At 71.1% G+C, this 461,373-nt stretch carries 397 protein-coding genes, 14 pseudogenes and 2 riboswitches (1 of these 413 only partly in view); of the genes and pseudogenes, 210 read left to right on the plus strand and 201 right to left on the minus strand.

The features are described from left to right. Positions 1 to 221: 221 nt before the first annotated feature. The 3 genes from BX283_RS35310 to BX283_RS35320 all read left to right on the plus strand — a co-directional run bounded on the left by BX283_RS35310 (position 222) and on the right by BX283_RS35320 (position 3,551). The gene (locus tag BX283_RS35310) at positions 222 to 1,442 is read left to right on the plus strand and encodes a 4-hydroxybenzoate 3-monooxygenase (RefSeq protein ID WP_101391462.1); all 1,221 of its coding nucleotides are present in this window, start codon (positions 222 to 224) and stop codon (positions 1,440 to 1,442) included. Positions 1,443 to 1,670: 228 nt separating this feature from the next. Beyond that, positions 1,671 to 2,600, plus strand: a complete 930-nt coding sequence (locus BX283_RS35315; RefSeq protein WP_101391463.1) for a RimK family alpha-L-glutamate ligase — start codon at positions 1,671 to 1,673, stop codon at positions 2,598 to 2,600. Between the two features lie 33 nt (positions 2,601 to 2,633). Continuing rightward, a complete protein-coding gene (locus tag BX283_RS35320) occupies positions 2,634 to 3,551 on the plus strand; it encodes an amidohydrolase family protein (RefSeq protein ID WP_101391464.1) in 918 nt (305 codons plus the stop codon). Here BX283_RS35320 and BX283_RS35325 read toward each other — a convergent pair. Continuing rightward, positions 3,437 to 3,838, minus strand: a complete 402-nt coding sequence (locus BX283_RS35325) for a hypothetical protein (protein WP_101391465.1) — start codon at positions 3,836 to 3,838, stop codon at positions 3,437 to 3,439. The genes BX283_RS35320 and BX283_RS35325 overlap by 115 nt on opposite strands. Before the next feature lie 122 nt (positions 3,839 to 3,960). Next, complete coding sequence (locus BX283_RS35330) at positions 3,961 to 4,245, minus strand: hypothetical protein (protein ID WP_143676541.1); 285 nt, start codon at positions 4,243 to 4,245, stop codon at positions 3,961 to 3,963. Positions 4,246 to 4,468: 223 nt separating this feature from the next. Here BX283_RS35330 and BX283_RS35335 point away from each other — a divergent pair, with 223 nt between their 5' ends. Then, positions 4,469 to 4,657: a DUF6381 family protein gene (locus tag BX283_RS35335; RefSeq protein WP_101391467.1), complete on the plus strand. Its 189-nt coding sequence runs from the start codon at positions 4,469 to 4,471 to the stop codon at positions 4,655 to 4,657. Positions 4,658 to 4,720: 63 nt separating this feature from the next. Here BX283_RS35335 and BX283_RS35340 read toward each other — a convergent pair whose 3' ends face one another. The 4 genes from BX283_RS35340 to BX283_RS35355 form a co-directional block, all read right to left on the minus strand. Continuing rightward, the gene (locus tag BX283_RS35340) at positions 4,721 to 5,956 is read right to left on the minus strand and encodes a HAMP domain-containing sensor histidine kinase (RefSeq protein ID WP_101391468.1); all 1,236 of its coding nucleotides are present in this window, start codon (positions 5,954 to 5,956) and stop codon (positions 4,721 to 4,723) included. Between the two features lie 68 nt (positions 5,957 to 6,024). Then, a complete protein-coding gene (locus tag BX283_RS35345; protein ID WP_101391469.1) occupies positions 6,025 to 6,870 on the minus strand; it encodes a polyphosphate polymerase domain-containing protein in 846 nt (281 codons plus the stop codon). Continuing rightward, positions 6,867 to 7,499, minus strand: a complete 633-nt coding sequence (locus BX283_RS35350; RefSeq protein WP_101391470.1) for a DUF4956 domain-containing protein — start codon at positions 7,497 to 7,499, stop codon at positions 6,867 to 6,869. The genes BX283_RS35345 and BX283_RS35350 overlap by 4 nt, the downstream gene beginning before the upstream one ends. Before the next feature lie 200 nt (positions 7,500 to 7,699). Next, positions 7,700 to 8,266, minus strand: coding sequence for a thiol:disulfide interchange protein DsbA/DsbL (locus BX283_RS35355; RefSeq protein WP_101391471.1), 567 nt, complete (start codon positions 8,264 to 8,266; stop codon positions 7,700 to 7,702). A gap of 105 nt (positions 8,267 to 8,371) precedes the next feature. Here BX283_RS35355 and BX283_RS35360 point away from each other — a divergent pair, with 105 nt between their 5' ends. Next, complete coding sequence (locus BX283_RS35360) at positions 8,372 to 9,208, plus strand: carboxymuconolactone decarboxylase family protein (RefSeq protein ID WP_101391472.1); 837 nt, start codon at positions 8,372 to 8,374, stop codon at positions 9,206 to 9,208. A gap of 23 nt (positions 9,209 to 9,231) precedes the next feature. On the opposite strand, the gene BX283_RS35365 is transcribed toward BX283_RS35360, so the two are convergent. Next, entirely contained in the window at positions 9,232 to 10,587 is a 1,356-nt protein-coding gene (locus tag BX283_RS35365) for an NAD(P)-binding domain-containing protein (protein WP_257584083.1), read from the minus strand. Positions 10,588 to 10,692: 105 nt separating this feature from the next. Between BX283_RS35365 and BX283_RS35370 the strand changes: the two genes are divergently transcribed. Then, on the plus strand, positions 10,693 to 11,058 hold the full coding sequence (locus BX283_RS35370) for a helix-turn-helix transcriptional regulator (protein WP_101391474.1): 366 nt from the start codon (positions 10,693 to 10,695) through the stop codon (positions 11,056 to 11,058). A 9-nt stretch (positions 11,059 to 11,067) separates the two neighbouring features. On the opposite strand, the gene BX283_RS35375 is transcribed toward BX283_RS35370, so the two are convergent. Together BX283_RS35375 and BX283_RS35380 are read right to left on the minus strand one after the other, a co-directional pair. After that, positions 11,068 to 11,823, minus strand: a complete 756-nt coding sequence (locus tag BX283_RS35375) for an MIP/aquaporin family protein (protein ID WP_101391475.1) — start codon at positions 11,821 to 11,823, stop codon at positions 11,068 to 11,070. A 43-nt stretch (positions 11,824 to 11,866) separates the two neighbouring features. After that, positions 11,867 to 12,181 carry a helix-turn-helix transcriptional regulator gene (locus BX283_RS35380; protein ID WP_101391476.1) on the minus strand — a complete coding sequence of 105 codons (315 nt, stop codon included), beginning with the start codon at positions 12,179 to 12,181 and terminating at the stop codon, positions 11,867 to 11,869. Between the two features lie 102 nt (positions 12,182 to 12,283). Between BX283_RS35380 and BX283_RS35385 the strand changes: the two genes are divergently transcribed. After that, positions 12,284 to 12,715, plus strand: a complete 432-nt coding sequence (locus tag BX283_RS35385) for an arsenate reductase ArsC (RefSeq protein ID WP_101391477.1) — start codon at positions 12,284 to 12,286, stop codon at positions 12,713 to 12,715. 55 nt (positions 12,716 to 12,770) lie between these two features. Here the strand turns inward: BX283_RS35385 and BX283_RS35390 are convergent, their stop codons facing one another. From BX283_RS35390 to BX283_RS35400, 3 genes are read right to left on the minus strand one after another with little or no spacing between them, the layout of a single operon-like run. Beyond that, positions 12,771 to 14,384, minus strand: coding sequence for a class I adenylate-forming enzyme family protein (locus tag BX283_RS35390; protein WP_101391478.1), 1,614 nt, complete (start codon positions 14,382 to 14,384; stop codon positions 12,771 to 12,773). Further along, positions 14,381 to 14,821 carry a thioesterase family protein gene (locus BX283_RS35395; RefSeq protein ID WP_101391479.1) on the minus strand — a complete coding sequence of 147 codons (441 nt, stop codon included), beginning with the start codon at positions 14,819 to 14,821 and terminating at the stop codon, positions 14,381 to 14,383. The genes BX283_RS35390 and BX283_RS35395 overlap by 4 nt, the downstream gene beginning before the upstream one ends. Then, on the minus strand, positions 14,802 to 16,580 hold the full coding sequence (locus tag BX283_RS35400) for an AMP-binding protein (protein ID WP_257584084.1): 1,779 nt from the start codon (positions 16,578 to 16,580) through the stop codon (positions 14,802 to 14,804). Before BX283_RS35400 ends, BX283_RS35395 begins: the two co-directional genes overlap by 20 nt. A 591-nt stretch (positions 16,581 to 17,171) precedes the next feature. Here BX283_RS35400 and BX283_RS40880 point away from each other — a divergent pair. Together BX283_RS40880 and BX283_RS35405 are read left to right on the plus strand one after the other, a co-directional pair. After that, on the plus strand, positions 17,172 to 17,342 hold the full coding sequence (locus BX283_RS40880) for a hypothetical protein (protein WP_180357348.1): 171 nt from the start codon (positions 17,172 to 17,174) through the stop codon (positions 17,340 to 17,342). 113 nt (positions 17,343 to 17,455) lie between these two features. Continuing rightward, the gene (locus BX283_RS35405) at positions 17,456 to 17,878 is read left to right on the plus strand and encodes an ester cyclase (RefSeq protein ID WP_257584085.1); all 423 of its coding nucleotides are present in this window, start codon (positions 17,456 to 17,458) and stop codon (positions 17,876 to 17,878) included. Between the two features lie 72 nt (positions 17,879 to 17,950). Here BX283_RS35405 and BX283_RS35410 read toward each other — a convergent pair whose 3' ends face one another. After that, positions 17,951 to 18,496, minus strand: a complete 546-nt coding sequence (locus BX283_RS35410) for an FABP family protein (RefSeq protein WP_101391481.1) — start codon at positions 18,494 to 18,496, stop codon at positions 17,951 to 17,953. Positions 18,497 to 18,607: 111 nt separating this feature from the next. Next, positions 18,608 to 19,435, minus strand: a complete 828-nt coding sequence (locus tag BX283_RS35415) for a bifunctional 2-polyprenyl-6-hydroxyphenol methylase/3-demethylubiquinol 3-O-methyltransferase UbiG (RefSeq protein ID WP_101391482.1) — start codon at positions 19,433 to 19,435, stop codon at positions 18,608 to 18,610. Positions 19,436 to 19,503: 68 nt separating this feature from the next. Between BX283_RS35415 and BX283_RS35420 the strand changes: the two are divergent. Then, positions 19,504 to 20,112, plus strand: a pseudogene (locus BX283_RS35420) (TetR/AcrR family transcriptional regulator); the annotation flags it as partial. Positions 20,113 to 20,236: 124 nt separating this feature from the next. Here the strand turns inward: BX283_RS35420 and BX283_RS35430 are convergent. Then, positions 20,237 to 21,667: an amidase gene (locus BX283_RS35430; protein WP_101391484.1), complete on the minus strand. Its 1,431-nt coding sequence runs from the start codon at positions 21,665 to 21,667 to the stop codon at positions 20,237 to 20,239. A 141-nt stretch (positions 21,668 to 21,808) separates the two neighbouring features. Between BX283_RS35430 and BX283_RS35435 the strand changes: the two genes are divergently transcribed. Continuing rightward, complete coding sequence (locus BX283_RS35435; protein WP_101391485.1) at positions 21,809 to 22,429, plus strand: TetR/AcrR family transcriptional regulator; 621 nt, start codon at positions 21,809 to 21,811, stop codon at positions 22,427 to 22,429. Here the strand turns inward: BX283_RS35435 and BX283_RS35440 are convergent. After that, positions 22,421 to 23,785: a cytochrome P450 gene (locus tag BX283_RS35440; RefSeq protein WP_180357349.1), complete on the minus strand. Its 1,365-nt coding sequence runs from the start codon at positions 23,783 to 23,785 to the stop codon at positions 22,421 to 22,423. The two genes, BX283_RS35435 and BX283_RS35440, sit on opposite strands and share 9 nt — an antisense overlap. 233 nt (positions 23,786 to 24,018) lie before the next feature. On the opposite strand from BX283_RS35440, the gene BX283_RS35445 reads away from it, so the two are divergent. Together BX283_RS35445 and BX283_RS35450 are read left to right on the plus strand one after the other, a co-directional pair. Next, the gene (locus BX283_RS35445) at positions 24,019 to 25,401 is read left to right on the plus strand and encodes an endonuclease/exonuclease/phosphatase family protein (RefSeq protein ID WP_101391487.1); all 1,383 of its coding nucleotides are present in this window, start codon (positions 24,019 to 24,021) and stop codon (positions 25,399 to 25,401) included. A 101-nt stretch (positions 25,402 to 25,502) separates the two neighbouring features. Beyond that, positions 25,503 to 26,270 carry a MerR family transcriptional regulator gene (locus BX283_RS35450; RefSeq protein ID WP_101392781.1) on the plus strand — a complete coding sequence of 256 codons (768 nt, stop codon included), beginning with the start codon at positions 25,503 to 25,505 and terminating at the stop codon, positions 26,268 to 26,270. Between the two features lie 78 nt (positions 26,271 to 26,348). Here BX283_RS35450 and BX283_RS35455 read toward each other — a convergent pair whose 3' ends face one another. The 3 genes from BX283_RS35455 to BX283_RS35465 all read right to left on the minus strand — a co-directional run bounded on the left by BX283_RS35455 (position 26,349) and on the right by BX283_RS35465 (position 30,815). Then, positions 26,349 to 27,569 (minus strand): serine hydrolase, encoded by a 1,221-nt coding sequence (locus tag BX283_RS35455; RefSeq protein ID WP_101391488.1) that lies wholly within the window; start codon positions 27,567 to 27,569, stop codon positions 26,349 to 26,351. Positions 27,570 to 27,738: 169 nt separating this feature from the next. Further along, positions 27,739 to 30,030: a YcaO-like family protein gene (locus BX283_RS35460; RefSeq protein WP_143676545.1), complete on the minus strand. Its 2,292-nt coding sequence runs from the start codon at positions 30,028 to 30,030 to the stop codon at positions 27,739 to 27,741. A gap of 335 nt (positions 30,031 to 30,365) precedes the next feature. Further along, complete coding sequence (locus BX283_RS35465) at positions 30,366 to 30,815, minus strand: hypothetical protein (RefSeq protein ID WP_101392782.1); 450 nt, start codon at positions 30,813 to 30,815, stop codon at positions 30,366 to 30,368. Positions 30,816 to 30,998: 183 nt separating this feature from the next. Here BX283_RS35465 and BX283_RS40885 point away from each other — a divergent pair, with 183 nt between their 5' ends. Then, positions 30,999 to 31,166, plus strand: a complete 168-nt coding sequence (locus BX283_RS40885) for a hypothetical protein (RefSeq protein WP_180357350.1) — start codon at positions 30,999 to 31,001, stop codon at positions 31,164 to 31,166. Positions 31,167 to 31,316: 150 nt separating this feature from the next. Further along, entirely contained in the window at positions 31,317 to 32,147 is an 831-nt protein-coding gene (nadE, locus tag BX283_RS35470) for an ammonia-dependent NAD(+) synthetase (RefSeq protein ID WP_101391490.1), read from the plus strand. A gap of 49 nt (positions 32,148 to 32,196) precedes the next feature. On the opposite strand, the gene BX283_RS35475 is transcribed toward nadE, so the two are convergent. Then, positions 32,197 to 33,129 carry an aminoglycoside phosphotransferase family protein gene (locus tag BX283_RS35475; protein WP_101391491.1) on the minus strand — a complete coding sequence of 311 codons (933 nt, stop codon included), beginning with the start codon at positions 33,127 to 33,129 and terminating at the stop codon, positions 32,197 to 32,199. Positions 33,130 to 33,243: 114 nt separating this feature from the next. Between BX283_RS35475 and BX283_RS35480 the strand changes: the two genes are divergently transcribed. The 5 genes and pseudogenes from BX283_RS35480 to BX283_RS35500 all read left to right on the plus strand — a co-directional run bounded on the left by BX283_RS35480 (position 33,244) and on the right by BX283_RS35500 (position 37,149). Next, positions 33,244 to 34,305 carry a M20 family metallopeptidase gene (locus tag BX283_RS35480; protein WP_101392783.1) on the plus strand — a complete coding sequence of 354 codons (1,062 nt, stop codon included), beginning with the start codon at positions 33,244 to 33,246 and terminating at the stop codon, positions 34,303 to 34,305. Positions 34,306 to 34,441: 136 nt separating this feature from the next. Next, positions 34,442 to 35,452 (plus strand): ALF repeat-containing protein, encoded by a 1,011-nt coding sequence (locus tag BX283_RS35485; protein WP_180357351.1) that lies wholly within the window; start codon positions 34,442 to 34,444, stop codon positions 35,450 to 35,452. 39 nt (positions 35,453 to 35,491) lie between these two features. Continuing rightward, a pseudogene (locus BX283_RS41845) lies at positions 35,492 to 35,602 on the plus strand (VOC family protein); the annotation flags it as partial. A gap of 30 nt (positions 35,603 to 35,632) precedes the next feature. Further along, positions 35,633 to 36,520 carry an aminoglycoside phosphotransferase family protein gene (locus BX283_RS35495; protein ID WP_257584091.1) on the plus strand — a complete coding sequence of 296 codons (888 nt, stop codon included), beginning with the start codon at positions 35,633 to 35,635 and terminating at the stop codon, positions 36,518 to 36,520. An 80-nt stretch (positions 36,521 to 36,600) separates the two neighbouring features. Then, positions 36,601 to 37,149, plus strand: coding sequence for a YciI family protein (locus BX283_RS35500; RefSeq protein WP_101391494.1), 549 nt, complete (start codon positions 36,601 to 36,603; stop codon positions 37,147 to 37,149). 27 nt (positions 37,150 to 37,176) lie between these two features. Here BX283_RS35500 and BX283_RS35505 read toward each other — a convergent pair whose 3' ends face one another. Further along, positions 37,177 to 37,740 (minus strand): DinB family protein, encoded by a 564-nt coding sequence (locus tag BX283_RS35505; RefSeq protein WP_101391495.1) that lies wholly within the window; start codon positions 37,738 to 37,740, stop codon positions 37,177 to 37,179. 128 nt (positions 37,741 to 37,868) lie between these two features. On the opposite strand from BX283_RS35505, the pseudogene BX283_RS41850 reads away from it, so the two are divergent. After that, positions 37,869 to 38,118, plus strand: a pseudogene (locus tag BX283_RS41850) (hypothetical protein); the annotation flags it as partial. A 92-nt stretch (positions 38,119 to 38,210) separates the two neighbouring features. On the opposite strand, the gene BX283_RS35515 reads toward BX283_RS41850, so the two are convergent. After that, positions 38,211 to 39,158: an NADP-dependent oxidoreductase gene (locus BX283_RS35515; protein ID WP_101391496.1), complete on the minus strand. Its 948-nt coding sequence runs from the start codon at positions 39,156 to 39,158 to the stop codon at positions 38,211 to 38,213. Positions 39,159 to 39,276: 118 nt separating this feature from the next. Between BX283_RS35515 and BX283_RS35520 the strand changes: the two genes are divergently transcribed. Continuing rightward, complete coding sequence (locus tag BX283_RS35520) at positions 39,277 to 39,657, plus strand: helix-turn-helix domain-containing protein (protein ID WP_101391497.1); 381 nt, start codon at positions 39,277 to 39,279, stop codon at positions 39,655 to 39,657. Here the strand turns inward: BX283_RS35520 and BX283_RS35525 are convergent. Next, entirely contained in the window at positions 39,639 to 40,325 is a 687-nt protein-coding gene (locus BX283_RS35525; protein WP_101391498.1) for a TetR/AcrR family transcriptional regulator, read from the minus strand. The two genes, BX283_RS35520 and BX283_RS35525, sit on opposite strands and share 19 nt — an antisense overlap. Before the next feature lie 197 nt (positions 40,326 to 40,522). Here BX283_RS35525 and BX283_RS35530 point away from each other — a divergent pair, with 197 nt between their 5' ends. After that, positions 40,523 to 41,674 carry a GDSL-type esterase/lipase family protein gene (locus tag BX283_RS35530; RefSeq protein WP_101391499.1) on the plus strand — a complete coding sequence of 384 codons (1,152 nt, stop codon included), beginning with the start codon at positions 40,523 to 40,525 and terminating at the stop codon, positions 41,672 to 41,674. A 15-nt stretch (positions 41,675 to 41,689) separates the two neighbouring features. Here BX283_RS35530 and BX283_RS35535 read toward each other — a convergent pair whose 3' ends face one another. Then, entirely contained in the window at positions 41,690 to 42,118 is a 429-nt protein-coding gene (locus BX283_RS35535; protein ID WP_180357352.1) for an STAS domain-containing protein, read from the minus strand. 138 nt (positions 42,119 to 42,256) lie between these two features. On the opposite strand from BX283_RS35535, the gene BX283_RS35540 reads away from it, so the two are divergent. Then, positions 42,257 to 42,586 (plus strand): helix-turn-helix domain-containing protein, encoded by a 330-nt coding sequence (locus tag BX283_RS35540; RefSeq protein WP_101391501.1) that lies wholly within the window; start codon positions 42,257 to 42,259, stop codon positions 42,584 to 42,586. 57 nt (positions 42,587 to 42,643) lie between these two features. Here the strand turns inward: BX283_RS35540 and BX283_RS35545 are convergent, their stop codons facing one another. Further along, positions 42,644 to 43,654 carry a threonine/serine dehydratase gene (locus tag BX283_RS35545; RefSeq protein ID WP_101391502.1) on the minus strand — a complete coding sequence of 337 codons (1,011 nt, stop codon included), beginning with the start codon at positions 43,652 to 43,654 and terminating at the stop codon, positions 42,644 to 42,646. Between the two features lie 208 nt (positions 43,655 to 43,862). On the opposite strand from BX283_RS35545, the gene BX283_RS35550 reads away from it, so the two are divergent. Further along, complete coding sequence (locus BX283_RS35550; RefSeq protein WP_101391503.1) at positions 43,863 to 44,513, plus strand: TetR/AcrR family transcriptional regulator; 651 nt, start codon at positions 43,863 to 43,865, stop codon at positions 44,511 to 44,513. On the opposite strand, the gene BX283_RS35555 is transcribed toward BX283_RS35550, so the two are convergent. Beyond that, the gene (locus tag BX283_RS35555; RefSeq protein WP_101391504.1) at positions 44,504 to 45,406 is read right to left on the minus strand and encodes an AraC family transcriptional regulator; all 903 of its coding nucleotides are present in this window, start codon (positions 45,404 to 45,406) and stop codon (positions 44,504 to 44,506) included. The two genes, BX283_RS35550 and BX283_RS35555, sit on opposite strands and share 10 nt — an antisense overlap. A gap of 142 nt (positions 45,407 to 45,548) precedes the next feature. Between BX283_RS35555 and BX283_RS35560 the strand changes: the two genes are divergently transcribed. Next, positions 45,549 to 45,929 (plus strand): nuclear transport factor 2 family protein, encoded by a 381-nt coding sequence (locus BX283_RS35560; protein ID WP_101391505.1) that lies wholly within the window; start codon positions 45,549 to 45,551, stop codon positions 45,927 to 45,929. 66 nt (positions 45,930 to 45,995) lie between these two features. Here the strand turns inward: BX283_RS35560 and BX283_RS35565 are convergent, their stop codons facing one another. Both BX283_RS35565 and BX283_RS35570 read right to left on the minus strand, forming a co-directional pair. Next, entirely contained in the window at positions 45,996 to 47,603 is a 1,608-nt protein-coding gene (locus tag BX283_RS35565; RefSeq protein WP_257584095.1) for an alpha/beta hydrolase, read from the minus strand. A 115-nt stretch (positions 47,604 to 47,718) separates the two neighbouring features. Beyond that, on the minus strand, positions 47,719 to 49,968 hold the full coding sequence (locus BX283_RS35570) for an MMPL family transporter (protein ID WP_101391506.1): 2,250 nt from the start codon (positions 49,966 to 49,968) through the stop codon (positions 47,719 to 47,721). A 269-nt stretch (positions 49,969 to 50,237) separates the two neighbouring features. On the opposite strand from BX283_RS35570, the gene BX283_RS35575 reads away from it, so the two are divergent. Both BX283_RS35575 and BX283_RS35580 read left to right on the plus strand, forming a co-directional pair. After that, entirely contained in the window at positions 50,238 to 51,428 is a 1,191-nt protein-coding gene (locus BX283_RS35575) for a sensor histidine kinase (protein ID WP_101391507.1), read from the plus strand. After that, positions 51,425 to 52,123, plus strand: coding sequence for a response regulator transcription factor (locus BX283_RS35580; protein ID WP_257584096.1), 699 nt, complete (start codon positions 51,425 to 51,427; stop codon positions 52,121 to 52,123). The genes BX283_RS35575 and BX283_RS35580 overlap by 4 nt, the downstream gene beginning before the upstream one ends. A 76-nt stretch (positions 52,124 to 52,199) precedes the next feature. Here the strand turns inward: BX283_RS35580 and BX283_RS35585 are convergent, their stop codons facing one another. The 5 genes from BX283_RS35585 to BX283_RS35600 all read right to left on the minus strand — a co-directional run bounded on the left by BX283_RS35585 (position 52,200) and on the right by BX283_RS35600 (position 58,208). Further along, positions 52,200 to 54,326, minus strand: coding sequence for a VCBS repeat-containing protein (locus tag BX283_RS35585; protein WP_101391508.1), 2,127 nt, complete (start codon positions 54,324 to 54,326; stop codon positions 52,200 to 52,202). Positions 54,327 to 54,510: 184 nt separating this feature from the next. Next, the gene (locus BX283_RS35590; RefSeq protein WP_101391509.1) at positions 54,511 to 55,935 is read right to left on the minus strand and encodes an FG-GAP-like repeat-containing protein; all 1,425 of its coding nucleotides are present in this window, start codon (positions 55,933 to 55,935) and stop codon (positions 54,511 to 54,513) included. A gap of 75 nt (positions 55,936 to 56,010) precedes the next feature. Beyond that, positions 56,011 to 57,201, minus strand: a complete 1,191-nt coding sequence (locus tag BX283_RS35595; protein ID WP_101391510.1) for a transglycosylase family protein — start codon at positions 57,199 to 57,201, stop codon at positions 56,011 to 56,013. Between the two features lie 335 nt (positions 57,202 to 57,536). Further along, positions 57,537 to 57,701 carry a hypothetical protein gene (locus BX283_RS40890; protein WP_180357353.1) on the minus strand — a complete coding sequence of 55 codons (165 nt, stop codon included), beginning with the start codon at positions 57,699 to 57,701 and terminating at the stop codon, positions 57,537 to 57,539. A 108-nt stretch (positions 57,702 to 57,809) separates the two neighbouring features. Further along, complete coding sequence (locus BX283_RS35600) at positions 57,810 to 58,208, minus strand: hypothetical protein (RefSeq protein ID WP_101391511.1); 399 nt, start codon at positions 58,206 to 58,208, stop codon at positions 57,810 to 57,812. 184 nt (positions 58,209 to 58,392) lie between these two features. On the opposite strand from BX283_RS35600, the gene BX283_RS35605 reads away from it, so the two are divergent. Beyond that, on the plus strand, positions 58,393 to 59,391 hold the full coding sequence (locus BX283_RS35605) for a LuxR family transcriptional regulator (RefSeq protein WP_101391512.1): 999 nt from the start codon (positions 58,393 to 58,395) through the stop codon (positions 59,389 to 59,391). Positions 59,392 to 59,422: 31 nt separating this feature from the next. Here BX283_RS35605 and BX283_RS35610 read toward each other — a convergent pair whose 3' ends face one another. Together BX283_RS35610 and cpt are read right to left on the minus strand one after the other, a co-directional pair. Then, a complete protein-coding gene (locus BX283_RS35610) occupies positions 59,423 to 59,767 on the minus strand; it encodes a hypothetical protein (RefSeq protein ID WP_257584098.1) in 345 nt (114 codons plus the stop codon). 95 nt (positions 59,768 to 59,862) lie between these two features. After that, positions 59,863 to 60,384, minus strand: a complete 522-nt coding sequence (gene cpt / locus BX283_RS35615; protein ID WP_101391513.1) for a chloramphenicol phosphotransferase CPT — start codon at positions 60,382 to 60,384, stop codon at positions 59,863 to 59,865. A gap of 142 nt (positions 60,385 to 60,526) precedes the next feature. Between cpt and BX283_RS35620 the strand changes: the two genes are divergently transcribed. Both BX283_RS35620 and BX283_RS35625 read left to right on the plus strand, forming a co-directional pair. Then, a complete protein-coding gene (locus BX283_RS35620) occupies positions 60,527 to 61,516 on the plus strand; it encodes a GlxA family transcriptional regulator (protein WP_101391514.1) in 990 nt (329 codons plus the stop codon). 135 nt (positions 61,517 to 61,651) lie between these two features. Beyond that, entirely contained in the window at positions 61,652 to 62,290 is a 639-nt protein-coding gene (locus BX283_RS35625) for an isochorismatase family protein (protein ID WP_101391515.1), read from the plus strand. 82 nt (positions 62,291 to 62,372) lie between these two features. On the opposite strand, the gene BX283_RS35630 is transcribed toward BX283_RS35625, so the two are convergent. Then, positions 62,373 to 62,990 (minus strand): LysE family translocator, encoded by a 618-nt coding sequence (locus tag BX283_RS35630; RefSeq protein ID WP_101391516.1) that lies wholly within the window; start codon positions 62,988 to 62,990, stop codon positions 62,373 to 62,375. Positions 62,991 to 63,106: 116 nt separating this feature from the next. Here BX283_RS35630 and BX283_RS35635 point away from each other — a divergent pair, with 116 nt between their 5' ends. Next, positions 63,107 to 63,559, plus strand: coding sequence for an Lrp/AsnC family transcriptional regulator (locus BX283_RS35635; protein WP_101391517.1), 453 nt, complete (start codon positions 63,107 to 63,109; stop codon positions 63,557 to 63,559). A 17-nt stretch (positions 63,560 to 63,576) separates the two neighbouring features. Here the strand turns inward: BX283_RS35635 and BX283_RS35640 are convergent, their stop codons facing one another. Continuing rightward, positions 63,577 to 64,686, minus strand: coding sequence for a Dyp-type peroxidase (locus BX283_RS35640; protein WP_101391518.1), 1,110 nt, complete (start codon positions 64,684 to 64,686; stop codon positions 63,577 to 63,579). A gap of 131 nt (positions 64,687 to 64,817) precedes the next feature. Between BX283_RS35640 and BX283_RS35645 the strand changes: the two genes are divergently transcribed. After that, positions 64,818 to 66,137: a nitrous oxide reductase family maturation protein NosD gene (locus tag BX283_RS35645; RefSeq protein ID WP_257584100.1), complete on the plus strand. Its 1,320-nt coding sequence runs from the start codon at positions 64,818 to 64,820 to the stop codon at positions 66,135 to 66,137. 9 nt (positions 66,138 to 66,146) lie between these two features. Here BX283_RS35645 and BX283_RS35650 read toward each other — a convergent pair whose 3' ends face one another. Further along, positions 66,147 to 66,890: a hypothetical protein gene (locus tag BX283_RS35650; RefSeq protein ID WP_143676546.1), complete on the minus strand. Its 744-nt coding sequence runs from the start codon at positions 66,888 to 66,890 to the stop codon at positions 66,147 to 66,149. A gap of 191 nt (positions 66,891 to 67,081) precedes the next feature. On the opposite strand from BX283_RS35650, the gene BX283_RS35655 reads away from it, so the two are divergent. Further along, entirely contained in the window at positions 67,082 to 67,777 is a 696-nt protein-coding gene (locus BX283_RS35655; RefSeq protein WP_257584101.1) for a L,D-transpeptidase, read from the plus strand. 135 nt (positions 67,778 to 67,912) lie between these two features. After that, complete coding sequence (locus BX283_RS35660; RefSeq protein ID WP_101391521.1) at positions 67,913 to 70,801, plus strand: collagen binding domain-containing protein; 2,889 nt, start codon at positions 67,913 to 67,915, stop codon at positions 70,799 to 70,801. Positions 70,802 to 70,864: 63 nt separating this feature from the next. Here the strand turns inward: BX283_RS35660 and BX283_RS35665 are convergent, their stop codons facing one another. After that, positions 70,865 to 71,830, minus strand: coding sequence for a LysR family transcriptional regulator (locus BX283_RS35665; protein WP_101391522.1), 966 nt, complete (start codon positions 71,828 to 71,830; stop codon positions 70,865 to 70,867). A 164-nt stretch (positions 71,831 to 71,994) separates the two neighbouring features. Here BX283_RS35665 and BX283_RS35670 point away from each other — a divergent pair, with 164 nt between their 5' ends. Further along, on the plus strand, positions 71,995 to 73,158 hold the full coding sequence (locus BX283_RS35670) for a M6 family metalloprotease domain-containing protein (protein ID WP_101391523.1): 1,164 nt from the start codon (positions 71,995 to 71,997) through the stop codon (positions 73,156 to 73,158). A 61-nt stretch (positions 73,159 to 73,219) separates the two neighbouring features. On the opposite strand, the gene BX283_RS35675 is transcribed toward BX283_RS35670, so the two are convergent. The 5 genes from BX283_RS35675 to BX283_RS35695 are packed head-to-tail and all read right to left on the minus strand — an operon-like array spanning position 73,220 to position 78,936. Continuing rightward, positions 73,220 to 74,200: an ABC transporter ATP-binding protein gene (locus BX283_RS35675; protein ID WP_101391524.1), complete on the minus strand. Its 981-nt coding sequence runs from the start codon at positions 74,198 to 74,200 to the stop codon at positions 73,220 to 73,222. Continuing rightward, a complete protein-coding gene (locus BX283_RS35680) occupies positions 74,197 to 75,255 on the minus strand; it encodes an ABC transporter ATP-binding protein (RefSeq protein WP_101391525.1) in 1,059 nt (352 codons plus the stop codon). Before BX283_RS35680 ends, BX283_RS35675 begins: the two co-directional genes overlap by 4 nt. Then, positions 75,255 to 76,241 (minus strand): ABC transporter permease, encoded by a 987-nt coding sequence (locus BX283_RS35685; RefSeq protein WP_101391526.1) that lies wholly within the window; start codon positions 76,239 to 76,241, stop codon positions 75,255 to 75,257. Before BX283_RS35685 ends, BX283_RS35680 begins: the two co-directional genes overlap by 1 nt. After that, positions 76,238 to 77,170 (minus strand): ABC transporter permease, encoded by a 933-nt coding sequence (locus BX283_RS35690; RefSeq protein ID WP_101391527.1) that lies wholly within the window; start codon positions 77,168 to 77,170, stop codon positions 76,238 to 76,240. Before BX283_RS35690 ends, BX283_RS35685 begins: the two co-directional genes overlap by 4 nt. 14 nt (positions 77,171 to 77,184) lie before the next feature. Further along, positions 77,185 to 78,936: an ABC transporter substrate-binding protein gene (locus tag BX283_RS35695; protein WP_101391528.1), complete on the minus strand. Its 1,752-nt coding sequence runs from the start codon at positions 78,934 to 78,936 to the stop codon at positions 77,185 to 77,187. A 194-nt stretch (positions 78,937 to 79,130) separates the two neighbouring features. Between BX283_RS35695 and BX283_RS35700 the strand changes: the two genes are divergently transcribed. The 7 genes from BX283_RS35700 (at position 79,131) to BX283_RS35730 (ending at position 87,371) form a co-directional block, all read left to right on the plus strand. After that, positions 79,131 to 80,288, plus strand: a complete 1,158-nt coding sequence (locus BX283_RS35700; protein ID WP_101391529.1) for an FAD-binding oxidoreductase — start codon at positions 79,131 to 79,133, stop codon at positions 80,286 to 80,288. Positions 80,289 to 80,425: 137 nt separating this feature from the next. Then, on the plus strand, positions 80,426 to 80,737 hold the full coding sequence (locus BX283_RS35705; protein WP_101391530.1) for a (2Fe-2S)-binding protein: 312 nt from the start codon (positions 80,426 to 80,428) through the stop codon (positions 80,735 to 80,737). After that, positions 80,721 to 82,199, plus strand: a complete 1,479-nt coding sequence (locus tag BX283_RS35710; protein ID WP_101391531.1) for an NAD(P)/FAD-dependent oxidoreductase — start codon at positions 80,721 to 80,723, stop codon at positions 82,197 to 82,199. Before BX283_RS35705 ends, BX283_RS35710 begins: the two co-directional genes overlap by 17 nt. Positions 82,200 to 82,302: 103 nt before the next feature. Further along, positions 82,303 to 83,211 carry a dihydrodipicolinate synthase family protein gene (locus BX283_RS35715; protein ID WP_101391532.1) on the plus strand — a complete coding sequence of 303 codons (909 nt, stop codon included), beginning with the start codon at positions 82,303 to 82,305 and terminating at the stop codon, positions 83,209 to 83,211. Between the two features lie 142 nt (positions 83,212 to 83,353). Further along, positions 83,354 to 84,736: an aldehyde dehydrogenase gene (locus tag BX283_RS35720; RefSeq protein WP_101391533.1), complete on the plus strand. Its 1,383-nt coding sequence runs from the start codon at positions 83,354 to 83,356 to the stop codon at positions 84,734 to 84,736. 154 nt (positions 84,737 to 84,890) lie between these two features. Then, positions 84,891 to 86,156: an alpha/beta fold hydrolase gene (locus BX283_RS35725; RefSeq protein WP_101391534.1), complete on the plus strand. Its 1,266-nt coding sequence runs from the start codon at positions 84,891 to 84,893 to the stop codon at positions 86,154 to 86,156. A 30-nt stretch (positions 86,157 to 86,186) separates the two neighbouring features. Next, positions 86,187 to 87,371 (plus strand): M6 family metalloprotease domain-containing protein, encoded by a 1,185-nt coding sequence (locus BX283_RS35730; protein ID WP_101391535.1) that lies wholly within the window; start codon positions 86,187 to 86,189, stop codon positions 87,369 to 87,371. On the opposite strand, the gene BX283_RS42230 is transcribed toward BX283_RS35730, so the two are convergent. Together BX283_RS42230 and BX283_RS35740 are read right to left on the minus strand one after the other, a co-directional pair. Then, the gene (locus BX283_RS42230; RefSeq protein WP_101391536.1) at positions 87,358 to 87,849 is read right to left on the minus strand and encodes a Gmad2 immunoglobulin-like domain-containing protein; all 492 of its coding nucleotides are present in this window, start codon (positions 87,847 to 87,849) and stop codon (positions 87,358 to 87,360) included. The genes BX283_RS35730 and BX283_RS42230 overlap by 14 nt on opposite strands. A 108-nt stretch (positions 87,850 to 87,957) precedes the next feature. Beyond that, positions 87,958 to 91,977, minus strand: a complete 4,020-nt coding sequence (locus tag BX283_RS35740; protein WP_101391537.1) for a CHAT domain-containing protein — start codon at positions 91,975 to 91,977, stop codon at positions 87,958 to 87,960. 556 nt (positions 91,978 to 92,533) lie between these two features. On the opposite strand from BX283_RS35740, the gene BX283_RS35745 reads away from it, so the two are divergent. After that, complete coding sequence (locus tag BX283_RS35745) at positions 92,534 to 93,976, plus strand: PQQ-binding-like beta-propeller repeat protein (RefSeq protein WP_101391538.1); 1,443 nt, start codon at positions 92,534 to 92,536, stop codon at positions 93,974 to 93,976. A 54-nt stretch (positions 93,977 to 94,030) separates the two neighbouring features. Here the strand turns inward: BX283_RS35745 and BX283_RS35750 are convergent, their stop codons facing one another. Continuing rightward, positions 94,031 to 94,396 carry a MerR family transcriptional regulator gene (locus BX283_RS35750; protein ID WP_218976547.1) on the minus strand — a complete coding sequence of 122 codons (366 nt, stop codon included), beginning with the start codon at positions 94,394 to 94,396 and terminating at the stop codon, positions 94,031 to 94,033. Between the two features lie 146 nt (positions 94,397 to 94,542). Here BX283_RS35750 and BX283_RS35755 point away from each other — a divergent pair, with 146 nt between their 5' ends. Together BX283_RS35755 and BX283_RS35760 are read left to right on the plus strand one after the other, a co-directional pair. Then, positions 94,543 to 95,208 carry a class II aldolase/adducin family protein gene (locus BX283_RS35755; RefSeq protein WP_101391540.1) on the plus strand — a complete coding sequence of 222 codons (666 nt, stop codon included), beginning with the start codon at positions 94,543 to 94,545 and terminating at the stop codon, positions 95,206 to 95,208. Next, positions 95,205 to 95,612, plus strand: coding sequence for a carboxymuconolactone decarboxylase family protein (locus BX283_RS35760; protein WP_101391541.1), 408 nt, complete (start codon positions 95,205 to 95,207; stop codon positions 95,610 to 95,612). Before BX283_RS35755 ends, BX283_RS35760 begins: the two co-directional genes overlap by 4 nt. Before the next feature lie 28 nt (positions 95,613 to 95,640). Here the strand turns inward: BX283_RS35760 and BX283_RS35765 are convergent, their stop codons facing one another. After that, positions 95,641 to 95,775, minus strand: coding sequence for a YceI family protein (locus BX283_RS35765; RefSeq protein ID WP_257584108.1), 135 nt, complete (start codon positions 95,773 to 95,775; stop codon positions 95,641 to 95,643). Here BX283_RS35765 and BX283_RS41870 point away from each other — a divergent pair. Further along, positions 95,771 to 95,875: pseudogene (locus BX283_RS41870) on the plus strand (DNA-binding response regulator); the annotation flags it as partial. The gene BX283_RS35765 and the pseudogene BX283_RS41870 overlap by 5 nt on opposite strands. Before the next feature lie 21 nt (positions 95,876 to 95,896). Here the strand turns inward: BX283_RS41870 and BX283_RS35770 are convergent. Continuing rightward, the gene (locus tag BX283_RS35770; RefSeq protein ID WP_101391543.1) at positions 95,897 to 96,319 is read right to left on the minus strand and encodes a MarR family winged helix-turn-helix transcriptional regulator; all 423 of its coding nucleotides are present in this window, start codon (positions 96,317 to 96,319) and stop codon (positions 95,897 to 95,899) included. A 164-nt stretch (positions 96,320 to 96,483) separates the two neighbouring features. Here BX283_RS35770 and BX283_RS35775 point away from each other — a divergent pair, with 164 nt between their 5' ends. Beyond that, entirely contained in the window at positions 96,484 to 96,918 is a 435-nt protein-coding gene (locus BX283_RS35775) for an SRPBCC family protein (protein ID WP_180357354.1), read from the plus strand. A 57-nt stretch (positions 96,919 to 96,975) separates the two neighbouring features. Here BX283_RS35775 and BX283_RS35780 read toward each other — a convergent pair whose 3' ends face one another. Continuing rightward, on the minus strand, positions 96,976 to 97,854 hold the full coding sequence (locus BX283_RS35780) for a sigma-70 family RNA polymerase sigma factor (protein ID WP_101391545.1): 879 nt from the start codon (positions 97,852 to 97,854) through the stop codon (positions 96,976 to 96,978). A gap of 83 nt (positions 97,855 to 97,937) precedes the next feature. Between BX283_RS35780 and BX283_RS35785 the strand changes: the two genes are divergently transcribed. Further along, positions 97,938 to 98,387 (plus strand): carboxymuconolactone decarboxylase family protein, encoded by a 450-nt coding sequence (locus BX283_RS35785; RefSeq protein ID WP_101391546.1) that lies wholly within the window; start codon positions 97,938 to 97,940, stop codon positions 98,385 to 98,387. A gap of 150 nt (positions 98,388 to 98,537) precedes the next feature. Here BX283_RS35785 and BX283_RS35790 read toward each other — a convergent pair whose 3' ends face one another. After that, positions 98,538 to 99,179, minus strand: a complete 642-nt coding sequence (locus BX283_RS35790; protein WP_101391547.1) for a TetR-like C-terminal domain-containing protein — start codon at positions 99,177 to 99,179, stop codon at positions 98,538 to 98,540. After that, positions 99,176 to 99,562: a VOC family protein gene (locus BX283_RS35795; RefSeq protein WP_101391548.1), complete on the minus strand. Its 387-nt coding sequence runs from the start codon at positions 99,560 to 99,562 to the stop codon at positions 99,176 to 99,178. The genes BX283_RS35790 and BX283_RS35795 overlap by 4 nt, the downstream gene beginning before the upstream one ends. Positions 99,563 to 99,800: 238 nt before the next feature. On the opposite strand from BX283_RS35795, the gene BX283_RS35800 reads away from it, so the two are divergent. Continuing rightward, complete coding sequence (locus tag BX283_RS35800; protein WP_101391549.1) at positions 99,801 to 100,793, plus strand: TIGR01777 family oxidoreductase; 993 nt, start codon at positions 99,801 to 99,803, stop codon at positions 100,791 to 100,793. Here BX283_RS35800 and BX283_RS35805 read toward each other — a convergent pair. Continuing rightward, a complete protein-coding gene (locus BX283_RS35805; protein WP_101392788.1) occupies positions 100,739 to 101,974 on the minus strand; it encodes an MFS transporter in 1,236 nt (411 codons plus the stop codon). The genes BX283_RS35800 and BX283_RS35805 overlap by 55 nt on opposite strands. 80 nt (positions 101,975 to 102,054) lie before the next feature. On the opposite strand from BX283_RS35805, the gene BX283_RS35810 reads away from it, so the two are divergent. Beyond that, positions 102,055 to 102,633, plus strand: a complete 579-nt coding sequence (locus BX283_RS35810) for a CGNR zinc finger domain-containing protein (RefSeq protein ID WP_101391550.1) — start codon at positions 102,055 to 102,057, stop codon at positions 102,631 to 102,633. A gap of 46 nt (positions 102,634 to 102,679) precedes the next feature. Here BX283_RS35810 and BX283_RS35815 read toward each other — a convergent pair whose 3' ends face one another. Then, positions 102,680 to 103,555, minus strand: coding sequence for an NAD(P)H-binding protein (locus BX283_RS35815; protein ID WP_101391551.1), 876 nt, complete (start codon positions 103,553 to 103,555; stop codon positions 102,680 to 102,682). 256 nt (positions 103,556 to 103,811) lie between these two features. Here BX283_RS35815 and BX283_RS35820 point away from each other — a divergent pair, with 256 nt between their 5' ends. Together BX283_RS35820 and BX283_RS35825 are read left to right on the plus strand one after the other, a co-directional pair. Further along, complete coding sequence (locus BX283_RS35820; RefSeq protein ID WP_101391552.1) at positions 103,812 to 104,264, plus strand: iron chaperone; 453 nt, start codon at positions 103,812 to 103,814, stop codon at positions 104,262 to 104,264. A 104-nt stretch (positions 104,265 to 104,368) separates the two neighbouring features. Further along, positions 104,369 to 104,668, plus strand: a pseudogene (locus tag BX283_RS35825) (helix-turn-helix transcriptional regulator); the annotation flags it as partial. Between the two features lie 34 nt (positions 104,669 to 104,702). On the opposite strand, the gene BX283_RS35830 reads toward BX283_RS35825, so the two are convergent. Together BX283_RS35830 and BX283_RS35835 are read right to left on the minus strand one after the other, a co-directional pair. Further along, entirely contained in the window at positions 104,703 to 105,491 is a 789-nt protein-coding gene (locus BX283_RS35830) for a class I SAM-dependent methyltransferase (protein WP_101391553.1), read from the minus strand. 285 nt (positions 105,492 to 105,776) lie between these two features. Then, the gene (locus BX283_RS35835; RefSeq protein ID WP_101391554.1) at positions 105,777 to 106,241 is read right to left on the minus strand and encodes an SRPBCC family protein; all 465 of its coding nucleotides are present in this window, start codon (positions 106,239 to 106,241) and stop codon (positions 105,777 to 105,779) included. Positions 106,242 to 106,668: 427 nt separating this feature from the next. Here BX283_RS35835 and BX283_RS35840 point away from each other — a divergent pair, with 427 nt between their 5' ends. Beyond that, a complete protein-coding gene (locus BX283_RS35840; RefSeq protein WP_101391555.1) occupies positions 106,669 to 106,869 on the plus strand; it encodes a DUF6229 family protein in 201 nt (66 codons plus the stop codon). 189 nt (positions 106,870 to 107,058) lie between these two features. Next, entirely contained in the window at positions 107,059 to 109,872 is a 2,814-nt protein-coding gene (locus BX283_RS35845; RefSeq protein WP_101391556.1) for a type 2 lanthipeptide synthetase LanM family protein, read from the plus strand. Between the two features lie 29 nt (positions 109,873 to 109,901). Here BX283_RS35845 and BX283_RS35850 read toward each other — a convergent pair whose 3' ends face one another. Continuing rightward, on the minus strand, positions 109,902 to 110,180 hold the full coding sequence (locus BX283_RS35850; protein WP_101391557.1) for a chaplin: 279 nt from the start codon (positions 110,178 to 110,180) through the stop codon (positions 109,902 to 109,904). 264 nt (positions 110,181 to 110,444) lie between these two features. Here BX283_RS35850 and rox point away from each other — a divergent pair, with 264 nt between their 5' ends. Continuing rightward, the gene (gene rox, locus BX283_RS35855; RefSeq protein ID WP_101391558.1) at positions 110,445 to 111,923 is read left to right on the plus strand and encodes a rifampin monooxygenase; all 1,479 of its coding nucleotides are present in this window, start codon (positions 110,445 to 110,447) and stop codon (positions 111,921 to 111,923) included. 60 nt (positions 111,924 to 111,983) lie between these two features. Here rox and BX283_RS35860 read toward each other — a convergent pair whose 3' ends face one another. Next, positions 111,984 to 112,772: an HAD family acid phosphatase gene (locus tag BX283_RS35860; protein ID WP_101391559.1), complete on the minus strand. Its 789-nt coding sequence runs from the start codon at positions 112,770 to 112,772 to the stop codon at positions 111,984 to 111,986. An 80-nt stretch (positions 112,773 to 112,852) separates the two neighbouring features. Next, on the minus strand, positions 112,853 to 113,512 hold the full coding sequence (gene leuE, locus BX283_RS35865; RefSeq protein WP_101391560.1) for a leucine efflux protein LeuE: 660 nt from the start codon (positions 113,510 to 113,512) through the stop codon (positions 112,853 to 112,855). 123 nt (positions 113,513 to 113,635) lie between these two features. Between leuE and BX283_RS35870 the strand changes: the two genes are divergently transcribed. Together BX283_RS35870 and BX283_RS35875 are read left to right on the plus strand one after the other, a co-directional pair. Continuing rightward, positions 113,636 to 114,229, plus strand: coding sequence for a transcriptional regulator (locus BX283_RS35870; protein ID WP_101391561.1), 594 nt, complete (start codon positions 113,636 to 113,638; stop codon positions 114,227 to 114,229). A gap of 32 nt (positions 114,230 to 114,261) precedes the next feature. After that, the gene (locus tag BX283_RS35875) at positions 114,262 to 115,533 is read left to right on the plus strand and encodes an MFS transporter (RefSeq protein ID WP_101391562.1); all 1,272 of its coding nucleotides are present in this window, start codon (positions 114,262 to 114,264) and stop codon (positions 115,531 to 115,533) included. Positions 115,534 to 115,538: 5 nt separating this feature from the next. Here BX283_RS35875 and BX283_RS35880 read toward each other — a convergent pair whose 3' ends face one another. Further along, positions 115,539 to 116,426: a GlxA family transcriptional regulator gene (locus tag BX283_RS35880; protein WP_101392789.1), complete on the minus strand. Its 888-nt coding sequence runs from the start codon at positions 116,424 to 116,426 to the stop codon at positions 115,539 to 115,541. A gap of 185 nt (positions 116,427 to 116,611) precedes the next feature. Between BX283_RS35880 and BX283_RS35885 the strand changes: the two genes are divergently transcribed. Further along, complete coding sequence (locus tag BX283_RS35885) at positions 116,612 to 117,439, plus strand: dienelactone hydrolase family protein (RefSeq protein WP_101391563.1); 828 nt, start codon at positions 116,612 to 116,614, stop codon at positions 117,437 to 117,439. 225 nt (positions 117,440 to 117,664) lie between these two features. Here BX283_RS35885 and BX283_RS35890 read toward each other — a convergent pair whose 3' ends face one another. Further along, positions 117,665 to 118,123, minus strand: a complete 459-nt coding sequence (locus BX283_RS35890) for a MarR family transcriptional regulator (protein ID WP_101391564.1) — start codon at positions 118,121 to 118,123, stop codon at positions 117,665 to 117,667. A gap of 673 nt (positions 118,124 to 118,796) precedes the next feature. On the opposite strand from BX283_RS35890, the gene BX283_RS35895 reads away from it, so the two are divergent. The 5 genes from BX283_RS35895 (at position 118,797) to BX283_RS35915 (ending at position 126,993) form a co-directional block, all read left to right on the plus strand. Then, entirely contained in the window at positions 118,797 to 119,702 is a 906-nt protein-coding gene (locus BX283_RS35895) for a DUF11 domain-containing protein (RefSeq protein WP_180357355.1), read from the plus strand. Further along, the gene (locus tag BX283_RS35900) at positions 119,699 to 121,807 is read left to right on the plus strand and encodes a DUF11 domain-containing protein (RefSeq protein WP_180356961.1); all 2,109 of its coding nucleotides are present in this window, start codon (positions 119,699 to 119,701) and stop codon (positions 121,805 to 121,807) included. The genes BX283_RS35895 and BX283_RS35900 overlap by 4 nt, the downstream gene beginning before the upstream one ends. A gap of 86 nt (positions 121,808 to 121,893) precedes the next feature. Continuing rightward, entirely contained in the window at positions 121,894 to 123,945 is a 2,052-nt protein-coding gene (locus BX283_RS35905) for a DUF11 domain-containing protein (RefSeq protein ID WP_101391566.1), read from the plus strand. A gap of 621 nt (positions 123,946 to 124,566) precedes the next feature. Further along, positions 124,567 to 125,307 (plus strand): SOS response-associated peptidase, encoded by a 741-nt coding sequence (locus BX283_RS35910; RefSeq protein WP_101391567.1) that lies wholly within the window; start codon positions 124,567 to 124,569, stop codon positions 125,305 to 125,307. Positions 125,308 to 125,427: 120 nt separating this feature from the next. Further along, entirely contained in the window at positions 125,428 to 126,993 is a 1,566-nt protein-coding gene (locus tag BX283_RS35915; RefSeq protein WP_373979327.1) for an alpha/beta hydrolase, read from the plus strand. Positions 126,994 to 127,018: 25 nt separating this feature from the next. Here BX283_RS35915 and BX283_RS35920 read toward each other — a convergent pair whose 3' ends face one another. Beyond that, positions 127,019 to 127,816: an alpha/beta fold hydrolase gene (locus BX283_RS35920; protein ID WP_101391569.1), complete on the minus strand. Its 798-nt coding sequence runs from the start codon at positions 127,814 to 127,816 to the stop codon at positions 127,019 to 127,021. Positions 127,817 to 127,976: 160 nt separating this feature from the next. Here BX283_RS35920 and BX283_RS35925 point away from each other — a divergent pair, with 160 nt between their 5' ends. Continuing rightward, on the plus strand, positions 127,977 to 128,864 hold the full coding sequence (locus BX283_RS35925) for a LysR substrate-binding domain-containing protein (protein WP_101391570.1): 888 nt from the start codon (positions 127,977 to 127,979) through the stop codon (positions 128,862 to 128,864). 137 nt (positions 128,865 to 129,001) lie between these two features. Beyond that, the gene (locus BX283_RS35930; protein ID WP_101391571.1) at positions 129,002 to 129,319 is read left to right on the plus strand and encodes a hypothetical protein; all 318 of its coding nucleotides are present in this window, start codon (positions 129,002 to 129,004) and stop codon (positions 129,317 to 129,319) included. 53 nt (positions 129,320 to 129,372) lie between these two features. Here BX283_RS35930 and BX283_RS35935 read toward each other — a convergent pair whose 3' ends face one another. After that, positions 129,373 to 130,404, minus strand: a complete 1,032-nt coding sequence (locus BX283_RS35935) for a medium chain dehydrogenase/reductase family protein (RefSeq protein ID WP_101391572.1) — start codon at positions 130,402 to 130,404, stop codon at positions 129,373 to 129,375. A gap of 142 nt (positions 130,405 to 130,546) precedes the next feature. Here BX283_RS35935 and BX283_RS35940 point away from each other — a divergent pair, with 142 nt between their 5' ends. Further along, a complete protein-coding gene (locus BX283_RS35940) occupies positions 130,547 to 131,191 on the plus strand; it encodes a TetR/AcrR family transcriptional regulator (RefSeq protein ID WP_101391573.1) in 645 nt (214 codons plus the stop codon). Positions 131,192 to 131,222: 31 nt separating this feature from the next. Here BX283_RS35940 and BX283_RS35945 read toward each other — a convergent pair whose 3' ends face one another. Next, positions 131,223 to 132,254 carry a trans-acting enoyl reductase family protein gene (locus BX283_RS35945; protein WP_101391574.1) on the minus strand — a complete coding sequence of 344 codons (1,032 nt, stop codon included), beginning with the start codon at positions 132,252 to 132,254 and terminating at the stop codon, positions 131,223 to 131,225. A 121-nt stretch (positions 132,255 to 132,375) separates the two neighbouring features. Here BX283_RS35945 and BX283_RS35950 point away from each other — a divergent pair, with 121 nt between their 5' ends. After that, positions 132,376 to 133,446, plus strand: coding sequence for a helix-turn-helix domain-containing protein (locus BX283_RS35950; RefSeq protein ID WP_101392791.1), 1,071 nt, complete (start codon positions 132,376 to 132,378; stop codon positions 133,444 to 133,446). On the opposite strand, the gene BX283_RS35955 is transcribed toward BX283_RS35950, so the two are convergent. After that, on the minus strand, positions 133,340 to 134,323 hold the full coding sequence (locus BX283_RS35955; RefSeq protein ID WP_180357356.1) for a response regulator transcription factor: 984 nt from the start codon (positions 134,321 to 134,323) through the stop codon (positions 133,340 to 133,342). The genes BX283_RS35950 and BX283_RS35955 overlap by 107 nt on opposite strands. A 168-nt stretch (positions 134,324 to 134,491) precedes the next feature. On the opposite strand from BX283_RS35955, the gene BX283_RS35960 reads away from it, so the two are divergent. Next, entirely contained in the window at positions 134,492 to 135,904 is a 1,413-nt protein-coding gene (locus BX283_RS35960; protein ID WP_101392792.1) for an aminopeptidase P family protein, read from the plus strand. A gap of 61 nt (positions 135,905 to 135,965) precedes the next feature. Here the strand turns inward: BX283_RS35960 and thpR are convergent, their stop codons facing one another. Together thpR and BX283_RS35970 are read right to left on the minus strand one after the other, a co-directional pair. Beyond that, positions 135,966 to 136,553, minus strand: coding sequence for an RNA 2',3'-cyclic phosphodiesterase (thpR, locus tag BX283_RS35965; protein ID WP_101391576.1), 588 nt, complete (start codon positions 136,551 to 136,553; stop codon positions 135,966 to 135,968). Positions 136,554 to 136,608: 55 nt separating this feature from the next. After that, positions 136,609 to 137,457: an aldo/keto reductase gene (locus BX283_RS35970; protein WP_101391577.1), complete on the minus strand. Its 849-nt coding sequence runs from the start codon at positions 137,455 to 137,457 to the stop codon at positions 136,609 to 136,611. Between the two features lie 322 nt (positions 137,458 to 137,779). Between BX283_RS35970 and BX283_RS35975 the strand changes: the two genes are divergently transcribed. Then, entirely contained in the window at positions 137,780 to 138,487 is a 708-nt protein-coding gene (locus tag BX283_RS35975) for a M24 family metallopeptidase (protein WP_101391578.1), read from the plus strand. Positions 138,488 to 138,590: 103 nt separating this feature from the next. Here the strand turns inward: BX283_RS35975 and BX283_RS35980 are convergent, their stop codons facing one another. Then, a complete protein-coding gene (locus BX283_RS35980; protein ID WP_101392793.1) occupies positions 138,591 to 139,385 on the minus strand; it encodes a VOC family protein in 795 nt (264 codons plus the stop codon). Positions 139,386 to 139,647: 262 nt separating this feature from the next. Between BX283_RS35980 and BX283_RS35985 the strand changes: the two genes are divergently transcribed. Both BX283_RS35985 and BX283_RS35990 read left to right on the plus strand, forming a co-directional pair. Further along, positions 139,648 to 140,118, plus strand: a complete 471-nt coding sequence (locus BX283_RS35985) for a universal stress protein (RefSeq protein ID WP_101391579.1) — start codon at positions 139,648 to 139,650, stop codon at positions 140,116 to 140,118. Between the two features lie 93 nt (positions 140,119 to 140,211). Further along, positions 140,212 to 140,853 (plus strand): endonuclease, encoded by a 642-nt coding sequence (locus BX283_RS35990; RefSeq protein WP_101391580.1) that lies wholly within the window; start codon positions 140,212 to 140,214, stop codon positions 140,851 to 140,853. 125 nt (positions 140,854 to 140,978) lie between these two features. Here the strand turns inward: BX283_RS35990 and BX283_RS35995 are convergent, their stop codons facing one another. Continuing rightward, positions 140,979 to 141,344, minus strand: a complete 366-nt coding sequence (locus BX283_RS35995; RefSeq protein WP_101391581.1) for a DUF4440 domain-containing protein — start codon at positions 141,342 to 141,344, stop codon at positions 140,979 to 140,981. Between the two features lie 49 nt (positions 141,345 to 141,393). Then, on the minus strand, positions 141,394 to 142,911 hold the full coding sequence (proP, locus tag BX283_RS36000) for a glycine betaine/L-proline transporter ProP (protein ID WP_218976548.1): 1,518 nt from the start codon (positions 142,909 to 142,911) through the stop codon (positions 141,394 to 141,396). A 202-nt stretch (positions 142,912 to 143,113) separates the two neighbouring features. On the opposite strand from proP, the gene BX283_RS41875 reads away from it, so the two are divergent. The 5 genes and pseudogenes from BX283_RS41875 to BX283_RS36025 all read left to right on the plus strand — a co-directional run bounded on the left by BX283_RS41875 (position 143,114) and on the right by BX283_RS36025 (position 148,521). Next, positions 143,114 to 143,782, plus strand: coding sequence for a response regulator transcription factor (locus BX283_RS41875; RefSeq protein ID WP_257584449.1), 669 nt, complete (start codon positions 143,114 to 143,116; stop codon positions 143,780 to 143,782). Next, positions 143,670 to 145,726: pseudogene (locus BX283_RS36010) on the plus strand (hypothetical protein). Before BX283_RS41875 ends, BX283_RS36010 begins: the two are co-directional and overlap by 113 nt. A 247-nt stretch (positions 145,727 to 145,973) precedes the next feature. After that, a complete protein-coding gene (locus tag BX283_RS36015) occupies positions 145,974 to 146,387 on the plus strand; it encodes a YciI family protein (RefSeq protein ID WP_101391583.1) in 414 nt (137 codons plus the stop codon). A 1-nt stretch (position 146,388) separates the two neighbouring features. Next, positions 146,389 to 147,534, plus strand: coding sequence for an RNA polymerase sigma factor (locus BX283_RS36020; protein ID WP_101391584.1), 1,146 nt, complete (start codon positions 146,389 to 146,391; stop codon positions 147,532 to 147,534). A gap of 342 nt (positions 147,535 to 147,876) precedes the next feature. Then, entirely contained in the window at positions 147,877 to 148,521 is a 645-nt protein-coding gene (locus tag BX283_RS36025) for a LysE family translocator (protein ID WP_101391585.1), read from the plus strand. A 171-nt stretch (positions 148,522 to 148,692) separates the two neighbouring features. Here the strand turns inward: BX283_RS36025 and BX283_RS36030 are convergent, their stop codons facing one another. Then, on the minus strand, positions 148,693 to 148,956 hold the full coding sequence (locus tag BX283_RS36030; protein WP_101391586.1) for a GlsB/YeaQ/YmgE family stress response membrane protein: 264 nt from the start codon (positions 148,954 to 148,956) through the stop codon (positions 148,693 to 148,695). Positions 148,957 to 149,110: 154 nt separating this feature from the next. Here BX283_RS36030 and BX283_RS36035 point away from each other — a divergent pair, with 154 nt between their 5' ends. The 5 genes from BX283_RS36035 (at position 149,111) to BX283_RS36055 (ending at position 154,422) form a co-directional block, all read left to right on the plus strand. Continuing rightward, a complete protein-coding gene (locus BX283_RS36035; RefSeq protein ID WP_101391587.1) occupies positions 149,111 to 149,542 on the plus strand; it encodes a GNAT family N-acetyltransferase in 432 nt (143 codons plus the stop codon). A gap of 185 nt (positions 149,543 to 149,727) precedes the next feature. Further along, entirely contained in the window at positions 149,728 to 150,594 is an 867-nt protein-coding gene (locus tag BX283_RS36040) for an AraC family transcriptional regulator (protein WP_101391588.1), read from the plus strand. Between the two features lie 219 nt (positions 150,595 to 150,813). Next, positions 150,814 to 153,147 (plus strand): Orn/Lys/Arg decarboxylase N-terminal domain-containing protein, encoded by a 2,334-nt coding sequence (locus tag BX283_RS36045; RefSeq protein ID WP_101391589.1) that lies wholly within the window; start codon positions 150,814 to 150,816, stop codon positions 153,145 to 153,147. A gap of 254 nt (positions 153,148 to 153,401) precedes the next feature. Further along, positions 153,402 to 153,713: a hypothetical protein gene (locus tag BX283_RS36050; RefSeq protein ID WP_143676550.1), complete on the plus strand. Its 312-nt coding sequence runs from the start codon at positions 153,402 to 153,404 to the stop codon at positions 153,711 to 153,713. A gap of 91 nt (positions 153,714 to 153,804) precedes the next feature. After that, on the plus strand, positions 153,805 to 154,422 hold the full coding sequence (locus tag BX283_RS36055) for a TOPRIM nucleotidyl transferase/hydrolase domain-containing protein (protein WP_101391591.1): 618 nt from the start codon (positions 153,805 to 153,807) through the stop codon (positions 154,420 to 154,422). Between the two features lie 89 nt (positions 154,423 to 154,511). Here the strand turns inward: BX283_RS36055 and BX283_RS36060 are convergent, their stop codons facing one another. After that, positions 154,512 to 154,955, minus strand: a complete 444-nt coding sequence (locus BX283_RS36060; protein ID WP_101392794.1) for an RpiB/LacA/LacB family sugar-phosphate isomerase — start codon at positions 154,953 to 154,955, stop codon at positions 154,512 to 154,514. Positions 154,956 to 155,393: 438 nt separating this feature from the next. Between BX283_RS36060 and BX283_RS36065 the strand changes: the two genes are divergently transcribed. Continuing rightward, a complete protein-coding gene (locus BX283_RS36065) occupies positions 155,394 to 156,257 on the plus strand; it encodes a hypothetical protein (protein ID WP_143676551.1) in 864 nt (287 codons plus the stop codon). A 7-nt stretch (positions 156,258 to 156,264) separates the two neighbouring features. Here BX283_RS36065 and BX283_RS36070 read toward each other — a convergent pair whose 3' ends face one another. The 6 genes from BX283_RS36070 to BX283_RS36085 form a co-directional block, all read right to left on the minus strand. Further along, positions 156,265 to 158,028, minus strand: coding sequence for a ferritin-like domain-containing protein (locus tag BX283_RS36070; RefSeq protein ID WP_101391593.1), 1,764 nt, complete (start codon positions 158,026 to 158,028; stop codon positions 156,265 to 156,267). Further along, positions 158,028 to 160,745, minus strand: a complete 2,718-nt coding sequence (locus tag BX283_RS36075) for a xanthine dehydrogenase family protein molybdopterin-binding subunit (RefSeq protein ID WP_180357358.1) — start codon at positions 160,743 to 160,745, stop codon at positions 158,028 to 158,030. The genes BX283_RS36070 and BX283_RS36075 overlap by 1 nt, the downstream gene beginning before the upstream one ends. An 84-nt stretch (positions 160,746 to 160,829) precedes the next feature. Next, positions 160,830 to 163,673: an Hsp70 family protein gene (locus tag BX283_RS36080; protein ID WP_180357359.1), complete on the minus strand. Its 2,844-nt coding sequence runs from the start codon at positions 163,671 to 163,673 to the stop codon at positions 160,830 to 160,832. Then, on the minus strand, positions 163,670 to 164,011 hold the full coding sequence (locus BX283_RS40895; RefSeq protein WP_180357360.1) for a hypothetical protein: 342 nt from the start codon (positions 164,009 to 164,011) through the stop codon (positions 163,670 to 163,672). Before BX283_RS40895 ends, BX283_RS36080 begins: the two co-directional genes overlap by 4 nt. A gap of 65 nt (positions 164,012 to 164,076) precedes the next feature. After that, positions 164,077 to 164,325 (minus strand): hypothetical protein, encoded by a 249-nt coding sequence (locus tag BX283_RS40165; protein ID WP_143676553.1) that lies wholly within the window; start codon positions 164,323 to 164,325, stop codon positions 164,077 to 164,079. Further along, a complete protein-coding gene (locus tag BX283_RS36085; protein WP_101391596.1) occupies positions 164,322 to 164,663 on the minus strand; it encodes a hypothetical protein in 342 nt (113 codons plus the stop codon). The genes BX283_RS40165 and BX283_RS36085 overlap by 4 nt, the downstream gene beginning before the upstream one ends. 299 nt (positions 164,664 to 164,962) lie before the next feature. Here BX283_RS36085 and BX283_RS36090 point away from each other — a divergent pair, with 299 nt between their 5' ends. The 4 genes from BX283_RS36090 (at position 164,963) to BX283_RS36105 (ending at position 170,730) form a co-directional block, all read left to right on the plus strand. Further along, positions 164,963 to 165,946: an ABC transporter permease gene (locus tag BX283_RS36090; protein WP_101391597.1), complete on the plus strand. Its 984-nt coding sequence runs from the start codon at positions 164,963 to 164,965 to the stop codon at positions 165,944 to 165,946. 64 nt (positions 165,947 to 166,010) lie between these two features. Further along, entirely contained in the window at positions 166,011 to 166,913 is a 903-nt protein-coding gene (locus BX283_RS36095; RefSeq protein ID WP_101392795.1) for an ABC transporter permease, read from the plus strand. After that, entirely contained in the window at positions 166,910 to 168,994 is a 2,085-nt protein-coding gene (locus BX283_RS36100) for an ABC transporter ATP-binding protein (RefSeq protein WP_101391598.1), read from the plus strand. The genes BX283_RS36095 and BX283_RS36100 overlap by 4 nt, the downstream gene beginning before the upstream one ends. A 53-nt stretch (positions 168,995 to 169,047) precedes the next feature. Continuing rightward, positions 169,048 to 170,730, plus strand: coding sequence for an ABC transporter family substrate-binding protein (locus tag BX283_RS36105; protein WP_180357361.1), 1,683 nt, complete (start codon positions 169,048 to 169,050; stop codon positions 170,728 to 170,730). 195 nt (positions 170,731 to 170,925) lie between these two features. Here BX283_RS36105 and BX283_RS36110 read toward each other — a convergent pair whose 3' ends face one another. Continuing rightward, a complete protein-coding gene (locus tag BX283_RS36110; RefSeq protein ID WP_373979661.1) occupies positions 170,926 to 171,540 on the minus strand; it encodes a short chain dehydrogenase in 615 nt (204 codons plus the stop codon). Between the two features lie 151 nt (positions 171,541 to 171,691). Between BX283_RS36110 and BX283_RS36115 the strand changes: the two genes are divergently transcribed. Then, positions 171,692 to 172,555, plus strand: coding sequence for a LysR substrate-binding domain-containing protein (locus BX283_RS36115; protein ID WP_101391600.1), 864 nt, complete (start codon positions 171,692 to 171,694; stop codon positions 172,553 to 172,555). Between the two features lie 33 nt (positions 172,556 to 172,588). Here the strand turns inward: BX283_RS36115 and BX283_RS36120 are convergent, their stop codons facing one another. After that, positions 172,589 to 173,527, minus strand: a complete 939-nt coding sequence (locus BX283_RS36120; RefSeq protein ID WP_101391601.1) for a methyltransferase domain-containing protein — start codon at positions 173,525 to 173,527, stop codon at positions 172,589 to 172,591. 472 nt (positions 173,528 to 173,999) lie between these two features. On the opposite strand from BX283_RS36120, the gene BX283_RS36125 reads away from it, so the two are divergent. Further along, positions 174,000 to 174,314, plus strand: a complete 315-nt coding sequence (locus BX283_RS36125) for a hypothetical protein (protein WP_101391602.1) — start codon at positions 174,000 to 174,002, stop codon at positions 174,312 to 174,314. A gap of 22 nt (positions 174,315 to 174,336) precedes the next feature. Next, a complete protein-coding gene (locus BX283_RS36130) occupies positions 174,337 to 175,407 on the plus strand; it encodes a M14 family metallopeptidase (protein ID WP_101391603.1) in 1,071 nt (356 codons plus the stop codon). Positions 175,408 to 175,446: 39 nt separating this feature from the next. Here BX283_RS36130 and BX283_RS36135 read toward each other — a convergent pair whose 3' ends face one another. Together BX283_RS36135 and BX283_RS36140 are read right to left on the minus strand one after the other, a co-directional pair. Then, entirely contained in the window at positions 175,447 to 176,004 is a 558-nt protein-coding gene (locus BX283_RS36135) for a TetR/AcrR family transcriptional regulator (RefSeq protein WP_101392797.1), read from the minus strand. Positions 176,005 to 176,009: 5 nt separating this feature from the next. Then, the gene (locus BX283_RS36140) at positions 176,010 to 176,372 is read right to left on the minus strand and encodes a DUF1304 domain-containing protein (protein WP_101391604.1); all 363 of its coding nucleotides are present in this window, start codon (positions 176,370 to 176,372) and stop codon (positions 176,010 to 176,012) included. A gap of 196 nt (positions 176,373 to 176,568) precedes the next feature. Here BX283_RS36140 and BX283_RS36145 point away from each other — a divergent pair, with 196 nt between their 5' ends. Beyond that, on the plus strand, positions 176,569 to 178,800 hold the full coding sequence (locus BX283_RS36145) for a VCBS repeat-containing protein (protein WP_101391605.1): 2,232 nt from the start codon (positions 176,569 to 176,571) through the stop codon (positions 178,798 to 178,800). A gap of 117 nt (positions 178,801 to 178,917) precedes the next feature. On the opposite strand, the gene BX283_RS36150 is transcribed toward BX283_RS36145, so the two are convergent. Both BX283_RS36150 and BX283_RS36155 read right to left on the minus strand, forming a co-directional pair. Further along, a complete protein-coding gene (locus BX283_RS36150) occupies positions 178,918 to 179,364 on the minus strand; it encodes a hypothetical protein (RefSeq protein WP_101391606.1) in 447 nt (148 codons plus the stop codon). A gap of 228 nt (positions 179,365 to 179,592) precedes the next feature. Continuing rightward, entirely contained in the window at positions 179,593 to 180,105 is a 513-nt protein-coding gene (locus BX283_RS36155; protein WP_101391607.1) for an RICIN domain-containing protein, read from the minus strand. A gap of 382 nt (positions 180,106 to 180,487) precedes the next feature. Between BX283_RS36155 and BX283_RS36160 the strand changes: the two genes are divergently transcribed. From BX283_RS36160 to BX283_RS36180, 5 genes are all read left to right on the plus strand, one after another. Beyond that, the gene (locus BX283_RS36160; protein WP_101391608.1) at positions 180,488 to 182,770 is read left to right on the plus strand and encodes a hypothetical protein; all 2,283 of its coding nucleotides are present in this window, start codon (positions 180,488 to 180,490) and stop codon (positions 182,768 to 182,770) included. 234 nt (positions 182,771 to 183,004) lie between these two features. Then, entirely contained in the window at positions 183,005 to 183,220 is a 216-nt protein-coding gene (locus BX283_RS36165; RefSeq protein WP_143676555.1) for a hypothetical protein, read from the plus strand. A 339-nt stretch (positions 183,221 to 183,559) separates the two neighbouring features. Further along, a complete protein-coding gene (locus tag BX283_RS36170) occupies positions 183,560 to 184,978 on the plus strand; it encodes a family 2B encapsulin nanocompartment shell protein (RefSeq protein ID WP_101391610.1) in 1,419 nt (472 codons plus the stop codon). Positions 184,979 to 185,008: 30 nt separating this feature from the next. After that, positions 185,009 to 186,208, plus strand: a complete 1,200-nt coding sequence (locus BX283_RS36175; protein WP_257584118.1) for a family 2 encapsulin nanocompartment cargo protein terpene cyclase — start codon at positions 185,009 to 185,011, stop codon at positions 186,206 to 186,208. A 92-nt stretch (positions 186,209 to 186,300) separates the two neighbouring features. Further along, entirely contained in the window at positions 186,301 to 187,164 is an 864-nt protein-coding gene (locus BX283_RS36180) for a geranyl diphosphate 2-C-methyltransferase (protein WP_101391612.1), read from the plus strand. Between the two features lie 51 nt (positions 187,165 to 187,215). On the opposite strand, the gene BX283_RS36185 is transcribed toward BX283_RS36180, so the two are convergent. Then, entirely contained in the window at positions 187,216 to 187,680 is a 465-nt protein-coding gene (locus BX283_RS36185) for a Crp/Fnr family transcriptional regulator (RefSeq protein ID WP_101391613.1), read from the minus strand. Between the two features lie 352 nt (positions 187,681 to 188,032). On the opposite strand from BX283_RS36185, the gene BX283_RS36190 reads away from it, so the two are divergent. Beyond that, complete coding sequence (locus BX283_RS36190; protein WP_101391614.1) at positions 188,033 to 190,375, plus strand: phosphoketolase; 2,343 nt, start codon at positions 188,033 to 188,035, stop codon at positions 190,373 to 190,375. 19 nt (positions 190,376 to 190,394) lie between these two features. Continuing rightward, entirely contained in the window at positions 190,395 to 191,240 is an 846-nt protein-coding gene (locus BX283_RS36195) for a universal stress protein (RefSeq protein ID WP_101391615.1), read from the plus strand. Positions 191,241 to 191,335: 95 nt separating this feature from the next. Here the strand turns inward: BX283_RS36195 and ppk2 are convergent, their stop codons facing one another. Beyond that, complete coding sequence (gene ppk2, locus BX283_RS36200; RefSeq protein ID WP_101391616.1) at positions 191,336 to 192,193, minus strand: polyphosphate kinase 2; 858 nt, start codon at positions 192,191 to 192,193, stop codon at positions 191,336 to 191,338. Between the two features lie 527 nt (positions 192,194 to 192,720). Here ppk2 and BX283_RS36205 point away from each other — a divergent pair. Both BX283_RS36205 and BX283_RS36210 read left to right on the plus strand, forming a co-directional pair. Next, the gene (locus BX283_RS36205) at positions 192,721 to 193,230 is read left to right on the plus strand and encodes an RICIN domain-containing protein (protein WP_101391617.1); all 510 of its coding nucleotides are present in this window, start codon (positions 192,721 to 192,723) and stop codon (positions 193,228 to 193,230) included. A 49-nt stretch (positions 193,231 to 193,279) separates the two neighbouring features. Beyond that, on the plus strand, positions 193,280 to 193,843 hold the full coding sequence (locus BX283_RS36210) for a GNAT family N-acetyltransferase (protein ID WP_101391618.1): 564 nt from the start codon (positions 193,280 to 193,282) through the stop codon (positions 193,841 to 193,843). A 173-nt stretch (positions 193,844 to 194,016) separates the two neighbouring features. Here BX283_RS36210 and BX283_RS36215 read toward each other — a convergent pair whose 3' ends face one another. Then, positions 194,017 to 194,220, minus strand: coding sequence for a cold-shock protein (locus BX283_RS36215; RefSeq protein WP_101391619.1), 204 nt, complete (start codon positions 194,218 to 194,220; stop codon positions 194,017 to 194,019). A gap of 678 nt (positions 194,221 to 194,898) precedes the next feature. On the opposite strand from BX283_RS36215, the pseudogene BX283_RS36220 reads away from it, so the two are divergent. The 6 genes and pseudogenes from BX283_RS36220 to BX283_RS36245 all read left to right on the plus strand — a co-directional run bounded on the left by BX283_RS36220 (position 194,899) and on the right by BX283_RS36245 (position 207,554). Then, positions 194,899 to 197,363, plus strand: a pseudogene (locus BX283_RS36220) (collagenase). A 294-nt stretch (positions 197,364 to 197,657) separates the two neighbouring features. Continuing rightward, the gene (locus BX283_RS36225; RefSeq protein ID WP_101391620.1) at positions 197,658 to 199,016 is read left to right on the plus strand and encodes an AMP-binding protein; all 1,359 of its coding nucleotides are present in this window, start codon (positions 197,658 to 197,660) and stop codon (positions 199,014 to 199,016) included. 123 nt (positions 199,017 to 199,139) lie between these two features. After that, positions 199,140 to 201,341 (plus strand): trehalase family glycosidase, encoded by a 2,202-nt coding sequence (locus BX283_RS36230; protein ID WP_101391621.1) that lies wholly within the window; start codon positions 199,140 to 199,142, stop codon positions 201,339 to 201,341. Between the two features lie 108 nt (positions 201,342 to 201,449). Next, complete coding sequence (locus tag BX283_RS36235; protein ID WP_101391622.1) at positions 201,450 to 202,733, plus strand: NAD(P)/FAD-dependent oxidoreductase; 1,284 nt, start codon at positions 201,450 to 201,452, stop codon at positions 202,731 to 202,733. Positions 202,734 to 203,252: 519 nt separating this feature from the next. After that, positions 203,253 to 206,456 carry a hypothetical protein gene (locus tag BX283_RS36240; protein ID WP_101391623.1) on the plus strand — a complete coding sequence of 1,068 codons (3,204 nt, stop codon included), beginning with the start codon at positions 203,253 to 203,255 and terminating at the stop codon, positions 206,454 to 206,456. An 18-nt stretch (positions 206,457 to 206,474) separates the two neighbouring features. Beyond that, positions 206,475 to 207,554: a hypothetical protein gene (locus tag BX283_RS36245; RefSeq protein WP_101391624.1), complete on the plus strand. Its 1,080-nt coding sequence runs from the start codon at positions 206,475 to 206,477 to the stop codon at positions 207,552 to 207,554. Positions 207,555 to 207,649: 95 nt separating this feature from the next. Here BX283_RS36245 and BX283_RS36250 read toward each other — a convergent pair whose 3' ends face one another. Further along, entirely contained in the window at positions 207,650 to 208,882 is a 1,233-nt protein-coding gene (locus BX283_RS36250) for a phospholipase D-like domain-containing protein (protein ID WP_101391625.1), read from the minus strand. Positions 208,883 to 209,129: 247 nt separating this feature from the next. Here BX283_RS36250 and BX283_RS36255 point away from each other — a divergent pair, with 247 nt between their 5' ends. The 4 genes from BX283_RS36255 (at position 209,130) to BX283_RS36270 (ending at position 213,871) form a co-directional block, all read left to right on the plus strand. Then, positions 209,130 to 209,678 (plus strand): DUF1062 domain-containing protein, encoded by a 549-nt coding sequence (locus BX283_RS36255; protein ID WP_101391626.1) that lies wholly within the window; start codon positions 209,130 to 209,132, stop codon positions 209,676 to 209,678. 223 nt (positions 209,679 to 209,901) lie between these two features. Beyond that, the gene (gene fabV, locus BX283_RS36260; RefSeq protein ID WP_101391627.1) at positions 209,902 to 211,131 is read left to right on the plus strand and encodes an enoyl-[acyl-carrier-protein] reductase FabV; all 1,230 of its coding nucleotides are present in this window, start codon (positions 209,902 to 209,904) and stop codon (positions 211,129 to 211,131) included. 163 nt (positions 211,132 to 211,294) lie between these two features. Beyond that, positions 211,295 to 211,876: a DUF1772 domain-containing protein gene (locus tag BX283_RS36265; protein WP_101392798.1), complete on the plus strand. Its 582-nt coding sequence runs from the start codon at positions 211,295 to 211,297 to the stop codon at positions 211,874 to 211,876. A gap of 18 nt (positions 211,877 to 211,894) precedes the next feature. Next, positions 211,895 to 213,871, plus strand: coding sequence for a hypothetical protein (locus BX283_RS36270; RefSeq protein WP_101391628.1), 1,977 nt, complete (start codon positions 211,895 to 211,897; stop codon positions 213,869 to 213,871). A gap of 59 nt (positions 213,872 to 213,930) precedes the next feature. Here BX283_RS36270 and BX283_RS36275 read toward each other — a convergent pair whose 3' ends face one another. The 21 genes from BX283_RS36275 to BX283_RS36375 all read right to left on the minus strand — a co-directional run bounded on the left by BX283_RS36275 (position 213,931) and on the right by BX283_RS36375 (position 243,542). Then, on the minus strand, positions 213,931 to 214,488 hold the full coding sequence (locus BX283_RS36275; protein ID WP_101391629.1) for a pyridoxamine 5'-phosphate oxidase family protein: 558 nt from the start codon (positions 214,486 to 214,488) through the stop codon (positions 213,931 to 213,933). Between the two features lie 124 nt (positions 214,489 to 214,612). After that, entirely contained in the window at positions 214,613 to 217,552 is a 2,940-nt protein-coding gene (locus BX283_RS36280) for a condensation domain-containing protein (protein ID WP_101391630.1), read from the minus strand. Next, a complete protein-coding gene (locus tag BX283_RS36285; protein WP_101391631.1) occupies positions 217,542 to 219,389 on the minus strand; it encodes a non-ribosomal peptide synthetase in 1,848 nt (615 codons plus the stop codon). Before BX283_RS36285 ends, BX283_RS36280 begins: the two co-directional genes overlap by 11 nt. A 1-nt stretch (position 219,390) precedes the next feature. Beyond that, on the minus strand, positions 219,391 to 221,256 hold the full coding sequence (locus BX283_RS36290; protein WP_101391632.1) for a non-ribosomal peptide synthetase: 1,866 nt from the start codon (positions 221,254 to 221,256) through the stop codon (positions 219,391 to 219,393). Next, positions 221,256 to 224,396 carry a non-ribosomal peptide synthetase gene (locus tag BX283_RS36295; RefSeq protein WP_101391633.1) on the minus strand — a complete coding sequence of 1,047 codons (3,141 nt, stop codon included), beginning with the start codon at positions 224,394 to 224,396 and terminating at the stop codon, positions 221,256 to 221,258. Before BX283_RS36295 ends, BX283_RS36290 begins: the two co-directional genes overlap by 1 nt. Before the next feature lie 140 nt (positions 224,397 to 224,536). Further along, the gene (locus BX283_RS36300; protein WP_101391634.1) at positions 224,537 to 225,832 is read right to left on the minus strand and encodes a condensation domain-containing protein; all 1,296 of its coding nucleotides are present in this window, start codon (positions 225,830 to 225,832) and stop codon (positions 224,537 to 224,539) included. 54 nt (positions 225,833 to 225,886) lie between these two features. Continuing rightward, a complete protein-coding gene (locus tag BX283_RS36305) occupies positions 225,887 to 227,206 on the minus strand; it encodes an MFS transporter (RefSeq protein ID WP_101391635.1) in 1,320 nt (439 codons plus the stop codon). Positions 227,207 to 227,550: 344 nt separating this feature from the next. After that, positions 227,551 to 228,426: a hypothetical protein gene (locus BX283_RS36310; protein ID WP_101391636.1), complete on the minus strand. Its 876-nt coding sequence runs from the start codon at positions 228,424 to 228,426 to the stop codon at positions 227,551 to 227,553. A gap of 68 nt (positions 228,427 to 228,494) precedes the next feature. After that, a complete protein-coding gene (locus BX283_RS36315) occupies positions 228,495 to 228,893 on the minus strand; it encodes a hypothetical protein (RefSeq protein ID WP_101391637.1) in 399 nt (132 codons plus the stop codon). A gap of 213 nt (positions 228,894 to 229,106) precedes the next feature. Then, positions 229,107 to 229,772, minus strand: coding sequence for a nitroreductase (locus BX283_RS36320; protein WP_101391638.1), 666 nt, complete (start codon positions 229,770 to 229,772; stop codon positions 229,107 to 229,109). Between the two features lie 123 nt (positions 229,773 to 229,895). Continuing rightward, on the minus strand, positions 229,896 to 230,528 hold the full coding sequence (locus BX283_RS36325; protein ID WP_101391639.1) for a DUF6629 family protein: 633 nt from the start codon (positions 230,526 to 230,528) through the stop codon (positions 229,896 to 229,898). Positions 230,529 to 230,609: 81 nt separating this feature from the next. Continuing rightward, positions 230,610 to 231,140, minus strand: coding sequence for a hypothetical protein (locus BX283_RS36330; protein WP_101391640.1), 531 nt, complete (start codon positions 231,138 to 231,140; stop codon positions 230,610 to 230,612). After that, positions 231,137 to 233,203: a DUF6571 family protein gene (locus BX283_RS36335; RefSeq protein ID WP_101391641.1), complete on the minus strand. Its 2,067-nt coding sequence runs from the start codon at positions 233,201 to 233,203 to the stop codon at positions 231,137 to 231,139. The genes BX283_RS36330 and BX283_RS36335 overlap by 4 nt, the downstream gene beginning before the upstream one ends. Next, positions 233,203 to 233,652: a hypothetical protein gene (locus tag BX283_RS36340; protein WP_101392799.1), complete on the minus strand. Its 450-nt coding sequence runs from the start codon at positions 233,650 to 233,652 to the stop codon at positions 233,203 to 233,205. The genes BX283_RS36335 and BX283_RS36340 overlap by 1 nt, the downstream gene beginning before the upstream one ends. A gap of 275 nt (positions 233,653 to 233,927) precedes the next feature. Next, complete coding sequence (locus tag BX283_RS36345; protein WP_101391642.1) at positions 233,928 to 234,617, minus strand: antibiotic biosynthesis monooxygenase; 690 nt, start codon at positions 234,615 to 234,617, stop codon at positions 233,928 to 233,930. 311 nt (positions 234,618 to 234,928) lie between these two features. Next, complete coding sequence (locus BX283_RS36350; protein WP_101391643.1) at positions 234,929 to 235,957, minus strand: NlpC/P60 family protein; 1,029 nt, start codon at positions 235,955 to 235,957, stop codon at positions 234,929 to 234,931. Positions 235,958 to 236,225: 268 nt separating this feature from the next. Further along, positions 236,226 to 237,155 (minus strand): class A beta-lactamase, encoded by a 930-nt coding sequence (gene bla, locus BX283_RS36355; RefSeq protein ID WP_101391644.1) that lies wholly within the window; start codon positions 237,153 to 237,155, stop codon positions 236,226 to 236,228. 115 nt (positions 237,156 to 237,270) lie between these two features. Then, entirely contained in the window at positions 237,271 to 238,674 is a 1,404-nt protein-coding gene (locus BX283_RS36360) for an amino acid permease (protein WP_101391645.1), read from the minus strand. Positions 238,675 to 238,844: 170 nt separating this feature from the next. Further along, positions 238,845 to 239,276, minus strand: coding sequence for a nuclear transport factor 2 family protein (locus BX283_RS36365; RefSeq protein ID WP_257584120.1), 432 nt, complete (start codon positions 239,274 to 239,276; stop codon positions 238,845 to 238,847). Between the two features lie 86 nt (positions 239,277 to 239,362). Then, on the minus strand, positions 239,363 to 242,356 hold the full coding sequence (locus tag BX283_RS36370; protein WP_180357362.1) for a BTAD domain-containing putative transcriptional regulator: 2,994 nt from the start codon (positions 242,354 to 242,356) through the stop codon (positions 239,363 to 239,365). Between the two features lie 190 nt (positions 242,357 to 242,546). Beyond that, entirely contained in the window at positions 242,547 to 243,542 is a 996-nt protein-coding gene (locus BX283_RS36375; RefSeq protein WP_257584121.1) for a phospholipase, read from the minus strand. 335 nt (positions 243,543 to 243,877) lie between these two features. Between BX283_RS36375 and BX283_RS36380 the strand changes: the two genes are divergently transcribed. Continuing rightward, positions 243,878 to 244,651 carry a polysaccharide deacetylase family protein gene (locus BX283_RS36380; RefSeq protein WP_101391648.1) on the plus strand — a complete coding sequence of 258 codons (774 nt, stop codon included), beginning with the start codon at positions 243,878 to 243,880 and terminating at the stop codon, positions 244,649 to 244,651. 123 nt (positions 244,652 to 244,774) lie between these two features. After that, on the plus strand, positions 244,775 to 245,500 hold the full coding sequence (locus BX283_RS36385; protein WP_101391649.1) for a dienelactone hydrolase family protein: 726 nt from the start codon (positions 244,775 to 244,777) through the stop codon (positions 245,498 to 245,500). 157 nt (positions 245,501 to 245,657) lie between these two features. Here the strand turns inward: BX283_RS36385 and BX283_RS36390 are convergent, their stop codons facing one another. The 8 genes and pseudogenes from BX283_RS36390 to BX283_RS36425 form a co-directional block, all read right to left on the minus strand. Continuing rightward, on the minus strand, positions 245,658 to 248,408 hold the full coding sequence (locus BX283_RS36390; protein WP_101391650.1) for a bifunctional YncE family protein/alkaline phosphatase family protein: 2,751 nt from the start codon (positions 248,406 to 248,408) through the stop codon (positions 245,658 to 245,660). Positions 248,409 to 248,412: 4 nt separating this feature from the next. Further along, complete coding sequence (locus BX283_RS36395) at positions 248,413 to 249,771, minus strand: ABC transporter permease (protein ID WP_101391651.1); 1,359 nt, start codon at positions 249,769 to 249,771, stop codon at positions 248,413 to 248,415. Continuing rightward, the gene (locus tag BX283_RS36400) at positions 249,768 to 250,727 is read right to left on the minus strand and encodes an ABC transporter ATP-binding protein (protein WP_101391652.1); all 960 of its coding nucleotides are present in this window, start codon (positions 250,725 to 250,727) and stop codon (positions 249,768 to 249,770) included. Before BX283_RS36400 ends, BX283_RS36395 begins: the two co-directional genes overlap by 4 nt. 211 nt (positions 250,728 to 250,938) lie before the next feature. Then, the gene (locus tag BX283_RS36405) at positions 250,939 to 251,544 is read right to left on the minus strand and encodes a TetR/AcrR family transcriptional regulator (protein WP_101391653.1); all 606 of its coding nucleotides are present in this window, start codon (positions 251,542 to 251,544) and stop codon (positions 250,939 to 250,941) included. Between the two features lie 118 nt (positions 251,545 to 251,662). Beyond that, complete coding sequence (locus tag BX283_RS36410; RefSeq protein ID WP_101391654.1) at positions 251,663 to 252,511, minus strand: NAD(P)H-binding protein; 849 nt, start codon at positions 252,509 to 252,511, stop codon at positions 251,663 to 251,665. After that, positions 252,508 to 252,933, minus strand: coding sequence for a nuclear transport factor 2 family protein (locus BX283_RS36415; RefSeq protein WP_101391655.1), 426 nt, complete (start codon positions 252,931 to 252,933; stop codon positions 252,508 to 252,510). Before BX283_RS36415 ends, BX283_RS36410 begins: the two co-directional genes overlap by 4 nt. A gap of 315 nt (positions 252,934 to 253,248) precedes the next feature. Then, the gene (locus BX283_RS36420; protein ID WP_101391656.1) at positions 253,249 to 253,791 is read right to left on the minus strand and encodes a DM13 domain-containing protein; all 543 of its coding nucleotides are present in this window, start codon (positions 253,789 to 253,791) and stop codon (positions 253,249 to 253,251) included. 260 nt (positions 253,792 to 254,051) lie between these two features. Further along, a pseudogene (locus tag BX283_RS36425) lies at positions 254,052 to 254,261 on the minus strand (TetR/AcrR family transcriptional regulator); the annotation flags it as partial. Positions 254,262 to 254,284: 23 nt separating this feature from the next. On the opposite strand from BX283_RS36425, the pseudogene BX283_RS36430 reads away from it, so the two are divergent. Then, positions 254,285 to 254,545 (plus strand): annotated as a pseudogene (locus BX283_RS36430) (chlorophyllase); the annotation flags it as partial. A gap of 40 nt (positions 254,546 to 254,585) precedes the next feature. Here BX283_RS36430 and BX283_RS36435 read toward each other — a convergent pair. The 3 genes from BX283_RS36435 to BX283_RS36445 all read right to left on the minus strand — a co-directional run bounded on the left by BX283_RS36435 (position 254,586) and on the right by BX283_RS36445 (position 257,068). Continuing rightward, positions 254,586 to 254,888, minus strand: a complete 303-nt coding sequence (locus BX283_RS36435; protein ID WP_101391657.1) for a protealysin inhibitor emfourin — start codon at positions 254,886 to 254,888, stop codon at positions 254,586 to 254,588. An 83-nt stretch (positions 254,889 to 254,971) separates the two neighbouring features. After that, on the minus strand, positions 254,972 to 256,090 hold the full coding sequence (locus BX283_RS36440) for a M4 family metallopeptidase (protein WP_257584122.1): 1,119 nt from the start codon (positions 256,088 to 256,090) through the stop codon (positions 254,972 to 254,974). Positions 256,091 to 256,576: 486 nt separating this feature from the next. After that, entirely contained in the window at positions 256,577 to 257,068 is a 492-nt protein-coding gene (locus tag BX283_RS36445) for an HXXEE domain-containing protein (RefSeq protein ID WP_101391659.1), read from the minus strand. A 126-nt stretch (positions 257,069 to 257,194) separates the two neighbouring features. Between BX283_RS36445 and BX283_RS36450 the strand changes: the two genes are divergently transcribed. Continuing rightward, positions 257,195 to 257,806 (plus strand): TetR/AcrR family transcriptional regulator, encoded by a 612-nt coding sequence (locus tag BX283_RS36450; RefSeq protein WP_101392801.1) that lies wholly within the window; start codon positions 257,195 to 257,197, stop codon positions 257,804 to 257,806. Between the two features lie 95 nt (positions 257,807 to 257,901). Here BX283_RS36450 and BX283_RS36455 read toward each other — a convergent pair whose 3' ends face one another. Next, entirely contained in the window at positions 257,902 to 258,345 is a 444-nt protein-coding gene (locus BX283_RS36455) for a transglycosylase SLT domain-containing protein (RefSeq protein ID WP_101386171.1), read from the minus strand. 562 nt (positions 258,346 to 258,907) lie between these two features. Between BX283_RS36455 and BX283_RS36460 the strand changes: the two genes are divergently transcribed. After that, complete coding sequence (locus BX283_RS36460) at positions 258,908 to 259,723, plus strand: alpha/beta fold hydrolase (protein ID WP_101391660.1); 816 nt, start codon at positions 258,908 to 258,910, stop codon at positions 259,721 to 259,723. A gap of 97 nt (positions 259,724 to 259,820) precedes the next feature. On the opposite strand, the gene BX283_RS36465 is transcribed toward BX283_RS36460, so the two are convergent. Beyond that, positions 259,821 to 260,042: a hypothetical protein gene (locus BX283_RS36465; RefSeq protein ID WP_101392802.1), complete on the minus strand. Its 222-nt coding sequence runs from the start codon at positions 260,040 to 260,042 to the stop codon at positions 259,821 to 259,823. A 540-nt stretch (positions 260,043 to 260,582) separates the two neighbouring features. Between BX283_RS36465 and BX283_RS40170 the strand changes: the two genes are divergently transcribed. Further along, positions 260,583 to 261,290, plus strand: a complete 708-nt coding sequence (locus tag BX283_RS40170; RefSeq protein ID WP_143676558.1) for a hypothetical protein — start codon at positions 260,583 to 260,585, stop codon at positions 261,288 to 261,290. 213 nt (positions 261,291 to 261,503) lie between these two features. On the opposite strand, the gene BX283_RS36475 is transcribed toward BX283_RS40170, so the two are convergent. From BX283_RS36475 to BX283_RS36490, 4 genes are all read right to left on the minus strand, one after another. Beyond that, positions 261,504 to 261,770, minus strand: a complete 267-nt coding sequence (locus BX283_RS36475; RefSeq protein ID WP_101391662.1) for a DUF4235 domain-containing protein — start codon at positions 261,768 to 261,770, stop codon at positions 261,504 to 261,506. Positions 261,771 to 261,774: 4 nt separating this feature from the next. Further along, entirely contained in the window at positions 261,775 to 262,221 is a 447-nt protein-coding gene (locus BX283_RS36480; RefSeq protein WP_101391663.1) for a DUF3618 domain-containing protein, read from the minus strand. Next, the gene (locus BX283_RS36485) at positions 262,218 to 262,655 is read right to left on the minus strand and encodes a phage holin family protein (RefSeq protein WP_180357510.1); all 438 of its coding nucleotides are present in this window, start codon (positions 262,653 to 262,655) and stop codon (positions 262,218 to 262,220) included. The genes BX283_RS36480 and BX283_RS36485 overlap by 4 nt, the downstream gene beginning before the upstream one ends. Positions 262,656 to 262,776: 121 nt before the next feature. Continuing rightward, entirely contained in the window at positions 262,777 to 263,511 is a 735-nt protein-coding gene (locus BX283_RS36490; protein ID WP_180357363.1) for a helix-turn-helix domain-containing protein, read from the minus strand. A gap of 332 nt (positions 263,512 to 263,843) precedes the next feature. On the opposite strand from BX283_RS36490, the gene BX283_RS36495 reads away from it, so the two are divergent. Then, complete coding sequence (locus BX283_RS36495; RefSeq protein ID WP_101391665.1) at positions 263,844 to 267,626, plus strand: helix-turn-helix domain-containing protein; 3,783 nt, start codon at positions 263,844 to 263,846, stop codon at positions 267,624 to 267,626. Further along, on the plus strand, positions 267,623 to 267,850 hold the full coding sequence (locus BX283_RS36500) for an RICIN domain-containing protein (RefSeq protein WP_180357365.1): 228 nt from the start codon (positions 267,623 to 267,625) through the stop codon (positions 267,848 to 267,850). Before BX283_RS36495 ends, BX283_RS36500 begins: the two co-directional genes overlap by 4 nt. 18 nt (positions 267,851 to 267,868) lie before the next feature. Here the strand turns inward: BX283_RS36500 and BX283_RS36505 are convergent, their stop codons facing one another. After that, positions 267,869 to 268,819, minus strand: a complete 951-nt coding sequence (locus tag BX283_RS36505; RefSeq protein ID WP_101391667.1) for an NADP-dependent oxidoreductase — start codon at positions 268,817 to 268,819, stop codon at positions 267,869 to 267,871. A gap of 109 nt (positions 268,820 to 268,928) precedes the next feature. Here BX283_RS36505 and BX283_RS36510 point away from each other — a divergent pair, with 109 nt between their 5' ends. Further along, positions 268,929 to 269,345: a helix-turn-helix domain-containing protein gene (locus tag BX283_RS36510; protein ID WP_101391668.1), complete on the plus strand. Its 417-nt coding sequence runs from the start codon at positions 268,929 to 268,931 to the stop codon at positions 269,343 to 269,345. 13 nt (positions 269,346 to 269,358) lie between these two features. On the opposite strand, the gene BX283_RS36515 is transcribed toward BX283_RS36510, so the two are convergent. Then, the gene (locus BX283_RS36515) at positions 269,359 to 270,306 is read right to left on the minus strand and encodes a helix-turn-helix domain-containing protein (RefSeq protein ID WP_101391669.1); all 948 of its coding nucleotides are present in this window, start codon (positions 270,304 to 270,306) and stop codon (positions 269,359 to 269,361) included. A 91-nt stretch (positions 270,307 to 270,397) separates the two neighbouring features. On the opposite strand from BX283_RS36515, the gene BX283_RS36520 reads away from it, so the two are divergent. Together BX283_RS36520 and BX283_RS36525 are read left to right on the plus strand one after the other, a co-directional pair. Further along, complete coding sequence (locus tag BX283_RS36520; RefSeq protein ID WP_180357366.1) at positions 270,398 to 274,615, plus strand: S8 family serine peptidase; 4,218 nt, start codon at positions 270,398 to 270,400, stop codon at positions 274,613 to 274,615. Positions 274,616 to 274,684: 69 nt separating this feature from the next. Beyond that, positions 274,685 to 274,883: riboswitch (cobalamin riboswitch) on the plus strand. A gap of 40 nt (positions 274,884 to 274,923) precedes the next feature. Then, complete coding sequence (locus BX283_RS36525; RefSeq protein WP_101391671.1) at positions 274,924 to 275,310, plus strand: hypothetical protein; 387 nt, start codon at positions 274,924 to 274,926, stop codon at positions 275,308 to 275,310. Between the two features lie 47 nt (positions 275,311 to 275,357). Here the strand turns inward: BX283_RS36525 and BX283_RS36530 are convergent, their stop codons facing one another. Further along, positions 275,358 to 276,647: an MFS transporter gene (locus BX283_RS36530; protein ID WP_101391672.1), complete on the minus strand. Its 1,290-nt coding sequence runs from the start codon at positions 276,645 to 276,647 to the stop codon at positions 275,358 to 275,360. A gap of 124 nt (positions 276,648 to 276,771) precedes the next feature. Further along, entirely contained in the window at positions 276,772 to 277,806 is a 1,035-nt protein-coding gene (locus BX283_RS41885; protein ID WP_101392804.1) for a helix-turn-helix transcriptional regulator, read from the minus strand. Positions 277,807 to 278,108: 302 nt separating this feature from the next. Here BX283_RS41885 and BX283_RS36540 point away from each other — a divergent pair, with 302 nt between their 5' ends. The 5 genes from BX283_RS36540 to BX283_RS36560 all read left to right on the plus strand — a co-directional run bounded on the left by BX283_RS36540 (position 278,109) and on the right by BX283_RS36560 (position 282,351). Further along, the gene (locus BX283_RS36540) at positions 278,109 to 278,789 is read left to right on the plus strand and encodes a transglycosylase SLT domain-containing protein (RefSeq protein ID WP_101391673.1); all 681 of its coding nucleotides are present in this window, start codon (positions 278,109 to 278,111) and stop codon (positions 278,787 to 278,789) included. Between the two features lie 111 nt (positions 278,790 to 278,900). Further along, positions 278,901 to 279,036, plus strand: a riboswitch (cobalamin riboswitch). Positions 279,037 to 279,145: 109 nt separating this feature from the next. Then, positions 279,146 to 280,201, plus strand: coding sequence for an iron ABC transporter permease (locus tag BX283_RS36545; protein ID WP_101391674.1), 1,056 nt, complete (start codon positions 279,146 to 279,148; stop codon positions 280,199 to 280,201). 2 nt (positions 280,202 to 280,203) lie between these two features. After that, positions 280,204 to 280,971 (plus strand): ABC transporter ATP-binding protein, encoded by a 768-nt coding sequence (locus BX283_RS36550; RefSeq protein WP_101391675.1) that lies wholly within the window; start codon positions 280,204 to 280,206, stop codon positions 280,969 to 280,971. 57 nt (positions 280,972 to 281,028) lie between these two features. Then, positions 281,029 to 282,024 carry an ABC transporter substrate-binding protein gene (locus tag BX283_RS36555; RefSeq protein ID WP_101391676.1) on the plus strand — a complete coding sequence of 332 codons (996 nt, stop codon included), beginning with the start codon at positions 281,029 to 281,031 and terminating at the stop codon, positions 282,022 to 282,024. A gap of 117 nt (positions 282,025 to 282,141) precedes the next feature. Beyond that, entirely contained in the window at positions 282,142 to 282,351 is a 210-nt protein-coding gene (locus BX283_RS36560; protein WP_143676562.1) for a hypothetical protein, read from the plus strand. Positions 282,352 to 282,400: 49 nt separating this feature from the next. On the opposite strand, the gene BX283_RS36565 is transcribed toward BX283_RS36560, so the two are convergent. Next, positions 282,401 to 283,015 carry a TetR/AcrR family transcriptional regulator gene (locus tag BX283_RS36565; RefSeq protein ID WP_101391678.1) on the minus strand — a complete coding sequence of 205 codons (615 nt, stop codon included), beginning with the start codon at positions 283,013 to 283,015 and terminating at the stop codon, positions 282,401 to 282,403. An 83-nt stretch (positions 283,016 to 283,098) separates the two neighbouring features. Here BX283_RS36565 and BX283_RS36570 point away from each other — a divergent pair, with 83 nt between their 5' ends. From BX283_RS36570 to BX283_RS36605, 8 genes are all read left to right on the plus strand, one after another. Beyond that, positions 283,099 to 284,289: an FAD-dependent oxidoreductase gene (locus BX283_RS36570; protein WP_101391679.1), complete on the plus strand. Its 1,191-nt coding sequence runs from the start codon at positions 283,099 to 283,101 to the stop codon at positions 284,287 to 284,289. 214 nt (positions 284,290 to 284,503) lie between these two features. Further along, positions 284,504 to 285,460 (plus strand): DUF4349 domain-containing protein, encoded by a 957-nt coding sequence (locus BX283_RS36575; RefSeq protein WP_101391680.1) that lies wholly within the window; start codon positions 284,504 to 284,506, stop codon positions 285,458 to 285,460. A 151-nt stretch (positions 285,461 to 285,611) separates the two neighbouring features. Next, positions 285,612 to 286,511 carry a JmjC domain-containing protein gene (locus tag BX283_RS36580; RefSeq protein WP_101391681.1) on the plus strand — a complete coding sequence of 300 codons (900 nt, stop codon included), beginning with the start codon at positions 285,612 to 285,614 and terminating at the stop codon, positions 286,509 to 286,511. Between the two features lie 406 nt (positions 286,512 to 286,917). Next, the gene (locus tag BX283_RS36585; protein ID WP_101391682.1) at positions 286,918 to 290,064 is read left to right on the plus strand and encodes a lantibiotic dehydratase; all 3,147 of its coding nucleotides are present in this window, start codon (positions 286,918 to 286,920) and stop codon (positions 290,062 to 290,064) included. Further along, the gene (locus tag BX283_RS36590) at positions 290,061 to 291,308 is read left to right on the plus strand and encodes a lanthionine synthetase C family protein (protein ID WP_101391683.1); all 1,248 of its coding nucleotides are present in this window, start codon (positions 290,061 to 290,063) and stop codon (positions 291,306 to 291,308) included. The genes BX283_RS36585 and BX283_RS36590 overlap by 4 nt, the downstream gene beginning before the upstream one ends. A 149-nt stretch (positions 291,309 to 291,457) precedes the next feature. Then, entirely contained in the window at positions 291,458 to 292,126 is a 669-nt protein-coding gene (locus tag BX283_RS36595; RefSeq protein WP_101392805.1) for a response regulator transcription factor, read from the plus strand. A 113-nt stretch (positions 292,127 to 292,239) separates the two neighbouring features. After that, on the plus strand, positions 292,240 to 293,136 hold the full coding sequence (locus BX283_RS36600) for a glycoside hydrolase family 19 protein (protein ID WP_101391684.1): 897 nt from the start codon (positions 292,240 to 292,242) through the stop codon (positions 293,134 to 293,136). Between the two features lie 211 nt (positions 293,137 to 293,347). After that, positions 293,348 to 294,022 carry a phosphatase PAP2 family protein gene (locus BX283_RS36605; RefSeq protein ID WP_101391685.1) on the plus strand — a complete coding sequence of 225 codons (675 nt, stop codon included), beginning with the start codon at positions 293,348 to 293,350 and terminating at the stop codon, positions 294,020 to 294,022. A 7-nt stretch (positions 294,023 to 294,029) separates the two neighbouring features. Here the strand turns inward: BX283_RS36605 and BX283_RS36610 are convergent, their stop codons facing one another. From BX283_RS36610 to BX283_RS36715, 22 genes are all read right to left on the minus strand, one after another. Further along, positions 294,030 to 295,355 carry a glutamate-1-semialdehyde 2,1-aminomutase gene (locus BX283_RS36610; protein WP_101391686.1) on the minus strand — a complete coding sequence of 442 codons (1,326 nt, stop codon included), beginning with the start codon at positions 295,353 to 295,355 and terminating at the stop codon, positions 294,030 to 294,032. A 7-nt stretch (positions 295,356 to 295,362) separates the two neighbouring features. Continuing rightward, a complete protein-coding gene (gene rfbC, locus BX283_RS36615) occupies positions 295,363 to 295,914 on the minus strand; it encodes a dTDP-4-dehydrorhamnose 3,5-epimerase (protein WP_101391687.1) in 552 nt (183 codons plus the stop codon). Next, entirely contained in the window at positions 295,911 to 297,134 is a 1,224-nt protein-coding gene (locus tag BX283_RS36620; protein ID WP_101391688.1) for a polysaccharide pyruvyl transferase family protein, read from the minus strand. The genes rfbC and BX283_RS36620 overlap by 4 nt, the downstream gene beginning before the upstream one ends. After that, a complete protein-coding gene (locus BX283_RS36625; RefSeq protein WP_101391689.1) occupies positions 297,131 to 298,078 on the minus strand; it encodes a glycosyltransferase family 2 protein in 948 nt (315 codons plus the stop codon). Before BX283_RS36625 ends, BX283_RS36620 begins: the two co-directional genes overlap by 4 nt. Further along, a complete protein-coding gene (locus tag BX283_RS36630; protein WP_101391690.1) occupies positions 298,075 to 299,382 on the minus strand; it encodes a hypothetical protein in 1,308 nt (435 codons plus the stop codon). Before BX283_RS36630 ends, BX283_RS36625 begins: the two co-directional genes overlap by 4 nt. Before the next feature lie 4 nt (positions 299,383 to 299,386). After that, positions 299,387 to 300,670 carry a DUF4910 domain-containing protein gene (locus BX283_RS36635; RefSeq protein ID WP_101391691.1) on the minus strand — a complete coding sequence of 428 codons (1,284 nt, stop codon included), beginning with the start codon at positions 300,668 to 300,670 and terminating at the stop codon, positions 299,387 to 299,389. Then, entirely contained in the window at positions 300,658 to 301,683 is a 1,026-nt protein-coding gene (locus BX283_RS36640; RefSeq protein WP_101391692.1) for an NAD(P)-dependent oxidoreductase, read from the minus strand. The genes BX283_RS36635 and BX283_RS36640 overlap by 13 nt, the downstream gene beginning before the upstream one ends. A gap of 3 nt (positions 301,684 to 301,686) precedes the next feature. Next, positions 301,687 to 302,334, minus strand: coding sequence for a PIG-L deacetylase family protein (locus BX283_RS36645; protein WP_101392806.1), 648 nt, complete (start codon positions 302,332 to 302,334; stop codon positions 301,687 to 301,689). After that, positions 302,331 to 303,125 carry a glucose-1-phosphate cytidylyltransferase gene (locus tag BX283_RS36650; RefSeq protein ID WP_101391693.1) on the minus strand — a complete coding sequence of 265 codons (795 nt, stop codon included), beginning with the start codon at positions 303,123 to 303,125 and terminating at the stop codon, positions 302,331 to 302,333. The genes BX283_RS36645 and BX283_RS36650 overlap by 4 nt, the downstream gene beginning before the upstream one ends. Next, the gene (locus tag BX283_RS36655; RefSeq protein WP_101391694.1) at positions 303,122 to 304,357 is read right to left on the minus strand and encodes a class I SAM-dependent methyltransferase; all 1,236 of its coding nucleotides are present in this window, start codon (positions 304,355 to 304,357) and stop codon (positions 303,122 to 303,124) included. Before BX283_RS36655 ends, BX283_RS36650 begins: the two co-directional genes overlap by 4 nt. Beyond that, entirely contained in the window at positions 304,354 to 305,598 is a 1,245-nt protein-coding gene (locus BX283_RS36660) for a glycosyltransferase (protein WP_101391695.1), read from the minus strand. Before BX283_RS36660 ends, BX283_RS36655 begins: the two co-directional genes overlap by 4 nt. Positions 305,599 to 305,600: 2 nt before the next feature. Next, complete coding sequence (locus BX283_RS36665) at positions 305,601 to 306,902, minus strand: hypothetical protein (RefSeq protein ID WP_101391696.1); 1,302 nt, start codon at positions 306,900 to 306,902, stop codon at positions 305,601 to 305,603. Between the two features lies 1 nt (position 306,903). After that, positions 306,904 to 308,442 carry a right-handed parallel beta-helix repeat-containing protein gene (locus BX283_RS36670; protein ID WP_101391697.1) on the minus strand — a complete coding sequence of 513 codons (1,539 nt, stop codon included), beginning with the start codon at positions 308,440 to 308,442 and terminating at the stop codon, positions 306,904 to 306,906. 8 nt (positions 308,443 to 308,450) lie between these two features. Further along, the gene (locus BX283_RS36675; protein WP_101391698.1) at positions 308,451 to 310,406 is read right to left on the minus strand and encodes an alginate lyase family protein; all 1,956 of its coding nucleotides are present in this window, start codon (positions 310,404 to 310,406) and stop codon (positions 308,451 to 308,453) included. Continuing rightward, complete coding sequence (locus BX283_RS36680; protein ID WP_101391699.1) at positions 310,403 to 312,598, minus strand: bi-domain-containing oxidoreductase; 2,196 nt, start codon at positions 312,596 to 312,598, stop codon at positions 310,403 to 310,405. Before BX283_RS36680 ends, BX283_RS36675 begins: the two co-directional genes overlap by 4 nt. Positions 312,599 to 312,615: 17 nt before the next feature. Beyond that, complete coding sequence (asnB, locus tag BX283_RS36685; protein ID WP_101391700.1) at positions 312,616 to 314,550, minus strand: asparagine synthase (glutamine-hydrolyzing); 1,935 nt, start codon at positions 314,548 to 314,550, stop codon at positions 312,616 to 312,618. A gap of 3 nt (positions 314,551 to 314,553) precedes the next feature. Next, positions 314,554 to 316,083 carry a Wzz/FepE/Etk N-terminal domain-containing protein gene (locus BX283_RS36690; protein ID WP_101391701.1) on the minus strand — a complete coding sequence of 510 codons (1,530 nt, stop codon included), beginning with the start codon at positions 316,081 to 316,083 and terminating at the stop codon, positions 314,554 to 314,556. Continuing rightward, a complete protein-coding gene (locus tag BX283_RS36695; protein ID WP_101391702.1) occupies positions 316,080 to 317,447 on the minus strand; it encodes a Wzz/FepE/Etk N-terminal domain-containing protein in 1,368 nt (455 codons plus the stop codon). The genes BX283_RS36690 and BX283_RS36695 overlap by 4 nt, the downstream gene beginning before the upstream one ends. Continuing rightward, entirely contained in the window at positions 317,437 to 318,687 is a 1,251-nt protein-coding gene (locus BX283_RS36700; protein ID WP_101392807.1) for a glycosyltransferase family 4 protein, read from the minus strand. Before BX283_RS36700 ends, BX283_RS36695 begins: the two co-directional genes overlap by 11 nt. After that, complete coding sequence (locus BX283_RS36705) at positions 318,677 to 320,002, minus strand: nucleotide sugar dehydrogenase (protein ID WP_101391703.1); 1,326 nt, start codon at positions 320,000 to 320,002, stop codon at positions 318,677 to 318,679. Before BX283_RS36705 ends, BX283_RS36700 begins: the two co-directional genes overlap by 11 nt. A gap of 73 nt (positions 320,003 to 320,075) precedes the next feature. Then, complete coding sequence (locus tag BX283_RS36710; protein ID WP_101391704.1) at positions 320,076 to 321,554, minus strand: sugar transferase; 1,479 nt, start codon at positions 321,552 to 321,554, stop codon at positions 320,076 to 320,078. 657 nt (positions 321,555 to 322,211) lie between these two features. Further along, positions 322,212 to 323,066 carry a class I SAM-dependent methyltransferase gene (locus BX283_RS36715; RefSeq protein ID WP_101391705.1) on the minus strand — a complete coding sequence of 285 codons (855 nt, stop codon included), beginning with the start codon at positions 323,064 to 323,066 and terminating at the stop codon, positions 322,212 to 322,214. 621 nt (positions 323,067 to 323,687) lie between these two features. Here BX283_RS36715 and rph point away from each other — a divergent pair. Both rph and BX283_RS36725 read left to right on the plus strand, forming a co-directional pair. Continuing rightward, positions 323,688 to 326,285 (plus strand): rifamycin-inactivating phosphotransferase, encoded by a 2,598-nt coding sequence (gene rph / locus BX283_RS36720; protein ID WP_101391706.1) that lies wholly within the window; start codon positions 323,688 to 323,690, stop codon positions 326,283 to 326,285. Positions 326,286 to 326,444: 159 nt separating this feature from the next. Continuing rightward, positions 326,445 to 327,191 carry an endonuclease/exonuclease/phosphatase family protein gene (locus BX283_RS36725; protein WP_373979342.1) on the plus strand — a complete coding sequence of 249 codons (747 nt, stop codon included), beginning with the start codon at positions 326,445 to 326,447 and terminating at the stop codon, positions 327,189 to 327,191. Positions 327,192 to 327,237: 46 nt separating this feature from the next. On the opposite strand, the gene BX283_RS36730 is transcribed toward BX283_RS36725, so the two are convergent. Genes BX283_RS36730 through BX283_RS36740 form a run of 3 tightly spaced genes read right to left on the minus strand, consistent with a single transcriptional unit; the run spans position 327,238 to position 332,523 of the window. Beyond that, positions 327,238 to 328,719, minus strand: a complete 1,482-nt coding sequence (locus BX283_RS36730; RefSeq protein ID WP_180357367.1) for a class I adenylate-forming enzyme family protein — start codon at positions 328,717 to 328,719, stop codon at positions 327,238 to 327,240. A 34-nt stretch (positions 328,720 to 328,753) separates the two neighbouring features. Next, positions 328,754 to 330,664 carry an ABC transporter ATP-binding protein gene (locus BX283_RS36735; RefSeq protein ID WP_101391709.1) on the minus strand — a complete coding sequence of 637 codons (1,911 nt, stop codon included), beginning with the start codon at positions 330,662 to 330,664 and terminating at the stop codon, positions 328,754 to 328,756. Then, complete coding sequence (locus BX283_RS36740) at positions 330,664 to 332,523, minus strand: ABC transporter ATP-binding protein (protein ID WP_101391710.1); 1,860 nt, start codon at positions 332,521 to 332,523, stop codon at positions 330,664 to 330,666. The genes BX283_RS36735 and BX283_RS36740 overlap by 1 nt, the downstream gene beginning before the upstream one ends. Positions 332,524 to 333,376: 853 nt before the next feature. Here BX283_RS36740 and BX283_RS36745 point away from each other — a divergent pair. The 16 genes from BX283_RS36745 to BX283_RS36820 all read left to right on the plus strand — a co-directional run bounded on the left by BX283_RS36745 (position 333,377) and on the right by BX283_RS36820 (position 350,795). Beyond that, a complete protein-coding gene (locus tag BX283_RS36745; RefSeq protein WP_101391711.1) occupies positions 333,377 to 334,003 on the plus strand; it encodes a response regulator transcription factor in 627 nt (208 codons plus the stop codon). Between the two features lie 413 nt (positions 334,004 to 334,416). Then, complete coding sequence (locus BX283_RS36750; protein WP_180357368.1) at positions 334,417 to 335,850, plus strand: condensation domain-containing protein; 1,434 nt, start codon at positions 334,417 to 334,419, stop codon at positions 335,848 to 335,850. A gap of 666 nt (positions 335,851 to 336,516) precedes the next feature. Continuing rightward, on the plus strand, positions 336,517 to 337,959 hold the full coding sequence (locus BX283_RS36755; protein WP_257584124.1) for an aldehyde dehydrogenase family protein: 1,443 nt from the start codon (positions 336,517 to 336,519) through the stop codon (positions 337,957 to 337,959). Next, positions 337,956 to 338,501 (plus strand): nucleoside 2-deoxyribosyltransferase, encoded by a 546-nt coding sequence (locus tag BX283_RS36760; RefSeq protein WP_218976549.1) that lies wholly within the window; start codon positions 337,956 to 337,958, stop codon positions 338,499 to 338,501. Before BX283_RS36755 ends, BX283_RS36760 begins: the two co-directional genes overlap by 4 nt. Then, positions 338,498 to 339,448, plus strand: coding sequence for a dihydroorotate dehydrogenase (locus tag BX283_RS36765; protein WP_257584125.1), 951 nt, complete (start codon positions 338,498 to 338,500; stop codon positions 339,446 to 339,448). The genes BX283_RS36760 and BX283_RS36765 overlap by 4 nt, the downstream gene beginning before the upstream one ends. Before the next feature lie 10 nt (positions 339,449 to 339,458). Continuing rightward, positions 339,459 to 340,229 (plus strand): creatininase family protein, encoded by a 771-nt coding sequence (locus BX283_RS36770; protein WP_101392811.1) that lies wholly within the window; start codon positions 339,459 to 339,461, stop codon positions 340,227 to 340,229. Positions 340,230 to 340,319: 90 nt separating this feature from the next. Then, positions 340,320 to 341,624 carry a nucleotide sugar dehydrogenase gene (locus tag BX283_RS36775; RefSeq protein WP_101391713.1) on the plus strand — a complete coding sequence of 435 codons (1,305 nt, stop codon included), beginning with the start codon at positions 340,320 to 340,322 and terminating at the stop codon, positions 341,622 to 341,624. Continuing rightward, positions 341,617 to 342,600, plus strand: coding sequence for an NAD(P)-dependent oxidoreductase (locus BX283_RS36780; protein WP_101391714.1), 984 nt, complete (start codon positions 341,617 to 341,619; stop codon positions 342,598 to 342,600). Before BX283_RS36775 ends, BX283_RS36780 begins: the two co-directional genes overlap by 8 nt. Positions 342,601 to 342,605: 5 nt before the next feature. Next, a complete protein-coding gene (locus tag BX283_RS36785; protein ID WP_101391715.1) occupies positions 342,606 to 343,679 on the plus strand; it encodes a glycosyltransferase family 4 protein in 1,074 nt (357 codons plus the stop codon). After that, on the plus strand, positions 343,676 to 344,440 hold the full coding sequence (locus tag BX283_RS36790; protein WP_101391716.1) for a sugar phosphate nucleotidyltransferase: 765 nt from the start codon (positions 343,676 to 343,678) through the stop codon (positions 344,438 to 344,440). Before BX283_RS36785 ends, BX283_RS36790 begins: the two co-directional genes overlap by 4 nt. Further along, positions 344,437 to 345,588, plus strand: a complete 1,152-nt coding sequence (locus BX283_RS36795) for a DegT/DnrJ/EryC1/StrS aminotransferase family protein (protein ID WP_101391717.1) — start codon at positions 344,437 to 344,439, stop codon at positions 345,586 to 345,588. The genes BX283_RS36790 and BX283_RS36795 overlap by 4 nt, the downstream gene beginning before the upstream one ends. Next, complete coding sequence (locus tag BX283_RS36800) at positions 345,570 to 347,555, plus strand: beta-galactosidase trimerization domain-containing protein (RefSeq protein WP_101391718.1); 1,986 nt, start codon at positions 345,570 to 345,572, stop codon at positions 347,553 to 347,555. Before BX283_RS36795 ends, BX283_RS36800 begins: the two co-directional genes overlap by 19 nt. Continuing rightward, positions 347,552 to 348,469, plus strand: coding sequence for an amidohydrolase family protein (locus BX283_RS36805; protein WP_180357369.1), 918 nt, complete (start codon positions 347,552 to 347,554; stop codon positions 348,467 to 348,469). The genes BX283_RS36800 and BX283_RS36805 overlap by 4 nt, the downstream gene beginning before the upstream one ends. Before the next feature lie 6 nt (positions 348,470 to 348,475). Further along, a complete protein-coding gene (locus BX283_RS36810; protein ID WP_101391720.1) occupies positions 348,476 to 349,300 on the plus strand; it encodes a bifunctional 2-polyprenyl-6-hydroxyphenol methylase/3-demethylubiquinol 3-O-methyltransferase UbiG in 825 nt (274 codons plus the stop codon). Continuing rightward, complete coding sequence (locus BX283_RS36815; RefSeq protein ID WP_101391721.1) at positions 349,297 to 350,343, plus strand: alcohol dehydrogenase family protein; 1,047 nt, start codon at positions 349,297 to 349,299, stop codon at positions 350,341 to 350,343. The genes BX283_RS36810 and BX283_RS36815 overlap by 4 nt, the downstream gene beginning before the upstream one ends. 65 nt (positions 350,344 to 350,408) lie before the next feature. Beyond that, positions 350,409 to 350,795, plus strand: a complete 387-nt coding sequence (locus BX283_RS36820; RefSeq protein ID WP_180357370.1) for an acyl carrier protein — start codon at positions 350,409 to 350,411, stop codon at positions 350,793 to 350,795. Positions 350,796 to 350,937: 142 nt separating this feature from the next. Here BX283_RS36820 and BX283_RS36825 read toward each other — a convergent pair whose 3' ends face one another. Both BX283_RS36825 and BX283_RS36830 read right to left on the minus strand, forming a co-directional pair. Further along, complete coding sequence (locus tag BX283_RS36825) at positions 350,938 to 352,287, minus strand: hypothetical protein (RefSeq protein WP_101391723.1); 1,350 nt, start codon at positions 352,285 to 352,287, stop codon at positions 350,938 to 350,940. A 165-nt stretch (positions 352,288 to 352,452) separates the two neighbouring features. After that, positions 352,453 to 352,824, minus strand: a complete 372-nt coding sequence (locus tag BX283_RS36830) for an ectoine synthase (RefSeq protein WP_257584454.1) — start codon at positions 352,822 to 352,824, stop codon at positions 352,453 to 352,455. A 363-nt stretch (positions 352,825 to 353,187) separates the two neighbouring features. On the opposite strand from BX283_RS36830, the gene BX283_RS36835 reads away from it, so the two are divergent. The 3 genes from BX283_RS36835 (at position 353,188) to BX283_RS36845 (ending at position 355,619) form a co-directional block, all read left to right on the plus strand. Beyond that, the gene (locus tag BX283_RS36835; protein ID WP_180357371.1) at positions 353,188 to 354,183 is read left to right on the plus strand and encodes a fatty acid desaturase; all 996 of its coding nucleotides are present in this window, start codon (positions 353,188 to 353,190) and stop codon (positions 354,181 to 354,183) included. A 114-nt stretch (positions 354,184 to 354,297) separates the two neighbouring features. Continuing rightward, positions 354,298 to 355,143, plus strand: coding sequence for a hypothetical protein (locus BX283_RS36840; protein ID WP_257584126.1), 846 nt, complete (start codon positions 354,298 to 354,300; stop codon positions 355,141 to 355,143). Positions 355,144 to 355,193: 50 nt separating this feature from the next. Further along, positions 355,194 to 355,619, plus strand: a complete 426-nt coding sequence (locus BX283_RS36845; RefSeq protein WP_101391726.1) for a DUF3592 domain-containing protein — start codon at positions 355,194 to 355,196, stop codon at positions 355,617 to 355,619. A gap of 29 nt (positions 355,620 to 355,648) precedes the next feature. On the opposite strand, the gene BX283_RS36850 is transcribed toward BX283_RS36845, so the two are convergent. Further along, a complete protein-coding gene (locus tag BX283_RS36850) occupies positions 355,649 to 357,157 on the minus strand; it encodes an MFS transporter (RefSeq protein ID WP_257584127.1) in 1,509 nt (502 codons plus the stop codon). Between the two features lie 296 nt (positions 357,158 to 357,453). On the opposite strand from BX283_RS36850, the gene BX283_RS41890 reads away from it, so the two are divergent. Next, complete coding sequence (locus tag BX283_RS41890) at positions 357,454 to 358,446, plus strand: helix-turn-helix transcriptional regulator (protein WP_257584128.1); 993 nt, start codon at positions 357,454 to 357,456, stop codon at positions 358,444 to 358,446. A gap of 110 nt (positions 358,447 to 358,556) precedes the next feature. Here BX283_RS41890 and BX283_RS36860 read toward each other — a convergent pair whose 3' ends face one another. After that, entirely contained in the window at positions 358,557 to 359,015 is a 459-nt protein-coding gene (locus BX283_RS36860) for a hypothetical protein (RefSeq protein WP_101391727.1), read from the minus strand. Between the two features lie 182 nt (positions 359,016 to 359,197). Between BX283_RS36860 and BX283_RS36865 the strand changes: the two genes are divergently transcribed. The 3 genes and pseudogenes from BX283_RS36865 to BX283_RS36875 all read left to right on the plus strand — a co-directional run. After that, on the plus strand, positions 359,198 to 360,163 hold the full coding sequence (locus BX283_RS36865) for a DUF5937 family protein (protein WP_101391728.1): 966 nt from the start codon (positions 359,198 to 359,200) through the stop codon (positions 360,161 to 360,163). A gap of 82 nt (positions 360,164 to 360,245) precedes the next feature. After that, positions 360,246 to 360,875, plus strand: a complete 630-nt coding sequence (locus BX283_RS40175; RefSeq protein WP_143676564.1) for a hypothetical protein — start codon at positions 360,246 to 360,248, stop codon at positions 360,873 to 360,875. 311 nt (positions 360,876 to 361,186) lie between these two features. Next, positions 361,187 to 363,100, plus strand: a pseudogene (locus BX283_RS36875) (glycoside hydrolase family 3 protein); the annotation flags it as partial. A 76-nt stretch (positions 363,101 to 363,176) separates the two neighbouring features. Here the strand turns inward: BX283_RS36875 and BX283_RS36880 are convergent. Further along, on the minus strand, positions 363,177 to 364,844 hold the full coding sequence (locus BX283_RS36880; RefSeq protein WP_101391731.1) for a M4 family metallopeptidase: 1,668 nt from the start codon (positions 364,842 to 364,844) through the stop codon (positions 363,177 to 363,179). A 336-nt stretch (positions 364,845 to 365,180) separates the two neighbouring features. Here BX283_RS36880 and BX283_RS36885 point away from each other — a divergent pair. Continuing rightward, a pseudogene (locus BX283_RS36885) lies at positions 365,181 to 365,531 on the plus strand (VOC family protein); the annotation flags it as partial. An 82-nt stretch (positions 365,532 to 365,613) separates the two neighbouring features. Here BX283_RS36885 and BX283_RS40180 read toward each other — a convergent pair. Next, on the minus strand, positions 365,614 to 366,048 hold the full coding sequence (locus BX283_RS40180; RefSeq protein ID WP_143676565.1) for a DUF732 domain-containing protein: 435 nt from the start codon (positions 366,046 to 366,048) through the stop codon (positions 365,614 to 365,616). 1,343 nt (positions 366,049 to 367,391) lie between these two features. Here BX283_RS40180 and BX283_RS36900 point away from each other — a divergent pair. Next, complete coding sequence (locus tag BX283_RS36900; RefSeq protein WP_101391734.1) at positions 367,392 to 368,114, plus strand: GntR family transcriptional regulator; 723 nt, start codon at positions 367,392 to 367,394, stop codon at positions 368,112 to 368,114. Positions 368,115 to 369,425: 1,311 nt separating this feature from the next. Here the strand turns inward: BX283_RS36900 and BX283_RS36910 are convergent. From BX283_RS36910 to BX283_RS36955, 10 genes and pseudogenes are all read right to left on the minus strand, one after another. After that, positions 369,426 to 370,115: pseudogene (locus BX283_RS36910) on the minus strand (transposase family protein); the annotation flags it as partial. Positions 370,116 to 370,282: 167 nt separating this feature from the next. Continuing rightward, positions 370,283 to 370,791, minus strand: a pseudogene (locus tag BX283_RS41895) (recombinase family protein); the annotation flags it as partial. 606 nt (positions 370,792 to 371,397) lie between these two features. Then, entirely contained in the window at positions 371,398 to 372,168 is a 771-nt protein-coding gene (locus BX283_RS36920; protein WP_306822842.1) for an alpha/beta fold hydrolase, read from the minus strand. Between the two features lie 171 nt (positions 372,169 to 372,339). Next, positions 372,340 to 373,419: an LLM class flavin-dependent oxidoreductase gene (locus BX283_RS36925; RefSeq protein WP_101392814.1), complete on the minus strand. Its 1,080-nt coding sequence runs from the start codon at positions 373,417 to 373,419 to the stop codon at positions 372,340 to 372,342. 143 nt (positions 373,420 to 373,562) lie between these two features. Continuing rightward, the gene (locus BX283_RS36930; RefSeq protein WP_257584132.1) at positions 373,563 to 373,820 is read right to left on the minus strand and encodes an alpha/beta fold hydrolase; all 258 of its coding nucleotides are present in this window, start codon (positions 373,818 to 373,820) and stop codon (positions 373,563 to 373,565) included. A gap of 20 nt (positions 373,821 to 373,840) precedes the next feature. After that, entirely contained in the window at positions 373,841 to 374,524 is a 684-nt protein-coding gene (locus tag BX283_RS36935; protein WP_101392815.1) for a response regulator transcription factor, read from the minus strand. 14 nt (positions 374,525 to 374,538) lie between these two features. Beyond that, positions 374,539 to 375,753 carry a sensor histidine kinase gene (locus tag BX283_RS36940; RefSeq protein WP_257584134.1) on the minus strand — a complete coding sequence of 405 codons (1,215 nt, stop codon included), beginning with the start codon at positions 375,751 to 375,753 and terminating at the stop codon, positions 374,539 to 374,541. Positions 375,754 to 375,908: 155 nt separating this feature from the next. After that, positions 375,909 to 376,913: a MerR family transcriptional regulator gene (locus BX283_RS36945; protein WP_101391736.1), complete on the minus strand. Its 1,005-nt coding sequence runs from the start codon at positions 376,911 to 376,913 to the stop codon at positions 375,909 to 375,911. Between the two features lie 3 nt (positions 376,914 to 376,916). Next, positions 376,917 to 377,620, minus strand: a pseudogene (locus tag BX283_RS36950) (HEAT repeat domain-containing protein). Positions 377,621 to 377,760: 140 nt separating this feature from the next. Next, complete coding sequence (locus BX283_RS36955) at positions 377,761 to 378,351, minus strand: TetR/AcrR family transcriptional regulator (protein ID WP_101391738.1); 591 nt, start codon at positions 378,349 to 378,351, stop codon at positions 377,761 to 377,763. A gap of 132 nt (positions 378,352 to 378,483) precedes the next feature. On the opposite strand from BX283_RS36955, the gene BX283_RS36960 reads away from it, so the two are divergent. Next, the gene (locus tag BX283_RS36960) at positions 378,484 to 379,329 is read left to right on the plus strand and encodes an SDR family oxidoreductase (RefSeq protein WP_101391739.1); all 846 of its coding nucleotides are present in this window, start codon (positions 378,484 to 378,486) and stop codon (positions 379,327 to 379,329) included. 29 nt (positions 379,330 to 379,358) lie between these two features. Here the strand turns inward: BX283_RS36960 and BX283_RS36965 are convergent, their stop codons facing one another. After that, the gene (locus BX283_RS36965; RefSeq protein WP_180357373.1) at positions 379,359 to 379,901 is read right to left on the minus strand and encodes a cupin domain-containing protein; all 543 of its coding nucleotides are present in this window, start codon (positions 379,899 to 379,901) and stop codon (positions 379,359 to 379,361) included. Positions 379,902 to 379,982: 81 nt separating this feature from the next. Here BX283_RS36965 and BX283_RS36970 point away from each other — a divergent pair, with 81 nt between their 5' ends. After that, positions 379,983 to 380,834, plus strand: coding sequence for a LysR family transcriptional regulator (locus BX283_RS36970; protein ID WP_257584136.1), 852 nt, complete (start codon positions 379,983 to 379,985; stop codon positions 380,832 to 380,834). Between the two features lie 35 nt (positions 380,835 to 380,869). Here BX283_RS36970 and BX283_RS36975 read toward each other — a convergent pair whose 3' ends face one another. Both BX283_RS36975 and BX283_RS36980 read right to left on the minus strand, forming a co-directional pair. Beyond that, the gene (locus BX283_RS36975; RefSeq protein ID WP_101391742.1) at positions 380,870 to 382,057 is read right to left on the minus strand and encodes a low temperature requirement protein A; all 1,188 of its coding nucleotides are present in this window, start codon (positions 382,055 to 382,057) and stop codon (positions 380,870 to 380,872) included. Between the two features lie 275 nt (positions 382,058 to 382,332). After that, complete coding sequence (locus BX283_RS36980) at positions 382,333 to 383,304, minus strand: hypothetical protein (RefSeq protein ID WP_101391743.1); 972 nt, start codon at positions 383,302 to 383,304, stop codon at positions 382,333 to 382,335. Positions 383,305 to 383,698: 394 nt separating this feature from the next. Here BX283_RS36980 and BX283_RS36985 point away from each other — a divergent pair, with 394 nt between their 5' ends. After that, the gene (locus BX283_RS36985) at positions 383,699 to 384,109 is read left to right on the plus strand and encodes a hypothetical protein (RefSeq protein ID WP_143676567.1); all 411 of its coding nucleotides are present in this window, start codon (positions 383,699 to 383,701) and stop codon (positions 384,107 to 384,109) included. Here the strand turns inward: BX283_RS36985 and BX283_RS36990 are convergent. Together BX283_RS36990 and BX283_RS36995 are read right to left on the minus strand one after the other, a co-directional pair. Beyond that, the gene (locus tag BX283_RS36990; RefSeq protein ID WP_180357374.1) at positions 384,082 to 384,615 is read right to left on the minus strand and encodes a tetratricopeptide repeat protein; all 534 of its coding nucleotides are present in this window, start codon (positions 384,613 to 384,615) and stop codon (positions 384,082 to 384,084) included. The genes BX283_RS36985 and BX283_RS36990 overlap by 28 nt on opposite strands. Before the next feature lie 236 nt (positions 384,616 to 384,851). Next, positions 384,852 to 385,682, minus strand: coding sequence for a PIG-L family deacetylase (locus BX283_RS36995; RefSeq protein WP_101391746.1), 831 nt, complete (start codon positions 385,680 to 385,682; stop codon positions 384,852 to 384,854). A 477-nt stretch (positions 385,683 to 386,159) separates the two neighbouring features. Here BX283_RS36995 and BX283_RS37000 point away from each other — a divergent pair, with 477 nt between their 5' ends. Beyond that, positions 386,160 to 386,816 carry a GNAT family N-acetyltransferase gene (locus BX283_RS37000; RefSeq protein ID WP_101391747.1) on the plus strand — a complete coding sequence of 219 codons (657 nt, stop codon included), beginning with the start codon at positions 386,160 to 386,162 and terminating at the stop codon, positions 386,814 to 386,816. A gap of 86 nt (positions 386,817 to 386,902) precedes the next feature. On the opposite strand, the gene BX283_RS37005 is transcribed toward BX283_RS37000, so the two are convergent. Further along, positions 386,903 to 387,235: a hypothetical protein gene (locus BX283_RS37005; protein ID WP_101391748.1), complete on the minus strand. Its 333-nt coding sequence runs from the start codon at positions 387,233 to 387,235 to the stop codon at positions 386,903 to 386,905. A gap of 167 nt (positions 387,236 to 387,402) precedes the next feature. On the opposite strand from BX283_RS37005, the gene BX283_RS37010 reads away from it, so the two are divergent. Next, on the plus strand, positions 387,403 to 388,032 hold the full coding sequence (locus BX283_RS37010; RefSeq protein ID WP_257584138.1) for a GNAT family N-acetyltransferase: 630 nt from the start codon (positions 387,403 to 387,405) through the stop codon (positions 388,030 to 388,032). Positions 388,033 to 388,181: 149 nt separating this feature from the next. Here the strand turns inward: BX283_RS37010 and BX283_RS37015 are convergent, their stop codons facing one another. Together BX283_RS37015 and BX283_RS37020 are read right to left on the minus strand one after the other, a co-directional pair. Continuing rightward, positions 388,182 to 389,024 carry an oxaloacetate decarboxylase gene (locus BX283_RS37015; protein ID WP_257584139.1) on the minus strand — a complete coding sequence of 281 codons (843 nt, stop codon included), beginning with the start codon at positions 389,022 to 389,024 and terminating at the stop codon, positions 388,182 to 388,184. A gap of 223 nt (positions 389,025 to 389,247) precedes the next feature. Then, complete coding sequence (locus BX283_RS37020) at positions 389,248 to 389,829, minus strand: hypothetical protein (RefSeq protein WP_257584140.1); 582 nt, start codon at positions 389,827 to 389,829, stop codon at positions 389,248 to 389,250. A gap of 465 nt (positions 389,830 to 390,294) precedes the next feature. Between BX283_RS37020 and BX283_RS37025 the strand changes: the two genes are divergently transcribed. Both BX283_RS37025 and BX283_RS37030 read left to right on the plus strand, forming a co-directional pair. After that, positions 390,295 to 391,926, plus strand: a complete 1,632-nt coding sequence (locus BX283_RS37025) for an ABC-F family ATP-binding cassette domain-containing protein (RefSeq protein WP_101391751.1) — start codon at positions 390,295 to 390,297, stop codon at positions 391,924 to 391,926. A gap of 187 nt (positions 391,927 to 392,113) precedes the next feature. Beyond that, complete coding sequence (locus tag BX283_RS37030) at positions 392,114 to 392,365, plus strand: EF-hand domain-containing protein (RefSeq protein ID WP_101391752.1); 252 nt, start codon at positions 392,114 to 392,116, stop codon at positions 392,363 to 392,365. 82 nt (positions 392,366 to 392,447) lie between these two features. Here the strand turns inward: BX283_RS37030 and BX283_RS37035 are convergent, their stop codons facing one another. Continuing rightward, on the minus strand, positions 392,448 to 394,946 hold the full coding sequence (locus BX283_RS37035; RefSeq protein WP_143676568.1) for an NACHT domain-containing NTPase: 2,499 nt from the start codon (positions 394,944 to 394,946) through the stop codon (positions 392,448 to 392,450). Between the two features lie 529 nt (positions 394,947 to 395,475). Here BX283_RS37035 and BX283_RS37040 point away from each other — a divergent pair. After that, on the plus strand, positions 395,476 to 398,433 hold the full coding sequence (locus BX283_RS37040) for a BTAD domain-containing putative transcriptional regulator (protein WP_101391754.1): 2,958 nt from the start codon (positions 395,476 to 395,478) through the stop codon (positions 398,431 to 398,433). Between the two features lie 229 nt (positions 398,434 to 398,662). Here the strand turns inward: BX283_RS37040 and BX283_RS37045 are convergent, their stop codons facing one another. Further along, entirely contained in the window at positions 398,663 to 399,730 is a 1,068-nt protein-coding gene (locus tag BX283_RS37045) for a hypothetical protein (RefSeq protein ID WP_101391755.1), read from the minus strand. A 331-nt stretch (positions 399,731 to 400,061) separates the two neighbouring features. Here BX283_RS37045 and BX283_RS37050 point away from each other — a divergent pair, with 331 nt between their 5' ends. Both BX283_RS37050 and BX283_RS37055 read left to right on the plus strand, forming a co-directional pair. Next, on the plus strand, positions 400,062 to 400,415 hold the full coding sequence (locus BX283_RS37050) for a beta/gamma crystallin domain-containing protein (protein ID WP_101391756.1): 354 nt from the start codon (positions 400,062 to 400,064) through the stop codon (positions 400,413 to 400,415). Positions 400,416 to 400,693: 278 nt separating this feature from the next. Continuing rightward, positions 400,694 to 401,515, plus strand: coding sequence for a GNAT family N-acetyltransferase (locus tag BX283_RS37055; protein WP_101391757.1), 822 nt, complete (start codon positions 400,694 to 400,696; stop codon positions 401,513 to 401,515). 15 nt (positions 401,516 to 401,530) lie between these two features. On the opposite strand, the gene BX283_RS37060 is transcribed toward BX283_RS37055, so the two are convergent. After that, complete coding sequence (locus BX283_RS37060) at positions 401,531 to 402,661, minus strand: DUF5954 family protein (RefSeq protein WP_257584142.1); 1,131 nt, start codon at positions 402,659 to 402,661, stop codon at positions 401,531 to 401,533. Between the two features lie 380 nt (positions 402,662 to 403,041). On the opposite strand from BX283_RS37060, the gene BX283_RS37065 reads away from it, so the two are divergent. The 3 genes from BX283_RS37065 (at position 403,042) to BX283_RS37075 (ending at position 405,112) form a co-directional block, all read left to right on the plus strand. Further along, entirely contained in the window at positions 403,042 to 403,839 is a 798-nt protein-coding gene (locus tag BX283_RS37065) for a thymidylate synthase (RefSeq protein WP_101391758.1), read from the plus strand. Beyond that, on the plus strand, positions 403,836 to 404,342 hold the full coding sequence (locus BX283_RS37070; RefSeq protein WP_101391759.1) for a dihydrofolate reductase: 507 nt from the start codon (positions 403,836 to 403,838) through the stop codon (positions 404,340 to 404,342). The genes BX283_RS37065 and BX283_RS37070 overlap by 4 nt, the downstream gene beginning before the upstream one ends. A 416-nt stretch (positions 404,343 to 404,758) precedes the next feature. Further along, on the plus strand, positions 404,759 to 405,112 hold the full coding sequence (locus BX283_RS37075; RefSeq protein ID WP_101391760.1) for a hypothetical protein: 354 nt from the start codon (positions 404,759 to 404,761) through the stop codon (positions 405,110 to 405,112). Between the two features lie 151 nt (positions 405,113 to 405,263). On the opposite strand, the gene BX283_RS37080 is transcribed toward BX283_RS37075, so the two are convergent. The 6 genes from BX283_RS37080 to BX283_RS37110 form a co-directional block, all read right to left on the minus strand. After that, entirely contained in the window at positions 405,264 to 405,911 is a 648-nt protein-coding gene (locus BX283_RS37080) for a response regulator transcription factor (RefSeq protein WP_101391761.1), read from the minus strand. 2 nt (positions 405,912 to 405,913) lie between these two features. Further along, complete coding sequence (locus BX283_RS37085; protein ID WP_101391762.1) at positions 405,914 to 407,101, minus strand: sensor histidine kinase; 1,188 nt, start codon at positions 407,099 to 407,101, stop codon at positions 405,914 to 405,916. A gap of 52 nt (positions 407,102 to 407,153) precedes the next feature. Then, positions 407,154 to 409,358, minus strand: a complete 2,205-nt coding sequence (locus BX283_RS37090) for an MMPL family transporter (RefSeq protein WP_101391763.1) — start codon at positions 409,356 to 409,358, stop codon at positions 407,154 to 407,156. A 242-nt stretch (positions 409,359 to 409,600) separates the two neighbouring features. Next, the gene (locus BX283_RS37095; RefSeq protein ID WP_101391764.1) at positions 409,601 to 411,256 is read right to left on the minus strand and encodes a cytosine permease; all 1,656 of its coding nucleotides are present in this window, start codon (positions 411,254 to 411,256) and stop codon (positions 409,601 to 409,603) included. A gap of 730 nt (positions 411,257 to 411,986) precedes the next feature. Then, entirely contained in the window at positions 411,987 to 412,427 is a 441-nt protein-coding gene (locus BX283_RS37105; RefSeq protein WP_101391766.1) for a VOC family protein, read from the minus strand. A 292-nt stretch (positions 412,428 to 412,719) separates the two neighbouring features. Further along, positions 412,720 to 413,115, minus strand: coding sequence for a PPOX class F420-dependent oxidoreductase (locus BX283_RS37110; protein WP_101391767.1), 396 nt, complete (start codon positions 413,113 to 413,115; stop codon positions 412,720 to 412,722). A gap of 193 nt (positions 413,116 to 413,308) precedes the next feature. On the opposite strand from BX283_RS37110, the gene BX283_RS37115 reads away from it, so the two are divergent. Continuing rightward, the gene (locus BX283_RS37115; RefSeq protein ID WP_101392818.1) at positions 413,309 to 413,737 is read left to right on the plus strand and encodes an OsmC family protein; all 429 of its coding nucleotides are present in this window, start codon (positions 413,309 to 413,311) and stop codon (positions 413,735 to 413,737) included. 130 nt (positions 413,738 to 413,867) lie between these two features. On the opposite strand, the gene BX283_RS37120 is transcribed toward BX283_RS37115, so the two are convergent. Continuing rightward, positions 413,868 to 415,103 (minus strand): MFS transporter, encoded by a 1,236-nt coding sequence (locus BX283_RS37120; RefSeq protein ID WP_101391768.1) that lies wholly within the window; start codon positions 415,101 to 415,103, stop codon positions 413,868 to 413,870. Between the two features lie 228 nt (positions 415,104 to 415,331). Between BX283_RS37120 and BX283_RS37125 the strand changes: the two genes are divergently transcribed. The 10 genes from BX283_RS37125 (at position 415,332) to BX283_RS37170 (ending at position 424,162) form a co-directional block, all read left to right on the plus strand. Next, the gene (locus BX283_RS37125) at positions 415,332 to 416,354 is read left to right on the plus strand and encodes an ABC transporter substrate-binding protein (protein WP_101391769.1); all 1,023 of its coding nucleotides are present in this window, start codon (positions 415,332 to 415,334) and stop codon (positions 416,352 to 416,354) included. Next, a complete protein-coding gene (locus BX283_RS37130) occupies positions 416,344 to 417,495 on the plus strand; it encodes an iron ABC transporter permease (protein ID WP_101391770.1) in 1,152 nt (383 codons plus the stop codon). Before BX283_RS37125 ends, BX283_RS37130 begins: the two co-directional genes overlap by 11 nt. Next, the gene (locus BX283_RS37135) at positions 417,489 to 418,331 is read left to right on the plus strand and encodes an ABC transporter ATP-binding protein (RefSeq protein WP_306822843.1); all 843 of its coding nucleotides are present in this window, start codon (positions 417,489 to 417,491) and stop codon (positions 418,329 to 418,331) included. The genes BX283_RS37130 and BX283_RS37135 overlap by 7 nt, the downstream gene beginning before the upstream one ends. Continuing rightward, a complete protein-coding gene (locus BX283_RS37140; RefSeq protein WP_101391771.1) occupies positions 418,306 to 419,112 on the plus strand; it encodes a Rossmann-like domain-containing protein in 807 nt (268 codons plus the stop codon). Before BX283_RS37135 ends, BX283_RS37140 begins: the two co-directional genes overlap by 26 nt. After that, positions 419,109 to 420,134 carry a GHMP kinase gene (locus tag BX283_RS37145; protein ID WP_101391772.1) on the plus strand — a complete coding sequence of 342 codons (1,026 nt, stop codon included), beginning with the start codon at positions 419,109 to 419,111 and terminating at the stop codon, positions 420,132 to 420,134. Before BX283_RS37140 ends, BX283_RS37145 begins: the two co-directional genes overlap by 4 nt. After that, positions 420,047 to 421,063: a pyridoxal-phosphate dependent enzyme gene (locus tag BX283_RS37150; RefSeq protein ID WP_101391773.1), complete on the plus strand. Its 1,017-nt coding sequence runs from the start codon at positions 420,047 to 420,049 to the stop codon at positions 421,061 to 421,063. The genes BX283_RS37145 and BX283_RS37150 overlap by 88 nt, the downstream gene beginning before the upstream one ends. A 347-nt stretch (positions 421,064 to 421,410) precedes the next feature. Beyond that, entirely contained in the window at positions 421,411 to 421,797 is a 387-nt protein-coding gene (locus BX283_RS37155) for a VOC family protein (protein ID WP_101391774.1), read from the plus strand. After that, positions 421,794 to 422,225: a VOC family protein gene (locus BX283_RS37160; RefSeq protein WP_257584144.1), complete on the plus strand. Its 432-nt coding sequence runs from the start codon at positions 421,794 to 421,796 to the stop codon at positions 422,223 to 422,225. The genes BX283_RS37155 and BX283_RS37160 overlap by 4 nt, the downstream gene beginning before the upstream one ends. A gap of 92 nt (positions 422,226 to 422,317) precedes the next feature. Further along, positions 422,318 to 423,517, plus strand: coding sequence for a winged helix DNA-binding domain-containing protein (locus tag BX283_RS37165; protein ID WP_101391775.1), 1,200 nt, complete (start codon positions 422,318 to 422,320; stop codon positions 423,515 to 423,517). 57 nt (positions 423,518 to 423,574) lie between these two features. Further along, on the plus strand, positions 423,575 to 424,162 hold the full coding sequence (locus BX283_RS37170) for a TetR/AcrR family transcriptional regulator (RefSeq protein ID WP_101391776.1): 588 nt from the start codon (positions 423,575 to 423,577) through the stop codon (positions 424,160 to 424,162). A 179-nt stretch (positions 424,163 to 424,341) separates the two neighbouring features. On the opposite strand, the gene BX283_RS37175 is transcribed toward BX283_RS37170, so the two are convergent. From BX283_RS37175 to BX283_RS37205, 6 genes are all read right to left on the minus strand, one after another. Continuing rightward, the gene (locus BX283_RS37175; RefSeq protein WP_143676570.1) at positions 424,342 to 425,121 is read right to left on the minus strand and encodes a hypothetical protein; all 780 of its coding nucleotides are present in this window, start codon (positions 425,119 to 425,121) and stop codon (positions 424,342 to 424,344) included. A gap of 491 nt (positions 425,122 to 425,612) precedes the next feature. Next, positions 425,613 to 426,185 carry a GNAT family N-acetyltransferase gene (locus BX283_RS37180; protein WP_101392821.1) on the minus strand — a complete coding sequence of 191 codons (573 nt, stop codon included), beginning with the start codon at positions 426,183 to 426,185 and terminating at the stop codon, positions 425,613 to 425,615. Between the two features lie 365 nt (positions 426,186 to 426,550). Further along, positions 426,551 to 426,946, minus strand: a complete 396-nt coding sequence (locus BX283_RS37185; protein ID WP_101392822.1) for a DUF2267 domain-containing protein — start codon at positions 426,944 to 426,946, stop codon at positions 426,551 to 426,553. A 435-nt stretch (positions 426,947 to 427,381) separates the two neighbouring features. Then, complete coding sequence (locus BX283_RS37190; RefSeq protein ID WP_101391778.1) at positions 427,382 to 427,813, minus strand: Hsp20/alpha crystallin family protein; 432 nt, start codon at positions 427,811 to 427,813, stop codon at positions 427,382 to 427,384. A 690-nt stretch (positions 427,814 to 428,503) separates the two neighbouring features. Continuing rightward, positions 428,504 to 429,001, minus strand: a complete 498-nt coding sequence (locus BX283_RS37200; protein ID WP_101391779.1) for a GNAT family N-acetyltransferase — start codon at positions 428,999 to 429,001, stop codon at positions 428,504 to 428,506. 280 nt (positions 429,002 to 429,281) lie between these two features. After that, positions 429,282 to 429,629, minus strand: a complete 348-nt coding sequence (locus BX283_RS37205) for a hypothetical protein (RefSeq protein WP_101391780.1) — start codon at positions 429,627 to 429,629, stop codon at positions 429,282 to 429,284. Between the two features lie 272 nt (positions 429,630 to 429,901). Here BX283_RS37205 and BX283_RS37210 point away from each other — a divergent pair, with 272 nt between their 5' ends. The 8 genes from BX283_RS37210 (at position 429,902) to BX283_RS37240 (ending at position 436,543) form a co-directional block, all read left to right on the plus strand. Next, positions 429,902 to 430,576: a hypothetical protein gene (locus BX283_RS37210; RefSeq protein WP_180357376.1), complete on the plus strand. Its 675-nt coding sequence runs from the start codon at positions 429,902 to 429,904 to the stop codon at positions 430,574 to 430,576. A gap of 290 nt (positions 430,577 to 430,866) precedes the next feature. Then, positions 430,867 to 431,451, plus strand: coding sequence for a TetR/AcrR family transcriptional regulator (locus BX283_RS37215; protein WP_180357377.1), 585 nt, complete (start codon positions 430,867 to 430,869; stop codon positions 431,449 to 431,451). 137 nt (positions 431,452 to 431,588) lie between these two features. Next, positions 431,589 to 432,569 carry a zinc-binding dehydrogenase gene (locus BX283_RS37220; RefSeq protein WP_101391783.1) on the plus strand — a complete coding sequence of 327 codons (981 nt, stop codon included), beginning with the start codon at positions 431,589 to 431,591 and terminating at the stop codon, positions 432,567 to 432,569. A gap of 386 nt (positions 432,570 to 432,955) precedes the next feature. Next, a complete protein-coding gene (locus BX283_RS37225; protein WP_101391784.1) occupies positions 432,956 to 433,819 on the plus strand; it encodes an SAM-dependent methyltransferase in 864 nt (287 codons plus the stop codon). Between the two features lie 205 nt (positions 433,820 to 434,024). Next, positions 434,025 to 434,213: a hypothetical protein gene (locus tag BX283_RS37230; protein ID WP_101391785.1), complete on the plus strand. Its 189-nt coding sequence runs from the start codon at positions 434,025 to 434,027 to the stop codon at positions 434,211 to 434,213. Between the two features lie 282 nt (positions 434,214 to 434,495). Then, entirely contained in the window at positions 434,496 to 434,927 is a 432-nt protein-coding gene (locus BX283_RS37235) for an alpha/beta hydrolase (RefSeq protein WP_218976593.1), read from the plus strand. Between the two features lie 116 nt (positions 434,928 to 435,043). Further along, a complete protein-coding gene (locus tag BX283_RS40900) occupies positions 435,044 to 435,190 on the plus strand; it encodes a hypothetical protein (RefSeq protein WP_180357378.1) in 147 nt (48 codons plus the stop codon). 39 nt (positions 435,191 to 435,229) lie between these two features. Next, positions 435,230 to 436,543, plus strand: a complete 1,314-nt coding sequence (locus BX283_RS37240; protein WP_101391787.1) for a replication-associated recombination protein A — start codon at positions 435,230 to 435,232, stop codon at positions 436,541 to 436,543. Between the two features lie 370 nt (positions 436,544 to 436,913). On the opposite strand, the gene BX283_RS37245 is transcribed toward BX283_RS37240, so the two are convergent. Then, positions 436,914 to 437,438 (minus strand): hypothetical protein, encoded by a 525-nt coding sequence (locus tag BX283_RS37245; RefSeq protein WP_101391788.1) that lies wholly within the window; start codon positions 437,436 to 437,438, stop codon positions 436,914 to 436,916. A gap of 295 nt (positions 437,439 to 437,733) precedes the next feature. Here BX283_RS37245 and BX283_RS37250 point away from each other — a divergent pair, with 295 nt between their 5' ends. The 6 genes from BX283_RS37250 (at position 437,734) to BX283_RS37275 (ending at position 443,736) form a co-directional block, all read left to right on the plus strand. After that, positions 437,734 to 439,191: an RNB domain-containing ribonuclease gene (locus tag BX283_RS37250; protein ID WP_257584147.1), complete on the plus strand. Its 1,458-nt coding sequence runs from the start codon at positions 437,734 to 437,736 to the stop codon at positions 439,189 to 439,191. A gap of 240 nt (positions 439,192 to 439,431) precedes the next feature. After that, positions 439,432 to 439,644, plus strand: coding sequence for a cold-shock protein (locus tag BX283_RS37255; protein WP_101392824.1), 213 nt, complete (start codon positions 439,432 to 439,434; stop codon positions 439,642 to 439,644). Positions 439,645 to 439,982: 338 nt separating this feature from the next. Next, a complete protein-coding gene (locus tag BX283_RS37260; RefSeq protein WP_101391789.1) occupies positions 439,983 to 441,149 on the plus strand; it encodes a hypothetical protein in 1,167 nt (388 codons plus the stop codon). A 302-nt stretch (positions 441,150 to 441,451) separates the two neighbouring features. Further along, on the plus strand, positions 441,452 to 442,387 hold the full coding sequence (locus BX283_RS37265) for an FAD-dependent oxidoreductase (RefSeq protein WP_101391790.1): 936 nt from the start codon (positions 441,452 to 441,454) through the stop codon (positions 442,385 to 442,387). 69 nt (positions 442,388 to 442,456) lie between these two features. Continuing rightward, entirely contained in the window at positions 442,457 to 443,170 is a 714-nt protein-coding gene (locus BX283_RS37270; protein WP_101391791.1) for a hypothetical protein, read from the plus strand. 56 nt (positions 443,171 to 443,226) lie between these two features. Continuing rightward, entirely contained in the window at positions 443,227 to 443,736 is a 510-nt protein-coding gene (locus tag BX283_RS37275) for a CinA family protein (protein WP_218976550.1), read from the plus strand. A 123-nt stretch (positions 443,737 to 443,859) separates the two neighbouring features. Here the strand turns inward: BX283_RS37275 and BX283_RS37280 are convergent, their stop codons facing one another. Continuing rightward, entirely contained in the window at positions 443,860 to 444,465 is a 606-nt protein-coding gene (locus BX283_RS37280; RefSeq protein ID WP_101391792.1) for a dihydrofolate reductase family protein, read from the minus strand. 140 nt (positions 444,466 to 444,605) lie between these two features. On the opposite strand from BX283_RS37280, the gene BX283_RS37285 reads away from it, so the two are divergent. The 10 genes from BX283_RS37285 to BX283_RS37335 all read left to right on the plus strand — a co-directional run bounded on the left by BX283_RS37285 (position 444,606) and on the right by BX283_RS37335 (position 458,713). Next, positions 444,606 to 445,535: an ADP-ribosylglycohydrolase family protein gene (locus tag BX283_RS37285; protein ID WP_101391793.1), complete on the plus strand. Its 930-nt coding sequence runs from the start codon at positions 444,606 to 444,608 to the stop codon at positions 445,533 to 445,535. A 180-nt stretch (positions 445,536 to 445,715) separates the two neighbouring features. After that, positions 445,716 to 446,231 (plus strand): hypothetical protein, encoded by a 516-nt coding sequence (locus BX283_RS37290; protein ID WP_257584149.1) that lies wholly within the window; start codon positions 445,716 to 445,718, stop codon positions 446,229 to 446,231. 85 nt (positions 446,232 to 446,316) lie between these two features. Beyond that, complete coding sequence (locus BX283_RS37295) at positions 446,317 to 447,009, plus strand: VOC family protein (protein ID WP_101391794.1); 693 nt, start codon at positions 446,317 to 446,319, stop codon at positions 447,007 to 447,009. Between the two features lie 1,717 nt (positions 447,010 to 448,726). After that, the gene (locus BX283_RS37305; RefSeq protein WP_101391796.1) at positions 448,727 to 449,434 is read left to right on the plus strand and encodes a hypothetical protein; all 708 of its coding nucleotides are present in this window, start codon (positions 448,727 to 448,729) and stop codon (positions 449,432 to 449,434) included. Positions 449,435 to 450,348: 914 nt separating this feature from the next. Next, entirely contained in the window at positions 450,349 to 451,914 is a 1,566-nt protein-coding gene (locus BX283_RS37310) for an AbfB domain-containing protein (RefSeq protein ID WP_101391797.1), read from the plus strand. Between the two features lie 41 nt (positions 451,915 to 451,955). After that, positions 451,956 to 452,501 carry an RICIN domain-containing protein gene (locus BX283_RS37315; RefSeq protein WP_101391798.1) on the plus strand — a complete coding sequence of 182 codons (546 nt, stop codon included), beginning with the start codon at positions 451,956 to 451,958 and terminating at the stop codon, positions 452,499 to 452,501. Between the two features lie 30 nt (positions 452,502 to 452,531). Next, positions 452,532 to 453,095 (plus strand): RICIN domain-containing protein, encoded by a 564-nt coding sequence (locus tag BX283_RS37320; RefSeq protein ID WP_101391799.1) that lies wholly within the window; start codon positions 452,532 to 452,534, stop codon positions 453,093 to 453,095. A 23-nt stretch (positions 453,096 to 453,118) separates the two neighbouring features. Then, the gene (locus tag BX283_RS37325) at positions 453,119 to 454,189 is read left to right on the plus strand and encodes a hypothetical protein (RefSeq protein ID WP_257584151.1); all 1,071 of its coding nucleotides are present in this window, start codon (positions 453,119 to 453,121) and stop codon (positions 454,187 to 454,189) included. Positions 454,190 to 454,388: 199 nt separating this feature from the next. Continuing rightward, entirely contained in the window at positions 454,389 to 458,303 is a 3,915-nt protein-coding gene (locus BX283_RS37330) for a hypothetical protein (RefSeq protein ID WP_101391800.1), read from the plus strand. Then, a complete protein-coding gene (locus tag BX283_RS37335) occupies positions 458,303 to 458,713 on the plus strand; it encodes a hypothetical protein (RefSeq protein ID WP_101391801.1) in 411 nt (136 codons plus the stop codon). Before BX283_RS37330 ends, BX283_RS37335 begins: the two co-directional genes overlap by 1 nt. A 111-nt stretch (positions 458,714 to 458,824) precedes the next feature. On the opposite strand, the gene BX283_RS37340 is transcribed toward BX283_RS37335, so the two are convergent. From BX283_RS37340 to BX283_RS37350, 3 genes are all read right to left on the minus strand, one after another. Next, complete coding sequence (locus BX283_RS37340) at positions 458,825 to 459,142, minus strand: hypothetical protein (RefSeq protein ID WP_101391802.1); 318 nt, start codon at positions 459,140 to 459,142, stop codon at positions 458,825 to 458,827. A 43-nt stretch (positions 459,143 to 459,185) separates the two neighbouring features. Then, a complete protein-coding gene (locus BX283_RS37345) occupies positions 459,186 to 460,151 on the minus strand; it encodes an NADP-dependent oxidoreductase (protein ID WP_257584153.1) in 966 nt (321 codons plus the stop codon). A 127-nt stretch (positions 460,152 to 460,278) separates the two neighbouring features. Continuing rightward, positions 460,279 to 460,962, minus strand: a complete 684-nt coding sequence (locus BX283_RS37350; protein WP_101391803.1) for a hypothetical protein — start codon at positions 460,960 to 460,962, stop codon at positions 460,279 to 460,281. Between the two features lie 361 nt (positions 460,963 to 461,323). On the opposite strand from BX283_RS37350, the gene BX283_RS37355 reads away from it, so the two are divergent. Next, positions 461,324 to 461,373 carry the 5' end (the start) of a hypothetical protein gene (locus BX283_RS37355; protein ID WP_101392829.1) on the plus strand. 502 nt of this gene lie beyond the right edge of the window, so the window shows 50 of its 552 coding nt (coding positions 1-50); its start codon is at positions 461,324 to 461,326; its stop codon lies beyond the right edge, outside the window.

Here is a 461,373-nt window from a genome sequence, read left to right on the forward strand (position 1 = left end):
CCGAGGGCGTAGAGGAGTCGCAAGTTCCGATTCGGACAGTCCTGATCATCAGGGCAACCGGATTATTTTCGGCCGGGGGTACGGACCAAATGGACCCCAGTGGTCCGGGCTGTTCGGAACGGGGAACTGGACGGCGGGCCCGGGGAGTTAACCTTCTGCGGGACGTGCCGGACGCACCCGGTGGCGGAGCACGGCCTCCGTCCGACTCGAAGGGACGAGCCATGCCCCAAGCCCTCACCCGGACCGCGGTCGGCATAGTCGGCGCGGGCCCGGCCGGGCTGATGCTCTCGCATCTGCTCGCCCGCGCGGGGATCGACTCGGTGGTGGTCGACCACCGCACCCGCGCCGAGATCGAGGGCACCAGCCGCGCGGGCATCCTGGAGGCGGACAACGTCCGCCTGCTGACCGACTCCGGGGTCTCCGACCGGGTGCGCCGCGACGGGCACCCGCACGAGGGCATCGCGCTGCGCTTCGGCGGCGAGAGCCACCGCGTGGACTTCAAGGCGCTGGTCGGGGAGAGCGTGTGGCTCTACCCGCAGACCGATGTGTTCACCGACCTCGCCGACGCCCGCGCACGCGACGGCGGAGACGTGCGCTTCGGCGTCTCGGCCACCCAAGTGGTCGACCTGGTAACCGAGTTGCCGGGCATCCTCTTCACCGACGCCGACGGTGTGGCGCGGGAGATACGCTGCGACCTCCTGGTCGGCGCCGACGGGTCGCGCGGGGTGTGCCGCTCCGCCGTGCCGGAAGCGGCGCGCACCCACTTCTTCCGGGAGTATCCGTACGCCTGGTTCGGTGTCCTCGTCGAGGCGCCGCCCAGCGCCCCCGAGCTCGTCTACACCCACTCCGAGCGCGGCTTCGCCCTCATCAGCCAGCGTACGGAGACCGTCCAGCGCATGTACTTCCAGTGCGACCCCGACGAGGACCCGGCGGCCTGGCCGGACGAGCGGATCTGGGCGGAACTGCAGGCACGGGTGAGCGGCGCGGACGGTTTCACCCTCAAGGAGGGCCCGGTCACCGACCGCTCGGTGCTGCGCTTCCGCAGCTTCGTGTGCGAGCCCATGCGCTACGGCAACATGCTGCTGGCCGGCGACGCCGCCCACACCGTCCCGCCCACCGGCGCCAAGGGCCTCAACCTGGCCCTGGCCGATGTGCGGCTGCTGGCCGAGGCCCTGGAGACCGCCCTGGTCAAGGGCGACCGCACCGCCCTCGACGACTACGGCCCCCGTGCGCTGCGCCGCGTCTGGCGCGCCCAGCACTTCTCGTACTGGATGACGGCCATGCTCCACCGCGCCCCCGGCACCACCGACTTCGACGTCCGCCGCCAGCTCGGGGAACTGGCGGCGGTGGTGGACTCCACGGCGGGCTCGACGTATCTCGCGGAGGCGTACACGGGGTGGAGCGAAAGCCGGGCCGACCGCGGGCGCGGCGCGCCGCAATGACAAGACCCGAGCGGCGCAAGCCTGTTGACGGAATCGGCTGAACGCGGCGCTCGCGGCGACCGCACAGCGCCACCCCGTGGGACCGGACCGCCCGCCCCGCCAGGTTGACGGAAAGTCGACTTTGGCCCGGCGCGGGGTCTCCGTACATTCGGTAGGCGCTTCTGTCCGCAGCACCGCAGCAGGTTCTTCATCCCTCGCGCCGCGAGGGGGCAAGGGGACCAAGCCGGGATGAGTGACCGCGAGATCGTACTGATGACGGATCACAGCTCGACGGAGGGCAGTCGCGCCGCTCTGGCCGCCGCGGTCGAGCTGCTCACGGGACGGCCGCCGGTGCTGGTCGACGCGCGGCACTTCCTGACCGGCGGCGCGGGCCGGACGCACGTCACGGACTCCGCGGTCCGCCTGGAGGTCCCCGCCGAGGGCATCGCGGTCACCCCGTCGGCCGTGCTGATCTATGAGGTCCAGCCGCCCGAGCGCCGCCGCTTCGAGCCGTTCCAGCGGCTGCTGCGACGGCATGGGACGGTCTCGCTGGGGACGGACGCCGATGCCTGGCGGGCGGCCACCGACAAGAACCTGACGACGGCGCGGTTCGCGCTCCACGGCATCCCGCACATGGAGACCGTCACCCTGACACGGCCGAGCGTGGACGCGGCCGCCACCGCGTTCGACCGGCTCGGCCGCGACGTCTGGGCCCGGCCCGCGCTCGGGACCTGCGGCAACGACGTCGTGCACATCACCACGTTCGAGCAGCTCTTCCAGGCGCTCGCCCGCTACGCCGACTCCGGGCAGGACTGGCTGATCTCGCGGGACGCCGGGAACTTCAACGCCGCCGGGCAGCGCCACCAGTTCCGCGTGTCGGTGCTCGACGGGCGCGCCGTGCAGGCGTGCGAACACGTCCAGGCGCGCCCCGACGTGCCCTGCAACGAGGCCCAGGGCGCGGCCTGCACCCCTATGCCGGTGGACGAACTGCCCGTGGACCTTTGCGAGCTGGCCGTCGCCGCCACGAAGTCCGTGGGGCTGCGCTTCGGCGGCGTCGACCTCGCCGCCGAGAACGGCGGTGCGGTCTTCGAGGTCAACGTCCACCCGATGCTCGGCGCAGCCCACCCGGCGGAGTCGGTGGCGGTCCCGTACGTGGAGGCGCACCTGGCCATGCTGTGACCGGTCGGCGCGCCGGCGGGCCCCGGGACGGAGATGGTGGACCTCGGCGGGCGGACCCTGCTGCCCGGCTTCGTCGACGCGCACAGCCATGTGTCACTGATCGGCTTCCAGGCGGGCGCGGCCAACCTGCTGCCTCCGCCCGACGGCCCGGTCGACGACATCGCCGCGCTGCGACGGGAGCTGGAGGCGTGGACGGCGAGCGAGAGCGGCGGCCGGTGGGAGTGGATTGTCGGCTTCGGCTACGACGACGCCCAATCGGCGGGCCGGGAGCACCCCACCCGCGACGACCTGGACGAGGTGTCCCGGGACCGGCCCGTACTGGTCATCCACCAGTCCAGCCATCTGGGCGCCGTCAACAGCAAGGCCCTCGAACTCCTCGGGTTCGACGCGGACTCGCCGGACCCGCAGGGTGGAGTCATCCGCAGGCGGCCCGGCAGTACCGAGCCCAACGGCGTCCTGGAGGAGGCCGCCTTCTTCCACGCCTGGGGGCTGTCGGCGAAGGACTTCGACGACGAGGAGCGGATCCGGCTGGTCCTGCTCGGCCAGCGGGCGATGGCCGCCTACGGCTTCACCACCGCGCAGGACGGGCGGGTGATGTCCCTCAAGGACCTGGAGGTGCTCGAATCGGCGGCGGCGCAGGGGCTGCTGGACATCGACGTGGTCGCCTACCCCGACGTCTCGCTGGCCGAGCACCTGAAGGACGCGGAGGTGTCCGTGCCACCGGGTGACACCGCTCGACGCGGTCAGGGCCGATCAAGGGCATCCGGGTGCTCCGGACCATCAAGGAGGGCAGGGCGGTCTACGTACGACAGCCCTGAACCGCCGTACAAGCAAGATCAGTTGGTGATCGTGACGCAGGGGAGGCCCACACTGGAGTCGCCGCGGAAGCCCTCCGCGCAGAGCCGGGTGCCCGGCGGGAAGTGGCGCTGGGGGTACGCCTGGTCCCGGTAGGTGCGGAACGCGGCGACGTCCTCCACCTTGGTGTCGGCGCTCCAGCCGTTGGTGGTCCACACGCGCGCCCTGATGCGGTGCGGCTGGTTGGTGTTGATCACCGACACCTCGACCCGGCCCAGATAGGTGCCGATGTCGTACGTCTCGATGCAGACGGAGTTGTTGCACCACTTGCCGGCCGCGGCCGCGGGCGGCCCGGCGGCGATGACACAGCCGAGCGCCGCGGCGGCGGTTCCGATTCCCGCGACGATCTTCTTGGTGATGGTGTGCACGGTGAGCGACCTCATGCGTTCCTCTTGGCCCGGCGCCTGGGTCCGGACGGCTGCTGTCTGTCCGGGCCGGACGCGTCCGGCCCACCGGACCAACGCAGGGGAAGGATCATGAGTTACGGGCCGCCGACCTCCACGTTCTAGGTGCCGGGTACGAAGTGGTTGTGCACCTGGGAGATCTTCGGCTCGGGGCCCTGGGGCAGTCCGGCCTCGGTCGCGAGCGGTGTCACGATCTCCATGAACTTCCGCATGTGCTGCTCGGACTCCCACAGGTCGGTGATCTGCACACCTCCGCCCGTCGGGACGCAGACGTGCGCCAGGCAGCCCTCGAAGGTGTTGCCGGACAGGGCCTGGAGCTTGGAGTTGAGGGCGTCGTACTGGTCCGTCGTCACACCGGGCAGCTCGATCTGCATCAAGATCGCCATCGGGTTCTCCTCCGCGGAACGGGTCTCCTGCCTCCCCACCGCCACGGTGGCGGTCCGTACCCAGGGCCAGCAGAGCACGCCCTTCTGCGCCGGGCATCCCGCCCGGCGCCGTACGAGTGCCTGTCCTGCGGGGATAGCGGTGCGTGACCGTTCCGGATGCGCGGTGCGGGCGGCGCTGGTTCCCTGGTGGCGTCCGCTCCCCCCACAGATCTCAGGAGTGATCATGAGCATTGCAGACGAGTCCGGCGGCCGTTCCCGGCAGATGCGCCAGAAGGCGGAGCAGCTGGAGCAGGCCGCGGAGCGCGCCAGTGACCCGGCGGAGCGTGACCGGCTGAAGGAGAAGGCGCGTCGGCTGCAGGAGGAGAGCAAGAAGACGGACCAGACGGGCAGCGGCGGCATCGACCCGATGTGACGCTCCCCGCGCGGTAGGAAGCCGGCCGGTGGACACCACTCCCGTGAACACGGGAGCGCGGTGTCACCGGTCGGCTTCCGCTGTGCCCAGAAGGGCGAGTGTGCCGGGAAGGGCGAGCGTGGCCCGCGCGCCGCCGCCGGCGGGGTTGTCGAAGGTGAGGCACGCGCCCAGCACCGCGGCCTGGCCCGTCGCGATGGTGAGCCCCAGGCCCAGACCCGTCCCCTCCGCGCCGGTACGGAAGCGCTGCGGGCCCTGGGCGATGAGGTGCTCGGGGAAACCCGTGCCGTGGTCCCGAACCCGTACGGTCGGGCCGTCGACCTCGACCAGGACGGGCTCGGCGCCGTGGCGCAGGGCGTTGGTGACCAGGTTGGTCAGCACCCGCTCCACCCGGCGCGGATCGGTCTCCACGGTGGCGTCGGTGACGACCTCGACGCGCACGTCCGGGGCGGTCCCGTCGGTGGCGGCGGGTCCCTCGGCCGCCGCTCGCACCACCCGCCGGGCCAGGGCGCTCAGCTCCACCCACCGCGACTCGGCCGCCTCCGTGCCGCTGTCGAGCCGGGCCACTTCGAGGACGTCCTCCATCAAGTCCCGCAGCCGGCCCGCCCGTTCCTTCACCATGTTCTCGGCGCGGCCGTCCGGCAGCAGTGCGGCGGCCGCGATCAGCCCGGCGACCGGGGTGCGCAGCTCGTGGGCGATGTTCGCGGTCACTTCGCGTTCGGCCCGGAGGCGGGCGGCGAGCGCGTCGGCCATCGCGTTGACGGCGTGGGTGAGGGTGGTGATCTCGTCCCGGCCGGTCTCCGGCAGCCGCGCGGTCAGGTCGCCGTCCGCGATCTGCTCGGCGCTGCGCGCGGACCGGCGCAGCCGTCTCGCGAACCGGGTGGCGAGGCCGAGCCCGATCACGGTGGCGACACCGGTGCCGACGGCGCCGGACTGCCACATGACGCGCTCGACCTCGTCGCTGAGGCCGTTGGAGGGGGTGCGGATGGCGAGGACGGTGCCGTCGCGCGACACCTCGGCGGCCCAGATCACGTTTCCGTGGTCGGTGCTCTGCACATAGGTGGCCGGGTGGCCGCCGAGGATCTTCGCGCGCAGCGGGCCGGGCAGGCCGGGCGGGTCGACCTCCAGGCCCAGGGTGGGCCTGCCCTGCTGTTCGGTGAGCCGGGCGGCGTACAGCAGGCGTTCGCGCTGGACGTCGCACTCGCGGTTGGTGAGCAGGACCGGTACCTGGCTCGCGGTGACCACCGCCGCGAGGGTGGCGGTCACGGTGATCGTGAGGCCTATCTTGAGTCGCAGTCCCATTTTCGCCGGCCTTGTCCCCCGTGGAGCGGTAGTTCGCGCCCGAGCCTACGGAACGCGGTCCGGCGGCCTCATGGAGGGGCCGCCCCGTCGGTGGTGAACGCCCGGTGTGCGGCGCGGCGCCAGCGGTTGGCGGGCAGGGCGGGGCGCAGCACGGCGAGGGCGCCGCAGTACTTGGTGAAGACGGCGGGCCGTACGCGGTGGGCGTGCAGCAGGCGGTCGGCCTCGGTGAGGTGTTCGGCCGACTTGGTCTCGACGAGCACCAGGCCGCTGTCGCAGCGCGCGGTCCGCCCGGTGCGCAGATCGACGCAGACCAGCCCGGCGTCGCAGGTGATACGGCGGCCGTCGGCCACGAACGTCGAGCGGAGGTAGTCGGTGCTGAGCGAGGGGCGCAGGACCGGCGGAGGCGCGATCTCGTAGGCGCGGTGGAGGGTGTCCGCGAGGAACGCCCGAGGACCGTCGTCCAGCGGGGTGTCCGTGCCCGTCAGGGGGCTGCGGTGTTTGACGGTGTCGCCCCGGCCGCCCTTGAGCTTGATCTCGAACTGCCGCTCGCCGCTGTCCGCGTAGAGCCGTTCGCGGATCTTGAAACGGAGGCGGCGGCCCTGGCGGTGGTCGTGGAAGGACCGGAGCTCGGGGGTGTCGTAGTAGACGGAGTGGTAGCGGAAGGCGCGGCGGTCGTCGATGGTCAGGGCCCGGAACGGCTCGCCGTGCTGGGACGGCCGGGTGAGCTGCCCGATCACACGCAGGAACGTCGTCGTGGGCACCAGATAGCTGCGGTCGAAGCGGGCGAGCAGCGCGGACCGCTCGTTCAGCTCGGCGAGGGAGATGGGACGGGCCCGGTGGGCCGCCTCCTCGATGGCCCGCACGGCCGCCGACGTGGGCGCGCAGGTGTCGGCGGTGAACGTGTCAGTGCTCATGCCGCGTCCAGGACGGGCTCGGCGCGGCGCACGGCCTCGGCGCCGGAGGACCGCCGACGGGCCGCGCCCGCGCCGGGCTCGCGGTAGCGGACGTCGAGGACCATGAGGTCGCGTACGAAGTCGACCTCCATGACCGACCAGTGCAGCGGCTCGCCCAGCCGCAGCGCGAGGTCCGCGCGGAGCGCGGCGGGGTCGCTGTGCACGGCGTCGAGGGTGATGACCGCGCGGCGCACTCCCGACAGCAGCCTCGGGTGGTCGGCGATGTAGACGACCAGCAGGAGCACGGCGCTGAGCGCGGCGGCGAATCCGAACGCCAGGTGCGGCAGCCCGCAGAGGAGGCCCAGGACGAGGGTGGTGAAGTAGTACGCCACCTCCTCGTGCTGCACGGCGTCCGAGCGCAGCCTGATGATCGACAGCACGCCGAAGAGCCCGAACCCGATCGCCGTGCCACCGCTGCCGCCGACTTCCGCGAGGGCCGCGACGATGGTGAACAGGGCCACGTTCAGGGACAGATACGCGGGTACCAGGTCGCGCCGCCGGTGTCTCGGGTAGTAGATCACGAAGGTCAGCAGACATATCGCCGTGAGGTCGAGACCGAGATGCGCGGTGAGGTGACGCAACGAGTCCATGGCTCCGCTCCTGTGAGTACGTGGTGAGACATCCAGACTTTAGGAGTACGGAGGGTGAACATTCGGCGACTTGGCGTTGAACAACACGGATCGTTGACGGGGCCGGGAGGTATTTGTCCGATACCGCGCGGCAGGTGTCGCGTTCGGCGCTCTTGCCGGACGGGGGTCAGTGCTGGTTGAGGCGGCCGGTGGCGCCCCGGCTATCGCGTACGCGCCATGGCCACGAGCCCTTCGACCACCCGCACCAGGTCCGCGGCACTGCCCGCGGTCTTGAGGTCGGTCCGGTACTTCCCGTTGACGAGGAAGGTGGGGACGCCCTGGACACCGGCTCGCAGCGCCTGTGCCTTGGCGGCGGCCAACTGCCCCTTCACGCCGAAGGAGTTGAGGACCGCCAGATACCGCGCGCGGTCGACGCCGAGCCGGGCGAGGAAGTCCGCCTGCTCGTCGGGCTCGGCCAGCCGCTTCCCGTCGTGCTGGACGGCCTCGTACACGGCCCGCATCGTCGCGGTGTCGGCGTGCGCCAGGGCTTCGAGTGCGAAGTGCATCTGCGCGTGGCCGTCCCACGGCCCGCCGAAGGGAGCCGGGACCCGGACGAACGTCACCCCGGTCTGCCTGCCCGCCCAGCGGCGCACGGTCGGCTCGATGGCGTACGAGTGCGGGTCCCCGTACCAGAAGAACTCCCACACCTCGACCGTGCCGGCCGTGGTCCTCGGGGCGGGTGGAGACAGCTCCACGTACTGCCCGCCCGACACGATCTCGTCTGCCATACGTCGTTCTTCCTCACCTGAGAGCCGCCGCCTTGGCCGGGGCCGTTTTTTCGCCGGGGCGGTCCGCTTGCGTTGGAGTGCGCTCCAGCCTCTAGTTTCGGTCATATGAACAGCGCACAGAACTCCGGAACCGCTTCCCCCGCCTCTCCCGCCGCCACGACCGCCGACGAGCGCTTCGAGCGCGGCCTCGCGCTGCTGCGCAAGGTCGGCGGCAAGGAGCGGCCCGCCGTGCTCGACAGCACTGCGGACATCGCCCCCGACCTCGGCCGGATGACGGTCTCCTTCGGTTACGGGGAGCTCATGGCCAACGACCGGCTCACCCTCCACGAGCGCCAGCTCGCCACCGTCGCCGCGCTGGCCGCGATGGGCACGGCCCCCGCCCAGCTGCGCTTCCACATTGACGGCGCGCTCAACGTGGGCGTGAGCCCGGCGGAGGTCGTGGAGGTGCTCATCCACACCGCCGTGTACGCGGGTGTGCCCGCGGCGCTCAACGGCATCGCGGTGGCGCGCGACGCGTTCCGCGCGCGGCCCGGGCTCGCCTATGAGCCGACCGACACGGGCGAGCGCGACCAGCGGTACGAGCGGGGCCTCGCCAAGCTCGCCGAGGTGGACGGCCACGCGGGGGACGCCGTCGTCGCCTCCCTCCAGGACATCGCGCCCGACCTGGGGCGCTACATCATCGAGTTCGCGTTCGGCGACGTCTACTCCCGTCCCGCCCTCGACCTCAAGTCCCGCGAGCTGGCCACCGTCGCCATGTGCACGGCCCTCGGCACCGCGGCCCCTCAGCTGCGCGTGCACATCCACGGCCTCCTCAACGTCGGCGGCACCCGCGAGGAGGTCGTCGAGGTCATCACGCAGATGGCCGGATACGCCGGTTTCCCCGCGGCCCTCAACGGGATCGCGGCGGCGCGCGAGGTGTTCGCGGAGCGTTCGGAGGGCTGAACCGCCTTGCCGGGCAAGGGAGTTCAGCAGCCCGGCGAGGCCGCGCCGATCCGGAGGGTGTCGGCGGCGGTGCCGCAGCAACCACCCGACGCCCCGCCCTCGGGTTCGTCGAACAGGCCCGCGCCGCCGCAGACCCCGGTCTCCGGGAGGGTGAGCTCGACGCGTGCGGCGGCCTCGTGGTCGCCCGCGAGGGCCGCGGCGACGGAGCGGACCTGCTCGTAGCCGGTCAGGGCGAGGAAGGTCGGGGCGCGACCGTAGGACTTCATGCCGACCAGGTGGACGCCGCTCTCCGGGTGGGAGAGCTCCTTGACGCCGTGCGGGTACACGGTGCCGCAGGAGTGCGCATTGGGGTCGATCAGCGGCGCGAGCCCGACCGGGGCTTCGAGGCGCTCGTCCAGGGCGAGCCGGAGCTCACGGAGGAACGAGAGGTCCGGGCGCAGGCCCGTCAGGCCGATGACCTCGTGGACCGGATCCAGCCGTCGGCCGTCGTCCCCGACCAGGACGAGCCCGTCGGCCGCCCGCTCCACGGCGGCGACGCGGAACCCGGTGACCGCGTCGGCGTGCCCGTCGTCGACAGCGGCCTTGGCGGCGAGGCCCAGCGCGCCGCGCGCGGGCAGCTGGTCCGCCTCCCCGCCACCGAAGGTGGAGCCGGAGATACCGCGCCGCAGGATCCACACGGCGTGCGTACCGGGGGTCTCCCTGGCCAGCGCGGCGAGGGAGGCGAGCGCCGTGAAGGCGGAGGCGCCGGAGCCGACGACCGCGGTGCGCCTGCCCGCGTAACGGGCCCGTACGGCAGGGTCCTTGAGGTCGGGGACGCGGTACGAGATCCGGTCGGCGGCCGCACGCTCGCCCGGCGCCGGGAGCCCGTCGCCGCCGAGGGGGCCGGGGGTGGACCAGGTGCCGGAGGCGTCGATCACGGCGCGGGCGAGCAGGCGCTCCTCGGCTCCGTCGGCGTTCACGACGTGCACGGTGAAGGGCTGCCGCTCGCGGTCGGCGTCGACCACGCGGTCGCGGCCGGTGCGGGAGACGCCCGTGACGCGGGCGCCGTAGCGGACCCGGCCGCCCAGGGCGTCGGCCAGCGGCTGGAGGTAGCGGGCGGCCCAGTCGCCGCCGGTGGGGCAGGCGGCGCCGTCCGGCCGGGTCCAGCCGGTCGGGGCGAGGAGCTTCTCGGCGGCCGGGTCGACGACCTCGACCCAGGGGGAGAAGAGGCGTACGTGCGACCACTCGCGCACCGCGCTTCCGGCGGCCGGCCCGGCCTCCAGGACCAGGGGTTCGATACCGCGCTCGACGAGATGGGCGGCGGCGGCCAGGCCGACGGGTCCGGCGCCGATGACCACGGCCGGGAGGGTGGGGTGCTCGCTCATGGGGTTCGCGCTCATGGGGTGCTCCGCTGAGGGGTGCGCCGATCGCCTGTATCGACGTTTGTCAATATCCTGGACGTCTTCGAGCTTGCTCCTTGCATTGATGGATGTCAATATTGACGTATGTCGAATCAGCGAGTGGTGGAGCTGCCGGTCCTCGACGAGCCGGGGGTCCCGTGCTGCCCGCCGCTGACCGAGCGGCCGCTGACGGCGGAGGAGGCCGAGCGGACCGCGACGATGTTCAAGGCGCTCGGGGATCCGGTGCGGTTGCGGCTGTTCTCGCTGGTCGCCTCGCATGCGGGCGGGGAGGCGTGCGTGTGCGACATCTCCGACGTCGGCGTCTCGCAGCCGACCGTCTCCCATCACCTGAAGAAGCTCAAGGACGCCGGACTGCTCAGCTCCGAGCGGCGAGGGACGTGGGTGTACTACCGGGTCGAGCCCGGCGTGCTGGCGGCGATGGGGCAGTTGCTCGGCGCCGCCGCGCGCTGACTCCCTGGTTCAGGCGGTCGGCGTGGGCCGGGCGAAGATGAGCGCGACCAGGGCGAGCCCCACCGCCGCCCCGGCCAGCTGGGCGCCGACGAACGCCGGGGCCGAGCCGGGTGCTATGCCCGCGAAGGTGTCAGTGAAGGCCCGCCCCACCGTCACCGCCGGGTTGGCGAACGAGGTCGACGAGGTGAACCAGTACGCGGCGCCGATGTAGGAGGCGACCGCGACCGGGGCGAACCGGAGGCGGTCGGTGCGGGCCAGGCCGAAGATCAGCAGGACCAGCCCGGCCGTGGCCACCACCTCGCCGAGCAGCAGGTGTCCGGCGGAGCGGTCGTGGGTGGACCACTTCACCAGCGGCACCCCGAACATGGCGTCCGCCAGGACCGCGCCCGCGATCGCGCCGGTGAGCTGCGCGGACAGGTACACGGCCACCTCGCGGGCGTCGACCCCGGCGCCGTCGCGCCGGGCGGTCCACCACTGCGCCAGGGTGACCGCGGGGTTGAAGTGGGCGCCGGAGACCGGGCCGAGGAGGGTGATCAGCACGCCGAGGCCGAAGACGGTGGCGATCGAGTTGGCCAGCAGTTGCAGCCCGACGTCATGGGTGAGCGCGGTGGCCTGGATGCCGGAGCCGACGACGACCGCCACGAGGGCCGCCGTACCGGTGAATTCGGCGGCGGCCTTGGCCGCCAACGGGGCGGCGCCGGTTTCGGGCTGGCGCGCGTCGGCACCTGTCACGGGGGCGGTGCCGACGGGCTCGGTGGCGGTCAAGGTTCTCCTCGTACGTACGGGTAAAACGCGGGGGCGCGAGAGGTTAGGGGCAGGACCGCTTGAGGTTCGCCTCGGCGGTGATCCGCGCCCTCTGGGCCAGGTCGGCGAACTGACCGGCGAGGGTCTCGATGACGTCGGGGCGCAGCCGGTAATAGGTGAACCGTCCGCACGGCTCCGTGTCGACGACCCCGGCCTCGCGCAGCACCTTCAGATGGTTGGAGAGGTTGGTCTGCTTGGCGCCGGTCTCCTCCACGAGGTGCGTGGTGCACAGCGTCTCGCGGGCGAGCAGGGTCACGATCCGGAGTCTGAGGGGGTCGGCCAGCACCCGAATCAGATCAGTGTCGACTGACGTCATCATGGGCTGATACTGTCACATCATTCGGAGCTGATGCCAGTACGTACTGATCCCAACGGCTCCCGGACTCCCGACCGCGAACGAACGAAGTCGAAAGCAGGCGCCATGTCCTCGGCCGCCACCTCCTCCGGCAGGCCCTCCGTCCTGTTCGTCTGCGTCCACAACGCCGGCCGCTCCCAGATGGCCGCCGCCTGGCTGGCCCATCTGGCCGGGGACCGCGTCGAGGTCCGCTCGGCGGGCTCGAACCCGGGCGAGGCGGTCAATCCGGCAGCCGTCGAGGCCATGCGCGAGGTCGGCATCGACATCTCCGCAGAGGTCCCGAAGATCCTCACCGTGGACGCGGTGAAGGAGTCGGACGTGTGCATCACGATGGGCTGCGGCGACACCTGCCCCGTCTTCCCCGGCAAGCGGTACCTCGACTGGAAGCTGGACGACCCGGCCGGTCAGGGCGTGGCGGCCGTGCGCCCCATCCGCGATGAGATCAGGGTCCTGGTGGAGGGCCTGATCTCCGAGATCGCGCCGGGGCCCACGGCCTGAGAGCCTGGAAGTGCGCGACGCACGGCCGTTCCCGGTGGGGGAACGGCCGTGTGCCTCAGTGCTCGGCGTCCGCGAACGCCACCCGCATGCTGCGCTTCAGCGCCTTCCCCGTGACGCCCACGTGTTCGTCGGCGCCCTTGACGAGTATCTTCTCGATCGGCGGCCAGCTCCGCTCCGCCAGCAGGGCGTTGATACGTGACCGAAGGTCCGCCAACTCCGCCTCGGAGGACGGCACGTCGATCGTCAGGACGGGCACCTGGCTGTCGCCGTCACCGCTCTCCACCCCGACGATCGAGCAGTCGACGAGATCGGGGAAGTGACGCAGTATCAGCTCCTCGGCCTGCGCGCTGTAGAGGACGCCGTTGACGGTGGTGATCCGGTCCGTCGTCCGGTCCACGTGGTAGTAGAGGCCGTCGTCGCTGCGGTAGGCGAGGTCGCCGGTCAGCCAGTAGCCCTGGATCCGGTTCTTCTCGCTGAGCAGGCTGTTGTTCCAGTAACCACCCGTGATCGTGGGCGACTTGAGGGCGAGACGGCCCACCGTCCCGTTCGCCACGGGCTCGTCGTCGGCGTCGAAGATCTCGACCTCCACCCAGGCGAACGGCCGTCCGATGCACCGCTGGTAGCGGTCGCTCGTGGGGGTGTGCACCGTACGGAACATGGCGAAGCCGAATTCGGACGAGCCGAAGTTGTCGATGAACAGCGAACCGGGCTGCGGGTTTCCGTCCCGGTCGACGTGGTTGCCGCGCGCCACCAGTTTGCGTATGTGCCGTTCGTGGTTGGCGTCGCCGGTCGACATCCACCGGGCGACCGAGGACAGGTCGTACGCGTCCAGGTCGACATGGCACAGGTCCACGAAGGTCTTGGGGAAGCCCGCGACCAGGTGCGGCCGGAACTCCTGGACGGCGAGGGCGATGTCCTCGGGGCCCCGGCGGGTCGCGAGGAGGGTGGTGGCGCGGCGGGCGACCGCCGACATCAGTACGGAGATCGCGGACGCGTGGCTCTGCGGCAGGGCGGACAGGATGCGGGTGCCGAGGTCGGCCCCGATCTGCTGCTTGACCCCGAAGAAGAACCCCTTGTGGTTGAACTGCACGGCCTTGGGGATGCCCGTGGTCCCGGAGGTGTGCGCGATCAGCACCGGGTCGTCGTCCTCGTGCGTGAAGAGCTTGAAAGAGCCCTGACCGTACGGCTCCTCGGTGTAGTACGTGATCGGCAGCCGGTCCTCGGCGAGCCGCTCGGGGTCGGAGACCACGGCGGCCGCCCCGACGTGCTCGATGAACCGCGCCGCGATCTCCGGGGGCAGCGAGCTGTTCACGAACACCGGGATCGCGCCGATCTTCGTCAGCGCGATGTAGTGCAGGAGGTAGCGGACGCTCTCCGTGACGAAGACCGCCACCGGGTCCTTGGGGCGGATGCCGTCGGCGTAGTACCCGGCGGCCACCCGGTCGGTGAGCTCGTCGAGCGCCGACAGCGAAAGTCTCTCGTGTACGGACCCGGTGGGAGCGCGATAGGGCTGGTCGAGCTCGATCACGGTCTCGGTCGTCTCGCTCGCCGCCGCTGCCGCCAGCCGGAAGAAGTTGCCGGCGCCGAGCCCGTCGGTCCCGATCAGGCCGAGCGGATCCGTTCCCTGCGGGGCGTGGGTGCGGGTGGCGTCCGTGCGGTCGGTCGTCATGTGTAACGCTCCATCGCTGTGCGGATGTCCTGGGGAATGGGGATCGGGCCGTGTCCGTCGAGCGAGGTGGTCACCAGCACCGCGCGGATCCGGGCGCGCACGTCCTGTCCCGCCGCCCCGGCACACTCGTAACGCAGCTCGAACGACGACTTTCCGATGCGCTCGACGGTGAGCGTGATGTCCAGCGGGTCGCCGAGCCGGCTCGGCGCGAGGAAGTCGCATTCGAGGCGGACGGTGGGGATGCCGATCCGGCGGTCGGCGAAGAGTCCGGCATAGCCGACGTCCAGCCCCGTCTCGAACCAGTCCTGGAGCACCTCGTTGATGAGCAGCAGATACTGCGGGTAGAAGACGATTCCCGCCGGATCGCAGTGATGGAAGAAGACGCGCTTGCGCTGGGTGAATCCGGTCGGGCCCGGTTCAGGCGGAAGCAGGGTCACCGCTCACCCCTTCCAGCTCGGCCGACGGGTCGGAGTCCTCGGCGGGGGTGCCGCGCAGCCGGAAGCGCTGGACCTTCCCGGTGCCGGCCCGGGGGAGCGCGTCGCAGAAGGCGATGACGCGCGGATACTTGTAGGGCGCCATCTCCACCTTGGCGAACTGCTGGAGTTCCAGGACCAGTTCGGGGGAGGGAAGGTACCCCGCCGCGAGCACGACATGGGCCTGCACCACCGCGCCGCGCTCGTCGTCGGGAGCGGCGACCGCCGCGCACTCCCGCACGGCCGGATGCGTCAGGAGCGTGCCTTCGACCTCGACCGGCGAGATGTTGTACCCGGCCGACACGATCATGTCGTCCAGCCGGGCGTGGTAGTGGAGATACCCGTCCTTGTCGGCCCAGCAGGCGTCGCCGGTGAGGTTCCAGCCGTTGCGTACGTAGTCCACCTGGCGGTCGTCGTCGAGATAGCGGCAGCCCGTGGGCCCCTTGACGGCCAGCGCGCCGACCTCGCCGTACGGCAGGGGGCGGCCCGCGTCGTCGACGATCGCGGCGAGGTAGCCCGGCACCGGGCGCCCCAGCGCGCCGGGCCGGGTCTCGGCCTCGTCGCCCCGCATCGCGATGAAGATGTGCAGCATCTCCGTGGAGCCGAGCCCGTCGATCAGGTCGTGGCCGGTGCGCTGCTTCCACATCTTGCGGGTGACCGGCGGCAGCGGCTCGCCCGCCGAGACGCACTCGCGCAGCGACGACATGGCGTACGGGGCGGCCGGGTCCATGCACATGGCGCGGTAGGCCGTCGGGCCGCTGAAGCAGACGGTGGCGCGGAACTCGTCTATGGCGCGGGCCAGTTGCTGCGGCGAGACACGGTCGAGCAGCACCACGGAGGCGCCGATGTGCAGGGGGAAGAGCAGCAGCCCGCCGAGGCCGTATGTGAACGCCAGCGAGGGGGTGCCGATGAACCGGTCGTCGCTCGTGGCCCGCAGTACGTGCTGGGGGAAGGAGCGGCACACCGCCATCACGTCGCGGTGGGAGTGCACGGTCGCCTTCGGCATCCCCGTGGTGCCGGAGGTGAAGGCGATCAGACACGGGTCGGTCGCGGCGGTGTCGACGGGCGGGAACCAGTCGGAGTGGTCGGCCATGGCCGCTTCGAGGTCCGTGCCCGGATCCTCCGCCGCGTCCCAGTCCCCGCGGGCCCCGTCGAGGAAGTACATCGTCCGCAGCGGGCTCCCGTCGGTCCGCGCCGACTCCAGCTCGGCGCGGAGAGCGGACTCGCACAGGGCGTGGGTGATACGGGCCTTGTCGATCACGTACGCGAGCTCCTTGGCCCGCAGCAGCGGCATCGTGGCCACCACCACCCCGCCCGCCCGCACCACCGCGAGCCAGATCGCCACCAGCATCGGGGTGTTGGCGCCCCTGAGCAGCACCCGGTTGCCGGGCACCAGGCCCATGTCCTCGGTGAGTACGTGCGCGATGCGGGAGACGGTGGCGAGGAGTTCCGCGTACGTCCAGCGCACCCCGTGCGGCGAGAGCACGGCGAGTCGGCCCGCGCGGTCCGCCGGACCCGAGGGGCCGTCGAGGAGCTCGGTCGCGCAGTTCAGCCGGGGCGGAAAGCGGAGTGTGGGCAGGTCGAGCAGCATGTCCGGCTGGAGGGCGGCGGGCGGCAGGTGGTCCTGGACGAAGGTGTCGAGGTGTGCGGTGCCGACCTGCGGGGATGCGGATGGTGGGGCGGAGGACGGTAATGGGGAGCGAAAGGGGGATGGGGTGCTCAACTGCCTGCCCTTCAGTGTGACGTCCGGTCGGCGTGACTTCCGGTCGGCTGACGCCTTATTCAACGGCCGACGGCAGCGGGATTGCCTTGACGATGCGTGCACGGTGCTGGCCTGATCGTGCACGGACGCGCGTACCTTCCCCTCGTGGCGCGGAGTTGCCGCTACGGGAGGAGTGGGGGGCAGGTGGTCGGGAGCGGGGGGCATGTGCCGTCCCCGACACGCTAGGGCGCTTCGTACGCGGCGCGTAATCCCGCAGTTTAGGGATTGCAAAATGACGCGGAGGGTGAGGCCCTGGGGAGGGGTATCTGGCTGGAACGCGTCCCACAGAGGTGAGTTGAGCACGGTGGCGGGTTGGCCGGAACGGCGAACCGGCTGGAACGGTGAGTCACTCAGGGGCGGTCCGGAAGACCCGGCATCCCGCCTTGGCGACGCCCTGGGCGACGTTCAGCTCCTCGCAGGTCGGCCGAGGTGGCTTCCAGCGACCTCCCCTCCCTGGGGGAACCCGACGTATGCCCGGAATGCGATCTTCGTACGCATGTGCGAACCTGGTGGCATTCATCCTCCGAGGCCCCCCTGAAGGAGGCATTCGTCGTGGGCAAGAAGCAGACCCGGCAGAACCGCGGCGCCCGCACCGGTGGCCACGAACGCAGTGCGACGGCGGAGACGAAGGAGCCGACCAGGTCGCCCGCACCGCAGGACGTGACGCGTCCGGCCCCGCAGGAGGTTTCCCACAAGCAGCCACGGAAGTTCGGGCACAACTGACCGATCGTGGGAGGGAGTGGGCCGAGGGCTGCCCCGCCGACGCGAGTTGACGGGGCGGCCGGTCGTGCGTCTAGGCTCACCCCGCCAGTAGACGATCATGTGGGGGGCCTGTCGTGGTGGACGACAACAAGAAGGCAGTGCGGGGCTTCTTCGAGGCGGTCAGCGACCGTCGGATGGAGGACCTGCCCCGGTTCATGGCGCACGACGTCGTGGACCACAACAAGATCATCCACGGTGAGGCCGACGAGCCGGGTGCCGCGTTCGAGGGGCTGCGCCAGCAGCTCGCCGCGTTCGACCCACTCACCGTCCGCGTCGACGAACTGATCGGGGAGGGGGACCGGGTGGTCGCCCGGGTCACCCAGCGCGGTGTCCACGGCGGCACCCACCCCCGGATGCCCGAGCCGACCGGCCGGAGCTTCGACGTCGAGGCCATCTGGATCTTCACGCTGGTCGAGGGCAGGATCGCGGAGATCCGGGCGGTCAGCGACCGCCTCGGCCTCTTCCTTCAGCTCGGCTGGGACTGGCCGCAGGTCTAGGGCGCCCGCGGGGCCGCCGGGCTGACGAGCCAGGCTGACGAGCCGGTGTTCGTATTGCCCGGCTCCTCGCGGCTACGCCTTGCGCCGCAGGCGTGCCGAGAGGTGATGCTGGAGCGGCTGGCCGACCGCCGCGAGGTCGTGGACGAAGGTGAGCGTGTCGTCGTCGTCGGTGAGGGTGTACCGGCGGCGGGTGGCGTCGACCTCCTTGGCGGTGGGGGTGAGGGCCACCTGGTGGGTGGAGAGGTCGACCGTGTTCTCGCCCGCGTAACCGACCGCGATCTCCGCGATGCCGGTCGGCTGGGTGATCAGCGCCTCCACTCGGCCGTCGGGCTGTAGCCGCCACCAGCCGCTCTCCCGGGCGGAGGGGCGCAGCGGGGTGTCCTCGGCGCCGAGCAGCCAGGCCCGCGCCTCGTAACGCAGGAAGGGGCGGCCGTCGTGGCTGAAGGTGACCTCCTGCGCGTAGCTGAAGTCCCCGCTGATCGTCGGATACCCGCCCTGACCCCGGCCGTGCCAGGTCCCGAGGAGGCCGAGCACCGGCGCGAGCAACTCGTGCGGCGCGGGCACGTCGTCGCTCCGCAGGCTGTCGGGATACGGGTTGTCCAGTACGGGGTCGAACACGGTGTGCGCTCCTCGGGTCGGGATCGGCGGGCGGGCCGGTACCGGTGCAGCCTAGGTGCTCCGTCGGCAGCGCGGTGTGGGGCTGTGGGCCGTCCGTGGTTCGCCGCACCGCTACCGGACTTCGGCGGTACGCGTCGCGGTGACGGCCACCGTCGTATAGCGCATGGTGAATCCGTCGCCCACCGTGTCGATGGCCGCCCCGATGCCCTCCAGGATCTCGGCCAGCTTGTCCGGCGGGAGGCGGGTGAGGGCGCCGTGGGTGGGGACTTGGTCCAGCCATGCGTCGCGGGTGTAGAACCACTCCCAGTCGTGGCGCCACTCCTCCGGCTCGCTGAACCTACCCGTCCCGCGTATTCCGTCGACGGCCTTGACGAGCAACGTTTGCTGCCCGTCCAGGGGTTGTTTCGTCAGCGCGTCCAGGTTGAAAGGAGAGTCCGGCAACACCCGCCGGTACACCGCGGCGAAGGCTTCCGCCACTTCGGGCGGGAGCTGGAATACGTTCCAGAACGCCGCCAGTCGCCCGCCGGGCCGCAGCACTTCGGCGGCCTTCGCCGCCCCCGCGACCGGGTCCACCCAGTGCCAGGCCTGTCCGGCGACGACCGTGTCGAATTTCCGGCCGTCCGGATCCCATGCCTCGAACGTCGCCACCTCGACCTCGACCCCGAGTCGGCGTGCCACCTCGGCCATGCGCGCGTCGGGCTCGACCCCGAGCACCTCGCAGCCCGCCGCCCGGAACTGCCGGGCGACGATACCGGTGCCGCAGCCGACGTCCAGGACGCGGGCGCCCCGGGTGGCGAGCCGGTCGAGGAGGGCGTCCGGATAGCGGGGCCGCGCCCGGTCGTAACGCTCGGCATCGGAGCCGAACGACTCGGCGGCATCGCGCAGTTGATGGGCCTCGGGCCCGGGGGAACGCCGTCGCTCCGGCGGTAAAGTGGGCATGCGCCCACTATGGTGGGCACGTGCCCACTCGTCAACGGGCGGGCTCTGAGGAAGCGAGGGATGGGGATATGCCGACAGGCGTGGCCATGCGTGACGCGCGCCGGCAGCTGTTCGAGGCCGCCGAGCGCGTTCTGCTCCGGGGCGGCCCGAACGCGCTGACCAGCAGAGCGGTCACCGAGGAGGCGGGCTGCGCCAAGGGTGTGCTGCACCGCCACTTCGCCGATTTCGACGCGTTCCTCGTCGAGCTCGTACGGGACCGGGTCGGCCGGATCGGCCGCCAGTGCGACGCTCTGTGTGCGGCCGCCGGGACCGGCGCGGTCGCGGATCATCTCGCCGGTGCACTGACGGAGGTGTTCGGTTCGGTCGCGGTGGCGATCGTCGGGCTCGTCACCTTCCGGGACGAACTGCGGGCCCGGCTGCGCCGGTCCACGCCGGAGGGCGTCCCCGTACTGGCCGAGGCCACGTCCATGCTCGCCTCCTACCTCACCGCGGAACGAGCCCTGGGCCGCATCGCGCCGGACGCCGACGTCGACACGCTTGCGCTCACGCTGATCGGGACCGGGCACCTGCTATTCGCGGGGCGCCAAGGCGCCCCTCCCGAGCCGGAGGAGGTCCGCAAGGTGGTGACCTCGGTGATCGCCGCGGCCGTACCGACGTCGTCTCCCGCTTCTTCGCCCCGGCCAGAGGGATCCCGGAAGACCCGGTAACGGGCAGTGCCCACACGGTACTTGCCCCCTACCGGTCGACCCGTCTCAGGAACGCGTCGAGGGATTTTGCCAGCCCTGCCCGTGCGGAGTCCGGTCAGCCCACCCCGCCCCTATCCGGCCCCACCGGCGTCAGCACCCCGAGCCGGTCCTCGATCGCCTGGGCCGCGTCCAGGCACAGGTCCTCGCGGAACGCGCGGCCGATGATCTGCACCCCGCAGGGGAGGCCGTCGGTCAGGCCGGTCGGTACGGCCACCGCCGGTATGCCGACGAAGCTCGTCGCTGTGCACAGGCGCATCGCCGAGGCGACCCGGTCGCGGCCCGCCCGGTCGCGCGACTCCAGGCCCGGCTCGACCGGCGGCTCGGTGAACGACGGGCCGAGCACGAGCGGGTACTCGGTGAGGAACTCCGCCCATGAGCGGCGGATGTTCATCCAGGTGCCCATCAGGCGCATGACCTCGGCCGGGTCGGTGACCGGCGGGGTGCGCTCCATCGCCATCTGGATGTAGCGGTCGCCGCCCGGGCCCAGGAGCGTGCGTACCATCGGCCAGTTCGGGGCGAACTCGGTCGCGGTGATCCGGCCGTACGCTTCGAGGGCCTCGTCCAGCCTCGGTACGTCCGGCACCTCGCGCACCTCGTATCCGGCGTCTCGGAGCGCGTCGGCGGCGGTCTGGACGGATGCCGCGACGGTCGGGTGGACGCCGTGGCCGCCCGGGTCCGCCACCACGGCCACCTTCACCTTCCCCGGCAGCGGTTCGCCGTACACGGGCACCGCGACCGCCCGCGGGTCGCGCGGATCGGTCCCGGCCAGGACCTCGTACGCCAGGCGCAGATCGGCCACGGTCCGGGCCAGCGGGCCGTCGGTGACCAGCATCTGGGAGGCCGGGCCCGGGTCGTCCGGCCCGAGGACGCGGTGGTCGGCGGGGAAGCGTCCGGTGGTCGGCTTCAGCCCGGCCACCCCGCAGAACTGGGCCGGGACCCGGATCGACCCGCCGGAGTCGTTGCCGAGGCCGAGCGCCGCCATGCCCGTGGCGACGGCCACCGCGTCGCCTCCGCTGGTGCCGCCGGGCGTGCGGCCGTGGTCCCACGGATTGAGAGTGTCGCCGAACAGCTCACTGCGGGTGTGCATCCCGGCCAGGACCAAGGTGGGCATGTTGCTGTGCCCGATCGGGATGGCACCGGCGGCACGCAGCCGGGCCACCGGCGGCGCGTCGGCCGCCGCGACCAGATCGCGGAAGCGCTTCACACCGAACGTCGTCGGCACGCCCGCGATCGGCGTGGTCTCCTTCACCGTGAACGGCACGCCCGCGAGCGGCCCCAGCACGTCCCCCGCGGCCCGCCTGCGGTCCGTCCGCTCCGCGGCCTCGCGGGCGCGCTCCGCCAGGAGCTGGGTGACCGCGTTCACCCGCGGGTTGACGGCGGCGATGCGCTCCAGATGGCTTTCGACCAGCTCGGCCGCCGACACCTCGCCACCGTGTACCGCTGCCGCCTGTGCCGTCGCCGGCCTCTGCCACCACGTGTCCTGCATGCTGCGCACTCTCCCCACGGTCGTTCCGATGCGGTTGCATCGGAACAATAGCCCGAGTACCGATGCGAGCGCATCGAATAAGGTGGGCGAAGCGCCACAGCCGCGGCGGGCGGCGGGCACGGCGGACGGAGGCGGGCGGGCATGCCCAGGCAGGTGGACCACGAAGGTCGACGCCAGGTGATCGCCGAGGCCGTGTGCCGACTCGCGGACGAACGCGGCCTGGAGGGCGTGACCCTGCGCGATGTCGCCGCCCGGGCGCAGGTGTCGATGGGCGCGGTGCAGCGCTGCTTCCACACCAAGGAAGAGATGCTGGTGTTCGCGCTGGGGGCCGTCGCGGAGCGGGTCGCCGAGCGCGTACGGGCCCGCCTCGTGCGAAGCCCGGCCCAGTCGGCGGCGTCCGCTCTGGGCCACGCGGCCACCGAGGTCTCACTTCTGCGGGAGGAACACCGGGCCGAGGCCAGGGTGTGGCTCGCCTTCGTCGCCCAGGCGGCGGTCAGCGAGGCGCTCGCCGGCACACTGAAGGCCAACTACGCGGCCCTGCACGAGGCGTTCGCCGATCTGATCGCGGAGGCCGACGAGAGCGGCGCGTATGTGGTGCCCCTCGACGCGCACCACGAGGCCCGCGCCCTCCTCGCCCTGGCCGACGGCCTCACCGCACACGTCCTCATCGGCCACCTCACCGCGCGCCAGGCCCAGGACGTCCTCCACACCCACCTGGCCCGGCTGTGGGAGCGGCCCACGCGGGACGCCCGCTCAGACTGAACCCGCGGGTGTGTTGCGGGCGGTGCACAGCATGTCGAGCGGACCCGGTCCCAGCGTGCCGCGCACCTGCACCTGGAGGGTGGCCTCGGGGTCGGGTGTCAGGTCCCAGCGGGCGCAGACCGTGGCCAGGGCGAGGGTCATCTCGGTGAGGGCGAACTGGTCGCCGATGCACTTGCGGTTGCCGCCCCCGAAGGGCACGTGCGCGCCCCGGGGCAGGGCGTCGGCCCCGTCGGCGGCCCAGCGGTCGGGGTCGAAACGCTCCGGGTCGGGGAACAGATCGGGCTGGTGGTGCAGCAGATAGGCGCTGTAGAGGAGGGCGGTGCCCTTGGGCAGGGGGTGTCCGGCGAGGGTGGTGTCGGTCGTGGTGACTCGGGTGAAGAACCAGCCCGCGGGGTACATCCGCATCACCTCGTGGATGATGCGCTGGGTGTAGGACAGACCCTCCAGGTCGGCGGGGGTGGCGGTGCGCCCGGCCAGCGTCGCGTCCACTTCGGCGTGCAGCTGCTCCCGTACCTTCGGATGCTGGCTGATCAACCAGATCGCGAAGGCGAGGGTGTTGGCGGTGGTCTCGAAACCGGCGCCGATCATCACCATCAGCTGGTCGCGGATGTCCTCGTCGGACATGGGCTCGCCCGTGTCGTCGTCGTGGGCGGTCAGCAGCATCGACACCAGGTCGTCCTCGCCGGGCGCGGCCCGCCGGGCGGCGATGATGTCGTCGATCGCGCGGTGCAGGCGCGTACAGGCGCGGCGGTAGCGCACGTTGCCCCGGGTGGGCAGCCGGTAGAGCGGCCCCAGCGGCAGCATCACGCGCTGGTAGATCCCGTCGATGACCGTGTGCAGACTCTCCAGCACCTCGGCCACCGCCGAGTCCTCCGCCTCCGCGGCCAGCACGCTGCGGGTGACGATGCGCAGGGTCAGGGTGGTGAGCGCGGCGGTGACGTCGAGCCGTTGGCCGGGCTTCCAGGAGGTGGTCATACGGTCCACCTCCTCGCCCATCACCACCGCGTACCCGTCGATGCGGCCGGGCTGGAAGGCGGGCTGCATCTGGCGGCGCTGCCAGCGGTGTTCGCGCCACCCGGCCATGGGCAGACTGCTTCCGAACAGCACCCGTGCCTTGTCGAAGAACGGGCCGCCCTTGTCGAAGGTCCGCGAGTCGGTGAGCATCTGGTGCGCCGCGTCCGGGCGGCAGACGACATAGGCTGGCCAGGGCCCCATCCCGATCCGTACGAGGTCCCCGTGGGCCGGCAGCGAGGACAGGAACTCCAGCGGGCGGGCGTGGAGTTGCCAGGCGTGGCCGAGCAGGGGCAGCCTGCCGGGAGCCGCACCGGCGCGCGCCCGTGAGGGGGTGGTGGTCACAGCAGGACACCTCCAGGAAGGACATGCCGGGCCCGGTGCGCGGCAGGCCGTCGGCTTCCGACTATCCTCCCCCCGTCCACGTACGGGAACCCGGCGCGAAGCAGCCCGCGAGGGCGCGGTGCGCACGGGCAACAGCCCCCGGGCGGCGGGCATGGAGGCGCAGGTGGCGGGCCCGGGAGCGGGCACCCGTACGCCCTGGCAGGTGCACCTCACCGGTTCTCTATCCTCCCGGTATGAAAAATCGTCTGCGTATACCGCGGCTGCTTGGCGCCGCGCTGATCGGGGCGGTCCTGCCGGCTCTGCTCGGTGCGCCCGCCACGGCGGCCGCACCGACGCCCCCGAACACCACGAAGTCGGCCGGGCAGCAGTGGGAGCTGCTCTCGCTCGCCACCGGCAAGTACGTCTCGGTGGAGTCGTCGAACACCGATGAGCTGCACGCCCGGGCGGACAGCCCCGGCATCTCCGAGCAGTTCACCCTGCACACCGACAACGTGGCCAAGGGGGCGACCGTCTCCCTGCGGTCGCAGGCCAACGGCGCCTATGTGGCGGCGGAGTTCGGCGCCGGAGCCGACGGCCGGTACGGGAAGCTGCGCGCCCGCACCGACGGGCCGCCCGGCGGCTGGGAGAAACTGGAGCTCGTGCCGCAGCCGCAGTCCGGCGCGGACGTCTACGCCCTGCGCTACCACGACGGTACGCAGGAGCGCTATGTGTCCGCCGACGCGAGCGCGACCGGCGACGGGCTGCTCCAGGCCCGCGCCACGGCGGTGAACTCCTGGGAGCGCTTCCGCCTGGTGGCCGTGGCCGCTCCGGCCGACCCGCCCCCGCCGCCGGCCGCGTCCGCGCGCGCCGTCAAGGCGATGACCTGGAACGTGTGCGCCGACAACAACAAGGACTGCGGTTTCTACCACACGGCGGCGGGCCCGCTGGCGGACCAGATCGTGGCACGTGCGAAGGCCGCCGGGAGCCCCGACGTGATCCTGCTCGAGGAGTTCTGCGAGAAGTTCGCCAAGCCCGTGGAGCTGGCGCTGGAGACGCAGCTCGGCGGCGGCTGGGACGTACGGTTCGCGCCGGTCCAGTACCAGGTGCCCGGAACGGGTATCAAGGCGCGGAAGAACTGCCGGCCCGACGCGTCGGGAGCGGACCGGGGAGCGTACGGCGTGGCGCTGGCCGTGCCCGAGGAGAACACCTGGTACCGGGCGTACGAGCTGCCGTCCCCGCCCGGTTTCGAGCAGCGCACCGCGCTGTGCGCCACGGTGGCGTCCTGGGCCGCGGAGGTGTGCGCCGCGCACTTCAGCACGGGCGGCGAGGGCTACGACGACCCCGACCGCGTCTACCAGCCGCAGCAGGCGGACGCCCTGCGCCAGGCGGCGTCCCTGCCCGGCTACCGGCCGCTGCTCGGCGGCGATCTGAACGCCGCGCCCTCGACGGGTGTGCTGGGCACGCTGTACTCCGCGTACGAGGAGTGCGACGCGCACTCGGCGACGCCGAACCGGCCGACGGCGGGCGTCAGCAAGATCGACTACCTGTTCGGCGGGGGCACCTGGAGCGGCTGCGGCGTCGCGGCGGACACCGGCTCCTCCGACCACCGGGCGGTGTGGGGGACGCTCACCCTGTAGTCGGTATGTCCCCTCAGCCGCGGCTTGCGGTTGCCGTAGCGTCAACTCCTACTGTCCTCGGTGTGGCCGGAGAGACCGGCCCGGCGATGGGAGGCAAGGCGATGGCCTGGTCGATTTCGGACGTGGCCCGGATGTCCGGGGTGACGTCCCGGACGTTGCGGCACTACGACGAGATCGGTCTGCTGCCGCCTGCCTGGATCGGCGGCAACGGGCACCGCCACTACGAAGAGGACGATCTGCTGCGGCTCCAACAGATCCTGCTGATGCGGGAGTTGGGCCTCGGACTGCGCGAGATCCAGGCGGTCCTGGACAGCCAGATCGACCAGGTGGCGGTGCTCCGCGAGCACCACCGACGGCTGCTCGCGGAGCGGAACCGGCTGGACACGCTGGCCCGCACGGTCGGCCGCACCATCGCCGAACTGGAGGAAGGCGAGGACGACACCACCATGGCGAAGATCAACAGGCCGGAGAACCTGTTCGAGGGCTTCGAGCCCACCACCGCCGAGACCGAGGCCGAGGTGCGGGAGAGGTGGCCGCAGGCCTGGGAGGAGTCCCGGGAGGCCGTCGAGACGATGACGGCCGACGACACCGAGCGGTGGCAGCGCGAGGTGACGGCACAGATGATCCGCTTCGCGGAGTTCATGGTGGCCGGCACACCGGTCGGCCATCTGGAGGTGCAGGCCGAAGTGGACGTCCACTACCAGGGCGTCTGCCGCTTCTGGACCCCGAACGCGGCCGCGTACAAGGGACTGGCCCAGACCTACGTCGACGACCCGCGGTTCCGGGCGAACTTCGACAAGATCGCCGACGGGCTCGCGGTCTACCAGCGCGACGCGATGGTCTTCTACGCCGACGCGCGGCTGGACTGACCGGCGCCCGGCACGCCCAGGTGCTTCGCGTGGCGGGTGGACCGGGCACACGCCCGGCCCGCCCGCCGCGGCGGCCCTCTAGCGCTGCGGCTCCAGGCCCCAGATGTGCTTCGGGGTGATGACCTGCGTGATGGCCGTGCCGAGGACGGTGCTCGGCTCCTGGCCCTTGTAGAGGATGTCCGTGTTGAGCAGGGCGACCAGCGTCGCCTTCTGCTCGGGCAGGTAGACGGTGAGGCTCTCGTACCCGGGCAGTGAACCGTTGTGGCCGGTCCATCCGTTGACGTTGACGATGCCCAGCCCGTAGCCCGCGCCGGGGGTGCCGGTGGGGAGCACCTTGAGACGCTCCGCCTGGGTGGCGGGCGAGAGCAGGGTGCCGGTGGCGAGATCCTTGGCCCAGTGCTTGAGGTCATGCAGGTCGGAGATCATCGCCCCCGCCGACCAGGCCCAGCTCGGGTTCCAGTGAGTGCTGTCCACGACCTTGCCGGAGAGCGTCTGGTTGGTGTAGCCGTGCGCGTGCGGGCGGGGGAACTCGGCTGCCTGGGGGAAGAGCGTGTCGTCGAGGCGGCTGGGCCGCAGGACCCGGTGCTCGATGACGTCCCGCACGCTCCGGCCGGTGACCTTCTCGATCACCAGGCCGAGCAGGATGTAGTTGCTGTTCGAGTACTGGAACTTGGCGCCCGGCGCGAACACATTGGGGTGCTTGAACCCGTAGGCCAGCAGCTGCTTCGGTGTGAAGACGCGCTGGGGGTTGCTGAGGAAGTCGTGGATGAAGTCGTTGTCCGCGCTGTACGGGAACAGGCCGCTGCGCATGTCGAGCAGGTCGCGCAGCCGGATGTGGTGTCCGTTCGGGACGCCCTTGACGTACTTGGAGATCGGGTCGTCCAGCCGGACCCGGCCGTCGTCGACGAGTTCGAGGACCGCCGTGGCGGTGAACGTCTTGGTCTCGCTGCCGATGCGGATCCGCATGTCGTCGGTCATCGGCGCGCCGGTGCGCTTGTCGGCGACGCCGAACGCACGGACGTAGCTGCCCTTGCCGGGGAGCCACACGCCGACCTGGACACCCGGGATGCCCGCCTTCTTCATGGCGTCCCGCACCGCCCTGTCGAGCTTGGCCCGCAGCTCGGGGCTCAGCTCGTTGCGGGGGTACAGATGGTCCTCGCCCCCCTGGGCCGAGGTGCCGCCGGGTGGCGCGGCCTGAGCGGGGGCGATCGTCGCCGGGAGCAGTCCCACGGCGGTGAGCGTCGCCGCGGCGAGTCCGAGGGCCGCCTTCGACCGGCGGGACAGGGAGGGTCTTCTCATGGTCGGGCCTCTCTCATCTTCCGTTCGTCTGCCGAGCAGATCGTCTGCGATGAGAGGCTCGCGGCCGTGTCGGTCGGGCGGGTGAGACGGGTGAAACCACGGTGATCCACCCGATCGGCCCTCGTACGCGCGGGTGGGCACCGCCGGAGCGGCGGTGCCCACGGGGGAGTCAGGCGTGCGGGAGGGGGAAGTAGTTGAGGTCCTCCTCCGCCAGGGGGTGGGTGCGCCAGCCGAGCGAGACCGGCACGTCCTGGATGCGCCTGCGGCCCAGGAACGGGAAGGCCGCGGGAAAGTTGGGGACGAGGCCGGGGATCAGGACGCGCAGGACGCGGAATCCGGTCTTGGCGACGTCCTGGGTGGTGATGTCGACGTAGACGATCTCGTAGCCGCGCTGTTCGACGGTCTTCTGGTACGTGCCCAGGGAGCGGTCGGCGAGGCGCGGCAGCGAGTCCATGGTGCGGCTGGTGGGGGTGTCGACCCAGGGGCGTACGATCTCGGCCGCACGCGGGTCGAGGAAGAGCTGCTCCTGGCAGAGCAGGTCGTTGACGTCGTGGAAGTCCTTGGCGTAGTCGTCGAGGTAGGCGCGGTCCGCGCGCCAGGGCTTCACCCGTGCGCTCGTCCAGCCCGCCGCGACCGCCTCCCGGAACAACCCCTGGGGGTCGTCGAAGTCCCGGGAGCCGTCCTGCAGGGTGAGCCCCTCGCCCCACGCCTTGCGGGCGGCCTCCACCGGGTCGGGGCGGGCCCCGAAGCCGATGGAGAACAGCTTCTCCACCTCGTTCTCGACCACTCCGGCCATGACCGGCACGTCGAACTCGTTGTCCAGGTGGATGAGCCAGCCCCGCTGGCCGAGCTCGGTGGGGCGCCCGGCCCAGAGCGCGGCGAGCTCGGGGGTGGGCTCGACCTTGGGCAGCGGATGCCGGTTCATCCACCAGATCATGGTGGCGTCCCGCTCGATGATCTCCTCGATGCCGGAGACCAGCGCGTGCTCCAGGTTGCGACCCGCGGCAAGCCCCGGGTAGTAGAGGAAGTTGGTGGGCGGCACCTCGGCGTACTGGTCCATGTACCAGTTGACGTACACCAGGCTGGCCGGAACCCACATCGGCCGGTCCCGGGTGAGGGAGTGGCCGCGCACCCAGTGGGTGGTGCGGTCGTGGGTGAAGCGGACGAACGGAAAGCCGGGGCTGTCGTAGAGCCGGTCCGAGTAGAGCACCAGGCGCTCCGGGTCGAGGGCGCGCTCGCCGGACCGCCGCATTTCGCGGTACGAGGCTTCGCGCACCTCCACGGAGTCGGTGACGCAGTTTCCGCAGTACCGCTCGACCGCCTCGCCGATCGCGGCGCCGCGTGCGGCCCGGAAGTCGCGGAAGGAGGTGCCGCCGCAGACCACGTTGCTGGACCAGGTGTACAGCCGGCGCATGTCGGCGACGTTGGTCTGCACGGTGACCAACTGGTCCGGGATCGAGGGGTGGTGGTCGAAGACCTGGTGGGTGGCGATGAGGCCGGTGCGGTCGTCCAGCAGATACCGCTCGCTCAGAGGCGGGCTGTCGTCGTCGATGGGGCGGTCCGGCAGCGGCAGCAGCGGGTGCCGGGAGGTGGTGAGCTCCACCGGATCGAGTTCGATCTCCGCCCACAACGTCAGCGCGGTGACCCCCGCGATCCACCGCTCCACGTCGATGAGCAAGTACGAGAGCATCCACAGCAGTTCCGAGTGGGTGGGGCGGGCGGCCTCGCCGAACACCACGTCGCCGGTGAGCGCGGTGTGCACGTCGGCCCGTTCGGCCACCGTCAGCCGCCGGCCCAGCAGGTCCCGGTAGTCGGGGGTGCGCCCCGGCGCGACGGTGGGTCCGGCCCAGCCGCGGCCCTGGCCGAGGTGGAACGAGGACCAGTTGACCTTGAGCTCGGCGCAGAAGTCGTTGAGGGACTCCAGGTAGTCGAGGGCGAAGCGGTCGCGCAGCGCCAGCACCAGCGGCTCGCCGTCCGCGTACTTCTCCAGCACCTGCGGCAGACCGGCCGTGGTGGTGACCTCGACGGAGGCGAAGTGGGCGGCGGCCGGGCAGAGTTGGGCGATCTCGGTCAGTTCGGCGTCGCCGGTCAGGATCAGCGGGGTGGCGGCCACCCGGTCGGGTTGCGGCTCGGTCCCGTTCGCGAACCGCAGCCACCGCCCCTCGCCGGCGAGCGGGGTTCCGGAGCTGAGGGCGCCGAGCTCGGTCAGCTTCTCCAGCACCTCCCGGTATCCGGCCGGATCCGAGGTGCCCTCGGTGACTTCCTCGGCCGTCCTCGTACCGTCGCAGCGGCCGAGGACCGCCGCGACCTTCTCGGGCGCGGCCTTGATCTCGAAGAGACGGCCCCTGGGGGCGATGGCCAGCGTGTGCCGTTCCGCACCCGGGCCGGGTCGCACGAGCGGCCGTAGTTCGACGTTCACCAGGCGGAGCCCGCCGGTCCGCACGGAAGGACTGACTGTCACGACTTCCTCCAACCTCAAAGGATCCGGGAGCCGCCGAGACAGCGGCCCCCGGAACCGAACGACCTGAAGGGTCAGTCCTTCTTCCACGTGAACACGGGAGCGATCCCGGAGTGGTGGTGCGCCGGGGGGTACATCCGTCGGGCCCGCTGGAACTCGAGCTGCACGATCATGAGGTTCTCCTCTCGGATACGCGGCTCACGTCAGATACGTATGCCGCCGTACGCTGCGAAGCGTCTCCGGCAGGCTATGGCAGCTCACAAAGGCGGCCGTATCCCAAAATCTGGGGATGGCCGGGCTGTTGGGGGCGACGTATACGTGTGCGGGACCTTGCTGGGTCAGAGCCGGAACACGACTCCCCGCCACGTCCATCCCGCGTCCAGGACCGCACCCCGCAGGGGGTTCTTCATCGCCGCGAAGTCGAAGCGGGCGCCCTCCGTGATCTGCGGACGGCCGTCGGTCCCGCGCTCGATCGTCCAGTCGCGGGCGACACCGGTCACCTGCCCGCGCGCGTACTCGCGCGTCTGCGCCTCCCACTGCTCGTCGATCGCCCGCACCTCGTGCTGCTCCGGGACCAGACGCATCCGGGTGCGCACGGTCAGGCCCAGCTCCCGGACCCGGCACACCGCCACCAGGTCGGCACGCTCGGAAGGGGCACCGTTGCGCACGACGAACGGCACGCCCGGCCCGTTGACCGCGAGCAGCGCGGCCCGGACCTCCGCGGCCGAACGCGCCGCGACACCGGTCTCGGGGTACCGGGTGCCGGTGAGTTTGTCGAAGATGCCCATCGGGACAACGTACGGACGCGGGATCGCACGGCACAAGATCTCCGGCGCCCGGGGGACGCGGCAGCGGTCCACGCGGAAGTCCACCCGGACGGGTCATCCTTGCGGTGTTCCCCCGGCAACTCCTGTGCACCGCCGCTACGTTGGCCGCTCCCTTCGGCATCCCGGAGTCGCCATGGAGGCGTCGTGAAAGTCTTCTGGGTCCTCTTCGCCCTCGTGCTCACCGCACTCGCGCTGGGCGGATTCATCAACGCGGTGAAGGACGCCGACAAGGCGAGCCGCATCGGGGACCTCGTCATCAGCGCCCTGCTCGCCCTGGCGGCGCGGGGGAGCTGGAGGCGCGTCGGCACGTGAGGGGCTTCGCCCGCCGAGGAGATCGCGGGGCGCGTCGGCGCACGTATGCCGCCTGGCCCGGCGTCGCACACACCGGCGGCGTCGGGCACCCCATACCCCCTGGGTAGGGTGGTCCCACCAGCACATCGTGAACCGGAACAAGGAGCAGACGTGAGCGAGCCGGCGTCCACCGCCCTGCAGCAGGAGATCGCCAGGGACCTCCAGGTCGCCGAGACCTTCGAGGCCGAGCGGGAGATCGAGCGCCGGGTGGCCTTCCTCGCCGAGCGGCTGACCTCCACCGGGCTGCGCTCCCTCGTGCTCGGCATCAGCGGCGGCGTCGACTCCACCACCACCGGCCGCCTGTGCCAGCTCGCCGTCGAGCGGGCCCGGGCCGCCGGGCACGAGGCGTCCTTCTACGCGATGCGCCTGCCGTACGGCGTCCAGGCCGACGAGCACGACGCCCAGCTCGCGCTCTCCTTCATCCGGGCCGACCACGTGCTCACCGTGGACATCAAGCCCGCCAGCGACGCCGCCCTGGAGGCTTCGCTCGCCGCCGACGTCAGCTTCCGCGACGCCCACCACCAGGACTTCGTGCACGGCAACATCAAGGCGCGCCAGCGCATGATCGCCCAGTACACGGTGGCCGGCGCGCACGACGGCCTGGTCGTCGGCACCGACCACGCCGCCGAGGCGGTGTCCGGGTTCTTCACCAAGTTCGGCGACGGCGCCGCCGACCTGGTGCCGCTGACCGGCCTGACCAAGCGCCGGGTGCGTGCCGTCGCGGACGCCCTGGGCGCACCCGCCGAGCTGGTGTGGAAGACCCCGACGGCCGACCTGGAGACGCTCGCCCCGGGCAAGGCCGACGAGGACGCGCTCGGTGTCACGTACGACGACATCGACGACTTCCTGGAGGGCAAGCCGGTGGACGAGCGGGCCTTCGAGACGATCGTCCGCCGCTACCGCCTCACCGAGCACAAGCGCCAGCTGCCGATCGCGCCGTAGGAGAGCCGCCGCACACCACGAATAGCGCTGTACGAGCGATCCGGCGCCTCTACGGACCCTCCGTCAGCAACCCCGCCAGGTGGTCGGCGAATTCGGTGATCCGGTCCAGCCAGGGGCCGCCGCGGGCGATGCGGAATCCATGGCGGCGGCCCCAGAACGCGGTCTGGACGGCGTGCAACTGGGCCCACCGCCGGGTGCGTTCACGGTCGAGTTCCGCCGCCTCGGCGAAGACGTCGAGGGTGCGGTGGACGGCCTTGCGCAGGTCGTCCGCCGCGAGGAGCGCCCAGGCGCGGGTCTTGAGCAGCGTACCGCCGTCGTAGGCGGGGTCTCCCGCGTACCCCTTGGGGTCGACGGCCAGCCATGGTTCGCGGTCGGCGCGCAGGATGTTGCGGGCGTGGAGGTCGCCGTGGACAAGGGTGTCCGGCTGGGCGCGGCCCAGTTCGCGGACGGTGGCCACCGCGGCCTCCACCACGTGGGGCGACAGCGCGTGCGTCAGTTCCGCGGCGTCCTTGCGCAGCTGCTCCTCCCAGGCGTCGGCCTGCTCCCGCAGCCGGGGCAGCCCGGGCGGCGCGGGGACGGCCAGTCGGCGATTGAGGCGGCCCGCGACCGTCACCACCTCGTCGTTGTCCTGGACCTCCTCCAGGGTCGACGTCCGCGCCCGCTCCAGCAGCATCGCGAACCGGTCGTCGTCGCGTTCGTACAGCAGGGCGGCGCCGCGCCCGCCCCACGTGGCGAACGCGTCGGGCTCGTGGACGTTGCCCGGATGCGGAAACGACACCTTCAGCACGGCGGGACCCTCGGCCGGCCGGCGCACCGGGACGATCACCCCGACGCCCCCGTGCATCACCTCGCCGTTGGGCACACACCCCCAGCGGTCCAGCAGCCCGTCGACGAGGGCGGGCAGCTCGGCGAGCCATACCGCGCCGGGTTCTCCTTCGCGCTCGACGGTGGTACGCGCGAACACCTCCGGTATCACGATCATCTGGGCACGCTACGCGCCCGACGGGCCCCGGGGCCATGGATCCGTCGCCAAGGAGGGGGCAAGTACGCTGATCGCGTGAGCACGCACAAGAGCGTCGGCGTGAGTGTCGACGCGATGATCGAGGACCTCAGGACACTCGTCGAAGTCGAGTCTCCCTCGCGCGATCCGAAGGCCTTGACGGCCTCGGCCGAAACCGTCGCCGCCGTCATCGAGAACCGCCTCGGCGGGAAGGCCGTCCTCGTCGAGAGCGAGGCCGGGCCGCACGTCCACTGGTCGGGCGGTGGCGATCCCCGTGTACTGATCCTCGGTCACCACGACACGGTGTTTCCGCTCGGCACGCTCGCGCGCCGCCCGTTCCGGGTCGAGGACGGGCGGGCCACCGGCCCCGGTGTCTTCGACATGCTGGGCGGTCTGGTGCAGGCCGTCCACGGGCTGGCGGCACTCGACGACCTCTCCGGCGTCGAGATCCTGGTGACCGCCGACGAGGAGGTCGGCTCCGGCTCCTCCCGCGCGCTGATCGAGGAACGGGCCCTCGCCTGCGGCGCCGTACTCGTCTTCGAGGGCGCCGCCGACGGCGGCGGACTCAAGACCGGCCGCAAGGGCTGCGGCACGTTCCGGGTCTCGATCGCGGGCCGCGCGTCGCACGCCGGACTCGAACCCGCGGCGGGGGTCAACGCCCTGGTCGAGGCGGCACACCAAGTGCTGGCCATCGCGGCGCTCGGCCGTCCCGAGATCGGCACGACCGTGACCCCGACCGTCGCGGCCGCGGGCACCCTGGACAACGTCGTTCCCGCCGAGGCGACCGTCGTCGTCGACGTCCGCGTCGAGTCGGCCGAGGAGAAGGAACGTATCGAATCGGCGTTCGCGGCCCTGGCGCCGCACCTGGACGAAGCGCGGATCACGGTCGAGGGTGCCGTGGGCCGTCCCCCGATGCCCGAGTCGGCGTCGGCCGAACTCTTCGCGGTGGCACGGAAGTTGCGCCCGGGCATCGAGGGCGTGGCAGTCGGCGGTGGCAGCGACGGCAACTTCACGGCCGCGCTGGGGGTGGCGACACTCGACGGCCTGGGAGCGGTCGGGGGCGGTGCCCATGCCGACCACGAGTACGTGGTGGTCGAGGCGATGGCCGAGCGGGCGGACCTCGTCACCGGGCTGGTGAAGGCGATCCGGAGCGCCTGACGGGAGCGCAGGGCGAGGCAGGGGGACGGGGGTCGGAAGTAAAGGGAAGGTCAACATCCGCTTATGATGTGGGCGACCTTGTCTTACTTGTCTGACTTTCTTGAGAAACCGGGGGAACCACATGAAGTTGACCCGCATGTCGACTCTTGTCGTATCCGCTGCCATCGCGCCGGCCGTCCTGCTCGCCTCCCCGGCGTCCGCCGCCGACACCGCCAGGGCTCACACCGTCTCGGGTGCGGGGGCGAAGGTCTCTGCCCTGACCCCTGAACAGCAGGAGGACAGCGACCGGTCCGAGATCCTCCGGCTGATGGCGGCCAAGGACGCGGGCCCCGGTCTCAAGGCGGCCGGGCGCAAGGCGATCGAGGCAGGGGCGGCGGCGATGCGGCACTTCCTTGAGGTCGGCCAGTTCGCCGCCCGTGACGAGGACAACGAGGTGCTGATCTCAAGGATCATCAGCGCGGGCGGTCCGCGGGTGCGGGAAGCGGGCAAGAAGGCGCTCAAGGGCACTCCGCAGGACCGTGTGAGGTTCCTGGAGAAGGGCCAGTTCCTCGCCCGCTTCGAGGACGACCGGGTGCGCACCGCGCAGATCATCAGCACCGGCGGGCCGTCGGTCCGTGAGGCCGGGCGCAAGGCTCTCGACGAGGACACTCCCGAGTCGATCAAGCAGTTCCTCGAAGTGGAGCAGTTCACGGCCCGCGCCATCGACAACCGTGCCCTGGTCAGCAAGATCATCAACGACGGCGGCCCGGCGGTGAAGGCGGCCGGGAAGAAGGCGCTCCAGGGTACGCCCGAGGACGTCCAGGCCTTCCTCGACAAGGGTCAGTTCGAGGCGCGCAAGAAGGACGAGGCCGACGCCGCGGCGCAGAACAACAAGCCGACCCCGAAGCCGAAGCCGGATACGGGCAAGCCCGGCGACGACAAGGTCGGCAAGCCGTCCCCGGCCGCCGAGGACAAGACGGACGCCGCCGAGCCCGACGCGGCGAAGACGCCGCAGCACAAGACCGCGGCCGACGACGGCAGCACCGGACTCGCCTCCACCGGCGCCGGTTCCGCACTGCCCTGGGCCGCGGGCGGCACCGTGCTCGCACTCGCCGGAGGCGCGGGCCTGCTGATCGCGTCCCGGCGCCGCCGGTCGGCCGAGGGATAGCGGCACCCGTACTCCTCGGCGGCCGCCGTCCAGTTGGTCCACACCGAACCGGGGTGGACCAACCGCCTCTTCGGCGGCCGGGGCGCCTACTTCGAGGATCCGGAAGGCCACAATATGGAGATCATGACCCGTCCCTCCATCCGGCCGTAGTCGATGCCGCGACGAACAGGAGCCTCATCCGTGGACAGTACGAGGATCGACGCGGGGCTGGTGCGATCCCTCCTGCACGCCCAGCATCCGGACCTCGCCGGGCTCGGCCTGCGTCCGGTGGAGGGCGGCTGGGACAACCAACTGTGGCGGCTCGGCGACGAGTTGGCCGTACGTATGCCGCGCACGGAACGCGCGCCCGAGCTCCTGCGCAAGGAGCACCGCTGGCTGCCCGTGCTGGCTCCGGGCCTTCCGCTCCCGGTCCCGACACCGCTGCGGACAGGGGAGCCGTCCGCGCTGTTCCCGGCGGTGTGGACCGTCGCGAAGTGGGTTCCCGGCGAGCCGGCCGACCGCGTTCCGGTCACCGAGGGCCACCGTGCGGCCGACACCCTGGCGGGCTTCTTGCGAGCACTCCACAAGGACGCGCCCGCCGGAGCTCCGGCCAACCCGGCGCGCGGCGTCCCCCTCGCACGGTTCACGGACGATGCCGAGAAGGGACTCCAAGCCCTCGCCTCCCGCGTGCCCGCCGGCGTCCGGGACATCTGGGAGGACGCGGTCTCGGCTCCCGGCTGGACCCGGCCGCCGGTGTGGCTCCACGGTGACCTGCATCCCGCGAACGTCGTCGTCTCCGACGGCACGCTCACCGGCGTGCTCGACTTCGGTGAGCTCTGCGCCGGTGACCCGGCGGCGGACCTCGCGGCCGCGTGGCTGCTTCTTCCGGCAGGCTCGGCTTCGCGGTTCTTCGAGGCGTACGCCGACGCGGACGCGGCCACGATCCGACGCGCGCGCGGATGGGCCGTGCTGCGAGGCCTGGGCCTCATCGCCATCGGGCAGGCCTGGGAGCGCGGGCTTCCCGGCGGCAAGCAGAGCTGGGGACCGGCGGGCCGGGCGGCGCTGGAGCGTGTTCTGGTGGCCACCTGAGAGCCGCCCCGCGCCGAAGGCCCGCGGCCTCACCGAAAGGCCGTTGAGATGCGGCCGTACGTCGGGGAGACTCCGTGGCCATGGAGTTCTTCTGCTACCACCGCGACCGGCCCGACTCCGTCAAGCTGCGCGCCGAACTGCTGGAAGCCCACTGGTCCTACATGGACGGGTACGAGAAGGAGCTGATCGCCCGCGGTCCGACCTTCGCCGCCGACGGTGAGACGCCCAGCGGCAGCGTGCACATCGTCGACCTGCCGGATCCGGCCGCGGCCCGCGCGTTCGCCTTCGACGAGCCCAACTACCAGGCCGGTGCGTACCGGGACGTGCTGATACGGCGGTGGCGCAACCTGCTGGGGCGGACCATGTGGGACTTCCCCGGCGGCCGGACCGGCGGCGACCGCTACCTGGTGCTCGGCCTCGGCGCCGGGGAGCCCGCCGACCTGGTCGGGCCGCCGGACCGGGACGACCTCATCGCGTACGGTCCGCTGCTGTCCGACGACGGGGCCACCTGGGTGGGTACGGCGGCGCTCGTCCGGGCCCCGGACGCGGACGCCGCGCGCGCCGTACTCACCCACGACCGGTATGCCGACATCGAGGTCCACGACTGGCAGTTCGGCGGACGGCGGTAGTCGGCGAGGGACGCGGTATGCCGCCGCTCACAGCCCCCTGGCGCCGTCGATCCGCTCGCGGAGCAGGTCGGCGTGGCCGTTGTGCCGGGCGTACTCCTCGATCATGTGGATGAGCACCCACCGCAGCGACACCGTCCCGCGCCACGCGTCGTCGCCCTGGATGTCGAGGTGGGGAGCCTGCCGGACGAAGTCGTCGGCGTACGCGACCTCGTCCCGCCAGGCCTGCCACGCCTCCGCGATCGCCTCCGGGCCGTCGGACTCGGCTTCGTCGAAGTCGCTGTCGGGGCTGTCGGGGGTGGAGAAGAGGGGCGGGGCGTCCTCCTTGGCCAGCACCCGGCGGAACCACTGGCGTTCCACATGGGCGAGGTGGCGGACCAGGCCGAGCAGGGAGAGCGTCGACGGTTCCACGGACCGCGCCGCCAGCTCCGCGCCCAGGCCCGCACACTTCAACTCCAGGGTGGCGCGCTGATCCGCGAGGAAGCCGAGGAGCATGGGCAGTTCGTCGCCCGTCGCGGGTCCGCTGAACCGCTGGTCGGGTCCGTCTCCGGTGAACAGTTCGGATCTTCTGGTTGAGGTAGTCACGCCGATCATCATCACCCATGGCGTGCGGCGGCGGTCGCGAAGCCCCCGCCCCCTCCGGCGCGGTCTGTTGTCCTCCGCCCGCACTACTAGGGTCTGTTGACGCTCACACCGTGTCAGGCGCTGAACTCGGAGACGTCATGTTCACCATCGGAGACTTCGCCCGGCACGGTCGCGTCTCGGTCCGGATGCTCGTCACTACGACGCGACCGGTCTGCTGCGGCCCGCCCATGTCGTCGTCCTCAAGACCGTCCCGGCGATCCGGGTGACGGAGCTGACCGGGGCGCCGCGAGCTTCGGACCGCAGGGGATCGGCCCGGTCATCGGGCCGCTCTACCAGGAGTTGTTCCGACGCCTCGGCGAGGCGGGTGTCACGCCCACGGGCCCGGGGAGGTCAACCTGGAGAGCCCGCAGGACCGCGACGCGTGGGTGACCGAGCTGCGGGCGCCGATCGCCGAACGCTGACTCCCGGCGAGGGCCGTATCACGGTACGAGCACCAGCCTGCCCCGGATCCCTCCCTCGGCCAGCAGGCGATGCGCTTCGCCCGCCCGGTGGAGGGGAAGGGCGTCGGCGACGCGTGGGGTGAGCCGGCCCGTGTCGGCCAGTGCGGCGAGGTGGGCGAGGGCGGGGCCGTCGGCCGCGATCCACTCCTCGGCCACGGTGATGCCGCGCAGCGGGGTGGGCGCGGCGCCGCCGACCACGGAGACGAACGCGCCCCGGTTGCGCACCGCCCCCAGCGCCGTGATCCCGGCCACGGCGGCATCCAGCGCGCCGTCCACACCGCCGGGCACCAACTCCCGTACCGCCGCGGCGAGACCGGCGGAGCGAGGGACGAACCACTCGGCCCCGGCGGCTCGTACGAAGGCTTCGTCGGCGGGGCCGGCGCACGCCACCACCCGTATCCCGCGCAGGGCCGCCAGCTCCACGGCGAAGCCGCCCACCGCACCCGCCGCGCCCGTGACCAGCAGGGTCGCGCCCGGAGCCAGACCGAGCAGGTCCAGGGACTGGAGCGCGGTGAGACCGTTCAGCGGCAGGGTGGCCGCCTCCACCGGCGACAGACGGGCGGGGGCGTGCGCCACCGCCGCGGCGTCCAGCACGAGGTACTCGGCGTATGCGCCCAGGGGGACGTCGAGCCTGTCCCGCAGCCCGATGACCCGGTCTCCCGGGGCGAACACGGTCACTCCCGGGCCGACTTCGTCGATCCGCCCGGCGACGTCCCAACCTATGCCGATGCTGGTGCCGATGACGTCGCGGGGCGGCATCAGACCCGCCGCGATGAGATCCCCGGAACGGGTCGCCGCGTCGACCGGGTTCACCGCCGCCGCCTCGACACGTATACGTACCTGCCCGGTTCCGGCGACCGGCACCGGCACGTCCACCAGCTCCAGCGCATCCGGTCCGCCCACCGCTCGCACCACGATCGCGCGCATGTGCAACTCCCCACGTATGTCCGCCGCGTTGACACCAACGACCCTATGGAGAGCTACTCTCCATGGGGAAGAGGGCACTTCAAGGTGCCTATGGCACGGCAAGGAGAGCGGGAGAGTCATGACGAAGCGAGCCGACGCACAGGCCGCCTACGACGCCTACCTCGCCGAGTGCCCCGCACGGCACTTGCTCGACCGCATCAGCAACAAGTGGGTCAGCCTGATCGTCAACGCGCTCGCCGACGGCCCCCAGCGCTACACCCACCTGTCCCACAAGCTCGCCAGCGTCAGCCAGAAGATGCTCACCCAGAGCCTGCGCGCCCTCGAACGCGACGGACTGGTGACCCGCACCGTGACGCCGACGGTGCCCGTCCGGGTCGACTACGCCCTCACCCCCCTCGGCGAGAGCCTGATCCCGGTGATGCAGGCGATCAAGGCGTGGGCGGAGCAGAACATGGACGAGGTGCTGGCGGCCAGGTCCAGTTACGACGCGACGGCCTGACCCTTGTCGTGCCCCGGGGCGGCCGGGGCCGGGCGGTAGCGGGCGAGGAACATGTCCACGCCGCCGGTGATGAGCCGCTGGGTGAGGTCGGGGTCGGGTGCGGCGCCGGCCGAGCCGTACGCGATGTGCGGCATCAGGACCAGGCCGGAGAGCTGGATGGCCGCCAACTGGATGTCGTCGATGGCGAGTTCGCTGCGCTCGACGAGTGAGGTGAGCGCGGCGCGGACGATCAGGTGGAAGCGTTCGGGGCCCTGCTCCTGCCAGGTGCGGCCCAGGTCGGGCAGTTGCGGCATGGAGCCCATGACGGCGTTGTGGAGCGCGAGCACCTCGGGGGTGGCGTGCCCGGCCACCCAGGCCTCGCAGATCGCGACGAGGTCGGCGCGTACGTCGGTCGAGGAGCCGAGGCGTTCCTCGATCAGTCGGGTCGACTCCGCGAGCGCGGCGTCGAGGACGTCGCCGACGATCGCCGTGAAGAGCGCTTCCTTGCTGCCGAAGTGGTTGTAGACGGTGACCTTCGCGACGCCCGCTTCGGCGGCGATGGTGTCCATGCCCACGCCGTAGCCGTCCCGCAGGAACGCCTCGGTGGCGGCCCGCACGATCGCCCTGCGCTTGGCCGCGGCCCGGTCGCCCGAGGGGATCCGCTTGGGGGCTCCTTCGCTTGCGCGCACTGTCGCCGTCTCTCTCTGTCGCTGGGAATCGCAGTCTAGCCAGTACTGAACCGGCCTGGTCAGTTCAGTTCAACTGAACCGTTGAGTACATGTGAACTGTACTGTATGGTTCAGTTCATCGAGAGGGGGGCGGGCTTGCCACTGTCGTTCCCGTCGTTCCCGTCCACCGTCCTTGCCGTGCAGAGGAGTTCGCCGCCATGACCACCACCGCCTGGGTCGCAGGCTTCCGTTCCGCCGTGCTCAGCCCGTACGAGACCATCCAGCTCAAGCCGCCCCGTGGCTTCCGCGACCAGACGCTGCGTCAGATCCTGCACCTCGACGGCGGCGGCGAGGCCGTACGGGTCCGGTTCAGCAACGAGTACGGCAAGGAGCCGCTGGTCATAGCCGCCGCTCGGCTCGCGGTCCGGGCCGAGAGCGGCGGCGACGCCGAAACCGCCCTCCTCCCCGGAACCGACAGGCCGCTGCGCTTCGGCGGTGCGGACGAGGTGACCGTCCCGGTGGGCGAGGTGGTCCAGAGCGACCCGGTCGACCTGGCGGTGGCCGCCGGCACCGACCTCGTGCTGAGCCTGTACCTGCCCGAGGACACCGGGTTGGCGACGTTCGCGCACACCGCGTCGCAGAACGCCTACGCGGTCTCCGGCAACCACGTCTCGGCGCCCGTGCTGGACGGTGCCGAGGAAGTGGACAGTCGCTTCTACGTCACCGGTGTCGACGTGCTGGCCCCCGAAGGCACCGCGATCGCCGTCGCGTTCGGCGACTCGTGGTTCGAGGGCACGGGCACGTCGACGGGCACCAACCGGCGCTTCCCCAACCAGCTCAACCGCCGGATCGGCCGGGGCTGGGTGGTCAACCAGGGAATCGGCGGCAACCGGCTGCTGACCGACGAGGTCGGCCTCCACGGCCTGGCCCGCTTCGACCGCGACGTCCTGACCGTGCCCGGCGCCACCCATGTGCTCTTCCACTTCGGCCTCAACGACCTCGGGCTGCCGGGCATGACCGGCGAACCGCCCGCCACCGCCGAGGACCTGATCGCGGGCTACACCGCGCTCGCCGCGAAGGCCCGTTCCGCGGGGCTGACCACCATCGGCACGACCATGGGCCCCTACGCGGGCACGATCTACCCCGGGGTCGACAGCCTCGAAGGCCGGGCGATCCGCCGCGAGGTGAACGACTGGATCCGCGCGTCGACCGTCTTCGACGCGGTTGTCGACGTCGCGGCGGCGGTCCAGGACCCGGACGCACCCGACTTCATCCGCCCCGATCTCGACAGCGGAGACCACCTCCACCTGAACGACGAGGGCACCCGCACGATGGCCGGCGCGGTCGACCTCACCTGGCTGCGCCTGTGACGGCGTACGCCGAACTCATCCGTTCGGAGCCGCACGCGGGGCGTCGCGGCCGACCGGGGCCAGCAGCGGCAGTGTGTGGGTGACCGTCAGCAGTCGGTGCACGGCGCTGCTCACGGCGTGCACGCGGAGCGTCTTGCCGTCGCGGAGCGCGCGTTGACGGATGCGCAGCAGGATGTTGAGGCCGGAGCAGTCGCAGAAGTCGACCTTGCTCAGATCGAGGTCGATGCCCCGGTGCGACCGGTCGAGAGCCGCACGCAGCGTGCTGTGCAGCAGGTGGTCCGCGTCGATGTCGACCTCGCCGGTGACCACGACCAGCTGACGGTCGCCCGCCGGGCGGACCTCGATCTCAAGGTGCGGCAGCGGCCGACCGCTCGGCGAGAAGGCCGGTGCCGCGTAGGTGGTGCCCCCGCGGACCAGCTGTGCGGGTATGACGTGCTCTGGCATGGCATTGGCTCCCCAGGCATCCGCCGGTGCCCTGCTTGGCTTCCTTAAGGTTCCGCCTCCCATCCTGATGCGTCAAGAGATACATGAAAAGTATTTCGTCTATTTGTATGCGTGAATGCTGCGTCCTACGCTGTGGGGATGGGTGCTGTACCTGAACCGCATGCGGGCTGGACGTTCTTGACCAACCACGCCCGCGTGCTGGCCTCGATCGCCGACGACCCCTCCGTCCGCATACGCGACATCGCCGCGCACTGCCGGCTCACCGAGCGCGCCGTCCAGAGAATCATCGCCGATCTGGAGGAATCCGGATTTCTCTCGCACACCCGGCAGGGACGTTCCAACATCTATCGCATAGAACCGGGCACCCCGCTGCGGCACCCCGCAGAGGCCGGACTGACCGTGGCGACCCTGCTGGCGGTCCTGGCCCAGCACGACGAACAGCGCGGACAGCGGCCTCAGCACCGGTGACCGCGCCCCTCCCGGACGATTACGGGGACGACGGCCTCGTACCTCATTGGTCGTCGATCAGACCTGGTCCACCGGGCCGGTGAGGTCTCCGGGGTCGGTGTTGGCCCCGCACAGGACGACGGCGACCTTCTCGCCGGCGCCGGGCCGGTAGCCACCCCGCTGTGGTGCGGTCAGGGCCGCGAGCGCGGTCGCGGCGGCGTGTTCCACCGCGATACGACGCTGGTCCCACAGCGCCTGCCGGGCACGGATGATCTCGCTGTCGGGTACGAGTACGGAGTGCACGTCGGCCCGTTGGGCTGCGTGCAGAGCCATCCTCGACGCGCGGCGCGCGCCGAGGGCGTCCGCCGCCACCGAGTCGACCGTGACGTCGACCGGACGGCCGGCCCCGATCGCGGCGTTCAGCGCGCGGCAGTTCTCCGGCTCGACCGCGACGACGCGTACACCGTGGTGCAGGGCGGCGGTGGCGACGCCCGCGAACAGGCCTCCGCCGCCGACCGCGACCACCACGGTGTCCAGGTCGGGGACCTGCTGGACGATCTCCTCCAGCAGGGTGCCGGCCCCGGCGGCGATGAGCGGGTGGTCGTACGCGTGCGAGGCGAGCGCGCCGGTCGTGGCGGAGAAGTCCTCGCACGCGGCCAGGGCGTCCGCGTACTCGGCACCGACCAGCCGGACGTCGGCGCCGAAGCCGCGCAGCCTGGCGACCTTGACGGCGGGCGCGGTGGTGGGCAGGAAGACGGTGGCGGTGACGCCCTGCTGCTGGGCGGCCCAGGCGCAGGCGAGCCCGGCGTTGCCGCCGGAGGCGATCGTCACCCCGGCGCCCGGGAGCGTCCCGGCCTCGCGGTGGGCCTGGAGGAAGTTCTGCGCGCCACGTGCCTTGAACGAGCCGGTGTGCTGCATGAACTCCAGCGCCAGCCACACCTCGCCGGGCTCGTCGGGGCGGTCGTCGAGAGGGTCGCGACGGGCGGCGCGGACCTCTCCGGGGTCGGCCGGGGCGAGGGTGACAGGGCGGACGCGCCCGGCGACGCGGTCGGCGGCCGCCTTCACGTCGCCGTACGTGAGCTGGTGCATGTCGGGGACTCCCATGCGGAGAGGGCGGGCGGGCGGGACGGGGTGGGGCGCCGAGTGGTGACGGTGACGGGCGGCAGGTGGTGTGGATGACGGGCGACCGGCGGTGAGGGTGACGGCCGACAGGCGGTGTGGATGACGGGCAGCAGGTGGCGACGCGCGCCAGGCGGTGAGGATGACGGGCGATACGGTGTACCGTACGCTGGCTCACATGCCCAGGCAATCCGCTTCCCTCGACCTCGCGACCCCCGAGCGCATCGCCGAGACCGCGCTGCTCATCGTGGACCAGGAAGGCTCCGCGGCCCTGAGTTTCCGGACCCTGGCCGCCCGGCTCGGCATCGCCCACGCCACGCTCCAGCGCCGCTGTACGGATCTGGCCGGGCTGCTCGACCTGTGCGTGGACCACCTCGCCGCGTCCCTGCCCGACATCCCGCCCGGCACCGCCTGGGCCAGGGCCACCGAAGCGCGCTTCCGGCGTCTGTACGAGCTGCTGGCCGCCCATCCGGGCCTGGTCGCCCTGCGCGGCGCCCGCCCCTGGCTCGGACCCCAGCTCCTCAAGCGCCTGGTCGAGCCGCAACTGGCCGATTCCCTCGCGGCCGGGATGACGCCCGAGGAAGCGATCACCTGCTACCGGCGGATGTATCTGCTCACCTTGGGCAGCGCGAGCTTCGTCGACCACCGCGACCCCGGCGCGGCCCAGGCCGCCACCCGCACCGCACTGGCCGCGCTGGACCCCGCCGACTTCCCGGTGCTGACCGCGAACATCGCCGCCGTCCTGCCCGCCGTGGTGGGCCACGAGGTCTACTTCGGGGCGCTGCGCCAGCTCATCGACGCGGCCGACCCCGCCCGGGCTCAGCGCTGAGCGCGGCGGAAGTCGCCGGGGGTGCGGCCGGTCTCGCGGGCGAAGAACTTGCCGAAGTTGGTGGCCTCGGTGAAGCCGAGCGCGCGGCCGATCGCAGCCACGGGCAGATCGGTGTGGGCGAGCAGCCGCTGTGCCTGTAGGGCGACGCGCGCGTCGGCGAGCTGCTTGGCGCTGCGGCCGGTGGCGGCCAGGCACGCGCGCGTGAGGGTGCGGGGAGAGTAGCCGAGCCGCGCGGCGTACTCCTCGACGGAGCGGGTGGTGGCGAAGGAGCGCTCCAACTCGCGCCGGAACGCGAGGTGGACCTCGGCGCCGGGCGCCGCGGGGCCGGGGTGTCCGGCCGGGTCGGGAAGGCGCGCGACGCGGATGAGCAGCGCACCGAGGAGTTGGCGCAACAGCGCGCCGGTCAGCTCGATGTCGTCGTCGGCTGTCACCGCCCGCAGCGCCTGGTACTCGGCGTGCATCTCCGTCACCGCGCGCTCGAAGGCGTCGAGCCGGTCGGGCGGCAGCCGCCACGCGACCGGGCCGAATCCGTCGAGCACCTCGCGCGTCGCGGGCAGCGGCGGCGGGAAGTCGGCGGTGAACATCAGCAGGACGGCGTCGAGCTTCGCGGGGCGGCCGTCCGTACCGTACGGCAGACGCTGCACCTGGCCGGGCCGCAGGTGCAGCAGCGTGCCACGGGTGCAGGGGTAGGTGACGAAATCGACCATCGCGGTGCCCGAGCCACCGCGCACGAGCATGAGCTGGTGGAAGTCGAGGCGGCTCGGCCGCCGGGCAACTGACCGCTTCAGGCGCGGCTTCAACGCGTCGAAGGTCAGCACCTCGATACCGGTGTGCGGCCCGTCGGGGTTGTCGTAGGCGATGTCGATGACCTCGCGCTGTCCATTTTCGACCATGTCGAGTCCGGACTCTACCTCGTGGGGACGGTGGCCGCGCGGGCACTGTGGAGTCACGGCCGAAGGGCGCGCACCGGTCACGACATCGGGCGCCGCACCGAGAGCCGACACCAACCCGCCTTCCTAGTTGAGGACTTTGACCATGTCTCCTGTCATCACCGATCCCGCCAAGCTGCCGATGCTGTTCCAGGACGCGCTGAACGTCGGCGACGTCGACGGTGTGCTGGCCCTGTTCGCCCCGGGTGCGGGTATGCGTACGGTGACCGGCGAGCTTGTCGTCGGCGCCGACGCGCTGCGTGCGGAGATCGGCGGAACCGTCGCCGCCCGGGGCAGGCTGACGAATGTTCAGCGGCATACGCTCGTCGGCGCGGACACCGCCCTCCTGGTCACCGACTGGACCATGGAGATCGACGGCCCCGACGGCGTGCGGATCGCGCCGACCGGGACCACCGCCAACATCGCCCGCCAGGACGCCGACGGCGGCTGGCGCTTCACCCTCCTCAACCCGCTCGGCACCGCCTGAGCCCATGTGTGCTCCCGATGGAAACCGGGAGCACACATGGGCAGTCGGTTCAACTCTGACGGTTGGTCAGAAGCGGCCGTGAACCGCCTCCGGGTCCGTCGGCGAGAGCGCGGTCACGGAGGCCTTCGCGGTCACCGCGGGCTCGACGTACGTCGGTGCCGGGTCGGCCCCGGGGGCGCAGGTCTTGGCGATGAGTCCCTTGCCGCTGGGCAGGGTTCCGTCGCGCAGATAGGCCACGAAGGTGTCGTCCAGGCAGGCGTTGCCGTGGAAGAGGATCTCGTGGAAGCTGCCGCCGTTCTGGACGACCAGCTTGGAGCCGGGCAGCGCCTTGCGCATCGCGACCCCTCCGGCGTACGGCGTGGCCGCGTCCTCGGTGGCCTGGAACAGCAGCACCGGCGGAAGGCCCTTGCCGGTGACCTTCAGTCGGCCGGGGCCGCCCTGGTAGGGCCAGAACATGCAAGCCGCGTTGTACCACATGTTGTTGTACGTGTAGAACGGCGCGACCGCGTTGACCTTGGCCTGGTCCTTCTTCCAGAACTCCCAGTCCCGGGGCCACGCGCTCTCCGTGCACTGCGTGGCGTTGTAGTTCGGGAAGGCGCCGTCGTCGGCGCCCGGCGTGGCGTACCGGTTGTAGGCGATGTTCAGCGGTCGGGTGTCGTGCCGGGTGAGGTAGCCCGAGAGCACCGTGGCCATCCGGGGCCAGCGCAGGAAGTTGTAGCCGCCCCCGTAGAAGGTGTCCTCGAACTCGGCCGGACCGATCTTGCCGGGGGCGGGCGCGGCGGACACCGGGGTGGTGCGCAGCGCGTCCTCCACGGCGTAGTACTTCTTGATCACGGTGTCCGCGTCGGTGCCGAGGTGGTAGACCGAGTCGGCCTTGGCCGTCCACTCCGCGAAGGCGCGGAAGCGTCGCTGGTGCTCCTTGTCCTGGAGGATGTTGTGGTCGTACCAGGAGATGGTGGGCCCGACGATGCTGTCCAGGACCATCCGCCGCACATGCGTGGGGAACAGCTGGCCGTAGGTGGAGCCCAGTGAGGTGCCCCAGGAGCCGCCGTAGAAGTTGATCTTTTTGGCGCCGAGCGCCGCGCGGATGCGGTCCATGTCCCGGGCGCTGTCCACCGTCGTCATGTGCGGCAGGATCCAGCTCCAGTCCGCCGCGCAGTCGGCGGCGTACGTCGCGGCCTTGCGCAGCCAGGCCTTCTCGGTGCCCTGGCTGACCTGGTAGTCGGGCCGCTCGCCGTCGAAGTAGTGCGCGTCGCAGACCACATGGGGCTCGCTGCCGTTGGTGCCGCGCGGGTCGAAGCCGATCCAGTCGTACGTCGAGGCGACGTCGGCCGGGATCTGGCCGGTGATGTAGGCGGGCATCCACAGCCCGCTGTCGCCGGGGCCGCCGGGGTTGAGCAGGATCGGGCCCTGCTGCTCGGCCTTGGGGGCGGTGGCGGGCAGCCGGTTGAGCTTGAGCTTGATCTTCCGCCCGTCCGGATGGGCGTAGTCCACCGGGACTTCGAGCATGGCGCACTGCAACGCCGGGGTCGCGGCGTCACCGCAGGACGACCACGCGAGGCTGCCCGCGCCGGTCTCGCGGCTGTCGCTGTCGGGGGCCGCGGCGACCGGGACCGCGCTGCCCAGTAGGACGGTCGAGACCGCAACGGCCAGCAGTGCCAATGGTCTTCGCATGTGCCCTCCTCAGTCGGCGCGCCGGGATGGCGCGACGGGGTCAGGCCCCCCGCGGTGGCGGAGGGCCTGAGAGGAATCATGTGACATGTGCAATGGCACACGTCACGCAGTGGAATTACTCGTTATGCAACCGTGATTCGACTGCCTGAAGGGGGCGGGGGGCGACCTCGTGGGGCCGGAAGTCGGCCGACGGCTCGGCGTGGTGGCGGCCCTTGGTGCGGCCCGGGCGTACCGGCCACCAGATGCTCCGGCCGAGCAGCGCGGCGAGCGTGGGCACCAGCACGATGGACAGGACGAAGGCGGAGAGCAGGATGCCGAGGCCGGTCGCGAAGCCGATCTGCTGGGTGGCGGGCGCCGAGTTCACCGCGAGGCTTCCGAAGGAAGCGGCCAGGACCACACCGGCCGTGGCGATGGCGGGAGCCGTGTGGCGTACCGCGCGGGCCACGGCGGCACGGGCCGGTCCCGGGCGTTCCATCTCCTCGCGGATGCGGTCGCTGATGAGGATGTTGTAGTCGGTGCCGAGGGCGACCACGAAGAGGAACAGCACCAGCGGCAGGACGAAGTTGACGCCCGGCTTGTCCAGCAGGTGCTGGAAGACGAGCGCGGAGGCGCCCAGCGTCGCGGCGAAGCCGAGCCCCACGGCGATCATCAGGACGGCCGGCGCGAGCAGGCTCCGCAGCAGGACGATCAGGATGACGGCGATCAGGCCGGCGGCGACCGGGAACACGGTCCTCAGATCGTGGTCGACGGCGGTGGAGATATCGGCGAAGATCGCCGCAGTGCCGCCGACATGGGCCTCGGTGCCGTCAGGTGTGTGGAGGGCGACGGTGTCGCGGACCGGCCCCGAGACGAGGTCGCGTGCCTGCTGGCTCTGGGTGTCGGCGGTGAGGTAGACGTCGATGCGGGCTGCCGTGCGGTCCTGGTTGAGGACGGTCACGCCGACCTGGCCGACGCCCTTGACCTCGGCGAGTGCCTTCGGCAGGGCGTCGACATCTCGCACGGTCAGCGTGTGGCCCTTGTCGGCCGTGACGTAGACGGTGGTCGGATCCGACACCCCGGCGGGCAGTGCGCGGTTGATCTCGGCGGCGGTGACGGCCGCCGGGGTGTCCTTGTCGCCGCCCGTCTGGCCGAAGTCCATGTGGATCCCGGCGACTCCGGCCGCCAGCGCGCCGAGCAGGGCGACGGAGCCCACCACGAGAGCGAACGGGCGGCGGGCGACCAGATCACCGACGCGCCCGGCGGTGCCCGGTCGCGGCTCGCGCCGAAGAGCGCGCGAGGGCCAGAACATCTTGCGCCCGCAGACCGCGAGCAGCGCGGGCATGAAGGTGAGGCTGGCCAGCAGCATGACGAGGACCGATACGGCGACGGCGGGGCCGAGGACGCGGAACTGCCCGAACGTCGCGATGCCCAGGGTGGCGAAGGCGGCGACGATGGTGAGGGCCGCCGAGGTGATCGCCGTGCCGACGCGGCCGCTGACCTCCGCGGCTACGGTACGGGCGGGCAGGTCGGGATGGGCGCGCAGTTGTTCCCGGTAGCGGAAGAGGAGGAAGAGGAAGTAGTCGACCCCGATGCCGATCAGGACGACGCCGATCAGGCTCGGAGTGGAGGTGTCGAGGTCGATGCCGGTGAGCAGCGCGGCGCCCACGACCGTGCCCAGTGCCGCGCCGCTGATGACGGCGACCGCGAGCAGGGGCACGAACGCGGCCAGCACACTGCGGAACACCAGAATGTTGATCAGCACGATCAGGCCGACCATCAGCGCGCCGACCACCTTGGTGGTGGTCTCCTCCGCCTCCGTGGTGTCGACGAGGTCGGCGAGTCCGCCGGTGAAGCCGGTACGCATCCGGGCATCGGCGAACTCGTGCTTCACGTCGTCGCGGAAGGCCCGGTAGAGGTCGTGCATACCGGGGTCGGTGGAATTGCCGGTGAGTTGCACGGAGAGCAGCTCGAAGCTCCGGTCGGGAGCGACCATGGCCGGACTGACCTTGGGTGTCTGGGAGTAGTCCTCCGCCAGGAACGTCGGCTGGTCCCCGCTGGGCTCGGGCATCTCGACGCGCCGTCGGCCCAGCTCCGCGGCGATGTCGCCGACCCGTCGCTGGTCGGCTCCGGTCAGCGGCGCGCCGTCCGCACGGGCGACCAGGACCGTCATCGCGTTGGCGTCGGGCTTCGCCCCGAACTTCTCCTCGGCGACCTTGAGCGCGGCGGCCGAGTCGTACTTCGCGGGCAGGAAGTCCCCGCTCTGGCTCTGGGTGACGCGGTAGAGCAGCGCCTGGCCGAGCATGGTCAGGAAGATGCCCACCACCGCCCACAGGACGATGACCTTCCATGGGTTGCGGGTCGAGAACCCGGTCAGGGCGCGGATCACTGTGTCCTCCGAGGATGGCTGGGGTCGGTCGTTGTGGGCCGGTGACCAGCACATCAGCGCGTTGGGACGCAGTCGTCCGAGCACGGGAGGAGAAACGCCCTGGGAGCGTGGGGTGGACGGGAGCGCCGACTGGGACCCTGCTCCCAGCGCGGAATCGGACCGCGAGCCCGGGGCGGGCCGCGTTCCGGGTGCGAGACTGGGATCATGGAACAGGGGGTCGTGGCGCACCATCGGCGGCCCGGACCGCCCCTCGCAGAGTCAGGATCCTCATGGTGACCACACGCCCCGCTCCTCGGGCCCCGGCGACCCGGCAGGGCGGCGACGCGCTGCCCTGGTCGCGCAACGACGGCCTGGTCGCGGTCGGCGCCGGGGTGATGGACCTGCTCAGTTTCACCTTCGCCAGCCTGGCCGAGCACGGCGAGGTGTCGGTCCTCGGATGCGTGCTGGTGGTGACGGCCGCACTGCCGCTGCTGGTGCGGCGCCGCGCGCCGGTGCTGGTGCTGGCGGCGGTGCTGCTGCTGGGACTCGGGTTGACTCTGAGCGTGCCGACGCCACAGCACTTCGGCGCCGCCACGGTGGTCGCGCTCTACACCGTCGTACGCCTCAGTCGCGCGCTCGTGGTGGCGGCGTCGTCGGTGGCCGCGGCGGCGGCGCTGATCGACTGGACGAAGTGGCCGCGGCTGTCGCATCTGGAGGTGGTGGGCAATGTGCTCTCCGCCCTGATCGTGATCATCGCGGGGGCGGTGATGAACCGCTGGCAGCGGGACATCGAGGCCAACCGCCGCCTCCTGGCGGACCGGGCAGTGGCGGCCGAACGGCGGCGCATCGCACGGGAGTTGCACGACATCGTGGCGCACCACATCACCACCATGCAGCTGATGGCCGGGGGTGCCCGCGCCAACCTCGCCCGTGATCCCGAGGTGGCCAGGGAGGCACTGGTCGAGCTGGAGGGCTCCGGGCGCATGGCCCTGCGCGAGATGCGCCAGCTCCTGGACGTACTGCGCGCCGGGGACGAGGCGGAGGACGAGCCGACCGCACCACAGCCCGGTATCGCGGACCTGGAGCGCATCGTCGCCGAGTCGTGCCGGGCCGGGCTCCCCACCGCACTCGACGTACGCGGCAGCGAGCGGCCGCTGCCGCCGAGCGTGGGTCTGACGGTGTTTCGGATCGTGCAGGAGTCGCTGACCAACGCGCGCAAGTACGCGGGCGAGGCGCGGGCCCAGGTGCGCCTGACGTATGAACCGGACGGGGTGGCGGTGGAGGTCTCGGACGACGGAACGGGCGCCGACGCGGGACTCGTGCGGGCGGGCACCGCATCGGGTTCCGGCTACGGCCTGGTGGGGATGCGGGAGCGGGCCGCGCTGCACGGCGGCACCTTCGAGGCCGGCCCCCTGGACGAGGCGGGATTCCGGGTGGCGGCACGGCTGCCGCTCACGGCCGGCGAGGGGGCGCTGCGATGAACGGGACGACGGACGACATGACGACCACGCGGGCCATCAGGGTGCTGATCGCGGACGACCAGCCGCTCGTGCGGCGCGGACTCGCGCTGATCCTCACTCCTGACCCGGCCTTCGAGGTGGTGGGCGAGGCGGGCGACGGCGAGGAGGCCGTCGCCCTCGCCCACCGGCTGCGCCCCGACGTCGTCGTGATGGACATCCGCATGCCGGTGCTCGACGGCGTCGCCGCCACCGGCCGCCTCGCGGCGGAACTGCCCGGCTGCCGGGTGCTGGCGCTGAGCACCTTCGACATGGACGAGTACGTGGTGGCCGCGCTGCGCGCCGGAGCCTGCGGCTTCCTGCCGAAGGACATCTCCCCGGAAGAACTGGTGGCGGCGGTACGGGTGGTGCACACCGGCGAGGCGGCCGTCGCGCCCCGGCTGCTGACGCGGCTGATCTCCACATACGTCAGGGCCCCGGAGCGTCCCGGACCGCCCCTCCCGCAGATCGGCGGTCTCACCCCGCGCGAGGCGGAGGTGTGGCGGCTGATGGCCACGGGCCTGGACAACACGGAGATCGCCGAGGCGATGGGCGTCAGCGGCTCCACCGTCAAGAACCACATCACCGGCCTCTTCGGCAAACTCGGCGTCCGCGACCGGGCCCAGGCCGTGATCGTGGCGTACGAGACGGGGGTCGTCGAGGTGGGTCGGCCCGGGTAGCCGCCGTGGGGTGGCGGGGGCGTGCGCAACGCCGTATGCCCGGCACGGAGGCCGGGCATACGGGGGAGGGGAGACGTCACCAACCGGTGCCGATCTGGGTGCGGTTGCCCAGGGTCGCGTTGCCCGTGCCGGGGTAGAGGTAGAAGGCGCCGGTCGAGCCGGGCGGGGCCTCGACCGCGGCGAGGTCGCCCTTGCCGTCGCCGTTGAAGTCCGCGCCGACGAGCCCGCGCATGGTGTTCCAGCCGGTGCCCGCCGGGGTGCGGTCGCCGAGGGTGGCGGTGCCGTTGAGCCTGCCCGTACCGGGGTAGCTCCACAGCGCGCCGGTGCGGTCCACGGCCATCAGGTCGGCGGTGCCGTCCCTGTCGAGGTCGCCGGGGCTGGTGAGTTCGGTCATGTCGTCCCAGCCGGAGCCGATCCGGACGCGGTCGCCGAGGGTGTCCATCCCGGCCGCGCTGCCGCTGCCCGGGTACGCCCACAGCGTGCCGTCGACGTCGACGGCGGCGAGGTCGGGCCGGCCGTCCTTGGTGAGGTCCAGGGCGGTCAGTTCACGCAGGGTGTTCCAGCCGGTGCCGATCCGCACGCGGTTGCCGAGGGTGCTCATCCCGCTCGCGCTGCCCGTACCGGGGTAGACGTACAGCCCGCCGGTGGCCGCCTCCACGGTGACCAGGTCGGCCTTGCCGTCGCCGGTGAAGTCCCCGGCGGCCGCCTTGCCCATCGCGCCCCAGCCGGAGCCGATCTGGACGCGGTCGCCGAACGTGCCACGGCCGGTGCCCGGGTAGAGCCAGAGCTTCCCCGTGGTCGCTTCCACACCGACGACGTCCTTCTTGCCGTCACCGGTGAAGTCGGCCGCGGTCAGCCCGGTCATACCCGCCCGGGCGGACTCGCCGGGCCAGGGCGTGTGCTCGACGACACGGCCGCCCGGGACCTCGTTGAGCATCCAGAGCTGGTCGGAGTCGGGCCAGTAGGAGAGGTTCTCCAGATTGACGGGTGCGCGCGTGATCAGCCGCACCGGCTCGCCCGGCCTGGCGTGGTAGAGGCAGTTCTCGAAGTTGTGGACGGTCTTCGGGTCCTGGTGCTCCGCCGGTACGAACTCGGGGCAGGGGCCCGAGATCGTGAAGCGGCCCTTGTTCATGGCGATTCCCTGGGCGCCGCCCATCGGGGAGGCGAAGGCCTCCGCGGCCGCGACGCGGCCCGACGCGTCGGCCTTGAGGACACCCGTGACGGGGTCGATGGGCCAGCGCACCACGGGTGCGGTGGCCCGGCCGAACTCCCCTTCCACCTTGTAGGGGTCGCCCTCGGCGGTGACCAGGGCGGGCTGGGCGCCGGTCAGGTCCAGGGAGGCCGAGGTGATGCAGGGGCGCTGGGGGACACCGGCGTACGAGCCGCAGCCGTCGCCCGCCCCGGTGTAGCCGTAGCTGCCCTGGCGCGGCAGGACGTAGGTGTGCCCGTTGCCGTGGGCCCTGCCCGAGCCGTCCAGGCCGACGGAGGTATCGGAGGTGGTGTCCATCTTCCACAGGTCGTTCAGGTCGAAGACGTCGAGGCCGCTGCCGGTGCTGGCGACGTACAGCTTGCTGCCGGACCAGACCACGCCGTGGGCGTGCCCTTGGACGATGGGGACGAAGTTGCCGCCCGCGTCGTCGAGGGCCACCAACTGGACGTGCCGGTAGGTGACATGGGCCGGGTCGGTGACGTCGGTGAAGGTGATCCGCTCGGTCCCGTTGGGGCCATACCAGCCGGCGATGAGCACTTTGCGGCCGTTGACCAGCGTCTGGGACTGGGGGGATTCGCCGGAGCCGGTGAGACCCTGCGGGATCCAGGAGCCGCTGGCGTCGTCCTCGGGGGACCAGCAGAAGCCCTGGGCGCCTGCGATGCGGGAGGTGTGGCACAGGGGGCGGCCCGCGGTGGTGCCGACGGTGCTGGCGAGCACGTCGGCGGCCTTCATGCGCTGGAGCGCGGGGTGGGCGGACTCGAAGGCGGCGACACGCGCCTTCTCGCGACCGCCGTCGCCCTGGAGACCCAGGCCGTCGGCGCTGATCCGGGCGACCGTGTTGTACGTGGCGATCCCCCCGTCCGGGACGGTGGGGGCGGCGGCGGCCGGGGACGCGGTGCTCAGCGACAGGAGCGCCGCCAGGGCCGCGACGGCCGCCCCTGCGGTGCTGCGCGCGCGGGTGCGGATGCGGTGGGTGCGGAGTGGTCGGGCCATGGCGGTGGAGCTCCTTGTCGGATGCCGGGGCGGTCGTGATCCGGGGCGGGGGAGTGCAGGGCGGGCGGGGGAGTGCAAGGCGGCCTCGGGAATGTACGGCGGGGCCGCCACCGCCTGGTTGCTGCGGTGGCGGCCCCACGTGGTGCGATGGGGGGGCGTCGACCCCTCCGGCGGCCGGGGTGCCTTACCAGCCGGTGCCGATCTGGACGCGCTCGCCCAGGGTGTTCATGCCGCTCAGGCTGCCGGTGCCGGGGTAGGCGAAGAAGGTGCCGGTGCTGCCCGGGGCGGCCTGGACGGCGGCGAGGTCGCCCTTGCCGTCACCGTTGAGGTCGGCGCCGATCAGGTTGGTCATCGACTTCCAGCCGGAGCCGATCTGGACACGGTCGCCGAGAGTGCCCATCCCGCTGAGCGAGCCGGAGCCGGGGTAGGCGAAGAGGTTGCCGCTCTCGTCCCGGGCGACCAGGTCGTCCACGCCGTCGGAGTTGAGGTCGCCCGGGGTGACGATCTGGCTCATCGCGTTCCAGCCGGAGCCGATCTGTACGCGCTCGCCGAGGGTGTTCATGCCGCTGACCGCACCGGTGCCCGGGTAGGCGTAGAGGTTGCCGGTGCCGTTCTCGACGGCGACGACGTCGGCCTTGCCGTCCTTGTTGACGTCGATACGGGCCACGTCGCGCATCCCCGACCAGCCGGAGCCGATCTTCACCCGCTCCCCGAGGGTGCTCATGCCGCTGACCGCACCGGTGCCCGGGTAGAGGTAGAGGTCGCCGGCCGCGCTCTCGGTGGCCAGGACGTCGGCCTTGCCGTCCCCGGTGAAGTCGCCGACCGTCACATTGGTCATGGTGTTCCAGCCGGAGCCGATCTTGACGCGCTGGCCGAGGGTGCTGTTGCCGCTGACGGCGCCGGATCCCGGGTAGAAGTACAGGTCGCCCGTGGTGGTCTCGGTGGCCAGGACGTCCTGGGTGCGGTTGCCGTCGAGGTCGCCGCCGGCCAGGTGGGTCATGCCCGCGTCGGCCGGGGTCACGGAGGAGTCGCTGTTGAGGACCGGCGATATGTAGCCGCTGATGGTCTGGCCCCAGGGCGCCTTTCCCACCTGCCAGTCGGAGGTCGACTCGGTCTGCACGATGCCGTCGGGGTGGGTCCGGTGCCCCTCGTTGCCGCCCACCATTGTCACCGTGGTGCCGTTGAAGCCGGTCACCATGGCGACGTGGGCGGCCCAGTTGCTGCCGTTGTAGTCGTAGACGACCGCGTCGCCCACCTTCGGGGTGCTGTGCAGGGTCTTGTTGGCCTTGCCGTAGTCGTAGAAGCTGACCGCGCCGTCGGTGAGCGAAGCGATGTGTGCCACGTCGTAGTGGGACCACACCCATCCGACGAAGTCCGCGCACCAGGCGTGGGAGTCGCCGCCCCGGCCGTTGCAGCTGCTGCCCTGGTTGTCGGTGTGGCTCCAGTAGCCGCCGTTGGCGCAGGGGCCGTTGCCGACCTCGCCCCGGGCGAGCGTGGCCATCGAGGAACCGGCGTCGGCCTGCGCCGGGGTGACGCTCAGACCGGTGACGGCGGCCGCGACGGTCAGCGCGGCGAGAGCGGACTTCTTGACGTGGGTGAACTTGGACATGGCGGAGTCTCCTATGAGGGAAAGGTGGGTGAAAGCGGAGGGTCTGAGAGAGCGGGGAGGCGAACGGCGGTGTGGCTACCAGCCGTTGCCGATCGCGGCGCGGTCGGCGAAACCGCCGTCGCCGTTGCCCGGGTAGAAGTAGAAGCTGCCGGTGGAGCCGGTCGGCGCCTCCACCGCGTCGAGGTCGCCCTTGCCGTCGCCGTTGAAGTCCGCGCCGACGAGCTGGCGCATCGCGTCCCAGCCGGTCCCGATCCGGTTGCGGTCGCCGAGGGTGTTCATACCGTTGAGGGAGCCGGTGGCGGGGTATTTCCACAGCGCGCCCGCCGGGTCGACGGCGACCAGGTCGGCGGTGCCGTCCCCGTTGAGGTCGCCGGGGCTCGCGAGCTCGGCCATGGTGCTCCAGCCGGAGCCGATCTGGACGCGGTCGCCGAGGGTGTTCATCCCGGCCGCTCTGCCGCTGCCCGGGTAGGCCCACAGCGCGCCGCCCGAGTCGATGGCCAGCAGGTCGGACCTGCCGTCCTTGTCGGTGTCGAGTGCGGTGAGGTCGCGCATCGCGCCCCAGCCCGCCCCGATCTGGACGCGCTCGCCGAAGGTGTTCATACCGCCCGCGGTGCCGCTGCCGGGGTAGACGTACAGGGTGCCGGTGGAGTTCTCGACGGCGGCCAGGTCGGCCTTGCCGTCGCCGGTTAAGTCGGCGGCGGCGAGCTTGCTCATCGTGCCCCAGCCGGAGCCGATGCGGACACGGTCGCCGAGGGTGCCGTCGCCCTTGCCCGGGTACAGATAGAGGTTGCCGGTGGCGGACTCGACGCCCACCAGGTCCTTCTTCCCGTCGCCGGTCAGGTCGGCGGCCGTGAGGTGGACCATGCCGACGGGCGCCGGCGGGGTGGTCGGGTACGGAGCGGCGTGGTCGTTGGCGAGCCCGGCCCGGACCCCGCAGCTGCCCCAGGCGCCCGCGCCCTGCCCGGCGAGGATCTTCTCGGCGATGAGGATCTGCTGCTGCTTGGTGGCCTGGTGGGGGTAGGTGGCGTACTGGCGGCCGCCGTACGCGTTCCAGGTCGACAGGAGTATCTGCAGCCCGCCGTAGAGGTTGTTCCCGGTGTTGATCTGCCAGTCGTCGGTGGACTCGCAGTGGGCGACCTTGTCCCATGTGGCGAGCGAGGCGGCGTTCGCGGATCCGGCGGAGGCCAGGGAGAGGGTCACCCCGGCGAGGGCCAGGGCGGCGGCGGTCTTCGCGGTACGGGACGAACCGCGGGGTGTTCTGGGCATGACGGAACCTCACATGGACGGAAGGCAAGGGGAGGAGAAGTGCGGGCCGGGCGGCGCGAGTCAGTGCGTACGGCGTACGGCGTCGAGGGAGCCGCGCGGTCGGTACGGCCACAGGTGCGACAACGGTCGGCCGGAGAGCGGTCGGGGCGGCGGGCCGTTACAACTGCCGCGCAGGAACAGCTGGTGCGGCAGCGCGTTTCACATAGCGGCAGTGCGTTTCAACAACCGGCAGTGTGTTGCGACGAGCGGCACGGCGTTTCAACAAGCGGCGCTGCGTTGCGACGAGTCGCGGAAGCGGAGGCCGGAAGCCGTAACGAGGGCTCCGGGCCCGAGGGTTACGACCAGCCCATGGTCTGCTGGGTGGCGACGGCCGTGGTGGCGGCCGGGGCGGTGTGCGCCTCGGCAGGGGACACGGTTCCGGCGGATGCGGCGGCCGCGCCGAGGGCGCAGGCGAGGAGGGCGGTGACCGCGGCGGCCCGGGCGACGGAGGTGCGAAGCATGACGAGAGTCCTTTTCTGACGGTGTGTCGGCGATCTGGAACCGGTCGGCATCCCGCGGTGACGCTGTCCGGTTCCGGCCCGCCGGGCGGTGTTCCCTGCTGGCGAGAACTACTTTCGTCGCTGGTCGGACCGGGCGGAAGGGTTTTCCGGTGGCCCCAACGGGCCATGGACGCTTCCGTCCTCGGCCGCTCCCGCAGGGCCCGAAGCGGACAGCAGCGACTCGTAGAACGGGGCGACCATCGGAACCCGGGCGCCCAGCAGCCACCAGCCGCCGAACTCGGGGCTGCGCAGGGCCCGTCGGCACACCTCGGCCGCCCGCGCCTCGGCGTCGGCCAGGCCGTCCGCCCGTACATAGAGGCCGATCACGGGATGGGGCTGGGCGTCGGGGTGGACGGCGACGTGCTCGATGCCGTCCTCGTCCCGGGCCTGGGAGCGCACCAGGGAGCGCGCTTCGTCGGGGAGGCGGGCGTCGAGCGGCCCGCGAAGACTGGCATGGACGAGATACATGGATCAGACTCTTCCAAATGGCCAACTTGCGCGCCAGCCATGCCGAGTGGACGTTTCCGGCCATGGCCGCTTCCGTCTGGCACAGGTCTCTGTCGCACCGGGGCTTCGGCGGTATATACCTGGGCGTGGCATGATCCCTTCAGGTCCGGGGGGTTGTTTCACCGGCTTTGAGGGGGGTTGCTCGATGCTGACCACATTGGGGCTCGACGCGGCGGCGGAATCCGTCTACCGAGCCATGCTCACCGATCCACGCGGCGGGGTCGCCGAGCTCGTGGCCCGGCTGGACCGGCCCGAGGACGAGATACGCGACGCCCTGGACGTACTGAGCGAGCTCGCCCTCGTACAGCCGTCGGCCGAGCGGGAGGGAAGCCTGCGGGCGGTGTCGCCCGACATCGGCATGGAAATCCTCATGGCCCGTCAGCAGGCGGAACTTGCCGCGCAGCAGCAGCGCCTGGAGGCGTCCCGCGCCGTCGCCGCCCAGCTGATCGCGGAGTACGCGGACCTGCGCCCGGCGGCGTCCAGCCCGGGCGTGGAGCAGCTCATCGGCATCGACCGGATCCGCGACCGACTCGCCCGCCTCACCCGCGATGTCACCACCGAGGTGATGTCCTTCGCCCCCGGCGGCGCCCAGCCGGAAGCCCAGATGCGGGCGTCGCGGCCGCTGGACGAGCAACTGCTGCGCCGGGGCGTGCGGATGCGCACGCTGTACCTCAGCAGCGTCCGCAACGACCAGCCCACCGTCGAGTACGCCAGCTGGCTCGCCGGTCTCGGCGGCCAGGTCCGTACCGTGCCCGACCTGCCCACCCGGATGATCATCACCGACCGCTCCACCGCGGTGATCCCGGTCAGCAGCGACGACACCGGCGCGGGCGCCGTCCTGCTCACCGGCCAGGGCACACTGACCGCGCTGTGCGCGCTGTTCGAGAGCACCTGGGCGGGCGCCCAGCCCCTCGGCGAGGCCGCCCCCCGGGACGCGCACGGGCTGAGCCCCCAGGAGGCCACCACCATCGTCCTGCTGGCCCAGGGGCACACCGACGAGGCCATCGCCAAGCGCCTCGGCGTCTCCCAGCGCACCGCCCGCCGCATCGCCACCGACCTGATGGAACGCCTCGGCGCCCGCAGCCGGTTCGAGGCGGGCGTGCGCTCGGTGCAGCACGGCTGGCTGCCGTCGACTCCGAACTGACGCGCCTTCGGGGCGCGCACCCCCCGTACGGTCACTCGCTCAAGGACACCCACGCCCACACGATGAAGAGCAGCGGCACCGCGACGGCCGCCATGCCGAGCGCGACCCCGGCGCGTGCGCGGCGCCGGTTCGCTCCCTCCTCGCCCCGCAGGTGATGCAGGTCCCCGGTGCCGTAGACGATCGCGGCGATGCCCAGGGGCACGGTCAGATACAGGGGGAAGTGGCGGACCTGCGCGGGAATCGCGTCGGGCAGCCACGGGCAGGCGAACAGCGCGAGGGCGACCATGCCCATCACCATCGACGTCGTACCCGTCCACTCCTGCGCTTCCGGCGACACCTGGGCGGGCGGGGCGGGGGTCTGCTGCTCGGACTTCATGATCGAGAGGCTAGGGGGCGGCCCGGTCGGGGCGGGTGGGGGCGGCTACTCATTTCGCCGTGAGTAGCGGCTCGGGCCGATCGTCGGTCCGTCACTCAGCTGAGGTGAGCGGCGATGGCGCGGGCGCACGTCAAGGAGTCCGTGTGTGTGGTGTCCACTTCCATGTCGTAGACGACACCCTCGTGTACCAGGTGTGCCTGGGACGCGGCCATGCCCCGGGTCCGGTCGCCCCGTGCGGTCTCACGGGCCGCGGCGACCGTGCTCTCGCACCGGACGCCGACCCACAGCACGGACAGGTCACCGACAGCCTCGCGCCAGCGCTGCTGGGAGGCGGCTCCACCGAGGAAGACGTCGTCGACGACGACCCTGGCGCCCGCCCGGACCGTCGCAGCGACGCCTTCCATCCAGGCCGCCTCCAGCGCCCGGAAGTCGGCCCCGACCGTCACCGCGCCGTCCGCCTCGAAGCCGATGCCCTCGGGCGACGTCTGCATGCTCGCGGGCAGGGCGTCGACGAGCGAGTCGATCCCGAACGCCAGCCAGGGATCCGGCAGTACGGCTTGCAGACACCGAACGATCCCGGTCTTTCCCGAGCTGGAGCCGCCGTTGAGAATGATCATCTGAGTCGTCACCGCGACACCGTACGGTGCCTGCCGCCGTGGTGCGGAACGAATTTCCGGCCTGACGTCATGATGCGGGCATGTCCGGATGTGACAGGGAACCGTCATTGCGGTCGTCGGTGGTGGCGGTGAGGATGGGGGCATGCCCCTCACCCACCGCGTCGTCATCGCGGTCTTCCCCGATGTCGACCTCCTCGACGTCACCGGCCCGGCCGAGGTGTTCGCCCTGGCCAACCGGGAGACCTCGGGCCGTGCCGGTTACCAGGTCCGGCTGGCCGGGCCGGTCGCGGGCGAGGTGCGGACGTCGGCGGGGGTGCGGCTGCTGGCCGATCTGGGCTTCGCGGAGGTCGGCGGGCAGGTGGACACCCTGCTGGTGCCCGGCGCGGTCGACATGACCGACGGCGGTCCCGTCGCCCGTATCGACGCCGATGTGGTGGCGTGGGTGAAGGAGACCGCCCCGTACGCCCGGCGCGTCGCGTCCGTGTGTGTGGGCGCGCATCTGCTGGCGGCGGCCGGGCTGCTGGACGGTAAGACGGCGACCACGCACTGGTCGACGGCCGCCCAGCTCGCCGCCGACCACCCGGCGGTCACCGTCGACGCGGACCCGATCTTCGTACGCACCGACCGCGGCAGGGTGTGGACCGGGGCCGGAATCAGCGCCTGCCTGGATCTCGCGCTGGCGCTGGTGGCCGAGGACCTGGGTGAGGACGTCGCGCTGGCGGTGGCCCGGCAGCTGGTCATGTACCTCAAACGGCAGGGCGGGCAGAGCCAGTTCTCGGTCCCGCTCAGCCGGCCCGCCGCCTCCCGGCGTGACATCGACGAGCTGCGGCTGTGGATCGCCGACCACCTAGACGAGGACCTGTCCGCGCAGGCCCTGGCCAGCCGGATGTGCCTGAGCGAGCGGCATTTCGCGCGCGTCTTCAAGCAGGAGACGGGCGCCAGCCCGGCTGCCTACGTCGAGGCCGCCCGGGTGGAGGCGGCCCGGCGTCTCCTTGAGACCACGGACTGTCCCCTCGACCAGGTCGCGGCCGCGGCCGGGCTGGGCTCGGCCGAGACCCTGCACCGGTCGTTCAAACGGCAGTTGGCCACCACGCCCGCGGCGTACCGGCGCCGCTTCCGCACCACCACCTGACCCAGCGCGTCCCACCCACTCACCCCGGACCTCGGCGCGCGAGCGCGACACGGCGCTTCGCCATGCCCGAATTCACCCAGAACAAGAACTTCACCCAGAACAAGAATTCACCCAGGACAAGAAAGGCACCGCCCCATGAACGCGATCAAGCCCGAGACGGCTCAGCCCTCCACGACCCTGCGGGACTTGAGCGGTCTGGACAACCAGCCGCCGAGGCTGAGCGAGTCCGTCCTCATCATGATCGACTTCCAGAACACCTACCGTACCGGCGTCATGGCCCTCGACGGCGCGGACGAAGCCGTCGCCGCCGGTGCCCGCCTCCTGGCGCGTGCCCGCGCCGCCGGTATACCGGTCGTCCACATCGTCAACGACGGCGGGGAGAACACCCCGTACGACATCCGCGCCCATATCGGCGCCATCAGTGACGAGGTGGCTCCGGTGGACGGCGAGCCGGTCGTGGTCAAGCAGGTCCCCAACGCCTTCCACGCCACCGGGCTGGAGAAGACCCTGACCGGACTGGGTGCCGCACCGGGCAGCGGCAAGGCCCTGATCCTGGCCGGGTTCATGACGCACATGTGCGTCAACTACACCGCCCAGGGCGCCTTCTACCTCGGCTACCGCCCCACGGTCGTCGCCGAGACCACCGCGACGCGCACCCTCGCCGCACCCGACGGCACGGTCGTCCCCGCGTCGACCCTCCAGACCGCGGCCCTGACGACGATCACGGACCTGTTCGGCACGGTCGTTCCCACGGTGGAGGCACTTCCCGCCTGACCCCGCAGAGGGCGGTGCGCGGCAGAACACGCCGGTCTGCCGCGCACCGGCCCCAGGTCCGGCGCGAAGGCCGCGCGACCCGTCAGCCGAGCAGCCCCTCCACCAGCAGGACCCCGCCAATGGCGATCATCATGGCGCCGGACGCCCGGGTGACGGCCCGGGCCGCCGAGGGCCGGGCTTTGAGCACCGTGCGGGACAGGACACCCACGGCGAGGTAGACGAGGGCACAGGCCGTCATGTGCAGGGTGCCGAGCAGGCCGGTCTGCGCGGCCACCGGCCAGCCCTTCGCGGTGTCGATGAACTGCGGGAACAGGGAGAAGTACAGCAGCAGCGCCTTGGGGTTGAGGCCGCTGATCCCGACGCCCCTCAGCATGATCTGCGAGCGGGAGGACCCCATGGCCTCCTCGGCGGCGGCAGGCGTGGCCGGTTTCCTCAGTACGCCCCAGCCCAGCCACACCAGATATCCGGCCCCGGCGACGGTCAGCGCGGTGAGCACGGTGGGCGAGCTCGCCACGATCACCACCAGACCGGCGACGGCGAGCAGGGTGTACCCGGCGTATCCGGCTATCAGCCCGGCGACCGCCGGGACGACCGACCGGTCCCGCAGCCCCGCCGAGATCGCGTACGCCCAGTCCGCGCCCGGGGTCAGCACCAGCAGCAGATCCACCGCCAGGAAAGCCGCCACCGTCGTCGTGTCCATCGATCGATCGTTCCCTCTCACGTTCCTCGTTACGAGAGGGAAGAGTAGGGTGGTTCCGCCCGAAAGTGTTTGCTTAATTACCCCATGATCGCGTCCAGTGAGGGAGAATCTTCTCCATGGATGCCCTGGATCGGAAAATTCTTACCGAGCTCCAGCTCGACGGCCGTCTGACGGTCACCGAGCTGGCCGCGCGCGTGGGACTCAGCGTCTCGCCCTGTCACCGCCGGGTGCGGGACCTCGAACGCGCGGGCGCGATCCGCGGCTACCGCGCCGTCGTCGACCCGTCCGCCGTCGGCCTGGACTTCGAGGCCCTCGTCTTCGCCACCCTGCGCTGGGAGGACCCCGACACCGTCACCGCCTTCGAGGACGCCGTCAGCGCCGTCCCGCACGTCATCCAGGCCCAGCGCCTGTTCGGCGAACCCGACTACCTCCTGCGCGTCGCCACCACCGACCTGGCCGCCTACCAGCAGCTCTACGACCAGCAGCTGGCCCGGCTCCCCGGAGTCCAGCGCCTGACGTCCACCCTCGTCATGAAGAAGGTCGTCCACGACCGCCCCCTGCCCGAGTAGGGCCGCGCGGTCCCCGCCTACAGGACCGTGCTGCCCAGCGGCCGCTCCGCATCCGCGCCCGGCGGGACGAAGAACAGCGCGGAGCCGTAGTGCTCGACGAACGGGCCCAGCGCGTCATGGCCCGCGAGACGGCGCTGTACGCGGGTGAACAGGTTCGGGTCGTTCATGTACGCGAGGAAGAGCAGGCCCTGGTCGTCGGGGGCGTTGTCGTAGGAGTATCCCCGGCGCAGTATCCGGGCGCCACCGTCGAACCGGGGGTGGGCCAGGCGGACGTGGGCGTCGGCGGGGAGCAGATAGCCGCCCTGCGGCGTCTTCGCGAAGAGGTCGGCCTCGGTGTGTTCCGGGCCGCCCTGGAGGGGGCCGCCGTGTGCCTTGCGGCGGCCCATGACGCGCTCCTGGCGCTCGACGGACAGAGCGCCGAACTCGGCTGTCGCCAGGCGGATGCGGCGCACCACCAGATAGGTGGCGTTGGCGTGGGGCCCGGCGCCGAGCCACACCCAGCGCTCGGCCTCCTTCGCGCCGGGGTTCGCGGTGCCGTCCTTGAAGCCGAACAGGTTGCGCGGGGTCCCTCCGGGCGGCGTGGCGGGCAGGAAGCCCGCCTGGCGCCAGCGCGGGCGCAGCACGCCCGGCGCGGCCCGCTCCAGCCGCCGCGCGAGGTCGGCGCAGACGGCCGGGGTGGCGGCGCAGATCTGCAGGAACACCTGGCCGCCCCCGGCCTCGGGGCGCAGCCGGTCACCGGCGAAGGCGGGCAGGTCGCGCAGCGCCTCCGGCGCCCGTGAGCCCAGGCGGGAGAAGAAGGCGGGGCCGAACCCGACTGTGATGCTCGGCCCGTCACGGACGTTGGACGGCCGGGCGGTGAGCAAGGGCGTCCACGCGGCGAACATACGGCGCACGGCCTCCCGGCCCGTCGCCCCGCGCGTACCGGGGCTCAGGTCGTAGGACAGCAGCAGCACACGAGGAGGCTGGGGGTCCGTCACACCCGGCTGGCGGCCGGGGCGCGAGGGCGGGCCGGGGGCAGGGGTGCCGGATCCCTGGCAGCCGGTCACGGCGGCGGCCGTACCCAGGGCGGCCAGCCCGCCGAGCAGCTCACGCCGGGCGGGCCCGGCACCGCCGAGGGGCGCGGTCACGTCGGATCCCCGGGCGAGGGAGATGTCCGGCCGCCCGCGTGCGGCGCGTTGTCCCCGCCGGTCACGCGGCAAGTAGTCGTATAAGGGGCGTAGTTCGCATTCACGGCGCTTGGCACGATACACCTGACGCCGTGCTCGCTCTCGTTTCCCGTCTTCTTCCGCGGCGTCGGCTCGTCCTGCCCGCCGCCGCGCTGCTCCTGCTCGTTCCGGCGTGTTCCTGCCCGGCGGACGACTCCGCCCCGCCCGGTCACGGCCCGGCCGCCACCCTGCGCGTACCGCGCGACTTCGGGTCCATCCAGCAGGCGGTGGACCGCGCGCGTCCCGGGGATCTGGTGCTGGTCGCGCCCGGTGTCTACCGGGAGAGCGTCACGGTCGCCGCGTCCCGTGTCGTCCTGCGTGGCGCGGACCGCAACGGCACCGTCATCGACGGCGAGTTCCGCCGGGCCAACGGCGTCACCGTGACCGGGGCGGGGTCGGCCGTGGAGAACCTGACGGTCCGTAACCATCTCGCCAACGGTGTGCTGTTCACCGGTGTGACCGACGCGGCCCGGCACACCGGCGGCGCCGGGGGAGCGGGCTACGAACGGCTCGACACCAAGGCGTATCCCCCGCTCAAGGGCTTCCGGGCGTCCTTCGTCACGGCTCACAACAACGCGCTGTACGGCATCTACGCGTTCGACGCCCGCGAGGGGATCATCGAGGACTCCTACGCCTCCGGCCAGGCCGACTCCGGGATCTACGTGGGCCAGTGCCGTCCGTGCCTGACCACCGTGCGGCGCAACACCGTCGAGCACAACGCCGTCGGCATCGAAGTCACCAACGCCTCCGAGGAGTTGTACGTCCTGGGCAACACGGCCCGCCACAACCGGGTCGGTGCGACCGTGAACTCCAACGACCTGGAGGCCCTGGCGCCCCAGCACCGCGCGGTATTCACCGGCAACGCCTTCACCGACAACAACGACGACCGCAGCCCCGAGCAGGCCGACGGCGGCTACGGCATCGGGATCGGCCTCGGCGGAGGCACGGACAACACCGTCGAACGCAATCTGATCAGCGGGAACCGCCGGGCCGGCGTGCTGCTGACCGATGTGGCCGGGTACCCGGCGGCCCGGAACGCCGTACGGGACAACCGGACCAGCGGCAACGGGACCGACCTGGTGCTCGCCACCTCCGCCGTCGCGGGCAACTGCTTCGACGCCAACAGGCCCGAGCGGGTGTCCCCGGCGGACCTCACCGAGGCGGCCCGCTGCGGACGCCCGGCGGGGCCGTGGCGGGCGCCGGGGTCGGTGCCTGCCGTCGCCGCACCGGCGGGGCTGTCCTTCCGGCTGGTGCCCGCCCCGCCGCCCCAGCGGTCGATGCCCCGGGCGTCCTCCGCGCCCGCGCGGGCGGCCGTGGGCCTGCCCGGGCGGCCGGAGGCGCGGGGTTATCCGCTGCCGTCCGGGTCCGCGTAGCCGCGTGCGTCACGCCGGTGTCGAGGCCGCCGGGGAGGGCCAGGGGCCCGGTGGCAGCGGCGAGCGGCGCCCGGTGAAGTCGACCGTCACCGGCTCGCCGCCGCTGGTGAGCACGGCCTCGACCCGGCCGAGCCCGCCCTTCTCGTCGATCCAGTACGTCACGGGCGACGTCGGCGGGCCCGAGGGCTTGGTGCCGCTGTCCGTACGGGGGGCGGGGCGGGGACCGGCGAACAGCGTGTAGGTGTGGCCCCGCAGCCGCTGCTCGCCCAGCCACTGCGGGCCCGACTGGGCCAGGAGCTGGGCGTTCTCGGGGCGATCGCTGCCCAGGGCCAGCACCAGGCGCAGCGCGCGGTCCACCGGGTCGCGGGTGTAGGAGCGCCTGGACCAGCGGGGTGCCGCTCCCGGGCGTTGCGGGCTGCCGCCGGGCGCCACCGACACCCCGGCCGCGTCCCACGCGACCCGGCCGTCCCGTCCCAGGGCGCGGTAGCTGCCGAGCGCGCGGTGGGCGGCGTAGTCGACGACGGCCTCGACGCCGACGTCGGTGTCCGCCGCGGGCACGTTCAGCCGGACCGAGGCCGGACCGCTCTCGTACACCGACAGCCGGGCCAGCGCCAGCCGCTGGGCCTCCTCCAGCGTGACCGGCCGACGCCGGTCCGGTGTGCCGCAGGCCGTCGTTCCCATCAGCAGCGCCGCCGCGAGCAGCGCGGCGCAGCCGCCGTGGCGCAGGGCCCGGCGGGCCGTATGTCCCATCACCGGGTCAGCACACCACCGGCCGTGGGCGAAGGAGGCCCGTGACACGGGCGCGTGAGCCGTTCAGGCGCAGTCGTCGGGCCGACGGTGGCACCCGGATGGCCCCTTCGCCACGGTGGGTCCCGGCCCGCCGTGCTCGAATGGCCGCAGGGCGCCGGTGCCCGATGCCGTCGCCGCAGCCAGCAGGAGCCGCCGTGACGCCGCTCATACGCCGCCCGCTTTCCTCGATATGCGGGGCCGCCCTCGCCGCCCTCCTGGTCGGGGTGGCCGCCCCGGCCCCCGCCGCCGCGGAGCCCGCACCCGCGTGCGCCGCGGACACCGGCCCCTACCAGTGGCAACTGGAGCAGTATCTGCGTCTGCCCGCCGACGGCCGCCAGTCCGGCGCCGACTGCGAGGCGATCCGCGCCTTCCAGGAACGCAACGGCGTCGTGCCCGCCGACGGCTTCGCGAGCCTGGCCACCTACCGCACCACCCTGGTGATCGAAGAACGCCGAGCCCCCAACAAGAACGGGACCTGCCCCCACCGCGAGGAGCGGCTCGTCTGCGTCGACCTCGCCCGGCAGCTCCTGTGGGTGCAGCGCGACGGCCAGGTGATCTACCCGGCGGTCGCGGTCCGCACCGGGCGCTGGGGCCAGCAGACCCGCAACGGCTGGCACGAGATCACCGAGCGCCGCATCGACGACCACTCCGAGCTGTACGACAACGCGCCGATGCCGTACTCCCAGTACTTCTCCGGCGGCCAGGCCTTCCACGGCGTCTACGGCGACCTCTTCAACGGCGGCGGCTCGGCCGGCTGTATCAACCTCCGCCTGCGCGACGCCGAGCTCCTGTGGAACACCACCGACGTCGGCGACGCCGTCTTCATCTGGGGCCGCAAACCCGCGACGTGAACGACCGGCCGGGTGAATCCGCCGTGGCGCACGGGTGAGACCTCGGCGTGATCACTTCTGTCGATCGGGAGGGACCGGCGGTGTGATGTTCATTCAATTCGTCGTATCAGGTGACGGCGGAAATGAGACATCACGATGGAACATCCTCCACGGCCTCCCTCGGGCCGGATCCGGTACTGGGCGGCGGGCGGCGCCGCCCTCATGCTGGCCGCGCCCCTCCTCGCCGCCACCACGGCGCACGGCCCGTCGGCCCGCGCCGACGGCACGGTCGACGTCACGGTGGTACGGGACGTGGACTCCGACGGCAGCTGGACCCCGGCCCTGGAAGTCGGGGAGCGGGGCATCCCCGTCACGATCACCGATGCGGCGGGGACAGCCCGTACCGCGGTCACCGCGGACGACGGCAAGGTGCGGTTCGCGCCCTCGGCGCTCGGACTGACCGGCGGGCGCTACCAGGTCGAGGCGGTCATCCCGCCCGACAAGCGGTTCCTGCGCCCGGCCCAGGCGGGCGGGCCCGCCCCGTCGCTGTCGTCCCTTGTCGAGTTCGTCGACGTGACCGGGGGAAGGAACGCCTCGGTCGTGACCGGTGTCCACGTCCCGGCCGACTACTGCCAGGCCAACCCGACGCTGGCCACGCCGTGCTCGCATCAGAGCGCGCCCGGCGCGGTGGGCACCAAGGCCCTGGTGTCCTGGCCGTACGACCGCGCCGGCGACGGCCCGGCACCGGCCGATGAGGCCACCTTCGAGCAGATCGGCGCCACCTACGGCCTCGCCCACAGGCGCGACACCGACCAGCTGTTCGTCGGCGCGCTCACCAAGCGCCTGATGCCGTACGGGCCGGCCGGTCCCGGGGGCATCTACGTCGTGGACCGCAAGACGAAGCAGACCTCGCTGTTCGCGACGGTCCCGGACGCAGGCGACGCCGAGCACTCCGCGGACCTCACCCGGGACACCCTGGAGATCAACGACGCGGTCGGCAGGGAGGCCCTGGGCGACCTCGACCTGGCCGACGACGGCCACACGTTGTACGCGGTGGGGCTCAAGGCCAAGAGCCTCTACGTCTACGACACCACCGGCGCCGGACCCGGCAGGCCGGCGGCCCGGCCCCGGCAGACCCTCGCCATCCCGGACCCCGGCTGCCCGAGCGGCGCGGACGACTGGCGCCCGTACGGTCTGGGCTTCCACGACGGCGCCCTGTACGTGGGCGGCACGTGCAGCGCCGAGTCGTCGCAGAAGGACGCGGACCTGCGCGCGTATGTGCTGAAGCTGAACGGCACCTCGTTCTCGACCGTCGTCTCCCACGACCTCGCCTTCGAGCGGGGCATGGGCTACGGGTCGGTCAAGGGCGACACCCACTGGCGGCACTGGCTGAAGACCTGGGATCCGTACGCCTGGTTCAAGCAGGCCAACTTCCCCCAGCCGCTGCTGTCCGACATCGTCTTCGACCGCGACGGCTCGATGATCCTGGGCTTCCGGGACCGGCTCGGCGACCAGGCCGGTTACGAGGCCCTGCCGCCCGAGGGCGTCACCAACGACACCGCGCAGCGCTCGCTGTTCCCGGCCATGGGCGACGTCACCCGGGTGTGCAAGAAGGGCGCCGAGTGGGTGTGGGACAGCACCTCGGCGGACTGCCCCAACCACTTCGTCAACGGCAGCGCGCCGCCGCAGCAGGACGGGGTGAAGGAGTACTACTACGGCGACTCCACGCTCGGCCAGCTCGCGGAGTCGCTCCAGGGCGGCCTCGCGTTCGCTCCGCGCTTCACCAAGACCGTGGCGACCATCGTCGACCCGCTGGACATCTTCACCGGCGGTGTACGCAAGCTCGACAACACCACGGGCGCGGGCTCGGACGACTACGAAGTGGACGGCGGAACCGGCTCCTTCGGCAAGGCCAACGGCCTGGGCGACCTGGAGCTCCTGTGCGACGAGGCGCCGGTGCAGATCGGCAACCGGGTCTGGTTCGACCGCGACCGCGACGGCATCCAGGGCCCGGCCGAGGAGCCCATCCCCGGCGCGACGGTGACCCTGCTCGACAAGGACGGCAACGTCGTCGACCGCACCAGGACCGATGGGCGCGGCGAGTACTACTTCCAGGTCAAGCCGCACACCGAGTACCAGATCAGGTTCGACGTGACCACGGCCGACACCGGCGGCATCCCCGAGAAGCCCGCGCCCCGGGACCTCGTACCCACGGAGAAGGACCAGGGACACAACCGGTCCATCGACTCCGACCCCGACCCGCGCACCCAGACCGACCGGCTCACCACCGGGGCGGCGGGCGACAACGACCACACCCACGACGCCGGTTACCACATCCCGCCCAAGGGACAGGTGAGCGTCGTCAAGCACGACGCCGGGACGGGCAGACCGCTGCCCGGAGCGGTCTTCCAGCTGTGGCGGGAGACCAACGGGCACGACGGCCTGCAGACCACCGGGGACGGGCCCGACACCCGGCAGGGCGCCGCGTGCACGACCGGCGCGGACGGCACGTGCACGGTCACGGACCTGCCGCTCGGGTCGTACTACTGGCAGGAGACCAAGGCCCCCGACGGCCATGTCCTGCCGGTGCCCGGCGTCTTCGGACCGCTGCGCCTGACGGCCGCCCACGCCGAGAAGGGGGTCTCGATCACCGTCGACAACCACCCCGTCCAGGGCAGGATCAAGATCCTCAAGCAGGACGCCACTTCCCGCGAGCCCCTGCGGGGCGCCGTGTTCGAGCTGTGGCAGGAGACGAACGGGACGGGCGGGTTGCAGACCGGCGGTGCCACCCCCGACACCAAGCACGGCGCGGCCTGCGCCACCGACGGACAGGGCCACTGCACCTTCACCGGCCTCCCGCTCGGCATCTACTACCTGCGGGAGACCGCGGTGCCCGAGGGCTACCGCCTGCCCGCGCAGCCGGTGACCGGGCCGTACACGGTGACGGCCGCCAACGCCGCGCAGGGCATCGACGTCAGCCTCGTGAACCAGCGGGGCGAACCGGACAAGGGGAAGGGCAAGGGAGGCAAGGGCGGGCCGCGTTGACCTGACCCGCACGGCCTCACTCCACGGGCCCCCGAGCGTGTTCGCGCACTCGGGGGCCCGTCGTCATGGCTCCACCGGTTCCTCGCCCGGTCGGTGCTCCAGCCACCGCGCGTACGCGGGGCTGTCGGCGCGGGCGTTCGCGTAACCGGTGCGCACGGTGCGGAGGATCTCCGTGTGGTGCGGGGCGAGCGGTCCGTCGCGGCGCCAGGCCAGAACATGGCGGTAGTGGAGCGGATTTCCGGCCAGCGGGCGCACGGCGACACCGGGGACCTCGATGAACGTGGCCTGGCACAGGCTGACGGCCAGTCCGGCCCGCACGATCTCGATCAGCTGGCGCCCCTCGGCCTCGTACGGGGCGAACGGGCGGCGGTGGGTCAGGGCGCAGACCGACGACCAGTACTCACGGGTGCGGTCCCGGTCCGGGCCGGGCACCGCCCAGTCCTCGTCCAGGAGCCGGGCCAGGTCCACCTCCCGCTGTGCGGCCAGCGGATGGGCCGCGGGCAGCAGCGCGAAGACGGGCTCGGTGGCGAACGGGACGAGGACCACGCCGTCGCGCGGCAGCAGCTCGTCGTGGGGGTTGTCACCGAGGACGGCGGCCTCCAGCCGGCCCGCGGCCACGTCCTCCAGGAGCGGCACGGGGGAGGAGTGCGAGCGGGCGGTGACCTCGGTTCCGGGCAGCGACTTCCGTACGGCCAGGATGAGATGGCCGAGGAGCGGGCCCCCGACGGAACCGAGGCGGACGCGGTCCGGAGCCGACATCCGGCGGGCGGCGCGGGTGGTGTCCGCGAGCAGGCCGTCGACGCCCGGCAGGATCGACTGGGCGCGGGTGAGGACCAGTTCACCGAAACCGGTGGGGACCGCGCCGTCCCTTCTGCGGTCGAAGAGCGCCCCGCCGAGCATGGTCTCGATGCGGCGCAGCTGCGCGCTGAGCCCGGGCTGGGTCATACGCAGCGCGGCGGCCGCCTTGGTGAGGCTCCCGGCCTCCGCGATCGCGCACACCACCCGCAGGTGCCGCAGCTCCAGATCCATGGCGCGGATGTTATGGAGCGACGACATCTTTCGGACAGGGGCGGGACCCCTCCACTCTTATGTGAAATGTCACATGCCATTCATCTGGAGGTTGTGAGGCCATGAGACGTACTGCTCCTTCTCCCCACGCCAAGTACCGGCCCGCGGCGCGGCCTTGGCCGCCCATGCGCCGGGAACTCCCGCTGCTGGCCCTCGCCCTGCTGCTCCTCCTGCTGGGCGTGGCCCCGGCCCGCGCGCAGGCCGACGCCGCCACCGACTGCGCGCTGCGCGGCACCACCGGCTGGTCGGACGAGGGGCACGCCACCGACCACTCCGTCTTCCAGCGCTCGACCGGCACCCTCAAGGTCGCCATGATCTTCGTGGACTTCCCGGACGCGGCGGCCACCGAGGCGCCGGCCGACGACGCGGCGCGGCTCACGCCGGGCGCCGACTGGCTGTGGAACGCCTCGTACGGGAAGCTGTGGCTCGCCATCAGCCAGTACCGGCAGTGGGTGCGTATGCCGCACGACTCCACCTCGTACGGATTCGCGCGCGGACTGAGCCACGAAGCCCACGAGGCGTACGTCAGGGATGCGGTCGGGGCCGCCGACCCGGCGGTGGACTTCTCCCGCTTCGACATGGTCTACGTCGTCCCCACCAGGAACGCGAAGGCCATCTCCTTCACCCCGACCTATGTGTACGAGCCGGGCACCGCGGGCGTCGTCGCCGACGGCACGACCGTGAAGTGGGCGGTCACCTTCGGCCAGGACATGTGGAACTGGGGCCCCAAACTGCTCGGCCACGAAACCGCGCACACCCTGGGCCTGCCGGACCTGTACGCCTTCGACGCGGGGACCGACGCCCACCGGTTCATCGGCGGCTGGGACGTCATGGGGCTGATAGGCGGGAAGGCGTCGCAGTACTTCGGGTGGGAGTCGTGGAAGCTCGGCTGGACCGACGACGGCCAGGTCGTCTGTCAGGCTTCGCGCGGCAGCCGCACGGTGGACCTCACCGCCGTCGAGTACGGCAGCGGGACCAAGATCGCCGTGGTGCCGACCGGGCCGACGACCGCGTACGTCGTCGAATCGCGCCGCGCGGTGCAGGCGGACACGGCGGCCTGCTCGACCGGCGCGCTCGTGTACAAGGTCGACACGTCCGTGGCGACCGGGTACGGGCCGATCCGCGTCGTGGACGCCAAGCCCGCCGCCACCCCGGCCGCCGGCTGCCGTCCGCTGGACGACGCGCCGTACTGGGCCGGCGAGTCGTTCGCGGATCCCGCGGCCGGGGTGCGGATCGACGTGCTGAGTGCGGACGGGTACGGGGAGCGGGTGCGCGTCACCAAGTCGTAGACGGCTCGGTGCGCGCACGGGTGTGCCCCGGAACCGTTCGCGGTTGCGGGGCACACCCTCGTCAGGCCGCCTCGGGGAAGTGACAGGCGACCTGGCGCGCCTCGCCCGGCGCGGCGATCCGCAGCACGGGCGTCTCGCTGCGGCACCGTTCCTGTGCCTTGGGGCAGCGGGGGTGGAAGGAGCAGCCCGGCGGGGGCGCGGCCGGGCTCGGCGGGTCGCCCAGGAGCGTGATGCGCTCGCGGGCCCGCTCGGCGGCCGGGTCGGGCAGCGGGACGGCGGAGAGCAGCGCGCGGGTGTAGGGGTGGGCCGGGGCCGTGTACACCCGCTCCTTCGCGCCGATCTCGACGATCCGGCCCAGGTACATGACGGCGACGCGGTCGCAGACCCGCTTGACCACCGACAGGTCGTGGGCGATGAAGAGGTAGGCGAGCCCGAGTTCCCGTTGCAGGCGCTCCATCAGGTTGACGATCTGGGCCTGGACGGAGACGTCGAGGGCCGAGACGGGCTCGTCCGCGATGACCAGCCGGGGCCCGGTGGCCAGCGCGCGGGCGATGCCGATGCGCTGGGCCTGGCCGCCGGAGAACTCGTGCGGGAAGCGGTCGATCTGCTCGGGGATGAGCCCCACCAGGTCCATCAGCTCGGCGGCCCGCCGACGCGCGTCCGCCGCCGAACTCCCTTGGATCAACAGGGGATCGGAGATGATCCGTGCGACGGTCTGGCGCGGGTTGAGGGAGGAGTGCGGGTCCTGGAAGACCATCTGGATCTCGCGGCGCAGCGGTTTGAGCTCGCGCTGCGAGAGATGGCTGATGTCGTGGCCGTCGTAGGCGATCGAGCCGCTGGAGGGTTCGAGCAGGCGCACGATGGTGCGGCCGGTGGTGGACTTGCCGCAGCCGGACTCGCCGACCAGGCCGAGCGTCTCGCCCGGCGCCACGTCGAAGCTGATGCCGTCGACCGCCCGGACGGGAGCCGAGCCGCGCCGCCGGGCCGGATAGACCTTGGTCATGTCCCGTACGGACAGCAGGGGTTGGGTCGCTGTGGTCATGAAGGAGCGCCTTCGTACGTGGGGAGGTGGCAGGCGGACGCGTGGCCGGCCGGTCCGGACAGCAGGGGCGGTTCGGTCTCGCAGCGCAGCCGCTCGCTCGCGGCGGCCGACGCGGCCCGGGAGCAGCGGGGCGCGAACGCGCAGCCGGGCGCCGGGGTGAGCAGGGACGGCGGGCTGCCGGGGATGGCCCGCAGCGGTGCGTCGTCGGGGTCGTCGAGACGGGGCAGCGAGTCGAGCAGGCCGCGGGTGTAGGGGTGGGCCGGGGCCGCGAACAGCGTGTCCACCGGCGCCTGTTCCACGGCCCGGCCGCCGTACATCACCAGGACGTCGTGGGCGACGCGCGCCACCACCCCCAGATCGTGGGTGATCATGACGACGGCGAGTCCCCGGTCCTGCTGCAAGCGGGCGATCAGCTCCAGGATCTGGGCCTGCACGGTGACGTCGAGCGCGGTGGTCGGCTCGTCCGCGATCAGCAGCTCGGGCTCGCAGGCCAGCGCCATCGCGATCATCACGCGCTGGCGCATGCCGCCCGAGAACTGGTGCGGGTACTCGCCCGCCCGCCGCCGCGGCTCCGGGATGCCGACCTCGGCGAGCATCTCCACGGCCCGTCTGCGGGCCACCGCGCGGCCGGAGCGGAAGTGGACGCGGTGGTGTTCGGCGATCTGCTCGCCGACCGTGTAGTACGGGTGGAGGCTGGAGAGCGGGTCCTGGAAGATCATCGCCATCCGGCGGCCGCGCAGCCGGTTCAGCTCACGCTCCGTCAGGCCCACCAGCTCCTGGTCGTCGAGCGTGATGGAGCCGGTGACCTCGGCGCCGGTGTGCAGGCCGAGGACGGCCATGGAGGTGACGGACTTGCCGGAGCCGGACTCGCCCACGATGCCCAGGGTGCGGCCCCGGTGGACGTCGAAGTCGAGGGAGTCGACGGCCCGTACGGGACCGTGCTGCGTCGGGAAGGTGACGCTCAGGTTCCGCACGGACAGCAGGGGCTCGCCCGCGTCCCGCAGGGGAGTCGCCGGCGAAAGGCGCGCGGGCGAGGTGGGGCGGGGTGCGTCCATCAGTACCTCACTCGCGGGTCGACGACGGCGTAGAGCAGGTCGACGGCCAGGTTGGCGACGACGATGAAGGCGGCGGCGAGCAGGGTCACCCCGAGGATGACGGGCTGGTCCCCGCTGGACAGGGCGCCGTAGAAGAGCCGTCCGATGCCCGGCAGCCCGAAGATGGACTCGGTGATCACCGCGCCCGCGAGCAGCCCGCCCAGGTCCATCCCGAAGATGGTCAGGATCGGCGTCATCCCCGCCCGCAGCCCGTGCTTGACCACGACCGTGCGGCGGGGCAGCCCCTTGGCGCGGGCGGTGCGGATGTACGGCTCCGCCATGGTCTCGATCATCGAACTGCGGCTCTGGCGCGCGTACATGGCCGCGTACAGGACGGCCAGCGCCAGCCAGGGCAGCAGCAGGTTGGACGCCCAGTGGACCGGGTCCGAGCCGAAGGGCACGTACTGCGGATACGGCAGCAGTCCGGCGGTCCTGATCAGGCCGTAGATCAGCATCATGGAGGTGAAGTAGACGGGCAGCGAGGCGGCGGCGACCGCGCCGACCATCAGGACCTTGTCGGTGAGGGTGTCCTTGCGCAGCGCCGCGGTGACCCCGGCGGACAAGCCGAGCACCAGCCACAGGACCGCCGAGCCCAGCGCGAGCGAGGCGGAGACGGGCAGCCGGTCCATGAGCAGGCCCCACACCGACTCGCTGTTCTCGTACGAGTAGCCCAGGCACGGGAAGTCGCAGTGCAGCGCGTACTGGCCGCTGCCCATGGTGCGGCCGGTGAAGATGCCGGAGGCGAACTCCCAGAACTGCTTCCAGATCGGCTCGTCCAGGCCCATGTGGGCGCGGATCGCCGCCAGCCGCTCGACGCTGCACGACTTGCCGCACGCGGCGGCGGCCGGGTCGGAGGGCAGCACGTAGAAGATGGTGAAGGTGACGGCGGCGATCGCGATCAGGACGCCGGTCACGCCGAGCAGGCGGCGGCCGATGTAGAGGATCATGAGCGGCTTCCCCTCGGGTCGAGGATGTCGCGCAGCGCGTCGCCGAGCAGGGTGAAGGCGAGCACCGTGAGGAAGAGGCAGGCGCTCGGGATGACGAAGTACATGGGGTCCGTGTCGTAGAAGGCGACGCTCTCGGCGATCATCTGGCCCCAGGAGGGCGTGGGCGGGCGGACGCCGACGCCGAGGTAGCTCAGGGCCGCCTCGGTGGCGATCATGCCCGGGATGATCAGGGTGGTGTACGCGATGACGGGTCCCGCGACGCCCGGCAGGATGTCGCGGGTGAGGATCCGCCAGGGGCCCGAGCCGTTGACCCGCGCCGCGTCGACGTACTCGCGGTGTTTGAGCGAGAGGGTCTGGCCGCGGACGACGCGGGCGATGCCGGGCCAGCCGAACAGGCCGATCACGGCGGTCATCAGGGCGATGCGGTTGACGTCCTTGGCCACCGACATCATCGCGATCATGAAGATGAGGGAGGGGAAGGACATGGTGAGGTCCATCAGCCTGCTGAGGACCGCGTCGGTGCGGCCGCCGAAGTAGCCGGCCGCGATCCCGGCGGCCGTCCCCGCGACCACGACGATCGCGGTCGCGGCGAAGGCGATCAGGAGGGAGACCTGGGCGCCGTGCACGACCCGGGCGAACAGGTCGCGCCCGGTGACGGGTTCCACGCCCAGCCAGTGGTCGGCGGAGATACCGCCGAGGGTCCCGAGCGGCTGACCGCCGAGATACGGGTCGACGGCGGTCTTGTCGAACTCCTCGGGCGACCAGCCGCCGAGCCTGCTGAGCAGGGGGGCGGCGGCCGCCATGACGACGAAGAGCGCCACGACGGCGAGGGAGATCTTGACGGAGGTGCGGCGGCGCAGTTCCGCGCGGGCCAGCTGCCAGGGGCCGCGGCCCGTCGGCGCGGCCGTCGGTGCGAGGGTGGTGGTCATGGTCTGGCGGATCCTCAGCCCTGGCTCTTCGAGGGGTCCTTGAGGCCGGCCGTGGCGTAGTCGAGCTGACCGCCGAAGGAGGTCTGGCCGTAGGCGCCCGCGATGTTGGTGCCGAGCACCAGCGGCCAGCGGCGCACCAGGACCGGCACGGCCGGGGCCTTGGCGAGGATCTCGCCGTCCAGCTGCTGCCATGCGGCGTTGGCCTGCTTGGCGTCCGTCAGGGCGGCGATCTCGTCCATCTTCTTCATGGTCGCGTCGTCGCGGAAGAGCGAGTGGTTGCCGGAGTTGCCCTTCTCCTTGATGTAGCGGCCGTCGAAGACGAACGGCAGGAAGGTGGACCCTGACGGGTAGTCAGGACACCAGCCCGTGTAGACCATGTCGGTGCGGTTCTTGGTGTCGCCGATCGTCGCGTAGAACGCGGACGGGTCCACGGTCTCGATGGTGACCTTGATCCCGGCCTTGCCGAGCGCCTGCTGGATCGCCTCGGCACGGCCCTTGTCGCCGGTGGAGACGGTCATCTTGGTGGTGAACCCGTCGGGCTTGCCCGCGTCCTTGAGGAGCTGCTTGGCCTTGGCCACGTCACCGGCAACCGGCGCCTTCACGGTGTCCGGCTGCTTGCCGCCGAAGAGGGAGGCGGGCATGTACGCGGTGGACGGGTCGTTGAAGGCGGGACCGCCGGACGAGGTGAGGACCGCGTCCTTGTCGAGGGCGAACTGCACGGCCTGGCGGACCTTCACGTCGTCGAACGGGGCGCGCCCGGTGTGCATCTGGACCATGTCGGTGCAGTTGGTGGACTCGGCGATCAGCCGCTTGCGGACCTCGGCGCTGGGCAGCACCTTGGCCGCGCTCTCCGGCCGCAGCGCGCCCCAGGACACGGCCGAGGCGTCGGCGCCCTGCGAGGCGATGAGGCGGTCGTCGATCTGGTTGGCCTTGAGCCCCATCACCATCACGAGCTTGTCCGGGTAGGCCTTGCGGACCTGGTCGGTGGCGGCGTCCCAGTGGGTGTTGCGCACCAGCACCAGCTTCTTGCCCCGCTGGTACGAGTCGATCTTGTACGGGCCCGAGGAGAACGGCCGGTTGTCGTACTGGGGCCCCTTGTCCTGCGCCTGGGGGACCGGCGCGAAGGTCGGCATCACGGTGGCGTTGGGGAACTCCGCGAAGGGCTTGCGCAGTTCGAAGACGATCGTGTGGTCGTCCGGCGTCTTGACCGAGTCCAGGTGCTTGCCCTGGGCCGGGCCCTGGTAGCCCTCGGCGCCGGCGAGGTAGCGGGCCGCGTAGTCGGCGCCGCCGGGCAGGTCGGGCGAGAAGGACCGCTCCACGTTGTACTTGACGTCCTGGGCGGTGACGGGGCTGCCGTCCTCGTACTTGACGCCCGGCTTCAGGTGGAAGGTCCAGGTCTTGGCGCCGTTGGACGAGGTGCCCAGGTCGGTGGCCAGGTCGGGCACCAGCTCGCTGCCGGCGGTGCCGGGGGCTGCCTTGTAGGTGACCAGGGTGCGGTAGAGCAGCCGGGTGCCGAAGTCCATGTCGCTCATGACCCAGTTGCGGGCCGGGTCGAGGTGGGTGAAGTCCTGGTTGGACAGGACGGTCAGGGTGCCGCCCTTCTGGGGAGTGCCGCCCACGGCGGTGCCCGCGTTGGCGGTCGCCGGGTTCTTGCCCCCGGTGTCCGGGCCCGCGTCCGAGTGCTTGGTCTTCGAGCAGCCCGTCGCCCCGAGGGCGAGGGACGCCGCCAGGGCGGTGGCGAGGGCGGTGAGGGTGCGCTTGTTCATCAGTGGTCACTCCGGGAGCGCGAGAGCGGTCTGGCAGCCAGCCGACAGCAGGAGCTGGCTGGAATGTGACCGGTAACATAGTAATGTGAAATTGTACTGACAACCCATTGGCCGCACCTTTACCTACTCGTGTCCCAACAGGCCGTCGGGGCGCACCCCTTGGCCAACGCAGTGCAATGTGAAATATTACTGCTGTGCCCACGAGAACTTCCTCGGACGTCATCGTCATCGGTGCGGGCGTGGTCGGCGCCGCCTGCGCCCACTACGCCGCACGCGCCGGCCTCACCGTCACCGTCGTCGACCGCGGCCCCGTCGCGGGCGGCACCACCGGCGCCGGCGAGGGCAACCTCCTGCTCTCCGACAAGGAGCCAGGACCCGAACTCTCCCTCGCCCTCGCCTCCGCCGAACTGTGGCGCGAGCTGGCCCAACTGCTCCCGCCGCAGATCGAGTACGAGCCCAAGGGCGGCCTGGTCGTCGCCTCCGGCGAGGCCGGGATGGCGGCCCTGCGCGGCTTCGCGGCCGGACAGGAGAGCGCCGGGGTTCGGGTGAAGGAGGTCCCGGCGGACCGGCTGCACGACCTGGAGCCCCATCTGGCCCCGGATCTGGCGGGCGGCTACCACTATCCACAGGACGCCCAGGTCATGCCCGCCCTCGCCGCGGCCCATCTGCTGCGCGCGGGCGGCGACCGGATCCGCCTGCGCCTGGGCGAGGAGGTCACCGGACTCCTCACCGGGGAGAGCGGCGAGGTGAGAGGGGTCCGCACGGCGGGCGGCACGCGGATCCACGCCCCGTACGTGGTGAACGCGGCGGGCACCTGGGGCGGCCAGGTCGCCCGGCTCGCGGGCGCGGAGCTGCCCGTGCTGCCGCGCCGCGGCTTCGTCCTTGTCACCGAGCCGCTGCCGCGGGTGGTCCGGCACAAGGTGTACGCGGCGGACTACGTCGCCGACGTCGCCAGCGACTCCGCCGCGCTCCAGACCTCGGCGGTAGTCGAGGGCACCGCCGCGGGCCCGGTCCTCATCGGCGCGAGCAGGGAGCGGGTCGGCTTCGACCGCACCCTGTCCACCGAGGCGCTGCGCCGCCTCGCCGCCCAGGCCGTCGCGCTCTTCCCGGTCCTGGGCACGGTACGGGCGCTGCGCACGTACGCGGGCTTCCGCCCCTATCTGCCCGACCATCTGCCCGCCATCGGGCCAGACCCGGAGGTCCCCGGCCTGCTGCACGCCTGCGGCCACGAGGGGGCGGGGGTCGGCCTGGCCCCGGTCACCGGGCAGATCGTGGCGGCGTGCCTGACGGGCGACCAACCTCCGCTGGACATCACGCCGTTCGCGCCCGGGCGATTCGCGGCGACGGGCTGAGGCCGGTTCTTCGCGGCGACGGGCTGAGCCCGGTTCGCCCTGGGTCTCCTCCCGGCCTTCCGGGGAGCGCCCCTGTCGTCCCCCTCTTCCGTCCGCCCCGTAACCGCTACCGCTACCGCTACACAAGGAGGCTTTCCGTGGCCCGAACCCCCGCCGAGCTGGTCGGGACGCGCACCGGCCCATCGTTCGAGATCACCTTCGGGGACCGGACCGTGCCCGCTCGCCCCGGGCAGTCCGTCGCCGCCGCGCTGTGGGCCGCGGGCATCCTCGCCTGGCGGACCACCCGCACCACCGGACGCCCGCGCGGCGCGTTCTGCGGCATCGGGCAGTGCTACGACTGCCTCGCCACCATCAACGGACAACCCAACCGCCGGGCCTGTCTGGTGCCCGCCCACCCCGGAGACGCGGTGGTCACCCAGGAAGGACACGGCCATGCGTCCCTCGGCTGAGCCGCCCACGGCACCCGACGTGTACGACCTCGCGGTGATCGGCGCGGGCTGCGCCGGGCTCTCCGGTGCCGTCACCGCCTGCGAACTCGGCCTGTCCGTCGCCCTGCTGGACGCCTCGCCGCAGATCGGCGGCCAGTTCTTCCGGCACCCCGCACCCGCCACCGGGGCGGTGCGCCCCGAGGCCCTGCACCACGACTGGTCCCTGTTCACCGGGCTCCGCCGACGCCTGGAGGCCAGTGTGGTGGACCGGCTCGGCGGCCACCACGTGTGGAGCGTCGTCCGCGACGGCGACACTGGTCCCTGGTCGGTGCACGCCGTCACCGGGGCCGACGGAGGCGAGGAGCGGGCGGTCCGGGTGCGGGCTCGGGCCGTGCTGCTCGCGACCGGCGCGTACGAGCGCCAACTTCCCTTCCCCGGCTGGACGGTGCCCGGTGTCGTGGGGGCCGGAGGGGCCCAGGCCATGCTCAAGTCCGGCCTGGTGCTGCCCGGCAGGCGGGTCGTGGTGGCGGGCAGCGGCCCGCTGCTGCTCGCGGTCGCCTCCTCGCTGGCCGCCGCCGGGGCGCGGGTGCCCGCCGTCATCGAGGCGTCCGGCTACCTGGGCTACGCCCGCCACCCGTACGCGCTCGCGGCCAACCCGCACAAGCTCACCGAGGCGGCCGTGCACGGCGGGGCGCTGCTGCGCCACCGGGTACGGCTGCGCACCCGCAGCGCCGTCACCGAAGTGCACGGCACCGACCGCGTGGAGGCGGTCACCGTCTCCCGGCTCGACCGCGACTGGCGGCCCGTTCCGGGCAGCGGCCGCCGGATCGCCTGCGACGCGCTGGCCGTGGGCCACGGTCTGGCGCCGCAGATCGACCTGGCCACGACCCTGGGGTGCGCCACCCGCACCACCCCCGACCTGACTACCGCCCTGGCCCTGGACTCCTCCCAGGAGACCTCGGTACGGGATCTGTGGGCGGCGGGGGAGCCGGGCGGTGTCGGCGGGGCCCGACTGGCGGGCGTAGAGGGGGAGTTGGCCGGTCTCGCGATCGCCGCCCGGCTGCGCGGGCACCCCGCCCGTCGCGGCCGCGTCCGGGAACTGGAGCGCCGCCGGGACCGGATGCGCGCCTTCGCCGACGCCATGGCCGCCGCGCACGCGCCCGGTACCGGCTGGCCGCAGTGGCTCGCCGACGACACCGAGGTGTGCCGGTGCGAGGAGGTGACCGCGCACAGCGTCCGCGCGGCGGTCACCGACCTCGGGGCGCGCGACGCCCGCACCGTCAAGCTGTTCACCCGGGCCGGGATGGGCTGGTGCCAGGGCCGGATGTGCGGTGCGGCGGTGGCGTGCCTGGCCGCGCGGCACGGCGGCGCGGACCCGCTCGCCGAACCGGCCGCCGAGCGGCGGCCGTTCGCCGTGCCGGTGCCGCTCCGCGCGCTCGGCTCGCTCGACGAATCAGCCCCGCCGACCGTCACCACCGACTGACCCAGTGCGGGCCCCGCCAAGGGCTCCCCGCACCACCCGGCTGCCCCACGCAGCCCCTTGCACCCCCTAGTGAAATGTCACCTTACGAAGAGAGGTCGCCGACATGGCCACCACCAGCTGGAACCCCACCCGTCCCTGGCGCGGCATCATGGTCGCCACCGCCCTGCCCCTGCGCGAGGACCTGTCCGTCGACTACGACGCCTACGCCGACCATGTGCGCTGGCTGATCGACAACGGCTGCGACGGCGTCGTGCCGAACGGCTCCCTCGGCGAGTACCAGACCCTCACCGAGGACGAGCGCGCCCAAGTGGTCCGCACCGCCGTGGAGGCGGCCGGTGACGGCGCCCGCGTGATGCCGGGCGTCGCCGCGTACGGCAGCGCCGAGAGCCGCCGCTGGGCCGAGCAGGCCGCCGAGGCGGGCGCGGGCTCGGTCCTGCTGCTCCCGCCGAACGCCTACCGCGCCGACGAGAGTGCGGTGCGCGCCCACTACGCCGAGGTGGCGCGGGCCGGAGTGCCGGTCGTCGCGTACAACAACCCCATCGACACCAAGGTCGACCTCACGCCGCCGCTCCTCGCCGCGCTGCACCAGGAGGGCAGCATCGTCGCGGTCAAGGAGTTCAGCGGCGATGTGCGCCGGGCGTACGAGATCGCCGAACTCGCCCCGGAACTCGACCTGTTGATCGGCGCCGACGACGTACTCCTCGAACTCGCCCTCGCGGGCGCGGTCGGCTGGATCGCCGGGTACCCCAACGCCTTCCCCGCCTCCTGCGCCGAGCTGTACCACGCGGCCGTCGCCGGTGATCTGGCCACGGCCCGGCCGCTCTACCGCTCCCTGCACTCCCTGCTGCGCTGGGACTCCAAGACGGAGTTCGTCCAGTCCATCAAGTTGTCCATGGACATCGCCGGACGCCCCGGCGGCCCGGTCCGCCCGCCGCGCGCCCCGCTCTCCGGGGAGATCGAGGCCGGGGTGCGTCTGGCCACCGAGAAGGCCGTGGCCGAGGGCCACCACTGATCCGTCCTGCGCACGGCCGGTCGCACGGTGCCGCCACGCGGGCAGGCGGCGCGGTTCTCCCGCCGCCTGCCCGCGCCCCGCGGCGCCCACCCGGGCTCACAACCACGTCCCCGCACGCCCTCTTGCTTGGAGGACTCCTCCCGTGACCGCTGACGTCACTCACCTCATCTCCCGCAACCCGGCCGACCCGGCCGACGTCCTCGTCCGGATCCCGGCCCCCGGGGCGCGTGCCGCCGTCGACGCCGTGGAGCGGGCCCGTGCGGCCCAGCCGGGATGGCTGCTCGGCGGCGCCGCCGCGCGTTCGGCCGCGCTCGGCGCCGCCGCCGACGCGGTCCAGGCCGCGGCGGACGAACTGGCGGTGCTCGCCGTGCGCGAGGTGGGCAAGCCGCTCACCGAGGCCCGGGCCGAGGTCGCCCGTACCGTCGCCATCTGGCGGTACTACGCCCAGGCCCCCTACGAACCCGTCGGCGCGGTCCACGAACCGGCCGCCGGGTCCGGGCTGCTCCTCACCCGCCGCCGGCCCCACGGCGTCGCGGGGCTCATCACCCCGTGGAACTTCCCCTTCGCCATCCCCACCTGGAAGGCCGCCCCGGCGCTCGCCGTCGGCAACGCGGTGGTCCTCAAGCCCGCACCCGAAGCCACGGCCTGCGCCCAGCGGCTGGCCGAGATCGTCCAAGGCGCCCTGCCCGCAGGGGTGTTCACGGTGCTGCCCGGCGGGGCCGCCGAAGGCGACGCGCTCGTCCGCAGCGCCGACGTCGTCTCCTTCACCGGCTCGACCGCCGTCGGCCGGGCCGTGGCGCGGGCCGCCACCGAGAGGGGCATCGCCGTCCAGGCGGAGATGGGCGGCCTGAACGCCGCGATCGTCCTGCCGGACGCCGACATCGGGCAGGCCGCCGCCCACATCGCCGCCGCGATCGCCGGATACGCGGGCCAGAAGTGCACCGCCACCAGCCGTGTCATCGCCGTCGGCGCGGCCCTCGACCCGCTGCGCGAGGCGCTCGCCGAAGCGCTCCGGGCGCTCCCGGTCGGCGACCCGGCCGCGCCCGACACCGTGTGCGGGCCGCTCATCAGCGAGCGCGCCCGCGACCGGGTGGGCGAGGCAGCGCGCGGCCTGGACGTGCTCGCGGGCGGGACCGCGCCCCGCCACCCCGGCTGGTACACGGCCCCCACCCTGGTGGAGAAGGTCTCCCCGGCCCATCCTCTGCTGCGCGAGGAGGTCTTCGGCCCTATCGCCGCCCTGCTGCCCGCCGACGACCTCCCGCACGCGGTACGGATCACCAACTCGGTCCCGTACGGCCTGGTCACCTCGGTGCACACCGCCGACCTCGACACCGCCCTGCACGGACTCGACCGGCTCGACACCGGGATGATCCGCGTCAACGCCCCCTCCACCGGCGTCGACTTCCACCTGCCGTTCGGCGGCACCAAGGAGTCCAGCCACGGGCCGCGCGAACAGGGCAGGGCCGCCCTGGAGTTCTACACCTCCAGCCGCACCTACACCCTGTCGCCCTCGCGGGCGCGGTGACCTCGTACGCGTAAGGCCTCTCCGGCGGGCACGCCCCCTCCATAACGTGACGTTATGCGGGAACGAGGGCTCCTCGCCGGGCGGCCGCCCGCGCCATGCTCCTCCAGGAAACGTCACACGGCACCCGGCGGCGCCCGCGCCGCGAAAGGCATCCATGAACCCGGCGTACGCAACCGTCGACCACGTCTTCACCGTCCCGCTGGACCACTCGGCCCCGCACGGCCCCACCCTCCAGGTCTTCGCCCGCGAGGTCGTCGACCGCACCCGGGTGGGCGAGCGGCTGCCCTGGCTCCTGTATCTCCAGGGCGGCCCGGGCGGCAAGTCGCCCCGGCCGTCAGCCGGTTCGCCCGGCTGGCTGGAGCAGGCCCTGAAGACCCACCGGGTGCTCCTGCTCGACCAGCGCGGCACCGGCCGCTCCACACCGGTCACGGGCCGGACGGCCGCCAACTTCCCATCCCCGGCCGCCTTCGCGGATCACCTGGCGCACTTCCGCGCCGACGCGATCGTCGCCGACGCGGAGCTGATACGGCGCCGTCTGTGCGGCGACGAACCCTGGGAGACCCTCGGGCAGAGCTACGGCGGCTTCCTCACCCTCACCTATCTGTCCCGGGCCCCCGAGGGGCTGCGCGCCTGCTATGTGGCCGGTGGACTGCCGGGTCTCACGGCCACCGCCGACGACGTGTACGCCCGCACCTACCCCAGGGTGCGCGAGCGCGTCCTCGGGTTCTACGCCCGCTACCCCGAGGACGCCGCCCGCCTGCGGGAGATCGCGGACCTGCTCGCGGCCACCGACGTACGCCTGCCCGATGGCGACCGGCTCACCCCCCGCCGTCTGCGCACCCTCGGCCTCGCCCTCGGCATGGGCGACGGCTACGAGCGGGTCCACTGGCTGCTCGACGAAGCCCTGGACGGGGAAGGGGAGTTGAGCGACACCTTCCTCGACCAGGTGAGGAGCGTGACCGGCTTCACCGGCAACCCGCTGTTCGCCGTAATGCAAGAGAGCCTGTACGGGCAGGGCGCACCGGCCACCGGCTGGGCCGCCGCCCGCGCGCTCAACGACTTCCCCGAATTCGCCGACGGCGCCGACCCGTTCCTGCTCACCGGCGAGATGATCTACCCCTGGATGTTCGAGGAGATCGCGGCCCTGCGTCCCTTCGCCGGGGCCGCGGACCTGCTGGCCCGACGCACCGACTGGCCGGCGCTGTACGACACCGACCGCCTCGCCGCCAACGAGGTCCCGCTCGCCGCGGCCGTCTACCACGACGACATGTACGTGGACGCGGGGCTCTCGCTCGCCACCGCGCGCCAGGTCGGGGCCTGCCGCGCCTGGGTCACCAACGAGTGGGAGCACGACGGGATCAGCGCCTCGGGCGGCCGGGTCCTGGCCCGCCTGATGGACCTGGCCGCCGATCGCGCCTGAACCGTTCCGCCCGTCTCTTGGAGGAGAGCAATGCCCGCACCGTCGCCGCGCCCGCGCCCCCTGGCCGCCGCTGCCGTCGCCCTCGCCATGTGCCTGGCCGGGAGCGGCGCGGCCGCCGCCGCACCCCGGCCGCACCCGGCCGCTCCCGCCGCCTGTGCGCTGCCCGGCCGGACGGGCTGGACCGACGAGGGCCACGACACCGACCGCAGGCAGTTCCAGCCGTCCACCGGCACCCACCGCGTCCTCACCCTGTTCGTGGACTTCCCCGACGCACCGGCGACCGGCTCCACCGCCCCCTACCTCGACCAACTCGCCCCGGCCGCCGACTGGATGCGCACGGCGAGCTACGGCCGCTCCCGCCTCGCCCTCACCCCGCTGCACCGCTGGATACGGATGCCCGCCGCCTCCACCTCGTACGACTTCGCCCGCGGCATCACCTTCGAGGCCCACGAGAAGTACGTACGCGACGCGGTCACCGCGGCCGACCCCTACGCCGACTTCTCGCGGTACGACATGGTGTACATCGTCCCCACCAAGGCGGCGACGGCCGTCCCCTTCTCGCCGACCTACCTCTACGATCCCGCCACCCAGGGCATCACGGCGGACGGCACCCGGCTCAAGTGGGCCGTCACCTTCGGCCAGGACATGTGGCGCTGGGGCCCCAAGGTCGCCGACCACGAGACCGCCCACACCTTCGGCCTCCCGGACCTGTACTCCTTCATCGGCGACACCCACCAGTACGTCGGCGGCTGGGACGTCATGGGCAACATCGCGGGGCCCGCCCCGCAGTACCTCGGCTGGCACGCGTGGAAGCTCGGCTGGATCCGCGACGACCAGGTCGCGTGCCTGGCCGCACCGGGGCAGCGCACCGTGCGCCTCACACCGGTGGAGCGTCCCGGAGGCACGAAGATCGCCGTGCTGCGCACCGGCGCGACGACCGCGTACGTGGCGGAGTCGCGCCGCGCCCAGGGCAACGACGCGGGCGCCTGCTCCACCGGCGTTCTCGTCTACAAGGTCGACTCGGCCGCCGCGACCGGCGAGGGTCCGGTACGCATCGCCCCCACGCACCCCACCACCGTGCCCACCGGCTGCACCGCCCTGGACCTGGCCGCCCGCACGGCAGGACAGAGTTTCACCGACCCCGGCACCGGCGCCCGCATCGATGTCCTCGCGGGCGGCCCGGCGGGCGACACGGTACGGCTCACGAGCCGATAGGTATGCGGAGCACCTGCCCCGGCACGATCTTGTCGGGGTCGGAGATCTGGGCCGGGTTGGCCCGCACGATGCGCGAGTAGAGGGAGGCGTCGCCGTAGTACGACTTGGCGAGGGCCGACAGCGTGTCGCCCTTCACCACCTTGTGCTCGCGGTATCCGTAGTAGCCGGGCACGATACGCGGCCCGTAGATGACCGGAACGGTGACGACGTTGATGTCGCCGCCGTCCCTGGCGCTCGCCTCGAAGACCTGCACGAGCAGGCGGTCGGCCTGGAAGGCGGTGTGACCGGTGTCGACGGCGAGATGGAACTGCCCGTGCTCACCGGTGCCGCCTCCCGCGGTGAACGTGCCGGTCAGCTGGTGGTGGCCGTCGCCGATGCGGTACTCCAGGGTGGCCTCGAAGCCGGTGGCGATACCGCCGATGTGGATCGGGTTGCCGACCAGGTCGAGGGTGCGCGGTTGGTCCAGGCGGTTGGTCATGGAGCCTCCCGGGTCGTGGAACGTTCGGCACTCGCAGCTTCGGCGGCCGGACCGCGGAAGGCAATGGCACGCTTCGGCCGATTTCGTGGGCACCGCGAGAGCTGTCCCCTATGCCCCGGAATGCAGATGGGCCGCCCAGGTGTCGGGGCGGTCGGGCATGCGGTCGCGCAACTGACGCACCGCTTCGTGCAGGGCACGGGCGGCCCGGTCGGGAGTGAGGTCGCGGGGGCTGCCCAGGGCGGCGTAGAACAGCCGGGCGAGGTCGGACGCGTGGCTGTCGTACACGGGCCACAGGGTGGCCACCACGCTGCGGAATCCGGCGAGTTGGAACGCGGTGGCCAGGTTGACGAACTCGTCGGCGAGGTGCGGCACGCCGGTGGAAGCGGTGCTGCACGCGGAGAGGAAGGCCAGTACGGCGTGGTCGAGGTCCAGGGCGGCCAGGCCGCTCACGGTGAGCGGGGCGTCCTGGAGGAGGAGGCGGCTGCGGGACGGGTCGACGGGGTCGCTGACGGCATGGCAGGCGAAGTGGACCAGGGAGCAGTCGCCCATCGCCGCCATCACGTCCTCGCGCATGGTGGAGACGGGGCCCCGCGGCGAGGTGTCCAGGGGGTCGCGCCGCCGCGCGGTGAGCACCAGCGGCTGGGGCGTGTGGGCGCGTACGTACCCTTCCTCCTCGGCCGTGTGCGGCAGCGGTGGGGCCCCGGGGGTGAGCGGCATCGTAACGACGAGCGCGCGGTGCGGGGAACGGGGCGGCAGGGGGCGGCGGGCATGGCGCAGCGCGCGCAGGGTCGGGGTGTAGGAGGAGACCACGCGGTCCATGACGGTCGCCGGTGAGCCGTCCACGGGCGCCCGGTGGTATCCGGCGGCGTGCAGCGGAAGCAGGCCGAGCAGGCCGCCGGGGCTCCACCACACGCGGGGAGCCTCGTGTCCCGGGGACGGGGGAGAGGTGATCCCCAGGGCGGTCAGGACGGGCTCCGCCGCGACGTCCCACAGCCACTCCAGGGTGGAGTTGAGGGTGTCCAGGGCCGGTTCGCTACGGGCGGGAGTGGGGCTCGGCGCCCACCTGAGCGCCGCCGTGAAGTCGAGCGCCTTCTGCCGCACGGTGTCCCGGTCCAGGCCGGGCAGGGGCAGCGCGGTGACGGCGTCGGGGCGGATCAGCAGGGCGTGGCTGCCGTGGCTGCTCACCGTGAAGACCACCACCGGGCCGTACGCGGCCTGGGCCAGCAGGTCGGGCAGCTCCATCGGCAGCAGGAACCGGTCGAAGCCCGGCCGTGACCTGATCTCGTCCAGTACGGCGGAGAACTGCCCGGCGAGGTCGCGCCGTGCTTCCGTGGCCGGGTACCAGGGCTCGGCCGACGCCCATACGCCGGGGGCGTCGTCCGCGTACGACGCGTTCAGCCGGTCGCGTATCGCGAGGAAGCGCTTGGCGAGTTCGGGCAGTTGGTGGCGCAGGTCGGTGACCTCGCCCCGGGTGTCGAGCGCCTGGCCGAGCATGACGCCGCGCCCCGCCTCCGTCAGCCGTAGCGCCCTGGACGCGGCCGGGTCGGCGGCCTGGGGGCCGGCGCCCGGCCGGTCGCGCGCGGCCAGGACGAGCGCGGCGGCATCGGCGGCGAGTTCGAAGCAGGTGCCCAGCAGGGTCTGCTGGTCGGTGCGGGCCAGCATGCGCGGAGTGAGCGCGGGCAGGAGATCCACGGCCGCCTCCAGCAGCGCCGCCGCCCGGGCCGGCTGAGGGCCGGACAGCAGGAGTGCGGCGGCGCGTACGGCGGTGAGGCGGCGCAGGGGCGCGGTGCCGGTGAGCTCCCAGGCCTCGGTGAACGCGCTGATGGCCGGGGCAACGGTGGATTCCGCGTCCGCTTCGGTGTCGGCGGTCAGGATGAGCAACTGCCCGAGATTGACCAGTGGATAGGTCCGCGCGGGCGCGCCCGCCGGGAGCAGGTCCAGGACTTCGCGGAAGGTCCGGGCGGCCTCGTCGCGTACGTCGGTCGCCGTCGGGTCCTGTACGGCCCGGGCCAGCAGGCTGTAGCCGAGGTTGTTGAGGTGGGTGGCGCGTGCCGGATCGCCCGCCGCGGTGGCCGCCACGGCGCGACGGCCGACGGCGACGGCCTCCTCCAGGTCGGCCGGTGCGGCCGTGAGGTCGAAGCGGCTGCGCAGCGCCAGGCACAGGTTGGACAGGCACCCCGGGAGGCGGGGGTCGACGGGGCCCATCAGCTCGGCGGCGCGTCGGCTGCTGTCGATCGCCGCATCGACTTCGGCTGCCGACCGGGTGCGGTGGTACCGGGTCAGCAGCGCGTACCCCTCGTTGTTGAGCAGTTGGGGGTGTGCGGGGTGGCCGGGCTCCAGTCGGCCGCGCGCGTCACGGATCGAGGCGAGGCACGCGTCGATGTCTTCCAGCGCGCCGCTGTGCTCGTAGCGGGTGAGGAACGCCAGCGCGTTGTTCGCGATGAGCGTCACCCAGTCGGGATGGTCGCGCGGAGTGTCGGCGAGGGCCGCGCGGCCCAGCTCGATGGCCGCGTCCAGGTCCTCCGGGCGGCCCTCGGCGGAGGAGCGCCGGACGAGACTGAGCGCGAGCTGCTGCCGGGCCCGGGCGCGGTGCCGCGCGTCGGCGGCGCATGCGGCGGCCGCCTCGGCGGCCTCGATCGCCCGGGCGATGTCGGCGGGCTCTCCGGAGCGCAGGAAGCGGGTGCGGTACATGAGGCTCAGATTGGACAGGTCGAGCGAGGGAGCATGCCCGGCGCCCGTCACGTCGAGGAGCTCACGGCCGAGAGCGAGCGCGCGGTCGAGGTCTTCGAGACGTCCGCCGCTCTTGAAGCGATGGGCGAGCGCGCCGCTGAGGGCGCGCAGCGCCAAGTCCCGGTGGGCGTGCCCGGCGGGCGCCGCGGCGAGGGCCGTCTCGCCCAGTTCGACGGCGACGTCCAGGTCGTCGCGCACGCCGGTGTACGCATGGGCGGAGAGCACGGTGAGGGAGGCGTTGGCCAGGTGGCGGGCCCGCCCGGCGGACTCGGGCGGCAGCGCGCGGGCGCCCCGTACCGCGAGATCCCTCGCCGACTTGAGCGCCGTCGGATCCGCGGTGTGCTCGAAGATGGTGTGCCAGACCCTGGAGACGGCGAGCTGGGCCTGAACGTCGTCGTCCGGCGCGACGGCGGCGGCACGTCGTGCGGTGTCGGTGGCCTCGTCCATGACCCGGGCGTCCCCCGTTCGCACCGCCCGGTCGACGAGCTGCACGCCGAGCAGGGCCAGCAGCTGGGTGAGCCGAGGGTCGTCGGGGCCGCTCGCCTCGACCGCACGGCGCATCCAGTCGATCGACTCCTCCAGGTCGTCGAGCGACCGCGACCGCTCGTAGCGCATGTGCAGGAGCTGCGCGGCGAGTTGCGCGCCGTCCGGGTGCAAGGGGTCCTCGGAGCGGCCGGCGTTCGCACAGGTGCGTGCGGCCTCCACCGCCGCGTCCAGGTCCTCCGGGTCGCCCGAGTGCTCGTACCGGGACCACAGGGCGGTTGCCAGGATGCCCGTCGCCGCCGGCCGCTGCGGCTCGTCGTCGGCCATCGTGGTGAGGGCGTGGCGGGCGGTGGTGACGGCCCGGTCGAGGTTCTCGGTGCCACCGCCCCGCTCGCCCAACAGCCGCAGGGCAACACTCAGATTGGCCAGTGCGCCCGCGCCGCCGGGGCCCGTCGGGATGTGCTGGACGATCCGCATCCACGCCCAGGCGCCCCTTGAGGCCGACTTCAGACCGGCGTCCTCACCGGCCGCCTGAAGCATCCGCGTGGCCGGCTGCATCGCGGCCGCCGCGAGCGTCGGCAGCAACTCCTGCGGCATCGACGAGCTGGGTACGTACGCCTCGCCGGCGAGGAAGGCGGGAAGGAGGCGCAGCACGGCGAACGTCTCATGGGCCCGTGCGGCCTCGCCGTCGGAGGCGCGCGAACTGTGCCACTCCACCCAGCCCAGCGCGACGACGCAGTCGAACGACAGGTGGTCGGCGAACTGCTCGTACAGCCGGGTCACGTCCGCTGCCACGTCGGGGTCGAAGATCGACGACGGGTCTCCGCTGTCGGCGATCGCCTTGAGGTGCCCCTGTACCGCGGCGAGCGCTTCCGGCTCGCCCGGCCCGTTCTCCACCGCACCGCTGTCCGCCACCCGGTCCGCCCCCCACCGTCCGCCCCGGTTGCTTTCGCGTCTCCGAGTGTCCAGAAGCCGGACGCTGCTCGCAGGGGTTCGGGCGGATTGCTCCGGGCGGGCCGGAAAGTTGCGTCGTAGGGCGTGGTGGATCCCGGATGCCAGAGGGTCGGGAGCAGCGATATGGGGGCCTCGTGCACGGAGTGATAGAAAGAGCCCCGAGGGGTCAACGTAGTGATTTCGGTAGCGAATTCGGGGGAGAGTCGCTGTGAGCCAGCCACCAAGTCAACAGCCGCCGCAGGAGCCGATACCGGGCAACCCGTATGCGCAGCCGGGCGGTTACGGCCAGCCCGCGCCCGGCGGTTACGGTCAGCCGGGACCCGCCCAGCCCGGTGGATACGGTCAGCCGGGACCGGCCCAGCCCGGTGGCTACGGCCAACCTCCCGGCGGCACCGGCTACCCGCCGCAGCCTCCGTACCCCGGTGGCTACGGTCCGACGACCCCGTCCCCGTACGGCCAGACTCCGCCCACGCTTCCGCCGGGTAACGGCGGTCAAGGTCCCTTCCGCCGCAAGCGCGTGGCGATCGTGGCTGCCGTGGTGGCGGGCCTGCTGGCCATCGGCGGTGGGGTGTACCTCGCCTCCGGCGACGACGGCAAGCCCGCCAAACCGGCGGCCTCCGCAGGTGATACCGCCGAGCCCTCGGCATCCCCCTCGGTCGACCTCGGCGACGGTACGGGCAGCGGGAACGGCGGCGCGAGCGGCGGCGACGGGTACAACGACGGGATCAAACCGGGCGAGGCGCGTGTCTGGGTGCGCGAGAACGAGACGCAGCTGACCTCGGCGGGCGCCATGCAGTACGGCCCGTGGCGGCTCGGTGACATCGTGGCCAGGGCCATGTACAAGGAGGTCACCGGGCACGCGGTGGCCGACGGCGCGGTGAAGTGGAGCGTGGCCCTGGAGACACCCCTGTGCGGCGCCGGGCACACCCCGACCGCCCACGGCAAGCTGGTGGTCGCCACGCTGGAGAACAACACCAAGCGCGCCCATTGCAAATACCTCCAGCAGATCGATCTGGCCACGGGCAAGGTGGGCTGGAAGGTCGAGGTGCCGCAGGAGAGCGCGTTCGACACCACCAACGAGTTCCGGTTCGCGATCACCGGCGACACCGTCGCCGTCGGCCACAGCGCCTACGCCAGTGGATTCTCGGCCGTCGACGGCAAGAAGATCTTCGGCACGTGGAAGACCAACGGTTGCAGCCCGTACACCATCGGCGGCGGCAGCAGGCTGGTCGGTGTGGCTCTGTGCCCGTCCCCCGCCGGATCCACCAAGTCGCAGCAGCTGATCGAGGAACTCGACCCGGCCACCGGCAAGTCCAAGTGGAACTACAAATACCCCTTGGGGTGGACCGTCGGCCGGGTCTACTCCACCGACCCGTTGATCGTGGCCGCCCACAACAGCGACACCAAGGCGTGGAGCATCACGTCGTTCGCGCCGGACGGCAAGGTCCGCTGGCAGGTCGAGCCGAAGTTCAAGGTCACCGGCGCGTGCGACGGCTTCGGCGACGGCAGCGGAGACCTCCACGCCTGCACCTTCTCCGCGAACGACGCGGCCACCCTCTACCTCGGCACCGCGGGTTCGGGCGGGGCCGTGCTGGGCGAGCCGGAGACCAATGAGGTGGTCGCCATCGACCTCGCCACCGGCAAGGAGAAGTGGCGTACGAAGGCCTCCCGCGGCCGTGCCATGCGGCCGGTGGCGGTCGAGGGCGGCAAGGCCGTGGTGTACATCCACCCCGGGACGGCCCCGGACAACTCCGCCGCCGCCGTCGCCACCATCGCGGCGACCGGCGGCGCCCCCCAGGTCGTCCTGCAGACCCCGGCAGCGGCGGCCGCCACCGAACGGGCCTTCTTCCTCACCCCCCGTATGGCCTGGTCCGACGGCCGTTTCTTCCTGCTCAACGGCCGTGTCCTGAGCCCCACGCCGCAGCGGAAGGACCGCACGCTCCTGTCCTTCGGCAAGTGACGACACGGGTGTGGCACCCGGGAGCAGCTTCCGGGTGTCACACCCCGGCGCCGGTCACCAACCCGCCATCTGCTCCCGGAACTTGGGGCACCGGACGATGTCCTCTTCGCTGCACTTCACGGCATGGGTGAGGAGCTGGTGGGCGTGGTCGAGGTCGACCATGCGCTGCTCGATCTCGGTGATCTTGGCGCGGATCATCGCCTCCCGGCGCGGCTGGTCCCGCTGGAGCTCCCTGATCTCGGCGTGGGTCAGCCCGGCCTGCTGGCACTTGCGCAGTACCGTGATCCGCTCGGCGGCCTCCGGCGGATAGCGCCGCTGCCCGCTCTCCCGCTCGGGCGCGGGCAGCAGGCCGTGGCGCTCCCAGTACCGGATGGCCGAAGCGGGCACTCCGGTGACCTCGGCGAGTCGGCCGATCGTCATACGCACGTTTCGCTCCCCTTGTTGCCGCTCGGCGGTCGCGGTCGCTCCCGGCATTTGACTTGAACCTTAGTTCAAGTTGGACAGTGGTTCGCACGTGGACAGCGGCGAACGAGCGACCGCTGGCAGCACACTTGGGAGATGCCGGTATGAGCGACACGTATGTGGTGAAAGAGCGGGCCGACCAACTGGTGGAAGCCGCGGAGAAGCTCTTCGCGGCCGGGGTGATGTCCCACTCCGGGCACGCCAACCTGAGCGCCAGGCTCGACGGCGAACGCCTCCTGCTGACGCCGGGGTTCGTCCACGGCCTGCGGCCCGAGCAACTGGCGACCGTCGGCTTCGACGGGCAGGTCCTGGAGGGCGAACTCCAGTCCGTCAGCGCCGAGATCATCGCCATGCACAGCGCCGTGTACAAGGCGCGCCCCCAGGTCGGTGCGATCATCCACACCCACTCGCCCTCCGCGACCGCCTTCGCCGTGGCCCACCGGCCGCTGCCCTGCCGTACGGAGCCGATGCTGCGCTTCGGGCAGGCCGAGGACGTCCCGGTGGTGCCCTGGGGGCCTCGCGGTTCGGATGTGTCCGTGCGCGGTATCGCCGCCGTACTGGAGCGGCGCCCGACGACGTCCGCGGTCCTGCTGGCCAACCACGGCCTCCTGGTGTTCGGCCCGGATTCGGCGGCCACCGCCCACCTCGTGGTGGCGATCGAGGAGAGCGCCGAGGCCGAGATCGCCGCGGCCGCGATCGGCGGCGCCGTGGACTTCCCGCCGGGCGCCCAGGAGGCCGTGCGCGCCGCGATCGCGAAGGCCACGGCATGAGCGACGACACCCTCGCCTCCCGTACGGAGGCCGTACGGGACCGCTACCGCTCCACCCTCGGGGCCGTTCCGAGCGGGGTGGAGGAACGGCTGCGCCTGGCCCAGGAGTTCGGCCGGCTCCCGACCGAAGAGGCCGTCGCGGCGCTGCGGCACATCGTGCTGACGGACAACCCGCTGGGGGCGCGGGTGCAGCAGCTCGTCCACTTCGGACAGCTGCTGGCCCTGGGCAGGGCCCACCCTGCCCGCATCCATGCCCGGGGCGCCCTCCACGCCGGAGCCGGTATCGCCGACCTCATAGGCGTCGCCGAGACGGCGCTCATCACCGCGGGCGTGCCCGCGTACGCACTCGGCACCGAGATCATCGCCGAACTCCTGCCACCCGAGGAGGGTGCCGAAGTCCTGTAGTCCGACGGGCCCGGTTGTCCCGAAGGCGTCAGACAAGCAGGCACGTGACGTCCACCCGCTCGGCGGCGAACGTGATCAGCGGGTGCCGTTCGGTGTCCAGGAACTTCGCCGACCGTACGTCGGCGTCCCGGTGGGCGTTGCCGGTGCTGAAGCTCGCCGCCACGATCAAGGGCTATGTGTCGCGCATGCTGGACAAACTCGACTGCACCGACCGGACACAGGCGGGCCTGCTGGCCCATGGCGCGGGGATCGTAGGACCGTAGCGGCCCCAGCGGACCGGGCCGTCAGGCCAGGTTGCGCTCCACCCGTGCGAGCAGCCGGGCGAGTTCGACCCGCTCGGGCTCGGTGAGGCCGGTCAGGGTGAGGTCCTCCAGTTCCTTCCAGGCATGGCTCACCTGGTCACGCAGTGCCTGCCCGGCGGCGGTGGGCTTCACGATGACGGCGCGGCGGTCGGTCTCGCTTCGCATGCGGCGGACGAAACCGGACTGTTCGAGCCGCTGCACCGCCCTCGTCACGGTCGAGGCATCGAGGCCGAGCAGCTCGATCAGCGCGCTCTGCGGCTGCGGGCCGTTGTCCCACAGATGCATCATCAGGAGTTCCTGCCCGGCATGCAGGCCCGAACTGCGCAGTAGGCGTTCGGCGGCGGCGCGATGCGAGCGGGCGACCCGGAAGATCGCATGGCTGGTGGTGTCGGTGTCGGCGTGCACGCATTGATTGTACGTGCAATGAAAGACCCCTCGGGCGACGGGCTGACCACGAACTTGCCTACACCACTTGCGGATTCATCATCACGAGCATTTACTTGGCCGTGCAAGCAAATGGCGATCAAGGGGAGTCCGCAGCCATGCGAGTGATCAGCGATACTGTGCGCGTGAACCAGCCCGGGGACCCGGGCCAGGTCCGGCTCGACCGGCAGGACGTCTGGGCCGGACTGCTGAGGAAGGCCGCGAACGCGGTGCCCTTCGTGGCCGGAATAGTCGAGTGCGCCGTTGTCGAGCGCAGCGAGAACGGCCTGGTCCGTGAGGTGGTCTTCCAGGGTGGCGAGCGCGTGCGGGAGAAGGTCGTCTTCGAGCCCGAGTGGCGGGTCGCCTTCCACCGCGCGGACGACCGCGTCCGCTGGGTGATCCACAACGACATCGGCGAGGACGAGGCCGGTGAACTGACGCTGACCTTCCGGGCCGAACTCGACCTGCACGACGACGCGGAGGAGGACCGGATCGCCGCGTCCATGCGGACCGGCTACCCGGCCGCCATGGGGACGACTCTGGCCCTCACCCGGGAAGCGGTCGCCGCCCGATCGGCTTGAGCGATGGCCGCCGCCCGGTGACCGCGCCGCCGCCGTGGCGACCGCCCGGACACCGGCTCACACAGGATCCGGCAGGTCCATCAGGGCGAGCTTGGCCGGGTCGACCACGGCCGTGATCTCCGTGATCCGGCTGTCGGTGACCGTGAACGCGAGGAGCGTGAGCGGGGTGCCGTCCTCGTGCCAGGAGAGGACCCCGGGGAGGCCGTCGACGACCACCGCGCATCCACGTACCGCCGCGGTGGACGACAGCCTCGCGCCGGCGGCGACCCTGGCGGCGCCGAGGGTGACGACCGCACCCGCGGGGGTGTCGACGGTCAGCTTCACTTCCGGGTCGAGCACCCGCAGCAGTCCCTCGAAGTCGCCGTCACGGGCCGCCGCGAGGAAGGCCTGGACCACCTCCCGCTGCTTGCGTCCGACGCCCGTCGGCCGCTCGGTCGCCCGCACCTTCCGGCGGGCGCGGCTGGCGAGCATCTTGGTCGCGTCGGTGGACTTGCCGAGGATCTGGCCGATCTCGGCGAAGGGCACCGCGAACAGGTCGTGCAGGACGAACGCCAGCCGTTCGCTGGGCCGGAGCGACTCCAGGACGACGAGGAGGGCGACCCCGACCGAGTCGGCGAGCACCACGTCGTCCTCGGGAGCGGGCCCGTCGTCGAGCGTCACCACGAAGTCGGAAAGACCGTCGTCGTACGACGCCTCGGGGCGTGTCTGGCGCGCCCGCAGGACGTCGAGGCTGATCCGGCTGACCACCGTGGTCAGCCAGCCGGTGAGGTTGTGGATGGTGGCCGCGTCCTGGCGGGAGAGCCGCAGCCATGCCTCCTGTACGACGTCCTCGGCGTCGGCGTGCGAGCCGAGCATGCGGTGGGCGACCGCGCGCAGCCGGTCCCGCTGGGACTCGAAGACCTCGGCCACCAGGTCCGTCGGGCTGGTGTCTGACATGTTGTTACCTTCCTCGGATCCGCTCCGTCATGGGTGATGACGAGCCCGGAAGGGCACACGTAACCGATGAGGGAGCGGGACCGATGGAAGCACGTATGAAGAGTGCCGGGAACCCGGATCTGACCACCGCGATCCAGCACCTGCACAAGGCGATTCACGCCGGTGGCGTCGATCCTCGCCTGCTGGCGCTGGTCCATCTGCGAGCCAGCCAGATCAACGGCTGCAGCCCGTGCGTCTTCGCCGGTGTGGACGCGGCGAAGAAAGCCGGGGAGACGGAGGAGCGGCTGCACAACGTGGTCGCCTGGCGCGAGACGCCGTTCTTCACCGACGAGGAGCGCGCGGCGCTCGAACTGACCGAGGCCGCCACCCGTATCCAGGACGGCGCGGCGGGTGTGACCGACGAGATATGGGACGCCGTGGCCGACCACTTCACGGAGGGGCAGTTGTCCGCGATCATCCTGGAGATCGCGATGACCAACTTCTTCAACCGGATCAACCGTACGACTCGGGAGCAGGCCGGTAAGACCTGGTGAGCGGGGTGGGACGCCAGCCGCCACCACCAGCCGCGACCGCCAGCCGCCATTCGCCAGGGCCTGGCCCGGCCCTGGTCGGATGGGCCGGCGTTTCAACCGAGTTCGCCCTCGCTCGCCGATCCCGGCCACGTGATCGCCCGACGTGTCCGGTCAGGTGTGACTGGCCGGGTGCTTCCGGAGGTGGGCCGGGGTCTGGCTGATGCGGACGAGGCGGTCGAAGTCGACTGCCGCGCCGCGCAGCAGCAGATCCACGATGTCGGCCGCGGACGGCCGGGCCGTCGTGGTGTCGCCCAGGAGCGCGCGTTGGTACACGGAGGCGGCGAGGAGGTCGACGAGAACGTGCGGGTCGACGTCCGGGCGCAAGTCACCGCGGCCGACGGCCTGTTCGACGGCCGCGGTGGCCGCCTGCCTGCTGGGCTGGACGAGCACCTCCATCAGCCGCTGGTGCAACTCCGGTACGCGGGCGCAGTCGGCGACCAGCGGCGCCAGGACGCCGCGGGGCAGCCGCTCGTGCAGCGCCTCGTCCAGCAGCCGCACGCTCTGCATCAGGTCGCAGCGGGTGCAGTTGTTGTCGGGCACGGGCGGGATGGCGAGGATCGAGGCGAGCGCGTCGATGAGCAGGTTCTGGCGCAACGGCCAGCGTCGGCGCATCGCCGCCTTGGTAGTCCCCGCCCGTGCGGCGACCGCCTCCAGGGCGAAGCCCGGGTAGCCGTCCGTGCGCAGGATCTCCAGCGTGGCGGCGAGGACGGCGGCGTCGATCGCCGGGTCGCGCGGGCGCCCGGCCGCACTCACTCGGCGTCCTCCGGGTACCAGCGCAGCTCGACGGTGTTGCCCTCCGGGTCCTGCACGTACACCGAGGTGGCGCTGCCTCGCGCGCCGAAGCGCGACACGGGGCCCTCCAGCACGGTCAACGTGCCCGCGTCGATGACCTGCTGCCAGTCGAGCGGGTCCACGACGAGGCAGATGTGGTCGACGTTCGACTCGCCGCGCGGGCGGTCGAACAGATCGATGATCATCGTGGGGCTGACCCGGACGGAGGGGAAGGGCACCTTGCCGGCCCGCCACTCTTCGACACGGACCGGCTCCAGGCCGAGGGGGCCGGTGTAGAAGTCAAGCGCGCGCTCGACGTCCTGGACGTTGAGGACGAGGTGGTCGAAGTCCTTGACGCGCAGCATGGTCGGAGCCTTTCGGTTGGTGGAGACCGGTTGCTATTTCGATTCGGTCCGGGTCGGATCGTAACAAGGGGAGGGGGTGATGGGGAAGGGGTGGCGGTGGCTCATCCGGCGTGTGGGGAGGGGTGGTTGGCGGGTTTGCCGGGCGCCGGAGCGCGCCCGCCCGACCGCCTCACCAGCCCGCGTTTGAACGTGTTCAACTCCTGCTCTAGGCTCAGGTCAACAGAGGGAAGGGAAGTCGATGAGGGTAGTCATTCCTGGTGGAACCGGGCAGGTCGGCGCTGTGCTGGACCGTGCTCTGACCGCCGCGGGCCATGAGGTCGTGATCCTCACCAGGCGGCCCGTACGCGAGCGCGAGGTCTACTGGGACGGTGAGAGCACGGGGCCGTGGACGCAGGAGATCGACGGCAGTGACGTGGTGATCAACCTGGCCGGGCGCAGTGTCAGCTGCCGCTACACCCCGGCCAACCTGCGGGCCATGATGGACTCGCGGGTGCGCTCGACGCGGGCCGTGGGCCGTGCGATCGAGGACGCCGCCAGGCCGCCCCGCCTCTGGCTGCAGATGAGCACCGCGACCATCTACGCCCACCGTTACGACGCGGCCCACGACGAGGCAACCGGTGTGATCGGCGGCGCCGAACCCGGCGTCCCGGGCTACTGGGGCTACAGCGTCGAGATCGCCAAGGCCTGGGAGCGGGCGCAGCAACAGGCCGACACCCCGCACACGCGCAAGGTCGCGCTGCGTTCCGCGATGGTGATGAGCCCGGACCGAGGCGGCGTCTTCGACGTGATGTCGTGGATGGTACGGCTCGGCCTCGGCGGGCCGGTGGCGGGCGGTGCGCAGTACGTGTCGTGGATCCACGAGTACGACTTCGTCCGCGCGGTCCGGTTCCTGGTCGACCGGGACGACATCTCCGGCCCGGTCAACCTCGCCGCGCCCGCCCCGCTTCCGCACCGCGCCTTCATGCGTGCCCTGCGCGCCGCCTGGAGAGTGCCGGTGCGCCTGCCCGCCACGAAGGGCATGGCCGAACTCGGCGCGTTCGCCCTGCGCTCGGACACCGAACTCCTGCTGAAGAGCCGCCGCGTCGTTCCCGGCCGCCTGCTCGACGCGGGCTTCACCTTCGACCACGGTGAGTGGCCGGACGCGGCGCGGGAACTGGCCGGGCGCCGACGTCGGCGTCAGAGCCCCGCCGTGGACGCGGATTCACGTCCGGCCCGGTCGAGCGTGCGGTGAGGCGGTCCCGTCCGGTCGATGAGCGGCCTGACGACGAGGAGTTGTGCGGCGGCCAGAGCCAGGGCAAGGCTTGCCGTGGCCGCCCATAGGGTCGTCACTCCGGTGTGTTCGAGTATTTGCGTGGCGGTGACGGGGGCGGCGGTGGTCGCGATGCCCCAGCTGATGCCGTACGCGGCGAGGTAGCGGTCGGTGGCGCCGGGCGGCGCCAGATCGGCGACGACGCTGATGGCGCGGCCCAGGATGACGACGTCGCCCAGGCTCCACACGGCGGTCGCGATCAGGAACGCGGGGAGGGTGTGCGCGAACGCGTACCCGGCCAGGCCGATCGCCAGCAGGGCGTAACCGAGGGCGAGGGCCGCGGGGGCGGCGAGGGTGGTGAGACGGCGCAGGCGCAGAGCCGGTTGGGCCACCACGACGGTCACGGCCGACGCGGTGAACAGCAGCCCGGCGTCGGCGGCCTCGTGGCCGCGCCGGTCCAGGGTGAGCGGCAGCGCCATGACGATCTGCATGGAGATGAGCGCGAACGCCGTGCCGGACGTGAACATCGCCCACAGCGCGCGGTCACGCCACGGGCCGGCCGGGGCGCCAGGTTCGCGGTGCCGGGCAGCGGGAGTACGGTCCGCCGCCGCTCGGCGCGTGTGGTCGGCGGGCAGCGCGATCCACAGTGCCAGCGCGCACGCCAGACAGGTGAGCGCGTCGACGACGAAGAGCCAGCGCAGGTCGTAGCGGCCCAGGCCCGCCGCGATGAGGCCCGCGCCCGTGCCGCCGACGGCGAGCGCGGCATTGAGCAGGCTGTACGCGCGAACCCGCTCGGCGGGCGGCACGGTGTCGGCGATGATCCCCTGGCTCGGCGGCTCGTAGAGCTCGAAGGCCAGGCCGAGCAGGATCGCGAAGCAGGCCACCGCGGTCAGCGAACCGGCGGCGGCGATGCCCAGTTGGGCGAGGGCGCAGCCGGTGAGGCCGACCACGATCGTACGGCGGCGTCCGAGACGGGCCGCCAGATGGCCGCCCGCGAGCCGGGAGGGGATCGTCGCGAGGCCGAAGGCCGCCGAGAGCAGCCCCGCGGTCGTGGTGCTCGCACCGAAGTCGGTGCTGATCAGGACCGTGAGGAAGGGCAGCGAGAAAGCGCCCAGACGGTTGATCGCCCGTGCCGCCACCAGCAGCCATACGGTCCGCGGCATGGCCGTCACCCCTCGCGTAACTGTCGAATCGAGTAATGTCAGTCATGGACCTAACCACTGAAGGAGTGACTGGTCAAGTGATGTTCGACAGTCACGTCGCGGTGCTGCTGGACCAGGCCGTATCGCTCGTGAACACGCTGACCGACGGGCAGGCGCGCGGCCGACCCTACGCCGCGCCGCACGGGGCCGAGCTGGCGGACGCGATCGACGCCGCGGTACCGCGCACCGCGGGCTCGCTCCCGCGCGCCATCGACACCGAACAGGCCGCGTACTTGGCCGGGACGGCACGGCGTATGCGCGAGGTCTTCGAGGCCATGCAGGACGGCCGGACGGACACCGCCGCCGAGACCGTCAACGCCCTGCTGCGCGACACCGGGGCCCGGCCCCGGCTGGACCGGACCGGGGGCGAGCCCTGGCAGATGCACTTCCACGGCGCCGACGACTCGTTCGCGGCCGGGTGCAGCGCCAGTTGTGCCACCGCGCTGGCACTGGCGGTGGGCGGCGGTTTGGCCGGTCGCTTGGGCGTGTGCCGGGCCGAGCGCTGCGACCGCGTGTACGTCGACACGTCTCGTAACGCGGCCCGCCAGTTCTGCTCCACCGCCTGTCAGAACCGCACCAAGGCCGCGGCCTTCCGCGCCCGGAAGGACGCGGGCGGCTGACACCACTCCGAAGTCCGCCGGGGACGGTGGTCCCTGTCGTCCTTGGTCAACTCTCCAACAGCGGACGCAGATGGGCATGAGCCCAGCCGCTGAGCGGGGTCGGGGTGGTGGTGAGCAGGTCACGGGGCTGTTCGGGCACCAGATCGCGCGATCCGGCGGTCATCCCGACCATGCCCTCCACCGCCGACGGAGGCAGCCCAGCCGCGCGCAGCGCGTCCCGTGTCGCGTGGTCGGTCACGGCGTTGAGCCGAACCGGGCGCCCGAGCGCCTCGGTGAGGATCCGCGCGACCTGGTGGAAGGTGAGGTCCTCCGGCCCGTGTACGGCCTGCACCACTCGGCCCTGCCAGGTGTCGTTCAACAGCCGGGCCGCGACCACGTCTCCGATGTCGCGTGGATCCACCCAGGGCATCGGGTGGCTGGGATCGAACGCCGTGGTCAGGACGCCTTTGGCGAGTCCTTCGAGGTCGAACAGCAGGTTGGTGAAGAAGTACGCGCACCGCAGGTGCAGGATGTCCGCTCCGGTCGCGTCGAGTTGTTCCTCGATCCCGGCCAGGGCGTCGATGTGCCCGACCCCGTGCCGCTTCTCCGCCCCGATGCTGCTCAGCAGCACTACGCGCTCCACCTCGCCTGCCCGGGCGGCCTCGGTCAACGGCGCCGCGGTGCGCAGTGAGGTCTCGATGGGATCCGCCGTCGTGTGGGGCGTGGGATCCACCCAGAACACGGTCCGTGTCCCGGCCACTGAGTCGCGTACGAAATCGGCGTCCGTCAGATCGCCCTGGCGCACATCCACCCGCGCCCGGGTGGCCTCGTCCAGGCGGGCGGGGTCGCGAACCAGAACGCGGGGACGGACGCCGGCCTGGAGCAGCAGCCGCACCACGCGCGATCCCACATGTCCGGTCGGTGTGGTGACCACGATGGTCATCGGGTCTCCCTTTCGTGGACTCCGCTGACACTTCGCACTCTAGGGCCCCACGTGTGGGCAGTCGCCTCGTCAAGCAGGCCCAGGCTCGTGAATCAGCCACCTTGAGCCCTTCAGCGACCGTGAATTGCCCTCCGAGGCCGACGTCCTGTTCACCTTCACGCCCGGCATGGGCCGCTGTTCGGCCCCGTTGTCAGTGCCCCCGGTTAAGGTCCCCTTCAAGAGCCGCACACCAGGGTCCTCAAGGGGAAGATGCGTGATGAGCAGCACCGACAGCAGTGGGTACGAGGGGTTCACGGCCGAGGAGCGGGCCGCGATGAAGGATCACGCCAAGGAGCTGAAGACGGCGGCGCGCCGCAGCTCGCGCGCGGAGAAGGCGGAGCTCGCGGTGCGGGAAGTCCTCGCGAAGATCGCCGAGATGGCCGACCCGGACCGGGTCATGGCCGAGCGTATCCACGCCATCGTCACCGCCAACGCCCCGACGCTCGCGCCGAAGCTCTGGTACGGAATGCCGTCCTACGCGCTGGATGGAAAGGTCGTCTGCTTCTTCCAGAGCGCGGAGAAGTTCAAGACGCGTTACGCCACTCTCGGCTTCAGCGACCAGGCCAAGCTCGACCAGGGCACGATGTGGCCGTCCGCCTTCGCCCTGACCGAGGTGACGGCCGAGGTGGAGGCACGGATCGCCGCGCTGGTGAAGCAGGCGGTGAGCTGAGGCACGGGCAGGTCGAACGGGTTCAGGGTCGGTCCGGCAAAGCCGCTGGTCCAGGTGCGGTCAGCTGACAGGTCGTGTCAGTGGAGTGGCGTACGTTTGCGGACATGCGCGCCAGCCGACTGCTCTCCCTTCTCCTCCTGTTGCAGAACCGCGGCCGGATGACGGCCGCCGAGCTGGCGGCGGAACTGGAGGTGTCGGTCCGTACGGTCTACCGCGACGTGGAGGCACTGGGCGCCGCGGGCGTACCGGTCTACGGCGAGGCGGGGCACGCCGGTGGCTACGCCCTCCTCGACGGCTACCGCACCCGGCTGACCGGACTGACGGCTCCCGAAGCGGAGGCCCTGTTCCTGGCCGGGCTGCCGGGACCCGCGGCCGAACTGGGACTGGGCTCCGTCCTGGCGGCCGGCGGCCGGTCGGTCTCCAACGGCCCCCAGACCCTCACTCCCGCCCGGACGCCCCGGTGCCCGAGGGCTTGGACACGACCAACAAGTCCACCACGTACGTCTCTTCGACCATCCCACCCGGGAAGACCTCGCTCAGCAGTGTGCGTTCCCGCGCCCGGAACTCCTTGGTCCTGGCCTCGCCCAGCACCAGGAACGCCGAGTGGCTGGTGATGTTCGCCAGGTGGGTGTCGAGCGGCACGGTCCGGCTCCAGCGCAGCAGACGGCGGGTGAAGGGGAGGTCGGACAGGCCCGCGAGGCGGCCGGCGCGGACGGTCTCGGGGCGGGCGCGGTCCTTGGGGGCGACGCCGCACGAGTGTGCGATGCGCTCGTCCTGGGCGGTGGCCCAAGGTACGTCGGGGGCATTGGTGTTCCACCACAGGGCGAGCGCTCCGCCGGGCCGCAGCACCCGGAGCGCTTCCGGCACCGAGCGGCTGGTGTCCGTCCAGTGCCAGGACTGCGCGTACGCGATCAGATCGCAGGAGCGGTCGGCGAGCGGCAGGGCGTTTCCGTCGCCCCGGACGATCGGCACGTCGGGCAGGGCGCGGCGGAACTCGGCGGCCATGCCGTCGCCCGGCTCCACGGCGATGACCTCGGCGCCCCGCTCCCGCAGCAGCGTGGTGGCGATGCCCGTGCCCGCGCCGACATCCGCGACGCGGGCTCCCGCGAGCCGGCGCCCCGTGATCTCCTCGATGGCGCTGAAGAGGCCGGGCGGGTAGGAGGGGCGATTCGCGGCGTACTGGGCGGCGGCCGCGTTGAAGGAAAGCGCGGGGGAAACAGCTGTCATGCCTTCATCCTCCACCTCGCACCCTGCCGGGCCACGGGGTGATCCGGCGGCACCCGGCGCGCGTCGGCCACGAACGGGGATTTGTTGGCCGAGGGAGTGCTGTTTAGCCGGGGGCGACGGCTGTCACGCTCGATCCAGCCCTAGTGGCTCCGGCGGCACGGCTTTCTCCTGGCCCGGTCGCCGGGTGCGGTGCACGCGGAGGTCCCCCGTCTCGGCGTCCGCCGCGGGTGTCTGCCCGCCCATCGGGCGGCGGGCAGACACCCCTCCCGGGTGAGAGCCCGGTGCTCACGCACGTCCTGGGCGCGGGAGTCGGGTCAGCGCCCTGTCCGCGGTGTCGAGGATGTTGCGGAACGTGCGGGTGATGACCGGTCGTGCCAGGCGCCGGGTGAGGAAGGCGCCGACGAGCGGTACGGGGATCTCGGCGCGCGTGGTCCAACGCACCAGGGTGCCGTCGGCGGCCTCGCTGAGCTCCACCCGCCCCAGCTCGTGCCGTGACGGCGGCAGGCTGCGCTCGACGACGTACTCGGTGGCGTACGGCGGTTCGTACCGTGTGACGCGCTCCCGGAACCAGCCGATCACCCAGAGGTGACTGCGCACCGCGCCGACGCCGTAGGGCGCGCCCTCGCCGTGCCGGGCCAGACGGCAGCGCAGCACGAGGGGCGAGGCGGTGTAGCGGGTGGTCGTGGTGAGCCACGCGAACACCTCGTCGATCGGGGCGTCGATGACGCGTTCAACGGTCATGGTCTCCACGGCTGGTGACCTCCTTTGCTGAGTGACAGCGACACCCATCGAGACAGACCGGCCGCGCCAAACGTGACAGTTCGTGGCGGTGAGTCGCTACCACCCTGGCCCTGGCCGTCCTGCCGATGCGGGCAAGTGTGAGGTGACCGGATCCGTACGCGATGCGGGGTCATCTGCCATCGCGCAACCGCACCCGGACGTCAAGGTGCAATGCGGCCACGTGACTGGATCAATTCAGTGCTGAGGAAGCCTTCGTGGAGCCCGTGTGCCTGCTGAACCGCGCGGCGTGACACCGTCGAACCTCGCCTCACCGACCGCGATACCGCGCACGAACACCCCAGCACTGTGGCCGGATTAGTCGTCTGACAGGTGTTCGGATCCGGCAATACTCAAGGACTGGGAAATCCGTCCCAATTCCTACGTCCGGAGGCCGCAGATGCCCCAGACCAATGTTCCCGCAACCGCCGTGCTCAACGCCTGGCTGTCGGGCGCCGAGAGTGCGTACGGTCAGTCCAACCCCGCAGGTCCGCTCTATGTCGGCGGCGCAGCCGCCGAGGCCGCGCTCACGGACCCGACCGACTCCCTCTACGGCTTCTGCTCCAGCCCCACCGGGTCGCGCGGAAGCTGGTGTTGCTGATCACCGACGGCTGCTGACCGTCCCGCGGAGTGCGCCTGTCGGGGGCACCGCCGCTGAGTGACGTACGCGGTCAGGAGCGTACGGACAGAGTGGGGAACCGCTCACCATGCCAAGGCGTGCGTCCGCGCACCCGAGGCTGGTCGCGGTTCCCCATGCCGTGTGAAGCACCCTGCGAGGGAGGGGCGGGCCGTGGACGCATCGGCGCCGGACAAGAGGGACGAGGCGGAGTGGTTCGCCCGCCCGGTACGGAACATCGCCCGCCCGTGGCGGGAGGAACTGGCCCGGCGGCTGGGAGCCGTGGACGGGTTGGAGAGCGCGGAGCGGGACGTGCTGCTGGACGCCGGGGACACCGCCCTGATGAGGTCCTTGCACGCGAAGCTGTCCCGGCTGTTCCTGATCGAGCTGCACGCACTGCGTATGGCGGAGGGTGCCGGGGACGGATCCGGCACGGCGACGTGGGCCGCGTTCATCGAACAGGCCGACGACGAGGACTATCTCGACCGGCTGGCCGAGCGGTACCCCACCCTCGGGACGCGGATCGCGTCGGTGGCACGGCTGTCGGTGGCCGCCACGGCCGGTTTCGCGGCCCGGCTCGCCTCGGACCGCGAACTGCTGAAGCCGCTGCTGGGAGCACCCGCGGGGGAGATACGGGCCGTCGAGTTCGGGGAGGGCGACAGCCACCGCGGCGGTCTGACGGTCAGCCGCGTCGACTTCGACGGCGGCAGCGTCATGTACAAACCCCGGCCGTCCCAGGCCGACGTGGCTCTGGGCGCGCTGCTGGACGAGGTGTTCGCGGACTTCCCCGGTGCCCCGTCGCCCACCGAGCGCATCCGGGTGCCGCATACGTTGGTGCGTGAGGGATACGGCTGGTCCGAGTTCGTCCGCCACCGCTACTGCGCGGGCGACGCCGAACTCGCCGCCTTCTACCGCAACGTCGGACACTGGCTGGCCGTCCTCCGCTTCACCGGAGGCACCGACATGCACGCCGAGAACATGATCGCGGCGGGCCCGGTGCCGGTGATCGTGGACGCGGAGACCCTCTTCGACGCCCCCGCGCCCTTCCCGGCCAGCGGCCGGGGCGACGCCGTGGACGTGGCGGCGGCGGCCATCCGCCGCACGGTGCTGCGTACCGGACTGCTGCCCGTGCGCGGCACCGGCTTCGCGCTCGGCGGGGTGGACATCTCCGGAGTCGGCTCACTGCCGGGCCAACAACCGCTGATCCCCAACCCCGTGATCGCGGACGGTGGTACGGCCAAGGCCCGCTTCGAGGTGGACCTGGTGGCCGTGCCCACCGCGGGCAACCACCCCAGCCCCACCCCGGTGCTGCACGCGTACTGGGACCGGATCCTGGCCGGGTTCCGCGAGATGACCGCACACCTGCGCAGGCCCGGCACCGACCCGTACCTGCTGCTGCGCCGCTTCGAAGGCGCCCAGGCGCGGCGGATCCTGCGGCCCACGCAGGCGTATGTGGAGATCGGCCGGATGCTGTGGCATCCCGCGTCGCTGCACGACGAGGCGGCGGCCGTCGAGCGCGCCCGCGACATCCTGCGGCGCAACGCCGAGGTGCTGCCGGGTGCCCCGACCGACCGCGCGGCCATCGACGGCGAGATAGCGGACCTGCTGGCCGGGGACGTACCGATGTTCACCTTCACCGTGGACCCGGCCGACATACGGGCCACCATCGAGGACTGGCACACCGCCGACCTGCCCCTGGAGGAGTCGGTGATCCAGGACGCGCTGGTGGGCGCGTACCTCAACGAGCGCACACTGCCCGCGCGGGTGCAGGAGGGCGCCCGCGACCCGCATGCCCGTGACCGGGAGCGGCGGCGCCGCGACCTGGCCGTGCGGATGGTACGGCGGCTGTGCGACGGCGCGGTGCGCGGCCAGGACGGCACGGTCACCTGGATCAGCCCGGTCTTCACCCCGGCCGGCTGGTCCATCAGGGTGCTGCCCGCCGACCTCTACACCGGGCAGGGCGGTGTGGTGCTGACGCTCGCGGAGTACGTGGCCGAGGTGCGGGCGGGCCGGGCGGACGAAGTCCCGGGCGTCACCGAGGCGTTCGAGGGTGCGCTGCGGGTGCTCATCAGCACCGAGGACCGTACGCCGACGCCGTCGGCCGGTGCGTTCAGCGGTGCGGCGTCGCAAGTATGGACGTGGTTGGCGCTGCACCGGGTGCTGGGCGAGGACTGGTTGGTGGAGCGGGCGGCCCAACGTGCCCTGCTCCTCGCACAGGGACGTCTGGTCGAGGATGATGTGGAGGTGGACCTCCTGAACGGCGCGGCCGGGGGAGTGGTTCCGCTGCTCGGCCTGGCCGAGGCGACCGGGCAGGACCGCTGGCTCGCCGCCGCCGCGCACATCGGTCGGCGGCTGTCCGGGCTCGCCACCGTCGACGCGAGCGGCGCCCGTTGGACGACCCGGCTCAACCCCGAGGGCATCGGCGGCTTCGCGCACGGCGCCACCGGTATCGGCTGGTCGCTGGCCCGGCTCGCCCTGAGCGACGCGGGCTCCGCGGCCGAGCGCCGCGGCTGGACCCACCTGGCCGAACGGGCCTTCGCCTACCAGGAGTCCCTCTACCGGCCCGAACAAGGCAACTGGCAAGACGTACGCGTCGGCGCCGAGGAGGACTTCTTCACCAGCTGGTGCCACGGCAGCGCGGGTGTCGGCATCGGCATGCTCGATCTCCACCGGCGTACGGGCGATCCGGCCCCCCTCGACATGGCCCGACGCGCCGCGCGCGCGTGCGCCGCCGAGGGTTTCGGCTGGAGCCACACCCTGTGCCACGGGGACCTCGGGCTGTGGGAGTTCCTCACATCCCTGGGCCATGGCAACGCCGAGGACCTCGACGGCGAGATCCTCACCGGCCTCGAACAACGCGGCCCGGTAGGGGGTTTGGCGCGTGAAGCGTTCTCCCCGAGCCTGATGTCCGGCCTCTCGGGAGTGCTCCACACGCTCCTGCGCATGCACCCCGAGGCCACGCTGCCGAATCCCCTCCTGCTGGACTGAAGGAGGGGATTCGGCAGCGGTCCGACGGCTCAGCCGATGCTGTTGCCGCAGATGTTGATGGGGATGTGGATGGGAATCTGGACCAGATTTCCGGAGCCGACGCCGGGGGAGCCGGAGACGGATCCCTCGGCGTAGGCGCCGGGATCGCTGTGGGTGCACTCCCTTCCACCGTCGTCGTCATAGCGGTGGCGGTCGCCGTAGCCGTAACCGTGGTTCGGACCATGGTCGGCGAGGGCGGGTGCGGCGCAGGTGAGGGTCAGGGTGGTGCCGACTACCGCGGCGAGCAGGTACTTCTTGGTGTTGGTCATATGGACATGAAAACCGGTGGACTCGGATCCCGCGCGCGGTGGGATCGCAGGTTCACTCACTTGCCCGAAGCGCCTGTCCGAAGCGACTTCCGAAGCGCCTTCCCAAGCGTCTGCTCGTCGCGGGTGGGAAAAGACGAAGGCGAGAAGGTCATCGCCTCCTCGCCACTCTCAATGTATAGCGCACAGGGGGGCTTGCGGCAAGGCCCCCCTTGTACCGCAGAATCACGGGACAACGCCAGGACCTGCGGAAATGGGAAAATTTTGATGATCGACGTGGCCATTGTCGGCGGCGGACCGACGGGCTTGATGCTCGCCGGTGAACTGCGACTGCACGGCGTACGGGTGGTCGTGCTGGAGAAGCTGGCCGAGCCCACCGAGCAGTCCCGCGGGCAGGGCCTGCACGCGCGCAGCGTCGAGCTGATGGACCAACGCGGCCTGCTGGACCGGTTCTCGGCGGTCAGTGAGAAGTTCCAGGTCGGCGGTCTCTTCGGCGGCATCGTGAAGCCGTGGCCGGAGAGTCTGGACACGGCTCACGCGTACGGCCTCGCCCACCCCCAGCCGGTGACCGAGCGGCTGCTCGACGAGCGCGCCCGCGAACTCGGCACCGAGATCCGGCGCGGCTGCGAAGTGGTCGGGCTGAGCCAGGACGAGAACGGGGTGACCGTCGAGCTGGCGGACGGTACGCAGGTGCGCTCGCGCTATCTCGTCGGGTGCGACGGCGGCCGCAGCGCGGTGCGCAAGCTGCTCGGCATCGGTTTCCCCGGCGTGCCCGCGACGGTCGAGACGCTGGTGGGCCAGATGGAGGTGGCCGAGGATCCGGCGACGGTCGCCGCCGCCGTCAAGGAAGTCAACAAGACCCAACTGCGCTTCGGTGTCACCCCGCCCGACGGGAACGGGGTGTGCCGCGTCGTCCTGCCCGCCGACGGGGTGGCCGAGGACCGTGCGAGCGAGCCTACCCTCGACGAGTTCAAGCAGCAGCTGCGCGCCTACGCGGGCACCGACTTCGGTGTGCACTCGCCGCGTTGGCTGTCCCGGTTCGGCGACGGGACCCGGCAGGCCGAGCACTACCGGGTCGGCCGGGCGTTCCTGGCCGGGGACGCGGCGCACATCCACCCGCCGACCGGTGGACAGGGGATGAACCTCGGCCTGCAGGACGCCTTCAACCTCGGCTGGAAGCTGGCCGCCGCGGTCAACGGGTGGGCGCCGGAGGGGCTCCTCGACAGCTACCACGCCGAACGCCACCCGGTGGGCGCCGCCGTGCTGGACAACACCCGCGCGCAGATCACCCTGATGGGAGCCGAGCCGGGCCCGACCGCGCTGCGCGAGCTGTTCTCGAAGCTGATGGACTTCGAGGAGGTGAACCGGTACGTGACCGGGATGATCACCGCGGTCGAGATCCGCTACGACTTCGGCGAAGGCGACGGCGAGGGCGACGGCGACGGCGAGGGTGAAGGCGAGAGCGGGGGGCACGAACTGCTCGGCCTGCGGCTGCGGGACGTGAAGCTGAAGCGAGGGCGTCTGTACGAGCTGATGCACGGCGGCCGCGGACTGCTCCTCGACCAGACCGGCCGGCTCTCGGTGGAGGGCTGGGCGGACCGGGTCGACCACGTCGTCGACGTCAGCGAGGAACTGGACGTGCCCGCGGTGCTGCTGCGGCCGGACGGCCACGTGGTGTGGGCCGGTGACGATCAGCAGAAGATGCTCGGCCAGTTGACGAAGTGGTTCGGCGCCGCCACCGGCTGAGCGTGTGCCGCCCGGCCCGGCCGGGGTGCGCGGTGTGTCCGCGCGCCCCGGCCGGTCTGGTTACGGCAGGAAGTACATCGGGTTGGGGATCTTGTACGTCTTGTCGGCGTGGCCGCCCGCGAGGTCGGTGTACTGGTCGCCGAGGTTGGCGACGATGCGGTAGCCGAGGCTCTCGATGTGCTGGCGGGTGCCCGCCTTGTAGTCGACCGTGGAACACGTCCACTTCGGCTTGCCGCAGCTCAGGTAGGCGGGCGGGTTGGCCTTGTCCTTGAGGAAGAAGTGCGCGCTGTCGACCGGGACGCCGTACCCCGCCTTGGTGAGGTTGGTGGCGCTCGCGTCGCGCTGCGAGACGTCGCGGCCGGTGAGGAAGAAGACCGTCACACCCTTCTTCGCCGCGAAGTTGACCAGGTCGGGCATGCCGAACACGGCGATGGACTGCGCGCTCTGGACGTACGCGTTGAAGGCGGTGGCGTTGTACGCGAAGCCGTTCTTCTTCTCGTAGTCGTAGGTCAGCAGGGTCGTGTCGTCGACGTCGAGGACGATGGCGGGCTTACGGCCGTCCCGCCCCGGGTGCTCGGCGGCGTGCGCTATCTGGCGCTTGGCGCGCGCCTCGATCGCGGCGACCTGCTTGGCGTAGTTGCTGGTCGGGGAGGCCTGGTAGGCCCCGGTGGAGTCGGGAGCCCCGCCGTAGTAGGCGTTGATCTTGTCCTCGACCTTGGTGATGTTGGGGATCTCCTTGTCGCTCTTCGGCGTGCTGTTGCCCGCGGTGGCCGCGCCGGCGCCGTAGAAGGCGGCGCCGGTGACGGCGAGGGCGGCGAAGGTTGCTGCGGTTTTGGTGACAGTGCGCATGGGCAAAGATCTACGCGCATCACACACCGCCCCGCCAGGGGGTTTGATCAACTCTTTACCGCGAGGCGGTGCAAGAGTGGTCACACCCCGCTGAACGACAGCTTCGCGGCGAAGCCGAGGAAGAGGACGCCCGCCGCGGAGGTCGCGCCCGCCGACAGCCGCCTGCGGCGGCGGAAGGCGGCGGCCAGGCGGGTGCCGCTGAATATCAGCGTGGACAGGTAGAGGAAGCTCGCCAGCTGGAGCAGCGTGCCGAGCACCAGGAACGACAGCGCCGGATAGGCGTACCCCGGGTCCACGAACTGAACGAAGAAGGAGACCAGGAAGAGGATCGCCTTCGGGTTGAAGAGGCTGAGCATCAGCGCGCGCCGGTAGGGCCGCTCGATGGCGGTCTCCTGCGGGGCGGCGTCGGCCGCACTGGGCTCCGCCGCGGTGTGCCGGTTGCGCCACATGCCGAGGGCCTGGCGCAGCATGCCGATCGCCATCCAGCAGAGATATCCGGCACCGGCGTACTTGACGACGGCGAACAGCAGCGGGGTCGTCTGCAGCAGCGACGCCGCGCCGAGCGCCGAGAGCGTCATCAGCACCGTGTCCCCGGTCCACACCCCTGCCGCGGCGACATACCCCGTCCGCACACCGCGCCGGGCCGCGACGGAGAGCACGTACAGGGAGTTGGGCCCCGGCGCCAAGATGATCAGCACCAGGCCCACGAGGTATGTCGGAAGATCGGTTACACCCAGCATGCGGGGGAGTGTCGCACGAAGGTGCGAGGTGGGGCTTGTGTGTTTCACGATGCGGGAGGAATGGCCCGAACAAGATGTGAAATTTTTATTGCGCAATTTTTCTTTCATGCCTAGGGTCGGCGTATGCCACCGAAGCGCGAGCCCGAGCAGATCACCGACCTGTCCCGGTTGAAGGCGTTCACGAACCCGCTGCGCATGCAGCTCTACCGGCTCCTGTACGCCGAGGGCACCGCGACCGCCTCCCAGCTGGCCGAGCAGGTCGACCAGGCGCCCTCGCTGGTCAGCTACCACCTGCGCAAACTGGCCGAGCACGGCTTCGTGGCCGAGGCGAGCGGCCGCAGCGGCGACGGCCGGGAGCGGTGGTGGCGGGTGGTGTCCGAGGAGGGCTGGGGCTTTCGCGACTCGGACTTCGCGGACACGCCCGAAGGGGCGGCCGCCGTGGGTGCGGTGACCCGCGGCATCTTCGACACCCGCGTCGCCCAGTACCGTACGTATCTCGACCAGGCGGCCGCCTGGGGCAAGACGTGGACCGACGCGGCCTTCAGCTCCGAGTGGCTGGTCGATCTGACGCCAGCCGAACTCGCGGAGATGAACGACGAGTTCGAGGCAGTGGTCCGGCGCTGGCGGGACCGGGGCAGGGCCGCCAAGGCGGCCGACGACACCGAAGGCCGCGAACACGTGTCCGTGCACCTCTATGGTTTCCCGTTCCGGCCCTGACCCTGCCGCACTCCTACCCACCGGAGCCCGCCATGGCCACCGCAGACACCGTCCTGCCCGAAAACACCACCGCACCGGCCCACCGTGACGGCAACGTGCTGCGCTGGCTCGCCGCGTACACCGCCTCCCTCGTCGGCGACAGCGTGTACTTCATCGCCCTCGGCTGGTCCGCCCAGAAGGCCGCTGGCCCCACCGAAGTCGGCCTCGTCATGGCCGCCGGGGCGCTGCCGCGGGCGGTGCTCATGCTCGGCGGAGGCGTGGTGGCCGACCGGTTCGACCCCCGCCGGGTCATCCTCGGCAGCGACGCGCTGCGCTGCCTCCTCATCCTGGCGGTGGCCGCCGGTATCGCGCTGTCCGCACCCGCCCTGTGGATCCTGGTCGCGGTGGCGCTCGTCTTCGGTGCCATAGACGCGCTGTTCGTGCCGGCGATCGGGGCCCTCCCGCCCCGGATCACCAGCCCCGAGCAACTGGCCCGAGTCACCGGTATGCGTTCGCTTTCGATGCGGCTCGGCCAGATCACGGGTCCGCCGATCGCCGGACTGGCCATGGGGTTCGGGGGTGTGGCGGCCGCCTTCACCGCCGCGGGCCTGCTCTTCGCGCTGTCCCTGCCGCTCCTGCTGACGGTCCGTATGCGCTCCCTCGGGGCACATGACGAGGAACCGTCCGAACCCGGCACCGCACGCGAGGACTTGCTCGACGGTCTGCGCTACATCCGCCGCCACCGCCTCATCGGGCCGCTCGTCGTCGTCGGCGCCCTGTGCGAGCTGGGCCTCACCGGCACCCTCAACGTCGGTATGGTGCTCCTCAACGCCGAGCGCGGCTGGGGGCCTTCCGGCTACGGCTGGATCGTCAGCAGCTTCGGCGCGGGCGCGGCGGCCAGTGCCGCACTGCTCGCGGTCGCCGGGTGGCTGCCCCGCGCGGGCCTGATGATGGCCGGAACCCTGCTCGTGGGGTGTGCGGGCGCGGCCGCCATCGCACTGGTGCCGACCCTGTGGGTGGCGGTGGTGCTGGCCGGGGTGATCGGGCTGAGCGCGGGTGTCTTCGGCAGCCTCGACAACGCCCTCATACAGACCGCGGCGGACCCCGCCTACCTCGGCCGGGTCACCTCCGTCGTCATGGTCACCATGGTCGGGCTCGCGCCCCTCAGTTATCCGTTGGTCGGCGCCGCCATCGGGGCCTGGGGCGCGGCGCCGGTGTTCGTCGGCTGTGGTGTCTTCGCCGGTCTGGGCGCGGTCGGCGCCCTGGCCTGCGGCGCGGTGCGGCGGGCCGAGCTGCCCCGGCGGCGGGCGGACCTGATGGCGTAGGTAGGTCAGTCGGTGCTGCGCCGGAAGGTCGCGCGGTAGTCCCTCGGGCGTCGGCCGGTGTGTTTGGCGAAGAGGGCGGCGAAGGTCGCGGAGTCCTGGTAGCCGACCGCGGTGGAGATGCTGGCCACCGTCCGGTCCGTGGTCTCCAGCAGGTGCCGCGCACGGCGGACACGTGAGGACTGCAGATATTCGAGCGGACTCCGACCCGTCTCGTCGGCGAAGCGCCGCAGCAGTGTCCGGGTGCTGACGTTGAACGAGTCCGACAGCGCGGTGAGGTCGTACCGCGCGGCCAGGGTCTGGTCGAGGTGTCGCATCACACGGTGGGAGAACTCGTTGCCGGGCCGGGGAAGCAGCCGCGCGTCGACGTAGGGCGTCTGGGACGAGCGCGCGTCGTCGACGAGCGCGACCCGCGCGGTCCTCCGCGCCACCTCGGCGCCGCTGTGCCGGCGGATCAGTTCCAGCGCGAAGTCGTACATCGCGCTGAAGGCCGCCGTCGTCGTCACCCCCTCGTCCGTGGCGACCATACGGTCGGGCTGGACATCGGTGTCCGGACAGCGCCGGGCCAGTTCGTCCGCGAAGAGCCATGACGTCGTGGCCCGGCGCCCGTCCAGGAGCCCGGCCTCGGCGAGCAGGAACGCACCGACACAGATCGCCACCACGGCGTTGCCCGTGGCGGCGTGCGAGCGGATCGCCGCGATCTCGGGGGCGAGGAGGGCGAGTTCGGCGTCCACGTCCAGGCCCGGCAGCAGCTCGAATCCCGGTACGACGAGGACGTCGACCTCGCGCAGGGGGGCGACGGCCAGGGCCGTACCGCCCGACGCCGTGACGCGACGGGGCGAGACGATCGACACCTCGTAACCCGCGTGGTCCGGGCCCGCGACGTGCGTGGCCATGGTCAGCAGATCGGGTACGCCGAACACCTCGGACGCGAAGCACCCGGATAGGCCAGCACACCCACACGCAGAGCGCTCACGCTCGCCTCCTCGGAGTCGGCCCTGTCCACCCATGGCGAGATTACCCTCATACATGGCGATCCGGCCCCCCAACGTGCATCGGGACATGAGGACACGCTGACACCATGAGTGCTGCCAACGGGCGTCGTGACGACGCCCTCACGGATTTCTCCCGCCGCCTCGTGGAGGTGGACGGGACGGTCAAGACGGTGTACGCCGCGGGCACCGGGCCCGCCGTCGTACTGATGCCGGAGATGCCCGGCATCAGCCCCGACGTCCTGCGGTTTGCACGGTGGGTGCGGGACGCGGGCTTCACCGTCTACGTCCCGTCGCTCTTCGGGACCGACGGTGCCTACCCCACGGCCGAGGGCGGCCGCGAGGTGGTCCGCCGCGCGTGTGTCAGCGCCGAGTTCCGCGCGTTCGCCGGGGGCGGCACCAGCCCCGTCACCGCATGGCTGCGCGGGCTCGCGCGCCGGGCCCACGCCGAGTGCGGCGGCCCCGGAGTCGGCGCGATCGGACTGTGCTTCACCGGCAACTTCGCCCTCTCCATGGCGCTCGAACCCGCCGTCATCGCGCCCGTGGTCAACCACCCCTCACTCCCGCTGGACGATCCCGCCGGACTCGAACTCGGCGACGAGGACGCGCGAGCGGTCCGCGACCGCATCGCACGCGACGGGCTGAAGGTGCTCGCGTACCGCTTCGACGACGACCGCTGGTGCACCGGCCAGCGCTTTGCCGCCTACCGAAGACTCCTCGGTGACGCCTTCGACGGCCGTGTCCTCACCGGCAGTTGCGCCAACACCGCCCCGCCGCCGTTCTTCGCCGAGGTGGTCGGCTCCCCGCACAGCGTGGTCACCGCCCACCTCGTGGACGAGGACGGCCACCCCACCATGAAGGCCAGGGACGAGATCCTCGCCTTCCTGGCCGATCGACTGGGCCGACACACCTCCTGAACGCCGTGGCGCGGCGGTGACGGGCATTTCTCGATACCGCCCGGCCCGGACGCGCCACGGGGGTGCGGGTCCGGGCCGGGTTGCTTCGCGGCTGTGGTGGGCCGATGACACCGTCGTACGTCACGGCTCGGTGATCACCCGGGGGTCCGCGCCGGGCGGGTCCACCGGGTCCGGAGGTGTGGACGGCGGTCCTTCGCTGACTGCGCGGCGAAGCCGCCGCCCGCCTCACTCGGGAAGGTCGCCGTCGCCGCCGAGGTTGGCGACGATGTGGCGCAGGACGTCGATCGTCGCCACGTAGGCGGCATCGTCGATGCCCACCCGCATCCGTGCGTGCACCTTGGCGTTGCGGTCGCGAGCGCGCAGCCGCCCCGCCTCGCCCGCCTCGGTCAACGTCAGAGCGGCGTCGGTCTCCGCGATCCAGCCGCGCGAGGCGAGGTCGGTGAAGAGGGCGTCGAAGTCGGTGTCCTGGTCGTCGAAGGGCGCCAGCTTCTCGGTGAGCGTGGCCCGGGTCCAGTGCCCCGGTGCGCCGGCTATGTGGTTGAGGCTCCACCAGTGCGGCTGGCTGAGGTCCTCCTCGGCGAGGGCGGCACGCAGACCGCCGATGACCAGGCCCGCGGCTTCTCTGCTCCAGTAGCCGATGGGCTGGGCGGCGAGCTTGTCCTGGGGGTATTCCTTGATCGTCATGCTGTCGACCGTAGAACCTCAAGGTGACTTGAGGTCAAAGGCTCTCCGTGTACGTTCGTCACGCAGGCCGCACAGGCCGCACGGGCCGCACGGGCCGCACGGGCCGCCCGAGCCGCATGCAAAGCCACCGCTCACTCATTCGCATGCGCTGATCCATGCACAGCTGGACAAACCAGATAAAAAGATCTTGTTCCCATGCGGGGGACGGTGCTGGTTCGCAGCGCGCAAGGCGAAGGGCAGTTCCCGGATGAGACGCTTCCTCAGACGTCGTGCAGGAGCCAGGCGTTGGCAGTGCCGGGCGGTGACCTTCCCGCTGGGCTGCGCCGTGGCCGTCAGTACGGCCCTGCTCGGGCAGCCGTCCGCGACCGCCTCCGCGCCCCCGTCACCTGCCGCTCCGTCACTTTCTGTCACCCCGTCACCTTCCGCTCCGGCTCCCTCGACGGCCCCGCCAGCGGCTGCCACCCCGCCTTCGGCGACCGCCTCGGCATCAGCGACACCTTCGGCGACCGCCTCCCCGTCCGCTGCGGCGTCCACGCCCGCACCGTCTTCGCCCGCAGGCGTACGCGGCGCCGGTGCCCAGGCCGATCTGGAGGCCCGGTCCGCCATCGAGGGCGCGAGTGAGGACGGGCCGGAGGCGCGGTCCGCCGCCGGACCCGAGCGCGGGCCGGACGGTGTGTACGACTACGTCATCACCGCCGTCAACCACGGCCCCTCACAGGCCGTCTCCGTGACCGTCACGGACGAGTTGCCCGCCTCGCTCGTCTTCGTCTCGTCCCGCGACGGCTGTACGGCGAGCGGCCGCACCGTCCACTGCGGCCCGCTGCCCCGGCTCGCCGTCGGCGAGTCCCACTCCTGGGTGGTGACCGTACGGCTGGCCGACGACTACGAGGGCGACGGCCAGGACATCGTGAACTCCGCGTCCGTCTCGTCCCCGACCGCCGACCCGCACCCGGAGAACAACACGACCTCGGTGACGGGCCTGCCCGTGCGCCCGGACCGGGGGCGCGCGGACCTGGCCCTGACCAAGACGGCGGTCCTGGCCAAGGGGCAGCGCTGGGTCAGGCCCGGCGAGACGTTCGCCTACCGGATCACGGTGGACAACCGGGGCCCCGGCGCCGCCCACCAGGTCCTGGTGAGCGATCCCCTTCCGCGCGAGCTGGGCTTCGTCGAGTCGGCGGACCGATGCGCCCCGGACGGGGACGGCGGACGGACAGTCGTCTGCCCCGTCCTGGACCGGCTGGAGCCGGGCGCTTCCGTCTCGTACGAGATCACCGTGAAGGTCGCCAAGTCGCTGCCCCGGCACCTGCGGCAGATCGACAACATCGCGTCGGTCACCTCCGCGACCAAGGACCCCGACGAGAGCAACAACCAGAACGCCGAGAACACCACCGGCCCCGACGGCGGCCCGCTGTACGTCAAGCCGTGGCCGGATCACGATCACACGGACGGCGAGCTGCCCGACACCGGCAGCCACGTGCCGGACGGGCTGGGCTGGCTGGCCGGTTCGGCGGTCGCCGCCGGAGCCGTTCTGGTGGCAGCGGCACGCCGCCGGACGGCGCGCCAGGGGCGGAAGCGGTGACGGCCCGGCGGTACGCCTTCGTACCCCGGCGGGCCCGGCGCACGGGCACCGTCCTGCTGGCCCTGGCGGTCGTCCTGGGCCTGGGGGCCCTGCTGCGGCCCGCCACGGCCGACGACCGCGCCCGGACGCCCAGGGCCCTGAGCTTCCCCGTCCACGAGAGCTTCGACAACAACAACGACCTGGGTACGGCCACGGGAAGCGCCGCCTACCAGAGCGGCTGGCTGCGGTTGACGTCCGCCTCCAACAACCAGGCCGGATCCTGGCAGATGAAGGACTCGTTCCCCACCAGCCTCGGGATCGTCGCGGAATTCACCTACGCCACCTACGGCGGCAAGGCCTTCGATGGCAAACGCGGTGACGGGATGGCGTTCTTCCTCGCCGACGGCAGCGCCGCCTCTGGAACCGGTGCCCCCGGCGGGGCCCTGGGCTACGCCTGCGCGGGCTCGGTCCTGCGCTGTACGTCCAGTGGGGTGCCCGGCGGCTTCCTGGGGATCGGCCTGGACGAGTTCGGCAACTTCTCGGCCGGCGTCACCGGAGCCAGTGGCCCGGGCACCCAGGCCAACAAGATCGTGCTGCGCGGCGGGGGCAGCGGAACCACCGGCTACCGCTTCGGTACCTCGGCCGACGGTCCCGGCTCCACCGTGGAGACCGGCAGCCGGACCTCGTACCGCACCGTGCGGATCGCCGTGCAGCCCACCAACGGCAAGCTGCTGGTCTCGGTCTGGTCGGACTCCGGCCCGGGCACCGCGTCGACCAAGCTCATCACCGATTTCGACGTCTCCACCATCGCCAACCAGCCGTCGCTGCCGGCCACGCTGAGGGTGGGCTTCTCGGGTGGTACGGGCGGCGCGACGAACATCCACGAGGTCGGCGACCTGAGCATCAACGTGCCGGCCAACCTCACCGTCGCCAAGTCGGGCAGGCCCGCCACGGTCGCGGCGGGGGCGGGCCCGGTCACGTACACCGTCAGGGTCAGCAACAGCGATGCCAACGATGTGACGGGAGCGATCGTCAAGGACCCGGTGCCGGGCCTCACCCAGGTGACCTGGAGGTGCACGGCCAGCACCGGCAGCGCCTGCGGCAGAGCCTCCGGCACCGGCGACCTCGACACCACGGCGGACCTGCTGCGCAACGGCACCGTGACGTACACCATCACCGGCACCGCGCCCGCCCAGCCGACCACCCTGCGCAACACGGCGGTGGTGACCGCCCCGGACAACCGCACCGACACCGACCCCGGAGACAACTCCGCCACGGCGGAAACCACCGTGACCGCACGTGCCGACGTGGCGGTCACCAAGGAAGGTGTCGGCGCGGGTCCGGTGCGTCCCGGTGAGGAGTTCGCCTACCGGATCACCGCGCGGGACAACGGGCCGTCCGACACACGCAATGTGAAGGCCACCGACACCCTGCCCGCCGGGCTGACCTTCGTCTCGTCCGACGACGGCTGCACCGCGACGGGCTCGTTCGTGACCTGCCCCGCCGCCACCACGCTGCGGGCGGGCTCCTCCGTGTCGTGGACCATCCGGGTCAAGCTCGCCGCCGCCTACCAAGGCGACGGCAGCGACCTGGGCAACGTCGCGAGGATCACCCACGATGTCACGGACCCGGACACCGCCAACAACACGAGCGGCGCCGCGTTTCCGCCGGGCGGGGTCACGCCTGCGGCGGCCGACCTCGTGACGGTGAAGAGGACGACAACCACCGCGCGGGTGGCACCGGGCGAGACCTACGCGTACACCGTGACGGTCACCAACCGCGGCCCGTCCGTGGCCCGCGGCGTCCGCGTCGAGGACCCCCTGCCGACACCCTTGACGTTCCTCTCCTCCGCCGACGCCTGTGAGGTGACCGACCGCACGGTCACCTGTGGGCCCGTCGCCACCCTCGCCCCCGGCGCCTCCGTGTCCTGGACGTTCGACGTCCGCCTGGACGCCGCCTACAGCGGCGACGGCACCGACGTGCACAACACCGCGACGGCCGATGCCGACACGGCCGACCCCGACACCGCCAACAACAGCGGCACCGCGACCGTCCCGGGTGGCCGGCTCAAGCCCCCGACCGCCGACCTGGAATTCGCCAAGCAGGCCGACCACACACCTGCCTGACCGCGGCCACCACCCGCCCGGCGGCACACCCCACACGTCCGTACAGCGGTGTACGGCAACCGGAGCACGAACGGAATCGATGCGAGATGAGAACGACACGACGTCGTCGGCGCCCCTGGGCGGAAGCGGCGTTCGCCGCACTGCTCTGCGCGCTGCCGCAGGGGGCCGGGCAGAGCCCGGCCGCCGCGGCCGACACTCCGCCCGGCGGCCTGATCACGTACACCCTCACGGCGAAGAACAACGGGCCGTCCGTGGCCCGCAACGCCACGGCGACCGACACCCTGCCCGACGGCATCTCGTTCGTCTCCTCGGCCGACGGCTGCTCGGCCGTCGGCCAGACGGTCACCTGCGGCCCCGAAGGGCAACTGGGTGTGGGGCAGACCAAGAAGTGGACCTTCCTCGCCCGGCTCAGTCCCTCGTACGAGGGCGACGGCTCGGACCTGGGCAACGCCGCGGTCGGCAAGTCGGACTCCACCGACCCCGACCCGGACAACAACAGGCCCCAACCGGTGAGACCGCCCGGCCCCTTCACCCCCCAGTCCGACATCTCCGCGGTCAAGACGGCACTGGGCAGCGGACCGACGATCCCTGGTCAGGAGTACGAGTACGAGATCGACGCCTCCAACGCCGGACCCTCGGACGCCCGCAACGTCATCGCCACCGACACGCTCCCGGACGGCGTCACCTTCGTGTCCTCGGGCGCCCCCTGCACGGCGTCCGGCCAGAAGGTGACCTGCGGTCCGCAGGCCAAGCTCGTCCCCGGCGCGACCGCCAAGTGGACGTTCAAGGTGAAGCTCAGCGCCGCCTACCGGGGTGACGGCGCGGACCTGCACAACACCGCCACCGCAACCTCGGACTCCAGGGATCCCGACCCCACCAACAACACCAGCACCGCGATCCTGCCGCCCGGCGGGGTCACGGCACCCCAGGCCGACCTGTGGGCGGCGAAGCAGCCCGCGACCACCACCCCCATCGCACCGGGCGAGACCTTCGAGTACGCGGTCACCGTCCACAACGACGGCCCCTCGCGCGCGCTGAACGCGAAGGCGACCGACACCCTGCCCGCGCGGCTGACCTTCGTCGACTCGGTGGACGGCTGCACCGCCACCGGCCGGACCGTCGGCTGCGGGCCGCAGGCGGTGCTTGAGCCGGGCGCGTCCAGGACCTGGAAGTTCAGGGTCAGGCTCGACTCCGAGTACACCGGCGACGGCAGCGACATCCGCAACACCGCCACCGTCTCGTCCGACACCAAGGACCCCGTCCCGGCCAACAACACCAGCTCTCCGGCCGGTCTGCCCGGCAGCACGGTCAACCGGCCCACCGCCGACCTGGCGGTGACCAAGACCGCCGTGGGTGACACCCCGCCTGCCCCCGGCACCACCTTCGACTACAAGATCACGGTGACGAACAACGGCCCGTCGGCCGACGCCTACAACGTGAAACTCACCGACGACCTCCCCGAAGGCCTGTCGTACGTGACGTCCTCCCCGGCCGGCTGCACGGCCTCCGGACGCGCGGTCTCGTGCAGGCGCACGGACCCGCTCAAGGTGGGCGAGAGCGTCGAGTACCTGCTCACCGTGAAGGTCGACCCCGCCTACCACGGGGACGGCAGCGATCTGAAGAACACCGCGCGGGTCACGGCCGACAACATCGACCCGAGCAGCGAGAACGACAGCGACACCGCCTCGCCCCCGGGCGGCACGGTCGCCGCGCCCTCCGCCGACCTGGCGATCGTCAAGAAGCCGGTCACGGACACCCCCGTCGCCCCCGGCGAGACCTTCGAGTACGCGGTGACCGTCTCCAACAAGGGCCCCTCCCAGGCGGAGCAGGTCCAGGTCACCGACACCCTGCCCACCGCACTGAGCTTCGTCTCCTCCGACGACACCTGCTCCTCGGGCCGTGCCGTCACCTGCGGACCGCTGGCCGTACTGGCGCCCGGTGCGTCGGTGACCTGGGTGTTCAAGGTGAAGCTCGCCGCCACGTACACGGGTGACGGCTCCGACATCCACAACACGGCCACGGTGTCGTCGGCGACCAAGGACCCGGTCACCGACAACAACTCCAGCACCACGGGGCCGCCCGGCGGCAAGGTCAACAAGCCCACGGCCGACCTGGAGGTGTCGAAGCAGACACCCTGACCGGCCATGGTGAACCGGGGCGGGCCGCACGACGGCCCGCCCCGGTCCGCACGGACGGATGGGGTAGGATTGCTCTCAAGCCGGTCGGCAGAACTGCCGCGACCCGGCCGTGCGTTGGTGGTCCAAGGAAAGACATCCCGCTTCCTGCGGGGAGATGCAGGTGCAAGGCCTGCCCAGCGCTCCGATGCGATCCCCACTCCGCTTCTGCGGGGTGGGGACCGTGCGTTTCCGGCCGAACGGACCGTCAGGGGTGCCCTGTTGTGCGGGCCGCTGTCGGGGTATGCCGGGTGTGCGCAGGTGCTTCGCCGCACGGGAAGCGACAACAATTCACCGGCCCCAGGACCCGCGACTCTCGGCGGGGCCGCCTGCCGCAGCGGCGACGTCGGGGACCGATCTACCTTCCGGCCGGATCGTCTGCGCTGTGTGGCGCTCGGGTGGTCCCACTATGACGGCGGCACCTGCCGGAGACCAGGGTGCGGGCCGGGGCCTGACGGGTGGGCTCGCAACGCGCCTGTCCCGTGCGGCACTTCACATCTCCACCGCACCGCCACCCTCGGGGCCCTCCCGACACGAGCCAGCGAACAGTGTTTCCTCCGGTGCCGCTGGTGGCACAGTGGTTCCATGTGTGGCCGTTACGTATCCACCCGTAGCCCCGAGGAGCTGGCCCAGCTCTTCCAGGTCACCGACTGGCGTACCCAGGAGAGGCTGGCGCCGAGCTGGAACGTCGCGCCGACCGACGAGGTGTGGGCCGTCCTGGAGCGCGCCGCGCGCGGTCACGAAGGTGCCGCGCCGCACGGCAGGCAGTTGCGGCCGCTGCGCTGGGGGCTGGTGCCGTCGTGGGCGAAGGACGTGAAGGTGGGCGCCCGGATGATCAACGCGCGGGTGGAGACCGTGCACGAGAAGCCCGCCTTCCGCCGCGCCTTCCTCAAACACCGCTGCTTGCTGCCCGCCGACGGCTTCTACGAGTGGGAGCAGGTCAAGGACCACGACACCGGCAAGGTCCGCAAGCAGCCGTACTTCATCCACCCCGAGGACGACCAGGTGATGGCGCTGGCGGGGCTGTACGAGTACTGGCGCGACCGGTCGGTCAAGCAGGACGACGACCCCGCCGCCTGGCTGGTGACCTGCACGATCATCACCACCGAGGCCACGGACGCGGCCGGCCGGGTGCATCCGCGCATGCCCCTCGCGCTCACCGAGGACCACTACGACGCCTGGCTCGACCCCCACCACCAGGACCCCGACGAGCTGCGCGCCCTGCTGACCCAGCCCGCGGGCGGCCACCTGGACGCCCGGCCGGTCGTCCCGGCCGTGAACAACGTACGCAACAACGGCCCCGAACTCCTGGAGCCCGCGTCGTAGTCCGCTTCGGTCAGACAGTGGGGTCCCCGGTGTGACGGCCCGTTGGTAGGGGTGACCCCATCGACGCTCGGGGGACAGCCGTAGTGAGCGGGGCGGCTGTTCCGCTTAGCGTCTGACGGTATGAAACATATGAGCCCCAGCCCCACCCTGCGCCGCGCCTCGGCCGTGGGCCTCGCCCTCGCCGCCTGCCTCGGTACCACCGTCTCGGCCTCGGCCGCCGCGTCCACCGCGTCGAAGTCCGGTGCCTCGCTCGACCGTTACTACGATCAGCGTCTGGGCTGGGGCAGCTGTGCCAAGGGCCCGGACGACACCATGGGCCGCGATCTCGACAAGGCCGGTGTGCAGTGCGCGGACGTCACCGTACCGCTCGACTACGCGGCCCCCCGGGGCCGTACGATCACCGTCGCGATATCCCGCCTCAAGGCCACCGACACCCGCCACCGCATCGGCTCGATCCTGCTCAACAACGGTGGACCGGGCGGCAGCGCCGTGGAGTCCCCGCCGGAGTTCCACGCGTGGATGAAGAAGGCCGGGCCGCGTTACGACATCGTCGGCTTCGACCCGCGTTTCGTCGGCCGCAGCACCCCGCTGGACTGCGGTTGGCCTGTCGGCACCAATCTCTTCTCGGCCGGTCTCGGCCGGGCGGGCTTCGATCGCCAGGTCGCCCTCCAGAAGGACCTGGCCGCCAAGTGCCGTACCACCAACGCCTCCGTGCTGCCACACGTCAGCACCCGCAACACGGCACGCGACATGGACGTCATCCGGGGCGCGCTCGGTGAGAAGAAGATCTCCTACTTCGGTTACTCGTACGGCACCTACCTGGGCACCGTCTACACCCAGATGTTCCCCGGCCGCACCGACCGCATGGTCCTGGACGGCGCCATCGACCCGCGCAAGTTCGGCCCCCGGCTGCTCCAGCAGGCCGTCGGGGAGAACGAGAAGGCGCTTGCCGACTGGGCCGCCTGGGCAGCCGTCCGCAACGACACCTACGGCCTCGGCCGCACCGGCGCCCAGGTCCTGGCCACCATCGACCGCGTCATCAGGACCGCCGCGCGCGGCCCGCTGACCGTCGGTACGGCCCCGGAGACCTTCCAACTGGACGACACCCACGTGCCGTTCATCCTGCTCGCCGGGGTCGACAGCGACACCGACGCGTCCCGGGCGTCCCTCGCCGAGCAGGTGTCCGTGCTGACCAAGGCCGCGGCAGGGCAGCCGACCCGGCTGTCGCCGGTCTTCGCCGCGACGCTGCGGCTCGCGATGACCGGCGAGCAGTCGCACCACGGCAGTGTGCAGTCGGCGATCATCTGCGGGGACAAGGCGGCCCCGCGCGACCCCGAGGTCTACTGGCGGGACATCGAGCGCAGCCGTGCCGCGTATCCGCGCTTCGGCGCGCTGGCCAACAACATCGGCCCGTGCGCCTTCTGGGACCGGCCCCGTGAGGAGCCCACCCAGGTGAAGCACGACGCCAAGGTGCTGATCGTGTCCGCCACCGGAGACCCGCGCACCGCGCACAAGGGCGCGGTCGCCCTGCACGGCCTGCTGCCTGGCTCCAAGCTGATCACCCTCAAGGGCGCCAACCGGCACGCGATCTACGGTCTGTACGGCAACGGCTGCGTCGACGACAAGGTCAACCAGTACCTGGCCACGGGCAGGCTGCCCGCCGATGACCAGACCTGCTCGAAGTAGGCCGGTCAGCGGCAACCGGGGCAGGTCAGGCCTGGTGGAGCGGTTCGACCGCGACGGGATCCAGTGCCGCGCGGATGAGTGAGTTGACCGCGGCGGGCTGCTCCTGGTGGGCCATGTGCCCGGCCTGCTCGATCACGTGGAAGGTCCCGTACGGGGTCAGCGCGGCCAGCGTGCGGGACACCTCCAGCGGTATCTCCGTGTCGTGACGGCCGTGCAGATAGGTGACCGGGACGGACATCCCGGTCGTCGCCTCGCGCGGGTCGTGGGACAGGGCCTCGGTGAACAACTCGTCGATGAAGTGGCCCGATTCGAGGATCTGGCGCACGGTCCGCCGTACGAGATCGACCGGTGCCGCGGGGCCGAACCACTTCGGGACCCAGTCGGCCACGGTCGCCGCGCGGTCGGTGGCGAGGGAGGAGATCAGGGAGCGCAGGGCACCGGCCATGCCCTGGCTCGGCCAGTACCCCGGCCCGCTGATCGACACCACACCGGCGACGTGCTCCGGTGCGCGAAGCGCGGTTTCCAGGGCGAAGGTGGCCCCGAGCGAACTGCCCACCAGCAACGGCCTTTCCAGACCGAGGTGTGCGATGAGGGCGAGTATGTCCTCCACGTTGGTCCGTGCGGTGTTGCCGGTGGGCGGGTGTTCCGAGCGTCCGCATCCCCGGCAGTCCACCGTGACCACGCGGTGGTCGGGGGCCAGTTCGGCGACCTGCGCGTCCCATACCCGGCCGCTGGTGCCCCAGCCGTGCAGGAACAGGACCGGCTGCCCGGCTCCGGTGTCCGTGTGGAAGACCTTGACCCCGTTGACGGTCACGTACGGCATGAGCGGTATCCCTCTCTACGGCTCGCCACGCGGGATGCGGGGCGTTGTGCGGGTGACTTCACCGCGCCAGTTCACCGCGCCCCGGGCTGACGACCAAGATCCGGTTCGCTCGTACACTCATCAAGGACCGTGATGAATTCGAGGTGGCCGGAGGCAGGCAGTGGAACTGCGTCAGCTGCGGTACTTCGTGGCCGTCGCCGAGGAACTGCACTTCGGCCGGGCCGCGGAGCGCCTGCACATCGTCCAGCCCACCGTCAGCCAGCAGGTCCGGCGCCTGGAACGCGAACTCCGACTGGACCTCTTCGACCGCACCACACGCCGGGTCACCCTCACCGCCGCGGGCGCGGCGTTCCTGCCCCACGCCCGGGCCGTCCTGGCAGCCGAACGCGCGGGCCTCGCCGCCATGGCCGACCACCGCGCCGAGCAGAACACCGTCCTGCGCGTCGGTACGAGTGTCGGCCTCGGGACCCACCTCGAACACGTCCTGGATTCGCTTGCGGAGAGCGCCCCCGAACTCGCCGTCGCGCTGACGAGCTCCCCGACCGCCAACCGCCTGAGGGCCGTACGGGACGGTGAGTTGGACGCGGCCTTCGTACGCGGGGTGAGCCGCAGCGCAGGGCTCGATCTCCTCCCGGTCTGGAAGGACCCTCTGGTCGTGGCCCTTCCCGCGGCCCACCCCCTGGCCGCCGACTCGGCCGTCCACGTGGCCGACCTCGCCGCTCTGCCCCTGCGGATCGTCCCTCGCGAGACCAACCCCCACCTGGTGGATCTGGTGGTGGCGGCGTGCAACAGCGCCGGTTTCGAGCCCGTTCTCGGTCCTGCCTTCACCACCGACCAGGACACCCTGGCCGCGATCGCCACGGGCCCGCCCAGCTGGACGGTCTTCTACGCCGCCCAGGCCGCCCACCTCCCCGCCGGGCGTACCGTCTTCCGGCCCTTCGCCCCTCCCGCCCCGATGGCCGAGACCTTCCTCGCGGTCCATCCCGCCGCTCCCGCGCGCCGCCTGGCCCCTCTCCTCGCCGCCTGCGGGGTCCGGACCACCCCGTAGCCGCGCGTCCCGGGAGCGGTCCGAGGCCGGTGAGGTGGCCACCCGAGTGGGGGAGCGGGGTGGTTGGTATCCCCTGCGCGGGGCATTCCAAGGGGATGCCCCTGACACCCGTGGGGGCCCGCGTTTCAGGAGTGTCCATGACCGACTACGTCATCACCGTGCCGGGCACGTTCGTGCACGGCATCACCGACGCCCAGCGTTCCGCGGTGGAGCGGAGGCTGCGTCCGCAGGACCCGGCGAACACCGACTTCGGGGAGAGCGAGGAGCTGAGCCTATTGACCGTCCAGGAGGGCAACATGTTCTCCGTCCGGCTCGAAGTGGAGGCCGCCAGCCGCAGCGAGGCCGAGGCGAACGCGGTACGGCTGGTCTCCGCCGCCCTGCGCGACAGCGGATTCGGCGAGGAGGACGCCCCCTTGGGGCCCGCCGCGGTCACGGGGATCGACCGCGAGTTCTGAACTCGGCGCCGTCCGGCCGGGGGAGTGCCGGTCGCCGGAGTCGACCGTGCGGGTCAAGGCGTCAGGACCACCTTGCCCGTGGCGGTGCCCGACTCCGCCAGGCGCAGCGCCTCGGCGGCCTGGGCGAGCGGGAGTTGTGCGGAGATACGGGCGCTCACGTCGCCCCGGGAGACGGCGGCGAACACCTCGGTGAGGTCGGCCCGCAGGCGGGCGCGGAAGCGGTCCTTGCCCAGGGCGCGGCCGGCCCAGATGTTGTAGAAGTACGCCCGGCGGCCGTTGGGCAGGGCGTTCCAGAGCGAGGTGCGGGCGAGGATCTTCAGGACGGGCCACTGCTTGGAGCCGGTGTCGTCGCGGGTGGAGGCGCTGCCGTAGGAGACGAGGGTGCCGCCGGGGGCGAGCAGGTGCCAGGAGTCGATCACGCTGCGGCCGCCGACGTGGTCGAAGACCGCGTCCACCCCGCCGGGTGCCAGCTCCCGGACCCGGGCCGCCACGTTGCCCGCGCGGTAGTCGACCGGGGTCACGCCGAGTTCGCGCAGGGCGTCGTGGTGCCGGGGCGACGCCGTGCCGATCACCTCGACCCCTGCCGCCCGCGCCAACTGGACCAGGACCGAGCCCACCCCGCCGCCCGCGCCGTGCACCAGGACGGTCTGCCGGGCGCGCACCCGCGCCCGGCGGTGCAGCATCTGCCAGGCCGTGATGCCGTTGACCACCACGGTCTCCGCCTCCGCCGCCGTGAGGCCGTCCGGAACGGGTACGGCGTCGTCGGCGTCGACGACCACGTGGCTCGCCCAGCCGCCCACCTTCACCAGCGCGGCCACCCGCTGTCCGACCAGGCCGGGGTCGACGCCCTCTCCGGCGCTGTGCACGCGGCCCACCAGGTCGTAGCCCGGCACGAACGGGAAGGGCGGCTGATCGTAGTACCGCCCGCGGCGCATCTGCTGCTCGGCGAAGGAGACCCCGCTCGCCTCCATGGCGATCAGGATCTGGCCCCGGCCGGGCTCCGGTACGGCTCCGTGGCGGATCGTAAGGCCCTCCGGAGCCACGATGCCCGGCAGGACGACCTCGGTCAGGCGTGCGCTGGTCATGGCGATCCCTCTCTGTAGCTGCTCAGTTGAAGCTGTCGCATTCGTTAGAAGTTATAACTGGCAGCTTCTGTGAGAGTCAAGAGGGAAAGTGATAGCCTCTAACTAGAGATTGATGTTGTAGTCGTGAAGTCTGGAGGCGGGCATGGCCGAGTCGGACACGAAGACCCCACGGGAGCGCTACCGCGCCCAGGTGCGGGAGGAGATCAAGAAGCACGCCTGGGAGCAGATCGCCGACGCCGGGGCCTCCGCCCTGTCCCTCAACGCCATCGCCAAGCAGATCGGCATGAGCGGGCCCGCGCTCTACCGGTACTTCGCCAACCGCGACGAGCTGATCACCGAGCTCGTCCGGGACGCCTACCGCAGCCTCGCCGACACCTTCCAGGCCCGCGCCGGAGCCGACCTCGCCGAACTCGCGCACGCCCTGCGCGAGTGGGCCCTGGACGACCCCCACCGGTACTTCCTCGTCTACGGCACCCCCGTGCCCGGATACCAGGCCCCCGAGGACACCACCAGGATCGCCTCCGAGATGATGGCCGTCCTCCTCGATGCCTGCGCCGCCGTCGGACCGGACGCTTCCCCGGCGGCCCCGCTCGACGACTACCTGGCCGAGCACCGGTCCTGGGCGCGCGAACACCAGGCCCCGCCCCCGGCGCTCAGCCGCGCCCTCCTCTTCTGGACCCGCCTCCACGGCGTCCTGTCCCTCGAACTCGCGGGCCACTTCGCCGGGATGGGATTCGACCCCGCGGAGCTCTACACCGCCGAAGTGCGAGCGCTCGGGACCCCGTGATGGTCCGTCAGGCGCCCGGATAGCCGCCCGGTCACTCGCTCAGCTCGACGGAGATGTGCGGGGAGAGTGCCCGCAGGAAATCGGCCGCATCGAAGAGCGCACCGGCGGCGGCGACACCGAGCGTCCTCGTCCGCCCGGTGAGGATCCGGTGCACCGCTTCGACCGCGAGCGGTGCGCTGACGGCGTAGATGTCCTGTCCCCTCGCCACGGCGCGCCGCTCCCGGCCGCCGGAGCGCACGACGACGTCGACGAGAAAGGTCTGCGCGGACCGGCCCCGCTCGTCGACGGCGGTGGGCGCCGGGGCGTCCGGGGCGAGCACGTCCTTGATCGCGTCGACCGTCATATACGTGCCGAGCTCGGAGACGGGCAGATGGGTGGGAGCGGTGACGACGTCGGCCGTCAGGAACTCCCCGTAGACGGTCCTGGCGCCCACGGGGTCGGGAAAGACCCAGTCGAGCGTGGGCGCGCCGTCGTCGCGGTACTCCATCCGCCCCTGGGCGAAGCGGAGGCGCCGACCGCCGCGCCGCGCCCGGGAGACCGCGCCCGACGCCCGTGTCGCGGGCGTGGGGCGCCAGCTGTCCAGCGCGTACGCGATGTGCGCCTCGTCGGCCTTCTCCCAGTCGCCCAGCGCGGCGGTGGCCAGCAGGTCGCCGAGCCCGCCGTAGAAGGCCATCGCCGGGACGACCACCGCCCCGGCGGCGCGGGCGCGGTCCGCGAAGTGCGCGAACGTGTCGAGGGTGGCCTCGACTTCGCCCCCCACGTCCACGTACGGGATGCCGGCGCGCAGCGCCGCCTCGACCAGCGGCGCGGCCGTCGTGGCGAAGGGCCCCGCGCAGTTGATCACGGCCGCCGCACCCGCCAGTGCGCGGTCGAGCGCGGCAGGATCGTCGACCGGCGCCGGACGCACGTCGGACTCGTCCGCCGCCACCGCCAGCGCCTTGAGCTTGTCGGCGTCGCGGCCGGACAGGACCGGCACGAAACCGCGCTCCTTCAGCTCCGCCACCACGAACCGGCCGGTGTGCCCGTACGCGCCGTACACCACCACCAACTGCCCCGCCACCATTGGTTTCTCCCCACCTCGTGTCCGCGTCCCGCGTCCCGGGCCGATCGACTGCGACCATCCTGGTGCGCGCGGAGGTCCCGCAGTGAGTGTCTGGAACGACATGACCCGTACACTTCCGGACATGACCACTGTCGCGCTGGCCGTCACCGACGGGATGCTGCACTTCGAACTCTCCGTGGCGTACGAGGTCTTCGGCTCCGCACCGGACAGCGTGGACGTTCCCTGGTACGACCTTGAGGTCTGCGGGGGCGGGCCCGTGCGGCTGGGCCGGTTCGTGCTGGAGCCCGATCACGGCCTCGACCGGCTGAGCGAGGCCGACACCGTGATCGTCCCCGGCTGGGTCGACCCCGACGTGGAGCCGCCCGCCGACCTGGTCGACGCGGTGCACGCGGCCCACGAGGCGGGCGCGCGGGTGGCGTCGCTGTGCACGGGGGCGTTCGTACTGGCCGCTGCCGGACTCCTGGACGGGCGGCGCGCCACCACGCACTGGGCGCACACCGACGTCCTGGCCGCGCGCTGGCCCCGTGCGGAGGTCGACCCGGACGTGCTCTACGTGGACAACGGCAGCGTGCTCACCTCGGCGGGCAAGGCCGCCGCGCTGGACCTGTGCCTGCATCTGGTGCGCCTCGACCACGGCTCGTCGGTCGCCAACGCCGTCGCCCGCCGCCTGGTCGTGCCACCCCACCGGTCCGGCGGCCAGGCCCAGTTCGTCACCACCGCGGTGCCCGCCCGGGACGACCATCCGCTCACGGCGCTGCTGCCCTGGGTGCTGGAACGGCTCGACCAACCGCTGACGGTCGAGGACCTGGCGCGCCGCGCACGGATGAGCTCGCGCAACCTGAGCCGCCACTTCCACGCGGCGACCGGCACCACACCCCTGCGATGGCTGCTGACCCAGCGGATCCGCCGCGCCCAGGAGCTGCTGGAGAAGACCGACGACAGCGTCACCTCCATCGCGACGGCGACCGGCATGGGCACCGCCACCACACTGCGGCGGCACTTCCACCGCACGGTGGGCGTGCCCCCCGACGCCTACCGCCGCACGTTCCGCCTGCGCTCCGGCCCCGACCGAGCCGCCACGGGCGTCACAGCCAACCGTGTCGCTGTGCCTGCAGGGCGAGCTGGAAGCGGTTCGCCGCGCCCAGTTGGGCCATCAGGACCTGCAGTCGGCGGAACAGCGTACGCCGACTGAGTCCCAGCTCGCGGGCGATGACGTCGTCGCTCGCACCGCCCGCGAGCAGCCACAGCAGACGGCGGTCGGCGGGCGGCACGCCGCCGGGACGGGCGGTGCTGCCGTGGAACGGCAGGGCGTTCTGCCAGGACTGCTCGAACAGCGCGATGAGCGCGGAGAGCAGACCGCAGGGCTGCACGACCAGCATGGTGTTGTGCACGTCGGCCTCCTTGATCGACAACGACACCAGCGCGTACGCCTCGTCGATGATCACGAGTTTGACCGGCACCGACGGCAGCACCCTGGCCTGCTCACCGGCGTTGACGCACGGCTCGATCGCCTCCCGCAGATGGCCCGGGTACTCCAGCGACTCCCGCGAGTACACGACGCGCTGCGTCACCCCACGGGCGAGCGTGGCCAGCGCGTCGTCCGTGGCGCCCGGCAGGGTCAGGTAGGGAGGCGACTCCAGCTGCCGGATCTGCTCACGGGCGCTCGCCCAGGCCTGCCGGATCCGGGGGCCGACCGCGTCGCCGGTGACGACCTCGACGAGGTTGTCGTTGTACGCGGCGAGCCGCTGCCGCCGGAACGACTCGAACGCGCCCCCGACCGCGATCCGCGACTCCTCGACCTCCGCCGCCCGGTGCCGGGCCAGGATCTCCAGACCGGCGGCAGGCGGAACCGGGGCCACCACGTCCCCGCCTTCCTCGGCGGCACTGGCCAGACCCGCGTCGACCAGCGCGCCGTACGCCGAGGTGAGCTCCGCACCCTCCAGACCGGCCGCGGCCGCGATCGCGCTCAGGGGGGCGGGGGCCAGGTCGAGCAGCGCCAGATAGACCCGGCCCGCAGCGTGATCGATGCCCAGAAGCCGCAGGGCCTCACCGAGTTTCGCGTTCGTCATGTGCCGCATTATCGACGGCCCCGGCCGGGCGTCGTGGCCGATCTGTGCCAGTGGCACTTCTCGGCACCGGGCGCGGGTGGTGCGGGGTAGCGTCCGCCGAGGAAACGCACCCAGCGGTTCCACCTGGAAGTCCCCTCCAGATGCCCCCTCCAGAGGAAGGTGTACGCCGTGGCGAAAGGCCGGAAGAACGGTCTCTACTCAGGGATCTCCGAGGAACTGTCCGCGCTGATGCGGACGGGGTGGGCGGACACCGAGCGGCACGACCTGCGGCCCGACGAGCAGGCCCCCTACGCCGCCGCCCGCCGCGCCGCGCTCTCCGCGCGCTTCCCGGGCGAACGCCTGGTGATCCCCTCCGGGAACCTCAAGACCCGCTCCAACGACGACTGTTACCCCTTCCGGGCGTACTCGGGCTACGTCCACATGACCGGGGACCAGGTCCGGGACGGCGCGCTCGTCCTGGAACCCCGGGCGGACGGCGGCCACGACGCCTACTGCTACCAGCTGCCGCGCGACAGCAGGGACGACAACGAGTTCTGGACCGGCGCCACGGCCGAACTGTGGATGGGCCGCCGCCGCTCCCTCGCCGAGTCCGAGGTCGTGCTCGGACTGCCCTGCCGCGACGTCCGCACGGCGGTCGAGGACCTCGCCGCCTCCTCGGCCGCGCCGACCCGGATCGTCCGCGGCATCGACCCGTCGCTCGAATACGCGGTCGCCACCGAGGAGGAGCGCGACACCGAACTGGAAGAGGCGCTCAGCGACCTCCGCCTGGTCAAGGACGAGTGGGAGATAGGCGAGCTCCGCAAGGCCGTGGACTCCACCGTGCGCGGCTTCACCGACGTGATCGGCGAGCTCTCCCGGGCGATCGCCTCGTCCGAGCGGTGGATCGAGGGAACGTTCTTCCGGCGCGCGCGCCTGGAGGGCAACGCCGTCGGCTACGGCACGATCGCCGCCGCGGGCGAGCACGCCACGATCATGCACTGGACGGACAACGACGGCCCGGTCCGCCCCGGGGACCTCCTCCTGCTCGACGCCGGCGTGGAGACGCACACCCTCTACACCGCCGACGTCACCCGCACGCTCCCCATCAGCGGCACCTTCACGCCGCTGCAGCGCAAGGTCTACGACGCGGTGTACGAGGCACAGGAGGCGGGCATCGCCGCCGTCAAGCCGGGCGCCGCGTACCGCGACTTCCACGAGGCCTCCCAGCGCCACCTGGCGGCCCGCCTCGTGGAGTGGGGCTTCATCGAGGGCCCGGCGGAGCGTGCCTACGAGCTCGGCCTCCAGCGCCGCTTCACCATGGCGGGCACGGGCCACATGCTCGGCCTCGACGTCCACGACTGCGCACAGGCGCGCAACGAGGAGTACGTCGACGGCGTCCTCGAAGCGGGCATGGTGCTCACCGTCGAGCCCGGCCTGTACTTCCAGCCGGACGACCTGACCGTGCCCGAGGAGTGGCGCGGCATCGGCGTCCGGATCGAGGACGACCTGGTCGTCACGGCCGACGGCCACGAGAACCTGTCGGCGGGCCTGCCGCGCTCGGCCGACGAGATCGAGGCGTGGATGGCCCGCCTGGCGGGCTGAGCCTCCGGCGCACGAGGGGCGACGGGCCGGCACCCGGGGGGTGCCGGCCTCGGCGCGTACGTCAGGAAGGCTCCGCGCCGAAGCGCCAGGCCTCGATGTCGCGGTAGTGGATGGGTCCGGGCCCACGGCCGATGTTGCTGGCGACCAGGTGCAGGCGTTCGGCCTGCCAGGGGCGGCCGGTGAACGCGGCGAGTCCGGTGGCGGCCTCCACCACGCTGGAGGAGTCGTCGCGCCGGGACCGGGCCAGCGTCAGATGGGGCCGCAGGGGCCGGTCCTCGAAGGCGATACCGCACGCCCTGATCACGTCACGTACCTCCTTGGTGAGCAGATGCAGCCCTTCGAGGTTCCCCTCGACCCCGCTCCACAGCACCCGCTCGTCGAAGTGCCCGCCCCCGCGCAGCGCCAGCCGCAGCGGCTCGTTCGCCGCCGCGAGGTCGGCGAGCGGCGCCTGGAGGAGCGGCACGGCCGCCACCGGGAGCTCACCGAGGAACGCCAGGGTGATGTGCCAGTCCTCGATGCGGTTCCACCGCAGCCGCGGGTACGCGGAGTAGGCGGGCCGCAGCGCCCGCGCCAGCTCTTCCTTCGCCTCGTCGGGCGGGGCGAGCGCTATGAACACGCGGACGGTCGAGGGCTGGATCTGTTCCTTCACGCCTGCCTTCGTACACCATCGACCGCGGGAACGGAGAGCGGGCTCCCCCTTCCCGTCAGTCGTCCAGGACGCTGTTGCCCAGTCGGCTGACCATCACCGGGTCGCGGTGGTCGAAGAAGAGCGACGCTCCGGTGTCCAGGGCGGCGATGGCCGTCATCTCGTCGTCGGTGAGCTCGAAGCCGAAGACGTCGAGGTTTTCGGCCATGCGCTCGGCGCGGACCGACTTGGGGATCACCACGACGTTCCGCTGGATGAGCCAGCGCAGCACCACCTGCGCCACGGACTTGCCGTGCGCGGTGGCGATCCGGACGAGTACCGGATGGGTGAACAGGTTGTTGCGCCCCTCCGCGAAGGGCCCCCACGACTCGATCTGGACCCCGCGCTCGCGCATGAGGTCCTGATCGGCGGTCCGCTGGTGGAAGGGGTGGGTCTCGACCTGGTTGACCGCCGGTGCGATCTCGTTGTGGTCGATGAGGTCCACGAGCCGGTCGGGATAGAAGTTGGAGACGCCGATGGCCCGGATGAGCCCCTCGCGGTGCAGGCTCTCCATGGCCCGCCAGGAGCCGTACACGTCGCCGTACGGCTGGTGGATCAGATACAGGTCGAGGTGGTCCAGACCGAGCTTGCGCAGCGAGGTGTCGAAGGCGCGCCTGGCCTTGTCCTCGCCGGCGTCGGAGACCCACACCTTGGTCGTGACGAACAGGTCCTCACGCGGGATGCCGCTGCTCTTGATCGCCCGGCCGACGGCCTCCTCGTTGCGGTAGGCGGCGGCGGTGTCGAGGGAGCGGTACCCGGCGGCGAGGGCGTCGCTGACGGCCTGCTCGGTCTGCTCGGCCGGGATCTGGTAGACGCCGAAGCCGAGGATCGGCATCTCGACGCCGTTGTTCAGGGTGACGGTCTGCATAGTGGTCCTTACGGTCGGAAGGCGTCAGGGGTGGTGGGTTCGGTGCGACGACGGTCCGGCGACTCGGCGACCAGGCTCGCCGCCGACTGAGGCAGTGGTACCCACCGGGTGGCGTCTCCTCTCGGCCGGTGCTCCATGCGGGCGCCCGGCTTGCCCTTCGCAGCGGAGCCAAGGCTGTCCCAAGTCGTCCCACCCCCACGGGCGCAGCCCATTGGCCGCACACTCCGCAGATGTACACGAGAAGGGTGGGGTTAGGGTGGCAGATGCGTCATCCGCCCGCCTCGTGCGGGCTGCAACTCAAGGGAAAGATGGGGGAGTCGGCGTGACAGAGGCATCAGCAGGGGCGGAGGAAGCCCGGCGCGTGGCGGGGCTGGTCGCGGCGCAGGAGAAGGCGATCGCCCTGTTCGCCGAGGTGGAGGCGCGCGGACTGGTCGCGCCCGGCGTCGGGGAGCGGGAGGCGAGCGACCGCATCCGGGACCTGGCGAACGACATGTTCGGCACCACCAAGCACTGGCACAAGCGGATCGTCCGCTCCGGCCCCAACTCGCTGCTCCCGTACCGGGAGAACCCGCCGGACCGGATCATCGGCGAGGACGACGTCGCCTTCGCCGACTTCGGCCCGATCTTCGAGGAGTACGAGGCGGACTTCGGCCGCACCTACGTCTTCGGCGACGACCCGGACAAGCACCGGCTCCTCGCGGACCTGCCGCGCGTCTTCGACGCCGGGCGCGCCGCGTTCGCCGCGGACCCCGACATCACGGGCAAGCAGCTGCACGCCGAGGTCGAGCGCCTGGCCGCCGAGGCGGGCTGGACGCTCGGCATCTGGCACGCGGGCCACCTCGTGGGGGAGTTCCCGCACGAGACGAACGACGGGGCGAAGACCGAGTCCTACATCACCCCCGACAACCACAACCCGCTGCGCCGCACCGACCGCGCGGGCCGCGTCTGCCACTGGATCCTGGAGCTCCACTTCGTCGACGAGCGACGCGGATTCGGCGGTTTCTACGAGCAGTTGCTCGACCTGGCGTAACGGCTGCCGTCGGGCGATCAGCGGCGCGACGAGCCGACCCGCTCCAGTGCGCCGGAGCGGGTCCGCTAGTGGGGCAACGGTGCCGGAGCGCCGTTGCCGTGCGTCAGGTCTGGTCCGGTGCCATGGGCTTGATGACCGCGAAGACGCCGCCCTGGGGGTCGGCCAGGACGGACATCCGGCCCGCCGGCATGTCGAACGGCGGGGCGACGACCTTGCCCCCGGCCTTCCCGGCCGCTGCCGCGATCGCGTCCACGTCCTCGGTGCGGAAGTACGTGAGCCAGTGCGGCGGGGTGCCGGGCGGGTGCTGGTCGAGGCCCATCATCCCGCCGACCTCGCGGCCGTCGACCCGGATGGTGGTGTAGCCCTCGGCGCCGGGGAGGTCGGCGGGGCCAGTGGTGAGGGGTAGGACGCGGGAGTAGAACTCGGCCGCCGCCGCGGTGTCGTTGGTGGCGAGCTCGTTCCAGGTGACGGCGCCGTGCTCGTTGACGATGCCCGCGCCGTCGAAGGTGCCGGGCTGCCAGAGGCCGACGACCGCGCCGGTCGGGTCGGTGACGACCGCCATCCGGCCCAGTTCCATGACGTCGACCGGGCCCATCATGACGCTGCCGCCCGCGTCGGTGACGGCCTTGAGGGTGCCGTCGACGTTGTCGGTGGACAAGTAGGTGGTCCACACGGTCGGCGGCATCGGGTCAGGGACCGTGCCGTCCGGGTTCATCGCCTTCATGATCCCGGCGACGGGCTTGCCCTTGAGGTGGCAGACCGAGTAGCCGCCGGTCTCCGGCGGCCCGATCTCCCCCTGCCAGCCGAACAGGCCGCAGTAGAAGTCGAGGGCGGCCTGCTGGTCGGGGACCATCAGGTCGACCCAGCAGGGGGTGCCGGGTTTGTACGGACCGTTCATGTCGGGCATGGATGCCTCCGGTGGATACCGTGGGGGAAGGACGGGCTGTCCTTCCCCTGCCCCGTCCAGCCGGAACCGCGCCGAACGGGTGAAGGTGGCGCGCGGTGCCGGTCACGGTCGTACGTGCGGGGTGTGGTGCGGGTGTCAGACGCCTCTGGACCAGCCTGCCCCGACGCGGAACGGCTCACGTCCCCCGCCGCTGGCCGCGGAGCCGCGTGTGTAACACCCTGGAGGTGGGGGAGTCGCGCGAAAGGAAAGCGCCATGGATACCAGCAGTGGCGATCGCCGGGTCGTGGTGGGTGTCGACGGCTCCGAGGCCTCGTACGAGGCGCTGCGGTGGGCGGTGCGGCACGCCCGCCTCATTCGGGCGACAGTGGAGGCGGTGGCGGCGTACGACGTGCCCGGGGCGGCGGGGTGGTCGGCTCCGGCGGTGGACGCGGACCTCGACGAGGAGCAGGCGAAGAAGGATCTCGCCGATGAGCTTCGCACCGTCCTCGGCCAGGCCGTGGACGTGCCGCTGACCAGCCACGTCGTGCGCGGCAACGCGGCAGAGGTACTGACCGGCGCTTCGGTCGGCGCGGAGCTGCTGGTGGTGGGCAACCGTGGCAGGGGAGGGTTCGCCCGTCTGCTGCTCGGCTCGGTCAGCCTGCAGTGCGCCCAGCACGCCTCGTGCCCGGTGGTCATCATTCGCGAGGGCGCTCTGGACGAGGCCGGGAGCGCTCACGAGGCGTGAGGCTGTGGGCGCGCCCTGTCAGTGGGTGTGGCCGTCGCGCGGTTGCGGCCCGCCCCCACACCTGTCCGTTTCGACTGCGGCCCGAGGAGCGCCATGGCACGGCGAGTCACGGTGGCGGACCTGTTGGACGAGTACGGGACGACCCATGCCGAGGAGGCGGGCATCCGGCTGCGGAACACACCGGCGCCGCTGTACCAGCTGCTGACGCTCTGCGTACTGTTCTCGGTCCGCATCAAGGCCGACATCGCGGTGGCCGCGGCCCGCGAGCTGTTCGCCGCCGGGATGCGTACGCCCCGGGCCATGGCCGATGCCTCGTGGCAGGCCCGGGTGGACGCGCTCGGCCGCGCGCACTACCGCCGCTACGACGAGAGCACGGCCACCGCGCTGGGAGCCGGAGCCGAGCTCGTTCTCGACCGGTATCGCGGGGACCTGCGGCGGCTGCGTGAGGCGGCCGACGGCGACCCGGGCCGGGTGGGTGAGCTGTTGCAGGAGGTGCCGCGGATCGGGCCGGTGGGAGCCGGCATCTACTGCCGGGAGGCGCAGGGGGTATGGCCCGAGCTGCGTCCCGCGTTCGACAGCCGGGCCCGCCACGCCGCGGGTGAGCTCGGACTCCCGAAGACCCCCGAGGGCCTGGCGCGTCTCGTCCCGGCCGAGGACCTGCCGAAGCTGGCGGCCGCCCTGGTACGCGTAGAACTCGCCAGCGGGGCCGCCGATGCCCTGCGTGCGACGGACTGAGGCCGGGTTTCCGAGGGCGATGCCGTGACCGTGTCACTGCTCCGCTCGTCTGCGAGGGTTGCGGGGCGTGGGAGCAGGTGTTGCGGTCCGGCCGCTCGCGGAGGAGGTGTGCCCGTTTCGCAGGCTCAGCCCGTCGGGGTGCCCTGGTGGAAGTACATGCGCCAACCCGTTTCCGTCAGGCGCCACAAGGAGCTCCGCCACGCCCGGCTGCCTTGGTGTTCGGAGAGGTACGTCAGGTGCACGATGCCGGGGGCAAGGACGACGCCGGACATCTCGGTGACGTTGACGGGAGACTCCGGGGACACCGTGCCGTCACCGGTCGCCGCGAGGATCGACGCCGCGTCCCACCGGCGCCCGGATGCCCCGACCTCGGTGAACTGCGGATCGAGAAGCTCCAGGACACGGTCCGGGGACGCACGCACCTCGGGATCGAGAAGCCGCAGCTCCCCTTCTGTCGCCGCCCGCACGGCCCGCTCGCTCTCATCCGTCATGCGGAAATCCTACGAACACGCCACCCGAAGGCGTCGCGGCGCCGGGTGGTCAGTCGCGGCGGTCCCCCGGAGGGTGGTGGGCCCACGGGTGGCGCAGCCGGATCCAGATGTCCCGCGCCTGTCGCCCGGCCGCCGCCCGGCTGTGGGCGACGAGGCGTTCCGCCTCGCCGTGCGTCTCGACCATCGGCCCGGACCCGCGCAACGGCTTGCCCGCCGTCTCGTGCAGGAAGAGCGTGGATACGAGACCGATGACCCCGGCCACCATCAGGTAGTACGCCGGGACCAGGTCGTTCCCCGTCACTTCCACCAGCGCCGAGGTGAACAGCGGCGTCGTACCGCCGAACAGCGAGACCGAGATGTTGAAGGCGATGGACAGCGCGCCGTAACGCAACCGGGTGGGGAACAGCGCGGGCAGGGTGGAGGCGGCCGTGCCCGCGAAACACACCAGGAGCAGGCCCAGGACCGCGCAGCCCACCGCCGGAAGCAGGATGCCGCCCTCCCGGATCAGCAGGAACGAGGGCAGGGCGAGAGCGATGAGAGCGACACTGCCCGCCAGGAAGACCGGCCTGCGGCCCCACCGGTCCGACGTGTGGCCCACGGTCGTGATGGTGAGGACCACGAGCAGCATGGTGGCGAGCACCAGCAACTGCGCCGTGGTGTCGTTCTCGCCGAGGGTGACGGTCATGTATGTCGGAAGGTAGGACGTCACCATGTAGTTGGTGACGTTGTACAGCAGGACGAGGCCCATGCAGATGAGCACCGCGTGCCAGTGCTTGGTGAAGATCTCCTTGAGGGTTCCCCTGGCCGTCGGAGGGGCTTCCTCGGTCGCGTGGGCGTCGCCCCGGCCCTCCGCCGCCGCGTAGGCGGCTTCCTTCTTGAAGGCCGGGGTCTCCTCCAGTTTCAGCCGCATGTACAGGCCGATCAGGCCGAGCGGCCCGGCGACGAAGAAGGGGATGCGCCACCCCCAGTCCTCCAGCCCCTGCGCGCCGAGCGTGACTGTGAGGATCGTGACCAGGCCGGACCCCAGGGCGTACCCGACGAACGTGCCGAAGTCGAGCCAGCTGCCGAGGAATCCGCGGCGCCGGTCGGGCGCGTACTCGGCGATATACGTGGTGGCTCCCGCGTACTCACCGCCGGTCGAGAAGCCCTGGACGAGTCGGCAGACGAGGAGAAGCAGCGGGGCGGCGAAACCGACCGCCGCGTACGTGGGGAGGAACCCGACCGCGAAGGTGCTCGCCGCCATCATGATCATCGTCGCGGCGAGCACCTTCTGCCGGCCGATCCGGTCGCCGAGCGGGCCGAACACCAGCCCGCCGAGCGGCCGGACCAGGAACGCCGCGGCGAAGGTGGCGAAGGTGGAGACGACCTGGACGCCCGGCGAGCTCGACGGGAAGAAGACCTTGCCCATGGTCCCGGCCAGATAGGCGTAGACACCGAAGTCGAACCACTCCATGGTGTTGCCGAGCGCGGCCGCCGTCACCGCGCGGCGCACCTGGGGCTGATCGGCGACCGTCACGTCCGCGCTGCTCAGCGCCCGCTTGCGGCGGCGTAGCAGGGTACGGAGCATCCGGTCGGTCCGCGCGTGCCCACGGCGTGGCCCGACCGGACGACGAGCAGGTCCAGGCATGGGAGGGCCTCTCTGCCGGGGTGCGCCGCGACGCCGATGGCCTCCCATTCTCGATCCCGCACCGCAGGCAGGCATGTCGGCGGGTCCCTATGGGTGACGTCGGTGTGTCGCGCGGGCGTCCGTGATCGCGGACGACGACGAGGTGCCCCGCAGCAGTCTGCGCGCACTGCTCGCGGCACAGCCGGGGATCGCGGTGGTCGGGGAGGCCGCCGACGGTGTCGAGGCGGTCGATCAGGCGCTGAGGCTGCGGCCGGACTTGGTGTCGATGGACGTACGGATGCCGTGTCGCAACGGCATCAAGGCCACCCGCCACCTGCTGGCCGGGTCGGCGCCACCGCCGAAGGTCGTGGTGATCACCACGTTCGAGAACGACGACTACGTCACCGCCGCACTCAGCGCGGGGGCCAGTGGGTTCGTGCTCAAGCGGCATCCGGTCCGGCAGATCGCGCAGGCGGTACGGGTGGTCGCGGCCGGGGAGGCGATCCTCTTTCCGGCGGCGCTGACGCTGACGAGGTCGCTGCGGCACGCGGCGTTCGAAAACCCGAGTGCGTCGGTTCGTACGGCTCTGGGATCATTCCCGGATGGTCCACCGTTTCGAACCCCTGGTCATCCGGCACACCCACCGCCTTCCCGCCCCCTGCGGAACCGCAGGGCAAGGCGGTGTCGCGGCGCGGCAGTTCGACGCCGCGCTGATGTCGGTGGGTTTCAAGCTGTCGGCGGACCTGCTGGGTCACCTGTCGGCGCTGGACGAGGGCACGGTCGTCGACACCGCCGTACGGACGCTGGACACGGTCCGGGCGATGGTCGGTGACCACGTCCAGCACAACGCCTACTTCATCGACTTCCCGGCCAACGTGCCGGACACGTTCGACTTCTGGGCGCGGTGCGTCACCGAGGCGCTCGCCGACGACGCCTCGCGCGAAAGCACCCTCACCCAGCTGAGCACGGGCGTGCTCGACCTGCTGACTCTCCCGTCCTACGGCACCTACCAGCACACGTACACCCAGATGCTCGCCGCGCACGACGAGTTGATCGCCGCGGCGGGTGACCGCCTGACCGTTCTCCACCTGGGCGGCACCCCGGACGACGAGGTCACCGCCCTGTACCTGGCCCTGGCCGGGAGCACCACGCCGCTGGGCGACGAGGCGCTGCTCGACCTGTCCGCGCTCGCCGGGCACTGCGTGGACGGGCCGCAGCCCGAGGAGATCCCGGTCCGGGAGAACCGGGCCGTCGTCAACCGCGCCCGACTCGAAGCCGGTGCGGGTCTGCTGCTGGACACGGTCACCGATGTGCTGCGGCTGGCCTGCGCGCTGTCGGACGGCGACGTGACCCTCGTGGAGCCGACCCGGTTCCGCTCGCCGTCCCGCCCGGTGCGGCGTGCCATGCTCGCCGGGCTCGACGCGGTCGTGGCGGCGTCCCCGGCCAAGCTCGCCGATGTGGGGGCGCACCGCGAGGCGTTCAAACGCCTGGGGGAGCGGCTGCACGCGCATGAGTACGCGGCGCGCTGGCCGCACGCCGCCGACGTGTTCGCCGTCGCCCGCGGTGAGAAGGAGGCCCGGTCCTTCGACAGCCGCGCGGCGGAGCTGCTCGGCGCGCGCGATGTCACGGGTGCGGCGCGGCTGCTGGAGGCCGCTCCGGGCAAGCTGTTCCGCTCGCTGGACCACCTGCTGCGCGTGTGCGACACCCAGGACGAGCGCGCCGTGGTGGTGGCCGCCGCCGAGCGGGTCGTCCCGCAGGTGTCCGGCCGGGTCCTGCTGTCGGTGCGCGAGCATCTGCACAACCGCGCGCGTGAGAGCGGCGCACGCCGTGTCTTCGTCAACAGCCGCGGCCGTGCCTGGGTGAGCGACGACAACCGCCCGCCCGTGCCCGCGGCCGAGTGCGAGCGTCTGATCGCCGCCCTGGACGCCGAGATGCGGCTGCGTCTGCCCGACCCCGGCCACCTGCTGGTCGACCCCGACGTCCTCGACGTCGCGCTCCCGCTCAGCGGCAAGGCGACGGCGGCGGGCCTCGGGGTGCTGCCGCGCGGCTCGATCTCCCCGGTCGACGGCGAGCTGCTGCGGTTCTTCGTCCACTGGAAGCAGACGAGCCGCAGCACCGACTTCGACCTGTCGGCGCTGATGCTGGACGCCTCGTACGAGACCGTGTCCTGGCTGTCGTACACCGCGCTCACCGAGCTGGAGGGCGAGCACTCCGGCGACATCACCGACGCGCCCGACGGTGCCTCGGAGTTCATCAACCTGCGCCTCGGCGCCGTGCGCGGCGCCTTCATCGTCCCGCAGGTCAACATCTTCTCGGGGAGGGTTTCGAGGAGGTGGAGGAGTCGTTCTTCGGCTTCATGCTGCGCGAGGCCGAGCAGCAGGGCCGTCCCTTCGAAGCGCGCACGGTCCGTATGAAGTCGGAGCTGCGCGGCACGGGCCGCGTCGCGCTGCCGCTGGCGTTCGTACGCGGCGACGACGGCCGCTGGCACGCCAAGTGGCTGCACCTGTATCTGACGGGCACCCCGAACTCCAACCGGGTCGAGGGCAACCGGGTGTCGGTCGCCACCCTGCTGCGGGGCATCGTCGAGCGCGAGCACCTCACGGTCCGCTACCTCACCGACCTGATGGCCGACGGGGCGACGCCCACCACGCTGTGGGACGGTGTGTCGGTCCCGGACGGCCCCGTCACGTACATCGGCCTGGAACGCCCGGAGGGACTGCATCCCGGCTCCCGCATCCTCACACCGGAAAACCTGCGCGACCTGATCCCCGCCTGACTGCTACTGTTGGCCGGGCGAGGCCATGAACGGACTTCCTTCTCCACCTCACTGAACTAGTCCCTTCGCTTTCCTCGCCTTCGACTCCGCGCCGGGGTGCCCGATCGGGCACCCCGGCGTCGTCATGTCCGAGGCCTGAAAAAATGAGCCAAGAAAATCCGGCGGCGATGTCGAGAACCCGTGGCCGGCTCCGTCCCCGTAGTGAACGCGACCACAATGGGTCGCACCAGTACGGAGGAGAGTCATCATGGCCAAGTACCTGCTGCTCAAGCACTACCGCGGCGCTCCGGCGCCGATCAACGACGTGCCCATGGACCAGTGGACGCCGGAGGAGATCTCGGCCCACATGCAGTACATGCGGGACTTCGCGGCCCGGCTGGAGGGGACCGGCGAGTACGTCGACGGTCAGGCGCTCGCGCCCGAAGGGGCGTGGGTCCGGTACGACGGCGAGGGACGCCCGCCCGTCACCGACGGCCCGTTCGCCGAGACCAAGGACCTCATCGCCGGGTGGATGGTGATCGACGTCGACAGCTACGAGCGCGCCGTCGAGCTGGCCGGGGAACTGTCGGCGGCCCCCGGCGCGGGTGGGAAGCCGATCCACGAGTGGCTGGAGGTGCGCCCGTTCCTGGCCGCGCAGCCCACCGTCACGGAGTGCCAATGAGGTGGACGAGGTTCTGCTGCGGAGCCTCACACCGAGCGTGCTCGGGATCCTCGTCCGCCGCGGAGCCGACTTCGCGGCGGCCGAGGACGCGGTACAGGACGCGCTGGTCGAGGCGGTCCGCGTGTGGCCGGCCGACCCTCCGCGGGATGCGAAGGGCTGGCTGGTCACCGTGGCCTGGCGCCGGTTCCTCGACGCGACCCGGGCGGACACCGCCCGCCGCCGGCGCGAGGACCTCGTCGAGGAGGAATTGGCGCCGGGGCCCGCGCCCGCGGTGGACGACACGCTCCAGCTCTACTTCCTGTGCGCCCACCCGTCGCTGACGCCGTCGTCCGCGGTCGCGCTCACCCTGCGCGCCGTGGGCGGGCTGACCACCCGTCAGATCGCCCAGGCCTACCTGGTGCCCGAGGCGACGATGGCGCAGCGGATCAGCCGGGCCAAGCGCACGGTATCCGGCGTGCGGTTCGACCAGCCCGGTGACGTCGCCACCGTGCTGCGCGTGCTCTACCTCGTCTTCAACGAGGGCTACTCCGGCGACGTCGACCTCGCCGCCGAGGCCATCCGGCTCACCCGGCAGCTCGCGGCGGCGATCGACCACCCCGAGGTGGCGGGGCTGCTCGCCCTCATGCTGCTCCACCACGCCCGGCGCGCCGCCCGCACCGCACCCGACGGCAGCCTGGTGCCGCTCGCCGAGCAGGACCGCGGCCGCTGGGACACCAAGTCGATCGCCGAGGGCGTCGCGATCCTGCAGGCGGCCCTCGCCCGCGACCGCCTCGGCGAGTTCCAGGCCCAGGCCGCCATCGCTGCCCTCCACGCCGACGCGCCCACCGCAGAGGAGACCGACTGGGTCCAGATCGTCGAGTGGTACGACGAGCTCGCCCGCCTGACCGACAGCCCGGTCGTCCGGCTCAACCGCGCGGTGGCCGTCGGCGAGGCCGACGGCCCGCGCGCCGGCCTGGCGGCGCTCGCGGCCCTGGACGACTCCCTGCCCCGCCACACCGCGGTGGCCGCCTACCTCCACGAGCGCGACGGCGACCTGGCAACTGCTGCACGTCTGTACGCCGAAGCGGCCCAGAAGGCCCCCAACCTCCCGGAACGCGACCATCTGACACGCCAGGCGGCCCGGCTGAACGCCCGTCGGGGCCGCTGATGGAACCCGGTGCCGGCCCTGGCCGTCACCGCGATCGGCTACGGTCTTCGTCCACCGAGCCACGGCACGGCCCAAGTCGCCCTCGATCTCCATGCACGGCACCCTTCGCGGTTGTGTTGCGCAGCGCACTGCGGTCAGGCGGAAGCCAACGGCTCACCTGACCGAGTGCCGCTGATTTCCGCACCGACGACAGCTGCGGCGCACCCCCCCCCGGGAGTCACCGCGTGAAAAGACCGTGCCTGTCCGTGTCCGGTGATTTCGGTGGGCGGATGTGTCTAGAGACGAGGGTCCGGCGTCTGTTTCTATGATCTCCGGCAGACAATCGCAGGAGGTGGCGGATACATGGTGTCCACGGAGAGCATTCTCGCGTTCGCGGCGATGTCGCTCTTGGTGATCGTGATTCCGGGGCCGAGCGTGCTGTTCGTGATCGGCAGGGCCCTCGCGCACGGCCGCCGCGTGGCGCTCGCGACGGTCCTGGGCAACCTGCTCGGCTCGTACCTCCTGGTGCTCGCGGTGGCATGGGGGCTCGGCGCGTTGGTGGAGAGCTCGGCGACGGTGTTCGTGGGTGTGAAGCTGGCCGGGGCGGTGTATCTCGTCCACCTCGGTGTGCAGGCGTTCCGGCACCGCAAGGAGATGCGTGCGGCGAGCATGGCGGCCCCGGCGGGTGAGCGGCGCGGCGATCTGCGCACCGTCCTGGACGGTATTTTCGTGGGCGTCACCAACCCGAAGGGTGTCGTCTTCTTCGCGGCGGTGCTGCCGCAGTTCGTGGACCACTCGGCGGGCCGCGTCCCCCTTCAGATGATGGTGCTGGGGCTGGTCCCGGTCGCCATCGGCATGATCACCGACACCCTCTGGGGCCTGGGCGCCTCGGCGGCCCGTTCCTGGTTCGCCCGCTCGGACCGCCGTCTGTCGATGGTCGGCGGAGCGGGCGGGATCGCGATGATCGGCCTGGGTGTGACCGTGGCGGCGACGGGCCGCGCCGACTAGCTTCGGGAGTGCGCTTTGTTACCCGGAGAGGGTGGTGTCGCTGCCGCCGCTCGGTCCGGCCGGGGCCGACGCACGCGTATACCGGCCGGGCAGGTGTCAGTGGGAGACGGACACACTCCGGCCGGTAGACGGGACGGAAAACGTTGCTGACTCGCCCTCACCGACCTCTGGTCAGCGGCGCGCCTTGAAACGGTCCAACGCGCCCACGCCCACGGCGGCCAGCGCGATTTGCAGGGCGAGTTCGATCCAGTCGACACCCTTGGTGTCGGCGACGCCGAAACCGGCCGCGATCGCCGTCCCCACCAGGGCCGCGACTATGCCGACCAGGATGGTCCACAGAAATCCGATGTGCTGGCGCCCAGGGACGACGAGCCGCCCCAGCACACCGATGACGATGCCGATCACGATCGCGCTGACGAGCCCAGAAATCTCCACGATGGCCTCCTTGCAGCCTGACCTTCTCGTTCAAGGTGTGCCCCGAGACGGCCTGCTCACGCTTCCTCTGAGCGCACGCCCGGCGCAGTGGCCGGGCCCGGCGCGCCCTGCGCCGGGCTGGAGCGGCCCTCGCGCACCCTCTAGTGTGTAACGTATGGCAGATATGAATGACCCTTACCAACTCCGGGTGGGAGTACCTTCCGTGGAGGTCTTCCGCCGCCTGCGCCTCGACGCGGGACTCTCCGACAAGGCCCCCGAGGCGGTCGCTCTCGCTCTGCCCAACACCTGGTACGGCGTGGTCCTTTACTACGAGGGCGAGCCCATCGGCATGGGGCGGATCATCGGTGACGGCGGTACCGCGTTCCAGGTGGTCGACATGTGTGTGCACCCGGCCCACCAGGGGCGGGGGTTGGGCAAGCGCATCATGACCGCGCTCACCGGGGAACTGGAACGCCGCGCACCCGCCACCGCCTATGTCTCACTGATCGCGGACGGCCCCGCCCGCTTCCTGTACGAGCAGTTCGGCTTCGCCGATACCGCCGAGCACGACTCGATCGGTATGTACCGTTCGATGAAGGCGAATTGAAGGGCGTCGTCGTCGGGGTGTCTCACGCGGGCGCGGGCAGACCGCTCCGGCCGACCGCGTCCGCCCTACCCCTTCTTCACCGGATGCCCCTCTTCAGCCGTACCCGACCGAACCGGGCACAGGATGTCGGGTGAGGCAAGGTGGGTCCTTCCTAACGTGAGTGATCGAAAGGGAAGGAGGCCCGGGTGCTGGAGCGGCTGAACCAGGCCATGGAGCACATCGAGGACCATCTCGACCAGCGGATCGAGGTGGCCGACCTGGCGCGGATCGCGGTCACGTCGGAGTACCACTTGCGGCGGCTGTTCTCCGCGTTGGCGGGAATCCCGCTGTCGGAATACATCCGGCGCAGGCGGCTGACGGTCGCGGGTTCCGAGGTGCTGGCCGGTGAGCGGACGCTGCTGGAGATCGCGGTGCGTTACGGCTACACCTCGGGGGAGGCGTTCGCGCGCGCGTTCCGTGCGATGCACGGCGTCGGCCCGGGAGAGGCCAGGCGTATCGGTGCGACGCTCCACTCCCAGCCCCGGATGTCCTTCCGCCTCGTCGTCGAAGGGAGCAGCAGCATGCGGTACAGGGTCGTGGAGAAGGAGGAGTTCCGTGTGGTCGGCAGGAAGGCGCGCGTGCCCCTCGTGCACGAGGGGGTGAACCCGGCCATCGCCGACTTCATCCGGGGCATCGGCAAGGAGACGATGGAGCGCATCCAGAGCCTGTCCGACCAGGAGCCCGACGGGATCGTCTCGGTGAGCGTGAACCTGGACGAAAGCCGTGCCGAGGGGACCGAACTCGACTACTACCACGGCGTGGTGACCGGCGCCGCCGTGCCCGAGGACATGGACGCACTCACCGTCCCGGCCGGGGCGTGGGCCGTGTTCGAGAGTTCCGGGCCGTTCCCGCAGGCGCTCCAGTACATGTGGCGGGACGTGTTCACCCAGTGGTTCCCGTCCAACCCGTACCGGAGCAGGCCGGGGCCCGAGATCCTGCGGACCCGTCTGTCGCAGGACGCGACACAGGCGGACGCGGCGTTGTGGATCCCGGTGGAGCGGACCGCGTTGTGAGCGTGGGTGCGCGGCGGCCCGGGTCGCCGCGCACCGTTGCCTGCCGGTGTACGCCTGTCCGCGTATGCGTACCCCCGTACGCCTGCCCCCGTACGGCAAGTCAGCCCACGGCCTCCACATTCCATCAGGCAGGTGGTTTACCACTGCGCTGATGGTCCGTAGGGGGGAACGCGGCTGAGACTGGCCGGGTTGGCAGCGGCCGACCGGGGAGGGGACCACATGCGTGACAACGCTGTTCTGGTTGCGGTACCGGAGCACCCGCGGGACGACAGTACCGGTGTGGATCAGCTGAACAGGATCCGTGGGGCCATCGAGTCCCAGGGGTACGACGTGCGCTGGGTGGTGAGTGTTTCCGACGCCGAGGCGGTGCTGCGTACGGAGGCGGGCCTCGCGGCCGTCCTGGTGGCCTGGCACCTTCCGGGCGGTCACGACGCGAAGGACGAACCGGGTGGTGCCACGGTCCTGCGGGCCATCGGCCGCCGCTTCAAGGACCTTCCGGTGTTCCTCGTCATGAGGGACGACAGCCTGCGCGAACTGCCGTTGTGGGTGTCGCATTCCGTGATCGGGTACGTGTGGCCGCTGGAGGACACCCCGGCCTTCATCGCGGGACGGATCACCTCCGCCGCCCGCACCTACCAGGAAGCGCTCCTGCCACCGTTCTTCAAGGCCCTGCGCCGCTTCGACGACGCACACGAGTACTCGTGGCACACCCCCGCGCACTCCGGCGGTGTCGCGTTCCTCAAGTCGCCGGTGGGCCGTGCCTTCCACGACTACTTCGGGGAACGTCTGCTGCGCAGCGACCTCTCGATCTCGGTCGGCGAACTCGGCTCGCTGTTCGAGCACAGCGGCCCGATCGGCGAGGCGGAGCGCAACGCTGCCCGGGTGTTCGGCTCCGAACTCACCTTCTTCGTTCTGCACGGCGACTCCACGTGCAACCGCCTCGTCGGCCACTTCAGCGTCACCCGCGACGAGATCGCGCTCGTGGACCGCAACTGCCACAAGTCGGTGCTGCACGGCCTCGTCGTCTCCGGCGCGCGACCGGTGTTCCTCATCCCCACCCGCAACGGCTACGGCCTCGCCGGGCCCCTGCCCCCGGCCGGGATCGAGGCGGAGGCGGTGGCGTCCCGGATCGCCGCCAATCCGCTGGCCCGCGAGGCCATCTCACCGGAGTGCCAGTACGCGGTCTTCACCAACTCCACGTACGACGGCCTGTGTTACGACGCCGCATCGACGGCGCGGTCCTTCGCCGCCAGCACCCCTCGCCTCCACTTCGACGAAGCGTGGTTCGCCTACGCCCGCTTCCACCCCCTGTACCGCGGGCGCTACGGCATGTCGGTGGACGAGAACACCCTCCCCGGCCCCGAGCGGCCCACCGTCTTCGCGACCCAGTCCACGCACAAACTGCTCGCGGCCCTGTCGCAGGGCGCCATGGTGCACGTCAGGCCCGCACCCCGGGCGCCGGTGGAGGACGCGCGTTTCAACGAGGCGTTGATGATGCACGGTACGACGTCGCCGCTGTACCCGATGATCGCCTCGCTGGACGTGGCCACCGGCATGATGGACGGCGCGCAGGGTCGCTGGCTGATCGACGAGGCGGTGACCGAGGCGATCCGCTTCCGGCAGGAAATGGTGCGCATCGGACGGCGGATCGAGGCCGCGGGCGACCGGCCCCCGTGGTTCTTCGGGGTGTGGCAGCCCGAGGCGGTGACCGACCCGGCGAGCGGCACACGCATGCCCTTCGACGAGGCGCCGGCCGATCTGCTGCGCACCGAACCGTCGTGCTGGCACCTCGAACCGGACGCCGACTGGCACGGCTTCCCCGGCCTCACCGAGGGCCACTGCATGCTCGACCCCATCAAGGTCACCCTGACCTGCCCGGGGATCAACGCCACCGGCGACATGAGCGACTGGGGCATCCCCGCCCGGGTGCTCACCGCGTACCTGGACACGCGGAAGATCGTCGTGGAGAAGACCGACAGCTACACCACCCTGGTGCTGTTCTCCATGGGCATCACCAAGGGCAAGTGGGGCACGCTGCTGGACGCCCTGATGGACTTCAAGGCCTTCTACGACGACGACGCACCGCTCGACCGCGTTCTGCCGGCGCTCGTCGGTGAGTACCCGCAGCGCTACTCGGGCTGTACGCTGCGCCAGTTGTGCCAGGAGATGCACGACTACCTGCGCTCGGTCCGTCTGGTCGCTCTGCTCGACGCCGCCTTCCAGGAGCTTCCCGAGCCCGTCGAGCCGCCTCAACTGTGCTATCAGCGCCTGATCCGAGGCGGCACCGAGCGCGTACGGCTGGCCGAAGCGGCGGGCCGGGTGGCGGCGGCCATGGTGACCGTCACCCCGCCCGGCATCCCCGTCCTCATGCCCGGCGAGAGCACCGGCGCCCCGGACGGCCCCCTGCTGCGCTACCTCACCGCGCTGGAGACCTTCGACCGCAACTTCCCCGGATTCCGCAGCGAGACCCACGGCGTCACCCTCGACTCCGACACCGGCGACTACCTGATCGAGTGCCTGCGCCCACAGGTGGACGACGTGCCGAGCGACTAGCGTACGCACGGTGCGCGGGGGTCGCCCGTCTTGGCCACCCGCCCCGCCCAGCCGCGCCCTGCGCCCTTGCCGTGCCGGGCGGCGGGGGAGCACCCTGGAGCGAGTGCGGCATCGGTACCTCTGGGATGGAGGCCGCAGTGGCCAAGGACCGTTCTTCGCGATCCCTCCGGTGTTCCTCCTGCCTGCGCCGCGGACGTCGGCCCTGTGCCGCATGGCGAGGGCCGCGCAGAGTGGCCCGGCTGCGGCGTACGGCCGTGACGTATCTCGGTTGTTCCCGCTGGTCGTTGGCCGTCTGGGTGGCGGTCGCCGGACTGCTGGCGGGCGGTGGGGCCGCCGGTGTGCTGCTGCCGACCGGGGCCGCGGCGGGCCTGGTCGCTGTGGTCTGGCTGGCCATGACCGTACGGGTGCTGCGACTCACCCCCACATGCCCCGGCCCCGGCGGGGGATTCGGGCCGGGGGCGGGCGGCGTCCGAGAGCCTCGCCGCCCCCACCCCTCCCCGCCGGGCGGGGCCGTCGCCCTGGCGCTGCCCGAGGACCCGTCGAGTGGTGTGGTCTCCCTCGTCTGAGCGCAGCGATCTGCCGCCCGGCCTCGTCGCGTCGAACGGAGCTGTCGAATATTCAGTGCCCCGCCGGCCGGTGGACGTGCAGACTCGTCGTATGGCGGACATGTGGGCGTTCCGGGACGCGGTGAGCGGGTGGGCGGCCGGCGGGCCCGGCGAACCGGCGGGTGAACTGGCCGTACGACTGGGGTTGAGGACGGCCGTGCTGCTGGAGGGGCCCAGCGATCTCGCGGCCGTCGAGGGTCTGGCCGCACGGCGTGGCCGGGACCTGGCCGCCGAAGGGGTCTGCGTCATACCGATGGGCGGGGCGATGAGCGTCGGCCGCTACGCCGGTCTGCTCGGGCCGCCCGGCCTCGGGCTGCGTCTGAGGGGACTGTGCGACGAGGGCGAGCAGCGCTTCTACGACCGCGGTCTGGAGCGGGCCGGGGCGCCGCCCGGGGGCTTCTTCGTGTGCGTGGCGGACCTGGAGGACGAGCTGATCCGCGCGCTCGGCACGGCGCGGGTCGAGGAGATCATCCAAGCCGAGGGCGACCTGCGCGCCTGGCAGACCTTCCTGCACCAGCCCGCACAGCAGGGCCGACCCCGACAGCGGCAATTGCGGCGCTTCCTCGGCACGAAGAAGGGCCGCAAGATCCGCTACGGAAGTCTCCTGGTGGAGGCCCTCGACCCGGAACGGGTGCCTGCCCCGCTCGACGAACTCCTCGCGAGCGTGTGACCGAGGGACGAAGGCGCGACGGCCAGCGCCTCGGGGGCCGATCGGGGGGGGGCTCGCCTCGTCCCAACTACCGCTGAGGACCTGCCCCGTCACACCTCGTCAAGGCGCTCCAGATGCCGGATGTTCTGCTGGTCGGTGTGGTCCTGGCTCGCACCGGTGTCGAACCACGCGTCCAGGATCTCCCCGAGCGTCGCAGTAGACGTCAACCGCAGACTCAGGGCCAGGACATTCGCGTCGTTCCAGCGCCGGGCACCACGGGCCGTATAGGCATCCGTGCACAGTGCCGCGCGCACGCCGGGAACCTTGTTGGCGGCGATGCTCGCGCCGGTCCCGGTCCAGCAGCACACGACAGCCTGGTCCGCCCGCCCCTCTGCAACGTCCCGCGCGGCAGCCTCCGTACAGAACGCCCAGTCATCCGTCTCCTCCGCTGCCAGCACGCCATGAGGAATCACCTCGTGCCCGCGGCGGCCCAGCTCCGCCACGAGCTGACGGGTCACCCCCTCGTCGGAGTCGGCGGCAACAGAGATCCGCAGGGTCGCCATGACATTCCCCTTCCGGCAGGTTCGTCAGGTGCAGGAGACACCATGGTCTTACATCAGCACCCCCGGACCGGTCCGCTGAGCGGACCGCCGACTGGCGTGCCCGACCGCGCCCGGGCACGCTGTGGCGCATCCGTTCGTACGCGTGGGACCTCCGGGGGAGTGGTCAGGAGCCAAGTGGCGGGCGCCGCCCGGCTGTTGGGTGTCTGGGAAGCCGATGAGACGGGAGCAAAGGTGAAGAGATCACGTGCAGGCGATCTCCGAGGTACGGGAGGGGTGCCCGTGTCACGGGAAAGCGTGAGCCGGAGAGGGTTGCTCCGCCTCGGCGGGGCTGCGGTCGCGGCGGGTCTTGTCGGCCTCGCCGTACCCCCGGCCGCTTCGGCGGCGGTACGAGGGCGTGCCCCGCTGGGCATCGGCGCCGGTAGCACGTTCATGGCGTGGAAGGGTGTCTCCGGGGACCAGCGGATCTGGTGGAACGGGCTGCAGAGCGGTGGGTCCTGGAGCGGGCCGCAGCCGGTGCCGGGAGCCGGCACGAATGCCGGGGTCGCCTTGGCAGGCCAGGCCGGTGGCCCGCTCTTCATGACGTGGAAGGGCGTCGAGGGCGACGAGCGCGTGTGGTGGAGCTGGTTCGACGGCGGTGCCTGGAGCGGGCCGCAGGTGGTGCCCGGGGCCGCCAGCGCTGTCGGTCCCGCTCTCGCTCCCTATGCCGGGGTCGCCATGGTGTGGCGGGGAGCCGGCGGCGATCAGCGCATCTTCTGGAACAGCCACTTCGGCGGCTGGACGGCACCGCAGGTGGTTCCCGGCGCGAGTACCGGCTTCGCTCCTGCCCTGGCCGTCAAGAAGAACGGCTACAACGACCTCTGCATGGCGTGGAAGGGTGTGGAGGGAGATCAGCGGGTCTTCTGGAACACGTATCTCGGCAGTTCCACGGGCTGGACCGGGCCGCAGGCGATCGACGGTGCCTTCACCAGTGGCGGGGTGGCCCTGGCCGGCCCGTCGGACGGGAGCCTGCACCTGGTGTGGAAGGGCGTCGCCGGCGACCAGCGGATCTGGTGGAGCCGGCTCTACCCCTGGGCAACGAGTTGGACGGCTCCTCAGGTGGTGCCCAGTGCCGGCACCAGTGTGGGCCCCGCTCTCACCGTCTACGGCGACTCCCCCTACATGACGTGGAAGGGCGTCGAGGGTGACGAGCGCATCTGGTGGAGCCGGTTCGACGGCAGCACGTGGACCGCTCCCCAGTCCGTCCCCAGTGCCGGCACGAGCTTCCGTCCCGCACTGGCGACCATGGGGGTTTGAGAGGGCACTACGTGGGGCGCACCAGTGAAAGCTCCCACAGCGTCTCCAAGGCGCAGTTGGCCGGGTAGTCGTACGGCAGGTGGCGGGCGTAGCGCTGCTGGGCGATGGTGATCTGCTGCACCATCGTGTGGGCCAGGCGCAGGTTCTGCGCGGTGTCCAGTCCCGGCGCGTAGCCCGCCACGAAGGCGTCGAACGGGAGGCCCTCGGTGCGATGGGCCAGGGCGGTGCCGAGGCTGCGCAGCGGGCCCGTCATGTGGCGGCGGGCCGCGCTGTGGAAGAGCATGCCCTGCCGGTAGGACGCGTCCAGCAGCATGCACACCGCCCAGTAGTGGAGGTTCGCGAGGTGGCGCAGGGCCGGGACCGTCTCGTCGGGGACGGGGTCGCCGGACGGGGGGAGCCCGCTGGAGTGGCTGAGGGGGACGACCGGGTGGTCCGGGCCGGCCGGGTTCCATACGTCCGTGCAGTCCTGGAGGGCGGGGTGGGTGCCCTCGAACATGGACCGGAAGAGTGCGAAGTGTTCGCTCTCCCCTTCCTCGCGCAGCAGCTCCAGACGGGCGAACCAGGAGGTGTAGTCGAGCCGGTCCGGCTCCCGCTCCTGGAGGAGTTCCAGCACCCGGGTGACTTTGCGGTAGAGGCTGCCGACCTGGTTGGGGCGCGGGGCCGCCGGTGCTGTCGAGCCGAGCACCTCGTACAGGCGGTCGACGAAGGCCCGGTCCTCGGGTGTGTGCTGCTGGGCGGGGTCGACCGCGCTGGGCGACGCCTCGACGTACACGTACTTGGCCAGGCTGTGCAGGCTCAGCGGTTCCAGTACGAAGTCGAACGGATAGATGTCCTGTTCGTACGGGAACTGCTGGCGGCCCAGGTGCGGGGCCGCTCCGAGGGCGACGAGGAGCGAGTTGACGATGTCGAGGTGGGTCATCTCCTCGATGGCCACGCCCATCAGGTGCAGTGGGCGGCCTCCGTAGCGATGGCTGGGCCAGCCGGCGAGGTCGGCGAAACGCGGCACCTTGATCGAGAAGGCGGCGTAGAGGTACTGGACGAGCAGCGAGTGCTCGATCTCCGCGCCGTCGCGCAGCAGACGGATCAGTTCCAGCGTCGGATCGTCGAACACGGGGGTGTATCCGAGCCGGTCGGTGTCTGCCGCGGAGAGCGTGGGTGTCCTGCTCGGCCGGGGCATGGCCTCGCCGGTGGTCGCCCCGGTCGCCAGGTGCTTCTGTGGTGCGGGCGGGCCGAGTTCGCGTTCCGTCGGGGCCGCGCTTCGCGCGGTGGCCAGTACCGCCGCCCGGTAGCGCTCGTAGTCCGTGCAGCGGCACACGTGTGAGCCGAGGACGGTGTCGACGGTCTCCTCCAGCGGCTGCTCCGCGTCGTCCGTGGCGCGATCCTGCCCGGCGTGGTCGACGACGACACTGCCGGCGACCGCGAACCCGGCTGCGCAGTATCCGCACTGGAACGCCTCACGCTCCAGGAACGCCTGCTGTACGGGGTGCAGCGCGCCGTCGGCCGCCAGCCCTTCGACGGTGGTGACGTCCCATCCCCGCACGTGCCGCATGCTGGTCATACAGGCCTGGCGGGTCACCACGGGGGCCTGGGGGCGGGTGCGGACCGCGACGGTGCAGGCGCGGCACTCCCCGATGGAGCAGCCGATCTTCGTTCCGGTCAGACCCAGGTCCTCGTGCAGGAAGTGGACGAGGGACATGTCGCCGGGTACGGAACGGCCGTGGTGGCGCACGCCGTTGACGGTCAGGTCCAGGTCGGTGTTCGGCTCTTGCATCACGACCGCCCGTTGTCGGGGAGTGGCAGGTCCGCCAGACGGATGGGGGTACGGGAGGGCCAGCAGCGGTCGTCGCCGTGCCCGAGGGCGTGCGCGACGGCGTTGGCCACGGCCGGCGCGACGCTCGTCATGGTCGCTTCCCCGATGCCCTTGTGGCGCAGGCTCGGACCGCCGGGGCCGAGCACGCCCGCCGACGGCAGGGGGACGAGGACCGTCTCGCGTCGGATCCCGGTGATGTCGGCGTAGCGTGCCAGCCGGTAGCGGTCGAGGTTGACGTAGGGTCCGGCACCGGTCTCCGGCGGCAGTTCCTCGTGCAGGGTGTGGGAGATGCCCATGGCGAGCCCGCCCGCCACCTGGCCCTCCAGCGCGGCCGGAAGCAGCGGGTCGCCCGCGTCCAGGAACGTCACCGCGTCCACGACACGGATCGTCCCGTGCCGCGGCACGATCTCCACGCCGATCAGATGACCGGCCGCCGCGTACAGCGACCTCGGCACGACGTCCCCGCCCGGCCCGCGCGCGGCCGGGGCTCTGAGCGGGCCGACCGGCGTCAGCGGCACAGGGTCGTCGTCCGGCGAGCCGACGAGCGCCAGTGCGTCGACGGACGCCTCGTGGGTCACCCCGTCCACCTGGAACGTCGCCTGTGACCAGCCGTTGCAGAAGTAGCCGTGGGCCATGACGCACGTGTCGCCGCCCGTACGCACCAGCTCACCCGCCAGTGCGGCCAGCGGCACTTCGGGGCGGCCCGGCAGCCGTACCGCGCCGTCGTGCCAGGCCGCCAGCAGGTCGGCGTCGCTCAGCGCGGGCTCGTTCAGGAGGGTGCGTGCCGCGGGCAGCAGGCGCAGCCGCAGGAGCGCGCGGCACGCTTCCCGCACCACGTGCACGTGGAAGAACGCCGTCTTCGACGCGCTGCTCGCCCCATGTGACAGCGAGATCTTGACCTGGTCGTGCAGTCCGCGCTCCCTGAGCCGCTGGGCGAAGCGTTCGAAGGGGCCCACCACACCGAGCCGGGCCACCGCTTCCGCCCCCAGCACGTCGTGGGCGGCCTGCTCCAGAGCGGCGCGCGAGCCCTGCCCCATCTCCACGCTCTGGCCCCACACCACGATCTGGCCGTCCGCGGTCACCTGCACGGCCGTATAGACACTGTCCTGGCTGGTTCCGTACGCCTCCATGCAGCAGGCGAAGCCGACCCCGTACAGCGTGCCGTCGCCGCGCCCGGCGACCCGGTCACGGGCCTCGTCGCGTTGCCGCCACAGGGTGTGGTCGCGGGCCGCCGCGCACACTTCGGCGGCGCCGACGTGGAACCGCAGCGGAGTCCCCGCGAGGTCCGTGTCCGGGGCAGCGGGGTCGGGCGCCCCGGCGGCACCGGAGCGGACCACGTTGGCCAGGCGGACGTCGATGGGGTCCATGCCCAGAGCCCGTACGGCGAACCGGTCGAGCGCGGTCTCCAGGTTGAACGCGACCTGCGGGATGCCGAAGCCGCGCATGGAACCGACGGCGGGGATCGCCCGCTCCATCACGATGGCGTGCACCGAGGCCTGCGGCACCCGGTAGGGCCCGGTGGCGTGCAGGGCCGCGAGTCCCAGGACCGGACCGTTGAGGTTGGCCTCGACACCGCCGTGCAGCACGACGAACGACCGCACCGCCCGGATCCGCCCGTCGGGATCCGCCCGGATCCAGCTGCGGACGCCGGAGGCGTGTCGCTTCAGGCCGCCCTGGAACTGCTCGCGCCGGTCGTACGCCAGCCGGACCGGGCCGGGCGCGAACACCGCCGCGAGCGCCAGATAGTACGGGAACGGTGACTTGTCCCGGCCCCCGAACCCGCCCCCGCAGTCCTTCGACCACAGCCGCACGGCCCGCACGCTCGGATGGGCCGCGTGGCCGAGCAGCGTCTGGATGTCCGGCACGTCACCGTGCGGCGACTGCGTGCCGAGCACCAGATGCAGCGTGCCCGAGGAGCGGTCCAGCCAGGCCAGTCCGGCCTCCGGTTCCAGGAACCCCGGGTCGGTCTGCTGGGTGAACGTCGTGGTGACGGCGGCGAGCGCGCCGGGCTGGGCCATGCCGCCCGCGATCGCCGAGAACAGGTGTTCCGCGTCGGTGTCGGGCTGCCCGTTCCTGACGAACGTGCTCTGCGCGGCGTCGTAGGTGACACGCCCCCGGTTCCACTGCGAGTACCCGTTGGGCACGGTGGCGTCCAGCAGGTAGTGCGCCTGGCGCGGTGTGCCGGTGAAGCTCCGCTGCGTCCACGCCTCCAGGTCCTGCGCGATCAGCTCTTCCTCCGTCGGCGCCAGGACGCCGGTGGCGGGAGCGGGGCCGTACACCACAGGGGCAGCGCCTTCGCGCAGCTCCTGCGCCGCGCGCCGGAACCGTACGAAGTCGTCGTAGACCACGATGGCCACCGGCTGGCCGAGGTAGTCGGCCTTCTCGCCCGCGGGCAGCAGGGCCTGGACGTTGTCGGCGGACACCCGGTTGCTGTACGGGGGCTGCGGGAGGTCCGCGGCGGTGACGACCACATCGGGCCGCAGCTCGACCGGCAGCCGTGCGAGATCCACCCCCGTGAAGACCCGGTCGACATGCCGGCTGCGCAGCAGCAGGGCGTGTCCACAGTCCGTCGGCCACCCCATGGCGGCCATGTCCACCGGCCGGAAGTCGCTGGCGAACACCTTCTCCCCGGTCACTCTGCGCATGCGCCCGTCGGCGGCGTCGCCGTCACTGCCCATGCGTCCGACCTCAACACCCCCCACCGCGCCCGGCAACATACGGTGCGCCTTATGGGGCCCTCGCACTCACCCCGACTGGACGCCCTAACGGCGGCCGAGGTGACGGGCCTCCTTGTGGGCGCCGATGCTCTTGAGGGCCCGGATCACCTCCTGGGCCCGGCCGGGGACGGGCCGCCGGTCGTGGGTGAGCAGGCCCTGGACGGCGTTTCTGACCAAGGCGAGCGCGGGTGTGCCGTCGAGTTCCCGATGGGCGAGGTCGAGATCGGAGGTGAGAGCCTCCCATTCGTAGTCGGAGTCGGCGCCGGACACTCGGAGCCGGACGGCCTCCGCCAGTGCGCGGGCCGCCTCGTCGCGGCGGCCGGCGGCGAGGAGGAGACGGGCCTTGCGCCGGAAGTGGGCCGGGAGCTGCCACTCCAGGATCGCACCGCGGGCGTGCTGCTCGTCCAGCCCGGTGACCAGCTCCGCGATGTCGGCATCGGCCAGGGTGTGCGGCACGGCGGCGGCCCGCTCCTCGGGCGAGCGGGCGAGCGTGTCGGCCCACTCCAACTCGTAGACGGCCCAGCCGTCCAGCATCAGGTCGATCTCCCGGTAGCCGAAGCCGGGAGCGGAACGGGACTGCCGGTAATGGTGGTTGAGCTGGAAACGCCGGTACGTGTTGTTCGTCATGTCCGCCACTTCCAGCACCATGATGCCGTTCGCGTCGATGTCCACCGTCAGCTCGACGCGCACCGCCTCCTGCCGGGCGGGCAGGGTGATCGTGCAGATCTCGATGTCGTCGCGGGACGTCTTGGACCTCTCGATCACCGGTATGACGACATCGGCTTCCGCCGGGCCCACGAACACGAACACCTCGGACCGCTTCGTGGGGATCGTCGTCAGCCTGTCGACCAGTACATGGCTGCTCGCGTCCGCGGCCGGTGTCTTGCGCAGTCGGTGCTCGCCACCGGTCCCCTGTGTGCCGCTCCCGTCCACGGGCGTGCAACGGATGCCGATACCCCGATGGCTCATGTCGAGCAGCAGCACGTCCTTTTCCAGCCCTTGCAGCACCCCGGCCTGCATCGCCAGCCCGTGGCAGACGGCGAACTCCTGGTAGAGGTCGACGAATTCGGCGTCGGGCAGCAGTCTTTCGAGGGCTTCGCGGACGGTGAAGGTCCTGCCGCCCTGTCCGGTGAGCAGGACGAGGTCGATGGGCGGGCGGTCCCACGCGTCGTCGACAGACGTGCGCGCGACGTACGCGAACCGTGCCGTCAGCTCCTCGCACACGTCCCGGAACTCGGCGCGGTCGACGGTGAAATCGTGCGACACCACCTGCGATCCGACCTCGATGTCCTGGATGGCTACCACCGCCGACTGGTGTGTGGTCAGCAACTGCTTGGCGCGCTCCGCCTCCTTGAGGACCTGTGCCTCCAGCGCGGTGTCGAAGACCACCGCGCTGTTCCAGGCGAACAGCCGCCGCTTCAGGCGGGCCGCGAGCGCCGCGTCGAAGTCGAGGCCGCCGAGATGGTTGTCGCCGTAGACCGACTTGACCTCCAGCACACCGTCACCGGCTTCGACGACCGCGACGTCCAAGGTGCCGCCGCCGAGGTCCACGACGAGGGCCGTGCCCTCCCATTCGGGACGGTCCACGAGCAGCAGGTAGGCCGCGACATTGGGTTCGCCGACCATCCGGGCGACGCGCAGCCCCGCCAGTTCGAAGGCGTGCAGCAGGCTGTTGGCCTGTCTGATGCTGAAGTTGGCGGGGTAGGCGATCACGGCCTCCTGCGGCAGCCGGCCCAGGGCGTCCTCGGCGTTGCCGCGCAGGCTTCTGATGACGAGCGACGCCAGCAGCTCCGGCGACAGCTCCTTGCCGTCGAGGGACAGGGCGTACTCCGTGCCGAGGCGGCGCTTGACGGCCCGCACGGTGCGTCCGGGGGAGAAGTGCTCCAGTTCCACGGCGCGCGAGCCCACCAGGTAGCTGAAGTCCGGGAGGAACGTGACCACGGACGGCACCAGTTTCCTGCCGTCCCCGGCCGGCAGGAGGTGCACGTTCCGGTCGGTGTCCATCACCGCGATGACCGAGGTCGTGGTGCCGAAGTCGATGGCGAAGATCGCACGGTCGGGGATCCTGGCGCCGCCGGTCCGGACGACCGACCGCTGTCTGATCTCCTCGCCCACCCCCGCCGAGGCCAGCCACTCGTTGCGCTTGCGGGGCGAGACGAGTTCGAGGTCGACGAGTGCCGCCGGTTCGACGCGCGAGTACGGGCGCTGGAGCGGCTTCTCGTACTGCCGGGCGAGCCCGGGGACCCGATCCGTCAGAAAGGCGTCGAGCTGCCCGACGGTGACACATCGCCCCTCGTCACCGAAGGCGTCCTGGAGGGCCTGGGAGAAGATGCCCGACTCCAGCTGGGCGCTCTCGTACGAACTCGTCTCGGGAGCGCACGAACAGAACGACACCATGCCGGGCGGGCAGAGCTTCTCCACGTCCACCTTGGCGGCGGTCGGGGAGAGCGACTTGCCGCCCGCCACGGCGGTACGGCAGGCGTCCAGCAGCAGGACGACGTGGGCGGCGCCCGTGGCCCGCAGCATCCGCACGAGGAGGTCGAACCTCAGGCTCGTCTCCTCCAGGGCCGAGGTGATGGACTCCCGTGTGATGAGGTAGTCGTTTCCGTCCACGGTGGAGTGGAAGCCGTGGCCGCTGAAGAAGAAGAAAAGCCGGTCGATGGGGGCGGTGGCGTGCGTGGCCAGGTTGGCGATCGTACGGAGCACGTTGTGGCGGGTCGGGAGCGCCTCCGCCAGCCCGTCGGCGAAGGCGAACACGGCGTCCGACGGGATGTCCATGGACGCCGCGAGCGTGTCCCGCATCCGCAGTGCGTCGCGGTGGGCGAAGCGCAGATCCGCGATGTCCTCGTCCTCGTAGCGGGAGCATCCGACGGCCACCGCCACGTTCACACCGAGCCTCCCGGCCTTCGCTGGAAGATCAGCTTCATGCCGCCGTTGACCTCGGCGGAGGTGGCGCCGACGAGCCGGACCTCTCCCTTGGCGGTGACCTGGACGTGCACCTCCAGGCCGGTCAGCTCCAGCGTGTCCGAGGCGGTGGAGGCCTGCTCGAAGACACCGCCCACGTACTGGCACAGCGTGGCCACGTTCTGCGCCAGCGTGTCGGAACTGATCCGCGTGACCTGGGTGACGGCGGTGCGGGTACGGGAGAGGAACGACTTCTCACCGTCGTCGTCGACGCCGTAGTCGACGGTGACCACCGGTACACCGGCATTCCGCGGATCTGACACCCGGGCTCCCTGTGAACTGCTGCCTTACCGTCGAATTGTGTTGGTGCGCACGGAACGCGGCCGTGTCAGGGCGAGAGTACTGAACGCGAGCGGAATGCGCATGTTCTTGCATGAGGTGATTTTCGCGGAAAGTGCCACCATGGGGCACCGGCGTCGGGCACGCCCGTCCGCAGGAGGTGGCGCAGGGCGCCGGTGAAGGCGGACAGCTCCTCGTCGGCCATGGAGTAGGCGACTTCGGTGGCCGCGCTGGAGGTGAGGACGCAGACGCCGTCGATGTCGGCGGCCTGTTTGAGCAAGGTCTCGCGGGCGCTCATACCGCCTTCGACGGCGGCTCCGCTGAAGCAGCAGTCGAGGACCATGGCGCACTTGAGGCCGTGCCGCCGGTGGGCCGCACGTATCTCGTCGCGGATGTGCGCGCTCCGCGTGGGCGACGCCAGGCGGCGGTGCTGACCAGGAGTCCGAGCAGGCTCACCGTGCTGTTGGCCACGGCGGTGATCGTGTCCACGGACCCCATGGTGGTGGCCGGGGCGGCGGCGGTGCTCGCGGGACCGATCGTGATGCCGGAGCGTGCCACCGAGGGGTCGCGGAGCAGCCACCCGGTCAGGGCCGTGGCTCCCGCGGCGCTTCCTGCGCTGATCCGTACCTCGGCCATCCGGCTCCCCCGTGGAACATGCGACCAGCAGTCGCTCAGCAAGGTCACTATCCCAGCTCCGCCCGCTCATGGGCGGGTTTCCAGCAGTTGCCCGTCGGACGGATTACTACAGCGGCGTTTCGGCCTCATGGCGGAATCCCTCAAACCCTGGTGTCACTTCAGAGGTACGGACCAGACTCGGGCTCGCACGTCTGTGCATACGTTCCGCACCTCCAGAAGGCTCCACCGCGCATGTATACCTCCTTCAGACCCCGTGCCCCCGAGGCACACCTCCCGCGTGCGGCGAGGAGGTGGCGGGCGTGCTGAGGTATGTGACGCGCAAGGCGGCGGGCTGGCTCCTGATGATCGTGGTCGCGACCAACGCCACCTACTTCCTGGCCAGTTGGTTCCTGGATCCGCGGTCGAACTTCAAGGAGTTGCGGCCCGTCCGCAGCGAGGAGCAGATCGACCGGGCCCTGGCGCCGTACAACCTGGACCCGAGCGTCCCCCTCGTACACCGGTGGTGGGACTGGTTCACCGGGGTGTTCCTCCGTTTCGACTGGGGGAAGTCGCCCACCGGTGTCTCCGTCAACGGGGAGATCGGCTACCGGTCGCTCATCAGCGCGGAGTTGGTGGTCATCGCGACGGTCCTGTCCGTCGTGATCGGCGTCGCGCTCGGTGTGTACACCGCGTCGCGGCAGTACGGCTGGGCCGACCGCGTCACCCAGGCGGTGTCCATCGCCGTGTTCAACATACCGACGTCGGTCGCCGCGCTCGCCGTGGTCTTCGTCGCCATCTGGCTCAACCAGCACGCCGGGCTGCACTTCCTCTACGTCGCCGGGGAGAACTCACCCAACGTCGAGGGGCTGTTCCCCACGATCGGCGACCGGCTGCTGCACCTGATCCTGCCGACCCTGACGCTGACCCTGATGGGTTACGTCGGCTACCACCTGACGCAGCGTGCGCTGCTGCTCGACACGATCAACGCCGACTTCGTGCGCACTGCTCAGGCCACTGGGCTCACCCGGACCCAGGCGATCCGCAGACACGCGCTGCGGGCCGCGCTCATCCCGACGGCGGCATCCGTGGCGTTCAGCATCCCGTCCCTCTTCACCGGAGCCATCATCACCGAGACGATCTTCGGCTGGAACGGCATGGGCCGCTACTTCATCCAGACCATCAGCAAGAACGACGTGCACGGCACGGTCGCGACGGCCGCCTTCGCCGCGGCGCTGACCGCGATCGGCGCGATCCTCGCGGACATCGCCACCGTCTTCCTCGACCCGCGAGTGAGGGTGAGCTGACGTGACCACCGATGTGACCGCGGAGGCGACGAGCGCCGACGCCTCCCCGGCGACGGCACACCCGCTGCCGCACAAGGAGCCCTCCGCCCGGCGTGACGGCCGCCACCTCGGCCGCGGCCGGCTCTATCTGCGCCGCTTCCTGCGCAACCGCCTGGCCGTCGTGGGTGTGCTGATCTTCGTGCTGCTCGTGGCGTTCAGTGTGTTCGGCGGCCTGTTCACCTCCTACGCGTACTCCGACGCCGACTTCGCCGCACTCACCCAACCGCCCAGCGCCGCCCACTGGTTCGGCACCAACCAGGGCGGCAACGACATCTACGCCTCCACCGTGCACGGACTCCAGCGCTCCCTGGTGATCGCCGTCAGCGTCTCCGTCCTGACCGTCCTCGTCGCCGCGGTCGTCGGCTCAAGCGCCGCCTTCTTCGGAGGGCGGGTCGAGAAGGTGACGCTCGGCGTCATCCACTTCCTGCTGATCGTCCCCTCGTTCCTCATCCTCGCCCTGGTCTCGCACCGCCTCGCGGGCGACTGGCGTGTCCTCATCGCCGTCCTGACGGTCTTCGGCTGGATGTCCACCGCGCGGGTGATCTGGTCCGTGTCGACGTCACTGCGCGAACGGGACTATGTGACCGCGGCCGAGTTCATGGGCGTGCGTCCGCTGCGCATCATCCTGCGCCACATCATCCCCAACCTCGGCTCCCTGCTGATCGTCAACCTGACGCTCGGCGTCGTGGCGACCGTACTGAGCGAAACCGCCCTGTCGTTCCTCGGGTTCGGCGTCCAGACCCCGGACGTGTCCCTCGGCACGATGCTCGCGGACGGCGCGGGCACCGTCACCAGCGCCCCCTGGCTCTTCGCCTTCCCCGCGGGCCTGGTCGTCCTGCTCACCGTGTCGATGACCTTCGTCGGCGACGGACTGCGGGACGCCCTCGACCCCACGTCCGTGACCGGTGCGGCAGGAGGCCGACGATGACCCTCGCCACGACTGTCCCCACCCAACCAGCCGCGCCCACCGGCGCCACCCCCGTGCTCTCGGTGCGCGACCTGCGGATCTCCTTCCCCTCCGAAGCCGGCCCCGTCCAGGCGGTGCGCGGCGTCAGCTTCGACCTCCTGCCGGGCCGCACCCTCGGCATCGTCGGCGAGTCGGGCTCCGGCAAGTCGGCCACCGCGATGGGCATCATGGGACTGCTGCCGCCCACCGCGGACCTGCGCGGACAGGTACTGCTCGGCGGACGCGACCTGGTCGGCCTCGGTGACAAGGCGCTCTCCGAGGTACGGGGCAACGCCATCGGCATGGTCTTCCAGGACCCGCTCTCCGCGCTCACGCCGATCTTCTCCGTCGGACGACTGCTCAGCGACGCCCTCCGCGTCCACCAGGACCTCACCAAGCGGGCCGCCTGGGAGCAGGCCGTCCAACTGCTCGACCTCGTCGGCATCCCCGACCCGCGCGAGCGGGCCAGGGCCTTCCCGCACGAGTTCTCCGGCGGTATGCGCCAGCGCGTCGTCATCGCCATGGCGATCGCCAACAAACCCTCCGTGCTCGTCGCCGACGAGCCCACCACCGCGCTCGACGTCACCGTGCAGGCCCAGATCCTCGACGTCCTGCGCCTGGCGCAGCGGGAGACCGGCGCGGGCCTCGTCCTCATCACCCACGACCTCGGAGTCGTCGCCGGTCACGCCGACGACATCGCCGTCATGTACGCGGGCCGGTTCGTGGAGACGGCGGGCGCGGGGGAGCTGTTCCGCCGCCCGACCATGCCGTACACGGCCCGGCTGCTCGCCGCCGTACCGACCGTGGACAGCGGAGTCCACCGCCCTCTGGTGCCCATCGGCGGGGAACCGCCGCGCCTGGTGGACCTTCCGCGGGGCTGCCCGTTCGCGAGCCGCTGCGCCGTCGCCCTCGACGCGTGCCGCACCGACGAGCCGGAGCTGCGCGAGGTCACCGGCCACGGCCACGTGGCCTGCGTACGCGCCGACGAGATCGCCGACGGGTCGCTGGATCCGACGGGCGGTGTCACGCCCGTCGACCGGTCCGCCGCCGAGGCCGCCGGAACCGGCGAGGTGGTGCTCCGGGTGGAGGACCTCGTCAAGACGTTCCCAATCACCAAGGGAGCCCTCCTCAAGCGCCGGGTCGGCACGCTGCGGGCGGTCAACGGGGTGAGCTTCGAGCTGCGAGCGGGGGAGACCCTGGGCCTGGTGGGGGAGTCGGGCAGCGGCAAGACCACGACCCTGCTGGAGGTCCTGCGCCTCAAGCGACCCGAGGGCGGCCGCATCGAGATCGCCGGCACCGACGTCAGTACGGTCGAGACCACCGCGCGCAAACGTGAGGTGAGGCGGGACGTACAGATCGTCATGCAGGACCCGCTGGGAGCCCTGGATCCGCGACTGCCCGTCTTCGACCTGCTGGCCGAACCCCTGCAGGCCATCGGACGGGACCGCGAGTCGATCCGCTCCCGCATCGCGGAGCTGCTGGCCCTGGTCGGGCTCGACACCTCGGTGGGCGACCGGTTCCCGGCCGCGCTGTCGGGCGGGCAGCGCCAGCGGGTGGGCATCGCCCGCGCCCTGGCCACCGAACCCAAGCTGCTCGCCCTGGACGAGCCGCTCTCGGCCCTGGACGTGTCGGTGCAGGCCTCAGTGATCAACCTGCTGGCGCGGCTCCAGCGCGAACTCGGGCTCGCCTACCTCGTGGTGGCCCACGACCTGGCCGTGGTCCGGTACGTGTCCGACCGCATCGCGGTGATGTATCTGGGGCACATCGTCGAGACCGGGGACACCGAGAGCATCTTCTCCGACCCCCAACACCCGTACACCCGGGCCCTGCTGTCGGCGATCCCGGTGCCCGACCCGGAGCGCGAACGCACCCGTGAACGCGTCGTGCTGCGGGGCGAACAGCCCAGCGCCGCCCGGCTGCCCGCCGGCTGCGCCTTCGTCGACCGGTGCCCGCTGTACCGCCTGGCCGCCGCCGACGTACGTGAGCGCTGCCGTACGGAACGTCCCGCGCCGGCCGAGGTCGCCGGGCAGCCGGGACACCAATACGCCTGCCACGCGGTCTGAGCGGCCGGGCCCGAACCTCCATCCGTACCGAACCAAGAAGGAACCACTCCGCCATGCGCACCAGACTGGCCCTGCCCCTCGCCCTCGTCGCCGCTATCTCCGTGGCCGCCACCGCTTGCCAGTCCTCCTCCGGGAAGGACGCGGCGAAGACGGACGGCAAGGACGCGCAGAAGGCCGCGTCGTCGGCCGCCGACTACAACCCGCAGCCGTACGAGAACATCAAGGACGGCGGCACCTACACCACCGTCGGCACCTTCGACGAGCAGGGCAACCCCTTCAACGTCAACGCCACCCTGACCGCCTCCCGGGTCTGGTCCTGGTACAACGCCGACGCCATCACCTACGCACCCACCGGTGAGGTCCAGTACAACCCCGACTACTACAGCGACGTGAAAGTGTCCGTGGAAGGCGGCAACCAGAAGGTCACGCTGACCATCAACCCGAAGGCCGCTTTCAACGACGGCACCCCGATCGACTGGACCGCGATCCGGGCCACCTGGAAGGCCAACAACGGGTCGGACAAGGCCTACGCCGCCTCGTCCACGGACGGCTACGACCGGATCACCTCCGTCGAGCAGGGCAAGGACGCCAAGCAGGCCGTCATCACCTTCAAGGGCGTCAACGCCGCCTGGTCGAGCCTGTTCACCACGTTCCTGCACCCCAAGGCCGCCACGGTCGACAACTTCAACAAGGCGTACGTCAAGACGGCCCACCCCGAGTGGGGCACGGGCCCGTACACCGTCGGAAGCTGGGACACCCACTCGGGCAACATCACCTTCGTACGCAACCCGAAGTGGTGGGGGAAGAAGGGCAAGCTCGACAAGCGCGTCTACGTCAACCTGGAGTCGACCGCGGCGGTCAACGCCTTCAAGAACGGCCAGGTCGACTACGCCCCCGTCTCCGACGCGGAGAGCCTCAAGCAGGTCAAGGGGTTGAAGGGCACGGAGATCCGCAGCGGCGGCAGCCCGTTCGAGTACGCGCTGTACTTCAACACCAAGTCGTCCGTCCTCGCCGAGAGCGACGTCCGCAAGGCCCTCCAGCAGAGCATCGACCGCACCCAGATCGCGAAGATCCAGTTCCAGGGCCTCGACTACAAGGAGCCGCTGCCCGGCTCGGCCGTGCTGTACAGCTTCCAGAAGGGCTACCAGGACAACGTCTCGGCGGTGCTGAAGTACGCGCCCGACGAGGCCAGGAAGACGCTCGACGCGGCGGGTTGGAAGCCCGGGGACGACGGCATCCGCGTCAAGAACGGCAAGAAGCTCGAAGTCGGCTACACGCTCATGGGCGACGACCCGCTGGCCAAGGCCACCGCCGGTGCGTTCGCCGCGATGCTGAAGCCGGTCGGCGTCCACCTCGTGATCAAGAAGGCCGACGACGCGGACTTCTCCAAGATCCTCAGCGAGCGCAGGTTCGACCTCTTCGTGTCGGGAAACCGCTCGACGGACCCGTTCGGGGCCAGTGACCTGTGCGAGTTCTACTGCTCCGACCGTGACTCGAACATCACCGGTTCGGGCACGCCGGAACTGGACAAGGAGATCCGCGCCGCCGCGGACATCGCCGACCTCGACCAGCAGATCACGGCGGTGAACAAGATCGAGCAGAAGGCGCTCCAGCAGTACGCCTTCCTGCCCCTGTACAGCGGCCCCTCGACCTACGGCGTGAAGAAGGGGCTCGCCAACGTCGGCGCAACGATCTTCAACAGCCCGCTGCCGGAGACGGTCGGCTGGCAGAAGTAACGCGCGGCCGAGGGGGAGGCCCGAGGCAGGGACGCCCCGCCAGTCGCCGTGACTGGCGGGGCGGCGCTGCTCGGCGCGGTGGGCGAGTGCCGGGGCCCCGCATCGGCGAGGGCGCGGATCCGGATGGGGTCCACCGCGGCTTGTGCGCCGTAGATCAGGCCCACCGCGGTTTGCGCACTGTAGGGGCGGCGAGCCCTAGCGCACCCGATAGATCTGCCCCGTCTGCGCCCCCTCGACCGAGCGGACGTACGCCGTCGCGACGCGCGCCGCGGGGACGGGCTCCATGCCCGCGAAGAACGGCCCGTAGGCGGGCAGGGACTCCTCGGCCACCGTCGGGCTCACCGCGTTGATCCGCTGCGGCGGGAGCTCGATCGCGGCGGCCCGCACGAACGCCTCGACCGCGCCGTTGGCCGCGGACGCGGCGGCACCGGCCACGATCGGCTCCTCCGTGAGGACCCCGCTGACCAGCGTGAACGAGCCGGTCGCGGCCACATGCCGGGCGCCCTGGCGGACCAGCTCCAGCTGGCTGAGAGCCTTGCCGCGGAACGTCGCCGCGAAGTCGTCCGCGGCCAGCTCGGCCAGCGGCTTGAACACGGCGTCGCCCGCCGCCACGGCCACCGCGTCCAGCGGTCCGGCCTGCGCGTACAGCCGGGCCACGGCCTCCGGGTCGGTGACGTCGAAGACCAGGTCCCCGCTCGTGCGGCCCACGCCGATCACCTCGTGGCCGCGCTCCGCGAGAGCCTTGCGCACCGCCGAGCCCAGCGTGCCGCCCGCGCCGATCAGAAGAACCTTCACAACCCACCATCCAATGCCTGGAGAACGTCTCCCGGAACCACCGGGAGTTCCCCGGGAGTGCCCCAGGGAGGGAACCGGGTGAAACGAACCACCCGGTGCACCCGACGCTACGGATCACGCCCCGCACCCGGAAATGCCATCTGGGCAGTGACTATGCTTGGCAGGCATGGATGTGGAACTGCGTCACCTCAAGGCCCTGGCCGCCATCGCCGAGGCGGGCACCGTCACCGCCGCGGCCGCCCAGCTGCACATGACGCAGCCCGCCCTCTCCCGTACGCTCGCCCAGCTGGAGGCGCGGGTGGGGGTCCGCCTGGTGGACCGCTCGTCCCGGCACCTGGACCTCACCCGGGCCGGGACGACCCTCCTCGGTCACGGGCGCGCCATCCTCGCCCACCTCGACGCGGCACTCGCCGACACCCGTACCGTCGACCGGCCGCTGCGGCTCGGCTACACCTGCGCGGTCCTGGGGCAGCAGACCGTCCCCCTGCTGCGTTCGTGGCGCCACGCGCACCCGCACGCGCCGCTCGAAGTGGTCCGGCAGGACAACAGCACCGCGGGCCTGGCGACCGGCGACACCGACGTGGCGGTGCTCCGCACCGTCCCCGCCGACCCGCGCATCCGCACCGAGGCCCTCTACACCGAGGACCGGGTCGCCGCCCTGCCCGACGACCACCCGCTCGCGGCCCGCGACCGGGTGAGCCTGGCGGAGCTCACCTCCGGCCCGCCGCTGCCGCTGGCCCTGTGGCCGGACACGGGCACCGCCTCGGTGGACCTCTGGCCCCCGGCGCAGCGCCCGGACCGCACGGTCGAGGTGCACAACGTCGACGAGTGGCTGAACCTCATCGCCACGGGCGGCGCGTTCGGCATCGGCGCGGCCGGCACGGCGGAGAGCCACGGCCACCCCGGCGTCCGCTTCGTCCCGCTCGACGACGCCCCCGCCGCCACGGTCTACCTCGCCCGCCCGGCCCACCCCACACACCCGCGGACGGAGGACTTCCTCGCGGCTGTACGGGAGGTGGTCAGCGGCTGACACGCGGGGCCGGCCGTCTGTCGGTCAACTCCCTTACCGCCAGGGGGAGTCGCCACCATCGTCCCCCGTCGGCGAGGGCACGATCCGAATGCTCTGCAGCCCATCGCGGAGGGTGACGCGGTATTCGGCGTCGGTGTAGGTGGGCCAGGTGCCGGTCACGTCCGGCCAGCCGAGCTCGTCGTAGGGGCGTTCGTCGCGCTGCCCGCGGACCTTCATGAACGCCACGCCTGTCACCAACCGGCCCTGTGCGCCGCCCTCTCCGTCGGCGACGAGCCGCAGCAGGGCGTCGTGGCCGAAGGGGCCGTTGAGCGGGGTGACGATGACGGCGCCGGGCGCGGCCTGGTCGAGCCAGGCCTGGGGGACGCGGCGGACCGCGGCGGTCGAGATGATCCTCGTGTACGGGGCCCGGCCCAGGTGTCCCCGCTCCCCGTCCGCGCAGACGACGGTCGGCCGCAGGCCGAGGTGGGCGAGCTTGTCCCGGGCCAGGTCGGCGAGCTGCCGGTCGATCTCCACGGTGACCAGTCGCCCGGGAGGGATCCGCTGGGCCAGGAGCGCCGTGCTGTAGCCGGTGCCGGTGCCGATCTCCAGGGCGCTGTCGGCGGGTTGGGGGTCGAGGTAGTGCAGCATGTCGACGACGACGGCCGGGCAGGAGGCGGCCGAGGTGAACGCCTCTTTGGTCGGTCCGTCCTGCGGCCGCACCCGGCCGTCGGCGACCTGAGTGATGAGTGACGCCTGCGCGGTGTAGACGGCCCGCAGCCACGAACGCGGCCGCGCCGCACGGTCGATGACCGGGTGAAGCCCGTCCTCACCCGGGTGCGGCCACCAGACCTGGTCGGGCACGAAGTGCTCGCGCGGCACCGCCAGGAACGCCTCCCGCAGCCAGGGCCGCTCGTGGAAGTGGCCAGTCTGCCGCGCATCGAGTTCGGCCGCGCACTGAGCACGCAGCTTCCGCGGGTCGACCGGGCTCGGCATGCCGGTCGTGCCCGCCTATTCGTCTTCCGGCGGCGGGGTGGGCTCGGGCTCCGGAGCAGGGTTGCCCGGATCGCCCGGCGAGCTGTGCGGCCCGCCCACCTGACCGTCCGAGTCCTGACGGCTGCCCATGAACACCTCCGGTGTGACGCGGCGACCAACTCGCGGCTGGGGAAGCCGCGTTGTACCGGACGATACCCGCCCTCGCCGGTATGGATGCACCCCGGTGATTCCCCAAAGGCCGGTCTACCGCGCCTGCGCGCGCTCGTTCCGAAGCTCGCCGAGTACGACGACGAGCAGGGGGTGATGACCGGGCTCGACGGGTTGCCGATCGGGATGCCCGGGCGCAGCTTGACGCGTTCTACGGCTGAAGCGCACCCTGGAAAGACGAGGTACACATCGGACATACATCTACATCAGCCACGCGTCGTCGGTACCGCTGATGTCAGCCGGACGGCGCTCGGAAGAGGCCGTCATGTCCACCGCTCGTCAGCTTCTGCGCGTCCGCGTCACAGCCAAGGACGCCGAAACCCTGCGTGCCCTCCTGCGCGAGGCCCGTCCCGACGTCGGGGGCCGCCCGCGCCAGGGCGAGGACGGCACGGTCAGCATCGAGGCGTACGCCTCCCCGGAGGAGGCCGAGGCCCTCGAACGCGAGGGTGTGGTGGTCACGATCGTCGAGGACGCCACGGCAACCGGCCGCGCCCGCCAGGCCGAAGTCGGCGAGGGGGACCGGTTCGCCCCCGACGACGCGGTCCCGCACGGGCTCGCCCTCAAGGTGAAGGACGCCTAGCAGGCCGCCCAGGAGGGACACCATGTCGTACTTGAACACCACCGAGGTCGAGTCCGCCGTGACCAGCCTGGCCACGGCCTTCCCGTCCGCGTGTGACCTCATCGACCTGCCCGAGCCGTCCGTGGAGGGCCGGTCCTGCCACGCCCTGCGCATCGGTACCGGGCCCGCCGGTACCCACGACTGTGTCGTTCTCATCGGCGGTGTGCATGCCCGCGAGTGGGGCAGCTGCGAGATCCTCATCCACCTCGCGGCCGACCTCCTGGAGGCCGGTGCCGACGGTGCCGGGCTCGCCTACGGCGGCAGGACCTACACCGCCGCCCAGGTGCGGAACGTCCTCGACAACCTCGACGTCGTCGTCTTCCCGCTCGTCAACCCGGACGGCCGCCACTACAGCCAGACCGTCGACCCCATGTGGCGCAAGAACCGCAACCCCGCCAACTCCGGCGGCGACCCTTCCCGTATCGGCGTGGACATCAACCGCAACTACGACTTCCTCTTCGACTTCGCCACCGCCTTCGACCCGACCGCCGGGGTACAGGTCTCCGACGACCCGGGCGACATCCAGGTGTACCAGGGCCCCAGCCCCTTCTCGGAGCCCGAGACCCGTAACGTCCGCTGGCTCCTCGACGCGTTCCCGCGCACCCGCTGGTTCGTCGACGTGCACAGCTACTCCGAGGACATGCTCTTTGTCTGGGGCGACGACGAGAACCAGTCGCTCGACCCGGCCAAGAACTTCCGCAACACCGCCTTCGACGGCAGACGCGGCGTGGCGGGCGACCTCGCGTACGCGGAGTTCATCCCGAAGGACGACGCGGACGACAGCACCGTACTCGCTGAGCAGTTCTGCAAGGGCCTGCACGGCGTACGCGGCCGTGTCTACAGCCCGATGTCCGCCTTCCACCTCTACCCGACCAGTGGCACCAGTGACGACTACGCGTACTCCCGGCACATCGTCGACCCCCACAAGGGCAAGATCCTCGGCTTCACCATCGAGTGGGGCAAGAGCTTCCACCCACCGTGGTCGGAGATGAAGCGGATCGTCCTGGACGTGGACTCGGGGCTGGTGCAGTTCTGCCTCACCGCACTCGCGTAGAGGGCGGGGTGGAATGGGGTTGGTGGAGCGATCAGCTCGTCAGGCCAGGGGAGTGCGGTGCAGGGTCACGAGCAGGCGCCACACCCGCTGTGTGATCCCGGCGGGCGTGGCTTCGATGAGGCCGTGCAGCCAGTCGGCGAGCACCCCGGCGAAGGTCGCGGCCACGGCCGAGGCGATCAAGTCGGGCTCCGGGGCACCGGCCAGGCTGCGTTCGGTGCGACTGCGGTTGCGTAGATCCTCATGGAGGGTGCGGCCGAGCGGGCCGCCGCCCCCCGGGCGCAACAGCTCCCGGTAGAGCCCGGCGTGCGGGGTGAGCCGGTCGAAGAAGGCGAGCAGGGCGGGCGGCGGGTTGACGGGGTCGGGCACGCCGCGCCAGGCGTGCAGGGCGTCCACGGCCTCGCGGACGACATCGGCGCAGGCGTCGACGGCGAGCGCCTCCAGGTCGGTGTAGTGGAGGTAGAACGTGGCGCGGCCGACCCTCGCCCTGCGTACCAGCGCGGCGACGCTGACCTCCGCCAGCGGGCGACTGGAGCACTCCTCCAGCAGGGCCTGACGCAGCTTGGCCCGGGTCCGTGCCGCACGGGGATCCTCGTACACCGCGGTCACCGTGCGAGCAGGACCGCGCCGAGCGCGAGCGCGCCGGGCAGCGCCTGGGCGATCAGGATGCGGCGGTTGGCGGTGAGGCCCCCGTACACCCCGGCGACCACCACACAGGCGAGGAAGAACACCTGAACCCGGAACCCGGTCGGATCCCCGGCGATCAGGCCCCAGACCAGCCCGGCCGCCAGGAAGCCGTTGTAGAGACCCTGGTTCGCGGCGAGCGGGGCGGTGGCTCGGGCCATGTCGGCGTCGAAACCGGACAGCTCTCGGCCCGGCTTCTTCTCCCACAGGAACATCTCCAGGATCAGGATGTACGCGTGCAGGGCGGCCACCAGGCCCACCAGCACGGTCGCGGTCGTCTCCATCGGTGTACGCACCCTTCGCATGTCATGGACAGGCGTCCAGCATACATGGGCAGGTGTCCAGTAGTGGCTGAGGTGTGACCTCGCCCCGCCGGTCGAGAAAGCCGAGCACCCCGTACAACCACCGACCCTCATCGCAAGTCTGATCGAGCGGCGTGCACCGATGTGCGTGCCGCTCGGCTCATCAGGAGGGACTTCCTTGGTTTCCGCACGCACCACCCGACGCCGTCTCGGCGCCGGTGTCGCGACCGTTCTCGCTGCGACGGTCGGCGCCGGCGTCCTGGCCGCTCCCGGCGCGGTGGCCGCTCCCGCCGCCGCGACCAGGACCACCGCCGACGCGGCCGACGAGGCGAAGCTGCCCGTCGGCGCCGAAATCGTCAGCACCGGCGACACCGGATACCTCACGTCCCGTACGGGCGACTTGGGCAACACCGTCCTGGAGTGGCACAAGTACGCAGACGGCTCGGTGCTGCCGATCAACACGGGCACCATGGGACACGACAGCGGCTCCGACACCGTCGTGACCAGCGACGGCGGCAGCACGGTCTTCCTGCGGGACATGAAGGCGAACGGCAGCTGGTCCACGTCCTTCAACCTCGCGTCCGTGTTCAAGCCCGGAGCCAAGCTCGTCGGTGTGGTGGGCGAGAACCTCTTCGTGAGCGTGCCGACCACGGGCGACTACCACGAGCTGTGGCAGCTCGCCCAGGTCAACGGGGTCACCAGCAAGACGAAGCTCACGTCCAACACCTACGGCGTGGACTACAAGGTCGTCGCCTCCACCGGATACGACATGCTCGTCCTGGGCAGTGCACGGGTCTTCTCCGGACCCACCTACCGGACCGAGTACTGGAAGGCGCTCACCAACGTCAACAACCACTCGGTCATCGACTGGGGTGGCACGGAGGCCACGGGGGCGTGGACCCAGGACTCCACGGGTGCCTACACCGCCGACTACAAGGCGTGGGTCGAGGCCGCGGCCGGGCGCACCGAGCTCGTCGTGGCCACGCGGGGCACTCGCAAGAAGTTCGCCATGGACAGTTCCCTGAGCGGTGCCGTCATCGCGGGCATCCAAGGGAACACGCTGCTCTACGGAGTCCCGGGCAAGGCCGCCGACGAGACGCGGAGCCCGCTGTACGCCCGGAGCCTCACCGCCGCCGACGCCGCGCCGTACAAGCTCCTGGAGCACTTCTCCAGCGTGGCCCACGCACCGGACGGCAGCCTGCTCGTGCGCGGCTCCACGGCGGACGCCGACGGGCTGTTCCGGATCCACGACGGGGTGAGCGGCCCTCCGACCGTCACACTCGTGGCGGACACCGGCCGGGACATGGCCGTCAAGGTGACCGAGTCGAAGGTCCCCACCGCGGTGGACCTGGAGAAGCCGGGCACCACGGTCCCGATGGAGTGGACGCTGTCCCGCGCGAACGCCACCGTCGACCTCACCCTCACGCACGCGGCCACCGGCAAGAAGCTCAGCCGACATCTGTCCCAGCCGGTCTCCGACAGCCGTTTCGCCTTCACCTGGGACGGCGTCCTGGACGGCATCAGCGCCCCCAACGGCGCCTACACCTGGCAGGTCACCGCGACCCCGGCCGACGGCGCCGGCGCTTCGGCGACCGTATCGGGTAGCTTCCAGGTCTCGCGCCTGGCCAACCCGCACGACTTCAACGACAACGGCTCGACGGACGTCCTCGCGCGGGACGCCTCGGGTGCGCTGTGGCGGGACGACCTCTTCGACTGGCCCTTGGGCAACCAGGTCACTCCCGCCAAGCGGACGAAGATCGGTTCCGGTTGGCAGGTGTACAACCAGATCGAGGCCGCGGGCAACCTCGCCGGTGCTCCGGCGGGCGACCTCGTCGCCCGTGACTCCTCGGGCGTCCTGTGGCTCTACCAGGGCGACGGCGCGGGCAACTTCACCGCCCGCGTCAAGGTCGGCGCGGGCTGGCAGATCTACAACAAGATCGCCGGTGGCAGCGATCTCACCGGTGACGGACGCCCCGACCTCCTCGCCACCGACACCTCCGGCGTCCTGTGGCTCTACAAGGGCACCGGCAACGCCTCCGCGCCCTTCGCGACCCGCACCCGGGTCGGTGGCGGCTGGCAGATCTACAACCAGATCACCGCCGTCGGCGACATCGCGGGCGGCCCGGCCGGTGACCTGGTCGCCCGTGACGCCTCGGGCGTGCTGTGGCTCTACCAGGGCAACGGCGCGGGCAACTTCACCTCCCGCGTCAGGATCGGCGGCGGCTGGAACGCCTTCTCCCAGCTCGTCGGCGCCGGTGACGTCACCGGTGACCAACGCCCCGACCTGGTGGCCTACGGCCCGAACGGCACGTACGTCTACCAGTCGACCGGCTCGACGACGGCCCCGTTCAGTCGGCAGACGACCACGCTGTACGCGGGCGAGGGCAGCAAGTTCAACGCCATCGGCTAGGACTCGGCACGCTCGCTCAGGAGCTGAATGGCCGTCCGCCGCGTGAGACTTCGCGTCGGCGGACGGCACCGGTCGATGTGCCGCACGGAAACGGTGCGTGCGGTTGACGTCGCCTGCTCAGGTCAGCGGGTTGTCCACGACGTTGCCGAGGTACTTGTGGAAGCCGCTGGAGCCCTGTCCCTTGGTGGAGGAGGTCTCGACCTGGAAGAACTTGATGTCGGACTTCTGGTTCCAGGACAGGTTGTTGAACACGGTGTAGTGGCCGCAGCCGCTCTTGCCCACGATGTGCGGGCTCCCGTACTGCTGCTTGCCGTCCGTGCCGGTGACGATGATCCGGATCTGCCCGGCGACCAGGTCCTTGCCGCACGGGAAGGTGACGGACATGGCGCCGTTGAGTGTCTTCTTGCCCCAGGTGAAGGTGCCGCTGCCGCAGGCATACGTACCGCAGGCATCGCTGCGGCCGGTCGCGGCCGCTGCCGGGCCTGCCTGGACAAGCACTCCGGCGAGCGCGGCGAGCCCCGCCGTACCGGTCATGGCCAGCCTGCGCACGGTGGTCTTTCGCACGATGTCCCCCTGTTGTGGCAATGGGCGTCGAATGGAGCGGTCGACACCAGAGGCTAGGGACGCCGTGATCGCGGCACATACAGCGGAGGGTTGAACTTGCCCTCCACCTGTGGCGGCAGCTCGGGGGTAAACCCTCACGGTATTCGCCGCCACAAGCCGGACAGGGTTGAGAGGGTGGGCCGAGGAACGGTCCCAGGTGGGGTGAGGTTGCCGCCGTTGCGCGGACGGTCACCCGTGCCAGAGCTGGGTCGCACCGCCGTAGCAGTCCCACTGGTTCACGACGGTGCCGTTCTCGTGGCTCCACACGGCGTCCAGACACTTGCCGCTGTCCACGTTCACGACCTCGTATCCGTTGCCGACCAGCCGTAGTGTCCACAGCTGGGTCGCGCCGCCGTAGCAGTCCCACTGGTTCACGGCGGTACCGTTGTCGTGGCTCCAAGCGGCGTCCAGGCACTTGCCGCTGTCGGTGTTCACGATCTCCTGGCCGTTCCAGCTCCACTGCTGGGTGGCGCCGCCGTAGCAGTCCCACTGGGTCGCCTTGGTGCCGTTGGTGTGGCTCCAGGCCGCGTCCAGGCACTTGCCGCTGTCGACGTTGACGAAATAGCCACCGGCCGCCGCGAGGGCCGGGGCGCCGGGCTTGGTCTGGGCGTCGGCCGGGGCCGCGGTGACGAGGCCGGCCCCGATGAGGGTGGCGGCGCCGACCGCGAGAGCGGCCAGGTGTTTGGCGTGGTTGCGCGCCATGATGTGTGCTCCTTCACTGATGTGCTGGTGTGGTGGGTGTGGGACGGACGTTGCTGTCCGTCGACAGGGGAGTTACGAGGCGCACGCACCGGAGGGTCATATCGCCTGAGGTGGCGCAGACCCGACAATGCCGGAGGGGGAGGGGGCACACCAGAAAGCGGTCCGTTGAGCGGAACGCCGCGCGTCCGGTGGGGTCGGCCCCCGGAGCCGTAGGCGAGGGGGCGGCTCCACAGCTCACACTTGCAAGATGTTGAAAACCTGCCAATCGGCGCGGACTTGATCCTATTCTTTCCGGGGCTTGCAAGATCATCTGGCCTGTACGAGTCCGGTGGGCGGCGCCACCCATGCCGCGCCGCCGGTCCGTCAACGAGGGGGTAGACCCATGTTCGTCCCGAGAAAGCGCCCGGCGTACGGAAGACGCGGCGCGGCTCTCGCGTTAGGCGCTCTCACGCTCGCCTCGAGCGTGGCCCTGGCCGCGCCGGTGACCGCTCAGGCGGCCGACTCCGCCGGAGTCCTGATACCGGCGCCCGACGCCTACGCCGACCGCGCCGACACGCTCCTCTCCACCAGCAACAACGGGGTCCTGCACCAGGAGGAGGGCTCGGCCAGCTATCTGTGGACCAATACCTACAACCGTCAGACCGTCCCCGTGACGGCTTTGGACGGTGTGCCCAGGGAAGCCATCTTCACCCAGCACGACGAGTACGACCGGGCCGCGTACGCCACCACGGTGGAGGGCACCACCACCATCACGTTGGTCAACGTCGAGAAGAACACGAAGACGGAGCTGACCCTGCCCCAGGGCTACGCCCATCCGCGGATCTCCGGCGGCTTCGTCCTCGCCACCAGGCCGACGGAGGACGGCGGACAGGACCTGCGGGTGCTGCGGCCCAGCGGCGCGGACACGCCGTACGACGTCGCGGTCCGGCTGCCGGCGGGGGCCACCGCCGAGGCCGAACCGGTGCTGTTCGGGGGTGAGTACAGCTCGCTGGTCATCCGCTACCGCATCGGATCGACGTACGGCTACGGCGTCCTCAACGGCATCTCCGGCGCTGTCAGCGCGCTGCCGGTCACGGGCGAGGCGAGCAGCTTCCGCATCACCCGCGATGTGGTCACCTGGTTCACCCGGCAGGGCGGGCAAGGGGTGCGGGTGCTGTCGCGCGACAGGCCCGGCGGCACACCCAAGGTCGTGGAACTGGCGCTGAAGTCCGCCGAAAGCGAGGTCACCGCGTACGTCGTGGGCCGGAACGTCCTGTGGACCGAGGGGCGCAAGGGGGCCCTGAACCTGACGCCGATCGACGGCGCGGAGACCTCCCGCGTCCTGCTCACCGAGTTCGAGCAGGGCCTGGAGCGGTCCGACAGCATGCTCACCGCTCTCGGCCGGACCGCCGACGGCACCCGCGCCATCCATCTGTTCACCGTGGACGGCAGCGAACTCGTCTTCGATCTGCCGCTGCGCGTGCTGAACCCGGTCAAGAAGGCGGACGGCTCGGTGCGGGCGCTCGGCCTGGACCGGGGAACCGTCCGCTTCGCCGACGCGCTGCCGGACTCGGTGCGGCTGTACGGCAAGGACGTCGGCACCGGCCTCGACCCGGTCGCCGGAGCGGATCTGCCGGTCTTCGACGACACCGCGCCGGGACGGTTCGCCGACGGCGGCGACCAGGGACTGGCCCGGCTGGTCACGGATCCGGACACCGGCAAGGACGTCCTGGTGACCGGAGACGAGTCCGGCGACCGTCTGCCGCTGCCCGCCGCGGGCGGCCGTATCGTGGACGTCTCGCCCGAGTACCTGCTCTACCGGGCGCCCGGCGCCGACGGCAAGAACTACGTCGTCGACACCGCCCGCGACAAGATCGTCCGGGAACAGCCCGCGCAGGCGGCCTCCCTGGACCACTCCACGCTCTGGACCGCCCAGCCCAACAGCTCCGGCACGCTCATCGCCACCGATCTGCGCACCGGCGTGGAACGCGGCGCCCTCGCACTCCAGGCGGGCTGCGTCCCCGACGAGCTCCAGTCCAACGGGAAGCTCCTCTACTGGAGTTGCACCGACCAGGACCGGGCGGGGGTGTACGACGCGGCCGCCGACCTCGCGTACCCCGCACCGGCCCATGACGTGCTGCTCGGCGACGGTTTCCTCGCCCAGCGCGTGGCGGGCGGCGACACCGTCCGCCTCACCGGGCTGAACGACGACGGCACCACCGCCGACCTGGGCGCCGTCAGCGGCGTCAAGGACGCGGCGACGGCCGACAGCCGCGGGGTGACCTGGACGGTCGACCGGCACGCGGGCAAGATCGCCTTCGTCGACAAGGACGACACCGTCCACGTCACCACGGTCCAGCGTGCCGTCTCGGCGCTGACGGTCGCCGACAGCACCGTCCCGGCGGCCTTCCGGCCCGGCGAGGGCGCTCTCTGGCAGGCCCGGTGGTGGCTGTCCAAGCCCGCCGCCTCCTGGAAGCTGACCCTGCGCAGCCGTGATACCGGCACCGTCGTACGCACCTGGACCGGCACCGCGACGCGCGGCACCGTACCGGTCTCCTGGAACGGTGGCGTCGCGGACGGCATGGCTGCCGCCGGCGGCTACACCTGGTCCCTGACCGCCGTCCCCGCCGACGGCCAGGGACCGTCACTCCGGGCGTCCGGGGCGCTGGACATCACCGGTTCGTAGCCGGTCGGTCCGGGGAGGGGGCCGGGGGCACGGTCCTCGCGGTCCCCTCCCACGACGCCAGGGGCGCCCGCGCGACTGGAGAAGCGGCACGCCAGCGGCAGTATGAAGGCCGCCGCATACCTATCCAATGGGGTGTGGCTCCGCGATGGGTATTGCATGCTGAGTGGACGGGAGTTTCACTGGGGGCGTTCGGAAGGGAGAGCGTAGTGTGCTCTCAGGAGAACGGAGATGGTCATGTGTCCTTCCGTGACACCGGAGGCCTCGGGGAGCCGCGGTTTTCCTGCGGCTGCCGGTGAGAACGCGCGCACCGAGACGCTGGACGGACGGCGGCTGGAGCAACTGATCGACGAACTGCGTGCGCGCCAGCAGCACCTTCCGGGGCTGGCCGAGCAGCGGCACCAGTTCCTCGACATCGACCCTGACCTGGCGGGACGCAGCTACGTGTCGTAGCCGGGCAACGTTTAGTGCGCATTATCGGCCACCTCGCCGACCGGGCCTGTGGCCGTCCTCAGCCGCGCTCATCAGCCGTAGCAGCTTGATCAAAGTATCGGCTACTGCCATGTAACGGACGCTCTGACCGTCCCCGTTGGTGAGGTCGACCCGCGGTGGACCGTGCGACAGGCGTCAGGTCGGTGGCGCAAATATGTCGGTAGATCGGCAGTCGTGTCGACCAACATCATTACCCGCTGGTTCACTTGCGCACCGGGAGCCTCTCCTCACCCGATCGACCCGATCGGGTAACTCTGGAGGCTCCTTCTTGACGCATGCGCCCCAATCGGAGGGACCAGGATGTCGACCGCAGCGTATCCGCACCAGCACGAGGAGCCGACCGGCCGGGCACAGCTCAGCCTGGGGATCGCCGCCGCGCGGAACCTGACGACCACCACCAAGAGTGTCCCGCAGATGCAGGGCCTCAGCTCGCGGTGGCTGCTGCGCATGCTGCCCTGGGTGGAGGTGAAGGGCGGCACGTACCGGGTCAACCGGCGCCTGGTGTACGCGGTCGGCGACGGCCGGGTCACCTTCGTCCAGGAGGGAAGCGCGGTCCGGGTCATCCCGGCCGAGCTGGGAGAACTCCCGCTGCTGCGGGGGTTCGAGGACGAGGCGGCGCTGCGGGCGCTTGCCGAGCGGTGTGTCCAGCAGCAGTACGGTCCCGGCCAGTTGATCGCGGAGCGGGGCGGGCCCGTCGACCACGTGTATTTGATCGTGCACGGCAAGGTCGAGAAGGTCGGCACCGGAAGCTACGGGGAGGAGACCCGTCGGGGTGTGCTCGCCGACGGCGGGTTCTTCGGCGGGCAGGCGGTGGCCGAGGAGCCGGGGGAGTGGGGGTTCACGGCGCGCGCGATGACGGCGTGCACGGTGCTGGCCCTGCCCCGGGCCGCGTACGAGGAAGTCGCCGAGCGCAACGGCCGGTTGCGGGAGCACGTCCGCGAGCGCCAGGCCGAGAGTGCCCGGCCGCGGAACAGGAAGGGCGAGGCGAACATCGCCCTCGCCTCCGGACACACCGGCGAGCCGGTGATCCCGGGGACCTTCGTCGACTACGAACTCGACCCGCGTGAGTACGAGTTGAGCGTCGCCCAGACGGTCCTGCGGGTGCACAGCCGGGTCGCCGACCTCTACAACGACCCGATGGACCAGGTCGAGCAGCAGTTGCGGCTGACCATCGAGGCGCTGCGGGAACGCCAGGAGTCCGAGCTGGTCAACAACCCGGAGTTCGGGCTGTTGCACAATGCCGACCACAGCCAGCGCATCTCCACCCATTCCGGCCCGCCCACGCCGGACGACATGGACGAGCTGCTTGCCATGCGGCGTGGGACCAAGGCGTTCTTCGCGCACCCCCGGGCCATCTCCGCCTTCGGCCGCGAGTGCAACAAGCGGGGCCTGTCCTTCGACACGGCCGACGTGAACGGCCACCCGGTGCCCGCCTGGCGAGGCGTGCCGATCCTGCCCTGCGGCAAGATGCCCGTCTCCGACGAGGGAACCTCCGCCATCCTCGCGATGCGCCTGGGAGAGGACGAGGGAGGCGTGGTGGGCCTGCGGCAGACGGGCATCCCCGACGAGTACGAGCCCGGCCTCAATGTGCGGTTCATGGGCATCAACGACCAGGCCCTGATCTCCTACCTGGTCAGCACCTACTACTCGGCGGCCGTTCTCGTGCCCGACGCGCTCGGCGTTCTGGAGAACGTCGAGGTCTTCCACAGCCCGTCCTGACCTCAGCGGCGCGAACGGAGAGAAGAACCGGTGTCACAGCTGTCCCGGATGACCGCGCCCGCGGCGCACCACCAAGTGGCGCGACTCGTGGCCACGCTCCTCACCCACAGCCAGAAGAACCGCCCCGCGGCGCCGAAGGCGCTGCCGGGATCCACCTTCCGACCGGTGGGCGTCGGTGTGCCCACCGGGCCGACGGGCCTTGGCACCTCCGCCGCCCGGATCGCCGCCCGCACACCGGCCGACGACGCGCCGCGCGTGACACAACGCGGCGGCGGTGTCCCTGAGTTGTACTGTCCGCCCGCGCTACGGGACGACCCGGCGCTTGGCCGACTGGTCAACGACCGGCTGGTGGAGTGGGCCGAAGGGGTCGGACTCTACGCCGGACGCCTCGAACGCGTACGCGCGGCCGACTTCGGGCGGCTGATGATGCTGGCCCACCCCGACAGCGACGATCCGGACCGGCTACTGGCCGCGGCGAAGTGCGCGCTGGCGGAGTGGGCCACCGACGACTACTACTGCGACGACGAGACGATGGGGTCGCGGCCCGAACTGCTCGGCTCACACCTCGGTCTCGCGTATGCGGCGCTCGACCCCGCCCACCTCCCGGCCGCTCACGCGTCCGCCTGGGAGCGGGAGATGGACGAGGACCCCGTACGGGTGGCCCTGCGCTCGGGTCTTCGGGACCTGGCCGCCTATGCGGACTCCTCCCAGGTGGCCCGGCTGCGCCATGAAGTCGCCGTGCTCTTCGTGGGATACGGGCAGGAAGGGTCCTGGCGCTCTCGCGGGTATATGCCCTCCGTCCGTGAATATCTGGCACACCGTCAGATCAACAGCTTCCTCCCCTGCATCGCCCTCGTCGACGTGGTCGGCGGCCCTCCGCTGACGGCCTCCGAGTACGCCCAGCCGCGGGTGCGCCGCGCCGTGACGATGGCCGCCACGGCCAGCACCCTCGTCAACGACCTGTACTCGATGGCCAAGGAGCACGACTCCTCGGGTGTGGAGTTCAACCTGCCCACCGTGATCGCCGAGGAGGAGCGGTGCTCACCGCGCGAGGCGGTCGAACGGAGCGTGGAGATCCACGACGAGCTGGTGCGCACCTTCGAGAGGGAAGCCGCGGCCCTCGCCCTCACCGGCTCGCCCCAGCTGTGCCGCTTCCTCGCGGGGGTCTGGGCCTGGCTCGGCGGCAATCGTGAATGGCACAGCGGCAGCCTCCGCTACAACGAGGCCTGAGCACACCGCTCTCCCCTTCATCACTGCAATCCGTCACGCGATCTCTGTAATCACCCACGCGGTCATATCCGCATGCACCAAGGAGCCCCCCTATGACGACCACGCCCACCTCCTCCACGGCCCCGGTGCTGCGCACGGCCTACCAGAAGTCCGTCGCGGAGTACTGGAACAACGAGAAGGACCCGGTCAACCTGAGCCTGGGCGACGTCGACGGCCTGTATCACCACCACTACGGGATCGGCGAGTACGACCCCTCCGTGCTGGAAGGCCCGCAGGAGACCCGCGACGCGCGGATCATCGAGGAGCTGCACCGGCTGGAGTCGGCCCAGGCGGACGTCCTCCTCGACCACCTCGGCCCCATCGCCCCCGAGCACCGCCTCCTCGACGCCGGCTGCGGCCGGGGCGGCAGCAGCATCATGGCCAACGCGCGCTTCGGCTGCCAGGTGGACGGCGTGTCCATCTCCCAGCAGCAGGTCGACTTCGCCAACGGCCAGGCCCGCAAGCGCGGTGTGGACGACAAGGTGCGCTACCACTTCCGCAACATGCTGGACACCGGCTTCCCGACCGGCGCCTTCCAGGGCATCTGGAACAACGAGTCCACCATGTACGTGGATCTGTTCGACCTCTTCGCCGAGCACGCGCGCCAGCTGGCCTTCGGCGGCCGCTACGTCGTCATCACCGGCTGCTCCAACGACGTGACCGGTGGCCGCTCCAAGGCGGTCAGCCGGATCGACGAGCACTACACCTGCAACATCCACCCCCGCAGCGCCTACTTCAAGGCCCTCGCCGCCAACGGCCTCGTCCCCATGAACGTCGTCGACCTCACGGCCGCGACGATCCCGTACTGGGAGCTGCGCGCTCAGTCGTCCCTCGCCACCGGCGTGGAGGACCCGTTCCTGACCGCGTACAAGGAAGGCAGCTTCCACTACCTCCTCATCGCCGCCGACCGCGTCTGACGGCTGCGGGGGCGACTGTGGCGTCGTCCGGTTCGCGTTCGCCGGGTCAGGTCATCGCGGGGGACCGCTTCCATGAGGTGCGTACAGGTCGAGCAGCCGCATCCGCGCCTGGGTGAGCCGGTGGGCGAGGACCCGGCCCACCCACTGGGCCACGGCCGCCCCCAGCTGCGGATCGCTGTCGCACATCAGGCGCACGGACGGGGCGTCGAACTCGTACGCGCGCACCGGCGTGGCCGCCTCGGCGCCGAAGTGCCACAGGCAGGGCGGAAACAGCCAGGACCAGCCGACGAGTTCACCGGCGGCCAGGTTCTCGATCGCGGCCGGGCGGCGGCCCGGGACGTGCAGGTCCAAGGTCACCGTGCCGGTGCGGACGACCCAGAAGCGGTCCGCCGTGCGGCCCTCCTCGAACAGGCGCGTGCCCGCAGGGAAGGTCACCTCGTGAGCGGTGCTCATCAACCGGCTCCGGTGCTTCGCGGGCAGCGCGACCGCCATCCGGTCGGCCTGTTTGGTGGTCATGGCCGTGCCTCCTCTCGTCGGTGGACAACTTCGCCCGGCGTGCTGCTCCCAGCGTCGGTGAGCGGCGAACGGGGAGACAGGGGCCGAACGGGCCCTGCCGCAGGGCCTGTTCGCCCCTTTAGTGCGTAGCCGGTCCGGTGCGAGTCTGTGTGAAGAGGGCCGCGACGGTCTTCCCGGGCACCCCTGAGGCCGGAGCGTGGGCCGTCGTAGAACGACTTGGGTATGCGGCTCGGCCCGGTCGACCGCGCCCCGCATCACGCGCCCTGCCCGGTGGGGGTCGTATCCCACGACTGAGCGCCCCCGCACGCGGTACCCATACCGACGGCACGCCCCCGACGAACCGGGAGACACCATGACCAAGCACCGTCCGCCGAACCTGGCCGCCCTGGACGCCCACTGGCGCGCCGCGAACTACCTGTCCGCCGGGCAGATCTATCTGATGGACAACCCGCTGCTCACCGAGGAGCTGCGGCCCGAGCACATCAAACCGCGCCTGCTCGGCCACTGGGGCACCTCGCCCGGCCTCAATCTGGTGCACACCCATCTGAACCGGGCGATCGGCGAGCGCTCGCTCGACGCGCTGTGCGTGTGGGGTCCGGGGCACGGCGGCCCGGCGGTGCTGGCCAACTCCTGGCTCGACGGCTCGTACTCCCGCGTCTATCCGGACGTGAGCCGGGACGCGGCGGGCATGGCGCGGCTGTTCCGGCAGTTCTCCTTCCCCGGCGGTGTGCCCAGCCATGTGGCTCCCGAGACTCCCGGCTCGATCCACGAGGGCGGCGAACTCGGCTACTCCCTGGCGCACGCCTACGGCGCCGCGTTCGACAACCCCGGTCTGCTGGTCGCCTGTGTGATCGGTGACGGGGAGGCGGAGACGGGACCGCTGGCGACGTCGTGGCACTCCAACAAGTTCCTCGACCCGGTCCACGACGGCGCCGTACTGCCCATCCTGCACCTGAACGGCTACAAGATCGCCAACCCCACCGTGCTGTCGCGACTGCCCGAGCCCGAACTCGACGCGCTGCTGCGGGGATACGGCCACGAGCCGCTGTACGTCACGGGCTCCGACCCGCGCAAGGTGCACCAGACGATGGCCCGCGCCATGGACCACGCCCTGGACCGCATCGCCGAGATCAAACGGACCGGAGTCCGGGCGTCCTGGCCGGTGATCGTGCTGCGTACGCCCAAGGGCTGGACCGGACCCGCCGAGGTCGACGGGGAGCCGGTCGAAGGCACCTGGCGCTCCCACCAAGTGCCGCTCGCCGCCGTGCGCGAAAACCCGGAGCACCTGCGCCAGTTGGAGGCGTGGCTGCGCTCGTACCGCCCGCGGGAGCTGTTCGACGCCGACGGCCGCCCCACCGCGCAGGTGCTGTCCTGCGTGCCGGACGGCGAGAGCAGGCTGGGTGCGAGCGCGCACGCCAACGGCGGCCTGCTCACCCGCGAGCTGCCGCTGCCGCCCCTGGAGCACTTCGCCGTCCCCGTCGACAAGCCGGGCGCGACCCTGCACGAGCCGACCCGGGTCCTCGGCGGTCTGCTGGCCCAGGTGATGGCGGACACCGCCGAGCGGCGCGACTTCCGGGTGGTCGGCCCCGACGAGACCGCCTCCAACCGCCTGGGCGCCCTCTTCGAGGTCACCGGCAAGGCGTGGCAGGCGGAGATCCTGGAGACCGACGAGCACCTGGCCCGCGACGGCCGCGTGATGGAGGTCCTGTCCGAACACCTCTGCCAGGGCTGGCTGGAGGGCTACAACCTCACCGGCCGCCACGGCCTGTTCTCCTGCTACGAGGCGTTCGTCCACATCGTCGACTCGATGGTCAACCAGCACATCAAGTGGCTGAAGACGTCGCGGGGCCTGCCGTGGCGCGCCCCCGTCCCCTCCCTCAACTACCTGCTCACCTCGCACGTCTGGCGCCAGGACCACAACGGTTTCTCGCACCAGGACCCCGGCTTCGTCGACCACGTGCTGAACAAGAGCCCCGAGGTGGTACGGGTCTACCTCCCGCCGGACGCCAACACCCTGCTGTCCGTGGCGGACCACGTCCTGCGCTCGCGCGACTACGTGAACGTGGTCGTCGCCGGCAAGCAGCCATGCTTCGACTGGCTCTCCCTCGACGAGGCCCGCGGCCACTGCGCGCGCGGGGCGGGCATCTGGGAGTGGGCCGGCACCGAGGGCCGCGACCGGGAGCCCGACGTCGTCCTGGCCTGCGCCGGAGACGTGCCCACCCAGGAGGTCCTGGCCGCCGCCGGGCTGCTGCGCCGCCACCTCCCGGAGCTGGCCGTGCGGGTCGTCAACGTCGTCGACATGACGAAGCTGCTGCCCCGTGAGGAACACCCGCACGGCATGTCCGACTTCGAGTACGACGCGCTGTTCACCCGGGACAAGCCGGTGATCTTCGCCTACCACGGCTACCCGTGGCTGATCCACCGGCTCACCTACCGCCGCGCCGGCCACGGCCGGCTCCACGTGCGCGGCTACAAGGAGTCCGGGACCACCACCACGCCCTTCGACATGGTCGTCCGCAACGACCTCGACCGCTACCGGCTGGTCATGGACGTCATCGACCGCGTCCCCGGCCTCGCCGTGCGCGCGGCCACCGTCCGCCAGACCATGGCCGACACCCGCACCCGCCACCACGCCTGGATCCGCGACCACGGCACCGATCTGCCCGAGGTCGCCGACTGGACCTGGAGCGGCTGATCCCCACCGGAGGTGGATCATGCAACGCCACATCACGGCCGGACTCGACGGCTCGCGCGAAAGCTTCGACGCCGCCGACTGGGCCGCCCGCGAAGCCGTACGGCGGGGCCTTGCCCTGCACCTGCTGTACGTGGACGAGGAACCCGCCGACTCGGCCTCCCTCCCCGGCCCGGACGGGCCCGCCGAGCGCACGGCCCTGGACCGGGCCGTGACGCAACTCGCCCACTCCCACCCCGGCTTGGAGATCAGGCGCGCCCGCGCGCTCGGGCAGCCCGCCGCCACCCTGGTGGAGGCGGCCGGGACCTCCGAGGCCCTGGTGCTCGGCTCGCGCGGCTTCACCGGATTCGCCGCGTTCCTGGTCGGCTCGGTCGCCCTCGACGTCACCGCGCGCGCCGCGTGCCCGGTCGTGCTGGTACGCGCGGGGGAGCGGCCCGAGGACGAGCGGCAGGGGCTGGCGGGCACCGGCCCGTACCGGCCCGTGGTCCTCGGACTCGACCTGGCCCACCCCTGCGACGACCTGCTCGCCTACGCCTTCGACGCGGCCGCGAGTCGGCACGCGCCGCTGCACGTCCTGCACGCCTGGAGCGTGCCGCTGGTGCCGTCGGCGGACGCGGACGATCCGGCGGCGGAGAAGGCCCGCGCTCTGTCCGCGGCCCTGTCCGCGTGGCGGCACAAGTTCCCCGACACCGACGTGCGGGAGCACGCGGTCCACGGCCGGGCGGGCCACCATCTGCTGCTGGCCTCCACCCGGGCGAGCCTGCTGGTCATCGGCCGCCGCACCGGCATGGGCGAGCGGCTGGGACCGGTGGCCCACTCGGTGATCCACCATGTGCTGTGCCCGGTGGCGGTGGTGCCGCACGGCTGACCGGGAAGCGAGAGGCCCGTGCGCCGGGGGGTGTCCCCGGCGCACGGGCCTGTGCGGTGCCTGCGGTCAGGTGAGTGGGACTGGGACTCTCCCGTTCATTTCGGCCGGTCGCCCCCGCGCAGCAGGGTCGCCGCGTGGTCCGGTACGTACGACTGGAGATTGCGCGGCGGGCGCTGGTACGAGGTGGCGGGCGGCCGCTCGGGAAGGGACAGCGGGGTGCGCGGGACCTCTCGATAGGGCACCGAGGCGAGAAGATGGGCGATCATGTTGAGCCGTGCCTTGCGCTTGTCGTCGCTCTCGACGACGTGCCAGGGGGCCTCGCGGATGTCGGTGTGCTGGAACATCTCGTCCTTCGCCCGGGAGTAGGCCTCCCAGCGGGTGAGGGACTCCAGGTCCATGGGGGAGAGCTTCCAGCGGCGCGTGGGGTCCTCGAGCCGACGGCGGAAACGCTGCTCCTGTACTGCGTCGCTCACCGAGAACCAGTACTTGAGCAGCAGGATGCCGTCCTCCACGAGCATCCGCTCGAAGACCGGGCACTGGCGCAGGAACCGCTCGTGCTCCTCGTCCGTGCAGAAGCCCATCACGTGCTCGACCCCGGCCCGGTTGTACCAGCTGCGGTCGAACAGGGTGATCTGGCCGGCGGCGGGCAGGTGCGCGCAGTAGCGCTGGAAGTACCACTGCGTGCGCTCGCGCTCGGTCGGCCGGGGCAGGGCCACGGTCCGGGCGACGCGGGGGTTGAGGTGCTCCGCGACGCGTTGGATCGTGCCGCCCTTGCCCGCCGCGTCGCGCCCCTCGAACACGACGACCAGCCGGGCGCCGTCCTGACGTATCCACTCCTGAAGTTTCACCAGTTCGGTCTGGAGCCGGTACAGCTCCCGCTCGTACACGGCGCGCGGTATCGCCGACGACACACCGGCCGCCGCGCCGCCCGACCTGCCCGACTTCTGACCCATCGTCGTCTCCCTCTGTCCGTCCTGCGCCTCCACGCCAGGGTGCGGCAGGGGAACGCGGCCGGGGAGGGGCCGATCAGCCTCTCGTCCTACGGGGCCGAGGGCGGCGCGGCAGCGCGGCGGCCTCCGTCGGCGGTATGGCCTGTTCCTCGTCGGCCGCGCGGACGGTGGAGACGTCGGGGCACGTAGGCGACGCCCTGCGCGCAGGCCGCGCCCCACCTGCGATGCTGTCGCCGAACGCGCAATCCTCGTACCCCACTCCAGACACGTGACGACCGCCAGTCCCCGGGATGACGCCCCCTCGGCGATCGGCTCGGCGCGAAAACCGGACATTGGGTCTCGGGCGCGTTGCTGGCAGGAAGCCGTGGTGTGAGACTCGGGGCGCCTCGCCGGAGGAACTCGCCGGTGTCTTCGGCGGGCAGCCTCACGACTCGCGGGGCTTGGACCCTCTTGTCTGTACGCGAATGTCTGTACACGCCGCGTGTCGTTCAGGCTCCAAGGACCTCTGGCGAGGAACCCGGAGAAGACCCATGCCCAAGAGACGCAGCCTGCTCGCGCTGTTCACCGGGGCGCTGGCGATGCTGTCCGTCGCGGCGGTCGGCACCCCCGCGCAGGCCGCGGGCTTCAGCCCGATCAACGTCTGGAACTCGAGCCACTGCCTCGACAACGCCACCGAGAACGCCGCGAAGCTCCACATGTGGTCGTGCACGGGTGGCTCCGAGCAGAAGTGGCTCGAAGGGTTCAACACGCAGACAGGCCTGTTCACCTTCACCAACCAGCGCACGGGACGGTGCATCACCGCACCGGCCTGGGGCTCGGGCACGGTCACGGTGGAGTTCTGCAACGCGGCCGCGACCACCCAGCAGTGGCGCGTCTTCTATGCGGACAACCCCAACGGGCCGCCGTCGGGCTGGTACCAGGTGTGGCAGAACGTGTCGAGCGGGCTCTGCCTTTCGACGCCCAGCGTACGGAACGGAACCCTCCTGCAGGCGACCGTCTGCGATCCTTCCCACCAGTACTACAGGTGGCACCAGCAGTAACGGCGTAAAGCGCTGGACAGCCCCGAGAGGCTGGGCGAGCATCTCCGCGATGAACAACGAATCTCTCCCCGCCCCCAAACGTGTCCGCTTCGTCGAGCTCAGCGCCAAGGCGCTGCGGGCGCTCGCCGACGGTGACCTCGCCGGCGGCAGCGCCGAGGCTGGGGTCGCCCTCGATGAACACTTCGTCGGTGACCGGGCCCGCTGGATCTTCGGGTATCGCGCCGACCAACTCGCCAAGGACCCCTCTGCCGCGCCGTGGATCGCCAGGGCCGCGGTGTCCGAGCCGGACGGGGTTGTCGTCGGCGACGCCGGGTTCCACGGGCCGCCGGACGAGGCCGGCATGGTCCAGATCGGCTATACCGTCGTGCCGGGGTATCGCCGCCAGGGGTATGCCCGCGCCATGGTGACGGCACTGCTCGCCAGGGCCGCCGCCGAACCCGGTGTCAGGACCGTGCGGGCCATCATCAGATCCGACAACGAGGCCTCTCTGGCCACCATCGCGGGCTTCGGCTTCACGCGGGTCGGTGAGCGGGGGAACGAGCGCGACGGGATCGAGATCGTCTTCGAGATCCCGGCAGACGCGATCCCGGCAGACGCGATTCAGGCCGAGTAGGTGGACGACCTCGGCGGACACCGGAGTCGGGCTCTCGGGGAATCGCCGCCGGGCCGCCTGCGCCAGTGAGGCGGAGGTGATCCGCGAGCGCACAGCGCGTGGCGCCCGGAGGCGAGGCGCGGGCCCTCGGGGCGGACTTGCCGCTCCGAGGGCCCGCTGACGTCCGGCCTGGCTCAGACGGTGGTGATGTTCTCCGCCTGCGGGCCCTTCTGGCCCTGCGTGATGTCGAAGGTCACGGCCTGGCCTTCCTGGAGCTCACGGAAGCCGGAGGAGTTGATGTTGGAGTAGTGGGCGAAGACGTCCGGGCCGCCGCCGTCCTGGGCGATGAAGCCGAAGCCCTTCTCCGAGTTGAACCACTTCACAGTTCCGCTGGCCATGCTGGTGCCTCTCAGTCGATATCGGATCCGCACCGCGCGGATCCGGAGGTGATCGCCCTGGTCTCGCACTGCACAGCAAAGCGCCCGCACCGGAGCGCGGGCAGGTACTGCGAACCACGACATCTGACAGTGACGCTACACGGTGAAACCGGGCGCCACCAGAGAGCAACGGCCATGATCCGAACCAGGTTTACGGTTCCCCGCGCACAGCCGTTGGTCGCACATGGTTTGTCCTGGTTCGGGGGCGCGCTGGAGGGCGGACTCGCCGAGGTCACGAGGTGGGACGCCCCCGGTCGCCCACCGGCCTCCTCCGCCAGCGCGGCCATGTGGCCAAGTACGCACCCCGCGGACCCCCAACTGCCAGGAATTGCCACCGATTTGCCCGCGCTCTCTTCCCAAGCCATGTGACATGTGCAATTTTTCTGGCTGCAGTCACCGTAAGTCGCGTTCAAGCCAACGGATCAGTGCGGCCTCGTGGGTCATCGGAGCCTGCCCGGACACGCCCGTACGTACAGGGGCGGCCCGGACGGTTCGGGTGGCCTGCGGGATTCCCCCCACCACCGCGCGTCGTAGCGCGGTCTTCACTCCGCTGGGAGGCGGCACGTGAACACCCGAACGGAACGAACAAGACGAAGTCTCAGCGGCCTGCTGATACTCGCCCTGGCGCTGTGCCTGTCCATGGCCATGCTCGGCCAGACGGGCCGCGCCTTCGCCACCGAGCACCGAGGGCTGGCCCCGCAGCCCGCGAAGGCCGGGGCGGCCCAGCCCGCGCAGCACACCGTCCCACCACCGGTCGGCTCGACCGCCAGCGCCTCCGACCGTGCCGACGCACGGCGCAGCCCGGTCGACGCCGCGAACCGGCCCCCGCAGAACCCGGTCCCCTCGCGGACCGCCCCGCCGGATCACGGCCGTGAGCAGGGCGCGGCCGCGGCGTCCTGCACGCCGGGCGACTTCGGGAGCCGGACCGGCTCCGCGCTCGTCACGTTCGTCCAGGCGTCGACCACGGCCTGCGTCAACACGCTGTTCGGCGTGACCGGCACCGACGCCCGCAACGTGTTCCGCGAAGCGCAGATGGTCACCATCGCCAACGCGTTCCAGAGCACGGCGCGGAGCTACCCCGGAGACAACTCCACCCATGTGTGGCAGCTGGTGCTCTTCCTGCGCGCCGGGTACTACGTGCAGTTCAACCACGCCTCCGACGTGGGACCGTACGGCCCGTCCCTCGCCGCGGCGACCGAGGCCGCGCTGGACACCATGACCGCCTCCTCGCACTTCATGGACGTCAGCTCGGCCAACGGCGACGTCCTGGGCGAGGTCCTGATCCTCACGGACAGCGCCAACGAGCAGGCCCGCTACCTGAATACGTACAAGAAGGTGCTCAACGCCTACGACAGCACCTACGACGCCTACTGGAGCATGGACGCCGCCGTCAACGACGTCTTCACCCCGATCTTCCGCGGCCACTGGAACCCCGCCTTCATCAAGGCGGTGACCGCCGACCCGAGCATCGTGGACACCCTCGCCGCGTTCGCGCACAACCACCTGGCCAAGCTGAACGACGCCTGGTTCTACCTCGACTCCAACGCCGGTACGGAGACGGCCCGCTTCCTCGACACCCCCGCCCTCCAGGCCAAGGTCAGGCCGCTGGCGAAGGGCCTGCTCGGCGACTCGGCCATCACCGGTGCGACCGCGCCCCTGTGGGTCGGGGTCGCCGCCATGACCGACACCCACGACAAGGCGCAGTGCTCGTACTACGGGACCTGCGACTTCGTCGGCCGGCTCACCGCCGCGGCGCTGCCGATCACCTACAACTGCGACAGCGGACACACCTTCCGCGCCCAGTCACTGACCAACGCGGCGCTCACCGCGGCCTGTGCCAGCCTCCAGGGCCAGGACGCGTACTTCCACGGCATCGTCAAGGACAGCGGCCCGGTGGCCAATGACCACAACACGAACATCCAGGTCGTGACGTTCGCCAGTCCCAAGGACTACCAGACGTACTCCGGCTGGATCTTCGGCAACAGCACCAACAACGGCGGAGAGTACCTGGAGGGCAACCCCGCCGACCCCGCCAACCAGGCCCGCTTCCTGTCCTATGTGAAGAGCGTCAACGACGGCTTCCCCGGCGACATCTGGAACCTCAACCACGAGTACACGCACTACCTCGACGGTCGCTACGACATGGCCGGCGACTTCGACGCCGGGCAGGCCGTCCCGGACATCTGGTGGATCGAGGGCTTCGCCGAGTACGTCTCCTACAGCTACCGCGGTCTGCCCGACACCCAGGCGATCGCCGAGGCCGCACACCACACCTACGCCCTGAGCACCCTGTGGCAGAGCTCCTACGCCAACTCCGACCTGACCCGGACGTATCCCTGGGGCTACCTGGCCACCCGCTACATGATCGAGAAGCACCCGGCGGACGTGCAGAACATGCTGGCCAAGTTCCGTACCGGTGACTACGCCGGCGCATACGCGGTCTACAGCACCGGCATCGGCACCCGCTACGACGCCGACTTCAACACCTGGCTCGACGCCTGCGCCGCCGGATCCTGCGGCAGCACGGGCAACGGGCCGACCGCCGCCTTCGACCTGGCCGTCTCCGGTCTGTCGGTGAACCTGACCGACAAGTCCACCGACACCGGCGCCGCCATCACCGCACGCTCGTGGAACTTCGGCGACGGAACCACGTCCACGGCGGCCAACCCGTCCAAGACGTATACCGCCCCCGGTACCTACACGATCTCCCTGACCGTGACCGACGCCAAGGGCCTGACCGCCACCACGGCCAAGCCCGTCACCCTCAGCGCCACCCTCCCGGCCTGCACCGGCACCGACACCCGCAGACTGGACCAGAACTGCTCGCGCTCCGGCCGTTCGGCCAAGGCGGGCGACCTGGACTACCTGTACCTCTACCTGCCGGCCGGTACCGTGACGCTGCACATCACGACCACCGGGGTACGGGCAACGCCGACCTCTACTACAACGCCAACACCTGGGCGACCACCACGGAGTACACCGCCCGGTCGACGAGCACCGGAAACAACGAGAGCATCACCGTCACCAACAGCACGGCCGGATACCGGTACGTCAGCCTGTACGCGCAAACAGCGTTCAGCGGCGTCACGGTCACGACGGCCTAGTGACCCCGGGTCCTCGGATCCACGAGAGGCCGCGGTGCCGGGCCCGCTGCGCAGCGGGCCCGGCTCAGCCGACGTCGGGAATCGGGGCTTACCCAGCGCGTCGCGGCCGCCCTCGCTCCCTCACACGGTAACCAGGCTGCCGCGGCCACTCCAGGGCATCGTCGTTGGTCGACCACACCGCCGCACCGGCCAGTTCCTCGGGTGATCCTCTACTGCCCGGCGCGGGAGCGCATCCGGGACACTGACGGCCGTGACGGAAAACCGTACCGAGTGACACCGGGAAGGGCTCGCACCATGCTGGACGGCTGTACCCCGCTCCTGCCCGAGACCATGGGCCGCTACTACGACGACGGCTACTACCGGGGCGCAGCCCTGCCCCAACTCCTCGCCGAGCACGCCCGCACGTACACGACCCGTACCGCCCTCGTCCACGGCGAGCGTCGCCTCACCTACCGGGAGCTGAACCGGCGGGTCGACCGTGTGGCCGCCGGGCTCACGCTGCGGGGCATCCGGCCGGGCGACCGGGTCATCGTCCAGATGCCGAACGTGCCCGAGTTCGTCATCACCGTCTACGCCCTCATGCGGGCCGGCGCCCTCCCGGTGTTCGCGTCGATCTCCTACCGCGCGGACGAGATCGGGCACCTCGCCCGTGTCGCCGAAGCCGCTGCCTACATCGGCCCCGGCATCCACCAGGGCTTCGACCACGCCGCGATGGTCGCCGAGATCAGCGACGACCATCCGCGTCTGCGCCGCGCCTTCACCCTGGACGGCCCCGATGGTGTCCAGGGCGGCTTCACCACCGCCCCCAGCGGATGCCTGTTCTTCCCCCTGCGGTCCGTGGACGCACCGAGCAACGCGGACCGCACGTACAACCCCAACGACGTCGCCTTCTTCCTGCCGTCGGGTGGGAACGGCGGGAATGGCGGGAAAACGGTCTCGCCCCACCTGGTCCCGCGCACCCACAACGCATACGCGTACCAGACCCGGGCCGCCGCCGAACTGATCGGCCTCGGCCCTGACGACGTCTACCTCGCGGTCCTCCCGGCCGCCTCCCCCTTCGCCTTCGGCTGCCCCGGCATCGTCGGCACCCTCGCCACCGGCGGCACTGTCGTGCTGATCGACGACCCCGACCCGGCCGACGCCCTCCGCGTGATCGAGACCGAGAAGGTCACCGTCACCTCCCTCGACCCCGCCCTCGCACAGCGGTGGCTGGAAACGCTCCCCAACGGCGAGTACGACCTCGCCGGCCTGCGCCTCCTCCAGATCGGCGGCGCACACCTCCACCCCGACCTCGCGGCGCGTATCCCACCGGCCTTCGGCTGCCGCCTCCAACAGGTCTTCGGGGCGGCCGAGGAACTGCTCTGTCTGACCCGCCTAACCGACACCGACGAGGTCATCCGGCACACGCGGGGCCGCCCCCTCTCGCCCGGCGACGAGATCCGCATCACCGACGCGGACGGTACCGACGTACCGGCCGGAACTCCCGGACAGCTCTGGACGCGCGGCCCCTGCACCCTGCGCGGCTACTACAAAGCCCCTGACCACAACGCCCGCGCCTTCACCCCCGACGGCTTCTACAAGACCGCCGTCGTCGCCCGCCTCACCGGTGACGGCAACCTCGTCATCGAGGGCCGCTCGCACGGTAAGAGGTAGGCGCCGGGGGCCAGATCCGGCCGGAGAGGGAGAAACGTGTGATGCGGGCGCGACGCGCGTTCCATGCTGCCGAGCAGCCTCTTCGTCCCTCGGACCCGGACCTCGGAAGATTGGAATCCGCCGATGCGCCCGCACCGCCGTGCCCTGTCCGGCCTCACCCTCGCCCTGACCGTGGCCACCGCCTGTGTCCAGCCCACGGCTGCCGCCCCACCCCGCCAGACACCTTCGCCCGGCCACGGACACGACTACGACGACGTACTCGACCTCAGCGGCACCCCGGACGCGGCGCTTCCCGGGGGCGAGACGGACATCAACCCGGTCAACGTCTTCGCGGACCAAGGAGCTTGGCACGCGTACGCCCTGCCAGCGGCGGACGCCCGGGGCGGATACGGCGGCTTCACCGGCCCTCTCTACCTCGCGCAGGAGTACCCCTGGTGGCTGAGCACCGCGTTCAGCCGCATCCGGCTGAGCGAGGACGGCCGCCCGCTGGATCTCGCCGGCGGCGGCACACCGCGCTTCACCTCGCGCCCGGGGGCCCTGGTCCAGGCGTACGACCTCGGCGGCGGTCTCCGGCTCACCCTTGAGCTGCGATACGCCACCCACCGCACCGCCCTGGTGCGGGCCGCGGTACGCAACACCGGCCCGGCCCCGCGCACCCTCGGCGCCGACTGGACCGGAACCCTGCTGCGACCCGCCCAGGAGCCTATGCGCCAGGCGCCTTCGCTGGCCGTGGCGCCCGAGGGCGTCGCCGTCGACTTCGCCAAGGTGCGCGCGGCGGACGACTTCCTCACCGACGGCACCGAACGGTTCGAGGTCCGCCACAAGGACCCGGTCCGGACGGTCCTGACGGGAGAGGGGGACTCCTACCGTACGGAACTGACGGCGCCCTTCACCCTCAAGCCCGGCGCGGAACGCTCGCTGGACTGGACCGAGAGCTACACGTTCACGCGGGCCGAGCGGGTCGCGGAAGCGGGTGAGGTGCAGCGGGTGTTCGCCGACCCGGCGCGTACGATCCGTACCGTCGACGCCCGCTGGTGGCGGTACGTCGACGGCGTCACCGCCGGGGTGGCGCCCGGGCGGCGGCGGCTCGCCGTCAAGGCCCTGGAGACGCTGGTGACCAACTGGCGCAGCCCCGCCGGTCGCCTCCGGCACGACGGGATCACACCGTCCCTGTCGTACAAGTGGTTCGCGGGCGGCTTGTGGGCGTGGGACACCTGGAAGCAGGCGGTCGGCACGGCACGCTTCGACACGAGACTCGCCCAGGCGCAGATCCGCTCGGTGCTCGACCATCAGATACGCCCCGGCTCCACGACCCGGCCGCAGGACGCGGGGATGATCCCGGACGTCGTGTTCTACAACGACCCGCGGCGGGGCGGGACCAACTGGAACGAGCGCAACAGCAAGCCGCCGCTGGGCGCCTGGTCGGTGTGGGAGGTCTACCGGCACAGCGGGGACAAGGACTTCCTGCGGGAGGTGTACCCGAAGCTGGCGGCGTACGAGCGGTGGTGGTACCGCACTCGGGACCACGACCACAACGGGCTCGCGGAGTACGGCGCGACCGTGGATCCCGCCAACGGCACGGCCGGGCAGCAGCGGCTGGCCGCGGCCTGGGAGAGCGGGATGGACAACGCACCCCGGTTCGACGCCGCGGCGGGCACCTCGGTCGTGCCCAACCAGGACGGCTCGGGGCGGGTGATCGGCTACTCGCTGACCCAGGAGTCCGTGGACCTCAACTCCTACCTCGCCGCCGACCAGGAGCATCTGGGGCGGATCGCCGAGGAGCTGGGCAGGCGGGCGGCCGCCGACGAGTGGCGTGCCAAGGCTGCCGCCACCGCCAGGGCCGTACGGGAGAGGATGTACGACCCGGCGACCAGCTGGTTCCACGACACCGCGCTCGGCTCCGGCACCCGGCTGGTCGACCGGGGCAGGGGCATCGAGGGGGCGATCCCGCTGTGGACCGGTGCCGCGACCCGGGCGCAGGCCGCCGCCGTTCGTGAACGGCTGCTGGATCCGGGGGAGTTCGCTACGCCGATGCCCCTGCCGACGGTGTCCAAGAGTTCGCCGTACTTCGCCCCGCGGCAGTACTGGCGCGGGCCCGTCTGGCTCGACCAGGCGTACTTCGCCATCGCCGGAATGCGCCGTTACGGGTACGCCCGCGACGCGGACGCGCTGACCGCGAGGCTCATCGAAGGCGCGGCGGGCCTGACCGGGAACGCGCCGATCATGGAGAACTACGACCCGTTGGCCGGGGACCCGCTCAACTCACCCAACTTCAGCTGGTCCGCGGCCCTGCTGCTGCCGCTGGTCGGGCCGCCCGCACCCTGATCACACGCCACTTGATCCACAACTCTTGACAAGTGTTCATGTTCTGACTGCAGTTGCACTGCACCACGCCCACGAACGGCACTACACCCCGAAGGGGGCGATCAGCGCATGACCAAGCCTGAGAGCGCGGGAGACGACTACGACGTCGTGATCAGCGGAGCCAGCCTCGCCGGCAGCGCCGTGGCGATCCTGCTCGCTCGACGCGGTGTCCGCGTCGCACTGCTGGAACGCCGCTCGGACCCCGAGGCGTACAAGGTGCTGTGCACCCACTCCATCACGGCCGGCGCCTACCCGGTGCTGGACGAACTCGGCCTCGTCCCCGCTCTGGAGAAGGCGGGAGCGATACGCAACCACGCCCGCTGGTACACCCGCTGGGGATGGATCGAGCCGAGGGCCGCGCCGGGAGGCCCCGAGCTGCCGTACGGGTACAACATCCGGCGCAGCACCCTCGACCCGTTGATCAGGTCCCGTGCGGCGCAGACCCCCGGCGTCGATCTGCTCCTCGGCCACCAGGTGACCGGGCTGGTCCGGGAAGCCGGGCGAACCGTGGGAGTGCGCGCCTCGACACCCGAGGGCGAGCGCGAGATCCGGGCCCGTCTGGTGGTGGGCGCCGACGGCAAGGACTCGGCCGTGGCCAAGTTCGCCGGAGTGCCGACCCGGACGCACGAGAACGCGCGGTTCGGCTATCTCGCGCACTTCCGTGATCTTCCCCTGCGCGACGGGATCGCCCACGCCTGGTTCCTGGAGCCCGACATGGCGTACGCGTTCCCGAACGACGACGGGGTGACGGTCCTCGCCGTGCTCCCCGACAAGAAGCGGCTGCCGGCCTTCCGGGAGGACCTGGAGGGCAGCTTCCGCGCATTCGTCCAGGCCCTGCCCGAGGCGCCGCCCATCGACTCCGCCGAGCGCATCACGAAGATCACCGGTACGGTCAACTACCCGCTGCACAGCCGCAAGGCGACCGCGCCGGGCGTCGCGCTGATCGGCGACGCCGCCCTGACCAGCGATCCGCTGTGGGGCGTGGGATGCGGGTGGGCTCTGCAGTCCGCGCAGTGGCTGGCGGAGGCGGTCGCCGCCGCCGCGACCGGCCGGGGTGACCTCGACAGCTCGCTCGCGGCGTACGCACGCACACACCGGCGCCGTTTGCGCGGCCACCAGTTCCTGGCGGTCGACTATGCCACGGCCCGCCCGTTCAATCCCGTGGAGCGGCTGGTGTTCTCGGCGGCGGCGCGCGATGCGTCGGTGGCGCGGCACATGCATCTCTTCGCGTCCCGCCTGATCGGCCCGCTGCGTTTCCTGAGCCCCGTGGCACTGGCGAAGGCTTCGGCCGTCAACATCAGACATCGCCGGGCGAGCGTGCCACCCGCGAGCCTGTCACGCACCCAGTCATGACAGCTGCCGGGCTCAGGAAAAGCTCAGATCAATCATAAAGGTCCGGTCCGCAGGGCCGGGCTGTCCTGCCATCATGAGGACGCGCTCCGCATCCCCCGCCGGAGCGAATGGACCGACGCCGGGTAGCTCCCCGTGAGGTGCCCGGCTTTGTCCCGTCCGGAAGTCGTGGCCTGGTCACTCAGGCAGTGAGCCCGGCCGGCCCAACCCCCGCGTGGTAGCGCGAATGTGGCCGTGTTCCGCTCAGCGGACCGAAGTGATGGCCGTTCCGCGCGGAACTGGCATTCTGCATAGGCCGTGTCGCGGGAAATCGGATGAACGTTCCCGATTGCAGCGGACGTTGAGGCGTGGTGATCTGGGGAGATCAGGGTTCGAACCACTCCATGCAGCGACCGTGTCTCGCCAATGCCCTCCGGAACGCCCAAGTGATCGTTCCGATCAATCAACCGGACCGGTGCCCGACGCACCGCACGCCCTGCTGTTCGAGCCGCACTGGAGAGTTTTATGGAACCGCTATTCCGTATGGCGTTGATCCGCCCCGCGGTCGGCCAGGATCCGGATCAGCCGAGTATCGAGCTGGCGCAGCAGTCCGCCTTCCAGGACGTGCTCGCCACCGCGTCGCAATCGAGCACGCCGCGCGCCGAAGTGCGCCGGGTGGCGGGGGAGTTCGTCGCGTCGACCAGATTCATCGGGACGCCGGCGAAGACCCCGCTGGCGACGCAGACCGCCGCGTTCGCCGCCGCCCTCGGACGGCTGCTGGCCAGCCCGCCGGCCGGGCAGCCCAACGCCTTGCGGCTGGCCGTCGTCAAGGCGGTGCGGGACGCGTACGGCGCCGAGCCTGCGGCCGTAGTGGGCGGGCAGCCCTACCAGGACTCGGTGTCGCGGCTCCGGGACAGTCTGCTGGCGATCAAGTACCTGCCGACCGAGCACGGTCGGCCGATCGACGCGCTCACCGACCAGCTGCGGTACTTGGAGGTGGTGGCGCGGCTCGTCTCGGACACAACGTTCCCGGCCAAGGCGGACGACGTCCGGCGGATGCTGCGGCGGTCCCTGAAGCTGCCCAGGGCGACCGGCCTGGAACCCGAGCTGTCGACGAGCGCGGCCGAGGCCCGCCGACGGGAGCAGGAGGAGCAGGCCACGGCCCGCCGCCGGGAGCGCGCCGCCCAGCTGCTGGACACGCACAAGCGGCTTCAGGGCGCGGTGGTGGAGCTGACCGGCCTCGGCGGGGAGCATCTGCAGGCGACCGCGCAAGCGGACGGCGAGGGGGCCGTACCGGCCGCCGACCTCCAGCCCCTGGCCGCGCTGACCCGACAGGTCAGCTTCCACAGCCGCCTCGGCGAGGCGAACCTGCGTGCCCTGGGCCCGGTCCCGGCCACACCGCTCGCCGCGGCGGAGGGGGAAGCCCTCGCGGCAGGCGAGCCCGGCGCCGCCGACACCCCGGCCCCCGGCCGCTCCCTCGCCGAGCCCGCGGGGGACCCCCCGGCCCAGCCCGCTCCGGCGCCGCCGGTGGAGGGCGCGGCGCTGCTCGCGGGGCAGGTCTTCGGCGCGAAGCCCGACCTGCTGTCGGGCACGCCGCCGTTCAAGCCCTCACAACTCGGCGACCTCGGCTTCCGGCTGCGGGCCAGCGCCGTCGACACCCTGAGCGCGCCCACCAAGACGCTCCTGTCGGAGCGCGGCATCGCACTGAACGCCCAGCCGCTGGACCGCATCGTGGCCCAGTTGCAGGACGAGCGGACCTCGATCGGCGCGGAGCTGGAGACCCTGGTGGGCCGCCCGACACGCCGCAGCGTCAAGCGCATCGGCGACACGCTCGTCACCCTCTCGACCCCGCTGCCCTCCCCGTGGACGGACCTGGTCGTCGGGGAGAGCCTGGCGCCGGAGTCCGTGCCGCTTGCGGACGAGCGGGTCCCGCAGACGCGCGGCACGGTCGCCCCGTCCGGAATCGCCGACCTGATCCTGGTCCGCCAGCAGCTGATCGGGTACGAGGGCGCCGAAGTCGCCCACATCGAGAACGTGCTGCGCGGGGAGAGCAAGCAGCGCGAGCACACCCGGCGACAGGAGACCGAGCAGATCACCTTCACCGAGACCGAGGTCACCACGGCCGAGGAACGGGAGCTGGAGTCCACGGACCGGTTCGAGATGACCCGGGAGGCCAGCTCGGTCATCAAGGAGGACGCCCAGCTCAAGGCGGGGCTGACCGTGTCGGGCAAGTACGGGCCCACGGTCGAGTTCAACGCGTCCGTCGAAGGCTCGCTGTCCCGCTCGAAGGAGGAGGCCACGAAGTCGGCCGCGACCTTCGCGCAGGACGTGACGCAGCGCAGCTCCAACCGGATCTCCGAACGGGTCCTGCAGCGCACGTCCCTGCGTGTCACCACGGAGGTGACGGAGAAGAACACCCACGGACTGGACAACCGGAACGGCAACGGCAACATCTCCGGGGTCTACCAGTGGGTGAACAAGGTCTACGAGGCCCAGATGTACAACTACGGGCTGCGGACCATGTTCGACTTCATGGTGCCGGAGCCCGCCGCGTACTTCATCGAGACGCTCCAGTCGGCGCACGCCAGCGCGGTGGACCTCGCGAAGCCTGCTCCGTTCACGATGCGCCCCGACGAGATCACCGAGCTCAACTACGCCCAGTGGGTGCAGCTCTACCACGCGACGGACGTGTCCCCGCCGCCGGAGATGTACCGCACCAAGTCGTTCGACTTCAAGGCGGGCGGCGGCGACAGCAAGACCGACTACACGCACTCGGGGCAGGTCGGTATCGACGACGGCTATATGGCCGTCCAGGTGTCCTGCGGCGCGCTGTTCAACCTCTGGCAGCAGAACTGCAGCGTCGACGTGCTCGTCGGCAGCAGGACGCACCGGTTCCACTACGGCGACTGGCTGTGGACGGCGCCGATGACGCAGGAGCGCGACTCCGTTCCGGTGGCCGTGCAGACCTGGCGGATCTCGGAGGTCGCCGTCGGAGTCGAGGTGAAGTGCCAGCGCACCGAGCGGGCCCTGGACAAGTGGCGTCTGGAGACCCACGCCAAGCTCACCACCGCCTACCTCGCGCGCCTGTCGGAGTACGAGCAGCAGCTCGCCGCCCTCCAGTTGCAGGCCGGGGTGCCGATCCACGGCCGCAACCCGCTGGCCAACCAGCTCATCGTCGCCGACGAGCTGCGCAAGAGCTGCGTCAGCATCCTCACCGACCAGCACTTCGACCTGTTCGGCTCGATCGACGTGGTGACGGCCGACGGGCGTGCGATCCCGCAGATCGACGTGGCGGAGGCCGCCGCCGAAGGCGCGTACGTACGGTTCTTCGAGCAGGCCATCGAGTGGGAGCACCTGACGTGGGTGGCGTACCCGTACTTCTGGGGCCGTAAGAGCCAATGGGACGAGCGGCTGAGTTACGAGGACCCGGACCCGCAGTTCAACCAGTTCCTCAAAGCCGGGTTCTGCCGGGTGACCGTGCCGGTCCGCCCCGGTTTCGAAGGGGCTGTCGACCACTACATGAACTTCGGGGAACTGTGGAACGGCGGCCCGCTGCCCGCGATCACGAGCCCGCTCTATCTGCCCATCGCCGACGAACTGGCCGAGCGGCTCAACCGTCCCGGCGACGAGGTCCCGCAGGGCGCGCCGTGGCGGGTCCGCATCCCGACGACCCTGGTGAAGCTGCGCCACGACGACGAGCTGCCCGTCTGGCGCAAGGACGCGTCGGGCGAGTGGGTGGAGAACTGAGGAAGAGGAGCGGTTGGCATGGCGAAGGCCACCTCGTTCGGCGCGGTTGTCGCACTGATCCGGGCCGCGGAGAACCTGCTGATCAAAAAGGCCGGTCAGACGTCTCCCGCGGAACGCGTCAGTACGCTGCGGAGCGTCTATTACGGCACGGAGTGGAGTCTCGACTTCAAGGTGGAATCCGCCCGCAGCCAGGGCGGCGCGCGCATCCGCAACATCGGGTTCCTGACGTACACCGGAGGGTTGATGCCCGCCGATCCCCGGCCGGCCTTCGCCGGGACCACCATGATGGCCGACCTCCAGGCCAGCCAGAGCATCCGCGACCGGGGGCGCGGCATCGACATCGGGCACATGCTGATCGGACTGGAGGTACGTTCGAGCCGGATCCTGCGGACGCTTGACTTTCCGGGACAGGGCGGAACCGGTCTGGAGATCGTGACGTGGCTGGGTGATCTCGGGGGTGGCGCCGCGAACCTCGCCAAGCGCCGGATCCTGCGGCCGACGGGTGTGGAGGTCATCTTCCACAACCGCACGTCGGACTACAGGGTGATGGACAACCTGGAGGGCGACGCGGCCGGATACCTGGTCGGCTGCGGCACGACGCCCGGCGGGCCCCCGCAGTACCCTCCGGGCAAAGGCGTCGCGGACGTGCTCGCCGGCTACCTCCCGTTGGGCGGCAAGGCCGAATGGGCCCAGCGCGCGGCCCGGTTCGCCAGCGCGCTCGGTGGCACGGTGTCCTCGGCGGGGATCGGCAACCAGGCCGCCCTGATCGACAAACTCACCGACAAACTCTACGAGTTCGCGGTGTGGTACGCGGCGACCAGATGGGTGCCGTCGGGCGAACTCCTCGGTCCGGCCGCGGACAAGGCCTGCCAGCACATGAAGGGGGCGGCACGTGAGGTCGCCACGGTCTTCGTCGCCACGCTGTCCGCCGCCGTCGCACACCCCCCGAACCCCATCGACGCCACCGGGCCGTACCCGGGACAGAGCGCCACGGGCCCGTGCGCCAGCACGCTGCTGAAGAGCGCGTCCACCGATGTCGGCGCGGTCCGCCAACAGCTCGACCAATGGGTGAAGGAGCTTGGCCACTTGTTCCAATGACCCTTGACCTTGGTGGTCTTGACCGTCATGGCGCCGGACGTCCGGCACAGGCCGTGGGCTGCTTGGTCTGTGCCGGTGGCGCTCGTCGGGGGGGGCTACTCGCTCTTGCAGGCGGTGACGTTGTCGTTGGTGCCGGGGACGGCCGCGGCACGGGCCGCCTGGAAGTTGGCCTCGAACGCGCTGTAGACGGACGGCGTGGTGATACGCAGCATCGCCTCGTCGTTGTTGCGCAGCGCCGGACCGCTCCAGTTGTGGCTGCCGGTCCACATGAGCTTCTGGACGCTGCCCGCGTACATGCCGTCCACCATGACGTTCTTGGAGTGCACGATGCGGTTCGGGGTGGTGCTGTCGGCGTCGTCGTCTTGCTGGTAGCAGCGGTTGGTGATGCCGGAGACACCGTGCAGGGCGTTCCACGTTCCCGTGTCGGTCTCGCTGTAGACGAGGTCCACCAGACACCCCGCCCCGGCGAGCGCGCGCAGCTTGTCGGCCACGTCCTGGCGGCTGATCTTCAGCATGGCCGCGTGGACGGTCGTACGGTGCGAGCCGGCGGTGTCGGTCCAGCGGCAGGTGATGTTGTCCAGCGCGTTCACGACGGTGTCGGTGGTCGCGTCGGTGCCCGCGCGCGGGAAGAAGTAGTACTTGTAGTCACCGGCGTTCCCGTACGTGTACGACCAGGCGCCGCGGTTCTGCGCGGGCAGCTTGTCGAAGTAGGACAGGTAGCCGCCGTACAGCTCGGCATTGCCCGCGACGGTGACCGAACTGTTCCAGTAGCGCGTGTAGTTGGACGGCGTCAGGTTCGAGGTGAGCTGCACGACGACGTTCTTCTGGGCGCCGCCGCCGACACTGCCGGCCAGCAGGAACTTGTTGTGGTTGATGCCGGTCCCCGCCGGGCCCAGACAGGAGCTGCCGGTGGCGCAGAGCTTCACGTACGAGCTCTGCGCGGTGTCCGTGCCGAGAGCGGCCCGCAGGATGTCGTACGACTTCGGGTAGTCGAGGGTGCTCGCGTCCAGGACCACCTTGACGCCGACGCCGCGGTCCGCCTTCGCGGCGACCAGTTCGTTGGCAACCGTCTCGTCCCACAGGTGGTACATGGCCAGCCGCAGCGAGGTTCCGCTGTCGGCGTTGGCGACGACGGACCTGACCTGGCTGCGGATCGCCTGCTGCGCGGTGCTGTCACCGGTCGGATCGTTGAAGACCGGGCCCGTGGTGACCGTGGCGGCGCTCGCGGTGTCCACGGGCCCGACGAGCATCCCGGTGAGGACCCCCGTGGCGACGGCGAACGCGCCGATGGCGGTACGCAGTCGGCCGGGTATACGGATGAGCTTCATGTCTCCCCCTCTGAGATCCCGAAATCCTCGCGCATCTTAGCCGCGCGTGGAGATCTCCGGGGCTGGCGGAAAACCAGTGGAACAGCGCCGCCGCCCGCCCTTACCGTGCTCCAGAACCAAGTCGTCTAGGCAAGGACGTCCCGTTGTACACCGTGTGAGACCTCCCAAGAGCTGATCTGTCGCGCGTCGCGTATCCGCGCCGCGCTGCTTCTTGCTGCGGACTTCTCACTGAAACCGGTGTACTTCTGTGCTCAACACCTGGGTTGTCATACCCACCTGCCTGCCGCTCGTTCTCCGCCGTTGCCACGCCTGCGCGTCCGAGCGCTTCCGGACGAGCGGCAAATTCCGCGTCAACGCCAACCACAAGGTCATCGACGCCTGGCTCCTCGCGCTCTGCACCGCTTGCGGGGACACCACGAAGCTCACGGTCCTGGAGCGGATGAACGTGCGCTCCGTACGGCCTGAGCTGCTGGACCGGATGCACGACAACGACCCCGGTCTGGCTGCCGAGGTGCTCCAGGATCCAGTCGTACGGCGCCGCAACCGCATCGCCCTCGACTGGGACAACGCCTGGCGCCTGGACACCGGCGGATCGGATCACCTGGACCGCGAGGTGATGGACGTCTCGGTCCGCTTCGCGGCGCGCATTCCCGTGCGGCCGGTGCGGCTGATCTCTGAGGGTTGCGGGCTTTCGCGGGCCGCGGTCGAGCGACTGATCGCGGAGGGGAAGCTCGTCGCGGCAGTCCGGCTGAGCGGCAAGCTCTCCGGCGACTTCACCTTCACGCTCAAACGCTGAGCCCTGCTCGGTCCGCTGAGCCCCCTCAGGAACCGCGGCCTGTCCGGCAAGACCCGCCGGACAGGCCCGGGAGAGCCGTTGGTGGAAACCCTCCAAGTCCGGGTCGGTACCGTTGTACCGGCCAAGATCACCATGTTCCTCCGTACGGCCGCAGACTTGCGGGACGGGGTGGTCGAGGCGGCCGCCGCGTCCTTGTCCGTGACTACACCTGGGACACCACACCGTGAGCGAACGCGTCATCGCGCCCAAGAACCGGGGCTTCCTGTTTCTCGACTCCCACCCCGACGGCTGCCGACAGCTGGTGGACGAGATGTGGCAGGCGGTCCCCGCCCCGGTCGCCGCCGAGGGGGAAGGGCCGGTGGCTCTGGTCATCGGCTCGTCCGCCGGGTACGGCCTGGCCGCCACCATCGCGGGCCTGGCCCGTGTCGGTATCCGCGGCATCGGCGTGTGCTTCGAGAAGGCGCCCGGGCGGCGCACCGGCACGGCGGGCTGGTACCGCACCGCCGCCACCGCCCGGCTCGCCCAGCAGCACGGGCGGGACATGGTCTTCCTCAACGGCGACGCGTTCGGCGACGCGATGAAGGAGCAGGTCGCCGACCTCCTCACCGAGCGGTTCGGGGGACGGCTCGACTTCCTGATCTACTCGGTGGCCGCGCCCCGCCGCACCGACCCGGACACCGGCGACGTATACGCCTCGGTCCTCAGGCCGGTCGGCTCGCCGTACACCACCAAGACCCTCGTCTTCGACGAGCACGGCGCCCCGGAGGTCAAGGAGGTCACCACCGCTCCGGCCGAGGGCGACGACATCGAGCAGACCGTCGCGGTGATGGGCGGTGCCGACTGGGAACGGTGGATCTCGTTCCTGGCCGACCGGTCCCTGCTCGCCGACGGCTTCACCACCGCCGCCCTGTCCTACATCGGCTCGCCGCTCACCGCGGCGATCTACCGGCAGGGCACCATCGGCGCCGCGAAGGCACATCTCGAAGCCACCGCACGCACGTTGGACGAGCGGCTCGGCAAGACCTTGGGCGGCCGGGCCGTGACCTCCGTCAACGCCGCCGCCGTCACCCAGTCCTCCACCGCCATCCCCGGCATCGCCCTGTACACCGGGCTGCTGCGCGGCGTCCTCGGCGAGGCCATGGTGAACCCGGTCGGGCAGTTGGTGGAGCTGTGGGACCAACTGACGGGCGCCCGGCCCCTCGACCTCGACGACGAGGGCCGGGTCCGCCTGGACACCTGGGAACTCGCCCCCGCCGTACAGGACGCCGTCGCCGCACGCTGGTCCACCGCCACCACCGACACCGTCACCGAACTCGCCGACCTCGACTGGTTCAGCGACGAAGTCCACCGCCTCTACGGCTTCTCCGTCCCCGGCGTCGACTACACCGCCCCCGTCGAAACCGACATCCCCTGGCCCGCCACCAGCACGTTGGACACTCGCGTATGCGACTGAGCGCCTGCGCCATGGTCGCGCACGGTGCTCTCGCGATGAGATGAACTCGTCACCGGGTGCGGCGGACGCCTTCTCCACCGAGAAGGTCCCCGCACCGGTGGCTGCCATCGAGGATCGCGCCGGACACGGCCGGTCAGGACCGTCACAGCACCCGGAGGGCTTCATGAGTCACGAACAGACGTCCCGCACTGCTTTTCCGCCCGCCGCCGTGCCCGCCGGTCAGCCGGCGCGGGACCGGCTGACGGGGGTGCTGCTGGGCGCCGCCGCTCTGGCGATGGGCCTGATGGCCGGTGTCTTCTTCGCCTTCGACGTCTCCGTGATGCCGGGCCTGGCGAAGACGGACGACCGTACGTACGCCACGGCCATGCAGAACTTCAACTCCGTCATCGACGGCAGCGGCCTCTTCGTGCCGGTCTTCCTCGGCGCGCTGGCGGTCACCGCCTGGGCCGCGTTCCGCGCCTTCCGCAAGGGGCAACGGGCGCTGGGCCGGTGGCTCCTGGCCGCGGCACTCTGCTACACCGCCGTACTGGCGCTCACCATGGGGATCAACATCCCGCTCAACAACAAGCTCGCCGACCTGGGCCACCCGGGCCCCGCCACCGACTACTCGGTGATCGAGGACTTCAAGGGAACCTGGGAGACCGCCAACATCTTCCGCACCCTCCTCTGCCTCACCGCACTGGGCGGCATCGTGCGCGCCCTCCTCCTGCACGGCCGCGCCACAGCGACGGGTGCCGCTTCATGATCGGGCAGGATGGAGCGCATGTCTGATGCCTGGATACGTCACACGCCGCCCCACGACAACGACCTGATCGCCCCCGCTCTCAGCGGGTTCGTCGAGGGAGGCGGATACTGGCGGGCCGGTACGCTCGCCGGATTCGCCGACGCCGGGGACTACTTGAGCGGTCGCGGCGAGGGCGTCCCGGCGCAGTACAAGGGGTGGGGCTGGTCCCGGTTCATCGGCCGCATCGGTGCCGTGGCGCTGCGGGCCAGTGCCTTCCACGTCCGGTCCGAGCTGCGGGAAGTCCTGCTGAGCATGCTGGAGGTCTGGGCCGAGACCCCCTTCGCCGACCCGGACGTGCGGCGCCGGATGCGTACGGGGACCATCGAGCTCGCCGAGGACAGCGTGCACGCCGCCCGTGACAGCGATGGCGCCCTGCTGGTGCTGCACGGACTCAGCACGGGTGAGAAGGGGCGGCACTTCGTCGAACTGCGCACGGGGCAGGCCGACGCACCCGCCCCCGGGCGGATCGTCGCGAGCGAGCCCGTGCCCTCGGTCAGCTGGGAGACTCCGGCACGGCTGCGTCGGCTCGCCGCTCTCGTACGAGAGCACGGCCCGGCCCCCTGGGACCGCGCGGCGGCCACGCCGCTCGCCCAGGCGACCGGGCTCAGCCACGCCGCGGCCGCACTGCTGCTCGCCGGGATTCCCGATGTGTCGTACGGGTATCGAGGCCTGGACACCGAGGCGCGCAAGGTCATGGGCCTCAAGCAGTCCGAAGCCGACGCCGGGGAACGCGAGTTGATGCCTCTGCGGGTGCCCGCGCGTCTCGATCTGTTCGCCGCCGTACTGCCCGACGACCCGGAGCAGCTGTGGCGGCCGGGCGGGCAGGCGGCGCTCGCCGAGCGCATCGCCGAGGCCTGGCGCGCGCAGCAGGGCGTACGCCCCGCGATCCCGGAAACGACGCTCGCCGTGGCGGCCGAGCACGACACCGTTCTCATGGCCCCGGCCGCGGTCTGCACGCTGTTCGCCGATCCCGCGAGCGATCCGGTGCTCACGCGCGACCCCGACACCCGGCTGCGCGCGAGCAGCGTCATCGGCCGCGGCTGGGAAGGCGAGGAGGGGTTCCGTCTCAAGGAGCGCCTCAAGGTGGCCTGCGCGGCCATCGACTGGATCTATGCCGAGCTGCCCGCGGGAGATCCCGTACGCGAGGGTGTTCCGCGGGTGGTCGCGCTGCTGCGGGAGCGGCTGGCGCACCCGCGGTTGCTGCTGGACGCCCACGGCAACAGCCTGCGCGGCCGGACCGTGGCGGAGCTGCTGCCCGTCTTTCCCGGCGCGGAAGCGTATCTGGACGCCGTCGAGCCGCTGGACCACCCCACGCTCGACGACGGACTGGTCGTCGTGGCCGAGGCGGGATTCGACCGGCGCGGCGAGCGGGGCGCCCCGGGCATCTACTTCCGGCCCGGCAAGTACGCGGCGGACGAGCGCTCGCAACGGCTGGAGGCCGTCGTCGACAGCGAAGGGTCCAACCTCGCCCGCGTGCGATGGCTGCGGGGCCCCGAATGCGAACGCGTCCTGGAACGGATCACCTCCCAGGCCCTGCCGCCCGGGGGCTACGAGACCGATCCCCGCCTCTCCGCCCCCGACGTCGTCGACGAGGTCACTGCCAAGACGGGCCTCGGCACGGATGCGGCGGCGCTGTACTTGCAGCTGCTCGCGCTGCCCGCACCCACCGACCGCCGAGTCCGCCGCTGGAACCGGTGGACGCCCGCCCACCACAAGGCGGTCACGGCCGAACTCGTCGAGACGTCCCTGGCGGTCGTCGACCGGCGGCCCCGGGCCGGGCGCGGTGTGTTCCTGCCCGGCGCCTGGGCCGCCGCGGACAAGCCGTTCCACCCGATGGAGACCTGGAAGGCCGAACTGCTCGGCGCCCGGCTGATCGCGGGCAAGGTCCGCTCGGTGCCGCTGACCGGACCGCTGCCCGAACTCTTCGCGCGAGCTTGGCAGTCGCGCTCCCGATGACGGTCACGCCGCCTTTACGTGGCCGGTCGGTCATCGACGGCGTACGACGGTCCTGACGCTCAGAACGTCCACCGGGTATGGGTGTACGTCCCGTCGTCCCGCCCGAAGCCGTACGCGGTGGCCGGAGCCACCGCGAACACGACGGCGTCGCCTTTGCGGAACGCGTCCCCGAGCCCGTGGAAGGGGCCCTCGGGCGAGGTGATGTGCGCCCCGTATTTCGCCTCGTACGCCGCGATGACCTCCTGCATCACCGCAGGATCGGCCAGTTGCTCCGCCCTGCCCTCGACCACGAGGTCGAGACCTTGGGTGAGGGAGTTCCCTCCGGTGGTCAGCGCGCAGTGGGCGTCGTGCGCGAGGTTGCGCGCCTTCTGCTCGCCCGCGCCGGTGGAGAAGTACAGCCTCCCGTCGTGCCAGGCGGCGAGCACGGGAGTGACGTGCAGCCGGCCGTCGGGCCGTACCGTGGACACCCAGAAGATCTCGGCGGCCTCCATGTGCCGCAGGGCCTGGGCCCATTCGGTGGCGGTGACGGCCGCGGCCCCCGGCCGGGGATTGAGCGCGGAGCTGTACCGGGCGTCGAGTTCGGTAGTGGGCCCTTTGGCAGGGTCGTGTGTGGGCATGGGGAACTCCTTCCTCTTCCCCTTAACGACCGGCTGCCCGTATCGAAGTCATCGCCACGGGTGAGCTTCCGGAGCACTCACGGAGCCCGATCGGCCCTGAGAGGCTCCGGAGCCTGACGGTTCGTCAAGCGTTGTCGCCCGTCATGCCGTCGATCATCTCGGCCAGTACGGTCCTCCGGTCCTCGCCCGGTTCCGGCCGGAGCGGACGGGCCAGGCGGCGGCTGTCGTAGTGCCAGCGGTGGTCGAGATCTCGCGGTACGGCCTCGGTCTCGCGGACCTCGCCTCGGGTGCCGAGCAGGTCCGTGAGGTCGTGGGCGAGGTCCTGCCAGGACACATGGCCGCTCACGGCGTTGGCGACGCCGTGGACGGGTCGGTCCAGGCACTCGGTCACCGCGCGGGCCAGGGCGGCCGCGTGGACCCAGGCGGCTCCGTACCAAGGGTGTCCGCCGGTGCCGGGACGGGGCAGCTCGATCGGTTCGCCCCGGCGGGCGGCCTGATAGAGCGTGCCGAGGGCGCCCCAGCGCAGTTGCTCGCGCAGCCGCTCGTGCGCGCCCCACACGATCGGGGAGCGCACGGCACTCGCCCCGCCGCGTCCGCCGGTGCCCGCCGCGCGCAGCACCATCTCCTCGCAGTCGATCTTGGCCCTGCCGTACGGGCTGACGGGCTCGCAGGGCGGCGACTCCTCCAGGACCCGGTCCGCGTCGGGGTGGCCGTAGGCGTCGACGCTGCTGACGAAGACGAACGGCCCGCGGCTCCAGGCGTCGACCATCGCCTCCATGGCAGCCAGGTCCACTTCGGGCCGGGTGAAGGTGCAGGCGGCGTGGATGACCGCGTCCGCTTCCCCGACGGCGGCGCGCAGTCCCGCCAGGTCGGTGAGGTCGCCCGCGATGACGTCGACGCCCTCGGCGGCGATCAGGTGGGCGGACTCCGGCCGGGCCAGCGCCAGCACGGGGCGGCCCCGGGCGGCCAGTTCCCGCACGATGAACGCGCCGACGCCGCCGGTCGCGCCGGTGACCAGCACCGTGCCGGGGCGGACGGTCCGGGACCGGGCGGGCTCGCTGGTGGCCTTGGCGGCGGCCCGCTGGGCCGCCCGCTCGTCGAGGAGCGTGGTGAGCGCCCGGGGTGTACGGGCCTGGAGCACATCGAGTCCCGTGAGCGGCAGGCCGAGCCGGGTGCGCAGGCGTTCGGCGAGCTGTACGGCGATGAGGGAGTGCCCGCCGAGGGCGAAGAAGTCGTCGTCGGGCGACGGCGTGAGGCCGAGCAGCGAGGCGAAGGCCTCGGTGACGGCTCCGGCCCGTGGAGGGGAGGGGTCGCTGGGTGCGGGCGATCCGGGCAGCCCACCGGGCGTCTCGGGCAGCGCGTCCAGCAGGGTGACCGCGGCGGGCACGGACTCGGGTGCGAGCGAGCGGCGCAGCAGGCCGAGCAGTTCGTTGCCGGACGGGCCGACGCTGTCGTTGAGGACGGCGTAGGCGACGGTCGGCCCCTGGGCGGGCCGGACGACGAGGGCGTCGGCGACCTGCGGGTGGGCGCGCAGGGCACGGGCCGCCGGGTGATCGGCGGCGTTCGGGGTGCTGTCTCCGGTGGCGGACGGGTCCGCGTGACCATCCGGGGCGGGGACGTGCGGTGTGCTGAGGTCGGGCAGCTTGCTCAGCGCGAGCTCCGGGCCGGCCGCCGCCGCGTCGAGCAGGGCGGCGTAGTCCCGTACGGTCGCCCGCGCCGCCGCGTCGTCCAGCGCGTTCGGGTCGAACTGGACCAGCGCCGTGGGCTGTTCGGCGTCGCCGAGGTCGAGGCCGTACGACAGGGCGAACTTCGCGCCGCCGGTGGGCACGTCGACGTACTCGGCCGAGGTGCCGGGCAGTCGGAGCACCGTGGGCTCCCCCAGCACGTCGGAGGTGACGCGGACCAGCGCGGTGCCGTCGGCGCCGCGCGCCGTGGCGCCGAGGCGTTCCAGGACGAGGTCGAAGGGGAGGTGCCGGTGGCGCTGGGCCTCCAGGAGCGCGTCGCGTACGCGGCGCAGCAGCTCGGTGAACGACGGGTCGCCGGAGGCGTCGACGCGCACGGGCAGGGTATTGACGCAGAGGCCGACCAGGCCGCGCATGGCGGTGCCGCTGCGGTGGGTGCCCGCCACGCCGATGACGAGGTCGTCGTCGCCGGTGAGGCGGTGCAGCGCGGCGAAGGCAGCGGTGAGCGACACCGCGAAGAGCGTGGCGCGCTGCTCGGCGCCCAGCGCCCGCAGGCCGTGGGGCAGCGCGGGTGGCAACGGCACGGTGTGCACGGCTGCCGACGGGTCGGTGGTGCCGGGCGCGGCCACCCCGGGCAGGGGAAGGCGGGGCGGAGCGGCATCGGCCAGCAGACCGCTCCAGCGGTCCAGTTCCGGCTGGAGGCGGGGGATGTCGTCGTGCTCGCGGCGCGCGTAGTCGGCGTACTGCGGCGGTGCTGCGAGGACGGGGCCGCCGGAGCCGTCGACGGCCGCGGTGTACAGCGCCGCGAGCTCGTCGGCCAGGGTGTCCAGCGAGCCGCCGTCGACAGCGATGTGATGGAACGTCAGCAATACGGTGTGGTCCTGCGCCCCGTGGCGCAGGACGCGGGCGCGTACCGCCTCGCCTGCCGCGAGGTCGAACGGCCGGGCCGCCTCCTCCCGCAGCAGTGCCGGGGCGTCTGCCGCGGCGGTGTCGACGACGGGCACGGCCACGGTGTGCGGGGCCGGGATCACTTCCTGGAAGGGCTCGCCGTCCTGGTCGGCGTAGCAGGTGCGCAGGATCGTGTGCCGGGCCACCAGTGAGGTCAGGGCGGTGGCGAGCGCGGCCGGGTCGAACGGGCCGCGCACCCGCGTGGCGAAGGGCACGTGGTACGAGTCGCCCGCGCCGCCGAGCCGTTCCATCAGCCACATGCGGCGCTGGGCCCGGGACAGGGGTACGCGGCCCGGCTGGGCGGTATCGCGCCTCGCGTCGGTGTCCGGGGCGGCCGGGGCGCGCCGGGCGGCGGAGGTGCGGGCCCGGCGCAGCAGTTCCTGCTGGAGCCGCTGCTGTTCGGCTCGCGCCGTGGAGTCGGCGTCAGTGGGCATCGCTGTGCTCCGGGGTCTGGGGGTGGAGGTCGCTGTGGGCGGCCAGCAGGGCACGTTCGATGAGGGAGGCCTGGGCGGCCACGGTCGGGGTGGCGAGGAAGTCGGCGAGGGCGAGCTCGACGCCGAGTTCCTCGCGCAGGTCGTCGGTGACGGCGAGGGCGAGGAGGGAGTGGCCGCCCAGGGCCAGGAAGTCGGCGTTGCCGTGAGTGACCTCGCTGCCCAGCGCCCGGCTCCACACCTCGGCGACGGCCTGCTCCAGCGGGCTCATCGCCGGGGCGGGCGCGGCGGTCGCGTCCTGGGCGGCGGCCCGGGCGCGGTCGGTCAGCGCGCGCCGGTCGACCTTGCCGGACGGGGTCAGGGGCAGACGCTCCACCAGGGTGAGGGCGTCGGGCACCAGATGGGCGGGCAGGACGGCGGTGAGCCGCTCGCGCAGCGCCGAGGCGGCGGGCACCGGTCCGGGCGCGGCGACGACGTACGCCACCAGGCGCGCCTCGGGCGTGCCCGCGCCGTCGACGGTCACGGCGGTGTCGTCCACGTCCGGCTGCTGGCGCAGTACGTGTTCGACCTCGGCGGGTTCGATGCGGAACCCGCGGACCTTGACCTGGTCGTCGTTGCGGCCGTGGAAGTCCAGGACGCCGTCGTGGCGGGCGGAGACGATGTCGCCCGTGCGGTACAGGCGTCCGGCGGTGGGGTGGTCGACGAACCGCTCGGCGGTCAGCTGGGGCCGGCCCGTGTAGCCGTGGGCGAGCCGGGTGCCGCCGACCCACAGTTCGCCCCGGTCGCCGTCGGGGACCGGGTTGCCGTCGGCGTCCAGGACGTGGACGGTGGCCCCGGCGATGGGGCGGCCGATCGGCAGCGGTCCCTCGCAGTCGTGCGCGGCGACGGTGTGGGCGGTGGCGAAGGTGGTGGTCTCGGTGGGCCCGTAGCCGTTGACCAGCTCCAGCCAGGGGAAGGCGGTCAGCACGTCGCGGGCGTGGCTGGCGGCCATGGCCTCGCCGCCCACGATGACCGAGCGGAGCTGGGCGAAGACGCGTGAGCGGCGGGCGGCGAGCTGGTGGAAGAGCGCCGTGGTGAAGAACGCCACCGTCACACCGTGGCGTTCGACGTGGCGGGCCAGGTCCTCCAGGGAGGGCCGGGGCACGGTGCACACGACGACCGCCGCGCCGTTGGCGAGTGCGACCCACACCTCGAACGTCGAGGCGTCGAAGGTCATCGGGGAGTGGAACAGTACGCGGTCGCGGGCGGTGACGGTGAGGTAGTCCGGCGCGGTGACCAGTTCGGCGATGGCCCGGTGCGCGATGGTGACGCCCTTGGGGCGGCCGGTGGAGCCGGAGGTGAACATGATGAAGGCCGGGCTGTCCGGGGCGGCGCCATCCATCGGCGGAGCGTCGGCCAGCGGCTCTTCGGGCAGGGCCAGGACGGGACCGATGAGCGCGGCCGCGTCCAGCAGCTTGGCGTCGCCGACGGTGAGGGTGATGCCCGCGTCGGCGATCATCGCCTCGGTACGGGGCCGGGGCTGCGCGGGGTCGAGCGGTACGCACACCGCTCCCGCCCCCCACAGCGCGAGCTGCGCGACGACCGTGCGGGCGGAGCGGGCGGTCAGCAGTCCCACCCGGTCGCCGGGCGCTACCTGGTGCTCGCGCAGCCGGGCGGCGAGGGCGCGGCCGGCCTGGTCGAGCTGGTGGTACGTGAGGGTGGTGTCGCCGTCGACGACGGCCAGGGCGTCGGGGGTGCGTTCGGCGTGCCGGGCCACGAGGTCCGGCAGCGCCGTCGGGTGGGCCGGGGGTTCGGCGTGCGGGGTGGCGGGGAAGCCGGGCTGAGGCGTGGTCGGTGTCATGTCAGGCTCCTGCCGGTCGCGGGGTCTGGCGCTGGTCGAGGACGGCGGCGAAGGCGCGCAGGTCGGTGCTGCGCAGCAGTTGGTGGGCGCGCGGGCGGATACCGGTCTCGCGCTCGACGACCGCGAGCAGCCGCGCGGCGACGACGGAGGTGCCGCCGATGTCCGTGAAGTTGTCGCCGAGTACGGTCGCGGGCCGCCCGAGGAGTTCGCGTACGGTCGCCAGGACGAGTCGTTCGCCAGGAGTGGCGTCGGCCGGGTCGTCCGCCTGGGCCGCGGGCGCCGTGGTGGCCTGGGTGGCGAGAGCGGCCCGGTCCACCTTGCCGTTGGCGTCCAGCGGGTAGGCGTCGACGAAGTGCACGGCGGCCGGGACGGCCTGCTCGGGAAGCCAGGCGCGGACCGCGTCGAGCAGGTCGCCGGGCGCGGGCTCCGCACCCTCGGCGGGCTTGACGTGCGCGAGGAGACGGGCGAGGCCGGAGCCATCGCGCTGCACGGTGACGACGGCCGTGCGCACCCGGGCGTCCTGCTCGAAGGCGGCCTCCACCTCGGCGGGTTCGATCCGCACCCCGCTGATCTTGACCTGGTCGTCGAGGCGGCCGAGGAACTCCAGGCTGCCGTCGGCGCCCATGCGGACCCGGTCGCCGGTGCGGTACAGGCGGCCGACGGCTTCCAGCGCCGGGTGCGCGGGCGGGGCGGTGAAGCGCCGCGCGGTCAGCTCGGGGTCGAGGTAGCCGAGTGCCAGGCAGTGGCCGCCGATGCGCAGTTCGCCGTCCTGCCCGCGGCCGACGGGCAGGCCCTCGTCGTCGGTGACGACGACGGTGACGCCCGGCAGCGGGGTGCCGATCGGCGGCGGGGTCATGGTGCCCGGGGCGGTGCCACGCATCGTGTACGTGGTGGTGACGACGGTGGCTTCGGCCGGACCGTAGGCGTTGTGGACGGTGGCCGTGACGTCCGGGCCGGGGCGGCGGCGCATGCGGTCGCCGCCGACCACCAGGTGACGCAGCTTCAGGTCCTGGGGCCAGGGCCGGTCCAGGAGCGGTTCGACGGTGGGGGTCGCGGCCACGCAGACGGTGACGGCGGCATCGCGCCACCAGTCGGTGAGCACGCCCGCGTCCCAGCGGGTGTCGTCGGGGGCCGGGACAAGAGCGGCACCCGAGGTCAGCCCGGCCCACAGCTCCAACAGGTGCGGGTCGAAGGCGACGCCGATGAGCAGGGACTGCCGGTCGCCCGGCGCCAGACCGGTGGCGGCCCGGTACCAGTCGAGGGCCACGGACAGCGAGGCCTCGGCCACGGCGACCGCCTTGGGGCGGCCGGTGGACCCGGAGGTGAGGACGGCGTACAGGGCGCCCTCGGGCGCGCGCCGCGCCCCTTGCGGGCGGGCGGCGAACGCGGCCACCGCGCCGACGGGGGCGTTCACGCCGTCCGTGGGCAGCGGCAGCGGCGTGTGCTCCCCGTCGCGGTGGGCGGCGGGCAGGACAGCGGGGTCTCCGATGAGGCAGGCCACGTCGAGGTCCTCGGTGACGGCTTGCGTGCGGCGCTCGCCGGGGCGCGGGCCCAGCGGCAGGTAGACGGCGCCGATCCGGGCGAGCGCGACGGCGGTCACCACCAGGGCGGTGGACCGGTCGAGGCAGACACCGACCAGGTCCCCGGGCCGTACGCGCTCGCGCAGGGCGGTGGCGACGTGCTCGGCGGCGGTGGAGAGGTCCTCGTACGTCCAGGTCCGTGCGCCGTCGATGACGGCGGGAGCCTGCGGAGCGAGCCGGACCCGGTCCTCGAAGCGGGCGACGACGGTGGTCGGTTCGGCGGCGGGGCCGTGGGCGACGCTCACCAGCGTGGTGGTGGGGTCGGCGAGGGAAGGGGACTGGATCATCACGACTCCGTGGAGGCAGGGGCGGTGGCGGCGAGGGCGTCGGCCTGGTCGGCGAGCACCGGGTTGCGGAAGAGGACCTTCAGCGGCGGGCGGGTGCCCAGGTGGGGCTCCAGCCAGGCCGCGAGCTCGGCGGCCAGCAGCGAGTGGCCCCCGATGTGGAAGAAGTGGGAGCTGCCGTCGAAGCGGCTGTGACCCAGCACCTCACGCCAGCCCCGCGCGAGCAGCGCGGTCATCGGATCGTCCGGCACCGCGTCCGCGGTCTCGGCCTCGGGAGCCGTCGGGGCCGCGGGGGCGAGCGCGGCGGCGCGCCGGGCCAGGGCCGTACGGTCCGGCTTGCCGCCGGCGAGGGTCGGCATCGACTCCAGCCGTGCCCACCGCGCGGGCACCAGAGGCCCGGGCAGCCGGCCGCTCAACTCGGCGTGCAGGGCCTTCTCGTCGACGTCGGCGAGGTCGGCGCCGTCCTCGAAGAAGCCGACGAGCCGGGGCGCGGCCGGGCCCTCGCGGTCCAGGACGACGGCGCAGGAGCGGCCGCCGAGCGCCGCGGATGCCGCCGCCTCGATCTCCTCCAGCTCGATGCGGTGACCGCGCAGCTTGACCTGGTTGTCGCGCCGCCCCAGGAAGTACAGCAGGCCGTCCAGACCGCGGTAGCCGAGGTCGCCGGTGAGGTAGACGCGCTCCCCGCCGAGCGCGTCCACGGCGATGAACCGGGCGGCGGTCACCTCCGCGTTGCCGGGGTAGCCCTCGGCCAGACCGGGCCCGGCGATGGCGAGTTCACCGACGGCGCCGGTGGGCAGCGGGCGGTGGTGCGCGTCGAGGACGTGGACGCGCTCGCCCGGCAGCTCGGTGCCGAGGGGGATCTCGGCGCCCTCGGTCAGGGCGTCGCGGGATATCTCGTGGACGGTGGAGCTGATGGCCGCCTCGGTGACGCCGTACGCGTTGAGGACGGTGGCGTCGGTGTCGGCGAGGAGGCCGCGCAGGGTCTCGGCGGGAAGGCGCTCGCCGCCCAGGACCAGGAGCCGGGGGGCCCAGCTCTCCTCGCGCAGCGCGGGCCGCAGCTCCTCGCGGGTGGAGAGGAAGTAGCTGGTGGGCAGGTTGGCGACGGTGACCCGGGCGGAGGCGAGCAGCTCGGCGAGCTCCGGCCCGGTGGGCACCTCGTGCTCGGGCACCACCAGGCACGCCCCCGCGTGCAGGGTGGGCAGTACCTCCTCCAGCGATACGTCGAAGGACGGCTGGGCGAACATGAGGACCCGGTCGGCGCTGGTGAGGGCGAACCGGTCGGCGGCCGCGGTCAGATGGTGCTCCAGCGCCGCACGGCCGACGGCGACCGGCTTGGGCGTGCCGGTGGAGCCGGAGGTGTGGATGACGTAGGTCGTGGCGGGCAGGACGTCGGCGGCGTTGGCGCGGGGGAACACGGGCGCGTCGATCCGGGCGGTGGGCAGGAAGTCCGGCAGGGCCGGGCCGCCGTCGCCGGTGAGGACGAGTGCCGGGGCGAGCCGTTCGAGCAGCAGCGCGGTGCGGGCCGGCGGATCGGCGGGCGACAGCGGGCAGTAGACGGCGCCGGTGCGCAGACAGGCCAGCAGGGCGACGACCGAGTCGGCTCCCCGGGGCAGGACGACGGCCACCGGTCGGCCCGGCGCGACCCCCGCCGCACGCAGCCGCTCGGCGAGCGAGGCGACACGCTCTTCGAGTTCGCCGTACGTCACTCGGCGCGCACCGCACAACAGGGCGGGCAGCGACGGGTGGTGGGCGGCCACCGGATCCAGCAGGTCCCGGCCGGCCGGGACGGGCACGGCCTCGGTGGCCGCCTCCACCGCGGCCGGGGCGAGGTCGGCCAGCGGGGTTCGGGGAGTGTCGAGGTAGGCGCGCAGCAGGTCGAGGAAGCGGCCGGAGAGCAGCCGGGCGACGTCCTCGCCGAACAGGTCGGCGTCGTAGTCCCACACCAGCGTCATACCGGGCGCGCCGTGGCGCGGGGTGACACCGCGCCGGTCGTCCGGCAGCAGCACCACGTCCAGGTCGAAGCGGGTGGTGCCGGTGTTGAACCCCTCGAAGAGCGTGATGTCCAGGCCCGGCAGGTCGATCTCGGGAAGCGGGGCGTCATGGGCGCTGAACATCACGGAGAACAGCGGGTTGTCGGCACCGGAGGTGTGCAGGCCGAGCGCTCGTGTCAGCTCCTGGACCGGTACGTCCTGGTGCGGCAGGGCACGGATGAGGGTGTCGGTGACCTCGTCCATGGCGTCCTGGGCCGGGGCGGTGGCGTCCAGGGCCAGCGGCAGCGGGATGGTGTTGACGAACATGCCGACGGCGTCCTCGTACCCCAGGGGCCGGTTGCCGACGGCGGTGCCGATGACCATCCGGGAGCGGCCGCTGTGGCGGCGCAGGAGTTCGGCGAACAGCCCCAGGAGCGTGGCGAAGGGGGTGAGGCCGCGCTCACGGGCGTGCTCGCGCAGCCGCTCGGCGAGATCGGCGCCGATGGTCTGGCGCAGCTGTCCGCCGTGGTGCCTGCGGCGGGCGCCGGGGCGGGCGAGCCCGGGCAGCGGCAAGTCGTGCGGCTGGTCGCGCAGTTCGGCCTGCCAGAAGTCCAGGGACTCGGCGGCGTAGGCGGCCTTCGCCTGGGCCTGGACGTGGTCCGCGTAGGAGGGGGCGGGCGGCAGCGTGAGGGTTTCGCCGGTGACGCGGGCGCGGTAGACGCGGAAGACGTCGTCGAGCAGGATCGCGAAGGAGTGCCCGTCGTGGATCAGGTGGTGCTCGACGTGGACGAGCCGGTGGTGGTGCTCGGCGAGGCGTACGAGCGTCCAGCGGATCAGCGGTGCCTCGAAGGTGTCGAGCGGGGTCTCGGCCTCGGTGCGCAGCAGGTCCTGGAAGGCCGCCTCGGGGTCGTCCCGTCCGGTGAGGTCGACGGTGTGCAGCCTGGGTTGGCACCGCTCGGCGACCCGCTGTCCCGGTACCGACCCGGGCAGCGCGACGAGTTCGAGCCGCAGGCCCGGGTGGCGTGCCAGGGTGGCGCCCAGGCCCTGGCGCAGGGCCTCGGTGTCCAGGGGGCCCCAGAGGTCGAGTGCAGCGGTGAAGTTGTAGGCACGGCTGCCGGGCTGCATTTGCTCGTGCAGCCAGACGATCTCCTGCGAGGCGGAGAGCGGAAGCATGGTCGGTCCCTGAGGTCGTCGGGGCGGTTTTCCGGGGCCGGTCACGGTCGTGGCCGGGCGCGGTCGTACAGGCGGCTTCGCGGGTCACGCGGGCCGCACAGGTCTGGGTGGGCTGGGGCGGGGCGGTCCGGGCGGCGTGCTCAGCCCTCGGCCCGCGCCACCGGGCGCAGCGCATCGGCGAGTGCGTCGAACGCCCGGTGCGCGGTGGAGTCGTCCAGCACCGCGCGGTCCCACACCATCCGCAGGCGGATCTCCGCCCCCTGGGTGACGGAGACGGCGAAGGGACTGCGCACCGGTCGGCCGTCGATGTGGACCTCGCGGCCCTCGACACCGGCCAGCACCAGGGGCGGGCGGCGGCTGTCGTCGTCCACGGTCAGCAGTCCGTCCAGCGCGCCGTTCCAGCCCGGCCCGGCGGACCGGGCGGCGGCCACGACCGCGTCGAACGGCATGTCGGCCCGGTCGAGGTCGTCCCACCAGGCGTCGGCCGTCGTCTGGGGCGCGGGCCCGTGGCCGGTGGCGGCCGGGAAGACGACGGTGTTGAGGAAGCAGCCGACGACCGGACGCGCACCGGCGGGGCGGCCGCCCCACGGGTAGCCGAGCGGAACGACGCGATCGGGACCGTACAGCGCGCTCGCCGCGGCGCGGCAGGCGTCGAGCAGTCCGGGAAAGGAGACGCGGTCGTCGTGCGCGGGCAGCCGGGCCTCGGCCGAGCCGCTGGGGAGCGTGCCCGCGGGTACGCGTTCGGGACGCGGCACAGGGGCGTGGGTGCGCACGGCGCGCAGCCGGTCCGCCCAGTACGCGGCCGCCTCGGGCGTGTCCGCACGTTCCTCGGCGGCGAGTTGGAGCAGGACGGCCTCGTGGTAGGCGGCGAGTTCGGCTTCCGTCTCCTCGGGCGCGACAAGAGGCTCGGCGGTGTCCTCGGCGTACGCGGCGCCGAGTTCTTCGGCGATCCGCGCCAGCGACCGGCCGTCGCAGACCGCGTGGTCCAGGGCGACGGCGAGGAGGTCCTCACCGCGTCCCTCGTCGTCGCGGACGAGGAACAGGCGCAGGGGCGGCGCCTGCGGATCCCAGGAGGCCAGCGCGCGGCGCAGGGTGTCGGCGGGGCGTTCGCCCGGCGCGGGGGCCGGTTGGGTCACGCGGATGTCCGGTTCTCCCACGTGCAGGACGGGCGTTCCGCGTACGACGGAGGGCCGCGAGCGCAGGGCGGTGTGCCTGGCGGCGAGCCGGCGGGCCGCCGCTTGCAGGCGGGCGGGGTCGACGGTGCCGTGCGGGAAGGCGAAGAACATCGGCACCACGTCGGGCCGTCCCGCCGGGTCCAGCGACCGCACCAGTGCGAAGCGGCGCTGTGCCCCGGTGACGGGCAGCAGGGCGCCGGACCCGTCGTCGGCGGTGATGCGCCGGTAGCGGGCCAGGTACTGGCTCGTGATGCTGGGCACGGAGTCCTCTTCTGTCGTGATCGGCGGGCAGTGCTGTGTCGGTGCGGTGGTGGTTCAGCGGGAGGGGGTGGGGGCGGGCTGTCCGTCGTCCTCCGTGGCGGTGTCGGTGTCCTCCTGGGACGCCTCGGGGCCGGGCAGGTCCCGCATGCGGCGCAGCGGGGAGAACAGCAGCGGCAGCGGTACGGCGAGGAAACCGGCGGCGCAGCAGGCGAGTGCGGTGCGCGGCCCGAAGGACTGGGCGAGCGCGCCGCCGAGGAGCGCGCCGAGCGGCAGGGTGCCCCACATGAGGAAGCGCAGGGTGGCGTTCATCCGGCCGAGCAGCCGCGGCGGGCACAGGCCCTGACGGAAGCTGACCTGGGCGATGTTGTAGACGACGGCGCCGAAGGAACTGCCCGCCGATCCGGTGGCGAACAGGACCGCGCCCAGGGTGCCGTGCCCGGACAGCGGCCACAGCACCGCGAACGGCCCGCTCAGCAGGACGGACCACAGGATGAGCCGGGCCTGCCCCCACCGGGCGGCGAGCCGCCCGGAGCACAGGGCACCCAGGAGCCCGCCGACGGCCGAGGCGGAAAGCACCAGTCCCAGCGCACCCGGCTCGAGTCCGACGACGCGTACGAGATGCACGGTCTGGGTGGCCATGAGGACGGCCATGCACAGGTTGGCGAGGCCGGTGGTCAGGGCGATGACACGGAGCAGGGGATGGCCGGTGACGAAGCGGATGCCTTCGCCGATGTCCTTGCGCAGGGAGGCGCCGGGCGGGGTCCGGGGCGGTTGCTCGGGCTGCCGGATGCGCAGGAGGACCAGGGCGGACAGCACATAGCCGAGGGCGTCGGCGAGGACGGCGAGGTGTGCGCCGACGAGCTGGACCAGCCCGCCTCCGGCTCCTGGTCCGGCCACCTGGGCGGTGGAACGGACCGTCTCCAGCGCGCCGTTGCCCGCCATGAGTTCCTCGCGCGGCACGATCTGCGGCAGATAGCTCTGGTGGGCGACGTCGAAGAACACGGTCGCCACTCCGGTGACGAGCGCGACGACGTAGAGCTGAGCCATGGTCAGGGCGTCGGCGACCGCTGCGGCGGGGATGCTGCCCATCGCCACGGCTCGCACCAGATCCGCGCGGATCATCAGGGGACGCTTGCGCATACGGTCGGCGAGGGCCCCGGCGGGCAGCCCGACGAGCAGGAAGGCGGCGGTCTCCGCCGCGGTGAGCAGGCCCACCTGGAAGGCGGAGGCGTCGAGTTCGAGGACGGCGACGAGGGGAAGGGCCACCAGCGTGACCTGAGCGCCGAGTTGTCCGGCGGCTGCTCCCGCGAGCAGCAGCCGGAAGTCGCGTCGGCGCATCGGGCTACCCGTGGAGGCTCCGGTTGTGACGGACATGTGAACGACCTTCACCGAACGGTCGATCGGGAGTCAAAGGATCACGGCCACTTTCGGTCGAGTCTTGTCAGTACTTGCCGGAAACTCAGAAGAATTTTCGCCGAACTCCCGGTAAGTCCGCATGAATGCCTGCCACTCGGTGTGCATCACGGAACCGGTGCGCGGCGGTGAGTGCAGGCGAGGCACGGAAGGGGCGACGGGTAGCCTGCACGCGGAGTGACGGTTTCGATCCTGACTGAAAATGACCACTCACGATCGTATTGTTGCGGAATCGTCTATTCCGTCAGTTATGGCGCGTATGCGGTGTTGCCTCCCCGGCCGCGCGGTGCGGCGGTCCCTACGCGTCACCCACCGGGGAAGGAAAGCCGTACGCCGAGGTCTGCTTCAAGGCGGTGGATGCGGGCGGGCAGGGTGCGCTGAAGTTCCTGGAGTTGGGCGCGGTGGGCGGCGACGAAGTGGTCGCGTTGCCGCGTACGCAGGGGAGAGCGGGCCGCTTCGACCGGGGCCATGCAGGTGGCGTACGCACTGGCCAGGTCCGCGTCCGCCTGATCGGCGGCGAGTCGCCGGTCGGCGAGCGCGAAGAGGCCGGCCTCGTCGGTGGCCGTGATGCCGTGCCGGGCCAGGCAGGGGGCGAAGCTCCGGTATGCCTCGCGCACGGTGGGGGCGGTGCGCACCTTTGCCAGCTCCCGCATCCAGGCCGTCTGAGTCTCGACGTACACACGGCGCAAGTCGCGTGCGGCGTCCTCGCCTTGGCGCAGACAGCGCTGCCCGGCCGGGGATGCGCTGCCCGTCGGCGTACCGCGTGAGTAGGGGAGAGGGGCGAGTACGGCGCTGAAGCCGTGACGGCGGATGAAGGCGAGGTCCGGCAGTTCGGCCCGGCGGATGTATGCGGGCGGCGGACGGTCCGGCAGGGCGGTTCGGTGTACCTGGGCGCAGGCGTGGGCCGAGGCGTCACCGACAGCCTGGGCGAACGCGTCCAGGCCCTGCGACCAGCGTGTTTCGGCTCCCGTCGCGGGCAGCACGAGCACGGTGACGTCGTCGGGCATGGTGTACGTGATCGGTACGGGCGGGGTGCTCGCCGGACCGGGGGAGGAGCGGGGGCGGGCGGGACCGGCCACGTCGCCGGAACCGCTGGAGCCGCTGAGGCCGCTGGAGCAGGCGGTCAACGCCATCGCGCAGACAACTGCCGCCAGGGCGACGGACTTACGCGGCCGGGCCACGATCCCCCCTCCCCGGAGCCGCTGGGGACGGCTGTCGGGTCCGGTGCCCCCAGGCGGCCCCATGGATGTCAGTGCGTGATGTCCACGGTGTCGACGCCGTCCTGGCTGGCGACGCCGAAGCGGGTGCCGGGGGCGAGATCAGGCACGAGGACGTACTGGCCCACGGGGTACTGCCCGTTGCCGACGAGCACATAGCCCGAGGCGCCGAACTTCCAGCCGGACGCCGTCTCGTACATCCCCGCGTACTCGTCCCAGTGCTCGCGTCCGGAGTGGTGGGCGTAGGTGAGGTCGAGGCCGTGGCAGGTGCTGGACGAGGACTTGGTGGCAATGGTCCCGACGGTTTCCACTCCCGTACGAAGGGTGGTGGTCACGCAGTCCTGCGGCGCGGCGCTCGCCGTCGTGTGCACGGTGGCCAGCGAGCAGGCGGTGAGGGTCATGAGCGTCAGGGCGGCCCGGGCTTTGTTCATACGGGGTGTCCCTGTCGGTCGATGGTGTGAGTGAGCCATCACGTCACTCTCCTTGACGAGGAAGGAGGGCCGGGCCGGTCTGCCCGGCAGGACGCCCACTGTGCCCCGTCGGCCGCGGTCCCTCCACCGCCGTTCCGCTGAGCGGACCGACGGGGGCGGGATCCGGCCTCAGCGGCCGCGCCCCGCGCCCCGAGCTCCGGGCTCCGGGCTCCGTCACACTCCGACGAAGCTGACCGTTTCTGTCACGTCCGCCCGCCCGGTGCGCAGCCGTGGCACGCCTTCCTTCTTGAACCCCACCGCCATACCGCAGAACAGCACGAGCCGGTCATCGGCCGCGACTATCCGGCTGACGGTCCTGCGATACATCGTCCACATCACCTGGGGGCAACTGTGCAGCCCTTCCGCCCTCAGCAGCAGCATGACCGTCTGCAGGAACATCCCCGCGTCCCCCCACTGCCCGGGCCCCATCGTCCGGTCGAGGTAGCAGAACAGGACGAACGGTGCTCCGAACGCCTGCGTGTTCAAGGCGGCGATCTTCATGGGCCTGTCGGGATCGTCGCGCTCGATGCCCAGCGCCGCGTACCGCTGGGTGGCCGCGGCGGAGAAGCGGTCGAGGTACGGCGGGGTCAGTTCGGCCGGGTACATCGGATACTCCCGCTCGTCGCCCGGGTCTCCCGCCAGCGCCCTGGCCGTCGCGCGCCTCTTCAGTTCGGCCAAGGGCTCACCGGTCACGGCATACAGGTGCCACGGTTGGAGGTTCCCGCTCGACGGAGCCCGTGTCGCCGCGAGCAGCACGCGTTCGAGCACCTCTTTCGGCACCGGCTCGTCGCTGAACGCCCGCACGGCCCGGCGGCTGTCCACGGCTTCGTACACATCCACGTCTTCTCGTCCTCTCGCTCAACGGCACCACCTCTCTACCGTCTTGAGTACGCGCAGGGGCCAGCGGGGCGATCGGGATAGCACTTGGATCTACGGCAGACGTCCGCAGCCGCCGCGCGAACATCAACGGGCAAGTGCTGACGGCGGGCGGCGCGCTCTCACCCAGAGCGTCAGGACCACCGAGCACACCGCGGCGAACGCGCACCACGTCGAGACGTACTCCTGGCGCCACAGGGCGAACGACACCGCGGCCCCGACGGCGATGAGGGCACCGAACAGGACCAGGCCCCGGTCGCCGGACAGGAGCAGGGAGCCGATCGTGGCCAGGAGATAGCCTGCGACGACCAGCTGCGGCTGCGGCAGCCCCAGGGAGTATCCGACGGTGTGGCCACGGATCTCGGCCGTCACAGTGCGGGTCGCCAGGGCGTGGGTGAGCACCGCCGCCGTCGCGACTCCCGCCGCCAGGGTGACCAGCAGGCGGCGGCGGGCGCTCGGCGGCGCGGCGCACAGCACGGCCGCCGGTACCCAGAGCGCCAGCAGGGGGAGCGCGATGACGGCCCAGGCGAGAGTGGCGGGCCCGGTGCCGCCGTCGTGGTGCCAGACCGCGGCCTCGATGATCTGGTGGGCCCCCAGGAGGAGAGGCAGCGCGGCGAGCGGCAGGTCACGGGGGCTTCGGGCCGCCAAGGTCACCGAGGCCGCCCCCACAGCCATGATGCCCGCGCCCGCAACGAGGTCGGCCGTCGCGCTCCAGCACATGGCGGCAACGCTACAGCCGTGCTGGGGCCAGAGCGCGCCGGGCGCACTTGTGCTGCCGCGGCGCGTGCCACGCCCGACGGCCTACTTCCGGCAGCCCTTCGCCTCCATGGCCTTCGGCAGATAGGCGCGGAGGAACGATTCCAGCGCCTTCCTGCGATCGGCGGTCCCCTTCGGCACCGGATGCTCCGAGGTGAGGTCGACCAGGGTCACGAACTTCCGCCGGTTGCCCTGGTACGTGCAGACGCTGACCGCGACCCCGCCCTGGTCCGCGATCCGGGCGTCGTCCCCGACGGCGGCCTTCTGCGGATTGCCCATCCGCGCCAGCGCGTCGCGCTGCACGGCGACCGGATCGGTGTCGGCATCGGTCACGTCGTCGGTGACGTACACCGCTTGCTTCTTGTCCACCGAGACCGAACAGACCGAGCTCTCGGGGCTGATGGACTTCGGCGACTGCGCCAGCTTCTCCCCGTCCGGCAGGAGCGGGGCCAGCGGCTTGGATCCCACGGTGACGCCGCAGAGGGCGTCGGGCACGGTGTAGTCGCCGGAGGAGGAGCACCCGGCGAGCACGCAGAGCGCGGCACCGAGCACCAGGCCTCGGATCGTACGGTTCACTGGTCGCCCGCCAGACCCTGGGCCGCCACGTTGCCGTTGAGCGCGGCGGTGCTGGCCTCGTTGGTCAGCGTGTACGCGTTCTTGCCGCTGTCGGGGTTGACCTTGTCCCACTGCTCGGCCAGCGCCTTGAGCTGGCCCTCCCGGCCGACGAACACCTTGCCGTTCTGCTCCTGGATCTCGTGGTTGATGCGGGCCTGCTCGTCGAGCTGCCACTGGTAGGTCAGCGCGTCGACCCCGCGCTGCGCGATGTCGCCGACGCCGGGGATGAAGTTCACCGCCGCGCCGAAGCCGTGGTACATCCACTTGGCGTCCCAGGACGGGTCGTGCTTGTCCGTTTTGAGCGCCTGGTAGCGGGCCTCCTCCAGGAAGCCGGTGGTCTGTCCGGCCCGCTGGAGCGTCTCGTGCGGGTCCTTGGGGTGGTCCTGGTAGATGTCCCGCACCATTTCCTGGTTCATGAATTCGTTGAGCTTTCCGTACGCGTCCTGGCTGCGCGACACCTGCTTGGTGACTTCCAGGAGCTGGCCCCGGTCGAGCAGCTTGGGGTCGTTGGGGTCGTTGGCGAGCGCGCTCATCGAATAGTGGACCTCGTCGGAGTGGTTGCCCAGGACGATCGCCATGTCGTCGCGCAACTCGGGCGCGAAGTCGTCGCCCGCGGCGGACAGGTACTTGAGCGAGCGGTCGAGGACCTGGCGGTGCTCGGGGGTGTGGTCGACGGGCCGCGCGTTGGGGTCGTTGGGGTCGACTCCGGTCGCGGCCGCGATGAGGGCCTTGCCGGTGGCGTCCTTGGACTGGTTGGCGTCGCCGTGATCCAGCGGGGTGTCGTCGAAGGTGCGGCGGTCCTTGAGGACGTACTCGGCGTTGTCCTGCGGGGCGGTCGCGTTGAAGAACTGCGTCGCCGCGTCGGGCGACCTGGACAGGGCGGTCATGAACCCGGTCATCGGGTCGCGCCCGAACTCGTCCCCGATGAAGTTCATCTTCGGCATCATGGGCCCGCCCGCACCGTTCCAGTAGTGGTCGGGCAGCTTCATCTTCTTCTCGGTCGACACGAGCGCGTTGCCGTAGCCGTTGAGGAAGGTGTCGTCGTAGTCGCCGACCCGCATCAGGTTGCTCATCAGCTGGAAGCCGTACACCTGGGTGCCGCGCGTGTTGATCTGCTGGCCGCCCAGGCCGATCATGTCCTGCTCCCACTGCTGCATCGCGGGGCTGCCGGTCTGGGTGGCCCCGGCCAGCGTGAAGCCCAAGTTCTTTTGCAGATCGCCCAGTTGATGGAGCCTGGCACGCTGCAGGGTGCCGCCGTCGGACGGGTCGGAGAGGTCCGCCCAGAAGTCGAGGGCGCCGCGCGCGCCGAGGGTGGTGGTGAACTTCTCCTGGAACAGCGGGTCGTTCTTGTACGCCCCGAGCTGGCGGGTGAGGTTGTCGAACTCCTCGGGGGTCATGTCGTCCCCCTTCTTCTTGATGAGGTTCGCCAGGTCCTCGGCGTCCTTGAGCGCCTTGGCGGCCGCGTCCCGGTCGCCGTAGGAGGCGTCGGAGAAGCCGAGCGGTGTCTGCCCCGCCAGGGCGGTCAGCACCTGCGCGGCGCTGCTGTCGCTCTCGGTGGCCTTGGCGAGGATGCGCTGCACCTCGTCCCGGAGGTTGTCCACGTCGGCCTGGGAGTGTTCCGCCACCTTGGTGCCCTTGGCGGCGCGGTCGGGGTGGATGTTCATGGTGACGGTGAACCCGCCGTTGCCCGTGCCCACCACGGTCAGGTTGTTCTTGAGGCCGTGCTCGATGGCCTCGTTCAACTTCTGCTGCCAGTCGACGAGTTCGTTGTACGTGTCCTGGAGGATGTTGCGGATGCTGGTCGCCTCGGTGACGGCATCGCCGAACTCCTTGGCGGTCCGGGTGATGAACTGCCGGGTGACCGTGGCGTTCACCCCGGCCCAGTTCGCCTTCTGGGACCTGCCGTCCAACTGGTCGTGGGCGTCCGTCCGCAGCGACTCCAGCTTGCTGATCATCGCCGTCCAGTCGGAGACGGCCGTGCCGAGCGGGGTGAAGTTCCCGAATCGGAGCGCGTCGAGTTCCATCAGCCCTGCTTCCCTTCACCGAAGGCCCGGTTGAGGTCGAGCGCGCTGAGGCTGGTGACGATGTGGTACTCGTCGCCCGCGTGTGCGTTCTTGGTGTAGTCGAGGTGGTTGGAGATGTGCGCGCAGGCCTGGAGCAGGCTGTTGACCTGGTTGTTCCAGTGGTCGGCGAGGGTGGTGAGGGCGGGGCCGAGCGCGAAGTCCGCCTTCATGGCGGCACCGGCGGCGGTGGTGCTCTGCTTGGCGTGGTCCCCGTCGGTGTCGAGCCGCTGGTAGAGCTTGAAGGCCTCGTCGCCGACGCCGGCCAGATCGCCCTGGCTCACCACGAGGTCGCCGCTGGGCGAACCGCCCCCACCACCGTCGTCGGGCACCCTGTTCAGCCGTGTCCGCGCGGCGTCCTGCCTTGCCGCGGCAGTGGTCTTCAGCTGCGCCCACTCCTGGTCGAACGACACGTTTTCCCCCATTTGAGCGTCCACGGATCGAAAAGATCTGGCCGCATCCTACGGATGTACGCAAGAGGTCGCCGCGGAACTCCGCGAACCGGGTGCCGACGGGGGCGCGGCCTCCTCGACGGTGGCGGGCGGTGGGGACTGCCGCCCGCGACCAGCGTGCCGACGTGCCGCGAGAAGAGGCAACGCCCGGCTCCTGTGAAGGAACCGGGCGTGTCCGTCTCGTATTCGTACTGCGCGCTCTCGCGCGGGTCAGGCGGGCGGAACCCGGCTGCCCGTCACTCCCCGGCCGCGCGGGTGTGGACCACCTGGTACGTGTTGGAGTCGACCCAGGTCAGGAGTGCTGCGGTGCGACGCTCGGCGTCCTGGCGGGCGGCGGGCTTGTCGGCCTGCTCCACGGCCTGGTAGGCGTCCCATGCCTCCTTGTTCTCCCACTGCGAGTAGGAGATCACGAAGGAGCCTTCGAGGCCGCGGGCGGCGATGCCCTTGAGGACGGTGTGGGACACGAAGCCGGGAACGTCGGCGAGGAACTTCATCGACGGGCCGAGCGAGTCCAGGAGGCCGTCCTGGTCCTTCTCCTCGACACCGAAGACCGTGATCACGGTGTAGTCGCCGCGTGCGGGGGAGATCTCGACCTTGTCGCCGGACTTGGCCTGGGAGTAGACGATCTCGTTCTGGAGCAGCCGGATCGACGTGGTCAGCTCGCCGAAGAGGGGGAGCGTACGGTGCGCGAACTCCTCCGCGTTGTACCGGTCCTCCAGGTCGGCGCGGCTGCGCCACTGGATGAAGTTGGCCGTGCCCGGCTTGTCCACACCGGCGTGCACGGTGGAGGACATCCAGCCCGGGTAGGCGGCCGAGTCGACGATCTCGCGCATCGCGCCGAGCAGGCCCTCCTGCTTCTCCGGGGCGTCCGTGGTGAAGAGGTTGAGGACGGTCAGGTTCTTGTCTTGGGCGGAAATCTTGGGCATGTTCTTCGCTTCCTGTGAGGTACGGGTCGAAGGACTCCAGCCCGGCTCAGCGGGCCCGGCCGAACCATCGGCCGAGCACTGCGGCGGGCGGCCCTTCCTCGACCAGACTGGCCAGGCGGCGCGACGGGCGGGAGAGACCGGCTGATCCAGGGACTGGCAGTCCCTAGATACGGGCGGGCCTGGGGGAGCGGCGAAGAAGACATGACGCGAAGACGAGTTCAGGGTCTGCGGATGACGAAGGGCGGGTGGCGCTGCGGGAGACACCTGAATTGGTGCCGCCATGAGGCTCACCCCGGAGCACGGGCAGGTGGTCAGATCCTTCGGGCTCCGTAGAAGCTGCCGAGGTAGCTCATCTTCTCGTAGCGGACGAAGGCGCCGGGCTTCGGGGCGTGCAGGACCATGCCGTTGCCCGCGTAGATGCCGACGTGCAGAAGGTTGTTGAAGAAGACCAGGTCGCCGGGGGCGAGCTGGCTGAAGCTGACCGGGCTGCCGTCGTTGATCTGCGTGTACGTGACCCGCGATATGTGGACGTTCACCTGGGCGAAGGCCCACTGGGTCAGCCCGGAGCAGTCGTAGGAGTCGGGGCCTTCGTGGCCGGACTGGTACGGCTTGCCGATCTGTGTCGCGGCGGCCTGGAGGGCGGCGTAGCCGCGCCCGGACCCGGGCTTCTCGCTGCCCAGGTTCACGCGCTCGCCCGCGCCGCGGCTGGCGCGGTTCTCGTCCTGCTTGAGCTGGGCGCGCTCGGCGGTGGTGAGGGTGTTCAGGAGCTTCTGCGCCTCGGCGAGCTTGCCCTGGAAGGCCTTCTTCTTCTCGCCGGCCGTCTTGCGGACATCCGCGAGGGCGGCCAGCTTGCGGGTGGCTTCGGCGCGCTTCTGCGCCAGGGCCCGCTGCTTGGACTGGATGGTCTCCAGGGCCTGCGTCTGCCTGGCGCCCAACTGGTCGACCGCGGCCGCCTTGTCGAGGTAGCTGTCCGGGTCGGCGGAGAGGAAGAGAGAGACGGACGGGTCCAGGCCGCCGGTGCGGTACTGGGCGCTGGCGAGCGAACCTATGCCGTTGCGCAGGGCGTTGAGCTCGGCCTGCCCGCGGGCCACCTGGTCCTGGAGGGCCGTCACCTCCTTCTGGAGGGCGGTCTGCTTCTCGTTGGCCCCGTTGTACTCCTCGGTGGCCTTCTCCGCCTGGTGGTAGAGCTCGTCGACCTTCGACTTCACCTCGTCCTTGCTCGGCTTGGCGGGCGCGGCGTCGGCGCCCTGCGAGCTGAGTGCGACGGCCGCGGCGGCCGTCGCGGTGAGCATGGTGACACGGGCGCGGTTCGGATTCTTGGGACGACGGTGGGACCCCACGGAGGGCAGCTCCTTCTTCCTCAGAGCCGCCGAACTACGCAGACATGGCGGCCCCTTCGCCGACACCCCGAATGAGTGACCGATCGTGCGAAGGTTCGAGACATGACCTTAGTGACCAAGTTGTGATCTGTTCAAATCCCTGTGAGGAAAATCTGCCTCACGCAGCACATTTTTTACACACTTCGCTCACGCGGTACGGGTGTCGGCGGCGGAAGCACCCCGGCAGGGCGCGCCCACCGGCAAGGCGCGCCCACGAGTTGGCGTGTGTCTACGACACCGTACGAGCAACTACCGCCGCCGCGTCCGCGATCAGTTTGTTGTCGAAGTCGGCGTCCTTCGTCCCGCGGTTCGTCAGGATCGCCATGACGATGGGCGCGGCGCCGGGGGGCCACACCACGGCGATGTCGTTGCGGATGCCGTAGACGCCGCCCGCGCCGGTCTTGTCACCGACCGTCCAGCCCTTGGGGACTCCGGCCCGGATGAGCGCGTCTCCGGTGGTGTTGGTCCGCAGCCACCGCGTCAGCTGGGCGCGTTCGGCCGTGCCCAAGCGGTCGCCGACGACGAAGGCGCGCAGGTCCTGGGCCAGGGCGCGGGGCGTGCTGGTGTCCCGCAGGGTGCCGGGGGCCCACTGGTTGAGGTCCGGCTCGCGGCGCTCGACGCGGGTCACCGCGTCGCCCGTCTGTCGGAGGGCGCTCTCCAGGCCCTTGGGGCCGCCGAGCGCGTCGAACAGCAGGTTCCCGGCCGTGTTGTCGCTGTAGCGCACGGCGGCGTCGCCCAGCTCGCCCAGTGTCATCCCGGTGTCGACGTGCTTTTCGGTGACGGGCGAGTTGGTCACCAGGTCGTCCTTGGAGTACTTGACCACCTTGGTCATGCCCTTCAGGGAGTACTTGCGCAGCACGGCCCCGGCGGCGAGCGCCTTGAACGTGGAGGCGTAGGCGAACCGTTCACCGTCGCGGTAGCCCACCTCCCGCCCGTCGCCGGTGTTCACCGCGTACACCCCGAGCCGCGCCCCGTACTTGCGCTCCAACTCCTTGAAGTCGGCCACGGGCGGTTTCGCGTTCGTATGCGGCCGTGTCGTTCCGGTGGGCGGCGTCGGTGACGCCGCTCGGCTTTCGGCCTGCGTGCAGGCGACCAGTGGAAGCACGGCGAGCAGGGCGACCCCGCCCAGCGCTGCACGTCGTACACGTAAGGAATGCATGGTTGGACCTCCGGGTGCGCCGGGGAAACCGGCGTTTGTCGCTGGTGGTGCGCCACCATGGTGACGCACCACGCAAGGTGCACCGACGCGCAGGTCCCCGGCCCCCGCCGCGCGCTCAGCGCGTGCGCGCGTTGCGCTGTCGTACGTAACCGATCGCGGCCAGCGTCAGCGCCAGTCCGCCGGTGAAGTAGAGCTCCACCCGGGTCCCGGAGTCCAGGGCCATGAGCACCAGCACACCGGCCACGGCGGCCAGGGCCACCCAGGTCAGATACGGGAAACCCCACATCCGGACGACCAGTTGAGCCGATGCCGTGCGTTCCAGGCGGCGGCGCAGCACCAGCTGGGACACCGCGATGAAGCCCCACACGATCAGCACGACCCCGCCCACCATGTTGAGCAGCCAGGCGAAGACGGTCGTGGGCCACCAGTACGACAGGAGCACGGCGACGAATCCGAAGGCGCACGAGGCGAGCACCGCGCGGCGCGGGACCCGGCCGGAGACCTTGCCGAGGAAGGCGGGGCCCTGGCCGCGCGCGACCAGGGAGTACGCCATGCGCGAGGAGCCGTAGATGTTGGCGTTCATCGCGGAGAGCAGCGCGATCAGGATGACCACGTTCATGATCTGCGCGCCGCCGGGGACACCGAGCCGGTCGAGCACGGCGGCGTACGGGCCGCTGTCGGTGACGGCCTTGTCGTTCCACGGGATGAGGGTGACGATCGCCAGCATCGAGCCCACGTAGACGATGCCGATCCGCCACATCGTCGTCTTGACGGCCTTGGCCACACCCCGCGCCGGGTCCTCGGACTCGGCCGCCGCGATGGTCACCGTCTCCAGCCCGCCGTACGCGACGACCGAGGCGAGCAGTCCGACGAGCAGTCCGCTCATGCCGGTGGGCAGGAAGCCGCCGTCGTGGACGAGGTGGGCCGTACCCGGTGAGTCGGTGCCGGGCAGCAGACCGAGGACCGCCAGGGCGCACAGCGTCAGGAAGAGCGCGATGGCGCCGATCTTCAACGCGGCGAACCAGAACTCGAACTCGCCGAAGTGGGAGACGGCACCCAGGTTCGCGCCGCAGAAAAGCGCCATGAAGGCCAGCACCCACAGCCAGGACGGGGTGCCCGGGAACCACCCCTGCATGATGTGCGCGGCGCCGATCGCCTCGATCCCCACGCCCACGACGAGCAGCGTCCAGAACATCCATCCGGCGGTGAAGCCCGCCCAGGGGCCGATCGCGCGCTCGGCGTGCACGGAGAACGAACCGGAGGCCGGGTCGGCCGCCGACATCTCGCCGAGCATGCGCATCACGAGCATCACCAGGATGCCGGACGCGGCGTAGGCCAGCACGATCGACGGCCCGGCGGCGGCGATACCGGCGCCGGACCCGACGAAGAGACCGGCCCCGATGACACCCCCGAGCGCGATCATCGAAAGGTGCCGCTGCTTGAGCCCGTGGGAAAGAGGCGTGCCGGGCTCAGGCGCGTCCTGTTGTTGCGGGGGAGTGGGGGTCAGTGTCTGGCTCATGTACGGGTGTGTCCAATTAATGAGATGCAAGTACACCCGATTATGAGACGCCTACGCGATCTACCATCCGATCCGTCCGTTATCCGGAAGATGCGATGACTTTCCGCTGTCTCGCCCGTACGGAGCGGAATGCCCGGCTGGGTCGGCGAACGAGGGAAGGGCGGCGTATGTCAGGGTGCGCCCGGAGTCCGTCGCAGCGGTTCGTAGCAGTCGTAGTTGCGCTGGGCGAGGATCCTGCCGTCGCGGAATTCGAGGAAGACCGCGATGTGGGCACGCAGTACATGGCCCGCGGGCAGGTCGCCCAGGGGGACGGCGAGGGTTCCGGTCCAGGTGACCTCCAGGGCCACCTGGTCACCGGCCGCGACGGCGTGGTGTACCTCGAACCGCTGTTCCCGCAGGAGGCCGCGGCCCCGTTCCGCGCTCTGGAGAACGGCGGACAGATCGCGCCGGACACCGTCGGGAAAAAGCAGGTTGGGGAACTCCTCCTGCACCGCCTCCGCGTGGAAGAAGCGGGCCAGCTCCTCACCGACGGCTCCTTGGGCGACCGCCTCGTGGTAGCGGATGGCCGTTTCGACGTTGGGATGCTGCGACAGATCCGGCATGAAAACGAGCATAGGGGGCCCGGCGGAGTGGTCGGCCGACCGTGACCGGTCGGTGGTCATGGGTCGGCCGTCAGCTCGCGGTCCCGTCAGTTGGCGGTCCCGTACGCGGCCAGCGGCTCCGGCAGGGGGATGCCGAGGCGTATGTGAAGGGAGTGGGCGGCGCGCAGAGAGGCATCCGCACGCTCGGCGTGGCCGGCCGCGGACAGCGTCGTGCCCAGGGCGAGCAGTACGGCGGCCTGGAGCGGGTCGTTGCCGAGCCGCCGCGCGCCCGCGAGGCTGCGCTCCAGGTGGGCTGCGGCCTGTCCGTACCGGCCGAGTTCGTGCAGGGCCTCGCCGAGGCCGCGCTCGACAAGCAGTTCCATGTGCTCGGAGCCGATTGCCCGGCAGCCGTCCAGGGCTTCGGTGTAGCTCGCCACCGCCTCGGCGGGGCGGCCGAGCTCGACCAGTGTGCGCGCGTGGCCCGTCTGGACATAGACGCGTACCACCGTCCAGCCGAGGGGCGTGGCGCGGGAGAGGGCGTTTGTGAGGCAGTCCAGGGCCTGCGAGAGGTGGCCCAACTGCCGCAGTGGATGCGCGGTGTTGTTGCGCGCTTCCAGCTCGCCCCACAGGTTGCCGCGCCGGACGTGTACGGCGACTGCCTCGCGAAGCAGGGCGAGGGCGGACTCGTAGCGAGGGGTGCCCGTCGTTCCGGTCACGTCCAGCAGGGCGCTCACATTGAGGAGCTGGCCGAGCATCACCTCGTCGCCGGTGGCGCGGCACAGCGCGAGCGCGCGGTCCACCTGGGCGCGCCCCTCGGCCCCGCGGCCGACCTGCCACAGCCCGCCGCCGAGCATGTAGCGGGCGCGGATCTCGGCGGCGGGTTCGCCGCGCAGGGCGGCGGCGTCGGCGAGCGCGGCGGCAGGCCCGTTCAAGTACGGCCACAGGAAGTCGTTCTCGCCGAACGGGTCGAGGGCCAGGAGCAGATCGGCCGCGGGCGCGATCTGGGTCCCCGGTCTGCGTGCGGCCTGGCGCAACACCCCGAGCAGTGTGTCGAGCTCGTCCCGCACCCACTCCTTCCCGGCCGACGCGTCCTCGAAGCGGACGGGGGTCGCGCGCGTTGGGGCCAGGGAGTCCGCGGTGGTGCAGCCGGGGCGGGAGTGCCGGTAGGCGCCGCGTACGGTGGCCAGGCAGAAGTCGACAAGGCGGTCGAGCGCGGCGTCGGCCTCCGACGTGTACGGCTCCCGCGCTTCCTTCGCGTCCGGCACCGCTTCCTCGGCCCGGGCCCGCGCGAACAGGCGCAGCAGGTCGTGGTAGCGATAGTGGCGCTCGCCCGACGGCTCCAACAGACCCACATCCACCAGCTGTTCGAGCAGCGCCTCGGTCTGCCGCTCGTCCCGGTCCAGCAGGGAGGCGGCCATCGGAACCGACAACACCGGGCCGTCGGCGAGCGCGGCGAGGCGGAACGCCCTCGCGAGGTCGGGCGGCAGTTGGTCGTAGCTGAGCCGGAACGTCGCGTCGACGGCCAGATCGCCGATCTTGATCTGGCCGAGCCTGTGCTGCTCCTCGGTCAGCCGGTCCACGAGCCCGGCGACCGTCCACACGGGGCGCTGGGCGAGCCGCGCGCCCACGATGCGTACGGCGAGCGGCAGCCGGCCGCAGGCGGCGACCAGTTCGGCGGCGGCCTCCGGCTCGGCGGCGATCCGCGCCGGGCCGACGATCCGGGACAGCAGCGCCAGCGCCTCGTCGTCCGAGAACACGTCCAGCTCGAACGCCCGCGCCGACGGCAGGGAGAGCCTGACGCGGCTGGTCACCAGGGCGGCACAGCCCGGGGTGCCGGGCAGCAGCGGGGTCACCTGTCGGCCGTCCGCCGCGTTGTCGAGGAGCACCAGGACCCGGCGCCCGGCGAGCATGGAGCGGTAGAGCGCCGCCCGTTTGTCGAGACCGTCCGGTACGGCACCGATACCCAGGGCGCGCAGGAACCGGCCCAGGACCTCCTCCGGTTCGACGGGGTCGGCGGACGTACCGCCGAGGTCGACGTGGAGCTGGCCGTCCGGGTAGCGGTGGCGGACGCGATGGCCGGCGTGCAGGGCGAGCGCGGTCTTGCCGACCCCGCCGAGGCCCGACATCGCGGAGACGATGATCTGCGGGGAGTCGGCGTCGAGCGCGGCCAGCAGGTGCTCGACCGCGGCCGTACGGCCCGTGAAGTCCGAGGGAGGTGCGGGGAGTTGGGCGGGTGTGGGCTGCCGGTAGCCCGCGGTCCTGTCTGCTGCGGACCCGTGGGGCGCCTCCGCCCGGAGCGGATCGCCTGCCCGCGTGGCCGGGGACGGGTCGATGGCGAGGGACGGATCGGCCCGCAGCACCCGCTCGTACAGGTCGCTCAGCTCCGTACTCGGCTCCACGCCGAGTTCGGCGGCGAGCACGGAACGGCCGTCGGTATATGCGGCGAGCGCTTCGGCCTGGCGCCCGCCACGGTAGAGGGCGAGCATCAGCAGCGCCCGCAGACCCTCGCGCAGCGGGTGCTCGGCGACGAGGAGAGCCAGCTCCGGGACGCTCTCGGCGTGCTCGCCCAGCTCCAGATCGAGGCGGATACGGGTCTCCACGGCGCCCAGCCGCCGCTCGGTGAGCGCGCCCCGCAGACTGTCGGCGTGCGGCCCGGGCACGCCGGCGAGCGGTATGCCGCGCCATAACGAGAGCGCTGTGCGCAGGAGTCGGCGGGCATCCTCAGGGTCGCCGTCCCGGGCCGCTCGGGCGGCTTCGGCGACGTACCGGTCGAACCGGTCGATGTCGCAGGCGTCCTCGGCGGTCACCAGACGGTAGCCGCCGGGGGCGGAGGCCAGGACAGTCGCGGGCGTACGCGGCCGACGACCGGGCTCCAGTCTGCGGCGCAGTTCGAAGATCTGGCTCTGCAGAATGGACACGGCCCGCTTCGGAGCGGGGCGGCCCCACACACCGTCCACGAGGTCGCCGGCGGTGACGGCCCTGCCGCGCCGTGCCAGCAGCATCGCCAGGATCGCCCGCTGCTGCGGCGTCAGCGGAACGGCCTCCCCCGCACTGTCCACGACCTTGACCGGGCCGAGCAGCCCATAGCGAAGCTCGTCCATGTTCCCCCCCCGTTGCGTTCCCCGTGTTTCTCTCCGTGCCTCCACTTGCGTATCGGGCGCCGCGTGCACCTGCCTGTGGGGCGCCCGAGTCCGCCCGAGCATGGTAGAGAGCGGACCGGCACGAGCCGCAGGGGTTGGCCGCGCTCGGCGGGTCCTTCGAGGCGGCAGGTGCCCGGTCCGGGGGAGTCCGCTACCTGAACAGGCGGTCGCTGCTGGTGGCCATGCGGTGGGTGGTGCCGTGGCGGTTCACCCAGTCGCGGACGAGGTTGATGGCGTTGGCGCACTGCCAGCTGTCGTCGTATTCGCGCACTCCGGTGAAGGCGCCGTAGCCCGCGATGATGCCGTCCACGCGGGCGTCGCCCAGCAGTTTGTCGACGTACCACGGGTCGTTGTAGGTGGTCGTCCAGGACAGAGTGGCCGCGAGCCGTCCCGCGGCACGGTCCTGGGCGCCCTTCTTGAGTTCCGCGCACGTGTTCCAGGTGGCTTCCGTACAGTTGCCGAAGCCCTTGGTGATGTCGGAGTCGCCGTAGTCCATCGCCCGGTGACCGGCCGGGAATCCGGAACCGGACCGGTTGAAGGCGCCCATGACCTGGTCGCGGGTCCCGGTCGTCGTGATGCCCTCCAGCCGGCCGAGCTTGCCTTCCAGGCTCTGCCAGCCCCGGCCGCCGACGTCCGGCGTGCTGCCGCCGTGGTACTCGTAGAAACCGTAGAGCACCTGGATCCCGGCAGCCGTCAGCCGCTGCGCCTTGTCGCGCAGTCCTGCGACGCTGCACGCGCGGTTGGGCGCCTCTCCGCAGTAGTTGGGGTCCTTGATGTCCAGCCAGACCAGCGCCAGCCGGCGCCCCGCGTCGGCGTGGGAGAGGATGCGGTCGATCATGCTGTCGAAGCTGGGGCCGCGGCGGTTCTCACCGGCCGAGGAACAGTCGTGATACGCGCGCCATTCGTTGGGGTTGTACCAGGCGCAGACGTCGATCTCGATGCCGTTGGCGCCGTGCTTGAGCGCGGCGTCCACGCCGTCCAGGGTGTCGACCCGGTGCGCGATGGCGTAGATCGCCTGACGCTGATCGGCTGCTGCCGCAGGGGTCGAACTGAGCGCGGTGGCACCGATGATGCCGCACAGCGCCATCACCAGCGCCAGTATCGTCCGCGTGCCGGCGCCCCGTCGAAGTCGAAGGTGAGTGGTCAAGAAAGGTTCCCCCTTGTGTCGGTGTCCTGAGCGGCCCGCCCGCCGACTTGGTCAAGAGCCGTGGGTGCGGGCCTGGAGCCTCCGAGCCTGTGGGGTGTTCCGTCCCGGCCGCCAGGAAATCTCTGCAGTTAGGGATGTGGGAACACGAAAGACGGCGTGTTCGGGCAGTGGGCTGTGCCCTGATGGTCTGTTGTCCGGGGAGAGTTGTCCGCGATCTCTCACGGAATTGTCCGCGATCCGTAACAGACGCATCCTCCGGCCGCCGGCTCTCGTCCTGCCAGGTGGTCACGAGATGACCGGGAGTTCGGCGAGGTACTGCGCGGAAAGGGGCGGACATGGCACGGCATGGCGGTGGGCGAGGCTGGTACGGCAAGGTGGCCGGGGCGGCGCTCGGGGTGACAGTGCTCGCCACCGGTGCCTCGGTGTGGACCGCGCAGGCCGGGACCGAGAGCGACTCGTCACCCAAAGCGACCGCGTCGGCCACGCCGGGCAGTGACGTCAAGCCGGTCGCAGCGACCATCGAGCACGCCTCGGAGGCGGGAGCGCGCGGCATCAACATCACCATCGACGACGGCCCCGACCCCAAGTGGACCCCCCAAGTGCTCGACCTGCTGCGGGAGTACGGGGTGAAGGCCACGTTCTGCATGGTGGGGACGCAGGCGCAGGCCCACCCGGACCTCGTGAAGAAGGTGGTCGCGGCCGGGCACCGGCTGTGCGACCACTCGGTGTCGCACAACACGGCCATGGACAAGAAGTCCCCGTCCTACCAGGCGCAGCAGATACTCGACGCCGAGCGCATGATCACCGAAGCGTCCGGGGGCGTACGGCCGATGTACTACCGGGCGCCCGGCGGGGCCTTCACCCCCTACAGCCGCCAGCTCGCCGCCTCCCGGGGCATGCGCCCGCTGGGCTGGAACGTGGACAGCAAGGACTTCGAGCGTCCGGGTACGAACGCCATCGTCGCCACCGTCGAGCGCGAGCTGCACAACGGACCGACACTCCTCTTCCACGACGCGGGCGGCGACCGCACCCAGACCGTTCAGGCCCTGCGCCGGATCCTGCCCCGACTCAAGGAGCAGGGTTACTCGTTCGGCTTCCCGGTGCACTGAGCGCGGCCTTCCAAGGTGCGCAGCAGCCCGTCGTGCTCGCCGTCGCCGGGCCCACATCCTCGCTGTTCAGCCGACGGTGAAGACCCGCCCGGCCCGGCTCGACGATCATTACGCTCCAGTCCCATGACGACGGTTACCACGCGCACGGTCACCTACCCGGCCGACGGCCTCACGATGATCGGGCACCTCGCGCTCCCCGCCGGTGTCGACCGCCGACCCGCGGTTCTGATCGGGCCCGAGGGGACGGGCCTGAACGACTTCCAGCGCCGCCGGGCCGACGCCCTCGCCGAACTGGGCTATGTGGCGCTGGCCTTCGACATCAACGGCGGGCGCTGGTTCACCGACATCGAGGAGATGCTGGCGCACGCGATGCCGCTGCTCGCCGACCCCGACCGGATGCGGGACATCGGCCACGCCGCACTCGATGTGCTGCGCGCCGAACCCCGGACCGACCCCGACCGGATCGCCGCCATCGGATACGGCACCGGGGGCGCGATCGCGCTGGAACTCGGGCGCGACGGCGTCGACCTGCGCGCGATCGGCACGGTCAACGCACTGACGACGGGCCGACCGGGCGAGGCGGCGCGCATCCGTTGCCCCGTGTGGGCCGGGGTCGGATCGGAGGACCCGATCATGCCCGCCGAGCAACGGGACGCCTTCGCCGCCGAGATGCAGGCAGCGGGCGTCGACTGGCGCCTCGTCGTCTACGGCGGGGCCCTGCACGCCTTCCACCACCCGCCGGTCGACCAGGCCGTACGCCCCGGCGTCGGCCACCACCCGCTTCACGCGCAGCGAGCCTGGGACGACATCGTCGACCTGCTCGCCGAGTGCCTGCCGGTGGGGGATTGAGCCAGGGCGCGATTACCCAGGCCACCGCATCGGCGCCTCCCAGGCCCCAATGTCAGCCGTCAGTCGTCAGCTGACAGTCCTCATCTGTCAGCCGTCATCTGTCAGCTGTCATCTGTCGGCTGCCATTTGTCAGCCGTCATCTGTCGGCTGTCATCTGTCAGCCGTCCGACTCCGGCGACGGCATATACGCGCCCGGCACGTCCTTCGGCGCGAAGATCTTGTGCTCGCCCGGGTACGGCGTGGTCCACTCGTGTGTCTCGTACCAGGTGAAGTGATTCATCTGCGCGGGGTTCGCGAAGTCGGGCTTGGCGTCGGGGCCGGTCAGCCGTTGCTGTGCCTTCCAGGCGTTCCACTCCGCCGCGAGCTTCTGCTTGTCCTGCGGCACCTTCGCCGACGGGACGGCCGCCGCGCGGGGGTTCGGCGGCGCCGGGTTGTCCTCGCCGCAGGCAGGCGGGGTCGGCAGGCCTGCGGTCAGCGAAGTCCGGTTGGGCAGTGCCTTGAACGGGGTGAAGTCCGCAGTGCGGGTGAACGCACCGCTCATCGGGCTGGCCGCGCTGTCCTTCTGGTTCATCGGGTGGATCCCGAGGATCTGCTCGATGGTGCGGATCATGGTGATCTGCGAGTAGTAGTGACTGTCGACGGCGCCGTGCCGGGCCCAGGGGCTGATGATCTGGATCGGGGCGCGGTGGCCGTCGACGTGGTCGAGGCCGGCTTGGGAGTCGTCCTCGACGACGAAGATCGCGGAGTCCTTCCAGTACGGGCTGTGGGAGATCTCGTCGACGATCCGGCCGGTCGCGAGGTCGTTGTCCGCGACCTGCGCGGCCGCGTTCGCCGGGCCGCCGGTGTGGTCGCTGGAGAGCCAGAACATGTTGAGGTTCGCGGGACCGTTCTTCTCGAAGTCGCGCTTCCAGATCTCGGTCCGGTAGATGTCCGGGACACTGGTGTCGAACTTCGCGAAGCCGTGCACCGACACGGCGTTGAGCGACGGGATCGGCGAGGACGAGACCAGGGAATAGGCGGTGTCCTGCCCGGTCGCCCTCATGTTCTTGGTGTCGCAGTACAGGTTCTGCCAGCTCGCGTCCGACGGCTTGGTCAGGAACTCCTGGAACTCGCCGAAGTCCCGTACGGACTTTCCGGCCGCCTGGGCGCCGGTCCACAGGAACCCGGTCCGCTGGTGGCCGAGCGCGTCGTTCTCGGTGTCGTAGCTGCGGGCGTACTCACCGGCCGAGGACTCGGTGTACTCCGGATCGTCGGCCTGCATCAGCCAGTTGTGCCCCTCGGCGGAGTTCGTGCCGATGTCGTACGTGTTGTCGTACAGCCCGAACTGCTGGGCCAGCGCGTGCTGGTTGGGCGTCACGTTCTCGCCGAACTCCGTCAGCGCCGGGTCGCCGTTGCCCCGGGGCACGTCGCCGAAGACCTGGTCGTAGGTGCGGTTCTCCTTGACGATCAGGAAGACGTGCTTGATCGTCGACGGGTCGCCGAGCCGTACGGGAACGGGCACCGGGTTCACCTTGCCCTTGGCCGTGGCGACCGAGCCGGGGGTCCAGCCGTTCTGCCGGAAGACCTTGGCCGTCTCGGACTTGATGACGCCGTCCTTGGGCAGCATGAACCGCTGCAGGCTCGATGTCGTGTCGTGGGTGCCGTGTCCGGCGCCGGCCGTGGGGCGGCGGGCGTCGATGCCCCGGGTGTTGGAGACCAGCACCAGGTTGCCGGCACTGGCGACCTCGGCGGGGAAGTAGTCCGTCGGGAGCAGGCCTACGTAGCCGACCGGCTCCTGCGGGGTCGTGTAGCGGTAGACGGCGACGGCGTTGGCGCGGCCGAGTGTCACCAGAAGGTGGCCGTCGCGGGAGAACGCCACCGCGTTGGGCTCATAGCCCACCGACGCCTCCGGCCAGGGCTTGGTGGAGATGGTCTGGACGACCTTGTTCCGGGCGGTGTCGATGACCGAGACGTCGTTGGTGGCGGTGTTGGTCACGAACAGCGCGCCGTTCCTCGCGTACAGCGCGGTCGGGTGCAGACCGACGTCGATGCTCGCGACGGCGGCGTCCGGGTTCGCCAGATCGATGACGCTGACGGTACCGGTGGTGGTCGCCGCGGTCACCGGGTCGGCCGGCACCTGGGTGTTGTACGAGTTGACCGTGGTGTCGCCGGGCCGTGCCGGACGGCCGCCCTCGTTGCTGACGTAGAGCTTGGAGCCGACCGCGGCCACGGCGCGCGGGGCGTTGCCCACGGGCCAGCTCCGCTGGACGGCCCCGGTCGCCGTGTTGATGGCGACCACCCGGTTCTGGCCGTTGACCGCCGCGTACACGGTGGAACCGTCGGCCGAGAACACCGCCCCGCCCACCAGCGCGTGTTTGGGCCCGTCTGCCGGGATCTTGACGGACACGGGGTTGGCGAGGGTGCCGTCGCGGTTGACGGTGAACCTGGTGTAGCCGTCGGTCTGGCCCAGCCACAGCTGCGTACCGTCGGGGGAGTACGTGGGGCCTTCCTGGCCCACGTCGTTGCCGCTGATGCGCAGGTCCGCCGAGGCAGAGTTGCCGATGACCTGCTGCACCTTCCACTTCCTGAGGTCGACGATGTCCAGTGCCATCCCGCCGTCGGCGACCGAGGCCGCGAGGTGGGTGCCGTCCGGGCTGACCGACGACGACATGATCTTGCCGTTGTTGATGACGAGACGGTTGCCGAACGGGGCGATGAACTGGTCGCTGGAGATGACCTGGCCCTGGCGGGTGTTCTGGCCGACGCGGGCTGTGCCGAACTGCTGTGTCTGGGCGAGGGCGGTACCGGCGAGGGCGAGGCCGAGAACGGTGATGCCCGCCGCTGTCAGGGGTGTTCGGCGGCCGAGGCGTCTGGTGAGCGAGCCGGGGCGCCCCTTTCCGGTGCTCCGGCGGCGGCGTGTGACCTGCATGGAGTCATCCCTTCGGGGTGGCGGCGAGCAGTTCGACGTTGCCGTCGAACTGCCAGAGCGGGTTGGGCGCGTCCCCGGTCGGGGTCCGCAGCAGGAAGTAGCCGTTGACCTCCTTGGGTCCGTCGCCGTCGGCCACGAACCGCCCGTCTGCGGCGACGTCGAGCTGGTACACGGCCGTCCCGGTGGCCCGGACGTCGGGGAGGTGCCAGGAGACGACGCAGCGCCAGTCGTTGCCCGGCCCGTGGGCGCCGGTCGTGACGCTGCCCTTGGTGCACGCCGCCGTGGCTTTGAGCTGCGCCTCGGTGACGGCGGGACGGTTGAGCTCCTCGGCCTGGAGGCGATAGAGGTGGGCGAAGGCCGTGGCGAGTGAGCGCTGCACCTTGGTCTGCTCGATGCCGGAGCCCGTGGCCGGGGTCGCGGTGGCGACGACCGCCACCGTCACGGTGAGGAGTCCCGCGAGCGGCAGGACTCCGGCGGTGACCGCGCGGCGCCCCGAGCCGTCGTCGTGGAGGTTGGTGAAGTCGCGCCGCAGGAAGAGCAGATAGGCCAGCGCCGTCGCGGTGACGGCCCACACCAGGGCGACCGCGATGCCGATCAGCAGCGGGCCGACCTGCGCCGGGTCGGTGAACAGCCCGTTCCAGGCGATGAAGGCGTAGCCGGGCATGGCGAGGCGTACGGCGACGGGCAGCGGCAGCATCTGGGCGAGTTGCATCGCCAGCGCGACGAGCACGGGCAGCAGCAGCCCCATCGGGGACCGCCCCAGCGCGACCGACCCGAGGAGCCCGATCGCGGCGAGCGCCAGGGTCGGGGCGAGCACGCAGAGCCAGGCGAGCAGGACCTTCCCGGCCGCGTCCGACGGGGCCAGCAGGTGGCCGTCGAGGCCGACGAGCGGCTGGTTCCCGACCGCCAGGACCCCGCCGACCGTGCTCGATGCGACCAGGCCGACCACGAGCAGCACGATCGCGGTGAGGCTGGCCAGCGCCTTCGCCGCGAAGATCCGCCGGGGCGACCGTACCGCCACGAGCAGATGGCGCCAGGTGCCGAGCCGGTCCTCGGAGGCGAACACATCACCGGCGACCACCGAGGTCAGCAGCGGGAGCGCCCAGGCGCCCGAGAAGCCGAGCGTCACCAGCGGCCCGGCCCACCCGGTGGCGTGCATCCAGCGGCCGAAGAGCGTGTCGACGGGGAGCGAGCTCTGCCGGCTCACCGCGGCGACGAAGAGCGCCGGAACGAGCCAGCAGGCGAGGACCAGCAGGCGCACCCGCCAGGAGGAGAAGAGTTTGACCAGTTCGAAGCGGTAGGCGCGGGCCACCGAGACGGTGCGGGCACCGGTGGCGCGGTGGGCGGCGACGGTCGTGGTCATCGGCCGTCCTCCTGCCCCTCGGTGAGGGCGAGGAACGCGGCCTCCAGCGGTGACACCACGGGGGCGAGCTCGCGCACCGCGATGCCCGCGAGCACCAGCCGCCTCACCAGTTCGTCGACAGCGGGCACCCGCGCGCGCACCACGAGCACCGCGCCGTCGTGCCCTGCCTTGACTCCGTGGGCAGCGTCGGCGGCGTCGCCGGTACGGATCCCGTCCGTATCGGCGGCCAGTCGGAGGGCGGCTCGCGGGTCGGAGGTGCGCAGTCGGTAGTCGAGTTCGCGGTTCTCGGCGGCCAGCTTGCTCAACGGGCCGGAGAAGACGACCCGTCCGGTGGAGAGGATGGTGACCTCGGAGCACAGCGCTTCGAGGTCGTCCATGCGGTGGCTGGACAGCACGATGCTGGTTCCCCCCGCCGCCAGCCGGGTGAGGACACGGTGCACGTGTCGCTTGCCGGCCGGGTCGAGGCCGTTGGCGGGCTCGTCGAGTACGAGCAGCCGGGGCTCGGTCAGCAGAGCGGCGGCCAGCCCGAGCCGTTGGCGCATACCGAGCGAGAATCCACGGGCCCGGTCGTCGGCGACATCGGTGAGACCGACCTGGTCGAGTACGTCGTCGATGCCCGCCGCCGATACGTCACGGCCGTGCAGCGCGGCCAGCGCGGCGAGGTTGCGGCGGGCGGTGAGCGAGGGGTAGAGGCCGGGGCCGTCCACGAATCCGGCGACACCGTCGGGAGCGGCGAGTGCCCGCCCGACGGGCGTACCGAGAATGTCGAGGTGACCGCTGTCGGCGACGGCCAGGCCCAACAGGAGGCCGAGCAGCGTGGTCTTGCCCGCCCCGTTCGGCCCGGCCAGACCGTGGATCTGGCCCCGTGCCACGTCCAGATCGACGCCGTCGAGCGCCACCACGTCGCCGAAACACTTGGTGATCCCACGAGCCCGGATCGCGAGCGGTGTGTCCATGACACCTCTCTTTCGAGACGTCAAGGACCATAGAAGCGCCACACGACGCAGACAGGCAAGGCGAGTTGAACGCCGAGGGAACAGAAGGTGACCGTCAACTGTCGTGCCGAGACTGGAGAAGCGGCCATGACCGGCTAGGCAGCCGCGCGCCGTCGCGGCGGCCTGGATGTCGATGCCGGGGCGACGCCCGTCAGGGCGGGGGAGAGGTGGCTCATGCCTCCTTGTGCGTGCCGGACGGGTCGGAGCCGTCGCCGAGAACGGTGCCGACATACGCTGCGAGCGAGGAGCGCAGGGCTTCGGGCGTCATCTTCTGACTGTCGATCAGATGCGCCACGAGGTCGGCGCGGATCGCGGCCAGCAGGGCGTGAGCGGTGAAATCCGCGGCGGGGACGCCGGGCACCTGGGCCAGGGTCTCGCGAAGGATGTCGTGCCACCAGCCGTAGTGCTCAGCCTGGTAGGGGCTGCCGAGTCCGGCGTCTTCCGCCGCCGACATCAGGCTCCGGTTCTCGATCTTGAAGCGCAGTGAGGCGTCGAGGAGGTCGAGCACCCGCTGCCGTGGTGAGGAAGTGGCCGCGTCCTGCGCTTCCCGTACGGCTTGCTGTACGGGTTCGAGGCGGGAGGCGATGACGGCGCCGATCAGTCCGGCGCGGTCGCCGAAGCGGCGGAACAGGGTGCCCTTGCCCACGCCCGCCGCCGTGGCGATGTCGTCCATCGACACGCTGTGGGGGCTGTCGCTGGCGGCGAAGAGGGCATCCGCGGCAGCCAGCACGGCTTCTCGGTTGCGCAGTGCGTCCGCGCGTTCTGTGCGCTGGGCCACGGGGTCCTCCTTGGTCTTCGGCCGGTCCCGGCCCCGGGGAATGATATTCGCTGGGGTCGCGGGAGCATCGGTCCGTGCCGGGCGGGCAGTGCTTCGCCGCCCCCTGCCTCGCAGAAGCTCAGGAGCGTGTTCGGCCCACCTCCCGCTCGACGAAGGTGCGGAAGGTGCCCGGGCTGTGGCCGGTGAGGCGCTGGACGGCGTCCGAGGTGCGGTCCTCGGCCCCCTCGGCGATGGCGCGGTCCATGGCGGCCAGCATGGTGGCGAACTCCAGCGGTATCTCGGCCGCCCATCGGTCCCGCAGCTGCTCGAAGGTCAGCCGCCGGTGCACCACGGTCCGGCCGACGCTCTCGGTGAGGATCGCCGCGACGTCGTCGTAACTCAGCGTCTGCGGCCCGGTGAGGATCAAATCGGTGTTGGGGGCCTGCTCGTCGGTCAGGGCGCGTACGGCGACGGCGGCGATGTCCTCCGCGTCGACGAACCCGACGCGGCCGTCTCCCGCGGCCGACCTGATCGCGCCCTCGTCGCGGATGCTGCGCGCATGGGGCATGGATCCGGTGAAGTTCTGCATGAACCAGGAGGGCCGCAGCACCGCCCACTGCGCGAACAGCCCGGGCAGTGCCTCGTGGACCTGCCCCACCGTAGGGCCGCCGGAGGGGATCGCCGACGAGCTGAGCAGTACCGCCCGCTGCACGCCCGCATCGCGGGCCAGGCGCAGGAACGGCAGCATGACCGTGGCCGGGGCCGAAGAGCCGATCGGCGGCACGAGGTAGACGCGGTCGACGCCGTCCACAGCCCCGCTCCAGGTCGCGGGCTCGTTCCAGTCGAAGCGGACAGCCTCGGCACCCTCCACCGGCGTGGCGCTTCGCCCTGCGGCCTTGACGCGGTGGCGCTCCGCGATCAGGCGGGCGGTGACACGGCGGCCGGTGGTGCCGGTGGCTCCGATGACCAGGGTGGCGGGGGAGTTCATCGGTGCCCTCCCAGGAAGTCGACGCCGGGCTGCTGAACGGTGAGCGGGTTCCAGTAGTCGCGGTAGGAGGTGATGCGCCCGTCGTGGACGGTGACCACGGCGATGTACGTCATGTCGAAGGGGCTGTCGGTCGCCACCAGGCGGCCGACCGCGCGCATCTCCACCACGATCGTCTCGGGAGCCGTGGTCTGGTGGATCGTCACATCGGGGAATCCGTGCAGGTCGATGTGGTCGGGGTAGTGGCGCATGTAGTCCGCGACGGACTGTCGGCCCTCCAGCCGCTCGGGCCAGCCCGGGGGTGCGAAGGGGAACTCCATGACTCCCTCCTCGTCCCACAGGTCCACCCAGCCGGGGATGTCCTTCTCCAACAGCAGTCGCAGACCGTGGTGGTACAGCTCCGCGGGCGCCATGGGCACTGACATGGTCAAGGGTTCCGTTCCGCTCGAAGACACGGCGATCCCACTCGTCATGTGAAGCGCGATGTCCAGTCATGACGGTGTTTCGGTACGTGGCGCCAGCACGCAAGCGGACTGGCGGTCCGTATGGGCATGAGCATACGGACCGCCAGTCCGCTTAACAAGGGCGGGCGTGATGGGGGCTCGAAGCGTCCGGGCCTGCCGGTGTTGTTCGCGTACGCGGTGCCCAGGCCTGCCGGTGTTGTCCGCGTACGCAGCGCTCGTGTCGTCGTCGCGGAAGGTGCCTGGGAGGGGAGGGGAGGGGCAGGCGTCATCGTCCCCTCATGTCGCGCGCTTGAGCTCCGCCGCACCGAAGGAGACGTCGAAGCGGTCGCACCAGATGCTGACGCTGGTGTAGGCGGCCAGGTCGAGGTCGGCCGGCAGGTCGTAGTTCTGGTCGCCCTTGTTGCCCTTGAGCTTGCCGAGGCTGACGTGCTTGCCGTCGTCGAAGACCCGCCAGCCCGCTGTGCCCTTCTTCACCGGCGCATCGGTGACCAGCACCCGGAGGTCGGGTCCGTTGCTGGTGTCGAGGCCCTCCAGGCGCAAGGTCCTTGTGCCGTTCGGGAGTTGGAGGATGCGCACGGACCCCTTCGTCGTATGTTCGTGGCTGATCAGCTCGCCGGTCGCGAGGACGGACGGCCCCGGCCGCGCACCGGCGGTGGCGGGCGCGGCGGTCGGCAGCGCGTCGTGAACCGTCTCGTCCACCCATAGCTTCCACGGCTGGAACCAGTACAGGCCCACGGCCAGCAGCAGTACCGCGAGGCCCGACAGGGCGATACCCAGGGGCCTCCTCAAGAAAGCAACCAGTGCGGTGACCGCGCGCATGACTCCCTCTCCCTCTTAGTTCGAAGAGGTCGCCCCCCTTCTCTCGTCCAGCTAAGCCGAACCGGCGGCTGTATGGACGTCCGGGCCGATGACGGAAGTCTTACGTCGTCGGGGACGGGGTGGCAGGCGGTGGGGCGGATCGCGCGATCCCACCTGTCCGTATCAGGATGACTGCGGCTGCCGCAGCCCCCGAAGCAGCAGTTCGACCATGCGGCGAGGGTCGTAGCCGGGGTCGCTGTCGCGTCCGATGCAGAGGTTGCCGCGACGACGAGATCGGACCGGCTCGGGAAGTGGCGGTAGATCGTCCCCATCCCGACGCCCGCGCGGGCGCCGATCTCGCGGATCGGGGCGTCGACGCCGGAGGTGACGAACACGTCCGCGGCGGCGGCCAGGAGCGTCTGCTGGTTGCGCTGGGCGTCGGCCCGCTTGCCGCGGACCGGCCCCTCCCTGGACTGGCTTGTGCTGGGCACCAGCGTCTCCTTCCCCGCTCGCGTGGCACGCCGATCCCTACGTCCTCTCCCCGGGGCCCAAGTCCCTGCTCACCCTGTTCGGCGCTGAGCACGGGCCCGGCGGTGTCTCCGGATACAACGTCGCCGAGACCACGGACGAGAACCCGGAGCGGGTGGCCGCCGTCCAGCGGCTGACCTGGGCCTACCTCCGCAGCGAGCTCTACCCCGGGGATCCCGCTTGGCGGCAAATGTGCGACGCGCTGGCGGCCGGGCCCGATCCGCTCGGGCGGGTCGAGTCCAAGTAAGGCCGACGAGGCCCCACTTCGGCAGTGGATCAGATGCGTCTCATTGCTGCGCGAAGTGGTTTTCGAGCCAACTGAGCAAGGCCGCGAAAGCCGGGGACATGGTGGTGTCGGACTGGGTGAGAACGGTCGAGCGGCCCTCGTCCTCCACCGTGATCGTGTAGCTCATCGCGTCCCGGGCGCGGTCGGGCCGTTCCGGTGTGGGTGCCGGGACGGCTCCCGCGAGCAGCCGGGTCAGCTCCGCCGAGGCGTCTGCGGGCAGGGTGTCGGTGTCCAGCACCTTGGGCGGGAGGCGGAGGTTGATCGCCGCCGCCTGCCCGCCGTGAGTCTCCAGCGTGACCTTCATCGTCGCGACCTCCCGGCCGACGCAGCGGCGCTCTTCGCCGTCACGGTCGTCCGGGGGCGGAAATCCGCATCAACCACCGGCGGTCACTTTTTCCCCTTCAGCGTGGCCACGTCCTTGGCCAGCGAGGTCACCTGGGTGGTGAGTATCCCGATCTGCTTGGTCAAGGCCGTCAGGCCGTCCTGCCGACCCGTGCCGCCGTTCCGGTTGCCTGCGCGGCTACGCGTCCGGGCGACCCCGGCCGGGACCCCGGTGATCTGGATGCCCACCTCCTGCCACGCCGCCAGCACGGCCAACTGCTCGGCGCTGCCGGCCCCGTACAGTGCCTCGGCCTTCTGGTAGGTGGTGTCCGCGAAGTCCTGGAACTGGGTTTCGACGGTGGAGGCCTTGAGCGCTTCGTACCAGATGAGTCCGGCGGCCTCCCACGCGAATCCGCCGATGCCCGTCGCGGTGAGGTAGAACGCCTTGTTCGGGATGCCGGAGTTGATGTGCACTCCGCCGTTGTCGCCTCGCTCGGTGTCCGGCAGGTGGACGAACCTGCTCATGTGGTCGGGCTGGGGGTCCTTGCCGAACATGGCGTTGTCGTATGCCTGACCTGGGGACTTCATCGACCGCAGGGCGTCGGCCTCGATACCCGGGGTGAAGACCTCGGGTCCGATCAGCCAGTCCGCCTTGTCGGCAGACTCCTTGCGGAACCACTGCTTGACCAGCGACCCGAAGACGTCCGAGATGGACTCGTTGAGGGCGCCGGGCTGATCGTGGTAGGCGAGGCCCGCCGTGTTCTCGGTGACTCCGTGCGTCAACTCGTGGGCGATCACATCGAGGGAACCGGTGAAGTCGGTGAATATCTCTCCATCTCCGTCGCCGAAGACCATCTGCTGTCCGTCCCAGAACGCGTTGTTGTACTTCGCGCTGAAGTGGACGTACCCGTCCAGACGCATCCCCCGGTCGTCGATCGAATTGCGGTTGAACACCTCCTGGTAGAAGTCGTGCGTCGTGCCGAGGCCGTCGAACGCCCGGTTGACGGAATCGTCGGTGGACGCCGGCCCGTCCTCCGAGCGGGCCATCACGGCCAACGGGAGCGACCTGCCGTTCTGGCAGTCGAATACGGTGCGTCGGCCGTTGCCGGGGGTGGCGGTACCGGCGAAGGACGCCCGGACGGCTCGCTCACCACGCAACCCTGCGGTGGTCAGCAAGGTGTCCAAGGCTGCTTGGTGCACCTCTGCCTTGTCGCTTCGCAGGAGCTTTTCAAGAAGGAGCGGGGGGATGATGCAATTGTGGCGGCAGGTCCTGGTCATCGGATACCTCGCGCGAAAGAGGAGCGGCCGTGAAACCCCGCTCATCTGGTGTTCTGGTGTGGGTTGTTCTTCTTGTTTCTTCTTGTTTCATCGCAGTGCAGAACAACCGTGGCCGGTTCGACGCCGGGGCGTCGAACGGCGGGCGCTGATGCACAGAGAACAGAGAGGGGTGTCGCCGAGACCGGACAGCCGAGACCTGACTGTCGCGTCTGACGCGCCGCCACGGCACCTGCGTGGAGCGCGAATTGCCTGTTGGCCCGCAGCCCAAGCCGTATAGCGAGCGGTTCCGTGGTGCCGCTCTCTGCGCCGTGCGCATGCATGCGGCGGCGAAAGGCGTGTCTACTTCGAGTATCCATTTGATGCCGCCGACGCGCACCCCCAGCGCGGGCACCCTCACTTCGTCGGCCGGGTCAGGCGCCGCGCCAACGTGTGCACCGTGCCCGTCGCCACGGGCAGCAGGGCGAGGCCGAGGGCCCGGGAGGCGGGTGGGAGGCCCGCGCGGCGCAGGTGGGACAGTGCCCACAGGCTGTACGGGATGACCACGGTGGGGGAGGTCACGACACCCGGGGTCACGCCGCGGTACGCGGCCGACTGGGCGAGGTGCGCCACGCCGTGGATGCCGAAGCCGGTCAGGACGGTGCGGAAGAACGCGCTGCGCCCCTGGGTGCGGGCGCCGTCCGCCGCGGCGGCTGCGATCAGCAGGGCCATCAGGCCGATCGCGGCGTTCACCTGGGGCTGGGTGACTTCCATCCGGTTCCACACCGCGTCCGGGACGCGCGGGAAGCGGGCCTTCAGGCGCGGTGCGGCGGAACGGGACCAGGGAGCCATGGTGAGCAGCTCCTCCACATCGTTGACCGCCCAGGCAGCGAACAACCCCCAGTACACGCCGGCGGGTATGACGTGTGTCTCCGTGGATGCCGTCGGATGTGCAGGGGTCCTGCGCCGTACGCGAGCCATGCTTCCTCCCCAAGAAGTGCAACGCAACGTTGCGTTGTGTTCTACAGTAGCGGCATGGGTGAATCCAGTACGAGCAGTTCCCGGCGAGGCGCGAATGGCAGCGGTCCCCGGGCCGCCGAACGCATCCACGAGGCCACGCTGGAACTCCTCATCGAACGCGGCTACCAGCGGCTGACCGTGGAGGCTGTCGCCGCGAGGGCGGGGGTGAACAAGACGACGATCTACCGGTGGTGGCCGTCCAAGGGCCCACTGCTGCGGGCCGCACTGCTCCGCTCCCGGGTGCTGGACATCGACATCCCCGACACGGGAACCCTCCGGGGCGATCTGATCGCACTCGCCGGACAGATGGCCCGCCTGGTGAGCGGAGAGCGCACCGGTCCCGTGGCCCGTGCCATGCTCAGCGGCGGCGGCCAGGACGAACTCGCCTTCCTCGCCCGCGACTTCTTCGCCGACCGCCTCGAACGGGAACGGCCACTGTTCGCCCGTGCCGTAGCCCGCGGCGAACTGCCGGCGGACGCGGACCCGGCCCTGCTCGTCGACCTCATCGCGGGCGCCGTGTGGATGCGGATCCTGCTGCGGCAGCTCCCGGCCGAGGAGGGCTTCGTGGAGTCCGTGGTCGACGCGGTGCTCCAGCCCATCGGCGTCCAGCCCGCCTCCTATGACTGACTGGTCTGCTCCGCAGACACGTCCAGATACAGAAAGACGCTCGGCCGGGGATGTCCCGGCCGAGCGTCTTTCTTGCGTGTGCTGCCGCTGGTGGCTTAGTACCAGTGGTGGGCCTGCCAGAAGTTCCAGGCGCCGACCGGGCTGCCGTAGCGGTCGTTCATGTAGTCCAGGCCCCACTTGATCTGGGTGGCGGGGTTGGTCTTCCAGTCCGCGCCGGCCGAGGCCATCTTCGAGGCGGGCAGGGCCTGGACCAGGCCGTAGGCGCCCGAGGAGGAGTTCGTGGCGGTGTGGTCCCAGCCACTCTCGTGGGAAACGATGTTGCTGAACGCCGCGAACTGCGCCGGGTCCTTGATCATCTGCTGGGCGATCGCCTTGGCGCTCACCGGGGCCGCCTGGGCGGGAACGGTGGCGAGCAGGGAACCGGCGGCACCGAGGGCCACGACGGTACCCGCGAGGGTCTTCTTCGAAGCGGCGATGCGGCGGATGACGGACTGGGACACAGGCAGGCCTTTCACAGGGGACGAGGACGGTCGCGGCATGCCAGGGGCATGCGTGAGCCACTCACGCGAGGGAGAGGGGTTCGTCTGCGGCGGGAGGAAAACACCCGGGCCGCTCGGCGACTCATCCAGTTCTACCGATGCCTCGCCGCCCTGGCAACGACCCCTCTTACTAGGCGCCCTCGCAGCCGGGGACCAGCGGCCCCCGCCCGCCCGGGACGGGATCCACGCAGGTGAGAGCCCGTCCCAGGGACCGCCGTCGGGGCCGTGGGGGGCTACTAGCCTCCTACGTATGTGACGTGGGTCCTATGGGCCGAGTCACCCCCAACCCACCCAAATGTCACGAAAAGTAACCATCTATACCCTTCCGAGATGCCGGTGAGACAGGGCGACCACCTCGGAAACAGAGGGGCATGGCGGGCTGGGCACCGTGCTTCACAGGCCGGTACCGAACCACTCCGTCCCGGTCAGGTGCTCCACGCGGGCGCGACGCTTCCGCGGGCGCTCGTGTCGTACACCGTGGAGCGGCGGTGGGCTGTGGAAGGGTGACGGCCATGCGGCCGGGCCCGGGGCTCGGCCAGGCCCTGCCGCGAAGGAGTCGTCGATGGCCCGGGTACGTGCCGGTGATGTGGTGCTGCACTACGAGGAAGTCGGCGACGGTGAGCCGCTGGTTCTGGTGCACGGCTCGTGGAACGACCACCACGCCTGGCAAGCGGCCGTCGAGGCCGACCTCAAGGCGAGTTTCCGCGTGGTGGCGTACGACCGGCGTGGCCACGGCCGGAGCGAGGCCGTGCCGGGCCAGGGCACCCGGCGGCAGGACGAGGACGACCTGGCGGCGCTGATCGAGGCACTGGGGATGGCACCCGCGCATGTCGCCGGGAACTCCTTCGGCGCGGCGACCGCCGTGGGCCTGGCCGCCCGTCGCCCGGAGTTGTTCAAGACCCTCACCCTCCACGAACCCCCACTGGTCGCACTGGTCCTCGACGACCCCGCCTCGATGAGCGAGCTCCGGCCGGTGATGGGCACCATCGACGCGGTGAAGGACCTGCTGCGCAAGGGCGAGGACGCGGCGGGGGCGAAACTGTTCGTGGAAGGGGTGGCGCTCGGCCCCGGGGCGTGGGAGACGATGCCCGAGCCCCTGCGGGACACGTTCATCACCCATGCCCCGACCTGGCTCGACGAGCAGCAGGACCCGGCGTGGTCCGCCCTGGACCTCGACGCGCTCGGTGCCTGCGCCGTCCCCGTGCTGCTCAGCCACGGCACCGAGAGCCCGGCCTGGTTCACCACCGTCCTCGACCGCCTGGCCGCCGCCCTGCCCCACGCCCGGCGCCACACCTTCCACGGCGCGGGGCACATCCCGCACATGACCCATCCGCAGGAGTACGCACAGGTGCTCACCGGGTTCGCCCGCGGGGCCTGACACCGGTCCGGCCGGCATGCTCGGCCGGACGGTCCGGATCATGCCTTCATCCGCCGTCCGCTCGGCCGCCTGCACCGGCCGCCGGCGACGGGGGCGGCTAGTGTCGGTTGCGCGGGTGGTTACGCGCCATCCGCTCATTGCCGTGCTTGTACGCACCCGTCCAGCGGGCCATCGTCAGCTGGGCATCACCCGACTCGACCTCGGCGAGGAACTTCTCGGCGCGTGCACCGCGCAACGTACCGGCCGACCGACCCTGGTGGGTGATCGTCACGCTGCCGTCCGGACGCTGGTCATAGGTGAAACCGAAAGGTCTTGGCATGGTCGGGATCTTAGGCATCCGGGCGGATTCGCCGGAACCGAATTCTTCCCCTGTGATCGTCACGGTCGAAGCCACTCTCGTTGGGGTGGAGGGCGGAAAACTGTACGCCCACGCCGCGACTACCTGCGTGATCCTCCCCGCGACGGCTCCGGGCCCGCCTGACGCCCGTGTGGCAGACACCGCCGGGGAGACGTCCGCGCTCCCGTCGAGCGTGACGTTCGGTGAAGCGTTGGGGCCAGACCGGCGCGGCAGACGGTGGGGCCGCCGTTGCGTACCGGACGTCAGATAGGTGACCTGAACTCCTCTACGTGTTCAGCCAGTTGATGGCGTCGGGGGTGCGGCGAGTGTCGCCAGTACCCCCGTTCGCACCCAGGGCAGGCGGATGCCCGCAAGGACGCGGTGATCGACCGTCGCCAGGGCGCGACTTGGTGGGGCTGACGCACGTATGACACACCAAAGGCGCGCATAACGGCGTATGGGTGTTGAGTGGAAATGAAGGCCCCTGACTGGGGCAATCCGGTAATTGAAAGGTGTTCCACCGTGTATCTGCTCCCCCGTCACCGTCGTCCGCTGTGGCCCCTGGCCCTCATCGCCGCAGCCGGGGTGATCGCCGCAGCGCCGACCGCTGCCGCCACCACGCACGAGGCCGGCGCCCCGACCGCTGCGGCCGCCGAGAACCCCACCCCCACACCCCCGGTACCCCCGGCGCCGCCGCAGGCACCGGCCACCCCGACCACGGCCACGCCATCCACGGAGCAGCACGTCGACCCGACAGCAGCCCAGCCGGCCAAGCCGGCCGCGCCGGCCACCGAGGTAGCCCCCGCCACGGGTACGCAGCAGCCGGCCAAGCCCATGACCCCCGTGGAGAAGCTCCCGGCCAAGCCTGCAACCCCGGTGGAGAATCTGCCGGCCAAGCCTGCAACCCCCGTGGAGAACCTGCCGGCCAAGCCGGCGACCCCGGTGGAGCACCCCGCCAAGCCGGCCGCCCCGGTGGAGAGCATCCCGGCCAAGCCGACCGCACCGGACGCCGCGCCGCAGGCGCCGGCCGCGCCGGCATCCCCCACCACGGTCACGCCTGCCACGCCCGCGACCCCCGCAGCGGACACGCAGCAGGCGGCCAAGCCGATGACCCCCGTGGAGAACGTCCCGGCCAAGCCGGCCGCAGAGGCGGCTCCCGTGAACATGCCTGCCACGCCGTCTTCGACCGCTACGGGCTCGCAGCTGCCGCCCGCTGCGCCGCAAGACTGACCTGACCAGGCGCGTAGAAGAGAACAGGGCCCCGGCGGGGCTGATCCCGCTGGGGCCCGCCTGCTCCACGAACCTGCCCGCCCTGCCGGGTAGTTGAGCTGCCGGGCCAGGCCGATTCAAGTCGGCTCAGCGTCGCGTGACTGGCGCCATGGCGAGGGCGTCTTCGGCCGCATCGATGGCAATACGTACCGTCGACACTCCGCCCGTCGTCGGTCAGCCGGGCCAAGTGCCGGTCAGACGGCGCGTGGCGGTGGCTCCGCCGCGGTCGACGGCGGCCTTGACCGCGGCGAAGATCGCGCCCTGCAGCGCGGCGGCCAGCACCACTTCGCTCCAGGTGCGCTCCTCGTCGGTGGCGTCGGGGGCATCCTCGTCGTGGCCGAGGGTCTTCCATGCCTGCTTGAACAGGGCACTGGCGATCAAACCGCTGACCGCTCCGAGGGTCAGGCCGACCGGCTTGTAGAGGATCTTCGATGCCTTCACGGGGTCACTCCTTCCGGCGGCAGGCCAGCCACACCAGCACGGCCGCCCCGGCGCCCGCCAGCAGCAGACCGCGGTGGTCCCGGGCCATCCGCGCGCCCTGGGCGGTCTTGCGCTGTACCGGTTCGGGGGCCTTCTCATGCCAGAGCCGGTCGGCCCGGGCGGCCTTCGCGCGGGCCCGCTCGGCGGCGTGGGCGGCCTTGTCCTTGACGGGGTCGGGCAGCTTGTCCTGCGCCTGATGGGCCACGTCGGCGACCCTGTTCCTCAGTCCGTCGGCCTTCGCCGTGGCCCGTTCCCTGGCCGCGGTGGCCTTTTCCTGGGCACGGGCTTTGACGTCGGCTTTGGCGGCGAGCGCCGCGACCGTGGCGCCGAGCTCGGCGCGGGTCTGCTCGACGTGCTCGCGCAGCTCCTCGGGCCCGGCGTCGCCGGGCTCTTCGTCGGGTAGCTGGGTCATCGCTGTGCGCTCTCCTTGATCTCAGCCACGTCGGCCTTCACGCTCTCGATCGTCTGGTCAGGTACGGGCGGCGCGGCCTGGGTGACCTGTTTCTTTCCGACGACGGCCAGCACCGCAGCGATCACCCCCAGCGCGACGGTGACGATCAGCGCCGCCGCCCACACGGGCAGTGGCACGGCCAGCGCCGCGATGACGGTGGCCACCAGTGCCTGCAGCATCAGGAAGCCGACCACTCCGGCGCCGCCGAAGAGGCCGCCGCCCTTGCCGTAGCGTTTGCCCTTCTCCTTCATTTCCGCCTGCGCCAGGCGCATTTCGCCGCGCACCAGCTCCGTCAACTGCTGCGAAGCCCGGTGCGCCAGCTCGCTCACCGGCTCCTGGCCCGAGGGGTGCGGGCTGTGCTCGAACCCGGACTCCTTCGTATGCGTACCCGTCATGGCGGTCACCTCCCGTCCCTCTCGTCTCGGCGGGCCGGTGTCCCGGCCCTTCCTCTCGCCTGCGAGTACCCCGAACATCGCAGTTGAGCGGGCGAGAGGTGCGATCGGCGCAGGAACCGGATCACAGCCGTCTGGCCTGGGGCAGGCGTGCGAGGTTCGCGCTGGTCAGCCGGGCCGCGTGGCGGGTGGCGGCGGTCACGGTGGCCAGCCGGTGGCTGTCGGGGAGGGTCGTCCCGATGGCGGCGACGACCTTTCCGGTACGGGTGCGGACGGGCGCCGCCACGCAGGACAGCACCACGTCGTCTCCCCAGCGGTGCACGGCCGCCCCGTGCTCGCGAGCGGCGCGCAGCCGCTTCTCCCACTCGGAGGGGAGCTGGCCGGGGGGCGGCGGCGCGGCGGGTGCGGCGGCCGCCATGACGGCCTCGGCGGCGTTGCCCGGCGGCAGGACCATCCCCTGCCGGTGGGAGAAGGCCGCGTCCGCCGCTCCGGTCAGCCCGTTGACGATCACCATGCGGCCGCAGACGGGAGCCACGAGCGCGACGGCGGCCCCGGTCCACCCCGCCAGGTGCCGCAGGGGCAGAGCGGCGGCCCGGCCCAGCACGCGGTGGGACGTCCAGGAGTGCCCCAGGCGGACGATCGTCCCCCCGATCCGGTAGCGGCCCGCGCTGCGCTCCACCCCGCCCACCGCGACAAGCTGCTCCAGCAGGCGATGCGCGGTCGTCTTGGGCAGTCCCGCGTCGGCCGCGAGCTCGGTCAGCCCGGCCTCGTCCACCCGGGACAGCACCTCCAACAACAGGAAGGCGCCTTCCAGGACGCTGCGTCCGGCCGAGGGTTTCGGTCCGGTGTGCCGGGGCACGTCACCGTCTTCCTGCGGTTCCTTGTCTCGGCGGTCCGCCGACACAACCGGTCCTGTTCTGGGGGCACTTGTGGGCATGGGCATGCGGTCGGCGAGCTCCATCGGGACTCCAGAGGGGTGGCGGGAGGGCGTGCACGTCGCGTCCTGAGGGTGGGCGCGGGGCGCGCCGCTCAGCCCCGAGCCCCCGCCGCCCCATCGCACCGGGCCTGGATCGCGCGAGTCGGGATCGCGCCTGCGAGTCTGGCGCAGACACCCCACGTCAAGGGAAGCCGTCGCCCGTATCCTTTGCCGGGCGGGTTTGTGGATACGGCCGTTGAGCTGGGGGAACCGGAGTGGGTGACGGTTCGGGTTTCGGGGCGGAGTTACGCCGTCTGCGCGCGGAACGGGGGTTGTCGCTGGCTCGGCTGGCCGCGCTGACCCACTACAGCAAGGGTTATCTGAGCAACGTCGAAAACGCCCGCAAGGCGCCCTCCGCCGAACTGGCTCGCCGACTCGACGCGGCGCTCGGCGCCGAGGGCGATCTGGTCGCCCTGGCCGACGCCCGCGAGGAGCCCGTGTGTCCCTACCGGGGTCTGGCGGCCTTCCAACCGGAGGACGCCGGTTGGTTCTTCGGGCGCGGGCGTATGACGGCCGACCTGGTGAAGCGAGTCAGTGACAGCGCGTCCGGACCCCTGCCCCTGGCGGTGTTCGGCGCGTCGGGGGCGGGCAAGTCCTCGCTGCTGCGCGCCGGGCTGGTCCCCGCGATCGCCCGCGGCGCCCTCGCCACCCCGGGCTCCGCCGACTGGCCGGTGCTGGTGATGACCCCCACGGCCCGCCCGGTGAACGCGCTGGCCGAAACGGTGGCCGAGTCACTGAAGGTTCCCGTCGAGACCCTGCGGAAGGGCATCGATGCAGGGGAGTTGAGTGCCGTACTGCGCAGCGCGCTCGCCGGTCGGCGCATCGTCCTCGTCGTGGACCAGTTCGAGGAGGTCTTCGCCGTCTGCGACGACGAGGCAGAGCGCCGGGCGTTCATCACGGCCGTCTGCGACGCCGCCCGTCCCGGCCCGGACGCCTTCGCGGCCGCCGTGGTGGTGCTCGGTGTACGGGCCGACTTCTACAGCCGGTGCCTGGACCACCCCGGCTTGCTGCGGGCAGCCCAGGACAACCAGTTCGCGGTGGACGCGATGAGCCGGGACGAGCTCGTCGAGGCGATCACCGCACCGGCTCGGGCAGCCGAGCTCGCCCTGGAGCCCGGTCTGACCGAACTTCTGCTGCGTGACCTCGGTGTGGCCCCCGGCAGCGGCCACACCACGTACGAACCGGGCGCGCTGCCCCTGCTGTCCCACGCCTTGCTGGCCACCTGGCAGGAACGCGCCGACTCGCATCTGACCGTGGCCGCCTACCAGCTCACCGGCGGTATCCACGGCGCCGTGGCGACCACCGCCGAACGCGTCTACACCCGGCTGGATCCCACGGCCCGGCAAACGGCCCGTCAGCTGCTGCTGCGCCTGATCCGCGTAGGTGAGGACGGCACCGACGCACGCCGTCGCGTCGTGCGCGACCGGCTGGTGGACCAGTGCGGCGGCAGGGCCCCGGCGATCGTGGAGGCACTGGCGGCGGCCCGGCTGCTCACCCTCCACGACACCACCGTCGAGATCACCCACGAGGCGTTGCTTCGCGCCTGGCCCCGGCTGCGGGACTGGCTCACCGAGGATCGTCAGGGGCTGCGCGCTCTCGACCAGCTCGCCGAGGCCGCCGACGCGTGGGAAGCCCTGCAGCACGATCCGGGCACGCTGTTCCGCGGGACGCGTCTCGCCCTGGCCGGTCAATGGGCGGCCGTCCACCGCGATGCCCTCTCCGAACGCGAGGAGCGGTTCCTCCAGGCGAGCTCGGCCGCCGAGGCCGCCGAGCGGCGGACGACCCGGCGCCGGACGCGGCGCCTGCGCCAACTGGTCGGCCTTCTCACCGTCCTGCTGGTGATCGCCTCCATCTCGGTGGGGTACGCGATGGACGCCGAGCACCAGGCCAAGAAGCAGCGCAATATCGCCGTCGCGCGCGGAGCCGCCGGTGAGGCGGTGGCGATGCGGGAGAGCAACCCCGCCCTGTCCCTGCAACTGAGCCTGGCCGCCTATCGTCTGGCGCCGACCGCCGAGACCCGGGACACGCTCCTCGGCTCGTTCGCCCTCCCTTACGCCGGCCGCCTCACCGGCCACACCGGCGAGGTCTTCACCCTGGCCATCGCCCCCGACGGCCACACCGCGATCACCGGCAGCGCCGACCACACCGCCCGGCTGTGGGACATCACCGACGACCGCCGCCCACGGCAACTGGCCTTCCTCAGACATGCCCACGAGGTCAAGGCGGTCGCCTTCGCGCCCGGCGGTCAGCTCCTGGCCACCGCCGGCGGCTACACCGCCCGGCTGTGGGACACCTCCGATGTGCGTCGGCCCCGGGAGCTGGCCGAGCTGACCGGCCACGACGACACCGTGAAGGCCCTCGCCTTCAGCCCCGACCACCGCACCCTGGCCACCGCGAGCAGCGACCACACCGTACGTCTGTGGAACGTGACCGAGCCCCGGCACCCCCAGCTCGTGTCCACGCTGACCGGCCACACCTCGCAGCTGGGCACCGTGGTCTTCAGCCCCGACGGCCGCACCCTGATCAGCGCCGCCGACGCCACCCCCCGGGTGTGGGACGTCAGCGACCCGCGCCACCCGCACACCATCGGCTTCCTCAGCGGCCACACCGGCGGCGTCAACAAGGCGGTGTTCAGCCCCGACGGTCACATCGTGGCCACCGCCGCCTGGGACCACACCGTGCGGCTGTGGGACCTGAGCCGTCCGCGCGCCCCACGCACGCTGGCCACCTTGACGGACCACACGGCCATCGTCTGGGCGGTGGCCTTCAGCCCCGACGGCCGCACCCTGGTCTCGACCGGGGACGGCGCCCGGCTGTGGGACGTCTCCGACCCCGTCCGTCCGGTCCGTATGACCACCCTCCCCGGGTACTACGCCGCCGCCTTCACCCCCGACGGCCACACCCTCGCCACCACCGACCTCGACCACACCGCCCGCCTCGTCGACCTGCGCGAACTCCCGCTCGTCGGCCACAGCAACGTCGTTGCGGGGGTGGCCCTCAGCCCGGACGGACACACCCTGGCCACCGCCAGCTGGGATCACACGGTACGGCTGTGGGACGTCACCGACCCCCGCGTCCGGCGCCCGCTCGCGACGCTGGCCGGCCACAGCAACTTCGTACGGTCGGTGGCCTTCAGTCCTGACGGACGCACCCTGGCCAGCGGCAGCGACGACAACACCATACGGCTGTGGGACGTGAGCGATCCGCGCACCCCGCGCACGTTGAGGACGCTGGAGCCGCATTCCTCGGAAGTCGCCGCCGTCGCCTTCAGCCCCAACGGCCGCTGGCTGGCCGCCGGGGCGTACCAGCAGGTCAAGGTGTGGGATGTGGGCATCCGTGACCGCCCCAGAGAAGTGGCCACCCTGGACGGCTTCCCCCATATGATCTGGACGGTCGCCTTCAGCCCTGACAGCCGCACCCTGGGCGTCGGCGGCGGCCAGGGCGTCACCGCCCGCTTCTGGGACATGGGCGACCCCCGTCACCCGCGCGAGCTGGCCTTCCCGTTCGGTACCACCGACACCGTCGCGCCCGGCGCCTTCAGCCCGGACCAGAAGATCCTGGCCACGGTCAGCAACAACCTGGACAACGACAACCTCGTACGGCTGGTCGACATCGGCCGTCCTTCCCAGCCACGGCAGTTGGCCACGATCACCGGCCACACCGGCAAGGTCCGCGCGGTGGCTTTCAGCCCCGACGGTCACACCCTGGCGACCGCCGCCAACGACAAGACCATCCGGGTGTGGAACATCGCCGACCCGCGACACCCAGAACTCCGCGCCACCCTCACCGGCCACACCGACAGTGTCACCTCGGTGGTGTTCCTGCCCGACGGCCGCACCCTGGCCACCGGCAGCGACGACCACACCGCCCGGCTGTGGAACACCTCCGTCGACCAGATCGCCGCCCGGGTCTGCGACACCGTCCACCCCGCGATCACCCGCGCGGAATGGAAGCGCTACTTCCCCCAGACCGCCTACCGGCCCCCGTGCACCGGTTGAGAAATCCCCGCCCGCCCCTGGCGGCCACCTCGTGCCGTGCAGTGGGGTGCAACGGCAACCCCGACCAGAAATGGCTCTACAGCCCCATCAGCGGCAACTCCTTCCGCCTCCTCAACCTCAACTCGGGCCTGTGCCTGGGCATCGAGAACGCCAGCACCGCCTGGAACGCGACGGCGGTGCAGTGCGAGTGCAACGGGAACGCCGACCAGAACTGGCACTTCTGAGCGGGTGTTCCCGGGAGGTCAGCGCTCCAGTGTGAGCACTGCCTTCCCCTTCATGCGGTTGGTCTCGCTGAGTTCATGCGCCTTGGCCGCGTCCTCCAGAGGAAGGACGTGTTCGACGGCGGCGCGCAGGCTGCCGCGTTCCACCAGGTCGGTGACGCTCTCCAGATCGACGCCGGACGGGGTGAATCCGAACTCGACGAACCGCACACCGCGCGCCGAGGCCTGCTCCCGGACAGCGGTCCGGTCGGGGCCGGTGCCCCGGACATCGATGAGGATTCCGCCCGGTGCGAGCGTGTCCAGTGACCGGGGCCCGTAGTCGCCGCCGATCGGGTCCAGGACCACGTCGACGTCGCGGACGGCCGCCGCGAAGTCGGCGGTGGTGTAGTCGACGAGCTCGTCGGCACCCAGGCCGCGCAGGAACGCGTGCTTGTTTTCCCGGGCCGTGCCGATGACGTGGGCACCGCGTGCTTTGGCGATCTGCACGGCGAGGTGGCCGATCCCGCCCGCTGCCGCGTGGACGAGCACCCGCTGTCCCGTACGGACGTCGGCGACCCGCACAAGCGCCTGCCAGGCGGTGAGGGCGGTGACCGGCAGAGCCGCGGCATGGATGTCGTCGATGCTCGCGGGCCGGGCGGCAAGGGCCTCCACCGGTACGACGACGTACTCGGCGTAGGCGCCGTGGGGCGGGAACGCGCACCCGTACACCGCGTCGCCAGGCCGGAACCGTGTCACCTGCTCACCGACGGCCTCGACCACGCCGCACAGATCGAGCCCCAGGGTGATCGGCGGCTCGCCGAATCTCCGCACCGTTCCCGACCGGATCTTCCAGTCGGCCGGATTCACTCCGGCGGCATGGACGCGGACCAGAGCCTGGCCCGGACCCGGCGTCGGGCGGCCGGTCGTGACGACTTCGAGAACGTCCGGGCCGCCGTAGCGGCGCTGGCTGACCGCGCGCATCTGGGCGCTCATGTAGAGCCTCCTTCTGGGGTGTTGACCCGCTCGGCGGGTTGTGATCACCATCCTCGACGCCGCCGGTACCTCTTGTGAAGTAGGCACCTGACTGATATCTAGGTACCTCATGGAAACCAACCCGGGTGAAGGCTTTGCCGAGTGGGCCGCCACCTACCGCCGCGACTGCCCCTCGCGCACCGTTGTCGAGGCCTTGGCCAACAAGTGGGTGCTGTACGTCCTGGGAGCCCTGCGCCGGCACGACCGCCCGATGCGCTTCAGTGAACTGCGGCGGCTCCTGGACGGGATCACCCAGAAGATGCTGACCCAGACGCTGCGCGCGCTGGAACGCGATGGCCTCGTGCGCCGCACGGTCTACCCCACCGTGCCACCTCGCGTGGAGTACGGGCTGACCGACCTCGGGGTCGAGGCCGGGCGGCTGACCAGCGCCATCGGCGCATGGTCCGTGGAGCACGCCCAGCACATCCTGGCCGCCCGTCAGACCTTCGACGACCAGGCCGCCATGGCGCCGCAACCCCTTCGGTAGATACCGCGGGGCTTCAGATCAACCCCCGACGGGCCGCGATCACCCCTGCCTGGAAGCGGTTGGCGGCGCCCAGTTCCTCGTGCAGGCGGCTGATCCGGCGCCGCATCGTCCGTACCGACCAGCCCAACTGGCGGGCGATCGCCTCGTCCTTGAGCCCACCCACCAGCAGGGTGAGCATCTGGCGGTCCTCCTCGTCGAGAGGGTCGTCGGCGGGCGCGTCCAGCGGGGTGGCCGTGCGCCAGCACAGCTCCCAGTAGTCGATCAGCCCGTCCAGCAGGGCGGAGGGACGGATGACGGCCGCGCGTACCTCCGTGGTGAGGTCGAGGGAGAGCGGCATCAGGGCGAGGCGCCGGTCCGCGATGGCCAGTTTGATACGGAGACCGGGCAGGACCCGGGCCTGCTCGCCGCGGTGCACCAACTCGCGGATGTCGCCCAGCACACCGGGCCATTCCAGAGCCTCGGGGGCGTACACCGCGCGATAGCGGACGCCCCGGGTGAGGGCCGTCGCCTCGACCGGGTTGGAGGTGGTGAGTGCGTACGGCGGACGGTCCAGGGTGATGACCTCCTCGCGCGCCTCCTGCTGCAGTTGTACGAACCAGCGGCCCAACGCCTCGCCGCCGGTGATGACTTCGACCTGCTCGAAGCTGCCCTGCTCGGCCGTGGTGAACAGGCGGGAGAGCTCCCCGGCGGCCGCCCGTACGCCGTCGAGGTCGGCGGTACGGGAGCGCACCAGGGACTCCAGGGCCGCGCCCGGCTCAATGGCCGCGTACCGGCGGCGGGTTCCGGAGAGCCGCCCCACCAGGCCGTTCTCGCGCAGCCGGTCCAGGGCGCGGGCGACCCGCTCGGTCGAGCAGGACAGGTCGTCGGCCAGCTCGGCGGGAGCGGCGGTGTGGCGGACGAGGATCGCGCGGTAGACGCTCTCGTCGAACGGGTCGATTCCGGCAGCGGTCAGCTGGGGCATGGCCAGGATCTTGGCCCGTATGTGCCAGGGGCCGCAATGGGCCAGGCCAAATGGTTGTCTGGACCACTGGATTCCGATTACTTGGTCCGGCATGACCCCTCGAAGATCCCTCACTGCCGCGCTGACGGCCGCCGTGCTCGGCGGCCTGCTGTCCGCGGCACCCCAGTCCGCCACCGCGGACCCCCACCAGGATCCGGAGCAGCGCGTCCTCGTCACGCTGACCGGGGAGGCCGCCGCGGCCGGCAAGGGCGTTCTGCGCTCCGCCGACGCCCGGGCGATCGGCACGGACCGGGCCGCGCTCGCCGGCCGGCAGAGGTCGTTCCTCGACCGGGCCGAGGGCACCGGGCTGCACACCGGTTCACCACGCACCCTGAATCTGCTGCTCAACGCGGTCGCGGTGACGGTGAAGGCCTCCGAGGTCGCCGCGCTGAAGCGGTTGCCCGGGGTGGCTTCCGTGGTCCCCGACGCCAAGATGCGCGTCCTCACCGATGCGAGTGTGCCGCTGGTCAACGCCCCGCAGGTGTGGCGGCGCGAGGACCCGGCGGGCAAAAAGGCCGACGGCGCGGGCACCACCGTCGCCGTCCTGGACAGCGGGGTCGACTACACCCATCCCGACCTCGGCGGCGGCTTCGGCGCGGGCCACAAGGTCGTCGGCGGCTACGACTTCGCCAACGGCGACGCCGATCCGATGGACGACAACGGCCACGGCACCCATGTCGCCGGCATCATCGCGGGCAGGGCCGCCGAGAAGGGCGGCGTCACCGGCGTGGCGCCGGGCGCGAGCATCCTCGCGTACAAGGTCATGGACGACGCGGGGGAGGGCTACACCTCCGACATCGTGGCAGGTATCGAGGCCGCGATCGACCCGGCCAATCCGCACCGCGCCGACGTCGTCAACATGAGCCTCGGAGGCTACGGCGACGGCACCGACCCGCTCGGCGCGGCCGCGACCGCCGCCACCGAGGCGGGCGTTGTCGTCGTCGCCTCCGCGGGCAACGAGGGCCCGGGCAGCGGCACCATCAGCACCCCCGCCGCCGCCGACGGCGTCCTCGCGGTCGGCGCCTCCCTCAGCGGGCTGCGCATACCGAGCGCCGCCTACCAGGGCGGCGAGAAGATCCAGGCGTACCGCGGAATGGTCTCCGCGAACCCGCCCGCCAAGCCCGTCACCGCCGAGCTCGTCGACGTCGGACGGGGCACCGCGGAGGACTGGGAGCGGGCCGGGGACGTCAAGGGCAAGGCGGTCCGCGTCGACATGCTGGTCGCCCAGTCCTCGCGGGACCTGTACCTGACCGAGATCGAGATGGCCCGGGAAGCCGAGCGCCACGGCGCGATCGCCCTCCTCGGCGGGCCGTCCGCGGGCGGCGGCCCGGTGTTCGCCGCATCGCCTTCGCTGTCACCGGACCGGCCCGGGTCGCCGCCCCACGACGACTCGGTCCCGCTCGCCGCGCAGACCTCCCTCAAGGACTCCGGCGACTCGCTGCGCATGGACACCATGGTCATGCTGGGCATGGACTCCACCCAGTACGCCGAGCTCGGCCGACGCCTGGCCAAGGGCAGAGTCGAGGTGACGATCACCGGCACGGACGTCACCGACAAAATGGCGTCGTTCTCCTCGCGCGGCCCCGACCTGAGGTGGAACCTGAAGCCGGACCTGGTCGCGCCGGGCTACGACATCCGCTCCACCATCCCCAAGTCCCTCTACGCACCCGGCTACTACCGCATGTCCGGTACGTCGATGGCGGCGCCCCACGTCGCCGGCGCCGCCGCTCTGCTGCGCCAGCTGCACCCCGGCGCGACCCCGGCGAAGGTCACCTCCGCGCTGGTGGGCTCCACGAAGCAGATCAAGGACTACGGGACGAGCACCGTCGGCTCCGGCCGCCTCGACGTCGCCGCGGCCGCCGACAGGGCGGCCACCGGCATCACCACCACCCCGGCCGCCCTCTCCTACGGCCTCGCCGATCTCGCCAGGCACACGGTGGGCGGCAGCAAGAAGCTCACGGTCACCAACTCCGGCACCAGGGCCCGTACCGTCCACCTGAAGGCGAGCGGCAAGGCCCGGGTCAGCCCCGACACCCTGCGCGTCCCGGCGGGCGGCAACGCCACGGCGACGGTGACCCTGCGGGCCGACCGCCCGGCGGGCGAGGCGGAGATCAGCGGCACGGTCACCGTCACCCCCGAGCACGGCGGCGCACTGCGTGTCCCGTATCTCCTGGTCGTACGGCGGTTGTTCGTCCAGGCCGGCCCCGACCCGAGCGACGGCAAGTCCACCGCCGTCGTCCTCACCCCGGCGCCGCTGGCGAAGCCGCCGGTCCTGACCGTCACCCCGCCGCACGGCAGGCCCTACACGGTCACCACCACACCGCGCTCCGAAAACGTCTACCAGGCGGAGATCACCGGCCGCGGCGAGGGCGCCCATCTGGTGTCCGCCGACGGCCGGACCACCGACGGCAAGACACTGACCAGCAACCGGGACGGCTTCGAGGTCACCCCCGCGAACAGCCGCGGCTCCCGCTGGCAGCCCGTCGGACCCAACTCCGAGAGCGGCGACATCACCACCGCGCGCAGCGCCCCCGGCGCCGCCGTCCTGACCCAGTACAACAAGCCCGGGCCCTGGTCCACCGAGGACAACGGCGCGACCTGGCAGCAGCACACCAGGCTGCCGCTCGGCGACGTGGGCGGCCAGGCCTTCACCGTCATCGACCCGAAGAACGCCAAGCGCTGGTGGTACGCGGCCAACAGCAGATCCGGCATTCCCCGTACGGGCTCGATCCTGCGCACCGAGGACGGCGGCCGCACCTGGCGGACCCTGAACACCCCCGACGCGCCCATCACCCGCCTCCTCACCGACGAGGCGGGCAAGGCCCTCGTCGCCGTCACTGCCACCGACCTGCTGATCAGCAAGGACGGCGGCGACACCTGGTCCGTGGAGCCCCTGGGCATCCCCGTCGACGCCGTCTACGACGTGGCGATCGGCGGCGACAGCCTCTATTTCTCGGCGGGCAAGTCGCTGTGGAAGCGCGACGGCCTGTCCGCCGGCACCCTCGGCAAGGCCACCAAGGTGTACGAGCCCGCCGGCGGCAAGGTATCCGTCACCGTCGTCGCGGACAGCCGGACCGTGGCGATGTACGAGGTCGGGTCCGGCGTCGTCGGCTCCTTCGACGGCGGCAGGACCTGGGCCACACTGGACAGCCACGGATACGGCGGTACGGGCCTCACTCTCACCGGTGGCGACATGTACATCGGGTACGGCAAGGACATCCGGGTCGGCCGCGACCACGGCCGTCATTGGAGCACCATCCCGGCGGTCAACAAGGCCTCCACCACCTCCGACTTCGACCGCTGGGCCGACGGCTCGCTGACCGTCTCGGCGGACGCGGCCGGTGTCTACCGGGGCACGCCGGACGGCAAGGACTACCGGCGCCTCGGCGTCCAGGGCGGCACCGTCAACTCCCTCGCGGTCAGCGGCAACCAACTGCTCGCGGCCGGCCAGCAGGGCACGCACCGCTCGCCGCTGCCGGTCGCCGGAGCGGAGTGGGGCACCACCGGCGGCGAGGGCAGGATCGGCCTCTCGACCCGGCTGCTGCAGACCTCGGCCAAGGACTCGCGGGTCGTGTGGCGGGTGCGCTACGGCGCCTGGGGCGACTTCCATCTCCAACGCAGCGGCGACGCGGGTGCCACCTGGCAGGAGAAGGGCGAGAGCAACGGCACGGTCCTCGCCATGGCCGTGCACCCCGCCGACCCCGACCGCGTGTACGTCTCGTACGGAAACCTGCTGGGCCGGGGCCTGTTCTCCACCGAGGACGGCGGCGCCACCTGGAAGAACCTCCTCCACGACCGGACCTCCTTCACCGCCGTCACCGGCGACCCGAAGAACCCGGACCGGCTGTGGCTCGGTGCCCCCGACGGCCTCTACCGCTCGGACAACGGCGGCGACGACATCACCAAGGTCGCCGACGGACGTGTGGACACCATCGAGTTCACCGGGTCGACGATGCTGACCGGCGGCGAGGCGATCAAGCTGTCGACGGACGGCGGGAAGACCTTCCGCACCGCCGACACCGGTTCGCTCCCGCTGCGGGTCAGCGACATACTGCCGGTCGGCAGCACTCTGTACGCGGCCACCACCAGCCACTGGGACGCGGCCCTGCCGCGCGGCGGCCGAGGCGTCCTGCGCTCCACGGACGGCGGCCGCAACTGGCAGAACATCTCCACCGGCCTGCAGAACCTCAACGCCACGAGCCTGGCGACCGCCGGCGGCTGGCTGTACGTGGGAACGGTGCAGGGAGGTGTGCACCGCCTGAAGATCTGACCGGGTAGCTGCGGAGGAAGGGGTGACCCGCCCGCCCAGCGGCGGGCGGGTCACCCCTTCCGATCGTGGTGACGTTCCACCGTCCGACGTGCGACGATGCCGACGACAAGGCGACGCGGAACGAGGAAGCCGGTGCAATTCCGGCGCGGTCCCGCCACTGTGATCGGCGAGCGAACCCCGAACAGACCACTGCCCGGACACGGGTGGGAAGGACGGGGCGAGCTGCGACCCGAGAGCCAGGAGACTCACGTCGTCGCCTCCTTGACGAAACCGGGGCGGATCTCCCCGGAGGAGGAGCGTGAGCGGTCATGTCGGAGCAGCGACCAGAAGGCGGCGCCGGGCACACCCCGGCCGACTCGGCGCCGTGCCGGATCGTGGTGTGCAGGGACTGCTGCTGCGGCAGCCCGAAGGTGCCCGGGGTCGACCACGCGCAGCAGCAGGCGCGCCTCGCTGAGCACGCGCCCGTACGGGTCTCCGCCTGCCTCGACGTCTGCGAACAGGCCAATGTGGTCGTCGTCCAGCCCTCTCGTGCCGCGCGCCTCGCCGGTGCCCGTCCGGTCTGGCTCGGTCTGGTCAACGACCCCGACGCCACGGAGGACATCGCCGCCTGGGTCCGGGCCGGCGGCCCCGGCATCGCGCCCTGCCCCGACATCCTCGACCTCTATACCTTCACCCCGTCCCGCAGGGCGCGATGAGCGGGCTCGGCTGTAGGGGTGACACCGCGCCTGGGACACGGGGAAAACTAGGCCGTGTCGGGCAGCGGGGCCTCGGCGGACCGGCCCTGTGCCGCGTGGGCCGTGTCGTGAGGTGAGCGGCGGGTGCGCTCCGCCCATGCGGCCACCGGCGGGCCCGCCGCGCCCAGAGCCGCGAAGAACACCCCGAGCAGCAGCCAGCCCGCGTGTCCGAGTCCGAGGACCGCTGTCGTGAGGACCACCGGAGCCAGGGCCTGCCCCGCGTCGAAGCCGATGCCGAAGAGGCCCTGGTACTGCCCCTGGGCATGGTCCGGGGCGAGACCGAAGCCGAGCGCGTAGCCGCCCGAGGACTCCCATACCTCTCCGAGACTGTGGACGCAGACGGCGAGGACGGCGAGCCCTGGCGCGACCCAGACCGGAACGTCCGCGGTCAGGGCCATCAAGGGGCAGCTGACCAGGAAGAGCAGCCCGGCGATGCGGAACGCCCGGCCGCCCTGGCGTGGTGTCTCCACCCGGGAGCCGATCCTGCTCTGGAGCAGCGCGCACACCCCGCTGTTGACCGCGTAGACCGCCGCCACGGTCCAGCGGGGCGCGTCGGTGTGGGCGGAGAGCCAGATCGGCAGGAGCAGGGAGACGGTCTGGTACTGCAGGCCCATCGCGCCGTAGAGCGCGACGAAGGACACGTACGGCCGGTCGGACAGGACGGCCCAGCGGTGGTGCTCCTCGGGCCGGGGCAGGGGCCGGTAGTTCGGGACGCCGAGCAGGGCGATCAGACCGGCGCAGGCGAAGCTGGCGGCGTTGGCGAGGATGAGCGCGGTGTAGGCCGCGCGGGTGTCGGCCGAGACGGCGAAGGCGGCGCCGAGGGTGCCCAGGACCACGCCGAGGTTGACGAAGGTGCGGAGTTTCGCCCTGAAGGCGGCCGGGCGTTCACCGCCGGTACGGGCGACGATCGCGCCGCCCGCGGCGCCGCCCGCCGTCGCCGCCAGCCGGTCCAGGGTGGCGATGAGCGTGAACGTCACCCAGTCGTGGATGAGAACGAACGCGGCCATCGTCGCGGCCTGCATCGCGAGGGCCGTCAGCCAGACCGTGCGCGGCCCGTACCGGTCGGCCAGGTTCCCGGCCGGGATCCCGGCCAGCAGCCCGACCAGCCCGGCGACCGTGAGGCCGACACCGACCCGTGCGGCGGGCAGGTGCACCACCAGGGTGAAGTAGAGCACCGCGGCGGTGTTGAACAGCCCGTTGCCCACCCGACTGACGAAGCTCGCGGCGATGAGGGCACGCTGCGGACCGCTCGGCGCCGACGAGCCGGATATCCGCGGCCTGGCGCGCTTCCCGATCATGGCCAAGAGGCTAGCAGCGGCCCCGTGGGCACCCCCGAATGACCCGAGGCGGTCTCGCGCGGCGGCGGTCAGCGGTCGAGCATTCGACGTGTCCGTCATGCCCGGGTCGGAGACCTGTCCGGCTCTACGCGGTGAGGGCGGCCATGAGTTCGTCGCGTCCGCCGGCTCCGGTCTTGCGGAAGATCGCCCTGAGGTGGTCGTTGACCGTGTGCACGGACAGGTCGAGGAGCCGGGCGATCTGTTTGGGCGCCGTGCCGTCCTGCAGGTGCCGCACGACCTGCTGCTCCCGGGTGGTGATCCCGTACCAGTCGCAGAACGCCGGGACGAGCAGCTCGCCGGTCGCACGCTGGATGATGATCGCCACGTCGCCGTCGTCGCCGAGCGGCTGGGCCTCGATCGCGGTCCACTCGCCGTGCACGATCGAGGGGGTGCACACCCTCGCGTACCGCCGGCGCGGATCGCGGGCGTGTTCGCGCGCCTCGAACGACAGGGAGGCGTAGCAGTATTCGATGAGCCAGTCCGGTGCCCCCTGCTGCTGCGCCATCATCGCCTGCCGCTGCCGGGCCTGGGGTGTCATCGCGGCGACCTTGCCCTCGGCGTCGACGACGAGCATGCCGGGCGGCAGCCCGAGCCCGGGGGGCGCGATGGGCCCGGTGGTCACGTAGCCGCGTACCGCGGCGATCAGCGGCGGCCCGACGTCGGCGATGCGGTGCCTGTCGTCGATGTCGAACGGCCGGCCGTCATCGGCCCGCAGCAGTCCGAGCAGTCCCCACACGCCGCGGCCGTCCCGCAGGACCAGGCAGAGCTCCTCGCCGACCCCGTACCGGGCGAGCAGCCGGTCGTACGCGCTCGCGCGGAAGCGGCGGTCCGCGACGAGTACCGGCACACTCTGCCGTGCCAGGCGGGCCAGTTGGGGGTAGTTGGCGCCCCGGGCGGCGATGGTCATCAGCTCATGGCCGAGATCCGGTCCGTACCCGTGCCAGAACCCCAGCGCGGTGGCGCCCACTCCCAGCGACGGGTTCATCACCACCAGCCGCAGCGCGTCATGCGCGACCACGGGCGCGATCACCCCGGACAGGGCGGCCCCCGTGTCCTCGACCCCGGCGCCCGGCACCAGCACCTCGCGCAGGTCCCGGTACAGCCGTTCTCCCCCTGGCATCACGTCCCCAGTGTGGGCCCCCGCCCGCCGGGCGGACCAGCCCATCGATCCGGACATTTGGGAATGGCCGACTCCGGCCTGGGAGGCGGGGCGCAGCATCCTAAGCGCGCGGCACCTTCTTGGGGGCCAGATTGGAAGGACTGGTGGGGCGGATGAGGTGTGAGGTTTCACACGCGGCAGACAATTGCCTCGCCGTATCACCTTCCAGCAGAGTCAGGGATCAGTCAGGCCCCGCCTACGACACCCTCGTACCCGGGTACCCCGGTACCCGCACCATTCCATCACTGCTGGAAGGAAAGCGTGTGAGCCGGAGCTCGGTCCGGGGTTTCGCGGTGGCGTCGGCCACCGCGGTCACCACCGTTGGCGCCGTAGTCGGCATTGCCGCAGGCGGTCCCGCGGCCGCCTCGAACGACAACGTCGAGGCGACCGCAGCGGATTCGACCCTCTTCGCGGACATTCCCGCCGGCCAGCAGGCCCAGGTGCAGACCGCGTCCCTGACACTGCAGGCCGACGCGCAGTCCGCGCAGGCGAGCGCCGCGGCGAAGAAGTCCGCCGAGGAAGCCGCCCGCAGGCAGGCGGCCCGCGACGCCAAGTCGAAGAAGGGTGCCGCCGAGAAGGCCGCGAAGGACCGCGACCTGGAGAAGCAGAGCGCGAGCCGCTCGACGGGCCGAAGCCCTCTCCAGACCCAGAGCTCCTACTCGGTCGCCGAGGTCCAGGCGATCGCCCGTCAGATCGTCCCGGCGTCCCAGTTCCAGTGCTTCAGCCACATCGTGGACAACGAGTCGAGCTGGAACTACCGGGCCACCAACGGCAGTGCCTACGGCCTCGTCCAGGCGCTGCCGGGCACGAAGATGAGCTCCGTGGCCCCGGACTGGCAGACCAACCCGGCCACGCAGATCAAGTGGGGCCTGAACTACATGAACCAGCGCTATGGCAGCCCCTGCGGCGCCTGGTCGTTCTGGCTGTCCCACAACTCGTACTGACGCCACTCGTACGGACGTGCTTTCGCCGCGTTCGGATCACCCGCGAGCCGCCCCGTCCCCTCACTGATCGGTGTGTTCCGGCTGCGCCGGTGGACGGCAAACGCACTGAAGGCGGCGTTTGTTAGGCTCCATTCGTCTCCCGCGGGGGAAGTCCGGTGAGAACCCGGCGCTGACCCGCAACGGTGTGCACGGCTGACCGACGGTCGCCGTGCGAGCCCGATCGCCCGTGGGGGGCCTGCGACCCGTTGACTGCTCGCCGTGGACTGCGAGAGGGGACCGCGCGGTCGGCACGGCCGTACGGGCTGTCTCCTGCTTGACGTCCAGCCGGTGGGCCCAGGTGAAGGACGGTCCCCACCGTGCGCCGAAGTACGGCACCCAGCCGGATACCCGTGCTGCCGCTCAGCCTCGGCCTGGGACTGCTGCTTGTGCTGTCGCTCGGCTGTGGTGTCGGACTCGGGGCCGCCGAGGTCGGCTGGGCGGACGTGCCCCGTTTCCTGTGGGCCGGACTCACCGGCGGAACCGTGTCGGCGGGTGACGCGGCCGCGTACACCATCGTCTGGGAGATCCGGTTACCGCGGGTCCTGCTCGGCGCGGTCGTCGGGGCGGGGCTCGCGGCCGTCGGTGTGGCCGTACAGGCGATGGTCCGCAACGCGCTGGCGGATCCGTTCGTCCTGGGCATCTCCTCCGGCGCCGCGGTGGGCGCCAACGCCGTCATCCTGCTGGGGGCGTTCGCGGGACTCGGGGTGTGGGCGCTGTCGGTCTCGGCGTTCGCCTCGGCGCTCGCGGCCATGGTGCTGGTGTACGCCGTGGCCCGCTCGCCCCGTGGGCTGACTCCGCTGCGGCTGATCCTGACGGGTACGGCGCTGGCGTACGGATTCGAGGCGCTCACCACGGTCATGGTGTTCGGCGCGGCCCGGGGCGAGGCCGCCCGGTCGGCGATGATGTGGCTGCTGGGCAGTCTGGGCGGAGCGACCTGGGCGCAGGTGCCGATCGCCGCGGTGACCGTGGCGGCCGGGTGGGTGTGGCTGCGGTGGCGGGCGGAGTCGCTCAACGCGCTCGCCATGGGGGACGAGACCTCGGCCGCGCTCGGTGTCCCGCCGTCGCGGCTGCGCCGGGAGTTGTTCCTCGTCACCGCGGCGGTCACCGGGACCGTCGTCGCGGTCAGCGGAGCCATCGGGTTCGTCGGGCTGATGGTGCCGCACGTCGTACGCATGGTGGTGGGCGCGGACCACCGGCGGGTGCTGGCCGTGGCTCCTTTCGCGGGAGCGGTGCTGCTGGTGTGGGCGGATGTGCTGTCCCGGCTGCTGCTCGCCCCGGCCGAGCTGCCCGTGGGCGTCATCACGGCGGTGGTGGGTGTTCCCGCGTTCGTCCTGCTGATGCGGCGCGGCGGCTATGCCTTCGGAGGTGGCTGACCGTGCGGATCGACATCGACGGTGTGACGGTCGAGGCCGCTCGTACCCGGCTGGTCGACGACGTCCGACTCACCGTGGACAGCGGGGCGTTCGTGGGACTCGTCGGCCCGAACGGCAGTGGAAAGTCGACGTTGCTGCGCAGTGTGTACCGGGCGCTGCGGCCCACCGGGGGAGTGGTCCGGCTGGACGGCGACGATCTGCACGCCATGGATCCCCGGGCCGCCGCCCGGGCGCTGGCCGCGCTCCCGCAGGAGTCGTCCGCCGACTTCGACTTCACCGTGGCCGAGGCGGTCGCCATGGGACGGCTGCCGCACCGGGGGCGTACGGCGGCCTCTGACCGCGAGATCTGCGCGCGGGCCATGGAACGCACCGGTGTCGCCCACCTGGCCGACCGAGGTCTGCTCAGCCTGTCCGGCGGAGAGAAGCAGCGCGTCCTCATCGCTCGCGCCCTCGCCCAGCAGCCGCAGGTGCTCGTGCTCGACGAGCCGACCAACCACCTGGACATCGCCCACCAGTTGGACGTCCTCTCCCTCGTCCGCGACAGCGGGGTGACGGTGTTGGCCGCGCTGCACGACCTCAACCTCGCCGCGGCCCACTGCGACCTCCTGTATGTCATCGACGGCGGCCGGATCGTCGCCTCCGGCCCTCCGCACGACGTCCTCCAACCGGAGTTGCTCGCCCGGACGTTCGGTGTGCGCGCGCATCCCGTACGGCATCCCGGCACGGGCGCCGTCCAGCTCCTGTTCGACCTGCTCCCGCCCACCGCGTGAGACCACCGCGCGTAAGACCCGCGCACGACCACCACGTAAAACCACCTAAGGACGCCCATGCGCAAGTTGCTCGCCGTCGCCCTCTGCCTCGTCGTGACCACCGGTTGCGGTGCGAAGGTCGAGCGGCCCGAGGACGCGAAGTCCGCGGCGGTCACCCTCACCAACTGCGGCCGCGAGGTGACGTACGAGAAGGTCCCCGAGCGGGTGGTCACCAACGATGTCGGCATCACCGAAATCATGCTGGCCCTGGGGCTGGAGGACCGTATGGCCGGGTTCGCCATGCCCGACGACAAGGGAGACCTGGGCGACGTGCCGTGGAAGGACGGCTACGACAAGGTCCGTTGGCTCTCGAAGGACCAGCTCACCAAGGAGAACGTCCTCGACGCCCGCGCCGACCTCGTCTTCGCGGGCTGGAACTACGGTTTCCGCGAGGAAGGCGGCTTCACCCCCGATGCCTTGGCCAAGCTCGGCATCCCCTCGTACATCCTCACGGAGTCCTGCCGCAACAGCCGTACGAAGACGTCGCGCGGCATCATGCCGCCCCTGGACGCCCTCTATGCCGACCTGACCAACCTGGGCAGGCTGTTCGGCGTCGAGAAGCGGGCCGCCGCGCTGATCACCGACTTCAAGAAGCGCATCGCGGACGTACGCGCGAAGGCTCCCAAGGGCGCCGACCGGCCGACCGTCTTCCTCTACGACAGTGGCCGCGACCAGCCCTTCACCTCCGGCCGCTACGCCGCCCCGGAACAGATCATCACCGAGTCCGGCGGCGTCAACGTCATGCACGACGTGGCGGACTCGTGGACCACGGTCGGCTGGGAGAGCGTCGTCGAGCGCAACCCCGACGTGATCGTCGTCTGCGACTACGGGGAGGTGAGCGCGGAGGAGAAGAAGAAGTTCCTCCTGTCCCACCCTCCGCTGCGGGACGTCTCCGCGGTCAAGAACCGGCGCATCTTCACGCTCGACTACGTCGACCTGGTCGAGAGCCCCCGCAACCCGTCGGCGATCGCCCGCTTCGGCGCGTATCTGCGGACGGTGGCGGGAAAACGGTGAGAGGCACCCACGATCGCGATTGCCGTGATCACCAGCCGACCGGGCGCACTCCGACTCGTCCGCGTTGATGGCGGGGGTGCCCTGGTCCGCCTCCGGGACCGGTGTCACCATGCGTCCATGGCGTGGGAGATGGCCGAAGGGCCAGGGGGGAGCGCGGCGAACGCGGCGCCGGCCGCCGGAGCGGCCGCCTTCGTCGGGGCCGTGGCGGACGACCGGTTGAGCCAGTCGCTCGGCTGGGGGGTGTGGGGCGTCCTGACCACGGTGGGTTTGGGGCTGTGGGCCGCGCGCCTGGAGCGGGGCCGCCCAGCCGACCCCGTCGGTCGGTAGGCCGCCGCACCACGCGTCGCCGTACCACCGCCAACCGTGCGCGAACGCGTCAGGGTGCCTCGGCGAGGGCCGCGTCGATCATCCGGCGGGCGGTCACGGTCAGTTCGGCCAGGTCCGGGGCCGGGCGGGAGCTGGCGAGGGCTCCGGCCAGCCTGTCGTAGAGCAGTCCGTCCGTCCATGCCGCGAGGAGTTCGGCGGCCTCCTGGGGCCGGTCCGTGCCGAGCGAGGCCAGGAGTTCGGCGGCCCGGGCACGCGCGCCCTGTCCTGCCCGGTGGAGCTCCGGCGCCAGCTCGGGGTTGCGGGCCGCCTCCAGGCTGAGTTCGAAGCGGGCGAGTTGGCGCTCGCGGCCCACCGTCAGCCAGCGGTACAGCAGCCCTGCCAGGACCGCCGCGACCGCCTCCCGGTCCGGAGGCGCCGCGGCGAGGGCGCCGCCACTCTCGATGTCACCCAGGTCAAGTTCCGCCAGCCGCTGGTAGCAGGCGCCGATCAGCGCCGCCCTCGTACGGAAGTAGTACGAGGTGCTGCCCGTCGGCAGCCCCGCCGCGCTGTCGACGGCGCGGTGGGTCAGGCCGCGCAGCCCGGCGGCGGCCACGAGGCCGATCGCCGTGTCCGCGATCACCGTGCGGCGGTCCGGTGTGGATGAAGGAGTGCGAGGGGTGGACATGGCCTCACTCTACAGCTGTAGAGTGAGGCCATGTCCACTACAGATGTAGAGGGCTACTCGGGGCGGGAAGGACGTGGTGCGGGATGTCAGGGAATCAGCGTCGTGCGGTCGTGGTCGGCGCGGGGATCGGCGGGCTCACGGCGGCCGTGGCCCTGCACCGCCGCGGCTGGCAGGTCACCGTCTGCGAGCGGGCGCCCGAGCCGACCGCCGTGGGCGCCGGAATCGTCCTCGCCCCCAACGCCCTGCGCGCCTTCGACACCATCGACTTCGATGTCACCAGGGCCGCGGGCAGCGCCGCACCCGCCGCGCTCGGCCTGCGCCGTCCCGACGGCGGGTGGCTGCAGCGCGCCGACACCGCCGCCCTGACGGCCCGTTACGGGACTCCTCCGCTCGCCGTGCACCGCGCGGCCCTGACCGAGGCCCTGGCCGCCGATCTCCCCGAGGGCACGATCCGCTACGGCGCCGCTGTCACCGCCGTGGACGGCGTCGACGCCATGGCCGACCGGCCGGTGGTCCGTACCCCGTCGGGCGACTTCACCGCCGACCTCGTGGTCGCCGCCGACGGGATCCACAGTCCGCTGCGCCGACGCCACCACCCGGCCCACCCCGGCCTCCACTACAGCGGCGAGACCGCCTGGCGCACCGTGCTGCCCGCCGACGGGCCGGCCCCGGCGGCGGCCGCCGAGACCTGGGGCCGCGGTGAGCGCTTCGGCGTCGTCCCGCTCGCCGACGGCCGGGTCTACCTCTACGCGACCGCCGTCGCCCCCGAGGGATACCGCCCCGCCGACCCCCGCGCCGAACTCCTGCGCCGGTACGGCACCTGGCACGACCCGATCCCGGCGCTGCTGGAACGCGTCGATCCGGCGGCCCTGCTCCAGCACGACCTCCACGACCTGGCCGCCCCGCTTCCCCGTTACCACCAGGGCCGCCTCGCCTGGCTCGGCGACGCCGCCCACGCCATGACCCCCAACCTCGGCCAGGGCGGCTGCCAGGCCATCGAGGACGCCGTCGTCCTCGCCCACCTCCTCGACGGCGCCGACGTGACCGACACACCCGCCGCCCTGGCCGCCTACAGCGCGGCCCGGTGCGCCCGCACCGACGCCCTGCGGATCCGGTCCCGCCGCGCGGGCCGGATCGCCGCCCTCACCCACCCCTTCGCGGTGGCGGCCCGCGACTTCGCCGTCCGCGCCACCCCGGCCCGTACCACCCGACGGGCGATGGACGACCTCTTCGGCGGCATGAACGGCGTGCCTGCGAGCGTCGTCCGGCGATAGATGTGGGCCGCTCGGCCGTAACCGTGTGAAGGGGCCTCCGCCCGAAGGCGGAGGCCCCTCTTTTCTTGGGTTCCTGAAGGGTCTTCAGGAGGCTTCAGGCTCTCTTCAGCCCTGTGCTGTCAGCATCCTCGTCACCAGCTCACGGTCGGCCGGGCCGTCCCGTCCCCCACGCGGTGCCGCGTCCCGGCGATCACCTACCCCCGAGGAAGCCGACATGCGCGTACGACGTGGGACCGGGAACCGACCTCTCGCGGCTCTGGGGGCCGTTCTCCTCAGCGCCTCGCTGGCCCTTGCCGGGTGCGGCGCGGGCGGGTCCGACGATGCGAAGTCGGCGGGCAAGGCGGACAAGAATGCCGCGGCCGCGCCGCAGGGCGGGGCCGCGAAGGATACGGCTTCGCGCCCGGGCGACGACGGGGCGCGCAAGCCGTCCGCGAAGCAGGCGATCCCCCCGGCTTCGCGCGTCATCCGCACCGCCGAGCTCACGCTCGACGTGCCCGATGTGGGCAAGGCGCTCGCTGCGGGCCGCGCGGCCGCCGTGGAGGCGGGCGGGTACGTCGGCGACGAGACCACCGAGCGGGACGAGCGGGGACATGTGGTCTCGCATGTCGTGCTGCGCGTCCCGGAGGCCACATACGACAGCGTCCTCGCGCGCCTGTCGGGCACCGGCGAGTTGCTCGGCCGCAAGGCCAAGGCCCAGGACGTCACCGATCAGGTGGTGGACGTGGAGAGCCGGATCACCACCCAGCGCTCCAGCGTCGCGCGCGTACGCGAACTGATGGACCGGGCAGGTCAGTTGAGTGAGGTCGTCACGCTGGAGGGGGAACTGAGCCGCCGTCAGGCCGACTTGGACGCGCTGCTGGCGCAGCAGGCATCCCTGAAGGACCGCACCAGCCTCGCCACGATCACCCTGGGCCTTACGGCGTCGGGGCCCGTGAAGGAATCCGACGGCGGCGGACCGGGCGTCCTGGACGCCGTCACGGGCGGCTGGCACGTCTTCGTCACCGCCCTGCGGTGGCTGGTGATGGCCCTGGGCGCGGTGGCGCCGTTCGCAGGTGTCCTCGCGGTGGGGTACGCGGTGTGGCGCTGGGGGGTGCGGCCCCGGATGCCCCGGCGCTCCGCGCCCGCACTGGCTGCCGACGCCTCCTCCGAGAAGAGGAGCGGGACCGGCTGAGTCCGGGGGCGGTGGCCGGTCCCGAGCCGACGTGACACGGCGTCCCCACTCCGCGGACAACCATGGCAGCACGAGCAACCTCATCCCGTAGGTTCGACACACCGCGGTACACCCGGTACCGCGTACCGGATGCGACGAACGGGGAGCGGTCATGGGTTGGGGAGTGCTGGACCGGTTGGTGGGGGAGCCCGAGAGGTTTTTCGAGCGGTGTCGGCACGGCAGGCCGGAGGTGTTCCACCCCGGTGTGCTGCCTCAAGAGGTGCCGGGGCTCGACGACTTGGGGGACGCGCTGCGCGGTGGGCTGATGCGGACGCCGTACGTGGAGATGGTGCGCGAGGGCGCGGTCGTCGAGGCACATGAGTTCTGCGCCGAGCGCGTGGTCGCCGGACAGGCGGCGGAGGGGTTCGCCGACCCGGAGCGCGTCATGGGGCTCCTCGGCGAGGGGGCGACCTTGCTGCTGCCCCAACTCGACCAGTGGCACGCCTCGGTGGGGGAGCTGACCGCCCGGCTGGCGCACGATGTGGGGCGGCGGGTGGAGGCCTTCTGCTTCGCGACCATGGCGGGTCGGCGTGGGCTCGATGTGCACCGGGACGACGCCGACGTGCTGGTGGTGCAGGTCGCGGGCCGCAAGGAGTGGACGGTGTACGGCGCCCCGGCCGACGGCCACTGGCGCCCGGGTCCGGTCCCGGAGCCGGGTGAACCGGTGCTGCGGACCGTGATCGGCGCGGGTGATGTGCTGTACGTCCCGCGCGGCGCCCCGCACACCGCCACCGGCGACGAAGGGCTCTCGGTCCACCTCGCGCTGACCATACGCGAGGCGGGCACGGCGCGGATCCGCCGGACGCTGGCCGAGCTGCTGACCGAGGATCCCGGCGGCCGGGCCGCACGTCCACTGACGGAGGATCAGCTTTTGGACTCCGTGCGGGATGTACTTGAGGCGGCGCGCAAGGCGCTCGACGAGGTGACACCCGAGGAGCTGTTGGCCCGGGCCCGCGGTCCCCTGCCGGATGTTCCCGGTGCCGCGGCGCGGGCCGACTGGCCCACCGCGTAACCGCCGGAAAAACACCGCGGCTGCGGTGGGCCGGGGCCACCGCAGCCGCTTGGAGTGCGCGATCCGTCAGGCTCAGATGCAGAACGGGCGGCAGGAGTCGCTGGCGCCGGTGCTCTGCTCGGCCTCGTCCGCGGCCATCACCTCGCGCACGTCGAGGTCGAACAGGTCCTGGGTCGTCTCGTTGTTCATGAGAATTCCTCTCGTCATGGTCGCGTGGTTCGCGACGGAACGAAACGGACGGTAGGCAGGGGCGGATCGGTCCCGTCAACACCTCACCGGCGACAGCGCGCGAAAGGGCAACCGGGGTTGCCTCTTCGGGCAACTCCCGGCCCGGAATGGCTGCTACCAGCGGAATCTCCGTTACACAGGGGCGAGGTATGGCAGTCGTACGACGACGGGGAGAAGCATGGGCGGACAGCACGGCACTCAGCGGGGCAGCCAGTTCACCGCCGTCGATCCGGTGCTTCTGAGGGCTCCCGCCCGGCCCCTGCCCGAGCACCCCGACAGCCCGGCGGGCCCCACCGAGGCCGATCTCGCGCGGTATGTCGCCGAGGCCGCGCTCGACCCCCTGCTGCGCGAGGCGGTCGAGCTGTCCAGCCCCTCGCTGGCCCGCGTCCTGGCCGCCGACCGGCCCTTGGCGGGTGACGCGCTGCGCCGGGCCGCGACCGCTGTGGGCCGCTACCGGTTGCGTATGACCACCCGGCCCACCCCGTTCGGACTGCTCGCCGGGGTCGGCCTCGCCCGCTTCGGCGAGGCCGCCTCGGTCCGCTGGGGCGGCCGCCACCGCGCCGTCGTGCGCCCGGACCTCGGCTGGCTGGCCAAGGTGGTGAAGCGCCTTCACCAGGACCCGGCGGTCCTGCCCGGCCTCCTTCTCGTCGCCGACCAGCAGTGTGTGGTACGCGGCTCCCGGCTCGTACTGCCCTATGTGCCCGGGGACGGTGACGAGACGTTGGATGAGGTGAGTGTCCGTCACACCCCGGTCGTCGCCGAGGTGTTGCGCCACGCCGCCTCGCCGGTCGGGTTTGCGAAGGTGGTGGCAGGGGTGTGCGAGGCCTTCCCGGAAGCACCCTCGGACGCCGTGGTGAACCTGGTACGCACCCTGGTCGCCCGCGGCTTTCTGCACACCGACCTGTTTCCCGCCCCGGACAGCACGGACCCCCTCGGCCATGTGCGGGACCGGCTGCCCGAAGGCCTGCCGCTGCGCGGCGAACTGGAGGGCATACGCTCCGAACTGCTGCGGTGCGAGGACCTCGAAGCGGGCGGCGACGGCGCCCGTCTGAAGGCCCTGCAAATCGCCCGGGAGCACATGACGGCGCTGTGCCCCAGCGACCATGTGCTGCACGTCGACCTCGTACTGGACGCGGCCGTGGTGCTGCCGGAGGCGCTGCGCGAGGAGTTCGAGCGCGCGGCCACCGCCCTGTGGCGGCTCTCCCCGCCCCGCACCGCCCCCGCCCATCTGCGCGCCTACCACCGGGCCTTCGTCGAGCGGTACGGCAGGGAGCGCGCCGTGCCCGTGACCGAACTCCTCGATCCCGCCGACGGGTTGGGGCCGCCGGACGGCTACGAGCACCCGGCCGTTCCCCGGCCCCACGCTGACGCGGAACCGCACGACGGTGACCCCGAGAACGTGGAGCGCCGACGGCTCCTGGCCGAACTCGCCGCCGGGGCACTCGCCGACCTCTCCCCGGGCGCACCGCTCCCCGAGGTGGTCCTCGACGAGACGCTCTTCGCCCGCCTCTCAAGCCCCGACCCGGACGGCACCGCAGCCAACCGCCTGCCGGACACCTTCGAGCTGTACGCGGAGCTGGTCGGGGCGTCCACCGGGCGACTGGACTGCGGAGAGTTCAGGATCGCGCTCTCCCCGGTCGCCGGCAGCGACCTGGCCGGGGCCACCTTCGGCCGCTTCGCCGCACAGCTGGGCGGGCCGGAGCTCATGGCGCGCGTCAGCGGCGCCCAAGCCCCGACCGGCGGGGACGGCGAGCCGACGCCGGTGCACCTGGAGTTCACCCCCGTCCGGCCGCGCCACGCCAACATCGCCCGCAGCCCGCGCTGGCTCGGCCACCGCGTCGTCGTCAGCGCGTTCCCGGACGCGGCGGGGCCCGAGGTGCTGCCGCTGGACGACCTGGTGGTCCACGCCGACGCGGAGCGGCTGAGCATCCGCTCCCGCATCCTGGGCCGCCCGGTGCGGGTGATCGCCCACCATGTGCTCAACCAGCGCACCGGCGCCCCCAACGTGGCCCGCTTCCTGCACGAGGTGAGCCGGCTGAGCGGCCACCGACCCTGGCAGCCCTGGGACTGGGGCGCGGCCGCCACCAACCCCGCGCTTCCCCGCGTACGGTACGGGCGCACGATCCTGGCCCCGGCCACCTGGCGGCTCACCCTGCCCACCGCCACCTACGAGGAGTGGTGCGCCGCCCTGCCCCGGTGGCGGCGGCGCTGGGGCGTACCGGCCTCCGTGCGCCTGGTAACCGGCGACCAGCGGATCACGCTCGACCTCGACCTCCCCTGGCACCAGCGGCTGCTGTACGCCCATGCGCGCACCGCCGGGACCACGCTGCTCCAGGAGGACCCGGCGGCGGCCGGTTCCGGCTGGCTGCGGAGCCCCGAGGGAGCCCACACGGCCGAGCTCGTCGTCGCGCTCCATGCGAAGGAGCAGCCCGCGCCCCGGCCTCAGAGGCCGCCCATGGCCGCCCGCCGTACACCCGGGACGGTCTCGCTGCCCGGGGGTGAGTGGCTGTACGCCCGCGTGGACACCCCGCAAGCCCGGCAGGACACCGTCATCGAGGAGTGGCTGCCCCAGCTCGCCGACGCGCTCCCGGACGGCATCGACCGCTGGTTCTTCGTCCGCTACCGCGACCCCGAGCCGCACTTGAGGATCCGCTTCCACGGAGAGTCGCCCGCGTGGGCGGCCCACCTGCTCACCGTCGTACGCGACTGGGCCGCCGGGCTTCGCGCCGCGCACCTCGCCTCGGGGCTGCGCCTGGAGACGTACGACCCGGAGTACGAACGCTACGGCGGCCCCGAGGCGATGGCCGCCGCCGAACGTGTCTTCCACGCCGACAGCCTGGTTGCCCTCTCCGCCGGAGCGGCCCGCGGCCGGCCGGGCCCCGACCGCGACCTGTTCTCGGCGGTCAACACCGCCGACATCGCCCGGCACTTCCTGGCAGGCGCGGGCGGTCCGCCCGCCCACGTCTGGCTGCCCGCCGCCTACCCCAAGTCCGAACGCGACCACCGGGCCTTCCGTGACGACCGTGCCGCCGTGCTGCGGGCGATCGGCCCCGACGGGCCCGCTCCCGTCTCCTCCTCGTCCGAGCTGGCCCTCGCCTGGCAGCGGCGCGCCGCTCGACTCGCCGACCACGGCGCGCTGTTGGCCGAGCTGAGGGAGCGTGACCCGAGCCGGATGTCGCCCGAACCGGTGGCGGGCAGCCTCATCCACATGAGCCACAACCGGCTGATCGGCATCGATCCCGAAGCCGAGCGCCGGGCCCTCGCCCTCGCCCGGGGCGCCTTCGAGGCGCATCGTGCCCGCCGACGCGCCCAGGAGCAGCGATGACGCCCGCGCTTTCGTCCCCCGGCCTGTCGGCCGACGCGGCCCGGGAGGCAGTCGACGAGGTGGCCGCGCGGCTGCGGACCCCCGAGGCGGTCGCCGCCTGCGGCGCCCGGGCCGACTCGCTCGCCGCCGGGCACCCGGGCGTCTCACTGCTCTTCACCACGCTGGCCGCCGACCGGGGCGGAGACGCCCGGACCGTCGCCCACGGCCACCTCGCCGCCGCGACACGGGCCGACGGCGGGCTGCACGCCGCCGGTCTCTACACGGGGATGGCGGCCGTCGCCTTCGCCGCCCGCCTCGCGGCGACCGGCCCCGACGCCTACCGCTCGCTCCTCACCACCCTCACACCCCGCATCGCCGACGCCGCCGTGCAGCGGGCACGGCACCTGCGCACGGCACGATCCGCCGGTACGGGCGTGGCGTCGCACCAGTACGACGTGGTGTCCGGGGTGGCGGGGCTCGCCCGGCTGCTGCTCGCCCTCGACCCGCGCGGCCCCGCGCTGCGCCACTGCCTCCAAGCCCTGACCGACCTCACCGAACCGGCCGCCACAGGGCAGGGCACCCTGCCGGGCTGGTGGTCGGCGGGCGGACCGGGCCGCGACACCCCGCCCTCCGACTACCCGCGCGGCCACCTCAACCTGGGTCTGGCGCACGGCATTCCGGGCCCGCTGGCCGTCCTCGCCCTCGCCCTTGAGCAGGGCGTCCGGGTGCCCGGCCAGGAGGAGGCCATCACACGGCTCGCCGGATGGCTGGTGCAGCGGCGGAGCGAGGACGCGTACGGACCGTACTGGGCGATGGTGGTGCGTCCGGAGGACGAGCTCGCGGGCGTCCTTCCGCCGTCCCCGCCTACCCGGGCCGCCTGGTGCTACGGCAGCCCCGGCGTGGCCAGAGCGCTCTTCCTCGCCGGTCGTGCGTTGGGCGAACCCGCGTGGCGGGGGACGGCCGCCCGCTCCCTGCACGCGGCACTCGCCCGGCCGGCCGCCACGCGCGCGCTGGAGGGGGCCGGGCTGTGCCACGGCACCGGCGGGCTGCTCCACATCGCCGCGCTCGTCGCGTACGAGGCGGCGGACGAGGAGCTAACCGCCCGCCTGCCCGCGCTCGCGGCCGAGGTCCGCGCGGGACTCGACGCCCTGGAAGGGCCCGGCTTCCTGGAGGGCGCGGCGGGCGCGGCCCTCGCCCTGCACACCTACGCCCAGCGGCCGGACGCCGCTCAACTGTCCTGGGACGCGGCGCTGCTGACGTCCTGATGTGATGTCCTTCGCCTAGTCGACGAGGGGATCCCCGCTGCTGCGGGGTGCCTCATGAGTCGTTTACCCGCTATTGAGTCGGTCGGGTCAGCCTGTACGCCAGCACATACGGGGCTAGTACACGTACAGGAAAGGGCGAGGTGGCTCACGTGATCACGAAGCGTGTCAGAGTGACCGTCCGCGCATCCGACCCGCTGAGCCGGGCCGGGGTGATCAGTCATCTGCGACACCAGCCGTCGATCGAGGTGGTGGACGACACCCGCGGGCGGGCCGATGTGACCACTCGGCCCGACGACCGGGGCGTCACCGTGATGCTCGCCGACCGGCTCGACGGGCCGGTCCCGGCGGATCTGCGGCGCATCGTGCGCGGCGGGGAACAGCGGGTGGTGCTGGTGACCCGCGAGCTGCGCGAGTCGGATCTGCTGACGGTGGTGGAGTGCGGGGTGCGCGCCATACTCTGGCGCCACCAGGTCACCGGGCAGCGGCTCCTGGGGGCCGTGCACAGTGCGGCGCGTGACGAGGGAGAGTTGCCGCCCGACCTGGTCAGCAGGCTGCTGACACAGATGGGACGGCTGCACCGCTCGGCGTCGGGCCCCACGACGGGCTCCAGGGGTGCGGCACCCCCGCTCGGCATGGCGGCGCGCGAGGTGGACGTGCTGCGCCTGGTCGCCGACGGTCTGGACACCCGGCAGATATCCGAGAAGCTCGCGTACTCGGAGCGGACCGTCAAGAACATCCTGCACGCGCTGACGACCCGGCTCCAGCTCAGCAACCGTGCGCATGCCGTCGCGTACGCGCTGCGCGAGGGCTACATCTAGGCGAGCGGATGGGAAAGGTCATCAACCCCCTTGTGGTCCAGACCTATTGACAGGTCTGGACCATTCCGCTTGAGTGCCTGGTGCCCCACTCATCCCCCCACAAGGAGTGGCACATGCCCCTGCGCCGGATCACCGCGACGCTGGCCTCGGCGGCCTCCGTCATCGGCCTCGCCGCCCTCGTCCCGCTCGCCTCACCCGCGCACGCGGCGAGTTGCGCCGCCCCCTACGCGGCCTCCGCCGTCTACACCGGAGGCATGACGGCTTCCTACGGCGGCCACAACTGGTCCGCCAAGTGGTGGACCCAGGGAGAGGCGCCCGGCACCGGCGGCTCGGGTGTCTGGGCCGACCAGGGCGACTGCGGCGGCTCCACCACCCCGCCGACCAACCCCGCTGGATTCGTGGTCTCCGAAGCCCAGTTCAACCAGATGTTCCCGAACCGGAACCCCTTCTACACCTACGCCGGCCTGACCGCCGCCCTCAGCGCCTACCCCGGCTTCGCCAACACCGGCAGCGACACGGTCAAGAAGCAGGAGGCCGCCGCCTTCCTCGCCAACGTCAGCCACGAGACCGGGGGACTGGTCTACATCGTCGAGCAGAACACCGCCAACTACCCGCACTACTGCGACACCACGCAGCCTTACGGATGCCCGGCCGGACAGGCCGCGTACTACGGGCGCGGCCCGATCCAGCTCAGCTGGAACTTCAACTACAAGGCGGCCGGTGACGCGCTCGGAATCGATCTCCTGCACAACCCCGACCTGGTGCAGGCCGACGCCGCAGTGGCCTGGAAGACCGGCCTCTGGTACTGGAACACCCAGAACGGCCCCGGCACCATGACCGCGCACAACGCCATGGTCAACGGCGCGGGCTTCGGCCAGACGATCCGCAGCATCAACGGCTCCCTGGAGTGCGACGGCAGGAACCCGGCCCAGGTGCAGAGCCGGATCAACGCCTACCAGAGCTTCACCTCGGTCCTGGGTGTCCCGGCCGGCTCCAACCTGTCCTGCTGACAGCGCTCGACAAGGGGCCAGTGACCTGTTCGCGCGACCGCGTTGTTGGTTAGGGTGGCCGGCAGAGCGGGACACAGGAAGGCGCTGACGCATGGCTGCCCACCGGTCGGACGAAGGGGCGCACCCTCACCCCGCCTCACCGAGCCAGGATCCGGAACACCACTTACCGATCACGGAAAGCCACCCCCGACCGGCCGGACACGATTCACGTGTGACCGGCCGGTCGGCGCCCGCGGTACTGCCTCCAGCGCTGCGCGCGTGGCTCGGGCTGACCGCGGTGCTCGCCGCGCTGGTGGTCGTCGTGCTCGGGGTCCTGTACGCCGGGCACAGTGAGTCCGGCAGGGTGGACAGGTGGGTCGTCGAGCCGACGGCGGACAGTGTGGGGCCGCCGTGGCGGCGCGTCGCTCTGGCCCTGGACTTCCTGGGAGAGCCCGCCGGGTCGGTGATGCTGGTCGTGGCCACCGTGGCGGTCTGTCTGCTGCTTCGGCGCTCTCGCGCGGCGGTGCTCGTCGTCGCCGCGGTCGTCATGAGCGTCGGGACGGCGACACTCCTCAAGCACCTGGTGGGACGCACGATCCACGGCGCGGACAACCTGTCCTACCCGAGCGGGCACACTGCCTTCTTCACCGCGCTCGCCCTTGTGGTGGCGCTGCTCGCGACCAGTTGGCTCGGCCTGGGCAGGACGGCCGGCACCTCACTCGTGCTCGCCGCGGCGCTGGTCGCGGGCGCCGCGATGGGCTGGGCGGAGGTCGCCCTGAGCGCGCATTACCCGACCGACGCCCTGGGCGGCTGGTGCACCGCGCTGGCGGTGGTACCGGCGATGGCATGGCTCGTCGACCGCGTCGCCGACCGGCGGGGCGACGCCGGTCGGCCGCAGCGTCGCTGACGTCACGTCACGCCAACCGTCGGAACACGGGCTTCACCGGCCGCCCGCCCAGCCAGGGAGTGGGGTCGGCGGCATCCAGCGCCTTCCGGTACACCGCGCATGCCTGGGCCACCACATGGACGGTGCGGTCGATGTCGGCGTCGGTGAGCGCGCTGCTCACCACGAACGACGGGGCCAGCACCCCGCCCGCGAGCAACCGACGCAGGAACAGGGTGCGGTACGGCTGCGACGGCTGCCCCTTCTCGTCGAGGGTGGCGAAGACCAGGTTGCTGGCCCGGCCCCGGACGACGATGTGGTCGCCGACGCCCATGCTGGCCGCGGCCTCGCGGACACCGGCGGCCAACCGCTCGCCGAGGGCATGCAGCCGCGAAGTGATGCCCTCCTCGACGTAGGTGGCCTGCACGGCCATCGCGGCGGCCAGCGAGTGCGTTTCCGCACCGTGCGTGGTGGACAGCAGGAACACCCGCTCGCCGGAGTGCCGCAGCCCGCCCAGCTCCATCAGATCGCGTCGCCCGGCCAGCGCGGACACGGCGAATCCGTTGCCCAGCGCCTTGCCGAAGGTGGAGAGGTCGGGGACGACGCCGTACAGGCCCTGGGCGCCCGCCTCGGACCAGCGGAAGCCCGTGATCATCTCATCGAAGATCAGTACGCAGCCGTGCCGGTCGGCCAGCTCGCGCAGGCCCGCGAGGTAGCCGGGCGGAGGCTCGGAGTGGGTGGCGGGTTCGAGTATCAGACAGGCGACCTCGTCCTGGTACCGGGCGAGCAGCTCCTCCGTGGCGGCCAGGTCCCCGTAAGGGAACCCCACGGTCAAGTCGGTGGTCGTCGGCGGGATGCCCGCGGACATCGGCGTCGTACCGATGAACCAGTCGTCGACGGAGAAGAACGGGTGGTCGCCGCAGATGGCCACCCGCGGGCGCCCGGTGGCGGCGCGGGCGAGGCGCACCGCGGCGGTCGTGGCGTCGGAGCCGTTCTTCGCGAACTTCACCATCTCCGCGGTCGGCACGGTGGCCAGGAAGCGTTCCGCGGCGTCGGCCTCCACGATGGAGGGCCGGACGAAGTTGCTGCCGCGGTCGAGTTCGCGCCGTACCGCCTCGATCACGCGCGGGTGGGCGTGGCCGAGGCTGACCGACCGCAGGCCGGAGCCGTACTCGATATAGCGGTTGCCGTCGACGTCCCACACATGGGCACCGCGGCCGTGGCTGATGACCGGAGCCAGGTCCTCGGGGTACTGGTCGTCGCCCTTGGCGTAGGTGTGCGCGCCACCGGGGATCATCGCGTGCAGCCGCTCGTTCGCGAGCCGCGACCGGGGCAGGAGGAACTCTTCGGTGTCCACGGTGACGTCAGCTCTCTCTCTGCTTCAGGACCTCGGCGAGGCTCGGTGCCTCCCGGTCCCGCTGGGACATCGACGTGACCGGCAGCGGCCAGGGAACGGCGAGCTCCGGGTCGTCGAAGGCGATCGTCACGTCCTCGGCCGGATCGTGCGGGCGGTCGATCCGGTACGAGGTGTCGGCGATGTCGGTCAGCGCCTGGAAGCCGTGCGCGCACCCGGCCGGGATGTACAGGGTCTTCTGCGTCTCGCCGGACAGCTCGAAGGAGGCCCGGTTGAGGTAGGTCGGCGAGTCGGGCCGCAGGTCCACCACGACGTCGAAGATCCTCCCGTACGAGCAGCGCACCAGCTTGGCCTCGCCCGCGCCGGAGCGCAGGTGCAGGCCGCGCAGCACGCCCCGGACCGAGCGGGACACGCTGTCCTGAATGAAGGCGTCCGGGTCGAGGCCCACCGAGCGGACCACGTCGGCGTCGAAGGTGCGGCAGAAGAAGCCGCGCTCGTCGGCGTACGGCGTCGGCTCGAACAGGTACGCGCCGGAGATCTCCGGGACTTCGGTCGCTTTCATGGAGCCTCCCGCAGGGCATGGGCGTGGTCGGCCGCAGGGAACAGGGCCGTGGTCAAGTCGGTGAACTGGTCCCGGAGTTGCCGGGCGGCTTCCTGGTTCCGCTCGGCGAGGGTCCGCCGCAGCTCCGCCGATCGCTTGTCCAGCGCCCGGAACTGATCGAGGAGACGGCCGGCGTCGACCTCGCGGGCCGGGTGGCAGTACGCGCCGAGCCCCATCCGGTCCATGAGCGCGTCGCTCTTCGCCGCGTAGCTGACGGCGAGCGTCGGTGTGCCGGCCTTCAGCGCGCAGATCAGGTTGTGGTAGCGGGTCGCCACCACCGTGTCGGCGGCCGCCGTCTCCTTCATCAGGTCGGCCAGCGAGGCCGCCTCGGCAGCGGTCACCAGCGGCGAGTCCACCGCGTCGAGGATCGAGGCCACCACCGGCGCGTCGCACGCGTCGCCGGTGAGCAGCCGGACCGGCCTGCCCTCCTCGACCAGCGCGCGGACGAAGCGCGTTGTCCCGTCGAGGTAGCTCCGGTGGATCTCCTCGGCCCGGTCGCGGTCGTCGTTGCCGCCGTGGAAGGCCATCACGCCGACGCAGACCAGGCCCGGGGTCGGGCTCGCGGGCGGCGTCGGCAGGGCGAAGGCGAGGTCCGGGTAGACCTTGTCGCGCGCGGTGTCCACGCCCATCGCCCGCATCGCGTCGCGGGACGGGGCGTCCCGGTACGACCGGTAGCCGGCCAGCCGCGCCGACCGGCGCACCAGGGCCCGGGTCCACCGATCGCCGATCGGCGCGGCGCCCACACTGACCAGCGCGACCCGGGTGCCGAACAGCCGGCCGGAGGCGCAGAGCAGGAACAGCGAGTACGGGAAGCCCCACGGCCGCAGCGGCAGTGTTGCCTCCAGGACGCCCATGCCCGGCACGATCACCACGTCGTGCCGGCGCACCCAGGCGGCGGTGCGGAAGACGTCGACGAGTTTGCCCAGCCCCTTCCCCGCGATCGCGCCCGCACGCGACGCGGTCCGGTACTCGCCCCGGTACCAGTGCAGCCGCGTCGCGGGGATGCGGTACCGGGTCGCGACGACCTCGGGTCCGCCGCACAGCGCGTCCACGACCGCCTCGGGGTGCTCGGTGCGGAGGTAGCCGAGCACGGCCTCCAACGACCCGTCGTTGCCGAGGTTGCCGGAGCCGAGCAGGCCGAACACCCCGACGCGCACCGGGGTCTCGTCCCCGGACCTCATGTCTGCCTCCCCTCGCGTCCGGCGACGAGGGCGTCGACGGAGACCGTGAGCTTGGCCGGATCGACCGGGGCGCGGTCCTCGACCCGCTCGCCCGCGCCAGGCCGGGCGCGGCTGGCCATCCACGCGGCCAGGTGGCGGTGGCAGGCGCGCCGGTCGGCCGAGGACAGGGGCGCCCGCCCGATCGCCGAGACGAAGCCCCAGACGTACTCGGCGAGCAGCCGGGGCGTCGGGTGCAGCGGGCCCGCCCGGCGCGGGTCCAGGTTGACGCACCGGGAGCGCTTGGAGGGGTTCGCCCGCTCGGCGCGGGTGGGGTGGTCGCGGCGGAAGTACAGCAGCTCCGGCACCTGGTGGAAGGGCCCGTGCAGACCGATCTCGGTGACGAACGTGCGGTCCGCGTGGTGGTAGCTGTCGTGCGGTTTCACCCGGCGCAGCACATCGGCCCGCATCACCCCGTAGAAGTCGTCGCCGCCGGGCTCGAACAGCATGCTGCGGAAGCGCTCCGGCGCGTGCGGCGAGTCGGTGGCGAGCGTGTACTCGTACGGGACGGTCACCCGGCCTTCGCCGTCGATGACCGCCTGGTCGGCGTGTGCGAGGATCACCTCCGGCCGCTCGTCCAGCGCCTCGACGCAGCGCCGCAGCAGGTCCCGGGCGTACAGGTCGTCGTGCGAGGCCCACTTGAACAGCTCGCCCCGGCACTCGGTGAACACGTAGTTGTGGTTCGGCGCGGCGCCGATGTTCCTGGGCAGCCGGATGTACCGGATGCGCGAGTCCTGGGCCGCGTATGTGCGGCAGATGTCCTGGGTCCCGTCGGTGGAGGCGTTGTCGGAGATGACCAGCTCGAAGTCCTCGTATGTCTGTCCGAGCAGGGCGTCGAGCGACTCGGCCAGGTACTCCTCGCCGTTGTACACGGGCAGGCCGATGCTCAGCCGGGGTTGGGCGGTCATGAGGTCCTCACTTCGCGGATCGGGTCTTGGTGGTGCGCGCGCAGGGCGGAGCGGAGCTCCAGCCACCACACGGTCGAGCTGCCGACGGTCGCGGCGGCGACGCCCCAGGCCGAGCCGACCGTGCCGCCCGCGGCCGCTCCGCCGAGCCCGCCGCTGACGTAGCAGGCGGAGGCGAACAGCTGGCAGCGCAGGCTGCGCCGGGCCGCTCCCAACGCCCGCAGCCCGGCCGCCGCGCCGGTGCCGAGGCCCGCGCCCGCGACGGAGAGGGTGACCGGGACGATGAGCTGCGAGGCGGAGTGCCAGACGCCGCCGAGGACCAGTTCGCCGAGCCGGTCCGGCACCAGCAGCAGCGCCCCGCCCCAGAGCAGCGCGCCGACGGCCTGGCCGCCGCCCAGCAGGAGGCAGAACGTGCCGAGGCGGTGCGGGGCCCGCCGCAGCACGCGTGCGGCCTCGGTGACGGTGACCAGCGACAGCCCCATCAGGACGGCGAGGAACGGGCCGAGCAGCAGTTCGGCGCCGCGTACCGTACCCACCGCGCTGACACCGACGATCGCGCCGAGCCCGTACGCCCGCAGCTGGCTCGCGCCGCTGAGGCTGACGTTCTCGACCAGGTACCGGTACCCGAGGTCGCGCTGCTCGCGCAGCCACCCGCGTGCTCCGCCCAGGTGGGGCCGGATGCCGGACTGGAGGCAGCCGTACCCCGCCGCCACCGCGGCGGACGCGCCCCAGGCCAGCACGAAGGCGGCCACGCTGCCCACGTGGGCCGCCACCACCAGGGCCGGAACGAGCGCGACGCCCCATACGAGGTCGTTGACGAACGCCTTCTGCCCGTTGCCGGCGGCGAAGAACGCGAACCGCCAGGCGTCCTGCAGCAGCAGCCCCGGCAGTACGACGCCGAGGACGGCGAACGCGGCCCCCACGCTGCCGCCGAGGGCCAGGCCGACGAGCAGGCACGCCGCGCCGATGCCGGTGCCGACGCCGAGCGCGGTACCCGAGGACCGGGCCACCGCCGAGCGCCAGGCCGCCTCCGGCACGCCGCTGAAGCGCACCACGAGCGGGTCGGTGGCCAGCCCGCGGGAGACGTTGAGCACCACGCCGTAGGTCACCCAGGCCAGGCTGAACGCGCCGAACGCGGCCGGCCCGAGCGAGCGGGCCACGTAGATCCCCACCGCGAAGTTGCTCATGCTGGAGGCCGCCTGGTCGGCCAGTCCCCAGGACAGCCGGCCGACCATGGCCCGCTTGGCGGTCTTCGGCGCGGGTCCGGCCGCGGCCGCCACGGTCGCCTTCTCCCCTTCGGTGGTCACGGCGTCATGCCTTGATCAGATCGGCGCCGCGCAGGGCGTCGGCCGCGGCGGCGACGGTGCCGAACGGCAGTCCGGACCGCTCGGCGATGTCCAGCAGAGCGTGCTCGCCGTCGGAGAGGCTGAGCACCCAGAGCATGGCCATCTGGGTCTGCTTGGTGTCGCTGCGGCCACCGAGCGCGTCGTACAGCCCGCGTCGGCCCAGCTGGGGTTCGCCGTAGGGGCTGAGGTTGACGTACCGCCGGTTGCGGTCGAGGACGGCGAACGCCTCGCGGCAGACGGCGAGCGTGTCCGCCATCGCCTCCGGGGAGACGAAGTCCGGGTTGTCCGCCGAGGTGTGGTACTCGGGGTAGCCGGCGTACGGGGTGCGGCTGAGCGAGCCCACACCGAGGTCGAACCCGGGGGAGCAGTACTGCCGCTCGTCATAGCCGTACGGAGTGAACTCGGCGACGGTGTGCGGGCGTTCGGAGGCCGCGAGCACGTGCCGCATCACCCGGTCGATCTCCGCGTCGCCGCGCCTGCTCTGCTTGTACGTCAGTTGGCCCGGGTCGCCCGCGCACGCCAGCACAAGACCATGTTTGACCCGGTCGATCCGCTCCGCGTTGCGGGCCAGCCAGGTGATCGCCCCGATGGTGCCGGGCGCGTAGATGAACCGGTAGGTGTAGTACGGCGTCCGCTCCGTCAGCGCGCGGGCCAGGAACGTCGCCACCGCGATGCCCGCCAGGTTGTCGTTGGCCAGCGACGGGTGGCAGACGTGGCAGGACACGATCACCTCGTCGGCGACCTGCCCGGGGACCACGTGCTCGGCGTAGGTGAGGTGGCCGTCGGCGAGTGTGGAGTCGATGCGCACCTCGTACTCGCCGTCCGGCAGCGCGTCCAGGGCCTCCTGGGACAGGCAGAACCCCCATTCCGGCTTGTAGTAGCTGGTGCGGTACGGCACCCAACTGGGGTGGTCGGGCAGGGTGTGCAGATGTCCGCGCAGCTCGGCGAGCGGCATGGTCCGCGATACCGGGACGCTGTAGCCGAGCACGTGCAGGCTGGACGCGGCGAAGTCGACGACCCGGTGGCCCGTGGGGTCGGCGATGTACGCGTCCCGGATGTTCCACTCCTGCGGCACCGTCCAGTCGAGCACCTGCGTCCCGGTCGGTACCTCGTGCACCTGGAGCGGGACGTACTCGCCGACGATGTCCAGGGTGGCGCGCACACCGTCGCCGGTGATGCTCCGGCACAGCGGGTACAGCCGCTCCACCAGGGCGTGCATCTCCTCGCCGGTCGAGGTCATCGGCGCCACCGCAGGGTGCCGTCGACGGTACCGGCGTCGGACGCCGCGCGCAGCACGGCAAGGCGGGTGAAGCGCCGCTCGAAATCGTCCTGGGTGAGCCCGAACTTCTGGTAGGCGTCGGCGAGTTCGAGCGCGCCGCGCTTGACCGTCCACTCGCACGCGAAGCCGGGAATCGCGTCGCGGAAGCGGGCGAAGTCCACCCGGTAGGACCGCGGGTCGGCGCCGTTCTCCCCGGTGATCACCACCTTGGCGCCGGTCACCGCCTCGGCGACCTGCTCGGCGATCTCGGCGACCGTGACGTTGTTGGTCTCGCTGCCGATGTTGAACGCCCGGTCGTGCACGGCTTCACGGGGCGCGGTCAGCGCGGCCGTGAAGGCCCGTGCGATGTCGGCGGCGTGCACCAGCGGCCGCCAGGGGGTGCCGTCGGAGAGCACCAGGACCTCGCCGGACAGCAGCGCGTGGCCCACCAGGTTGTTCAGCACGATGTCGGCGCGCAGCCGGGGCGAGTAGCCGAAGGCGGTGGCGTTGCGCATGAACACCGGGGTGAAGTCGCCGTCGGCCAGCGCGTGCAGATCGTCCTCCACCCGCACCTTGGACTCCGCGTACGGCGTCACCGGGCGCAGCGGGGCGTCCTCGGCCACCAACTCGTCGCCGCCCGCGGCGCCGTAGACGGAGCAGGTCGACGCATACAGGAAGCGCTTCACTCCGGCGTCGCGGGCAAGGCGGGCAAGGCGTACGGAGGCATGGTGGTTGATGTCGTACGTGAGCTCGGGTGCTAGCGAGCCCAGCGGGTCGTTGGAGAGCGCGGCCAGATGGATCACGGCGTCCACCCCGGCCACGTGCTCGGCGGTGACGTCGCGCAGGTCCACCCGGTGCCCCTGCGGGTCCGCGGGCGGCGGGCCCAGCACGCAGTCGGCGAACAGGCCGGAGTCAAGGCCGACGACTTCGTGTCCGGCGGCCGTGAGGACCGGTGCCATCACGGTGCCCAGGTAGCCCTGGTGTCCGGTCAGCAGTACGCGCAAGGTTCAGTCCCCCAGATTGAGCGTGAGTTTGGTGACGGCGAACGCCTCGGCGTAGCGCGCGTGGCATTCGATGCCCCGGATGCGTGCGAGGCCGAGGAAGGCCTCCCGGTCGTACCAGGGCCGGTGCCGCTGCGAGGGGTAGTGCTCCTGCAGCAGCCGCACCTTCCGTTCGGCGATCTCCGGCGACAGCGGCTGGTACGCCGACGGACGGCCGAGGTCGCCGTCCCACTTGACGATCTCGTAGCCGAGCACGAGGTGGTCGCGGAACGCGGTGGGTATCAGCTTCGCCAGGCCGCGGTGATCCTGGTGCGCGTCATCGGTGCGCGGGGCCAGGACCAGATCCGGCTCGGTCTGTCCGCGCAGTTCCTCGACCGCGGCCTTGGCCTCGTCCCAGTGCACGGGCATCCGGCCGTCCGGCAGCTTGAGTACGGTCAGGCGCAGGTCCGCGCCCGGGCAGAAGGCGGCGAGCGCGGCCCGCTCCTCCTCCTCGCGGTCGCTGCCGCCGCCGGAGAGCACCAGCGCGTCGACCCGTAGGCCCGGCCGCGCGAGGCACAGCGTGAGGAGAGTGCCGCCGGCGCCGATGGCGATGTCGTCGCAGTGCGCGCCCACCGCGACGATCCGGTCCAGGGGTCCGGCCCCGAGCCGGATCACGCCCGCGCCCCCGCACTGTCCCGCTCCCACACGGCCCACGGGCGGTCGCCCCGGGCGTAGGCGTCATCGAGCGCGGCACGCTCCTTCACGGTGTCGGTCGGCTTCCAGAAGCCGCGGTGCTGGTGCGCCACCAGCCTTCCCTGCTTGGCGAGTCGGCCGCATCCGTCGGCGACCAGGTCCCCGTTCTCCGGTATGTGGTCGAAGACCTCCTGGCGGAGCACGAAGTAGCCGCCGTTCTCCCACAGCGGCATGTCGCTCACCGCGGTGATGCCCCCCACCAGGCCGTCCTCGCCCAGCTCCACGCAGTGGAACGAGGACTGCGGCGGTACCACCATCATCGACGCACCGGCGTCGCGCGCGGTGAACCGGTCGATCATCTCCGGCAGCGGTGCGTCGGTGAGCACGTCGGCGTAGTTGGCCAGGAACATCTCCTCGCCCTCCAGATGGTGCCGCACCCGGCGCAGCCGCTCCCCGATCGGTGACTCGACGCCGGTCTGTACGAACGTGATGGTCCAGTCGGCGATGTCGGTGGACAGGAGCTCGGTCTTCCCGCCCCGCAGCACGAAGTCGTTGGACGTCGTCTCCTCGTAGTTGAGGAAGAAGTCCTTGATGTGGTGGGCCCCGTAGCCGAGGCACAGGATGAACTCCTTGTGCCCGAAGTGCGCGTAGTAGCGCATGACGTGCCAGATCAGGGGTCTGGGCCCGACCATCGCCATCGGTTTGGGCACGTCGTCGGAGGCTCCGCTGCGCATGCGCATCCCGTAACCGCCGCAGAACAGGACGACCTTCATCGCTTGACCTCGACAATGCTCAGTTCCGGGATGGGAAAGACCAGTCGGCCGCCCCAGTCGTGCACGAAGGACAGCTGCTCGGTCAGCTCGGCCCGCAGGTTCCACGGGAGGACGAGGACGTAGTCCGGCTTGTCGGCGGCTATCTGCTCGGGCGGCAGGATCGGGATGCGGGTGCCCGGGGTGAACCTGCCGTGCTTGTAGGGGTTGCGGTCGACCGTGTACGCGAGCAGGTCGGGCCGGATGCCGCAGTGGTTGAGCAGGGTGTTGCCCTTGCCGGGGGCGCCGTAGCCGACCACCGTCTCGCCGCGTTCGGCCGCCTCGATGAGGAACTTGAGGAGGTCCCGGCGCACCTTGGCCACCCGGGCGGAGAACTCGGTGTACCCGGACAGCTCCTGAAGCCCGGCGGCCTTCTCCCGGGCCAGCACGTCGGACACCCGCTGGGACGGCTCGCCCGCCACCTCGGTCGGCCGGGCCCACAGCCGGATGGAGCCGCCGTGCGTGGGCAGCAACTCCACGTCCACAAGCGCGAGTCCACCGCTCGCCAGCGCCCGGATCGCGGAGGCGACCGTGTAGTACTGGAAGTGCTCGTGGTAGATCGTGTCGTACTGGTTCTCCTCGATCAGGGTCAGCAGGTGCTGCACCTCGATGGAGACCCAGCCGTCATCGGCGACCAGGGCGCGCAGCCCCTTGGTGAACCCGACCACGTCGGGGATGTGCGCGTACACGTTGTTGGCCACGACCAGGTCAGCCGGGCCGTGCTCGGCGCGGACGGCCGAGCCGGTCTCCGGGCTCAGGAACTCGGTGAGCGTGGGCACGCCCGCGTCGCGCGCCGCGGCGCCCACGTTCACCGACGGCTCGATGCCCAGGCAGCGGATCCCCCGGTCCACCACGTGCTTCAGCAAGTACCCGTCGTTGCTGGCCACTTCGACCACGAAGGCGTCGGGACCGAGCCCCACCTTCTGTACGGCGTCGGCGACGTACGTGCGCGCGTGCTCCACCCAGGAGGTGGAGTACGAGGAGAAGTACGCGTACTCCTTGAACGTCTCCTCCGGTGTGATCAGCGGAGGGATCTGCGCGAGCCAGCAGTCGGTGCAGACCCGCAGGTGCAGCGGGTACGCGGGCTCCGGCTGGTCCAGTTGGTCCGCGGCGAGAAAGCTCTCACACGGTGGCGTCGCCCCAAGGTCGACGACGCTCGCCATCGCTTCCGAGCCGCAGAGTCGGCATCCTGTCATTTTCTGTTCCCATCCCCCCTGCTCGCGTGGGTGTCCCCACTGCGAGCCAGTGCTGACCGTCCCGCGATCGCGGTGCGGTACCCCTCCACCAGGCGTTCCAGGCCGACGGCCGGGCTGAACCCCTGCTCGTATCGGCGCCGGGCCGCCTGGCCCATCTCCCGGTTGCGGTACGGCTCGGCCGTGATCCGCCGGATGCGGGACGCGAGCGAGGCGGGCTCGTGCGGCTCGTGCAGCAGCCCCGTCACGCCCTCCTCGACGAGTTCGACGAAGGCGCCGTGACCGGCGGCGACGGCCGGGACCCCCGCCGCCATCGCCTCCGCGACCACCAGGCCGAACGTCTCCTGGGCGATCGAGGGAGCCACCACGGCGACCGACCGCGCGAGGACCTGCCGGCACTGCTCCGGGTCGTACAGGCCGACGTACCGCACGTCGTCCCGGCCCTGTGCCCAGGCGGTCACCTCCCGCTCCAGGGGCCCCGCGCCGGCGAGCACGAGCGGCACGCCCACACCGCCGTCCGCGGCGATCTCGTCCCACGCGGCCATGAGCAGCCGCACGCCCTTGGCCTCCGCGAGCCGGCCGAGGAAGAGCAGATGCTCGCCGTCGCCCGTTCGCCGGGCGCCGGGGTCGGGCACGAAGTTGTGCTTCACCGCAAGGCGTGAGGCAGGCATGCCGGAGCGCACCAGGATGTCGCGCTGCGCCGCGGAGATGCAGAAGAACCGCTCCACGCCGGACCACCACCGCCGCCGGTTGACCGACAGGCTGACCGCGAGCGGGACCGTCGCCAGCCGGGAGTTGCGGTAGCAGCCGTGCCGGACGGCGGGCAGCGGCACCGTCGCCCCGACGCACTCGGTGCACGACCGGCCGTCGCGGTGCAGCGTGCCGGGCGGGCAGACCTGGGTGTAGTTGTGCAGCGTGGCGACGACGGGCACATCGGCGTCGGCGCAGGCGGCCAGCACCGCCGGCGACAGGAGCGGGAAGACGTTGTGGACGTGCACCACGTCGGGCCGTTCGCTGCGGAGCCGGGCGGCGAGCTCCGTGCGCACCGCTGGGTTCCACGGCACGAGGAGCGGCACGGCGGCCTTGCCGAGGAGCGACCGGGAGGCGATGGTGTCGCTGCGCCGCTCGAAGACGTCGACGCGGTGGCCTGCCGCGCGCAGCAGTCCCACCTCCTCGTCGACGACCCTGTTCTCCCCGCTCGGCTGCGCCGAGGAGTAGCGGTTGTGCACCACGAGTACGTGCATGGTCAGGTCACCTCCCGGTTCCGGGCTCGGCGTGGGATCACCCGTCGGGCGACCGCGGGCGGCGCCAGGGGCGGGGCCTCGGCGGGTGCCGCGAGCAGTGAGGCGGCCAGGGCCAGATGCAGCAGATATGGTGAGGCGTCGCCCAGCCCGGCCTCGGTGTACGACGAGATCGCGACGTAGCTGATCAGGAAGATCGCGCAGGCCCTTTGCAGCGAGGGCGGGCGCAGCAGCGCGACGCCGCCGAGGACGATGATGATCGCCGCCACGAGGACGACGCCGATCAGCCCCTGCTCGTTGTAGACGGCCAGCCAGCTGTTGTCGATCGGCAGCCCGCCGAACGACTTGTCGCCCAGGCCCACGCCGAACACCTTCTCCGGCACGGAACGGGGCTCTGCCAGCAGGGCGTCCCAGACCTTGGCCCGGCCGGTGAGGTTGGAGAAGCTCTCCTTGTCCTGGCCGCGCATGAACCACGTCTGCAGCGCGGAGGCGAACACCACGGCGCCTACCGTGGCGGTCAGCACCGACCAGGTGAAGAACCGGCGGGCGGCCGCGCTGGTCAGGATGAGCGAGCCGATCGCCAGGACCAGCCCGAGGAGCAGGCCGATCGTGGCCGTGCGGGTGTGGGTCATCGCGAGCAGGACGAACGTCGGCACGATGATCAGTGCCGCGCTCGCCCCGGTCGTCTGGCGGCCCAGCAGGAGCAGCACGGTGAGCCCGATGATGACCGCGGAGTACTGGCCGATCTGCGGCGGGGTGAGCGGCCACAACGCACCCACCAGCCGTCCGCCGTAGTACTCGGGCATGGCCGTGCCCGGTGAGATGACCAGGCCCGCGGCCACCGAACCGAGCACCGCGAAGTACATCCGGATGTGGTACCGGACGAACGTCAGACTGCCGTCCCACCAGCGGCTGAGCAGCCACAGCGTGCCGACGAAGAGCGTCAGCCGGAAGCAGCGGAACAGCGCGCCGAGCCCGACCTCCAGGTGCATGCTGGAGATCACGCTCGGCACCAGCAGCAGGGTGAGCAGGAACACGAAGGCGCTGGGTCGGATGCGCAGCCGCAGGTTGAGCGCGAGCGCCAGCGCGAACGCGGCGACCAGCGCGCCCATGGTGGCCATCTGGATCAGCGAGCGGGGCAGCGTGACGATGGTCTTCCCGGCGGAGCCGAGCGTGTTGAGGCCCAGCAGGGCCCAGACGATCCAGACGGCCTTCGGCGTACCGGTGGAGGGTGCTTCGGCACCGGTCCGCGTGCCCGTCGTCTGCGCTGCGCCCGGCAGCCCGCCGCGCGTGGTGCCGCCGTCCATCTCAACCACCGGCCTGTGCGCCGAAGGTGCTGCCCGCGTCCTGCCGGTACGGCGGGCCCTGCCACTGCACAGAGTCGAGCTTGCGGTCCGGGTCGTCGGCGACGAAGGTCCACGGTCCGCGGTAGACGTTGTCGTGCCAGCGGTTCTGCTGCTTGAGGATGATCGCGTCGGCCACCCGCTTGCCCTTGTACGGCGACCAGTCCGGATAGGTGCCGTAGTTGGACAGCACCGCCATGAGGCCGCACGCCACCGTGCACTTGACGACGGACGTGTCCAGGACGAAGCGGTTGCCGTGGATGTCCACCCGCTGGGTCTTCCAGCGGCAGTCGGCGTACAGCGGCGCGGTGGCGATCGACGGCTGGGCGCAGCGGTGGGTGTCCTTCACCAGCAAGGTGCAGTAGCCGGTCGAGGTGTTGGCCGGGCTGTTGCAGAACCGGTTGGCGTTCTCCCACAGGGTGATCCCGGACCAGTTGTTCTCCAGCACGTTCCGGTAGATCTCGATCTTGTCCGTGCGGGCCGGGACCCGTGGTTCACCGCCCGCCTCCGACACATAGATGGTCGCGTACGGGAAGGTGTCGCCGTCGGCGGCGTGCTTGCGGCCCTCGACCCAGTTGTTCCGCCGGATCGTGTTGTTGCGGATGACCGCGTTGTAGCTGATCTCGTACATCAGCGCGGCACCGTCGTTGGCCTCAAGGACGTTGTCCTCGATGCGGAAGTCATTGTTGTTGTTGTCCGCCCACAAGCCCGCTCCGCGGTTGTCGTGCACCCAGTTGCCGCGGATGTCGGCGCCGTTGACGGCCCAGAACTTGATGCCTCCGGTGCAGCCGCAGCCCGGCTGCTGCTTCTCCCAGTCGTCGGTGTTGTTGCCCACGATCTCGTTGCCCTCGACGACCAGACCCGTGATGGAGTCGCCGGTCTTGTACGCGTTCATTCCGTACTGGCCGTTGTCGCGCAGGCAGCTCGCGCGGACCTGCTGGCGGGCCCCGGCCATCAGTCCGGCGCCGGAGTTGTTCTGGATCGTCGCGTGCTCGATCTTCCACCCGTCGGCCATGTCGTGGTTGACCACGCCCTCGTCGTGCGGCGCGACGAATCCCTGCACGGTGAGGTAGCGGATGGTGACGTCGGGAGCGGTACCGCTGAACGCGTAGTTGTTGGTCTTGCGGCCGTCGAGCACCGCGCCCGGCGCGCCGAGGTAGGTGTTCCCCTTCTTCGCCATGACCTGGGCGTAGCGCTCCGGTTCGAGCTTGTGCGTGCCCGGCCGAAGCCAGAACGTGGTGCCCGGGGGGCTGCTCTTGGTCTTCGCCGTCAGGTCACCGACCACCGCGGGATCGACCGTCACCGCTCCCGCCGGCGGCTCCGACGGCCCGGCGGCGGGTTTGGCGCACATCTGGGCCACGGTCGTGGCGGACGCCCCGGACGCGGCGGGCGTACGGGTCGGCTTCGCCGGGGCCTCCGGAGTGCTCGTACAGCCGGCCGCCGACAGCAGGACCAGCGCCAGCGGTGCCGCCGCCCACGCCCAGTGCCCCCTCTTGATCACCACGCGTCCCCCTAGCCGCGGAACCTGAGTACGGTGGTGAACCCCTGTGCGCCGTCGGCGAATCCGGTGCCGACCAGCGTGGTGGTGGGTTCCTTGCGCCCGAAGCCCGCGGAGTACCAGCCCAGCGGGGGGTTGGTCTCGCCGCGATGCGCCCGCCAGGTCAGCTGCCCGGGCAGATCGAGTTCCGCGGAGCGGTCCTCGCCGTCCCGGGTCCAGGTGAGCACGGCCCGGTTCTCCACCAGGTCCGCGGTGATCGCCGGGCCGAGGTGGAACGCCATGCGCACGGCCCGGCAATCACCGCGCACCTCGTCGACCAGCCGGAGCTCCTTCGCCGCGGCTGTCAGTTCCACCCGGCGGCGGTGCACGGACGGCTGGTAACCGTCGTGCTCGGCACACCACCGGGCCACCCCCGCACCGGAGGTGTCCGCGACCAGGACGCGGCTGCGGGCATGGCGGGTCCACAGGAACGGGCCGCCGGAGACGGACTGGTCAGCGCCGTCCAGTTGCAGGGTGTTGTGGCCGAGGGTGGAGCGGAAATACCGCCGCCACTCGGGCTGCCCGTGGTAGCAGAACGTCCCCGGGTCGGCGAGCACGTCGACCCCGTCGTGCCGGACCTCCACGGACAGCGCGTCCGCGTGGGCGTGCGCGGCGATGGACAGGAAGCCGTGCGGACCACCGTCGCAGCGGCACCAGATCTCTCCCGCCCCCTCCCCGCGCAGGATGGTCATGCCCGCGTCGGCGAAGTGGCCCGGGCGGCTCGAAGGGCGGGTCACTGTCCCGCTCTTGGCGTACGGCCGGATGAGCGCGGCGAGCAACGGGGTGCGCACATCGGTGCCGGTCACCACCGGCCACCAGGCGAGCCGGCCGAACACCGCGTCCCCGGTGGCGAGCAGCGAGGCCCAGCGGTCGGTGCCCGCGCCGTCCACGACCAGACCATGGCCGTCGTCCGCGTCACCCTGGCGCGGCGGCCGCATCCGGCTGTCCACGACGGCCGCGAGCGCGTCGGTCATCCGCAGCAGCACCAGCCGGACGGACGCGGGGACCGGCACGCCGGCGGCGTCCGCCTCGGCCACCGCGGCCAGGCCGAGCTCAAGGACGAGCCCGTGGTACTCGGTGGCCAGCTCGCGGTTGAGGCCGGAGGCGAAGGTGTTGCCGCGCAGGTGCCGCTCCAGCGACCGCAGCGCGTCGGCGCGCCAGCGCGCCGAGGAGGGGAACCAGCCGAACGCGCAGGCCGCGGCGAACTGCCCGGCGGCCTCGGCGATGACGTGGTTGTTCGCCGAGGACCCCCGGCTGGGGAAGGCGGCCAGCCAGCGCTGGTGGTGCCAGATCTGGTCCCGCGCCACCGGGTTGTCCTCGAACAGCCCGGCCGCGCCGGGCCAGCCGTCGAGCAGTCGGCGGATCCACACCCAGGAAAGCAGCCGGATACCCAGCTCGATGCCGCTGATCCAGTGCACGCCGCGCAGCGGCGGGTTGGCCACCCACCATGAGCGCAGGTGCTGGGCCACGCGCTCGGCGTACCGCTCGTCCCTGGTCAGCGCGTAGGCGGCGGCGAGCACGGTGAGGTACTGGTGCCGGGACGGCTCCCAGATCTGCTTGATGTCCCCGACCGCTTCCTCGTCGCGGTACGGCACGTCGAAGGCGTAGCCCCACGGCGCCCGGCGCCCGGTCTTCGGGTCGCACCACCAGTCCGGGTCGACGAGGTCGTGGCGGGCCACCCCGAAGAACTCGGCGTGCCCGTCCATCAGCCGGTCCGCCTCGGCGATGAGACGTTTCGCGGCGTCCGGCGGCACCGCGGCGATCGCCTGGGCGGGCAGGACGGCGGTGAACCGGGCGCCGGTCACGCTCGGGCAGGTCGGCCGCGCAGACCGCCAGCGCCGCCTGCGCACCGTGTCGACCGCCCGGCCGCCGACCTCGCGCGGTCCCATCCGGGACAGCCGCCGCACGTACCAGCCCGCCTTCATGGTCATCGCGCCCTCGCCAGCGTCACCGGCGCGCCGCCGGTCAGGCTGGCCTGCACGGCGAGGGTGGCCGCCGTGGTGGCGACCAGCGACTCCAGCGGCACCGGCATCGGCCCACCGGTCCGTACGGCCTTGATGAACGAGGCCAGTTCGGCGTTCTGGCCCTTGTCCCGGGCCTTGGGCAGCCGCGAACTGACCCACTTCCTGGGGCGGCCGTCATAGACAGAGGCGCGTACGAAGTCGTCGAGCCGCAGCACCTTGCCGTCCGCGACGAGGTCCAGCGTCTCCTTGGGGAAGCCGGCCGCGCCGGTGGTGACGTAGCTGAGGGTGGCGGTGGACCCGTCCGGGTAGCGCAGCACCACCTGGAGGTCCTCGTTTCCGGCCGAGGCGACCGCGTACACCGAAACCGGGTCGGCCTCAAGGAGCCAGCTCGCCGTGTCGATGAAGTGTCCGCCCTCACCCGCGAACCGCGAGCCCTCGGTGCCCTGCTGGAGGTACCAACTGCCGTGCTGCAGCCGGCCCGCGTTGACGAGGTAGCGCAGACTCGCCGGACCGGTCCGGGTGCCGAACCGCTTCCTGGCCTCCTGGAGCAGCGGCGCGAACCGGCGGTTGAAGCCCACCTGGAGCCGATCGTTGCCGGACTCCTCCACCGCCGCGAGCACCCCGGCCAGCTCGTCCTCGCCGAGCGCCAGAGGCTTCTCCACGAACACCGTCTTGCCGGCCAGCAGCGCCTTGCGGGTCAGTTCGGCGTGCGAGCTGTGCCGGGTGACCACGAACACCGCGTCGATGGACTTGTCACCGAGCACGGCGTCGAGATCGGTGGTCGCCTCGGCGAAGCCGAACTTCCGCTTCGCGTTGGCCGCGGACAGCGCCGTCGTGGTGACGACGGTCGACAACTCGACGCCGTCGCGCCCGGTCAGGTGCGGCAGCAGCATCGAGGTCGCGTAGTTGCCCGCGCCGACGAACGCCAGCCGCACCGGCGTCTTGACCGCCCGGGCCGGGGCGGACACCGCACCGCCGCGTCGCACCTCGGGCACGGCCACCGCCGGGGCCTGCGCTTCTCCCTTGTCCTGAGCCTGTTCGGGGTACCGGAACAGCACCGCCACGGCCTTGAGGTCACCGTCCTTCAGACGCCGGTACGTGTCGACGGCGTCGTCGAAGTCGGCGACGTGGGAGACCAGGGGCTCCACATCGACGCGGCCGCGGGCGAGGAGATCGAGGAAGCACGCCAGGTTGCGCCGCTCGGTCCAGCGCACATAGCCGATCGGGTAGTCCCGCCCCTCCAGCTCGTACTCCGGGTCGTAGCGCCCGGGGCCGTAACTGCGCGAGAACCGGACGTCGAGCTCCTTCTCGTAGTACGCGTTCCACGGCAGGTCCAGACGGCACTTGCCGATGTCGACGACCCGGCCGCGGTCCCGGCACAGCCGCGCGGCCAGCTCGACGGGCTGGTTGGTGCCACCGCCCGCCGCCAGGTACACCTGGTCCACACCGTGACCGCCGGTGAGCTCGGCGACGGAAGCCTCCACGGCCGGGGAGGCGGGATCGCCGCAGGCCGCGGCGCCCAGGCGCTCGGCGAGCTCGCAGCGCACCGGGTCGGGGTCGGCCCCGACGACGCGGACGCCGGAGGCTGTGAGCAGCTGCACCACCAGCTGTCCGATCAGCCCGAGGCCGATGACCAGCGCCACCTCGCCGAGCTGCGGCTCGCCCTGGCGGACGCCCTGCATCGCGATCGACCCGACGGTGCCGAAGGCCGCGTGCCGGGGCGCCAGGCCGTCCGGCACCGGGGTGAAGAGGTTCTTCGGCACCCAGTTCAGCTCGGCGTGCAGCGCGTGCTCGTTGCCGGCGCAGGCCACGAGGTCGCCGACCTTCACCTCGTCGATCCCGGCGCCGACCTGCTCGACCACCCCGCACAGCGAGTAGCCGAGCGGTGTGTAGGAGTCGAGCTTGCCCATCACCTTGCGGTAGGTGGCGGGCACCCCGTTGGTGGCCACGCTCTGCATGACCTTGGCCACCTGGTCCGGGCGGGAGCGGGCCTTGCCCAGCATCGACATACCGGCCTCGGACACCTTCATGAGCTCGGTCCCGGTGGATATCAGCGAGTAGGCGGTGCGGACCAGTACACCGCCCGGCTTGCACCCCGGTACCGGCACGTCGAGCACGGCCAGCTCGCCGCTCTTGTAGTTCTGAACAACCTGCTTCACTCGAACTCCCCTGATTCCTAAGCCGTTTGCCGAGTGCTCTGGCCGGACCCAGAGGTCGCGTCGCGATACCAGTACTCGAGGGTCAGCACATGCCACAGATGCTTGGAGAAGTCCCGCTGCCCGGCGGCGTCCTCGGCGACCATCCGCGCCAGCGCGTCGCGGCGCAGGAACCCGGAGTTGACGAGCACCCCGTCGTTGACCACCTCGCGCACCAGCGGCGCCAGATCTCGGCTCATCCAGGCCCGCAGCGGGGCGCTGAACAGGCCCTTGGGCCGGTAGACGATCTCCCGGGGCAGGATCGAGGTGGCCGCCTCCTTGAGGACGGCCTTGCCCTGCCGTCCGGCGATCTTCCGCTCGCCCGGCACGGCGAACGCCGCCTTGACCACCTCGACGTCCACGTACGGCACCCGCACCTCGGTCGAGGCGGCCATGCTGGAGCGGTCGGTGTACGCGAGGTTCAGGCCCGGCAGGAACATCCGGGCGTCGCCCAGGCACATGCGGTTGACGAAGTCGTCGAGGTGGTTGTCCTCGTAGATGTCCGCGTGCTCGGTCAGGACGTCATCGACCGTTCCGGCCAGGTCCGGATCGATCAGGGCGAGCAGCTCGTCCTGGTCGTACATGGTGTAGCTGCGCCGGAACGCGGTCTCCTCCGGCAGATCGGCGAAGGAGAGGAACCGCTTCGCGAAGCGCACCGACCGGTATCCGCGGCGGGCCGTGGCGACCGGCAGCCGGTCCACGGCTCTCGACAGGCCGCGCCGCAGGGGGCGCGGGACGCGCTGGTAGCGCAGCGCGATCAGGTTGGCCAGGTGCTTGCGGTATCCGGCGAACAGCTCGTCGGCGCCCATCCCCGAGAGCATCACCTTGACCCCGGCCTCCCGGGCGGCCTGGCAGATCAGGAACGTGTTGATCGCGGCGGGGTCGCCGATCGGCTCGTCCAGGTGGTAGGTCATCTGGGGCAGCAGGTCGAGCACGTTCGGAGCGATCTCGATCTCGTGCAGGTCGACGCCGAACCGCTCGGCCACCTGCCGGGCATAGCGCAGGTCGTCCGGCATCGCCTCGAACTTGGCGTCCTCGGCGCGGAACCCGATCGTGTAGGCGGAGATCCCGGGCCGGTCGCGGGCCGCGAGGGCGGTCAGATAGCTGGAGTCGAGACCGCCCGAGAGGAAGGTCGCCACGGGGACGTCGGAGAGCAGGTGCCGCCGGGTCGACTCCTCGACGATGGCGGCGACATCCGGCCGCTCGCCGCCGCGGGCCCGCTCCTGGCCCTCGGCGGCGACGTCCCTCAGGTTCCAGAACCGGCCGTGCTCCACCCGGCCGTCGGGGCGGCACCTCAGCCAGCTCCCCGGCGCCAGCTTCTCCGCCTCGCGGAACGCGCAGCGCGAGTCCGGCACCCAGTAGTACAGCAGCGAGGCCACCAGCGCCGCGTGGTCCACCTCCAGCGACCCGCCGGTGGCGGCGGCGAGCGCCTTGAGCTCGGAGGCGAACACCAGACCCGCACCGCGCCGGAGCAGGAACAGCGGCTTGATGCCCAACTGGTCGCGGGCGAGCACCAGTTCACCGGTGCGCTCGTCGAAGATCCCGAACGCGAACATGCCGCGCAGCCGGGGCAGGCAGTCGGTGCCCCAGCGCCGCCAGGCCTCCAGGAGCACCTCGGTGTCGGAGCTACCGCGGAAGCGCACCCCGGCGGCTGCCAGTTCGGCACGCAGTTCGGGCGCGTTGTACAGCTCGCCGTTGTACGTGAGGGAGAGGCCGTCCGAGACCATCGGCTGGGCGCCGGTCTCGGACAGGTCGATGATGGCCAGTCGGCGGTGCCCGAGGTGGACCTCGCCGTCACCGGCGCGATGGCTGTACCGGCCCGCCCCGTCCGGTCCTCGGTGGGCGAGGGTGTCGGTGAGCCGGTCGGTGACGATCTTCCCGTCCGGCCATTGGTAAGTGCCTGCTATGCCACACATGCTCTAGTGCGCCTCCTGGCCGCTGTCCGGGACCCGGGTGGCCCACATCTGCAGTCGCTCCGTCCACCGCTGGCCGGTTCCGTTCTGCCGGGACAGCCGCTCGTGGTGGCCGCGCAGGGCGGTGTGCAGCCCGTCCCAGAGAGTGCCGTCGGTGCGGTCGCGCGGATCGGGGTCGATCAGCACCACACCGATCACCGGAATGTTGAGGTCGGCGAGCTGCCGGGCGACGGTGTGCAGCCATGCGGCGCTGCCGTGTCCGGCGCGCACGATCAGCACGGTCTGGTCGCCGAGGTACTGGAGGTCGGTCCACGCCGTGCCGGGCGCGACCGAGCCGACGCCGAAGCGGCGCTGCGCGGGCGACACCTCGGCGGCGTCCTTGCCGCTGACCACGGTCGGGCCGCCCGGCTTGTTGCCGTGATCGGCCAGCTGCGGGCCGGGCAGACCGTCGATGATCACCACGGGCCCGTCCGGTGCCAGAGCCTCCGCGAGGTCCAGGGCGATCACGCTCGTGCTGCGCGCACAGCCCAGTTCCAGCAGCGACACCGGTTCCGCGGAGCCGCGTACGGTACGGGCCAGGCTCGTGGTGAGCCGTTCGCGCGCCGCCCGGGTCCGTCGGCGCTGCCACGGGCGGCGCGGCCGCAGGGCCGTGCGGCGCAGCTCCGCGATGACCGAGGCGCCCAGGTTCGCCGCGATGTCGCGGCGCAGCACGGGGCGGTCCGCGACCACCGCGGTGACCGCGGAGATCGCCAGCCCGAGGACCAGCCCGAGGACGAGTCCGATCGCGGCGTTGGTGGCGGCGGCCTTGGGCACGGAGTGTGGCACCGCGCGCGGGGCGTCCACGATCTGCGTGCCGGAGATGACCTTGGGCTTCCCGGTGCGCGCCTCCGCGGCGCGCTGGTCGAAATCGGAGATGCGCGAGGTGAGTTCGGCCCGTCGGGCGAAGAGCGACTCGCTGTTCGCCGACGCCTTCGGGTCGCTGGTCGGGGGCCGGTTCCCGATCGACTTGTTGACCTGGGCGAGCTCGTCCTTCATCCGGTCGCGCTGGTCGAGCAGGGCCTTGGCCTCGGCCTTCGCCGTCTCCTGCATCCGCTGCACATGGTCCGCGATGAAGGCGTCGGCCAGCGCCTTGGCGCGCGCCACCGCCTCCGTGTCGCTGGCGCCCTTCACCTCGATCTGCATCAGGTTGTTGGTCAGGCCGGTACCCCGGTAGTCGGCTATGAAGTCTTCCGGCTTTTCATGGGACTTGAGGGTCTGCAGGGCCTTGGCGGCGATCCGCGTGGTCCCCAGCAGTTGGACGTCGGTACGGATCAGTGTTCCGGAGTCGTTGGGCTGGTCCTCCTGATGCGCGACCAGCACCTTGGTCACCGCGGTCGGGGGCGGCACCATCACGACCGACATCGCCGCGCCGATCAGCAGCCCGAGCAGCGCCAGGGTGGCCCAGAGGCGACGGCGCCTGCGCACCGCCACCACCAACGGCTGCAGGTCGATCAGCGGAGCGGCGGCCGACGGCTCCGAAGCCTTGCTGGTCGTCACGCGGAACCCCCCGAAGTATGGCCGTGCACCGCGGGCTCCGGAGCGGCGTCGCCCGGAGAATCAGCGGCAGTTCGCGTCGTACGGGCCCGGACGGTGACGGCGACGACGGTGCCGACGACCTCGTGCCCCGCGTCCGCACACGCCTCGGCGATCCCGGCGAGCTCCTCGGCGGTCCAGCTGCCGGCGCTGAGCACGACCAGGGCGCCGGACTCGGTGTCGCGGTCCGGTACCAGGGGCTGCGCCACCGCGACTTGCACCACCCGCAGCAGGGGGCCGCTCTCGGCCTCGGCGACGAGCTGCTCGGCGGCCAGCCGGGCGGTCGCGTCGCCGTCCGGTACGACGACCAGCAGCCGCCGGGGCGCCGGCAGCTGGTCCCGCAGGCGGGCGCAGACCCGCCGGTAGCGGGTCCGTCTGCTGTCCTCGTCGCCGGACATCTGCGGGACCGGTACGTCCCACCGGGTGTCGAGGCCGAGGATCCGGCGGACCAAGGCCCGCGGGCCGCGCTCTTGCGCCCGGTGCGCGGGCCGTTGGCCGGGGACGTCGACGGTGCCGAGGAGTGCCGCGCCCAGGGCCGCGGTGATCTCCGGTTCGGTGCGCAGCCGGCGGTTCATCCGTGCGGCGGTGAGGTGGCCGATGACCGCGAGCAGGAAGGCGAGCAGTGCCCCGCCGGCGACGAGCTGCGTTCTGGTCGGCGGCGCCTCGCTGGTGGGCCGGGGCGCCGGTCCCATGACGACCATGCCGGCCTTGCTGGCCGTCGGGTTGGCCTCGTCCAGCTTCTTCATGGCGTCCTGCAGTGCGGTGCGCATCTTCTCCAGTTCGGTGCGGGCCTGCACGCTCTCCACGGTCTTGCCCGGGTCGGCCGCGTTGGCCAGGTCGGTGATGCGCCGACTGGCCTCCGCCACCTTCTGCCGCAGCGCCTCGGAGTTCGTGGCCGCGTCGGTGTCGGTGCTGTTGCCCGAGATCCGCGCGGCGAACGTGACGAATTCCTTGGCCATCTGGTCGGAGAGCCGCTGGGCGCGCTCCGGGGTGTCGGCCGTGCCCGAGATGTTGATGATGTTTCCGTCGGCGGCCTTGGCGCCCACCCGACTCCGCAGGTCGCTGCCCTTGACGCCCTTCCAGCCGAGCGCGGCGGCCGTACGGTCGACCACCGCCGAACTCGTCGCGATCTGTGCCTGGGTGAGCAGCTCGCGCTCCTCCCACTGACCCGGCAGCAGGACCGGTGCCGACGCCGTGTAACGCGGCGGATTGAGCATGGAGGTGCCGTAGCCGAGGAGCGCGCCCACCACGGTCAGGATGGTGAGGAGCCGCCAGCGCCGACGGAGAATCCGCCCGATCGTGACCAGGCGTATCGTGTCATCGCTCAATGGTGCGGCCTCCTACCTGTGCGCAGGCAGCGGCGTAGGCGGCGAGCAGCGACTCCTGGGAGTTGCGCCAGGAAAGCCGCCCGCTGATCCGCTCCTGGCCGATCTTGCCCATCCGGGACCGTCTCTCCGGATCGTCCAGAAGCAGCGCGATGAGCTCGGCGAACTCGGCCTCGTCGTTGGCCGGTGCGTAGACGGCGGCGTCACCGGCGGAGACGCGCGCCTCCTTCAGGTCGAAGGAGACGATCGGCCGGCCCATCGCCATGTACTCCAGGACCTTGTTCATGGTCGACACGTCGTTGAGCGGGTTGCGCGGGTCGGGGGAGAGGCACACGTCCGCGGTGGAGAGGTAGCGCACCAGGTCGGCGTCCGGAATGCGCCCGGTGAACTGCACCTGATCGGAGAGCCCGAGCCGCCGGGACAGCTCCACCATCGCGTCGAAGGCGTCACCCGCGCCGACGAACACCGCATGCCAGTCGGTCCGCCCGAACTCGTCGCGCAGCTTCGCGAGGGCCCGCAAGGCGTAGTCGACGCCGTCCTGCGGTCCCATGACACCGAGATAGCACAGCAGATGAGGCTTGCCGCGCTTCAACTCAGGTTCAGGCGGCACTGGTTGGAACCGGTCGACCTGAGGTGCGCTGCGCACCACGAAGACGTCTTCCGGCCGCCGGCCGCCCCGGCGTATCGCGACGTCCCGGTAGCTCTCGTTCGTGGCGAGCACGACGTCCGCGGCCCGGTAGGTCCGCCGTTCCAGCGCGCACACGGCGCGGTAGAGCAGGTCCTCGCCGCGGTCGAACCGCGAGAGGTACAGCTCGGGCACCAGGTCGTGCTGGTCGAAGACGAACCGCGCGCCGCGCCGCTTCAGCCACCGGGCCGCCAGGAACAGCAGGTCGGGCGGGTTGCAGGCGTGGACCACGTGGACCGGGCCGACCTTGCGGGCCAGCCGGGCCGTGTGCCACAGCGCCGATCCGTACTCCCGCAGATAGCCGGCCGGGCCTCCGGTGGCGGCGCGCAACGGGTAGCGGTGGATCCGCACCCCGTCGATCACGGCCTCCGGTTCTGTGTCCCGTTTCTGCCCCTGGGGGCAGATGACGTGCACCTCCCAGCCCGCGTCGCGCAGGGTCGTGCACTCCTGCCACACCCGCCGGTCGAACGGCACCGACAGGTTCTCCACCAGGATCAGCGCGCGCCGGCCCGGCCGCTCGCCGCCGGTGGTGTCTTCGAACGATGTGTCACCAAGCAAGGCCCACATACCCAGGTTCGGTCCGGCGCGTCTCGGCGTCGGGAAGGTGGATGAGGTCGACGATCACCGGGCCGTCGCCATGGGGCAGCGCCGACAGGACGGCCGGATCCCTGGTCCCGACCAGGCACACCTCGGCGTGGTCGAGCACCTCGTCGACGGAGTCCGCGAGCAACTGCGCGAGGTGCGGCAGCCGCGACTCGATGTACTCGCGGTTCGCGCCCATCAGCCGGGAGAGGCTCACGTTGGCGTCGTAGATCCGCAGGTCGTAGCCCTTGCCGAAGAGTCTCTCCGCCAGCTCGACGAGCGGGCTCTCGCGGAGGTCGTCGGTGCCGGGTTTGAAGGACAGCCCGAACAGGCCCACCCGGCGTCTGCCGGTGCGCTCGACCAGGTCCACCGCGCGCTGCAGATGGTCGGAGTTGGAGGGCAGCACATGGGACAGGATGGGCACCGATACGTCCGCCCGCTGTGCCGCGTGGACCAGGCTGCGCAGGTCCTTGGGCAGGCAGGAGCCACCGAAGGCGAAGCCGGGCCGCAGATAGGCGGGGCTGATGTTCAGCTTGCGGTCGGCCAGGAACACGTCGATCACCTGGTGCGAGTCCACCCCGAGCGCCTGGCACACCGCGCCCAGCTCGTTCGCGAAGCCGATCTTGAGACCGTGGAAGGCGTTGTCCGCGTACTTGATCGCCTCGGCCGTCGGGACCGGCACTCGGAACACCTCGCCGGGCAGACCGTCGTACAGCGCCGTCACCGCGTCGCCGCTCGCCGCGTCGAGCTCGCCGATGACGGTCTTGGGCGGGTCGAAGAAGTCCCGCACGCTCGTGCCCTCGCGCAGGAACTCCGGGTTGACCGCGACGCCGACGTCCACCCCGGCCATGCCGCCTGTGTACTTCTCCAGGATCGGCACCAGCAGGTTCAGGCAGGTGCCCGGGAGCATCGTGCTGCGGAACACGACGGTGTGCCGGCCGCCCTGCTTGGCCCCATCGGCCAGCGCGGCGCCGATCTGCTCGGTGACCCGCTCCAAGTAGGTGGTGCACAGGCTGCCGTTGGGTTCCGACGGTGTGCCGACGCAGACCAGCGACACCTCGCTGCCCATGATGGCTTCACGGACGTCGCCGGTGGCGCGCAGCGCTCCACTGCGTACGACCTCGGCGGTGAGTTCGCCGATCCGCTCCTCGACCACCGGGGCCTTGCCGTCGTTGACCAGGTCGACCTTCACCTGGCTCACATCCACCCCGATGACCTCGTGCCCCATGCTGGCCAGGCACGCGGCCGACACACAGCCCACGTAGCCGAGCCCGAAAACGCTGACCCTCATGACCCGTTCCTCCCCCCGCGCAGGCCCTTGTGGCCTGCGGTCCCTGCGTCGGCCGGACGGTGACCCCCGCGCATCAGTAGGCCCCCTGCCCGTAGAGCACCGCACGCAGCGTCTTCCACAAGATCACTGTGTCCAGGGCCAGCGACCAGTCCTCCACGTACCGCAGGTCGAGGCGGACCGCCTCCTCCCACGGCAGGTCGCTGCGTCCGCTGATCTGCCACAGGCCGGTGAGCCCGGGCTTGACCAGCAGCCGCCGCCGGATGTCCGGGCCGTACGCGGCGGACTCCTCCGGCAGCGGGGGCCGAGGGCCGACGAGCGACATCGATCCGGTGAGCACGTTGAACAGCTGCGGGAGTTCGTCGATCGAGTACCGGCGCAGCACCGCTCCCACTCGTGTCACCCGAGGATCCCGGCGGAGTTTGAACAGCAGGCCCGCGCCCTCGTTGCGGTCGGCCAGCTCGGCACGCGCCTCGTCGGCCCTGGCGACCATGGTGCGGAACTTGAGAATGGTGAACTCGCGGCCGTCCTTGCCGACCCTGCGCTGGCGGTAGAACGCCCCGCCCCGGCTGTCCACCAGCACGATCAGCGCGACGAGCACCATCAGCGGTGCGAACAGCAGCAGCAGGAGCGCCGCGCCCAGCCGGTCGACGACCCCTTTGACCGCCCGGCGGCCGCCGGTGAAGGTCGGCATGCTGACCCGCAGCAGCGGTATCCCGAGCACCGCGTCGACGTGCAGTCGCGGGCCGGCCACCTCCATCAGCACGGGGGCCACGACCATCTCGGCGTCGCTGCCTTCGAGGTTCCAGGCCAGTCGCTGCAACCGGTCCGGTGACCAGTGCGGGTCCGGTGTGACGGCGACGACACGGTAGCCGTCGCGGCGCACGTGGCCCGCGACGTCCGCCAGTGGGCCGACGACCGGCACTCCGTCCAGATGGTCGGCGTCGAGCCCGACACCGTCCGTCGTGCACACCGCGTCTATACGCCAGCCGAGGTGCGGGAACTTGCGGGTTCGGGTGATCAGGTCGCGTACGGTGTCCGGGCTGCCGGCGGCGAGCACCGGTCGCAGACACCGTCCTTCTTTGCGCTGCTTGTGCAGCCAGAGGCGCAGCAGATACCGCGTGGTCATGGTGATGAGTGCGATCGCGGGGATCGCGACGAAGATCCAGAGCTTGATGTTGCGCGAGGCGAGGGCGATCCCGCCGAGCGACAGTACGACGGCCGCCGTGGACAGTGAGCGTCCGAGCCGGCGGAATTCCTCGGCACCCTGGCCGAGCACGGCCGGTGCCCACGCACGGCTCACCGCGAGCGCGCCCAGCACCAGCAGCTCGGTGCCGAAGGCGAGAATTCTCCACTTCTCGTGCCAGTTGGCCGCGTCCCGGGCCCCGAAGAAGATACCGATCCCCGCCACCACGAAGGCGGTGGCCAGGGTGTCGCTGGTGATCACAGCACGGCGGTAGCGCTGCTCCCAGTCGATCTCGGTCTGGCTGATTGGCCCGTTCTCCAGGCGTCTTCGCGCCGATGGATACGGACTGACTAATCCCTCCTGGCGCACAGGCCCCCCCAGGTCACCAGTGGTTCGACGAGTTCGTCAAACACTGTCCCTCCCCCTCGGAAGGCAGCCCCCCGCCTTCCGCGCATCACATCCCGGTTATTCCAAGTGCTATGCGAACAACCCACCCCTGCGGCAGGACCCGTGGGTCCTGCCGGATTCTCTGGGTGCACGGGACCCGTCGGAACCCTGGGTGCTCCCCGCACCCAAAGCCCCTTTCGGGAGCCGAGAATTGATCCCCCCAAGTCCGGTGTCGGAGACGCCACTGCTGACTGTCCCCAGCGCCCGACCTAAAGATCATTATTGGTCGCCTCGTGCCTGAGCAGCTGACGCACGGACTCTAGACCATCGCAGCCGTTGTGTAGAGAGGATGTGTGTAATTTGTGCTCGCCTTTGAGACTGGATCAACCGACCAGTGATCACCGGAAGGTGACGTGAAGTCATCGCGCGCTCCGGCGGCTCGCCGGGCCCCGAGGACGGTCTTTGCCCGCCGGGGGTCCCGACCTGCGGCGGGCCTTCTACGGTGCCGAGTCCGACTACGACTTTCCGCTGTTCGCGCGCTATGACGTACCGCTGGGCAGTGCCCGCAGCGGGTGGGGTGATTGACTTGATCGTGTCGGTGGTCGGCGGCATGTCCAACCCGCAGTGGGTGCGCTCCCGCTACGCGCCATCGGTTCGGCGCCGTGCCGTCACCAGGTAGGCGGTGCCCGGCCAGGGGCGGGCCCGCCTGCTCACGGTCCGTTCGGGATGCTCGCGCCACTTCCTGCTCCAGCGGCGGGCCAGCCGGTCCAGTGGGGGGACCAGGGGTGTCACGTCGTAGTGGACCGTGTCCTGCGGTGTCAGTCCGCTTTCGCGCATCATCCGGCGGAGTCGGGTCAGCGGGATCGCTCGGATACCGGACACGTCAGCAGCGTGCCGCTGCGCGCCGAGCAGTCGTTCGGCGCGGCCCAGCACGCGCAGTAACGGCCAGTAGACGAACCATTCGACCAGGCGGTACGGGCTGAGCGGGTTGAGCATCGTGACCACGACCAGCCCGCCCGGCCGCACCACGCGTGCTATCTCGCGCAGCCCGTCACTGGCGTCGGCGTACTCCAGGACGCCCATCGCGACGACGACATCGAAGTGTTTGTCGGGAAAAGGCATCTTCTCGACTCGCGCCACGGTTAACTCGACGTTGCCGGAGCCTTTCGAGCGAGCGATGGCGGCATCAATCATTGCCGGGGACTGGTCGCATCCGGTGATCTGGAATTCCTCGGGGCGGGTGTCGAGGAGATGACGCACCAGCATGCCGGGCCCGCACCCCACGTCGAGCAGACGGCCATGCGGCCCGGCGTCGAGTGCCTCGTCGACCGCGTACAGTCGGGAACAGTAGTAACGTGCCGCCGGCCGCCAGCCCTCGTATGACGCGGCATAACTTGCCGCGTTGTCGGAGGTCAGATACTGCGCGGCTACGGCGGCGTCGCGTGCCGGACTTCCGGTACTGCGATTTGCCCATGCAATCCTGGAGGACACCATTGCTGCTCCCCTTCATTCCTCGGGTATTTCGCTGATTCCGGCGATCGGGTGATCCGATACGCGAAAGGCGTCGCTGACCTGCAAGGATGTGGGGGGTTAAGTTCGTATCCGGTGCGAGAGCCGAGGCACCTTTCCGGGGAGTGAGCGTACAGGGCGCGAGTGCGTCCGGTGGCAGAAAGACGTTATGTGAGCGTTCGACCGGGCTTACTCCAGCGTAATTTATCGGGTCTTGACTTGATGAACAGCGGGCCTTGGGATTCGGTGATGATGCCGCGGCTGATGAGGCGTTTGAGCATGGTCTTGGTACCTTCCATGCGGTGTTCACCGATACCTCGCCCGGGAATACGGCCACCGGCCGGAAAATGCCGCCTCGTGCGTCTACTGCGCATCCGCCGCGAACATGACCCGGCCTCAGCACACCCGTATTCGGCCTGGAACGACAGCTCCAATGAACTGCTGGGTGAGCAAGGGGAATCGGCGGGCTTCCCCTGCCCGGAACGGGCACGGAGGCTCCCGAGGACCACTGGCTGTTGAGGCAGACCGTTCGACGGATCCGGCGGCGCCGATGATTCGATGGGTCACAGCAGTGCAACTGAGCACTGCTGCCTCGGAGGTGGCGCAATGACTGAGCAGTACGTGTTGGATCTCCAACAGGTCGACGCGACGCAGGTCGCGGTCGTTGGCGGCAAGGGCGCGCATCTGGGCGCCCTGTCGGGGATCGACGGCATCCGTGTGCCGGGCGGCTTCTGTGTGACGACGGACGCCTTCCGGCGGGTCATGGCCCAAGTGCCGTCGATCGAGGACCGGCTCGATCAGCTGGCGCGCCTGGACCCGGACGACCGGGAGGGGATCCGCACGCTCAGCGCGCAGATCCGCCGGACCATCGAAGGGATCGCCATCCCGGGTGATCTCGCGACGGCCATCACCCGCGCGCTCGCCCGCTTCGGCGAGCAAGCCGCCTACGCCGTCCGGTCCAGCGCGACGGCAGAGGACCTGCCGACGGCCTCCTTCGCGGGCCAGCAGGACACGTACCTGAACGTCATGGGACCGACCGCGATCCTCCAGCACATCAGCCGGTGCTGGGCCTCGCTGTTCACCGAGCGGGCCGTGACCTACCGCCGACGCAACGGCATCGACCACCGCGCGGTCCACATGGCCGTGGTCGTGCAGCGGATGGTCTTCCCGCATGCGGCGGGCGTCCTGTTCACGGCCGACCCCATCACGGGCAACCGGAAGACCGCCACCGTGGAGGCCGGTTTGGGCCTCGGCGAGGCCCTGGTCTCCGGCCTGGTGAACCCGGACGTCTTCACGGTGCGACACGACGAAGTCGTCGCCAAGGCGATCGCCGCCAAAACGCGAGCCCTTCGCGCCCTGCCGGCCGGCGGTACGGAGGAGATGGCGATCGACTCGCGACGGCAGGAGCACCCGGCGCTGACGGATGCGCAGGTAGTGCGGCTCGTGCGGCTCGGGAGGCGGATCGAGGCGCACTTCGGCCGCCCTCAGGACATCGAATGGTGCCTGGCCGATGACCACTTCCAGATCGTTCAGAGCCGGCCGATCACGACGTTGTTCCCCGTTCCCGACACTGGCGACCAGGAGAATCACGTCTACGTCTCCGTCGGCCATCAGCAGATGATGACCGACCCCATGAAGCCCCTGGGGCTTTCCGTGTGGCAGCTGACAGCCATGGCGCCGATGCATGAGGCCGGCGGGAGGCTCTTCGTCGACGTCACCCGGCGACTGGCCTCGCCCACCAGCCGCGCCGCCCTCCTGGACCTCATCGGGAGGGGCGATCCGCTGGTCAGGGACGCGCTGGAGACCGTACTCGACCGTGACGACTTCGTCCCGTCGCTCCCTGACGCGGGGCCCGCCGGGCCGCCGGCCAGTGGCGCGCCCGCACCGATCGAGACCGATCCGGCCATCGTCACCCAGCTGATCGAGCGCAACGAGGCGTCCGTCGACGCCCTGCGGCGCGACATCCGGACGAAGAGCGGACCGGAGCTGTTCGACTTCCTGCTGGAGGCCTTCGCGGACCACAAGCGAGTCCTCGGTGACCCGCTGAGCATGCAGGCGATCATGGCGGGGATGGAGGCCACCTGGTGGCTCAACGACAAGCTGGGGGAGTGGCTGGGCGAGAAGAACGCGGCTGACACGCTCACGCTGTCGGCCCCCGGCAACGTCACGTCGGAGATGGGACTGGCGCTGCTCGACGTCGCGGACGTCGTCCGCCGACAGCCGGAGGTGGTGGCGTTCCTGCAGGGAGTCGAGGATGAGGGCTTCCTGGAGGAACTGCCGAAGCTCGCGGGCGGGGCCGAAGTGCGCGACGCCGTGGAGGCCTATCTCGACCGGTACGGCATGCGCTGCGTCGGCGAGATCGACATCACGAGGCCGCGTTGGCGCGAGCGCCCGACCACGCTCGTGCCCGTGATCCTCGACAACGTCAGGAACTTCGAACCGGGGGCTGCCGAGCGGCGTTTCGAGGAAGGCCGGCAGAAGGCGCGGCAGAAGGAACAGGACGTGCTGTCACGCTTGCGGGCCCTGCCGGACGGCGACCGGAAAGCCGACGAGGCCAAGCGGATGATCGACCGGGTCCGCACCTTCATCGGATACCGGGAGTACCCGAAGTACGGCATCATCAGCCGCTACTTCGTCTACAAGCAGGCCCTGCTGGAGGAGGCCGAGCGCCTGGTCCGGGCCGGTGTGCTTCCTGAGCAGGAGGACGTCTTCTACCTCACGTTCCAGGAGTTCCACGACGCCGTGCGCTCGAAGCAGGTGGACGACCGGCTCATCCGGCAGCGCAAAGACGCGTTCCGTTCGTACCAGGCGCTCACACCGCCCCGCGTGCTCACCTCGGACGGCGAAGCCCTCACCGGGGCGTACCGGCGTGACGACGTGCCGGCCGGCGCCCTGGTCGGCCTGCCGGTTTCCGCCGGGACCATCGAGGGGCGGGCCCGCGTCATCCTCGACATGGCGGAGGCCGATCTCGAAGCGGGCGACATCCTGATCACGGCCTATACGGATCCCAGCTGGTCACCCCTGTTCGTCGCGATCGCGGGACTGGTGACGGAGGTGGGCGGCCTGATGACCCATGGCGCGGTGATCGCCCGGGAGTACGGCTTGCCCGCCGTCGTGGGCGTGGCGCAGGCCACCCGGCTGATCCGGGACGGCCAGCGGATCCGCGTGCACGGAAGCGACGGGTACGTCGAGATCCTGCCCTGAGCGGCCCACCGAGCGACCAGGTCACCACCGGACATCACGGCTCGTGAGCTGGCTGGGCGATATGTTCAGGTCTGGCGAAGCGAAGCGCACCAAGACGACAGGTGGAGTACGGCCGGGGCGCTTCGCGGTGGGACAAGGATGAGCGTGGAGAGGGGAAGCGTGGAGGATCTGCCCACGTCGGCGACGGAGCCTGACGGCTGCGTGGTCGTGCGCGTGCTCAGTTACAACGTCCGCTCGATGCGCGACGACGTCGACGCTCTCGGCCGGGTGATCCGAGCCTGTCGGCCCGATGTGGTGTGTGTTCAGGAGGCGCCGCGGTTCTTCCGCTGGCGCAAGGCCGCCGCCCGCCTGGCAAGGACCTCCGGACTCGTCTACGTCACGGGCGGCGCCACCGCCTCCGGCCCCCTGATCCTCTCCTCGCTCCGCGCTCACGTGGAGCGCACCGAGGACGTCCTGCTGCCCCGCACCCCCGGCCTGCACCAGCGCGGCTTCGCGACCGCCGTGCTGCGGTTCGGCCGGGCCCGGCTCGGCGTGCTCAGCTGCCACCTGAGCATCGACGACCAGGAGCGCTACGGGCAGGGCAGGCTGCTCCTCGGCCAACTGGCCGCCATGGACGTGCCGCACGCCGTCGCCGCGGGCGATTTCAACGACCGGCCCGACGGCCGTACCTTCGGCCTGCTCGCGGGCGCCCTACAGGACGGCTGGGCGACGAAGCCGTGGGGGCGGGAGCACACCACCCGGTTGGGCGATCCGTTGCAGCGGATCGACGCCGTCTTCGCCACGGAGGGGGTTCAGGTGCTGGGGTGCGGGGTGCCGATGGGGCTCCCCGGAGTCGTGGAACGGGACCTTAGAGCGGCCACGGATCACCTGCCGGTGCTGGCTGCATTGCGGGTTCCCCCTGCCTAGGGCCGGTCGTAGCGCGATTCCCCCCCGCCATGCCGTGGGGGCACCGTCACGGATTCTCGCCGTGCACCGCGGCCCGTCTGACCTTGCCCATGGAGCTCTTCGGCAGTGAGGCGACGAAGTGGACCTCGGCGGGAACCTGGTGCGGCAGGAGTCGGGTGCGGCAGTAGGACGTCAGCTCCGTCGCGGACAGCGGGGCTCCCGCGACGACGGTGGCCCGTACACGCTCGCCGGTGCCGTCGGTCGTCTCGCCCCACACCACCGCCTCGGCGACCGAGGGGTGGGCCAGCAGGATCTGCTCCACCTCAAGGGGGTTCACCTTCTTGCCGCCCACGTTGATGAAGGAGCCCTTGCGTCCGACCAGGTGCAGCTGGCCTTCGGGGCCGAGGCGAGCCACGTCGCCGGTCTCGTACCAGCCGTCACGAAAGGCCCGCCGGGTGGCTTCGGGGTGGCCGAGGTAGTGCGTGAACATCGCGGGCGTCCGCACCAGCAGCGCCCCCTCCTCGCCCGGTGGCACCTGGTGTCCGCGCTCGTCGACGACACGGACCCGTACGCCGGGCATGGGGCGGCCCACGCCGAGGTCCGTGCCCGCGCCGTCCTCGGGACGCCGTGCGGCGATGACTCCGGCCTCCGTGCAGCCGTAGACCTGCTGGATGTCCAGCCCGAGCCGCTCCCTGGCCCGCTGTGCCACGGCAGGTGGCAGGGCCGCCCCCGAGGAGAGGCACAGCCGCAGGGCGTCCGGCGGGCGCGGGGGAGACGAGCCCGCTGCCGCCGCACGCGTCGCGAGGTCGTAGACCATGGGGGCGGCGACGAGCACCGTGCAGGCGTGCTCGTCCAGGGCCCGCAGCAGTTGTGCGGGGGAGAAGCGGCGGAGGAGGACGAGCTGCGCCCCGGCCCGCAGAGCGGTGACGAGTCCGGCGACCATGCCGAAGGAGTGCAGCAGCGGTACGGCGGCCAGGATGCGGTCGTCCGCGGTGATGCCGTAGGCGCGTGTGTAGATGTCGCCGCCGTTGGCGAGGTTGCGCTGTGTGTGGACGGCCGCTTTGGGCTCTCCGGTCGAGCCGGAGGTGTACTGGTGGAGGAAGGGGGCGTCGGGCGTGGCGGTGGTCGGCGGCTCGTCGCCGCCGGACTCCGGCGAGGGTGTGTCGCCCGGGTCCTCCACGGGGATGAACGGGCAGTCGAGCGGATCGTGGTCCTTGAGGCCGTTCAGTGCGGTGAGTCTCGTCGTGTGCCCCACGATGGCCATTTGGCCCAACGTGCCTCGTAGAACGGTCAGTTGGGAGCGGGGTGTGCCAGGTTCGAGGGGGACCAGGCGCAGTCCGAGGTGCGCGGCGGCGAGGAAGGCGACGACGCAGTCCGGGGTGTTCTCCAGAAGCAGCCCCGTCGTGACGTGCTCGGTGAGGCCGTGAGAGCTGAAGCGGTGTGCGGTGGCTCGTACCTGCGCGTGCAGCTCACCGTAGGTGAGGACGTCGTCATCACAGCGTACGGCGACGGCATGGGGGCGGGCTCGGGCGGCGCTTTCAAGTAACACCCCCAGAGTTGTGGGAAGTTGGTGCACTTCGGTGTCAGACGCGGTGGCCATCGATCACGCTCTCCTCTCCGTTCTGGTCCGCGAGTCCGTTCGCCGGTGTCACCGCTCGCGCGTACGGCGCGGGGCGGCGGGCCGGACGCTCGGGGTCGTCGGCGGGGTCGTCGTCGGGCTGCTGGTGGCGGAAGTAGCGGTCGTAGAGGCGGCGGTAGGCTCCGCCGTGGGCCAGCAGGGTCGTGTGGTCGCCCTCCTCGATGATCCGGCCGTCGTCGACGACGACGATCGTGTCCGCCTTGCGGACGGTGGGCAGACGGTGGGCGACGACGATGGTCGTGCGGTCCGCGGCGAGTGCCTCCAGTCCCTCCTGGATCTGTGCCTCCGTCAGGGGATCGATGCTGGCCGTGGCCTCGTCGAGGATCAGTACGGGGGCGTCCTGGAGGAAGACGCGGGCGAGGGCGACGATCTGCCGCTGGCCGGTGGAGAGATTGCGCCCGCCCTCGTCGATGGGGGTGTCCAGGCCCTGCGAGAGCGGTGCCAGCCAGTCGCCGCCCGCCACCGCGCGCGCGGCGGCCTCGATCTCGTCCCGTCCGGCACCCGGTCGGCCACGGGCGATGTTGTCCGCCACCGTCCCGGAGAAGAGGAACGGCGTCTGCGTCACCACGCCGAGGCAGCGCCGGTACTCGTCGAGGTCCAGGGTTCGCACGTCAAGGCCGTCGACGTCGATGCTGCCCTGCTGGAATTCGTAGGCGCGCATGATCAGCCGCACCACGCTGGACTTGCCCGCCCCGGTGTGCCCCACGAGTGCCACGGTGCGGCCCGCCGGAATGGTCAGGCTCACGCCCTTGAGGACGGGATGGTCGGCGTCGTAGCCGAAGTGGACGTCGCGCAGCGTGAACTCGCCGCGCAGGCGTGGCACCGGGACCCGGTCGCGCTGACGCACCGTCGGTTCGCGGTCGACGAGCGCGAAGACCCGCTCTCCCGCGGCCAGGCCCTGCTGAAGCTGGCTCCAGAAGGAGGCGATGCTGGTGAGGGGGGACCAGAAAAGAGCCAGGGCCTCCAGGAACAGCACCCACTCGCCCGCCGACACGGAGCCCGCGTCGACGCCGTGGCCGCCGACCAGGACCACGGCGACCGTGCCCAGTCCCGTGAGCGAGATCAGCAGCGGGAAGATGCCGCTGAACAGGCGGTTCAGCCGCACACTGGCCTGGAACCACTGGTGGTTGACCGCGTGCAGCTCGGCTTGCGCGGACTGCTGGTGGCTGTGGTTGCGCGCCACGGCGATGCCCCGCAGGGTCTCCTGGACGTATCCGTTGACCTCGGCCAGCGCCTGCTGCTGCTGGCGCGAGGCGCTGCGGGCGGCGCGGCGGAAGGCGAGGCTGACGGCGACGATGAGCGCGGCCACCAGAGCCGTCACCAGGGCCAGCGGCACATTGATCACGAAGAGGGCGGTCAGCAGGATCACGATCATCAGTACTTGACCGAGCAGGCTGAGCGCCAGGCTGATCAGCGTCGCGAACGCCTGGGTGTCGTTGGTGACGCGGCTGACCACCACACCGGTGGGGTGGGCGTCGTGGAAGGTCATGTCCTGGCGCATGGCCGCGGCGAACGCCTGCTCCCTCAGTTTGAGCACCACGTCACCGGCCAGTGTTCCGGTCGTGCGCTCCTGGAGAAGGGTGAGCAGCCAGGCGGTGATGCCCGCGACGAGGATGGCCGTGACCAGCAGTGCCAACCGGCCGTCGCCGTCGTCGTTCACGGCCGAGTCCACGGTCCGCGCGAGCAGCAGGGGCACGGCGCTGCCCGCGGTCGCCGCGATGATCACGGCGATGGTCACGAAGGTCACCGCTGTGGCCTTGCCGCGGAAGTACGGAGCGATACGGCGGGTCAGCTCGCGGTCGCCGTAGCGGCGGTCGTAGCCGTCCGGCTCGATGCCCTCCAGCAGATGGGCCATCAGTGGCTCTCCTCCTTCGCGCCCGCGGTGTCCGGGCCGGTGGGCGCCGGCTTGCTCAGGTAGGGCGCGAAGATCCGGCGGTAGAGGGAACAGTCCCGCAGGAGGTGTTCGTGGCTGCCCTGGCCGACGATCCGGCCGGCGTCCAGGACGAGGATGTGGTCGGCCGCCCGGATGCGGGACAGCCGGGGGGTGACGAGGAACGTGGTGCGTCCGGCCGAGGCCTGGCGCATGGCGCGTTGCACCTCGTACTCGGTGGCGCTGTCGACGGCGCTGGTGGCGTCGTCCACGGCGAGGATCCGGGGGTCGGCGACCAGTGCGCGGGCGATGGCGAGGCGTTGGCGCTGTCCGCCGGAGAGGGTGACACCGCGCTGGCCGACGACGGTGTCGTAGCCGTTCTCGGTCGCCGTGATGAAGTCGTGTGCCTGGGCGATGCGGGCCGCGGCTTCCAGGCGGGCGCGGTCGGTGCCGGTGTCCGATCCGAGGCTGAGGTTGTCCGCGATGGTGCGGGAGAAGAGCACCACGTCCTGCTCGATGACGGAGATGCGCGAGCGCAGCGACGTGGTGTCCCAGTCGGTGGTGGCGACGCCGTCGATCAGGACGTGCCCCGCGTCCGGTGTGTAGGTGCGGTTCAGCAGATGCAGCAGGGTGGACTTGCCGCTGCCGGTGGCGCCGACGATGGCCACGGTGGTGCCGGGGGCCACGTGGAACGACACGTCGCGCAGCACGGGTTTGCCGGGTTCGTAGCCGAAGGTGACGTTGTCCATGGCGACTTCGCCGGTGAGGGGCGCGATGTGCCGCCCGCCCCGCTCGTCCTCGTTCTCGGGGTCGTCGACGACCTCCTTGATGCGCTGTGCTCCCGCCATGCCGAGGTAGATGAGTCCGAGGCTGAAGGACGCCAGCTGGGTGGGGGCTCGCAGGGTGCCCATCAGCCCCAGTACGGCGACGAGTTCGCCGATGGTCAGGGAGCCCGCGTGCAGCAGGATCACGGAGTGCACCAGGGCGCCGACCGTGGCGAGGGCCAGCAGCAGTGGGGGCAGGGCCAGTGCCTGGGTGCGGATCTGGCGTACGGAGGCGTCCCGGTAGGCCCTGGCCAGTTCGGCGAACCGGGCGCGCTCCTCGTCGGCTCCGCCGGTGGATCCCACCACTTCGATCCCGGCGATGCTCTCCGAGGCCTGGGCCGTCATGTCGCCGAAGCGTTCGCGTGCGAGGTCGGACACGGGTTCCAGGCGCCGTCCGTGCTCGGCCAGGGCCACGGCGAACAGCAGCACGAAGGAAAAGGGGGAGAGCAGCAGCCGCCAATCCACCAGGGCGATGAAGACGATCGGCATCAGGATGTTCAGCGCCAGATCGACGGCCAGGTCGAAGCCGGGCGACACCATCAGGTTCAGTGACTCCGCGTCGCCGGTGGCCCGGGCCGACAGGTCGCCGACCCGACGCCGGTTGAAGTAGCTCTGGCCCTTGCGGAGCAGGCTGGCGAAGACCTGGGCGCGCGCGTTGCGTTCCAGTCCGCTGGCGAAGGACTCCAGGCAGTAGGTGGACATGATGCCGCCCAACGCCCGGACGACCACGAGTGCGAGGAGTACCGCGACGATGCCGTGGAAGGCGCCGAAGTCGGGTGTCCCGTCGTCCTGGTCGAGGACGGCGTCGAAGGCCAGACCGGTGACCAGGGGGATCGCCGCGGTCAGTGTCTGCCAGGCCAGGCTGCCCAGCAGGAACAGGGCGATGTACGGCCTGAAGGGCCGCATCTGCGCGAGCAGCCAGCGGGGCACGCTGTCCTGAGCGCCTGCGCCGGACTCCGGCAGGGGAGGGGCACTCGGGCCGGCCGGATCCTCCCCGCGCGGGATGGTCTCGGCGGTCATCGGCTCTCCTTGTCTGTGTCGACGGCCGTGGAGTCCTCGGACCCGGAGAGGTCCGGAAAAGACAATCGGCGCATGGTTTTCGGCCACGGTTCAGCGAATTCCCGGCTGCACGGCACGCCGGGGATTTCCGGCCCGTCCTGTGAATTGGGCTGGGCTGGAAGGGGAGTGCGGCGGGGGCGACTCGGTGTGCCGCGGGTGCACTCGCGGGCAGGAAACGGGTGTACGGGTGGGGCATACGGGCGTGCGGTACGGGCAAAGGTGCTGTCCCCGGGTATAGGTGCACGTGTGCGCACCCGGCGCGTATTGATGGAGCGCAATCGGAGTATTGAGACGGTGTGACCGAAGTCGTGGGCGGACTTGGCCGGATGAGGGTCGTAGCTGTTCAGAGAGGTTTCGATGGGGGCGGACGGCGCATCTTCGGCATCATGGATTTCCCTGGCACGCGAACGGTCCGGGGCGTGCCGTGGCATGGAAGCTACTTGTTTTCACGGCGAAACGAAAGTCCGCCCATGAGTTGCGCAAACAGCTTGTGCTTGAAAATTAAATCAATGCCTGAAGGGGCCTCCAATCGAAAATTTCGGGCCGCCTGGCCTGAATGGGATGCGTCAAGTTGAATGGTTGATCTCACTCGAATCGTGTGGGTACTGTGATGAGCTCCAGTGCTGGAACGGGTGTTCAAGTGAGCCGCTATTGCCTGTGCGCGATGGTGAGTCGGCCACAGCCTGACCGTGGACGGCGCGGGGGCGGCGGCATCTCCCCGCGCTGGATACGCCGGAGCGCGTGGCGGCAGTGAGGAGGAGTGAGAGTGAGCCAGACGCTGTGCCACCCCCCGTCTCAAGGAGAACAGCTCGGTGTGATCACTCTGGTGCGCAACGGATTCCTGCAGCTCGGGCTGCAAGCCGTGCTGTCGACGACCCCCTTGGTGAGGGAGGTCAGACATTGCGCCGACTGGAGTGAGTTGGAGGACACTCTGGGTGCCAACAAAGTCGACGTCCTGGTCCTGCACGAGAAGGACTGCGGCCCTGATCGGGGTGTGCTGGCCGACGCCCGGCGCCGGCGCCCCAAAGTGCTGCTGCTGCTCAGCAGCAGCGACGTGTCCGAGGAGATCCTCGCGGGGCCCTCGGTCCCCGATGGATTTCTGGTCGAGAGCGAGTTGACCGCCTCCGCGGTCGAGGAGGCGCTCCAGCGGATAGTGGTGGGGGAGGTGCCCATGCCCACCTCGGTCACCCGGGCTCTGCTGCATCGCGTCCGGGAGCCGGAACAGCAGCGTTGGCGCCGTGATGTCCCGCTGACCGGCCGGGAGAACGAGGTGCTGCCGATGCTGGCCGAGGGGCTGAGCAACAAGCAGATAGCCCGGCGCCTCGGCATCTCCAGCCATGGTGTCAAACGCATCGTCGCCAGCCTGCTGCTCAAGCTCGGAGCGCCCAACCGGACGGCCGCGGTGGTCACCGCCATACAGAACGGTCTCATTGCCTACTGATCGGCCCCGCTCGCCCGCGGGCCATCTTGTCCCTGCCCGCTCGGTGGAAGGGAAACCCGTATGTATCGCTGCTCACCGTGTCCGAGCGGTGTGTGAAGCCTCCCGTGGGCGCCCGTTCAGTGTGCCCGAACGGGCAGTTCTCAAGAGGTGGGTGTGCCCGAACGGGCAGACCCGAAGCGCCGGGTGACGCTCTCGCGGCGCCGGCGCTACGGTGATCCCGGGTGTGAAGCCTGCGGCAACTCACCGTGGGTTCGGGCGTGCAAGCCCGCCGAAGCCCACCGCGCGACATCGCCCGTATCCGGGCCGGCCGACCGGCCTGGCGGGGCGGTGCACGCACGCCGGCCTGGCAGGGCGGCACACGTACACCCCCACCTCCCCTCACCATGCCTGACCGTGCTGGAAAGGAGCGAGCCGTGGCGGAATTCGTCCGGTACCGTACCCCCCTCGGCGGAGGACGAGCCGTCACCGCGCCGGCCACCTGCGCACAGCGGCACATATGGAACCTGATCCAGCGTCAACTGCCCGACGCCGCCTTCTACGACATCTGCTACTGGGTGGCGCTGCCCGGCCACGGCGCCGCACAGGACCTCCTCGACGTCTTCGCCGAACTGCTCAGGCGCCACGAGTCACTGCGCACCTCCTTCCATCGGGGCGCAGACGGCTCACTGGTCCAACAGGTCATGGACTCGGCGGAGTTCGAGACCGAGGTGTGGACCCTCACGCCGGACGAGGACCGCGACAGCGTGCTGGACACCTGGCAGCGCCGTATGCGGCACACCCCCTTCGAGGCCGCGCAGGCCCCGCTGATCCGGTTCATGGTGATCGTCGCCGACGGTTCCCCGGTGCTCGCCGCGTACTGCGTGTCCCACCTCGTGGTGGACCTGACGTCCCTGCGCCTGCTGGCCGATGAGGTCACCGCCCTGCTCGACGCCCGGGCAGCCGGTCGCCCCCTGCCGCCCGCCGTGCCGGCTCGGCAGCCCGTTGAGCAGGCGCAGTTGGAGAACTCACCGCGCGGCCGGGCCCTGCAGGCGCGGGCGCGCGCCTACTGGTGCCGCCAGCTCGCGGGCGCGCCCGCCACCCTGTTCCCGCCGCGCAACGGTGCCGGGGGCAGCCTGGCGGCGCCGGTCCGCTACAGCGCCGCCATGGAATCCCGGGCGGTGGCGCTCGCGGTACCGCTCCTGGCACGGCGCTGGCGGGTGAGTACCTCCGTCGTTCTGCTGACCGTCGTCGCCCAGCTCCTGGGCCGCCGCGCGGGGACGCCGTCGTGCACCCTGCGCCTGCTCGCCGCCAACCGGTCGGACCCGGAACTGCGCGGCACCATCGGCAATCTGCACTCGGAGGTGGCCGTGACGATCGGCCTGGAGGGCGAGCGCATCGAGGACATCGCACGCCGCGCCTTCGCCGAGTGCACCGCCGCGTACGCGAATGGTCTTTACGACCCCGACGAGGTGGCGGACCTGATCGCCTCCGCCCACGGGCCCGGTGTGCCCGTCGACCTCTCGTACTGCTTCAACGACGTCCGGCTGGAGCACGCCCTGCCTCCCGAGGTCGAGGGTGGTGCCGCGGTGTCCGGCGCCGCCCTGCGAGCCGCGATGGCCGACACCGTCGTCGCACCCGACGAGTTCGAGGAGGGAGAGACCTTCTTCCTCGTGATCGACGATGAGATTCCGGGCCGGATCCGGCTGGTGCTCAACGCCGACCACCGGGCGCTCACGCCGTCCCAGGTGCATGGATTCCTGTACGACGTCGAGCGCTCACTCGTCGAGTACGTCGAAGGCGCGGGGCAGCGGGCCATGGAAGAACGCGGCGCGGCCGCAGGCGGTCTCGGCGGCCGGTCCCTTCTCTAGCTTCTCCCGGCTTCGCACGAACAGGGAAGGGACCACCTGGCGCGGGGGCGTGCGTCCGGCGGACCGGTGAGCCGTTCCGGGCCGCTCCCGCGCTGTCGCGCCACGGTTCACGGCACCTGTGTCAGGCTCTGTCCGGCTCCACCTGCGAGCCGGTGCTACCGCATGCCTGGCCATGCCTCTCCTGCGGTAAAGGGCTCGCGCACACCCGTACACGCAAGGCTCCGGCCAGGGAACTCCCGCCAGGAGCCCGGAAGGCGGGTCCGTACGCTCGATGCTCCCCGGGAGCCACCGTGCCCGCCATGCGCATTCGACCGGGCGATCGGCGTAGCCGAATGACCCTAGCCCAAAGTGGGGGTGTTCGATCACCGGGGATCCCGGTGAGACTGTTTCCGGGCCGTCCGGATCACGGCCATCCATCGGCGATCGCCGGTCATCCCTGTGTCCCAGGCCTGTCCGTGGCGCCGCTCCCGACCCGCGTTGTCTTCGGACACCGGAACAGAGAGCGCTCCCAACGCCCTGCACCTGCCCGCCCCTCTCAACAGTCGGCAACCACCCTTACGCGACCACCTCGTGACGGGAACACATGTCCGCATTTGTTGATCAACTCATCTATGGAAACGCCGAGTTCACCTGTGACCGTGTGCTGCCGTCGATGGAGTGCGGCCGGTGAACGTCCGTACCGCCGGACCGGTGGTCACGGATCCGGGCGGCCCCGGGGCCGCCCCATACGGACCGAAGCCGGTCGAGAACCCCGCGCTCGGCGAGGTCTTCGCCCAGACCCCGGGGTGTACGCCCGAACAGCTCGACAGGGTGTTGGGGGACGCAGCCCGCGCGTACCCCGACTGGGCGGCGACACCCTTGGAGGCCCGTCGCGAGCGGCTCCTCTCCTGCCACCGCGCCCTGTTGGCCGCGGTGGGCCCTATGGCCGAACTGCTCACCAGGGAGCAGGGCAAGCCCCTCACACACGCCCGGGCCGAAGTCGGCCTCGCGGCCGAGTGGTTCGCCCACACCGCGCGGTTGGAGCTCGCGCCGCAACGGCTGGTCGACGAGCCCGCCGCTCGCGTCGGCCTGGAGCGCGTGCCGCACGGAGTGGTCGCCGCCATCGCGCCCTCCAACTACCCGATTCTGCTGGCCGTCTGCAAGATCGCCCCCGCGCTGCTGGCCGGCAACACCGTGGTCCTCAAGCCTTCGCCGGACACGCCGATGTCCAGCCTGATGATGGGCCGGATCCTGGGCGAGGTCCTGCCCGCCGGTACGTTCGCGGTCGTGGACGGCGGCGCCGAGCTGGGGGCCCGGCTGACCGCCCACCCCGTGGTCCGGCTCGTCTCGTTCACCGGCTCGGTCGGCGCCGGACGGGCCATCGCCCGGCAGGCCGCGGCCGACCTCAAACGGGTCGTGCTGGAGCTCGGCGGCAATGACCCGGCCGTCGTCCTGCCCGGCACGGACGTCCTGCCCGTCGCGCGGGAGCTGTTCACCAGGGCCATGACCAACAGCGGACAGTTCTGCGCCGCGGTCAAGCGCGTCTACGCGCCCCGGGCCCAGTACCGCCAACTCGCCGAGGCCATGGCGGACATGGCGCGCTCGGCCGTCGTGGGCGACGGGCTCGACCCGGCCACCGAGTACGGTCCGCTCGTCAGCCGCGCCCAGCTGGACCGGGTCGCGGGCATGGTGGACGAGGCCGTGGGCTGCGGCGCCCGGGTCCTGGCCGGCGGCCATGTCCTGGACAGGGCAGGCCACTTCTATCCCCCCACCGTCGTCACCGACCTTCCGCCCGGCAGCCGCCTGGAAGAGGAGGAGCAGTTCGGCCCGGTGGTCCCCGTCATCCCCTACGACGACCCGGAGCAGGTGATCGCCCGGGCCAACGCCTCGCCCTATGGGCTGGGCTGCTCCCTGTGGGGCGACGAGGACCGGGCGCGGGCCCTGGCCGGGCGGCCGGAGTGCGGAACCGTATGGATCAACACCCACGGCGACCTGCGGCACGACGTGCCGTTCGGCGGTCACCGGCACTCGGGGATCGGCGTCGAGTACGGCGCATGGGGTCTGAACGAGTACACGCAGCTCAAGGTGCATCACATCGCGCTTCGCCAAGCAGATCGGGAGATGTCATGAGTGACAGCAGGCCGTTGGGCGTCGACGGAACGGAGGGAATCGACCTGACGGGAGTCAGTGTCTTCGTCGGCGGCCCCATCCAGCACGCGATCCGCGACGACGGCTTCCACCAGCCGCTGCGCAACACGATCGGCGACATCATCGAGGCCGTCTCGGTCGTCCACGGCACGGTGTTCTCGGCACATGTCGCAGAGAAGTTCGGTGTGGACACGCCGCTGTTCTCGCCCGATCAGGTCAGTGTGCGGGACTTCGGCTGGATGCGCCGCTGCGATGTGTTCGTACCGGTGCTTCCCGTGGACGCGGCCGGTGAGCTGATGCGCACCGACGGCACCCATGTCGAGCTCGGCTGGGCCTCCGCGCTGGGCAGGCCCATCGTCGTCGTCACCCCGATGCCGATGGCGGCCAACGCCAGTCATCTGCTGCGCGGGCTGCCCACCGTCGCCGACGTCACCGTCTTCGACCTGGCCGAGGCGCGCGCCAACCCCGTCGAACTGCTCCGGCTGCTGGAGAAGCTGGGCCGGGAGGCCGTGATGTCGAAGTGACGGCCACCAAGGACGCGCGAAGCACTCCCGAGGACGCCGACGCGGTACAGGTGCCCGCGCCGGTGGAGGTTCTCGGGCTGAGGCTGCAGTCACCCGTCGTCGTGGGATCCGGTCTCCTCACCGACCAGGAACGCAACATCCGCCGGCTGATCGAGGGCGGGGCGGGGGCAGTGGTCACCAAGACCATCCACCCCGACCCCGGCCCCTCGGGCAACGAACGCCTGCTCCGCCTGCCCACGGGCATGCTCAACAACACCACGTACTCCCGTCGCTCCGTGGACGACTGGTGCGCGATGCTGCGCCGGTTCGCCGACGACGGCCTGCCGGTGATCACCTCCGTGCACGCGGACTCACCGGCCGCACTCGCCGATCTGGCGGAGCGCGTGACCGGCGCGGGCAGCGTCGCCCTGGAGCTCGGCATCTCGTGCCTGAACGAGGAGGGCGGCGGCCTGGAGGACACTCCCGAGCGTGTCGCCGCGTACACCGAGGCGGTGCGGCGCCGCACCCCGGTGCCGTTCAGCGTCAAGCTGGCGATCGGGGAGCGGGTGCGCGAGCGCATCGACGCCGCCACGGCCTCGGGCGCGGACGCGATCACCCTGAGCGACACCATCGCCGGGCTCGCCGTCGACGCCGACACCGGTGAGGTGCGCCTGGGAGGAGCGTTCGGCTACTCGGGGCCCGGCATCAAACCGCTCGTGCTCGCCGAGATCTTCGGCCTGCGCCGCGACGGGCTGACCGTGCCGGTCATGGCGAGCGGCGGAGTCAAGGACGCCGTGGACGTGGCGGAGTACCTGAGCGTGGGCGCCGACGCCGTACAGGTCTACACGGCGTTGCACCGCAACATGCACGCCACGCTCCGCGGCATCCGCCAGGGCTTCGACGACTGGCTGGCCTCGCGCGGCGGCACGGTCGCGGACCTTGTGGGACAGAGCGTGAAGAGGTCATGAGGTGAAGGCGATGCGGCAACGCACCACGAACGTACCCCGCTACCAGGACCTGACCAGTCCGCAGGTGCCTCGCACCGTGGGCGGTGCCACCTTGGTGTGGCCGGTGGGAGGACTGGAGCAGCACGGCCCCCACCTCCCGCTCTCGGTCGACATGGACATCCCGGAAGCCCTGGCGCGGCAGGTGGTCGCGGAGAGCGGCGGTCTGCTGCTGCCCGGCCAGCCGCTCTCGGCCAGGTCGCTGCCGCAGAGCGGGGGCGGACTGCGTTTCCCGGGCACCGTGCACATCGGCGGCGCCACGTTCATCGACTACCTCACGGACTGTCTGAGGTCCCTCTCCCGCCTCGGCCTCGGTCGGCTCGTCGTGATCAACGGGCACTACGAGAACGAGGGCCTGCTCTTCGAGGCGATCGACGGCTGCGCCCAGGACACCCTGTTCGCGGACACCGAGGTGGTCGCGTTCAGCTGGTGGAGTCTGGTCACCGACGGCTGGCTCGGCGAGCACATCCCGCACTTCCCGGGATGGCACGCCGAGCACGCGGGCCTGACCGAGACCAGCCTGATGATGTATCTGCGCCCCGATGCCGTCCGCGCGGAGCGCCCCAGCCACTCCTCGCCACCGCCCGCGGGGGTGTACCGGCACCCCGTCGACGTGGACGAGATCTCCAACCAGGGTGTGCTGTCCTCGGCCGTCGGCGCCTCCGCCGAACTGGGGGAGCGCCTGTTCTGGCACCTCGTCGACGGCGTCGTCGAACTCCTCGGCAAACCGTCCCGGGTCCCGTGAACACGACGGGTTCCAGCAGCCGAGGACGGGCCGCCCGCGATACGTACCGGTGACTCCACCTTCCCACGCCACTCCCAGGGGGCTATGCCAATGCCATCGACCAGGCCGTACGAGGACTACGACGTGTGTGTCGTCGGGCTGGGCTATGTCGGCGTCACACTCACCGCCGCGCTGCTCACCACGGGCAGAAGCGTGCTCGGCTACGAGACCAACCCCAAGGCGGCCGACGAACTCGCCCGGGGCGTACTGGAGTTGGCCGAGCCGGGCGTCGAAGAGGAGATCAAGGGCGGGGCCGCGAGCGGTGCCTTCGCCGTCACCACCGACCTCGGCGGGCGGAAGCTGCCGCCCGTCGTCATCATCTGCGTCGGCACGCCGATCGAGGCCGGCGGGACCACACCCGATCTGAGCCATCTGCGGGCCGCCACCGAGGCGATCGCGGCGGGCATCGACGAGACCACCGTGGTCATCGTGCGCAGCACGGTGCCGGTGGGCACCTCGCGGAGTTTGGTGCTGCCCCTCCTGCGCGACAGGATCCCCGAACCGCTGCTCGCCTACTGCCCCGAGCGCACCATCCAGGGCCAGGCGCTGGCGGAACTGCTGTCCCTGCCGCAGATCGTCGGTGGCCTCTCCGACGAGGCGGCCAAGCGGGCCGCGGAGTTCTTCGCCACCCTCTCCGACCAGGTGGTGCCCGTGTCCTCGCTGGAGAGCGCCGAACTGGTCAAGCTGGTGTGCAACTGCCACACCGACCTGATCTACGGCTTCGGCAACGAGATCGCGCTCATCACCGAGACGCTCGGCCTGGACGCGCGGGAGGTCATCGACTCCGCCAACCTCGGCTATCCCCGGCCCACTTTGCACAAGCCGGGCTTCGTCGGCGGCAGCTGCCTGACCAAGGACCCGTACCTGCTCGCGCACTCGGTCGCCGCGTACGACCACACACCCCAGATGATCACCGCGGCGCGCACGCTCAACGAGTCCATGCCGCGCAGGGTCGGCGAACGCGTCCTGGCCGCGCTATGGGAGCAGGGCAGGGACCCGGCCGACGCCAGGATCCTGATCTCGGGCTTCGCGTACAAGGGCCGTCCCGAGACCGACGATCTGCGCGGCGCCCCCTACGAGCGGCTGCTGCCGTTCCTCAGGGGGCGCGTGAAGGAGATCGTCGGCCACGACTTCGTGGTGCCGTCGGCCCGGATCGAGTCGCTGGGCGTCCGGGCGGTCGGTCTGACCGAGGGCTTCACCGGCGCGCACGCGGCCATCCTCCTCAACGACCACCAGCGCTACGGCGACGTCGACGCCGCCGGCCTGGTGGCGCGCATGGCGGATCCGGCACTGGTCTATGACACCTGGCGGGTCCTGCCGCCCTCGACGAAGGCGATGAGGCTCGGCCGTGCGTAAGAAGATCCTGATCACCGGAGGAGCGGGCTTCATCGGCCTGCATCTGGCCCGCCGTCTGGCAGCCACCTGCGAGGTCACCCTGCTCGACGACTTCAGCAGGGGCCGGTACGACGCGGAGCTGTCCGCGCTGCCCGGCCCGGTCGAGGTCGTCGAGCACGACCTGACCACGCCCGTGCCCGACGGACTGCTCCCGGACGACTTCGCCGAGGTCTACCACCTGGCCGCCGTCGTCGGTGTCGCCCACTCCAACGACAACCCCCGGCGGGTGCTGCGCACCAACCTGCTCACCACCGTCCACCTCCTCGACTGGTTCTCCGGCCTGACCGGAGCCACCCTCTGCTTCGCCTCCTCCAGCGAGGCGTACGCGGGCAGCGTCGAGGCCGGCATCGCGTCCGTCCCCACCGCCGAGGACGTGCCGCTGATGCTTCCCGATCCCACGGTGCCCCGCTCCTCGTACGGCTTCAGCAAGATCGCCGGAGAGCTGCTGTGCCGCACCTACGCGCGCACCCACGGCTTCGCCCTGCGCATGGTGCGCTTCCACAACGTCTACGGACCCCGGATGGGATACGAGCATGTGATCCCGCAGTTCATCGAGCGGCTGCTCGGCGGCGCGGACCCCTTCGAGATCCACGGAGCCGACCAGACGCGCGCGTTCTGCTACGTCGACGACGCCGTCGACGCCATCACCGCGCTGACCGCCCTGCCCACCAAGGAGCCGCTGCTGGTCAACGTCGGCAACGACCAGGAGGAGATCCTCATCAGGGACCTGGCCCGGAGCGTCTTCGACGCCCTGGGCCGGCACCCGGCCGTCGACGCCCATCCCGCGCCCCCGCTGTCGCCTGCCCGGCGCCTGCCCGACATCTCCCGGCTGCGCGAACTGACCGGGCACCGCCCCTCGGTGGCACTGGGCGAGGGGCTGCGCCGTACCTGCGAGTGGTACGCCCGGGACATCGCGGCCCGCGGAAGCGGAGCGTGAGCGGTATGCGCGTACGGTACGTCCACCGCGGCTACTTCCCGGCGCGGGCCGGAGCCGAACTGATGACGCAGTACCTCGCCGCGTCGATGAGCCGGCTCGGCTGGGACGCCGGCGTGTACACCCACCAGGTCGACGAGGACACCGCGACGTTCATGCGGGGCGCGGGCGTGAGCATCCAGCCGCTTCCGGCCACGCCCGACGAGACCGAACGGGCGGACGTGGTCCACGCCATCGACGCCTTCCACCCGCAGGACATCGCGGCCGGTCTCGACCTCGCCCGGGCCTGGGGCGTGCCGTTCGCGGTCACCCCCGCCTCCGCCCCGGACGTGTGGCCGGACCGCGAGACCGTACTCGACGGCTGCCGGCGCGCGGACGCGGTCTTCGCCCTGTCCGTGGCGGAACGCGACATGCTCCGCGACGCCGGCGTCCCCGCGTCCAGGCTGCACATCATCGGCCAGGGACCGCACCTGCCCGGGACCCCCGACCCCGACCGGTTCCGCCGCGACCACGGCATCGAAGGCCCCGTCGTGCTCTTCCTGGGGCGCAAGACACGCTCCAAGGGCTACGTCACCCTCCTGGAGGCGACCGAGCACGTCTGGGAGCAACACCCCGACACCACCTTCGTGTTCCTGGGACCTCGCTGGGACGAGGACTGCGCGGAGCGGTTCGCCGAGCACACCGACCCCCGTGTCATCGAGCTCGGCATGGTCGACGAGGACGCCAAGCACAGCGCCCTCGCCGCCTGCGAGCTGCTGTGCGTACCCTCCACCGTCGATCTGTTCCCGCTCGTCTACGTGGAGGCCTGGGCTTGTCGCAGACCGGTCGTCGCGTCCACCTTCCTCGGCAGCACCGAGGTCGTCGCCCACGGACGGGACGGCCTGCTCGTCCGCCCCACCGCCCGGACCGTCGCCGAGGCGGTCAACCGGCTCCTCGGCAACCCGTCCGAACGCCGCGCCATGGGAGAGCACGGCCACGACAAGGTGCGCCGTGAACTCGGCTGGGACGCGGTCGCCGACCGGGTCCACACCGTATACCGCACGCTGATCGCCGCCCGGAAGCAAACGGAGAAGGCCCGATGAAAGCAGTGGTCCTGGCCGGAGGTGAGGGCCGGCGGTTACGGCCCGCCACCCTGACCCTCCCCAAACCCCTCATACCCATCGACGGCATACCGATCCTGCACATCATCCTGACGCAGCTGGAGCGCGCGGGCTTCACCCATGTGTCGCTCTCCCTCGGCTACCGGGCCCATATGATCAAGGCGAGCTTCGGCGGAAGTTGGTCGCCCGACCTGGAGCTGGACTTCTTCCAGGAGGAGGAGCCGCTGGGCACCGCGGGCCCGCTCGCACTGCTGCCGCCCTTCGAGGACTCCACCCTCGTAATGAACGCGGACCTGCTCACCGACATCGACTTCGCCGACCTGGTCAGGTGCCACAAGAAGTCCCAGGCCGCCGCCACGGTCGCGCTCAGCCGCCAGGACATCGACATCGCGCACGGGGTGGTGGAACTCGACGAGGAGCGGCGCGTGACCGACTTCCGCGAGAAGCCCCGGTTGAGTTTCCTGGTCAGTGGCGGCATCTACGTACTGGAGCCGTCCCTGCTGCGGTTGCTGCCGCCGCGCGGCCGGCACGACATGCCCGCCCTGCTCGACCGTGCCCGAGCCGAGGGCGAGCGCATCGAGGGCCATGTCATCGAGGGGGACTGGCACGACATCGGCACGCCCGAGCAACTGGACCTGGCCGCCGCGGCGTTCCGCGCCGACCGGGCCCGCTACCTGGGCCGCGGGGCCGAGGCCGCGCTGTGCGCGGGGACCGGGGCCCCGCAGGAGGTGGTGGGCGGATGACGGCCTTCGACATCGCGCTGTACCAGCCGCGGATCGGGCCGGCCGAGATCGAGGCGGTCACCGCCGTCCTGCGGTCCGGATGGCTGTCGGCCGGGCCCGTCACCGAGGAGTTCGAGGGCAAGTACGCGGCCGCGCTGGGTGTCGGGTCGGCGGTCGCCGTCAGCAGCGGCACCGCCGCCCTGCACCTGGCCGTCCTGGCGCTGGGCCTGGGCCCGGGCGACGAGGTCGTGCTGCCCTCGCTGAACTTCGTCTCGGCCGCCGCGACCGTCGCGCTGTGCGGCGCCACCCCGGTGTTCGCCGACGTCAAGGGCCCGCACGACCTGTGCCTCGACCCCGAGGACGCCGCCCGCCGCGTCACCTCGCGCACCCGGGCGATCGTCGCCATGCACTACGGCGGCCACCCCGCCGACCTGACGGCCCTCGCGCGGCTGGCCCGTGCGCACGGTCTCGCCCTGATCGAGGACTGCGCCCACGCGCCCGTCACCGACTCGGTCCACGGCATGCTCGGCACGGTCGGCGACATCGGCTGCTACAGCTTCTTCGCCACCAAGAACCTGGCCATGGGCGAGGGCGGCATGGTGGTCGCCCGCGACCCCGCCGTGGGTGAGCGCATCCGGCGGCTGCGCTCGCACGCCCTGACCGTCAGCGCCCAGCAGCGCCACCGCGGGGGATCCTCCCTGTACGACGTCGACACCCTGGGCCTCAACTACCGGCCCACGGAGATCGGCTGTGCCCTCGGGTGCGTCCAGCTCGACGCCCTGCCCGCCGCGCAGGCCCGCCGACGGGACGCGGTGCGGATGTACCGCGAGCAACTGGCCGTACTACCGGGGCTGACCGTGCCGTTCGCCGACCGGCCTGTGGAGGAGAGCGCCCACCACCTGTTCGCCGTGGTGCTGCCCGAGGGCGCCGACCGCGAGACGCTGCAGGACCGGCTGCGCGTGGCGCGGATCCAGAGCGGTGTGCACTACCCGCCCACCCATCTGTTCACCGCCTACCGGGAGCGGCAGGGGAGCGGGCCGTGCCGATTGCCGGTCACCGAGGACGTGATGGCACGTCAGCTCTCGCTGCCGCTGCACCCGGGCATCGGCGCGGCCGAGGTCCACCGGGTCGTCGAGGCGGTGAGCGCCGCATGGCAGGAGACACCGTGAAGGGCGACCGCGTCACGTTCGCCGACGGCGCCCTGCACCTAGAGGGGCGTCCCTTCGTCAGCGTCGGGGTCAACTACCACCCCTCGTCCACCGGATGCGACTACTGGCGGGAGTGGGACGGTGCCCGGATCGACGACGACTTCCGCCGGATGGCCGCCGCGGGGCTGAACACCGTACGTTTCTTCGTCTTCTGGGCCGACTTCGAACCCAAGGAAGGTGTCTACGACCCCGAGATGACCGGACGGCTGCGGGAGCTGGCCCGCACCGCCCACCGACACGGTCTGGCCTGCCTGCCCTCGCTGCTGACGATCTGGATGAACGGCCAGCGGTTCGACCCGCCGTGGCGCGAGGGCCGGGACCTGTGGCGGGACGCGGACCTGCGCGAGCGGCAGCGGGCCTTCGTCCACCACATCGCCACCGAGCTGCGGGACGCGCCGAACATCCTCGCCTACGACCTGGGAGACGAGGTGATCCACGTCGACTCCACGTCGTCCGCCTCCCTCGGCGCCGAAGAGGTCCGGGAGTGGTGGGGGATGCTCGCGGGAGCGATCCGCGCCGCCGACCCGGACGCTCTGGTCCTCCAGGCCAACGAGGCCTCGGCGGTGCTCGGCGGCCATGCCTTCCGCCCGGAGCACGCCGAGCGCCTGGACCTGGTGGGACTGCACGGATTCCCGGTGTGGACGCCGTTCCACATCGAGTCCGTCGCCGCCCGCAAGGCCACCGCTTTCCTGCCCTACCTCGTGCGGCGCGGCAGCGCCCACCGGCCCGTGTACGTCGACGAGATGGGCAGCTACGGCTGCGACGAGAGCACGGCCGCGCGGTATCTGCGGGCGGCGTCCCACTCCGCCTTCGCGGCCGGCGCGGTCGGCACCGCCGTCTGGTGCTGGCAGGACTTCACCACCGAGCGCAAACCCTACGCGCTGCGGCCCAACGAGCGGCGCGTCGGCCTGCTGGACGCGGACGGCCGCGAGAAGCCCGCCCTGGCCGAGTACCGGACGTTCGCCCGACGTGTGACCGGCGAGCTGGCCGGGTTCAGACCGCTGCCCGCCCCGGTGGGTGTCTTCGTCCCCGAGCCGGAGCCGCAGGACGAGGCGGGCTATCTGACGCCTTCGGGCAGCGACGCGCCCGCCCCCTTCTACGCCCATCTGCTCCTCCAACAGGCGCACCTGCCCTACGAGTTCACCGGCCGGGACGCGGATCTGGAGCGTCACGCGCTGCTGATCTGCCCCTCGGCGCGGCAGCTGTCGCTGCCCGACCGCCGCCGCCTGGCGCGGTACGTCACCTCCGGTGGAGTCCTGCTGTACTCCACCGGCAGCCTGCTGGACGCCGCCGGCGACGAGGAGCTGTTCGGCGTCCGTATACGGGACTTCACCCGCGCCGAAGACACCCACGCCGACTTCACCTGGGCGGGCGTGCGCTTCCCGCTGCGCTGGGACCCCGGTCCGATCCCGGTGATCGACGCGGTGGGTGCCGAGACCCTGGCCGCGTTCGCCGACGGCTCGCCCGCCCTGACCCGCCACCGGCTGGGCGAGGGGAGTGCCTACTACCTCAACGCCCCCCTGGAGGCACAGCTCAACGCCCCCTACCGCCTTGAGGAGGCCGCCTGGCACCGGCTGTACGAGGTGGTCGCGGAGGAGGCCGGGGTGCGCGTGCCGCTGACCGTGGACGACCCGTCGGTGGAGGTCAGCGTGCTCGGGCGCGGCGACGAGCGCTGCGGTGTGGTCATCAACCACGCCCCCGAACCGGTGGACACGGCCCTGCGGCGCCGACCGGTGGACGGCGCCCCGGAGACCACGGAGCGCCTGCGCCTGGAAGCCAAGGGGGTGCGCCTGCTGTTCTGGCACGCCGATGCCCCGGCATGGCACGCCGACTCCACGGGGCGGCACGCCGACTCCACGGCATGGCACGCCGACACCACGGCGCCGCACCCCGGTCAGCGCAAGCGGCCCGAGGAGCGACAGCCGTGATCGTCGACGCGCATGTGCACGCGGGGGAGTACTACCGCCACTACTCGGCCCGCTTCGCCGAGCAGATGACGGCCACCACCGAGCTGGCGCCCGAGGACCTGTCCGCGCCGGAGGAGAAACTGCTCGCCGAGATGGACAGCGCGGGCGTCGACCGCGTCTTCCTGCTCGCCTTCGACGTACAACGCGTCGAGGGGTTCTCGGTGCCGAACGAGTTCGTCGCCGAACTGTGCGCCCGCCACCCCGACCGGCTGACCGGCTTCGCCTCCGTGGACGCGGGCGTCCCGGGCGCGGCCGGGCGCCTGCGCGAGGCCGTGACCGGCCTCGGCCTGCGCGGCCTGAAGACCGCCCCCTGCTACCTGCGCATGTCACCCGCCGACCGCCAGTGGTACGACGTGTACGAGACGGCCATGGACCTGGGCATCCCGGTCCTGATCCACACCGGATACACACCGTCGCGCAACGCGGACGCCCGGTTCTTCTCCCCGCTGCTCGTGGAGCAGGTGGCCCGGGACTTCCCCGGCCTGACGGTGATCCTCGCCCACCTCGGCACGCCCTGGACCCGGCCGTGCGTCGACCTGCTCGCCCGGCATGCCAACCTCCACGCGGACCTGTCCATCTTCGGCTCCTACCAGCAACCCGCCACCGTGGCCCGGGCACTGGCCCACGCCCGCGACAGCGGTGTCCTCGACCGGCTCCTGTGGGGCACCGACTTCCCCTTCGCCTCCATGACCGGGTCCGTGACCCGTATGGCCGATCTGGCCCGGGATCCCGCGCTGTGGCCGCCCGGCAGCGACCCGCTCTCGCCGCGCGAGTATGAGGCCCTGATGGGCGGCACGGCGGCGCGGCTGCTCGCCCTCGCCGCACCCCACCCCACCCCACCCCACACCGACTCCTCCTTCGACCCGATGACTTGAGGTGCCATGACCTTTTCCCGCGGATACGAGTTCGACGCCATGTCGCGCCGCCCCTTGTACGGCGATGTGACCCAGCGTCTGGTCGACATCTGCGAGGCCCCGGACGGCGGCGTCGTCGCCGACGTCGGCTGCGGCTCGGGCCTTGCCACCCAACTGCTCCTGGAACGCTCCGCACAGGTGAGTGCCATCGTCGGCATCGACCCCTCGGAGCACGAACTGGCCATCGCACGCCAGCGGTTGCGCGACCCCAAAGTGCGCTTTGTGCAGGGACGCGCACAGGACGTCGAATCCCTGACCGGACCGGTGGATGTCGCGGTCCTGAGCAATGTGATGCACCAGATCCCGGCGGCCGAGCGCGGCTCCGTGATCGCCGGCTGCCACCGGTTGCTCGCACCGGGCGGGCGCTGCGTGCTCAACACCCTGTTCTACGAGGGAGCCGTGCTTCCCGAGACCCGGCCCTTCTACGCACACTGGCTGCGCGCCACCCGCGACGCCCTGCGGGAACGGGGCCAGGACCTCGTCCTCGCGCGCGGCAAACCGGTGGCGCTTCAGACGCTCACCCCGGGCCGGCACGAAGAGCTGTTCGCCCAGGCGGGGTTCTCCCAGACCAAGTCCGAGGAGGCCGTGTACCCGTGGACCCTCCAGGACTGGGAGGCCCTGTGCACGTACTCGGTGTTCGTGGAAGGAGCCACCGGGATCAGCGACCTGGCCCTCGGCTCCGAGGCGCTGACCGACGGCCTGCGGGCCACCTTCGAGCGGCTGGAGCTGACCGAGGTGCCCCGGCGCTGGCTCTTCGCCTGGGGCATCAAGGGTTCCCAGGAGGACGGATGAGAGCGCTGCGGTGGCACGGCACACGCCGGGCGGCGGTAGCGGACGGCGTCGCCATGCCCCGTATCGAGGAACCGCGAGACGCCGTCGTCCGTGTCGTGCGCAGCGCGATCTGCGGCACCGACCTCCACCCGTACCGGGGCGAGATCGACGGGTTCACGCCGGGAACGGTGACCGGCCACGAGTTCACCGGCGTGGTCGAGGAGGTCGGGCCCGAAGTGCGCGGTCTGCGGCCCGGAGACCGGGTCGTCGCCTCGGACATCATCGCGTGCGGGCACTGCGACTCCTGCCGCCGGGGCTGGCACTACCAGTGCGAGCAGGTGGGCCTGTTCGGCTACTCCACGGTGGTCGGCACACGGGCCTACGCCGGGGGCCACGCCGAGTATGTCCGGGCGCCCTTCGCCGACACCGTGCTGTTCCCGATCCCCGACGACGTCGGCGACGAGCGGGCTCTGTTCATCGGCGACGTACTCGCCACGGGCTACGCGTGCGCCGTGGGCGCCGAGGTGCGCCCCGGGGCCACGGTGGCGGTGGTGGGCTGCGGCCCCGTGGGCCTGCTGGCCCTGGAGGCCGCCTGGGTGCTGGGCGCCGCCCGGGTGCTGGCCATCGACCCGCTGGAGAGCCGGCGGAAACTGGCCGCCGAACGCGGCGCCTGCCCGGTGCCCGCCACGCCCGACGTCGACCGGCACGTCGCCGACCTGACCGAGGGGCGCGGCGCGGACGCCGTCCTGGAGGCCGTGGGCACCGACGCCGCGCTGCTGACCGCGCTGGACGTCGTACGGCCACGCGGCACGGTGTGCGCCGTGGGCGCCCATGCCTCCGAAGCCATGCCCATGCCGACACGGCTCGCGTTCGCCAAGGAGGTCACGCTGCGCTTCGCCGTCGGCGATCCCATCAGCGACTTCGAGCCGCTGATGAACCTGGTACGCGGCGGTCGCGTCGACCCCACCTTCCTGATCTCGCACCGGATGCCCCTGGCCGAGGCCGCGGAGGGGTTCCGGCTGTTCGACACCGGAGAGGCCAGCAAGGTGGTGCTGATCCCGTGAACCCCACAAGGACGTCCCTTCCCGCCCTCGGCGTTCAGCCGTACATCGTGACCCATGGAGGAACCGTGACGGACAACCTGACCAGCACCGAGCCCGACGTCCGCGCCAGCGCGCCGGACGGACAACTCCCGCACAAGCCGGGCGACGCACAAGCGGCGGCGGAAGTGGTGCGCAGGATCTGGGCCCAGGTGCTGGAGGTGGAAGCCGAGTCCATCGACGTCCACCGCAGCGACTTCTTCGAACTGGGCGGATACTCGCTGCTCGCCCTCCAGGCCATAGGAAGGATCCTGACGGAGTACGGGGTCGATGAGGTGGAATCGGTGGAATGGGAGGGAGAACTCCTCAACCGCCTCTTCGACAACGCCACGCCCATGGTTCAGGCCGAATTCCTGGCGGAGATGGGCTGCGGCACTCCGCGTGCGGTCAACCGCCCGTCGGAGACCTCACGGTAGGACGGCTGCCGACTCTGCTCACCACACCTATGCCGAGAAGGGCGCCTGGCGGGCAACTGCCCCGGCCAGGCGCCCTTCCCTGTCGCGTTTGCGCAGGTCGCGGATGGCCGTGTGCGCGAATCAGCCGGACCGGCCGCTGCCGTTACGAGCGGCTGGCGACGGCCGGCTCGGCCACGGCGGCATCGGCTCCGGCGACGGCGGCGTTGACGGCTCGGTGTGCCTCCTCGGCGATGCGCTCGCCCTCCGACGCGTTCACGGCGCACACGACGACGCCCAGCGAAGGCCGAGGCCCGGCAAGCGCCCGGACGGTCGACGGATAGGCCCGGATGCCCCGCGCCCACAGCTCCTCGAATACGGGGCGGACGTGCGCCGTGTACGACGCGGTCCCGGTGAGCCGCAGCGGCAGCGCGTCATGGGTGTAGGCGACCGGGGTGTCGTCGGCCCACCGCTCCGCGAGGGCGACCGCGTGCATGGCGCCGGAACGCCGGGCGTTGATCTCGGTGACGTAGAGCTCCCCGTCGACGCCGAGCAGGCAGTCGACCGTCAACCAGCCCCGGTATCCCAGGGATTGGGCGAACGCATGGACGGCTCTCCCCAGCGCGGAGAGCCGTTCCTCCACGGCGGGATCGACGACTCCAGGGCCGAGCGCCAGACTGCGGTACCGCAGTCCGTCGACGCCGAGCATGCTGTATTCCATCCGTGGTTCCTCGCCGTCACCGACGAGGACGTCCACGGCCGGGCAGTCGGCCGCGTGCTCGATGTAGTCCTGCACGGTGAGCGGGAAGGTGCCGAAGAAGGGTTCGCGCCGCAGCGACTGCCAGAACCGTCGCAGGGTTCCGTCGGCGTCGTACCGTGCGACGGCGGAGCCGTAACCGCCGACGCCGTACATGCTCTTGACCACGGCCCGGCCGCCGCTGCGCACGATGGCCGTGACCGCCCCTTCGAGCTGCTCCCAGCTGGCTACCGAGATACCCCGTGGCACGCGGAACCCCGGTAGGTGCGAGGCGAGATCGACGCAGCTCAGCTTCGATTCGAGGTATTCGCACGACCAGTAGTGCTGCGGATCGGCGACGTCCAGCCGCACCTCCCGACCCTGACTGCGCAGCACCGCCGCCAACGCGTACAGCTCGGGCGACGCCCCGAAGGACAGGAACCGCACCACGCGCGATCCGCTGGTCGCGGCGTGCAGTGCGGCCAGCGCCCGGTCGTCGTTGAGCAGGTCGTGGACCAGACGGCCGGTGCGCGGCATCGGCGACACGACCGGAGGGACGGTGCTGCCGAGGCCGGTGTGCACGTGGGCGAGCCACTCCGGGGAGTAGCCGGCGGGGAGCACGAGCACGCGGTTCTCGGTGCTCCAGAAGACACACTGGTCGGTGAGCCCCGTACCGTGCTCGACGAGGTCGCGTTCCACACCGGGGTCGAAATCCAGCAGTTGGCGTTTCTGGTTGAACTCGACGACGTTCGGGATCACCAGGTCGACGGTCTCGGGCATGCTCTCCTGCCTTCCCTGACGTAGTGCGCGAGATGGGTGCGAGGACCGAGGGACGGCAGTGTCTGTTCCGGGGCCTTGGCGTGGGTGAGCGTGTAGAGGGTGCTGACGCGAGGCAGACCGACCCGGTGTACGTGCCGGATCGGTTCAGCCACGGCCCGCCCCGCCCTAGTAGCTCGAATGCACACCAGGGGTGAGCAGGTGTCTTTCCGAACCGAGCAACGCCGGCGAGAAGACACACATCAGCGTCATGCCGTGCTGCGAGCGCAGCACATGTGGTTCGCCCATGCCCGGGGCGTACAGCATCCCCGGCCTGAGTTCGAAGACGCCGTCCTCCGACTCCACGGAACCGGAGCCGGACACGCAATAACAGACCTCTTGGTGGTTGTCGTACCGCAGATACGACTCGCTGCCGGGCTGCACATAGGTCTCGGTCAGACCGAAACCCAAATTGTCGGCCTGAACGAGTATCCGTCGGCTCCTCCCGTTACCCCAGTCCACGTCGCATTCGCTTCCCACGACATCTTCAACCGCGCGCACCAGCAAGGTTCACCTGCCCAGGAGTCAGTATTTCCGTCGGGGTGGGACATCGAGTCTATGGAGTGCGGGGCCGGTATTCCACGGGAAGTATGGGCATGGCCACTTGGCTACGCCCGTCGCCGCGCCCCCTGGCCAAGGCATCGGCAGAGAGGGGGTGTTGTTTCGGCATCGAAATCTGTAGCTTGCGAGGGAGGCCGAGCCCAGAGAGGGCGTTCGGAAGCCGTAGCGCCAGAGCACACATCAAACAGCTCTTCTCCGACGATCCGGCGACCCATCAGGCCACCGCGCCCGCGGCCTCCTCGGTGGGGTGCGGTCCGACGCCGGCCCATCCATGCGCTGTTCGACCCTCTTGGAGGTTCAGGAATGACACTTCCGCAGGAGAACACCCACCTCGATCGCAACGACGTCTTCTCCTCGGCCGAACTGCGCGAGCTGACCCGCCGTTCCAGCGGCCAGGCCCTGCTCCGCTCCTCGGTGCACGCCCTGCTGTACGCCGTCGCCGTGACCGGCGCCTTGGTCATCGACACCTGGTGGGCCATCGGACTGAGCTGGGTGCTGGGCGCCTTCGTGATCGCCTCGCTGCACAACCTCCTGCACTGTGCCTCACACGGCACCTTTATGAACACCTACCGTGGAAACCGGATCGCCGGACAAGTCGCCGGCACGTTCCTGCTCACCAACAGTGCCCTGTACCGGGTTTTCCACATGCACCACCACCGCAACACCCATACCGCTGAAGACCCCGAACCCGACGGCGTCATCACCACTGTGTGGCAGTACGTCGTGGCCATGATCAACCTGGACTACTTCATCGGTTTTCTGCGCATGTCAGTGGCTTCGCTGTCCCACCGGTACCCCTACTTCGTCAAAACCGACCGGGCCCGCTCCGCGATCCGCCGCGACACCTGGATCCTCTTTCTGTGGATCGCTTGCGCAACCGTCCTGACCGTCTTGTGGCCCATGCTGATGCTCACCGTGTACATCGCGCCGACCTGCATCGCCTGGGTCGTGAACAACTTCTCCATCATGCCCGAGCACTACTATGCGGAGCGGACCGACAACCCGTGGCGTAACACCAATTCGGTCTACACCGAAAGCAAGTGGTTCGGCTTCCTCAACTGGAACACCAACTACCACGCCGAACACCACCTCTATCCCGGGATCCCGGCCTGGAACCTGCACGAGGTGTCGAAGCGCGTGCGGAGGCATCTCGCCTTCACCGAAACCTCCTACATTCGCTTCCACGCCCGTCTGCTGGGCGACGTGATCAGCGGCCGAGCGAAGGAGCAGGAGCAGGACTTCGTGCTGCAGGAGGGCCGGGCGACGAGCTTCATCTACCCGTTGGAGAAGGCCAAGTGATGGGGGCTACGGCCCGCCGGTGACGCCGACGTAGCGGCCGCTCAGCCCCACCGCCGACTGAATAGTGAGGGCGCGGCCGACCGTACACACGCCCGCCCGCTAGCATCGCTTCACATGGCGATACGGGGGTGGTGGCGGCCGGGTGCCGCAGTGGTGGCGGTGCTGGCGGCTGTCTGCGCCTCGGGCCCGGAACGGCCCCAGGCGACCGGCACGGCGTCGAGTCCCGGCCCCCTCCCCGCCGACCGCTACAGCTCCACGGCCCAGGATTACCAGCGGGCCAAGCGGGCGTCGGCGCTGCTGGTTCGCCAGTGCATGGCGAAGCGCGGCCACCCGGACTTCCCGCTCGACCCCCGCGACCCCACTGATCCGATGGTCGCCGCCTTGGTCAGCACCGACTACGGGGTAGTCGACCTGGCCGCTGCCCGCCGCTGGGGTTACGGCTGGGCCCCGGAGCAATCTCCGCTCTCCCAGCCGAAGGGCCGCCGGATGACAGGCGCCGAGTACGCGGACGTGCCCGCGTGCAACGCCGAGGCCGATCAGCAGTTGATGCGCGGCATCGACGTACAAAGGGACTGGATCTACGCCGGCCAGCGGGCGGTCGAGGCCGACAAGGCGGTCAAGGGCGACGCCCGCCTTGGCGCGGCCTTCGCGGTGTGGTCCCGCTGCATGGCAGAGCGAGGATTCACCGGCTACCCCGACCCCATCGCCGCCTACACCGACGACGCCTGGCAGCGGGGCAGCGACGGCAACACCCTCCATACGAGGCGGGAACGGGACACCGCGGCCGCCGACGTCACCTGCAAGCGCCGTCACCACACCACCGAGGTCTGGCACGCGGTGCGGGCCCGGAACCAGGCCGCGGACATCGCACAACACCGCGACGGCTACGCCGCCGCACTGCGGGCGCTGCGCACGTACCGGGCCAACATCGCTGCGGCGCTGCGCCGGTTCGGCCAGTGATCCGGTCGTGAGTCGGCAACCAAAGTCCCAGCTCAGGCGTCGGGGAACACATGGAACGTGAATGGTTTTTCAGTCTCATTCCGCTGACGATCGGCGTGGCTTTCCTCAGCTTCGGTGTGTACGGGCTTCGCCGCGCCAAGGCGCTGCGCCTCAGGGGTGTCAATGCCCGGGCGCGGATCGTCCGCCATGACGTCGTGCGCAACGACGACGGTGCCAAGTTCCACTACCCGGTCGCGGCCTGGACGGCACAGGACGGGCGCGCCTGCGAGTACGCATCCAGATTCGGCCGCGGAACCGTGACGCACCGCTTCGGTGTGGGGGCGCACGTCATGGTCCGATACGACCCGCAAACCCCCGACCGGTTCGCCATCGAGGGCTGGGACACGAGAGGTGTCGACCTGTTGTTCACCGTGCTGGGGGCGGTGTTCACCGGGGGCACCGTGACGGTCCTGCTCGTGCGGCTCCTCACCCTCTGACCCGTGGCCGCCCCCGGCGCCGTTGGTGACTACGGTCGCGCCGACGGCCCGGCCGTGGAAGGCGCCAGTGCCTCGGTGGCCCGTTCGAGCGCCGCGTCCTCCTCGCTGGTGGCCCGAAGCTGCGGCTGGGCGGCGGGACGGCCCTTGGGCAGGAAGACGGCGAACACCAGCCCACCGGCCACCGCGGCCGTCGCGATCAGGAAGGAGACGCGGAAGCCGTGCATGGTCGGGAGCGCTACGGAACCGAAGTCCTGTGACGTGTTGGCGAGCACCATGCCGATGACGGCGCTCGACACCGACGTACCGATCGAGCGCATCAGGGTGTTGAGGCCGTTGGCCGCGCCCGTCTCGGACGGGTCGACCGCACCGACGATGAGCGCGGGGAGCGAGGAGTAGGCGAGTCCGATGCCCGCGCCGACGACGATCGAGACGACGATGGTCTGCCAGGCCGCGCTCATCAGGCCGAGCCCCGCCCCGTACCCGACCGCGATGATCAGCATGCCGAGGATGAGGGTGGTCTTCGGGCCGTACTTGGCCGAGAGGCGGGCGTAGAGCGGAGCGGTCAGCATCATCGTCAGGCCGAGCGGCGCCACGCACAGGCCGGCGACGACCATCGACTGGCCGAGGCCGTACCCGGTGGCCGAGGGCAGCTGGAGCAGTTGCGGGAGCACCAGCGAAATGGCGTAGAAGGCGACGCCGACCATCATGGACGCGAGGTTGGTGAGCAGGACTTCGCGCCGGGCGGTGGTGCGCAGGTTCACCAGCGGCGCCTTGACGCGCAGCTCCATCACGCCCCACAGGACCAGGACCACGACCGCCGAGCCGAGCAGGCCGAGGGTGGTGGTCGATCCCCAGCCCCAGTCGCTGCCCTTGGTGATCGGGAGGAGTAGGAGGATCAAGCCCGCGGAGAGGCCGAGGGCGCCGAACACGTCGAACGTGCCCTCCGCCTTGACCTTGCTCTCGGGTACGAAGACGAGGGTGAGCAGGATGGCCACCACGCCGAGGCCCGCGGAGCCGAAGAACAGGGTGTGCCAGTTCGTGTGCTGGGCGACCAGGGCCGCGAGCGGCAGCGCGAGTCCGCCGCCGACGCCTATGGAGGAGCTCATCAGGGCCATCGCCGAGCCGAGCTTCTCGCGGGGCAGCTCGTCGCGCATCAGGCCGATGCCGAGCGGGATGGCGCCCATGGCGAAGCCCTGGAGGGCCCGGCCGACGATCATCACGAGGAGTTCGCTGGTGAAACCGGCGATCAGCGAGCCGAGCACCATGATGGCGAGGCTGGCCAGGAGCATGCGGCGCTTGCCGTACAGGTCACCGAGGCGGCCCATGATCGGGGTGGCCACGGCGCCGGCGAGCAGCGTCGAGGTCATGACCCAGGTGGCGTTGGAGGGTGAGGTGCCGAGCAGTTCGGGCAGGTCCTTGATGACCGGGACGAGCAACGTCTGCATCACCGCGACAGTGATGCCGGCGAAGGCGAGTACGGGGACGACACCGCGTATGCCGCGCGTAGCGGCCTGCTGGTCGGTCGTCGGCTGCGACATTAAGGGGCCTCCGGAGGCGGAATCGGGTCGGCGGCGGCAGCTGGATACGTGTAACCCAAACCCGTTTCCCCAGGCGACTATTCCAGTGGACTCCGGTGAATTCCGTACGAGAGTGAATCTTGACCTGGATGGGAAGTGCTTGACCTTTCCATTGCCTTGTCCTGGACTCATCGTGCACCGACACGACCCCCAGGAGACGGCCGGCAATGCGCTGGTGTGCCCGGCCGGCGGGCGCCCACACTGGGGGCGTGATGCTGGCGGGGGATCGGTTGTGTCGCGACCTGCGCGAGGTGTTGGTGCCGGGCGCAGGGGTCGAGGAGACGGGGGCGGCGCTGTCCCGGGTGATCGCGCCGGTGGTGCCGCATGACGCCCTGCGGCTGATGGTGATGAACCCGTCCCTGGGGGTGGGTGCGAGCGCGCTGGGGTTCTGGCACGGGTACGGTCCGGACATCGGCCGCGAGCTGATGAGGCTCGGCAGCCGGGGCGCGGCATTTCCCCAACTGGCCCGCCTGGCACGGCAGACCGGGCCGGTGGTGGCGGATCGTGGCCTGCGCACGGGTTGGTACGACCGGCTGCTCGCCCGGTACGGATTCGGCGAGGAGCTGTGTCTGATCCTGCGGGACAGCCGCGGCGTGTGGGGGCTGCTCGGCCTGAAGCGGGCCGTGGGAGGTCGGCCGTTCGACGCCGATGACACGCACCGCATCACCGGCATCGGGCCGCCGCTGATCGCCGCGCTGCGCGGCTACGTGACCCAGGGGCCCGTCGCGCCCACGGGCAGGCGGCACGAGCTGCCGCCGGGCATGCTCGTCGTCAGCGCCGAGGGAAAGGTCGCGGCGAGGACACCCCAGGCCCGGAACTGGCAGACCGTGATGGCGCATCAGCAGGCGGCACCGGACTGGCTCATCGAGTACTGCTTCGCCGCCCTGTCGTTCGAGGCGCGCGAGCATGCCCGCGACCCGCTCCGCCGCTACCCAAGGGTGTGCACACCGTTGATCGGGTACGGCCAGTGGGCCGCGTTCGAGGCCCAGCCGCTCGGCGACAACGGCGACATCGCCATCACGATCCAGCGTGCCACGGGCACACTGCTGCTCCCCACGTTCTGCGACTGGCACAAGATCACTGACCGGGAACGGCAGGTCATCACGTACCTGCAGGACGGCACCGCGCCCAAACAGATCGCCCGGCTCCTCGGTCTCTCCCTGCACACGGTCAACGACCACCTCGGCGCGGTCTTCCGCAAGACCGGCACCTGCGGGCGCGACGAACTGATGGCCGCCATCACGGCGTGATACCCCAAAGCGGTTCTCGCGCCCGGGGGTTACCGCTGGAACTCCTCTGCCCGGAAGAGCGCCTGGGGCTCGGCGTCAGCGCCGGCCCCAGGCGCTCGGCGCCGTTGCGGTCAGCCGCAGTTGCTGGATATCCGCGTGTACCCGACGTAGAGACCGCCGAAGCTGTTGATGTCCACGGTCTGGCCGCCCTTGCCGACCGTGTTGGACGCCCACGGCACCGTGCCTCCGGCGGTGTAGAGCACGAAGTTCCCGTCCGTCTGGTACACGGCATGGACCGCGTCGGAGCCCCAGGTGTGGGAGGCCCAGCACACCGTCTGATTCCCCTGGTACGTCTTGTAGAGGACCAGGTTGCCGTCCCACTGCATGATCAGACGGTAGACGCGCTGGTCGTTCCAGTTGCCGTAACGCGTCTCGATGTACTCGCCACGGTCCAGGCTCTCACCTTGGTAGAGCATGCCGGAGTAGTTGTGCTGGGCGGCCGCGGTACCGCTACCCATCAGCGAGGCGGTGCACGCCATGACCAAGGACACCAGACCCAAAGCGGCGCGACGCCGTACGCTCTTCGACATTCGACCCGTCCTTCCCCTGCTCTCGTCCGGCCGCGCATGGCAGGCCGAACCATCGGCTCCCGAACCCGCAAGCGCGCCGAAGCGGCCGCTGCCCGGCGTGGGTGTCGCCCTGTGGCGACGGGGAAAGACTGCTCGACTCCGGGCCCTGGCTCCACGATGAGACGGTGCTCTAATCTTCCGCCGTGATCGAGATACGGCTGAGCGGAACCGACCTGTCGCTCATCAGGTTCGCCCGGTCCCCTCTTGAAGAGACCGTGCACAGCCTGGCCGTACTCCACAACCCGCGCCGCCGCGCCCTGCACCGGCCGTGGCTGGACGCCATGCTCGGCCACATCCGTCCGCTCGACCTCGACCTGCTGTTCGCCCTGACCAGCGCACCCCACGCACTGCCCGACTTCCTGTGCACCCCTCCCACCCGCGCCGCCCCCACGTTCGAGGAAGAGCTGGACACCGTACGGGCCGCCACGAGCGAGCAGGTCCGCGCCGGTATCGACGAACTGCGCGGCTCCTCCCCGGTGTCACCGGCCCTGCGACCGCTCTACGACGACGCCACCGGCCATCTCGCCCGGCTCGTCGACCAGCTCGCCGCCTACTGGCGCGCCGCCCTCCATCCGGTGTGGCCCCGACTGCGATCCCTGCTCGACGCCGACATCGCCCATCGCGCCCACTGCCTGACCACCGGTGGCCTCACCGCCCTGTTCGACGACCTCCACCCGGATCTCGGCTACCGCGGAGACTCCCTCCACGTACGCAAGCCGCTGCGCTACCAACGGCCCGTCACGAACCAGGGCGTGCTGCTGGTGCCCACCGTGTTCGGCCAGCGGCTCAGCGTGCTGTACGACGAGAACCGCGCACCCGCCATCGGCTACCCCGCACGCGGCACCGGGGAGGTCTGGACCTCGGCGCCCGACACCGACGGCACACCCCTGGAAGAACTCGTCGGACGCACCCGCGCCAGGATCCTCGCCCACCTGGACATGCCCCTCTCCACCACCAGCGTGGCCGCGTTGGTGGCGATGACCCCGCCGACGGCCAATCACCACCTCGCCGTACTCCGCCGCTGCCGCCTCGTGACCTCCCGGCGATCCGGCCGCGAGGTCCTCTACCAGCGCACCGACCTCGGCACGTCACTCCTCGGTCCGCCATGACACCGACCGTACGAAGCCTTCCGGCAGGGACACGGCTTCCGCACAGGCGGCCGCTCGTGCGGTGCGGCTAAGGTGACGCCTCATGAGTGAACCCACCAGCAGGCCTGGACCAGTCCGCATCCGCGCCCGCATACGTATGGTCGGCGGCCTGCTGGCGTGTTCGATGTTCCTGCTGGGCGGCTGTACGACCAGTGACGCTCACTCGGACAAGTCGGCGCAGACCCCGCCCTCGTCGTCATCCACGGCCGCCGCGCCCGCGCCCTCGCCGGCGAAGACGTGGAGCTCCCCGGCGTTCCCCGGTCCCAAGGCGGAGGTGGCCATGGGCAGGATCGCCACACGATGGGGAATGGAAGTCCACCGGCTGGGCCGCTACGGTGACGGACCGATGGAGGCGAAGCGGATCCTCCCGGAGGGTTTCACTCTGTGGGTGCGGATGAGCAGCGATGACGACGGCCGAGTGCGTCGCGTCGAATGCATGGCACTGAACTCGATGTCCCAGAAGGTGGCAGCCACCCTGGCGGAGTGCGCGGACATCGCGGTGAACGGAAAGGCGACCGCTCACCAGAAGGAGTGGATCTCCGCTCAACTGGCCGTCGCCGACAAGCCGGACGGCCCGGGGGAGTCCACCGACACCCTCACGGAGAGCGGCTTCATCATGCGTCTCGCCGCACGGGACACCGGGACCATCCTCACCATCACCCGCGCTGCGTAGCTGCCGCCCACTGCCAGCAGTGGCGATCGCCAGCGGCCCCTGGCTTCACAATCTGAACGTATGCACACCGCTTGACAGTCAATCAGCCCCACTGGCTTCATAGGTTGCAGTGTGAGTGCGCCGGTCCGGCACGCACACCACGTAGCGCTCCCGACCATCCGCACCCTTGCACGACCGTACGGCGGCCGGTGCCTCGGCACGGCCGCCCGGCTCCAGCACCGCAGCCCGGCCGCTCGGAGCGGGGCGGCCACGTCCCAAGGAGCATCGACGTGAGACATCAGCTCTTTCACGGCGGCCTGCCGCGCCGACTCACCACCGGACGACGGACGGCGGGGATCCTCCTGGCCGCCGCCGCGCTGGTCGCCACGGCGGTCCCGGTCTCCTCGGCCGTGGCCGAGCCCGGCTCCACGGCCGAAGCCCGGCACAGCCGTATGCCGCCCTATCTCGATCCCAAGGTGCCGACGGCGCAGCGCGTGTCCGATCTGCTGGGGCGCATGACGCCGACGGAGAAGTTCGGCCAGATGACCCAGGCCGAACGCGGAGCGGTCGACGCCGATCCCACCCGGATCACCGACCTCAACCTGGGCTCACTGCTGTCGGGCGGCGGATCCACTCCGGCGTCCAACACGCCTGCGGCGTGGGCCGACATGGTCGACGGCTACCAGGCGCACGCCCTCGCGACCCGCCTGCACATCCCGCTGCTCTACGGGGTCGACTCCGTCCACGGGCACGGCAACCTGGTCGGCGCCACGATCTTCCCCCACAACATCGGCATGGGCGCCACGCGCGATCCCCGACTGGTCGCCGAGGAAGCACACATCACGGCGACCGAGACCCGTGCCACCGGACCGCAGTGGGTCTTCGCGCCGTGCGTGTGCGTGGCCCGCGACGACCGGTGGGGCCGTACGTACGAGAGCTTCGGTGAGGATCCCGCGCTGGTCCAGCGGATGGAAAGCGCCATCGACGGCTTCCAGGGCACCCGTACGAAGGACCTCGCCCGGCCCGACCGCGTACTGGCCACGGTCAAGCACTACGCCGGTGACGGCGACACCACGTACGGCACGTCCACGACCAACACCTACACCCTCGACCAGGGCGTCACCCGCACCAGCCATCAGCGCTTCGGCGCCGTCGACCTGGCCCCTTACGTCACCGCCGTACAGGTCCACCACGTAGGAAGCGTCATGCCGTCGTACTCGTCCGTCCAGTGGACCGACGTGCCCGGCAGCACACCGGTCAAGATGAGCGCCAGCAAGGAACTGCTCACGGACGTACTGAAGCGGAAGATCGGCTTCGATGGGTTCCTCATCAGTGACTGGGACGCCGTCACCCAACTCCCTGGGGACTTCGCCACCCAGGTCCGCACATCCGTGAACGCAGGCATGGACATGTTCATGCAGCCCTACAACGCCCCGCAGTTCGAGCAGACGCTCGCCGCCGAGGTCCAGGCCGGACGCGTCCCGATGGCGCGTATCGACGACGCGGTCTCGCGGATTCTGCGCGCCAAGTTCGAGCTCGGCCTGTTCGAACACCCCTACACCAACCGGGCAAACATCGACACGGTCGGGTCGCCCGCCCACCGCGCCGTAGCCCGCCGAGCCGTCGCCGAATCCCAGGTCCTGCTCAAGAACGACCGGCACACCCTGCCGCTGGAACCCTCCCAGCGCATCTACGTCGCCGGAGTCAACGCCAACGACCTCGGCAACCAGGCCGGCGGCTGGACCGTGACCTGGCAGGGCCAGTCCGGCAACAAGGCCTTCCCCGGCACCACGATCCTGCAGGGCATCCAGCACGAGGCGAAGGACGTCACCTACAGCGCCGACGCCACCGCGCCCACGGCCGGCCACGACGTCGGCATCGTCGTCATCGGTGAGACCCCCTACGCGGAAGGCGTCGGCGATGTCGGCAACGGCGGCCACACCCTGAACCTCTCCGCGACCGATCGGGCGAACATCGACCGCGTATGCTCCGCGATCCGTACGTGCCTGGTCCTCGACGTGGCGGGCCGCCCGCAGATCATCACCGACCAACTGCCCAAGGCGGACGCCTTCGTCATGTCCTGGCTTCCGGGCAGCGAGGGCGACGGCGTCGCCGACGTCCTGTTCGGCAAGCGCCCGTTCACCGGGAAGCTCCCCGTCACATGGCCGCGCAGCGAGGCCCAGGAACCGATCAACATCGGCGATGCCCACTACGACCCGCTGTTCCGCTACGGATACGGGCTCACCGCCAGGCGCTGACCCGGCGGTACCGCGGCAGCGCCGCACCGGTTGCACTCCGGTGCGGCGCTGCGCGGTTTCGGGGTCAGGCCTTGACGTTCACCCCGGCCCAGGCGGCGTCCACGGCCTTGACCTCGGCGCTGTTCGCGCCGTAGAGGTCGGCGGCTGCCTTCAAGGTGCCCTCACGGGCGCCGTGGTAGTCGGTGGTGGACGTGAAGTACGTGGTCAGCGCCTTGTACCAGACCTGCACCGCCTTGTCGCGGCCGATGCCGGTGACGGTGGAGCCGTCCGCGGTCGGGCTGTCGTAGTGCACACCGTTGATGTCCTTCGCGCCGCTGCCCTCGGACAGCAGGTAGAAGAAGTGGTTGGCGACACCGGAGGAGTAGTGCACGTCGAGGTTGCCGACGTCGGCGCTCCAGTAGTCGGCCGAACCGCGGCCGTCCTTGCTGGGCTTGTCCTGGTAGCGCAGCGGCTTGCCGTTGCCGAAGATGTCGATCTTCTCGCCGAGCAGGTAGTCGCCCTTGTCCTGGGCGTTGTTGGCGTTCCACTCCACCGCGGTGCCGAAGATGTCCGAGGTGGCCTCGTTCAGGCCGCCGGACTCGCCGGAGTACTCCAGGTTCGCGGTGGCGGAGGTGACACCGTGGCTGAACTCGTGCCCGGCCACGTCGAGCTGGGTCAGCGGCTTCTTGTTGCCGTCGCCGTCGCCGTAGGTGATCGTGAAGGAGCTGTCGTCCCAGAAGGCGTTGACGTACGCGTTGCCGTAGTGAACGCGGGAGACCGGCGCCCGGCCGTCGTTCTTGATGCCGTTGCGGTGCAGGACGTTCTTGTAGAAGTCCCAGGTCTGGGCGGCACCGTAGGCGGCGTCCACGGCGGCGGTCTGGTTGTTGGCGGGGCTGCCGGTGCCCCACTTGTTGTCCGCGTCGGTGAAGACGGTGCCCTTGCCGCTCGTCTTGTGCTTGAGGTCGACGGTGCTGGAGCCGCCGCGCACGCTGTCGACGAGCGAGTAACCCGTCGACGCCTTGGTGGTGTTCAGGCTGACGGTGCCGCTGTACTGGGAGACGCCGGTGCCCACCGCGGCGGCCTGGGAGCCGCCCGGCGCGGCGGCGCCGGAGCCGCCCTTGGCGGTGATGCCGCCGCCTATGTCGCTGATCAGCTGCTTCTCGTACAGCTTCTTGCCCGTGTTGGCGTCGGTGATGACGCGCAGCTTGCTCGGGGTGACGCCGTCGTGCTGGGTGCCGGTGACGACGGTCTCGTAGGCGAGGACGGGCTTGCCGTCGGCGGCCCAGATGACCTTGCGGGGGGCGTCGCCGGTGGCGGCACCCGAGGTCTGCGCGGCCTTGGCGGCCTTGACCGCGGCGGACGTGGCGGCGGTGGGGGTCTGCTTCGGGGTGAGCGAGGCGACCTTGATGGCGGTCTTGACGGCCTTGGTGACGTCCTTGACCGTGCCGTCGGCGGCACGGTGGACGATGAGGTCGCCGCCGAGGACCGGAAGTCCGGCGTAGGTGCGCTCGTAGCGCGTATGGACCGTGCCGTCGGCGTCCTTGATGACGTCCTTGACGACCAGCTCCTCCTTGGCGCCGAGGCCGAGCGCCTGGGCGGTGGCCGCGACGGAGGTGGCGTCGTGGTGCTCCGGAGCGGCACCCGCTGCTGCGGTGGCGGCACCGGCGGCGAGCAGGGCGCCGGTGAGGACGGCGGCGCCGGACGTGAGGGCCAGACGGCGCGCCCTGCCGCCGGTGGGGGAAAGCGAGGACATGGGGAATCTCCAGAGTGTCATGGGGAGTTGGGCGGGATCGCCACCCAACCGTTCAAGGAGGAACTGCCTTGATGGGCACGGACACTCTCAGCCCGTCGCGCACATGTCACGTGGCACAAAAGGTGGTTCGGCCGCACCTGTCGGATTTGCCGCCCGCCTCTTCATGGGAAGGACAAGGCCCCGATACACGCCGACACGGTGGGCACAGGAAACCGCAACACGCTGGAAAAGAATTCCTGCGGTGCATCTGCTTCGCATGCGTGTGCGCGGCGTGGATGTCGGACGCCGACGACACGCATTGGCCCTGACCTGCTCCCGGCTCCTAGGGTCTGTGGCGTGGCAACACGTCTTGTGCAGATCAACATGAAGGCCCATGACGACTCCGGGCTCGGCCGGTTCTGGGCGGAGGCGCTGGGCTGGGGTGTCGACAGCGAGGGCCCCGGCGTGACCAACCTCGAACCCCTGGGCTTCTCCTAGCCCGACCCCGCGGCTGTCTGCATCGACCTCGTCGCCCGCCCGGAGCGCAAAACGGTCAGGAACCGGGTGCACCTCGATCTGGCCACCGCCTCGCCCGCCCATCAGAAGGAGTTGGTCGGGCGCCTGAAGGAGCTCGGCGCGACGCTCGCCGACGTGGGTCAGGGCGATGTCCCCTGGACGGCCATGGCCGACCCCAACACTCCTGACTACCGGTTCTCCGGTACTGCCCCGCCCGTCCCGAACGCAGCAGAAAGCCCCGTCCAAGTTTCGGACGGGGCTTCTTTGTTGCTGGTCAGCCACAGAACGACGACTTCACGGCGGTCACGATGTTCGCGGCTTGGTCGTCAGTGAGGCTCGGCACCGTGCCGCCCTCAAAGCGGCTCCTTGCGTTGCTCTGGACGGTAGCGGCAGGCTTGTCAGCTTTGATGTCCGAGCAGACGTTCCGGGCCCGGTCCACGGCTCTGTCCTCCTTGGCCACTAGGCCGGGCTCGATGGTCCGCAGTGTGCGAATCAGTGAGGCGGTCTGCGCCGTGTCCGGCGAGGGCACCACAGCGGGCTTGGCTGCCTTGCTGGGAGTCTCGGCGGGCTTGACGGGTGCCGATGCGGACGGCTTGGGCTTGGACTCCGCTTCCGCCTTGTCGCTATCATCCTGGAACAGGCTGAGCACTCCGCCGAACGCGAGCACGGCAGCCCCCGCGATGAACCAATTCCGCTTCTTACGTTCCATGGTGCTAGGTCCCCTCCCCTGATCGTGCACAAGATCCTTCCTGCCTATCACGCCGCTTTCCGCAGGTGGGCGCACTTTTCGGCCGCTCATCGGCGCATTACGGGCAGCTCGTCCCACTGCGCTCGCGGCGTGAGACTGCTTGCCGAGCGGTCCGGGCACTGTGTGAGCGTGGCATTGTCGAGACCGAGTGGGGCAAGGGAAGCGGCATGCAGGACAGTTCGGCCGAGTGGGCCCTCCGGCGAGGACGAGCACTCGGGTGACAAGCAGCCGCCCAAGCGGCGAAAAGAAGAAGCCCCGCCCAGCGCCAGTTAGGCGGAGGCGGGGCCTTTGTGACCTACTTCCGTCGTGGAGAACCGAGCATGGGGCACACACAGTGGATTTCACCGCATGTGTGGTGCGGTCGCTCGCCTGCCCGGAACGGGGTGTTCACGAGCTGCGCCGTGTACTCCTCGGGCGGCTCCACATAGGGCGAACTCGTCTTGCACTTGGGGCACGACCAGCGACCGAAGAGCCCCTTCACGGCGTTACCGCAGTTCGTGCACTCGTGCTCGGTGACCTCGGGTAGCTGAGTCATGGCTCTATCTTCTCAGAGTTGCGGGCAGACGCAGTGGTACTGACCACACTTGCTGCACACCGGATGAGGCTGCGGGTTCGGGTTGGGCGTACTCATAGTCTTGCCCTTCTGTCCGAATGGAACCGGCGTTGTGCCATCCGTCCCAAGGCGGGGCGGGGCATGTGGGACAACGGGTCCCCGGCCGTGCCGTGGGGAGTGGAGTACGGCCGGGGCCTGTCGCTGGCCCGACAGTGCTGGTAGAAGCGCCATGGGGTCGGGTCATACCGCGCCGCCTTGCGAAGAGCTTGGCGCGGGGGTTCGGGCGTTCAGCGCGTTGCGACTGCTACACCGACGTACGGTCCTGTCGCCCCGCTGATCAGGATCCGCAGAACGGCGCCATCGCAGAGCAGGTTCCGTAAGAAGCTCACCGGGCGACCTGTCCTAACCGGGCGAGTTCACACAGCCGCTCCACCACGTCGGCAGGAAGGTGCCCGACGTGCACTAGCGGCTTGCCTCGGTGGTCGGCGCTGCCTCGGACGCTGTGGATCGTTCGTTCCTCCGCCCCTGCCTGTCTCAGCGCTTCGCGCATGGCATTGGCGGCGTCCCCAGCAGTGGCGGTTACGTCCCGCCACTGCTGCATGGTCATGGGCATTCCGCGATCACTCCTCGTCCGCTACTCCATTAGTGCTCTAGTTCAGTCTCGGAGTGGCCGAAGCACTCATACAACGGAGTTGGGTGCACTAGTGTGCCAACGTGTTCCCCACCTCAACTCCCAAGAGGGGTACGGCAGATGCCCAGCGAGAAGACGTTCACTAAGATCGCCGACCACTTCCGAGAGCGCATCCTCTCGGGCGAGCTCGGGCCAGGTACGAAGCTCCCGACGAACCGTGAGATCAGCGGGCAATGGCAGGTGGCAGCCGCTACCGTTTCCCGAGCGCTCCAAGCCCTCCAGGTAGAGAACTTCATCAGGACCACCCCGCGCGGCACCTTCGTTGCCGACGAGCCTCTGTGGACGCTCTCGGCGGCTGACAGGCTCGCCAGGGTCCAACGGGTGAAGTCGTTCCTCGCGGAGGGCGAGACCTCACGCGTCACGGCTGCCGAGCTGGTGTCTCCACCCCTGTACGTCGCGGAGATCTTCGATCTGGACAGTGGCGACCAGATGGTTCGGCGCGAGTGGTTGGCGGGGCGCGGCAAAAGCCGCACCGTCTTCGCGGTGGTCTGGTACCCCGCCCCCTTCGCGGCTCTGGTCCCCGACCTCCTCAACACCTCCCCTGGCCGTAACCACTCTCTCTCCGCGCGAGTTCTGGAAGCCACCGGGCGGACGATCACGCATGCCAGGGACGACATGCACGCCAGGGAGGCGGACGCCCGCGAAGCGAGCGCCCTTGCGCTTCCAGTGGGGTCACCGATCCTGGCAGGGGTCCACAGGTGGTCGGACGCTGAGGGCGTCATTGAGTACGGGGAGTGGTGCTTGCCGCCCCGGTTCACGGTCGGCTACGAGTACCGGCCCTGAGACCCGCACCTGGGCCTTGCTGCACGGTCTTCCGGTTGCCGAGCGGTGCGTTAAGAGGGTGCTCCCAGCCCCTTAACCAGGCTGGTCCGTCCTGCCTCTCCGGCCGTTTCCCCAGGTTGGTGGCTCGTGGAGGCAGGAAAAAGGGCTCACGCCCAGCGTGCATGTTCCGATGTTGGGCCGGGATCGCCAGCGGACACGCGCGGGAACTTCCGGGCCGCTCGCCCCTCCGGGAAGCAACCCTCAAACCTATGAGCCCACTTGCCGCCCGAGCGGCCCACAAGCAGAGCGCTTGGAGATGCCGAGTCCACGCAGGCCAAGCCACCATGGCCAAGGGTACGCCGTCACGGAGAGTGCAGGCGTTCCCTCAGCCAAGGCCAGCGAACCGGGATATCGCCATGCCAGACAAGCAGCGCGAAGAGGACCATAAGAACCCCCTCGGCCTCAGCTTCAACCTCGATATGCCGCTCGTTACCCCCGTCTCATAGGACACCGAGTCACCCGAACACGCGGCGCTCGGCAACGCCGCAGGGAAGGGCAGACAGGCAGCCAAGAACGCCGTCCCGACGGAGCAGAGCGGAGGAGCAGCCGCGCCTGCTCTGGAGCCGCCCGAAGAGCCGCAAGACTGACCAGCTCACTGCTGCCCAAGAAGCGCCAGTGAACTGTGCCCGCCTCAGCACGAAACAGCAGCGCCCCCGAACTCTGTGCTCGCCTTCAGCCCGTGGACAGCACCTGCACGTTGCTGTCCACGTCCTAGCCGCCGAGGAACAGCGGGCGTACATGGTCGACGTCCACAGCGTGACCGAGCTTGGGCTACTCGGGGCAGGGTGCCGCCATCACCCGTTCGGGCTACTTCTGGCCGATGCACCCTGGAGTGCCTTCCCCGGGGACGCGTGGGCAAGTCGCCCGAGAAGGCTGGCGCCCGTCTAAGCGAGAGGCGGCGTCCCCGAACTCCGGTAACGGTTTTCAGCCCGTGACACCCCCGGCACAGCACCTGCACGTTGTCCACGTCCTCGCCACCGAGAGACAGCGGGCGCATATGGTACACGTCCACGCCGTCCGGGGGGAAGGTGCCCGTGCACCAGTCGCACCAAGCCGAGCCCCGTTCCTGAACTCGCCGGCGGAGCCGTGCCGCAGCATCACGACGGTTCGCGCGTCGTCGGCTCCGTGCTCGGCGGGTGCGGATACTGGCCCGACCCTCGTACGTCGTGTGGTGACTCTTGCAGCGTCCGCGGTGTGTAGCGGGCTCGGTGCAGTCGATACAGCGTATGTGCATCCCCCCCGGAGGTGAGTTCTGGTCACTGAGCGTTTGCAGCGTTGACGCTCCAGGGTGAGGACGGCAGCGGCCATGGCCGTCATGCGGTTGGGGCTGCAGCGGGCTCTCCGGAAGACGTGCCAGGACTTCGGTCTCGCGACGCTTCGTTCGACGGGTCTTCGTGCCGCTGGCAGGGTACGGTTGGTCGTCCGCTCGGTCGCGGTGAGGTTGTGGTGCGGGCGGCGTCTGATCGGCGTGGTCACCCATGAGCCGGCCCCGATGTAGGCGCGGTCGGCGAGGAGGGCACGCCTTGGCGTTCGCAGATCCGGATGATGTGGTGGGTGCGGGCCGCGGTCAGGTCGTGGGTGCGGCCGGGCAGTGCGGGCAAGATCCACAGCAGCTTGCCCGCAGGGGCAGCCACGACCTACACATTCACGCCCGTGGCGGCGGTGCTTGTGGGAGAAGTCGGCCCGGCTGTCACCGACCCGGTCGCATTGGGCGAGCGTTCCGTCGAGCAGGACGTGATCGGGATCCGTCTCCTGCAGGACCCGCAGCAGCCCGGGCGTCCGGCGGGAGAGATGGCTGACGACGGCGGCGACGTAGGCATGGGCAGTGCCGACGGATATGCCGAAACCGGCGGCGATCTGCGCGAGCGTGTCGTGCCGACGAAGGTAGACCAAGCCGACGAGAGCACGCTGGTGCGGCGGGAGCTTGCAGCGGCGGTCATCCTCATGGGTGACGATGAACATGGTTACCCACTCGACAAGGGCGTGCGGGAGGCCGAATGCGGCAGGATTGGGAACTAACGAGGCTCCTGGGCTGATGAGTTGAGACGTCGAACACCTCTCTCAACGGCACAGGAGCCTCGTGCGTTGCGGGAGGCCGCCCCGTCACCCGACCGGTGGCCACTCTGAAAACGCTCAATGATCCTTACGGCGTCCGGGTCAGGGACGAGCGTCCAACCCACCCCACCGTGCTCGGCGGGCATGGGGGCAGGCATGCAGCCATAAGGGGGGCGACCTCCACCGCGCCACCGAAGCGGCATCTTGCGGATAGCGGCCATGGCGCCCGTAACGCGGTCTTTGGTGCTCTGCGATTCGACCTGCGCAGCGAACGCCAGCATGAGCATTATGAGTTCGCTCATGGGGTCCATGGGGTTGCGGAAGTCGAAGACGAGCCGGCGCCTCGCCGACGCCCTCGGCGAAGACGAGCACCTTGTGGTGCTCACAGGCCCACTTCGCGAGCTCATGCATGTGCGCCATAGACCGGATCGCGCGGTCAAAACGCCACCACACCAGGACGTCAAAGTCATCACGACGCGCGGAGCCATCCGCCAAGCTGCGGACGGTCGAACGGGCCGAAGGAGGACGCGCTGACGTTGAGGTCTACAGCCTCCCGAAGCTGGTCACCCTCGCCAAAGTCGACGCGTTGATGCCACCATGCCCGCACTCCAGAACCTCCAGTTCTGAGTCTTGGGAGACCCGGAAGGCAACGAGTTCTGCCTCCTCAGCCCTCGCTGACCCTGCTCCTGCCGGTTCCGGGCCGGTGGCGCGGAGCGCGTGGCGTCGATTGCGGAGCATGGCCCGACCCGGTCGGCGAACACGGGGCGAGCGTTTTCTCCAGCCGCCTACCGCATGCGGGAAAGTGCTGTCTGCATGGCGCGCGTCAGTGTCGTGCGGTGCTGGGTGAAAGGCGACTTCCACCTCATGGTGCGGCTCCCCGCTCACCACGGCATCGCGGTAGGCGACCAGCAGATGCACCGACTGCCGGGGCATCTCCGCCAGTTCCTGCGGTGCGGCCAAGTGCAGTCGTATACGCGAGGGAAACACGTCATGGTCGGTCAACGCGTCCTGAGCGCGACGCAACCCCTCGTCGTCAGGACCGGTCCGGCCCGCGTGGAGTATCCGCTTCCTGGCCTGCCGTGGTGGCTGAGAGCCGGTGTACCGCACCAGCCTGCCCGGTTCCTCGAAGGGGCGCCGAGCGGCCCAGCCCTCTTCTGCCGTGTCCCCGTGGGTTTGTCGGGAGTTCCGTTTACGCCGTGGGCAGTTGGGACAGGAACGTGCGTACCGTAGTGGTGAACTGGTCGGGGGCGTCACAATGCACGACGTGCCCGGCCGGGAGTTCGGCCAGCCGGGCCTGACCGGCCCGGCGGGCGATCATTTCCCGGGCATGGTCCTGCGTCAGTACAACGCTGTCCGTTCCGCGCACCAGGAGGGTCGGGCAGGTCACCGCCTCCCAGTCACCCCAGTAGTCGCCGGTGAGGGCCTTGTGGGACCGCACCGTGTGATCCATGTCGAACGAGTATCCCCAGCCGTCGTCGAACTGGCGGAAGGAACACTCGAGGTAGGGCGCCATCGATCCGAGAGCCGAGGCCAATGCCTGGCGGGAGGGTGCCTGGCGGGGCAGCTGCGTGGTCAACGACCAGTCGGCGTCGACCACGGCGCCGACGTCCTCGACGATCAGAGCGGTGACCTGGCCTGTGTGCCGGGCGGCGTATTGATAGGCATTCACACCGCCCAAGGAGTGACCGAGAACCGGAACCGGGCCGAGCCCGAGATGACGGTGGAAAGCGGCGATGTCAGCGACGTAGTCGGCCCGTTGGTAGCTTTCGGCACGGTCGGACTCACCATGTCCACGCTGGTCCAGAGCAATCACTCTCCACCGCGGCGCCAGCGCCTCAGCCAGCGGGGCGAACACCGAGGCCTCGTTGTAATGCCCGTGAAACGCCAGAATCGGGAGTCCCGGGCCACCGAAGTCCAGGAAGGACAAGCGCCGCTGATCAACTGTGAAGAACTCACGCATGACGCGCATACTAGGTGCGGGTCTCCTGGCTGGGGATCGGCGCGAGGGGCTTCCGCGGAGTCTCGTGGAATCGTGATGGTGCATTCATGAGCACCACGCACTACTGCTTCCTGTGATGTGCGGGCTGCCATCGCGTCGGGGGTCCGGCCCGGCCGCAGTGCGTCGGTCAGCTCAGGTGAGAAGTTTCGCGAGCACAGCCATCTCGGTGGGTGGGTCGATCACCGGCTGGATGAGGAGTTCGTCGACGCCGGCCTGTTCCAGGGTGGTGATGCGGGCGAGGAGGTCGTCGCGGGTGCCGACCAGGGCCAGGGTGTTCATCAGCGAGGGCACGACCAGGTCCCGGTCCTGCGGTGCGATGCGTCCGAGGTAGTTGGGGTAGAGCTTGGTGTGCCGGTCCGGCGCGGTGGCGGTGGTGCCGCGCCGGTCCAGGAGCCGACGTACCGCCTCGCGTTCGTCGGAGCCGAGTTGCTCGACGAGGGCGGGTGTGTCGGCGGCAGTGTCGGCGGCGAAGGCCAGCAGCGACAGGACGAGGTGGCCCGTCGCGTCCCGGGCCGCGTCGCCGTGGGGGTCCTCGTCCTCGTCGAGCAGGTGGAGCGCGGTTACCACGTAGGAGTCCACCCGGGAGCCCGTGGGGGAGTCGGGTTCGCGGGGTGTGTCCTGGGCGGCGTGGCGGCGGGTCTCGTGCAGCGCCTGCCACCCGGCGGGGTCCAGCAGGCCGAAGGAGATGAGGCCGGTGCCCCGGCGGCCGGCGACGGCGGCGGCCTTCGGTCCGAGCAGCGCGGCCACGACGAACTCGATCGGGTCGGCCGTGTTCACGTGCGCCCCGGCGTGCAGGAACCGGATGTCGCGGACCCGGTCGCCTTCGCGGTACTCGGTCGAACGCCCGGCACACAGGTCCTGCAGCACGGCGGTGAAGTTCTCCAGCCTGGCCGCAGTGGTCGGCCGCATGCCCAGAGTGCGCCGGGCGGTGTTCCCGGTGCCGACGCCGCAGATGATCCGGCCCGGTGCCAGGGCGTTGAGGCTGACGAGTCCGCTCGCGGTGGCCGGGGCCGAGCGCAGCGCCGGTGAGGTCACGCCGATGCCGAGCCTGATGCGGCTGGTGGCCTTCGCGCACAGGCTCAGGGCGACGAACGGGTCGCCGTGGACCATCGGGGTGTCGTTGACCCAGAAGCTGTGCAAGCCCAACTCCTCGGCCCGCACGGCGAGTTTCTCCGCACCGGGCTGCGCGGCGACAACCACGCCTGCACGCATCAATACCTCCGAGGTGTGAGGATCGATCGCATCGAACCTGCCCAGCATGGCAGGTCCCGGAGCAGGGCAGCGGCAAAGTCGCGTGAACTTGTGGCGTTGCGGGGCGGGGTGGCCCCCTGGAGAAGGGCCGCCTCGTCAGCGGGTCAGCAGGCGAGTGCTGCCTGCTGCCCGGAGCGGACAGTCGTACCGTCCCGGAACCGGGTCGGCCCGAAGCCGCGCAGATACGGTGCGAGTACGTAGGCACCCTGGCCGGCCAGGCCCGTGGCGACGTCGTCGAACGCCCTTACGTCGTAGGGGAATCCATGGAGCGGGATCACCGGCGTGGCATCGGGATCACCCGCGTACTCGTAGGCGATGTCCAGTACGGGGGTCGCAACCTGTCCTGATGATGAGAAGGCCATTGTGTGATCATGGCATGGCTCTATCTCGCGCCGCCCGGGACCACGAGGCCGGTTTCGTAGGCGGTGACTACGGCTTGGGCGCGGCTGCGCAGGTCGAGCTTGTGCATGGTGCGGTGGATATGGGTCTTGACGGTTGCCTCGCTCACATACAGCTCATGGGCGATTTCATCATTGGCCAGCCCCTTTCCGACTAATCGGAGCACTTCCGTCTCGCGCACGGTGAGCTGGTGCAGGCTCTCGGGTCGGCGGGCGGCCTCGCCCGGTCGTGGTGCGTAGGCCTCGATCAGCCGGCGCGTCACGGACGGCGCGAAGAGCATGTCGCCGGACCGGATCGCCGAGATCGCGGCGATGAGGCGGTCCGGCGGGATGTCCTTGAGGAGGAAGCCGCAGGAACCGGCGCGCAGTGCGCCGTACACGTACTCGTCCGTGTCGAAGGTCGTCAGGACGATGATCTTGGGTGCGGGGGAGGTGCGCTGGGCCAGGATGCGCTCGGTCGTCGTGATGCCGTTCATGCCCGGCAGACGGATGTCCATCAGGATCACGTCCGGGTGGTGTTCCGCTGCCATGGTCACGGCCGTCTCGCCGTCCGCGGTCTCCAGGACGGACGAGAATCCGGGGGTGGCGCGCAGGATGGCTGCCAGTCCCGCCCGAATGAGGTCTTGGTCGTCCACAACCAGCACTCTGGTCACAGCGGGCTCCCCCATGATGTCCACCGCGGTCAAGCAGTCTCCGTTACCCGTCGCGCGTCGTCGGTCGGCAGGGTGAGCCGGACTTCGAATCCCCCTTCGCGGCGCGCACCGGCAACTAGCGTACCTCCGTAGGCTTTTGCTCTCTCGCGCATACCGATCAAGCCTTGCCCGGAGCCCTGGGGCGATGCGACGGGATCGGCGGTCCCGCCGTCGTCGCGCACGGTGATGACCAGGGTGTCCGGAAGGTATCCGACGGTGATCTCCGCCCGGGTTCTGCCCGCGTGTTTGACCACGTTGGTCAGCGCCTCCTGTACGACCCGGAACGCGCACATCTCCAGTCCTGGAGGCAGGGAGTCGGGCTCTCCCTCGGTCCGGATCGCGACGTCGACACCGGTCGCCCTCACGCGTGCGGCAAGTTCGTCGAGCCTGCTGAGCGCGGACGCGGCGGTTTCCTGTGGGTCGGGGACGTCGTCCTCGTCGACGTCGACCCGGAGCACGGACAGGAGCCTACGCAGATCCGCCAGCGCCTCACGGCCCGCCCCGGCGATGTTGTCCAACGCGGCGCGGGCGGTGTCGGGCTCCGACGAGAAGACATATCCGGCCAGTCCGGCCTGGACCGTGATCACCGACATATGGTGGGCGACGACATCGTGCAGTTCCCTGGCGATACGTATACGTTCGTCCACCACCGCCCGCCGGGCCCGCTCCTGCTGCTCTCGCTTCAACTGCTCGGTGAGTCGCCTGAGTTCGCGGTTGCGCTCGGTCAACAGGCGCTGAGTGCGGCCGAGGAAGACAGCGACAAGGGACACGAGCAGGGCCTGCCCGGCGGACATGAGCAGTGACAGGTGACCCGCCAGCCCGCTGTGCAGCAATGCCCCGCACGTGAGTACGGCGCCCACGGCGGACGTCCGCAGGGATCGCCGCGCCGTCAGGCTGACGAGGGCGATCATCGGCGCCCACCAGTTCACCGTGGGCTGGTATCCGAGAGCCAGATACAGGGAGTACGCCGCGCACGTGGCGGCCAGGGCGGACATCGGGGCCGCCCTTCGCCAGACCACGGGCAGCGCCACCAGGCAGCTGAGCAGGTAGGCGCGGCTGTCGAAGAGGGCCCATCCGGCGGGATGGTATTCGTGTCCGGTGACGCAGGCACTCGCGGCGATGGCGGCGGCGAGCGTGATGTCGAACATCTGCCGCCGCCGACGGACGGGCCAGGTGCCGCCGGGCGTCGTGATCTTCGTACGCATCGCTCGACGCTATCGCCGGGCCCAACTGGTGTCATCAGCCTGGCGGTTGAAGCCACGGGCCGGCGAAGTCGAGCCGTGCGCCTCGGCCGCCGCGTACAGGACACGCCAGCCCCTCCAAATCCGCCGCCACGTCGGGCCACCGCACGCCGGATCCGTCACCCTGCGGCGCGCAGTTGAAGAAGGTACGTCGCGGTCAGCGCGACGGCACGTTCCTCGTCGTGCGACAGCTCCATGAGGGCACGTGACGCCGTGGCGCCCGGGATGCCCGCCAGTGCCTGGGTCAGCCGCCCGCGTGCGGGCGCGGTGGTGGCGTCGTGGGCGAGGCGGTCGACGAGCCCGGTCGCGATCCGATCCGCCGTCGCGGTGTCGCTCGCCAGCACGCTCAGCGCATCGGCCGCGTCGGTGTCGTTCCTGCCCTGCTCGATCATGTCGATGAGCGTCGGGATCCCCTCGGCCACTCCCCGCGTGCCCAGTGCCAGGGCCGCGACCCCGCGGACCACGACGTCGGGGTTCGCGAGAGCGGCTCGCAGCTGCTCGGTGGCCTCGCCGCCGGGCAGTTCGGCGAGCGAGCGAACGGCACTTTCGCGCACGGCGGCCACCGGGGAGTCGAGGCCCCGCGCCAGCAGGGCAGAGCCGCTGTCGCCCGATCGCGCCAGGGCCCATCGAAGGGCTCCGGCGACATTCGGATCCGTCTCGCTCAGCACCGCCTCGACCAGGGCCTCCACCGGTACCGGAACCTCGGCGACCGAGGACAGGGCCGCGCGCTGGCGTGCGTCGGCGCTCTTCGATCCCAACGCCTGGAGGAGCGCGACGACTTGGAGGACGTCCTCCAAGTCTTCGGGTTCCGTGGCGTCGATCCGGCGCAGCTGCGTGAGCAGCTCGGTTTCCGCCGCGATGCGTTCGCGCGTCTGTCGGATGAGGTCGCCGACGAGCGCCGACGGAGTGGATCCGGGGTCGTCGAGCGCGCGCCCGATCTCGCGCAGCGACAGCCCCAGTGACCGCAGGCTCTCGATCTGGAAGATCCGCCGGATGTCCTCGGGGGAGTACTCCCGATAGCCGGAGCCCGTACGACCCGAAGGCCGTACCAGGCCGAGCGATTCGTAATGCCTGAGCATGCGGGCACTGACCCCGGACCGTCGCGCCACCTCACCGATCAACACGTCTTATCTTCCCTTCTGCCCGTCCCCGCCGAGAGCCACGACGCGCTTCGCCTCTTCGATCGCGAACTCGAATCCGGTGTCCGGGTCGTGCAGCAGCCGTTCGGTGGCGAGCGCGTGTGCGCGTACGCCAGGGGTCGACGTCGCAGCACGCAGAGCCGGTACGACAACGTCGCCCAGCGCGACCAGTGCCCGGCTCAGGCTCAGCTGGGTCTCCCGGTTGCCGCGCCCGAGCTGTGTCGCCAGCACCGCGGCCAACGCGGGCTCCTCGCCCTCCGGGACGAGGACGACCGCGGTCCGCCAGGCGGTCCGCGCGACTTCGTCGTCGGCGTCGGACAGCAACTCCCGTGTGATCACCGGCCATGCCCGCCGGTCTCCGATCTTGGACAGCGTGTGCAGCGCCTGACTCCGTTCCTGCGGCTGCTCGCAGCGGACCGCGCGGATCAGCTCGGGGAGCGTCAGGGACACCGGGTGGCGGGTGAGCGCCCAGGTCAGCATGTCGCGGACGAAGAACTCCGGCTCGACCGCGCAGCGCTCGAGGAGCTTGCCGATGAACTGAGGATCGGGTGTCGTGCCGACCGCCAGAGCGGCCCGCAGCCGTACGGAGGAGCGGCTGTCCTCCAGCGCCTGGAGTGCGCGTATCGCATTCGTGTCCTGCTCTGTGATCGTCATCGGACCACCTCCTTGGCCAGCAGTGAAGGCCTTGTCACTGTGTCAAGGTCAAGTGGAGCGCCCGCCGGCACTGGCCCGGCAGCGTGGAGCGGCGGATGTCGGCGCGGTGCCGGGGGAGGGGGCGCCGGATGGGTGTGCGGCCGCGGATGCCGTATGTGGCGGGGTGGCCGGAATCGGGTCAAGAACCGGCCGGTTGCCCGTCCGCTCCGTACCGGAGGCCGTCGAGGAGCAGGTCGAGGAGGCGGCCGGCCCGTTCGCGTTGGTCGGGAGCGCTGGTGATCAGTGCGACGCCGGCCAGGCTGAAGCCGACGTCGAAGGGGTCGATGTCCGGGCGCAGGAGACCGGCGTCGGCGCCGGCGTCCAGGAGGGTGGTGAGCGCGGCGCCGAGCTTGTCGAGGGTCTCGGCGAAGGGGTCCGCACCGGAGGCGACCGCGGCCCGCAGGGCGTCCGCCATGCCCTGCTTGGCAGCCAGGTAGTCGATGAAGGCGTCCATCCACAGGCGGATCGCCCGATCCGGCGCATGGGCGGCGAGCAGCGTCGCCGCGCTGTCGCAGACACGGGCCAGTTCGTTGCGGTAGGCCGCCTCGACCAGCGCCTCGCGGGTGGGGAAGTGGCGGTAGAGCGTGGCCGAGCCGACGCCCGCGGCCTTGGCGATCGTGTCGATCGCCACGTCCGGCCCCTTCTCGGAGAAGGCGCGCACGGCCGCTTCGAGAATGCGCTCCCGGTTGCGGCGGGCATCGGCGCGCAACACGCTCGGCTTGCTGGTCAAGGCTGCTCCCCTTCGTCAGCGGCCAGTCTAGCTGGACAACCGGGGAGATCCCCGTTTACCGTTCCGGATAACTGGGGAACTCCCCGGTTACGGGTTCCGGCCCGTTCTGCTCCCCATGCGAGGAAGAACCTCATGACCTCCCCGAAAACGGTTCTGATCACCGGTACGTCCTCCGGCATCGGCCTGGCCGCCGCCATCGGCACCGCCCGGGCGGGCTGGGCGACCATCGCCACCATGCGCGACACGGGCAAGGCCGAGGTCCTGCTCAAGGCCGCCGAGGAGGCGGGTGTCGCGGACCGGATCCAGGTCAAGCGCCTGGACGTGACCGACTCCGCCGGCGTCACCGCCTGCCTGGACGAGGTCGTCGCCGAGCACGGCCGCCTCGACGCGCTGGTCAACAACGCCGGCGCCGCTCAGGTCGGCACCATCGAGCAGAGCAGTGTCGACGACGTCCGCGCGGCCATGGAAGTCAACTTCTTCGGCGTGGTGGCGGTGACCCGGGCCGCCCTGCCGCACCTGCGCGCGTCCAAGGGTCGGGTGATCACCGTCAGCAGCGTCGGCGGCGCTGTCGGCCAGCCCTTCAACGAGGCGTACTGCGCGGCCAAGTTCGCCGTCGAGGGCTTCATGCAGTCCCTCGCGCCGGTCGCCGCGACCGTCGGGGTCGACGTCACCGTGGTCGAGCCGGGCGCGGTGGCGAGCGAGTTCGTCGCCAACCTCGGCCTGGACATCCCTACGCTGCTCGCCGCCGCAGGGCCCTACGGCCCGGCGCTGGAGGCCTACATCAACCGTACCCGGCAGTCCTTCAGCAACGCCCAGACCCCGGCCGAGGCAGCCGCCCCGATCGTGGACGCCCTGACGGCCGGCCGCCCGCCCTTCCGCGTCCAGACCTCGCAGTGGGCCCGCGACTTCGTCGCCACCACCCTCGCCGACGTCGACGGCTCCGCGGTCCAGAACCTCACGGGGGCCTGGGTGCGTTGACTTGTGATCTCACCGCGCCCGCCCACGCCTTACGCGCGTGGTACGTCTTGCTGGAGCCGTGGGGAGCGGCGGTGCCGTCGGCCTGGGGCATCAGCTGGCTCGGTTGCGTAGCGGCTCATCGCGGCGGCATGGGCCTGTGGCGTCAGCGGCCGGCCGTCGGCGAGCACGTTGTGGAGGTCTCGGAAGTACTGGAGGTACAGGTCGGGGGTGAACGTGCTGAGCATGACGGCGGGTTGGTCGGTCGGGTTGGCGAAGGTGTGAGGGGTGCCGGGCGGAACCATCACGAGCGTGCCCGTTACAGCGTCGTAGTCCTCTTCCCCGACAGTGAACCGCACGGTGCCGGAGAGGATGTAGAAGCCCTCGTCGTGTTGGCCGTGACGGTGCTGCGGCGGACCTTGGGTGTGCGGGGCGAGCACGGACTCGGCGACCGCGAGGCGGTGCCCGGTGTGACTGCCGTCCTCCAGAACGCGCATACGCGTGGTGCCCAGGACGATCGTCTCACCGTCGCCGGGACCCACCACGGATACCGCAGGGACGGTCTGGGGCTCGTTGGCCGGTGTTTCTTCGGTCATGCTCACCAGTGCACCGCCGCGGCCCTTCCCGCGTCCAAAACCCGTTCCGCCGTGCTGATACTCGATCGGTATCGTTGCAGCGTGGAGCTACGGACCTTGCGTTACTTCGTGGCGGTCGCCGAGGAACGCCACTTCGGCCGGGCCGCCGTCCGGCTGCACATGAGCCAGCCGCCACTGAGCCGGGCGATCAAGCGTCTGGAGGCCGATGTCGGGGCGCTGCTCTTCGCCCGCTCGCCGAGCGGCGTCACACTCACGCCGGTGGGCACGGTGCTGCTCGACGAGGCGCGGGCCCTGCTTGCCCACGCCGACCGTGTGGGCGTACGGGTGAGTGCGGCGGCCGGCGTCGCGACCGTCACCGTCGGCATCCTGGGCGACAGTACCGACCCGGGAGTGTTGAGGCTGGCCGCCGCCTACCGCCGCAGTCACCCGGGCATCGACATTCGTATCCGCGCCACCGACCTGACCGACCCCACGTGCGGGCTGCGCGGGGGGCTGGTCGATGTCGCCCTGACCCGGGCGCCGTTCGACGAGACCGCTCTGATGACGCGTGTGCTGCGCACCGATCCGGTCGGTGTGGTCCTGCGCGCCGACGATCCGCTGGCCAGCCGCGACGGGCTGCGGCTGGCCGAGCTGAGCGACCGCCGCTGGTTCCAGTTCCCGCAGGACACCGACCCCCTCTGGCAGGCGTACTGGAACGGCGGCCGGCCACGCCAGGGCTCAGTGGTGCGCGCCGTCCAGGAGTGCCTGCAGGCCGTGCTGTGGAACGGCACGGTCGGCCTGGCCCCGCTCGGGTACGACCTGCCCGCGGAGCTGGCGGTGGTGCCGCTGGTCGACATGGCACCGAGCCGCGTGGTGGTGGTCTGGAACGAGGGCGACACGAACCCGTTGGTCCGATCCTTTGTCGAGATCGCGACGGCCGCGTACCACCGGTGAGTTCCGGCGATCGGTGCTGCTGCGGACGGGCGCGATCACACGGCGCTCGCCCTGTCGTCGTGTACGCAAGGCGCCCAGAGTGCTTCGGCAAGCAGCATCGCGATCAGAACGAGCACCAGGGCGAACAACTCGGCCAGGGAAGAGAGACGCGTCCCGAGCGGGATCGTGGCGAGGACGGCCGCGGCGCCGGCCGCGCGGAAGCGCAGGGGCGGGATGTGCAGCACCGCGCGGAAGGCGACGTTTCCCGCGAGGAACAGCGCCACACCGCCCGCCAACGCGATGGCCGGCGCCGTCGGGAGGTGGTCCGGGAGGTGCCCGACGGACTTCTTCACCCCGGCCGCGAGCACCGCGACGCCGAGCAGCATCGGTACGAAGCTGTAGTAGTACGCCAGCATCGTCACCCGGAACCTGGCCAGCCCGGACACGGCCCGCAGCGCCTGCTCGGCGGCCTCCTCGTCGCGGATGAAGTAGGTCCACCACAGCGCGGTCGTCAGGGCGAGGGCGAGCACCACGCCGCCGAACAGGCCCCAGTCCAGCCTGAGGTCGCCGGAGCCGACACCGATGGCGATCACGGACTCGCCGAACGCGACGATGAGGAGCAGCCCGTGACGCTCCACGAAGTGCGCCGGGTCGAGTTCGCCGACGCGGCCCGTCACGGGGACGCGGTCGCCGTCGACGTCGGTGGTGATGCGGCTGGAGAGGACGGGAGTGATGGCCTGCAGGACCAGCGCGGCCAGCCAGAGCGTTTCGGCGGCCCGGCCGCTCACGGTGCCCGCCGCCGTGACGCACAGCGCGGCGAGGACGTTGGTGAGCGCGAAGCTGAGGACGTGCCGACCGTGCAGGAGGGCGTACAGGGCGCCGTGGACCACGGTGACCAGGAGGTAGCCGAGGCCGAACGCGACGCCGTCCGTGGTGAACACCCGTGGGATGGCCAGGGCGCAGGTGAGGAAGCCGCACATGCCCAGGATCAGCGGAATGCGGCGGGCATTGGTCTCGGGCGGCACCTGGTTGGTGAGGTAGGCGTAGGCGCCGTACATCCAGAAGAGGACGGCGAAGATCAGCAGCACCCGGCCTGCCTGGGCGAAGGACAGGTCGTGGCTGAGCAGCACGGTCAGCTGTGTGATCGTGAAGACGAAGACGAGGTCGAAGAAGAGCTCCAGGGTGGAGACCCGGCGCCCCACGGCGCTCTCGCTCGCCCGCGCCGGGCCGTCGACGGCAGACATACGTTTCCCCCAGTAGGCATGTCGTTCCCATGTGCGGCCGACACACTAGCCCAGCCGAACGAAGACGCCCCGGCCCGGCGGCGGGCGGCCGCAGCCAGCCAAGGCCGGTCGGCCGTAGTACCAGTGGAGTGCCGGCGGCCATCACCCTGCGGTGATCGAACCCGCAAGGTTCGAACCGCCGCCGACCCGACGGCATGGGGTCATCGTCGGGCAGCGCGGGCCCGCCCGTCCGCCTCGCAGCCCAGTTGCCCATCGACTCACCTACGTCGAGGTGGTCAGCGCTGGAGGTGGGCGCGGAGGAGGTTGGGGTTCGTGCCGGTGAAGTAGGCGGCGCTCGGGACGTAGACGGCGTGGCCGCGTACCGCCACCGAGGTGGGGTTGGACAGACCGTCGCCGCCGGTGAGTACGGTGTGGTGAGTGCCGTTGGCGGCGATGTAGACCGCTTCGTTGCGGACGTTCAGGGTGGCGATCACGGCGTCGCCGTGTCCGGTGAAGGCGAAGTCGTCGATGCCCGGCAGGCCGCTCGCGCGGACCTCGGCGGGTCCGGCCGTGCCGTTGCGGCGGATGGGGATGCGCAGCAGGGTGCCGGTGTCGGTGTTGCTGACCCAGACGGCGTGGTGGTGCACCTTGAGGCCGTTGGCGCCGAACGCGGTGGGGGGCTTGAGCAGCTTGTCGTCGGACCAGGTCCTGACGGTGCCGCCGTGCGTCGCGACGGCGTGGACCACGCCGAGCGCCGAGTCGGCGGCGTAGAGGCAGTGTTCGTCCTCGTCGAGGGCGAGGCCGTTGGGGAAACCGGTCACGGGGAGGGCGGCGATCCGCTCGGGCCGGCCGCCGGGGCGCAGGCGCCAGATGCCGTGCAGGGCCTTGGTGCCGGTGGCGTAGCCGAAGTAGAGCGTGCCGTCGTGGGCACGGGCGATGCCGGTGACGAGCGCCTTGCCGATGAGCGCCGTGTGGGGTTGGGCGGGGGCGGGCAGGGTGGCGAGGATGGCCAGGTGGCCCTTGCGGTCGACCCGGGCGATCTGACGTGCGAAGGACAGCGTGAGATCAGCGGAGCCGTCCGGCTCAAGGGCGATGTTCTCGGGCTGTTGTCCCTTGGCCAGGTCGAAGTGCCGGACGGTGCGGGGGTGGGACAGCGGGGGCGAGACGGCGACGGCCGGGGTCGCCGCCGAGAGCGCCAGGGCGAGGCCGGCGAGGACAGCGCAGGCGGGGCGGAGGGGGCGCCGGGCGGGCCGGGGCGGCTGGGACATGGTTTCTCCTCATCCGGTCAACTGGTCGAGTCGATGGGACGTCGACCGTCGGGGTGAGCGTGGTGCGTAGGTCAGCACAGCACGCCCGTTGCCGCGCCGCCTCTGGCCCGTCGTCGCGAACGCCGAATATCCCCCGGTTGGCCGCCGCCACGTGGGGCGGCACGGCCCTGCTATGTCGGCCGCCCGGTGTGGGCCCGGTCAGCATTCCGAGGTGGCTGGATACCCGTACCGCGTGGTTTACCCGCGGTGGCTGGATACCGGTACAGCGAGGGTTTACCCGGGGTTCCTCCCCTGGTTTGACGCGTGTTTCCTGACGTGCTGCCATGCTGCGGGTGCCCCGGGGAGGGGGCAGACGGTCCAGCGTTCGGTGGCCGCAATACGGATGGGGGAACCGATGCACGCAGGTAAGACGGGCTGGTCACTCGTGATGGCCTTTGCCGCCCTCGCCACGGCCGCCGGGGGCGCGTCCGCCGAGGGGAAGCCGTTTCCGGCACCCGAGATGGTTGCCGCTCAGAAGGTGACCGCGCCGAACGTGGTGGTCCTGAGCTACCGGTGCAAGCCCAACGCCGGGCGCACGCTCAACATCGGGCTGACGGCTGAGGGCACCGCCGCCAACCAGTGGGTGGAGGGCAAGCAGCTCGTCTGCAACAACAAGACCCAGCGCTTCACGGCCGTGATGACCGAGTACCAGAACGGGCATAACCGCAAGCTCAAGCCGGGAGAGCGTGCGACCACCTGGCTGTCGATCTACATCGACCATTCCGATCCGGTAGCCCGTCAGATGCGCACCCTCACCGTGGGCTGACTTCCGAGCCAGGAGATGGTCGTCTGGGGGGGGCAGGCGGGCGTGCCGAGGACAGCGGTGGCCTCGGCGTGGGCCTCGCGCGCCGCTGCCCACCGGCCGGCCCGCGCGCAGCACAGGCCCAGGGTGCCCAGTGCGTTCGCGAGGTCGGGGCCGGACCCATGGGGTGATTCGGCGGCCAACTGCCGGTAGAGGGCGACCCCTTCGTGGGCGTGCTCCATTGCCCCTGCCGTGTCGCCCGTCGCCAGGAGGTGGGCGGCGAGGTTGACCACGGCGTCGGCCGGCATGGCTTCGTATCCACCGGGCGCCGACGCGACTTGGCGGCGGCGGATCTCCACGCCCTCGCGTGCCTGGGCCAGTGCCGCGGTGTGCAGGCCCAGGTCGCCCAGGGCCCTGCTGAGGTTGTCGAGGGCCCCCGCCAACTCGACGTCGGGTGGTGGAAGGCCGTCGCCCTTCACCAGCGCTACCTGGGCAAGCCGCCGGAACGAGAGGGCGAACGCGGCGCGCACGCTGTCGTCGTAGTGCAAAGAGCCCAGCCGCGTACGGGAGTCGGCCAGTTCGGCGGCGAACGCGGCCAGCGGGAGCCCGGGGTCGCCGGTCAGGCGGGCCGCGGGCCCGGCCCGGCCCGGCTCCGGGGGGCGTGACGGGCGGGCGTCTTACGCCGCCGCCACACCCCCGACCTAAGCCACCTTGATGATCAAGACCCGCCGGAGCGGGGCCTACGTGAACAAGCCACCCGGGTGGTTCAGCGCAGCCCGGCGAAGAGGTCGTTCTCCGGCACGGCCGCGCCGGTGGTGTCCTGGATGCGTACGAAGGTCTCGACGCCCATCAACTCGGTGAACCTCTCCTGGCCCATCTTGAGGAAGAAGATGTTCTCGCCCTGGCTGGCGTGTGCGGCCAGCGCGTCGAACTTCTGGGCGCCGAACGCGGTGGTGTCGACCCAGGTGGTGATCTCCTCGTCGGGGAGTCCGATCTCGGCCAGCGCGGCGGCCTCGGCAGGATCTGGTTCCTGCCCGTCACCGAACTCGCGCATGACCTCTCCGAACCGCTGCATCATCGAGCGGGGCGCCGTCGTCCAGTACACCTTCGGCGTCAGCCCGGTCATCTCCAGCGCTGCCATCGTGATGCGGTTGGCCTGGATATGGTCGGGGTGGCCGTAGAAGCCGTTCTCGTCGTACGTGACGATCACATCGGGTTGGTAGCGCCGCAAGAGTTCCGCGAGTCGGGCAGCGCCCTCCTCGACGGGTGTCCGCCAGAAGGAACCGGGGGCGTCATTGGTCGGCCAGCCCATCATCCCGGAGTCGGCGTAGTCCAGCATCTCCAGATGGCTGACCTTCAGGATGTCGCAGCTGCTCTCCAGTTCCTGACGCCGCATCAAGGCGACGGCCGCCGGGTCGTGTCCGGGCTCGCCCGGCTTGACGCCCCCTGGCCCGTCACCGCAAGCGCCGTCGGTACACGTCACGAGGACCGTGCGCACGCCCTCCGCCGCGTACCGTGCCAGGACCCCTCCTGTTCCCGTGGCCTCGTCGTCGGGGTGGGCGTGTACCGCCATGAGCGTCAAGGGTCGGCTAGTCACGAAAAGTCCTCCATGGTGACAACGTCTCGGTCCGGGGCCGCCGCGCGCATGAGTGGTCGCCCCGTCTCCGTCGGATGACCGGGCGTACCGCGAACCCGAGGTGTCCCGTATCGCGACAGGACGGTCTGTTGATTTCCCTGCTCCCCGCCCGCGCGGCACCGGTCTCTTTCTTGTTCTTGGTGCAACAACGCCGCGCGGACCGGTTGTTCCCTCCGTATATCGGCACGCCTCCGGATCAAGGGGTCAGGCAGAAGCCGCGGGCCGGGGCGGCGCGGGTGTGGGTGTCGGGGGAGAGGTGCGCGGCAGGGTGCCGGGGGCCACGCCGAACAGCGGCGGGACTGAAGAAACAGGGTGATCTGTTAATTGTGGCCTCCGTCATTTACGGTTAGGCGAGCCTAACCTAATCGCACCTCGTGCGTCCCTTCGCAGGGCGCTCGCGGGGTCCGCCATGCCTCCACGAAGGAACAGGAACGCCGCATGAGACCCGAGTCCACCACCCTCGCTTCCCCCGTACCCCTCACGCCGCCCTCGCGCGCGGACGTGTACACCGAGACCGTGGAGGGCTTCGGCACCCTCCGCTTCACACCGGTCGATCCGGCCGCGGACTGCGCCGTGCTGCACGCCTGGGTCGTGCAGGAGCGGGCGCAGTTCTGGGGCATGAACGGCGCCAGCCGGGAACTGGTCCAGGAGATCTACGAGGACGTGGACCGCCGCGACACCCATCACGCGTTCCTGGTCCGCCTGGACGACGAGCCGGTGGCCCTGTTCCAGACGTACGAGCCGACCGAGGACCGCATCAGCGAGTGCTACCAGGTACAGGAGGGCGACATCGGCGTCCACCTGATGCTGGCACCGGTGACGGACCGGCCCCGCCCCGGCTTCAGCCGCACCCTGGTGGACGCGCTCATCCGCTTCACGTTCCGCGACCCGGCCGTCCGGCGCGCGGTGGCCGAGCCGGACGCCCGCAACGAGAAGGCCGTCGCACTCCTGAACCGCCTCGGGTTCGTGCGGCAGGGAGAGATCACCCTGCCGGAGATCGACCTGCCGGAGGTGTATCTGCCGGCGAAGCGGGCGGTCCTGGCGTACCTGGACCGTCCGGCCGTACTCCCTCCGGTGGTGGCGGTGCAGCCGTAGAACCATGGCCGATAGCGGAGACCGTGTCACCCGCTGAACAGGGCACCGCCTCACCGCCTCACCGGCTTTCTGTGGAAGCCCCGTCCCTACGATTCGCCGGCGGCCGTGCGTTCGCCCTGTACGTACGGGTCCGACTCCACGTCGTAGGTGCCCGCATGGCCGGCCAGCTGGTCCACGATGCGTTCCCACTCCGCGAGTTCGGCGGCCCGGCGTCCGCCGTCCGGCTCGGCCGACGGTTCCCCGATGTCCTCCGGCGCGGGGCTGTCGGCACGCGCGGCCAGGCGGTGGAATGCCTTCGCTGCCTCATGATGGTTCATTCCCTGGGCCTGGCGGCGTACCGCCGCCCGCCCCGTGCGCTCGGCCTCGGTGGGTCCCTCCACCGCCGACTCGGGGTCCGGCAACGGCTGCTGGTAGGACATCGGCCCTCCTCCTGTACGGACGGCGACGCGCCGACGCCGCCTCGCTCCCGTGCCCCCTACCCCGTCCTCACCCGTATACGTCAGGGCTCCGGCCCGAGGGCGGGCGTGCGCGGTCAGGGTTCGCCGACGTCATTCCTTACGCTCAGGTAGACCTTCAGGTACATCCCGTGAAGGTCACGAGACCCGCCGCAAGCGCGCTCCAGCCGGTCCAGGCCGGTGGCTCCCGGCCCCGGTGGATCGCGGCGGCCGCCGCGAGCAGGGAGAACGCGAAAATGGAGAGCATTAGTCTGGGCGGTATGCCGACGCTGTCTCTGTCCCCCCTGACTCTTTCGCGAGCCGAGGTCGCGGAGGTGGTGGGCATCTACGCGAGCAACCCCGCGTACTGCCGCGCCGCTGGTGAATACGACCCCGACGACATCCGCATCGATCGGGTGGAAGCGGATCTGCGAGAAGAGATGGGCACGGCCGGTGTCGAGGTGCTGCTCGCCCGTGCCCCGCAGGGCCGGGCGGCGGGCGTGGTGTCTCTGCTGCACGAGCACCCCAAGGACGGCTATCCATGGATCGGTCTGCTCATGGTGCACGGGGACCAGCAGCGACGCGGGACGGGCCGGCTCCTGGCGCACCTGATCGAGAACCGCTTCCGCGAGCAGGGCAGGGACGCCGTCCGTCTCGCGGTTCTGGAGAACAACCCGACGGCGTTGGCTTTCTGGCACTCGCTCGGCTGGCAGGAGATCGACCGCCGTCTCGACGTCCAGCACGCGCGGCCCTGCATCGTGATGCACAAGCGACTGACCTGACAGGACAGAGCGCCGATCCCGGGCCCGGGTCGCCGAGACGGCCGCAACCCGTGACGAACCGGCGATGTCGGCACGTGGACGTACGAGGGCGATGGCCGGGCCAACACCCACGGTCCCGGCGGAGACCACTCCGTACCGCGATCGGGGTCTCAGCCACCGAACCGGTCGTCGAGATCGGTGTGGAAGTCGGCACCGACGAGTCGGGAGAACTCCGTGTAACTGTGCTGCGGGGGACCACCGGCGGGCGTGCCCGCGGCCCGGAGGTGGGACAGGGCGTCAGCGACGGCCCGCGTCGCGGTGAACAGAGCCGTCACGGCGTACAGGGCCAGGGAGAAGCCGAGTTCCTGGAGGTCCGTGGCGGTCAGTCGGGTGGTCTCGTTGCCGTCGACGACCGAGACCACTTTCGGGCCCTCGACCGCCGCGGCCACCGCCTCCAGTTCGCTGATCTCCTTGATGCCGTCCACGAAGACCAGGTCGGCACCCGCGTCCTGGTACAGGCGGGCGCGCCGGATCGCTGCGTCGATTCCCTCGGCGGGGAGGGCGTCAGTGCGGCCGATGACCAGCATGTCCGCCGACCCGCGTGCCTCCAGCGCGCACCTCAGACGCTTGACGCTGCTGTCCTCGTCGAGCAGCCGCACACCGCTCGTCTGGCCGCACCGCTTGGGCATGGCCTGGTCTTCGAGGTGGATCGCCGCCGCACCTGCGCAGAGGAATTCGTGCACGGTACGGTCGATGTTGCTGGGGCCGCCGTAGCCGGTGTCGGCATCCGCGATCACCGGGATCGCCACCGCACGCGTCATGTTGCGTGCGTGCTCGGTCATCTCGGTTTGGCTGAGCAGCCCGATGTCCGGCATTCCCAGTCGGCTGGCCGTCGCGCCGAAACCCGTCATATACACCGCGGGGAAGCCGGCCGCCTCCACGAGCCGCGCGGTGATCGCGTCGGGCGCTCCCGGGGCCAGAACGATCTCCCGGCCCTGCAACAACGTCTTCAAAGCCGTGCCACCGGTCAACAGAACCCTCCAGCCATGTCTGGATCATGACGCCATGGGCAAGGAATGCCGCTATCCGGGGCGTTGCTTGCCCATGCAACGGTAGCTCTTCCCGTGAACGGCTGTGGCTGGCGGGGCAGTTGTGGGGGGACGGTGTTTCACTCGCGGCCGTATCCGAGGTCCTGCGCGCGGCAGCCGCCGCTCAGGCTGTGGGCCGTCGGGTGGGTCAGGTGTAGTGGAGAGGGCAGGCGTTGCGCAGGCTGTGTTCGGCTGCGCGGAGGTACACCGCCGTGTAGAAGGCGGCGTCGAGGTTGTCCAGCCACGGGCCTGGGTGCGTGCGGGCTGCCCGCTGGACTTCGGTGCCGGCGAACCAGTTGGTGAGGTTGAGGTTGTCGCAGTACGCGGGGATCTGCGGCGGCAGCGCCAGCTGGCCGGCCAGGGTCCGGGCTGCGGCGAGGACCGTGTGGGCGGATTGCGCGATCGTGGTGTCGGGGTGGAGCGAGGGCACGCGCAGTTCGAGGGGCTGGGGAAGGCTGATCGGCAGGAGCAGCTCCCAGCCGAGGAGCGCGTCGGTGTGATCCTGGCCGTCGGGCTGAGTGCGGCACAGGGTGGAGAAGCTGTCCATGGGGCGGTTGAGCTTCTCTTCGAACGTGGTGCCTGATCCCGGGACGAAGTCGTATGGCTGTGGGGGCATGAGCGGCGGCAGCTTGAGACGTGCCAGTTCGGCGGTGAGGGCGCGGGCGGTGGGCTTGAGGACTTCTTCGTCGTCCCAGTCGTCGGAGGCGACGCTGACCAAGTAGATACCCATGGTGCGGAATCTACGGTCCGGCACTGACAAGGACGCACCGGATCGAGCCTCGTCAGGACGTATCGCCAGGCAGTATTTCCCGCTCTGCGTCACAGCGGACGTCGTGCCGCCGTGCCCAGAGCAGCGCATGCCCGCTGTCTCCCTACGGGGCGGGCCCCGCTCGGCGGGCAAGGCGGCAAATGCGGTGGTGAACCGCCGCCGGGATGCGCTAGCGTCGAAGCGTACTTGTTGCCGCCGTTGGGAGAGGCCCGTGCGCCGCTGAGGTCCGAGACACCGTGCACGCCGTTCGCGTGCCGACAGGTGTGACCTCGCAGGGGAGCCGTCTGCGGGCCGGTTCATGCTGCCCGGCCCTGCCCTCGCTTGTGGCGCCTTCCTTCCCTCGTGCCATCCGCGGCCTGCGGCGGATGCGCGGTGTCTCCACGCTCCGGCCCCCGCCACCAGTACACCCAGGGGAGACACCCACTCATGACCACACACCTGTCCGCGCCCGTCCTGTGCACCGGGCTCACGTTCACCTGGCCCGACGGGACATCCGTCCTGAAGGATCTGACCTGGACGGCCGGCGACGGCCGCACCGGCCTGATCGGGATCAACGGGACCGGGAAGTCCACTCTCCTCAAGCTCGCCGCGGGCCGGCTCACTCCGGCCGCGGGTTCCGTGCGGGTGACGGGCGAGCCCGGCTACCTCTCACAGGACCTGACCCTTGACGCGAGCCTGCCCGTCGACGTGGTCCTCGGTGTGGCCGAAGCCCGTGCCGCGCTGCACGCCATCGAGTCCGGCGATGCCGACGAGCGGCACTTCACCGCGCTGGGAGACGACTGGGACGTGGAGGAGCGGACCCGGGCCACCCTGGCCCGCCTGGGCCTGGGCCACATCGGCCTGGACCGGACCGTCGGCGACATCTCCGGCGGTGAGGCCGTGCTGCTGCGGCTGGCCGCGCTGCTGCTGGCCCGCCCGGCGGTCCTGCTCCTGGACGAGCCCACCAACAACCTCGACCGGGAAGCCCGCACCCGACTGCGCCAGGCCCTCGCCGACTACCGGGGGACGGTCATCGTGGTGACCCACGACCGCGAACTCCTCGAACACGTCGATCAGATCGCCGAACTGCGCGACGGCACCATTCGGACCTACGGCGGAAACCTGACGGCGTACGAGGAGACCGTCGCCGCCGAGCAGGAGACGGCCCAGCAGGCCCATGCCACGGCCCGCGCGGGCGTCGCCCGCCAGCGCCGCGACCTGCTCGCCGCCCAGACCCGCCAGGCGCGCAGCGCCCGTTACGGCAAGCAGGCCTTCGCGGACAACCGCCTGGACAAGGCGGCCGCCGGGACGATGAAGCGTGCGGCACAGGTGTCTCGCGGCAAGCAACAGGCCGTCCACGAGGAGCGGCTGACGCAGGCTCAGGAGCGGCTGACGGCTGCCGAGGAACGCCTGCGCGACGACGACACCATCCGCATCGACCTGCCCGACACGGCCGTGCCCGCCCACCGTACGGTCCTCACCCTGGAGGGCCTGCGGCTGCGCACCGGGCGCACCGTCGGTGACCTGCGCGTGCACGGGCCCGAGCGGATCGCGCTCACCGGCCGCAACGGCACCGGCAAGACGACGCTGTTGCGTACCGTCGCGGGAGAGCTGCCGCCCGCCGAGGGCGGGGCGACCGTCCACGTCCCGCTGCGGTATCTGCCGCAGCGTCTCGACCTGCTGGACGACAACCGCTCGATCTTCGACAACGTCTCCGGCCTCAACCCCCACGCGGTCCCCAACCGCATCCGCGCGCAGCTCGCCCGGTTCCTGTTCAAGGCGCACCGCGCCGACCAGCCGGTCGCCACGCTGTCGGGCGGGGAACGCTTCCGGGCGACCCTCGCGGCCCTCTTGCTGGCCGACCCGGCGCCGCAGTTGCTCTTGCTGGACGAGCCGACCAACAACCTCGACATGGCCAGTACCGGCCAACTCGTCCAGGCCCTCGCGGGCTATCGGGGCGCGCTGATCGTCGCCAGCCACGACGAGCACTTCCTGTCGCAGATCGGTATCACCCGCTGGCTGTGTCTGGATCCCGCGGCGGACCCACGCGCCCCTGGTCGGCAGGCGGGCGAGGCGTAGAGGGCGTGACGTGGGGACCGTCCACGATGTGCTCGGGGAGTCGGCGGATACCCTGGCGTGCCGGGCAGCGGGGCATCGGGTTCGTCGTCGGCGAGGCTATTCCTTGATCGCCGCGATGGTGCGGGCGTAGGACCTCGGATGCGATCGAGGCCGGGTGGGTCGAGTGGGTCGAGTGGGGAGTTCTGGGATGAGTGAGAAGGCGCGGGTCCTGTTCGAGGCGTTGGATCTGGATGCCGATGGGCGGCTGACGCGGGTCGAGGTGATTTCGGCGCTGCGGGACCGGGGGCCGACGCTGGCGGCTCGCGGGGTGCTGCCGTTCTGGGGCGTACAGGACGCGGACGCGTCGTCGGCGTTGTTCGACGCGGCGGATGCGAACGGGGACGCGGTGCTGACGTTCGAGGAGTTCACGGCGGTGGTGGACCGGCGGTTCGGCTGGTAGCCGGGGCCGTGCCGGGCGGGAACGGCCGATGCTGTTCCCGCCCGGGCAGGGCTCGTGCTGGGCCCTCTCTTTCAGCGGCGGCCTAACGCGGTGCCTGCGGTGCCCCCTGTGAGTCACCGGTCTCGGACAGACTCGGCGGGCCGGCCAGCCGGTGCTGTAGCTCGATGTGGCGGAACTGGTAGACGGCTCCCACCCGTCGCAGCACACCCCGGTCGTGGGCGTCGGTGAGGAAGGCCATCAGGTCGTACGGCAGTCCCGCACGCAGGGCCAGATAGCAGCGGGCAACGGTGTAATGGCCCCAGGCCGACTGCCGGATACCGATGGCAAGGCCGGTCAGTACAGCCGGGATGATCCCCACGACGAAGCCCCACAGCGGGCCGCCTGCCGCCTCGGCGCCCCACACGCGAGTCGAGCCGGTCAGCACGGCGCACCAGCTCTGGATCCCGATGCCGATGGCGCCGACCACCGTCGCCGTGAGGACACAGGTGATGAGGGTGCGCCGGTCGTTGGCGAGCAGGGCCCGCCCGTCGACCGAGGTGCCCAGGTCGACCGGGACGGCACGCAGGCCGTGCACGAGTACGCAGGCCACGCCGAACACCGTGCCCGTCTGCAGGGCCGCCCAGAACGCGGCGCGCGGCTGGGGAGGTGCGATGTACTGGGCGCCGTCGCCGCCCGACAGGACGTCCGAGAGCAGGCCCTCCAGCAGGATACTGGCACCGATCAGCAGGCCCACCTGGAGTCCGCGGCCGAGGCCTTGCCCACTGAAGTGCCAGCGCACCCGGGCGGCCGGGCTGGTGAGATCGGCGCGTACACCGTCCGTGCGGATCGCGGCTGCGGCCACACCGTAAAGGAGGGCATGCGCTGTGCCGCAGCCGTTGCCGAAGGCCGCCGGATAGCAGAGGGCGGCGACCAGCGCGGTCAGCAGGGCTCCTCGGTCCCAGTCGGCGGGCCGTCGCAGGCGCGGTCGGCCGCCGCACGCGAAGCCGGAGATGATCACCCCGGCCAGGGTCAGGGTCGTGGCGTCGGCCACGCGGTTGAGCACGAGTTGGGCGGTGACCTCGGGCGCGGCGGCGAGGACGCACAGCACGAGGGCGGCCAGGCCCGCCGCGAGACCGCACACCAGGCCGCCGCAGATCCCGGCCGCCACGACACCCAGGCCGCCCCGCTGGTCCCAGCGCACCGGCGCCCCGTCCGGCGTGAAGTGGTGGGTCAGTTCCATGCCGATGCCCTCGAACGACCAGGCCACCACGCCCAGCAGCACCCCGGCCAGCATGAGCGGCAGCGCGGTGGGAACGGCGTGCCGCAGCTTCCACCAGGCGAGTTCGGCGGTGCCGTCGCGTCCCCGCTCCATGTACCGGGCGAGGAAGCGCAGGGCCGGTCCGGCCCGGTCCGCGCTCCAGCGGGAGGGGCGGCGGGGGTGTGGCCGGTACGCGGCGTCCACGAAGGCGTCGAGGAGGTGGTGCCCAACAGCCGTGCGGGTGCGCAGCCGCAGCAGCTCGCCCGGATCCGGCAGCCGCTCGTGCCGCTCTCCCGGGCGGGGGTTGTACACGGATCGCGCCAGGCCCACCATCAGCGGGCTGGTCAGAGCCTGCGCCACCGGCCCGGCCGTGCCCGGCGGGTCGACCACCGCGCTCCAGCGCTCGGCGGCCGCGGTACGCGGGCCGCCGGCGTCGTCGCGCAGGTAGGTGGCGACCTCCTCGGCGCCGAGCGGCTGAAGGCGGATGGCGGCCAGTTCCGCGAGCCGGGCGGGGACCGCGCCACACGGTTGCAAGGCGGCCCGGTACTCGGCGGGACGGCTCGACAGGACCATGCCGCAGCCGTACGGCAGCGCCTCGTTGAGGCGGTGCAGGGCCAGCGCCCCTACGGTGGGCGGCAGTTCGTCGAACCCGTCGAGCACCGGCAGGACCAGCCGCCGCTCCAGCAGCACAGCGGCCAGGGTGACCTGCCCGAAGGCATCGGAAGCGGGAGCCCCCAGTTCCGGGTGGTCCTGTACGAGTCGGTGCTCCATCCAGGTGCGCAGATCCAGCACGGCCGGATCCCAGGAGGCCAGCGGGAACAGCACGGGCACCGGGTGGTCTCTCTCCCGTCGTTCGATCAGCGCCAGCACGAGCCGCACCAGCAGCAGGGTCTTGCCCGACCCGGGCTCTCCCAGGACCAGCAGGCGCCGGGCCGGGACGCGCCGCGTGAAGACGTCGACGATCTCGTCGCCCTGGCCGGCGAGCCGCTGCGAGGTGGCCGCCTCGGGCGGAGCGGGGTCGGCGTCGCGCCAGGCAACGGGCAGCGGGTGGGGGGCCGCCAGCCGCAGGGCCGCCTCGGCCTCCCACTGCCGTCGCACCGCGTCGGCAAGCCGGTCGGCGGCCTCGGCGGGGCCGTATGCCACGACCGCCTCGGTCCGGTCGGCCCGGTAGGCGTTCCAGGCCAGGTAGGCGCCGGCCCACGTGGGCAGCAGCGCCGCGAGCACGGAGGCCGGGTCCTGTATCCGCAGGGCGACCAGGAGCGCCCCCACCGTGCCCACGGCCAACAGGGTCAGATACACCACCCCGGTGCGCCGCACACGTGCACCGGGGACAACACCGCTCATGCGACGAGCGTGGCGTACACGGGCAGTGAAATGTGTCTGATCGGCGCGTGCGCTACACCCGTGGGTGAACGGCGAATGGGGACGAGGGCGTGGTTGCTGTCCTGGCCAGGCGGCGCGGCGGGCTGGCCGTCTGCACGGGAGTTGTGATCCGATGGCAGTCGGCGACGGTAAAGGACGGATTGTCCACAGGCGGGATCCGGATCGGCGCACGCCGGGGGACGACGTGCCGAGCACCCAGGGGGAAGAGGGGGCCGGCTCGCCGTAGGGCAGGTGCTCCCGAAGGGATCAGTGGGGTGGGAGATGGTCACGGGGGCCACCGGGCTGCGGTTCGCGCCGCGCCCACGCGTCAGGCCGTGCCCGGCTCAGCCCTCGGCCGACTGGGGGACCATGACGGCGCCCTGGCCCGGCCGCGCACCACGCACGTGAACTGCGCTCGCCCGGGCATGCCGGGGGGCACGACACCCTCCTCGGGACCTCTCGTCCAAAGGTCCTCACATCAAAAGGTCCTCACGTCATTCGGAGACATCCCATGACCTTCACTGCCTCGCCCGGTCACTCCGTGGGCTGCGAATCCGGGCGAACTGCCGCCTGCCGCTTCACCCTTCTCGGTCCCCTTCGGGTGCACGAGGGGCCGGCCGAGGTACGTGTCGGCGCGCCCCAGACGCAGGCGGTGCTCGCGGCCCTGCTGCTACGGGCGCGCACCCCCGTGCCCACCCGGGAACTGATCGCCGCGGTCTGGGGCGACGAGGCCCCGCCCGGCGCACTGGGGTCGTTGCACACCCAAGTCTCCACCCTGCGACGGCTGCTGGAGCCCGGCCGGGCACCCCGCGCCGCCGCGCGCACGCTGCTGACGACGGGCGACGCCTACACCTTGCGCGTCGCCCCGGAGGACGTCGACCTGACGGTCTTCGAGCTCCGTACGGCCGAGGCACGGCGGGCCTGGGCCGCCGAACGGCCCGAGCGGGCGCGGTCGCTGTTCGTCTCCGCGCTGGACCTGTGGCGCGGGATGCCGCTCGCCGGTGTGCCCGGCCCGTACGCCGAGGCTCAGCGCACCCGGCTGGAGGAGCTGCGTCTGTCGGCGGTCGAGGCGCGTTGGGAAGCCGAGATCGTGCTGGGCGGGCACGACAAGGCGGTCGGTCCGCTGCGCGTACTGGCGGCCGAACACCCCTGGCGCGAGCGGGTCCACGAGCTGCTGATGACGGCGCTGCACCACTGCGGACGGCGGGCGGACGCCCTCGATGTCCACGCACATGTGCGCCGCGTGCTCGCCGAGGAGCTGGGTACCCGCCCGGGTCCCGGCCTGGACCGGCTCCAGCAGAAGATCCTCACCGCCAGACCCGAGCGGCAGGCGGGCGACGCGGCCCGGCTGCGGGCTCCGGACCGGTCGTACGGTTCGGCTCAACTGCCGCAGGACATAGCCGACTTCACGGGTCGCAGCGACGAAGTCGACCGGCTGTGCGCCACGCTGGAAAAGGGCGGGATCGTCGCCCTCAGCGCCATCAGCGGGATGGGCGGCATCGGCAAGACCGCCCTGGCCGTCCGTGTGGCCCGGCGGATGCGCCACCGCTTCCCGGACGGGCAACTGTACGCGGACCTCAGGGGAACCGACCCCCGGCCCGCGGAGCCCATGGAGGTGCTGGGCCGCTTCCTGTGCGCCCTCGGCGTCCACGCCGGTCACCTTCCGACACTTCCCGAGGAGCGGGCCGCCCTCTACCGCTCCCTGCTCGCCACCCGCCAGGTGCTCGTCGTACTGGACAATGCCCGCGACCCGGCCCAGGTGCGCGAACTGCTGCCCGGCGCGCCCGGCAGCGCGGTGCTGGTCACCAGCCGCTCCCGGCTCGCCGGCCTGACCGGGGCCACCCTGGTGGACCTGCGGCCCATGACGCGGGCGGAGGCCCTGGAACTGCTGACCCGTATCGTCGGCGACCAGAGCGTGTCGGCCGAGCCGGAGGCAGCCGCCGAGGTGCTCAACGCCTGCGGCCATCTGCCGCTCGCCATCCGCATCGTGGCCTCCCGGCTCATCGCCCGGCCGGATCACACGCTCGCCGAGACCGCCGCGCTGCTGGCCGACGAGCGGCGCCGCCTCGGCGCGTTCAGGGCCGAGGACACCGCCGTGGAGACGACCTTCCGGCTCGGCATGAACCTGTTGGACGCCGAGCACGTCCGCGCTTTTGGGCTGCTGGCCCTGCCCGAGACGCCCGAACTGAGCGTGCCCGTCGCCGCGGCACTGCTCGCCCGACCGGAGCGGGAGGCGGAGGAGCTGTGTGAAGCACTGGTCGATCTGAGCCTGCTGGAGTCGGTCGCCCCCGGCCGCTACCGCTACCACGACCTGCTCCGGCTCTTCGCCCGGCAGACCGCATGCGCCGACATGCCGGACCACGAGCGGACCGCCGCACTCACCCGTCTGCTGGAGTTCTGCCTCGCCACCGCCCTCGACGCCCACCGGGTGTCGCTGCCCGACGACGTGTTCCCCGGCAATACGACCCCGCTGCCCTCCCGGGGCCTGGACTTCACCTGCCCGCAGGAGGCCACGGCCTGGCTGCTCGACGAGCAGACATCGCTCCTGGGGCTCATCGAGCAGGCGGCGGGCGACGCCTCCCTGTCCCTGGCCGTCTGCGCGGACCTGCTGCTGGCCGCGGACCCGCTCGGCCGCCTCGGCGCACAGCCCTACGGCATCGAACGCGCCGCCCGCACCCTGGCCGACGCCGCGCGCGCCGCCGGCCACCGCACCGCCGAAGCACGCGCCCTGTACATGCTGGGCAGCTCCGTGCAGCACCGCTTCGCGATGCGGCTCGGCGCCCCGGACCTGGACCGCGCCATCGAGCTGTGCCGCGCGGCCGGTGACCGGACGCTGCTCGCCCACGTCCTGATCACCCGGGGCGGAGGCGCGCTGGCCCTGCGTGACTTCACCACCGCGTACACGCTGCTCGCCGAGGCGCTGACCCACGGCAGAGCCCTGGCCAGCCGCGGCATCGAGGCGTACGCGCTCGGCTTCCTCGGCCTGGCCCTGCTGGCCACGGGCCGGCCTGAGGAGGCACTGGCGCACTGCCGCGAGGCCGTCGCCGTCACCCGCGCGACCGGGGACATCGCGGGGCAGGCCAACGCCCTGCACAACCTCGGCCAGGTCTGCCTGCGGACCGGGCGGACGTCCGAGGCGTTCGACCACCTGCACGAGAGCCTGCGCCTGTGGCGTGAGACGGGCTCCCGCTTCCGCGAGGGCCTCCTGCTGGGCGCGATCGCCGAGGCCCACAACGTTTCAGGGCGGCCCGTGGAGGCAGCCGAACACGCCGTGCGGGCACGGGACATCGCCGAGGCGCGCGGCGATGCGGGCATCCTCGCCCGCGCGCTCGCCCAGCTCGGCCACGCCCACCGGACCCAGGGCGACACCGACCGGGCCCGGGAGCACTACCGCCGTGCGGCGAGCGTCTTCCGCGAGCTCGGCCTGCCCGACGCGGACGACGTCGCCCAGTACCTCAGCGAGCTCTGACCCGTAGCGGGCGGGGCAGAGGCCGCGTCCCTCGCCGACTGGGTGGGCGACCCGTGGTGGCATGCGCGCACCGGCTCGTCCGCTCAGCACCTGAGGACGAGACTCCGAACGCCGAGCCGAGCGTGATTTTTACGGTCCATGTAGCCGGTACGGCGTGGCCTCCAGGCGGCCGTCGGCCCCACTGCCCGACGTCCCGTCAGCCACGCCCTGAACGCCCGCGCCCCTGGCTCTAGTCCCCGCCGCCGTCCCCGCCACCGCCGTCTCCACCGCCACTGTCTCCGCCGCCGCCCCCGTCTCCGCCGTCTCCACCGTCGGATCCCCAGCCGTCCGAGCCGCCTGGTTCGTTGTCGTCTCCGCCGCTGCCCAGGTTGCTGAACCAGGGGCGGTCCCAGGAGTCGTCGGCGGCGACCGGCTCGCCGGTGCTGGTCTGCGGACGCTGGAGCCGGAAGCGGGCCGTGCCCGTGGTGTCACCCAGGCCGAAGGCGACCGCGAAGGCCTGGGCCATGACAGCGTCCAACGGGTCCGCGCTCTCGTAGCGCACGGGCCCCAAGGGCAGCAGCACCGTCCCGGGGTCGAGGTCGGGGCGGCGCGGCGGTCGCTGAATCAGGGCGACCCGCCGCTCGTCGCGCAGCAACCAGGAGCTCGTCTGGTCCGCCCGCCGCAGCTGCCAGAGGCCCTGGGGCAGCCGCGCCTGTGCGTAACTCTTGGACTTGCGCAGCTTCTTCTTCAGAACAAGGGCGGCCGGTACGTCCCCGACGGTCATCCGAAGCCCCTGCGCCTGGTCGGCGGCGCTGCTCAGGAAGCCGTGCGGCGCCCGTATCCGTACGGGTGGAGCGCCCGGCCCCCACACGTCCACGCGTACCAGTCGGCGGTCCACCGCCACGCATATCTGGCCGCCGGGGCCGTGGGCGTACCGTCGGGCCATCCACAGCGGCACGCCTTCCGCCCGCGCCCGCTCGGCCAGGGCGTTCAGCTGCGCGGACCCACCACAGTGCCGTACCGCCAGCTCTCCGAGCCGCCGGGCGAATTCGGCTGCCTCACGTACTTTTACGAGAGTGGTGGTGCCGGTGACGCGGGTGACCGGGATGACGCCGCTGCCTGCGCCCAGCCGGTCCAGCGGACGTTCCGTGCCGCCACCGCCGAGCCAGTGGCCGCGCTGGAACGCCTCGGCCATGGCCGGCAGGTTCAGCTCGCTCAGCGGCGTGACCTTGCCGCCGCGACGCAGGCCTTCCTCCGTCAGCTCAACGGTCCGCGCCAGCGGATTCCATGACCGTTCCGTATAGAGCGCCTGGCTCATGACCTCTCCCCGTGTCCGTGCAGTACAGCGACCGAGCCTATCGATCCTCAAGATCAGGACGCGTTCGCACCGCTTCCGGTTTCCAGGGCCCGCGGAGGGGGCGGCGGGCCGGTGGTTGCACGGCCGGACGGCATCTTGCCTGTACGCCTGCCCGTTCAGTCCTTTCCCAGCGGGGTGCATGGTCTGTACAACGAGTGAAGGGAGGTGTTGTGCATGCGAAGGACGAGTGGGGCAGGGCCGCGCGACCGCATCGCGCACCGAGCCCTGGATATGCAAGAGAACGTCGACGCCGCGTGGCCTATCCGTTCGAGCATCGAATGAAGGAGAACTTGTGATCTCAAAGACGAAGAGGGTTGCCCGTTCCGTGATCGTGGCGTTAGCGGCCACCACGGCGGTCACGGTCGCCATGCCCACGGGCAACGCGTTCGCCATCGACCACGTCGAGTGCCGTGGCGGGGAGAACTTCCTGAAGATCTGGTCGCACCTGGACAACCGCTCCAGCGTGGACTGCTACGCCAACAAGGGCCGGACGTCGTTCGGTAGCTGGTGGGTCGACCGCATCTCGACGGGCAACAACGACCTCATCTACTACGACGCAAACGGCGACTCGGTCCGCATCAACCGGTGGACGGACATCACCTTCCCGCACCGTCCCCCGCGGGTCAAGGACATCGAAATCCTTTAACGGGCGATCGGCGAGGCCTCGGGTAGGAAGTGCCGACTCGTGTCCTCCGCAGGTCCGATCTCTTTCCGGCGCAGAAATGAATTCGCAGTGGGGGTGAATTCACTGGTGTCCGGCTGATCGATGCAGGCCACGCGAATTCCGCGGTGGCCTGCATCGGCGGTTCTTCATGATTTCCGGGGGCCTTGCTTCAGGCTCCAGCGGCGCGGGGCGCGCGGGCCGCCCCGTACGGGTGTGGAAAATGAGCTGCACCCGGGTGTGCCGCCGTACGAAGATCGAGCATGACTTGGCATCTCACGGACGACGTCGCGGCCTTCCGGGCGGCCGCGGGCCCCTTTCTCGCCGCCGACCCGGCTCGCAACACGGTCCTGCTCACCGTCGCGGAGGGGGCGCGCGAGGGGCACTGGCCGGGCGCCCGTTTCGGCTGGTGGACCGGGTCCGGCTCGGCGGTCGGCGGCGCGTACCTCCAGACCCCGGGGATGCCCCCGGTGCTCGGCACGATGCCCGACGGCGCTGCCCAGGAGCTGGCCGGGGCGCTGCGGGGCGAGGCGCTGGTCGGCGTGAACGGGGCCACCGCCACGGCCCGCGCCTTCGGGGAAGCCTGGGGCCCCTACCAGGTGGACCGTCAGGAGCGGCTGTTCCGGCTCGCCGAACTCGCCGACCCGGCACCGGTGGTGGGCCGCGCCCGGCTGGCGACCGAGGCGGATCTGCCGGTGGTCACCGCGTGGATGACCGCGTTCCTGGAGGAGGTGGCGCTGCCGCCCGGCCTGGGCGCTGCGGCGGCAGCGGCGCGGCGCACGGCGGCCGGGCAACTGGTGCTGTGGGAGACGGACGAGGGGCCGGTGTCGCTCGCTGCCTCCTCCGCGGTGCTGGCCGGGCAGTCCCGTATCGGCCCGGTCTACACTCCGCCCGCACTGCGCGGCCGTGGCTTCGCGGCGGTGGCTACGGCGGCCGCGACCCGGCTGGCCCTGGAGTGGGGAGCGGAGCAGGTGGTGCTGTTCACGGACTTGGCCAATGCGACGAGCAATGCGTTGTACCAGCGGCTCGGGTACCGGCAGGTCCAGGACCACCTGGTACTGGACTTCACGGGCGGGGCCGGCTGAGGGGGAGCTCCGGATTCAGGTGTTGTCCGTCTCCGTGTCCATTTCCATATCCATGTCCGTCTCCGGACCGGAGGCGGGCGTGGGCATGATGTTGCCGTCTTCGTCGAGGGGTACGTGGATGGGGCAGGGGTCTTGGCCGGTGGGGTCGGTGGGGCGTGGGGTTTCGGGACCGTCGGGGCCCCAGCGGAGCATGCGGCGGGTGCGGGCGACGCGGTAGACGATGCCGTCGACTTCCAGTTCGTTGACGGGTGCGGCGCGGAGTTGGTCGGCGCCGGCGACGTAGGCGGCGAGCTGTGCGGCGGTCTGCGGGTCGCACTCCCCGGCGGCCAGGAGGGTGCGGGCGTCGGCGTGCAGGTCGGGGAGGAGGCCGCGTCGGCGGGGCTCGAACTGCAGGAGGGTGTACTCCAGTGTCCTGCGGGCCTCATGCGGAGTGGGGTGCATGGAGCTGACCGGTGTCCAGCCGGTGCTGCTTCGTTCCACGAGGGTGTAGGTGGCGGGCAGCAGCACGACATCGGGGTGGGTTTGCCGTGCCCGCAGCGAGTCGTTGCGTACGGGAGCTGGGAACCGCGTGCCGGTGTAGGTCAGCGTACGCAGGGCGAGGGTTTCCGCGGCCTGGGCCGGGGTGAGGGGCGCGTCGGGGTCCAGGACCAGGCCGTCGTCGATCCGTACGGCCGGTGTCTTCGGATCCCAGTCGGGCGTGGCGGGCTCCGGGTCGCTGGGGCGGGGCAGTTCGATGCCGCCGCTGCCCTCACCGGCGTACTCTTCGGCCCGCACAATGCGGTACCGGGTATCCAACACCGCAAGTTCCTCGACCCGTTCGCGCTCCAGCTGGGCGACCGCTGCCAGCAGCCCGCGCCGCTCGGCCCGGTCTTTGGCGTCGTCCTTCGCCTTGAACCACAGGAGCGAGTTGAGGCTGTCGCGGGCCTCTTGCGGGTTGTCCGCGGTCACCGCGACCACCACCCGCCACCGGGCTCCGTCATCGGCGTCCTGCGCGGCCACCCCGAACACGGGACCGCGCACCGCGAAGCCGCCCGCCCGCCGTACGGCATCCGCGGCGTCCGCCTCCGCGACCGCCTCCACTGGTTCCACCGGGACCCGCACGACCAGGGGCCGTTGCCCGCCTGCACCTTCATGCCCGTAGTTCATGGCCCCATCCTGCCGACGGCGGCGCACCGTCTTGAGGGGTTCACGGTTTTTGCCACCCGCAAGGGGCCTCTTTCGTGCCAACGGGAGCTCGCTCTGCCATGGCGCGGTAGCGCGCTGCCGGTACGCGCCTGCGACGGTGCGGGGCGGGGTGCGGGGCGGCCGACCGGCCGCGCGAGTCCGGATCTTCATCCCGTTCGGCGGCAATCCGGGTGCCGGAGCTCCGGCAGCATCTACTGGCGCGTCCCGGTCCTAGCGAACCCGGCACTCGCCCGCAGCCACCGGACCGCGGCCGCGGCTGCCCCCCACGCCTCTCCTGGCCAGGGAAGACGCGAAGACGCGGTGCCGAGTCCGCGTTCCCGGCACCAGTAGAATCGACGGTTATGGCCGATACCCAGTACGAAGACCTGTTGCGGCTGGTGCTCACCTCCGGCACAGCCAAAGCCGACCGGACGGGCACCGGTACCCGAAGCGTCTTCGGGCACCAGCTGCGCTATGACCTCTCGCAGGGGTTCCCGCTGATCACCACCAAGAAGGTGCATCTCAAATCCATCGTGTACGAGCTGCTGTGGTTCCTGCGCGGCGACTCGAACGTCGGCTGGCTGCAAGAGCACGGCGTCACCATCTGGGACGAGTGGGCCGACAGTGACGGCGACCTCGGTCCGGTCTACGGTGCACAGTGGCGCTCCTGGCCCACCCCGGACGGCGGGCACATCGACCAGATCAGCGAGGTTCTGGACACACTGCGCCGGGATCCGGACTCGCGCCGGATGATCGTCTCCGCCTGGAACGTCGCCGAGCTGGACAAGATGGCGCTGGCGCCGTGCCACGCCTTCTTCCAGTTCTATGTCGCCGACGGCAAACTCTCCTGCCAGCTGTACCAGCGCAGCGCGGACCTCTTCCTCGGCGTCCCGTTCAACATCGCCAGCTACGCGCTGCTCACACACATGGTGGCGCAGCAGGTCGGCCTGGAGCCGGGTGACTTCATCTGGACCGGCGGCGATTGCCACATCTACGACAATCACGTGCAGCAGGTGCGCGAGCAGCTCTCGCGTACCCCGTACGAGTTCCCTCAGCTGCGTCTGGGCAAGGCCGACTCGCTGTTCGGCTACACCTACTCCGACGTGGAGGTGCTCGACTACCGGCACCACCCGGCCATCAAGGCTTCGGTGGCGGTGTGAACGTCGGGCTGATCTGGGCGCAGACCCCCGAAGGCGTCATCGGGGCGGACAACGCCATTCCGTGGCGTCTGCCCGAGGACATGGCGCACTTCAAGGCGACCACCCTCGGCCACCCGGTGGTGATGGGGCGCAGGACATGGGATTCGCTGCCCGTACGGTTCCGCCCGCTCGCCGGGAGGCGGAACATCGTGGTCACCCGTGATCCCCAGTGGGCGGCCGAAGGGGCGGAGCGCGCGGGGTCCATCGCCGAGGCGCTCGCTCTCGCCGCCGAGCCGCTGGAGCCTGCGGCCGTGCCCGCCGAGACATGGGTGATCGGCGGCGGGGAGATCTATCGTGCCGCGCTGGGGTACGCCACGATGCTCTCGGTGACGGAAGTCGATACGGCGGTGGACGGTGACGCCTACGCCCCGACACCGGGCCCCGAGTGGAAGAGCACCGAGGACACGGACTGGCGGTCCTCGGTGTCAGGGCTGCGCTACCGCATTCGCCTGTACACGCGGTAAGGGGCAGCCTGCTTTCCTGACCACCGGGGCCAGGCCACGGTCTGCGACATACGGACCTCCTCCCACCGGTCAAGACCTGCGATGGGCGCCTGCCCTGCGTCAGCCTTCATCCGTGCTGGTCAGCGGCCTGTGGTGGGGCTGAGGGCTGTGGCCGGTAGGGGGTGGCCGCGGGGGCTTGCCCGATGGGGTGGGGCCCCGTGACGGCCCCTATAGGCGCTCGTGGCCGCCGCCCGCCGGGCCCCGCAGCTCCGATCCCCGCCCCGCCCCGCCCCGCCGAGCCCTGGGCTCCGTACCGTGCCAGCGCCCGGCCGCCCGCACCGAACAGTCGATGCCGGACTTTTTTGAGTACGTACACTCTCCGCGCATGAGTATGCGCCCCGACGTCGGGGCGGCGCCCGTGGCCCAGGATGGTGGTCATGACCGCATCCGACCTGAATTCCACCGCCACCCCCTCCGCGGCGGCGACCGACCCGTTCGCGCCCTCCACGACGGCATTGCGCGTGTTCGCCGGTGTCGGCCTCCTGCTGCTTGCTTTGGCCTACGGGGTGTTCCTCGCCATCGTCCTTGGCCAGGCCTACAGCGGAGACGGGGCGAGCGGGCCCCTGGTGGACGCGGCTCAGTGGTCGATGGGCCTGTCCGGGGTCGCGGGACTGTGGGCGCTGTGCCTGCCCGGCACCGCGATGAGCCACGCGGCGCGGCGCGGGGTTGTCATGCTGCAGTACGCGCTGGCGTTCGCCGGCCCCGCGCTGGCCGCCATCGACTTCGCCTGACGGGTGGGGGTCGGACGTCGTGCCCGTAGTCGGGCGCCGTGCCGGGCAGGGTGCAACGCGGGCCTGCCGGCCGCGGCCGTGATGAAGGAGCGCAAGCACAGGGGCGGCCGATCTCAGGAGATCGGTGTGCTCTGGCCAGGGCGCCCGGGACTCAGGAACGCGCGAGGAGTCCGTGTTCCAGGGCGACGACGACGGCGCGGGTGCGGTCGCTGACGTCGAGTTTCGCGAAGACCCGCAGAAGGTGCGTCTTCACTGTGGCTTCGCCGATCACCAGACGGCGGCCGATCTCGGCATTGGACAGGCCGTCGGCGACCGCGCGCAGCACGTCCCGCTCGCGGGCGGTGAGCGAGATCGGCTTGGGGCGGCGCATCCGGGCCACGAGGCGCTCGGCGACCTTGGGTGCGAGGACCGTCTCACCGCGCGCCGCTGAGCGGATGGCGTCGGCGAGCTGCTCGCGGGTGGTGTCTTTGAGGAGGTAGCCGACGGCGCCGGCCTCAACGGCTCGTTCGATCTCGACGTCGGTGTCGTAGGTGGTGAGGATCAGTACCCGGGTGGCCGTCGGCAGGGCGACGATCTCGGTGGTGGCGGCCACGCCGTCGAGCACCGGCATACGCAGGTCGAGGAGGGCCACATCGGGGGCGAGCCGCTGGACGAGGTCGACGCCCTCGCGACCGTCGTTCGCCTCGCCGACGATCTCTATCGTGGGTTCGTCGGTCAGCAGGGCGATGACTCCGGCGCGCATGACGGCGTGGTCGTCGACCACGACCACCCGGATCCGGTGGTACGGGGTGTCGGTCATGGTCAGTCCTGACTGTGTGTGGGAAGGCTGGCGAGGACACGGGTGCCGTCCCCGAGGGAGCTGGTGACGGCGAGTTCTCCGTCGAGTTCGGCCAGCCGTCGGCTCATGCCGTCGAGGCCGAAGCCCTGGGCCTCCTTGACGACGAAGCCGCAGCCGTCGTCGGTGATCTCCAGTTCGACACCGCCCTCGTACTCGGAGAGGACGACGCCTACGCTGGAGGCACCCGAGTGCTTGCGCACGTTGGCGAGGGACTCCTGTGTACAGCGCAGCAGGGCGACGCGGGTGCGTTGGTCCAGGTCGATGTCGGGCAGTTCGGCGGTGATCGTGAGGCCGGTGTCCTGGACGAAACGGTCCAGGGTCCGGCGCAGGGTGGTGGCCAGGGAGCCGGCCGCGACGCCGCTCACAGGGGCGGAGCCGACGAGGACCCGGGCCTCGGCCAGGTTCTCTCGCGCGGTCTGCTCGATGGAGGTGAGCTGCTCGGCGCAGCGCGCGGGGTCGCTGACGGTGGCGGCGCGGGCGGCCTCCGCGAGCACCACGATGGAGGCGAAGCCCTGGGCGAGGGTGTCGTGGATCTCCCGGGCGAGCCTTTCGCGTTCCTCGGCCGCGCCCTGCCGTTGATACGCGGCCGCCAACTCCTCCTGGGCCAATGCCAGTTCGGCGGTCAGTCGCTCCTGCCGCTCATTGCTCTGGCCGACGAAGCGGTGCACCCCCAGCCCCAGCCCCACTCCTGCGGCGTAGGCGATGACGGTGAACACCGAGTTCCCCGTGAGGAATTGAGGGCTCCAGCCCTGGCCGAGCGTGCCGCCGAACACGGTGAGGGCCGCGGCGGCTCCGCTGAGCCTGATCGCGTCCGCCGGGGTGCGGGTGAAGAGCCAGAACTGCGGCAGGGACACCACGTAGAAGGCGGCCCCGCCGTCCAGCAGGTAGGAGGTCGCGCCGAGGACGAGGGCGAGGACGGCGAGGTAGGTACGGGGAGACAGGACGCGGTTGTGCGCTCTGGTGAGAACGACGGTGTGACACAGCGCGATCAGGGCGAGCAGGCCGAGCATCCAGCACTGTCGGGCCGGCGACGCGTCGAGCACGGCGATGGCCGGGGGCAGCAGACCGAACAGGATCCAGCCTGCCAGGTTCCAGCGGAGGACACGGTGCCGGGTGAGCTGGTGACCCGGCTGCTGCTGCCACGGACTCACGCTGATGTACCTCGTTCGCAGGGGGGGGTTGAGGGGCCGCCGGTCGAGTTGATCAGCTTACCGATTCCAGGGTGAGGGGGGCCTGTTCGGTGCTGCGGCGGACTCGGCGCACTCCGCGCGAGGGCCACCAGTTGGCCTCGCCGAGCAGGAGCATCAGGGACGGCAGGACCAGCATGCGGATGACGAACGCGTCCAGGAGTACGGCGACCGCGAGGCTGAAGCCGATCTGCTTCATCTCGATGAGGTGCAGCGCCGCGAAGCTGGCGAAGACCGTGACCATGACCACGGCGGCACTGGTCACCACCCCCGCCGAGCTGCCGATGCCCTCGATCACGGCCTTGCGGGTCGGGACCCCGCGCAGGGCCGCCTCCCGGATCCGGCTGATCACGAAGACCTGGTAGTCCATCGAGAGGCCGAACAGGATCACGAAGAGGAACAGCGGGACACGCGAGCCGATCGACCCGGTGGAGGTGAAGTCGACCAGGCCTTCGGCCCAGGTGTGCTGGAAGACCATGACGAGGATACCGAGCGAGGCGGCGGCGGAGAGGAGGTTGAGGACGACGCCGACCAGGCCGAGGACCACGGAGCGGAACGCCCAGACGGTCATGGTGAAGGTGACCAGGAGCAGTGCCCCGATGATGAGGGGCAGCTTCTGTTCCTGGTGGGTCGGGTAGTCGGTGTAGCGGGCGACGTCACCGGTCACCGCGGTCTCGGCACCCTTCACCCGGCCGACGGTCTGCGGAACGTACGTGTCGCGGATGTCCTTGAGCGAGGACTGGGCCTCGTCGCTGCTGACGTAGTGCGGGACCTGCAGTTGGAGCATGCTGATCCGCTTGTCGGGCGACACGGTCAGCTGGGAGGCGCCGCTCAGACGCGGGTCTTCCTTGACGTCGGCCGCGAGTTCGCGCAGGGCGGCGGTCACCTCGGACGTACGGTCGGCGTCGGCGCGGACCAGGACCTGGTGCATGGACTTCAACTCCGGGTAGGCCGCGTTGAGCCGGTCGTAGACCTGCATGGCGACGATGGAGCGGGAGTGCGTCTCGCGGCCCATGTCGGTGAGCTTGAGGCCGAGGAGCGGGGCGGCGAGGGCGACCAGCCCGGCAACGGTGACCGCGAGCGTGGCGACGGGGTGCTTGGTGACGGGGCGCAGCACGGCGGCGGTCAGACGGCCGGGTCCGGTCTTGTACGTCTTCTGCTTCCTGGGCGCGAGCCCGCGGGCCGCTCGGCGCTCGGCACGGCGTTCGGCCCGCATGCCCATGCTGGCGAGGAGGGCGGGCAGCACGGTCAGGGAGCTGACGACGGCGACGAGGGTGACGACGATCGCGCCGGTGGCGATGGACGAGAAGATGACGTCGTCGGCGAGGTAGAGGGTGGCGCTGGAGACGGCGACGGCGAGACCGGAGAGGACGACGGCCCGTCCGGACGTGGCGGCGGCGAGTTCGACGACGGCCTGCGGGCTCAGCCTGCCGCCGGCGCGGGCCCGCTCCTCGCGTTCGCGCTTGAGGTAGAAGAGCGTGTAGTCGACGCCGACAGCGAGACCGATGAGCAGGATGACGTTGGTGCCGACGCCCGCGTCGGGGAAGACGTGCGAGGCCACCATCGACAGGCCGACGGCCGCGGCGATGGAGGACAGAGCGAGCAGCAGCGGTACAAGGGCCATCGCCACGGAGCTGAAGACCAGCAGCAACGTGATGAGGGTGACCGGCAGGGCGATCACCTCGGTGCGCGAGAGGTCGTCGCCGCGAAGCTTTTCGACGCCCTTGCTGATGGACGGGGAACCGGTCTCCTCGACGCGCAGCCCGGGGTGGGCCCTCTGCACGACCGCTGTCTGCCCGATCAGTGCGTCGACGTGCTTCTTGCCCTCCAGTTCCGGGCCCTTGAGGGTGACGGTGACCTGCACCGCCGTGTTGCCCGCGCTGCGGACCGGGTCGGCCACGTGGAGCACCTCGGGCAGCTTGGCCATCCGGGCGGCGATGTCGGCGGCGGCCGAGTCGGCCGCGGCGATGTCGAGGTTTCCGGTCCCCGGCTTCGCGGTGATCAGGACGTGTTCGACGGGGCGCTGCTGCAATCCGCCCTCCGCGGCGATCGCCTCGCCGCGTCCCGCCTCTCCGATGCGGAAGTCCTCGGTGGTCGCCGCGTTGGTACCGACCGAGATGCCGATACCGAGGCACAGGACGACGAACACGAACCAGCCGACAATGCCCCGCCAGGGACGGGCGGCGCTCCAACGAGCCATGCGTACAGGAAGGTTCTTCATGGCCCCCATGCTCTTCGGCGGGGGTGTCGCGCCGACAGCAGCGACCGGTTGAACTTGGGGTCCACCGACTGGTGGACCCCCGTCCGACTCAGTGGAAGTCGGGGTTGTGCCTAGGCCGCTGACGGCGGGTCATACGGCGGGAGGCCGCTGGCCCCACCAGGTGAGTGTGCTGTGCCCGTGGATCGGGGCTTCTCTCCAGGTGGGCGGCCGGGCCGCGTTGTCCTCGCCGCCCGGCCGTCTGGTCAGGCGGCGGACGGCTGTGCGGGCAGTACGTGGTCGCCGACCTTGTCGGTGCTCAGGCACAGGGAGCAGACGTGCGCGTCGTGGGTCTGGCAGGCCGCCAGGTCGGGGCGTTCGTACGGCTGGCGGCAGACGTGACAGTCGTACGTCGTCGGGCTCGGGTTGCCCTCCGCGTCGAGCAGCGGCTCCTCGATGCCGTCGTCGGTGCGGCGCAGGTAGTACTTGCCCTTGGTCGCGACGGCCATCAGCGGGGTGAGGACGAAGGCGAGGACGGCCGCGGCGACGGGGGAGTACGGCTGGAGGGTGTCGCCGAGGGCATGGAAGTACATCGCGATGGACAGGCCGGAGGCTGCGACGAAGGCCACGACTCCGACCGGGTTGACGGCGTACAGCATGCCGCGGCGGAACTCGGGCTGGAGCGGCGAGAGCTTCAGCAGGTATTTGTTGATGCCGATGTCGGTGGCGACGGTGACGATCCAGGCGATCGCGCAGTTCGAGTAGAAGCCGAGGATGTCGTTGAGGAAGCTGAACATGTCGGCTTCCATCAGGGCGAGCGCGAACCCCAGGTTGAGCAGGACGAAGAGCATGCGGCCGGGGTAGTGCTTGGTGACGCGGGTGAAGGAGTTGGTCCACGCGAGTGAGCCGGAGTACGCGTTGGTCACGTTGATCTTGATCTGGCTGATCACGACGAGGGCCACGGCCAGCGGCATGACCAGCCAGGACGGCATCATCGCGCCGAAGGCGCCACGGAACTGCTGGATCGGTTCGGTGGCCGAGGTCGGGCCTGCCTTGGCCAGGATGTAGACGGCGAGGAAGACGCCGATGGCCTGCTTGAGCGCGCCGAGCACCACCCAGCCGGGTCCGGCCATGACCACCGCCGTCCACCAAGTGCGCTTGTTCGCCTCGGTCTTGGGCGGCATGAAGCGCAGGTAGTCGATCTGCTCACCGATCTGCGCGATGAGGGAGAGGCATACGCCGGCGCCGAGGAGCACGGAGGCGGCGTTGACACCGCCGTGGCCGTCGGTGCCCGCGTAGGTGAGGAAGCGGTCGACGGTGCCCGGGTCGGTGGAGATGAGGTAGGCCAGCGGGGCGACCATCAGCAGCAGCCACACAGGGGTGGTCCACACCTGGAGCTTGCTGAGCGCCTTCATGCCGTAGATCACCAGCGGGATCACCATCAGTGTGGAGACCAGGTAGCCCAGCCAGAGCGGGAGTCCGAGGCCCAGCTTGAGGCCCTGGGCCATGATCGAGCCTTCGAGGGCGAAGAAGATGAAGGTGAAGCTGGCGAAGATGACGCTGGTGAGGACCGAGCCGTAGTAGCCGAACCCCGAGCCGCGGGTGATCAGGTCCAGGTCGATGTTGTAGCGGGCGCCGTAGTAGGCGAGGGGGAAGCCGGTGATGAAGATGACGACGGCGGCCACGGTGATCGCCACGAGTGCGTTGCCGGTGCCGTGGGCCAGGCCGATGCCGGCGCCGATGGAGAAGTCGGCCATGTAGGCGATGCCGCCGAGGGCCGTGGTCGCCACCACCATCGGGGTCCAGCGGCGGTAACTGCGGGGCGCGAAGCGGAGGGTGTAGTCCTCCAGGGTCTCCTTGGTCGCCTGGCTGGCAGGAGCGAGCGGCGCTGTGGCTGTCTGAGGTGACTCGGTGGTGCTCATGGTCAGCCCTTCGGAGGGTGCGGCGGCGGAGCTGGGTGCGGTGAGCGGTGGGGCACCCCCGGGTCGGCGTCGTCGGCAGCCGGGGATTCGAGGAGCCGGGGCGGATCTCCTCGGGGTTCGGGAGACGGTCGGCGTGCGGCGCCAGCTGCGTCAGGGTGCGCTGCATTCGTACCGTGCGGATGTGCTCGCTGACGGTCACGGTCACGGGCTCGTTGGCGCGGGGTTGCCACAGGCGCGGGAGAGTTCGGTGTGGCTCTTCTCGTCCTGGATGACGCACCGCGGGTCCGTCGACGGTGGCCGCTTGCGCATTGCGTACGAGCGGCTCGGTTCGGCGTCGGGGATCGCCGGGCCGACGACTCGCGTACCGGTGTCCGCGTAGGCCCGGACCGCGCGGTCAGCCGCATCGTTGCCAGCCGCTCGCGAGGGCCGAACTCGCCGTCGAGTACGGCCTCGGGGAGCTGGGCCTAGACCGCCCCGCGTGGCGCGGAACCCGCTGACGGACCGCAGGTGCGACGGGGGCCACCAGCTGTGTGTCCCCTGTGTCCGACTGCGTATGCGGCTCTGAGTCCATGAGCGGACACGCTAGAAATCACTTGTTTCGCCGAGATCTCCCCAGTTATGAACTGCTCGTTTCCGGGAGCTCACCGATGGCCGCGTCCTGGCCGGGCTCTGCGGGGCGCCCCAGCGATCTTGCAGGCGACGGTCCCACCGCTGGCGCGGCTCCTCCCCATCAGCCCAGTTGCTCGGCCAGTCCGACGATGATGCCCTCCGGGCCGCGGAGGTAGCAGAGCAGATAGCTGTCCTCGAACCGGGCGATCTCGCCGACGAGTTCGGCGCCGTGAGGGCGCAGGCGGGCAACGGTGTCCTCGATGTCGTCGACGGCGAACATGACGCGGTGCGTGCCCACGATGTTGTGCGGCCGGTTGCGCGGCTCGACGATGATGGCCGCGGGGCTGTGGTACTTCGCCAGTTCAAGCCGGCTGTGACCGTCCGGGGTCTTGACCATCGCGATGTCGCAGCGGACGCCGTCGAGTCCGGTGCACTGGTCGGCGAAGAGGCCCTCGACCTGCCCCCTGCCCTCCAGTTCCATACCGAGTTCCACGAAGAACGCGATGGCGGCGTCCATGTCCTCGACGACGATGCCGACGTTGTCCATCCGCTGAATCGCCATGCCGGCGTCTCCTTCTTCCTCGGGCGGCTCCGGTGGTGGCCGCTGATACCCCTGGGACGGAGCCGGTGGCACGTTCTCGACATCCGCCAGCCACCGAACTCCGAACTCCGAACTCCGAACTCCGAAAGATATCTGGATCGCGCCTCAGCACCGGTACGGCAGGCCCGCGCGCCGAGCCCCACCTCGGAGCGGGCGTGCGGCGCAGGCGGGCGCGGAACGGTCCTGGCCGGTGGACGAGTCGGCTCGACAATGACTGTGCCGAGTCGGCCCCTGGCGCACGCGGGCGCGGGCCTCAGAGAGAGAAGCCGGTGACCTTCTGCGGCGTCACTCGGACGACGAGCCGTAGAATCTCTTCCGGTTCGGCCGGCGGGTCCTCGCCGAGGTACTTATGAGAGAGCTCGCGCGGCAGCGACTTCTCCCGGTCTTCGATCAGTTCGGCCGTGCCGCGGATGTCTATGGACTGGTACGGGTTCGCGGTGTCGAAGACGGTGAGGCTGATCCGTGGGTCCCGGGCGAGGTTGCGCGCCTTCTGCCGCCCCGCCGTGGTGGAGAACAGCACGGCGTCTCCGTCCCGTGCGATCCAGACCACCGAGGTCTGCGGCCCGCCGTCCCGGTTCAGGGTCGCGACGGTGGCGAAGTTCCTGCCGTCCAGCAGTTTGCGCGTCTCCTCGTTGAACGTCACTGACACAGCTTCAACCTCCTGTTGAGCACCTTGAGTTCACTACCTGCTCAGAACAGAGGCGAGGCCTGATTCCTTCCCGCCGCAGGGGCGAGTCGGTGGTACTCCAGCTTCCTCTTCCTTTCATATCTTTCAGTAGGGTCCCGGAGTGGTTCCCGTGGCGTACGGGCCGCTGGTGCGGCGTATCGCTATTCTCGTGCCCATGACTTCCGACTTGCTGCGATCCGTCAGCGTGGAGCGGACCGGGCTCGGCCGATTCACCGCGACCAACGCCCGTGGGGGCACGGTGGACTTCGGTACCGGCTCGGGCGCGGACTTCACCCCGGTCGAGCTCCTCCTGGCCGCGATCGGCGGCTGCACCGCCGCTGACGTGGACGTCGCCACCAGCCGCCACGCGGAACCCGGCACCTTTCGTGTGACGGTGACCGGCAACAAGGTTGAGGACGAGTCCGGCAACCGGTTGACCGACCTTGAGGTCACCTTCACCGTCGATTTCCCCGAGGGGGAGTTGGGTGACCGCGCCCGGGCGATCCTTCCCCGAGCGGTCAAGACGTCCCACGACCGGCTCTGTACGGTCAGCCGCACGATTGAGGCCGGCACGCCGGTCGCTGTCACCGTCACCGACGTCTGACACACGCGGAGCACGGGGCCCAATCAACCGCGCACACCGGCTCGTCTCCTCAGACCGCCTTCGCGTCCGCGTCAGCGGTGGGTGCGGGCCTCGGGGCCGTGCGTCATGGCTTGGGCACCGGGCGGTCCGCCTATCGTGAGAAGTCCCGGCTGCTGGGCACCAGCGCCGCGGTCGCCGGTGCGGCGAAGCACAGCACCGCGCAGGCCGCGAGGACGGTACGGGTGCCCAGGGCGTCGATCGCCGGTGCCATCAGGGCCAGAGCGGCCGGGGCCAGACCGTAGGACAGCAGGAAGTCGAGGGCGGAGACCCGCGCCAGTTTGTCGGGGGCGACCTCGCGCTGTGTGGCCGTGAACCAGGGCACGTTGAACAGTTCGATGCCGAGCCCGGCCAGGACGTATGCCGTGATCACGACGGCGGGCGGCACGTCGAAGACCAGGCTGAGCGGCGCGAATCCATAGCAGCCGAGTCCCGCCAGGGCCGCCCATCCCGGTGCGCGCGGGCGGAGACGGGCGATGAGGAGGGCGCCGGCGAGAGCGCCCAGGGTGTAGGCGGTCATCGCCGCGGCGAGCACCCACTGGGTGCCGTAGCGGTCGCGGCTGATGAGCGGCAGGGCGACACCGGTCGCCGAGTAGCCGGTGGCGATGACCGTGGTGAGGGCCCCGAGACCGGCGAGGAACCACGGGTGGCGCCGTGCCTCACGCAGACCCTCGGTGAACTCGCCGAGGAAGGATGAGCCTTCGGCCGTACGGGTCGCGGACCGGGGGGCACCGGGGCCCGGGACCAGCGCGGCGACCAGCCAGAGCGCACCGATGGCGAGCAGCAGGGTCCTGGTGTCGAGCCAGAGGGCGAGCAGGGCGGTGAGGGAGGGGCCGCCGAGCGTGGTGGCGCGGACCGCCAACGTCATCGCGGCGTTGGCCTGCTGGCGTCGCTCGGCGCCGACAACCTCGGCGGTGAGCGCCTGGAACGCGGGCCGGCAGGCCCCCTGTCCGGCTCCCGCCACCAGAGCCGCTCCCGCCGTGAGCACCGGGGAGCGGCCCAGGCCCCAGGCGAGCAGCGGTGTTGCGGCGGCTGCGGCGAGTCCGGCCCAGGCCACCACCGCCCGGCGGGAGTACCGGTCGGCGAGGACGCCGCCGATGGTGACGGCCAGGAGGAACCCGGTCGTGCGCGCCGCGAGCAGCAGACCGAGGGTGGCGGCGGTGATGGTGCGGTCCAGTACGGCGAGACCGAGGACGAAGGGCAGTGCCCAGGTGGCGAGCCCGGAGGCGGTGGTCGCGGACCAGAGGCGGAGGAAGGCTGCCTCGCGCAGAACGGACCGGGTATCTGGAGTCCTCTTTGTCGTGAACGTCCGGGCGGGTGTGGTGGTCACGGCGGCTGTTCCTTTCAGTTGGCGCCCTCAACTCCCGTGCGGAGATGTCCTGTTGGGGCGGGCGAAGGGGCCGGAGCGGCACGGGGGCGGGCGGGGTCTCAGCCAGTTGATGAAAATGATTGTCATTACTGTATCGTCGTTTCATCGCTCCCCGTCATGCGGGGTCTGCCGTGGCTCTGTGCCGTACGTGCGACTCCCGCTGCCCCTACGCGTTCTCCCGGAGGATCCATGCGCCCTGCCCGCCTCGGAATCGCCGCCCTGGCCCTCGCCCTAGCCGCCGTCGGCTGCGGCACCACCGCCGGTCACACCAACAGCGGTGACACGGCGGACAAGAAGACCGAAGCCCGTAAGACGACGGTGCGCAGCTGTGGGCGGGAGCTCTCGTTCCACGCCGCGCCACAGCGGGCCGTCGCCCTCGACCAGTCCTCGGCGGAGGTCCTGCTGGCCCTGGGACTGCACCAGCGGATGGCCGGCACCTCCAACCTCAAAACGAAGATCGCCCCCGAGTACCGGGACGCCTACGCCCAAGTCCCCGTACTCAGCCCCAAGATCCTCAGCAGCGAGCAGCTGCGCGCCGCCGCCCCGGACCTCGCCGTCGCCGGGTTCACCGACTACTTCACCAAGGACCGCGTCGGCACCCGGGAGGAGCTGGCCCGGCTGGGACTGCCCTCCTACGTCAGCGCGGTTGACTGCCCGAAGCACAACCAGGCAGGCAAGTCGCCCTTCGACCTGCTGTTCCAGGACTACACCGCACTCGGCACGGTCTTCGGCGTCCAGGACCGCGCCGCCCGCCTCGTCAAGGAGCAGCGGGCCGTCCTGGACCGGGCCGCCCGGACCGCGGGCCGGGTCAGGGGCGAGCCGAGGATCGTCTGGGTCTACTCCGTCTACGGCGACACCCCCTACGTCGCGGGCCGGAGCGCCGTGCCGAGCGAGATGAGCCGACTGGTCGGCGCCAGGAACGTCTTCGACGACGTCGACGAGGACTGGCCCGCGGTCAGCTGGGAGCAGATAGCCTCCCGCAACCCGGACGTCATCGTCGTAGGTGACCTCTCCGAGCGGGGCAAGCCCGGTGACAGCGCTGCCGACAAGGTCAAGGCCATGCGCGCCGACCCGCTGATGTCCAAGCTCGACGCCTTCACCCACCAGCGCGTCATCGAGATCCCGGGCACCGAGATGGACCCCTCCGTACGCGCCGTCAGCGCCCTGCCGCGCCTGACCGCCGGGATGAAGGAGCTCGGCTATGTCCGCTAGCCGGGAAGCCGGCACGGACGCCCGGCCCACCGCTGGTGCCGGCCGGCCCCAGCCCCTGGGCGCCGTGCCACCAGCCACTCCGGGGCGGCGGGTCTTCGCCCTGGCGCGGCCGCGTGCGGGCGCGCACACCCGGGCCGTTCCCACCGGAGTGCTCCTGCTGCTGGCTCTCGCGGTCCTGCTCGTCTCCATGGCCGCCTCGGTCCGCATCGGCACCACCGACGTCAGCTACGCCGACCTGCTGCGCACCATCGGCGCCCACACCGGCCTGGACGTCGCGGCGCTGCCGCCGCTGGCCGACTCGCTCGTGTGGGAGCTGCGAATCCCGCGCGTCCTGCTGGCGGCCTGCGTGGGGGCCGCGCTCGCGGTGTGCGGAGCCGCACTGCAGGCCGTCACCCGCAACGCACTCGCCGACCCCTACCTCCTGGGGATCTCCTCGGGTGCTTCCACCGGCGCGGTCGCCGTCGTCGTCCTGGGCCTGGGTGCCGGTTCGCTCGGCGTGGCCGGCGGGGCGTTCGCCGGGGCCCTGTGCTCCTTCGGACTGCTGATGCTCCTCCTTGGCCGCAACGGCCTCGACTCGGTGCGCCTCACGCTCACCGGGGTGGTCGTGGCCCAGCTGTTCACCGCCCTGACCTCGCTGATCCTGATGGCCTCGGGCGACGGCGAGATGATGCGGGCGATCACCCAGTGGCTGCTGGGCTCCATGACCCCGGCCCGCTGGGACGCCGTGGCCGTCTGCGCCCCGGTGACCGCGGCCGCCCTGGCCGTGCTGTGCGCGCGTGCGACGGCCCTGGACAGCTACGCGTTCGGCGCCGACACCGCGGCCTCACTCGGCATCGACGTACGGGCGACGGGCACCGCGCTCCTGGTGGTGACGTCCCTGATGACCGCGGTGGCCGTGGCGGCGGTGGGGCAGATCGGCTTCGTGGGACTGATCGTTCCGCATCTCGTACGGTTCCTCGTCGGCCCGCTGCACCGGGTGCTGCTGCCGTTCTCGGCCCTGCTCGGCGCGGTCTTCCTGGTGTGGACCGACGCGCTCGCCCGGGTCGCGTTCACCCCGCAGGAGGTGCCCGTCGGTGTGTTCACGGCGCTGCTCGGCGCACCGCTGTTCCTGCTCGTCCTGCGCAAGCGGGGGCAATGGTGAGGATCACCGCCGAAGGGCTCACCTGGCGCGCCGGCGGCGTGACCGTCGTGGACGGCGTCGACCTGGACATCGCCGAGGGCGAGACGGTGGGCCTCATCGGACCCAACGGCTCGGGCAAGTCCTCGCTGCTGCGCTGCCTGGCCGGGCTGCGTACGCCCAGCGCCGGGCAGGTCCACCACGGCGGGCAGGCGATCCACGGCCTCGGCGCCCGCCGCATCGCCCAGCGCCTCGCCTTCGTCGAGCAGAGCAGCGAGACCGACAGCGAACTGCGGGTCCTCGACGTGGTCGGGCTCGGCCGCACGCCCTTCCAGAACCGCTGGCGCGGCCTCGGTGCCCACGACATGGCGATCGTCGCTGCCGCCCTTGACCGCCTGGGCCTGGCCGACCTGGCCGCACGCCCGTGGAAGGAACTGTCCGGCGGCGAACGCCAACGCGCCCATCTGGCACGGGCCCTGGCCCAGCAGCCGGACGCGATCCTCCTGGACGAGCCGACCAACCACCTGGACGTCAAACACCAGCTGGAGCTGCTGCACCTGCTCGCCACCACCGACCGGACCGTTCTGGTCGCCCTGCACGACCTGTCCCTGGCCGCCCGCTACTGCGACCGGCTGCTCCTCCTCCACCACGGCCGCCTGATCGCCGACGGTCCACCCGACGACGTCCTGACCCCGGCCCGCCTCGCCGAGGTCTTCGAAGTCGACGCGCGGATCGGCCCCGACCCCCTGGGACGGACCGCCGTCACCTACCACGGCCCCCTGCCCCGGCCGGAGACCGCTCCGGCGCCCCCAACTTCCCGAAGAGAGAGAAGACATGAACGTCGACAGCCTCATCCGTGACGTACTCAAGGGTGAACACGGCCCCGACCCGGACGAGCTGATGGCCACCAGCGTCTTCTGGATCCACCACGGCACCCGCCTCAAGGGCGGCACCACCACCTACCTCAACCAGTACGTCCTGGTCCGCCTCGGCGCGTCCTTCGGAGCCTGCGCCTTCGAGGCCGGAGAGATCGATCCGGCCATCTGCGGGGAGAGCTCCGGCACTTCCCTCGCCGCGCTGCTGCGCCAGGGTCCGCTGCCGTTGCGGATCGCCGCACTCGACGCCTACCTCGCCGAGACCGCCCCGCACCGAGAGGCCCCGCACGCCGAGCCGGTCACCCTGCCCGCCGGGCCGCCCGAAGTGCGCGCTCGGGCCAGGGACGCGGCGATAGCCGGGCTGCTCGACATCGCCGACGGCGCCAAGGTCGCCCTGATCGGCGTGGTCAACCCGCTGCTCGCAGCCATCCGCAACCGGGGAGGCGTGCCCCTGCCGTGCGATCTCAACCTGCGCGCCACCCAGTGGGGCGAGAGCGTCACCGACGACATGGAGGAGGTGCTCGGCGCGGCGGACGCCGTCGTGGCGACCGGTATGACCCTGAGCAACGGCTCCTTCGACACGATCGTCCAGCGCTGCCGGGCCCGCGGAATACCCCTGGTGGTGTACGCCCAGACCGGAAGCGCGGTCGCCCGCGCCTTCCTGGGCCGAGGGGTGAGCGCACTGTCCGCGGAACCTTTCCCCTTCTCGCAGTTCAGCGCGGACGAGACGGCCCTGTACCGCTACCGCTCGCAGGGCCGCCGGTGAGCCCCACGCCCCACGCGACCGGCGCTGCTCCCGGCGCCGGGCAGGCCCACTGCCACCACGGCGAGATCCTCCAGGGACTCTTCCTCGACGCCCAGGGCAGGCCGCGCGAGGGCCTGGTCACGCTGCCGATGTACGGCCTCGGTACCCGGGCGCGGTTCCTGCCCCGCCCAGGCACCCCACGCGAGGCCCTGTCGGTCAGCCCGCCCGGCCGCACGAAGGCCCTGCGCGCCGCGGCTCTGGTCCTGGCCGAGTGCTGCACGGGCGCGGTCTGCGGCGGTGAACTGCACCTGGACGGCGACATCCCGGTGGGCCTGGGCATGGGCTCATCCACCAGCGACGTCCTCGCCTCGATCCGCGCGGTCGCCGACGCCCACGGCCTCCACCTCACCCAGCAGACCGTCGCCGCTCTGGCCGTCCGCGCCGAACGGGCCTGCGACCCGCTGATGCTGGACGGGCGCCCGGTGCTCTTCGCCCAGCGCGACGGCCACGTCCTGGAGACACTCGGCCCGGCCCTGCCCCCGGCGATCGTCGTCGGCTGCACCCTCGGCGGCGGCCGCCCCATCGACACCCTCGCACTACCCCGACGCACCTACCAAGAAGGCGACGTCGGCGCCTACGCGCGGCTGCGGAACCTGCTCCGCCTCGCCATCACGCACCAGGACACCGCACTGCTCGGCTACGTCAGCACCCACAGCGCCCGGCTGGGCCAACAACACCTACCGCACCCCGAGTTCCCCACCCTCCTGCGCATCGCCTGGCACAGCGGCGCCGTCGGCGTGCAGATCGCCCACAGCGGCAACGTGGCCGGACTCCTCTTCGACCCCGCCGCCCGCGCACTCCCACACCGGCTCCACGGCTGCAGATCCGCCCTGGCGCAGGCAGGCATCCCCGCCACCCGCACCTTCCACCTCCCTCCCACCCCACAGGAACCCGCATGGACACCCACATCGCCGAAGCGATCGGCCGCCCCGACCTCATACGCCTCGACGACCGCCTCATCTGCCTCCGCTTCGAAACCATGAAGGTGGTCTCCGCCATGGCAGCGGTCCGTCACCTACGCGACACCGGCGCCGTACGCCCCGGCGACACCCTCCTGGACAGCTCCAGCGGCATCTATGCCTACGCCCTCGCACTCGCCTGCCACCGCTACGGCATGCGCTGCCACATCGTCGGCTCCACCACCGTCGACCGCACCCTGCGCACCCAACTCGCGGTCCTGGGGGCCGAACTGGAGCAGATGCCGCCAAGCGCCGACCTCAAACTCGACCAGGAACGGCGCGTGGCCCGTATCCACGAGATCCTGCGCGAACACCCCGAGTACTACTGGATGCGCCAGTACCACGACGACATCCACTACCTCGGCTACCGGGCGATCGCCGACCGGCTGCGTGCGGAAACCGGCGGTCACCCGCTCACCCTGGTGGGCGGCGTCGGCTCCGGCGCCTCGACCGGAGCCTTGGCCCGCTATCTGCGCGAACACACCCCCGACGTCGAACTCGTCGGCGTCCAGCCCTTCGGAAGCGTCACCTTCGGCGCCGAACACCTCACCGACCCGGACATCATCATCGCCGGGATCGGCAGCTCGATCCCCTTCGGCAACGTCTCCCACGCGGCGTACGACACCATCCACTGGATCGGTTTCGAGGCGGCGCGCGCAGCCGGCATCGATCTGCTGCGCTCGCACGCGCTCTTCGCGGGCCTCTCGACCGGAGCGGGCTACCTGGCGGCCCGATGGGAACGCGCGCAGGCCCCCACCCGTACGGTCGTCTTCATCGCCGCGGACACCGGACACCGATACGTCGACACGGTCTTCGCCCGGCACCGGGAGGCGCTCGCCCCCTCCGGCCTCAGACCCCACGCTGTGGCATCCGCCGAGGACCTGGCGCTGCCGTGGTCACGTATGGCCTGGAGCCGGGCAAGTTTGGAGAGCAACCGGGAGAAGGTTCATTGAGCCTCGCCCTTTCCGGATAGGTGCCGGTCAGGAGGGTGCGGAGGGCGTAGACAGGCCTGCTTTGAACCAGGCCTGCTTTGAACCGTAAATGTACGGGTGTACAAGTATGGGATGGCTGTCGCCGAGTGCTGGGGTGGGCGCTGGGGGCCGCACTCACTGGCGCGACACGGCAAGCGGGCGCGGCTAATGTCCGTATTGCGCGGTTCCCCGGAACGAGCTACAGTACATATGTACTGCTCGTTCGGAGCGGGGCTCGTTCCGCTCTCGGACCCCGACCGTCCACGGCCAGACCTCCGCCACTGCCGAGTGCCGGTGTGTCTGCGCCTCTCCTGAAGGAATGACCACTGATGAAGGCTCCCGCGATCTCCCCGTGCCTGGGCGTCCCCGACACGCAGGCGGCCGTCGACTTCTACGAGAAGCTCGGCTTCACCGCCCTGCCCGCAGGCGGTGACCCCAATGACGACATCCGCATCCTGCTCTTCGAGGGCGAGTTCGCCCTCATGGTCTACCGCGAGGAGCACCTGCGCGACTGGCTGCCGGTCCTCAAGGACACCCCGGTCGGCGCGTTCGGCATGTTCTACCTGGCCGTCGACGACTTCGACACCTACGTCAAGAAGATCCGCCCCCTGGTGACCGTCCAGAAGGACACGATGGAGCACCACGGGCAGAAACTCTTCTACTTCTCCGACCCCAACGGTTACGTCATCGGCGTCACCCAGAAGCAGACCTGGTGACGGCCGCCGTGAATGCCGTGAACGCCGCGAATCCCGCGCAGGGGACGCAGAGCCAGGCCCGGCCCACGGGCCTGGTGCGCTGCTCGGCCTACTGGGGGCACAACGGCCACGAACTCGCCCGGTTCTGGGCGGCCGCCCTGGGCTGGGAGGTCGTGCAGACCTTCGGCGAGGACGCCGCGATGATCAGTGACGGCACGACGTCGTACGTCTTCTACACCGCCCACAATTTCAAGCCCCCCGCCTGGCCGCAGGACGAGTTGGTCTTTCATCTCGACGTCTCGTTCGAGGACGTCGAGGCGGCCGAGAAGCGGCTGCTCGAACTGGGCGCGACCAGGCCCGACCACCAGCCCGGTACTGGCTGGACGGTGCTGCTTGACCCCTCCGGCCAGCCGTTCTGCCTCAGTCCCCACGCCAACTGGACGCGGTAGCGGTCGTGGTCCGTTTGCCGCACCACTCATCGACGCGGGAATCCGACGCCCACCACCAACCGCCCACCGTCCTCGTACGAGAAAGCAGTCCGATGTCTGCCGCCCTGCGCCGCGTCACTCCCGCGGAGCGCCGTGCCCGTCTGGCCCGTCGGCACCTCCTGGCTCCTGACACCAGGGTGTCCGGGGCCCAGGACGTCGCACAGGCGCTGATCGGCCTTCACGCGACGGACCCGGCCACCGTCTTCCTCGGCGCCGCGACCCGCATGCACGCCCCGACGGTGGACGGCATCGACCGTGCCCTGTACGACCCGGCGGCGATGACGCGCCTGCGGTGCATGCGCCGCACCATGTTCGCCGTCCCCGCCGAGCTCGCACCGGTGATCCAGGCCGCTGCCGTCAAGGACCCCCACCGCCACCGACCCGAGGCGGTCAAGCGACTCGGTGAGGCGGCCGGCTGGGGCCAAGCCCGCTACACGAGGGCCGAAGACGACCTACTGGCCGCCCTCGCCACACGCGGGGAAGCCACCGCCGCCGAACTCGCCGCCGACGTAGCCGACCTGGCCGAGCAGATCGTCACCTTCCCAGGGAAGCCGTACGAGTCCCGCCAGCGTGTGTGCGCCACCGTCCTGGGGGTGCTCGCCGCAGAAGGCCGTGTGCGCCGGACACGCCCGGCGGGGTCATGGACCTCCGCGCAGTTCCGCTGGACGACTGCCGACCCTCTGCCAGAACTCCCCGCCCCGGCAGCCCAGGCCGAGCTGGCCCGCCGCTATCTCGCCGCCTTCGGCCCCGCGACGGCCGATGACCTCAAGTGGTGGACCGGGTGGAGCATGACGCTCACCCGCAAAGCCCTCGCGGCCGTCGGCGCCGTCGAAGTAGCCCTGGACGAAGGGACCGGCTACCTCCTGGCCGACGACACCGAGCCCGCTCCGGAGCCCGAGCCCGCGGCAGCGCTGCTGCCCGGCCTGGACTCCACCCCCATGGGTTGGCGCCACCGCGCCTTCTACCTCGAACCCGCCTACACCAAGGCCCTGTTCGACCGCAACGGCAACATCGGACCCACCCTCTGGTGGAACGGAGCCGTCATCGGGGCCTGGGCCCAGCACCGCGACGGCCACATCAACCACCACCTGTTCACCGACCCAGGCGCCGCGGCCCGCACAGCCATCAGCACCGAGATCGACTGCCTGACCGCCTTCCTCGGTACCACCCGCGTCACCCCCTGCTACCGCACCCCACTCGAACGCGACCTGGCCGCCCAACCACTGCGACCACCGCACGCCGACCGCGCATAGGATCGGTTGCCGCACGCCGTAAGCCTTCCTCCGACCGCGAAAAGAGGCCTTGCCGCCATGGCCGCCGACCAGCCCGCCCGGCGCCGCCGGGACCCGCAGCGCAGAATCGCGGAGATCGCCGAGGCCACCGAGCGCGTCATCGCCGCCCGCGGCATCGAAGGACTGACCCACCGGGCCGTCGCCGCAGAGGCCGGTGTGCCGCTGGGGGCCACCACGTACCACTTCGCCACCAAGGACGACCTCATCCAGGCCGCCCTGGAACGCGCCTACCAGCGCTACGCCACCACCCTCAAAGAGTGGGCCGCCAACCGGCCGACCCTGACCAGCAACCAGCTCGTGGTGTTGCTCACGGACGTCCTCATGAGCTGCTTCGGGCCCAACCGCGACGCCGAGACCGTGGAACTGGAACTCTACGTCGCGGCCCTGCGCCGCCCGGCGCTGCGCCCCATCGTCGACCAGTACACCCAGACCACCACCGGCCTCCTGACGGGTTACGTCGACGAGACCACGGCCCGCGCCGCCACCGCCACCATGAACGGACTCACCCTGCGCGGCCTGGCCAGCACCCAACCCCCCACCCGGGACGAGGTCGAGGACATCCTCCGCCGCGTCATCACCCCCAACCCGCACGATGCCCCCGCCTGATGGTCCGGCGGGGGCGATCGTCGATGGTCGATGCTTCCGTGGCCGAGAGACTTGTCAGCCGTACCGAGAGCATTCGGCGGCGGCAGCCCGGACCTCGGAGCTCACCTTTGGCACATACCGGGGACCGGTAGGCCTCTCCAGCACCGCGCGGGGCGGGGAGAGGCCGCCGGGCTAGGGGCTCAGATCTCGCAGTTGCTCTCGGCCCCGAGGAAGGGTACGTCCTCGGAGCAGGTGTCCATGCCGCCACCGCCGTCCACGGTGCCGGTAGCCTCCGCGCCTACGTGGAGGTTGTCGTTGCCCGCCCCGCCCGCGACCGTGCAGTCGTTGGCGTCGACGACGTCGATGGTGTCGCCGCCGCCCTCGCCCGCCAGCGTGCTGAGGGTGCAGACGCCGACGGTGAAGTTGTCGTCACCGTCGTCGCCGTGGATGCTGGCGGCGTCGCTGAGGCTGACGGTGCTGAGGTTGGCGAAGTCCCCTCCGGAGCCGAGGTGCATCTCGTCCGCGAGTACCGTGCCGAGAACGGTGACACGGTCGGCTCCGTCGGCGGTGTTGATAGTGCCGGAGTCGTTGCCGGTCACGGTGACGCGGTCGTCGCCGCCGCCCGTACTGATCGTGCCGAGGGAGTTGCCGAGGACTTGGACCGTGTCGTCGCCGATCCCGGTGTCGAACGCCGCGCCGTCCGCGCTGCCCGCCGAGATGAAGTCGTTCCCGGCGCCGGAGTTCACATTGCCGCTGGCGTTCGCCACGATGGTGATCGTGTCGTTGCCACCGAGGCTGTTGATGGTCTGGCCGGGCAGCAGGAACGGGCAGTTGATGGTGTCGTTGCCGTTGGTCTCCGAGCCTGTGCACTGCGCGGGCAGCGCGGAAGCGGTCGTGGCCGAAAGTCCGACAACCCCGATGGACATGAACGCCACGGCGGCCACCCAGGCCATGCCGCGACGCAGGGGAATCGCATACATCAGAGGGCTCCTCTCCGCCCGGCCCCCGATGTACGGGGCAACCGCGCGGGACCAGTTCGAGTGCGAGGGTCCGCCGGATGGCGGGGGAGCGGGGGAAGGCGCAGTTCACGCTCCAGGCGCCACCACCGAGGCTTGAAGTGTGCGCGCTATTGGCTGAAAACATGAGGCGTGCGCAACGACGCTCGGTGGTGCGATCCAGCGCCCGGACGCCTACGAGCGCGGTTCTTTGGGGAGCCGGGCCACCAGGGAGACCTGGGATTGTCCCTGGGGCGACTGGCTACGGGGGGAGTGCGGCGGCTGCGAAGGAGCTGCTGGGAGGGGCGGGATGCACCTGGCTGCCTCGTTGGGCGTAACCATGCCGCCTGGGGCGAGGCATCGGCCTCGCCGCGCTCAGGCCAGACAACTCCGGCAGCAGTACCATTAGTTGAAGGCCGTGTGCCTACCCGAGAGCCTACCGTCGGACTGTGCCGGGGTTGATACCCAGCCGTCCCCTAAAGGGCCGGAGTGGGCACGGTCGACGACTGCCACTCCCGCCTGAGCAGCCCGAACACCCACGTGTCGGATACCTCGCCGTTCACGACGCAGTCTTCCCGCAGCGTTCCTTCCCGTACGAATCCGTTTTTCTCCAGAACCCGGGCAGATGCCACGTTGCGCGTATCGGCCTCGGCTTGCACTCGGTTGAGGTCCAGTGTGTCGAATGCCCACTGCAGCAAGGCATGCGCGGCTTCCGTCGCGTAGCCGTGGCCCCACATCGCATCGTCGAGGACGTAGCCCAACGACGCGCTGCGATTGTCCGGATCCCATTGGGTCAGACCGCACCAGCCGACGAAGGCTCCGTCAGAAACACGATCTATGGCCACCCGCGCCCCGGTACCCTCTTCCGCCATCTTCCCGCACATCGCGATGAAACGGTCGGCACGAGCCCGTTCGTTCCACGGCGCGGAGTCCCAGTACCGCATCACATGGGTGCTGCTGTGCAGCGCGAAGAGGTGGTCCGCGTCGGCGTCGGCGAAGGGGCGCAGTCGCAGGCGGGCGGTGGACAGTATGGGAGTGGGCAAAGTCATGCGCACCATGTTGCGTCCTCAACGGGCGGGCAGAACAGCGGATATCCGATCCCGGTCTGCTCCTCACGATCAAGGCGCCGCCTGCCGATAGATCGTGCACGCCTTCAACCAGCACCCCGACCATGCGTTCAAGGGCCGCGAACGGCCCGACTGCTCGGCATACCTGTCGGCGACCCAAGTAGGTTCCTCGGGCATGGCCGTTCGTGCCGGATCGCGGAGGGGCACGGCGCGGTGATCAGGCCCGCATGTTTCCACGGGACTGGGTTGGCTCATAGGGGAGATGGGTGGGAAGGCCCACGGCGCGGCGCGCTGGTTACAGGCTCGCCTGTAACCAGCGCGCCCGGTGCCGGAGGGGTACGGCTTGCTCAGGCCGCCGGGGTGAGTTCGGCGCGGCCGAACAGCAGGGCGAAGCCCGAGGGGAGCTCGTGCACGATGCGGGTGACCAGGTCCGGGCCGGCCAGGTTCGCGACGGCCGCGAAGACGGTCCCCGTATCCCAGCGGGCGGCGGCTTGAGAGGTGCCGGAGCGGGCGGCGAGGTCCTTGACGAATGCCCAGCCCGTCAGCGGCTGGGTGTCGGGGACCTGCGCGGTGAGCACCCGTGCGGCCTCGAAGGGCAGACGGGCCGCGAGGTCGACGCGTTCCTCTCCGGTCAGCTGGCGACCCAGGCCCGCCAGGACCAGCCGGACGACTTGTTCGGCCCGCTCGCGGGTGGGATAGGCGCCTTCGTAGCGGACCTTCTCCAGCAGCTGCTCGTACGACATCACAGGTGACTGCGGCGGGAGGTGCGGGGCGGAGAACACGTGGTGTGGTTGCCTTTCTGCCGCTGGGGACGCTGGTCCACCAAGGCGGCTCGATAGGTCGGGTGGGCTGATGACCGCCGGGAAGGAAGAGGTCGCGGCCGGGCGGTGGGGGCAGGAGGGCCTGACCCGGCCGGTCCTCGTCGGCAGTGTCGGTGACCGCGAGGGGGACGGCGCTGACGTACGTGTGGCTGCGGATGCCCGTGGGGACGCCTCGGGCCGGGTGCCAGGAATCGGCGCGCAGGGCAAAGCCCTTCGCGAAGCGTGCCCATGAGCTGGGCGCAGATATCGCCGACGCTGCCGCCCTTGCCCGGTCGTCAGGGGCGGCGGAGGATTGGGTGAGGGGAGATCAGATACTGCCCGTCCTCCGCCGCTGGCCGCGTGCCGTGCCACACCGGCTCAGCCGGAGATCTCCTTGGGCCCGGAGCCGACACCGATGGAGATCTTGCGGGGCTTGGCGCGCTCGGCGATCGGGATCCGCAGAGTGAGCACGCCCGCGTCGTAGTCGGCCCGGATGTGCTCGGTGTCCAGGGTGTCGGCCAGCACGATCTGGCGAGAGAAGACGCCCAGCGGCCGCTCGGAGAGCTCCATCTGTACGTCGTTGTCCTGCACCGCCGGTCGTCGCTCGGCCTTGACGGTCAGCATGTTGCGCTCCACGTCGATGTCGAGCGCGTCCGCGCTGACACCGGGGATGTCGAAGGCCACTACGTACTGGTCGCCCTCCCGGTAGGCGTCCATCGGCATCGGCGACGGCCTCGACCAGGTGCCCGGGCCCACCAGATGCTGCGCCAGCCGGTCCAGCTCACGGAAGGGGTCAGTGCGCATCAACATCGTGAAAACACCTCCAGCAGGTTCAGGCAGTGGCTGCCAATGCGCTTCACTGAAACCGTTGTAACATGTCATCCAATGGATGACAAACATAGACGTCATCTATTGGTTGACTTGGGAGGTGCCTGTGTCCGCAGCCGAAGAATCGGCCCCCACCGGGCCCGGCCCGAAGGGCCCGGCCTCGTTCCTCGCCGCCGCGGCGGCCCTGCAGGCGATAGAGGACGCCCTGAATACCGCCCCGCAGCCCTCCTCCAGCGCCCCCGGTACCGCCGGGCCGGGACCGGAACAGGCGCTGGCCTCCCTCATGCTGCTGCGGCAGGTCCGCGAACAGCTCGCCGGTTGGGAAACCGGCCTGATCGAAACCGAGCTGCGCCCTCGTACGCGTACGGGTGGCTGTTACGGCTGCCGCGTGTGGGCTGGCAAAGGGCGGCCGCGCTACATCCGGCCACGTACTCAGGCAGCGCAGGGGCCACCCGCGCAGCCGCGCGTCCCGAGATCACTTCAGATCACCGCTGCGGATCTTGCAGGTCCGAACCCCTGCCGCCCGGACGACCTGGCGGTACAACGTCGTGAAAGCGCCCGCATCCGCATTCGCATCCGCAGCGAGAAGGGCATTCGCTGGGTGGACGCACTCTCGTCGTCGCAGTCTGACCGGCGCACGGCGAGGGGTCCCGCCGTGCCCGGATGTGGAGATCAGACAGCGGCCAGACTCTTCGCCATGACCCGCTCCCTGCCCACACCATCGGGCAGAAGATCGCCAGGCTCACCCGTGTCCGTGAAACCGTGCCGCTCATAGAGCGCGGTGGCCTTGTGGTTGTCCGGCATGACGGACAACCGCAGCGTGGTGGCACCGCGTTGCGCACCCCACCGCTCGACCGCCTGGATCAGGCAGTCACCCACGCCCTTGCCCCGAGCCGCGGGGCTGACCCACATCGAGATCAACTCCACGTTCTCCACCTCCTCGCCCGGCACTCCGCTGGCCATGCCCACCGGAAGGCCGTCGAGGAGCGCGACGAGATCGTGTGCGCCAGGAATCGACAGACGGGCACGCCAGCGTTCCTCTTGGTCGCCGGAGCCCTGCCACTGGGCCAGCGTCGATCCGAACGCGTAGGGCGCCTCAGTAAGCGCGGCCAGTCGCACCTCCCGCCAAAGGGGCCAGTCATCTGATTCCAGAGTGCGTAGTTCAAGCATGATCCAGACCCTGCCCGCCCGCCGGGGCGGACGGCAAGTTGTTTACGACCGTGCAAACGAGGTCGTTCAGCCCTGCGACCAGCTGAATCCGGGGATCCGGACTTCGGTGTTGTCCAGCCGTCGCGTTCCGCGTCGAGAGCGCGGACCAGTAGGGCAACGCCTCGATAGTGACGGTGCACGAGGTGTACGTAAGAGTGTTCCGGATCAGGCGCCCACGCGCGCGCCGCCAACTTGCGTGAGGCAGCGTGTGAGCGCCCGTTTGCCGACTGCTGACGGTAGGTCAGAAGTGGCGCCAGCCGCCGCAGTCGTAGAGGTCGCCGCCGTCCCAGTTGCAGATACGGGCCTGGGCGACGGGTGAGCCGAACCAGTTCTCGGCGAAGCCGTGGTCGTCGCGGGTCACGACGCGCACGGCAGCCCCGTTGCGCAGACGGATGGACAGGCCGGCGCCGTGGCCGTCGTTGCTGTAGTCCTTGATCGAGGCGTAGACGCCGTCGACATAGCCGTAGTCGCACAAACTGCCGGAGCAGCTGGACCACGGGGTGGAGGCGCTGGCCGGGACGGTGGTCATGAGCACGGCCGCGGCGGCGACGGGCAGCGCGGTCGTCAGCAGGTGCTTGATCCTGATCATTGTGTTTCCCCTGTCGGTGACGGTGAATGTGTGTGGGGAAAGCGCGGCGGGCCCCGCCTCTGGTGGCTCGCGGCCCGGCCGGGCTCAACCCCATGCTGCGGACAGGGCGCATTTGTCCGGCAGACCGCTCGATGGGCGGCGCAGGCCAGGCGTATGCGGGCGGTGGACAAAGGGGGTTGTCCGCCGGACATCGCCAGCGGGAGCGAGGGCTGTTCGGACCGGACTGGTATCTTGAACGCGTTCAAGTGAACGTGTTCAAAACGGGGGTGGTCATGAAGGCCGGACAGCTCGACGAAACCGGTGTCCACGCACTGCAACGGGCTCTCGCCGTGGGCGCGGTGCTGGCCGGAGTGCCGGTGGTGCTCTTCGGCCTGTGGTCCAACTTCAGCTACCTGTACCTGATGGCCGGCGCGTCCCTCACAGCGCCGCTTCTGTGTCTGCGGCGCCCGAAACACTTCACCCGCGCCTGCGCGATCGTCGGGCTGGTCCTCATCGGCTGGGGGGTGCTGGGCGTCTTCCTGGGGATGTTCCTGTTCTGGCCGGCGGCGGTACTCCTGCTGCTGGCGGGGTTCGCCAGCCCGAGGCGCCACCCCGTCACCGCGTGGACCATGGGCGGCCTCGGCGCCCTGGTGGCGGCAGGGGTGCTCACCGGTGCGGCGGTTTTCGTCTGGTCCCTAGTCATCAACCCCTCCCTGGCGAAACCGCACACGTACCGGGCCGCCACCGATCCGGGTTGGTTCCGCGACGGCGTCGGGGACGCGCAGGAGCGCCTTCGCGGATTCGGGGCGACCGAGGTGTACGGAAACGAGTCGGACCAGGGCTCTTTCCTGGAGGTCCGGTTCCCTGACGACCTGCCACCGGCCCGGCGCGCGGACCTGAAGAAGGAGATCGGGCGGCTTCCGGGCATCCGGTGGGTCGAGCTGTGCTCGGTACGCAAGTGCGGCTGACCGGCGAATCGCCCACCGGCGCCGGGCCGGGGGGCCTGGGCCCGCGGGCCACGGCCTTGCCCCGGGCGCTGCGTCCCGCCTCGCCGCCACTGCGCGAGAAATTCGCCTCGTACTTCCAACGCCGTGCCTCCGCCTGGTCCTTGTGCCCTGGTCGCTGTCTCGGACGTCGGCTGGCAACCTGCCGAGAGCGGCAACCCGCCTAGCGCGGCACCAGGATTCGGCGGGCGAGGTGGACAAGGTGGCGTGGCGCCAGGCTTGTTCTTGAATGGTTGTTCATGTATTTTTCTGCCATGCCCCGCCCCCGTGAGTTCGAGCCCGACGCCGTGCTGGACCAGGCCATGCTGCGGTTCTGGTGGCGGGGCTATCGCGCCACCTCCATCGAGGATCTCGTCAAGGCGACCGGGGTCAAGCCCGGCAGTCTCTACAGTGCGTTCCCCGGCGGCAAGCGCACGCTGTTCCTGAAGTCGCTGCAACGCTATTCCGCGCTGATCGTTCCTCAGAAGCTGGGTGAGCTGGCGGCGCCCGGCGCGTCGCTGGCCGAGCTGCGTGGTTACTTCGACGGATTGGTGAGCGACCTGCTCAGCCCGGAAGGCCGGCAGGGGTGCCTGCTGGTGAACACCGCGATCGAGAACGCGGCCGAGGACGACGAGGCGGCCGCCGTCGTGCGCGGGCATCTGGCCCGTCTGGAGCAGTGCATGGCCACAGCTCTGCGCAACGCTCGCGGCGGCGGCGAAGTGCGCGCCTCGGTGGACCCGGTCGGCAGCGCCAAGTTGCTGGTGGCGACGTGCCAAGGGCTGATGGTCGTGGGGAAGGCCAATCCCGATGAGGCGGTACTGCGCGCCATCGTCGACAGTGCCTTCGCCGTCCTCGCCTGACGACCCTTCCCTGACAGCCCCCTGACAGCCCTCGCCTGACGGCGCCTGCCTGACCCCCCCGCTCATGAGCCACCGCATCCGGTGGCTCTTTTTCGGACCCAATAGTTGAATACCCATTCAAGAATGGAGTCTGCTTCATGAAGGCCATCGTCATCTCCGCCTATGGCGGCCCCGAGGTACTGCGCATCACCGACCTGCCCGACCCCGTGCCCGATCAGGGAGAAGTGCTGATCCGGATCAAGGCGTTCGGCCTCAACCATGCCGAGGCCTACATGCGCGCCGGAGCCTGGGGTGAGGTCGCGGCCGTCCCGGGGATCGAGTGCGCCGGGGTGGTCGAGGCCGACCCCTCGGGCCAACTCGCCCCCGGAACGCGGGTCGTGGCGATCCTCGGCGGCATGGGCCGCACCCGAAACGGCAGCTACGCCGAACGGGTCACCGTACCGGCCACCAACGTGGTGCCGGTGAACTCCTCGCTGGGATGGGCCGAACTGGCGGCCGTGCCCGAGGTCTACGCGACAGCGTGGAACGGGCTGTTCGGCAACCTCGCGCTGCGCCCCGGCGAGCGGGTCCTGGTCCGCGGAGCCACCTCCTCCCTCGGCCGGGCCGCCGTCAGCCTCGCCGTCGACCACGGTGTGCGAGTACTCGCCACCACCCGCAACCCCGCGCATGCGCAGCTCCTGAAGGAACTCGGCGCCGAGGACGTCCTCATCGACGACGGTCAGCTGGCCACCCAGGTCAGCACAGCCAACTACGCCGTGGACGCGGTGTTCGACGTTGTCGGCAACAACGTCCTGCGCGACTCCCTGGCCACGGTCCGCCCCCGCGGCCGGGTCTGCCAGCTCGGCTTCCTCGGCGGCTTCGACCCGGTACGCGACTTCGACCCGCTCACCGATCTCCCCACCGGTGTACAGCTCAGCTTCTTCGGTAGCGCCTTCGTCCTGGGAAGCCCCGAATTCCCGCTCGCCGACGTCCCCTTGGACGCGATCTACGCCAAGGTCGAGTCAGGAGCCCTGCCGCCAGGGCCGGCACGGATCTTCCGCTTCGACGAGATAGTCGAAGCCCACCGGGTCATGGAAGCAGGGGAGGCGTTGGGCAAGATGACCGTCATGGTCGACTGAGGCAGCCACCGCCCCCGCCCCCCGGCCTGCCGCACCGGCCCCCGTGACCACCCCCTCAAGCGGTACCTGAGTGCCATGGAGAGTTCGCGTCGTGGTGAAGCGGTGTGAGGCGTACGGGGTGGGGTGATGTGGTCGTGTCGTGTGCTTTTGGGCGGGGCGCGCCCGGTGTCTGTGGTGGCAAAAGTCTGTGATTACGGCGGAGTTGGTGATCGCGGGGACTCGGACCAGTGATAATCGCCTCGCCTGTGAGTTCCTCGCTCCTTGCGGAGGTTCCGACTGAGATGCGCGCGCCCGGGGCACTGATGTGCCGGTACTTCTCCGCCGCCCCGGGGCCGGAAGCAGGGACTCCACCCGCCATCCCCACCCCCTCACTCAGGAGAATCGCGATGATCGACGGTCTGAAGGTCCCCAAAGGTGTCGGGCAGACGGCGCTGGTCGTCGCCTGGATGCGGAAGATGGAGAGCCAGAGACCCGACGCCCTGTTCCAAGACCCTTTCGCTGACGCGCTGTTGAGGGTCATCGCCGAGGACCCGTCCTTCGCCGAGGTGTCTGACATGGTCACCCGAGCGAGCAGCAGCACGCGCGAGTACCCCGCGTACTTCGCGGTACGCACCCGGTTCTTCGACGACGAGTTGTTGAGCGCGATGCAGGCCGGGGTCCGGCAAGTCGTCACTCTGGCGGCCGGAGTGGATGGACGGACCGTCCGGTTGGACTGCCCGCCCGGAACGCGGTGGTATGAGCTCGACCTGCCGGACATGACGGCCTTCGCCGACGAGTTGATCGCCCGTTCGGGACTGGCCACCACCTGCGAACGCCGGGCAGTGGCCGCGGACTTGACCGCCAACTGGCCCGATGCGCTGCGCGAAGCGGGCTTCGACTCCACTCTGCCGACCGCCTGGCTGGTGGAGGGCCTGCTGATGTACCTCTCCGACGAAGCGGGGGATGTCCTGCTCGGCGAGCTGTCCGCGCTGTCTGCGCCGGGCAGTCGGATCATGCTGGAACAACTGGAGGCGGCGATGCTGGGGGAGGAGGGCGAACCCTCCCGTGAACGCCTAGCGTCGCAGGGCGCGCGCTGGCTGTCCGCCCGGGACGATCTGCAGTCATGGCTGGCAGGCCACGGTTGGCATGCCGAGGTCTATAGCGGAGCCGACCCTCGTATCGGGCACGGGCGCACTGTCTCCCGTCTGCCCGCCTGCTGGGTGGCAACCGGCACGTTGGGGGAGCGTGCGGAGTCCGACCTGGCTGGCTGAAGCCCCCTCTGCGTAAGAGCGGACGTCAGTCATGGCGGCTCGCCGGGCTACATGGTGATCGGGTCGTGGATGTAGGTATCGGCGACGACACACATCGGGCTGTCACGTTACGTAATCATCCGATGGCGTGTGGTGGTGGGACGTGTCAGGCTGACCTGGGATGTTTCTTCGTTCCGCTTCCCTCGTTGCTAGGAGTGAGTCCGGTATGGGTATCAAGGACGAGATGCAGGCCAAGGCTCAGCAGGCCAAGGAGAAGCTTCAGGGCAAGCAGGACCAGGGCAGCCAGAGCGGCCGGAGCGAGCAGGAACGGCTCCGTCAGCGTGCGGACGAGGCCCGCCAGCAGGGCCAGCGGTCCTTCGACGACATCCAGGACGAGCTGGACGACCGCATCTGACGTCCCCGTACCCCTGCCCCCGCCCTTGCGGATCGGGCGGATGCCTGGCCACGGCAGGTACGGGTTCTCGGTGCTCTCCACCTCATGCGCTCGCTCGCCCCGATCACCTTCGGGGCGAGCGAGCGTGATTCCGCTGTCCTCCGTGTGTCCTCCGTGCCGCTCCTGTCAGCGCGTGGTGTGGCCAGCCCGGCAACAGCGCATGGGTGTGGTCGTCACCTGAAGAGTGGTTCAACTCGACGGTGGGCTGGCCGCGTAGGGGTTCGGCAGCTCCGTGCTGCCAACATGCTCGCCGACGAGCTCGGCAGCGTGGCGGTGTCGGTCGACTACCGCCACGCCCCCGAGACCCCGCACCCCGGCCCGCTCCACGACTGCTACGCCGCCCCGATCCGGACCTCGGTCGGCAACACCTTCGGCTGGGAGAGCCTGTTCGGCCAGCCGCCCGGCAGTGCCAGCACCCCGGAGTACGCCGTAGCGGCCCGCGCGAAGGACCTGTCCGGCCTGGCCCCGGCATTCCTGGCCGTCGGCGCCCTGGACCTGCTGCTCGACGAGTCCGTGGAGTACGCCACAGAGTTGCTGCGCGCCGGAGTCCCCACCGAGCTGCACGGCTACCCCGGCGCACCGCACGGCATCGGCACCTCGACCGGCCGCCCGGCCACCAGTGTGGACCAGGAGCTGAAGGCCACGCTGAAGCAGGCGTTCACCGTCCAGAAGTGACCCACCGCCGAAACCGCCGGCCCGACGGCCTCGCTGTGCCACCTCATCCCCATCGGGGCGGACCGTCTCCGACCCCGCGCCACCCCACGCGCTTCTTCCAGGTACGGGGCGAGGTCGTGGACACCACGACCGAAGGCGCCGTCGACCACATCGAGGACCTGGCCCAGCGCTACCTCGGCCGCCCCTACTCGTGGTTCGGCGGCCCGGACGAGGTACGGGTGAAGTTCACCGTCAAGCCGTGCCAGGTGAGCCGTACCCCCTGACCGACGAACCGACCAGCTGCCCGGCCCGAAGGACTACCGATGACGCACGACGCACCTTCACTCTTCGAGGACGAGTCGGCACGTCCGCTGGCGGACCGGCTGCGCCCCCGGAATCTCGGTGAAGTCGTGGGCCAGGAACACCTGTTGGCGCCCGAAGCGCCGATCGGCCGCATGATCGCCCAGGAGCGGCTGGTCTCGATGATCCTTTGGGGCCCACCCGGCTGCGGCAAGACCACCATCGCCCGACTCCTGGCCGAGCAGACCCGACTCGCCTTCGAGCCGTTGTCAGCGACGTTCTCGGGCGTCGCCGACCTGCGGAAGGTCTTCCAGACCGCCACCCGACGCCGCCAGATCGGCCAGGGCACCCTGCTGTTCGTCGACGAGATCCACCGCTTCAACCGCTCCCAGCAGGACAGCTTCCTGCCCTACGTCGAGGACGGCACCGTCGTCCTGGTCGGCGCGACCACCGAGAACCCGAGCTTCGAACTCAACGGTTCCCTGCTGTCCCGCTGCCAGGTCTACGTCCTGCGGCGCCTCGACGACGCGGCCCTGGACACTCTGATCGCCCGGGCCGAAGACCTCGCCGGCCGCACACTGCCCCTCACCGACGACGCCCGCCAGGCCCTCACCGCCATGGCGGACGGTGACGGCCGCTACCTGCTCAACATGGCCGAACAGCTCCAGTCGCTCCCCGCCGACACCGAGCCGCTGGACGTCACCGCCCTCACCGCCCAGGTCCACAAGCGCGCCCCGCAGTACGACAAAAAGCAGGACAGCCACTACAACCCCATCTCGGCCCTGCACAAGTCGATGCGCGGATCCGACCCGGACGCCGCCCTGTACTGGCTGGCCCGGATGCTGGAGGGCGGCGAGGACCCCCGCTTCATCGCCCGCCGCATCACCCGCTTCGCCACCGAGGACATCGGCATGGCCGACCCCCAGGCGGTCCAGCAGACCCTGACCGCCTGGCAGGTGTACGAACGCCTCGGCTCCCCGGAGGGCGAACTCGCCCTCGCCCAGGCCGTGGTGTACCTGGCCACCGCCCCCAAGTCGGTCTCCGTGTACCGGGGCTTCGGCGCCGCACAGCAGCGTGCCCGCCAGACCGGCTCCCTCCTGCCACCGGCCCACATCCTCAACGCCCCCACCGGCCTGATGAAGAACCTCGGCTACGGCGAGAACTACCAGTACGACCCCGACACCGCCAACGGCTTCTCCGGCGCCGACTACTTCCCCGACGACATGGACCGCGAAGTCTTCTACCAGCCCACCCAGCAGGGTTACGAAGCCCAAGTCAGCCAACGGCTGGAGCGCTGGTCCGAACTGCGCGCCCGCCAGAAGGGACTCGAGACGTGAGACCCAGCGGCAGAACGGGGGAGCCAAAACGGATCGCAGCGACGGCGGCTGCGCCAGGGAGGACGCCTTCCTTCACGCTCCAGGACCCTGCTGGCGGGACCGGAAGCCAGCGAGCCCCGGCCACCGCCCGTCTGTACGTCGGGCAATCCGCTGCTGCTGTGGATGCGGGTGCGGTTAATGGCGTCGTCGAACACGTGGACGTACGGCGGTGCCCCGGTGCCACCGCCGACGCCGACGATCAGGCACTCCTCGGGATCAGCGCCCCGCCGCCTCTGGCAGGCAGTGGCTCGGCGCACACGCCGAACACCTCAATCGCGCCCTCCCCCGCGGCCTGTGTGAAGGGTTCCGTTGTACCGGGTGCTGACAGCGGCTACTTCGGTCCCCACCAGGCTGGTGACACGTCGATGGACCACACGTTGCCCACCTGGAGGCCGTCTGGATCGGGGTCGCCCGTCCCGTAGGGGTCGGGGTCGACGACGACGTGGATGCGGGCACCGGACTCGGGCACGCGATAGCGGTGCATGTCGCGCGAAGTGTGGTCGAGTTCGACGGTGTGGCCCCGGGCCATGAGGGCGGCCCGCAGTTCTTCGAACGGAGCTCTGGGCTCGAAGATCCCGAACTGTTGGGAGAGCGGTGACGGCACCGTGCTCGGAGACTGGTCGTGAATCAGCCGGTGGATCTGGACGCCGAAGCCGAAGCAGGACATCTGCCCCTGCCGGTCCGGTGAGAAGTTCACTTCCACGAGCCCGTAGTCCCGCCGCAGCAGGCCGCCCTCGGGGACATCGACATAGTCGGCGCCCACCGCGGCTTCCCAGCCGTCGGGGCCGGCGCCGATTCCTGCGCCGAGGGCGTCGCAGTGGGTGGCGACATGGGCGTAGAAGCCCAGAGCGGACACCCGCTGGCCTCCTCAAATCGTATGGACGAAGCGAGCCCCAACCCTATCGACGTCATTTCCGATCGCCCAATGCTCTGACCTGCGCGATCAACCCGACAGGACAGGTCAGGCAGGCGCGGGACGGACAGCGTCCTCCGGCTGGCGTTGCGGTGTTCGGAGCGCCCGGTTGACGCGTGAGCGCTTGGCCAAGACTGGACATCACCCCCGCATCCTCAGCGGCGACGGCACCGCTCGCGTGTCCCCACCCGGACCCGCTCACCGCGCCCGTCCGTGGCCCCCGCCCTACGCTCGGGGCATGAGACGCCGCCCGATGCACATGTCCGACGAGGCCCTGGACACCCTGCGCGCCGCGCTGGTGGAACTTCGGACGGAGCTGAAGGTTCCCCTTGCCTTCCCCAAGCGCGTACTCAAAGCGGCCGACAATGCCGCGGCACATCCGACCCTGCCCGACAAGGACGCCAGGCAGCTGCCGTTCTTCACGATCGACCAGCGGACCTCGAAGGACCTCGACCAGGCCATGCACCTGGAGCGGCGGCCCGGCGGCGGCTACCGCGTGTACTACGCGATCGCGGACGTGGCGGCCTTCGTCAAGCCCGGCGGCCCGCTGGACGTCGAGGCGCACGACCGGATCGAGACGCTGTACTTCCCCGACCTCAAGGTGCCCCTGCACCCGCCCGTCCTCTCGGAGGACAAGGCCAGCCTGCTGCCGAACCAGGACCGCCCCGCCCTGCTGTGGCAGCACGACCTCGACGCCTACGGCAACGTGACCGACTCGTCCGTGAGCCGGGCCATGATCCGCAGCCAGGCCCAGTACGACTACGCCGGCGCCCAGCAGGCCATCGACAACGGCACGGCCGCGGAGTCCCTCGCCCTGCTGCGCGAGATCGGCAAGCTGCGGGAGGCCGTCGAGATCGCGCGCGGCGGCATCTCGGTGAACCTGCCGGACCAGGAGGTCACCACCCTCGATGACGGATCGTTCCAGCTGCGCTATGTGGCGACGCTTCCGGTGGAGGGCTGGAACGAGCAGATCTCCCTCATGACCGGGATGTCCGCGGCCCAGATCATGCTCGACACCGGTACCGGGATCCTGCGGACCCAGAAGGAGCAGGCCGATCAGAGCGTGGTCAAGCGCCTGCACGACATCGCGAAGGCCCTGGGCATCGACTGGCGGCCCGGTATCTCGTACGCGACGCTGGTCCGCAAGCTCGATTCGAAGAAGCAGACCCACATGGCCTTCCTCAGCGAGGCCACCGGCACGATGCTCAAGTCGGAGTACACCGTCTTCCGCGACAACCAGAAACCGGCGTACGCGATGCACGCGGCGATCGCGGCCCCGTACGCCCATTGCACGGCTCCGCTGCGGCGCCTGGTCGACCGGTACACCGGTGAGCTGTGCGTGGCGGCGTGCTCGGACACGGCCCCGCCGAGTTGGGTGCTCGACGCCCTGTACTGCATCCCGTGCGACACGGCACGGGGAAAGAGCGGCCTGGCGGACCGGCAGACCGTGGACCTGGCCGAGGCCGCGGTCCTCATGCACCGCGAGGGCGAGGTGTTCGACGCCGCGGTCATCGACACCGACGCCGAGCGGGGCAAGCCGCGCGAGGGCAAGGTCTTCCTGGCCGACCCCGCCGTGCTGGCCAAGGTCGAGTCGACCAACGGCCTGGATCTCCAGCTCGGATCCAGCGTCAGGGCCACGCTCAAGCGGGCGGACCCCTCCGCGGACGGGGACAAGGTCCTCTTCACCGTGCCCTAGATCCGGTCCCACATCGCACCGGCGATCACTAACCCGCTCGGGCCCCGCCAAGTGCTGGCGGCACAGACTGCAGGCCCCGGCTGCTCAGACCCGCAGTCCCTGCTCTCTCCGCCGGGAGAACGGGGTCATTTCAGGGTTTCGGCCGTTTGGGTAGTCGGGCGAACACTCTGTGTGTCACGATCATCGTCGGCTCGCCGGTGAGCGATGACCGAACTGCCTTTGTGATGAAGGGATATGAACGTGGCCGAGCGCCAGAACGGCACGGTGAAGTGGTTCAACGATGAGAAGGGCTACGGCTTCATCACGCCGGAGTCCGGACCCGATCTGTTCGTCCACTTCCGGGCGATCCAGGGGAACGGCTTCAAATCCCTGAAGGAGGGCCAGAAGGTGACCTTCGTGGCGGTCCAGGGTCAGAAGGGGGCGCAGGCCGACGAGGTCCAGCCCGAGGCGTAGGAGCGCCTGTGACGCTGTCCGGCCTCAATCTGCATGCTTGGGGCCGGACACTCTCTGTTCAGGGGCGAGGCGCGACTGAGTCTGGGCCAAGTCCCCTCGCCTGCCCGGGGCGTGGCGGTGGCCGGGTCGGGACGACGCAACCGTTGCCTCCGCACCGTCCGCCTTCGGTAAGGGCGAGGGACGGTCTTCCACCTCCAGCAGACCTCCAGCAGACCTCCAGAAGACACCGCCCTTTGCCGCTGGGTGAGGGAGCGCCGGGCATCCTGGCGCTGCTGCTGGGGCTGTGGTTGTCTCAAGGTCCGACGGCTAGGGGGTGTCACATGGATGTGGCAGGGAGCATGGCGTTATCCGCCGCCCAGATACTGACCGGTCTGACGACAGGGGCGGCCACGGCGGCGGGGAACGAGGCAGGCCGGGCGGTGGGTGACCTCGTGCGGGCGCGGCTGGGTACTTCCGAGGAAGGTCGCGCCGCCCTGGACGGGGTGAGCGCCGACCCCGCGGATCTGTCGGCGCTCCGGGGGTTGCAGGAGGCGATCAGTGAAGCGCTGGCCGCCGATCCCGATTTCCGGACCCGCCTGGCTGTCGTGCTTGCGGGCCCGCCGCCGGACGCGCCGCCCGCGCACGCCGTCAGTCCCCAGTACACCGGCAGTATCATCATCGGGGGCGGCAGCAAGGTACGGAACAGCCAGATCTCTCTGGGCCCGCTGACCATTACCAATACCCGCGCCACCCGCGCATCCCTCACCGGGATCGCCGCCCTGCTGGTCGCGTTGCTGGCCCTGGGCCTCTACAGGGGCGTGCAGTTGCTCACTGGTGACGATTCCCCCCGCTCGGCGGCCGGAGCGCCGTCTGGCCAGAAGTCCCCTACGGCAACGCCCTCCCGGGCGGCCTCCGGTACGTCGGATGATTCGGATGATGCGGCCCCGGTGGTGACCGACGCGGCGAAGGGCCAGCAGATCCTCCCGGACGTAGCGAGCCTGCCGCAGGGCTGGGCTGTCGCGAGCGGCTCGCCGACGACGGAGCAGTGCCCCAACCGCCGCGTCGGTATTTCGAAGGACGGGCAGTCCCATTACATCTGCAAGACGGGCCCGGTCCTCGACCTGCAGTCGGCCTACGACCCGGGGCCCGGGGTCGGCTACAACAAGGTGCACGTCGAGGTTCTGGCGTACCCCTCGGTGGCCGCGGCCGCCGAGGGCTTTGTGGGAGTGGAGGCGGAAAACGCTGACAGCAACGAGGTGAAGCAGGTGACGCAAGTGACGCTGCCGCACTACGGTGACGAGATATCGGCTGTCACCATGAACGCCACCGTGCCCGGCATCGGTTCGCACATATCACAGGGACTCGCGGTGGTCCGCTGCGAGAGCATCGTCGTGCGGATCGTCATCGATGACAACAACGGCAGCACCGTCGACCTCCACGCGCTCAACGCCTTCACCCGGACGGTGACCGCCCGGGCGCAACAGGCGCTGGACAACAAGACGCCCACCGCCGCCGTCGAACTGTAAAGACATGCCCCGAGCCGCATCCTGGCTTCTCGGATACCCAACGTGGTTGGGTGGTTGATCCGCCGCCAGGTCTTCCGCCGCAGTCAGCCCGTCACCCGAGACTTGGCCGGGTGACGCCCCTGCCCGCCCGGTCGTTGATCCGACATGACTGAGGACTGAGGACTGAGGACTGAGGACTGAGGACTGAGGACTGAGGACCGCGGTCGCCGGACACAGACACAGACTCGGACACGGTCACGGTCACGGTCACGGTCACGGTCAGGGTGAGTGAGAACCCCAAGGACAGAGGAGTGTGTACGCGCATGACCCGCATCGCGCCCAACGGCATCGAGCCCGTTGACCTGCTGGTGGTGGGCGCGGGCCCGGCGGGTGTGGCGGCCGCGGTGATGGCCGCGGGCCTGCGGATGCGTGTCACCCTGGTGGAAGCGGTCGCGGTCGGTTCGAAGGTGGCGGCGATCGGCGCACTGGAGAACGTGCCGGGCGCCTGGACCACAGGCCCGCAGCTCGCCGCGGCGTTCGCGGCGGACATCGCGAGGCACCGGGATTCGGGCCGTCTCACCGTCGTACAGGGCAGGGCGACCACCGTCACGGGCTACCGCGACCGGGCCGAAGTGTCCTTGGCAGACGGCTCGTTGCTCACGGCGGAAACCGTGGTGGTGGCGACAGGAGTGACGGCGCTGACCCTCCGGGACGTGGACTGGATCGAGGCGACCGGGGATGCCCACGTACCTCCTTTGTGGCGCGCCACCTCCGAGGAGCTTGAAGCGCGAGAAGTGGTCGTCTTGGGCGCCGACCGCCCCCTGGGCACCTGGTTGCGCGCCCACCCGCGCACGGACACCCGCTTGCGCGTCCTCCACCCCGCCCATGACAGCTACAAGACGGCCGAGGTGGCCGACGACAGCAGGGTCCGCTGCGAGCTGGTCGACCGGGTCGAGACCGCCGCGCGCCCGGGAGGCGGGTACGACGTCACCGCGTACCACCCGGACGGCACGAGCCGCTCGGTCCGTGCCGACGCCCTGTTCGGCAACCTGGGCAGCAGGCCGTCCGCGCTGACCGGCCTGGTCGTCGGTCCGGACGGTTACTGCCCGCCGGACGCCCAGCATCCGCGCGTCCTGGTGGCCGGGGACCTCAAGGGCGCCCGGATGCAGCGCATCGCGGTGGCTCTGGGCGACGGAGGCCGGGCGGCGCTCATTCCGTACTACCGTTCGTTGGAGGACGGCTTCGCGCCTTCGCCTTGACACTCCGTTCCGGAGCGGGCGGATAATGACGCCTTGCGGAAGAGGAGCCGGGGGCCAAGGGGGGCCGACGTGGATGACCGCGCGTCTCAGGGAATCCAGAATCCCCTCACCTTCCTCGGTGCCGCACTCAGCACCACCGCGTCCGTCATCATCGCGCTGGCCGCCGGGAAGAGTGACGACAACCGTGCATTCCTGATCTTTACGGCTGTTTTCGTGGCGATTCTCGCGCTCGCGTTCCTTGTGATGCTCCTGATGCGACCAAGGCGATCGCGCGATACGAGTACGGCGTCGAGCCGTACCGAACCGGCTCCTCCCGAGCTCGAGATGACGTACGACGTCTTCCTCTCCAGCCCGATGGCGTCCTTCCCGACCAGTGAGCAATACGAGGAACACCGTGCTGGGATGCGTCAGTTGGTGGAAGCCCTCGAACGCCACTGCCGGTTCAAGGTCTACTACGCCGGGCTCCACCTCCCCACCTGGAACAGCTTCCAGCGGCCGGACATAGGCGCCCAGCGCGACGCGGCGGCCCTGCGCGAGAGCAAGCGGTTCCTGCTGGTGGTGCCGCTGCCGCTGGTGTCGAGCATCTACGTCGAGGCGGGCTACGCACTCGCCCTGCACAAGCCCTCCGTGTACTACCACCACGTCGACGTGGAGCTGCCGTTCATGCTCCGCCATGCCTCCCAGTACGGAAACGACTTCCCGCGGTGCAAGGAGTACCGGTACGCACAGATCGAAGAGATAGTCCAGGACATCGAAATGAACAAGAGTTCGCTCTTCGATTAGTGGGAAAGGTATGTAACGCCGTGGGCAGCCGTGATGACAGCCGTGAGGAGATGCTTGTGTCGCAGGATTCCCCGAGCTCCCAGGAGTCCACGGAGGGAAAGGCCGCGCGGCTGGGAGAGTTGCTGCGTACGCGCGGCCTCTCGATCAGCACCGCCGAATCGCTCACCGGGGGAATGCTCGGTGCGGCAATTACCGGTACCCCCGGGGCGTCCGACTACTACCTCGGCGGCGCCATCACGTACGCCACGGAGACCAAGGCGAGAATTTTGTCCGTGGACGAACAAGTCCTCGCCAGTCAGGGCCCGGTGAGCCCGGCGACGGCGGAGCAGATGGCCCACGGCGTACGCCGTCTCTACGCCAGCTCGATCGCCGTCGCTACGACCGGAGTCGCGGGTCCCACCGGTCAGGACGGCAAGCCGGTGGGCCTGGTCTACATCGGCATCTCGGACGCCGACAGCACCCAGAGCCACGAATTCCACAGCACGGGCACCTCCCGCGACGAGGTCCGTCGGCAGACGGTCGAGCAGGCGTTGGAGATCCTGATCGGGCACTTGGAGAAGGGGTAGCGGCAGAGCCGAGCGGGGGCGCCCTCCTGGCACGAGAAGACCGCGCCCCTTGACGTGGTGGCGGCCGGTCTCCACGTCAAGGGCGTCTCCTTCTGGTCCGTTCGGTGCTCCGGACGGAACCGCCTAGTAGCTGTCGTACCTGGGCTTACCGTTCGGCCGGTAGACGCCGACGACGGTGCCACCTTTCGTCGTCGAGACGCTGACCGGCTCCAATGCAGTGGGGATCGCTCCGTCGGCGAAAAGCCGTTTGCCGGTGCCGATGATCACTGGGTGGATGGTCAGCCGGTACTCGTCGACGAGGTCGTGCTGCATGAGGGTCTGGGCGAGGTCGCCACTGCCCACCACGTTGATGTCGCCGCCCTCGGACGCCTTGAGCGTGCGTACGGCATCGACGGTGTCGCCCTCCAGCAGCGTGGAGTTCTGCCACTCCACGGACGTCAGGGTCCGCGACGCCACGTACTTGTGCATGCTGTTCATCCGATCGGTGAACGGATTGTCGGGGTCGGCGGTCGGCCAGTACGACGCGAAGATTTCGTACGTCTTGCGGCCGAGCAGCATCGCGTCGGAGGACTCGTACCAACCGGCGATGGCCGTGCCGATCTCGTCGTCGGCCACCGGCTTCTGCCAGCCGCCGTGCTCGAAGCCGCTCTGTGTGTCCTCGTCCGGGCCGCCTGGTGCCTGCATGACGCCGTCCAGCGTCAGGAACGTGCAAACAATGATCTTGCGCATGGTGCGCTCCTTTCGTCGACAGGTAGACCGTGCGTCCACCGCAAACTCATCGGCGGCACTTCCCCAGTGCGCGACCCGCGCGTCAGGGGTGATCCAAATGACAGACCTGGCGGTTGGCGCGGGACGGATAGCCTGCGCGAATGAAGCGGATGCAGCGGGCCGCCGGCGCGATCGTCGGCTCAGCGGTGGGTGACGCCCTGGGCGGTCCCTTTGAGTTCGGCCCCCAGGGAGCGTTCTCCGCGCGGTTTCCCGCGCCCGGTGCCGGTGGCGAGATGTGCGGAGGCGGTGGCTGGGATGCAGGCGAAGCCACTGACGACACGCAGATGGCTGTCCTGGTCGCGGAGTCGCTGCTGGAGCGGGGCGGACTGGATCTGCCGGATATCTTCGCCCGCTTTCAGCGGTGGGCGGCGTCAGAACCGAAGGACATCGGCCTGCAGACCGAAGACGTCCTGACCAACGGCATGCCCTGGGACCTCGCCGCCGCGATCCATTTCCAGGGCAACCACCGAGCAGCGGGAAACGGCTCCTTGATGCGGGCCTCGACCTCCGCGGTCCACTTCGCGGCCGCGGGCCAGGAAGCCACCATGATCGCGGCCCGTCGCATCGCCGCCCTCACCCACGGCGACCGCGCGGCCTGGGAAGGCACCGCGATCTTCCACGAACTCATCCGCGTCACGTTCGAGGACTCCGACCCGATCACCGCGCTCCCGGACGTCCTGGCTCTCGTCCACCCCGACCACCGCGACCGCTATGCCACAGTGCTCGCACCTGACTGGCACCCCGATCAGGCGACCGAGTTCAACGGTGCCATCTGGCCCTGCCTGGGCTCCGCCGTCTGGGCCCTGCGCTCCACCATCAGCTTCGAGGACGCGATACGCGCGGCGATCGACCTTGGCGGTGATACCGACACCGTCGCCGCGGTGACCGGAGGCCTGGCTGGAGCGTCCTACGGGCTGGATGCGATCCCCGCCCGTTGGACCCAGCCGCTCCATGTCCCCCTCCCGGGCTTCGACGGACGCGTGCTGCATCTGGCAGACCTGCTCCACCTTGCACACCGCCTCGGAGGCTGAACCGGTTCCGGCTCATCAACCCTCATCAACCGGCCGATTGAGATCGTCGATGGATGCGCATCGAGTGTTGTGTGACTGACTTCTATGACGTTTGTCTTTTCGTGTGCGAGCTCTGGTTTGACCCGGGGTGCGGCGGAAGAATGGAGAGTTCGGTGTCGTTTGATCGGGGGCTCCGTGGACATGGCCAGTCAGATCCTTCCGCTCGCCGGTGTCGCTGTCGGTGCTGCCATGTCATTTCTGGTGACGAGTCTGAACGAGCGGGCCAAGTGGCGGCGTGAGCAATCTGTGCGGTGGGACGGGCAGCGCCTGACGGCCTACGCCGAATACGCGCATGCTGTGAAGGATCTCGCCTACCAGTACCGGCGTATCGCGGTTGCGCGGGGGCTGACCGCCGGTCCTCACCCGCTGGAGCCTACTGCGGTGGTACTGGACAGGCTGGGTGATGCGGAAGTCCACCGCACTGCCCTGTCCGAAGCACTGCTCCTCCTGGCCGACAGGCACACCATTGCTGCGATGAAACGGATGAACCAGTGCTTGTGGCTCCTGGAAGCGCTGGCCCGGGCAACTCCCGGTCATGACTATGACGGCACCTGGGACCAGGCCTATGTTGACTATCGCGCTGCGCGACAGGAATACATCGAGCAGGCACGCCAGAACCTCGGCGTCAGGGGATCCGTGCGGCCACTCCCGGGGTGAGGGGCCTCGCTGTTCCCTTCCTTCACGTACAGCCCGGTCCTTGCCCCCCCCGCAAAGGCAGAGCTCGGGCTGCAAGGATGCGGTCATGGAACAGATATCGAGTCGGCAGGAAGCGTCGGAGGCGGTCCAGGATCACGGGTGGCGCTACCTGCTGGGTACCTTGCAGACGTCGGTTCCGGTCGGGACGTTGGCTCAAGCGATCAGCTTGGCGGCGGACGCTGTCGCGGTGTGTGGCGACGATGCCGATCGCCATCTCCGGATCGATGTCCGTGCCGATCGGGTCGTCTTCACCCTGCAGTCGCTGGATCATGCAGCCGTTACTGCCCGGGATGTCGAACTCGCGCGTCGGATCTCCGCCACCGCTGACAAGTCCGGGTTTCTGCCGGAGCCCGGACTCGGAACGGGGGCGCCACGGTCCGTCCAGGTTGTGGAGATCGCCATCGATGCCCTGAGCATCGCCGGGATTCGACCGTTCTGGAAGGCGGTGTTGGGCTATGCAGATGAGGCGGGCGCCGAGGGGCCGGAGGATCCCCTCGTCGACCCGGTCTGGCAGGGCCCGGCCATCTGGTTCCAGCAAATGGATCGCGCGCGTACGCAGCGCAATCGCATCCACATCGACATCAGTGTTCCGCATGACGAGGCACCCCGGCGGATCGAAGCCGCGCTGGCGGCTGGAGGGCGGCTCGTGTCCGCGACGCGTGCCCCCGCTTTCTGGGTGCTTGCCGACCGGGAGGGGAACGAAGCCTGCGTCACCACATGGCAGGGCCGGGACAACTGACACAACGTGCCGGTCACAGCCGCTCGTTGATGGCCGTGACGAGGACGGTGGCCTCGTCACGGACCGCGAACTTGTTGTCCCGGTAGAGGAGTTCTGCTGTGGGGTCGGTGCCGAGGCGCACCGCAGGCTCAGGCCCGTCAGACCGTGCGTGCCGCCGACGTCATGGCTGGGGCCGACGCCGAAACCCACGCCTTGGCCGCGGGACCCGTTTCTCCGAGCACAGTGGGCGGCTGCTGTGGCCCGGCTGCTTCACACGCCCTTCCCCTTGAATGAGTCACCCGCCTCTCCACTTTGTCCGACAACCGCTCGTCGACGGCGACGTCACCTGATCTGCTGGGGTGTCGGTTGAGGGGGAGCGCGCCGGGAGAGCGCGCCCGTGGATGCAGAGGTGGGTCCGACGATGGGCAGGGCGGGACGGCTGCAAGGGGATCCGAGAGGGGAGACGGCCGAGGCGAACGCGCTGGCTGTCTTCCTGCGTGACATCACGAAGGGCCGTACGGTCCGGGAGCTGGCCAGGTGTTACGGGAGTGGCAAGACGACCTGGAGTGACTACCGCTCAGGGGTGAAGATCATTCCCTGGGCCGTACTGGTGCGGGTGGTGTCCAGCCGCGTCCGCGACGAGCGAGGGCGTACCGAACTGCTCGCCCGGGCCCAACGCCTGCACGTCGCCGCCTGCGCGGCGGAAGGGGGCGCTGGGCATCCGGTCGGTCATGGTCCCGGAGACAATGAGGCAGCGGAGCTGTTACGCGCCGCTCAGCGCCGAGTCGATGCGCAGCTGGCCGAATCGGAAGGCGTGGTGCGCAGGCTGCTGGGATTGACCGCGCGGCTCCAGAGTGAGTTGGACGACGCTTTGCGGCGGGCGGAAGACAACACGGCGGGGGAGACAGCGCCCTCCGCCGGAGCGGCGCCCCTCACAGGCCTGGAGCCCACCCGAGTCGACACCAACCTCGACGGGGCCGGACCGCCGGTGTGGGAGCACGCTGCCGTTTCGCCGCGACAGGACGCCCCCGCAGATGAGTCGGCGGGTACACGGCGAGAGCCGCTCGACACCGAGAGCGAGGCATGCCAGGGGGCGCCAGGAGGCGCGATCGTCCTTCGTGGTCTGCGGCGCTCCATGTCTCGCCACGACAGCAACGCCCCCAGGCGGATCGGCGCTGGCGTCGAGATCCGACGGGTATATCTGCCGCAGCTCCCCACCGAGGCCGCACCGCCCGCTGTGCGCGAGGCGAGGGTTGTCCGCGGACAGGTGGTGCGGCGGGCTGACCACGCCTCCGGCGGCCGTGGTCTGGTGGTCGTACGGCAGCGCGCACTCGCTCATGTCCCCTTGAGCCCGGGATGGCTGAGGCGCGTCCTGCTGATCGTCTGCGTCATCCTGGCCTTGGGGGTGACGGCGACGGGAGTGGATCACGCGCCGTGGCCACGCCCCGGATCCGCGGCGCCCTCCCCGCCCGGACCTGTTACGGAAGCGGCTCCGCCTGCGCTCGCCCCCACGCCGGCGCCCCAGATCCGCGTTCCGGAAGCGAGCAGCGAGCCGCCGCGGTCCGGCCCGTCTCCGCGCCTGCCCGCCCCCGCGTCGACGCTCGCGCCGAGTACGCCCACCCCTGACACGAAACCACCGGCGGCGCGGCGACCCGCACAGGTGCCGTCGTCGGCGGGCAGCGGCGTGTATGCCATCGCGGCCGACGGCCGTGCGGTGGTGCAGTGGAGTGGGAAAGACATGGCCTGGGTGACGATCGGCGGCCCGGCGAAGGAGCTGTACGCCGGTCGGGCCGGAGTGTTCGCCACCGACGCGCGGTCGGGCGAACTGCGTGTCTACGGCGGTGCACCCGGAGCCTGGGAGACCGTCAGTGAACCCGGCGCCGCCTTCGCGATCAGCGGCACCGACCTGTACCGCCTGGCGCAGGACCGCAGCGCCGTCCACCGGTGGGACAGGGCTGCCAGAACATGGACCCGAGTGGGCGGACCGGCGGCCCGCCTCTACGGCGGCGGGGCCGGGCTGTTCGCCACCGACCCCGTCGACGGCCGGATCTTCGCCTATACGGGCAAGGGCGATGCCTGGACGTACGCCGGCGCCGCCGGTGCGGACTTCGCCGTGAGCGACGACCATCTGTACGGGCTCAACCCCGAACGCAGCGGGGTGTTCCGCTGGAGTGGCGAGCCGGGTGTGTGGAGCGCGGTCGGCGGCCCGGCCGGTGCTGTCTACGCGAGCCCCTCGGACCTGTACGCAAGCAACGAGGCCGACGGCGGCCTGTGGCGCTACCGGGCAGGCGGATGGACGCGGATCGGCGAGGCCGGAGTGGGGTTCGGCGCCCAGGGAGACCGTGTCTACCGGCTGGACAAGGATCGTGCGGCGGTGTGGGAGTGGGCGGGAGCGGACTGGCGACGCATCGGAGGCCCCGTCCGCACGCTCGTAGTGGCCAATTGACGCCGAGCGGCCGCAGGCCCCGGGCGATTGAAGACGCCAGGGCGTATGCCATCGGGCTCCGGAAAGGCGCGCCAAACACCTTCCTTGCCCAGACCAGCGAGTACTCACCCCGGCCACGCTGGACCGAACCAGCCAAGCGAGCGGATGCGTTCCGTAGTCGAGTCATCGCTCTGGGGTGACAGCCTTGACTGTCTGCGTCTCTGCTGACGCTGGGTGGGGCTGGGCGATGAGTGGTGGGGTGGTTCTTTACCGTGAGCATCTCCATTGATCAACTCGCTTTACATTTCCCTCACTTGACTCTGGCTTTTGCTGCTCATGGGGCTGCGGTCGTCTGCCCTGCCACTTGATCGAGCCGCTGTCATGTTCCATTTGGAATGGAGTGTTCCGCTGGCTTAAAGAAGATCATTACTCGACATATGGCGGATACGGTCATGGCGACTGGTTCATCCGGTTGACGGGGGTACGGGATGAGCGGGGCGTTTGCGTCCCTTCATGCCGTGTGCGCCCGTCCTGAAGTTCGTTGACGGGGGTACGGGGGATGACCGTGGGCGGGGAGTCCATGCGTGCGGTGGCGGCTGCTGCCCCACGGGTAGTGCGGCCGGACTCGGGTTTCCCGCAGGTCAGTGCGGCGTCAGCAACGGCCCACGCGACGTCCGGGCCGCAGTAGCCGCAGTGCTCGATACCCCGTGAGGCGCTGAAGCGCCCTCTCGTCGGCGAGAAACATCGTCCAGCGGTCCGGCAAACCCCCTTGGCATCAGGATCACGCGTCCTGGTCGCGAGGGCTGATTTCTCCGCGCGTTCGAGAACTACGAATTCCACTTGGTGAGGCACTGGTGAAGTGCCTACTTCGCCATGACCGCTCTCCATATATCGGGTCACCCAGCATGGGGGACCAGAGGGGTTACTGACACAGCATGCACAACAGCCACATCACCTCCGCGCGTTTGCGGAAGATCGTCACTCGCGGCATCGTGGCCACCACCGCGCTGGCCGCCGTGAGCGGAGCCGTCGTACCGGCCACCGCCGCCGAGCAGCCCGCGAAGGCGAGTGCCCAGGCCGGTGCCGTGGGCACGACCGCCGAGCAGCGTGTCGAGGCGGCGTCGAAGGTCGACTTCGATCCGCCGTCGGAGGTGCTCCTGCTCAGCGACTACGACTTCATCCACGTGCTGTGGCAGAAGGCCAGGGATGCGGGCGAGCGCATGGCGACGGTGCGTACCGCCGCGGAGGAGGCGATGCTCAGCTCCAAGCCCGAGGACCACGTGCGGTTCATCACGGCGGGCATCGGCGAGGCGCGCAAGACCGACCAGAAGCGCGAGCGGGACAAGGCGGAGGCCGACCGTGCGGCCAGGCTCGCCAAGTCCCAGGCCCTGCTGGCGGTGGGTATTCCGAGCAGTCCGGAGCTGCTGGAGCTCAGCGATGACAACTTCGTGCGCGCCATCGTGAGGCATCCGGCCTCCGGGCCGGAGGTGCGGTCGGCGGGTGCCCGCGCGCTGGCGGGTGACGCGCCCGACTGGCACGAGTTCATCGTGAACGGCGCCCGCGAGGCCCACAAGCGCGACGTGGCGAACGAGCTCAAGGAGATCGAGGAGAAGAACCGCCAGGAAGCCGAGCGCAAGCGGCAGTTGGCCGCCCGCAAGAACGTGGCGGCGCTCTTCCGTGTGACGCCGAGTGAGGCCATGCTCGGCCTTGCCGACGACAACTTCATCCGCGAACTGCTGCGCGCTGCCCCTACCGACGTCAAGGGCACCGAACTCTTCTCGGCCGCCCAGAAGGCGCTGCTCAGCTCCGACCCGGCCGCGTGGAAGAAATACATCGACGCCGGGGCCGACGAGGCGTACAAGCGTGACGACGAGAACCGCCGCAAGAAGATCGCCGAGGAGAACCGTCAGCTCGCCCGGCGCATCCAGGCCGCGGCGGAGAACGGCGGTGTGAACCCCAACCTGGTGGCCGCCGCGAAGAAGGCGCTGGCCGGGACGGACGAGGACGTCGCCACGCTCCTGAAGGACGAGAACCAGCACCGGGCCCGGCGGCAGTCCTTCATGTCGTCCTACGTCACCGACATCGGCTGGTACATCCGCAGGAACGCCGCCGACGGCGACAAGGTGTTCATCGCCCCGATGAGCCACGGTTTCAAGCAGGCCGACCGTGAGGACGCCACCTGGGTCATCGTGCCCGCGCTGGCCAACAACCCCGGCTGCTTCTCCTTCGAGTCGGTGAGCAAGCCCGGGTACTACCTGAGGAACGAGCACCAGGGCGAGAACGTGCTGGTCGCCGGGGACGACGGCAGTGCGGAGTTCCGGTCGGACGCCTCCTGGTGCCCCCGCAAGGGCTTCAACGGGTACGGGAAGTCCTTTGAGCTCGCGAGCAAGCCGGGTGTCTGGCTGCGGAACTTCCAGGGGCGCCTCTACGGGATGACCCAGTACGGCACGGACTTCAACCAGGACTCCACCTGGCTGGTCATCGAGCCGTACGCGGACTGACCGCCTCCTGCTTGCTTCCTGCTCCCGAACCCTCCGCAGAGATGAACGGACTCCACATGTTCCGGACCGTCAGAGCCGCGCTGGCCGTCGGTGCCAGCGTCGCCGCCCTGATCGGCAGCGCGACCACCGCCCAGGCGGCCCCGTCCACGTCCCACGCCTCGGCCGGTGCGCCGTCCTACGTACGGCTCCAGGTCGAACGCAGCGGCAAGTGCCTCACCATCCAGGACGGCGCCATCGGCAATGGCGCCTACGCGGCGCAGTCCACCTGCGACGTCGGTGCGCGCCACCAGCTCTTCAGTCTGAAGCCCGCCGGTTCGGGAACCTTCGAACTGCAGGCCCAGCACAGTGGCCGGTGCCTGGCCGGCTCCGACATCGAGGTCGGCCAGCAGTGGTGCTTCGACGATTCCAGCCAGCGCTGGCGGGTGATGCTCGTCGAGGTCGCCAAGGACCTGTACGAACTGAGGCCCATGTCGGCTCCCGACCGCTGCCTGAACATCGACTTCTGGCAGCCCGAGGAGGACGGCACGCGCGCGATGATCTGGGACTGCGGCAGTGACCTCGCCCGCTGGCGCCTGCTGCCGGCCTGACGCCCACCACCGAGAAGAAAGGGAATCACGATGGCAAGACTCCTCCGTCGCGCGCTGGCCGTCTGTGCCGGTGCCGCCGCGGTGGCCGCCGGCGCGCCCACCGCACACGCGTCGGCGAACACCGGCGCACCCGCCTCCGCCTCCGCCGAGACGATCGTCACCCTCCAACTGGTGGGCAGCGAGATGTGCCTGGACCTCTCGGGTGTCGCTGAAAACGGCGCGAAGGCCATCCAGTGGACCTGCGACGGGACCGACACCCAGCAGTGGCGCATGATCCCCGTGGACAACTCCTCCTTCGAACTCCGGTCGATGCGCAGCGGCAGGTGCCTCGAAGTCGAGAACAGCGGTACGCAGATCGGAGCCGCTGTGCAGGTGTGGGACTGCACCGGGGGCAAGCAGATGCGCTGGCAGACCGCCCTGGTCGACTTTGCCAACAAGAGCTACGAGTTCCGGGTCACCCACACGAGCGAGCGCTGCCTGGACATCAACAACGGTGGCTTCCTGAACGGTGTGCGGACCAACGGCGTGGGCGCGCAGTCGTGGTCCTGCAACCAGAGCGACGCCCAGCTCTGGCAGATCAAGGCGGTCAAGTGACCGGCCGCGCACCTAGGTGGCTCGTGCCCGTCCTGACGGCCGGATTGCTGGCGGGCGGGGGAGTGGTCGCCGAGGCCGCGCCGGCCCGGGCCGCGGTCACCGCCGCGGACGGCGGGGCGGCCGACCAGCCCTCGCCGGTCAGGTCCGCGGCGGCCCAGGCGGCCCGGGACCGGGTTCTGAAGATGGCGATGTCGAATCTGCCGTCCGAGATACGTGTGTCTGCCTGGCTCGCGCTGCGCAGCTCGCGCGGCGACGAGGCGATCAGGGAGTGGCTGGCGCCGGGAGGCGGGTTCGAGCTGGCCGTGCAGCGGATGAAGGAGACCCGGAGCCGTAACCGCGCGTTCTGCGAGCGGGTGGCACGCACCCACACCGCGACCTTCGCCCCGGAAGTGCACGCGGCCGCGGAACGCGCCGTGAAGGGAACGGACGCGGACCGGGCACTCTTCGTCAAGTCCGGTTATGCCGAGGCCCAGAAGCGCGACCGGGCGGTCCGGGAGGCGGATGCCCAGCACCGGCGGGACGTCACGGCGAAGGACCGGGAGTTCATACGGGACGTCGCCGAGCAAGACCCGGGCGAGAACGTGCGGGTCGCGGCGCGATGGGCGTTGCGACCGTCGGCGACCGATGCGGACGTCGCGGAGTTCTTCGGGTACGGCTGGGCGTCGGGTGCGGCCCTGGATCTCGAGGGGTACCGGCTGCGGGGCGCGGAGGCCGAGACCGTACGGCACTACACCTTGTCCCGGTTGGTGGAGAAGGCCGTGGCTGCCGAGGCCGCGTTGAAGGACGCGGCCGACGCCGCGCAGGCGCGGGTCGAGGCGGAGGCGGCGTGGAAGGCGGTGGCCGACCACTCCGATACGGCTCGTCAGAGGTTGCTGGCCGAGCAGGAGGCGGCACGGGCGCAGGCCGAGAACTGGCGGAACATCGCCAGGGTGGCGGGTGACAGTGCCGACAGCCTCTGGAAGCACATCGCTGAGCCGGCCGGGGCCAACCAGGATTCCTGGGCGAAGGAACAGGCGGACGCGGCCGGTACGGCGGCGTTCTGGAAGGACATGTACGACCGGGCCCAGGACGGAGAGGGCCGCGTCAAGGGCTGACGAGGCGCGGTCGGCGGGGTGACCCGTCGCCCGGGCCCGTGAGGGGGCCCGCGGTTTCTCTCGCTCCCCCATGCCCCTGCCCGTGTGTGCGGGCAGGGGCTTCTTTTTCCCTTTTTCAGGAGGATTTTTCGTGATGCGCAGATTACGGCCGTGGGGCGGAAGAAGACGCGGTGCCGCGGGCGCGGTGGTGAGAAGGACGGTGACCACGGCGGTCGTCGTGGCGCTGCTGGGCGGCACGATGCAGCAGGCCGTCGCCGCCACCGACCAGCCCGCGACGCGGCCGCTGTCGGCCCTGGCCCCGCGCACGCCAGGCGTGCCGGTTGCTGTTGCCAGGACCGCGGCCGAGCAGGCGAGTGACGACCGTGATCGTGAACTGGTCGACATCTATGCGCAGTTCGATGAGGAAGAGGAGGTCAGGGAGGCCGCCAAGAAGGCTCTGGAGAGCACCGATCCGCAGGCGATCCGGGCATTTCTGGAGCACGGCGAGTCCGAGGCCCGTCACCGCGCCAAGGAGAAGAAGGACGCCGCGGACGCCGACAACCGTCGCACGATCGAGGCGATGCGCGGCACGGGCGGCTCCTTCTTGGAGCAGGAGATCGACCGGGTTCTGAAGGGGTCGCGGCAGGACCGGGCCGACTTCATCGCCTTCGGCGCGCAGATCGCGCGGCAGCGGGACAACCAGACCGGGCAGAACGACAAGAAGCGCGCGGAAGAGAACCGCAAGCGGGTCGAGATGCTGGCGGCGTCCGGCGGTCCGGAGGTCAAGAAAGCCGCTCTGGCGGCCCTCGCGACCAACGACGACAAGGTGATCGCGGAGTTCCTGGAGAAGGGCTACCAGGTCGCCGCGCAGAAGGACGCCGACCGGCGGGCCGCCGAGGAGAAGGCCCAGAAGGAGGCCCAGGAGGCCGCCGAGAAGCTGCGGAAGCTGGCGGAGAACACCGCGCGCGCCGCAGAGGCCCGTACGAAGCTCATCGCTGCCCACGGTGATGCGGTCAAGGCCCTCAAGAGCGCCTCGAACGCCATGAGTTCGGCGGCCGCACAGGCACGTCAGGCCGACCGGATGCTGGCTGCCGACCGGGCCGGCAAGCGGTCGTCGGACTACGGTCCGGTCAAGGCCGAGATCGCCCGGCAGGTCAAGAACGCGGACGAGGCGGCCAAGCAGGCCCAGGTCGCCGCGGGCCGCGCGAAGGTGCAGGCCGATGTCCTGGTGGAGACCGGTCTGGCGCGCGGCGCGCAGTGGGCGGAGGTCGCCGCGGGCATCGCGTCGGCGGCGGCTGCCGCGGTCAAGGCCACACAGACCGCGCAGCACGCGGTGGACGCGACGGCTGCCGACGCCGCGGGTCTGGGGGCGAAGAACCAGGCGGAGTTGCACGAGGAGCAGGCCAAGCAGTGGCGTGCGAACACCGAGGAGCACGCGAAGGCCGCGGCGCAGCTGGCGGAAGCGGCCGGTCGTCAGGCGAAGGTCGCCGAGGACGCCGCCGCGAAGAGCAAGCAGGCGCGCATCGACGCGGAGAAGGCCGAGAAGGAAGCCTGGGACCACGCCAGGAAGACCCGCGAGGCCCGCGTGGAAGCACAGCGCCAGGCGAAGATCGCCACGGAACAGCGGGCGATCGCCGAGCACGAGCGCACCCTGGCCGCACAGGCCCGTGCGCGGGCGGAGCGCGAGCGGAACAACGCCGCCGCGGCGCGGGCGCGGGCCGATGCCGAGGCTCGTACGGCCGCCGCCAAGCGTGCGGAGGCCCAGGCGGCCGCCGCTGACGCCGCTGCCGCGCGGGAGCGGGCCTCCGTCCAGGAGGGCAAGTCCGCCACCGCGGACGAAGCCGCTCGCGGCGACGAGGAGAAGGCGCGCGAGGCGCGGAACAAGGCGTTCGACGCCGAGCGCGAGCACAAGGCCGAGGAGGCCCGGGCCCGGGCGACCGAGGCGTACGCCGCCGCGGCCCAGGGCACGCAGGACGCCGAGGCCGCACGGACCGCCGCGACCGAGGCGCGGTCCGCGGCCAATGCCGCGGGGCAGGCTGCCGTGCGGGCCCGAACCGCTGCCGACGAGGCGAGCGGTGCGGCCACGCGGTCGCGCTCCGCCGCCATCGCGGCCGAGGGCGCCGCCGCCCGTGCGCGGGCCGCGGCCGCCGAGGCGTCCGCGCATGCCGCGCGGGCGAACGAGGCGGCGAACAACGCGGAAGCCGCCGCCGCAGCAGCCAATCAGGCCGCGACGAAGGCCGCTTACGAGGCGTCGGCCACCCAAGCCGCCGCCCTGCGCGCCGACCACAAGGCTGCCGAGGCGACGGCTCAGGAAGCCCGTGCGGGAATGGCCGCGCACGAGGCGGCCCGCCTGGCAGGTCTCGCGGCAGTCGAGGCGAATGGTGCCCTGCAGGCAGCCAACCGTACGAAGGACGAAGCGGACGGCGCCAACCGCGAGGCCGCGATGGCGCAGATCCAGGCCGTGGTCGCGGTGCAGGCGTCGATGTCGGCGCGTTCGACGGCCGCGGGTATCGCCGATCCGGCGAACACGGCCATCGACCTTACAGCCCCCTTCTCCGGCCAGGACCTCGACGCGGACTTCGCCGCAGCGGTGGCCAAGGCCGCTGTGGAGATGGGCGCGGAGCAGGTCAAGTCGGCCGAGACCAAGGCGAACGAGGCGGTCAAGGCCGCCGAGGCCGCCGAGGAAGCGGCCAGCCGTGCCAACGCCCAGGTGGCACCGGCCTTCAAGGCCGCGGCCAACGCGGCGCGCTCGTCGGCGGACGCGGCCCGTTCCTCCGCCGCCGCCCTCAAGTCGGCGGCCCAGGCGGCCGAGGAGGCAGCGCAGGCCCGTGCGGCCGCAGCGCGCGCCAACCAGGCAGACGCTCAGGCGCAGGCGGACGCCCGGGACGCCCGCCAGGCGGCCAACGACGCGTACGCGGACGCGAACGCGGCCCGTAACGCTGCCACCGCTGCCGAGGCGGACGCCCAGCGTGCCGGCGACGCCGCCACCCGGGCGGAGAACGAGGCAGCCGCAGCCAACAGCGCCGCCACCATGGCGGAGAAGCAGGCGGCCATCGCCCAGGGCGCGGCCAAGCAGGCGGAGAAGGACGCCGCCGACGCGGACAGGCTGGCCGACTCCGCCGAGGAGCACGCCAAGTCGGCGGAGACGGCGGCGAAGAACGCCGACACCTACGCCAAGGAGGCCGACCAGGCGGCCAAGAACGCCGAGCAGTACCAGCGCGAACAGGAGCGCAAGGCTCGCGAGGAAGCCGCCCGGAAGGCGTCGGAGGCCCATGACGTCTCCGCGTCGGGGTCGGAGCTGGACCAGGCGCTCAAGGAGCTCAACCTCACCCCCGAGCAGTACAAGGAGGCCAAGGACCTCGCGGGCAAGGATCTCATCGACTACTTGATGGAGAACGGGGCCGAGCTGCTGGTCGAGCTCTTCCTGGAGGACATCAAGGCCTGCATCGACGACCCCGACATCCCGACGTGCCTCTGGGCGATCGTCCAGAACATCGGGCCCGGCAAGCTGCTCAAGATCGGCAGCAAGCTCCCGAAGATCACGAAGGCCATCTGGGGCATCAACAAGTTCCTCGACAAGATCGCCGCGGCGAAGAAGCGGCTCAAGAAGGTCGAGGAAGCCGTCGAGCGGGTGCAGAAGAAGATTCCGGACTGCGACCGCGACAAGCCGAAGCCCAAGCCCAAGGGAATCGCCAGGGCCGCCCGCAGCGGCGGCGCGAAGGACGCGGTGAAGGACATCGCGTGCGGCGAGATGGAGTTCTTCACCGTCCAGGACAAGGCCGACGCGGCTCGACTCCGGGCCGGCGGCAACCCCTTCCCCACCGAGCCGCACCGGGCGCACTTCGGCCCCGGCGTCTACGCATGGGGCAGCCGCGCCGAGGCCGTGGCCTACGCGGCCAACAAGCCGGGCTCCGAGATCATGCGGTTCACGGTCAGCAACGTGGCCCTGGCGATGTTCCCACAGGCCCACCTGGGCCTCATGTCGGACGACGCCGCGACGGAGTTCATGGAGAAGTACAGTCTTCTCTGGGACGGAAAACCCACCCACGGCCTGAGTTACATCACCCGACCGACGGCCAAGGGCACGGAGAACTACTTCGCGTCCACGGTCTTCCTCATGCTGAAATTCGACTGATGACAGAATCCAGAACCTATACCTACAAGCTCCTCAAAGGGCCCTGGGGCGTCAGGATCTCGCTCACCGCGCAGGTGGTGCACGCAGAGCCCTCGGACGGTGAGCGCGTGTCCGCCGAGGTGCCTGTGTGGATCGCCTTCGAGGAAACGGCTTCCGGACTCGACGAAGCCGTCAAGGCGGGATTGCGTGACGGCCTCGCGGCGGTCGCGTCCGAGGTCTCCGACAGTGTGGCAGGTACCCCTGCCACCGTAATCATCCACCGGATGTCCTACGTCGAGTCGGACTTCCAGGAAGAGGGTGTCCCGGTGGCGATGTGCCGTTGGGCCGAGGAGGAGTTCGGTCTCCCGCCGCGCCGGATCGACGCATCGTTCGACCGGACGGCCAACCGCTATTCCTTCGACTGGCGCTGACCCTTCTACGGCGGTTGCCCTGCTGCTCCATTCGGCAGGGCAACCGCGCTGCCGTCGCGGCGGGGTCGGCGGGGATGCGTTATGCCCGGTGCGCGACCGCACTGTCGCTGTCTACGGTTCGTACAAGGGCAGGAAGTGGATGACCGCTTGCTCATACGGATGGGCCTCGCGGACGGCCCGCCGGACGGCAGCGGCCTGATCCGCGTCGCAGACCGACTCGATTCGGCACTCCTCGCTGTGCTGTACGACACCCACCTCGCCGTCGTACGGCTGCGAGCCTGGAAGGGGCTGCCAGTTGCCCGTCACCTTCCAGATGCTGGAACACCGGGCATACTCGCCTACCTGTCCTGCCCCTGCCGAGTGGAGAGCGTCGATCACTGCTTCCGCGTGGCTCTCGGGGACGGATATCTCGATCTTCAACCGCGTCATGCCTGGACCTTAGCGACCGGGTGACCAGCACTTCCGACCGGCTCTAGGGCACGAGGACGATCTTGCCCTGCACTCGGCCGGTTTCGCTGAGCTCGTGGGCCTTCGCGGCCTCGGTGAGAGGGAGGGCCTCGGCGATCGTGGGGCGCACACCGTGGGTGTCGACGAGTTCCGCGAAGGCGGTCAGCACGGCGGGGGTTGGCTCCAGGAAGAACTCCACGAACCGTACGCCGAGTTCGGCGGCGCGGGCCGTCACCTCGGTGCGGTCCACGCCGACGCCGACGACATCGACCAGGATGCCGCCCGGCTTGAGGGTGGCCAGCGAGCGCGGGCCGTAGTCGTTGCTGACAGTGTCCAGCACCGCGTCGATGTCGCGCAGGGCCGAGAAGTCCTCCACCGTGTAGTCGATCAGCTCGTCGGCGCCGAGTCCGCGCAGGTAGTCGTGCTTGGCGGCGCGGGCCGTGCCGATGACGTATGCGCCCCGGGCCTTGGCGATCTGCACACCGAGGTGGCCGACTCCGCCGGCCGCGCCGTGGATCAGCACGCGCTGGCCGGGCTGTACGTCGGAGAGAGCCACCAGAGCCTGGTAGGCGGTGAAGCCGGAGATCGGCAGGGCGGCGGCGCCGACGTGGTCGAGGGTGCGCGGCTTGGGCGAGATCCGGTCCTCGGTGACCACCACGTGGTCGGCGTGGCTGCCGTGCGGCGGGATGGTCCAGCCGTAGACGTCCTCGCCCACCGCGAAGCGGACCGCGCCCTCGCCGACGGCCTCCACGGTGCCGCTGAACTCGTGCCCGAGCACGAACGGCGGCGGCCCGAAGAAGTCCACCTTGCCGATGCGGACCTTCCAGTCCGCGGGGTTCATACCGGTGGCCCGTACCCGGACCAGGACTTCTCCGGGGCCCGGCGAAGGGATGGGTATCTCGGCGAGTTCCAGTACGTCGGAGCCGCCGATGGCCTGCTGTGTGATCACCCGTGTCGTTGTCATATAGATCATTTTGAGCCAGGTGATCATGGAAGGGAAGCTGTTTCGCCCCCAGCTTCCAGCGTCTTCCTCGCAGGCGACCTGCGCCGCTCACCGGTATTGGGCCTAGCCGAGCACCCCGGGTGGTGCAGTCCCGTGACTATGGGCCCAACGAGCTCTATGCGCCGTGCAGTTGGCGCCAGGTCTCGGCCGGGTCGTCGCTGTGCAGATAGTCAAAATTGAAAAGTACGTCGCCGTCCGCGTTCACCAGACGCGACACTGCCAGATCAGGGTCGACCAGCCACCGGGGTTCCTCGCCGTCCCGCCGCGAGACGACCGCCAGCGCCACCCGGTCGCCCGCGTACGGCGGCTCAACGCCCGGGCCGGCGTACAGCACCCAGGTCGCACCGCCCGCCACCGAGGCGAGGTAGAACTCATCGGGACCGGGCCCGAGGAGGGAGGCGAGCACCTCGCCCACCGCCAGGTCCCCGCGCACGGCATAGCGAGCCTCCTCCACGTAGCCCTTCGGGCCCCGATCGTCCCCGGCGTGGACCCGGTCCCGGTCGACGCGCAGGATTGTCCCGCCCGCTGGCAGGGGCTTCGCTTTAGCCGGCGGGGGCGTCGTGCCCGGCGCCTCCACGTACGGCGGCCGTACACGGCGGGGCGCGGCCGGTGTTTCGGCGTCGCGCCCCCGGCGCTGCCACATCTGGTGGGCGCCCTCGATGGCGAGAGCGGTAACGGCGGTGACACCGAAATACACAGGCCAGGGCAGGCGGAGGACGACGCCGAGGAGCGCGGCCAGGACGACGCCGATGGCGACCAGTACGGGTGTGGGCAGAGCCCTGGCGGGCTGGGTGGTCATGGCGAGGCCCTCAAGGTGTGGTGGAGCGGAACGAACGCTCAACGTATCCCGGTAGCCGTTCCGCGTCTGTGTCGCCCGACACTGTGCTGGGGTCTCATAGCCGAGCGGCCGAACGGGTGACTGATACTGCCCCGGCCGTCCGCGCCGTCCGCGCCGTTCCAGACCACGGCTCCCATCCATATCGGCCACCAGAACACAGACTCGGGCAGGAGGGGCCCACGTAGGCAGTGTGGCCGAGCACATCGCCACCGAGTAGGACGCTGGCTCCGCCGCGCGGGTGATCGCAGGACGTTGCTCTCCTGCCAGTGGCCTTACGAGTCAGCCGTGCAGGCTGATGGAACGCGCTGAGGACCGCTCGATGATGAGACGCATGAGCATTCACCCGGCCCCTTGCCCTGCCACATCCGTTGC

The sequence above is a fragment of the Streptomyces sp. TLI_146 genome (genome assembly GCF_002846415.1).
In the GTDB taxonomy this organism is placed as follows: Bacteria; Actinomycetota; Actinomycetes; order Streptomycetales; family Streptomycetaceae; genus Streptomyces.

Coding starts and splice junctions, on each gene's coding strand:
- BX283_RS35310 (WP_101391462.1), top strand. CDS start 222: ATGCCCCAAGCCCTCACCCGGACCGCGGTCGGCATAGTCGGCGCGGGC.
- BX283_RS35315 (WP_101391463.1), top strand. CDS start 1,671: ATGAGTGACCGCGAGATCGTACTGATGACGGATCACAGCTCGACGGAG.
- BX283_RS35320 (WP_101391464.1), top strand. CDS start 2,634: ATGGTGGACCTCGGCGGGCGGACCCTGCTGCCCGGCTTCGTCGACGCG.
- BX283_RS35325 (WP_101391465.1), bottom strand. CDS start 3,838: ATGAGGTCGCTCACCGTGCACACCATCACCAAGAAGATCGTCGCGGGA.
- BX283_RS35330 (WP_143676541.1), bottom strand. CDS start 4,245: ATGGCGATCTTGATGCAGATCGAGCTGCCCGGTGTGACGACGGACCAG.
- BX283_RS35335 (WP_101391467.1), top strand. CDS start 4,469: ATGAGCATTGCAGACGAGTCCGGCGGCCGTTCCCGGCAGATGCGCCAG.
- BX283_RS35340 (WP_101391468.1), bottom strand. CDS start 5,956: ATGGGACTGCGACTCAAGATAGGCCTCACGATCACCGTGACCGCCACC.
- BX283_RS35345 (WP_101391469.1), bottom strand. CDS start 6,870: ATGAGCACTGACACGTTCACCGCCGACACCTGCGCGCCCACGTCGGCG.
- BX283_RS35350 (WP_101391470.1), bottom strand. CDS start 7,499: ATGGACTCGTTGCGTCACCTCACCGCGCATCTCGGTCTCGACCTCACG.
- BX283_RS35355 (WP_101391471.1), bottom strand. CDS start 8,266: ATGGCAGACGAGATCGTGTCGGGCGGGCAGTACGTGGAGCTGTCTCCA.
- BX283_RS35360 (WP_101391472.1), top strand. CDS start 8,372: ATGAACAGCGCACAGAACTCCGGAACCGCTTCCCCCGCCTCTCCCGCC.
- BX283_RS35365 (WP_257584083.1), bottom strand. CDS start 10,587: ATGAGCGCGAACCCCATGAGCGAGCACCCCACCCTCCCGGCCGTGGTC.
- BX283_RS35370 (WP_101391474.1), top strand. CDS start 10,693: ATGTCGAATCAGCGAGTGGTGGAGCTGCCGGTCCTCGACGAGCCGGGG.
- BX283_RS35380 (WP_101391476.1), bottom strand. CDS start 12,181: ATGATGACGTCAGTCGACACTGATCTGATTCGGGTGCTGGCCGACCCC.
- BX283_RS35385 (WP_101391477.1), top strand. CDS start 12,284: ATGTCCTCGGCCGCCACCTCCTCCGGCAGGCCCTCCGTCCTGTTCGTC.
- BX283_RS35390 (WP_101391478.1), bottom strand. CDS start 14,384: ATGACGACCGACCGCACGGACGCCACCCGCACCCACGCCCCGCAGGGA.
- BX283_RS35415 (WP_101391482.1), bottom strand. CDS start 19,435: ATGCCCACTTTACCGCCGGAGCGACGGCGTTCCCCCGGGCCCGAGGCC.
- BX283_RS35430 (WP_101391484.1), bottom strand. CDS start 21,667: ATGCAGGACACGTGGTGGCAGAGGCCGGCGACGGCACAGGCGGCAGCG.
- BX283_RS35435 (WP_101391485.1), top strand. CDS start 21,809: ATGCCCAGGCAGGTGGACCACGAAGGTCGACGCCAGGTGATCGCCGAG.
- BX283_RS35445 (WP_101391487.1), top strand. CDS start 24,019: ATGAAAAATCGTCTGCGTATACCGCGGCTGCTTGGCGCCGCGCTGATC.
- BX283_RS35450 (WP_101392781.1), top strand. CDS start 25,503: ATGGCCTGGTCGATTTCGGACGTGGCCCGGATGTCCGGGGTGACGTCC.
- BX283_RS35455 (WP_101391488.1), bottom strand. CDS start 27,569: ATGAGAAGACCCTCCCTGTCCCGCCGGTCGAAGGCGGCCCTCGGACTC.
- BX283_RS35465 (WP_101392782.1), bottom strand. CDS start 30,815: ATGGGCATCTTCGACAAACTCACCGGCACCCGGTACCCCGAGACCGGT.
- BX283_RS35475 (WP_101391491.1), bottom strand. CDS start 33,129: ATGATCGTGATACCGGAGGTGTTCGCGCGTACCACCGTCGAGCGCGAA.
- BX283_RS35480 (WP_101392783.1), top strand. CDS start 33,244: ATGATCGAGGACCTCAGGACACTCGTCGAAGTCGAGTCTCCCTCGCGC.
- BX283_RS35485 (WP_180357351.1), top strand. CDS start 34,442: ATGTCGACTCTTGTCGTATCCGCTGCCATCGCGCCGGCCGTCCTGCTC.
- BX283_RS35500 (WP_101391494.1), top strand. CDS start 36,601: ATGGAGTTCTTCTGCTACCACCGCGACCGGCCCGACTCCGTCAAGCTG.
- BX283_RS35505 (WP_101391495.1), bottom strand. CDS start 37,740: ATGATCGGCGTGACTACCTCAACCAGAAGATCCGAACTGTTCACCGGA.
- BX283_RS35515 (WP_101391496.1), bottom strand. CDS start 39,158: ATGCGCGCGATCGTGGTGCGAGCGGTGGGCGGACCGGATGCGCTGGAG.
- BX283_RS35520 (WP_101391497.1), top strand. CDS start 39,277: ATGACGAAGCGAGCCGACGCACAGGCCGCCTACGACGCCTACCTCGCC.
- BX283_RS35530 (WP_101391499.1), top strand. CDS start 40,523: ATGACCACCACCGCCTGGGTCGCAGGCTTCCGTTCCGCCGTGCTCAGC.
- BX283_RS35535 (WP_180357352.1), bottom strand. CDS start 42,118: ATGCCAGAGCACGTCATACCCGCACAGCTGGTCCGCGGGGGCACCACC.
- BX283_RS35540 (WP_101391501.1), top strand. CDS start 42,257: ATGGGTGCTGTACCTGAACCGCATGCGGGCTGGACGTTCTTGACCAAC.
- BX283_RS35545 (WP_101391502.1), bottom strand. CDS start 43,654: ATGCACCAGCTCACGTACGGCGACGTGAAGGCGGCCGCCGACCGCGTC.
- BX283_RS35550 (WP_101391503.1), top strand. CDS start 43,863: ATGCCCAGGCAATCCGCTTCCCTCGACCTCGCGACCCCCGAGCGCATC.
- BX283_RS35555 (WP_101391504.1), bottom strand. CDS start 45,406: ATGGTCGAAAATGGACAGCGCGAGGTCATCGACATCGCCTACGACAAC.
- BX283_RS35560 (WP_101391505.1), top strand. CDS start 45,549: ATGTCTCCTGTCATCACCGATCCCGCCAAGCTGCCGATGCTGTTCCAG.
- BX283_RS35565 (WP_257584095.1), bottom strand. CDS start 47,603: ATGCGAAGACCATTGGCACTGCTGGCCGTTGCGGTCTCGACCGTCCTA.
- BX283_RS35575 (WP_101391507.1), top strand. CDS start 50,238: ATGGTGACCACACGCCCCGCTCCTCGGGCCCCGGCGACCCGGCAGGGC.
- BX283_RS35580 (WP_257584096.1), top strand. CDS start 51,425: ATGAACGGGACGACGGACGACATGACGACCACGCGGGCCATCAGGGTG.
- BX283_RS35585 (WP_101391508.1), bottom strand. CDS start 54,326: ATGGCCCGACCACTCCGCACCCACCGCATCCGCACCCGCGCGCGCAGC.
- BX283_RS35590 (WP_101391509.1), bottom strand. CDS start 55,935: ATGTCCAAGTTCACCCACGTCAAGAAGTCCGCTCTCGCCGCGCTGACC.
- BX283_RS35595 (WP_101391510.1), bottom strand. CDS start 57,201: ATGCCCAGAACACCCCGCGGTTCGTCCCGTACCGCGAAGACCGCCGCC.
- BX283_RS40890 (WP_180357353.1), bottom strand. CDS start 57,701: ATGCTTCGCACCTCCGTCGCCCGGGCCGCCGCGGTCACCGCCCTCCTC.
- BX283_RS35600 (WP_101391511.1), bottom strand. CDS start 58,208: ATGTATCTCGTCCATGCCAGTCTTCGCGGGCCGCTCGACGCCCGCCTC.
- BX283_RS35605 (WP_101391512.1), top strand. CDS start 58,393: ATGCTGACCACATTGGGGCTCGACGCGGCGGCGGAATCCGTCTACCGA.
- BX283_RS35610 (WP_257584098.1), bottom strand. CDS start 59,767: ATGAAGTCCGAGCAGCAGACCCCCGCCCCGCCCGCCCAGGTGTCGCCG.
- cpt (WP_101391513.1), bottom strand. CDS start 60,384: ATGATCATTCTCAACGGCGGCTCCAGCTCGGGAAAGACCGGGATCGTT.
- BX283_RS35620 (WP_101391514.1), top strand. CDS start 60,527: ATGCCCCTCACCCACCGCGTCGTCATCGCGGTCTTCCCCGATGTCGAC.
- BX283_RS35625 (WP_101391515.1), top strand. CDS start 61,652: ATGAACGCGATCAAGCCCGAGACGGCTCAGCCCTCCACGACCCTGCGG.
- BX283_RS35630 (WP_101391516.1), bottom strand. CDS start 62,990: ATGGACACGACGACGGTGGCGGCTTTCCTGGCGGTGGATCTGCTGCTG.
- BX283_RS35635 (WP_101391517.1), top strand. CDS start 63,107: ATGGATGCCCTGGATCGGAAAATTCTTACCGAGCTCCAGCTCGACGGC.
- BX283_RS35660 (WP_101391521.1), top strand. CDS start 67,913: ATGGAACATCCTCCACGGCCTCCCTCGGGCCGGATCCGGTACTGGGCG.
- BX283_RS35665 (WP_101391522.1), bottom strand. CDS start 71,830: ATGGATCTGGAGCTGCGGCACCTGCGGGTGGTGTGCGCGATCGCGGAG.
- BX283_RS35670 (WP_101391523.1), top strand. CDS start 71,995: ATGCGCCGGGAACTCCCGCTGCTGGCCCTCGCCCTGCTGCTCCTCCTG.
- BX283_RS35675 (WP_101391524.1), bottom strand. CDS start 74,200: ATGACCACAGCGACCCAACCCCTGCTGTCCGTACGGGACATGACCAAG.
- BX283_RS35680 (WP_101391525.1), bottom strand. CDS start 75,255: ATGGACGCACCCCGCCCCACCTCGCCCGCGCGCCTTTCGCCGGCGACT.
- BX283_RS35685 (WP_101391526.1), bottom strand. CDS start 76,241: ATGATCCTCTACATCGGCCGCCGCCTGCTCGGCGTGACCGGCGTCCTG.
- BX283_RS35690 (WP_101391527.1), bottom strand. CDS start 77,170: ATGACCACCACCCTCGCACCGACGGCCGCGCCGACGGGCCGCGGCCCC.
- BX283_RS35695 (WP_101391528.1), bottom strand. CDS start 78,936: ATGAACAAGCGCACCCTCACCGCCCTCGCCACCGCCCTGGCGGCGTCC.
- BX283_RS35710 (WP_101391531.1), top strand. CDS start 80,721: ATGCGTCCCTCGGCTGAGCCGCCCACGGCACCCGACGTGTACGACCTC.
- BX283_RS35715 (WP_101391532.1), top strand. CDS start 82,303: ATGGCCACCACCAGCTGGAACCCCACCCGTCCCTGGCGCGGCATCATG.
- BX283_RS35725 (WP_101391534.1), top strand. CDS start 84,891: ATGAACCCGGCGTACGCAACCGTCGACCACGTCTTCACCGTCCCGCTG.
- BX283_RS35730 (WP_101391535.1), top strand. CDS start 86,187: ATGCCCGCACCGTCGCCGCGCCCGCGCCCCCTGGCCGCCGCTGCCGTC.
- BX283_RS42230 (WP_101391536.1), bottom strand. CDS start 87,849: ATGACCAACCGCCTGGACCAACCGCGCACCCTCGACCTGGTCGGCAAC.
- BX283_RS35750 (WP_218976547.1), bottom strand. CDS start 94,396: ATGACGATCGGCCGACTCGCCGAGGTCACCGGAGTGCCCGCTTCGGCC.
- BX283_RS35755 (WP_101391540.1), top strand. CDS start 94,543: ATGAGCGACACGTATGTGGTGAAAGAGCGGGCCGACCAACTGGTGGAA.
- BX283_RS35760 (WP_101391541.1), top strand. CDS start 95,205: ATGAGCGACGACACCCTCGCCTCCCGTACGGAGGCCGTACGGGACCGC.
- BX283_RS35780 (WP_101391545.1), bottom strand. CDS start 97,854: ATGTCAGACACCAGCCCGACGGACCTGGTGGCCGAGGTCTTCGAGTCC.
- BX283_RS35785 (WP_101391546.1), top strand. CDS start 97,938: ATGGAAGCACGTATGAAGAGTGCCGGGAACCCGGATCTGACCACCGCG.
- BX283_RS35795 (WP_101391548.1), bottom strand. CDS start 99,562: ATGCTGCGCGTCAAGGACTTCGACCACCTCGTCCTCAACGTCCAGGAC.
- BX283_RS35800 (WP_101391549.1), top strand. CDS start 99,801: ATGAGGGTAGTCATTCCTGGTGGAACCGGGCAGGTCGGCGCTGTGCTG.
- BX283_RS35805 (WP_101392788.1), bottom strand. CDS start 101,974: ATGCCGCGGACCGTATGGCTGCTGGTGGCGGCACGGGCGATCAACCGT.
- BX283_RS35810 (WP_101391550.1), top strand. CDS start 102,055: ATGTTCGACAGTCACGTCGCGGTGCTGCTGGACCAGGCCGTATCGCTC.
- BX283_RS35815 (WP_101391551.1), bottom strand. CDS start 103,555: ATGACCATCGTGGTCACCACACCGACCGGACATGTGGGATCGCGCGTG.
- BX283_RS35820 (WP_101391552.1), top strand. CDS start 103,812: ATGAGCAGCACCGACAGCAGTGGGTACGAGGGGTTCACGGCCGAGGAG.
- BX283_RS35830 (WP_101391553.1), bottom strand. CDS start 105,491: ATGACAGCTGTTTCCCCCGCGCTTTCCTTCAACGCGGCCGCCGCCCAG.
- BX283_RS35840 (WP_101391555.1), top strand. CDS start 106,669: ATGCCCCAGACCAATGTTCCCGCAACCGCCGTGCTCAACGCCTGGCTG.
- BX283_RS35850 (WP_101391557.1), bottom strand. CDS start 110,180: ATGACCAACACCAAGAAGTACCTGCTCGCCGCGGTAGTCGGCACCACC.
- rox (WP_101391558.1), top strand. CDS start 110,445: ATGATCGACGTGGCCATTGTCGGCGGCGGACCGACGGGCTTGATGCTC.
- BX283_RS35860 (WP_101391559.1), bottom strand. CDS start 112,772: ATGCGCACTGTCACCAAAACCGCAGCAACCTTCGCCGCCCTCGCCGTC.
- leuE (WP_101391560.1), bottom strand. CDS start 113,512: ATGCTGGGTGTAACCGATCTTCCGACATACCTCGTGGGCCTGGTGCTG.
- BX283_RS35870 (WP_101391561.1), top strand. CDS start 113,636: ATGCCACCGAAGCGCGAGCCCGAGCAGATCACCGACCTGTCCCGGTTG.
- BX283_RS35875 (WP_101391562.1), top strand. CDS start 114,262: ATGGCCACCGCAGACACCGTCCTGCCCGAAAACACCACCGCACCGGCC.
- BX283_RS35880 (WP_101392789.1), bottom strand. CDS start 116,426: ATGGCCACGCACGTCGCGGGCCCGGACCACGCGGGTTACGAGGTGTCG.
- BX283_RS35885 (WP_101391563.1), top strand. CDS start 116,612: ATGAGTGCTGCCAACGGGCGTCGTGACGACGCCCTCACGGATTTCTCC.
- BX283_RS35890 (WP_101391564.1), bottom strand. CDS start 118,123: ATGACGATCAAGGAATACCCCCAGGACAAGCTCGCCGCCCAGCCCATC.
- BX283_RS35905 (WP_101391566.1), top strand. CDS start 121,894: ATGAGAACGACACGACGTCGTCGGCGCCCCTGGGCGGAAGCGGCGTTC.
- BX283_RS35910 (WP_101391567.1), top strand. CDS start 124,567: ATGTGTGGCCGTTACGTATCCACCCGTAGCCCCGAGGAGCTGGCCCAG.
- BX283_RS35915 (WP_373979327.1), top strand. CDS start 125,428: ATGAAACATATGAGCCCCAGCCCCACCCTGCGCCGCGCCTCGGCCGTG.
- BX283_RS35920 (WP_101391569.1), bottom strand. CDS start 127,816: ATGCCGTACGTGACCGTCAACGGGGTCAAGGTCTTCCACACGGACACC.
- BX283_RS35930 (WP_101391571.1), top strand. CDS start 129,002: ATGACCGACTACGTCATCACCGTGCCGGGCACGTTCGTGCACGGCATC.
- BX283_RS35935 (WP_101391572.1), bottom strand. CDS start 130,404: ATGACCAGCGCACGCCTGACCGAGGTCGTCCTGCCGGGCATCGTGGCT.
- BX283_RS35940 (WP_101391573.1), top strand. CDS start 130,547: ATGGCCGAGTCGGACACGAAGACCCCACGGGAGCGCTACCGCGCCCAG.
- BX283_RS35945 (WP_101391574.1), bottom strand. CDS start 132,254: ATGGTGGCGGGGCAGTTGGTGGTGGTGTACGGCGCGTACGGGCACACC.
- BX283_RS35950 (WP_101392791.1), top strand. CDS start 132,376: ATGACCACTGTCGCGCTGGCCGTCACCGACGGGATGCTGCACTTCGAA.
- BX283_RS35955 (WP_180357356.1), bottom strand. CDS start 134,323: ATGACGAACGCGAAACTCGGTGAGGCCCTGCGGCTTCTGGGCATCGAT.
- BX283_RS35970 (WP_101391577.1), bottom strand. CDS start 137,457: ATGCAGACCGTCACCCTGAACAACGGCGTCGAGATGCCGATCCTCGGC.
- BX283_RS35980 (WP_101392793.1), bottom strand. CDS start 139,385: ATGAACGGTCCGTACAAACCCGGCACCCCCTGCTGGGTCGACCTGATG.
- BX283_RS35985 (WP_101391579.1), top strand. CDS start 139,648: ATGGATACCAGCAGTGGCGATCGCCGGGTCGTGGTGGGTGTCGACGGC.
- BX283_RS35990 (WP_101391580.1), top strand. CDS start 140,212: ATGGCACGGCGAGTCACGGTGGCGGACCTGTTGGACGAGTACGGGACG.
- BX283_RS35995 (WP_101391581.1), bottom strand. CDS start 141,344: ATGACGGATGAGAGCGAGCGGGCCGTGCGGGCGGCGACAGAAGGGGAG.
- proP (WP_218976548.1), bottom strand. CDS start 142,911: ATGCTCCGTACCCTGCTACGCCGCCGCAAGCGGGCGCTGAGCAGCGCG.
- BX283_RS36015 (WP_101391583.1), top strand. CDS start 145,974: ATGGCCAAGTACCTGCTGCTCAAGCACTACCGCGGCGCTCCGGCGCCG.
- BX283_RS36025 (WP_101391585.1), top strand. CDS start 147,877: ATGGTGTCCACGGAGAGCATTCTCGCGTTCGCGGCGATGTCGCTCTTG.
- BX283_RS36035 (WP_101391587.1), top strand. CDS start 149,111: ATGGCAGATATGAATGACCCTTACCAACTCCGGGTGGGAGTACCTTCC.
- BX283_RS36045 (WP_101391589.1), top strand. CDS start 150,814: ATGCGTGACAACGCTGTTCTGGTTGCGGTACCGGAGCACCCGCGGGAC.
- BX283_RS36055 (WP_101391591.1), top strand. CDS start 153,805: ATGGCGGACATGTGGGCGTTCCGGGACGCGGTGAGCGGGTGGGCGGCC.
- BX283_RS36065 (WP_143676551.1), top strand. CDS start 155,394: ATGGCGTGGAAGGGTGTCTCCGGGGACCAGCGGATCTGGTGGAACGGG.
- BX283_RS36070 (WP_101391593.1), bottom strand. CDS start 158,028: ATGCAAGAGCCGAACACCGACCTGGACCTGACCGTCAACGGCGTGCGC.
- BX283_RS36075 (WP_180357358.1), bottom strand. CDS start 160,745: ATGGGCAGTGACGGCGACGCCGCCGACGGGCGCATGCGCAGAGTGACC.
- BX283_RS40165 (WP_143676553.1), bottom strand. CDS start 164,325: ATGAGCGCCCGCGAGACCTTGCTCAAACAGGCCGCCGACATCGACGGC.
- BX283_RS36085 (WP_101391596.1), bottom strand. CDS start 164,663: ATGGCCGAGGTACGGATCAGCGCAGGAAGCGCCGCGGGAGCCACGGCC.
- BX283_RS36100 (WP_101391598.1), top strand. CDS start 166,910: ATGACCCTCGCCACGACTGTCCCCACCCAACCAGCCGCGCCCACCGGC.
- BX283_RS36105 (WP_180357361.1), top strand. CDS start 169,048: ATGCGCACCAGACTGGCCCTGCCCCTCGCCCTCGTCGCCGCTATCTCC.
- BX283_RS36115 (WP_101391600.1), top strand. CDS start 171,692: ATGGATGTGGAACTGCGTCACCTCAAGGCCCTGGCCGCCATCGCCGAG.
- BX283_RS36120 (WP_101391601.1), bottom strand. CDS start 173,527: ATGCCGAGCCCGGTCGACCCGCGGAAGCTGCGTGCTCAGTGCGCGGCC.
- BX283_RS36125 (WP_101391602.1), top strand. CDS start 174,000: ATGTCCACCGCTCGTCAGCTTCTGCGCGTCCGCGTCACAGCCAAGGAC.
- BX283_RS36130 (WP_101391603.1), top strand. CDS start 174,337: ATGTCGTACTTGAACACCACCGAGGTCGAGTCCGCCGTGACCAGCCTG.
- BX283_RS36140 (WP_101391604.1), bottom strand. CDS start 176,372: ATGGAGACGACCGCGACCGTGCTGGTGGGCCTGGTGGCCGCCCTGCAC.
- BX283_RS36155 (WP_101391607.1), bottom strand. CDS start 180,105: ATGGCGCGCAACCACGCCAAACACCTGGCCGCTCTCGCGGTCGGCGCC.
- BX283_RS36160 (WP_101391608.1), top strand. CDS start 180,488: ATGTTCGTCCCGAGAAAGCGCCCGGCGTACGGAAGACGCGGCGCGGCT.
- BX283_RS36165 (WP_143676555.1), top strand. CDS start 183,005: ATGTGTCCTTCCGTGACACCGGAGGCCTCGGGGAGCCGCGGTTTTCCT.
- BX283_RS36170 (WP_101391610.1), top strand. CDS start 183,560: ATGTCGACCGCAGCGTATCCGCACCAGCACGAGGAGCCGACCGGCCGG.
- BX283_RS36180 (WP_101391612.1), top strand. CDS start 186,301: ATGACGACCACGCCCACCTCCTCCACGGCCCCGGTGCTGCGCACGGCC.
- BX283_RS36185 (WP_101391613.1), bottom strand. CDS start 187,680: ATGACCACCAAACAGGCCGACCGGATGGCGGTCGCGCTGCCCGCGAAG.
- BX283_RS36190 (WP_101391614.1), top strand. CDS start 188,033: ATGACCAAGCACCGTCCGCCGAACCTGGCCGCCCTGGACGCCCACTGG.
- BX283_RS36195 (WP_101391615.1), top strand. CDS start 190,395: ATGCAACGCCACATCACGGCCGGACTCGACGGCTCGCGCGAAAGCTTC.
- ppk2 (WP_101391616.1), bottom strand. CDS start 192,193: ATGGGTCAGAAGTCGGGCAGGTCGGGCGGCGCGGCGGCCGGTGTGTCG.
- BX283_RS36205 (WP_101391617.1), top strand. CDS start 192,721: ATGCCCAAGAGACGCAGCCTGCTCGCGCTGTTCACCGGGGCGCTGGCG.
- BX283_RS36210 (WP_101391618.1), top strand. CDS start 193,280: ATGAACAACGAATCTCTCCCCGCCCCCAAACGTGTCCGCTTCGTCGAG.
- BX283_RS36215 (WP_101391619.1), bottom strand. CDS start 194,220: ATGGCCAGCGGAACTGTGAAGTGGTTCAACTCGGAGAAGGGCTTCGGC.
- BX283_RS36225 (WP_101391620.1), top strand. CDS start 197,658: ATGCTGGACGGCTGTACCCCGCTCCTGCCCGAGACCATGGGCCGCTAC.
- BX283_RS36230 (WP_101391621.1), top strand. CDS start 199,140: ATGCGCCCGCACCGCCGTGCCCTGTCCGGCCTCACCCTCGCCCTGACC.
- BX283_RS36235 (WP_101391622.1), top strand. CDS start 201,450: ATGACCAAGCCTGAGAGCGCGGGAGACGACTACGACGTCGTGATCAGC.
- BX283_RS36240 (WP_101391623.1), top strand. CDS start 203,253: ATGGCGTTGATCCGCCCCGCGGTCGGCCAGGATCCGGATCAGCCGAGT.
- BX283_RS36245 (WP_101391624.1), top strand. CDS start 206,475: ATGGCGAAGGCCACCTCGTTCGGCGCGGTTGTCGCACTGATCCGGGCC.
- BX283_RS36250 (WP_101391625.1), bottom strand. CDS start 208,882: ATGAAGCTCATCCGTATACCCGGCCGACTGCGTACCGCCATCGGCGCG.
- BX283_RS36265 (WP_101392798.1), top strand. CDS start 211,295: ATGAGTCACGAACAGACGTCCCGCACTGCTTTTCCGCCCGCCGCCGTG.
- BX283_RS36270 (WP_101391628.1), top strand. CDS start 211,895: ATGTCTGATGCCTGGATACGTCACACGCCGCCCCACGACAACGACCTG.
- BX283_RS36275 (WP_101391629.1), bottom strand. CDS start 214,488: ATGCCCACACACGACCCTGCCAAAGGGCCCACTACCGAACTCGACGCC.
- BX283_RS36280 (WP_101391630.1), bottom strand. CDS start 217,552: ATGCCCACTGACGCCGACTCCACGGCGCGAGCCGAACAGCAGCGGCTC.
- BX283_RS36285 (WP_101391631.1), bottom strand. CDS start 219,389: ATGACACCGACCACGCCTCAGCCCGGCTTCCCCGCCACCCCGCACGCC.
- BX283_RS36290 (WP_101391632.1), bottom strand. CDS start 221,256: ATGATCCAGTCCCCTTCCCTCGCCGACCCCACCACCACGCTGGTGAGC.
- BX283_RS36295 (WP_101391633.1), bottom strand. CDS start 224,396: ATGCTTCCGCTCTCCGCCTCGCAGGAGATCGTCTGGCTGCACGAGCAA.
- BX283_RS36305 (WP_101391635.1), bottom strand. CDS start 227,206: ATGTCCGTCACAACCGGAGCCTCCACGGGTAGCCCGATGCGCCGACGC.
- BX283_RS36315 (WP_101391637.1), bottom strand. CDS start 228,893: ATGAACAAAGCCCGGGCCGCCCTGACGCTCATGACCCTCACCGCCTGC.
- BX283_RS36325 (WP_101391639.1), bottom strand. CDS start 230,528: ATGTGCTGGAGCGCGACGGCCGACCTCGTTGCGGGCGCGGGCATCATG.
- BX283_RS36335 (WP_101391641.1), bottom strand. CDS start 233,203: ATGGAACTCGACGCGCTCCGATTCGGGAACTTCACCCCGCTCGGCACG.
- BX283_RS36345 (WP_101391642.1), bottom strand. CDS start 234,617: ATGCCCAAGATTTCCGCCCAAGACAAGAACCTGACCGTCCTCAACCTC.
- bla (WP_101391644.1), bottom strand. CDS start 237,155: ATGCATTCCTTACGTGTACGACGTGCAGCGCTGGGCGGGGTCGCCCTG.
- BX283_RS36360 (WP_101391645.1), bottom strand. CDS start 238,674: ATGAGCCAGACACTGACCCCCACTCCCCCGCAACAACAGGACGCGCCT.
- BX283_RS36365 (WP_257584120.1), bottom strand. CDS start 239,276: ATGCCGGATCTGTCGCAGCATCCCAACGTCGAAACGGCCATCCGCTAC.
- BX283_RS36370 (WP_180357362.1), bottom strand. CDS start 242,356: ATGGACGAGCTTCGCTATGGGCTGCTCGGCCCGGTCAAGGTCGTGGAC.
- BX283_RS36380 (WP_101391648.1), top strand. CDS start 243,878: ATGGCACGGCATGGCGGTGGGCGAGGCTGGTACGGCAAGGTGGCCGGG.
- BX283_RS36385 (WP_101391649.1), top strand. CDS start 244,775: ATGACGACGGTTACCACGCGCACGGTCACCTACCCGGCCGACGGCCTC.
- BX283_RS36390 (WP_101391650.1), bottom strand. CDS start 248,408: ATGCAGGTCACACGCCGCCGCCGGAGCACCGGAAAGGGGCGCCCCGGC.
- BX283_RS36395 (WP_101391651.1), bottom strand. CDS start 249,771: ATGACCACGACCGTCGCCGCCCACCGCGCCACCGGTGCCCGCACCGTC.
- BX283_RS36400 (WP_101391652.1), bottom strand. CDS start 250,727: ATGGACACACCGCTCGCGATCCGGGCTCGTGGGATCACCAAGTGTTTC.
- BX283_RS36410 (WP_101391654.1), bottom strand. CDS start 252,511: ATGAACTCCCCCGCCACCCTGGTCATCGGAGCCACCGGCACCACCGGC.
- BX283_RS36415 (WP_101391655.1), bottom strand. CDS start 252,933: ATGTCAGTGCCCATGGCGCCCGCGGAGCTGTACCACCACGGTCTGCGA.
- BX283_RS36420 (WP_101391656.1), bottom strand. CDS start 253,791: ATGCGCGCGGTCACCGCACTGGTTGCTTTCTTGAGGAGGCCCCTGGGT.
- BX283_RS36435 (WP_101391657.1), bottom strand. CDS start 254,888: ATGAAGGTCACGCTGGAGACTCACGGCGGGCAGGCGGCGGCGATCAAC.
- BX283_RS36450 (WP_101392801.1), top strand. CDS start 257,195: ATGGGTGAATCCAGTACGAGCAGTTCCCGGCGAGGCGCGAATGGCAGC.
- BX283_RS36455 (WP_101386171.1), bottom strand. CDS start 258,345: ATGCCGCGACCGTCCTCGTCCCCTGTGAAAGGCCTGCCTGTGTCCCAG.
- BX283_RS36460 (WP_101391660.1), top strand. CDS start 258,908: ATGGCCCGGGTACGTGCCGGTGATGTGGTGCTGCACTACGAGGAAGTC.
- BX283_RS36465 (WP_101392802.1), bottom strand. CDS start 260,042: ATGCCAAGACCTTTCGGTTTCACCTATGACCAGCGTCCGGACGGCAGC.
- BX283_RS36480 (WP_101391663.1), bottom strand. CDS start 262,221: ATGACCCAGCTACCCGACGAAGAGCCCGGCGACGCCGGGCCCGAGGAG.
- BX283_RS36485 (WP_180357510.1), bottom strand. CDS start 262,655: ATGACGGGTACGCATACGAAGGAGTCCGGGTTCGAGCACAGCCCGCAC.
- BX283_RS36505 (WP_101391667.1), bottom strand. CDS start 268,819: ATGAGCGCCCAGATGCGCGCGGTCAGCCAGCGCCGCTACGGCGGCCCG.
- BX283_RS36510 (WP_101391668.1), top strand. CDS start 268,929: ATGGAAACCAACCCGGGTGAAGGCTTTGCCGAGTGGGCCGCCACCTAC.
- BX283_RS36515 (WP_101391669.1), bottom strand. CDS start 270,306: ATGCCCCAGCTGACCGCTGCCGGAATCGACCCGTTCGACGAGAGCGTC.
- BX283_RS36520 (WP_180357366.1), top strand. CDS start 270,398: ATGACCCCTCGAAGATCCCTCACTGCCGCGCTGACGGCCGCCGTGCTC.
- BX283_RS36525 (WP_101391671.1), top strand. CDS start 274,924: ATGTCGGAGCAGCGACCAGAAGGCGGCGCCGGGCACACCCCGGCCGAC.
- BX283_RS36530 (WP_101391672.1), bottom strand. CDS start 276,647: ATGATCGGGAAGCGCGCCAGGCCGCGGATATCCGGCTCGTCGGCGCCG.
- BX283_RS41885 (WP_101392804.1), bottom strand. CDS start 277,806: ATGCCAGGGGGAGAACGGCTGTACCGGGACCTGCGCGAGGTGCTGGTG.
- BX283_RS36555 (WP_101391676.1), top strand. CDS start 281,029: ATGCGCAAGTTGCTCGCCGTCGCCCTCTGCCTCGTCGTGACCACCGGT.
- BX283_RS36560 (WP_143676562.1), top strand. CDS start 282,142: ATGGCGTGGGAGATGGCCGAAGGGCCAGGGGGGAGCGCGGCGAACGCG.
- BX283_RS36565 (WP_101391678.1), bottom strand. CDS start 283,015: ATGTCCACCCCTCGCACTCCTTCATCCACACCGGACCGCCGCACGGTG.
- BX283_RS36570 (WP_101391679.1), top strand. CDS start 283,099: ATGTCAGGGAATCAGCGTCGTGCGGTCGTGGTCGGCGCGGGGATCGGC.
- BX283_RS36575 (WP_101391680.1), top strand. CDS start 284,504: ATGCGCGTACGACGTGGGACCGGGAACCGACCTCTCGCGGCTCTGGGG.
- BX283_RS36580 (WP_101391681.1), top strand. CDS start 285,612: ATGGGTTGGGGAGTGCTGGACCGGTTGGTGGGGGAGCCCGAGAGGTTT.
- BX283_RS36585 (WP_101391682.1), top strand. CDS start 286,918: ATGGGCGGACAGCACGGCACTCAGCGGGGCAGCCAGTTCACCGCCGTC.
- BX283_RS36590 (WP_101391683.1), top strand. CDS start 290,061: ATGACGCCCGCGCTTTCGTCCCCCGGCCTGTCGGCCGACGCGGCCCGG.
- BX283_RS36600 (WP_101391684.1), top strand. CDS start 292,240: ATGCCCCTGCGCCGGATCACCGCGACGCTGGCCTCGGCGGCCTCCGTC.
- rfbC (WP_101391687.1), bottom strand. CDS start 295,914: ATGAAAGCGACCGAAGTCCCGGAGATCTCCGGCGCGTACCTGTTCGAG.
- BX283_RS36620 (WP_101391688.1), bottom strand. CDS start 297,134: ATGAGGTCCGGGGACGAGACCCCGGTGCGCGTCGGGGTGTTCGGCCTG.
- BX283_RS36625 (WP_101391689.1), bottom strand. CDS start 298,078: ATGACCGCCCAACCCCGGCTGAGCATCGGCCTGCCCGTGTACAACGGC.
- BX283_RS36650 (WP_101391693.1), bottom strand. CDS start 303,125: ATGAAGGTCGTCCTGTTCTGCGGCGGTTACGGGATGCGCATGCGCAGC.
- BX283_RS36655 (WP_101391694.1), bottom strand. CDS start 304,357: ATGACAGGATGCCGACTCTGCGGCTCGGAAGCGATGGCGAGCGTCGTC.
- BX283_RS36660 (WP_101391695.1), bottom strand. CDS start 305,598: ATGCACGTACTCGTGGTGCACAACCGCTACTCCTCGGCGCAGCCGAGC.
- BX283_RS36665 (WP_101391696.1), bottom strand. CDS start 306,902: ATGGACGGCGGCACCACGCGCGGCGGGCTGCCGGGCGCAGCGCAGACG.
- BX283_RS36675 (WP_101391698.1), bottom strand. CDS start 310,406: ATGACCATGAAGGCGGGCTGGTACGTGCGGCGGCTGTCCCGGATGGGA.
- asnB (WP_101391700.1), bottom strand. CDS start 314,550: ATGTGTGGCATAGCAGGCACTTACCAATGGCCGGACGGGAAGATCGTC.
- BX283_RS36705 (WP_101391703.1), bottom strand. CDS start 320,002: ATGAGGGTCAGCGTTTTCGGGCTCGGCTACGTGGGCTGTGTGTCGGCC.
- BX283_RS36715 (WP_101391705.1), bottom strand. CDS start 323,066: ATGGTGTCCTCCAGGATTGCATGGGCAAATCGCAGTACCGGAAGTCCG.
- rph (WP_101391706.1), top strand. CDS start 323,688: ATGACTGAGCAGTACGTGTTGGATCTCCAACAGGTCGACGCGACGCAG.
- BX283_RS36735 (WP_101391709.1), bottom strand. CDS start 330,664: ATGGCCCATCTGCTGGAGGGCATCGAGCCGGACGGCTACGACCGCCGC.
- BX283_RS36740 (WP_101391710.1), bottom strand. CDS start 332,523: ATGACCGCCGAGACCATCCCGCGCGGGGAGGATCCGGCCGGCCCGAGT.
- BX283_RS36760 (WP_218976549.1), top strand. CDS start 337,956: ATGAGTGACAGCAGGCCGTTGGGCGTCGACGGAACGGAGGGAATCGAC.
- BX283_RS36770 (WP_101392811.1), top strand. CDS start 339,459: ATGCGGCAACGCACCACGAACGTACCCCGCTACCAGGACCTGACCAGT.
- BX283_RS36775 (WP_101391713.1), top strand. CDS start 340,320: ATGCCATCGACCAGGCCGTACGAGGACTACGACGTGTGTGTCGTCGGG.
- BX283_RS36785 (WP_101391715.1), top strand. CDS start 342,606: ATGCGCGTACGGTACGTCCACCGCGGCTACTTCCCGGCGCGGGCCGGA.
- BX283_RS36790 (WP_101391716.1), top strand. CDS start 343,676: ATGAAAGCAGTGGTCCTGGCCGGAGGTGAGGGCCGGCGGTTACGGCCC.
- BX283_RS36795 (WP_101391717.1), top strand. CDS start 344,437: ATGACGGCCTTCGACATCGCGCTGTACCAGCCGCGGATCGGGCCGGCC.
- BX283_RS36800 (WP_101391718.1), top strand. CDS start 345,570: ATGGCAGGAGACACCGTGAAGGGCGACCGCGTCACGTTCGCCGACGGC.
- BX283_RS36810 (WP_101391720.1), top strand. CDS start 348,476: ATGACCTTTTCCCGCGGATACGAGTTCGACGCCATGTCGCGCCGCCCC.
- BX283_RS36815 (WP_101391721.1), top strand. CDS start 349,297: ATGAGAGCGCTGCGGTGGCACGGCACACGCCGGGCGGCGGTAGCGGAC.
- BX283_RS36825 (WP_101391723.1), bottom strand. CDS start 352,287: ATGCCCGAGACCGTCGACCTGGTGATCCCGAACGTCGTCGAGTTCAAC.
- BX283_RS36835 (WP_180357371.1), top strand. CDS start 353,188: ATGACACTTCCGCAGGAGAACACCCACCTCGATCGCAACGACGTCTTC.
- BX283_RS36840 (WP_257584126.1), top strand. CDS start 354,298: ATGGCGATACGGGGGTGGTGGCGGCCGGGTGCCGCAGTGGTGGCGGTG.
- BX283_RS36845 (WP_101391726.1), top strand. CDS start 355,194: ATGGAACGTGAATGGTTTTTCAGTCTCATTCCGCTGACGATCGGCGTG.
- BX283_RS36850 (WP_257584127.1), bottom strand. CDS start 357,157: ATGTCGCAGCCGACGACCGACCAGCAGGCCGCTACGCGCGGCATACGC.
- BX283_RS36860 (WP_101391727.1), bottom strand. CDS start 359,015: ATGTCGAAGAGCGTACGGCGTCGCGCCGCTTTGGGTCTGGTGTCCTTG.
- BX283_RS40175 (WP_143676564.1), top strand. CDS start 360,246: ATGAGTGAACCCACCAGCAGGCCTGGACCAGTCCGCATCCGCGCCCGC.
- BX283_RS36880 (WP_101391731.1), bottom strand. CDS start 364,844: ATGTCCTCGCTTTCCCCCACCGGCGGCAGGGCGCGCCGTCTGGCCCTC.
- BX283_RS40180 (WP_143676565.1), bottom strand. CDS start 366,048: ATGGAACGTAAGAAGCGGAATTGGTTCATCGCGGGGGCTGCCGTGCTC.
- BX283_RS36900 (WP_101391734.1), top strand. CDS start 367,392: ATGCCCAGCGAGAAGACGTTCACTAAGATCGCCGACCACTTCCGAGAG.
- BX283_RS36920 (WP_306822842.1), bottom strand. CDS start 372,168: ATGCGTGAGTTCTTCACAGTTGATCAGCGGCGCTTGTCCTTCCTGGAC.
- BX283_RS36925 (WP_101392814.1), bottom strand. CDS start 373,419: ATGCGTGCAGGCGTGGTTGTCGCCGCGCAGCCCGGTGCGGAGAAACTC.
- BX283_RS36930 (WP_257584132.1), bottom strand. CDS start 373,820: ATGGCCTTCTCATCATCAGGACAGGTTGCGACCCCCGTACTGGACATC.
- BX283_RS36935 (WP_101392815.1), bottom strand. CDS start 374,524: ATGGGGGAGCCCGCTGTGACCAGAGTGCTGGTTGTGGACGACCAAGAC.
- BX283_RS36940 (WP_257584134.1), bottom strand. CDS start 375,753: ATGCGTACGAAGATCACGACGCCCGGCGGCACCTGGCCCGTCCGTCGG.
- BX283_RS36960 (WP_101391739.1), top strand. CDS start 378,484: ATGACCTCCCCGAAAACGGTTCTGATCACCGGTACGTCCTCCGGCATC.
- BX283_RS36965 (WP_180357373.1), bottom strand. CDS start 379,901: ATGACCGAAGAAACACCGGCCAACGAGCCCCAGACCGTCCCTGCGGTA.
- BX283_RS36975 (WP_101391742.1), bottom strand. CDS start 382,057: ATGTCTGCCGTCGACGGCCCGGCGCGGGCGAGCGAGAGCGCCGTGGGG.
- BX283_RS36980 (WP_101391743.1), bottom strand. CDS start 383,304: ATGTCCCAGCCGCCCCGGCCCGCCCGGCGCCCCCTCCGCCCCGCCTGC.
- BX283_RS36985 (WP_143676567.1), top strand. CDS start 383,699: ATGCACGCAGGTAAGACGGGCTGGTCACTCGTGATGGCCTTTGCCGCC.
- BX283_RS37000 (WP_101391747.1), top strand. CDS start 386,160: ATGAGACCCGAGTCCACCACCCTCGCTTCCCCCGTACCCCTCACGCCG.
- BX283_RS37005 (WP_101391748.1), bottom strand. CDS start 387,235: ATGTCCTACCAGCAGCCGTTGCCGGACCCCGAGTCGGCGGTGGAGGGA.
- BX283_RS37020 (WP_257584140.1), bottom strand. CDS start 389,829: ATGGGTATCTACTTGGTCAGCGTCGCCTCCGACGACTGGGACGACGAA.
- BX283_RS37025 (WP_101391751.1), top strand. CDS start 390,295: ATGACCACACACCTGTCCGCGCCCGTCCTGTGCACCGGGCTCACGTTC.
- BX283_RS37030 (WP_101391752.1), top strand. CDS start 392,114: ATGAGTGAGAAGGCGCGGGTCCTGTTCGAGGCGTTGGATCTGGATGCC.
- BX283_RS37035 (WP_143676568.1), bottom strand. CDS start 394,946: ATGAGCGGTGTTGTCCCCGGTGCACGTGTGCGGCGCACCGGGGTGGTG.
- BX283_RS37040 (WP_101391754.1), top strand. CDS start 395,476: ATGACCTTCACTGCCTCGCCCGGTCACTCCGTGGGCTGCGAATCCGGG.
- BX283_RS37045 (WP_101391755.1), bottom strand. CDS start 399,730: ATGAGCCAGGCGCTCTATACGGAACGGTCATGGAATCCGCTGGCGCGG.
- BX283_RS37055 (WP_101391757.1), top strand. CDS start 400,694: ATGACTTGGCATCTCACGGACGACGTCGCGGCCTTCCGGGCGGCCGCG.
- BX283_RS37060 (WP_257584142.1), bottom strand. CDS start 402,661: ATGAACTACGGGCATGAAGGTGCAGGCGGGCAACGGCCCCTGGTCGTG.
- BX283_RS37065 (WP_101391758.1), top strand. CDS start 403,042: ATGGCCGATACCCAGTACGAAGACCTGTTGCGGCTGGTGCTCACCTCC.
- BX283_RS37075 (WP_101391760.1), top strand. CDS start 404,759: ATGACCGCATCCGACCTGAATTCCACCGCCACCCCCTCCGCGGCGGCG.
- BX283_RS37080 (WP_101391761.1), bottom strand. CDS start 405,911: ATGACCGACACCCCGTACCACCGGATCCGGGTGGTCGTGGTCGACGAC.
- BX283_RS37090 (WP_101391763.1), bottom strand. CDS start 409,358: ATGAAGAACCTTCCTGTACGCATGGCTCGTTGGAGCGCCGCCCGTCCC.
- BX283_RS37095 (WP_101391764.1), bottom strand. CDS start 411,256: ATGAGCACCACCGAGTCACCTCAGACAGCCACAGCGCCGCTCGCTCCT.
- BX283_RS37105 (WP_101391766.1), bottom strand. CDS start 412,427: ATGGCGATTCAGCGGATGGACAACGTCGGCATCGTCGTCGAGGACATG.
- BX283_RS37115 (WP_101392818.1), top strand. CDS start 413,309: ATGACTTCCGACTTGCTGCGATCCGTCAGCGTGGAGCGGACCGGGCTC.
- BX283_RS37125 (WP_101391769.1), top strand. CDS start 415,332: ATGCGCCCTGCCCGCCTCGGAATCGCCGCCCTGGCCCTCGCCCTAGCC.
- BX283_RS37130 (WP_101391770.1), top strand. CDS start 416,344: ATGTCCGCTAGCCGGGAAGCCGGCACGGACGCCCGGCCCACCGCTGGT.
- BX283_RS37135 (WP_306822843.1), top strand. CDS start 417,489: ATGGTGAGGATCACCGCCGAAGGGCTCACCTGGCGCGCCGGCGGCGTG.
- BX283_RS37140 (WP_101391771.1), top strand. CDS start 418,306: ATGAACGTCGACAGCCTCATCCGTGACGTACTCAAGGGTGAACACGGC.
- BX283_RS37150 (WP_101391773.1), top strand. CDS start 420,047: ATGGACACCCACATCGCCGAAGCGATCGGCCGCCCCGACCTCATACGC.
- BX283_RS37155 (WP_101391774.1), top strand. CDS start 421,411: ATGAAGGCTCCCGCGATCTCCCCGTGCCTGGGCGTCCCCGACACGCAG.
- BX283_RS37165 (WP_101391775.1), top strand. CDS start 422,318: ATGTCTGCCGCCCTGCGCCGCGTCACTCCCGCGGAGCGCCGTGCCCGT.
- BX283_RS37170 (WP_101391776.1), top strand. CDS start 423,575: ATGGCCGCCGACCAGCCCGCCCGGCGCCGCCGGGACCCGCAGCGCAGA.
- BX283_RS37175 (WP_143676570.1), bottom strand. CDS start 425,121: ATGTATGCGATTCCCCTGCGTCGCGGCATGGCCTGGGTGGCCGCCGTG.
- BX283_RS37180 (WP_101392821.1), bottom strand. CDS start 426,185: ATGACTTTGCCCACTCCCATACTGTCCACCGCCCGCCTGCGACTGCGC.
- BX283_RS37185 (WP_101392822.1), bottom strand. CDS start 426,946: ATGTCGTACGAGCAGCTGCTGGAGAAGGTCCGCTACGAAGGCGCCTAT.
- BX283_RS37190 (WP_101391778.1), bottom strand. CDS start 427,813: ATGTTGATGCGCACTGACCCCTTCCGTGAGCTGGACCGGCTGGCGCAG.
- BX283_RS37200 (WP_101391779.1), bottom strand. CDS start 429,001: ATGCTTGAACTACGCACTCTGGAATCAGATGACTGGCCCCTTTGGCGG.
- BX283_RS37205 (WP_101391780.1), bottom strand. CDS start 429,629: ATGATCAGGATCAAGCACCTGCTGACGACCGCGCTGCCCGTCGCCGCC.
- BX283_RS37210 (WP_180357376.1), top strand. CDS start 429,902: ATGAAGGCCGGACAGCTCGACGAAACCGGTGTCCACGCACTGCAACGG.
- BX283_RS37215 (WP_180357377.1), top strand. CDS start 430,867: ATGCCCCGCCCCCGTGAGTTCGAGCCCGACGCCGTGCTGGACCAGGCC.
- BX283_RS37220 (WP_101391783.1), top strand. CDS start 431,589: ATGAAGGCCATCGTCATCTCCGCCTATGGCGGCCCCGAGGTACTGCGC.
- BX283_RS37225 (WP_101391784.1), top strand. CDS start 432,956: ATGATCGACGGTCTGAAGGTCCCCAAAGGTGTCGGGCAGACGGCGCTG.
- BX283_RS37230 (WP_101391785.1), top strand. CDS start 434,025: ATGGGTATCAAGGACGAGATGCAGGCCAAGGCTCAGCAGGCCAAGGAG.
- BX283_RS37235 (WP_218976593.1), top strand. CDS start 434,496: ATGCTCGCCGACGAGCTCGGCAGCGTGGCGGTGTCGGTCGACTACCGC.
- BX283_RS37240 (WP_101391787.1), top strand. CDS start 435,230: ATGACGCACGACGCACCTTCACTCTTCGAGGACGAGTCGGCACGTCCG.
- BX283_RS37250 (WP_257584147.1), top strand. CDS start 437,734: ATGAGACGCCGCCCGATGCACATGTCCGACGAGGCCCTGGACACCCTG.
- BX283_RS37260 (WP_101391789.1), top strand. CDS start 439,983: ATGGCGTTATCCGCCGCCCAGATACTGACCGGTCTGACGACAGGGGCG.
- BX283_RS37265 (WP_101391790.1), top strand. CDS start 441,452: ATGACCCGCATCGCGCCCAACGGCATCGAGCCCGTTGACCTGCTGGTG.
- BX283_RS37280 (WP_101391792.1), bottom strand. CDS start 444,465: ATGCGCAAGATCATTGTTTGCACGTTCCTGACGCTGGACGGCGTCATG.
- BX283_RS37285 (WP_101391793.1), top strand. CDS start 444,606: ATGAAGCGGATGCAGCGGGCCGCCGGCGCGATCGTCGGCTCAGCGGTG.
- BX283_RS37290 (WP_257584149.1), top strand. CDS start 445,716: ATGGCCAGTCAGATCCTTCCGCTCGCCGGTGTCGCTGTCGGTGCTGCC.
- BX283_RS37295 (WP_101391794.1), top strand. CDS start 446,317: ATGGAACAGATATCGAGTCGGCAGGAAGCGTCGGAGGCGGTCCAGGAT.
- BX283_RS37305 (WP_101391796.1), top strand. CDS start 448,727: ATGGCCTGGGTGACGATCGGCGGCCCGGCGAAGGAGCTGTACGCCGGT.
- BX283_RS37310 (WP_101391797.1), top strand. CDS start 450,349: ATGCACAACAGCCACATCACCTCCGCGCGTTTGCGGAAGATCGTCACT.
- BX283_RS37315 (WP_101391798.1), top strand. CDS start 451,956: ATGAACGGACTCCACATGTTCCGGACCGTCAGAGCCGCGCTGGCCGTC.
- BX283_RS37320 (WP_101391799.1), top strand. CDS start 452,532: ATGGCAAGACTCCTCCGTCGCGCGCTGGCCGTCTGTGCCGGTGCCGCC.
- BX283_RS37335 (WP_101391801.1), top strand. CDS start 458,303: ATGACAGAATCCAGAACCTATACCTACAAGCTCCTCAAAGGGCCCTGG.
- BX283_RS37340 (WP_101391802.1), bottom strand. CDS start 459,142: ATGACGCGGTTGAAGATCGAGATATCCGTCCCCGAGAGCCACGCGGAA.
- BX283_RS37345 (WP_257584153.1), bottom strand. CDS start 460,151: ATGATCACCTGGCTCAAAATGATCTATATGACAACGACACGGGTGATC.
- BX283_RS37350 (WP_101391803.1), bottom strand. CDS start 460,962: ATGACCACCCAGCCCGCCAGGGCTCTGCCCACACCCGTACTGGTCGCC.